This is a genomic window from Segatella copri, from assembly GCF_019249795.2.
Taxonomy (GTDB): domain Bacteria; phylum Bacteroidota; class Bacteroidia; order Bacteroidales; family Bacteroidaceae; genus Prevotella; species Prevotella copri_B.
Genome location: NZ_CP156891.1, coordinates 1,666,030 through 2,077,500, shown reverse-complemented (window position 1 = coordinate 2,077,500; position 411,471 = coordinate 1,666,030). Strand labels below are relative to the sequence as shown.

Annotated in this window: 292 protein-coding genes, 4 tRNA genes and 7 pseudogenes (2 of these 303 cut by a window edge); 164 read left to right on the top strand and 139 right to left on the bottom strand. The window is 45.9% G+C overall.

All coding sequences use genetic code 11. The features are described 5' to 3' along the window. Positions 1-518, bottom strand: the start of a protein-coding gene (gene rnr, locus KUA48_RS08800; RefSeq protein WP_118066568.1) for a ribonuclease R. Its footprint begins 1,780 nt before the window's first position; only the first 518 of its 2,298 coding nucleotides appear in the window; its start codon is at positions 516-518; the stop codon falls past the left edge of the window. Between the two features lie 332 nt (positions 519-850). On the opposite strand from rnr, the gene KUA48_RS08795 reads away from it, so the two are divergent. Next, on the top strand, positions 851-2,566 hold the full coding sequence (locus KUA48_RS08795) for a Na/Pi cotransporter family protein (RefSeq protein ID WP_040553370.1): 1,716 nt from the start codon (positions 851-853) through the stop codon (positions 2,564-2,566). A gap of 107 nt (positions 2,567-2,673) precedes the next feature. On the opposite strand, the gene KUA48_RS08790 is transcribed toward KUA48_RS08795, so the two are convergent. After that, the gene (locus KUA48_RS08790; protein ID WP_006848157.1) at positions 2,674-3,372 is read right to left on the bottom strand and encodes an NAD-dependent deacylase; all 699 of its coding nucleotides are present in this window, start codon (positions 3,370-3,372) and stop codon (positions 2,674-2,676) included. 173 nt (positions 3,373-3,545) lie between these two features. On the opposite strand from KUA48_RS08790, the gene KUA48_RS08785 reads away from it, so the two are divergent. The 7 genes from KUA48_RS08785 to KUA48_RS08755 all read left to right on the top strand — a co-directional run bounded on the left by KUA48_RS08785 (position 3,546) and on the right by KUA48_RS08755 (position 12,292). Then, positions 3,546-4,148, top strand: coding sequence for an FKBP-type peptidyl-prolyl cis-trans isomerase (locus KUA48_RS08785; protein WP_006848156.1), 603 nt, complete (start codon positions 3,546-3,548; stop codon positions 4,146-4,148). A gap of 85 nt (positions 4,149-4,233) precedes the next feature. Continuing rightward, positions 4,234-5,109 (top strand): FKBP-type peptidyl-prolyl cis-trans isomerase, encoded by an 876-nt coding sequence (locus KUA48_RS08780; protein ID WP_006848155.1) that lies wholly within the window; start codon positions 4,234-4,236, stop codon positions 5,107-5,109. Positions 5,110-5,145: 36 nt separating this feature from the next. Then, positions 5,146-6,114, top strand: a complete 969-nt coding sequence (locus tag KUA48_RS08775; RefSeq protein WP_218433004.1) for an FKBP-type peptidyl-prolyl cis-trans isomerase — start codon at positions 5,146-5,148, stop codon at positions 6,112-6,114. Positions 6,115-6,401: 287 nt separating this feature from the next. Next, positions 6,402-8,780 (top strand): glycoside hydrolase family 3 C-terminal domain-containing protein, encoded by a 2,379-nt coding sequence (locus tag KUA48_RS08770; RefSeq protein ID WP_118255057.1) that lies wholly within the window; start codon positions 6,402-6,404, stop codon positions 8,778-8,780. A gap of 190 nt (positions 8,781-8,970) precedes the next feature. Continuing rightward, positions 8,971-9,438 carry an Lrp/AsnC family transcriptional regulator gene (locus KUA48_RS08765; protein ID WP_006848151.1) on the top strand — a complete coding sequence of 156 codons (468 nt, stop codon included), beginning with the start codon at positions 8,971-8,973 and terminating at the stop codon, positions 9,436-9,438. 69 nt (positions 9,439-9,507) lie between these two features. Beyond that, a complete protein-coding gene (locus KUA48_RS08760; protein WP_153091976.1) occupies positions 9,508-11,256 on the top strand; it encodes a membrane dipeptidase in 1,749 nt (582 codons plus the stop codon). 4 nt (positions 11,257-11,260) lie between these two features. Further along, positions 11,261-12,292 carry a M28 family peptidase gene (locus KUA48_RS08755; RefSeq protein WP_022120172.1) on the top strand — a complete coding sequence of 344 codons (1,032 nt, stop codon included), beginning with the start codon at positions 11,261-11,263 and terminating at the stop codon, positions 12,290-12,292. 286 nt (positions 12,293-12,578) lie between these two features. Here KUA48_RS08755 and KUA48_RS08750 read toward each other — a convergent pair whose 3' ends face one another. Continuing rightward, positions 12,579-13,217, bottom strand: a complete 639-nt coding sequence (locus KUA48_RS08750; RefSeq protein ID WP_118066582.1) for a DUF4294 domain-containing protein — start codon at positions 13,215-13,217, stop codon at positions 12,579-12,581. A 192-nt stretch (positions 13,218-13,409) separates the two neighbouring features. Between KUA48_RS08750 and KUA48_RS08745 the strand changes: the two genes are divergently transcribed. Both KUA48_RS08745 and KUA48_RS08740 read left to right on the top strand, forming a co-directional pair. Continuing rightward, entirely contained in the window at positions 13,410-15,524 is a 2,115-nt protein-coding gene (locus KUA48_RS08745) for a helix-hairpin-helix domain-containing protein (protein WP_218433003.1), read from the top strand. Positions 15,525-15,640: 116 nt separating this feature from the next. Further along, positions 15,641-16,570: a glycosyltransferase family 2 protein gene (locus KUA48_RS08740; RefSeq protein ID WP_153080140.1), complete on the top strand. Its 930-nt coding sequence runs from the start codon at positions 15,641-15,643 to the stop codon at positions 16,568-16,570. Positions 16,571-16,684: 114 nt separating this feature from the next. Here the strand turns inward: KUA48_RS08740 and KUA48_RS08735 are convergent, their stop codons facing one another. Then, positions 16,685-18,391 (bottom strand): glycosyltransferase family 39 protein, encoded by a 1,707-nt coding sequence (locus tag KUA48_RS08735; protein WP_215652228.1) that lies wholly within the window; start codon positions 18,389-18,391, stop codon positions 16,685-16,687. A gap of 141 nt (positions 18,392-18,532) precedes the next feature. Between KUA48_RS08735 and KUA48_RS08730 the strand changes: the two are divergent. Next, a pseudogene (locus tag KUA48_RS08730) lies at positions 18,533-20,474 on the top strand (LTA synthase family protein). Between the two features lie 87 nt (positions 20,475-20,561). Here KUA48_RS08730 and KUA48_RS08725 read toward each other — a convergent pair. Then, positions 20,562-21,860 (bottom strand): hypothetical protein, encoded by a 1,299-nt coding sequence (locus tag KUA48_RS08725; RefSeq protein WP_118255913.1) that lies wholly within the window; start codon positions 21,858-21,860, stop codon positions 20,562-20,564. Between the two features lie 624 nt (positions 21,861-22,484). Here KUA48_RS08725 and KUA48_RS08720 point away from each other — a divergent pair. Then, complete coding sequence (locus KUA48_RS08720; protein WP_153073629.1) at positions 22,485-23,633, top strand: ATP-binding protein; 1,149 nt, start codon at positions 22,485-22,487, stop codon at positions 23,631-23,633. Positions 23,634-23,688: 55 nt separating this feature from the next. Beyond that, positions 23,689-24,441 carry a lipopolysaccharide kinase InaA family protein gene (locus tag KUA48_RS08715; RefSeq protein ID WP_218433002.1) on the top strand — a complete coding sequence of 251 codons (753 nt, stop codon included), beginning with the start codon at positions 23,689-23,691 and terminating at the stop codon, positions 24,439-24,441. A 126-nt stretch (positions 24,442-24,567) separates the two neighbouring features. Here KUA48_RS08715 and KUA48_RS08710 read toward each other — a convergent pair whose 3' ends face one another. Beyond that, complete coding sequence (locus KUA48_RS08710; RefSeq protein ID WP_218433001.1) at positions 24,568-26,133, bottom strand: DUF6056 family protein; 1,566 nt, start codon at positions 26,131-26,133, stop codon at positions 24,568-24,570. A gap of 204 nt (positions 26,134-26,337) precedes the next feature. Next, positions 26,338-27,529 (bottom strand): annotated as a pseudogene (locus KUA48_RS08705) (glycosyltransferase family 4 protein). Between the two features lie 158 nt (positions 27,530-27,687). Here KUA48_RS08705 and KUA48_RS08700 point away from each other — a divergent pair. Continuing rightward, positions 27,688-28,623 (top strand): annotated as a pseudogene (locus KUA48_RS08700) (glycosyltransferase family 87 protein). A gap of 147 nt (positions 28,624-28,770) precedes the next feature. Here the strand turns inward: KUA48_RS08700 and glf are convergent. The 13 genes from glf to KUA48_RS08635 all read right to left on the bottom strand — a co-directional run bounded on the left by glf (position 28,771) and on the right by KUA48_RS08635 (position 44,012). Further along, positions 28,771-29,934, bottom strand: coding sequence for a UDP-galactopyranose mutase (gene glf / locus KUA48_RS08695; protein WP_218433000.1), 1,164 nt, complete (start codon positions 29,932-29,934; stop codon positions 28,771-28,773). A 5-nt stretch (positions 29,935-29,939) separates the two neighbouring features. Next, positions 29,940-31,088 carry a glycosyltransferase family 1 protein gene (locus KUA48_RS08690; protein ID WP_218432996.1) on the bottom strand — a complete coding sequence of 383 codons (1,149 nt, stop codon included), beginning with the start codon at positions 31,086-31,088 and terminating at the stop codon, positions 29,940-29,942. A gap of 1 nt (position 31,089) precedes the next feature. Then, the gene (locus tag KUA48_RS08685; protein WP_153073633.1) at positions 31,090-31,929 is read right to left on the bottom strand and encodes a glycosyltransferase family 2 protein; all 840 of its coding nucleotides are present in this window, start codon (positions 31,927-31,929) and stop codon (positions 31,090-31,092) included. Beyond that, positions 31,929-32,927, bottom strand: coding sequence for a glycosyltransferase family 2 protein (locus tag KUA48_RS08680; protein WP_153073634.1), 999 nt, complete (start codon positions 32,925-32,927; stop codon positions 31,929-31,931). Before KUA48_RS08680 ends, KUA48_RS08685 begins: the two co-directional genes overlap by 1 nt. After that, positions 32,924-33,847, bottom strand: a complete 924-nt coding sequence (locus KUA48_RS08675; RefSeq protein WP_153073635.1) for a glycosyltransferase family 8 protein — start codon at positions 33,845-33,847, stop codon at positions 32,924-32,926. The genes KUA48_RS08680 and KUA48_RS08675 overlap by 4 nt, the downstream gene beginning before the upstream one ends. Positions 33,848-33,970: 123 nt before the next feature. Further along, the gene (locus KUA48_RS08670) at positions 33,971-34,993 is read right to left on the bottom strand and encodes a galactofuranosyltransferase (RefSeq protein ID WP_153073636.1); all 1,023 of its coding nucleotides are present in this window, start codon (positions 34,991-34,993) and stop codon (positions 33,971-33,973) included. A gap of 42 nt (positions 34,994-35,035) precedes the next feature. Next, complete coding sequence (locus KUA48_RS08665) at positions 35,036-35,791, bottom strand: lipopolysaccharide kinase InaA family protein (protein ID WP_218432995.1); 756 nt, start codon at positions 35,789-35,791, stop codon at positions 35,036-35,038. Between the two features lie 22 nt (positions 35,792-35,813). Further along, positions 35,814-37,538 (bottom strand): ATP-binding protein, encoded by a 1,725-nt coding sequence (locus tag KUA48_RS08660; protein WP_153073638.1) that lies wholly within the window; start codon positions 37,536-37,538, stop codon positions 35,814-35,816. Positions 37,539-37,589: 51 nt separating this feature from the next. After that, positions 37,590-38,513 (bottom strand): lysophospholipid acyltransferase family protein, encoded by a 924-nt coding sequence (locus tag KUA48_RS08655; protein ID WP_218432994.1) that lies wholly within the window; start codon positions 38,511-38,513, stop codon positions 37,590-37,592. Between the two features lie 41 nt (positions 38,514-38,554). Then, positions 38,555-40,408, bottom strand: coding sequence for an ABC transporter ATP-binding protein (locus tag KUA48_RS08650; RefSeq protein ID WP_153080132.1), 1,854 nt, complete (start codon positions 40,406-40,408; stop codon positions 38,555-38,557). A 124-nt stretch (positions 40,409-40,532) separates the two neighbouring features. Continuing rightward, positions 40,533-41,867: a tRNA (N6-isopentenyl adenosine(37)-C2)-methylthiotransferase MiaB gene (miaB, locus tag KUA48_RS08645; RefSeq protein WP_006848118.1), complete on the bottom strand. Its 1,335-nt coding sequence runs from the start codon at positions 41,865-41,867 to the stop codon at positions 40,533-40,535. 53 nt (positions 41,868-41,920) lie between these two features. Beyond that, positions 41,921-42,862: a phosphatase PAP2 family protein gene (locus KUA48_RS08640; protein ID WP_117586115.1), complete on the bottom strand. Its 942-nt coding sequence runs from the start codon at positions 42,860-42,862 to the stop codon at positions 41,921-41,923. Between the two features lie 154 nt (positions 42,863-43,016). After that, complete coding sequence (locus KUA48_RS08635) at positions 43,017-44,012, bottom strand: NAD(P)-dependent oxidoreductase (RefSeq protein WP_117693260.1); 996 nt, start codon at positions 44,010-44,012, stop codon at positions 43,017-43,019. A 125-nt stretch (positions 44,013-44,137) separates the two neighbouring features. Here KUA48_RS08635 and KUA48_RS08630 point away from each other — a divergent pair, with 125 nt between their 5' ends. Together KUA48_RS08630 and KUA48_RS08625 are read left to right on the top strand one after the other, a co-directional pair. Then, a complete protein-coding gene (locus tag KUA48_RS08630; protein ID WP_153101148.1) occupies positions 44,138-45,406 on the top strand; it encodes a serine/threonine-protein kinase in 1,269 nt (422 codons plus the stop codon). Between the two features lie 360 nt (positions 45,407-45,766). Further along, on the top strand, positions 45,767-46,339 hold the full coding sequence (locus KUA48_RS08625) for a hypothetical protein (RefSeq protein ID WP_118253644.1): 573 nt from the start codon (positions 45,767-45,769) through the stop codon (positions 46,337-46,339). Between the two features lie 345 nt (positions 46,340-46,684). Here the strand turns inward: KUA48_RS08625 and KUA48_RS08620 are convergent, their stop codons facing one another. After that, positions 46,685-48,394, bottom strand: coding sequence for a Na/Pi cotransporter family protein (locus KUA48_RS08620; RefSeq protein WP_153073644.1), 1,710 nt, complete (start codon positions 48,392-48,394; stop codon positions 46,685-46,687). Positions 48,395-48,565: 171 nt separating this feature from the next. Between KUA48_RS08620 and KUA48_RS08615 the strand changes: the two genes are divergently transcribed. Then, positions 48,566-50,227, top strand: coding sequence for a nucleoside kinase (locus tag KUA48_RS08615; RefSeq protein WP_118416882.1), 1,662 nt, complete (start codon positions 48,566-48,568; stop codon positions 50,225-50,227). 586 nt (positions 50,228-50,813) lie between these two features. On the opposite strand, the gene upp is transcribed toward KUA48_RS08615, so the two are convergent. Further along, positions 50,814-51,473 carry a uracil phosphoribosyltransferase gene (gene upp / locus KUA48_RS08610; RefSeq protein ID WP_022121512.1) on the bottom strand — a complete coding sequence of 220 codons (660 nt, stop codon included), beginning with the start codon at positions 51,471-51,473 and terminating at the stop codon, positions 50,814-50,816. A gap of 359 nt (positions 51,474-51,832) precedes the next feature. Here upp and pckA point away from each other — a divergent pair, with 359 nt between their 5' ends. The 11 genes from pckA (at position 51,833) to KUA48_RS08555 (ending at position 63,393) form a co-directional block, all read left to right on the top strand. After that, entirely contained in the window at positions 51,833-53,434 is a 1,602-nt protein-coding gene (gene pckA, locus KUA48_RS08605) for a phosphoenolpyruvate carboxykinase (ATP) (RefSeq protein WP_118253650.1), read from the top strand. A gap of 200 nt (positions 53,435-53,634) precedes the next feature. Next, positions 53,635-54,999 (top strand): DUF6242 domain-containing protein, encoded by a 1,365-nt coding sequence (locus KUA48_RS08600; RefSeq protein ID WP_218432993.1) that lies wholly within the window; start codon positions 53,635-53,637, stop codon positions 54,997-54,999. Beyond that, positions 54,954-55,670: a DUF6089 family protein gene (locus KUA48_RS08595; RefSeq protein ID WP_218432992.1), complete on the top strand. Its 717-nt coding sequence runs from the start codon at positions 54,954-54,956 to the stop codon at positions 55,668-55,670. Before KUA48_RS08600 ends, KUA48_RS08595 begins: the two co-directional genes overlap by 46 nt. Then, the gene (locus KUA48_RS08590) at positions 55,667-56,419 is read left to right on the top strand and encodes an isoprenyl transferase (protein WP_181975351.1); all 753 of its coding nucleotides are present in this window, start codon (positions 55,667-55,669) and stop codon (positions 56,417-56,419) included. Before KUA48_RS08595 ends, KUA48_RS08590 begins: the two co-directional genes overlap by 4 nt. Before the next feature lie 51 nt (positions 56,420-56,470). Next, entirely contained in the window at positions 56,471-59,107 is a 2,637-nt protein-coding gene (locus KUA48_RS08585; RefSeq protein WP_118253654.1) for an outer membrane protein assembly factor, read from the top strand. An 11-nt stretch (positions 59,108-59,118) separates the two neighbouring features. Next, on the top strand, positions 59,119-59,631 hold the full coding sequence (locus KUA48_RS08580) for an OmpH family outer membrane protein (protein ID WP_022121518.1): 513 nt from the start codon (positions 59,119-59,121) through the stop codon (positions 59,629-59,631). Positions 59,632-59,723: 92 nt separating this feature from the next. Next, positions 59,724-60,209: an OmpH family outer membrane protein gene (locus KUA48_RS08575; RefSeq protein ID WP_118253655.1), complete on the top strand. Its 486-nt coding sequence runs from the start codon at positions 59,724-59,726 to the stop codon at positions 60,207-60,209. Between the two features lie 114 nt (positions 60,210-60,323). Further along, positions 60,324-60,878 carry an OmpH family outer membrane protein gene (locus KUA48_RS08570; RefSeq protein ID WP_153073648.1) on the top strand — a complete coding sequence of 185 codons (555 nt, stop codon included), beginning with the start codon at positions 60,324-60,326 and terminating at the stop codon, positions 60,876-60,878. After that, positions 60,875-61,711, top strand: coding sequence for a glutamate racemase (gene murI, locus KUA48_RS08565; protein ID WP_006848098.1), 837 nt, complete (start codon positions 60,875-60,877; stop codon positions 61,709-61,711). The genes KUA48_RS08570 and murI overlap by 4 nt, the downstream gene beginning before the upstream one ends. Before the next feature lie 30 nt (positions 61,712-61,741). Beyond that, positions 61,742-62,077 carry a 30S ribosome-binding factor RbfA gene (gene rbfA, locus KUA48_RS08560; RefSeq protein WP_006848097.1) on the top strand — a complete coding sequence of 112 codons (336 nt, stop codon included), beginning with the start codon at positions 61,742-61,744 and terminating at the stop codon, positions 62,075-62,077. 86 nt (positions 62,078-62,163) lie between these two features. Next, positions 62,164-63,393, top strand: a complete 1,230-nt coding sequence (locus tag KUA48_RS08555; protein WP_006848096.1) for an FtsX-like permease family protein — start codon at positions 62,164-62,166, stop codon at positions 63,391-63,393. A 96-nt stretch (positions 63,394-63,489) separates the two neighbouring features. Here KUA48_RS08555 and KUA48_RS08550 read toward each other — a convergent pair whose 3' ends face one another. Together KUA48_RS08550 and aroQ are read right to left on the bottom strand one after the other, a co-directional pair. Continuing rightward, positions 63,490-64,128, bottom strand: a complete 639-nt coding sequence (locus KUA48_RS08550; RefSeq protein WP_118140397.1) for an O-methyltransferase — start codon at positions 64,126-64,128, stop codon at positions 63,490-63,492. Positions 64,129-64,157: 29 nt separating this feature from the next. Then, positions 64,158-64,592 (bottom strand): type II 3-dehydroquinate dehydratase, encoded by a 435-nt coding sequence (gene aroQ, locus KUA48_RS08545; protein WP_118253662.1) that lies wholly within the window; start codon positions 64,590-64,592, stop codon positions 64,158-64,160. Positions 64,593-64,716: 124 nt separating this feature from the next. Here aroQ and xerA point away from each other — a divergent pair, with 124 nt between their 5' ends. From xerA to KUA48_RS08500, 9 genes are all read left to right on the top strand, one after another. Next, positions 64,717-65,673 carry a site-specific tyrosine recombinase/integron integrase gene (xerA, locus tag KUA48_RS08540; RefSeq protein WP_118253664.1) on the top strand — a complete coding sequence of 319 codons (957 nt, stop codon included), beginning with the start codon at positions 64,717-64,719 and terminating at the stop codon, positions 65,671-65,673. Positions 65,674-65,790: 117 nt separating this feature from the next. Beyond that, the gene (gene metK, locus KUA48_RS08535) at positions 65,791-67,065 is read left to right on the top strand and encodes a methionine adenosyltransferase (RefSeq protein ID WP_153080118.1); all 1,275 of its coding nucleotides are present in this window, start codon (positions 65,791-65,793) and stop codon (positions 67,063-67,065) included. A gap of 3 nt (positions 67,066-67,068) precedes the next feature. Then, positions 67,069-68,094, top strand: a complete 1,026-nt coding sequence (locus KUA48_RS08530; RefSeq protein WP_153073651.1) for a DUF4271 domain-containing protein — start codon at positions 67,069-67,071, stop codon at positions 68,092-68,094. A 6-nt stretch (positions 68,095-68,100) separates the two neighbouring features. Further along, a complete protein-coding gene (locus KUA48_RS08525; protein ID WP_218432991.1) occupies positions 68,101-68,862 on the top strand; it encodes a uroporphyrinogen-III synthase in 762 nt (253 codons plus the stop codon). A gap of 10 nt (positions 68,863-68,872) precedes the next feature. After that, complete coding sequence (gene rnpA / locus KUA48_RS08520) at positions 68,873-69,316, top strand: ribonuclease P protein component (RefSeq protein WP_118200749.1); 444 nt, start codon at positions 68,873-68,875, stop codon at positions 69,314-69,316. Beyond that, positions 69,316-69,567, top strand: coding sequence for a membrane protein insertion efficiency factor YidD (gene yidD / locus KUA48_RS08515; RefSeq protein WP_040553354.1), 252 nt, complete (start codon positions 69,316-69,318; stop codon positions 69,565-69,567). Before rnpA ends, yidD begins: the two co-directional genes overlap by 1 nt. A 63-nt stretch (positions 69,568-69,630) precedes the next feature. Further along, positions 69,631-70,932, top strand: coding sequence for a tyrosine--tRNA ligase (tyrS, locus tag KUA48_RS08510; protein WP_006848087.1), 1,302 nt, complete (start codon positions 69,631-69,633; stop codon positions 70,930-70,932). 66 nt (positions 70,933-70,998) lie between these two features. Then, positions 70,999-71,069, top strand: a tRNA-Gln gene (locus tag KUA48_RS08505). Between the two features lie 238 nt (positions 71,070-71,307). Further along, positions 71,308-72,111: a gluconate 5-dehydrogenase gene (locus KUA48_RS08500; RefSeq protein ID WP_118253668.1), complete on the top strand. Its 804-nt coding sequence runs from the start codon at positions 71,308-71,310 to the stop codon at positions 72,109-72,111. 107 nt (positions 72,112-72,218) lie between these two features. Here the strand turns inward: KUA48_RS08500 and KUA48_RS08495 are convergent, their stop codons facing one another. Continuing rightward, positions 72,219-72,494: an HU family DNA-binding protein gene (locus tag KUA48_RS08495; RefSeq protein WP_006848085.1), complete on the bottom strand. Its 276-nt coding sequence runs from the start codon at positions 72,492-72,494 to the stop codon at positions 72,219-72,221. A 228-nt stretch (positions 72,495-72,722) separates the two neighbouring features. Here KUA48_RS08495 and KUA48_RS08490 point away from each other — a divergent pair, with 228 nt between their 5' ends. From KUA48_RS08490 to secDF, 3 genes are all read left to right on the top strand, one after another. Further along, positions 72,723-73,661: a rhomboid family intramembrane serine protease gene (locus tag KUA48_RS08490; protein WP_118064749.1), complete on the top strand. Its 939-nt coding sequence runs from the start codon at positions 72,723-72,725 to the stop codon at positions 73,659-73,661. 6 nt (positions 73,662-73,667) lie between these two features. Beyond that, the gene (locus KUA48_RS08485) at positions 73,668-74,765 is read left to right on the top strand and encodes an endonuclease/exonuclease/phosphatase family protein (protein ID WP_218432990.1); all 1,098 of its coding nucleotides are present in this window, start codon (positions 73,668-73,670) and stop codon (positions 74,763-74,765) included. Positions 74,766-74,885: 120 nt separating this feature from the next. Next, a complete protein-coding gene (secDF, locus tag KUA48_RS08480; RefSeq protein WP_218432988.1) occupies positions 74,886-77,903 on the top strand; it encodes a protein translocase subunit SecDF in 3,018 nt (1,005 codons plus the stop codon). A gap of 146 nt (positions 77,904-78,049) precedes the next feature. Here secDF and KUA48_RS08475 read toward each other — a convergent pair. Beyond that, positions 78,050-78,121: transfer RNA gene (locus KUA48_RS08475), tRNA-Arg, on the bottom strand. Between the two features lie 56 nt (positions 78,122-78,177). Here KUA48_RS08475 and KUA48_RS08470 point away from each other — a divergent pair. Beyond that, entirely contained in the window at positions 78,178-79,185 is a 1,008-nt protein-coding gene (locus KUA48_RS08470) for an endonuclease/exonuclease/phosphatase family protein (protein WP_218432984.1), read from the top strand. 73 nt (positions 79,186-79,258) lie between these two features. On the opposite strand, the gene KUA48_RS08465 is transcribed toward KUA48_RS08470, so the two are convergent. Then, positions 79,259-80,116, bottom strand: coding sequence for an enoyl-ACP reductase (locus KUA48_RS08465; protein ID WP_144155663.1), 858 nt, complete (start codon positions 80,114-80,116; stop codon positions 79,259-79,261). Positions 80,117-80,896: 780 nt separating this feature from the next. On the opposite strand from KUA48_RS08465, the gene KUA48_RS08460 reads away from it, so the two are divergent. The 5 genes from KUA48_RS08460 to KUA48_RS08440 all read left to right on the top strand — a co-directional run bounded on the left by KUA48_RS08460 (position 80,897) and on the right by KUA48_RS08440 (position 90,308). Further along, positions 80,897-83,944 carry a TonB-dependent receptor gene (locus KUA48_RS08460; RefSeq protein ID WP_218433005.1) on the top strand — a complete coding sequence of 1,016 codons (3,048 nt, stop codon included), beginning with the start codon at positions 80,897-80,899 and terminating at the stop codon, positions 83,942-83,944. 21 nt (positions 83,945-83,965) lie between these two features. Then, a complete protein-coding gene (locus tag KUA48_RS08455) occupies positions 83,966-85,489 on the top strand; it encodes a RagB/SusD family nutrient uptake outer membrane protein (protein ID WP_218432983.1) in 1,524 nt (507 codons plus the stop codon). Between the two features lie 186 nt (positions 85,490-85,675). Continuing rightward, on the top strand, positions 85,676-87,238 hold the full coding sequence (locus KUA48_RS08450) for an ATP-binding protein (protein ID WP_218432976.1): 1,563 nt from the start codon (positions 85,676-85,678) through the stop codon (positions 87,236-87,238). 577 nt (positions 87,239-87,815) lie between these two features. Next, a complete protein-coding gene (locus KUA48_RS08445; protein ID WP_369503209.1) occupies positions 87,816-89,048 on the top strand; it encodes a phage integrase SAM-like domain-containing protein in 1,233 nt (410 codons plus the stop codon). 63 nt (positions 89,049-89,111) lie between these two features. Further along, the gene (locus tag KUA48_RS08440; protein WP_218433797.1) at positions 89,112-90,308 is read left to right on the top strand and encodes a site-specific integrase; all 1,197 of its coding nucleotides are present in this window, start codon (positions 89,112-89,114) and stop codon (positions 90,306-90,308) included. 232 nt (positions 90,309-90,540) lie between these two features. Here KUA48_RS08440 and KUA48_RS08435 read toward each other — a convergent pair whose 3' ends face one another. Together KUA48_RS08435 and KUA48_RS08430 are read right to left on the bottom strand one after the other, a co-directional pair. Further along, positions 90,541-90,849, bottom strand: coding sequence for a helix-turn-helix domain-containing protein (locus tag KUA48_RS08435; RefSeq protein ID WP_008628594.1), 309 nt, complete (start codon positions 90,847-90,849; stop codon positions 90,541-90,543). A gap of 82 nt (positions 90,850-90,931) precedes the next feature. Then, positions 90,932-91,243, bottom strand: a complete 312-nt coding sequence (locus KUA48_RS08430) for a helix-turn-helix domain-containing protein (RefSeq protein ID WP_008656559.1) — start codon at positions 91,241-91,243, stop codon at positions 90,932-90,934. Positions 91,244-91,639: 396 nt separating this feature from the next. Between KUA48_RS08430 and KUA48_RS08425 the strand changes: the two genes are divergently transcribed. From KUA48_RS08425 to KUA48_RS08390, 8 genes are all read left to right on the top strand, one after another. Beyond that, entirely contained in the window at positions 91,640-92,119 is a 480-nt protein-coding gene (locus tag KUA48_RS08425) for a DUF3408 domain-containing protein (protein WP_218432609.1), read from the top strand. Positions 92,120-92,303: 184 nt separating this feature from the next. Continuing rightward, positions 92,304-92,717, top strand: a complete 414-nt coding sequence (locus KUA48_RS08420; RefSeq protein ID WP_218432610.1) for a plasmid mobilization relaxosome protein MobC — start codon at positions 92,304-92,306, stop codon at positions 92,715-92,717. Continuing rightward, positions 92,714-93,664 carry a relaxase/mobilization nuclease domain-containing protein gene (locus tag KUA48_RS08415; protein ID WP_218432611.1) on the top strand — a complete coding sequence of 317 codons (951 nt, stop codon included), beginning with the start codon at positions 92,714-92,716 and terminating at the stop codon, positions 93,662-93,664. Before KUA48_RS08420 ends, KUA48_RS08415 begins: the two co-directional genes overlap by 4 nt. A gap of 35 nt (positions 93,665-93,699) precedes the next feature. Next, the gene (locus tag KUA48_RS08410) at positions 93,700-94,452 is read left to right on the top strand and encodes a hypothetical protein (protein ID WP_218432618.1); all 753 of its coding nucleotides are present in this window, start codon (positions 93,700-93,702) and stop codon (positions 94,450-94,452) included. A gap of 206 nt (positions 94,453-94,658) precedes the next feature. Then, the gene (locus KUA48_RS08405; RefSeq protein ID WP_256624435.1) at positions 94,659-95,102 is read left to right on the top strand and encodes a copper resistance protein NlpE N-terminal domain-containing protein; all 444 of its coding nucleotides are present in this window, start codon (positions 94,659-94,661) and stop codon (positions 95,100-95,102) included. A gap of 137 nt (positions 95,103-95,239) precedes the next feature. After that, positions 95,240-96,691 (top strand): C10 family peptidase, encoded by a 1,452-nt coding sequence (locus KUA48_RS08400; RefSeq protein WP_153093592.1) that lies wholly within the window; start codon positions 95,240-95,242, stop codon positions 96,689-96,691. A gap of 64 nt (positions 96,692-96,755) precedes the next feature. Then, positions 96,756-97,481, top strand: coding sequence for a hypothetical protein (locus KUA48_RS08395; RefSeq protein ID WP_218432625.1), 726 nt, complete (start codon positions 96,756-96,758; stop codon positions 97,479-97,481). Positions 97,482-97,948: 467 nt separating this feature from the next. Continuing rightward, entirely contained in the window at positions 97,949-98,653 is a 705-nt protein-coding gene (locus KUA48_RS08390) for a porin family protein (RefSeq protein ID WP_218432626.1), read from the top strand. A gap of 92 nt (positions 98,654-98,745) precedes the next feature. Here KUA48_RS08390 and metG read toward each other — a convergent pair whose 3' ends face one another. From metG to prmC, 12 genes are all read right to left on the bottom strand, one after another. Beyond that, a complete protein-coding gene (gene metG, locus KUA48_RS08385) occupies positions 98,746-100,812 on the bottom strand; it encodes a methionine--tRNA ligase (protein WP_006848073.1) in 2,067 nt (688 codons plus the stop codon). Positions 100,813-101,419: 607 nt separating this feature from the next. After that, a complete protein-coding gene (locus KUA48_RS08380) occupies positions 101,420-102,970 on the bottom strand; it encodes a YifB family Mg chelatase-like AAA ATPase (RefSeq protein ID WP_006848071.1) in 1,551 nt (516 codons plus the stop codon). A 42-nt stretch (positions 102,971-103,012) separates the two neighbouring features. After that, complete coding sequence (locus KUA48_RS08375; protein ID WP_218432627.1) at positions 103,013-104,020, bottom strand: DUF4369 domain-containing protein; 1,008 nt, start codon at positions 104,018-104,020, stop codon at positions 103,013-103,015. Between the two features lie 17 nt (positions 104,021-104,037). Continuing rightward, positions 104,038-104,123, bottom strand: a tRNA-Leu gene (locus tag KUA48_RS08370). A gap of 20 nt (positions 104,124-104,143) precedes the next feature. After that, positions 104,144-104,216 (bottom strand) — tRNA-Gly (locus KUA48_RS08365). 104 nt (positions 104,217-104,320) lie between these two features. Further along, positions 104,321-104,947 (bottom strand): hypothetical protein, encoded by a 627-nt coding sequence (locus KUA48_RS08360; RefSeq protein WP_217755619.1) that lies wholly within the window; start codon positions 104,945-104,947, stop codon positions 104,321-104,323. 18 nt (positions 104,948-104,965) lie between these two features. Next, positions 104,966-106,303 carry an argininosuccinate lyase gene (gene argH, locus KUA48_RS08355; RefSeq protein WP_153079291.1) on the bottom strand — a complete coding sequence of 446 codons (1,338 nt, stop codon included), beginning with the start codon at positions 106,301-106,303 and terminating at the stop codon, positions 104,966-104,968. Between the two features lie 14 nt (positions 106,304-106,317). Continuing rightward, a complete protein-coding gene (locus KUA48_RS08350) occupies positions 106,318-106,779 on the bottom strand; it encodes an SRPBCC family protein (RefSeq protein ID WP_117587246.1) in 462 nt (153 codons plus the stop codon). A 19-nt stretch (positions 106,780-106,798) separates the two neighbouring features. Then, positions 106,799-107,431, bottom strand: a complete 633-nt coding sequence (gene pyrE, locus KUA48_RS08345) for an orotate phosphoribosyltransferase (RefSeq protein ID WP_006848066.1) — start codon at positions 107,429-107,431, stop codon at positions 106,799-106,801. Positions 107,432-107,542: 111 nt separating this feature from the next. After that, a complete protein-coding gene (locus KUA48_RS08340; RefSeq protein ID WP_256624436.1) occupies positions 107,543-108,184 on the bottom strand; it encodes a ComF family protein in 642 nt (213 codons plus the stop codon). 139 nt (positions 108,185-108,323) lie between these two features. Next, positions 108,324-108,851 (bottom strand): regulatory protein RecX, encoded by a 528-nt coding sequence (locus tag KUA48_RS08335; RefSeq protein WP_153087250.1) that lies wholly within the window; start codon positions 108,849-108,851, stop codon positions 108,324-108,326. A gap of 40 nt (positions 108,852-108,891) precedes the next feature. Next, entirely contained in the window at positions 108,892-109,770 is an 879-nt protein-coding gene (prmC, locus tag KUA48_RS08330; protein WP_256624437.1) for a peptide chain release factor N(5)-glutamine methyltransferase, read from the bottom strand. Positions 109,771-109,853: 83 nt separating this feature from the next. On the opposite strand from prmC, the gene ribD reads away from it, so the two are divergent. The 6 genes from ribD (at position 109,854) to KUA48_RS08300 (ending at position 117,209) form a co-directional block, all read left to right on the top strand. Beyond that, positions 109,854-110,891 (top strand): bifunctional diaminohydroxyphosphoribosylaminopyrimidine deaminase/5-amino-6-(5-phosphoribosylamino)uracil reductase RibD, encoded by a 1,038-nt coding sequence (ribD, locus tag KUA48_RS08325; protein ID WP_218432640.1) that lies wholly within the window; start codon positions 109,854-109,856, stop codon positions 110,889-110,891. Positions 110,892-111,007: 116 nt separating this feature from the next. Further along, positions 111,008-111,166 (top strand): hypothetical protein, encoded by a 159-nt coding sequence (locus KUA48_RS08320; protein WP_022121547.1) that lies wholly within the window; start codon positions 111,008-111,010, stop codon positions 111,164-111,166. A 209-nt stretch (positions 111,167-111,375) separates the two neighbouring features. Beyond that, positions 111,376-112,719 carry a TolC family protein gene (locus KUA48_RS08315; RefSeq protein ID WP_256624438.1) on the top strand — a complete coding sequence of 448 codons (1,344 nt, stop codon included), beginning with the start codon at positions 111,376-111,378 and terminating at the stop codon, positions 112,717-112,719. A gap of 3 nt (positions 112,720-112,722) precedes the next feature. Continuing rightward, a complete protein-coding gene (locus KUA48_RS08310; RefSeq protein ID WP_218432645.1) occupies positions 112,723-113,976 on the top strand; it encodes an efflux RND transporter periplasmic adaptor subunit in 1,254 nt (417 codons plus the stop codon). 78 nt (positions 113,977-114,054) lie between these two features. Next, on the top strand, positions 114,055-116,454 hold the full coding sequence (locus tag KUA48_RS08305; RefSeq protein WP_218432647.1) for an ABC transporter permease: 2,400 nt from the start codon (positions 114,055-114,057) through the stop codon (positions 116,452-116,454). A gap of 74 nt (positions 116,455-116,528) precedes the next feature. Continuing rightward, positions 116,529-117,209, top strand: a complete 681-nt coding sequence (locus KUA48_RS08300; RefSeq protein WP_119229881.1) for an ABC transporter ATP-binding protein — start codon at positions 116,529-116,531, stop codon at positions 117,207-117,209. Positions 117,210-117,245: 36 nt separating this feature from the next. On the opposite strand, the gene KUA48_RS08295 is transcribed toward KUA48_RS08300, so the two are convergent. From KUA48_RS08295 to KUA48_RS08270, 6 genes are all read right to left on the bottom strand, one after another. Beyond that, a complete protein-coding gene (locus tag KUA48_RS08295) occupies positions 117,246-118,037 on the bottom strand; it encodes a Fic family protein (protein ID WP_203052969.1) in 792 nt (263 codons plus the stop codon). Positions 118,038-118,116: 79 nt separating this feature from the next. Continuing rightward, positions 118,117-119,313, bottom strand: coding sequence for a PAS domain-containing sensor histidine kinase (locus tag KUA48_RS08290; protein WP_153087260.1), 1,197 nt, complete (start codon positions 119,311-119,313; stop codon positions 118,117-118,119). Between the two features lie 45 nt (positions 119,314-119,358). Next, positions 119,359-120,723: a sigma-54 dependent transcriptional regulator gene (locus KUA48_RS08285; protein ID WP_218432648.1), complete on the bottom strand. Its 1,365-nt coding sequence runs from the start codon at positions 120,721-120,723 to the stop codon at positions 119,359-119,361. Between the two features lie 176 nt (positions 120,724-120,899). Then, entirely contained in the window at positions 120,900-123,104 is a 2,205-nt protein-coding gene (locus KUA48_RS08280) for a TonB-dependent receptor (protein WP_218432649.1), read from the bottom strand. Positions 123,105-123,143: 39 nt separating this feature from the next. Next, a complete protein-coding gene (locus KUA48_RS08275; RefSeq protein WP_218432650.1) occupies positions 123,144-123,509 on the bottom strand; it encodes a hypothetical protein in 366 nt (121 codons plus the stop codon). Positions 123,510-124,072: 563 nt separating this feature from the next. Then, positions 124,073-124,195 carry a hypothetical protein gene (locus tag KUA48_RS08270; protein WP_254974904.1) on the bottom strand — a complete coding sequence of 41 codons (123 nt, stop codon included), beginning with the start codon at positions 124,193-124,195 and terminating at the stop codon, positions 124,073-124,075. 618 nt (positions 124,196-124,813) lie between these two features. Here KUA48_RS08270 and KUA48_RS08265 point away from each other — a divergent pair. Beyond that, a complete protein-coding gene (locus KUA48_RS08265) occupies positions 124,814-125,686 on the top strand; it encodes a lipopolysaccharide assembly protein LapB (RefSeq protein WP_218432651.1) in 873 nt (290 codons plus the stop codon). A 239-nt stretch (positions 125,687-125,925) separates the two neighbouring features. Here KUA48_RS08265 and KUA48_RS08260 read toward each other — a convergent pair whose 3' ends face one another. The 16 genes and pseudogenes from KUA48_RS08260 to KUA48_RS08185 form a co-directional block, all read right to left on the bottom strand. Beyond that, positions 125,926-127,950 carry an outer membrane beta-barrel family protein gene (locus KUA48_RS08260; protein WP_218432652.1) on the bottom strand — a complete coding sequence of 675 codons (2,025 nt, stop codon included), beginning with the start codon at positions 127,948-127,950 and terminating at the stop codon, positions 125,926-125,928. Beyond that, complete coding sequence (locus tag KUA48_RS08255; RefSeq protein ID WP_218432654.1) at positions 127,853-128,467, bottom strand: carboxypeptidase-like regulatory domain-containing protein; 615 nt, start codon at positions 128,465-128,467, stop codon at positions 127,853-127,855. Before KUA48_RS08255 ends, KUA48_RS08260 begins: the two co-directional genes overlap by 98 nt. Before the next feature lie 82 nt (positions 128,468-128,549). Then, positions 128,550-129,227: a DUF4974 domain-containing protein gene (locus KUA48_RS08250; RefSeq protein WP_153089188.1), complete on the bottom strand. Its 678-nt coding sequence runs from the start codon at positions 129,225-129,227 to the stop codon at positions 128,550-128,552. Between the two features lie 10 nt (positions 129,228-129,237). Next, entirely contained in the window at positions 129,238-129,789 is a 552-nt protein-coding gene (locus KUA48_RS08245) for an RNA polymerase sigma factor (protein ID WP_218432656.1), read from the bottom strand. Between the two features lie 102 nt (positions 129,790-129,891). After that, a pseudogene (locus KUA48_RS08240) lies at positions 129,892-130,077 on the bottom strand (MATE family efflux transporter); the annotation flags it as partial. A 78-nt stretch (positions 130,078-130,155) separates the two neighbouring features. Further along, the gene (locus KUA48_RS08235) at positions 130,156-130,557 is read right to left on the bottom strand and encodes a hypothetical protein (protein ID WP_153090577.1); all 402 of its coding nucleotides are present in this window, start codon (positions 130,555-130,557) and stop codon (positions 130,156-130,158) included. A gap of 15 nt (positions 130,558-130,572) precedes the next feature. Then, entirely contained in the window at positions 130,573-132,546 is a 1,974-nt protein-coding gene (locus KUA48_RS08230; protein ID WP_218432658.1) for an AAA domain-containing protein, read from the bottom strand. Between the two features lie 73 nt (positions 132,547-132,619). Next, positions 132,620-133,588 (bottom strand): serine/threonine-protein kinase, encoded by a 969-nt coding sequence (locus KUA48_RS08225; protein WP_153073681.1) that lies wholly within the window; start codon positions 133,586-133,588, stop codon positions 132,620-132,622. Between the two features lie 36 nt (positions 133,589-133,624). Next, positions 133,625-134,194: a hypothetical protein gene (locus KUA48_RS08220; RefSeq protein ID WP_218432660.1), complete on the bottom strand. Its 570-nt coding sequence runs from the start codon at positions 134,192-134,194 to the stop codon at positions 133,625-133,627. Between the two features lie 35 nt (positions 134,195-134,229). Next, positions 134,230-135,876 carry a leucine-rich repeat domain-containing protein gene (locus tag KUA48_RS08215; RefSeq protein WP_218432662.1) on the bottom strand — a complete coding sequence of 549 codons (1,647 nt, stop codon included), beginning with the start codon at positions 135,874-135,876 and terminating at the stop codon, positions 134,230-134,232. 3 nt (positions 135,877-135,879) lie between these two features. Then, a complete protein-coding gene (locus tag KUA48_RS08210; RefSeq protein ID WP_218432664.1) occupies positions 135,880-136,830 on the bottom strand; it encodes a hypothetical protein in 951 nt (316 codons plus the stop codon). Between the two features lies 1 nt (position 136,831). Further along, positions 136,832-137,893 (bottom strand): hypothetical protein, encoded by a 1,062-nt coding sequence (locus tag KUA48_RS08205; protein WP_218432665.1) that lies wholly within the window; start codon positions 137,891-137,893, stop codon positions 136,832-136,834. Positions 137,894-137,949: 56 nt separating this feature from the next. After that, positions 137,950-138,846: a fimbrillin family protein gene (locus KUA48_RS08200; protein WP_218432667.1), complete on the bottom strand. Its 897-nt coding sequence runs from the start codon at positions 138,844-138,846 to the stop codon at positions 137,950-137,952. A gap of 49 nt (positions 138,847-138,895) precedes the next feature. Continuing rightward, entirely contained in the window at positions 138,896-142,426 is a 3,531-nt protein-coding gene (locus KUA48_RS08195) for a fimbrillin family protein (RefSeq protein WP_218432669.1), read from the bottom strand. Between the two features lie 86 nt (positions 142,427-142,512). Beyond that, entirely contained in the window at positions 142,513-143,433 is a 921-nt protein-coding gene (locus tag KUA48_RS08190; RefSeq protein ID WP_218432671.1) for a fimbrillin family protein, read from the bottom strand. A gap of 238 nt (positions 143,434-143,671) precedes the next feature. Beyond that, positions 143,672-144,541 (bottom strand): PfkB family carbohydrate kinase, encoded by an 870-nt coding sequence (locus tag KUA48_RS08185; protein WP_218432672.1) that lies wholly within the window; start codon positions 144,539-144,541, stop codon positions 143,672-143,674. A gap of 153 nt (positions 144,542-144,694) precedes the next feature. Between KUA48_RS08185 and KUA48_RS08180 the strand changes: the two genes are divergently transcribed. After that, positions 144,695-146,353 carry a putative transporter gene (locus KUA48_RS08180; RefSeq protein WP_218432675.1) on the top strand — a complete coding sequence of 553 codons (1,659 nt, stop codon included), beginning with the start codon at positions 144,695-144,697 and terminating at the stop codon, positions 146,351-146,353. A 68-nt stretch (positions 146,354-146,421) separates the two neighbouring features. Here KUA48_RS08180 and KUA48_RS08175 read toward each other — a convergent pair whose 3' ends face one another. Then, positions 146,422-148,041, bottom strand: a complete 1,620-nt coding sequence (locus tag KUA48_RS08175) for an RluA family pseudouridine synthase (RefSeq protein ID WP_256624439.1) — start codon at positions 148,039-148,041, stop codon at positions 146,422-146,424. A 191-nt stretch (positions 148,042-148,232) separates the two neighbouring features. Between KUA48_RS08175 and KUA48_RS08170 the strand changes: the two genes are divergently transcribed. The 3 genes from KUA48_RS08170 (at position 148,233) to KUA48_RS08160 (ending at position 150,030) form a co-directional block, all read left to right on the top strand. Further along, complete coding sequence (locus KUA48_RS08170) at positions 148,233-148,586, top strand: hypothetical protein (protein ID WP_369503208.1); 354 nt, start codon at positions 148,233-148,235, stop codon at positions 148,584-148,586. Positions 148,587-148,647: 61 nt separating this feature from the next. Next, a complete protein-coding gene (locus KUA48_RS08165) occupies positions 148,648-149,157 on the top strand; it encodes an ATP-binding protein (protein WP_218432680.1) in 510 nt (169 codons plus the stop codon). A gap of 33 nt (positions 149,158-149,190) precedes the next feature. Continuing rightward, positions 149,191-150,030 carry a LytTR family DNA-binding domain-containing protein gene (locus KUA48_RS08160; protein ID WP_218432681.1) on the top strand — a complete coding sequence of 280 codons (840 nt, stop codon included), beginning with the start codon at positions 149,191-149,193 and terminating at the stop codon, positions 150,028-150,030. 68 nt (positions 150,031-150,098) lie between these two features. On the opposite strand, the gene KUA48_RS08155 is transcribed toward KUA48_RS08160, so the two are convergent. Continuing rightward, complete coding sequence (locus KUA48_RS08155) at positions 150,099-151,226, bottom strand: AAA family ATPase (RefSeq protein WP_256624440.1); 1,128 nt, start codon at positions 151,224-151,226, stop codon at positions 150,099-150,101. A gap of 248 nt (positions 151,227-151,474) precedes the next feature. On the opposite strand from KUA48_RS08155, the gene KUA48_RS08150 reads away from it, so the two are divergent. From KUA48_RS08150 to KUA48_RS08100, 11 genes are all read left to right on the top strand, one after another. Beyond that, the gene (locus KUA48_RS08150; protein ID WP_218432684.1) at positions 151,475-151,846 is read left to right on the top strand and encodes a hypothetical protein; all 372 of its coding nucleotides are present in this window, start codon (positions 151,475-151,477) and stop codon (positions 151,844-151,846) included. 365 nt (positions 151,847-152,211) lie between these two features. Continuing rightward, a complete protein-coding gene (locus KUA48_RS08145) occupies positions 152,212-153,810 on the top strand; it encodes a DUF6377 domain-containing protein (RefSeq protein WP_369503207.1) in 1,599 nt (532 codons plus the stop codon). A gap of 232 nt (positions 153,811-154,042) precedes the next feature. Then, entirely contained in the window at positions 154,043-156,391 is a 2,349-nt protein-coding gene (locus KUA48_RS08140; protein WP_256624441.1) for a TIM-barrel domain-containing protein, read from the top strand. Positions 156,392-156,449: 58 nt separating this feature from the next. Beyond that, the gene (locus KUA48_RS08135; protein WP_256624442.1) at positions 156,450-159,434 is read left to right on the top strand and encodes a TonB-dependent receptor; all 2,985 of its coding nucleotides are present in this window, start codon (positions 156,450-156,452) and stop codon (positions 159,432-159,434) included. A gap of 24 nt (positions 159,435-159,458) precedes the next feature. Further along, entirely contained in the window at positions 159,459-161,189 is a 1,731-nt protein-coding gene (locus KUA48_RS08130) for a RagB/SusD family nutrient uptake outer membrane protein (RefSeq protein WP_218432687.1), read from the top strand. Positions 161,190-161,209: 20 nt separating this feature from the next. Then, a complete protein-coding gene (locus KUA48_RS08125; protein ID WP_218432689.1) occupies positions 161,210-162,397 on the top strand; it encodes a SusF/SusE family outer membrane protein in 1,188 nt (395 codons plus the stop codon). Positions 162,398-162,418: 21 nt separating this feature from the next. After that, complete coding sequence (locus KUA48_RS08120) at positions 162,419-163,843, top strand: glucan 1,6-alpha-isomaltosidase (RefSeq protein WP_218432691.1); 1,425 nt, start codon at positions 162,419-162,421, stop codon at positions 163,841-163,843. A 104-nt stretch (positions 163,844-163,947) separates the two neighbouring features. Further along, positions 163,948-166,026 (top strand): glycoside hydrolase family 97 protein, encoded by a 2,079-nt coding sequence (locus KUA48_RS08115; RefSeq protein ID WP_218432725.1) that lies wholly within the window; start codon positions 163,948-163,950, stop codon positions 166,024-166,026. A 5-nt stretch (positions 166,027-166,031) separates the two neighbouring features. Continuing rightward, entirely contained in the window at positions 166,032-168,230 is a 2,199-nt protein-coding gene (locus KUA48_RS08110; RefSeq protein WP_218432694.1) for a glycoside hydrolase family 66 protein, read from the top strand. A gap of 473 nt (positions 168,231-168,703) precedes the next feature. Continuing rightward, on the top strand, positions 168,704-169,156 hold the full coding sequence (locus KUA48_RS08105; RefSeq protein WP_218432696.1) for a DUF6078 family protein: 453 nt from the start codon (positions 168,704-168,706) through the stop codon (positions 169,154-169,156). Between the two features lie 153 nt (positions 169,157-169,309). Then, positions 169,310-171,145 (top strand): VapE domain-containing protein, encoded by a 1,836-nt coding sequence (locus tag KUA48_RS08100; RefSeq protein WP_218432698.1) that lies wholly within the window; start codon positions 169,310-169,312, stop codon positions 171,143-171,145. A gap of 505 nt (positions 171,146-171,650) precedes the next feature. On the opposite strand, the gene KUA48_RS08095 is transcribed toward KUA48_RS08100, so the two are convergent. The 3 genes from KUA48_RS08095 to ilvA form a co-directional block, all read right to left on the bottom strand. Further along, positions 171,651-172,427, bottom strand: a complete 777-nt coding sequence (locus tag KUA48_RS08095; RefSeq protein WP_218432700.1) for an ABC transporter ATP-binding protein — start codon at positions 172,425-172,427, stop codon at positions 171,651-171,653. Between the two features lie 53 nt (positions 172,428-172,480). Next, positions 172,481-172,855: a RidA family protein gene (locus KUA48_RS08090; RefSeq protein WP_006848032.1), complete on the bottom strand. Its 375-nt coding sequence runs from the start codon at positions 172,853-172,855 to the stop codon at positions 172,481-172,483. Positions 172,856-172,948: 93 nt separating this feature from the next. Further along, a complete protein-coding gene (gene ilvA, locus KUA48_RS08085) occupies positions 172,949-174,148 on the bottom strand; it encodes a threonine ammonia-lyase (protein ID WP_218432702.1) in 1,200 nt (399 codons plus the stop codon). 156 nt (positions 174,149-174,304) lie between these two features. Here ilvA and KUA48_RS08080 point away from each other — a divergent pair, with 156 nt between their 5' ends. Next, the gene (locus KUA48_RS08080) at positions 174,305-176,266 is read left to right on the top strand and encodes a glycoside hydrolase family 97 protein (protein WP_218432704.1); all 1,962 of its coding nucleotides are present in this window, start codon (positions 174,305-174,307) and stop codon (positions 176,264-176,266) included. A 74-nt stretch (positions 176,267-176,340) separates the two neighbouring features. Here the strand turns inward: KUA48_RS08080 and KUA48_RS08075 are convergent, their stop codons facing one another. Further along, a complete protein-coding gene (locus KUA48_RS08075) occupies positions 176,341-177,165 on the bottom strand; it encodes a Cof-type HAD-IIB family hydrolase (RefSeq protein WP_118200709.1) in 825 nt (274 codons plus the stop codon). 214 nt (positions 177,166-177,379) lie between these two features. Here KUA48_RS08075 and KUA48_RS08070 point away from each other — a divergent pair, with 214 nt between their 5' ends. After that, the gene (locus KUA48_RS08070) at positions 177,380-179,455 is read left to right on the top strand and encodes a glycoside hydrolase family 127 protein (RefSeq protein ID WP_218432706.1); all 2,076 of its coding nucleotides are present in this window, start codon (positions 177,380-177,382) and stop codon (positions 179,453-179,455) included. A gap of 642 nt (positions 179,456-180,097) precedes the next feature. On the opposite strand, the gene KUA48_RS08065 is transcribed toward KUA48_RS08070, so the two are convergent. The 10 genes from KUA48_RS08065 to KUA48_RS08020 all read right to left on the bottom strand — a co-directional run bounded on the left by KUA48_RS08065 (position 180,098) and on the right by KUA48_RS08020 (position 193,085). Continuing rightward, the gene (locus KUA48_RS08065) at positions 180,098-181,438 is read right to left on the bottom strand and encodes an MFS transporter (protein ID WP_117727346.1); all 1,341 of its coding nucleotides are present in this window, start codon (positions 181,436-181,438) and stop codon (positions 180,098-180,100) included. A 159-nt stretch (positions 181,439-181,597) separates the two neighbouring features. Then, positions 181,598-182,497 (bottom strand): glycerophosphodiester phosphodiesterase family protein, encoded by a 900-nt coding sequence (locus KUA48_RS08060; RefSeq protein ID WP_153088911.1) that lies wholly within the window; start codon positions 182,495-182,497, stop codon positions 181,598-181,600. A gap of 90 nt (positions 182,498-182,587) precedes the next feature. Beyond that, on the bottom strand, positions 182,588-183,982 hold the full coding sequence (locus tag KUA48_RS08055) for a RagB/SusD family nutrient uptake outer membrane protein (RefSeq protein ID WP_256624443.1): 1,395 nt from the start codon (positions 183,980-183,982) through the stop codon (positions 182,588-182,590). A gap of 13 nt (positions 183,983-183,995) precedes the next feature. After that, on the bottom strand, positions 183,996-187,385 hold the full coding sequence (locus KUA48_RS08050; RefSeq protein WP_371833692.1) for a TonB-dependent receptor: 3,390 nt from the start codon (positions 187,383-187,385) through the stop codon (positions 183,996-183,998). Positions 187,386-187,664: 279 nt separating this feature from the next. Further along, positions 187,665-188,276 (bottom strand): HAD family phosphatase, encoded by a 612-nt coding sequence (locus KUA48_RS08045; RefSeq protein WP_118253749.1) that lies wholly within the window; start codon positions 188,274-188,276, stop codon positions 187,665-187,667. 120 nt (positions 188,277-188,396) lie between these two features. Further along, complete coding sequence (locus KUA48_RS08040) at positions 188,397-189,407, bottom strand: FecR family protein (protein WP_118081394.1); 1,011 nt, start codon at positions 189,405-189,407, stop codon at positions 188,397-188,399. Positions 189,408-189,448: 41 nt separating this feature from the next. Then, positions 189,449-190,006 (bottom strand): RNA polymerase sigma-70 factor, encoded by a 558-nt coding sequence (locus KUA48_RS08035; protein ID WP_118151426.1) that lies wholly within the window; start codon positions 190,004-190,006, stop codon positions 189,449-189,451. A gap of 112 nt (positions 190,007-190,118) precedes the next feature. Then, positions 190,119-190,592 carry an RNase H family protein gene (locus KUA48_RS08030; RefSeq protein WP_218434849.1) on the bottom strand — a complete coding sequence of 158 codons (474 nt, stop codon included), beginning with the start codon at positions 190,590-190,592 and terminating at the stop codon, positions 190,119-190,121. 155 nt (positions 190,593-190,747) lie between these two features. Further along, positions 190,748-192,568 carry an arginine--tRNA ligase gene (argS, locus tag KUA48_RS08025; RefSeq protein ID WP_006848023.1) on the bottom strand — a complete coding sequence of 607 codons (1,821 nt, stop codon included), beginning with the start codon at positions 192,566-192,568 and terminating at the stop codon, positions 190,748-190,750. A gap of 325 nt (positions 192,569-192,893) precedes the next feature. Then, positions 192,894-193,085, bottom strand: coding sequence for a hypothetical protein (locus KUA48_RS08020; RefSeq protein ID WP_118081417.1), 192 nt, complete (start codon positions 193,083-193,085; stop codon positions 192,894-192,896). A 490-nt stretch (positions 193,086-193,575) separates the two neighbouring features. On the opposite strand from KUA48_RS08020, the gene KUA48_RS08015 reads away from it, so the two are divergent. From KUA48_RS08015 to ispF, 11 genes are all read left to right on the top strand, one after another. Next, positions 193,576-196,845, top strand: coding sequence for a glycoside hydrolase family 2 TIM barrel-domain containing protein (locus KUA48_RS08015; protein WP_218432708.1), 3,270 nt, complete (start codon positions 193,576-193,578; stop codon positions 196,843-196,845). A 220-nt stretch (positions 196,846-197,065) separates the two neighbouring features. Then, positions 197,066-199,006: an alpha-L-arabinofuranosidase C-terminal domain-containing protein gene (locus KUA48_RS08010; protein WP_218432710.1), complete on the top strand. Its 1,941-nt coding sequence runs from the start codon at positions 197,066-197,068 to the stop codon at positions 199,004-199,006. Positions 199,007-199,310: 304 nt separating this feature from the next. Continuing rightward, positions 199,311-201,500, top strand: coding sequence for a glutamine synthetase III (locus tag KUA48_RS08005; RefSeq protein WP_218432712.1), 2,190 nt, complete (start codon positions 199,311-199,313; stop codon positions 201,498-201,500). 325 nt (positions 201,501-201,825) lie between these two features. Beyond that, a complete protein-coding gene (rplM, locus tag KUA48_RS08000; protein ID WP_006848007.1) occupies positions 201,826-202,287 on the top strand; it encodes a 50S ribosomal protein L13 in 462 nt (153 codons plus the stop codon). A 10-nt stretch (positions 202,288-202,297) separates the two neighbouring features. Further along, entirely contained in the window at positions 202,298-202,684 is a 387-nt protein-coding gene (gene rpsI / locus KUA48_RS07995) for a 30S ribosomal protein S9 (RefSeq protein WP_006848006.1), read from the top strand. Positions 202,685-202,839: 155 nt separating this feature from the next. Continuing rightward, positions 202,840-203,610, top strand: coding sequence for a 30S ribosomal protein S2 (rpsB, locus tag KUA48_RS07990; RefSeq protein WP_022120437.1), 771 nt, complete (start codon positions 202,840-202,842; stop codon positions 203,608-203,610). A gap of 108 nt (positions 203,611-203,718) precedes the next feature. Then, entirely contained in the window at positions 203,719-204,714 is a 996-nt protein-coding gene (gene tsf, locus KUA48_RS07985; protein ID WP_006848004.1) for a translation elongation factor Ts, read from the top strand. Positions 204,715-204,834: 120 nt separating this feature from the next. Next, the gene (locus KUA48_RS07980; RefSeq protein WP_218432714.1) at positions 204,835-205,452 is read left to right on the top strand and encodes a fumarylacetoacetate hydrolase family protein; all 618 of its coding nucleotides are present in this window, start codon (positions 204,835-204,837) and stop codon (positions 205,450-205,452) included. A 25-nt stretch (positions 205,453-205,477) separates the two neighbouring features. Beyond that, positions 205,478-209,116: a type IX secretion system sortase PorU gene (porU, locus tag KUA48_RS07975; RefSeq protein ID WP_218432716.1), complete on the top strand. Its 3,639-nt coding sequence runs from the start codon at positions 205,478-205,480 to the stop codon at positions 209,114-209,116. A 20-nt stretch (positions 209,117-209,136) separates the two neighbouring features. Next, positions 209,137-210,315: a type IX secretion system outer membrane channel protein PorV gene (porV, locus tag KUA48_RS07970; protein ID WP_218432728.1), complete on the top strand. Its 1,179-nt coding sequence runs from the start codon at positions 209,137-209,139 to the stop codon at positions 210,313-210,315. A gap of 169 nt (positions 210,316-210,484) precedes the next feature. Beyond that, the gene (gene ispF, locus KUA48_RS07965; RefSeq protein ID WP_218432720.1) at positions 210,485-210,964 is read left to right on the top strand and encodes a 2-C-methyl-D-erythritol 2,4-cyclodiphosphate synthase; all 480 of its coding nucleotides are present in this window, start codon (positions 210,485-210,487) and stop codon (positions 210,962-210,964) included. 353 nt (positions 210,965-211,317) lie between these two features. On the opposite strand, the gene KUA48_RS07960 is transcribed toward ispF, so the two are convergent. Then, positions 211,318-212,343 carry an IS110 family transposase gene (locus tag KUA48_RS07960; protein WP_181993552.1) on the bottom strand — a complete coding sequence of 342 codons (1,026 nt, stop codon included), beginning with the start codon at positions 212,341-212,343 and terminating at the stop codon, positions 211,318-211,320. 287 nt (positions 212,344-212,630) lie between these two features. Further along, positions 212,631-213,656 (bottom strand): IS110 family transposase, encoded by a 1,026-nt coding sequence (locus tag KUA48_RS07955; protein WP_218433791.1) that lies wholly within the window; start codon positions 213,654-213,656, stop codon positions 212,631-212,633. A gap of 567 nt (positions 213,657-214,223) precedes the next feature. Here KUA48_RS07955 and KUA48_RS07950 point away from each other — a divergent pair. Together KUA48_RS07950 and KUA48_RS07945 are read left to right on the top strand one after the other, a co-directional pair. Then, positions 214,224-215,492 (top strand): glycosyltransferase family 4 protein, encoded by a 1,269-nt coding sequence (locus tag KUA48_RS07950; protein WP_218433680.1) that lies wholly within the window; start codon positions 214,224-214,226, stop codon positions 215,490-215,492. Further along, positions 215,489-216,265, top strand: a complete 777-nt coding sequence (locus KUA48_RS07945; protein ID WP_153073716.1) for a glycosyltransferase family 2 protein — start codon at positions 215,489-215,491, stop codon at positions 216,263-216,265. Before KUA48_RS07950 ends, KUA48_RS07945 begins: the two co-directional genes overlap by 4 nt. 209 nt (positions 216,266-216,474) lie before the next feature. On the opposite strand, the gene KUA48_RS07940 is transcribed toward KUA48_RS07945, so the two are convergent. Beyond that, positions 216,475-216,573 (bottom strand): smalltalk protein, encoded by a 99-nt coding sequence (locus KUA48_RS07940; protein ID WP_228112321.1) that lies wholly within the window; start codon positions 216,571-216,573, stop codon positions 216,475-216,477. Positions 216,574-216,657: 84 nt separating this feature from the next. Beyond that, a complete protein-coding gene (locus KUA48_RS07935; protein ID WP_153089268.1) occupies positions 216,658-217,209 on the bottom strand; it encodes an HU family DNA-binding protein in 552 nt (183 codons plus the stop codon). 539 nt (positions 217,210-217,748) lie between these two features. Here KUA48_RS07935 and KUA48_RS07930 point away from each other — a divergent pair. Then, positions 217,749-218,639 (top strand): Abi family protein, encoded by an 891-nt coding sequence (locus KUA48_RS07930; RefSeq protein ID WP_153095195.1) that lies wholly within the window; start codon positions 217,749-217,751, stop codon positions 218,637-218,639. 21 nt (positions 218,640-218,660) lie between these two features. Here the strand turns inward: KUA48_RS07930 and KUA48_RS07925 are convergent, their stop codons facing one another. From KUA48_RS07925 to KUA48_RS07885, 9 genes and pseudogenes are all read right to left on the bottom strand, one after another. Continuing rightward, a complete protein-coding gene (locus KUA48_RS07925; RefSeq protein ID WP_228112375.1) occupies positions 218,661-219,137 on the bottom strand; it encodes a hypothetical protein in 477 nt (158 codons plus the stop codon). Positions 219,138-219,149: 12 nt separating this feature from the next. Continuing rightward, positions 219,150-221,351 (bottom strand): peptidase domain-containing ABC transporter, encoded by a 2,202-nt coding sequence (locus tag KUA48_RS07920; RefSeq protein ID WP_218433679.1) that lies wholly within the window; start codon positions 221,349-221,351, stop codon positions 219,150-219,152. 19 nt (positions 221,352-221,370) lie between these two features. Continuing rightward, positions 221,371-223,695: a TonB-dependent receptor domain-containing protein gene (locus KUA48_RS07915; RefSeq protein ID WP_218433678.1), complete on the bottom strand. Its 2,325-nt coding sequence runs from the start codon at positions 223,693-223,695 to the stop codon at positions 221,371-221,373. 54 nt (positions 223,696-223,749) lie between these two features. Continuing rightward, positions 223,750-225,120 carry a radical SAM/SPASM domain-containing protein gene (locus KUA48_RS07910; protein ID WP_218433677.1) on the bottom strand — a complete coding sequence of 457 codons (1,371 nt, stop codon included), beginning with the start codon at positions 225,118-225,120 and terminating at the stop codon, positions 223,750-223,752. 83 nt (positions 225,121-225,203) lie between these two features. Beyond that, positions 225,204-225,386 (bottom strand): hypothetical protein, encoded by a 183-nt coding sequence (locus tag KUA48_RS07905; RefSeq protein ID WP_217755662.1) that lies wholly within the window; start codon positions 225,384-225,386, stop codon positions 225,204-225,206. A gap of 296 nt (positions 225,387-225,682) precedes the next feature. Next, positions 225,683-226,434: pseudogene (locus KUA48_RS07900) on the bottom strand (hypothetical protein). Continuing rightward, a complete protein-coding gene (locus KUA48_RS07895; protein ID WP_256624513.1) occupies positions 226,394-226,732 on the bottom strand; it encodes a hypothetical protein in 339 nt (112 codons plus the stop codon). Before KUA48_RS07895 ends, KUA48_RS07900 begins: the two are co-directional and overlap by 41 nt. Positions 226,733-226,773: 41 nt before the next feature. Continuing rightward, positions 226,774-226,875: pseudogene (locus KUA48_RS07890) on the bottom strand (integrase); the annotation flags it as partial. Positions 226,876-227,647: 772 nt separating this feature from the next. Further along, a complete protein-coding gene (locus KUA48_RS07885; RefSeq protein WP_153073370.1) occupies positions 227,648-227,797 on the bottom strand; it encodes a hypothetical protein in 150 nt (49 codons plus the stop codon). A gap of 69 nt (positions 227,798-227,866) precedes the next feature. Between KUA48_RS07885 and KUA48_RS07880 the strand changes: the two genes are divergently transcribed. After that, a complete protein-coding gene (locus KUA48_RS07880; RefSeq protein ID WP_228112519.1) occupies positions 227,867-228,052 on the top strand; it encodes a hypothetical protein in 186 nt (61 codons plus the stop codon). On the opposite strand, the gene KUA48_RS07875 is transcribed toward KUA48_RS07880, so the two are convergent. After that, positions 228,030-228,185 (bottom strand): hypothetical protein, encoded by a 156-nt coding sequence (locus KUA48_RS07875; RefSeq protein ID WP_228112311.1) that lies wholly within the window; start codon positions 228,183-228,185, stop codon positions 228,030-228,032. The two genes, KUA48_RS07880 and KUA48_RS07875, sit on opposite strands and share 23 nt — an antisense overlap. Before the next feature lie 707 nt (positions 228,186-228,892). On the opposite strand from KUA48_RS07875, the gene KUA48_RS07870 reads away from it, so the two are divergent. The 5 genes from KUA48_RS07870 (at position 228,893) to KUA48_RS07850 (ending at position 234,143) form a co-directional block, all read left to right on the top strand. Continuing rightward, positions 228,893-229,294, top strand: a complete 402-nt coding sequence (locus KUA48_RS07870; protein ID WP_218433676.1) for a hypothetical protein — start codon at positions 228,893-228,895, stop codon at positions 229,292-229,294. 207 nt (positions 229,295-229,501) lie between these two features. Further along, positions 229,502-230,014 carry a spore coat protein gene (locus tag KUA48_RS07865; RefSeq protein WP_153076008.1) on the top strand — a complete coding sequence of 171 codons (513 nt, stop codon included), beginning with the start codon at positions 229,502-229,504 and terminating at the stop codon, positions 230,012-230,014. Positions 230,015-230,032: 18 nt separating this feature from the next. Beyond that, on the top strand, positions 230,033-232,507 hold the full coding sequence (locus tag KUA48_RS07860; RefSeq protein WP_369503206.1) for a hypothetical protein: 2,475 nt from the start codon (positions 230,033-230,035) through the stop codon (positions 232,505-232,507). 3 nt (positions 232,508-232,510) lie between these two features. Then, complete coding sequence (locus KUA48_RS07855) at positions 232,511-233,071, top strand: DUF5675 family protein (protein WP_215652731.1); 561 nt, start codon at positions 232,511-232,513, stop codon at positions 233,069-233,071. A 73-nt stretch (positions 233,072-233,144) separates the two neighbouring features. After that, positions 233,145-234,143 (top strand): phage antirepressor, encoded by a 999-nt coding sequence (locus KUA48_RS07850; protein ID WP_218433135.1) that lies wholly within the window; start codon positions 233,145-233,147, stop codon positions 234,141-234,143. Between the two features lie 174 nt (positions 234,144-234,317). Here the strand turns inward: KUA48_RS07850 and KUA48_RS07845 are convergent, their stop codons facing one another. The 3 genes from KUA48_RS07845 to KUA48_RS07835 all read right to left on the bottom strand — a co-directional run bounded on the left by KUA48_RS07845 (position 234,318) and on the right by KUA48_RS07835 (position 238,623). Continuing rightward, complete coding sequence (locus KUA48_RS07845) at positions 234,318-236,654, bottom strand: ATP-binding protein (protein WP_218433133.1); 2,337 nt, start codon at positions 236,652-236,654, stop codon at positions 234,318-234,320. A gap of 162 nt (positions 236,655-236,816) precedes the next feature. Then, on the bottom strand, positions 236,817-237,002 hold the full coding sequence (locus KUA48_RS07840; protein WP_118080249.1) for a hypothetical protein: 186 nt from the start codon (positions 237,000-237,002) through the stop codon (positions 236,817-236,819). Positions 237,003-237,249: 247 nt separating this feature from the next. After that, positions 237,250-238,623 (bottom strand): sigma-54 dependent transcriptional regulator, encoded by a 1,374-nt coding sequence (locus tag KUA48_RS07835; RefSeq protein WP_218433131.1) that lies wholly within the window; start codon positions 238,621-238,623, stop codon positions 237,250-237,252. A gap of 239 nt (positions 238,624-238,862) precedes the next feature. On the opposite strand from KUA48_RS07835, the gene KUA48_RS07830 reads away from it, so the two are divergent. The 3 genes from KUA48_RS07830 to KUA48_RS07820 are packed head-to-tail and all read left to right on the top strand — an operon-like array spanning position 238,863 to position 241,232. Further along, positions 238,863-239,411, top strand: coding sequence for a serine O-acetyltransferase (locus tag KUA48_RS07830; protein WP_194251955.1), 549 nt, complete (start codon positions 238,863-238,865; stop codon positions 239,409-239,411). Positions 239,412-239,431: 20 nt separating this feature from the next. Continuing rightward, positions 239,432-240,148, top strand: coding sequence for a 2-C-methyl-D-erythritol 4-phosphate cytidylyltransferase (locus tag KUA48_RS07825; RefSeq protein WP_218433129.1), 717 nt, complete (start codon positions 239,432-239,434; stop codon positions 240,146-240,148). A 7-nt stretch (positions 240,149-240,155) separates the two neighbouring features. Beyond that, positions 240,156-241,232 (top strand): NAD(P)-dependent oxidoreductase, encoded by a 1,077-nt coding sequence (locus KUA48_RS07820; protein ID WP_218433127.1) that lies wholly within the window; start codon positions 240,156-240,158, stop codon positions 241,230-241,232. On the opposite strand, the gene KUA48_RS07815 is transcribed toward KUA48_RS07820, so the two are convergent. Beyond that, entirely contained in the window at positions 241,229-242,098 is an 870-nt protein-coding gene (locus KUA48_RS07815; RefSeq protein WP_118192090.1) for a phosphorylcholine transferase LicD, read from the bottom strand. The two genes, KUA48_RS07820 and KUA48_RS07815, sit on opposite strands and share 4 nt — an antisense overlap. 122 nt (positions 242,099-242,220) lie before the next feature. Here KUA48_RS07815 and KUA48_RS07810 point away from each other — a divergent pair, with 122 nt between their 5' ends. Next, the gene (locus tag KUA48_RS07810) at positions 242,221-243,657 is read left to right on the top strand and encodes a lipopolysaccharide biosynthesis protein (RefSeq protein WP_218433126.1); all 1,437 of its coding nucleotides are present in this window, start codon (positions 242,221-242,223) and stop codon (positions 243,655-243,657) included. On the opposite strand, the gene KUA48_RS07805 is transcribed toward KUA48_RS07810, so the two are convergent. Continuing rightward, a complete protein-coding gene (locus KUA48_RS07805) occupies positions 243,593-244,567 on the bottom strand; it encodes a glycosyltransferase (RefSeq protein ID WP_153139439.1) in 975 nt (324 codons plus the stop codon). The two genes, KUA48_RS07810 and KUA48_RS07805, sit on opposite strands and share 65 nt — an antisense overlap. Before the next feature lie 47 nt (positions 244,568-244,614). Then, positions 244,615-245,952, bottom strand: coding sequence for a DUF6080 domain-containing protein (locus KUA48_RS07800; protein WP_118080261.1), 1,338 nt, complete (start codon positions 245,950-245,952; stop codon positions 244,615-244,617). 227 nt (positions 245,953-246,179) lie between these two features. Here KUA48_RS07800 and KUA48_RS07795 point away from each other — a divergent pair, with 227 nt between their 5' ends. Next, positions 246,180-247,061 carry a beta-1,6-N-acetylglucosaminyltransferase gene (locus KUA48_RS07795; RefSeq protein WP_215651620.1) on the top strand — a complete coding sequence of 294 codons (882 nt, stop codon included), beginning with the start codon at positions 246,180-246,182 and terminating at the stop codon, positions 247,059-247,061. Here KUA48_RS07795 and KUA48_RS07790 read toward each other — a convergent pair. The 11 genes from KUA48_RS07790 to KUA48_RS07740 form a co-directional block, all read right to left on the bottom strand. Then, positions 247,053-248,492 carry a DUF6080 domain-containing protein gene (locus tag KUA48_RS07790; protein ID WP_218433125.1) on the bottom strand — a complete coding sequence of 480 codons (1,440 nt, stop codon included), beginning with the start codon at positions 248,490-248,492 and terminating at the stop codon, positions 247,053-247,055. The two genes, KUA48_RS07795 and KUA48_RS07790, sit on opposite strands and share 9 nt — an antisense overlap. A gap of 38 nt (positions 248,493-248,530) precedes the next feature. After that, positions 248,531-248,968, bottom strand: coding sequence for a GtrA family protein (locus tag KUA48_RS07785; protein WP_153080216.1), 438 nt, complete (start codon positions 248,966-248,968; stop codon positions 248,531-248,533). 52 nt (positions 248,969-249,020) lie between these two features. Beyond that, positions 249,021-250,001, bottom strand: a complete 981-nt coding sequence (locus tag KUA48_RS07780; protein ID WP_218433124.1) for an acyltransferase — start codon at positions 249,999-250,001, stop codon at positions 249,021-249,023. A gap of 122 nt (positions 250,002-250,123) precedes the next feature. Then, positions 250,124-250,765: a haloacid dehalogenase-like hydrolase gene (locus KUA48_RS07775; RefSeq protein ID WP_117586422.1), complete on the bottom strand. Its 642-nt coding sequence runs from the start codon at positions 250,763-250,765 to the stop codon at positions 250,124-250,126. Positions 250,766-250,769: 4 nt separating this feature from the next. Continuing rightward, positions 250,770-251,675 carry a decaprenyl-phosphate phosphoribosyltransferase gene (locus tag KUA48_RS07770; protein WP_117691883.1) on the bottom strand — a complete coding sequence of 302 codons (906 nt, stop codon included), beginning with the start codon at positions 251,673-251,675 and terminating at the stop codon, positions 250,770-250,772. A gap of 35 nt (positions 251,676-251,710) precedes the next feature. Further along, the gene (locus KUA48_RS07765) at positions 251,711-252,715 is read right to left on the bottom strand and encodes an acyltransferase (protein WP_218433123.1); all 1,005 of its coding nucleotides are present in this window, start codon (positions 252,713-252,715) and stop codon (positions 251,711-251,713) included. 9 nt (positions 252,716-252,724) lie between these two features. After that, positions 252,725-253,870, bottom strand: a complete 1,146-nt coding sequence (locus KUA48_RS07760) for an acyltransferase (RefSeq protein ID WP_218433122.1) — start codon at positions 253,868-253,870, stop codon at positions 252,725-252,727. Between the two features lie 2 nt (positions 253,871-253,872). Further along, positions 253,873-255,780, bottom strand: coding sequence for a phosphoethanolamine transferase (locus KUA48_RS07755; RefSeq protein WP_218433120.1), 1,908 nt, complete (start codon positions 255,778-255,780; stop codon positions 253,873-253,875). Positions 255,781-255,835: 55 nt separating this feature from the next. Beyond that, complete coding sequence (gene nadD, locus KUA48_RS07750) at positions 255,836-256,408, bottom strand: nicotinate (nicotinamide) nucleotide adenylyltransferase (RefSeq protein ID WP_218433118.1); 573 nt, start codon at positions 256,406-256,408, stop codon at positions 255,836-255,838. A 3-nt stretch (positions 256,409-256,411) separates the two neighbouring features. Beyond that, positions 256,412-256,987, bottom strand: a complete 576-nt coding sequence (gene gmk, locus KUA48_RS07745) for a guanylate kinase (RefSeq protein WP_022120348.1) — start codon at positions 256,985-256,987, stop codon at positions 256,412-256,414. A 152-nt stretch (positions 256,988-257,139) separates the two neighbouring features. Continuing rightward, entirely contained in the window at positions 257,140-258,018 is an 879-nt protein-coding gene (locus tag KUA48_RS07740) for a YicC/YloC family endoribonuclease (RefSeq protein WP_218433117.1), read from the bottom strand. Between the two features lie 91 nt (positions 258,019-258,109). Between KUA48_RS07740 and tsaB the strand changes: the two genes are divergently transcribed. The 6 genes from tsaB (at position 258,110) to rseP (ending at position 264,054) form a co-directional block, all read left to right on the top strand. Further along, on the top strand, positions 258,110-258,802 hold the full coding sequence (tsaB, locus tag KUA48_RS07735) for a tRNA (adenosine(37)-N6)-threonylcarbamoyltransferase complex dimerization subunit type 1 TsaB (protein WP_040553267.1): 693 nt from the start codon (positions 258,110-258,112) through the stop codon (positions 258,800-258,802). A 28-nt stretch (positions 258,803-258,830) separates the two neighbouring features. Continuing rightward, positions 258,831-259,427: a DUF4290 domain-containing protein gene (locus tag KUA48_RS07730; protein WP_118080279.1), complete on the top strand. Its 597-nt coding sequence runs from the start codon at positions 258,831-258,833 to the stop codon at positions 259,425-259,427. A 30-nt stretch (positions 259,428-259,457) separates the two neighbouring features. Further along, positions 259,458-260,768 (top strand): UDP-N-acetylglucosamine 1-carboxyvinyltransferase, encoded by a 1,311-nt coding sequence (murA, locus tag KUA48_RS07725; protein ID WP_022121310.1) that lies wholly within the window; start codon positions 259,458-259,460, stop codon positions 260,766-260,768. 38 nt (positions 260,769-260,806) lie between these two features. Then, positions 260,807-261,328, top strand: a complete 522-nt coding sequence (rimM, locus tag KUA48_RS07720; RefSeq protein ID WP_117728768.1) for a ribosome maturation factor RimM — start codon at positions 260,807-260,809, stop codon at positions 261,326-261,328. A gap of 87 nt (positions 261,329-261,415) precedes the next feature. Next, positions 261,416-262,576, top strand: a complete 1,161-nt coding sequence (locus KUA48_RS07715; protein WP_153087395.1) for a 1-deoxy-D-xylulose-5-phosphate reductoisomerase — start codon at positions 261,416-261,418, stop codon at positions 262,574-262,576. A gap of 95 nt (positions 262,577-262,671) precedes the next feature. After that, positions 262,672-264,054 (top strand): RIP metalloprotease RseP, encoded by a 1,383-nt coding sequence (gene rseP / locus KUA48_RS07710; RefSeq protein WP_153087393.1) that lies wholly within the window; start codon positions 262,672-262,674, stop codon positions 264,052-264,054. A gap of 94 nt (positions 264,055-264,148) precedes the next feature. On the opposite strand, the gene KUA48_RS07705 is transcribed toward rseP, so the two are convergent. From KUA48_RS07705 to recG, 3 genes are all read right to left on the bottom strand, one after another. Continuing rightward, the gene (locus tag KUA48_RS07705; RefSeq protein ID WP_022121306.1) at positions 264,149-265,099 is read right to left on the bottom strand and encodes a M23 family metallopeptidase; all 951 of its coding nucleotides are present in this window, start codon (positions 265,097-265,099) and stop codon (positions 264,149-264,151) included. Between the two features lie 235 nt (positions 265,100-265,334). Beyond that, entirely contained in the window at positions 265,335-265,655 is a 321-nt protein-coding gene (locus tag KUA48_RS07700) for a hypothetical protein (RefSeq protein WP_118080288.1), read from the bottom strand. Positions 265,656-265,809: 154 nt separating this feature from the next. Further along, the gene (recG, locus tag KUA48_RS07695) at positions 265,810-267,906 is read right to left on the bottom strand and encodes an ATP-dependent DNA helicase RecG (protein ID WP_218433116.1); all 2,097 of its coding nucleotides are present in this window, start codon (positions 267,904-267,906) and stop codon (positions 265,810-265,812) included. A 128-nt stretch (positions 267,907-268,034) separates the two neighbouring features. Between recG and KUA48_RS15715 the strand changes: the two are divergent. The 11 genes and pseudogenes from KUA48_RS15715 to KUA48_RS07645 all read left to right on the top strand — a co-directional run. Next, positions 268,035-268,976 (top strand): annotated as a pseudogene (locus KUA48_RS15715) (glycoside hydrolase family 43 protein); the annotation flags it as partial. Beyond that, complete coding sequence (locus tag KUA48_RS07690) at positions 268,959-272,363, top strand: glycosyl hydrolase family 65 protein (RefSeq protein WP_218433136.1); 3,405 nt, start codon at positions 268,959-268,961, stop codon at positions 272,361-272,363. The pseudogene KUA48_RS15715 and the gene KUA48_RS07690, both read left to right, overlap by 18 nt. A gap of 18 nt (positions 272,364-272,381) precedes the next feature. Then, positions 272,382-274,895, top strand: coding sequence for a family 78 glycoside hydrolase catalytic domain (locus tag KUA48_RS07685; RefSeq protein ID WP_228112279.1), 2,514 nt, complete (start codon positions 272,382-272,384; stop codon positions 274,893-274,895). Next, positions 274,828-276,162 (top strand): acetylxylan esterase, encoded by a 1,335-nt coding sequence (locus KUA48_RS07680; protein ID WP_153080225.1) that lies wholly within the window; start codon positions 274,828-274,830, stop codon positions 276,160-276,162. Before KUA48_RS07685 ends, KUA48_RS07680 begins: the two co-directional genes overlap by 68 nt. A gap of 136 nt (positions 276,163-276,298) precedes the next feature. Next, entirely contained in the window at positions 276,299-278,779 is a 2,481-nt protein-coding gene (locus tag KUA48_RS07675) for a glycoside hydrolase N-terminal domain-containing protein (protein WP_118255042.1), read from the top strand. Between the two features lie 43 nt (positions 278,780-278,822). Beyond that, on the top strand, positions 278,823-280,295 hold the full coding sequence (locus tag KUA48_RS07670; RefSeq protein WP_118255043.1) for a glycoside hydrolase family 140 protein: 1,473 nt from the start codon (positions 278,823-278,825) through the stop codon (positions 280,293-280,295). 39 nt (positions 280,296-280,334) lie between these two features. Further along, positions 280,335-284,321, top strand: a complete 3,987-nt coding sequence (locus KUA48_RS07665) for a family 78 glycoside hydrolase catalytic domain (RefSeq protein ID WP_218433115.1) — start codon at positions 280,335-280,337, stop codon at positions 284,319-284,321. Positions 284,322-284,481: 160 nt separating this feature from the next. Then, positions 284,482-287,169: a glycoside hydrolase family 20 zincin-like fold domain-containing protein gene (locus KUA48_RS07660; protein WP_256624462.1), complete on the top strand. Its 2,688-nt coding sequence runs from the start codon at positions 284,482-284,484 to the stop codon at positions 287,167-287,169. Between the two features lie 507 nt (positions 287,170-287,676). Continuing rightward, on the top strand, positions 287,677-290,697 hold the full coding sequence (locus KUA48_RS07655) for a TonB-dependent receptor (RefSeq protein ID WP_334649318.1): 3,021 nt from the start codon (positions 287,677-287,679) through the stop codon (positions 290,695-290,697). A gap of 13 nt (positions 290,698-290,710) precedes the next feature. Further along, positions 290,711-292,516: a RagB/SusD family nutrient uptake outer membrane protein gene (locus tag KUA48_RS07650; RefSeq protein WP_218433113.1), complete on the top strand. Its 1,806-nt coding sequence runs from the start codon at positions 290,711-290,713 to the stop codon at positions 292,514-292,516. 185 nt (positions 292,517-292,701) lie between these two features. Further along, entirely contained in the window at positions 292,702-296,691 is a 3,990-nt protein-coding gene (locus tag KUA48_RS07645; RefSeq protein ID WP_218433112.1) for a malectin domain-containing carbohydrate-binding protein, read from the top strand. Positions 296,692-296,976: 285 nt separating this feature from the next. Here the strand turns inward: KUA48_RS07645 and KUA48_RS07640 are convergent, their stop codons facing one another. The 3 genes from KUA48_RS07640 to KUA48_RS07630 all read right to left on the bottom strand — a co-directional run bounded on the left by KUA48_RS07640 (position 296,977) and on the right by KUA48_RS07630 (position 299,412). Then, entirely contained in the window at positions 296,977-298,566 is a 1,590-nt protein-coding gene (locus KUA48_RS07640; protein ID WP_218433111.1) for an IS66 family transposase, read from the bottom strand. Positions 298,567-298,666: 100 nt separating this feature from the next. Next, a complete protein-coding gene (gene tnpB / locus KUA48_RS07635) occupies positions 298,667-299,014 on the bottom strand; it encodes an IS66 family insertion sequence element accessory protein TnpB (protein WP_117588063.1) in 348 nt (115 codons plus the stop codon). Next, entirely contained in the window at positions 299,002-299,412 is a 411-nt protein-coding gene (locus KUA48_RS07630) for a hypothetical protein (protein WP_144021577.1), read from the bottom strand. Before KUA48_RS07630 ends, tnpB begins: the two co-directional genes overlap by 13 nt. A gap of 366 nt (positions 299,413-299,778) precedes the next feature. Here KUA48_RS07630 and KUA48_RS07625 point away from each other — a divergent pair, with 366 nt between their 5' ends. From KUA48_RS07625 to mobV, 5 genes are all read left to right on the top strand, one after another. Further along, positions 299,779-301,002, top strand: a complete 1,224-nt coding sequence (locus KUA48_RS07625; protein WP_117727908.1) for a site-specific integrase — start codon at positions 299,779-299,781, stop codon at positions 301,000-301,002. Continuing rightward, entirely contained in the window at positions 300,999-301,370 is a 372-nt protein-coding gene (locus KUA48_RS07620) for a hypothetical protein (protein WP_068856624.1), read from the top strand. Before KUA48_RS07625 ends, KUA48_RS07620 begins: the two co-directional genes overlap by 4 nt. A gap of 379 nt (positions 301,371-301,749) precedes the next feature. Beyond that, positions 301,750-303,009, top strand: a complete 1,260-nt coding sequence (locus KUA48_RS07615) for a primase-helicase family protein (protein WP_371833706.1) — start codon at positions 301,750-301,752, stop codon at positions 303,007-303,009. 276 nt (positions 303,010-303,285) lie between these two features. After that, the gene (locus KUA48_RS07610; protein WP_218432246.1) at positions 303,286-304,236 is read left to right on the top strand and encodes a toprim domain-containing protein; all 951 of its coding nucleotides are present in this window, start codon (positions 303,286-303,288) and stop codon (positions 304,234-304,236) included. A gap of 190 nt (positions 304,237-304,426) precedes the next feature. Continuing rightward, positions 304,427-305,773: a MobV family relaxase gene (gene mobV, locus KUA48_RS07605; RefSeq protein ID WP_218432245.1), complete on the top strand. Its 1,347-nt coding sequence runs from the start codon at positions 304,427-304,429 to the stop codon at positions 305,771-305,773. A gap of 68 nt (positions 305,774-305,841) precedes the next feature. Here the strand turns inward: mobV and KUA48_RS07600 are convergent, their stop codons facing one another. From KUA48_RS07600 to KUA48_RS07590, 3 genes are all read right to left on the bottom strand, one after another. Then, positions 305,842-308,454: a hypothetical protein gene (locus tag KUA48_RS07600; RefSeq protein ID WP_369503205.1), complete on the bottom strand. Its 2,613-nt coding sequence runs from the start codon at positions 308,452-308,454 to the stop codon at positions 305,842-305,844. Positions 308,455-308,472: 18 nt separating this feature from the next. Next, entirely contained in the window at positions 308,473-309,168 is a 696-nt protein-coding gene (locus KUA48_RS07595) for a GLPGLI family protein (protein WP_153096977.1), read from the bottom strand. A gap of 106 nt (positions 309,169-309,274) precedes the next feature. Continuing rightward, positions 309,275-309,463: a hypothetical protein gene (locus tag KUA48_RS07590; protein WP_005645304.1), complete on the bottom strand. Its 189-nt coding sequence runs from the start codon at positions 309,461-309,463 to the stop codon at positions 309,275-309,277. 569 nt (positions 309,464-310,032) lie between these two features. On the opposite strand from KUA48_RS07590, the gene KUA48_RS07585 reads away from it, so the two are divergent. From KUA48_RS07585 to KUA48_RS07530, 12 genes are all read left to right on the top strand, one after another. Further along, positions 310,033-313,278 carry a glycoside hydrolase family 2 TIM barrel-domain containing protein gene (locus KUA48_RS07585; protein WP_256624422.1) on the top strand — a complete coding sequence of 1,082 codons (3,246 nt, stop codon included), beginning with the start codon at positions 310,033-310,035 and terminating at the stop codon, positions 313,276-313,278. A gap of 245 nt (positions 313,279-313,523) precedes the next feature. After that, entirely contained in the window at positions 313,524-314,639 is a 1,116-nt protein-coding gene (locus tag KUA48_RS07580) for an ATP-binding protein (protein WP_153087853.1), read from the top strand. 149 nt (positions 314,640-314,788) lie between these two features. After that, entirely contained in the window at positions 314,789-317,623 is a 2,835-nt protein-coding gene (locus KUA48_RS07575) for a glycoside hydrolase family 2 TIM barrel-domain containing protein (RefSeq protein WP_153087851.1), read from the top strand. Between the two features lie 40 nt (positions 317,624-317,663). After that, the gene (locus KUA48_RS07570; RefSeq protein WP_256624417.1) at positions 317,664-320,894 is read left to right on the top strand and encodes a glycosyl hydrolase; all 3,231 of its coding nucleotides are present in this window, start codon (positions 317,664-317,666) and stop codon (positions 320,892-320,894) included. An 84-nt stretch (positions 320,895-320,978) separates the two neighbouring features. Further along, on the top strand, positions 320,979-322,406 hold the full coding sequence (locus tag KUA48_RS07565; RefSeq protein ID WP_153087849.1) for a sialate O-acetylesterase: 1,428 nt from the start codon (positions 320,979-320,981) through the stop codon (positions 322,404-322,406). A gap of 50 nt (positions 322,407-322,456) precedes the next feature. Next, positions 322,457-325,024, top strand: coding sequence for a glycoside hydrolase family 2 TIM barrel-domain containing protein (locus KUA48_RS07560; RefSeq protein WP_371833705.1), 2,568 nt, complete (start codon positions 322,457-322,459; stop codon positions 325,022-325,024). Between the two features lie 172 nt (positions 325,025-325,196). Then, on the top strand, positions 325,197-328,061 hold the full coding sequence (locus KUA48_RS07555) for an AraC family transcriptional regulator (protein WP_256624416.1): 2,865 nt from the start codon (positions 325,197-325,199) through the stop codon (positions 328,059-328,061). A 115-nt stretch (positions 328,062-328,176) separates the two neighbouring features. Then, complete coding sequence (locus KUA48_RS07550; RefSeq protein ID WP_118254556.1) at positions 328,177-329,070, top strand: sugar phosphate isomerase/epimerase family protein; 894 nt, start codon at positions 328,177-328,179, stop codon at positions 329,068-329,070. A gap of 106 nt (positions 329,071-329,176) precedes the next feature. Next, on the top strand, positions 329,177-330,688 hold the full coding sequence (locus KUA48_RS07545) for a DUF4992 family lipoprotein (protein ID WP_118254557.1): 1,512 nt from the start codon (positions 329,177-329,179) through the stop codon (positions 330,686-330,688). 26 nt (positions 330,689-330,714) lie between these two features. Then, positions 330,715-334,026, top strand: a complete 3,312-nt coding sequence (locus KUA48_RS07540) for a TonB-dependent receptor (RefSeq protein WP_118254559.1) — start codon at positions 330,715-330,717, stop codon at positions 334,024-334,026. 35 nt (positions 334,027-334,061) lie between these two features. Then, the gene (locus tag KUA48_RS07535; RefSeq protein ID WP_218432241.1) at positions 334,062-336,251 is read left to right on the top strand and encodes a RagB/SusD family nutrient uptake outer membrane protein; all 2,190 of its coding nucleotides are present in this window, start codon (positions 334,062-334,064) and stop codon (positions 336,249-336,251) included. A 489-nt stretch (positions 336,252-336,740) separates the two neighbouring features. Next, positions 336,741-336,893, top strand: a complete 153-nt coding sequence (locus tag KUA48_RS07530) for a hypothetical protein (RefSeq protein ID WP_200756283.1) — start codon at positions 336,741-336,743, stop codon at positions 336,891-336,893. 141 nt (positions 336,894-337,034) lie between these two features. Here KUA48_RS07530 and KUA48_RS07525 read toward each other — a convergent pair whose 3' ends face one another. Next, positions 337,035-337,490, bottom strand: coding sequence for a T9SS type A sorting domain-containing protein (locus KUA48_RS07525; RefSeq protein ID WP_118254562.1), 456 nt, complete (start codon positions 337,488-337,490; stop codon positions 337,035-337,037). After that, positions 337,466-340,093, bottom strand: a complete 2,628-nt coding sequence (locus KUA48_RS07520) for a hypothetical protein (RefSeq protein WP_256624415.1) — start codon at positions 340,091-340,093, stop codon at positions 337,466-337,468. The genes KUA48_RS07525 and KUA48_RS07520 overlap by 25 nt, the downstream gene beginning before the upstream one ends. Before the next feature lie 195 nt (positions 340,094-340,288). Here KUA48_RS07520 and KUA48_RS07515 point away from each other — a divergent pair, with 195 nt between their 5' ends. The 5 genes from KUA48_RS07515 (at position 340,289) to KUA48_RS07495 (ending at position 346,509) form a co-directional block, all read left to right on the top strand. Beyond that, positions 340,289-342,034: a polysaccharide lyase gene (locus tag KUA48_RS07515; RefSeq protein ID WP_118254563.1), complete on the top strand. Its 1,746-nt coding sequence runs from the start codon at positions 340,289-340,291 to the stop codon at positions 342,032-342,034. Positions 342,035-342,094: 60 nt separating this feature from the next. Next, positions 342,095-342,712, top strand: a complete 618-nt coding sequence (locus tag KUA48_RS07510) for a DUF3826 domain-containing protein (protein ID WP_153088643.1) — start codon at positions 342,095-342,097, stop codon at positions 342,710-342,712. Positions 342,713-342,755: 43 nt separating this feature from the next. After that, a complete protein-coding gene (locus KUA48_RS07505) occupies positions 342,756-345,524 on the top strand; it encodes a DUF6298 domain-containing protein (RefSeq protein WP_218432240.1) in 2,769 nt (922 codons plus the stop codon). Positions 345,525-345,561: 37 nt separating this feature from the next. Then, on the top strand, positions 345,562-345,819 hold the full coding sequence (locus tag KUA48_RS07500) for a hypothetical protein (RefSeq protein ID WP_153080522.1): 258 nt from the start codon (positions 345,562-345,564) through the stop codon (positions 345,817-345,819). 117 nt (positions 345,820-345,936) lie between these two features. After that, positions 345,937-346,509 carry an RNA polymerase sigma factor gene (locus KUA48_RS07495; RefSeq protein ID WP_218432239.1) on the top strand — a complete coding sequence of 191 codons (573 nt, stop codon included), beginning with the start codon at positions 345,937-345,939 and terminating at the stop codon, positions 346,507-346,509. A gap of 171 nt (positions 346,510-346,680) precedes the next feature. Here KUA48_RS07495 and KUA48_RS07490 read toward each other — a convergent pair whose 3' ends face one another. Then, a complete protein-coding gene (locus tag KUA48_RS07490) occupies positions 346,681-347,349 on the bottom strand; it encodes a 2-C-methyl-D-erythritol 4-phosphate cytidylyltransferase (protein WP_218432238.1) in 669 nt (222 codons plus the stop codon). A 42-nt stretch (positions 347,350-347,391) separates the two neighbouring features. Further along, a complete protein-coding gene (locus KUA48_RS07485; RefSeq protein WP_117586786.1) occupies positions 347,392-347,964 on the bottom strand; it encodes a DJ-1 family glyoxalase III in 573 nt (190 codons plus the stop codon). A gap of 83 nt (positions 347,965-348,047) precedes the next feature. Here KUA48_RS07485 and KUA48_RS07480 point away from each other — a divergent pair, with 83 nt between their 5' ends. Then, positions 348,048-348,938, top strand: coding sequence for an NAD kinase (locus KUA48_RS07480; protein WP_022121300.1), 891 nt, complete (start codon positions 348,048-348,050; stop codon positions 348,936-348,938). Positions 348,939-349,139: 201 nt separating this feature from the next. On the opposite strand, the gene KUA48_RS07475 is transcribed toward KUA48_RS07480, so the two are convergent. The 7 genes from KUA48_RS07475 to KUA48_RS07445 all read right to left on the bottom strand — a co-directional run bounded on the left by KUA48_RS07475 (position 349,140) and on the right by KUA48_RS07445 (position 359,925). Next, on the bottom strand, positions 349,140-351,155 hold the full coding sequence (locus tag KUA48_RS07475; protein WP_218432237.1) for an alpha-amylase family glycosyl hydrolase: 2,016 nt from the start codon (positions 351,153-351,155) through the stop codon (positions 349,140-349,142). 872 nt (positions 351,156-352,027) lie between these two features. Further along, the gene (locus KUA48_RS07470; protein WP_218432234.1) at positions 352,028-352,210 is read right to left on the bottom strand and encodes a hypothetical protein; all 183 of its coding nucleotides are present in this window, start codon (positions 352,208-352,210) and stop codon (positions 352,028-352,030) included. Then, the gene (locus KUA48_RS07465) at positions 352,191-352,385 is read right to left on the bottom strand and encodes an ORF6N domain-containing protein (RefSeq protein ID WP_217756230.1); all 195 of its coding nucleotides are present in this window, start codon (positions 352,383-352,385) and stop codon (positions 352,191-352,193) included. The genes KUA48_RS07470 and KUA48_RS07465 overlap by 20 nt, the downstream gene beginning before the upstream one ends. A 171-nt stretch (positions 352,386-352,556) precedes the next feature. Next, positions 352,557-353,987, bottom strand: a complete 1,431-nt coding sequence (locus KUA48_RS07460) for a DUF5115 domain-containing protein (RefSeq protein ID WP_218432232.1) — start codon at positions 353,985-353,987, stop codon at positions 352,557-352,559. A 23-nt stretch (positions 353,988-354,010) separates the two neighbouring features. Further along, positions 354,011-355,165: a SusF/SusE family outer membrane protein gene (locus KUA48_RS07455; protein ID WP_153072333.1), complete on the bottom strand. Its 1,155-nt coding sequence runs from the start codon at positions 355,163-355,165 to the stop codon at positions 354,011-354,013. Between the two features lie 26 nt (positions 355,166-355,191). Then, positions 355,192-356,808, bottom strand: a complete 1,617-nt coding sequence (locus tag KUA48_RS07450; RefSeq protein WP_218432230.1) for a RagB/SusD family nutrient uptake outer membrane protein — start codon at positions 356,806-356,808, stop codon at positions 355,192-355,194. An 18-nt stretch (positions 356,809-356,826) separates the two neighbouring features. Further along, positions 356,827-359,925, bottom strand: coding sequence for a TonB-dependent receptor (locus KUA48_RS07445; protein WP_217756232.1), 3,099 nt, complete (start codon positions 359,923-359,925; stop codon positions 356,827-356,829). Positions 359,926-360,268: 343 nt separating this feature from the next. Between KUA48_RS07445 and KUA48_RS07440 the strand changes: the two genes are divergently transcribed. The 13 genes from KUA48_RS07440 to KUA48_RS07380 all read left to right on the top strand — a co-directional run bounded on the left by KUA48_RS07440 (position 360,269) and on the right by KUA48_RS07380 (position 387,106). Then, complete coding sequence (locus KUA48_RS07440; RefSeq protein WP_218432227.1) at positions 360,269-361,294, top strand: LacI family DNA-binding transcriptional regulator; 1,026 nt, start codon at positions 360,269-360,271, stop codon at positions 361,292-361,294. A gap of 21 nt (positions 361,295-361,315) precedes the next feature. Further along, positions 361,316-362,656: an MFS transporter gene (locus KUA48_RS07435; RefSeq protein WP_218432226.1), complete on the top strand. Its 1,341-nt coding sequence runs from the start codon at positions 361,316-361,318 to the stop codon at positions 362,654-362,656. A 168-nt stretch (positions 362,657-362,824) separates the two neighbouring features. Then, positions 362,825-365,500 carry a 4-alpha-glucanotransferase gene (locus KUA48_RS07430; protein WP_218432225.1) on the top strand — a complete coding sequence of 892 codons (2,676 nt, stop codon included), beginning with the start codon at positions 362,825-362,827 and terminating at the stop codon, positions 365,498-365,500. Positions 365,501-365,676: 176 nt separating this feature from the next. Next, positions 365,677-367,812, top strand: coding sequence for a glycoside hydrolase family 97 protein (locus KUA48_RS07425; RefSeq protein ID WP_153087814.1), 2,136 nt, complete (start codon positions 365,677-365,679; stop codon positions 367,810-367,812). Between the two features lie 131 nt (positions 367,813-367,943). Further along, positions 367,944-369,896, top strand: coding sequence for a type I pullulanase (gene pulA, locus KUA48_RS07420; RefSeq protein WP_218432224.1), 1,953 nt, complete (start codon positions 367,944-367,946; stop codon positions 369,894-369,896). Positions 369,897-369,920: 24 nt separating this feature from the next. After that, positions 369,921-371,846, top strand: coding sequence for a glycoside hydrolase family 13 protein (locus KUA48_RS07415; RefSeq protein WP_218432223.1), 1,926 nt, complete (start codon positions 369,921-369,923; stop codon positions 371,844-371,846). A gap of 121 nt (positions 371,847-371,967) precedes the next feature. Beyond that, positions 371,968-374,958, top strand: coding sequence for a two-component regulator propeller domain-containing protein (locus tag KUA48_RS07410; protein ID WP_218432222.1), 2,991 nt, complete (start codon positions 371,968-371,970; stop codon positions 374,956-374,958). Positions 374,959-375,324: 366 nt separating this feature from the next. Continuing rightward, positions 375,325-378,531 (top strand): TonB-dependent receptor, encoded by a 3,207-nt coding sequence (locus KUA48_RS07405; RefSeq protein ID WP_153094606.1) that lies wholly within the window; start codon positions 375,325-375,327, stop codon positions 378,529-378,531. Positions 378,532-378,583: 52 nt separating this feature from the next. Further along, complete coding sequence (locus KUA48_RS07400) at positions 378,584-380,341, top strand: RagB/SusD family nutrient uptake outer membrane protein (RefSeq protein ID WP_153079998.1); 1,758 nt, start codon at positions 378,584-378,586, stop codon at positions 380,339-380,341. A gap of 85 nt (positions 380,342-380,426) precedes the next feature. Then, positions 380,427-382,238, top strand: coding sequence for a bacterial Ig-like domain-containing protein (locus KUA48_RS07395; protein ID WP_218432221.1), 1,812 nt, complete (start codon positions 380,427-380,429; stop codon positions 382,236-382,238). A 131-nt stretch (positions 382,239-382,369) separates the two neighbouring features. Beyond that, positions 382,370-384,028 (top strand): arabinan endo-1,5-alpha-L-arabinosidase, encoded by a 1,659-nt coding sequence (locus KUA48_RS07390; protein ID WP_153079996.1) that lies wholly within the window; start codon positions 382,370-382,372, stop codon positions 384,026-384,028. Between the two features lie 110 nt (positions 384,029-384,138). After that, complete coding sequence (locus KUA48_RS07385) at positions 384,139-385,164, top strand: family 43 glycosylhydrolase (protein WP_218432220.1); 1,026 nt, start codon at positions 384,139-384,141, stop codon at positions 385,162-385,164. A 637-nt stretch (positions 385,165-385,801) separates the two neighbouring features. After that, positions 385,802-387,106: an NCS2 family permease gene (locus tag KUA48_RS07380; protein ID WP_218432219.1), complete on the top strand. Its 1,305-nt coding sequence runs from the start codon at positions 385,802-385,804 to the stop codon at positions 387,104-387,106. 187 nt (positions 387,107-387,293) lie between these two features. Here KUA48_RS07380 and KUA48_RS07375 read toward each other — a convergent pair whose 3' ends face one another. From KUA48_RS07375 to purL, 8 genes are all read right to left on the bottom strand, one after another. Further along, positions 387,294-387,827, bottom strand: coding sequence for a DUF481 domain-containing protein (locus tag KUA48_RS07375; RefSeq protein WP_218432218.1), 534 nt, complete (start codon positions 387,825-387,827; stop codon positions 387,294-387,296). Positions 387,828-388,140: 313 nt separating this feature from the next. After that, the gene (locus tag KUA48_RS07370) at positions 388,141-389,067 is read right to left on the bottom strand and encodes a hypothetical protein (protein ID WP_153088669.1); all 927 of its coding nucleotides are present in this window, start codon (positions 389,065-389,067) and stop codon (positions 388,141-388,143) included. Positions 389,068-389,095: 28 nt separating this feature from the next. Then, positions 389,096-389,461, bottom strand: a complete 366-nt coding sequence (locus tag KUA48_RS07365; protein ID WP_118255893.1) for a hypothetical protein — start codon at positions 389,459-389,461, stop codon at positions 389,096-389,098. 145 nt (positions 389,462-389,606) lie between these two features. Further along, positions 389,607-391,253 (bottom strand): tetratricopeptide repeat protein, encoded by a 1,647-nt coding sequence (locus KUA48_RS07360; RefSeq protein WP_334671772.1) that lies wholly within the window; start codon positions 391,251-391,253, stop codon positions 389,607-389,609. Between the two features lie 199 nt (positions 391,254-391,452). After that, the gene (locus KUA48_RS07355) at positions 391,453-393,894 is read right to left on the bottom strand and encodes an alpha-L-arabinofuranosidase C-terminal domain-containing protein (protein ID WP_218432214.1); all 2,442 of its coding nucleotides are present in this window, start codon (positions 393,892-393,894) and stop codon (positions 391,453-391,455) included. A 202-nt stretch (positions 393,895-394,096) separates the two neighbouring features. Continuing rightward, positions 394,097-394,669, bottom strand: coding sequence for a chromate transporter (locus KUA48_RS07350; RefSeq protein WP_153080024.1), 573 nt, complete (start codon positions 394,667-394,669; stop codon positions 394,097-394,099). An 89-nt stretch (positions 394,670-394,758) separates the two neighbouring features. Then, complete coding sequence (locus KUA48_RS07345) at positions 394,759-395,298, bottom strand: chromate transporter (RefSeq protein WP_118200147.1); 540 nt, start codon at positions 395,296-395,298, stop codon at positions 394,759-394,761. 69 nt (positions 395,299-395,367) lie between these two features. Beyond that, the gene (gene purL / locus KUA48_RS07340; protein WP_217756241.1) at positions 395,368-399,096 is read right to left on the bottom strand and encodes a phosphoribosylformylglycinamidine synthase; all 3,729 of its coding nucleotides are present in this window, start codon (positions 399,094-399,096) and stop codon (positions 395,368-395,370) included. Positions 399,097-399,535: 439 nt separating this feature from the next. On the opposite strand from purL, the gene KUA48_RS07335 reads away from it, so the two are divergent. Beyond that, positions 399,536-400,390: an OmpA family protein gene (locus KUA48_RS07335; RefSeq protein ID WP_217744068.1), complete on the top strand. Its 855-nt coding sequence runs from the start codon at positions 399,536-399,538 to the stop codon at positions 400,388-400,390. Positions 400,391-400,689: 299 nt separating this feature from the next. Beyond that, positions 400,690-401,901 carry an NADP-dependent isocitrate dehydrogenase gene (locus KUA48_RS07330; protein ID WP_218432212.1) on the top strand — a complete coding sequence of 404 codons (1,212 nt, stop codon included), beginning with the start codon at positions 400,690-400,692 and terminating at the stop codon, positions 401,899-401,901. Positions 401,902-401,953: 52 nt separating this feature from the next. On the opposite strand, the gene KUA48_RS07325 is transcribed toward KUA48_RS07330, so the two are convergent. Next, a complete protein-coding gene (locus KUA48_RS07325) occupies positions 401,954-402,208 on the bottom strand; it encodes a helix-turn-helix domain-containing protein (RefSeq protein ID WP_117727489.1) in 255 nt (84 codons plus the stop codon). Positions 402,209-402,454: 246 nt separating this feature from the next. Between KUA48_RS07325 and KUA48_RS07320 the strand changes: the two genes are divergently transcribed. From KUA48_RS07320 to KUA48_RS07295, 6 genes are all read left to right on the top strand, one after another. After that, positions 402,455-403,150 (top strand): response regulator, encoded by a 696-nt coding sequence (locus KUA48_RS07320; protein WP_006848519.1) that lies wholly within the window; start codon positions 402,455-402,457, stop codon positions 403,148-403,150. Positions 403,151-403,155: 5 nt separating this feature from the next. Then, complete coding sequence (locus KUA48_RS07315) at positions 403,156-404,616, top strand: cell wall metabolism sensor histidine kinase WalK (protein WP_153080022.1); 1,461 nt, start codon at positions 403,156-403,158, stop codon at positions 404,614-404,616. 423 nt (positions 404,617-405,039) lie between these two features. Next, positions 405,040-408,360, top strand: a complete 3,321-nt coding sequence (locus KUA48_RS07310; protein ID WP_218432210.1) for a SusC/RagA family TonB-linked outer membrane protein — start codon at positions 405,040-405,042, stop codon at positions 408,358-408,360. Positions 408,361-408,376: 16 nt separating this feature from the next. Then, positions 408,377-409,966, top strand: a complete 1,590-nt coding sequence (locus KUA48_RS07305; protein ID WP_218432209.1) for a RagB/SusD family nutrient uptake outer membrane protein — start codon at positions 408,377-408,379, stop codon at positions 409,964-409,966. A gap of 14 nt (positions 409,967-409,980) precedes the next feature. Next, positions 409,981-410,964, top strand: a complete 984-nt coding sequence (locus KUA48_RS07300) for a putative zinc-binding metallopeptidase (RefSeq protein ID WP_218432208.1) — start codon at positions 409,981-409,983, stop codon at positions 410,962-410,964. Between the two features lie 7 nt (positions 410,965-410,971). After that, positions 410,972-411,471, top strand: the 5' end (the start) of a protein-coding gene (locus KUA48_RS07295; RefSeq protein WP_218432207.1) for a DUF4302 domain-containing protein. It continues 811 nt past the right edge of the window; the window shows 500 of its 1,311 coding nt (coding positions 1-500); its start codon is at positions 410,972-410,974; its stop codon lies beyond the right edge, outside the window.

Genomic DNA, 411,471 nt, shown 5'->3' with positions numbered 1-411,471 from the left:
ATGTTGTGAGCAAAGACATCGCCAGGTGTCACGAGGTAAGCCAGATCCTTATCTACTTTCAGACGTCCTACGAAGGTATCTTTAGCGCGTTCAAGGATTTTGTTGACCTGTGCCTCCTTGATGTGATTCTTACGACGAGCCAGGAAGGTGAATTCCACCCTGTCGCCATTAAGTGCTCCCATCGAATTGCGTTCAGAAACGAAAATAGGCTTCTCGCTATCATCAGGGATAACAGAGTTTTTGCCATTTGCCTTTCTGACAAATTTACCTTCCATCACCTGTATGCTTTGATTCAGGCGATAAGAATTATCACTTACCTTAGCCAGGTAGTCATCCCATGCCATTTCCTCCATAATGTCAATCGCCAGCATCTTGAGCGGATGCGTCGTAAGACGGAGGGAACGGAATATCTCTTTAAAGCTGAGCGTTTCGCCCGGTCTTTCGGCAAAGAATTCCTGCAGCATCTCAGTGAGCTGCGCTTTGTTCATTCTTTTGCCACCTTTTTTACCTTTTCCCATAAATTATGACTATTATTAGTTTTATAAGGCAAAGAAACAAAAAAAAAAGGAGAAAACAAAGTTTCTTGGCATCTTTTTTCGTTTTTTATTAAATATGAGGCAAAACTGACCATAATATTTCTTCATTTTTCGTATTTCAGAGCAGAATATAGCTTATTGATTCTTTTTGTCTATTCGTAAATGTAGTTCTTCCAAAATTGTGTTTAGGGGGTCTTGGATGTTACAATACTGTTACAACTTGAAATATCGGTAACAAATATTTCGTAATAACGGAAATTCTTATTATATTTGCAACCGAAACGTAACAAACATTTCCACAAATACAAATGAATATGGATACAAGTCAATATCTTGTGATTTTTTTTCAGATTCTCGGTTCTTTAGCTTTGCTCATCTATGGTATGAAGGTGATGAGTGAGGCCTTGCAGAAGATGGCAGGATCTCAGTTGCGCCACATTTTGGGCGCTATGACAACCAACCGATTTACGGGAATGCTTACAGGTACCTTTATTACCTGTGCCGTTCAGAGTTCCTCTGCAACTACCGTTATGACGGTTTCTTTTGTAAATGCAGGTTTGCTGACTTTAGCCCAAGCTATTTCCGTTATTATGGGTGCCAACATTGGTACCACGTTTACGGCATGGATTATGTCGCTGGGTTATAATGTAGATTTAACGATTGTCGTATTCCCTGCGTTCTTCCTCGGCATTATGCTGATTTATAGTAAGAAGCGCCGTTATTTCGGAGATTTCCTTTTTGGTATCGCCTTCCTCTTCTTCTCGCTCGTTCTGTTGAGTAGTGCGGGTAAGGCTCTTGATCTGGAACATAATCCGGCGGTTATCGATTTCTTTGGTTCTTTTGATACGAAGAGTCATTTCACGATTGTAGTCTTCCTCCTGATCGGTACGCTTATAACCTGTATCGTACAGAGTTCGGCAGCTGTGATGGCCATCACCATCTTACTCTGTTCTACGGGTGTACTTCCTATCTATCTGGGCATAGCCTTGGTAATGGGTGAGAATATCGGAACTACCGCTACAGCCAATCTTGCCGCTTTGGGTGCCAATGCCCAGGCTCGACGTGCAGCCTTGGCCCATCTGGTATTCAATGTCTTTGGTGTAATCTGGGTTCTCTGCCTGTTCTATCCATTTGTAGATTTCGTTTGCTCTATCGTGGGGTATGATCCTGATGGTGGTATGTCTGCGGCACAGAAGGCAAAGTTGTTGCCAATTGTCCTGGCGATGTTCCATACCTGTTTCAATGTTTGTAACACGGGCGTTCTGATTTGGTTTATCCCACAGTTGGAAAAAGTTGTCTGCAAACTTATCAAGCCTAAGGCAGATAAGGAGGATGAAGATTTCCGTTTGCGCTTTATCCAGGCTGGCATCATGAAGACACCAGAACTTTCAGTCTTCGAGGCACAGCAGGAAATCGGAAGTTTCGGCGAGCGTATCCACCGTATGTTTAGTATGGTGAGAGAGTTGCTGGATACTCAGGATTCCAAGACTTTCGACAAACTCTATGAGCGTATCGAGAAGTATGAAGGTATTTCTGATAATATGGAGATAGAGATTGCTAAGTATCTTGATCAGGTGAGCGATGCTCATCTGAGTGATGATACCAAGGCGAAGATCCGTGCGATGTTGCGTGAGATTTCTGAAATCGAGAGTATTGGTGACAGTTGCTTTAATCTTGCCCGTACCATTAAGCGCAAGGGTGAAAACAAGGAGGAGTTTACTGCCAAGCAGAGTGAAAACATTCATCAGATGTTTAAGTTGGTAGATGAGGCGCTGACTCAGATGAACTATATGTTTGCTCATGAACGCCATTCTATCAGTCTCAATCATACGTACAATATCGAGACTGAGATTAATAATTATCGTACTCAGTTGAGAAACCAGAACCTGGATGATGTGGATAACCATCTTTATACCTATGGTGTAGGTACATTGTACATGGATATCATTCAGGAATGCGAAAAACTGGGTGATTATGTGGTTAATGTCGCCGAGGCTCGCATGGGAGTCAGAACATCTGAGGCTGTATAATGCAGAATGTTATTGATAGAAAGAATATAAAAGTAATAAAAGCAAACGGGGAAGTATCAATGGATGCTTCCCCGTTTGCTTTTATTACTTTTATATTCTGAATGTTTTTATTTTTCCAATATTTCCTTCAGTTCCTTCATACCATCTGAAGCCCCTTTCATGATGTGCTCTATCTTGTAATATCCATTGGTGTTTACGGCACCCGGGTCTATCAGATAGATAGGAATGTGAGGCTTGGTATATGAAATCAGACCTGCAGCAGGATAAACGTTGAGTGAGGTTCCGATAATGACGAAGATATCGGCTTGCTGTACAGCTTCGGCTGCCGGCTCAATCATAGGAACGCTTTCGCCGAAGAAAACGATAAATGGGCGCAACAGGCTTCCATCTCCAGCTTCGGTTCCCGGCTTTACCTCGCAGTCATCCTCAGGTAATTCCTTGATGTAGCGATAGTCGTAAGGGTCGCGTGAAGAGCAAACCTTTGATAGTTCGCCATGCAGATGGATTACATTCTTGGAACCTGCCTTCTCATGCAGATTATCTACATTCTGGGTGATTACCGTCACATCGAAGTCTTTTTCCAGTTCCTTGATGAGTTTATGCCCCTCGTTAGGTTGCGCAGCATAGAGTTTATGGCGCAACATATTATAGAAGTTTGTTACTAGGGTAGGGTCAGCTTCCCATCCCTCATGGGTAGCTATCTGTTCTACAGGATAGTTTTCCCATAATCCATCATTGCCACGAAAAGTTTTGAAACCACTCTCCACAGACATGCCTGCACCGGTTAAAAATACGAGTTTCTTCATCTTATCACGTTTTAATTATTCATATTTTCTTAATCTTTTATTAAGAATGCACAAATTTAGCAATTTTTCTGCAAATAACATCGTTTTAAGCGAGAAAAATGTTATCTTTGCACTCGTTTTAAGGACAAAAAGTACATTTTAAGATTATTAATACATTATTATAAATAAATTTTATGGATAAAGTAAGTTATGCTTTGGGCATCGGCATCGGTCGCCAGTTGGCTTCTATGGGTGCAGAGAGTTTGAATATTGATGATTTTGCACAGGCTGTAAAGGATGCCATCGCCGGTAAACTTCAGCTCGGCGAGCAGGAGGCTCAGGAGTTGGTACAGAACTTCTTTGCAGAGCAGGAGGCTAAGGCTCAGGCTGCTGCTGCCGAGAAGGGCAAGGTTGCTAAGGAAGCTGGTGAGAAGTTCCTCGCCGAGAACGGCAAGAAGGATGGTATCATCACTACTAAGAGCGGTTTGCAGTATCAGGTTTTGCGTGAAGGTAATGGCAAGGCTCCTAAGGCTACCGATCAGGTTGAGTGCCACTATGAGGGAACGCTTATCGATGGTACTAAGTTTGATAGCTCTTACGACCGTGGTCAGACTGCTACCTTCCCATTGAACCAGGTTATCGCTGGTTGGACAGAGGGTCTTCAGCTCATGACCGAGGGTGCCAAGTTCCGTTTCTTCATCCCTTATCAGTTGGGTTATGGCGAGCGTGGTGCTGGTGCATCTATCCCTCCATTCTCAGCATTGATTTTCGATGTAGAGCTCGTTGCCGTTAAGTAATCTGTTAGTAGATATATTTAAATGAAGTAAAGGCAATCCTGGAATATAATAGATAAAAATAAAGATTTAAAATATAAATAAGGAAATGAAAAAGTTATTTTTCGGAGCCCTCGTGGCTTGTGCTGCTGCAACATTCGTAGGTTGTGGCAATTCTACTCCTAAGGCAGATCTCAAGACTGATGTAGATACTATGAGCTATGCTATGGGTATGTCTCAGACTCAGGGTCTGAAGGAGTTTATGGTAGAGCGCATGGGCGTTGATACTGCTTACATGGATGATTTCATCAAGGGTCTTAACGATGGTGCCAACGCTGGTGACGACAAGAAGAAGGCTGCTTACTACGCAGGTATTCAGATTGGTCAGCAGATCTCTAACCAGATGGTTAAGGGTATCAACCACGAGGTATTCGGTGAGGATTCTACAAAGTCTATCTCTCTGAAGAACTTCATGGCTGGTTTCATCACAGGTACTACTGGCAAGAAGGGCTTGATGACAGTTGAGCAGGCTGCTCAGATAGCTCAGGCTAAGATGATGGCTATCAAGGCTAAGAACATGGAGAAGGAATATGGTCCTAACAAGGTTGCTGGTGAGAAGTTCCTCGCTGCCAACAAGAAGAAGCCAGGAGTTGTTACTCTGCCTTCAGGTGTTCAGTACAAGGTAATCAAGGAGGGTAACGGTCCTATGCCAAAGGATACTTCTATGGTTAAGGTTAACTACGAGGGTAAGACAATCGACGGCAAGGTATTCGATTCTTCTTTCAAGCGTGGCCAGGCCGTAGATCTCCGTGCTAACCAGGTTATCAAGGGTTGGACTGAGGCTTTGGTTCACATGCCAGCAGGTTCTGTTTGGGAGGTTTACATTCCTCAGCAGTTGGCTTATGGTGAGCGCGAGCAGGGGCAGATCAAGCCATTCTCTGTATTGATCTTCAAGATTGAGTTGATTTCAGTAGGTGGCAAGTAATTTTTGTGGGAACTCATTTTTATAGAGGACTTATAAATGAAGAAAATATTAATGACAGCACTCGTCCTCGTGGCGGGTGCTTCTTTGTTTACAGCTAGTGCTGCAAGCAAAAAGAAGGTTAAGAAGGCGGCTACTCTTGTTGAGTTGAAATCATCAGCCGATTCTTTGAGTTATGTAGCTGGTATGAATGCCACTCGTGGTCTGATTCCTTATATCCAGCAGAGTTTTCAGGTAGATACTGCCTATATGGAGAATTTCCTTCGTGGTTACAAGGATGCGCTTGCCATGGGAATCAATCCTAAGACCGTAGCTTATTCTGCAGGTATGGAGGTTGCCAAACTGGTAGAGAAGCGCGTATATCCTGGCACAAAGGAAGAGTTGAAGAGTACAGACGATTCTATCAGCCATGCTATGTTCCAGAATGGTTTTATCGCAGCTTTGGCTAATGATACAACATTCTTTACCTCTAAGGCTGCTGCCGATTTCCAGAAGGAAGCTTTGGCTGGTGCCGGCGAGAAGTTCCTTGCTGCTAATGCCAAGAAACCTGGTGTAAAGGTGTTGCCTAGCGGTTTGCAGTATAAGGTGATTACCGAAGGTCATGGCGAAGTGCCTAAGGCAAGCGATGAGGTAGAGGTTATCTACGAGGGTCGTCTGATTGATGGTACCGTTTTTGATGCTACATCCAAGCATGGTGGCAGCAAGACAGATAAGTTCCGTGCCAACGGATTGATCAAGGGTTGGACCGAGGCGCTTACTCTGATGCCTGTGGGCAGTAAGTGGCAGCTTTACATTCCTTACGAGTTGGCTTACGGCGAGCGTCAGGCTGGTCAGATTCCTCCATACTCTACTTTGGTGTTCGATCTTGAGCTGGTTAGCATCGTAAAGCCAGAGGTTAAGCCAGAGCCAGCAGACAAACAGAAAGAAGATGCAGCAGTAAAGAGTGCCGACAAGAAGGTTGTTAAACCTGTAGCCAAGAAAGCTGCGCATTCAAAGAAGAGAAAGTGATTACGAAATTCATTTCAACAAGTAATTACTACTAAAATATAATAAGGTAAGAGTCAAGGATAGAGTGTTATCTTTGGCTCTTTTGTTTCTTTTACGTTTGTGTTTGTTGCTTTTGCATAAAAAACGGGAAAGCGAATCTGTTAGTTCTCTTATTTGCGTTATCTTTGCAGAAGATAAGCTGCACTCGGCAAAATATTCAAGCAAGCTTGATATTCTGCGCTCGTTTGCATTATCTTTGCACATGATAATAAACAACTTCAATAATTATATTTTTAACCTAAAAGATAATGATGAAACAAATTACAACAACCGTATGTGCAACTGTGCTGATGGCTAGTTGCTGTAACATAAACAATACGGAGCAGCAAGTGAACCAACAGGTAGATGAACTCTACAGCAGAATGTCACAGCCAGAGCGTATCGCTCAGTTGAGAAGTGGGTATATGGATGAGCTTTTTGATGCGGAAGGCAATTTGGATACCGTCAAATGCAAGCAGCTCATTCCTTATGGTATTGGACATTTTTCCCAGTACGCCAGTCAGGAATTGGTTGATGCCAATTTCTTGCGAAAGCGTGTAGCTGTTGTACAAGATTGGTTGATGCATCATACCCCTAACGGAATCCCGGCTCTTTTTCACGAGGAAGTTCTTTCGGGTATCAATACGCAAGATGCAACAGTCTATCCACAGCAGATAGGTCAGGCTTGTTCGTTCAATCCAGAGTTGGCAGAGCTCAAGACTTTGCAGACAGGTACTGCTCTTCGCAAGATGGGTGGCGTATTGTCGCTTTCCCCTATGGTAGACGTCTGCCGTACTCCAAGTTTTAATCGTCTGGAAGAATCATACGGTGAGGATGGCTATCTTTCTGCCGTTATGGGTACTGCTTTTGTCAAGGGTCTTCAGCAGGGAGACCTCAAGAAGGGAGTGGGAGCTTGCTCTAAACACTATCTGGGATATGGTGGTGGCGGTGATGCTGATGAGAAGGAGATGATGGAAGATATTCTTTTGCCTCATGAGACGATGATTCGTCTGGCAGGTTGCAAGGCTTTGATGCCGGGTTATCATGCTGTTCATGGTACCAAGTGCGTGGCAAATAGTGAGATTCTCAACGATATTTTACGAGATTATCTCGGATTCGATGGAATGGTGGTGAGCGATTATACTGCCATTGACCAGTTGCCGGGACTAGATACTCCTCTTCAGAAAGCTGTGGCTGCTATCAATGGTGGCAATGATGTTGATTTCCCTAGAGGCGAAAACTATCAGTATTTACAGGAAGCCTTGGATAAGGGACTTGTTAAGAAAGAAGTCTTTGAGCGTGCTGTAAAGGATGTTCTGCGTTATAAAATTCGTGCAGGACTGATGGATAAGAATCCATATCTGTATAGTACGGAGGATGTAAAGCTTGATACTAAGGAAGAACGGCAGACGGCTTACGATATAGCTAGCCAGTCTATTGTCTTGTTAGAGAATAAAGGTGTTTTGCCTCTTGTGAAGGAGGCTGATGTTAACAGCGCCAAGCAGGTTAAGAATATCTTGCTCACGGGTCCTAATGCCAATTCCATTTGGGCGATGTGTGGCGACTACTCTTTCCCTTCTATGTTCTATTTCTGGCAGAGTTGGAAGAAAAAGTGGGATGATAGCCACTTGCCACATATCGTTAAATTGCTAGAGGCAATGCAGGCAAGTAAACCTGAGGGTATTAATATTAAGTATTCTCGTGGTTGTGACTGGACAGAGGAGATAGAGACCAAGTTTGAAGAGTCTGGCGATAAGCGTGCTTGGGAATATCAGCTCCTGCATCGCAAGGTTGATTCTGGCGAGAAGGCAGACAAGGCAGAAGCTTTGGCGATGGCAAAGGAAAGCGATGTTATCGTTGCTGCTGTAGGGGAGAATGTGATGCTCTGTGGTGAGAATCGTGAGCGAGATGGTCTCAAGCTTCCTGGTAAGCAAGAGGAATATGTTGAGGAACTCTTAGCTACAGGCAAACCTGTAGTCCTGGTAGTCTTCGGCGGTCGTGCGCAGGTTATCTCCAAGATAGCTAAGCGCTGTGCAGCAGTCATCCAGGCCTGGTATCCAGGTGAAGAGGGTGGTACAGCTGTGGCTGACATTCTTTATGGCAAGATTTCACCATCAGCCAAGCTGAGTGTCAGTTATCCTAATACTGAGGTTTATGAGCCTATCTGCTATAATTATTCCATCCGGCAGGATGCCCGTGTAGAGTGGCCTTTCGGTTATGGATTGAGCTATACAACCTTTGCCTATAAGAACTTGCGGGCAGTTAGGGAACTCTCTACTGCTTCAGAGTCGAGCAATATCTACTTTGAGGTTACCAATACGGGTAAGGTTCGTGCCGATGAGATAGCGCAGGTATATCTGTCGCCAACTCAGAGCAATCAGCAGATTCATCCTATCCAGTTGCAGGGCTTTGCCCGCATCTCTCTCAATCCTGGCGAAACCAAGAGAGTATGCATCAGGTTCTATACTGATCAGTTTGGTTATTATTCTCATCGAGGCAATCGTCAATGGAACATAGCTCCTGGAACGTATGAACTGAAGATTGGAGCCTCTTCTCAAGACATTCGTCTTAAGCAGCAGATAGTTTTGACGGGTGATAAAGTGGTGAAACCTTTGCGTGATCATTACTTCTCCGAGGTTATCAGATAAGCGTGTGATTTTTCTACTAAAAGTAGCAAAATGCCAAGGCTTTTGGTTAAAAACAGTATAAAAAACAACAAAATGCACGGATATTGCAAAATATTCGTGCATTTTGTTTGCAGTTTCAATAGATTTTATTAATTTTGCTATCTGGTATAGAAAAGTACCTTATAAATAGAATAATATAAAACAAAACGAAATGGAGAAAATAGACAATCTAGACAGAAAGATTCTCGGCATCCTTTCTAAGAATGCCCGTATTCCTTTCAAAGACGTAGCAGCAGAATGTGGCGTGTCTCGTGCTGCCATCCATCAGCGTGTTCAGCACTTGATGGAGGATGGTTTCATCACCGGTAGCGGTTTTGATGTAAACCCTAAGAGCCTGGGTTATTCTACCTGCACTTATGTAGGTTTGAACTTGGAGCGCGGTAATATGTATAAAAAGGTGGTAGAGCGCTTGCAGAACATTCCTGAAATCGTAGAGTGCCACTTTACTACCGGTTCATACACCATGCTGATTAAGCTTTATGCACGCGATAACGAGCAGCTCATGGATTTGCTCAACAATAAGCTCCAGGCTATTCCTGGCGTGGTTTCTACCGAAACGCTCATCTCTCTTGAGCAGAGTATCAAGCGTGAGATTCCTGTACTTCTGGATGAAGATTAATAAGAGTCTCCATACCTGAGTACGATTTTTAGAAGATCTTGAATCATTATTTATTGAAAGATAAAACAAATGGAAACATTTGACTTAGAGTCGCATCTCCAGGATGCATACTCTAGATTTCCCGAAGCGAAGCATCAGCCTGTAATTGGCCTTACTGCCAATTATGAAGGTATCGATGCTACGCTTCGTGATCGTTATTATAAGCAGGTAATAGCGGCTGGCGGTACGCCGGTCATTATTCCTCCTGTTGCCGATGCTCAGGTCATCGTCAATACCCTGGAGCATCTCGACGGATTGATTCTGACGGGTGGCGGCGACCATAATCCGCTGTGGATGGGCGAAGAGCCTTCTCCCCGTCTTCACAACATCAATCAGGAACGTGATGCTGCCGAACTGATGATTACCCGATTGGCTTTCAACCGCCAGATTCCGATGCTTGGCATCTGCCGGGGCATCCAGACCCTCGCCATTGCGCTGGGTGGAAAGGTGTGCCAGGATATCAAGCAGCTGGTAAAGCACAGCCAGGATGCCGACCGTACCGAACCAACCCACATCGTAGAAATCAAGAAAGATTCCACCTTATATAATATATATAATAAGGAGAAGATCTTTGTCAACTCGTTCCACCATCAGGCGGTAAGCGAGCCAGGCAATCATCTGCGCACCATCGCCAAATCTTCCGACCATATTATTGAGGCTGTAGAGAGTAGCGAATATAAGCAGATTCTCGGTGTGCAATGGCATCCGGAATGGCTGGAAGAAGAAGGATTGAAGATTTTCCAATGGCTGGTTAATCAGGCTAACAACTTTTATGCAGCCAAGCAGTTGCATAAGCGCATCCTTACGCTCGATACCCATTGTGATACTCCGATGTTCTTCCCTCAGGGCATCAAGTTTGATCATCGCGATTCCCGCATCCTGGTTGATCTCCATAAGATGACCGATGGTCATCAGGATGCTACCACGATGGTAGCTTACCTGCCACAGCCTCAGATAGGCGAGAGCTTCAGCAGCAAGGTGGCTTTCGATGTAAAGGGACCTGCGCAGTATGCCGACCTCATCTTCGACAAGATAGAAGAGATTGTGAGCAAGAACAGGCAGTATCTCAGCATAGCCCGCACTCCTGCCGATCTTTACAGCGATAAGCGGAATGGCAGAAAGAGCATCATGCTCGGCATCGAGAACGGTCTCGCCCTGGAGCACGATATCAGTAACGTGAAGCATTTCGCCCAGCGCGGCATCGTTTATATCACGCTCTGCCATAATGGTGATAATGATATCTGCGATAGTGCCCGCGGCTGCAATACCCATAATGGTGTGAGTAGTTTTGGCGAGAAGGTGATTCATGAGATGAACCGTCTGGGCATCATGGTAGATTTGAGTCATGGTGGCGAGAAGAGTTTCTACGATGCACTTGATATCAGCCAGGCGCCTATTGTCTGCAGCCATAGCAGCAGCCGTGCGCTCTGCGATGTGCCTCGCAATCTGACCGATGACCAGATGCGTGCCCTCGCAGCAAAGGGTGGTGTGGCTCATACCACGCTCTATCATGGATTCCTGCGTAAAGAGGGTGAAGCCGACATCATGGACGCTATCGCCCATCTTGAGCATGCCATCGATGTGATGGGTATCGACCACGTAGGTCTGGGTACCGACTTTGATGGAGACGGCGGCATCCGGGGGCTCGCCGACTCTTCCGAACTCATCAATTTCACCCTCCAGCTGTTGCGCCGCAAATATAGCGAGCAGGATATTGTCAAGATTTGGGGAGGCAACTGGCTCAGAGTGATGACGCAGGTGCAGAACTTTAAACATTAATGTTATGACGAAGAAAATGAAGATAATTTTAGGCTTGGTAGTTGCTGCCGGAGTGGTAGCTGGAGCTATCAGCTATAAGAATGCGAACAGTTCGAGTTCGCCTGAGGTTCAGGAAGTAGAGGAAGCAGAGAAACTGAATCCTGTAGGTCCTGCCTTTAATGCCGATTCGGCGTTGGCTTATTGTGCCGCACAATGCGATTTCGGTCCTCGCGTCATGAACAGCGAGGCGCACGACAAGTGTGGCGAATGGATTGTGAGCAAGTTCAAGCAGTTTGGTTGCGAGGTAGAAACCCAGAAGGCTGACCTCAAGGGCTATGATGGTACCATTCTGAAGAATACCAATATCATCGCCCATTACAACCCGAAGGCTGAAACCCGCATCTTGCTCTGTGCCCATTGGGACAGCCGTCCTTGGGCTGATAACGACCCCGACAGTACCAACTGGCGCAAGCCTGTAATGGCTGCCAACGATGGCGCCAGCGGAGTAGCCGTCATGTTGGAGATTGCCCGCCAGCTGCAGGCTGACAAGAAGCTGAATCCTAACATCGGCGTAGATTTCGTATGTTTCGATACCGAAGACTGGGGAACACCTCAGTGGGCTGATGTTCAGGACGATGGCGATACTTGGGCTTTGGGTGCCCAGTACTGGAGCGAGAACAAGCCTGAGGGATATAATCCTCGTTTCGGAATCCTCCTCGATATGGTGGGCGGACAGGGAGCCAAGTTCTATCGTGAAGGCATGTCTATGCAGTATGCCGGTGGCATCGTGAAGAAGGTTTGGGCTGCAGCCCGTCAGGCTGGTTTCGGCTCTTACTTCCCTAAGAGCGATGGCGGAATGATTACTGATGATCATATTCCGGTCAACGAGAAGGCTAAGATTCCTACTGTAGATGTGATTGCTTATTATCCAGACTGTCAGCAGAGCAGTTTCGGTCCTACCTGGCACACCGTGAGCGATGATATGGCTCATCTGGATAAGAATGTGCTTAAGGCGGTTGGCCAGACTATGATTCAGGTGCTTTATACTGAGGAATAGGTCGGCATCCCATTCGAATATAAAAGGAAATGTTCCTAGGAAAAGTTGTTGCTTTTCTTAGGAACATTTCTTTTTTCAGCCTGTTTAAATCTTCGTTCATAGACGTTGAACCGCCGTTCAGTGTCTTTGAACCGACATTCAATGTCTTTGAACGGCGGTTCAATGTCTATGAACGGAGATTTCTTCTGCTTGTATCAACAAAAAAACTTAGGTATAAAAGCAATTCCTATTGACTGGAAATGCTTTTATACCTAAGTGTATGGGCTTTCTGAATAAGATGAGCTGGTTAAATCTGCCCCGATTCTACCTGTCTTACCACTCTTTCTGTTAATCTGTCAACGCCGTTCGGGTCGTACTTCTTGTTGAGGCTGGCACCGAAGAGGCTTGCAAATGCCTGATAGAATCCGGCACGGATAGGACCCAGAAAGGCTTGAATCAGGTGATAGGATGAGGAATTGCATTCGCGATACACCAGTTTGATGCAGAGTTTACCCTGTGCATAGGTGAGTTTCTTCATTCTCGGGGTATATTCCTGTTTGATACCTTTCTCCACCAGTTTCATGTGTGCGTCCTTTGCCTTCTTGTTAGGCAGCGTTTCCAGATAATCACCCGTTTCGATGATAATCCTTCTTACCTCTTTGGCTATCGGCAGCACCTTCTTGATGTTGTATACCAAACGGTTGTAAGCCATTCGTTCCTTGGCGTTCTTGAATACCGGCTGCGGATAAACGTACACGTTGTTCACCTGAACATATTGCACGCTGTCATGATCCAGGAGCACTTTTCCTACCTTCACCATCGGTTCAAAGGTAGGAGTATCCATGTCCACCTCCCTGTCTTCAGGGTTGTCGCCATCGGTCTGCGCCATGGTTTGCAGGGTGATGCAGAAGAGCATCGCCAGTAAAAAGCATATTTTCTGTTTCATGTAAATCTCCTCAAAGTTCTTTGACCAGCTCCTTTTCTTCGTGGAGCTTCTTCTATATATAAAGAGGTGTAAGCCCCTTTGTGTTACTAATTACGCCGCAAAATTACAGATTATTTCTCAAATTGAGAAAGATTCTTGGCTTTTTCTTTCTCTTTTTCATATTTTAGCAGTAACTTTGTCTTAATTTAATAAATGAAGTGCCTACTGCAGATGAAGCATGCTCATTCCATAACAGCCCTCTTGTTGAAACTGTTTCTCGTAGGCAGCTCCCAAATTTTCTGTGCCTCATGGGCTCAAGCCCAATCTTCCTCTCTTTCAGAACAGGGCGCCGCGCCTGAAGATTCTCTTTCCGCTTCGCCACCCTGGCAGCAACTGCTGTCCGACCTTTCTTCATCCGAAGATTTCGAGCATGTAGCCTGGCAGGACTATGAAGAAGATTTGGAGGAGATGGCGCAGCATCCCGTCAATCTGAATACGGCAACGAGAGAAGAACTGGAGCGCATGCCGTTTCTTACTGCATCGCAGGTAGAAGACATCCTATTCTATATCTACCGCTATGGACAGCTGAAGAGTATGAGCGAGCTTACCCTGATAAGCAGTATCGGCTGGTATCAGCGCCAGCTGATGAGTTGTTTCTTCTATGTGGCCGATGACGGGAGCAAGCCGGCTTTTCCCAGTCTTAAAACCATCGCCCAGTATGGCAAGCATGAAGTGATGGGCATGCTGAAGGTTCCTTTTTATGAGCGCAAGGGCGATGCGAGCGGAACCGACGGCTATCTGGGTTATCCTTATAAGCACGGACTGCGCTACCAGTTTCGCTACGGCAATTCCGTCAAACTGGGATTCGTAGCTTCTCAGGATGCCGGCGAACCATTCTTCGGAGGCAGGAACACGATGGGTTACGACTTCTATTCCTTCTATCTTCAGGTAAAGAATCTGGGCAGATGGAAGAATATCACCCTGGGCAGATACAGACTGAATGCAGGATTAGGACTGATACTCAATAATGATTTCGGCTTCGGCAAACTCTCAGCCTTAACCTCCTTGGGCAGATCATCTTCCTGCATCATCCGTGGTCATTCTTCCCGTTCTTCTGCCAATTATCTGCAAGGCGCCGCAGCCACCTATACCTTATTAAAAGGACTGGAACTGACCGGCTTTCTTTCTTATCGCCAGATAGATGCTACGCTTTCTGCTGGCGGCGGGGGCATCAAGACCATCCTGAAGACCGGTTTGCATCGCACGGTGAATGAGATTGCCAAACAGAAGGTAGCATCCAATACACTTGTGGGAGGCAACATCAGTTACCGGCATCAGGGCTGGCACATTGGAGGTACAGCCTTTTATACCTCTTTTTCCCTTCCGCTCACGCCCAATAAAAGCCAGCTTTACAAGCGTTTTGCTCCAGAGGGGAATGCCTTCTGGAATGCCAGCATCAGCTATGGTTATATCTCCCATCGCCTCACCCTCTCCGGCGAAACGGCTACGGGCGATTGCGGTTCCATAGCCACGCTCAATGCAGCCTCCTATCTCTGTTCCGACCATTTCACGCTCATGGCTCTTCACAGGTACTATTCTGCCCGTTACTATTCTCTCTTCAGCAACAGCTTTTCCGAGGGGAGCGATGTGCAGGATGAAAACGGCGTATATCTGGGCTTTACCTGGATTCCTGCCCATCATTGGAGCATCACAGCCTATAGCGATTTCGCCTATTTCGCCTGGCCTAAGTATCAGACCAGGGAGAGCACACAGAGTTGGGATAATCTGGTGAATATTCTCTTCCAGCCCTCCAGGGTCCTGACGGTAGGAGGAAGGTTCCGTTATAAGGATAAGGCGGGAACCACGACCGGCCGTCTGCGCCTCTATGCCACAATGGCTCAAAAACGATGGAGCGCCAAAACCAGTTTCGACTATACGATGAGCCAGACAGAAAGCTTGATGACGAATGAGGGCGATGAGCCCAGTAAAGGCTATATGGTGAGCGAGCATATAGGATGGGAATGGAAATGGAAGCAGTTGAAAGGAACGTTGAGAGGCTGCCTGGGCTATTTTCATACTTCCGATTTCGCCTCCCGTATCTACGCTTATGAGCCTGGTCTGCTCTATCAGATGAGTTTCGGCAGCTACTACGGCGAGGGCATCCGTTACGCCTTGGTGGCACGCTCAGAGATAGGTTCCCATCTGCTGCTTATCGCCAAATTGGGTACAACCGATTATTTCGACCGCTCTCATATCTCTTCTGGTTTGCAGGAAATCTCCCGCTCTTCACAATCCGATCTGGAGATACAGGTAAAGTGGAAATGGTAAGAAAGAATGGAGAAAAACGGGAAAAATATATCAAGAATAAAAAATATTAACCGTTTTTCTTGTTTAAATAGAAAAAATGAGTTACTTTTGCATCTTGAATAAATACTGGCTTATAAATGAAGATATTGATAGTTATCCCTTGTTATAACGAGGAAGAAGTGCTGCCTAAGACCTTAGATGTGCTGGGGGCATTGATCAGAAAAATTAAGAAAGAGACTGATGCCGACACAGAACTGCTGCTTGTCGACGATGGCAGTCGTGACCATACTTGGCAGATGATTTCGGATGCTGCCAAGGAGCATGGGTATGTGCATGGCATCAAACTGTCGCATAACCGGGGCCATCAGAATGCGCTTTGGGCAGGTATGGAAGCTGCGGTAGACCATTGTGATGCGATGGTAAGTATCGATGCCGACCTGCAGGACGATGAGAATGTTATCGTGGATATGGTGCGCCAGGTGCAGGAAGGCAAGGATATCATCTATGGTGTGCGCAAGGAGCGCAAGACCGATACCTTCTTCAAGCGCTTTACCGCCCAGGCTTTCTATAAACTGATGCAGAGTGTGGATAAGGAGACGGTTTACAATCATGCCGATTTCCGCATGATGACCAACCGCACCCTAAAGGCGCTGATGCAGTATCCTGAGCGCAATCTTTTCCTCAGAGCCATCGTCCGCCAGTTGGGTTTTCGAGAGGGGTTCGTCTATTACGACCGCAAGGCTCGTGAGGCGGGTGAGAGTAAGTATCCGTTTACCAAGATGCTGAGTTTCAGTATAGATGGCATCACTTCGTTCTCCGTGGCACCATTGAAGTTTATCACCTTCCTGGGTCTGGCGATGACTTTAGTAGCAATCATCATGATTATCTTTGCCTTGGTAGAATATTTCCAGGGCAAGACCATTCAGGGCTGGACCTCTATGCTTGTTTCCATGTGGTTTATCGGAGGCATCATCACCACGGGTGTAGGCATCACGGGTGTTTATATCGGCAAGATTTATACCGAGGTGAAACGTCGCCCACGATACTTCATCGAAGAAAGAGTATAATCTTATCGAAGAAAGAAAATAAGAAGAATATCAATTTGATAGATACAAAAATAGCATCGGTACTTATAATCCCGATGCTATTTTTGTATCTAATCACTAATAATTAATCACTACTCATTTGTTAAGTGCAATATTGGCACTAGTCTTCACGAATCGGTAGAAACCTACCTTGTTGTGCCATTCTACCGTCTTTCTTACTTCCCAAACCTTCTGGAAGGTATAGTCCTTGCCGAATTTCTCAAGGAAATCAGGCATGTCTTCTTCCGGAATCATCAGCACGCCATCCTGTGGCAATACCTTGTCAAACTGCTGGATCTTATCGCCCAGATAGAAGTTGAGGCTGAAGAAATGCAGCATATCTACCGACATATAAGAATAGAGTTTGCTGGTATCAAACTTCTTCTCGATAACTGGCGCCAGATGCTTATCGGTCTTCGTGTTGAGCACAGGTGGCTGCAGACTGGAGTCGAGCATCAGGAAGAGACCCACGATGGTGGCAAGGGTATATGAAACAATATTGCCTGGATTCTTCTTCTTGAGTGCCCGGAAGATGAGGTAAACTCCCCCCAAAGTGATAACCATAAAGATGCTGCATGGGATGAGCAAATCGTTGTTTTCGAGCGCATGGAGCATGGCGATATTGTCTATGGCATGCTTGCCGTGGAAGATGCTTTCTGGCACCCATCCTTTTTTTACCACCAGCAGGGCGATATTGAGAATCAGGGTTATCGAAGCAATCGCCCCGGCATAAACCTTCAAGGCTCCCATCTTCTCCTTCATCATCCAAACGATGTATTCGGCGATGAGATAGGCCATGAACGGATAGCATGGCAGCAGATAAACGCTGCGCTTGCTCTTTGGGATGCAGTAGAAGAAGAGTACCAGGAGGAAGGCGAGCCAGGTGAACACCTGCAGCGGAGTAGCCTTCTTCGCATTCTCAAGGAAACGGGTCTTCGAGAACTTCTTCCATGGCAGAATGAAGAGCGAGAACAATAATAATAAGGTGTAAGGCAACCAGCCCGTGATGAGCGTGAGAAGGTTGTACCACGCTGGGTTCTCGTGCGATTCGTATGCCATCTTGCCCATGAATCGGTCGATGTTCTCTTCCTTCACCAGGCGCAGAAACTCATCGCCGCCTTGCAGATAGGCTGCATAATACCAGCAGAAAGGAATAACGAGCGAGAGCAGGGCGGTTAGAGCCATGCGCCATACGATGCCCCAGAAGTTCTCACGTTGGGTAAGCATGAATACGCCCATCACAAAGCAAGGCAGAATGATGCCCACAGGACCTTTGGTAAGCGTAGCGCCACTCATGCAGAGGATAGCGAGCCAAGGCAACTGGTGCTTTCCTTTCTCCCACCAGCGGTAGAGCAGATACATGGCTCCCACCATAAAGGCGGTGTTCACCATATCTACACGGCAGTTCATACCCGCACGGTGCACCTCGAAGGCGGTGAGCGTGAGGATGGCTGCGATGAGACTGGTTGGGGCGTTCTTGCGCTTGGCATAGAATACGAAGCCGCCAATGGTCATCAATACCAGCGATACGGCGGATGGAAGACGTGAGGTGTACTCATTCACATGGCCGATGAAGAGGCTGAAGAAGGCGATGCACCAGTGGAAGAATGGCGGTTTGTAAGGGATATCACCTCCGTTGTTGATAGGCAGAATCCAGTTGCCATGTTCCAGCATGGTGTAGGCAACCACCGCTTCGCGCGGTTCTCCCTTGGTATTGAAATCTATGAGTCCGAGGAATGGAATCATCATCACGATAGCCAGGATGATGATGAGCCATAGGGCTTTGTTGTACTTGATGTTCATGTCTTATCGAAGTCTTGTTTTGTTATTTTGGCTGCAAAGTTACATATAATTATTTGTTTATAGACAGAATAAGGCTAGAAATTTTGCTTTTATTAGGATATAATTATTAACTTTGCACCCGATTTCTAAAGTAGAATAAAAATGAAACGATATTTTAAGGCTTTTGGGTATCTCCTTTCGGTGCATGTATTGGCATTGCTGGTGATGACTCTGTTCAGATTGGTAGAATTTATCGCTCTGCATGGCATGATTGTAGATGCAGAGGCGAGTAGGGTAATGGCGTTTGTCAAGGGTGTATGGTTTGATAATGTCATAGCTTGTTATATTTCGGTATTGCCTGTGGCTGTGCTCCTGATAGCAGCCAGCCTGGGGTGGTGTCATCGCCGTTTGCTGCGTGGCATCAACATCTGGTATGCGGCATGGTTTGCCATCGCCTTCATGCCTTCGGCAGCCAATACTCCTTATTTCCAATATTTCTTCAAGAACATCAATTCCAGCATATTCGGGTGGTTCGGCTATGTAGCCACCACATCGGGCATGCTCTTGCAGGAGTCTTCCTACTGGCTCTATATCGCCCTCTATTTCGTGTTTACGGGGTCGTTTATCTATGCGCTCGTCCGTCTGCGCCGCTACTTCGAGGGACTCTTCCTTCTGCCTAAGGACAATATGCACCTGGTGCAGGTAGTCAGCCGTTTCCTTATTTCTGCTGTGATGATAGGTGCCTGTCTCTTCGGCATCCGTGGCAGAATGGGCTATAACCCTATCAAGGTGAGCCAGGCTTACTATTGCGAGGATTCTTTTCTCAACCAGCTCGGCATCAATCCTGCCTTCAATCTCCTTACTTCTGCGCTCGACGATATGCGCAAGGAGAACAAGGAGTTGCATCTCATGCCATACGCTGAGGCCATTACGAATACCCGCCAGTGGCTGGGTATCACGGGAAAGATGGATAGCACGAATATTCTGAAGCGTGAGGTGGTGAACGATTCCCTGATGATGAAGAAGAATCATCCTAACGTAGTGGTGATATTGATGGAGTCGATGTCGGCAAACCTGCTGGGCACATTCGGCAATCAGCAGCCGCTCACTCCAACGCTCGATTCGCTCTATCAGCATTCCCTGGCGTTCACCCACTTCTATAGTTCCGGCATCCATACCAACCATGGCATGACGGCTACGCTCTACAGTTTCCCTGCCCTCATGTTCCGCAACCTGATGAAGGGAACGGTAACTCCACGCCGCAAGGGTATCGCCACGGTGTTGAAGAAGTATGGCTACGAGAACATGTTCTTCATGACTCACGAGGCACAGTATGACAACATGAAGGCTTTCTTCCAGACCAATGGCCTACGATGACATCTTCTCTCAGGAGAACTATCCTAAGAGCGAGGTGGTGAACAGTTTTGGTGTGAGCGACCATTTCGAGATGGACTATGCCCTCAACACCATCAACCAGAAGGCGAAGACGGGCAAGCCTTTCATGGCTACCATCCTCACCGTGAGCAATCATCCGCCATATATCATTCCTGATTTCTTCAAGCCGAAGACCAAGGAGAAGGAAACACAGATTGTGGAGTATGCCGACTGGGCGATAGGCGACTTTCTGAAGAAGGCAAGCCGGGAGCCTTGGTATAAGAACACGATATTCGTGATTCAGGCAGACCATGGTAAGCTGGTGGGTAAGAGCGAGGGCGAGTTGCCTCAGTCTTACAACCACATTCCGCTCATCATCTTTGGTCCTGGTGTTCCGCAGCAGCAGTATGCCGGTTTGGGTATGCAGGTAGATGTAATGCCTACGCTTTTCGGTCTGATGAATCTGAATTATGAGTACGAGGGCTTCGGCGTGGATTTGCTGAAACAGGAGCGCCCGATGGTATTCTATTCGGCAGATAACCAGATTGTGGCAAGAGACCATCAGCGTTGCTTTGTCTATAATCCGTCGATGAACCGCAGTTTCTGCTATGATGTGTTGCCGAATGGCAATCTGAAGGAAACCAAGCTGGAGTCTAAGTTCCAGGATTTGAAGAACTATGTGTTCTCGAATATCCAGGCTGCTGAATATATCGAGCGACATCAGCAATAAAAAAACGATATTATCAGAAACAGTAATCCCCCATCACGCTTTGGCTGCGTGATGGGGGATTTACTGTTTCAGGAGATTCAAGATGCTTTATGCCGAGAGGGTAAGCTTCTGCCAGATCTCGGTGTCGCCACCTTTCAGCTTCTTGCAGAGACCACGCTTGGTCCAGCGGCTTATCATCTTACGGATGGTTTCACGACTGGCTCCGTCGCCACGCTCACGGCTGGCATCGAAGAGGGTGAACTGCTCAGGGAGCTGGGCAAAGAGCAGGGTGTTTCGAGACTTATAGACTGGGATTGCCTCGTTGTCCTGCTGCTGCTTGTCGAGACGCAAGCCAAACATCTCCATCTGCATGGCGAGCACGTAGTCGGCCACAGCCTTGGCAAAACGGATGCAGGCATCTGTTTCCTCTCCGGTCTGTTCCAGGATGTGGAAGATGACGCCACAACGGAAGCCGATGACGGCGGAACGGCGACGATATACATCCATCACACGGTCGGCATTCGCCAGGGCAAGCTGTCTTTTCGCTTCGAGCCACAGGCAGAACTCCTCGCACATACGGGGCAGCTCCATTACGCCGTGACTACGTTCAAGGAGAGTTACTGCCTTGAGGATGTTTGCCTGCTCCTCCTCGGTATAGTCGTGGTGCTGGCTGAGGGGTGCGAAGGAGGTATCGGGCATCTTGGCGAGCATCATTCTTGAAGAAGATCCGTCCTCGATGTTATCATCGGTGAAGAACTTCTGGAAGATGTTCTGGGTGCAGCAGCCGGAGAAGTTGAGCTGGGCGTGGGTTACGCCGCTGGTGGCTGTGATGTAGTCCTGACCCACCTCGCTCTGGTCGAACGCCTTACGGAAGTAGTCGCCGAACACCTTCCATACGCTCTTCATCGAACCGAGCTCCTCGCTGAACATATACATGGTATGGCCATCGGCACAGAGCTGACGACGCATCAATGCCGACTTCGAGATAGTATCGCCAATGTGACGGATGCAAGGCTTTGGATCCACTACACCCTTCTTGCCCTTGTGCTGCTGGTACCAGGCTTCATCCTCACGAGGTTTCTCATCGTCCTTATCCATCTTCTTCGCCCAGATGTTCTCGATGCGGCGGCATACGCCCTTACCTGATGCCTGCTCGCCGATGATGATAGACATGAGTGCCATCGGAGTATCGCTGCCGTCGCAATACTTCGCCTTCAGACGGTCAGCATAGGTTGCGGCAATAGGGAGGGCTGAGAAGAGGGCAGGCACGCGTGCCTCTGCGGCTACGCCAGAGAGCGAGTCGCGGAGTCCGAGTGGAAGCTGGTCTACTGGGAATTCGTAAAGAGGCTGTGTACTTGCCTTAGCGGCTAAAAGGTTCTCTATGTTTCTTAAATTTTCATTCTCCATAATTATTTAATGTTTAAAAGTTAGCTTGTCGGAATATCCGGTAAACGGCGGCAAAAATACGACTATCTTCTGTAACCGCCAAATTTGAGCGTGTGATAAGACCCGAATTTCAGCAGCCATTTGGGGCAAATTGTGTTAAAAAATCTAAGTCATAGTTTTGTGGGTCGGAAAACATAGGTTCTTATGTGCTAAATCATAGTTTCTCGGGTGCCAGGTTATAGCTTCTTGGATAACAGGTTCTCGTCTCAATCCGTAACCCCCTTTTTCTTCTTCTTCCTTTCTCATAAAAAAAATAACACGGACAAATTGAATTTGTCCGGACAAATTGTCCGGAGTTTCATAACGTGTTGTTTTTCTGGTACTTATAAGCCTTTTGGACAACCATCCGGACAAATTCAATTTGTCCGTGTTTTAAAAATATTCCCGTTAAATTCTTTGGTGTCTTACCCGTAATCCATTGACTATTAGTTAATTCGTAATAAAAATGCTAGTTTTAAACAACTTTGTTTAAAACAACCTTGTTTAATTTGTTTTTTTTTGCTATCTTTGCAGAAGAAAAGCTCCTAGCCCAGGGCGTGTGGAGCTTACATACGAATTACATTAGTATATAATAAGGTAGTGATTATGAGAAAAAGTAAAGAAGCTCCGTTTGTGTTCGGTGTTCGTGTGGAGGGAGATTCCTTTACCGACCGACGAGAGGAAACAGAACGTCTGAAGGCGAACTTTACGTATGGAGTGAATACGATATTGATTTCACCTCGTCGTATGGGTAAGACTTCATTGGTGGATAAGGTGTGTTCGCTTGTAGAGAGCGAGGACATCAGGATAGCTCGTATAGATGCCTTTGGCTGTCGTTCGGAGAATGATTTTATCAATGCTTTTGCTACGGCTGTAGTTCGGGCTACTTCTTCAAAATGGGAAGAATGGATGGAGAATGCCAAGGTATTCTTAAGCCGTTTCGTTCCGAAAATCAGTATTGGTCAAGATCCTTTGACTGATTTTTCTTTGGCTTTGGAGTATAATGCAGGTAACAATACAACAGAAGAAGTATTGAGACTTCCGGAAATGATAGCTCGTTCTAAAGGTTGTCATATCGTAGTCTGCATCGATGAATTTCAGCAGATAGGCGATTTCCCTGATTCCTTGACCTTCCAGAAGAAGCTCCGCAGCGTATGGCAATTACAGAGCCATGTATCTTACTGTCTTTATGGAAGCAAGAAGCACATGATGGAACAGATGTTCCAGAATGCCAGTTATCCATTCTATCGCTTTGGTGATTTCTTCTATCTGAATAAGATAAGCGAGAAAGACTGGGTGGAGTATATCTGTCAGCGATTCGAATCTACCGGCAAGCATATTTCTGAAGAGTTGGCTCGTGAAATCTGTCAGGTAACAGACAGATATTCCTCTTATGTACAGCAGTTGGCATGGTTTGTATGGCTGCGAGTGCAGGATGATTCTGCAGCTACAGAAGAAGACTTGAAATATGGAATAGACCGGTTGCTGGATGCTTGCGAGCCTTTGTTTATCCAGCAGACCGAAGACCTTTCTGCCTATCAGATGAATTTCCTGCATGCCATCATCAATGGAGTACATACAGGCTTCACGCAGACAGCGATATTGGAAACCTATCGTCTGGGTACTGCCGCCAATGTAACCCGCCTCAAGAAATCCTTGATGGTGAAAGATCTGATTACGATTCCTGCTCCTAAGCATCTGGAAATGAGTGACCCCATCTTGGCGTTGTGGCTCAAGAGAAGAGTTTGGAAATGATGTTCCCTGGAGTTCCAAAGCATCCTAGGCAAAAATATAAAAATATAGTAAACAAATGAAGATAAAGATAAATCCAAAATACGAAGAGATGAGAAGTTTCATCGAACGCATCCCGGATGTGTTCGAGAAGGAAGGACGTGTGATTTACACGGGTCGCAATCTTATTAAGGTGATGGAAGTTCCTGATGGAGCTGTTATTAATGTGAAGCGCTATCATGCGCCAAAGGGACCCAACAGACTGATTTATTCCCTAGGCATCAGAAAGCCTAAGGGAGAGCGTGCCTTCGAATATCCGATGATATTGGAGAAGAAAGGCATCGGAACCCCTACACCTATTGCCCTTATCGAAGAGCGTAATGCCATCGGGCTTTTGGGATATACCTATCTCATCACCCTGCAGTGTGACAACCTGCATACGCTTTACGAAGTGGGCGATGCAGTCCCTGGCACCTACGAGAAACTGGCTAAGGCGCTGGCGCATTTTGCTGCTGATATGCATAATAAGAAAATCCTGCATAAGGATTTTACGCCAGGCAACGTGTTGTGGAAACAGGATGATGAAGGCTTCCATTTCATCATCGTGGATATCAACCGCATGAAGTTTGGAGAAATCAGCGTCAAGGAAGGACTCTATAATCTCCGAAAGTTCTGGGGACCTAAGGAATTCATCCGAATCCTGGTCTCTGAATATGCCAAGGTAAGAGATTACAGCGTGGATGAGGCTGTAGATTATGTGATGAAGGAACGCGCCAAGTTCTGGACCCGCTATGGCAAGAAGCATCCTATTAAGTTTAAACTGGAGTTATAGAAAACGAATTAAGTTTAAGCCATAAGCAACTTCTCAAGTTTAAGCCTGAGCTATAAGTGCTAAACTCTTGCAAGTAAATTCCACACGCCCTGAAAGGGCGTGTGGAATTTACTTGCAAGAGTTCAATTATTTTATATATACAAATTTCAAATTACCTGGTCCTATGTCTCTTTTGCAACGTGCAAGAAGCATGGTTGGAGATTCCTGCATGTTTGCGGCTGGTGAGGCAACAATCTTATCTTTACCGTAGTATCGGGCAATTCCCTGATTGATCCAATATCCTGGATAAATCATGATGTCATTGAATGCATCCGAAGGCATTTTTACCGTAAGAGGCTTCAATGTTATGGCACTTTGGGTATTCGTCTTCAATGCCAGTTCACGCTCGTTCATTTCCTTGTCAAATTTCACGGCAGTTCCTTTCAACATAAGTGAAACGGTTCTGTTGGTTGTCCTTTCCTTGAGACTTACGGATAATATCAAGATGACAATGGCACAATATGGCGCATACTGCAGCGAGTTGGCATATTTCTTCTTAGATGCCGTTACTAAATCTATAATGGCAGAGCTTAATGGCGCTTTTGCCTCAGCCTTTCTCAGAACAGCTCCAGAAAGATAATAAATATTGATGCAGATGAGCCACAGGTGTATATACGAATAGATGTTCTGTACTCTGCCCGGTCCTCTTTTTCCCATGGCATAGCTGTGGGCGAAGAAGAATGAACTGTAAAGCGTAACGGTAATCAGGATGCATAGCCAAGGGTGAGAGAACTTGAATCTCGAGCTACTTGCCGCCTTGACAAGGGTAGGGCTAAGAAGCATCAACATCAGAATTTGAGCGATATTGATGGATTCTGATAAGAACTCGAAGCTCTTTCCTATTGCCATGAAGAATGCAACGACAAAATTTGGCTTGCTTTCTATGGTAACTTGTCTGAACGCATTACCAGGAGCCAACACGCTGAAAAGGAAGGCGATGCCATAGATGGTGAGAATAGTAATATATAAACGTGGCCATTTTCTTTGTTCCATCTTCATGATGAGAATGGCTGCAAACAGAATCGCTCCCATGCCAAGTCCTGACACGAAGTTTCCGCCGGCAATGATGATGGATAGAACGATGGACGCCCCTCCGATAAGGGCTTTCTTGAACTTGGAACTACTTAATTGATATCCTATGAGCAGAGATGCTAAAAACAGAGACATGCTATAGAATAAAGTGTAGTACATCGCCCCGTTATACCAATAGAATGCATCGTAGTATGACCATGTAAACTGGATGGTCATCAGAACGAAGAGGGTAGATACGAAGAGATATTCCAATCTGGACGAATGGAGTAATTTTCGCATAACCATATATAATAAGGTGTAAGTGGAGGTCACCAAACTGAAAATCAAGATGAATGTTCCAAGCCAATATTGGCCGAATACTCCTGGTTGTAGAGCCATGAGAAAGCAGGCGGAATAGGTGCCCTGCCATGTATGATACATCGTCATAGCTACATTCCAGGCTGTCTGAACGCAAGCCGGAAATGAATGGGTCTCATTCCAAATCTTATATACTTCTGCACCGAAGACATAATCATCCGCAAATGGATGAAGATACTGGCTTATCCATAACATGGGAATGATGGATATGATTAGAACAGCAATAGCTACTCCTGTTACAATTTTCAATTGCTTCTTATTCATAACTGCTTTTATCCTTTTATATTATTTTCTTTTTACTTCTTGTTCTTTCTTTACTTCTTACTTTCTCTATATTATAACATCCTTATTGCCATAATCTTGCATGCAAGATAAACAATAAATGTTAAAGCTTATATTGTGTATAGGTGCAAAGGTACTAAACATAATTGGGATCACCTGCATCCACACGCTTTTGCAGGTGCCCCCTTATAACTTTTCGTATGTGTTCATTAAGTCGCAGGCTAGTTTCTCGTCTGTAAAGTTGAGGGCATAAGTCTTGCCGGCTTTTATCATGTCTTGGCGCAGTTGCTCATCGGTACAAGTGTGCACGATGGCTTCTGCCATACTTTGGGCATCATCGGGATTCACATAGATTCCGCCAGGTCCTCCTGCCTCTTCCAGGCAAGACCCTGTGCATCCGATGGTAGGTATGCCACTTGTGATGGCTTCGAGCAAGGGGATGCCGAAATCCCTCGATGCGAGAAGGATAGGTAAAACTGCGTGCCAGCTTATAGAAGAATGGCAGGTCTTCGTAAGGTACCTGATGATGGAAGTGGAAAAGATGCTCAATGCTTTGCTCCTTGAGGTAGGCTTGTATCTCGTCTACATAAGGGGTTCTTCTGCCTACAGCCACCACATGGATTTTGGCTATATTGCACTTTTCCTCATTGGCTTTTGCCATTTGGTTGATTTCTGCCATAGCCTTTGCCACCAGCATCAGGTTCTTGCGCTCCTCGATGCTTCCTACGTAGAGCACATATTGGTCGGGCAGTTGGTATTTTTGCTTTACCTCTTCCTGTTTGCTGGACTCAATGTCTTGGGCAAAGACAGGGTCGCAGCCTTGGTACACCACGTCTATCTTTTCCTCTGGGGTGTGATAGTAGTGCATGATTTCCTGCTTGGTATATTCGCTTACGGCTATCACGCGGTCGGCGCACTGGCAGGCACGTCGAAACTTATAGTTGTATATCTTTCGGTCTATCCAGTGATAATACTGTGGGGTGTGGATAAAGATGAGGTCGTGGATAGTAACTAGGTATTTGCATCTGTCTTCTCCCAGCTTTGTCTCACGTTGTTGGGGTGTGCCGATGTTGAGCGGCAGTTCGTTGCTGAGGCCATGGAAGATGTTGATGCCATCCTGCTGGATGTCGTGGGTCATTCCCCATACACGCCAGATGGACCGTATCTTGCTCCAGATGCCTTTGGGTGGAAAATGCAGGGAGAGCTTCTTCTGCGTGGGTATCTCTCCGAGATAGGGCATGCGATGAGGCTTAGGGGTATACAGATGGTAAGAATTGCTGGCGAATTGCTCCGACAGTATTCTAATCACGAATCGGCTGTAGTTGCCCAGTCCTGTGCGGTTTTGCGCCGCTCTCTTTGCATAGAATCCTATGTTCATCATTTTGTTTTTTCTTTAATTATTGGGACAAAGGTATATTAAAAAACTGATTTCTCAAAATAAATATGGATTTATTTGCTAATTACGTGGAATTTGCGTAATTTTGCCCTCTAAATAAAGTAATTCATAACAAGACAGATAGAATGGATAGTACAAAAATGGAGAATAGCCAGTGGCTAGCAGGTATCAGGCACTTTTTCGGTCGCCCTTTCTTCAGCGACCCTCGCACCTTGCTGGGGCTCTGGTTGATTCTAGGTGTGGGTCTGCATTGATCAAGATTCACAAGTGCAATAACTTCTTGATATTCAAGTATGATTTCTGGCATGCTTGGAATCAGACTTCATTGTATGCCCAGTATCCTTTGGAGTTTTTCGATTCGAACCACTATGGTCCGTTCTTCAGCATCATCATCGCACCTTTTGCCGTGTTGCCCCATCCGCTGGGATTATTTTTCTGGCAAGTGTTGATGGCGCTGGCTCTGTTTGTTGCCATACGCAAACTACCGTTGCGTTAGGGCAAGCAGATATTCTGCTATTGGTTCTGTGCCCATGAGTTGCTCACGGCATTGTTTATGAGTCAGTTTAACATCATCATTGCCGCCATCATCATCGCATCGTTCTATTGCATAGAGAAAGATATTACGGCAGCCTGCTTTATCATGATAGGAACCTTCGTGAAGCTTTATGGTATCGTGGGTTTGGCGTTCTTCTTCTTCTCCAAGCACAAGGTTAAGTTTGTGGCAGCATTGATAGGATGGGCTGTCCTGTTCTTTGTCCTGCCTATGGCGATAACCAGTCCTGAGTATATCATCGACCAGTATAAGGAGTGGCATGTCAGCCTTGCGGGCAAGAACATGGAGAATATGTTTTCCAAAATGCAGAATCAATCGCTGCTGGGACGTTGCGCTGCTGGTGTTTGCCTTCATTCTGACGAGCATGTCGCCATCCGATCTTTTCCCTGCTTTCATCCGCAAGAACTACGTGCAGCCTTACGCCTTGAAGGCATTGCCTTGCGTGCTGATATGGTTTAAGCTCGTTTACGAGATGATGACAAAGGATTATTCAACTCCTCAAAATGTATCAGAAGAAAAATAAGAGAAAAATCTTTTCGTTCCTTTGGACGTTGTAGTCAATATGGTTTTCTCTATAATACTAAAGTAGCTCAGGAGAGGTTATCCATCTATGGGCAACCTCTCCTGAGCCAATATATTCCGAATGTAGAAGGGGCTTTACAGAATAGCTTTATTTGAACATAGCCAATGCTTTCTCTATGATAGGAGCCATGTCATAATACTTGTATTCGGCAAGGCGGCCGCCAAAAATTACATCTTCTTCCTGGTCTGCCAGGTTCTTGTATTGTGCATACAGTTCAGAATTCTCCTTGTCGTTTACCGGATAGTATGGTTCCATGCCATCTTTCCATTCGGTGGAATATTCCTTGGAGATAACCGTCTTCGGGGTCTCATAGACTTCTGCTCCGAACATTTCGAAATGCTTGTGCTCAATCACTCGGGTATATGGCACTTCGCGCTCAGTATAGTTTACCACGGCATTACCTTGATAGTTAGGGCAGTCGATGGTTTCCTGCTCAAAACGGACAGTGCGATAGTTGAGCTTACCAAACTGATAGTTGTAGAACTCATCTATCTTGCCTGTGAAAACCAGCTTAGTGGCAAGTTCTTTCCAATGATCTTTCAGCACCCCCTTGTTGCCGTTTGGGAGTTCTATCTCGTCTTTAAAGAAGTCAACTGATACCTTTGTATCTGCCCCCTCAAGTAAACCATCGATGAGTTTGTTGTATCCCCCCATAGGGATTCCCTGATATTTGTCATTGAAGTAATTGTTGTCGAAGATGAGGCGTACCGGCAGTCGCTTGATGATGAAGGCTGGCAAGTCTGTACACTTTCGTCCCCATTGCTTCTCGGTATATCCCTTGATGAGACGCTCGTAGATATCTTTACCGATGAGCACCTGAGCCTGTTCCTCCAGATTGCGAGGCTCACTTACACCATCGGCCTTCATTTTAGCCACGGCTTCTGCCTTCTGCTCATCAATTTTAGCCTGTGCTTCTGCTGGTGTGGTTACGCCCCACATCTGATAGAAGGTATTCATATTGAAAGGCAGATTATAGAGTTTGCCTTTGTAGTTTGCCACAGGCGAGTTGGTGTAGCGGTTGAACTCAACGATAGAGTTGACGAAGTTCCACACCTCTTTGTTGGAGGTATGGAAGATGTGGGCACCATACTTATGTACGTTGATGCCCTCTATGTTTTCGCAATAGATATTGCCACCGAGATGTGGTCGCTTATCTATCACCAGACAAGTTTTTCCTTGTTTATGAGCCAAATGGGCGAATGTGGCTCCGAAGAGTCCGGAGCCAACTATGAGATAATCATATTTCTTCATACTTGCTAATTGATATGTTTATAAATATTAGCCAACTCCAACGCAGATTTTTTCCATGAAAAATGTTTTAGTCTTTCATTCTGCTTTTCTATGAGTTTCTTTTTCTCTATCCCGTCTAGATAGTAGAAAGTTTCAAACTGTTCTTCGAAATCAGTTCTCTTTTCATCCATGTGGAAGTAAACTGCTGCGTCTTCTGCGATTTCCGGAAAACAACTGGCATGATTGAGTAAAACAGGGCATTCTGCTTTGTAAGCCTCAAGAATCGGGAGTCCGAACCCTTCGTATGATGATGGGTAAACGAATGCCAGGGCATAGTGGTATAAGTCTAGCATTTCTTGATCTGTTTTGATAAACTCATGTATGAATCTATCTTCCATTTCCCATGATTTAAACATACTTTTTTCAGTCTCATTGAAAGGCTTTCCTGTGCATACTACCTTCAGTTCCTTGTGTCTTTTTAAAATAGGTACACATTGCTTGGCAAAGAAATCAAAGTTTTTATAAAAGTGACGTTCGCCAACGAAAAGTATATATTCAAATGGATGTCTGTTGTTTTCGTTTGGCGTATAAGGAGTTTCGTCTGCTCCATGATAAACTACGCTCACCTGCTCTTCCTTGATATTCATGATACGGCATAAATCCCTTTTTGTCTGTTGGCTGACTGCAATGATGTGATTTGCTTTTGGTATGACAAGATGTTTTTGCAGAATCTGATAGTCATTATGGTCATAATACTGATTGTACTGTTCGGGTATCATATCATGTACCGTGACAACATAAGGCTTACTGCCTATGTACTTGAGGAAGTAAGGGTCAAAGAAAGTTGGATGAAACAAATCGAAATCTTTAGACTTGATGTCGCAGACAGACTTGTATCTATTGATTCTTGGAGTACGATCTAATCGTGAATATTCTCCGAATTTTGCATTATAATAGAACTTATATAGCATTTTCTTTATTGCAGTATCTTTCTTCCAGAGAAAGTTATGATATAATTCTCCATCTGGTTTACTTCCTAATGTTTTGAGGTAAACATTGGCAGATTCCATGACGCTGAGGCTTGCTTCAATGTCTTGAGGCAAGTGGGAATATAATTCGGCAACGCCTCCATGCGTTTGCATATCGAAGGCTTGACTGTCATATAATACTTTCATCTTACTTTGATTTAATAGACAAATCTTTCCATAAAAATTTAAAGCCTGTACGTAGGATTTTCCAGTCGCGTGATACTGGTTTCATCTTCAGAGCTTTTTTCAGTTTGAATGCAAAATCATCATTGATGCGTTCTTTCTTTTCTTCTGCAGTCTCTTTTATGTGAGGCAACTTGCTGGTGCTTCCAAATAACTCGGAGAACACCTCTTTTCTTTCCTTTTTCAACAAGTCACCATTTGTAAAAGAGATGCCATCAGTATAATATACAGCAACAATAGAGTTAATAGCTTGGTATGAACATTTTTTGAAATACCAGTTTTCCAGAAAGTGTGCCCAATCTGATACGATTTTCAGATTTTCATTGTAGGGGTGCTCCTTTAGCAACTGAGTCCTTGTAAATGTAGATTGATGCTGCAGAACTTTATCTCTGATAAATCGGAACGACATGTTCTGTGGTGGAAGGCAGAGTGAAGCCAGTTTGCAGTCTATGATAATGGTTTCTCCCACGTAGTAGTCTGAGCCATTGAGCATCTTGGCAGCATTCTCCAAAGATTGTGAAGAAAAGAAATGATCGCCCGAATTCATGAAGATACAATATTCGCCTTGTGCCATTCTTATGGCTTTATTCATGGCATTATATACCCCATGATCTTTTTCACTAACCCATTGATTGATATATTCTTGCTTAGATTCTATATATTCCTTGCTGCCATCTGATGACCCACCATCAACGATGATGTATTCAAAATCGCTGAATGATTGCAAAAGCACTGAAGAGATTGTTCTTTCCAAACCCTTCAGATTATTATAGTTGACTGTTATGACTGAGACTTTCTTTTTCATTATTCGTATAAATCTAAATTAGAATGTTTGTAGAACATCAGTTTGTCCATCATTCGTTGATACAATATGAATTTATTAGGGTGTTTTAACAAGAGATAAAGCAAAACGCGTTCCTTGAAACTCTTTTTCTCTATACCGATTAGAGAAAAGGCCTTGAGGTCCTTGGATATTCTGCTTACCATGGCCTTGATTTCTTTCTGCTTCGATAGAGAAGTTTGGTTTCTTGATACGTATTTAGCCGCTTTGATACCTCGCTTTACTACCATTCTTTTGGCAATCTTGCGGAAAGGAGAGCGCTTGTAATAATTATATCTTGATATTTCAGCCTTAAAGAATTCATAATATCTGTTGAGAGATAAATCGTGGACGATGCTGCTTTTTCGAAGCCGGTAATGATACAGCGGCTGGTAAGTATAGACCACCTGTTTGGCATTTTCGAACCAATGTGGCAGAATGCTATAGTCTTCGTAATTCTTAGAAGTTGGCATCGGCTTGTTGAGCAATTCTCGTTTGAAGAGCATTTGCCAGATATAGCTCTTGATTTTATCCTTAATGACAAACTCCTGTATTTCTTGGTTCTTTAAGATATATCTCTTGTCTGAAACATTTTTGCAAAGAGTCTTGTTCTTACTTTCGTCGTAATGATTACAGATAGCAATGTCTGAATTGGTAGTCTTTAAGTCATTCATCAAGACTTCATACATAGATTCTTCAATCCAGTCATCGCTGTCAACAAAGCCAATATAGGCTCCCTGACAGATTTCAAGAGCTTGGTTTCTGCTATCTGCCTGTCCGGAATTAACTTTGTGGATGACTTTGATTCTAGCATCCTTTTGAGCCCATTCTTCACATATTTCAGCCGAGCCGTCTGTTGAGCCGTCATCTATAAGAATTAGTTCCCAGTTCTTGAATGATTGTTTTAGAATAGACTCTATGCATTGAGGCAAATATTGTGCTGTATTATAAACGGGAACGATGATGCTTAATTCACAATTCATAATGCTTGAATATTTTTATAATCGTATTTTTGAACTTTTAAGTGCATTGCATATAATATACTATCGATAAGTGTCTTGAGCTTCCACGACCATGGCGTCTGAGGTCGGATACCCTTCCATCTTGTCATGTCCAGGTATTTGAAGAATAGCTTTTGATACGGACTTTGGCATATATGGAGCCATGGTTTTCTGTGGCCTGTGAAATGTATGATGACAGGATGTTTTAATTCCTCTATCAGTTTCGGTATGGCTTGCTGGCGAAGATGTCTTCTTTTTCTTAGAAAGCCATCTTGTATGTTCCATCTGAAGGGTATCAGGAGTTTTCTGTCATGCAGAAGTCCGTTGAGTATGTCCTGATCGTTGAAGATTAGCTTTTCTGCATATTTTTCTGCAAATTCCAAACTGGCTTTACTCAGATGGGCATTTCTCCAGTAATCCAAATTGATGATGAGTACTCCCGAGTTGAAATAGGTATCTTCCTGAGGGTATTCGAGCCGGGTGTAGTTGTTTGCTTTTCCGCTCCACATGTCTTCTACTGCAGCTACGGCGTATGATGTAACATCTGTCTCCCACAAATCTTTTATAGAATCGTTTATGATGAGATCGCAGTCCAGATATAGAATTTTATGTATCTCTACAGGTAGAATATCTGCCACGAAAAGACGCAGGTAGGCTGCAAGCGATATGTGGGCGCTTTTGAACGATGAAAGATTCATGTTTAGATTGTAAGCATAAAAGTGTATTTGCTGATTGTATTTTTCTACTTCTTCTGTAAGCATACTTTTGGCCTCATTGCTGAGAAACTCAGCAATGATATGGAATGTTATCTGTTCATTTCTGTTATTGTACATGACAGAAACTAAAGTAGTACAACATTGCATGATGTAATTATCATCTATGTTACAAGCTATATGAATCATATCTTTGTCTTTTTAGAAGAAATGTACTGAGTGTACAGAACTTGCTTGTGAAGTGTCAGTTTTATATATTTTTAAGATTGTAGCTCCTCTATCTTGCTGAAAACTAAGTTTATATCTGCAATATTATAGCGAGCGAAAAGCGTCTTGAAGGAATCTGCCTTTGTTCAGCTTCTGAGCCAAATTTACCGCTTGCTTTTTCATCTCCTTTTTCTGTTCCGGGGTAAGATTGGCAAGTTTGTCATCCAGCTCTTCCAGCGAACAGATGGTTATACCTGCTCCAGCTTCTTCGATGATAAGAGCTACGGCAGCTTCTTTCCAGATGATGAGCGGCAAACCGGCACGGAGGTAGAAGGATACCTTATGAGGAGAATTCCATTTCAGGTATTGCCCGTATTCTCCCGAGCATCCGTCAAGAGAATCGCCGTCCCATACCAGTCCGAAGTCGGCATCTATGTGCTTGATAAATTCCTCTGACGGTACAAACCCTTGGTAAGTAATCTGAGGATTGTTTTGCAAACCTTGCAGACCTTCTTTGTTTCCACAAACCAGTAATTGCCAATGGCTCAATGTCTTGGAAAGTTCTATCAGGAATGAATTCTTCTTCATGCTCAAGGCTCCGGCATAAACCACCTTTATCTGTTCTCTTTCTGTTACCTCTTCCGAGCATCTTGATGCAGAACGATAGTCGAATAAGCCCAGGGCACCAACTGGCTTCTGTAACCCATGCTCTTTGAGCCATCCTTTCATCTTATCGTTTGATGCGATGATATAGTCACTATTCGAAAGACGGTTTATCTCTTTCTGGATGGTGAGCTTCTTTCTGCGGAAAGAGCCGAGGTCGTGAATCAGAGAAACCGTTCTGGCTCCTTTCAGTTGGGCTATATGGCAGAGAAACGAAAAGTACTTTTTTACAGGATATTGCAAGAACAGCACATCGTCTTTCTGGAGTAAGATACAGGCACGGATGACGCCTATTAAGTCTAGGAAGAAAGCCAATATCTTGCTATTCCTGATTGTGCGTGGTAAGCCAAGATTGATGGCTCCCATTTCTGCAAGCGTATCCTCGTTGTCTGTTTTTGCTTTATTGCCGGCACTTGTCAGATTATAATAGTTGCGGCTAATATAACAGAGTCTTTTTTGTTCCATATTCAATAGTTTATATGTGAAATGTACAAAGATGAGTTTGAACTATAATTCTAGCTGAAATGGAATTTCGTGCTTCTTTCCATATTTGGTCCAGAACCTAGCCCGTTCTTTCATCACATAGGCTACAGCCTTGTCGGTATCTATGTTGCGCAGCAAGGCATATTCGCTTACTAAGATACGGGTGAATTCTTTGGGCCCCCAGAATCTTCTGAGATTATAAAGTCCTTTCTTCTCGCTTACTGGTCCGAAATCCATTCTGTTGATATCTACCAGCATGAAATGGAATCCTTCTTCATCTCGTTTCCAGAGAATATTGCCAGGAGTAAAGTCCTTGTGGAGGATTTCGTGCAGATGGATGTCTGCAGCGAAATGGGCTAAAGCTTTTGCCATGTATTGATATTCTTCTGGCTTAGCATCTGCCATCTCATAGAGGGTATGACCATAGTCACACTGGATGGTGATAAGATAGCTATATCCTAAGAGATTCAGAAAGTTATGCTCTTCAATGAGGGCTAAAGGTTCTGGAGTATTGATTCCTTTCCTTTTCAGAATCATAGGATATTCGAATGCTCGTTGACCTTTTGGCTTCCTGATATTCCAAGAATAGATAAATTTGTTGAGACCATGTGGTATATGAAAGCGCTTTATGTTAACCTGTGTTCCATCTGGTGCTGTTAGCACCTTGATGAGGTTGCGCTTATTATATATCTCACGACCTTCCTTCTCGAAAATATCAGGTATGCTCTCGATAAAGACTCTCAGATATTCGTATTTAGGATTTATCTTAATCTTTCTCATTCTTATAGTTAAATATGAATGTTTATACTTCTTCCATTCGTTTCATTTCCCATCCAGCAAACTGGATGATGATTTTATGCAATGTCGTGCCTTGGCGCAAGACTTCTATTCTTGGTGCTGCGGCATAACGATTGATCTGTTCTACTGCTTCCTGCCATTGTGCCTCGGCTTTTGCCTCAAAATCCTTGGCTGGCAACATCTTCAGTTCGATGATATAGCTATGCTTGGTAGGATAGTGAGTCAGGTCGGGCAAGAGGAAGAAATCACAATAGCCGTGATTTAATTCAAGCTCGGGAGCCGTAATGTAATAGCTGCTCAGGTAGAGATATGCCATAAAGAAACCTTGCAGGTTGCGCTCGGCTTCGATGCCATCTCTTACTGATGCCACTTCGGCGTAAGCCTTCGACATAAAGCCCAAGACATCTTCCCATTTTCCATAGAACGCCATGCAGGTGAGCATATAACCAAACTCATTCAGGTTGATATGGTTGATTTCCTGATATTGCTCCTGCAGATAGCCATAATATTGACGGCGGACATTGTTGTTCGGGATTCCCAAGAGCAACTGGTCGCCGAAAGTATCCTTGATGGTAAGCATGCCGTAATAGAACAGCAGGCTTGGGAAGTATTCCGGCTTCACGATTTCACTGGCAGGGAAGGTTTCGTATAGATTCGATACGATGCTGCCTTCCTCCGTAATCCTGCGGATGATGCCCTTGCGGTTGCCGTCTAGCTTGTCGAGTTGGAGCAGTCGCTTCATCTTGTTGTAGTCGGTTTTCGTGTTTGGGTCTATCATCTGCTTAGGGGCTTTACCATCGTCCATGTAATTACGGAGATAATATAACACCATATCGCAATTGAAAACCCTGACCTTACTGTTTAAGCATGCCTCTGAGAAGCAATAATTGTCATACCACGGCTTAATCTCTTCTATCATTGCCTCGATATCGCTATCTGCCGGAATCTGTCCCGCATCGCGATAACGGGTAAACATGGCTCGTACATCTTCTGTGCTGAAGCCCAGCATCTTGTCAAACTCGGGCTTGGTTGAGATATGCCAGCCGATGTTGAAGCCACTGGTAACATCGTCTAGTGTTACAGGGCTTACACCCATCATGAATATCTTGGCGAATGAACCCTTGAACTTCTTGAAGTAGTCGCGGTAGAAACCGCTGGCATGCGTCATCGCATGATACACTTTTTCACCCTGTTCATTGAGCACGGTGTTGGTGAAGTTGTCGTATTCATCGATGATGAGATAAAGCTGATAATTGTGTTCTTTTGCGTATTTTTGGATAGTAGCAAGCTTGTTGGATGCTACATCCTCTGCAAGAACGGTCTTTCTGGTTGCTTCATCATAGAATTGTGCATATCTGTTGATGAAAGCGTCAAAGCAGATATTGCAATACGAATTGAAGCGTTCCTCCAGATTGTCGATGTTTCCTCCTACTTGTGAGAAATCGAGTGTCAGTACCTGATACTTACCCTGTAGAGGGGTAGGCTGACTGCCAATCCAGAGACCTCCGAAGATTTCCTGGAACTGGTCTTTTATCTTGCAGTCATAGTAAGCTTCGAGCATACTGAGGAACAGGCTCTTGCCGAAGCGGCGAGGGCGAATGAATATCAGGTTGTCGGGTTGAGCCTCCAACAACGGAATATACATAGTCTTATCTACGTAATACTGATTTTCTCTGATAACTCTCAGGAAATCAGAGACTCCATAAGGTACTCTTTTTGCTTCTATCATCTTGTAACCCTTTCTATTATTAAGATAAACTCTATTTCTCTTGGAACAACTCTATTCTCTCGGTACAACTTTCCCCTTCACCACCTCATATCGCTTATCAAACTCCTCCCTGGTTCGCTTCCATCTGTTATGCGTCCATAAATAATAAGGTGGATTCTTGCGGATGGTTTCTTCCAGCATCTGGAAGAAGCGACGGGTAATCTCGTGCTCCGGCAGGGAGTTCGGATTGCGGGTGATGAGTTTGTAGGTTGCCGTGTAGTAGCCGCGCTTAGGGCGGGACATCTCTACATAGAACACGGCATCGTTCATCTTCCTCATGATTCTCTCACCGCCAGTAAATACTGGGGTTTCGGGATGGTTGAGGAAAGGAAGCCACAGGTGGATGTTTTCCCACTTGGGACCCTGGTCGCTGATGTAGCCGAAGATGCTGCGGATGTTCTTGCGTTTGTAGTCTACGAGATAGCGGAGGATGTCCTTCTTTGGGACAGGCACTCCGTTTTCTTCGTGAGAGCGGATGCGCTTGAAGAGTTCATCGAAGGCTTGGTTACGCAGAGGATGATAGATGAGGCCTATGATGCGGGTTTTAGGAAGTTTGATGCCTACACATGAGAGCCACTCCCAGTTGCAGTAATGACCGAGGATGGCTGCCACATCCTGACCTTCCTGGAAACATTGCTCCACTTCCTCGCTGTTGATGACCTGGAATCGCTGGCGCAACTCCTTGTCACTGATGCTGAGCAGTTTGACAGCCTCGAAGAAGTAATCGCTGAACCAGCGATAGAACTTCTTCTCAATGTCGATAATCTCTTCTTCTGATTTCTCGGGAAAAGAGCTGGTGAGATTCTTACGCGCAATACCTCTGCGGTACTTGATGACGTAATACATCATGAAGTACTCGAAGTCGGCAATGCAATAGAGCAGCCTGAAAGGCAGCAGCGATATTGCATAAAAGAATGCATAAACAATCTTAACCATCTGTAAAACTATAAATTCTTAACTATTAACTATTTACTCAATTACACCTGCTGCATATCATGCAACTTCTTGTAATATCCGTCTTTTCTAATCAGTTCATCGTGGGTACCGCGCTCCACAATCTTACCCTCGTGCAATACGCAGATTTCATCGGCATGCTTGATGGTACTCAATCGGTGAGCCACAGCCACGGTGGTACGGGTTTTCATCAGTTTCTCCAAGGCATCCTGTACCAGGCGCTCGCTCTCGGTGTCGAGGGCTGATGTCGCTTCATCGAGGATGAGGATAGGAGGATTCTTGAGGATGGCACGGGCGATGCTGACACGCTGGCGCTGGCCACCGGAAAGTCTGCCGCCTCGGTCTCCGATATTTGTATCGAAACCATGCTCCGACTTGGTAATAAACTCGTAAGCATTGGCTATCTTAGCTGCATTGGCTATTTCTTCATCCGTAGCATCGGTCTTGCCGAATCGGATGTTGTCCTTGAAGCTTGCATTGAAGAGAATAGCCTCCTGGTTTACATTACCTATCAGCTGTCGGAGATCGTGCACGCAGAGGTCCTTCACGTTGATACCGTCGATGAGCACTTCGCCCTCCTGTACATCGTAGTAGCGAGGAATCAGGTCGAGCATCGTACTCTTTCCGCTACCGCTCTGACCCACCAGTGCGATGGTCTTTCCCTTAGGAATCACCAGGTTGATATCCTTCAGCACGTAAACCAGTTCATCATTCTGATGGTCGGTATAGGCAAAGGAAACATGGCGGAACTCTATCTGATGTTCGAAGCTGCTGATATGCTCAGGGTTCTCCTTATCCTTGATTTCCACCTCAGCCTGCAGAATCTTGTCGATACGCTCCATACTTGCCAATCCCTTTGGGATATTGTAACTCGCCTTGGAGAATTCCTTCAGTGGGTTGATGATGCTGTAGAGCATCACGAGATAGAAGATGATGGTAGGACCGTCGATTCTGCCGTAATCCAGAACCAGGATACCGCCAAACCACAATACCACTACGATGAGGATGGTTCCCAGGAACTCACTCATCGGGTGTGCCATCTGCTGGCGGATATTTACGCGCATGATGTTGTCGCGGTAGCTGCTATTAACCTGATTGAAACGCTTGTTCATCTTTTCTTCTGCACAGAACGCCTTGATGATGCGCAAGCCGCCCAGGGTTTCTTCTACCATACTCATCGTGTCGCTCCAAAGTGCCTGTGCCTCGATACTGTGTGCCTTCAGTTTCTTGCCCACTACTCCCATGAACCAGCCGAAAGGTGGTACAAAGAGAATGGTGAAGAGGGTGAGCTGCCAACTGATGCAGATCAGCGTAACGAAATAGAAGAGAATCAGGATAGGGTTCTTGAAGAGCATGTCGAGCGACGACATGATGCTGTTCTCCACTTCCTGCACATCACCGCTCATGCGGGCAATGATATCTCCCTTGCGCTCCTCGCTGAAGAAACCGAGCGAGAGACTGTTTATCTTCTGGTAAATCTGGTTGCGGATGTCTCTTACGATACCTGTACGAATAGGTATGATGGTGGCTGACGAGAGGAAATAGGCTCCCGTCTTGAGGAATGTCATGAAGGCTAGGAATATGCCGATGACCAAAAGGGCTGTTGATGCACTATGGACAACAATAAACTCCTGAATATAATAATACAGGTTATTGGTTGCAACCTCCTTGATGCTACCCCAATCTCCATTCCAGTGCATATACTCGTTGACACGGATACCACCATCTACTTTGAACAGGATTTGCAGGATTGGTATCAAGGCTGCAAACGAAAAGATGTTCAATACCGCAGACAGGATATTGAACAGGATTGACAGTCCCAGATACTTTTTGTATGGAGGGACGAATCGGCGTAAAATTTGCAAGAATTCCTTCATAGGTGCAAATATAGTGCTTTTTAAGAAAACCGCCAAACTTTTGGCGGTTTTTCTTGTTTATATTCTGTTTTTTCTTTCAGAAGAGTCTTTTTATTCAGAAAAAGCTGTTCTGAAGAGTTTGGTTTTACTCCTTTACTTCTTCTCCGAAGAGAGTAGCAGAGGTAGAACCGGTGATGCGAACCTTCACGAACTCTCCGATGTGGTGGTTGCCCTTATCGATGACAACCGCCTTGTTCTGTTCTGTTCGACCCATCATCTGTTCGCGGCTACGCTTGCTGAAGTTCTCGATGAGGATGGTGAATACCTTGCCCTCATCCTTCTTGTTCTGTTCGGCGCTCACCTCGGTTTGCAACTTGATAAGTTCGTTGAGGCGGGCTATCTTGGTTTCCTCAGAAACGTTGTCTGGCAGGTGCTTGGCTGCGTAGGTGCCCGGGCGCTCTGAATACTTGAACATGAAGGCGCTGTCGAATCCTACTTCCTTCACCAGCGAGAGGGTTTCCTGATGGTCTTCCTCGGTCTCGTCGTGATAACCCACGAAGATGTCGGTGGTGATGCCGCAGCCTGGAATGATGCGCTTGATATCGGCGATGCGCTGCAGATACTCCTCACGGGTGTATTTGCGGTTCATCAGCTTCAAAATCTTGTTGCTTCCGCTCTGTGCAGGGAAGTGGATGTGCTTGCAGAGGTTTGGCTCTTCGGCAATGGCGTGGAGGATGTCCTCGGTCATATCCTCTGGGTTAGAGGTGGTGAAGCGCACTCGCATATCCGGTACAGCCTGGGCTACCATGTGGAGGAGCTCGGCAAAGGAAAGACTGCCTTCCTCGCGCTTGCCCGATGGCGAGAGACCATAACTGTTTACATTCTGTCCCAGCAGGGTAACCTCCTTGAAGCCACGCTGCTGCAAATCGCGAACCTCACGCAGGATGCTCTCAGCATCGCGGCTGCGCTCACGTCCACGGGTATAAGGCACGATGCAGTAGTGGCAGAAGTTGTTGCAACCACGCATGATGCTTACGAAACCGCTCACTCTGTTGCCACCGATGCGCTGAGGTACGATGTCACGGTAAGTCTCGGTCTTAGAGAGTTCGATGTTGATGGCGTTGGTTCCCATCTCGCACTGCGCAATCATATCCGGCAGGTTGAGATAGCTGTCTGGTCCGCAAACGAGATTGGCATAGTGGTTCTGGATGAGGTCATCCTTCACGCGCTCTGCCATACAGCCCAAAACGCCGAGAATCACCTTTCTTCCCTTTTTCTGCTCTGCATGCAGGGTGTCGAGGCGATGATAAATCTTGTTCTCTGCATTCTCGCGGATACTGCAGGTGTTCAGGAAGATGGCATCAGCCTCTTCTTCTTTCTCACAAATTTCGTAGCCAGCCATCTGCATCACAGAGGCAACTACCTCACTGTCTGCCACGTTCATCTGGCAGCCATAAGTCTCAATAAATAGTTTCTTCATTGTTCTAGATGAATTCTATTCGTTTATAATGTTATTGTAATTAAAATATGTAACTATCTGAATCTCAGTCGCGAAGAAGGAGTATGATGCTCTATCATTCCCTTCGATACTGCCATCAATGCAAAATAGATGACGACGGCAGAGATGAGGCCGGCGATGGCATCGATGAGATAATGCGCCTGAATATATACGGTAGCCAGACACAGGAAGATGTAGAATGGCAGCATCACGTATAGCATTTTTCTGTTGCCGGCATGCCAGACCAGGAGCATGCAGATGGTGCTCACGCCCACATGCGAACTTGGGAAAGCGGCTGTAGGACGCTCGCCGGCGTTCTTGGCGTCTTCTACAAGCTGGTAGAAGATTCCATCGGTGTAGCCCGGTGTCGGCAGGCAGTTGGTATGGGTATTGAAGTAATCGCCCAAAGCCGGGAAGATGCCTTTGGTTATTTCTGATATCCCTACTGCATCAAAGTAGAAGGTCGGACCCGCTACCGGTACATAGATGTAGATGAGATAGTAGATAAAGAAACTGGTGAGCATGACGAATGCAGCTCTTTCAGCCTCATAATATCTGCAGAAGAAATAATAGAATGAAACCAATGCAATCATCGGATAATACATAAAGTAGCCCATCGACATCAGTTCGCTTACTACAGCCCAAGGCAGGGCTTTGGCAAAGAGCAGGGCGGGTTGACAGCCGAAAAGATCCTGCTCCCAACCTGCAAAGATATGGTCGAGATTTGGGAACATGCGGTTGATTTCGTAGGTGTCGGGATACCACCAGGCAAGCAAAGCCATCTGGGCAATGATGCGCACCATCTTGGTGATGCGGCAAGGTATCATGCGGTATACTGCCCAAAGAGCGATGGTCATGACGAGCACTCTCAGTCGTCCCCAAAGCATAGCTTCCGGGTTTACGAGTTTGGTATAGGTAAAGAGCATGGTGATAATGGTGATTGCCATATATCCCAGCATGACCCATTCCAGTGTCATCAGTCCCTTCTTCGGGTTCTTGTCTATCTTGAAATAATCTTTTATCACGCTTCTTATTAGTTTATAATTTATAGTTTACAGTTTATAGGGCAATCTCGCTATACGGTGTAGCCGTTATCAACTATCAACTATTAACTTTTAACTATTAACTAGTTTACAGCCATCCGTTATCTTTGTACCACTTGATGGCGAGCTTCACACCTCTTTCCAGTGGATAATGAGGATGATAGCCCAGTTCATCCATGGCTGGCTCAATATCACATCGCCAGTTGCGCTGTTTCAGAATGTTGTACTTATCATTGTTCAGGGCCGACATCTTACCCGTCATCCTTCCGAGATACTCTCCGAAGAAGGTTACGATGCGCAACACCCAGACAGGTGCCTTGATGCGTAGCATCCAAGGATTGCCTAACTCCTTTTTTATCAGGTCGCTGAAGGCAGCTGACTGATATACTTCTCCATCGCTGAGGAAGTATTTCCTGCCGTTCATTCCATGATCCAGAGCCAGGAATACAGCCTGTACCACGTCCTGTACATATACAAAAGTGATGTCCTGACGCTTGAATCCTACAGCAAAGTCAACATGTTGCTTGATGCTCTGCGCCATGAGAAAATAATCTTTCTCCCTAGGACCATAAACTCCTGTAGGGCGGAGGATGATATAAGGGAAGTTATTGCCGATGCTGTCCAGATAGCGTTCTGCCTCCAGCTTACTCTTTCCGTATGCAGTATTTGGCTTAGGAGTATCATGTTCTGAGATTTCCTGATAAGGCTGCTCTTCGCGGATGGCTCCAAAGATGCTGAGCGAACTGACAAAGACAAATCGCCTGATAGGCATCTGGAGGCGCAGAAGGACGTTCACCAGATGCTTGGTTCCCTCGGTGTTTACCTTATAAAAGTCCTCTGCATGCAGGCACTTCGTTGCGCCGGCTGCATGCACTATATAGTCGAACTCGTGCGGGGCGAGTTCTTTCTCCAACTCTTCCTCTGAAGAAAGATTGAGATTGATAAAATGGATGCGCTCGTCTTGCAGATACTTTCTGGAACTGGTAGGGCGTACTGCCGCCCAGGTTTCCATGCCCTGTCTTAAGGCCTCTTCCACGATGTAGCTGCCGATAAAGCCCGACGCACCCGTTACTAGAATCTTCATTAATTATTTATAAAATTGCAATTTTGGCTGCAAAGATACTATTTTTTCATGAGTTATCCACATTGTTATGCAAAAATTATTTTAAATTCTTCTGTTTCTTCACAAAAAGTATTATCTTTGCACTTATGACGCAAGTATCAGGTTTTATATTGTCCTCAGAGTTTGAAGTCTCGGAAACATTCACAGAAATATCCGAACTTTCTTCCAGCGGTTTCAATGTCCTGCTCCAAGCCAAGCGCAACGGTCAGTGGTGGATATTGAAATCGTTGAAGCCTGATGTGTGTCATGATTCTACCTTCCTGCAGCTTCAGCAGAAGGAATATGATATTCTTGCCCGTCTTGACCATCCCGGTATTGTGAAGGTGGAGGGGTTGGAAGAAGTTGAGGGATACGGCAGGTGTATCGTGATGGAATGGATAGATGGCGTGACGCTTGATGAGTGGCTTGCCCAGAAGCATTCCGGTTTGGAGCGCCGGCAGATTGCCCGCCAGCTTTTGCTGGTGATGGAGTATGTGCACGAACAGCAGATTGTGCATCGCGACCTGAAACCTGCCAATATCATGATAGCCCGTAACGGAGGTACGCTCAAGTTGATTGATTTCGGGCTCTCTGATGCCGATAGCTATACCATTCTGAAGAGCCCTGCCGGTACCGAAGGGTATGTTTCGCCTGAGCAGCAGGAGGAGAGTGTGCCTGATGTGCGCAATGATATCTACAGCCTGGGAGTCATCTTGAAGGAGATGCGGCTGGGATGGTCTTGCCGTTGGGCTGTCAAGAGATGTTTTCTTCCTTTAGAGTATCGGTATCCTAATGTGTTAGCTTTAAGGATGCATATTCAGTCGCTTCATCGTCGCCTAATAGCTTTAAACTGTCTTCTCGCTTTTTTAGTTTTGGGCACATCAGGTATTGTTTTATATAATAAGGTGGTAAAGCCAGAGATACTATACGATGTGGTTGCTCAGTTTACTGTTGGCAACCTGGTATATAAGTCGTGGGGTGGTGGTTTGGTTACTGTAAGTGCTGCCAATGACCGGGATTCTGTCATCGAGATACCTGCTACCGTGAAATATAAGGGTATGGATTATCGTATAGATGAGTTGGAGGATAGTGCTTTTGCTGCTCACCCTTTCTTGAAGCGGGTCGTGATGCCTGATAATCCCAAGTTGCATGTGATGAAACATATCTTTGCTGGCAGTCCTAATCTGGAGGGTATATATTTCCGTAGCAAGACACCACCTATGTTGGGCAATGCAATCTGGAGGGTGACGATGGATGATATCTTTGAGACTCCTAGTTTTGGGAAGATTGTTCTCTATGTTCCTAAGGGTAGCAAAGATGCTTATTGCCGTTCACCGTGGGGGCACTTTACTTATATTGTGGAGTTTGAGAAATGACAACGATAAAATTAAAAATGGCACTCCCTGGTTTTGAGGGGATGCCATTTCTTTGTTAAAAGGATATGGTTTGAGATTTATTTGAATCTCAGACCGCAGGGATGTTATATCTGTCCTGCTCTAATATCCTGGGTTCATAGAAAATGATTCAAATGACTATAAATACGCTTTCAGATTTTATTTTATCTCCCAAATCAATCTTTACTTTCTGGCTGCAAAAATACATAAAAAGAACGAAAGTAGATTGGTTCAAAACGGTTTAATTTCAGCTTATTGCAATAAAAGGTACATTTTTTGTGGGAAAAACGGCAAATATTGCTTATCTTTGCAATCTGTAAAAAGCAAATAGATGAATATATAATGATGGAAGATTATAAAAAAGAAGATTTTGATAGACTCAAGAATGAGGTCGAAACGCTGGTGGGACGAAAGATCGTTTCACCAAGGGATTTTGATTTCCTTTCCCGACAGATAGAGGGTTATACCCAGGAAACGGTTTCGGTGAGCACGCTGAAGCGTCTGTGGGGATATGTGGCATGTTCCTGCAAGCCGAGCAGGTTCAATCTGGAATTGCTCTCCCGCATGGTGGGATATCCCAGCTGGAATGCGTTCGTAGAGAGTAAGGATGCTGTTGCTTCCAGCCGATTCTTTTTCAAGAGCAAGCTGATTGCTGATGCTCTTGTCGTAAATGATCTGGTTAGACTGACCTGGCAGCCCGGCCGTATTCTTACCATCAAGTATCTGGGAAATGACAATTTCAAGGTGATGGAATCGCTGAACAGCAAACTGGCTGCCGGGGATACGTTTACCTGCCACCAGTTTGTGGCTGATGAGCCTCTTTATCTTTCCAACCTGACCCATCCCGGCATTCCTCCCTGCAACTATGTGGCAGGACAGAATGGAGGCATCAAGTGGAATGTTCTTGAAGGATAAACTGTACGGTTCTTTCACCATATAATCAAGGGTCTATACGCCACCTGTTCATCGTGGCATATAGACCCTTGTCGTTTCTTCTGCTAACTGTCTTATACGTGAAAAAGTTGTCACCTTTAGGATGGTTAAACTAAATTTGTTACTATCTATTTTTCTTATCACTAAATGAGTTACGCATTTTTATTTTTATCACTATATGGGTTGTCAGCGAATACCCATTATACCTAACTAGGTTACTCTTTTTAAGGAGCTATCCCTAGAAAGGTTACGGTGATGATATTCTTTCAAATGCAAAGATACACATTTCAACTAATTAGAAGAATTTTACATAAAAAAATTGAGGTGTTATGCTTCATGCTGTCTTACACCCATGCGGGCCTCTACTACGTTTACCACATAGTCGCCGAGTTTCTCGCATTCCTGGATGATATCCATATACATGGTACCGATGGCGTAGGTATAGAGATGGTTGTTCACATCGTTGATGTTCTGGCTCTTCAACTGATTGCGATAGTTGTTGATTTCGTTCTCGATGTTGAAAGAGAGGTTGGCATCGTTGTCTCCCTTATGACCTACGAGTGTGATGTTCATTTGGGTAAGGGCATTGTCGGTAAGTTCCATCATCTGGTGCATGTGCTCATACTGTGAAGTGATGAAGTCTTCCTTGCCCTTGAAACGGCGGTTCAGCGTGCGTGCGATGTTGAAGCAGCTGTCACCGATACTCTCGATTTCAGAAATCTCACGGAGCATGGCACGAATCTTTGCCTTGGTCTCGTCAGAAAGATGAGAATCGCTCACCTGGTCAAGATACTTGGCAATCTCTATCTCCATGTTGTCAGAGATACCTTCGTATTTTTCGATGCGGCTATAGAGTTTTACAAACTTTTCTTCATTGGTCTCGCCAAGAAGCGTCTTCACCATGCCGAACATGCGCTGGATGCGCTCTGCAAAACAATGGATTTCCTTCTGTGCCTCCAAGACTGAGATTTCCGGTGTCTTCATGATACCGCTCTGGATAAAGCGCAGGCGGAAGTCGTCCTCATCGGTATTCTTCTTAGGACGGATAATCTTGCATACCAGCTTCTCTATCTGTGGAATGAACCATACCAGGATAAAGGTATTGGCGAGGTTGAAGGTGGTATGGAAGGCGGCAAGCACAAAGGATAGCTTGGTTGCATTGGCTACGAAATGAGGATCAGTCTTCTCCATGGCATCGTCGAAACCTACCCAGCCGCAAACCAGATGGATGAACGGGTGGAATATGCAGAGTATCCAAAGCACACCGAAGATGTTGAATACCATGTGCGCCATCGCCGCTCTCCGGGCCTGGGTATTGGCGGTGAGCGCTGCCACATTGGAGGTTACGGTTGTTCCGATATTCTCACCCATCACAAGCGCAATGCCCTGATAGATTGGCAATACGCCGGTAGAGCAGAGTATCATCGTAATCGCCATGACGGCTGCCGAACTCTGCACGCACATAGTGAGTATACTACCGATAATCAGAAAGGTGATGGTGGTCTGGAAACTGTGAGGGTCGAAACTTGCAAAGAATTCAAGAACCGGCTGATTATGAGCCAGATCCATGTCGATACCGGTTTGGCGTAAAGTTCCCAAACCGAGAAACATAAAGGATATACCGAAGATGAAGTCGCCGATAATCTTGCGCTTCTTGCTGTAAATCAGGATGATGGCGATGAAGAACGCCGGCCATACAAAATCTGTGATGTTAAACGAGAAACCGGCACTCATGATCCATGCGGTGAGCGTGGTTCCTATGTTGGCGCCCATGATAACGGAGATAGCCTGGGCTAGGGTAAGGAGACCGGCATTAACGAATGATACGGTCATCACTGTTGTGGCTGTAGAAGACTGCACCGCTGCGGTGATGAGCGTACCCGTGAGGATGCCCGTCAAACGGTTGGTGGTCATTGTTCCTAACACATGGCGGAGCTGTGGTCCTGCCATCTTCTGCAAACTGTCGCTCATGGTCTTCATACCGAACATCAGTAGGGCGAGTGCTCCAATAAGCTTAAAAAATATCCAAATCGACATATAATAACTTAATTAATGTTGTCAAATACATCTGGTTTCCGAATTTCTTCGTAACTTTACACTCTGTAGGCGTCTCTCTTCTAAAAAGAGTAAGCCGATGCTCAAAAAGCACCTTTGGGGGCTTCGAGAGCGGGTAGATTAGTTTAATTTTGTAACATAGTTTTAATACAAATGAAACAAGTAATTCAAATCCGTTGCAAAAATAATAAAAAATCTCAGAAAGTAGAAATCGGAAGCACACTTTTTGATATTTTTTCTGCATTTGACCTTAAAATGACCCACGGACCGGTGTCTGCAAGGGTAAATAACAAGGTTGAAGGCATGCATTATCGTGTTTATAATTCTAAAGATGTGGAATTCCTTGATATGACTTCTTCATCCGGTTCGCGTGCATATACCCGTACCCTCTTCTTTGTTCTCTGCAAGGCGGTACAGGACATTTATCCTGCTACAGATGTGGTGATTGATATCCCCGTATCGAATGGTTTCTACGTAGATATCCGCCTGGGCAGACCTGTTGTAGATGAAGATGTGAACATCATCCGCCGTCGCATGCAGGAGATTATCGATGCCAGGATGCCGATACGCCGCTTCACCGTGCCTACCGAAGAGGCAGTTGCGCTGTTCCAGGAGAAAGGGGATGTTGAGAAGGTGAAACTGCTCAAGACGTCGGGCTCTATCTATACTACCTATTATAAAATAGGTGATTATGTAGATTATTACTACGGCACGCTGCTCACCAATACCTCGCAGCTCTATCTCTTCGGGCTGGAGAAATATTATGATGGCATGCTCCTGCGCATTCCTTCGCTCAAGAACCCGGATGTGCTGGGCGAAATGACCCGACAGGACAAGATGTTTGAGATATTCAAGGAGCATCATCGCTGGCAGAGTATCCTGGGCATCAGGACTGTAGGCGATTTTAACCAGGCGATAGATGCCAATCATTCTACCGACATCATCAATATCAGCGAGGCGCTGCAGGAGAAGAAGATTGCCAAGATTGCTGAGGAGATTGCCAGCCGCAAGGGCGTGAAACTGGTGCTGCTGGCAGGTCCTTCTTCTTCGGGCAAGACCACTTCGTGCAAACGCCTGAGCATACAGCTTGCCGTAAACGGATTGAAACCGCTCCAGATTTCGCTCGATGATTATTTTGTAGATAGGGAGAAAACGCCGAAGGATGCTTCGGGCGAATATGATTATGAGAGCATCTATGCCCTGGATCTCGATCTGATCAACGAGCAGTTCAATGCCCTCTTCCGTGGTGAGGAGGTAGAATTGCCGAAGTATGATTTCCAGAGCGGAAAGAGTAAAAAGAGTGGCAACAAGCTGAAGATGAACGATAACAATGTGCTGGTGGTAGAGGGCATTCATGCATTGAACCCAGAGCTGACGGCCCACATCCCACAGGAGCAGATATTCAGAGTATATGCTTCGGCGCTGACCACGATTCTTCTGGATAATCACAATTATATCCCGACGACAGACAACCGTTTGCTCCGCCGCATCATCCGCGATTACAAGTATCGGGGTGTCTCTGCCCAGGAAACCATTCATCGCTGGCCTTCGGTAAGGGCGGGTGAGAACAAGTGGATATTCCCGTTCCAGGAGAATGCCGATGCGATGCTCAATACGGCGATGCTTTATGAGCTGGCTGTAATCAAGACGCAGGCAGAGCCGCTGCTGCAGCAGGTTCCGGAGAATTGCGAGGAATATGCTGAGGCTTACCGGTTGCTTAAGTTCCTGAAATACTTCAAGGGTATACCTTATAATAATCTGCCGCCTACTTCGCTTCTGCGAGAGTTCCTGGGGGGCAGCTCGTTTCATTATTAAAGGTTTTATCTTTCGGAGATAAGTTGGCTGTTTGAGTAGGACAGCCAACTGGCAGAAGCCGGACAGCCGACTAGCGCCTTATCCGCTAGTCGGCTGTTTGTCTTTAACAGTTCTCGGAACTGGGTTTATCTGATATCCTTTTAGACGTCTGATTTTCTTTTTTATGCGATAGACGAAAAACTCTTCACTCTTCACCAAATGCTCCGAACCCCCTGTGTTTATCGGCATTCCGAGGGGTGAAGAGTGTTCGGGCACTCTTCACCCACTCTTCATCACTCTTCACCTTCTGTTGCAGCGGTCTTGTACCTCTTTTTAATTGAACTTTCGTAAGTTTTGCCCCACACGCCCTGGGCTAGGAGCTTTTGGGTCTTCAGCCCGTACTTGAACCGCATGCGAAAGTTCAGTTTTTTTAATGTCTGTTGGTGAAGAGTGGTGAAGAGTAGGTGAAGAGATAAAAACAACTCTTCACCCCTCGGAATGCCGATAAACACAGGGGTTTCGGACCGAAAGGTGAAGAGTGAAGAGTATTTCAGAGTAGAGTTGCTATACTTTATTATAAAGCGTACGAATTTATAAAGCCTGCGGCTTAGAGCTTGCTGCCATAGCACAAGTCGCCGGCGTCGCCGAAGCCTGGCACGATGTACTTATGCTCGTTCAACCCCTCATCAATAGAGGCACACCAAATAGTAGTCTTGTCCTCGGGGAAGGTCTTCTTGATGTGCTCAATGCCCTCAGGTGCAGCGAGAACACAGGCAATGTGGATATGTTTAGGATTGCCCTTGGTGAGGAAAGCCTTCATACCCATCTCCATGCTGATACCTGTGGCAAGCATAGGGTCGGCAATGATGAGCACCTTATCAGTAAGATCAGGTGTGGCGAGGTATTCGATATGTACGCCCACCTCAGTATGCTCCTTGTTGGTATACTCGCGATAAGCACTCACAAAGGCATTGCCAGAGTGGTCGAAAATATTGAGAAAACCTTCGTGGAAAGGAAGTCCGGCACGGAAGATCGTACCGATGACAATCTTTTCGGTAGGAAGATTGACCTGGGCTACACCGAGTGGTGTAGTCACCTCAGTCTTTTCGTAATTAAGAGTCTTTGATATTTCAAAGGCTTCATACTCACCGATTCTCATAATGTTGTTGCGGAAGAGCAGTCGGTTCTTTTGATAATCGCAGTCACGCATCTCAGCCAGATAGCGGTTGATGATGCAATTGTGCTCGCTCAGATTATTTATCTTCATATAGCTGTAGTTTTTCTGCAAAGATATAATAAATCTCGGAAACGGCAAAATGTTTGGGCAATTATTTTCTCTCTGGGGAATGAAAGAACATGTTTCTATCTTATTTTTCCTTCAAATATTCTCTTATATATAAAAGAGGTGTAAATCTCAGCTTCAAATTCTCCAAGCAGAGATTTTTTGCAAAGTCAACGTGGCAAATATCAGATGAAATCTTCCATTTTTAACTTCTTTAACCTAAAAAGAATTTAAAATACATTTTTTATGCATGAGAATCTTTGCCATAAAACATATTTTTCGTAACTTTGCGGCGATTTAGGAAACGAACAAATATTTCACAACTTAAATACATTTAAAGTAAAATGGCAAAGTTAGATTTGACAAAGTATGGTATTACTGGTGCTACAGTAATCGCTCACAATCCTTCTTACGAGAAGTTGTTCGAGGAGGAGACAAAGGCTGGTCTCGAAGGTTATGAGAAGGGTCAGCAGACAGAATTAGGTGCAGTTAACGTTATGACTGGTATCTACACAGGTCGTTCACCTAAGGATAAGTACATCGTAATGGATGAGAACTCAAAGGACACTGTATGGTGGACTACTGATGAATATAAGAATGATAACCACCCAATGTCTGAGGAGGTTTGGGGTACAGTGAAGGACCTCGCTGTTAAGGAGCTCTGCAACAAGAACCTCTATGTTGTAGATGGTTTCTGCGGTGCTAACAAGGATACTCGTATGGCTGTTCGTTTCATCGTTGAGGTTGCTTGGCAGGCTCACTTCGTAACAAACATGTTCATCCGTCCTACAGCTGAGGAGCTCGAGGCATTCGAGCCAGACTTCGTTGTTTACAACGCTTCTAAGGCTAAGGTTGAGAACTACAAGGAGCTCGGTTTGAACTCTGAGACTTGTGTTGCTTTCAACGTAACATCTAAGGAGCAGGTTATCATCAATACATGGTATGGTGGTGAGATGAAGAAGGGTATGTTCTCTATGATGAACTACTTCTTGCCATTGAAGGGTATGGCTTCTATGCACTGCTCTGCTAACTGCGATATGAACGGTGAGAATACAGCTATCTTCTTCGGTCTTTCTGGTACAGGTAAGACTACATTGTCTACAGACCCTAAGCGTAAGTTGATCGGTGACGATGAGCACGGATGGGATGACAATGGTGTATTCAACTTCGAAGGTGGTTGCTACGCTAAGGTTATCAACCTTGACAAGGAGTCTGAGCCAGATATCTACAACGCTATCAAGCGCAACGCTCTCTTGGAGAACGTAACTGTAGCTGCTGATGGTAAGATTGACTTCGCTGATAAGAGCGTAACAGAGAACACTCGTGTTTCTTACCCAATCTTCCACATCAACAACATCCAGCCAGGTTCTTCTGCTCCAGCTGCTAAGCAGGTTATCTTCCTCTCAGCTGATGCATTCGGTGTATTGCCTCCAGTATCTATCCTGACTCCAGAGCAGACTCAGTACTATTTCCTCTCTGGCTTCACAGCTAAGTTGGCAGGTACAGAGCGCGGTATCACAGAGCCTACTCCAACATTCTCTGCTTGCTTCGGCCAGGCATTCTTGGAGTTGCACCCAACAAAGTACGCTCAGGAGTTGGTTAAGAAGATGAACAAGAACAACGCTAAGGCTTACCTCGTTAACACAGGTTGGAACGGTACTGGCAAGCGTATCTCTATCCGCGATACACGTGGTATCATTGACGCTATTCTGAACGGTGACATCGACAAGGCTCCTACAAAGCAGATTCCTATGTTCGACTTCAAGGTTCCAACAGAGTTGCCAGGTGTAGCTACTGAGATCTTGGATCCACGCGATACATACGCTGAGGCTTCTCAGTGGGAGGAGAAGGCTAAGGATTTGGCTGCTCGTTTCATCAAGAACTTCGCTAAGTATACAAACAACGAGGCTGGTAAGGCTCTCGTTGCTGCTGGTCCACAGCTCTAATTCGACACTTCGAATTTATACTAAATATGGAATCCCGTTTCTTGCAAAAGAAGCGGGATTTCTTCGTTTTTACGCCTCGAAATCACTAAAAAACTTAAAAAATGCGTCTAAAATGAATAATTTGCATAATAATAAGGAGAAAAGGTCGAGTTTTTAAAGAATTCTCAGTAAATTTGCAGCTAAAAATAAAATAGGATAGAATGAAAAGGAAGTTTTTTGCTTTCATAGCGCTGATTACAGCTACGCTCTCGCTCTCTTCTTGCTTGAGCAGCGATGAAACAACAGTAGAATATACACATGATACAGCCATCACGGCTTTCTCGTTGGGTAGTCTTGACAGATATACCAAAACGAAGGCAGGTAAAGATACCTTGCTCAAGGCTAATGTGACGGGCTCTGACTATAAATTTTACATAGATCAGGCACAACGCTTGATTTATAATGTAGATTCCTTGCCTTGTGGGGTGAGGGATACTGCCATATTGGCTACTATCAGCAGCAAGAATAGCAGCCCTATTCTCCTGATGGATATCAACAAGCCTGATTCTGTCGCAGCATACTATTCAAGCTCTGATTCCATTAACTTCTCAAAGCCTCGCTTTATTAGAGTTTACAGCAGCGACTACTCTGCCTATGCCGAGTATAAGGTTACCGTAAACGTACATAAGGAGTTGCCTTATGAGTTTAAGTGGCATGAGCTGGCTCAGAACAACAGTCAGTTGGCTGAGTTCTCTGATCTGAAGGCTGTAGCTTGTGGTGATTCCATCTATGTATTCGGCAAGACTGCCGAGGGTACTAAGGTGCTGAAGTCAGCCATCAATGATGGCAGCGCCTGGTCACCTATTATGATGAACGAAAGCTTAAGTAGTGACGCTTACCAGAGTGCAGTAGCGCTGGAAGGCAAACTCTATATCTCAGATGGCGGCAAGGTTTATGCTTCTGCCGATGCAGAAACATGGACAGAGGTTTCTGAAAACGCAGATATCAAGCAGCTCATTGGTGCAAGCAGCAAGTATCTCTATGCTTATACTGCTGCAGGTATCTCTGTTTCAAAAGACAAGGGTGTCAGCTGGGAGCAGGAGAAACTTGATACAGATGCAGACTATTTGCCAACACAGAATATCTCAATGAATGCGGCTGGCGTGCTCTCTGCAAAAAATGTGGAGAACGTGATGCTGATGGGTACTCGTGACAAGGCTTTGAATGATACGGTTGCCACCACATGGTTGCGCACGGTTGACTATGATGTAAATGCTGAAGCCGGACAGTGGAACTATCTGGAAATCGAAAACAATAAAAGTGGAAAGATGCCTTGGCTGGATCAGGTAATTACCTGTGCTGCCGATACAGGCTTCGTTGCTTTAGGCAATAACGGCAAATGGTATAAGAGCCAGAATGCCGGATTGACTTGGAAGCAGGATAAGATGGTTGTTCTGCCTGCTAAGTTTGCTACTGAAGGTCGTTTCGCTTTCTGTCGTGACAAGCAACATTACTATTGGATTATCAGAAACGGATACGTATGGAGAGGACGTTTCAATATAGATGGCTGGAGCAAGGAAGATTAATCATCCTGCTTGCCTTCTTAACTCTGGGCTGTATGGCGGTTCGTGCACAGGACGATCCGCAATATCGCATGGAGATAGGCGCCGGTGTGGGAGTAATGACCTATGAAGGCGACTTTAACGGAAATGTGCTTGGCGACATGCAACCTGCCGGTTTCCTGTTGGGAAGATACAATTTCGACCCCTACAAGGACTTGAAACTGAGCGTGGGCTTTGGAAAAATAAAAGGTTCTTCGGCAAATGTGGATACTTTCTATCCTGATTATGCGGAGAATCTCTATTCCTTCAATCATACGCTGGTGGATATGAATCTGGTGTTTGAGTACAACTTCTGGCCCTACGGAACAGGCAGAGACTATCGCGGAGCCCAGCGCCTGGTTCCTTATATACTGGGTGGCTTGGGAGCAACCTATGTAAAAGGTAACGAAAAAAATGTATTTACAGCCAACGTGCCTTTAGGCATCGGCGCAAAATATAAAGTGAACGAAAGGTTGAACTTGGGACTGGCTTGGACTTTCCATTTCTCGCTCAGCGATGAACTGGATGGTGTGAAAGACCCTTACTGGGTAAAGAGCAGTGGCATTTTCAAGAATACCGACTGCTATTCTACCATAGCCGTTTCGGTGACCTATAGTTTCAGTGCAAAATGTAAAACTTGTAATAAAGAAGAATGATGGACAACTTAGATATGAACAGGATTCCTGAGCACATCGCTATCATTATGGATGGCAATGGTCGCTGGGCAACAGAACGGGGCAAGGAGCGTAGCTACGGCCATCAGGCTGGAGTAGATACCGTGCGCCGAATTACATCGGAGTGTACCAGGTTGGGGGTAAAATATCTCACCCTCTATACTTTCTCTACAGAGAATTGGAACCGTCCGGCCGATGAGGTTGCTGCCTTGATGGGACTGGTACTGACTTCGCTCGAAGATGAAATCTTCATGAAGAATAATGTCCGCTTCCGTGTGATAGGTGATTTGAAACGCCTGCCACAACAGGTGCAGGACAAGCTTCAGGAGACCATGGACCATACTGCGAAGAACGATTCGATGACTATGGTAGTGGCATTGAGCTATTCTTCACGTTGGGAAATCCTGAATGCTACAAAGAAAATGGTAAAAGAAGCGCTCGAGTCTGGTTCAACCTATGAGCAGATAGAGGATAAACTGACAGAGGAGAACTTCGAGAAGCATCTTGAGACCAGTTTCATGCCAGATCCTGAACTTCTGATACGTACAGGAGGTGAACTCCGTATCAGCAACTATCTTCTTTGGCAGATAGCTTATTCAGAGTTGTATTTCTGTGATACCTTCTGGCCAGACTTCAATGAAGAAGATCTGCACAAGGCAATAGCAAGTTATCAGAACCGCCAACGTCGATTTGGAAAAACCGAGGCACAGGTGGAAGAGGAGGAGAAATAGGCAAACCTCATACAAGCATAGAAAAATCATATTATATATAATAAGGTATAAATGAATAGATTTAAAAAGATTTTCATCCTGCTGTTCGGCGTAATGGCATGCATGCAGATTCAGGCACAAGATAAAATCGTAAACCCTGACATCTCGTATGCTGGTACACCTCGTACCCTTAAGATTGGTGGTATCAATGTTTCGGGTGTTGAGGGCTACGAAGACTATGTTCTCACAGGTATCTCAGGCCTCAGTGTGGGCGATGAGATTACTGTGCCTGGCGACGAGATTACCAATGCCGTAAAGCGCTACTGGAAACATGGACTCTTCTCGAAGGTGGCTATCGCTGCCGACTCTATCGTAGGTGAGAAGCTTTATCTCCATATCTATCTTGCGGTTCGTCCACGTATCTCTAATATCAACTATGTTGGTTTGAAGAAGAGCGAGCGTGAAGATATGGAGCAGAAGTTGGGTATGGTAAAGGGCACTCAGGTAACTCCGAATATGCTCGACCGTGCCAAGATTCTCGCCAAGAAGTATTTCGATGATAAGGGTTTCAAGAACGCTGATATCCAGATAAACCAGCGCGATGATATTGCCAACAAGGGACAGGTAATCCTGGATGTTGTTGTTGACAAGAAAGAAAAAATCAAGGTACATCAGATAACAATCGATGGAAACGAACAGCTTTCTGACCGCAAGATTAAGGGTGGACTCTTCTCGAAGGGCGCTTTTGCCAAGACGCATGAGGCTGGTAAGTTCGCCTCTTTCTTCAAGTCGAAGAAGTTTACCCCTGAGAGATGGAAGGAAGATAAGCAGAAACTCATCGACAAATATAATGAGTATGGTTTCCGTGATGCTCAGATTCTGGAAGATAGCGTGAGCAACTTCGATGAGAAGCACGTTAATATCTACATCAAGGTAGATGAAGGTAAGAAATACTATATCCGTAACATCTCCTGGGCAGGTAATACCGTTTACTCTTCAGCTTATCTCGAAGCATTGCTCGGCATGAAGAAGGGCGATGTATATAACCAGAAGATATTGGGTAAGCGCCTGAATGAAGATGATGACGCAGTTTCTAACCTCTACTATAATAATGGTTATGTGTTCTCTCGTATCGAACCGACTGAAATCAATATTGATGGCGACTCTATCGATTTGGAGATGCGCGTAACAGAGGGACCTCAGGCTTATCTGAGCCATGTACGTATCAATGGTAATACCCGTCTTTACGAAAACGTAGTGCGTCGTGAACTTCGTACCAAGCCAGGCGACCTTTTCTCTAAGGATGCTCTGATGCGTTCGGCTCGTGAACTTGCTTCTATGGGACACTTTGATCCAGAGAAGGTTAGCCCGGATGTAAAGCCTAATCCTGAAGATGGTACGGTTGATGTAAACTGGAACCTGGAGCAGAAGAGTAACGACCAGATTGAGTTCTCGCTCGGTTGGGGTCAGACGGGTGTCATCGGACGTGTGGGCTTGAAGCTCAACAACTTCTCTATGGCAAACCTCTTCAACAAAAACAAGGAGCATCGTGGTATCATGCCTATCGGTGATGGTGAGGTGCTGAGTATAGGTGCACAGACCAATGGTACCTACTACCAGAGCTATAACGTAAGCTACTCTACCAACTGGTTTGGCGGCAAGCGCCCTATCCAGTTCAGCGTAGGTGCATACTACAGTAAGAGTACCGACGTGTCAAGCAACTATTACAATAGTGCTTACATGAACAACTATTACAGTTATATGTATGGTTATGGTTCTAGTTACTATAACAACTACGAGAATTATTACGATCCAGACAAGTATATCCAGATGGTGGGTGTAAGTCTCGGTTGGGGTAAGCGCCTCCGTTGGCCGGATGATTACTTCACCTTGTCTGTACAGTTGGCTTACCAGCGCTACATGATGAAGAACTGGAGCTATATGTTGATGACCAACGGTAATGCGAACAACTTGAACTTGACCATCGCATTGAACCGAACATCAACCGATAACCAACTCTTCCCACGTCGTGGTTCTGAGGTTGAGGCAAGTGTCAACCTTACTCCACCATGGAGTGCGTTCGACAACAAGGACTACAAGAATCTTGCCAACGATTCTAAGTCGCCAACCTATTCTGCTGAGCAGCAGGAGAAGTACAGATGGATTGAATACCATAAGTGGAAGTTCAAGGCAAAGACTTATACTGCACTCACAGAGGGTCAGAAGTGCTTCGTATTGATGACCCGTGTAGAACTCGGCTTGCTCGGTTCTTATAACAAGTATAAGAAGAGTCCGTTCGAGACCTACTATGTGGGTGGTGACGGTATGAGTGGATACTCATCATATTATGGTGAGGAAACAATCGGACTCCGCGGTTATGAGAATGGTTCTGTATCTTACAGTCCTACAACCGGTTACTATGCTTATGCATACGACCGCTTCTCATTGGAGCTTCGCTATCCATTCCTCTTAGGTAACACAACCATTTATGGTTTGACCTTCGTAGAGGCTGGTAACGCCTGGTATGAAACCAAGAAGTTCAACCCATTCAGCATGAAACGTAGTGCCGGTGTCGGTGTACGTATCTTCTTGCCTATGGTTGGTCTCATGGGTATCGACTGGGCTTACGGTTTCGACAAGGTATGGAATGGTAGTTCATATAAGAAGGGTGGAAGCCAGTTCCACTTCATCTTAGGTCAGGAATTCTAAAAATGGGTTTTATGAAGAAAATAGTATTGATGCTGATGATGGCTGTAGCAGCCATCTCAGCACATGCACAGAAATATGCATTGATAGATATGGAGTACATCTTGAAGAATGTACCCGCTTATGAGCGTGCCAACGAGCAGTTGAATCAGGTAAGCCGCAAATGGCAGGCTGAGGTAGAAGCTCTTAACACAGAGGCAAGCACCATGTATAAGAACTATCAGAACGAGGTAGTGTTCCTTTCTCAGGAGCAGAAGAAGGCTAAGCAGGATGCCATCATGCAGAAAGAGAAGGAGGCTAGCGATTTGAAGAAAAAATATTTTGGTGCAGAAGGCGACCTTTATAAGATGCGTGAGGCATTGATGGGACCTATTCAGGAAGAGATTTATACAGCCGTAAAAGAGATTTCAGACCTGCGCGGATATTCGCTTGTTCTCGATAGAGCTAGCAACAGCGGCATCATCTTTGGCTCTCCTAAGATAGATATTAGCAACGAAGTGCTCCAAAAATTAGGTTATTCCAAATAATAATTGTATATTTGCAGCCGGTAAGTACATGTGCCAATGGTTGGCAGCATGAAAACTTCATTTAGAAATTAATAATTAAAAAGAATAGAACAATGAAAAAGCTTATTTTAATGTTGATGCTCTGTGCACCAATGACTATGATGGCTCAGAAGTTTGGTAAAGTAAATACTCAGCAGATTATGCAGTCTTTGCCAGATGTAGCTAAGGCTAATGGCGAGATGGAAGCTCTCCAGAAGCAGAAGGAGAATGACTTGAAGTCTATGCAGGATGAGTTGCAGCGTAAGGCTGACGAGTATCAGAAGGGTTCCAGCACAATGAATGCTACAGCAAAGCAGCAGAAGGAAACTGAGTTGCAGACTCTCCAGCAGAAAATTCAGCAGGCTTACCAGGATGGTCAGCAGGAGTTGCAGAAGAAGAGCAGCGAACTCATGCAGCCTATCGTAGCAAAGGTACGTACAGCTATCGCGGCTGTAGGCAAGGCTGGTAACTACACCTTCATCTTCGAGGATGGTGCAGCTGTATATACAGGTACTAACGTAGTAGACGTTACTAAGGAAGTACAGGCTAAGATTAAGTAATCAAGGCAAATAAAAAGAATATAGATTGAGGGCAGGCAGAAGTGCTTGCCCTTATTTCTCATTTTTAATAACGAGGTATTTATAAGGTATTCATCATAAACGGTATCACTCATCATGAAAAAGAATCTCTTATTTCTGGCTTTTGCTCTCATCTCTTTGACTGTTTCAGCCCAGCATACAACGCCTGCAGCAAAGGTTCAGCAACAACAGATTGCTGTATCTGCTCCCTTGCATTTTGGCTACTTTAGTTTTGATAAGGTTTTTCATACTATGCCTGGTTACGCTATAGCCAAGCATAATATGGATGAACTCCGTGAGAAATACGATGCAGAAATGAAACGTGTAGAAACTGAGTTTAATGCTAAGTATGAGGAATTTCTTGATGGACAGCGCACTTATGCCAAGACAATTCTGGAGAAGCGTCAGGCTGAATTGCGTGAATTGATGGAGAAAAATATTGCCTTCAAGGCTGAGGCTACCCGCCTGTTGCAGCAAGCAGAGAATGATGCTTATGCTCCGCTCAAAGCAAAAATAAACGAGGAAGCTAAAAAGATTGGCAAGCAGAAGGGGTTTGCCTTTATCATCAATACAGACAATAATGCAGCTCCTTATCTCAACGAAGAGATGGGGGAGGATATTACAGCTTTGCTGGAGGAGACTTTGAAATGATGTTGCCTTCTAATCCCGGACCAATCGGTGTCTTTGATTCTGGTTATGGCGGACTGACCATCCTGCATGGGTTGCGCCAGACGATGCCTCAGTATGATTATATGTACTTGGGTGATAACGCTCGTGCTCCTTATGGCTCGCGTTCGTTTGAGGTGGTTTATAAGTTCACACGCCAGGCTGTGCTTAAACTTTTCTCTATGGGGTGTCATCTCGTTATCCTGGGATGTAATACTGCTTCGGCTAAGGCACTACGTTCTTTGCAGCAGCGCGATATTCCTGAGTTGGATCCCAGCAGAAGAGTTTTGGGTATTATCCGCCCTACTGCCGAAGTAATTGGTACTATTACCAAGAGTAATCACGTGGGACTTTTGGCTACAGAAGGTACTATTAAAAGCCAAAGTTATAATATGGAAATTTCGAAACTTTGGCCAGAGATTCAGGTGAGTGGCGTGGCTTGTCCGCTTTGGGCTGCCATCGTGGAAGCCAATGAAGCAGATAGTCCGGGAGCTGATTATTTCGTAAAGAAACGCATCGACCAGCTGATGCTGAAGGACGCTGATATTGATACCATTATTTTGGGTTGCACGCATTATCCGCTTCTTATGAGCAGCATTGTGAAGAATCTTCCTGATGGCGTAAGAGTGGTTCCGCAAGGACAATATGTAGCAAACAGTCTGAAAGATTATCTGAACCGCCATCCGCAGATGGAACAGATGATAACCAAAACAGGCTCTTGCCGATATCTCACAACAGAGAGTGAGGATAAATTCAAGGAATCTGCACAGATTTTCCTTCATGAACAGGTGGAGGTTACACATGTAGATCTTGAATAGTTTATAGTTAATAATTTATAGTTAATAGTTATGCAAGAAACAAGACAAAACCGTATATCAAGACTTCTCCAGAAGGAGTTGAGTCTTATCTTCCAGTCACAAACCCGCATGATGCATGGTGTGATGGTAAGTGTTACTAAGGTTAGAGTAAGTCCAGATCTCAGTATCTGTACTGCTTACTTGAGTGTGTTCCCTTCTGAAAAAGGAGAGGAGATTTTGAAGAACATCAATGCAAATGAGAAGACGATCCGTTTCGACTTGGGTAAAAAAGTGAGAAACCAGTTACGTATTATTCCAGAACTCCGTTTCTTCCTTGATGATAGTCTCGATTATTTGGAGCACATTGATGAACTCTTGAAAAAGTAAAAGAGTAAGGAAGTAAAAAGACAAGGGAGTTAAGACGGCAATTCTTGACTCCCTATACTGTTATATAAATAAGGTAAGATAGAATTATGAATTTCCCATTCTTTATAGCTCGCAGGTATCTTTTCTCAAAGAAGAGTACGCACGTCATCAACGTCATCAGTTCTATTTCTGTAATAGGTGTGGCGGTAGCTACGATGGCTCTGGTCATCGTTCTGAGTGTTTTTAACGGCTTCCATGACCTGGTAGCTTCACTCTTTACGAGTTTTGACCCACAACTCAAGGTTGTGCCTGTTGAGGGAAAGACTGCACCTGCAGATGATCCTATTCTTACTAAGATTCGTCTTTTGCCGCAGGTAGATGTTGCAACAGAAACCGTAGAAGATCAAGCTCTTGCAATCTATAATGATCATCAGGCTATGGTGAAAATCAAGGGTGTAGATGATAATTTTGCAGAACTTTCTCATATTACAGATATTTTATATGGTGATGGCTCTTTCTCCTTGCATGCTGCCAATCTGGAATATGGAACCGTAGGTATCCGTCTTGCCCAGAATTTAGGCATAGGAGCACAATGGGATGGTTTCCTGAAAATCTATGCTCCTAAAAAGGAAGGACAGCTGGATATGACTAACCCTGGTGATGGCTTTGTTGTTGACTCGCTCAACTCTCCTGGCGTACTTTTTGCCGTCAAACAGGCTAAGTATGATAAAAACTACATCATCACTTCTATTTCATTTGCCCGTAATCTCTTTGGTCAGCAAGGTATGCTCTCTGATTTGGAATTACGCTTGAAACCGGGTAGCAATCTGGATGCTGTAAAGGCAGAGATGCAGCAGATAGCTGGTAATAAATATAAAGTGCTTGACAGATTTGAACAACAGGAAGATACCTTTAAAATTATGTCGATAGAGAAGATGATTGCTTATATCTTCCTGACCTTTATCTTAGTTGTTGCATGTTTCAATATCATCGGGTCGCTTTCTATGCTTATTATTGATAAGAAAAATGATGTAGTGACTCTTCGTAATCTTGGAGCTAACGATAAGCAGATTACCAGAGTATTTCTTTTTGAAGGTAGAATGATAGCTGTGATAGGTGCTGTTATCGGTATTGGATTGGGCTTGCTCCTCTGCTTTTTGCAGCAGCAATATGGATTTGTACGTCTGGGAGATTCTGAAGGCTCCTTTATTGTTGATGCTTATCCGGTAAGTGTTCATTACTCAGATGTTGCTATTATCTTCGTTACTGTAATTGCTGTAGGTTGGCTTGCTGTATGGTATCCTGTAAGAGCGCTGAGTAAAAGGCTGTTGAGTTAAACCTACAGAATTTCTTATACTTGGGTGCATATACTAAAAGAAATGGCATGAATCTTTCATGGGGGATTCATGCCATTTCTTGTTCTAATTGATTTTTTATTTTTTCCTGATGAGTGTAAGACCATCGCGTAGTGGTAAGATTACAACCTCTACTCTAGGATCTCTTGCTATTAAATCATTGAAAGCCCGAATGCCTTGAGTCTGGTGGTCTCGGTCGTAGGCAGGATCGATGACGTGACCATCCCAAAGAGTATTGTCTGCAAGGATGTAGCCTCCAGGGTTCAGGATGCTCATAACCATTTCATACGTTTCTATATAGGTACGCTTATCGCCATCAACAAAAGCCATATCGAATTTTACGCCTAGTTGGGGCGCTTCTATGTTGGCATCACCGATGCGGAAGTCAATCTTATCGGCAACATTCGAACCTTCTATCCAGGGACGGGTAAAATCTTCCATCTCATCATTGATCTCGAAAGTGTAGAGTTTTCCACCTTCCTGCAATCCCTGGGCCAGGCAGATAGCACTATAGCCACTAAATGTACCTACTTCCAGAATGTTCTTCGGGCGAATCATCTCTACAAGCATCTTGAGAAGTCTGCCCTGAATATGGCCGCTAGCCATACGTCCATGGATAGTATGTATATTGGTGGCGCGGTAAAGACGATACAGATAATCGCCTTCAGGCTCTATATGCTGGCAGATATATTTGTCTATAAGTTCTGTCTCTGTCATAATCTGATGGATTTAGAGTAACGGAAATCTTACTCTTCTGTTTCTTTCTGTGCTAAGATTCCTGAAATGGCAAGTTCGTAAGAAGCCAGACCGAAACCGCAGATTACGCCCAGGCAAGCACAGGAAATATATGAATGATGGCGGAACTCTTCACGTTTATGCACATTAGAGATGTGTACTTCAACGCAAGGGCATTTCAAACTGCGAATACAATCCTGCAAGGCGATGCTGGTATGAGTATAGGCGCCAGCATTGAGTACTACACCATCATGGGAAAAACCAACTTCCTGCAACTTGTTGATTAACTCGCCTTCAATGTTGCTCTGAAAGTACTCTATCTCAATATCTGGGAATTTCGCTTTCAGCTTAGGCAGATAACTCTCGAAAGAATTGCTACCATAAATACCTGGTTCTCTTACACCAAGAAGGTTCAAGTTTGGACCATTAATAATTTGTATCTTCATATTTACTTGATTTTTAATCGTAATCCATATTTTTTTCGTATCTTTGCGGCAGAGATCTTTTGTACTCTCCTGTCTTATGCAAAGACGATGCAAAGATACAATAAATTAAGGAAACTGACAAAAAATGAGGAATGAAATTATAAAGAACTATATGAGATACCTCAAGTTGGGGCGTAATTTCTCCAAAAATACGTTGGATGCCTATTACCATGACTTGAATTTTCTCTTGGAGTATGCTGATAAGAATAATTTGGTGCTGACGGAAATGAAATTGGAAGACTTGGAGAATTTTTCTGCAAGTTTGCATGATCGTGGTGTTTCTGCTCGTTCACAAGCTCGGATTTTGAGCGGAATCCGTTCTTTCTACCGGTATCTGGTGCTTGATGATTATATAAAAGACGATCCGACCGAATTACTGGTTTCTCCCCAAATAGGAAAGCATTTGCCGGAGTATTTATCTGTAGAAGAGGTTGACATGCTTGAAGCGGCTATCGATTTGGAAAAATGGGAGGGACAGCGTAATAAGGCGATTATAGAAACCCTGTTCTCCTGTGGCCTTCGCGTTTCGGAACTTGTGAATCTAAAGAAAAGCGATGTGTTTGAAGAAGAAAAGTTTATTAGGGTCATAGGTAAAGGTAACAAGGAACGCATCGTTCCTATTTCTGGTAAGGCTCTGAAAGAAATCAATCTTTGGTATATAGACCGGAATCTGATGACAATCAAGCCAGGTGAGGAAGACTATGTCTTCTTGAATCGTAGAGGTGCTCATCTCACACGCAATATGATACTTATCATGATAAAAAATGCGGCTTATGATGCAGGAATCAAGAAAACCATTTCTCCTCATACTTTACGCCATAGTTTTGCTACAGCCTTGTTGAAAGGTGGAGCCGATCTGAGGGTAATTCAGGCCTTGTTGGGGCATGAAGATATTGGAACCACAGAGATTTATACTCATCTTGAAACTTCAGATTTGCGCAGAGCTATCTTGGAACATCATCCTCGAAATATCAAATATAGTGGAGAAAACCAAGTGTTTGATTCTGATAAAACAGACAAAAGATGCCCGAATAACAGATAAAGCACAAGGAATTGACGTTTTTTATATGGGAATATGACAAAATCTGAAAAAATATGAGTAACTTTGCAGCCGCAAAATAATGAATATCAATAATTAATAGAAATAAAGTAAGAAAATATGGCATATTTGTTTTCATCAGAATCAGTTTCTGAAGGACATCCAGATAAAGTGGCTGATCAGATTTCAGATGCATTGCTTGACCAGTTTTTGGCTTACGATGACCACGCTCATTGCGCCATCGAAACCTTTTGTACTACTGGTCAGGTAGTAATCATGGGTGAGGTTCGCTCTAACGTTTATGTTGATTTGCAGACCATTGCCCGCAAGACTATCAAGAAAATCGGTTATACCAAGAGCGAATATCAGTTTGACGGCGACTCTTGTGGTGTGCTTACTGCTATCCATGAACAGAGCGATGATATTAACCGCGGTGTAAGTCGTGAGGAGGATGATAATCAGGGTGCAGGCGACCAGGGTATGATGTTCGGTTATGCTACAACGGAAACCGAGAATTATATGCCGGTATCACTCGACTTGGCTCAGCTCATCATGCGTGTCCTTGCAGATATCCGCAAGGAGGGCAAGGTGATGACTTATCTCCGTCCGGACTCTAAGAGCCAGGTAACTATCGAATATTCAGACGATAATATCCCACAGCGCATCGATACCATCGTAGTTTCTACCCAGCATGATGATTTTATCAAGAAGGCAAATGGTGAGGACGATGATGATGCTATGCTGGCAAAGATTCGTGAGGATGTAATCAATATCCTGATTCCAAGAGTAAAGACTCATCTGAGTGATAAGGTGTTGGCTCTCTTCAATGATGATATCAAGTACTTCGTAAACCCTACAGGTAAGTTCGTGATTGGTGGTCCTCATGGAGATACAGGTCTTACCGGTCGTAAAATTATTGTAGATACTTATGGAGGTAAGGGTGCTCATGGTGGTGGTGCCTTCTCAGGTAAGGATAGCAGTAAGGTTGACCGTTCTGCAGCTTATGCTGCTCGTTATATTGCAAAGAATATGGTTGCTGCCGGCGTTGCAGATGAAATGTTGGTTCAGGTAAGTTATGCTATCGGTGTGGCAGAACCGGTTAGTATCTATGTAAATACTTACGGCAGAAGCCATGTGAATATTACTGACGGCGAGATTGCAAAGAAAATTGCAGAAATGTTTGATCTTCGTCCTAAAGCAATCGAGCGCCAGTTGAAGTTGCGCCAGCCAATGTTCCAGGAAACTGCGGCATATGGACACATGGGACGTAAGAATGAGATAGTAGAGAAAACCTTCACCAGCCGATATCATGAGGCTAAAACTGTGAAGGTAGAACTCTTTACATGGGAAAAATTAGATAAGGTAGACGAAATCAAGAAAGTTTTCGGACTTTAAGGAATGGTGCAACAGGCAGATTCGATACAGACAGGTGCCGCACTTGAGGCTGAATCGCAACAGCAAGTGCTCAGGCAACATAGCAGCCAGCTCACACCCAAAGAGGTGTTGAGCTGGCTGCCTAAGAATGCAACGCCAGCTCAGCAGGACTCCATGATTAGGGCACATATCAAGCCCAGTGAGATTCATTGGAGCGAGATGCCGGATACATTACACTTGCCAGGACATAAGGCAGGTAAGAGTTTTAGGGATGTAAGTTTGCCACAATATTATCGTGAGTCATTCTTTTCAAAAGATTCTCTGTTTCATCCGGAATTAAAGGGTGGACGCTTGGGGGTGGCAGGTGATCCTGTTCCCTATACGGTAGCTGGTGATAACTTTATTACTTCATTGCTGTTGGTCTGTTTTCTCTTGGCTTGTATAGCATTCTCTAAATCTAAGCATTTTGTTATACGCCAGGCAAAAACCTTCTTCCGTACTCCACGCATCGGTACAACAGAGGTGACGGAGACCAGTTCTGAAGTAAGATACCAGTTCTTCTTCGTGTTGCAGACCTGTCTTTTGCTGGCAATCGGGTATTTCATTTATTCGAAAGCATCTATCAGCGATACGTTTATCGTAGACCAATATCAGGTGATCAGTATATATGCTGGTTGTATGGGGGGCTATTTCTTGTTGAAGGCGTTCCTCTATGTGATTTCTGGTTGGGTATTTTTTGAAAAGAAAAAAAATGTACAATGGCTCAAGGCATACTTGTTCCTTATATCATGTCAAGGAGTGGCCTTGTTCCCAATGGTGATGCTTTTGTCGTATTTCGATTTTCCATTGCAAATTGCAGTGATATACACGTTGACTATCCTTGGATTAGTTAAATTGTTGGCTTTTTTGAAGGCTTACATTATCTTTTTTAGAAGAAATGGCGTGTTTCTGCAAATATTTTTGTACTTTTGTGCCCTTGAAGTGATACCCTTGTTCGCTCTTTGGGGTGGACTTGTGTTAATCAGTCATTATTTGAAAATAAACTTTTAAGACAAAATGATAAAGAAAATTTTAGTTTCTCAGCCAAAACCTGCAAGTGAGAAGTCTCCTTACTTCGATATCCAGGCTCAATATGGAGTAGAATGCGTGTTCCGTCCATTTTTTAAGGTAGAGGGGCTCTCTTCTAAAGAATTCCGTCAGCAGAAAATAAATTTGCTTGACTATACTGCTGTCGTATTTACATCTCGTCATGCAGTAGACAACTACTTTAAATTAGCTAAGGAGATGCGTATCACAATTCCTGAAGATATGAAATATTTCTGTGTGATAGAGACGATCGCTCTCTACATCCAAAAGTATGTTCAGTATCGCAAGCGTAAGGTGTTCTTTGGTGATACAGGTAAAATTGATGGGTTGATGGGACAGATGGCTCGCCATAAAACCGAGAAATATCTGGTACCATTAAGCAGTGTTCATAATGATGATATTGCCAACTTGCTTGATGAGAAAAAACTCAATCATACAGAATGTGTGATGTATCGTACTGTAAGCAATGATTTCTCAGAAGAGGAAATCAAGAACTTCGATTATGATATGATGCTTTTCTTTAGTCCAACAGGTGTAAAGGCTCTGAAGAAGAATTTCCCTAATTTTGAACAAGGGAATATCGCTGTTGGCGCTTTTGGTCCTGCTACAGCAAAAACGGTTGAAGATGAGGGCTTACGCCTTGATCTGGAGGCTCCTAATAAAGCTTTTCCATCTATGACAGGTGCCTTGGCAGATTATCTGAAACGTCATAATAAAATAAGAAATATTTAATAGAATAGATATGTCAACAGACAGAAATAAAACATTCGGAAAGAAAGAGCATCTATGTAAACTGACACTTATAGAACAGCTCTTTGGAGGTGGTGCTAAAGCAATGACGGCATGGCCTATGAGAATGGTGTTTCTTCTTGTTGACAAGAAAGATGAGCAAGCACCTTCTGTTCAAGTTCTTATCAGTGTATCAAAGCGTTATTTTAAGCACGCAGTAAAGCGCAATCGGGTAAAGCGACAGATACGTGAAGCTTTTCGTTATCAAAAACAGGAGCTGGAGACTTGTATGCAGAATTATGTTGGAAAACAATTGCTTGTGGCTTTTGTTTGGCAAACAGAACAATTGCAGCCTTCAAAGCTGGTTTCAACCAAAATGACTAAACTTTTGGATAGATTGGTTGTTAATATCAAGGAGATGCAATCTGAAACAGTCATGAAAGAGAGCAGTTTATGATGAAGATTCTCTTTATGATAGCACATGGCATGAGAAAGGTGTTGGTATGGATTCTTATACTGCCGATATTGTTTTATCAGAAGTGTATTACTCCTTATACGCCACCTTCCTGTCGCTTTCAGCCCACTTGCTCAGAGTATGCGAGACAAGCCATCCTGAAGCATGGTCCCTTTAAGGGACTGGCTTTGGCTGTTTGGCGCATCTTAAGATGCAATCCTTGGGGTGGTTCGGGTTATGATCCCGTACCGTAAGTTTCCGACTGTATTGTTGGGCCCCTTATACATATTATATAATATAATAAAAAATCATATTCTATGGCAAAAAATTTTGTTGAAGAATTGAAATGGCGTGGTATGCTGGCGCAGATAATGCCAGGTACTGAGGAATATCTCAACACCCACATGGTGTCTGCCTATCTCGGAACCGACCCTACTGCAGACTCTCTGCACATCGGTCACCTTTGTGGTATCATGATGTTGCGCCACTTGCAGCGTTGTGGCCATAAGCCTTATCTCCTCGTCGGCGGTGCCACGGGTATGATTGGCGACCCTTCTGGCAAGAGCCAGGAGCGCAATCTTCTCGATTCAGAGACTCTCTATCATAACCAGGAAGCTATCAAGAAGCAGGTATCTAAGTTCCTCGACTTCGATGGCAATGAGCCTAACAAGGCGGAGTTGGTGAACAACTACGACTGGATGAAGGACTTCACCTTCCTCGATTTCGCTCGTGTGGTTGGTAAGCATATCACTGTAAACTACATGATGGCGAAGGATAGCGTGCAGAAGCGCTTGAATGGTGAGGCTCGCGACGGCTTGTCTTTCACTGAGTTCACCTATCAGTTGCTTCAGGGCTACGACTTCCTCTATCAGTATGAGAAGTATGGTGTTCGTCTCCAGTTGGGTGGTAACGACCAGTGGGGTAACATGACTACCGGTACTGAGCTGATTCACCGTACATTGGGTAACGACGCAGAGTGCTTCTGCCTCACTTGCCCATTGATTACCAAGGCAGACGGTAAGAAGTTCGGTAAGACAGAGAGTGGTAACATCTGGTTGGACCGTAATCGCACTACTCCTTACGCTTTCTACCAGTTCTGGTTGAACGTAAGCGATGATGATGCCGAGAAGTACATCAAGATCTTCACTGACCTTGACAAGGAGACTATCGATGCTCTCGTAGAGGAGCACAAGCAGGATCCTGGTCGCCGTGTACTCCAGAAGCGTCTGGCTGAGGAGGTTACCATAATGGTTCACTCTCAGGAGGATTTGGATATGGCTATCGCAGCCAGCAACATCCTCTTCGGTAAGGCAACCAAGGAGAATCTGGCACAGCTCGATGAGGCTACTTTGAATGATGTATTTGCCAATGTACCTCACTACGACCTCGACAAGAACTTGCTCGGTGGTACAGCTGTTGACCTCTTCAACCAGGAAGGTATGCAGATCTTCCCAAGTAAGAGCGAGATGCGCAAGCTCGTTAAGGGTGGTGGCGTTTCACTCAACAAGGAGAAACTCGCTGCTTTTGACCAGGTTGTAACTGCTGATGACCTGATTGACGGTAAGTATCTTTTGGTTCAGAAAGGTAAGAAGAACTACTTCTTGATTACCGTTAAGTAATCGTTAAAAGTATTGAAAATATTTGGTAGTGGAGAAAAAATCCACTACCTTTGTAGCCGATTTGCTTGTCCTATGGTGTAATGGTAGCACTACAGTTTTTGGTTCTGTCAGTGGTGGTTCGAATCCGCCTGGGACAACAGGTCATAAATAACCCTTCAAGTCTTTGCGGATTTGGAGGGTTATTTTGTTTATAATAAAGTTCGGATACAACAAGCTCTTTGCATCTATTATAGGTCAATTTTGATGAAAAGTAGGCAATAAAATGAGAAAATAAGTAAAAAGGGTGCATCTTTCGTATTGATTTAGGGTGATATTCAAAATTATTTTGTATCTTTGCCCTCGTAACAAATCAAACAATTTATAAAAAATAAAATTATGGACTTTAACAAACTATTCTCATTGGAGGGTAAGGTTGCCCTCGTAACAGGTGCCGCATACGGTATCGGTTTCGCTATTGCTGAGGCTTATGCCAAGGCTGGTGCTAAGATTGCTTTCAATTGCCGCAGCCAGCACCACATGGATCAGGCTCTTGCAGATTACAAAGCAAAGGGTATTGAGGCAAAGGGTTATATCTGTGATGTAACAGATGAGGAACAGGTGAAAAACATGGTAGCTGACATCGAGAAGGAACTTGGTGTTATTGATATTTTGGTAAACAACGCAGGTATTATCAAGCGTATTCCTATGACAGAGATGTCTGTAGATGACTTTAAGCAGGTTATTGACATTGACCTCACTGCACCTTTCATCGTATCTAAGGCAGTTATCCCTGGTATGATTAAGAAGGGGCATGGTAAGATTATCAACATCTGTTCTATGATGAGCGAGCTGGGCCGTGAGACTGTTTCTGCATACGCAGCTGCCAAGGGTGGCTTGAAGATGTTGACACGTAACATCTGCTCAGAGTATGGTGAGTACAACATCCAGTGCAATGGCTTGGGCCCTGGTTACATCGCAACTCCTCAGACAGCACCTCTCCGTGAGTGTCAGGCAGATGGTAGCCGTCATCCATTCGATAGCTTTATCTGTGCAAAGACTCCTGCTGGTCGCTGGTTGGAACCAGAAGAGTTGGCAGGTCCTGCAGTTTTCTTGGCTTCAGATGCTTCTAATGCAGTGAATGGTCACATTCTCTATGTAGATGGTGGTATCTTGGCATATATCGGAAAGCAGCCAAAATAAAGGATCAAACATGAAGATTTAAATTTGAATAAACTTGAATAGAATAAAAAAATATAGGGCAGCCATAAAGGACTGCCCTATATTTGTAATTAAAATAATCTTTACAATTATTTGTTGATTGCATCTGCAAGCTCAGCACCAGCCTTGAACTTAGCAACCTTTTTAGCTGCAATCTGGATCTTCTCCTTAGTAGCTGGATTGATACCCTCACGAGCAGGACGCTCGTTAATGCTGAATGTACCGAAACCTACCAACTGGATCTTGTCACCTGCAATGAGGGCTTCCTTCAATGCGTTTGTTGTAGCTTCAAGAGCGGCCTTAGCCTGTGCCTTTGTAATCTCAGCACCTGCTGCAATCTTGTCAATCAATTCTGTCTTGTTCATAATTTTTCTTTATTAAATGAATAATATTGTTGTTTCTTAGTTGAATTCGTTTACAAATATAGCTTTTTCTTGTGAAAGTTCAAATAAAAAAAGCAGAAAAGTAATGAAATTATTGAAATTTAAGTGTAATAAGTCTATTTTTTGGTGTTTTCACGGATATTTTTCGTAATTTTGTCGCCAAAATACAAATATTAATCAGATTATTAAACTGTTTATAGAAATAAAGTTATGCGCAATATTCCAATTGTAACAAAGAATTTGCTGATAGTGAATGTAGTAGCATTCCTGGCATGCATGCTGATGGACAAGAGTATGGGTGGCGGTTCTGGCCTGACAGATATGTTTGGGCTTCATTTCTTCCTGGCATCCGATTTCCATATTTATCAGTTAGTTACCTACATGTTTATGCATGGTGGTTTCCAGCATATTCTCTTTAATATGTTTGCCTTATGGATGTTTGGCTGTGTGGTTGAAAGAGTTTGGGGACCAAAGAAATTCCTTTTTTATTACATAGCGTGTGGAGTGGGAGCAGGTTTGTTCCAGGAAGCTGCACAGTATATTACCTATGTGGCAAAGGATATGGCAGCTTATGATTATGTTAGTGTTAATGGAGCCAGAATAACAATGGAGCAATATCTGAACCTATGGACTACCGTGGGTGCTTCAGGAGCTATTTATGCCATATTGCTTGCCTTTGGTATGATTTATCCAAACGAGCGTCTCTTCATTTTCCCGTTGCCAGTTCCTATTAAAGCTAAATTCTTCGTGATAGGTTATGCTGTCATTGAATTGGTTTCAACATTCTCTCTCTCTGATGACGGTGTGGCTCATATTGCCCATTTGGGAGGTATGGTCTTTGGATTCTTCCTGATCCGTTATTGGCGTAAGCAGATTGGTAATGGTTACTATCAGTCTAATTCTGCTGATGCATTCGATAAGTTGAAAGGTATGTTCGGCGGAAAGCGTCGGGCAGGTAGAACGCATTTTACTTATACCAAGAATGAATCTTATAATCCGACTTATGAACAGGATGCTGAATGTAAGACCAATGAAAAGGTCGTATCTCAGGAAGAGATAGATAGAATCTTGGATAAGATAAGGAAAAGCGGTTATGATAGCTTGACTCAGAGTGAAAAGCAGATGCTCTTTGATCAGAGCAATAAGTAGGAAACTATGTTTAAAGGATTTAAGGAATTTACATATAAGATGGTAGCTGGTGCTAATGTGGCAACTATCATCATCATGTTGCTGGTGGGCTTTTCTGACTTCTTTCAGCCAGAAAAGTTCGCCGCATTGGCTAATCTTGGCTTACTTTTCCCGGTTTTTCTTATAGTTAACTTAGGCTTTTTGCTTTTCTGGTTGCTCTTCCGGTCTAAGTATGCCATTATTCCATTCTTAGGCTTCTTGATCTGTTTTGTTCCTGTCCGCAAGTATATGCCAATCAACTTTTCTGGCGAAACTCCAAAAGGTTGTATCAAAGTTCTATCATATAATACCTGGAATTTTGGTGCGCAGACCGAGGATGCCGAAGGAACTAATATCTGTATTGCTTATCTACAGGAGCAGGATGCTGATATTGTTTGTCTGCAGGAAGCATGTCCTACAGCCCGGAATATTGAACAGATAGATAGTATGCTCAAGCCCATGTATGCTTTTCAGGATACAACGATGCACGTGAATGGTGGAAATTGTCTGATGTTGCTCAGTAAATACCCTATTCTTTCAAAAGAGCGAATTCCTTATGAATCGAAAGGAAATATGAGTGTAGCGTATCGTCTGAAAGTGAAAGATAGAGAGGTCCTTCTCATCAATAATCATTTGGAAACTACCGGCTTAAGTTTAGAGGACAGACGCCAGTTCAAGAATCTGGTTATCGGAAAATTGCAGGTTGATACTGCAGAAGAAACGTCCAAACTGCTCGTTGTAAAACTTGCCGAGGCTACAAAGAAACGGGCTCCGGAGGCTGAGGCTGTAGCAAAATACATTCAGCAGCATAAAGAACAGAGTATTATTTTGTGCGGTGACTTTAATGATGGTCCTATCTCTTATGCTCATCGTACGATAGCTAAAGATTTGACGGATTGCTACATTGCAAGTGGTAACGGACCGGGTATCAGCTATCATCATGGAGGCTTTTTTGTTCGCATTGACAATATCATGTGTTCAGACGATTGGGAGCCTTATGAATGCAAAGTTGATGATAAAATCGCCGTTTCAGACCACTATCCTATCATCTGTAAGCTAAAAATGCGCCCTAAAAAGCAAAAATAGAGCAAATTATTCTTATATAAGAAAAAAAATGCTTATTTTTGCACAACTTTATGAAGGTTTTCGAAAGAATCCCTAAAAGCAATTGAAAAGAAACAAATAATTAATAACAATAATATAGAAATGCAAAACAAAGGAATTGTAATTTGTGTAGCCGTCTTACTGACACTCGCAAGTATCTTCTATTTGTCATTCTCGTTTGCCACACGTTACTATGACAGCGAGGCTGCAAAGATTAAAGATCCTATTGCTCAGCAGGATTATAAGGATTCTGTTAAGTACTTAGGTGTTTATTCTTACCAGAACTGCTTGGAGACTCAGATTGGTCTTGGACTTGACCTTAAGGGCGGTATGAATGTAATTCTTGAGATTTCTGTACCTGATGTACTTGAAAACCTTGCCGATCATAAGACCGACGCTGGTTTTACCAATGCCATGAAGGAAGCTAGAGCTCAGGAAGAAGCTAACGGTGGTGACTTCGTGTCACTTTTCATTAACGCTTATCATAAGAGCGCACCAGGTCATAAACTCGCAGAAGTGTTCGCTACCCAGCAGTTGCAGGGCAAGGTTTCTCCTCAGAGCAGCGACGCAGAGGTAGAAAAGGCTATCCGCGCTTCTGTACAGGATGCTATTGACAACTCTTTCAATGTTGTCCGCACCCGTATCGATAAGTTTGGTGTTGTACAGCCTAACATCCAGAAGTTGGAAGGTCAGCAGGGCCGTATCATGGTAGAAATGCCAGGTATCAGCCAGCCAGAGCGTATGCGTAAGATGCTCCAGGGTAGTGCAAACCTTGAGTTCTGGGAGACATACAACTCAGAGGAAATCGCTCCTTATCTCCAGCAGCTTGATACCCGTATCGCAAATGGTGATAATGGTGAGGAGAAGAACGATACAGTTGCAGCAGATTCTGCAGCAGCTAAGAAGGAAGTTGCTAAGGCTGAGCCTAAGAAGGCTGAGGCTAAGTTCTCTATCAAGAAGAAGGACGATGCTGCAAGCAAGGTAGGCGAGGATGCTCAGAATGCTGCTGCTATCAAGGCTCACCCATTGTTGGCTCGTTTGCAGCTCGGTGGTGGTTTGAGCACTGTTGGTTATGCTAGTGTTCGCGATACAGCTGCTATCAACAAGATTATCTACTCTGCTGTAGCTAAGCGCGTTTTGCCATCAGACTTGCGTCTGCTTTGGAGTGCTAAGCCAGCTGATAACCTGAAGGTTAAGAATATCTTCGAGCTTCACGCCTTGAAGGTGACTACCACTACAGGTCGTGCTCCTTTGGAGGGTGATGTAATTACCGATGCTAAGGACGAGTTCGACCAGATGGGTTCACCTGTTGTTAGTATGAAGATGAATACTGAGGGCGCACGTAAGTGGGCTCAGATGACAAAGGCTAACGTAGGTAAGGCTATTGCTATCGTTCTGGATGGCGTAGTTTACTCTGCTCCTCGCGTAAACGGCGAGATTGATGGTGGTAGCTCTCTGATTTCCGGTAACTTCACTATCGAGGATACCAAGGACTTGGCTAATACATTGAAGTCTGGTCGTATGCCAGCTCCTGCACGTATCGTTCAGGAGGAGGTTGTAGGTCCTACACTCGGTGCACAGTCTATCCAGATGGGTATTGTATCATTCGTTGTAGCTTTCGTACTCCTGATGGTTTACATGGTGATGATGTACAACATCATTCCTGGTATGATGGCTAACCTGGCATTGCTCGTCAATGTATTCTTCACGCTGGGTATTCTGACGTCATTCCAGGCGGCTCTGACGTTACCTGGTCTTGCCGGTATGGTCTTGTCTCTGGGTACTGCCGTGGATGCTAACGTGCTTATCTATGAGCGTATCAAGGAGGAGCTTCGCTCCGGTAAGGGTATGAAGCAGGCTGTAGCTGCCGGTTATGGCAACGCTTTCTCTGCTATCTTCGACTCTAACTTGACATCTTTGATTACTGGTGTTATCCTGTTGACTACCGGTACAGGTCCTATCCGTGGTTTCGCTACTACATGGATCATCGGTATCGTAGTTTCATTCTTCACTGCTGTGTTCCTCACACGTCTGGTTTACGATTATAAGTTGAACCACGATAAGTGGATGCACTGCAAGTTTGATACTCCAGTTTCTCACAACCTGATGCAGGGCAAGAAGTATAAGTTCATGTCTATGTACAAGACTACCTTCACCGTTGCCATCGTAGCAGCTGTGGTATTCATCGGTAGCTTCTTTGTTCGTGGCTTGAGTAAGAGTATCGACTTTACTGGTGGTCGTAACTATGTAGTACAGTTCGAAAATCCTGTAGAGCCTGAGCAGATCCGTACCGTTCTTGGCGGTGCTTTCGTCAATGCAGATGGTACTAAGGCTACTACAAGTGCTATCGCTATCGGTACAGATGGTAAGACTATCCGTGTATCTACCAACTATATGATTGAGAGCAACAGTCCAACTGTTGACGATGAGGCTGAGACTATCCTTTACAATGCCTTGAAGAAGGCTAACCTGGTTTCTCAGAAGAGTGTTGAGGCATTCAAGAATCCAGATGTTCGTCAGGGTGGTTCTATCATCAGTAGTACTAAGGTAGGTCCTTCTGTGGCTAAGGATATCACTATGGGTGCTATCTATAGTGTGCTCTTCGCATTGATTGCTATCTTCCTCTACATCCTGATACGTTTCCGCAACGTGGCCTTCTCTGTAGGTTCTACTGTAGCTTTGGCATTTGATGCCTTGACAGTAATCGGTTTCTACTCACTCCTGTGGGGTCTCGTTCCATTCTCATTGGAGATTGACCAGACCTTCATCGGTGCTATTCTGACCGTGGTAGGTTACTCTATCAACGATAAGGTGGTTGTGTTCGACCGTATCCGTGAGAACTTGAAGTTGCATCCTAAGGGCGACCGTCAGCAGCTCTTCAATGCATCTATCAATGAGACATTGGCTCGTACCATCAATACATCTACATCAACATTGCTCGTGTTGCTCTGTATCTTCATCCTCGGTGGTGACAGCATCCGCAGCTTCTCATTCGCAATGATTCTGGGTGTTGTATTCGGTACATTGTCATCTATCTTCATTGCATCTCCAATGGCTTACATCGTTCTTGGTCGTAAGATTAAGGAAGAGCCAGCAGAGGAGGTTGCAGAAGTTAAGTAATCAGAAACTCTTCATTCTTTCTCTGTCCGATGTATGTCGGATAGAGAAAGATACTGGAAAGAATATAAAAATAATAAAGGTCGCTTCCTGATTGTTAGGAGCGACCTTTATTGTTTTATCATCTCTGGAATGATAAGGAAAGTACGTGGTCCCACCGAGAATCGAACTCGGATCAAAGGTTTAGGAAACCTCCGTTCTATCCGTTAAACTATAGGACCATTGTAAACCGACTGCAAAGATACATCAAATCGTTGACAATACAAAATAAAATGTTATGTTTTTCACTCTCATCTTATCAAGTTTCCTCACTTTTGTGGAGTTGAACTGCGAAAACCTCTTCGATACGAGGCATGATTCGCTGAAGAATGACTATGAATTCCTGCCACAGAGCAGTTACAAGTGGACGCCTTATCGCTATTGGCGCAAGCTGGCAAATCTTTCCAAGACTATAGTAGCTTTGGGTTATGAAGATTTGTCGCTTGTTGGTACCGCCTCCCCAGATAATCCTTCAAGGCCCTCGGAGAAGTCCTGGCATGTTCCCGATTTTGTGGCGCTTTGCGAGGTTGAGAACGACAGCGTGCTGTTTGATTTAACCCGGCGTTCTGCTCTTCGCGGTGTGAATTATGATTATGTGATGACCGATTCGCCTGATGAACGAGGCATAGATGTGGCTTTGCTTTATCAGCCATCTTCTTTTGCACTTATACAGTCCCGTTCCATCCGTATCAAGCCGCTGCCTGATACTCGCCCTACGAGAGATATTCTCTACGCATCGGGGCGGATTATGAATGATGATACGCTCCATGTCTTTGTATTGCATGCGCCCAGCCGGCGTGGCGGTGAACAGGTTTCGCGTCCCTACCGCCTGCAGGTAGCCAGCCAGTTGGCTTCTGCCGTAGATTCTATCTATGCGCTCAATGATAGTGCAAGGATTATCGTAGCCGGCGATTTCAACGATTATTCCGATTCTCCGGCTCTTCGTTCTCTTTATCAGCATCACCTTATTAATATATCTGTTGGCGTCAAAGGCTCTCATGGTGCCAAGGCTACTTATCGCTGGCATGGAGATTGGCGAAGTCTTGACCAGATTCTCTTCAGTCCTTCGCTTTCCCGGCTTAAGATGGGTTGTCAGATAGGAGATTTGCCATTTCTCTTAGAAGATGATGAGAAATATGGCGGAAAGAAACCTTTCCGCACCTATCTCGGTCCACGATATTTGGGTGGATACAGCGATCATCTTCCGCTTGTTGCCAAGTTTAAGATAGAGGGTGGATATGAATAAAAAAACAGGTATGCTCAGATTTTTACTGAACATACCTGTCTGTATATTAGTGAGATTTTTCTCTTCTGCCTGATTATCCGTAGATAACATTACCTTTCTCATCCTCATAAGGAGTCATATCCTTAGCATACTGGTTCATGGCACGGAGGCTCATACCCATTGATGAGAAACCACCATCGTGGAAGAGGTTCTGCATGGTTACCTTGCGGGTGAAGTCAGAGAACATCATCACGCAGTAGTTAGCGCAATCCTCTGCTACGGCATTTCCGAGTGGAGACATCTTGTCGGCGAAGTCCATCATGTTCTCGATATCCTTGATACCCTTACCTGCTGTTGTAGCTGTAGGGCTCTGAGAGATGGTGTTGATGCGCACGTGCTTCTCACGACCATAGATGTAACCGAAGCTGCGGGCGATACTTTCGAGCATGCTCTTGGCATCAGCCATATCGTTGTAACCGAAGAATGTACGCTGAGAAGCTACGTATGTGAGAGCTACTACAGAACCCCACTCGTTGATAGCATCCAACTTCTTGGCTACCTGCAACATTTTGTGGAAAGAGATAGCAGAGATGTCCAATGTCTTGTTCAGGAAGTTGTAGTCGAGGTCATCGTATGTACGATGCTTGCGAACGTTAGGGCTCATAGCTACAGAGTGGAGCACGAAGTCAATTTTGCCACCGAGTTTCTCCTGAGCCTCTGTGAATACCTTTTCCAAGTCTTCTACGCTAGTCGCATCAGCTGCGATGATAGGAGCGTTGATCTGTTCAGCGAGCTTATCCAGCGTACCCATACGCAAAGCCATAGCTGTATTACTAAGTGCGATAGTAGCACCCTCTTCAGCAGCCTTTACAGCTACTTTCCAAGCGATTGATTCCTCATTGAGTGCACCGAAGATGATGCCACGCTTGCCTTTTAACAAATTGTGAGTCATTGTTATCTTAATACTTTTGTTTATACTAACGACATCCCCTACATATATCATTCTCTATATATATAATAAGGTGTAAAACCACTTTGTTTTGTTCTAGTCGTTGAAATCGTGCGCAAAATTACGAAAAATGTGCAATATACCCAAATTTTTTAACTAAAAAGTGCCGTAAACGTTTTCTTTTTTGTGGTATGTCAAGTATTTCGCTCCCTGCAGTCAGTATGATATTCTATTTATTCTTTGCAGATAATAAGCCTGAAACAGATATATCTTATGCTTATAGATAACGTATCTGTTGGTCTGAGGAATTAGATTTGTAGGGTTCCTGACATATGCCAGCAAGGTTCCTGACATATGTCAACAAGGTTCCTGACATATGCCAACAGAGTTATTGACATATGTCAGCAACCTTGTTGGCAACTGCCGTCAACCGAACGGAACTAATTGTTGGAACCGATGAATCGTAGAACTGTGACTATTTAATCTATTTGTTCTACGTATTTAAGCAATACGTCTTACCCGGCAGATGTCTGTATAGATAACTTAAGAACCTTCTTATTTCTGTTCTTACAAATTATAGCCTTATTGCTGCAAAAATATCCTTTTTGTTGCAATATGACAAGGTAGAAGTGTTAAAAACAGACTTTTTTATGTGCGTTATTAAATTTTTCTTTCGAAATATTTGCAAATATCCGAAAAAAAATCTAATTTTGCAGCCGATTATTATATATTTATTAATTATTATCTAATAAAGAGAGAGATTATGTTTAAAAGAATCGCTTTATTTGTGGGGGGGCAATTCTCAGTTGTGGAGTAGCCTTTGCCCAATCGTCTGTTACCGGTAAGGTAGTAGCTTCAGAGGATGGTGAGCCTGTTATTGGCGCATCAATCAAAGTAGCTGGTACTAATACGGGTACTGTTACGGACGTCGATGGAAACTTCAGTTTGAATGTTCCAGCCGGCTCCAAGTTGGAGATTACCTATATAGGTATGAATCCACAAACTGTCAAAGCAAGTTCTAATATGAAGATTGTTTTGACTTCTGATAACAAATCCTTGGATGAGGTGATTGTTACAGGTTATGGTAACTTCAAGAAATCCTCATTTACAGGTGCTGCTGCTTCCATGTCAACAGCTAAGTTGAGTGATGTTCCTTCACTTTCTGTTGAAGATAAGCTTTCTGGTAATATCCCAGGAGTTTCTATTTCTTCTTTCTCTGGCCAGCCAGGTGCAATGAACTATATCCGTATTCGTGGTATGGGTTCTATCAATGCAGGTAACGATCCATTGATTGTGATTGATGGTACTCCTGTGAACTCTGGTAACTTGAGTGGTTTCAATGATGGAAGTACTGGAAGTGGTTACAATGGTTCTGGTACCAATGCACTTTCTACATTGAACAGCAACGATATCGAATCTATCACTGTTATCAAGGATGCTGCCGCAGCCTCTTTGTATGGTTCTCGTGCAGCCAATGGTGTGCTTGTCATTACAACCAAGAGTGGTAGTGCAGGTAAGACCCAGGTTGATTTCCGTAGCGACTGGGGATTCTCTAACATGGCTATCAACTATCGTCCAACGTTGGATGGTGATTCTCGTCGTGCCTTGATTTATCAAGGTTTGAAAAACTATGCTTTTGATAATGTTGATGGTACAACCGATGCTTCGGCTGCAGCATTTGCTGATGCTAATATTGATGATTATGCAGCAAAACCAGAGAATGGCTGGGCTAATTGGCGTGACGCTCTCTTCAAAAATGGTTCTAGCCAGAACTATCAGGCAAGTGTAACTGGTGGTAATGATAAGACCAAGTTCTATGCATCTTTGTCATATGCAAATCAGAATGGTATTGTTGACCGTTCAGGCTTGGAACGTATGACAGGTAATGTAAACGTTTCCCATCGTTTTGGTAAGTTCAAGTTGGATGCTAGCACAATGATTTCATCTATGCATCAGAACTCTGCCATGGATGGTGGCGCTTCTTTTGCTGGTGCCGTCTCAAGTGCAGTATGGTTCCTCGGCCCTTCTAATGCTATCTATGACAAGAATGGTAATTTGCTGACAAAGACAGATGGTGCTTATAACAATAGTTATAACCCTATTTATGAGAACCAGCACATGTCTGATAGAACCAACACGACACGTTCTTACAGCACCTTGGCTCTCGAATGGAACATTTGGGACAACTTGAAGTTGCGTGAGAAGGTAGCTTACGACTACATCAACTCTACCGAGGATGTGCTTTGGGACAAATTCTGTGGTAATGGTCCTGGCTCAAATGGTGTGATGCAGCGTACTTACAATGAGTGGACAACCATGAACACTCAGACACAGTTGACATACAATAAGTCTTTTGGTGCCCACAATGTGGATGCTTTGCTTGGTTTCGAGACAGAGGCATGGCATAACAACAACTCATACGCTTCCGGTACAGACTTCCCTGGCAACTTGTATGAGTTCGCTAACTCTGGCGATACCTCTATGCAGAGTTACAAGTATGACTCAAAGATGACTTCTTTCTTGGGTCGTGTCAACTACAACTATAACGATTTGTATTATGCTGGTGTAAGCTATCGTCGTGATGGTAGTTCTCGTATGGCACGTGAGAATCGTTGGGGTTCGTTCTGGTCTGTATCTGGTGCTTGGCGCTTTGGTGCAGAAAAGTTCATGGATTCTATCAAGGATATATTGAGCGATGGTAAGATTCGTGTATCTTATGGTGTGAACGGAACTCTTCCATCTGGCTTGTATAGTTACATGAACCTTTATAAGTATGGTGAGTACTACAATGGTAGCAATGGTATGGGTATCATTGGTGTAGCTAACAAGGACTTGAAGTGGGAGCAGAACAAGGCTTGGAACTTTGGTCTTGACTTGACATTCCTCAACCGTATTTCTGTAACATTGGATTACTACGTACGTAATACATCCAATTTGATTATGAACCGTCCTATCTCTATGATTCCAGGTTACTATGATGAATCTTCTCTGTTGGCTACCATGGCTCAGAATGTAGGTTCTATGCGTAACCAAGGTATTGAGGTGACCATTTCTTCTACCAACATTCAGAAGAAGGACTTCCTTTGGACTACTTCTCTGAACTTTGGTCATAACTCCAACAAGGTAACAGAGTTGACAGGTGATGATGACAAGATTATCAGTGGTGCCTTGATTCATCAGGTAGGCAAGCCTTACTATTCTTACTATATGTATGAGTATGCAGGTGTTGACCCTGAGACAGGTAAGGAGAGCTATTACATCAATGATGGAACTGAGAATGCTCGCAAGACCACTACTAATGTAGCTGAGGCAAACAAGACTATTGTTGGTCATCATGAGCCAACAATTGAGGGCGGTTTGTCTAACTTCATCAAGTGGAAGTTTATCGACTTCAACTTTACTTTGACCTATAAGTTGGGCGGTGACTCTTACGATTATGCTACTTGGTTGCACGATAATGGTGGTACATACGCCCTCTATGGAGCAATCCCTTCTTACTATAAGTTGGAGGATATGTGGCAGAAGCCAGGCGATAATGCTAAGTTGCCTAAGTTCCAGGCTGGTTATGGTAAGGGTGTGTTGTCTTCTCGTTGGTTGATGCCTAACGATTATCTTCGCTTGAAGAACCTTACCTTAGGTTTCTCAGCACCAAAGGAGTGGATCAGCAACCTCGGCTTGAGCAAGGCTCGTGTATATTTCTCTGCCAACAACTTGTTGACCTGGAAGTCTAAGGATCTTTATGTTGATCCAGAGACACCAGCGGATGGCTTGTGTACATTCGAAATGCCAGCTTTGAGAACTTATACATTTGGTATCGAACTTAGTTTCTAATTTATAAAAGAACGAAATACAATGAAAGTATTAAAATCAATATATAAGGTAATGGGCTGCGCTATTTTGGCAGCCAGCCTGTCATCTTGCGTCAATGATTGGTTGGACGTAGCTCCTTCTGATGGTACAGATGCAGGTGCAGCCTTGACCAGCAGTTCAGACTTGGCTGCTGCGAGAACGGGTATGTACAAGGCTTTGAAAGGAAACCGCAGCTTGGTAGATTACTATGGTCAGCAATTCTTCGTTTATGGTGATGTTCATGCAGGTGATGATTATCAGTATAATAATCTTGGTGGTTCTAACCGTGCAAGTTTCTACTATGATATGAACTATCAGACAGCATCAGAATTCAACACAAGTACTGTATCATGGCAGTCTCCATATGTTGTAATTGGACGTGCAAACAGAATCATTGCAGCTGCAGAAGGTGGAAAATTAAGTGATGCTGTTGAAGCAAAAGCAAAAATTGAACAGTACGCAGCAGAGTCTAAAGTTCTACGTGCTCTTGCCCACTTCGATCTTGTGAGAATTTACGGAAAGCCATATACAGAGGATCAGGGTGCATCTCTTGGTGTACCATTGGTAACAGGAGTGCTGGAGTCTAATGCAAAACCTGCTCGTAGCACTGTTGCTGAGGTTTACACCCAGGTAGTGAAGGATTTGACTGAGGCTATCAGCTCTAATGCTCTTGCTACAGAGACAGAACCAGGTTATGTAAGCGTTTGGGGAGCAAAGGCAATCCTTTCTCGTGTTTATTTGAATATGGGTGATTATGCTAACGCCTTGTCTGTTGCTGAGGATATTATCAAGAATTCTGGCGCAGCGTTGTGGACTCGTGACCAATACTTCAAAGCATGGGATGCTTCAACTCCTAATGAGAGTGAGTTCTTGTTCCGTCTCAATGTGGCAGGTTCTACAGACAACAATGACTTGAATGGTATCGGTAACCTTCAGCAGCGTGATGGCTACAAGGAAATGGTTGCTACTAAGAAGTTTGTTGACATGCTTACTTCAGACCCAGAAGATGTTCGTAACGATATGTTCTTGCCAGCAAAAGCAGAAAAAGAAGTTGCTGTTTATGGAACCAATAAAGTCTTCCTTAACAAACTTCGTGGTCAAGGTGGTAATCTTCGTAATGTTACTATCGTTCCAATTATCCGTCTTTCTGAGGTTTACTTGACAGCTGCAGAGTGTGCATTTAGAAATAATGACAAGACTAAGGCTGTAGAGTATCTGAATGATTTGGTAAAGAATCGTACCACAACAGTGGCTTCTTTGGCAACTGTTGATAACATCACTCTCGACCGCATCTTGATTGAGCGTCGTAAGGAGTTGATTGGCGAGGGACAGCGTTACTTTGATGCTTTGCGTAATAACGAGACTATCACCCGTTATACAAGTGAAGCTGATAAGGGTTGGCACAAGACATTGAGCAAGGAAGCTCAGTCTTTCAACCGTGATTACTTCAAGGCTATTGCTGCCATTCCGCAGGCAGAGATCAACGCCAACCCTAACATCAAGCAGAATACGGGTTACGGTGAGTAATCGCTGTGATGGAATATTTTAATAAGATAATATTTTTAATCAACGATATAGGAATGCCATGAGTGGCATTTTCTATAAATCTCTCGGGAGAGGCTGGCTGTGAAGCTCGCCTCTCTTTTTTTTGTCTTTTTATTTGCGTATCTGATATTTTATTCGTAACTTCGCACCGTCTAAAGGAATATGGCTATGGAAGAGATAAGAAAATACCCAGTAGGAATGCAAACTTTCTCTGATATACGAGAGGGTAATTATGTGTACGTAGATAAGACAAGGTATATTGTCGATTTCTTGCGTAATGGTTCTAAATATGTGTTTCTGAGTCGTCCAAGACGATTCGGTAAGTCGCTTTTTGTCTCTACGCTCCAGGCATATTATGAGGGCAGGAAGGAACTGTTTGATGGTTTGGCACTTGGCGAATATGAGAAAGAATGGGTGAAGCATCCTGTTCTTCACTTCGACATGAGTACTGCCAAAAATCAGACACCCGAAGGGTTAGAAGAGATGCTGGGCTACATGCTTTCAGAATACGAGCAGGTCTATGGACGTGACGAATTGGCGGTGCAGCCGAGCCAGCGTTTGCAGTCTTTGGTAAAGCGTGCCTATAAGAAGACGGGTCAAAAGGTGGTCGTTTTGATAGACGAATATGATGCTCCTCTCTTGGATGTCGTGCATGAGAAGGAAAGTTTGATGCCATTGCGCTTGGTTATGAGGAAGTTCTATAGCCCATTGAAATATCTCGACCCTTGGCTGGAATTTACCTTTATCACGGGTATCACCAAGTTCTCTCAGTTGAGTATCTTTAGCGAGATCAATAATTTGGATAATATCAGCATGTTCGATCAGTATTCTGCTATCTGTGGTATCAGCAAGACAGAACTACTGACGGTGATGAAGCCTGATGTTGAGTTGCTAGCCAAGTCTTTGGGAAAAACTTTTGATGAAACGGTTGCCGAGTTGGGTTCATATTATGATGGTTATCATTTCAGTAAAAAATCAGAAGATGTGTTTAATCCGTTTAGTCTGGTTAAAGCGTTGAGAAGTAAGGAAGTAGCAGCTTATTGGTTTAGTTCAGGTACTCCTGCATACATTATCAACACTTTACGCAAACATCATGTGGGGGTGATGGATATAGAACAGAAATCCGTAGGGGTGGATGATTTCGATGTCTCTCCTGAGCAGATGACTTCTGCTTTACCATTGCTTTATCAGAGTGGGTATCTCACCATCAAGAAGTATAACCCTATCTTGCAGAGCTATCAGCTGGATTATCCAAACAAGGAAGTGCGTGTAGGGATGGTTCGTTCCTTGGCTCCTAACTATCTCTCTCCAATATCGTTGAACAATAATAGTTTCATCTTCGACTTTTTGGAGCAACTATATAACAATAATATGGATGGTGCTTTGCAGAAAATGCAGGCTTATCTCGCTAGTATCTCCAATCGACTTGCCAACAAGAACGAGAAGGACTTCCAAACGGTCTTTTATCTCATTTTTAATTTGATGGGTGCTTACATCTTGGTGGAGGAGGATAGTGCAATAGGCAGAGCAGATGCCGTTCTTCATATGCCGGATACAATCTATGTGATGGAACTGAAGTTTGATAAGACGGCTGAGGAAGCTTTGCAACAGATTGATGACAAAGGCTATCTCATTCCTTATTCAGCTGACGGCAAACGAATGGTAAAAGTAGGAATCAACTACGACAGCCAGAAGCGAACCATTGGTGAATGGAAGATAGCAGAAGGATAAATCACACTTTTGACGAATACAGGGGTAAGAATGCTGACTGTAAAGCTCGCCTCTTTCCAAGAAAAAAAACACGGACAAATTGAATTTGTCCGGACAAATTTGTCCGGCATGATATAAATCGCTGACTATGAGAAAATTATAAAGATGCCGGACAAACAACCGGACAAATTCAATTTGTCCGTGTTATATTTTTAGGTCATAAATGCAGGTTTGGCATGGCGTAAACTATGACTTATGCTCCAGAAAACGGTGAGTTGGAGGGAAGAAAACTATGAGTTGTATTTGTTAACATAAAGCTCTAAAGCAGCCTAAGGAGAATAAGAGAGGTTGGAACGTAAACAGTTGGGAATGAGCAGATTTGCACAAAGTTGCCAAATCGGCATAAAGCAAGCGAGTGAGGAATATTGAAGTAGTTCAGTTACTAAATCGTGAGCCACAGTTACCTATGCAAAGCAGGTAACAATGCGGAAAGGCAACTTTGTGCATCAACGGATTTTATTGCGCTGATTCTCAATGTTTTGCGTATCAAGGAACGCTTACAAAATGATTATATTTGCACACTCAAAATGTAAGCGTTATGAAAATCGAAAAATTCAAGGTGTTGCTCTACCTAAAAAAGAGCGGAATGGACAAGAACGGAAAAGCTCCCATCATGGGACGCATCACGGTGAACAGGACTATGGCGCAGTTCTCCTGCAAGTTGTCTTGCACTCCATCGCTTTGGAATCCTCGTGCCAGCCGATTGGAGGGCAAGAGCAAGGAAGCCGTGGAGACCAACAAGGACATCGAGCAGTTGTTGCTTTCCATCCAAAAGGCATTCGATGTGCTTGTGGAAAAGAGAACGGACTTCGAGGCTAAGGATGTCAAGGAGGCCTTGCAGGGCAGCGTCAAGACACAGACCACCCTTCTCTCCTTCGTGGACGAGCATATCAGTGAACTCAGCACCCATGAGGGTATCGATATGTCGAAGAGCAGTGTCTGGACTTACAGAAAGATTCGCAAGAATCTCGCTGAGTTCATCGGGGAGAAGTATAGGTTGAATGATTTGGCTTTCGGACAGCTGACCGAGCCTTTCATCAGTGACTTTCACCATTACTTGCTTGACGAGAAAGGCTTTTCATCAGGAACCATCACCATCTATGTGTCGCTCTTCAAGAAGATGTGCCGCATTGCCTTTGAGCGAGGCTTGTGCAGGAACCTGCTGTTCGCCCATTATCGGGTTGGCACTCCAAGGGTTACGACACCCAAGGCTCTCAGCATGTCTGATTTCATAAAAATCCGTGATGTGGAACTGCCCGAAGACAAGCCGAGACTATCCGTTAGCCGTGACCTGTTTCTTTTCGCCTGCTATGCAGGAACAGCCTTCATAGACACCGTTTCCATCACGAAAGCCAATGTCAAGGTGTTGGAGGATGGTGACAAATGGCTCATCTATAACCGCAAGAAGACCGGAACACTTGCCAGGGTGAAACTCCTGCCCGAGGCGTTGGAGCTGATGGCGAAATACGAGGACGAGGCAAGAGATACCCTTTTCCCATTGCTGAGCACGAATCGTGTTCGTATCGATCTCATCACCATCTGCAAGTTGGCGGAAACGAGCAAGACCTATTCCTACCATTCGGGACGACACTCGTTCGCCAGCCTCATTACGCTGGAGGCTGGTGTGCCGATGGAGACCATCTGCAGGATGCTCGGTCACAAGGATGTGAAGATGACGCAGCGGTATGCGAGAGTAACCCAAAAGAAGCTGTTTGAGGACATGGACAAGTTCATCGCTGCAACCGAGAAGGACTTTATTCTCGCATTATGAACAAGGCTTTCAACTTTTCTTTTTACAGTTTCAACTACATTATTATATTAAAGGACAACAACTATGAGCAGAAGTACATTTTCAATTTTGCCTTACATCAACAGACAGAAGGTGAAGGCAGACGGAACTGCCAACATACTTTGCCGCATCACCGTTGACGGCAAAAGTGCAGCCATTTCCACAGGCATATCCTGTACCCCACAGGAGTGGAACGCCAAGAAGGGAGAGGTACGGAACGCAAGGGACAACGGACGATTGGCAAGTTTCCTTGCTGAGGTCAAGGATAAATACAACTCACTTCTTACCGCCAATGGCATCATCACCGTGGAAATGCTGAAGGCTGTGTTGAAGGACAAGGACACGACAGGAAGGTTCTTGCTGAACTTTGGTGATACCATCGTGGAATGGTATCGAACCTCAAAAGCCAGACAAACCTTTCTGCACAAGCGAACATGGCAGAAGAACCTGAGAGCCTTTGTCCATTCGTTGGATAAGGACGACATCGCCTTTGAGGACATAGACGAGAATTTCGGGGAGGAATACAAGCTATTCCTGAAACGAGACCAGGGACGCATCGACAGCTACGTAAACCATTGCCTTCTCTGGCTGAACATGTTGATGTACAAGGCAGTGGACAGGAGCATTATCCGCTTCAATCCCATAGCCAAGATAGGGTATGAGAAGAAGGCAGCCCCGAAGATGACCCATATCAGCAAGGCAGACTTCATCAAGATGCTCTCTACCCCGATGGCTGACGAGCGAACGGAGCTTGCACGCAGATGTTTCATTTTTGCCTCGCTCACCTCCTTATCCTATATAGATGTAAAGAAACTGTACCCTCACCATATCAGTGAGAACTCCGAGGGTAGAAAGTTCATCCGCAAGGAAAGAGAGAAGACAGGCGTGGAGTTCTTCGTGCCACTCCATCCGATAGCCGAGAAGATTCTTTCGCTCTACAATACCACGGACGACAGCAAGCCTGTTTTTCCACTGGGTGAGAAGAAAGACATCTATCTTGATGTGCATACCCTTGGAATGGTGCTTGGCATAAGTAATAAGTTGGGATTCCACGCCAGCCGCCATACATTCGGAGTCTTGATGCTCAACGAGGACATTCCCATCGGCAGCATAGCCAAGATGATGGGACACGCAGACATCACAAGCACACAGGTCTATGCGCAGGTGACGGAGCAGAAGATTTCAAATGACATGGATAAGCTTATTGCCAAGCGAGAAAGGAACAAAAATCCAATGGCATAGACCTGCCATAAAGCAACGTTCCTTGGAGGCTTTGCGCCTCCAGCCACTTGGGCGAACCACCGCAGTGTGTTTTAGCATGGTATTAGATTTATACAGGTAACACAAATGATACCCGGCAAACACGAACAACTCGGTATAGCCAATAAAACGAGGCGACAACCTATAACAACCACGCTCGGTAAGTTATACGTTGTCGCCTTGTTCATTTCACACACTCATCAAGGACATTCTCCTACACACCTTTCATTCTGTACGCCTCACGATAGTTAGCCATCAGAATCTTCTGAATATCGGACTCGCGGTAGAGTATCTTTCCGCCAAGCTGGATATACGGGATGACACCGTTGTTTCGGTAGTCCTGCAGGGTTCTTCGGCTCAGTTGCAGTCTGGCGCAAAGCTCCTTGTCCGTCATGAAGCGCTCACCGCCAAGCATGGGGCGGTAGTTCATCACGGCACGTTCAAAATTGTCAACCATTCGGTTGAGGTGGTTCACGATGTGGTTCATCCACTCGCTGTTTCTTGTCATTACTTCGTTGCTCATAGTTGTCTCGTTTTATAGTTGATACTTACGTTACTCGGTTTACTTGCTGCATTGGATAAAGTGGCTGTTGTATATTGACAGCCTAACCTGTGCGCTTGCGAAAGCGCATGTCCTTTTTCTTGTCCTCCACTACTGCTACGATAGCCATCACGTCCTCCGGCTTGTAGTAGGTCTTGTGGCTGATTTGCGTATAAGCCAAAGTTCCGTTGTCCCGAAGCGTCTGCACTGTCCGTGGGCAGATGTTGAGCGTCTGACACACGTCCTGTGTGTCGAGCCACTTGTTCATGGTCTTGTCCTCACTGCGCTCACGGATTCTGTCCATGCGCTTCACGAAGTTCTCCAACTGGGCATCAAGATAGTTGAATGCCTCTTCCTCGAATACGATGAATCCCATACTTTTCTTTTTTTAAGTTGATACTATTTTGTATGTCGCAAAGCTCCACGCATATGCAGTGCTCTACGTTTGTGAGTGCAAAGATAAGGCACGGCAATCTAAAAACAAGCGTTTTCAATTTCTGTGGCAGTATGTTGCCGGGGTTTGCCGACTTCAACGCCAAAAACAACAAGAAAAACTTGCACGACTGCAACGAATACATGAACAATGATGAGTTGAGAAATACGTTGAAGTTCTCACAACTATCTCGGTATGCAAATAAGCAAGCCACAACTAAATTGCCACGTTACACCCAATCAGTTGCATGGCTGCACTCAGTACACTTACTTTGCACCCGACAATCGGTCAATGGTGCAAACCGTGACCACTATACTAACAAATAAAACAGCATAAGCTATGGCAAGAACAAAAGAAACGAAAATGTCTCCTGAACAGCAGGAGAAAATGACACAGGAGGTGGTGGCTTCGCTTCAATCATCCACTTATGGTAAAGACTATGCCCAAGAACATAGCTCTTTCTTTGAAGAGGTGGAGAACTCCGATTTAGAAGTTGTGACAGAGAATGTGGCTGCAACAACCTCCTGTATGGAGGACGAGCTAACGAACGAAGCTCTATCGCCATCGAATCCGCAGAAGCGCATCAGCGGCAAGCAGCGCAAGGCGACACTGGAGGAGTATCAGCAGACATTCCTCCAAGTTCCAAGGATTGACGACCGCAAGCCAGTCTTTGTCAGTTCCGATGTGCGAGACCGTCTTGATCGTGTCGTCCGCATCCTCGGAGGGAGACGCATGAGCGTATCGGGCATCATCGAGAACATCTTGCGCCACCACCTAAGCCTTTATGAAGAGGACTTCGAGGCTTGGCGCAAATTGTGAGAATTAAGGTCTGCGACCTTGGACATGGATAGCTGAAAGGCTGTAGTTCCAACTAACGTGTTCTGAGAGGGAGCGAGGTTATGTTTTGGGAACCCCAAAACGCCTCGCTCCACCATGAGGGCGGAGGAATTTTGCTCCCAACGGTCGCAGAAAGAAAGTGCACCAACTGTAAACAGTATATCGAATGACAAGCATGCAGGAACAGAACAAGAAAAAGGGCGGAAGACCGCCCACAGGCAGGGTTCGCAAGTTGTCGAAGTCTGTCACGGTGAAGTTCTCGAAGCCAAGCTACGAGGCATTGAGGCTGAGGGCGAGAAAAGCCAATCGCAAGTTGGCGGAGTACATCCGTGAGTCCGCCTTGAACGGCGAGGTGGTCAGCGGACACAATGCAGAGACGGTAGCCATCGCCAAGAATCTCATTGGCATGGCGAACAATCTCAACCAACTTACCAAGCTGTCGCATCAGAGAGGTTTCCATGAAACCCATGTATATGCGGTGGACTTGTTGAGAAGATTGAAAGCAATCCTTGGCGAGTATCGCCAAGCAAGTTCAAAATCGAAGCCATGCGGAATAGGCAGAAAGGAGGATGCCACATGATAGGCAAGCTAAAGAAAGGTGCATCTTTTGGTGGTTGCGTCCGCTACGTGACAGGCAAGGACGAGGCGAAAATCCTTGCATCCGATGGAGTGTTACTCGGCACGAATGCCGAGATAGTACAAAGTTTTGAGCTGCAAAGACAGCTAAATCCAAGGATTAAGAAGCCTGTGGGACACATTGCACTCAGTTTCAAGCCCGGGGACAAGCCACGTTTGACGGATGAATTCATGGCTAAGATAGCCCTTGAATACATGCAGATGATGGGGATAAAAGATACTCAATTCATCATCGTAAGGCATCACAACACCGACAATCCACATTGTCATATCGTGTATAACCGCATCAATAACGAGGGCAAACTCATACCAGACAGGAATGATTACAGGCGTAATGAGCAAGTGACCAAGGCTCTTAAATCCAAGTATGGGCTTACTTACGGAACTGACAAGAGCAAGACTAACACTCGCAAATTACGCAATGCTGAGCGTGCCAAATATGAGATTCACAATGCAGTCAAGGATGCCTTGAAAGTCGTAGAAAATTGGCATAAGTTCAAGAATGAACTTGCAAAGCGAGGTGTTCACTTGGAGTTAGTCTATAAGGACAAGGAGAGAACCAAGGTGCAAGGTATCCGTTTCTGCAAGGATGGATATAGTTTCAAGGGGACACAGATTAGCCGAGACTATAGCTTTGGCAAACTGAATGCGAGATTTGAGGGAATGGAGAACCTTTTATCAGCAAGTGCCAACTCTGCTCAGCAATATGAGCAGGGCTGTTGCAAGAATGAGCAGGAGCCATCCATATCGGAGAGCAGCCAGGACCCTTGGGACGGTATTTCTTCCATTGGACTTTTTGCTCCAGCCAATGCTCAGACCTTTGAGTCTTTCCCAGAGGACGAATCATCCAAGAAGAAAAAGAAGAAACGCAGAAGAGGCTTTAGCCTTTGATGCAAGTTACAAACCATTCAAACAACACCAGAACTATGAAAGAAGAAATGTTGGAAGCCATCTACGGCACAGTTGAGAGATTGGAGCAAAAAGTCGATGAACTTTCTGCCTCACCAAAGAATACAGAGGCGGAAAGCACTCCGGCCTCTGTAAGTGTTGATACTAGCAAACTTGAAAAAGCTATTCTTGCTATGGCTGTAAAAGAAGGGGAAGCTATTGACAAATTGGTAAGATTAAGAGAAGCTATCTGCATTTTTACCGACCTTACCAAAAAAGAAGCAAGCAAAGATGAACAGCGAAGTAAACTCTTGTTTGATACTGTTAATCAGGTGAAACAAGAGCTGAATGCCACATCAAAAATTGTGCAGGACAAACTTCACGCAATGGATAACACACCTCTGAAGAAAGTAGTGACTCATCGCTTCGAGCCAACTTCAAAGTCTGTTCTTCTTTTCATTGGTGGCTTGGCTCTATCTCTTGTTCTCTCCATTTGGGGCAATCTCACCCAATGGCGAGAGCATCAAGATTGGGAGGAGGCAGATTTGAAGTATCGGGCTTTGAAGATGGTGCTTCCATCCGATGACCCCAATGTTCGATACATCGAAAAGAACTTTTCTGTATGCCCAAATAAAGAAGTTATTGAGAATGTGAGAAATCGTGTTGCTGCTTATGAGGATTCTGTTTACCATCACTATAAAATGGTCAAAATGGCAGCAATTAAAGATAGCATTGCTAATAGCCTATTTAAAGAGGCGAATGAAATTAAAAAGAAAATTAATAAGAAATAATAGACAACGACCATCGGCTACAAGCGCATCCTTCGTTTCGATAAAGTAAAGACGAACGGCATTCGCATCGTGTTCAATAGTGCAAGAGCTTGTCCGTGCATCAACAACATAGCAGCATACTGACTTTTCATTAACTCTCATCTGTTCATTCGCGTCCGTGATGCCACTTGCTTGACATTGCGGACACTTTTTCTTTTATGGTAGCTATGAAGAGGAAATTGATAATTATAGCAGTTTTGGTTATCTCACTTGTTGCATCTTATATCTTATGTAATACGAAACAATATGATGCCGATATTGATCCTGTTAAAGTCGAAGAATATACGGCAGTCTTAGAAAACAGTGTTGACTTGGATTCCATTGCAGGAACATATTGCGGTGTATTGCCTCCTAATGTTGAAACAATACTCACGCTAAATGCAGATGGCACCTATCGTTTGAAGCGGAAATCTGCGAACGAATCGGATGATTGCGAAGTATTGAATGTTTTTTTCAAAGTGCTTGACGGCTGCATTCTGATGCTTGAACATACGCAAAGTGGTGACAATATATTTTGTAAGGTGAAGAATGACAGCAGCATTATTTTGATAGACTCATTTGGTAATGAACCAAAAGCAAAGGATGTTAGTTCTTATATATTAATAAAGTAAAAAATGCCCAAATGCAATATATTTTAACGTCTTAACAATATAAACTGTTAATAATGCATAAATAACGCATTCGCTATTTATCGATTTAAAATAAATTTCGTAAATTTGCATCATTTAACCAATAGTACAGTATAAATATGAAAAAGTATTTAGTTTTAATATTATTGGCAGTGATTGTATCATCGTGCCAAGATGAAATTCTTAATGACAGTAATCCTGTTATTGAGAACGTGAATGTTAATTTGTCTATGGATGAGGCAATGAGTATTGCAAATGATAATCCTACAAATTTATCAGAGGATGAGATTCTGGCAATGGTAAATGATTTTTCCACTTCGTTGGGCTCAAAAACAAGAAGTGCTGCCAATCCAAGAATGTCTATTGTGGGCTCATATCGCATTGGCGGAATTATATCAAGCAAGACAACAAGAGGGACTACGACTGATAGTATTCCTGTTTATGAGGTGTGTTTACAGTCTGGAGAAAAGAGTGGGTATGCTTTAGTTTCTGCCGACTCTCGAAGTGCTGGTGTTTTGGCATATATAGAAAATGGTAATTTTGAGAAAAAAGATAGTACTGGGGCATGTTTGATGTTAAAATTGGCAGAAGCTTCAACTGTTTCAGAGATAAATAAAATAGAAAGGCTCAAAGTTGAGTTACGAGAGAAAACCTTAAAGAAAGTAGCTTCTTGTTTGGGTAAATCTACAGTAACATATGAAGAAATAAAAGATTTGATTGAGGTTAATGGTGTAAAAAGCCATGAAACAACTTCCCGTTCTACAGCTTATGACAAACCTTTGAGCCAGATTATATCGTTAATGCCTCAAAATGGTGGAGCTGTTTTAAAGACCGAGTGGCGCCAAGACAATCCTTATAACTTGTTGTTGCCTAAAACTTATAATGAATATCATACGGAAACAAATTACCCTATGGGGTGTGCTATTACAGCAGGAGTTCAAACTTTAGCAGCTATCGCTCCGAGCATGACGATTGATGGAACAGTCATAGACTGGGCATTTGTTACTAAAAAACCGAAATTGAAGTATGATTCGTATTTTGGCGGAGATTATGAGGAGGCTATGATGATTTCCAAAGTAGTTAAGCATATGTATGAAGGAACAAATACAACACCAAATATTGATGAGGATTTTAAGTATGGGCCTTATGATGATCCGAATATACCTTGTGTAAAAAGTAGTACAACTTCAGTTTCTAATTTATTGGATTATTTAAAGAAGTATGTTTCTTGTGGCACTTATTATAATAAATATGCCCCAGATCCATTGTTAAATACGATAAATGCAAACCGCCAGATGCCTTGCGTTGCAATAATGGGTGGAACACATACTGCAAATGAACAGGCAGAAAAAGGTTCTCATGCTTGGGTTATAGATGGATATGCAATTTGCACTAAGACAAGCAGAGAAATTTTACGAAATAACGATTTGTACTTTCATGCTAATATGGGATGGGGTGGACCTGACAATGGCTTTTATAAGGTAAATGCAGATGCTTCGACTGATTTTGAGACAACATTAGGCACTTATAATATAAATTTTTGGGAAATAACAGAAATTCATAAGAAATAATTAGTTTTAATTGCATTTGGTGTACAAAGTTATGTACATCAAATGCTTTATTCTATTGGCAAATATGAAAATAATTCAATACTTTTTTCTTTTTTTTGTGTTTTCTATAGTATATGGCTGTAGTAATGGTACTGATGTTTCTTCATTGTGTTTTGAAAAAGAGTATTACGAAAAGCCATTATTAGAAAACCCATCGGAAATTATGTTTAGTGGTGGAAGCAACAATCTTTCAGTCGAAGTGTCAGATGATAATGTTTTGGAAGCCACTATTGGTGCTGGAAAAATAAAAATAAAGACAAAAAAGAATGGGATTGTTTATCTTGTTGTAAAGGATAAGACGGAGAATACTAGCGTTACTATTAGGGTTAAGGTCGTGGATAGTTACTTAGGTTTGCAATTAGGCAAACCAATTCCGAACTATTCTGTTTATAACGAAGATGACAGACTTTATTTAGTAAATAATAAAAGTAAATCATTTTATTTATATGATAAATCTTTTAATTTAAAAGCTACTGGCAATTACAAACTGTTTGTGAAAAACTCAAATTATTTTCTTTCTTTAGTCTTTTCAGATAAGGTTTGTTTTTATAATATTTCAAACAGTTCACATGCTTTTTTATGGGGAGCCATTCCTACTTATTTAAAGTTTTTATGGACGAATGAAGGTCTTACAACTACTAATGCACGAGATGTATCACCTGTCGTTATGACTGCTTTTGATTTAGACACAAATAACGTTTACTATTTTAATGTTGATTCTACCGAATTTCCTTACGGGATATTAAATTAAAACACAACAGCAATTAGCAATATACAACACCTTTCTGTTGATACTATTTTGAATATGTAGTGGGAAAAGCAAAACTATTATGTATGTAGCTATCACTGAGTGATTATGTTTGGTTGCTTTTACGAAAAAATGAAGTTAAATTTCTATGTAAAAAAGTTCTAATTTCCATATTTCTCTTCTTGTAAATTATGGGATATTAAGAAAAATATCGTATCTTTGTCCCCGAATTGAGGCGTTCTTTGCATATTGCAAAATACAGAAACGAGCAGAAGTCCGCTCGTTTCCATATTGTTACCTATATAATATAGGCAAACGCACAACTTCTTGATTTTCAATCAAAGTCCAATTTAGAGCGAGTTAGGATTCTTAACACTTTACGAGAACAGGTCTTTCATGGAGAAAAATGACAGTTGGATGCAATATTATCCCTTGTTTCTTGTTATTATGATATACAAACTGTTGTGGAAATGAAAAAGAAAATAGTTATAATGATGGTGCTGCTGCTTGCTGTTGTGGGAGCAAAGGCACAAGAAGTGGAGAGTCCGGTAGGCAGATTCTCTGTAATTCCCCGTATCGGTGTAACTCTGGCTAACTGGAGCGGGTTGACTCTGGAAACTTTGGATGGAACCTCGCTAGAGTCTAAGTATCAGGCTGGATTCATGGGCGGCGCAGATGTGGAATATCGCATAAATAAGAGCCTGGGTATTACGCTGGGTGCTTATTATGCCCGACAGGGTATGCGCTTCCCTGACTGTGAGTTGACAGAGAATGCTGAAAAAGGGGAATATACAGGTATTAAGAATCATCATGTGAACCTCGATTATATCCAGGTACCGCTCATGCTGAAAGCCTATCTTGTAGAGGGCTTGTCGGTGAATGCAGGCGTTCAGGTGGGATTCCTTTGTGGCGACGGCAAGGTGAAAAGAGAGGAAACCGACCTTCAGAAGGACAAGAACGGGTCTATTACATATAAGGATATGCAGGAGACCGAAGCTCCTTGGCCTGCCAAGAAGGTGGATGTAGCCATTCCTTTGGGCTTGAGTTATGAATATATGAACGTGATTCTGGATGCCCGTTACAACGTGAGCCTGACGAAGGCTGGCAAGGGCGATTGGGATAACTGTAAGAACAAGGCTCTGACCTTTACCGTGGGTTATCGTTTTACATTATAAAAGAATATTTTGATAGAAATAAGAAAAGCCTCAAATCCGCGAAGGATTTGAGGCTTTTACCTTATCTGATAATCAGATGATTCTATGATTCTTTATCCAACCTGGCTTCCTGGCTTAACCTTGCCAAGGAGAGAAGTTACGTTCAATGAGCCGTCGAAGTTGACTGCACTCAGAATCATACCCTGACTCTCGATCCCCATCATCTTGCGAGGAGCAAAGTTGGCTACGAACAATACGTCCTTGCCGATCAGCTGCTCTGGCTCGTAGTAGGCTGCGATACCTGAGCAGATGGTGCGCTCTACGCCAGAACCATCGTCGATGGTGAACTTCAGGAGTTTCTTAGACTTCTTTACCTTCTCGCAGTTCAGAATGTGACCTACGCGGATATCGAGTTTCTCGAAATCATCGAAGCTAACCTCTGGCTTGATAGGAGCAGCCTGATAAGAAGCCTCCTCGTTAGCCTTCTTGGTGTCAGCGAGCTTCTGGAGCTGTCTTTCGATAACCTCATCCTCAATCTTCTCGAAGAGCAATTCAGGCTCACCGAGCTGGGTACCAGCCTTGAGCAAATCTGTGCTGCCGAGCTGAGTCCACTCGAAGTTAGGCATATTGATCATCTTGCGGAGTTTCTCAGAAGAGAATGGCAAGAATGGCTCGAAGGCGATAGCGAGGTTGGCAACCAGCTGGAGGGAGATGTTTAGGATGGTCTCCACACGCTTAGGATCGGTCTTCCAAACCTTCCAAGGCTCACACTCTGTGATGTATCTGTTACCGATACGAGCCAGGTTCATAGCCTCTTTCTGAGCCTCACGGAACTTGAATACGTTGAGATACTGCTCTACCTTCTCCTTCACGTCCTTGAACTCAGCGATAGCCTTCTCATCTACCTCCTGCAATTCACCACAGGCAGGAACTACGCCGCCCCAATACTTCTTGGTGAGCTGGAGGGCACGGTTTACGAAGTTACCGTAAACGGCAACCAACTCAGAGTTGTTGCGCTCCTGGAAATCCTTCCAGGTAAAGTTGTTGTCCTTGGTCTCAGGCGCATTGGCTGTCAATACATAGCGCAATACATCCTGCTTGCCTGGCAAATCTACGAGATACTCGTGCAACCATACAGCCCAGTTGCGGGATGTTGAAATCTTATCATCCTCCAGGTTCAGGAACTCGTTGGCTGGTACGTTGTCTGGCAAGATATAGTCGCCGTGAGCCTTCAGCATAGTAGGGAAGATGATGCAGTGGAACACGATATTGTCCTTACCGATGAAGTGAACAAGACGAGTTTCAGGATCCTGCCACCACTTCTGCCATGTTCCCCACTTTTCTGGATGAGCATCGCAAAGCTCCTTGGTATTTGAGATGTAACCGATAGGTGCATCGAACCAAACGTAGAGCACCTTTCCATCTGCACCCTCTACTGGAACAGGAATACCCCAATCCAAGTCGCGTGTCATCGCACGTGGCTGAAGATCCATATCCAACCAGCTCTTGCATTGGCCGTAAACATTGGTACGCCACTCCTTGTGACCTTCCAGAATCCACTTCTTCAACCAATCCTGATACTTGTTCAATGGAAGATACCAGTTCTTGGTAGGCTTCTTTACGAGACCATGACCAGGGTTGTTCTTGTTGGTAGGGTTGATGAGTTCCTCAGGAGAGAGGGTAGCACCACATTTCTCGCATTGGTCGCCATAAGCACCCTCTGCACCACAGCGAGGGCAAGTACCTACGATATTACGGTCGGTAAGGAATTCGCCTGTTACCTCGTCGCAGAACTGCTCCTCTACCTTTTCTTCCAATACGCCCTTGTCATAGAGTGTGCGGAAGAAGTCTGAAGCAAACTTATTGTGAGTAGGCGAAGTGGTACGGCTGTAAATATCAAAAGAGATACCGAAGTCCTCGAAACTCTTCTTGATGAGGTTATGATAGCGATCAACCACCTCCTGTACGGTAATTCCCTCTTTCTTGGCACGGATAGTAACAGGTACACCATGCTCATCGCTACCGCCGATGAAGACAACATCCTGCTTCTTGAGGCGGAGATAGCGAACATAGATATCGGCTGGCACGTATACACCTGCCAGGTGACCGATGTGCACACCACCGTTGGCATAAGGCAAAGCCGCAGTCACGGTAGTACGTTTAAAGTTCTTTTGTTCCATATTAGCTAATATATTTTTGTTATTTGGCTGCAAAATTACAAAAAATGTTGGAGATAAGAAAGAATTATCGTCGCTTTTTCTTACTTGTATATATAATAAGGTGTAAAAAGCTGGGTTCTTTAGTGTTTTTATAGTAAGGATAGCGTAGGGCAGGATACAAAAAAAAGGCCCTTCGCATCTCTGCAAGAGCCTCCCATCTTGTACATTGCCATCAGACTCCTCCCTGATAGGACTGTACCTAATTATTATCATTTACTTTTTCTAAGAACTTATTCGTTCTGACAACTTATGTTGTTGACCTTTTACAATCTAATTACCTTAGTATGTAGAAAACTTCCTCCTTATATATTTTTATCTATAGAGAGATTTCTTACATTACGTTCATATAGGCGATAACGGCTAACTCTGCAAGAAGAATTACGAAACCAATCTTCTTTACTGCGTCTGTAATTTAAAAAATGCAATCCATAATCTTAATGGTTTTGTTGTTAATAATTAAACTAGCGTTCTTTTTACGTTTGCAAAAGTAATGCATTTTTTATCCGATATGGGATAATTTTTATTAGAATTAGTGATTTTTATCCTTTTGCATATATCTTCTTTATGATTATAAATGTCCTCTTTCTGCCCAATCGCCTCTGTCGAGGGTTCTGTATCCCACGGCTTCTGCTATATGGTCAGGCTTAATCTGTTCACTTCCTGCCAAATCAGCAATGGTTCGTGCCACTTTCAGTATTCTGTTATAGGCTCTAGCTGACAAAGAAAGCTTCTCCATTGCCATTCGGAGCAGTTCGATACCTTGTTCGTCGGGTTCGGCAAACTGATGAATCATTCTTTCGGTCATCTGGGCGTTGCAATGGATGCCTTTATAATCTTTGAATCTTTCGGCTTGAACTTCTCTTGCCTTGATGACTCTTTCTCTGATCTTGGCACTTGGCTCACCTGGTGCTGCCTTCGATATGTCCTGGAAAGGAACGGGACTGATTTCGCATTGGATGTCGATGCGGTCGAGTAACGGACCCGAAATCTTGTTCATGTATCTTTGAATCTGGCCTGGCGTGCAGACACAGCGATGTGTCGGATCACCATAATATCCGCATGGGCAAGGGTTCATACTTGCCACAAACATGAATGAACATGGGTAATCTGTAGAATATTTCGCTCTGCTGATGTTGATATGGCGGTCTTCCAATGGCTGGCGGAGTACTTCCAGAGTGGTTTTATTGAACTCCGGAAGTTCATCGCAGAACAGAACGCCATTATGGGCGAGCGATATTTCTCCCGGTTGTGGTGAAGTTCCTCCGCCTACCAGAGCCACTTGAGAGATGGTATGGTGAGGAGACCGGAACGGGCGTTGGGAAATGAGTGATACATTCTTGCCCAGTTTGCCTGCAATGGAGTGAATCTGTGTTGTTTCCAGACTCTCAGATAGCGTGAGGGGAGGAAGAATGGACGGCAAACGTTTTGCCATCATCGACTTTCCGGAACCTGGAGGACCTACCATAATCAGGTTGTGTCCGCCAGCCGCAGCCACTTCGAGCGCTCTTTTCACGTTCTCTTGACCGCGGACGTCGGCATAATCGTATTCACAATGTGTCTGGTTTTCGTAAAATTCCTTGCGGGTGTCAACGATTGTAGGAGAAGGATTGCTTCTGTCGCTCATGAATTGTATGACTTCGAAAAGCGTTTTCATGCCGTAAACCTCAAGGTTATTTACGACAGCCGCTTCCCGAGCGTTCTGTTCCGGCACAATCAGTCCCTTAAAGTGCTCTGCTCTTGCTCTGATGGCTATCGGTAGGGCACCTTTGATAGGCTGGAGCGTACCGTCAAGGCTCAGCTCGCCTACCATCATGTACTCTTTCAGATGATCTTCGGGAATGTTGTTGTTGGCGCCTAGAAGTCCGATTGCAAGCGGCAAGTCGAAACTGCTGCCCTCTTTCCTGAGGTCAGCTGGAGCCAGATTGATAGTGATGTCGGCTATCGGAAATTTGAAGCCGCTATACTGGAGAGCTGCTGAAATTCGGTTACGGCTCTCTTTGACCGCCTCGTCGCCTAAGCCTGTGAGGTGGTACATGACGCCTCTGTTGAGGCTTACTTCTACGGTTACAGTAGTTACTTCTAGTCCGTTAACTGCTGCACAATATGTCTTTACTAACATATAGGCGTGCTTTTTATGGGTTCTTGACTAGCTCGAAAGTATTTATTTTAGCAGTTGGTCGAGCTTATTGTAAAGCTCTTGCTTTTTCATGCCTCGGGCGATGATTTTACCATTTTGAAGTATGATGTTGTCAGGAAGGTTTTCCAATCCCAACTTCTTCAAGGTCTTGTCTTCCAGCATTTCGCCGTTGCAGATGATAGGGCATGCGATAGAGTCGCGCTTGATGTTGTTCTTGCATTCGTTCTTGCTGGCATCCAGACAGAAAGCCATCAGCTTAAGCTTGCCGTTCGATTTTTTCTGCCGGCTCTTCAGTTCGCGCTGCATGTCCTGGCTGTCATAGTTATAGGTAGCCCAGGTGTAGATTACGGCAACCGGAGCGCTGCTCATTTCTGTACTAGAAACGAGTTTTCCGTTGATATCGTATGCTGTAAATGAAGGCAGGGTTGCACCGGTGCCTACATTCTTCATGGTTTCTGCCAACTGCTTCATCTTAGCCAACTGTCCGTTTTTAGGCTGTTCCTTCTCTACGATATTGATGAGTGAGAGCGCCTTGCGGTAATCAGGTTGTGTAGAAGTGATGAAGTATTTTCTGATCAGATAGATGCTGCACACAGAATTCGGATGTTCTCTGACGAAGTCTTCAGCATGCTTTTTAGCCTCAGGTGGCGTATCTTTCAGGATGTTCTGGCGGAATTTTGTCATCAGTTCGTTATCCTCGGTTCCGCTTACCTCCATTTCCTTAAGGTGCGAAGCATCTGCCTTGATCTCTACTGATTTGCCCGATTTTGCGAAGATAGGCTGCTCAGAGAAATTAGGGAAAACAAGCATAATGGTAAAATCTTCCTTACATTCGGTTTCGAAAGTGAAACGGCCGCCTTCTACCTTGATGGTGTCAACGCCTTCGAAGCCCCCGTCAGGACTGTATACATAAAACTCGCCTTGATTCATATTGAGAAATTTGCCTTCAAACTTGAAATGCCCACTGCTAACACCACATGATGTTAAGACCAGCGTAATGAATAAAATGAGGATGTAAGCAAATTTTTTCATAAGGAAAAACTTTAAGGTGCCGCGAGCGGGACTCGAACCCGCACAGCCATTACTGGCCAAGGGATTTTAAGTCCCTCGTGTCTACCAATTCCACCATTGCGGCATGGTAAACGTTAAGAGTTGAGCGGAAAACGGGACTCGGACCCGCGACCCCAACCTTGGCAAGGTTGTGCTCTACCAACTGAGCTATTTCCGCGTTATGTGGGTGCAAAGGTAATGCTATTTCTTTAAATCTCCAAACGATTTACATTTTTTAAGATAAGAAAGCGCCATTTTTTTTCGTTTGCCCTCCATTTCTGCTTAGTTTCCCACGTATATATCGGTTCCTTGGCCGCCGTAGGTTACCCGATATTGCATCAGCGGCTTGTCGCTTTTGCTCTTTCCGCCGCTTGTGATGGTTCCGTTTTCCAGGCTGTAGATGCGTTTGCATTTGTCGCAAATTACCGATTGGCGGTTGCCGGTCCATTCCAGCGGATAGTTGGTGCCGCCATATTGTTCCAGACAGTTGGGGCATTGGCGGTCCCAGGCTACAGGTCCGCTGAAGTTTGTAAGTCCCATGATGAAGCCATTCTTCCTGGCATCTTTAGGGTCGTTGCCCGCTCCCAAATAGGTATAGTTGGCATAATTCTCCTTGGCTGTAGAGAGGATGATGGTTTCCGTCTGGTTTTTCCCATCGTTTAATGTAGAATAGATATTCCAGGCTCCTTTCACCTTTTTGGCGCTAACCATCGTGTAGACGCCCGTTCCGTTGAGGGCTGTTTCCAGACTTGTGCCCGGATGGTATTGTGACTTGAAATAGAACTGGCAGGGATATTTGGTGCTGATGCTGTTTTCTGCATCGCACGAACAAAGTAAGAGCATAGCTATTCCAGCCATGCTCTTCACCTTATTATATATATATACCTTATTATATATGCTATTCTTCATGCAGAAACCTTTCTGTCTTTATTTCAGAAGATTCTTCTCGGCATTCTCCATGCGCTCGAAGTGGAACTCAGAGAGGGTCTGCTCCAACAGCGCCTGAATCTTGTCGTTGCAGAGATTGCCGATGCTGCCTTCGTGAGTATGATGAATATCCTTGTTTGGCTTGAATTCGCCAGCCTCGATTTCCAGTCCTACCTTCTTGTAAGCATCGCGGAATGGCATGCCGTTGGCTGCAAGCTGGTTCACTTCTTCTACTGAGAACATAGGGTCGTAGCGAGGATCGTCAAGAATATGCTCGTTCACCTCCATCTTGTTGATGATGTAGGCAGCCATCTGCAGACAGTCTTTCAACTCGTCGAAGGCAGGGAGGAACACTTCCTTGATAATCTGGAGATCGCGGAAATAGCCTACTGGCAGGTTGTTCATGATGAGCATTACCTGCTGTGGAAGGCTCTGGAGCTTGTTGCTCTTGGCGCGAATCAACTCGAATACGTCTGGATTCTTCTTGTGTGGCATGATGCTCGAACCGGTGGTGCACTCCTTAGGCAATTTCACGAAACCGAAGTTCTGACAGTTGAACATACAGGCGTCGAAAGCCATCTTTGCCAAAGTTCCTGCCACGGTAGCCATGGCGAAAGCCACGTTGCGCTCCATCTTTCCTCTGCCCATTTGTGCATAAACCACATTATAGTCCATGCTGTCGAAACCGAGAAGTTCGGTGGTCATGGTGCGGTTCAATGGGAATGAACTTCCATAGCCGGCAGCGCTACCCAATGGGTTGCGGTTGGTCATGCGGTAAGCAGCCTGAAGGAAGAGCATGTCATCGGCAAGTCCTTCAGCATAAGCGCCAAACCAGAGACCGAATGATGAAGGCATAGCCACCTGCAGATGGGTGTAGCCCGGCATCAGCACGTCCTTATACTGGTTGCTCTTCTGAATCAGCTCGTCGAAGAGAATCTTCACGGCGTCCACAATCTCCTTCAATTCATGACGGGTGAAGAGTTTGAGGTCTACGAGAACCTGGTCGTTGCGTGATCTACCCGAATGAATCTTTTTGCCCATGTCGCCCAGTTTCTGGGTGAGCATCAGTTCTACCTGGGAATGAACGTCTTCCACGCCGTCTTCTATTACGAATTCGCCCTTGTCGGCGATGGCGTAGATGTTTTTCAGTTCGGCAAGGAGCTGGGTGAGTTCATCTTTCTCCAGGAGTCCGATGCTTTCGAGCATGGTGATGTGTGCCATACTGCCCAGCACGTCATACTTGGCGAGATAGAGGTCGAGTTCGCGGTCTCTTCCTACGGTGAATCTTTCAATTTCCTTGTTTACTTCGAAGTTCTTTTCCCAAAGTTTATGTGCCATAATTTCTTTATTTATTAATCCTGGTAAGGAATCATCGCAAGCGCATCAGCAATTTTTTCGATGCCTTCCTGCAATGGCTTCTTCACCATACCCTTGATAAACATGTTAAGTTCTGCCTTGATGGTGAGTTTCATTTTGCATGAGAACTCGCCTGTAGGGAGCAGCTGAATCCAGAAGTTGAAAGGAACAGGGCTGTTTTCTGTTTCAAACTTGATGGTTTTAGGCTCCTCGCGGTCGATGATGCGCATCTTGATTTCACCCACCATAGGTGCTGTGATAGAGATGCTGTCGCTATCAAACTTGAGGTCCTTCAGCTTTTCCATTTCCTTTCTCTTGTCTTCCGGAATCTGGTCTTTCACCTGCTCGAATCGGTCTTTGAGCATCTGCAGGTTGTTCAGATCGCTCAATGTACGGTAAACAGATTCCTGTTTGTGAGGAATCTGTTTGATATTACTTTCGAATGTACTTGTACTCATTATTGATGGGTCAGCTTGATTACTTCTTCCAGTTAGCTGGGTCCTTGCGCCACTCGTGGAGCAGCTCTACGTCTTCCTGTTTGATATAGCCAGTCTCCAGAGCCTCTGCCACTACGTGCTCATAGTCGGTCAAAGTAACCAGCTTTACGTTAGCATCAGCAAAAGCCTTCTCGGCGATAGGGAAACCATAGGTATAGCTAGCTACCATGCCCACAATCTCGTTGCCGTTCTTGCGGAGAGCCTCTACTGCCTTGAGAGAGCTGCCGCCGGTAGAAATCAAGTCTTCTACTACCACAACCTTAGCCTTAGGGTCGAGCTGACCTTCGATGAGGTTCTGCATACCGTGATCCTTTGGTTTAGAACGAACGTATACGAAAGGCATGTTCAGTTCGTCAGCAACCAAAGCACCCTGCGCGATGGCACCAGTAGCTACTCCGGCTACAGCATCAGCCTCAGGGAACTGCTCCAGGATAGCGTGAACGAGCTCAAGCTTTACATAATTGCGGAGTTCTGGGAATGAGAGAGTCTTGCGGTTATCGCAATAGAATGGTGACTTCCAGCCAGAAGCCCATGTGAATGGATCATTAGGCTGCAACTTGATTGCCTTTACTTTCAATAACTTAGATGCGAATTCTTTCTTCAGTTTGTCCATAATCTTTAAAGGATTAAATTATTATTAATTATTTTGCAAAGGTACAATGATTTTTGCACACGGCGGCTATATTTAGGGTTAAAATGTTTTAACTCTCGGCAAAAAGGGCCTTTAGTCGTGTGCGAAACCTACAGTCAGCACGCTTATCTTCATCTTTCCGGCTGCTTTTATCAGGGTTTCCGCACAGGAGATGATGGTGGATCCGGTGGTGCATACGTCGTCGATGATGAGGATATGTTTGCCCTCAAGTTGCGTGATGGGGTGCTCGCCCTGCCCGTCATGATAGGTTGCTGCGGCTTCAAAAACCTGGCTCACGTTTTCCTGTCTTTCCTGCCGGTTCTTGTGGGTTTGGCTTTCGCTAAACTTTTTCCTTTTTACGGCATCCTTGATGATGGTCAGATGGGTGAGTTGCTGGATACCTTTGGCGATGAGAAGACTCTGGTTATAGCCGCGTTCTTTTTCTCGTTTTCGGGTGAGCGGGATGGGGATGATGGCGTCTATTCCGTCGAAGAACTGAATGCCTAACCCCTTCTTTGCCAGCATTCTGCCCAGATAGATTCCCATTTCAGGATGATGCATGTATTTCAGTTGGTAGACGGCTCTAGCCGATGTAGCATGGCTGATGTGATGGAAGAGAGCGCAGCAGCGTTCGATGGGAATCAGATGCCAGAAGAGTTTTGCCATCTCGTTGTCGTAGGGCTGTTTCCAGGTATCGGTTCTCGGCATGCGGAACAGACATTTTATGCATATCATCTCCTCCCCGCCAGCGAGCACATTTCCGCAGATGGCGCAGGTTCGGGGGAAGAATAAATCTAATATGTCTCTTAACAGGCTGGTACGCATGGCTTTACTCTTAATTTTGAGGTTTGGATATTGAACTTGATGCTTTGCTTTAGAATTCCTCTTCGAAATCGATGTCTCCCAGATCTTCTTCCTTCATCCGGTCGATGCATTTGTGGATAACCTCCATGCTGTATCCTCTTCCCAGGGCAAAGCGGATGAGTTTCATCGAGCGTTCATAGTCGTTCTTTGCCTTGATGGTTTTATATTTGTTTTTCATCAGGGGCAGGAGGGTTTCCATATACAGGTCGTCTTCAATCTCTTCGAAGATAGGGTCGGAGATGTCCTTCGGAATATGTTTCATCCACAGCGCCTGTTCCACCTTCCGGCGTCCCCACTTGTTGTATTTTATCTTGTCGTTGATAAAGAAGCGTGCGAAACGTTCATCGTCGATGAATTTCTTCTCGGTCAGGAATTCCATGTTTCTGGCGATGGCATCTTCGGACAGTTCCCACTTCTTCATCTTGTCGATCATCTCTTGCGAGCAATGTTCGGCTTGGGTGCAGAGGGTGGTGAGCTTCAGGAGCGCCTGCTGCTCGGTCATCGGCTTTTTATACTTTGAACTTTGAGATTTGAACATGATAATTTTACTTTGAACTTTGAGATTTGAACATTGAACTTTATGATTTGCCGGCTCGCATCATTCTCTGCTTTCCGAAGGCATCTTCCTTTGTATCAATAGCTTTAAAACCCAATCCTTCCAGCATTTCCCTTGTTTCTTTTTCGTAGATAGGATTGATTTCGAAGTATAATGCACCTCCGGATTTGAGGGCAGAAGAGGCATATTCGGCGATGGCCCTATAGAACTTCAGAGGCTCTTCATCGGGCACGAAGAGGGCGATTCCGGGTTCGTGTTCCAACACATTCTTCTCCATATCCGCTTTCTCCTTTTCGCAGATATACGGGGGATTGCTCACGATGATGTTCCATCTTCCGGTATCCGATGTTTCCGCCAATTTCAGGGCATCTTGATATTCTATTTTTACGTTACCGGCATCCAGAAGCGCAATATTTCCCTGTGCTATCTTCAAGGCATTTTCCGAAATATCCCAACCCGTAACCTCCGAGCCGCCGATGTCCAGTCCCAGCGTAATGGCGATGCAGCCCGAACCCGTACAGATGTCCAGGATGCGGATGGTATTTTCTTCCTTCTCTCCTTCCGTAATCCCTTTGTTTTCAGTCGCATCTTTTTTTATCCACTCGCAGAGTTCCGCCGTTTCGGGTCTCGGAATCAGCACGCCCGGCTCTACATGGAAGGTTCTTCCTGCAAAGTCAGCTTCGCCCAGAACATACTGTACAGGTTCGCTTTTTTGCAATCTTCTGATAATTTCTTCCAGTTTTCTTTCTTCATCTGCAGATAATTCATTAACTTTGCCGCAGATTATGTCGGTCAGCGTCATTCCGTACTTCACATCGAGCACGGTGCGGACGATAGCCTGTGCTTCGCCCGCCTCATATAGAGGGGTAATGGATTGCCAAAGTTGTTGATACGTTTTCATCTCTAAATCGTATATTATGATTTGAGAGCAAAGGTACGACATTTTATCGAAAAGTAAGTAAAAAACGAAGAAAAGTTTTAGATATGGAACAAAATAATGTTTCTTTTCAGAATGTGAAGACGGGCGAACCGTTGTCGCAAAAGGAAATAGACGAAATGTTTATGCGCCGCTGTCTGCAGCTGGCGAAAAACGGAAGAGAGAATGCCAAACCCAATCCGATGGTGGGAGCCGTTATCGTGAGTGGGGATGGTAGAATCATCGGCGAAGGCTATCATGTAAGATGCGGAGAAGGGCATGCTGAAGTCAACGCCTTTGCATCTGTTAAGCCCGAGGATGAGCATCTATTAAGCCAAGCTACCATCTATGTGAGTCTCGAACCCTGCTCTCATTATGGCAAGACGCCGCCTTGCGCCGATTTGATAGTAAGAAAAGGAATAAAGCGATGCGTTTGCGGCTGCGTAGATCCCTTTGCCAAGGTTCAGGGCCGCGGTATCCGAAAGATTCGCGAGGCAGGCATTGAAGTAACTGTAGGCGTTCTGGAGGCGGAATGTCTCGAACTCAACAAGCGCTTCATCACCTTTAACACCCATCAGCGTCCTTACATCATCCTGAAATGGGCGCAGACCGCGAATGGCTTTCTTGACAACGGGGGTAGGGGTATGGCTATTTCCTCGCCTTTCACCAAGATGCTCTCCCACAAGTTGCGTGCTGAGAACGATGCCATCCTCATAGGCCGCGTAACCGATGAGCGCGACCACAGTCAGCTCAACGTTAGAGATTGGAGCGGCAAGGACCCGATGCGCCTGGTCATCGACCGCCATCATCCTTGTTTCGAAGGTCTGTATTTCTCACGGGGCAAGACGGAAGTGTTGCAGCAAATCATGCAGTACTTATATAATAATAAGGTGCAGTCGCTGATAGTAGAGGGAGGCGCCATCACCCATCAGGCATTCCTCGATGCTGGACTTTGGGATGAAATCAGGGTAGAAACGTTGTTGTCCACATCTGTGGAAAACTCCGTAACTTCTGGAACGCCAGCGCCTATGCTTCCTCATAACGTCCGGTTAATCAGCCACGAGGCGTATGATGGAAATGTTATCAACACCTACGAGCGGATGTAATCTTCTCATAGATTTGCTTTTCCCTTCGGCCAGCGATTTTCAATTCACAGATGACACAGATTTAGTGGCGTATACCCAATTCAACATTTAACATTCAACACTTAACATTCAAAAAAATGAGTAACAGATTTACATCGCGTCTGAGCGATGATGACGATTTCAAGCGAGACGAACTGATACGTAAGATTGAGCATTCGGTAGAGCAGATGACGCTCTCAGAACTGGAAGCCCTGTCCTACGATATGTTTACCAAGGGTTATATGGAGGATTATTAGATTCCTGTTTTAACATAAATAGTTTCGAAGACTGATGCAAGTACTTACGAAAGCCGATAAATAATGAGGTTTCTGTCCAACAATTAGACGCCGGTGTCTAATTGTTGGACAGTTTGTTTAATGAGGCTTTTTATCTAAGGAATTGATTATCAGGAGAAATGCTGTTTTGGCACGGCTCTTGTCCTTATCATGCCAAAATGAAGAAGATTATGAAAAGAACAGGAATATTAATAGGATGGCTGGTCTGGACGGCTGGCGTCTCGGCACAGAGCTGGAGCCTTGACGACTGCATGAAATACGCCGTGGAACATGCCACGGAGGTGAAGCGGGAGGTGGTAAATGCCCGCCAGCGCAAGCAGGATTACCAGCATGCTGTGGCTGGATTTCTGCCTACCGTAACGGGAGGCGTACAGGGACAGTATGCCTGGGGACGAAACATCGACCCGGAAACCAATACTTATAATAATGTAACGACATTCAACAACTACTATCAGCTTTATGCCGAACTGAATGTCTTCGATGGTTTCGCCACCATCAACGCCTTGAAGCAGGCTAAGTTGAGTCGGGATTATTCAGCCACGGCGATGCAGAAGATTCAGGACGACCGAGCCATCGACGTGATGCAGAAATATGTGGATGCTGCCTATGCTGAGGCAAGCATTCAGATAGCAAGCGAGAAACTGAACGAAAGCAAGCGGATGCTGGCTAAGATGAAGCGCCTGTATGAACTGGGCGAGAAAGGGCGCCCGGATGTGGTGCAGATGGAATCGCAGGTGGCGGAAGATGAATACAATCTTACACATCAGGAGAATGTGGCAAAACAGAGTCTGCTCGCCTTGAAATCCGCGATGAATTTTCCGGTGGATGAAGAGCTGAAAATTCTGATTAAAGAGGAGCAGAATTTGAAGTTAACGTCTGATAATAAAGAGGTTTCTGAATCTGGAGTAAACTACGAAACCGTTTACCAGGCCTTCCAGCATATTTCTCCCGATTTGAAGTCGGCAGAATACGAAGTAGAGCGGGCACGGTATGATTACAAGATTGCAAAAGGCAGGTTGCTGCCATCACTCTCTCTCGGTGGCGGCATTTCTACTAACTATTATAAGAATCTCTCTCAGAAAGGGCAATACGATGGGTTTGCCTCGCAGTTTCACAACAACCAAGGCGAATACCTCGCGTTGACCCTTTCCATACCTATTTATAATAGCGACCGCTGGCACAGCGTGAAGAAGGCGCGTAACGACTGGCAACTGGCACAGGTGAACCTGGAGGAAACCCGTCGTAAGCTTCACGACCAGATAGCTCAGGCGGTAATGGATGCAGAGGGTTACGCCAAGGAGTTGCATCAGATGCAGAAGAAGGTGGCCTCAGATTCGCTCGCCTATCACATGTCGAGCCGGAAGTTTGAAGAAGGAATGCTTTCCACCTTCGATCTTCATACCGCAGCTCAGACGCTTCTGGAAAGCAGAATCAAGGAACTCCAGATGCAGATGCTGCTCATCATCAAACAGAGGTTAGTAGGTTATTATCAGGGAGAAAATTTAATAAGATAAATTATGGATATAAAGATAGAAAAGAAAAAATATCTCGTGCCTCGCAAGTATTGGGCATGGATTGGCGGAGGAGCGGTTTTGATCACAGTCCTCATTTGGTTGGGATTGAGCAATTTCTCTTCCACCCTGAAGGTGGATAGGAAGGGATTGAGCATCGGAACCGTGGAGAAGGCGCAGTTCAACGATTATGTTTCGGTGGATGGACAGGTGGTTCCTATCTCCGTGGTGCAGATCAGTTCAGAGGAAGGCGGTATTGTTCTGGAGAAAGTGGTGGATGAAGGTGCCCACGTAAACAAGGGCGATGTGATCGTGAAACTGAGCAATTCGAATCTCGACCTGGAGATTCTGAATGCCGAGAGCGAACTTGCCGAAAAGCAGGACATGCTTCGCAACACCCAGATTTCGATGGAGCAGGACCGCCTGAACAATAGCAACGAGGAACTGTCGCTTTCGCAGGATGTTATTACCAAGCGCCGTTCCTATCAGCATCAGGCAGCGTTGCACAAGGAAGAACTCAATTCGCGCGAGGAGTATCTCAAGGCAAAGGAAGATTACGACCTTGCCGTCAAGAAGCATGCGCTCATTAGCAAGCGATTGAAGAAGGATGCACAGCTCCGCCGTTCGCAGATGGATCAGATGGGCGATAATCTGGAAGCCATGCAGAAGAATGTGCAGCTGGTTCGCCAGCGCAAGGAGAAACTGAATATCCGCAGCACCATTTCGGGCGAAATCGGCTTGCTCGATGTGGAACTGGGACAGAGCATTTCTGCCGGACAGAAGATAGGAGTCATCAACGACCTCAGCGATTTCAAGGTGCAGGCGCAGGTGGATGAGCATTACATCGACCGGGTAAAACCGTGGCTCACAGCCACTTTCGACCAGAACGGCAAGCATTATTTCCTGCAGGTTCGCAAGGTTTATCCCGAGGTAAGAGACGGCAGGTTCCGCATCGACTTCGTCTTCAAAGGCGTTCGCCCTGGCAATATCCGAACCGGTCAGACTTATTATGTAGATTTGCAGCTCGGTCAGTCTAAGCAGGCAATAATTATCCCTAAGGGCACGTTTTATAGTGTAACGGGCGGTCAATGGATCTTTGTATTAGACAAGAGTGGCAAGAAGGCTTATCGCCGAAAGATAACCATCGGTCGCCAGAATCCTCAGTATTATGAGGTAATTGAGGGCTTGGAGCCGGGCGAGCAGGTCATCGTTAGTGGCTATGAGGCCTATAAGGATAATGATGTATTAGTTTTTAATTAGTAGTGATTAGTTAGTAATGATTAATTAGTAGTGATTAGTGATAAATTGGGCTAACGCCCTTGAAACAGGATATTTGATATGAATCATATTATTAACGCATTCAAAAATCTGCCTCGAAGAGGCCAGCACAATTTCGTGAAGATCTTGTGTCTGGCGCTCGGATTGGCAATCAGTTCGGTAATTATTGCCGAGATTTATTTCGAGCAGACTTACGATACGTATTTCCCAGGATGGGAAAGGACGTACCAGATTTCAGAAGTGGGCAGTAACCATGGCGAAACCATGGAGTTTACCAATACTTCAGGAGCCACCGCCCAAGGTGTAAAGCAATATGCGCCTATGGTGGAAGTTGCTACCAGTACTCACTATTTTTATGATGATGCCCAATGCAAGATGGAAGATCAGAACATCATTTCTGCCAATATCATGATGGCAGACAGTTGTTTCTTTGATGTCTTTCCACAGAAGATATTGATAGGCAAGGCTAAACAGATTTTATCCCAACCTTTGTCCTGTCTCATCGATTCAGAAACGGCAGCAAAGATTGGTGGTAATGTTGTAGGTAAGCATTTCACGCTTTCTAATTATCCGGGAACCACTTTTACCATCTATGGTGTTTTCGAAACGTTTCCCTGGGGTTCTTCCTTTCATGGTACGCAGATGATTCTGTCGAGGTGTAGTGTGCCATACGTATATTCCTACGATGGCAGAGGCCAATGGGTGGGAAATGATTCCTATAGGTCCTACATCCGGTTGGCAAAGGGGCATGAGGCAAAAGAACTCAAGCCTTACGTGAATAAGATGAGAGAGGATCATTTCCCTTTGAAGGAGATGAAGAATATGGGAATAGAACTGAACTATGATTTCACGGTATTGAGCGATGTTTACACCCAAAATCCTTATATCAAGAAGATGGGATGGATTATGGGAATTATCGCTTTTGTCCTCCTCTTCACTTCTGTGATGAACTATCTGCTTATCATCGTGGGAAATCTCGTGGGTCGTTCTCGCGAAATGGCTGTCCGTAAGTGCTATGGTGCCGAATCGAAGAACATTCATGCCATCATTTTCTCTGAGGCTTTGGTGCATGTGGGGCTGTCGGTTGTTCTTGCTGCAGGTCTTGTATTCCTTTGCAAGGGAACCATCGAAAACTTCCTCTCTGCTCCGGTAAGCACGTTGGTGCTTAATCGTGGCAGTTGGATATTGGTAGCTATCTGTATTCTGGTACTACTGGTTGGCGGCTTGCTGCCAGGTTGGCTTTACAACAGGATTCCTGTAGCCATCGCTTTCCGTGGTTATAATGAGAATCGCAACCAATGGAAACTTGGTTTGCTGGGCATCCAGTTCGTTATCTCTGGTTTGCTGTTCAGTTTGCTTTACATCGTGAATGGTCAATACCAGCTGATGTTGGGACTCAATCCTGGGTATGATTACGATCATGTAGCGATTGTTTCGATAGATGCCAGCAATAGAGACCAGCGCAACCAATGTCTGGCAGAAATCAGACGGATGCCGAATGTCGAGGATTGCAGTTCGACTTTTAATGTTCCGCTCGATGGGTATGATCGTAGTGGAAATATGGTTGGAGTACCTGGCGACGAGAAGAATACCTTTAATATCATGGAGATGTCGGGAGTGGATGACAATTTCTTCAAGATGATGAATATTCCTATCGTTCAGGGTTCTTTCTTTACGGAAAGAAATGACAGTTGCCGACAGGTAATTATTGATGAACGAGGTGCTGAGAAACTCATCAAAACGTGGCATTGGAAGGATGGCGTAGTTGGCAAGCAAATTACCTGTACAGGACATGATGATGGGAAAGGACATAATAGTATCTTTACCATTTGTGGCGTGTGCAGGAATATTCGCTGGGGTGCTGTGGAAACCGGGGGTGATGGAATGAATGAATTTCCTGACTTGTATTTCTATTCAGCCAAGACGGCTTACTACATGTTGGTTAAGTTTAAAGAACTAAGGGATGAATCGTTGTCAGAGTTGCAATCGAAGGTGCAGGCGATGTATCCGAACAATAAGGTCATCGTGAAGAGTTATGTTTCTGAATTGGCTAACCAGTATGCTTCCCAGCTCAATTTCCGCAACGGAATCCTGGTAGCCGGCATCGTAACGATGATTATCGCCCTCTTCGGATTGGTGGGTTATACGAGTGATGAGGTGAACCGCCGCCGCAAGGAGATTGCGATCAGAAAGGTGAACGGGGCGAAGGTGAAGGATATTCTTCGCATCTTCCTGAAGGACATTATGAAGATTGCCTTGCCTTGCATCATCGTGGGCGACTTGGGGGCTTGGCTGATAGCCAGACAATGGCTGATGTCGTTCAGCGAGAAGATTACGATGACGCCTTTGCTGTTTATCGGCGTTACCATCATCTTGCTCGTCATCATTGGGCTTTCCGTCATCATCAACTGCTACAAGGTGGCGAATAGTAATCCTGTGAAGTATCTCAAGGATGAATAAGTCTCCCACAGATTTTCACAGATGACACAGATTTAAGGGCGTATGCCCAAATTAAACATTAAACATTAGAAGAAATGATAAAAGTAGAGAATCTTTGCAAGTCTTTCCGCACAGAAGATGTGGAGACGATTGCTTTAAATAACGTATCTTTCACAGTAGAAGACGGCGAGTTTGTCGCCATTATGGGACCATCAGGTTGTGGCAAATCCACCTTGCTCAATATCCTCGGTTTGCTCGACAACCCAACTTCGGGAAAATATTTCCTGGGTAATCACGAGGTGGCAAACCTGAAGGAAAAGGAGCGCACGGATGTGAGAAAGGGAGAAATCGGTTTTGTGTTCCAGAGCTTCAACCTGATAGATGAATTGAATGTAGAGGAGAACATCGAGCTTCCTCTTACTTACCTCAACATTCCGAAGGCGGAGCGTAAGGCAAAGGTGCAGGCGATTATGAAGCGAATGGCCATCAGTCATCGTGCCAAGCATTTCCCTCACCAACTTTCTGGTGGTCAGCAGCAGCGAGTAGCCATCGCCCGTGCCGTGGTCTTTGGTCCAAAGCTCATCCTAGCCGATGAGCCTACGGGTAACCTCGATTCCAAGAATGGAGCTGAGGTGATGCATCTGCTTACCGAGCTGAACCACGAGGGCACCACCATCGTCATGGTAACGCATAATGAGCACGATGCCAAGATAGCCCATCGCACCATCCGTCTGTTTGATGGACAGATTGTGGAGGCGGAGGGCAATCAGCTTTAGTGCTTCTGTCACTTCTGAGGGGCATCCGATGCTTTGTTAGAAGAGAAAAGTCATAAATCGCTTGGTGTTAGCCTCTTTCTGCTTCAGCTCTTCTTCCATTCTCTGTATTGCCATCTTGAAGAAGAAGCGGATGAGGTGCTCGTCGGTTGCTTCCGTACGAATCATACGGAGGACAGAAATGTATTCCTGTCGGGCTTCGGATGGGATGATGAGGAGAGGATGATTCAATCTTAAGAGAATGTAGTTGCTGATGAGTCGTCCTGTTCTTCCATTCCCATCACGGAACGGATGGAGATATTCGTAGAAGCCATGGAAGCGGGCGGCAAGAATCATGGGATGAACGGCTGCTGAAACGATGGCTTTTTCGGTAGATTCCAACAGTTTGGGAATTCTGGCGATGAGTTCTTCGTGGTCGCCAAATACCGTGTCGCCTGCAGCCATGTCCGTGGTGGTGTATTCGCCCGGAATGGCTTCTGGAGAACGGTAGGAAAGCGTGTGGCTGGTAACTCGTCTGTTGATTTCTTTCAGAAGATTCTCGTCGAGTGGATGTTGCGTGTTTTGCATCATGTACTCAAAGGCTTCGAAGTGGTCAAGCATTTCGAAAGCCTCGAAAAGAGTCTTTCCGGCAGGAATCATCCCTAATCCTTTCTCCTTCAGTTCCCGGGTATCATCTACGGAGAATGAGTTGCCTTCAATGGCGCACGAATGGGTAGAGAAGAGTACTTCATTATATTTGATGTACTCTTCTCTATCCATTTTATTGATGATAAGGGTTTGATATTTGCGTCTCAAATCCTCGTATTCCTTGATTTCCTTTTCGAATGCCATAATCTTCTGTATTTGTGGGGACAAAGATACGATTTTTATGGATAAACACCAAACTTTTCTTTCAAAAAATGTGCTTATGTTATGGGATGATGATGCGGAAGGTGGTGATTCCCTGTGCCTTGTCCTGATGGAGCGAGAGGCTGCCGCCGCTTACTCGCATGATCTGGCGGGAGAGGGAAAGACCGATTCCGCTTCCTTCCGGCTTCGTGGTGAAGAACGGGATGAAAATGTGGGAGGCTACATCTTCGGGGATGAGACCGGCGTTGTTGCTCACGTCGATGATGATGGATTCCTGGACGTTGGCGTAGGCTTGGAGACGGATAAATGCCTTCTTGCTTGCCGCGGATTGCAAATCCGCGGAGCGGCATTCCTGCTTGTCTTCTCTTTCCTTTTCCCTGAAAGCTTCTACGGCATTCTTTAGAAGATTCGTTACTACGTGAGAGAGGAGGCTCTCGTCGGCGTAAACCAGCAAATCCTTGGGAGAAACTTCTATCTCTACTTCGTGGTTGCAGAGCAACGCCATTCTTTCCAGGAATGGTTCCACATAGAAGAGGGCAGGCTGAGGCTGGGGAACATGGGTAAAACGGCGATAGTTGTTGACGAAAGCCAACAGTTCGGTTCCTGTTTTGTGGATGGTTTCCAAGCCTTGCTTCAGGTCTTTATCCTCTGTAACCCGGGTAAGCAGAGTTTCGCTCAACGAAGTAACCGGCGTGATGGTATTCATGATTTCATGGGTCAGCACACGAATCAGCTTGATCCAAGAATCCACCTCCTGATTGCTCAGCTCGTGGCTCACGTCGCTCAGGGCGATGATGCGCACGTGCTTGTCTTTCAGCATGGCTTGCGTCTCATGCTTTGCCAGGTGTTCATCCTTCAGTTTCCCTTTTACCTGGTTCATGTGGGTAAGCACATCCGTATCAAGCAACCGGAGGGCTGCCTGATTATGTTGCAGGATGTTGTCGTGGCCATCCACCACCAGGATGCCCGTATCCACCGCATTCAGAATCTGCTCGTAATATTTCTCCCGATCCATCTGCTCCTCTCTCGTATGTTGCAGGAAAAGCTTGATGCGGTTGAGGGACTGGTGTAGAATTTTATCCTCCTTAAACCTCTTCTCCGTAGGAAAACTGAAGGAGAAATCCCCATTATCTATCGCATCAAAAAGGAAGGTTACCTTCTTGATGTTCCGGCGATAGTGGCGGTAGAGCCAGATGTTGACTGCTACTAAAACTACCAAAATCACCAATAAAACGATGATTGCTAACTGATTATTCATCTGATAACTAAAAATCCGTGTAATCTGTGTAATCCGTGCCTAAATTCATAACCCGTATCGCTTAATCTTATTGTAAAGCGTCTGGCGGGAAATGCCCAGTCTTGCAGCTACTACCGACAGATTTCCTTCACATTCCCTGATGGTTTTCTCTATCATTCGGCTTTCCATCTCGTCGAGCGTCTGAACCTCTTCCAGAGGCTTCTCTTTTCTCTGCTGGTTTCCGCCGTCAATATCTTCGGCAGAAATCATTCCGCCATCAGACAGAATCACGGCTTTCTCGATGGCGTGCTGGAGTTCACGGATGTTTCCGTACCATGGCAAACTGGTAAGTTTTTTCTCAGCTTCTTCCGAAAAACGGAGATTCAACTTATTATATAAATCGCCATATTGATGGAGGAATCTTTCTGCCAGCGGAACGATGTCTGATTTTCTCTGTCTCAGGGCAGGCAATTCCAGATGGATGGTATTGATGCGATAGAGCAGATCCTCTCTGAATTCGCCATCGTTTACCATCTGCTGCAGGTTGCGGTTGGTGGCGCAAACCAGTCGTACGTTGATGGAAATCTGCTTACTTCCGCCCACTCTTACGATGCTTCTGCGTTGCAGGGCGGTAAGGAGTTTTGCCTGAAGACTGTAGGATAAGTTTCCTATCTCATCCAGGAAGATGGTACTGCCGTCGGCAAGCTCAAACTTGCCCGGTTTATCCACCTTGGCATCGGTAAAGGCACCCTTTACATGACCGAAAAGTTCGCTCTCGAAAAGGGTTTCCGTAATGGCTCCCATATCCACAGGCAGCATTTTCTTTCCACATCTTGTGGATAAACGGTGTATCTCGTTGGCTAACACCTCTTTACCCGTTCCGTTTTCGCCCGTAATGAGAATGTTTGCATCGGTTGCAGCAACCTTTTCCACAATACTTCTCAAATTGTTCATAACTTCGCTATCTCCCCAATACATAGCGCTTTGCGCATCTTTTCCACCAGGTTTTCCACCATTCCTGTTAATAACGTTATCCACAGCCCTGTTCTTATCCCTAGCCTCTACCAGCGTACGGATCATCTTCTCGTTTTCAAAAGGCTTCACGATGAAGTCGGCGGCACCTTCCTTGATGCCTGTTACGGCAAGTTGGATGTCGGCGTAGGCGGTAAAGAGTACCACTTCGGTTTTCGGGCTGAGGCTCTTGATTTCCCTGAGCCAGTACAATCCCTCGTTTCCCGAATTGATTCCGCTGGAGAAGTTCATGTCGAGCAGCACCACGTCGGGATGCTCCTCTCTCAGCTTGGCTGGGATGGAGTTAGGGTTGGCGATGGTGATGATGCCATCGAATATGGGTTCCAGCAGCATCCTTACCGTAGTAAGAATGTTGCGGTTGTCATCAACAATCAATATCGTTCCTTGTTTCTTAATCATGGTGCAAAGTTACGAAATATCATAGAAAAGTAGTAATGTTTGTCTAATAATTAGACGAAAAAATGCCGATAATGACGCCAAAAGTTGCTTTTCCGGCAGCTTTTGGCATCTTTATCGGCACTTGTTTATTCAAAATTCTGATTCCTGATGAGGAATTGCTTATCCTAAAAGGGGAGTTACAGCTCTATCGGAACCACTATCTTTATGCTGAAGTTGCGCCCCATATTGTAAACGCCTCTTCTGCCTGTAACCTGGTTTACGTCAAGATACTTCAAACGGCTCAGGTGGTTCTGGTAAGCACGGTTGGTAAGGTTCTCGCCCGAAAGATAGAGCGAGAGAAGGCGCTTGCCATGGAACTTCACGTCGGTACCGGCATACATATTTAATAAGGTGTACGATGGCGTGGCGGTCTCCGTATCGTTGGCTGCGAAATAATGGTTCTGGCGGAGATTGCAATCCATCTGTAGCTTTACGAAGAGATGGTCGAAAGTCTTGCCGTCGCAGACAAACTCATACCTTACATCCGAAACCCAGCGAGGGGCTGGGGTGAATGGCAGATACTTTGATTCGGATGGCTGATGCAACTGAACCGAGTTGACATACGAGAAGGTGTTGCCGATATGCAGATGCTCCACAGGGTGGATGTCGATGCTCGCCTCACCACCCAGAATGCGGGCGTCGCCCGAAGTAAACTGATAGGCTGGCGTGTCGTCGATGAGGACTGGCTGATTGTTCTCATCTGCCAACTTCTCGCTATAGATGTAATGGTTGATGCGATTGGCAAACAGCGAGAGCTCTGCCGAAATGATAGGCGAAGAATAATCCAGACCAAGGTCGAATTGCCAGCTGTTTTCCGGCTTCAGACTGGTATTTCCCAATTCGTATCGCTGGGTTCCCTCGTGCACACCATTCGATGATAATTCGCTGATGTTTGGAGCACGGAATCCTCTTGCCAGGTTCAGCTTCAGATTGAAATCAGGCAGGATTTCATAAGCCAATCCGATGCTTCCGGTTACTCCTTCAAAGCTGCGCTTAAAGGCCTGGAAGCGGAAAGAATCATTCGATTCAGCATCATCCTCTTCTCTCAAAGCCTCGCTGTGCAGGTGGCGATGATCGTATCTGACGCCTCCGCTCAAGTTCAGTTTGTCTATCTCCTTGCTCACCGTGGCAAATACACCATAATCGAAGAGATGATAGGCTGGCACCAGAAATTCAGAACCTTTATTAACCGATTGCTGCCACATGCCGTTGATGCCCGTAGAGAACTTCCAGCCATTCATTTCCGGCGAGAGATAATGCAGGTCGTAATTCATGGTATGGAGCATGAAGTCGAGTCCGCATTCCTTCGGATTCTCTTCCTCCTCAAACTCCTGACGGCGGTTCTGCTGATAACCCAGGAGGAACTTCAGATTGCCGTCGCCCAGGAACCAGGAATTGTCGAGCACCGCCTTGTAATGGTGAATCTGCTGATAAGGCATCGGTTTGCCGTAACTCTTGGCATCGTAGCCATCCGGAATTTCCAGTTCGCCCGTTTTCTCATCTCTTTCTCCCTCTACGATGCCCGGAGTGAGATGATAATAATCGAGTGTGAGATGCGAATGTCCCTGGCGATAATTCCAGCCGAGGAGCTGTGAAAGGGCCTGCTCTTTGAGTGATGAACCGAATACATAACCATCGTATTTATTCTTGTAGGCATGCGCCATCTTTCCGCTGTAGCGGGTGTTCCAGACGAATCCGCCCTGGTTGCCGGCAAAGTTGAGCGAATAATCAAAAAGTCCGTTGTTGGTTTGATAACCCGTTGAGAAATTTGCTCTCATGTCGCCCTTGGCAAGGGTAGGAGCGGAGTGGAAGATGAGGACGCCTGCCATCGCATCCGATCCATACGTGAGACTTGCCGGACCTTTCAGAATCTCTACGGAATGAACCGAAGCGGGGTCGATTTCTATTCCGTGTTCATCGCCCCATTGCTGTCCTTCCTGTCTGATTCCGTCGTTTACCACTACCACGCGGTTATAGCCCAGGCCACGGATCACGGGCTTTGAAATTCCGCTTCCCGTGGTAATCTGCGAAACGCCTGGCTGGTGGGCGATGGCGTCGATGATGTTGGTAGAAGGTTGCATTTCGAGCTGGCGGGCAGAAACGAAGGAGATAGGTGCCGGCGATTGTTTCAACTTCTGGCTGCCCGTCAAGCCTGTTACCACCACTTCGTTCAGTTTCACGCTCGATTCCGTCAGCGGCAGGTGTCTGGTAGAATCGCTTGCTTCCTCTTCATGAATGTTTGCATCCTTCTTATCATAATTTGCTCTGTTTATAGCCATAGCAGGGGCTGTTGCCGATGAGCACAGACTCATCAGCAATATTGATTTCAATATTGTTCTCATTATGTTATTTGTTACCTTATTCTGTTAATATTCAATTATTTATAAAAATAGAGAATAAGGAGGAGCACGGGTAGATTTTACCCCCTTCGCCCTGCACAGGCAAGGAGAGCAGAAGGCACGGCGATGGGAGAGATGGAGCACGATGATGGCAACCCATACCACGAGGGATGGAGCCAGATAAGGAGTGCTTTGCAATTGGCAAAGCACACAGTCGTGCATGGTATTCTGCAGGGCTATCAGATGCCCGTCGTGATGAACATGATGGGCACAATCGGCACAATAGAAATCAGCATGAGTTCCCTGCGCTTCACCATGGTGGTGAAACGTAACGGCCAGCAGCATCGGCAAGTAAACCAATAGCATCAGCCAGGAAATTCTGATTCTCTTATGCGTTATCCTCTGCATTTATCTACAGTATTCTGTTTTTATTTGCAAAATTAATCATTTCTGTCGGGATTATTCTTAGGATTCCGATATTTTAACGAAGATTATTTGTTTTTCAGCAGAAAAGCCATGTAGAGGGGAAGAATGAGTGTTTGTGATCATCACTTTTCCATTCTTTGAGATATTTCTCGATTTTTCGTTTAAACATCTGTTTTCTAATGATTTATGATGTATTGCCCTTTATGCTGTGCACGTTTTCCAAGGGACTTTTCTTGAATTCACGCACGTTTTTCAAGGGACTTTTTGCTCTGTTCTGCCACTTTTCCAAGGGACTTTCGGTTGCAAAGATACAAAATTTCCTTTCTCTCCGATTATTACCCTGATGCAGGGCAAGCCTGCAGGAAATCATCACGGCGCTGAACGAGATGGGGGTGGCAAGAATCAAGATAGAAAAGCTCTAGTTGTCTTGCAGTAGCCATTTCCAGATAGGTACTACCTCTATCGTATAACCATCTGCCTTTATTGGGGTCTGGTAATCACGGGTGATGATGTAGCCGTGATAGCCTGGAAAGGCTTTCAGAAATTTAGATGCCTACGAGAATATAATTCGACTTGTCGCCGAAAAGGAAATCTCGGTGAACCAGTTTGTAGTTCGGGATGGCTATTTGCTTCTCGATGATGATATTTTTGATAATTTGCTTGTCCATACAGAAATATTTTAAAGTATACTTTTCAAAAATACGAAAAGATTTCTAACTATACTTTGAAATAATCCAGGAAAGCGGCTTGTTTAAGGAAAATTAATGTTTTTCCTATGATTTTCTGTTCCTAAGGTGAAAAGCAAATGGATTGGGCTTGCCTTCTAGAGAAAAGGGGATTTTCCTGGGGCTGCGTTCCAATTAGCTTGCTCCGGTTGGCTGCGTTCCAATTGTTCCAGTTGTTCCAATTAATTTAGAGTGGGTTTATATCTTTCGATTGTCCTTTCTCTTTACTTCTTTATATTATATAATATATTGATTATTAATTAATTATATATATAATATATAAATATATATATAAAAATAAGGGTAGGAGGGATATGTTGAAAAAATAATTGGAACAACTGGAACGGGAACGCTTCCTCTTTCTCTAGAAGGCTTATTATCAGATAGTTAATGCATGGAAATGGCGTTCCAGTTAGCTCGTTCCAATCTTCCAAAATCAGAAAAAAGAAAATATTTCTTCCAAAAAAGGGGCGTTTTTCGGGATTTTATTCGTATTTTTGCCCTGTCGTTTGATACGATTTCAACAACAAACAATTCAAAACCTAAAAAAATAGTTGGATTATGAACATATTTAAAAAGCTATTTGGTGGCCAAAAGACTACTGAGGAAGTGAAACAGGAGAAGGAAAAGGGCTTCGACAAGGTGAAATATGAGGGTGTTCGTGCTCTCCGCATGCATCAATTTGACCTTGCAGCCAAGTCTTTGGAACACGCTCTGCAGTTGAATGCCGAAGATTTGGAATGCCGTGACTATCTCTCGCAGGCTTACATCTCTATGGGTGATCTGCAGAAAGCCTATGAGCAGTTGCAGATTCTCTCGGAAGCCCAGACCGACAACGTGGCGGTGTTGCTGCGTATGGCGGATGTGGCGTATATGATGGAGAACTATACTGCCATGTCGGAGGTATGCGATAAGGCTCTTCACCTGGACACATCGAATCTGCAGACCTATCTCTATTATGCCAAGGCTTGCCGGGGATTGGGCGAACCCATCCGTGCCGTGTCGATGCTGACTGAGGCGATAGGCAAGCGTGAGGATTTCTATGCCGCCCGATTGCTTCGTGGTAGCATCCTGTTGGATCAGGATCTGCTTTCCGAGGCAGAACTCGATGCAACTTTCCTCTATGAGCATATTCCGGGCAACGAGGATGTGCTGTTACTGAAGGCTCGTGTAGAGAAGGCGCAGGGAAAGATGGAGGAGGCTGAACAGACCTACGGTAAGGTGATGGAGGTAAATCCTTTCTCTATTGATGCGTATCGCGAGCGCAGCGAGGTTCGCAGAAGTCTGGGTGATAGTGCCGGTGCTGCCGAGGATGAGGCTGCTGCCAAGGAAATGGGTGCCGAAATTCCGGAACCATCAGAGGGAATAGAGCAGAAAATCAAGGAAAAAATGCAGCAGATGGACCCCTATAAGGTTTTCCATAACGAATACTGAATAATAGAATTTCATCTTTCTAACTGGAAAAAAATATTTTCCCAGTTAGAAAGATTATTTTTTATAACTACAAGTCGTCGTTTTCATCGTCTATAAACGATAAAAAGTTGTTGTTTTTGTCGTCTATAAACGATAAAATGTGTATTTGGATTACTGATGACATGCAAAAAGGCTGAACTTTGGGTTAGGAAGTCCAGCCTTTTGCTTATTTGTGATTTCGGGAAAAGCGAAGACGGCTTTTACTTGAATGCGCCTGCATCTGAATCATAGTTGTTGATGTTCTTCCGGATGTTCTTCTTCTTTCCGGAGAAGAAGTTGTAGCTGACACCCAGCGTCAGCATGCGGCGATTATCCTTGATGATGTGCTGTTCCGTCTGGTTCATAATCGGATTGTCGAACGTCTGGCTCTCGTACTTGGCTGGTGCAAACATCCACAAGCCATAGAACGAGAAACGCCAGGCTCCCTTCTGGTAAAAAGCAGAGAATTCACTCTTGGACTCATCTGCCTTGCGATAGTCCAGGACTGCCATCTTCGAAGGAATATTTCCCTGGTAAGAAGCTCCCCAGTTTCCCTTCCGGAAATAGATGCCATATTTGAAAGGACTCCACCAGTAGCAATGGCGACCATAGGAATTGCTGATTACCTCCCGTTCAAAACCTCCACCCACCATCAGTTTCAAAACCTCGTTCTTGAACGGCTTGAACTGAAGATAATAGCCTGTGCCATAACGCCAATAGAAACTGCCGTTTTCATAGGTAGAAACTATGCTGCGCCTGTCGTTCACCGTGGTCCAATAATAATAAGGTGTAATTACCTTGTCATTATAGATTCCATAAAGTGCTACTTGCAGGTAGAGCATCGCATCATTATAGGTGTATCTGAATATCGGTCCCCATTCCATCGTAGCCTTTACATTCGGGTTGCCCTGCTTCATCAGTCCGGGGATGACAATCGTCATGTTCTCGCTCAATGTTGAGATGGCGGGGTAATTGGTGCCGCTGGACGATAGCAGCTGCAACGAACCGTTCTTCAGCTTATAAGATAAATACAGCAACGGAAGAATATAGTTGTTGTTATAGGTGAGATCCTGATAGCTCTGGGTTCTCCACGTGCTCTTTACGCCTATACGATAGGTAAACTTGCCGATATGGTTCTGGTATTGGGCATAAACCGTATTGATCTTGATGCATGAAGAATACTTTGAAGGCTCATAGCCGGAAAGGATATTGCGCACATTATAGTCGCTCCACTTGTTCCAGGTGTACACTCCTGCCGACAGCTCTCCCTGCTCCCATTCTTTGGTATAATCAGCTTCTCCTATCAGGGAGTAGATGTGGCTCCTGGAGTGCATGTTGTCATCGGTCAAGATGCTATCCTTGTCGGAAGTCCATTGCCGGTTGAGCATCTGCTGCCTGGTGTTGAAGTAAGAGCCGAGCAAGTCCACATCGAGTGTCTGCTTATGGGCAAACTGCTTGCTGAGATAGAGATCTACTGCTGGTTTCACGTAATCTACAATATCCTTCGTGTTTCCGAAACCATCCTTCCAAGCCTCGTTTCCTTGCGTTGCAACCTCGCTATTTCCCCGGTTGAACTTATGTGACAATTCTGGTGAAAAGGTGACCTGGAAGGTTACGTCATCTGGCTTGCTGTAAGCATACTTCAGGTTGAACTTGTTGTCGGTATAGCCAAAACGTTTGTGCAGATGGTAATCATAGACAGCCTGTTGGTCGTCAAGCGTAAAGGAATACTGGTTGTCTTCTATCCAGTCACGATAGTTTCTCACGTTGATGCTGTAATCGAAGGAAAACTGATGATTGCCCTTGTTGTACTTGAAATACACATTGTCATTGCTAAACCCTGTAGTCAAGGCACTAGACACGTCAAAACCGGTAGTATAACCCGTATCAAGCGGCTTGGTAATGATGTTCATCAAGATGCCCACATCGCCGTATCTGATAGGAGGATCTTCGTAGTATTCCACCTTCTTTATTTTGTTGGCGGCAATAGCTTTCAGGTCGTTCTCACTCGTCATCGGCACGTTGTTGATGAGAATCTTGATGGATTTGCCGGTTATACTGGATGTCTTGCCGGTCATCGGATCGGTATAGATTCCCGGGAGTGTTCCCAGAAGATCCTGTGAATGGCGTGAGTTCCTGATCTGTTCGTCAGAGAATGTATAAGAGGCATGGTCGCCGTGGTCGATACGCAGCTTGCCCTTTACTTCCACCTTGCCCAGTTGATAGGCATTCGCCTGCATCTTCACATTTCCGATGTGGGCGTACCAGCTTGCAAATCGTCTTGTAGCCCACGAAAGAAACCTTCATGAGGGCCTGCTTCTGCTGGCAGGGGATAACGAAATCGCCATTGGCGTTGCTCACGCCTCCACAGAGAAAGGAGGAATCCTTCGGGTTGAGCAGTTGAATATTGGCGAATTCTACAGGAAGATTGTGATTGTCTATCAGTCTGCCTATCAGCTTGCGCTCGCTCTTGCGTATGCATTCTACCGTGATGAGGCTGTCGCCCACGGTCATCTGCATCGGATAGAAACCGATTATCTTGCGGATAGCATCGGGAATATTGGCTGTCTTCACGTTCTGGGTAACTGTGAAATCCTCCAGTTCGTTGTAGATGAAACTGATTTTATAGCGCTTGGAAGCCTTGTCGAGGTCGATGAGGACGTCCGACATGCTGCGGTTGTGATAGTTGCGCTGGATGTGCTGTGCGCTTATCGCCAGGGCGAACGTGCATAGCAGGAATATGATGGCTGAAAATCTTCTCATAATGATACTTTTTAACTTTGAACTTTGAGCTTTATGATTACTTTGAGAGTCGATAATATTATGCTTACTTTTGATAAGCTTGTTATTTTACAATCAGCTCGTTTTGTTGCAATTCGATGTTTACATTCTCGAATTGGTTCAGTTCTTTTACGATGTTCTCGATGCTCGAATGACTGTTCCATTCGTAATAGAGGCGGAGGGTCTTGTCCTCGTTATTCTCAAACTTCACTTGTAAATCATAATAAGAAGCAATCTCTGAAATCATCTGCTCGAAAGCCACATTCTCGAAAGTCTTGTGAATGGCTGGCTTTTCTGGTTTCGGATGAGTCAGGGAATCCTTTGCTGCTACCTGCTTTGCGGAATCTGAATTTATGACTTCCGGATGAGTATCTGCGGTTACCTGGGTTGGTTCCTGGCTGCGCTTGATGTAAGTATGGATTGCGGCAAAGGCAATACCCGAAATCAAGACAAAGCCGGCGATGGATGCTGCCAGTTTGCGCCAGGAAGTAATAGGATGGGATGCTGCTTCCTGAGCAGCATTCTGGGTTGCTTCTTCCTGAAGTTGATGCTCCTGGCTGAATTTCTCCCATTCCTCATCTACATTAATAATAGGAGAGGGGTTTTCAAGTGCAGAATCCACTTCCATCATCGTCTGATAGAGTTTTCGGCATTCTTCATCCTGCAATATTTCACGAATCTCCTCATCAGAATACTTCTCCTGATGGTCGATGATATCCAGTATTTTTTCAAACTTGTCCATAATAAATCTGCTAAGGGTTAAACTTTTGCTTTAATTTTCTGATGCCTTGCGCCAGATGCTTATAAACTGCCACTTCGCTGATGCCCAATTCCGTAGCAATCTCCCGATATTTCAGTTTCTGCCGAAAACGGAGATCGAGTACCTTGCGGGTTTGTGGCGTGAGCTCAGCATTCATATAAGCCAGAATTGCTTCGTATTTGTCGGTTTCCCTGTCTATTTCGGCAATCATCGATTCCTGGGGAACTATCGAAGGCGAAGTATCGGCTTTCAGGAGATGATGAACACGGTCTTTCATCTTCTTTCGGCTCAACAGGTTGAGGCATTTATGGCGCACACACACCAGAAGATAGCTCCCGGCGTTGGCGGAAGGCAGGGGCGAATTGCTGGCTATTGTCTCGTTATCAAGACCCAGTTGGGTCTTTCCGTCGAGCACATCGGCAAAGACTTCGCTCACCACATCCTTGCTGGCTGCATCATCCTTCAGAAGTACCCTGGCCAATTGGTACATCCTCAGATAATGCTGCCGGAAGAGCTGTTCTATCGTTTCTTTGTTTATTTGCATTACTTTATTTCTTTTCTTTTGCCTATATTACAATCGAATTTTCATTTTCCTAACCCTTAGCAGAATTTTTTTAATGCAAATTTTTAAAATGTCAAAATTACCCTATCGGACTTGCTCCTTCTTCAGATGCTTGTAAAGCCAAAGGAAGGCGGGAATGAGGAAGAAATCTGCCATGACCCACGCTACAGGGTCGCCGAAGCAGACACCCGTCCACGCCAGGACTGGTACCAGCCAGAGACTCACACCGCATCTCGCAATCATTTCCATTACGCCACTCAGCATCGAAATTTGAACTTTGAGTTTTGACCATTGAACTTTATGATTAGTTTTTGTTATCCTAAAAATATAAAAAGGTGGATGCACTCTTTATTTGAGCGCATCTCCAATCTTCTGTTTGATTTGTGCCATTTTATTGCGGCGCTCAATGGAAAACGTATCTCCGTGGGCTTCCACATAATCGAAGAGCATGAACGCCTTGTTCAGGAGTTCATCTCTTGCGGGCTGTCCCACGGTATCCGCCTCGTGATAGTAGAGTTCGGCAAGCATATCCATCTTGGAGAGTCGCTTCTCCTCGTCGTCGATTCCTGCCATCGCCTTCATCACGTCCTCGATGGTGGCGATGCTGTAGAAGGCGTAAGGGCCTACGTATTGATTGTAGAGCTCCTTAATCTTCTCACGTCTCACCTCCACCTCTTTCTTTTCGAGCATTCTTTCGAGTGCCGCCATAAACTCGCGAATCAACCGCTGTATGTAGTCTCGTTGTAGCATAAAATAGTCTTTATTTTATTCGTTGTTGTTGATAGCTTCCACATACTCCCACAGTTTCTTGTAGAAAGGATGTTTCGTCATCGTGTCCTTGTTGCCCAGGATGATGAGCTTCATTCGGGCTCTCGTCATCGCCACGTTCATGCGGCGGAGGTCTTTCAGGAATCCTATCTGACCTTCATCGTTGGAACGCACCAGGGAGATGAGAATTACGTCTCTTTCCTGTCCCTGGAAACCATCTACCGTATTCACGCTTATCAGGCGGCGGTAAGGCTTGAAGAACTCATACTTCTTGATGAGCTTCTTGAGATATTGTACCTGGGCACGGTAAGGCGAAATGATGCCTACATCGATTCTTTCCTCCAAAACGCGCTGCTTGCCTATCTTGGTGAAGTATTCCGCCAGAGTGAGCAGGGTAAGTTCGGCTTCTGCCTTGTTGATGCGCCCGAAACTCTCGCCCACAAACTGCTCCTTGAAGTTCAAATCAGAATTCTGATTGGCTGCAGATACAGAAGATGCTGTGGAAGCAGAATCCTCAGGAGCATCTTCTCCTTCTATCGTTATCTGATTCTCCTCGTTCGAAGTGTCAATCCACGTTATCGGATGGTCATAATCCAATACGCTGCGGTATTTGATCTGAGGCGCACTCTCCACCTTGCCCCCGTAGAACCAGTCGCTGGAGAATCGCATGATTTCGTCGTTCATGCGGTATTGGATTTTCAGCAGGGTTACCACCTCAGGCTTGTTTTCGGCGATGCGCTCCATCAGGGTCTTGCCCAGTCCGGCTCTTAATGCCGCAATACTCTTTACGGTAGGCGGCAGCTGACAATGGTCGCCTGCCAGAATCACCCGGCTGGCTCTCTTCATCGGAATCCAGCAGGCAGCTTCCAAAGCCTGGGCAGCCTCGTCGATAAAGAGGGTACCGAACTTCATGCCTTCCAGCAGATGATGGGCTGAGCCTACGAGGGTACAGGCGATGACACGCGCCTCGCCAAAGAGTTCTGCGTTGATGCGGAGTTCTATCTCGGCAGCACGGCTCTTCAGCCTATCCATCTTCTGATGATAGTTTTCGCTACCCTTCTTTCTGTTCTTTCTTAATTCCCTGATTGCCTTGCGGATTGCCCAAAGCTGAGGGTAATCAGGATGGCTCTCAAAGCGACGCTCGTAGGTGAAGCCCAGCATCTTGTCGTTCACGCGGGTCGGGTTTCCGATACGGAGCACGTTGATGCCTCTATCCACCAGTTTTTCTGATATCCAGTCTACCGCCATGTTGCTCTGTGCACACACCAGAACCTGGCTCTCACGCATCAGGGTTTCGTTGATGGCTTCCACCAGGGTTGTAGTCTTTCCGGTTCCCGGAGGTCCGTGAACGATGGCCACATCCTTCGCCCAAAGCACCTCGTTCACAGCCCTTTCCTGGGTAGGATTGAGCCAAGGGAACTTCATCGGTTCGAAGGAGAATCTTCCTGCCTTCTGATGGGAATAGAATAAATCGCGGAGATAAGCCAGACGGTTGTTCTTCGCCTTCATCACGCGGTCCAAGGCCTCGAACATCAGTTTGTAGCTGGTTTCGTCAAAGGATAGCTGTACGCCGATAGGATCGGTTGACTGCTGAAGTTCGAGCAGAGGGGCAGAATCGGGTACGGTAACCACCATTCTGTCGCCATCTACATAACTCACGGTTCCGGTAAAGGAGAAATATTTAAGTTCTTCACTTCCTTCACTTCTAAAGAACATGACGGGGCGACCGAACTCAAAATTGTGCTCGATATCCTGGTCAGAGGTTCGGAAAACCTCTATGGCTGTCTGGTTCAGCGAATTATAAAAGCTCTTTCCCACCTGTAGCGGGAACCAGGCATCACCTCGTTTCACCTTCCGCTGCATGCCCATCTGTTCGGTAAGCTTGCGGAAGGCTTCTTTCTCGGTATAATACTCCAGCTGGAGCAGGGTGCGTTGCTGCAATAATGCCTGAATTGGTGAAATCTGTTCCATATAGGGTGCAAAAGTAGCGTATTTCTGCCGAATATGGAAAGAAAAAGAGATAAATATGTTTAAAGTTCCTGCTTTATTTATCCCAAAGCTGATAGTCGATTACCTTATTGTCGTTGGGCTGAATGCTGTCGCTTGCCGAAGATGCAGGTTCTTGGGCACTCTTCTCCAGATGATAATAGCTCCCAGCCAGGGCTGCCAGTAGGGCGATGATGAGGGCACAGAGCAGGAGCAAGGCGTGGCGGTAACGGGGCGTACAGGACAGGCGTTGGCGCAGTTGGGCGATGTTTTGCGGACGGCTTTGCGGGTCGCGGCAACTACAGATTTCTGCCATCTTGCTGAGCGCCTTATCGCCCGTAGCCTTGGCCATGTCGCCCAGAACCATGCCCAGAGAATAAATATCGGCACGCGGTTCAGCCTTGGCAGCTGGTAGCATCTGTTCGGGAGCAATATAGCCCGAAGTTCCGGCTGGCGATTTCAATACGCAGAAAGAATCGCTATCCGAGAGACCGAAATCTATGAGTTTCACGTTCTGCCCGTTATGTGTAATCATGATGTTGGAAGGCTTCAGATCGCGATGAATCATCTGTTTGTTGTGCATGTATTCCAGCGCATCCATCAGCTGTCCTGCTATCTTGCGGGCGAGTTCTGCCGAGAGGGCATTCTTCTTGATGAGCTGCTCCAGATTATCGCCGTCAATATATTCCATCACCACTACCGTGCCCAGGTTGTCAACCTTTTCCAGGTCGATGGTACGGCAGATATTGGGATGTTCCAGCTGCTGGCCTATTTCAAACTCCTTGGCGAGTGCCTGGCGGTAAATAGGGGTGTAGAGAAAATCGTTCTTGAGACATTTCAACATGAAACGCTTGCCGTATTTGGTGGCTGTAAAGATGCGTGTATGGCCCGAAATAGACACGTAGCATTGGTGGAGATTGCTGAATGCATCCTCCACAGGCAAGGGGTTTGAATTGCTCATCTCCTTGCTGATATCCTCGGTAAATCCCGATGTCGTTTTCTTCTTCTTTTCTTCAGTTTCTTCCATGCTCACGGATTCCTCTTTTTCTTGATTACTGTTATTTTATTTCTCGTTGATGCTGATGACGGTAAGTCCACCGTTTCTGCCGGCTACGAACGAGGCTGTACGCTCGCCGTCACGCTCGATGTAGGGCAGGAAGAGGGGCTGTTCCTTGATGAAACAGCCTGTTACGAAGCGGTCGCCAGGCTGCAGCTTGCTGTTCTCTGATTTCTCTATTTCATAGGTACTGTCGCCCAGATAGCGGAGCTGCAGCAGACGGTTGGGACTCCAACCGATAGAAACAAGAGAACCTTCTTGCAAATCGCTACTAACCAGCTGGTTTGCCTTGAAGAAGGAACTGTTGTACTTGGTGCTTGTCTTGAGCCAATGGGTAAATTCCATGTAGTTCCGATGACCGATATATTGGGAAAGCACATCGAGGGTTACCATGCGTGGCTTGTGATTGTCGCTCACATAACCATAGAGTCGTTTGAGGGTTGATGGCGAAATAGTTCCACTTGCTTTCTTCTCCAGATAGAGTGAAAACTCTTCGAAGTCGGTTGTCGTGGCAAGAATCTTGCCGTATTTCTGTTCTACGAGTGATTTGAGCTCTTCTATTTCGGGTGTTGTCATAATTTATCTTTTAATTATATGATTATTCAACATTTTTATTCTTCTACTATATGGGTGAATTTACCCCATATTTTATGGTTCTGATAGCTCTTTTTCATGCCTGCAGGCACGTGGAGCACGCAGGTGGCGAAGAAGTCTTCTACCTTGTTGGCGAAGGCGTTTTCTTCGCAGTAAGGAATCATGGAAGCTGAAACATAAAGGTCGGTAAGCGGACTTCCGTCGAAGGCGTAGTTGCTGATTTGTTCTGTGTTGGCTCCCAGATACACTTTCGTGAGTTTCCGGCAGCCTTGGAAAACGCCTGTAGGAATCAGCTTGATGCCTGCCCCAAGATGTATTTCCTTTATCTGACTGTCCATGAAGGCGCCTTGTCCTAATGTTTCAACGTTGTCTGACAGATAAAACGCCTCGATGCTGCATTCCTTGAAGGCGTAGGCGCCAATGGAGGTAAAGGCGGAAGGAAGGGTGTATTTGCCCTTCTTGCCCATCGGAAACCAGATGATTCTGTTGCCTTCTGCATTCAGCAAGACGCCGTCCTGACTCTTGTAGTTAGCGTTGGCAGGCGAAACCGTAAGGGCTTCGAGCGCCGTGCATCCGCTGGAAGGGAGAATGCTGCCTGCTGAGGCAGGAATTTCTATCTTGCGGAGCGAAGTACAATCGGCAAATGCATCTTTCTCTATGGTGGTTGCATCGGCTGGGAGAACTACGTGGGTGAGTTTTTCGCAACCGGCAAATGTGCCTTGCACAATCTGGTTTTCTGCAGCTTCGTGATGATAAGGACCTACCATTCCGCCTGCTGCGAGGTGAACGTCGGTAAGGTCTATATCCGATAGCTTGCCGGGGGTGACTGCGTTATCGTTGTCGCGCCCCATCATCATTCTCATACAGCTGAGGTCTTCGCCGTTCAGGGTTCCGGCTATGGTCAACTGGGTATATTCGTAAAGATGATTGCCCATCAGCTGGATCAGTTCACCTGTTTCGTTTAGCGTAATGGCGTCGCTCGTATCATATTTGATGGCGGTTCCTATGGTTTCTCCTACCCTATTCCGAGCGAAAGGCTGGAATTCATAGTGGGCATTCCGCTCCAGATTTCCGATGCGCAACTTGATTTTTCCCTTCTTTCCGTCAAAGTTTTCTACGATGCATTTCTGCTTGTTCTCCGGCTTGCCGGTCAGATAAACGTAGCATCCGGTTTCGGTCATCGGCTCGCCACCATCATCGGTTATTTCGTAGCTTACGAATGCGCTCATCGGTCCGTGACTCAAGAGCGTAGCCGACGATAGTTTCGGACTTATATTGGGCTGGGTGGTGAAACTCATCATGTTGCTGGTTGTGGTTGTTCGCCCGTTGTTGCCCTGCAGCATATAATAATAGGTAGTGCCCGCTTTGAGCCCCGTCAGAACCAGCGAGACGTCAGCTCCCTGGGCATGAACCTCGCTGGTATTGAGGTTCATGCTCTCCGAAGTGCCGTATCTGAACAGGAGTTTCGGCATTTCTGTTTCTCCCTCTATGGTGGCTGATCCGTTGAGGGTAGCCTCTGTTCGGGTGATGTGGGTCGCCTCTGTGGTTATCAGGTGCGGTTCCAGATAGGCAGGCTTATCGCTATTGCTGCAACCTGCCATCATCATGTTTCCTATCAGGAGGGCAAGAAATCTGATGCTGCGTAATATGCTTTTTATGTTCATTTCTTACTTCTTTTGTTTTCCGATTTTAATACCTATGCCGATGCTGCCCTGCCATTGTTTCCCGGCGATGGTGATGGCTGAGGCTGCGATGCTCACTCTGTTGAACGAGGCGAGCACACCTAGCTGGGCTGCGAAGCCTTTGTGGGTAAGGTCTTCGTTGAGCAGGTATCCGCCTCCGCTGCTCTCGGTCTGCTGCCAGGCTGTAGCGGCTTTGCCGTAGCCTACGCCTTCGAAGAGACAGAAGCCATGCGTGATGTGGTGGATGGCTCCAGCGGTAAAGGTGTAGTTCTGGTGGCGTGTATTGCCTGTATAATAAGGTTTGATGCTGCTGCCCGGCGTGAAACCTTCTTTGTTGCAGGTTCCCTCTGTGCTGCCTATGCTCTTGAGGTTGCTGCTGGCATGGATGAAGAAGCCGTGGCGGCGCATCAGGGCGAAGAAGAGACCATAGGACGGTCCGTCTTCATGAAGGGATAGCGTGGCGAGCGTGTAGAGGGCGAGTGGCATCTTCTTACGTACTTGTGGAATGGCAATCGTATCTATTACCGTCTTTACCTCTACGATGGTGTCGTGCTTCTCCTGGATGATAGGAGTAGGCTTGGGCAGTTTCAGTTTCAGCTCGTAGGTCATTCTGCTTTCCAGCGGTTTGCTGAACCGGTAATCGCGGAGCACGCCCCATTCCGGATGCTTGATGGTGAGCAGTTTGGAGCCTTTAGGAAGATAGAGCCAGATTTCGCCCACTTTATCTTTTCGCGATACGATTCCTAGCGGGGTGGAGAAGGCAAAGTCGGAGGGTGCTTCTACCTTCACCAGGGCGCAAGGTTCATCGTTGAGGTCGCGCACGGGGGTGATAAAGGCACTCACGTCGTTGGGCAACAGGCGAAAACCTGCTACCGAAAACTCTTGTGCCTGAACGGATGCTGACCACAGGCTTAATATGAATAAGAGTATCATCATATTATTCTAAATTAAAGTCTTGTATACTGATTACATCGTCTCTGCTATGTACGGTTCCTGCCGGTTGCCAGGTGCGCACGTGGATGAGTGGCATGGACGGGTTGCGGAAATCCCAGAGCAGAAAGAGATAGCCGTCGTCTGCGTAGCGGTCGCTCTTGTATTGCTGCCGGAGGGTGACGCCATAAATGCCGTCCATCGTAGGATGGCGCATGATGCGGAATCCCGAGAATTTCAAGTCTATCTTCTGGTTGGCTGTAAATACCTTCGCCAGTCTTGAAATATAGTCTTTCTTCGAGTGAATGGCGTAGGTTACCTTTGCTTCAGCCTGACACTTGTTGTCGTTGGCTACTGGTTTTATCACGTTTCCTACGATGATGAGTGCCTTGTCGCTAAATACCTGTTTCAGGAAATCTAGATCCTTGGTGGTATAGGCTCTGCGGAAATGTTCGCAGTAGTTGAGGATGGTATGGCGGCGTCTGGCATCGGTCTCTGTGAGTTTGCCCTGCATGATTTTCGAGGCTTCCTTGTAGAAAGGATTCGACTGTGCCATCGTCTTGAGATTTACCTGCGAAAGATGGCTGGTCTTTCCTGCTTTTGGTGCATTCGCTTGCCTGCTTGCCTGTTCTTCCGGTTGGTAATCAGCCGCACTCTTCGTGCCTTCTTCCGTCTCTCCGTTCATCAGCATCTGCGCCTGCTGCCTGTTGGCTTCCGGAACCGCATTTTTATTGTCTTCTGTGAATACTACCATACCCTGGCGGTCGATAAATCCCTCTCTCTTAGAGTTTTGCTCGCGGAACCGGAGCTGCCCGTTGCGGAAACGGGTGTCTAGCAGACAGCCACGCAAAGGGATGGTAAACAGCTCGTTTCCGTCTGCATCTTCTACCACGTATCGCTTGCCTTTCGCGCCGTTGTCCTGTTCTACAAGTTCCAGTCCTTCGTTCACTCCGTATCGGATTTCCTGACAGTCGCCTTTATAAACGGCAGAGGGCAGCAGCCACAAGGCTGCCACCCATCCTCCGAGAAGGAATGCTAGAAGGGATAATATCAATACCGTTTTCTTCATTTATAATTCTCTGTATTCTTATCATTCATAGCCCTTCGGGAGAAAGGCTTTCTTATTTATTTCCCCCAGTTCTGAATCTCACCGCCTATCTCTATCTTCACCTGGTCTGGGTTGTCAGAAATGATGAAGTTGACAAGATGTTCGGTTCCGGGTTTAAACTGGAATCTGCTCTCGTAGAGATAACTTACACCTTTCATTACCACCTCGATGAGTGGTCTTCGGTTTTCGATGCGTTGAGGCACGATGATGGCCGAGTAGATGTAGTCGCTCTCCTGATGGGCGATGATGCTCTGCTGGGTTCCTTTCACATAACGGGTTGCCACGCCTGCCTGAAGGTCGATGGTGGCTGTAGGTACCGTACTGTGGATGGTTACCTGAGCATGGGTAGGCATGTCTCCCTCAAAGTCTTCGCCCTTGATCAGGCGTATCTTGAGCTTGCTCATGATGTGCTTGAAGTTGAGGCTGATAGGGGAGTTGGATGCCTGGATGTCCTTGCTGGTGGCAAAGAGCAGGTCGCTTGCCTCGTAACCGCCGGGTGCAGTTGCCGTCTTCGGGGTACTCTGGTCGAGAGCTACGCTGAAAGGCTGGTCTGTCGTGCTGCTTATGCCCTGGATGTATGGGTAGTAAGCGTAGGCGTTGTAGGTGCCTTCGTCCCAATAGAGGGTGCGGGCGGCTTCCCATTTGCTGCCATCGTAGGTGAGCGCTTCGTTGTTCACGAGATTGCCGCCTATTTCGAGTGGAGCCTTGCTTTCTGCCACGTAGAGACCTATCTTGTCGTTTGACTCGAAACTGGTTGCCGTGGCACGGCTCTGGCCGGGATAGTTTACGGCAAAAGTCATCGGCGTAGATTGGGCATCCTTGAAGCGGGAGGTTGTTTCCACCTCCTCGCTACATGAAACCATTCCTAATATAGCCAACGCAAAACTGGTGTATCTTATTATATGTTTCTTCATTTTTTTCTTGTTTTAATGGTCCATATTCTGATTTACCTTGCCTTCGCTCTTAGCGATGCTTTCTAACCTTTGCCATTTTCAGCGGACTGCCTTTATGGAAGACTGGAGCATGCTGGTAGGTTCCGGATGTGCGTTGGTCGCCATTGCCGCCGAAAGCACGGCTCTCTACGATTCCCGCATCCCGCTTGTCGTTCTTAACGAAGTCTTCGAAACTGTAGGTTTCTCCGGCATAAGCCTTGATGCGCTTCACGATACTCTCACGGCTGATGGTGCTGTAGTAAGGAATATCGTTGTTCATGCAGGAGTTCGGCTCCGAACGGAATACGCCTCGGTTGTGCATGTAGCCTCCCTCGTAGATATCTACGATGTCGCTATATCGGTCGTCGAAAATCAGATGACTCCAGCCTACGCTATGCATCTTGCCGGTAAGTTCCAGGTTATCAAACCAACCAAGCGATTTGGCTGCGTTGAATTCAAGAACGTGTCCGCAGCAAGAACATCCACAGAAATCGATGAAGGCGTTGTGATAAATGTACTCATCGCCCAACTTTCCGAATCCGTGTCCGCCTGCCTCATGCTGGATGACGCCGCGGGTATCGAGCGGATAACCGTAGGTACTCTGCGGACAGAAAGCAATAGCCGAACCATCTTCCCACATCTGGCAGATGCCGCCGTAATCGGTAGAATTAGGAACCATGATGATCAGGGTTTGATTCAGATTGCCCTTGTTGACGGTTGGAGCGCCCAGAGCATAATCGAATACTTCATCATAATCTGCTTTCAATCCTACGCCACCGGTAAAGGTGGTACTGAATCGGTTGTAGCGGATGGTGTTCACGGTTCCTACGCCCGATTCCGTAGAAAGCGGAATGGCGGTATAAACGTTGAAGTAATCACGGTAAGTCTTGTAAGGCTCGATACCGAAGAAATACTCCACTTCCTGCTTGATATCCTTCAGATATTTGCCGCTGGCAATATCCTTTGCGTTAAAGCCGTCGCCGAGCAGAACGATGTTGATTCCACCATTATTGCCCTTGGTAGCCTTCTGCAGGGTAATCCATTCGTCCTCGCCATATTCATAACCATACTGCGAAACGCTACATTCGTGGGTGTAGTCTTTGTCCTTCAGTCGGAACACCACCTTTCCATCACGGCTAGCAGCATTCTTAGCCATTCCCTTGATGGTCAAAGTAACTTCTGTCTTCTTGTTGCCGCTGGCAGGAGAAACTTCACACCAGTCTGGCTTGCTGGCTACTTCCCATTCGCCCTCGGCGTTAATTACCAGTTTCTGCTTATGCTCCGTGCTCAAGGCGCAGGCTACAGATGGACGGCAAACGAGCTCGTGGTGAGCTGCGATTCGCTTGAAGTCGCACCAGCCTGGTGCTGCCTGATACTGGGAAATGGCAGATTCAGGAACTTCGAGAGTGAAGTTATCCTTGGCTACGCCGTTGAAAGCACCACTCAAAACACGTGCAGGAACCTCTCCCCTGCAAACGATGCTGTAAATGCCAAAATCGTTGGCAAAAGCACCACCATTCTCTCCCCATGTTGGTTCATAACCAATACTAGATAGGCTTTCTGGGAAAATGAGTTGTTCTATACTACGGCAATTAGCAAAAGCTCCAGCACCAATTGATTCTAGCCCGTCAGGAAATTCCAAAGTACCCATCAGGCGCCAGTTCCCGGCAAAAGCGTTTCTGCCGATAGATACAAGACCTTTTGGTAATTTTAATTCTCCAGAAAAATCACATCCAGCAAATGTACTCTCGCCTACAGAAGTTAAGTTTTTAGGTAGGTTCAACTCTCCTTTTAGTGGAACATTATTAAAAGCACCTTGATTGATGCTTGTTATTCCATCATGAAGTTGGAGTGTACCATTAAAACCTGTACCGCCAAATGCGTTTTGATTAATGGTTTTTACACCTTGTGGTATTTTAAGACTTCCCGTAAGATTATTGTCATTACAAAAAGCCCCATCACCTATGTATTCAAGTTTATCAGGTAAAACTAAATTGCCGTAATAACCTGGATTCGATGCAAATACATTATGTCCAATATATTTCAGATTGTTTGGCAACTTTAACTCACAATTAAAATGACAGCCGTCAAACGCACCTCCAATATCTACTGCACCTCCACCTCCAATATATTCCAAGGTTGTTGGTAGAGAGAGCGAGCCTGTTAAGGAATTACACCAAAGAAATGCACTAGGACCGATGCGAGTTACTCCATCTGGTATGATGATAGAACCAGTTAGATTTACACAATCTCTGAAGGCTCTTTCACCAATACCTGTAAGACTATCTGGAAGAACGACACGGACTAATGTGTTCTTTTCATCAAATGCACGTTGATGAATTACATATTTTCTCTCGACATCATCATGAGCTTTTTCGCCAGAAAACCATGGTTGTAGGCCAAAAGATCCGTAAACAATAGCTTCTTTCATATTCAGAGATTGAAGATTGCTCATTTCGTCACGCATAAATTCAAAGTCTGTTGGTCCTATCTCGCCGGTAATCTTAAGATTCTTGAGTTTTGTATAGTCCTTATTAGCCGCAGCAATCGCCTCTTTCAGATGCCCTTTCGTTGAGTTGATAACCACGTACTCCTTCGCTGTAGCATCATGGCTTACCAAATCATTCTCCCAAGGAGTAATGCTTTCGCTTACCAAAGTCAGCTTGTAAGCGCCGCTTCCGGTCTGCTTATCTACTTTGATACCGAAGTTCATCATCTTACCGGATACGTAGGTAAAAGCCTCGTTCTTAGTGAACTTATAAGGTACGCCGCCGATGGTGATGCTGAAGAGGGTTGTGCCGGCAGCCACGGTTTGAGGAACCACGATGGTGCGCCACTCGTCGTTAGTACGAGATGGGATGGTCATGGTGTTCTCTACAGCACTTGCAGTCTTGATATCGCCAGTAGAAAGGTTGATGCTTGCCTTGCGGGCTACGTTGGCTGTCAGAACAATCTTCTCCAGATTCGCCCATTCGCCCTCGGCAAAACCGGAACCCTGAATCAGGGTAACGCGGGCATTAGACATGCGATGCGCCATAGGCAAACGGATTACGCTGGTGGTAGGAGCCACATCCGACACCTTGCCCCAGAGAAAATCGCTCGCTTCGTAGCCACCCATTTCGCCATTCTCGGTAGCCTTGCTCTGGTCTTTCTGAACCTCAAACTGATAATCCTCTATGCTCTCAGGATTGGCAAAAGGATAGTAGCCATACACATCAATATGCGTATGCTTGTCTTTCCAGAAAAGGTCATAAGCGGAGTTCCACTTATAGTTAGGCTCATCGAAAGTGTGGCGCACATTATCGCCACGGTTGCCGTTTACCTTCAAGGTTCCCGGCTTGTTTCCCTCGTAATCTACGATATAAACGCCCATCACGTCGCCGTTGCAGAAACCGTTGTCGTTGACGCGGGTTACGGCAAGCTGGTCGATATCGCCCGAGAGTTGGATGCGGTTGCTGTCGTGCTGCTCGGTCTTGTCGCCGAAGAAGTCATCGCTACAGCCTGTCAGTAGCATGGCTCCTGCCGCAAGCAGATATAATAAGGTATGTTTTACTCTTTTCATAAATAATTCGTTTTGGGGAGATGACTTTTCTCTAGAAGAAAGATCATCTCGTATTATTTCTAGGATAGAAAATCGTCTGTACTTTTTTATTCGGCTGTACCACCATAGTCGATACCGTCGTCTTCCCACTTGCTGATGTTTACATTCACGCCGTTGCTGGTCTTGCTGAGCGTAACGGTAAACTTATGCTTCTTGCCAGCCTCGAAAGCGGAAAACTTGGATGACTTAGGAAGATTGAAATCTCTGCCGTCAACATTTACGGTAATGAGATTTCCTTCGCCTACGGCTTGCGGAATGATGAGCGCCTTGTAGCTGTTGCCTTCTTCCTTGAGCGGAATGAGGTCTGTATCATCGCCCTTGGCTGTTACGGCACCTGTAGAAAGATTGGCTGTAGCCTGTGTTTTCAGACGGTTGATTTTTACGCTAATCTTGGCTGCAGCAAGCGAAGCCTCTGTAAATCCGTTTCCTGCCACGAGTTTGATAATCATCAGGCTCAACACGTGCTTGGCTTCTATCTTCACGGCGCTTTCTGTAGGAGTTGCATTTGTAGTCTTGCCTATCAGAAGTTCGCTAGCCTTGTAGTTCTCGGTTGTACTCTGGTCTGTATTTACAGTCCAAGGCATCGCCTCTATGTTGCTGATAGAACTTGTATATGGATAATAAATGTAGAAATCGGCGGGGGTGCTGTTGTCTTTCCAGTAGGTTGGAGTTGCAGCCTTCCAGGTTCCATCATAGGTGAATTTCGTGTTGTCTATATAGTTACCTGTCGTTTGGAGTGTTGCGGCAGAGCCGTCGGCTTGATGGTTGACGACAAACAGGCCTATCTGGTCGCCCGCTTCGAAAGCCAGATCTGTAGCACGGCTTTGTATCGAAGTGCTGATGTTGATAGGTACTTTTGCTGCAGGGGTAGGCTTGGGTGTCGGGTCCAGTTCGGAACTGCCACCAGAGCATGCGGTTAACGCGAGTAGCATGCTCCCTACGATTGCTAGATGCTTCTTCTGTTTCATGATTTCTTTGTTTAATATGATTACTTTTCCTAGGTGTATCTGGAACTGTCAGTTTCATTTACTCTGCAAAGGTATGAAAAAATGTGGTGTTATACAAGTTCATAATGGTCCATATATGGAAAAAGTTGCTAAACAACATATTTTCAGAGGCTAAAAGGAGGGTGAACTCAAAGAAAAAAGGCAGTTTCCTGCATGTAGGAAACTGCCTTTCTCTTCAAAGTGGGGATTGCCCCGTCTGTTATCTGATGATTTTCATTACATCTTCGATGGTGCGGTTGAATGGTCCGTTGTGCTCCAGCTTGATGGTACACATGGCTGCCGCAAACTTGCCGGCTTTTACCGGATTGGCTCCCTGCAGGCGCTTGTAGAGATAGCCTGCCGAATAGGTATCGCCGCATCCGGTAGCATCTACTACTTCATGAGGAGGATAGGCTGGAATGTCGTAGAACGTATCATCTACATAAACCAGCGAACCCTCGCTACCCAGGGTGATGATAACCTCGGCTACGCCCCAGGCATGAATCAGCTTGGCGGCTTCCTTCGGGTCCTTCAGTCCGGTAATGGTCTCCATTTCGGTCTCATTCACCTTCAGATAATAGGTGTTCTTGAGCACATCTAGCTTGTCCTTCCAGTCGATGGCGTAAACTTTCTCGTCTCTCACCTCGCGCAGATATCCCTGCACATCGATGGAAACTTTTCCCTTCTTGGCAAGAAAGGCAACCACTTCTGGCGAGAAATCATCGCTCAGCAGACTGCCCAGGTGGAAGACCTTGGCCTCTACATGCTCCAGCTGCTGGATGGTGAAAGGATCTGCCTTGGCAAGCACACGCTGCTTACGGTCGTTAGGATTATCGCCATAAATATTCTCGAAGAAAACCGTATTGCGCGATGGGTTCAAGGTGACGTCTATTCCAGCCTTGAGCATCTTCTCAACCGGTTCCTTCTCGGTAGGATCCATCGCCGTAATGAGCGAGAAACTTACATCCTTTGGCAATTGGTTGATGGCGTAGGCAAAATAAAAAGAGGTGCCGCCAGCCATGTAAACCGTACTGCTCGGGGTCACGATTTTATCCTTTGTTACGTGCCCAATACAACAAATATCTTTCATTCTTATTACATTTTGCGGATGCAAAGGTACTGCAAATCGAGAATAATACAAAAAAAAATGGGAATTATTTTGTTTTGTTCGCATTTTAATGTACCTTTGCATCAAGAAAAAGCAATTTTAAAATATTATCTAGAATAGATATAAAGAAACATTATGTGGTTTGATAATTTAATCAACGTGCATTCGGCGGTGCAAGGCATCGTCATCCTGTCTTTGATTTGTACTTTGGGTCTTGCCCTCGGCAAGATTCATGTCAAAGGAATCTCCCTTGGCATAGCCTTCGTATTCTTCGTGGGTATTATAGCGGGTCATCTCGGTCTCTCTATTGACCAGAACATGCTGGAGTTTGCAGAAAGCTTCGGTCTTACCATGTTTGTGTATGTGCTGGGTCTTTATGTGGGTCCTAACTTCTTCGGTTCGATGCGTCACGAAGGCATTTCGCTCAATCTCTGGAGTCTGGCTGTCATCCTGGTGGGAACCTTGTTCTCGCTCGGCTTGTGCTGGATTTTGCCAATCAGTCTGCCTGATATGATGGGCATTCTGTGTGGCGCCACAACCAATACGCCTGCCCTTGGTGCTGCCCAGCAGGCGTTGCAGCAGTTGGGCTTGCCTAGCGAAGGTGCGGCTCTGGGCTGTGCCGTTACTTATCCGTTGGGTGTTGTGGGCGTTATCCTGGCGATGATGCTCTTGCGCAAACTCTTTGTGAAACCGGAAGATCTGGAGATTCGCAAAAATGATGATGACGACCATACGTCTATCGGACAATACGTAATCGTGAATCCTGCCCTGAACGGCAATACCATCGCAGAGATTACGATGATGACGCATCGCAAGTTCATCATCTCCCGTGTGTGGAGAGGCGAACAGGTGATAGTTCCTCAGGCTGATACGGTTCTTCATACGAATGATAATGTGCTCGTGGTTACCAATAAGGACGAGGTTTCGGCGATGCAGATTCTCTTCGGAAAGAAGGTGGATAAGGAGTGGAATAATGATAAGGTAGACTGGAATGCGATTGATGCGAAGGTAGAAAGCCGCATTATCGTTGTAACCCGTCCGGGACTGAACGGTAAGCGCCTGGGCAGTCTGCAGATGCGAAATTCCTATGGCGTGAATGTGAGCCGAGTGCTTCGTGGTGATATCCGTCTGCTTGCTACAGATGACCTCCGTCTGCAGTACGGCGACCGACTGACGGTAGTTGGCGACCCTACGAGTATCGACCATGTAGAGCTGTTCCTGGGTAATGCCGTAAAGACTCTGAACGAGCCAAACCTCGGCGCCATCTTCCTCGGAATCATTCTCGGTCTTGCTGTGGGAACCATTCCTCTGGATATTCCTGGAATGACGGCTCCTGTACGTCTGGGTATTGCTGGCGGTCCTATCGTGATGGGTATTCTGATTGGTGCGCTCGGTCCTCGTGTGCATTTCATCTCTTACATGACGCGAAGTGCGGGTCTGATGCTGCGAGAACTGGGTCTTGCCCTCTATCTCGGTTGCTTGGGTTTGGCAGCTGGTGGACAGTTCTTCCAGACGGTAGTCCGTCCGGAAGGTTTGATGTGGGTAGGCATCGGTTTCCTTATCACGGTTGTGCCTGTGGTTGTCGTAGGTCTTATCATCCTGAAGACCAAGAAGTATGACTTCGGCAGTATCTGCGGAATCCTCTGTGGAAGTATGGCGAATCCGATGGCGCTTACTTACGCCAACGAGACGCTGGATGGCGATACGCCAAGTATCAGTTATGCTACGGTTTATCCGCTCGGCATGTTTATCAGAGTGGTGATAGCTCAGGTTATCGTGATGTTCTTTGTCTGATGTTACGATGTTTTCATCTGTTTCTGCGGATTCTGTCATCCGCAGATATGAAGAAAGGCTGGTTTCGGTTAGAAATCAGCCTTTCTTGTTATAGTCATCTTCTTTCCCGTCATCGGGTGCTCAAATGTGATTTCCTCTGCATGAAGATGCAGTCTTGTTGCCGGCTCGTTGCCATAGAGCGGATCGCCGATGATAGGGGCATTCAGACCTTCCTGATGAGCACAATGCACTCTCAGCTGGTGCGTTCTGCCCGTTTTAGGATAGAGCGCCAGGCGAAGATGGGTATCGTCAATACGCTCTAGAACCTCGTATTCTGTAATGGCTTCCTTGCCCTGTTCGCGGTTTACCATCTGTCGTGGACGGTCTAGGAAATCTGCCATCAGGGGGAGCGAGATGTAACCTCTTCCGCTTTCTGCTTCTTTCAGAATCCGGTTGCACGATTCCTTGTCTTTTCCGCAAACGATGGCTACGTATTTCTTCTGAACCCGATGATTCAGAAACTCCTTCTGCAGGCGATGATAGGCAAATTCGGTCTTGGCAACAATCATCAGTCCGCTTGTTGCCATGTCCAGACGATGGACGATGAGCGGACCGGTAGCTTCCTGATATTTCCTGCGCATCAGAGCGTAGACGGAAGGCTGGGCTGCATCTTTCCCCGGAACCGAGAGTAAACCTTCGGGCTTATAGATGACTGCCAGTTCATGGTCTTCGTAGAGCGTTTCCACCTTATTATATATAGTAGTTTCGGTCTGTTGGGTTTCAAAGACTGTTTTAGGCAGCATCCAATGTAGTATCGGTTTGCATTTTCCGTTGCAGGCAGGATAAAACTGAAGATGATGTCTGATTTCTTCTTTCGGACTCTCTCCCCACCAGAACATCGCCATCTGCAGAGGCTTGTAGCCATGTTGGTAAGCGTATTGCAGGAGTTTCGGCTCGCAGCATTCTCCACTTCCGGCAGGTGGAATCTTAACCGCCTCGTCCTTGAAAATCTCCAGCAGATCCTTGGTTTCTCCTTCCGCATTCAGCATCTGGAATTTCGAAAACAGCCATTGCTGAAGTTCTTCAGATAACTGTTTGCGGAGCTGTTTCGCACTTTTCAAATCCTTTTCGTAGTTTTCGTATAGCGTTTCGTACGCCGTCTTTTCGTTTATCGACTTTTTCAGCCTCTTCAGCTCTGCCTTCATAAACTGGCTCTCTTTTATCATCGCTTTCTCCTCTTCCTCGCTCAGGGGCGTTCCTGCCGAAAGGGCTTCCTGGCGCCTTGCATCTCGCTTTTCCTTTGCTTCTTTTATCTTTGTCTGATAGTTTGCGATAACTTCCTGGCGCTTTTGCTGCAAATCATCAATCAGGTTTTTCGCCTTTATCAGGTTTTCGTTGGCTTCAAACTGTCTGATTTGCTGGTTCATTTCCGAAATCTCAGCCTCATGTACCTTGAAATATCCGTCGGGTTGAAGATAATCGAAAACGGCTGGCACAAAACCTTCCCAGTCGCTTCTGCCGCCAATCTGTCCGCTATAAGCTTTCAGATAGCCAATCTTACTGTTGTCGGCTTCTACGATGAGTACGCCGAACATCTTTCCACGGTCTATTTCCTCCCGCCAGTCGTTTCGCTGTGAGAGTTCATCCTGCAACTCTCTGCATGCTTCGATGCAGAGCGGATGAGGTTCGTAGCTGAATGGATTGTTCATCCTTTCAGGCATATTTTGGGGGGTGATGTTTTTAAATAATTGCATTTCCATGCTACAAAGATACACATTTAAACGCGTTTTAGTTCATATTTTATATAAAAAATGAGTTTTTCAGTTATTTTTTTGTTTATTTGGATTTTTTGTTGTACTTTCGCCAACGAGAACTTAAATTCATTTAAAAATAGTCTATCATGGCAAGTGAATATAGAAAGATAATGTTGGTGCAGATAAAGAATGGAGTGTGCCTTCTGTGCATATTCGCTCTTATGCTGTTGCTTGCCGCTTGCTTCTCCCTTCACACCACGCAGGCAGAGGTAAGATCCTTTAGCGTTATCCTGTTACTGGTCATCGGTTTGCTGCTAATGAGCGTGTTGGCTCTCATCGCTTTCATCCGTTACAAATGGATGCGCAGCAAGCATCAGCATCATGAGGAGATGAACCGGATGATGGCTCTGAAGATGGAGAATGTGCGCAATCGTTTCTCGCCTCATTTTGTATTTAATGTGCTCAATATCTTCGTATCTAATCTTCCGAAGGGGGGTTAATGTCAAACCGCTTCAGCTCCTGATACAGGTACTGCGTGCCTACTTGCTTTCTTGCGATAAGATGGCGGTAAGTTTGGAAGAGGAACTGCAGATGGTGACGAGCTATTCTACTCTTCGCCATGAAACCAATCCGTTCCTTCCGATGCCTCAGTTCCATGTTGCCAAGGATGTGGATATGAAGCTCATGCTGCCGTCTATGATTATCCAGATTCCTGTAGAGAATGCTTTGAAACATGCTTTTGTGGGAATGAAAGAGACGGGAGATAAGCCTTTGCTGGATGTAAACATCTGGGTTGAGGACGATATGCTCCGCATAGATGTTACAGACAACGGATGTGGAGTTTCGGGTACCGTTGGCAAGAAAAAGAAAAATTGTGCTGCCAGTACGGGAACCGGATTGAGAATTCTGAACAGTACCATCGAAATGCTTAATGCAAGCAACGAACGCAAGATGTTTTTCAAGATGCAGAGCAACAGAGGAGCATCAGAAGAGGAGGGTGGTACCAGGAATAGAGGAATATGTGTAAGTATCGGAGTTCCATGTAATTACGATTATAATGTCTTTAAGTAAGAAACTTTTCATAAGAATTTAAAACGAAATAACATGCAAGATAGAATTAAGGTTGTGATTGTGGACGATGAACCACAGAGCATCCACAGGTTGCAGGATGATTTGGCAACTCTGGAAGATTTTGAGGTGATTGCCACATCCTCTTCGGCGGTATCGGCAAAGAATCTGGTGATGAGCATACAGCCCGATGTGCTGTTCATCGATGTTGAAATGCCTGGACAGACGGGTTTTGAGGTGTTGCAATCTCTGAGAGATGAAATTCCGATGGACCTTATCGTAGTATTTTACAGCGCCTTCGATAAGTATATGATTGATGCGCTCAGAGCCTCTGCCTTCGATTTCCTGTTGAAACCTTATCAGCAGGATGAGTTTGAACTGGTGGTAGACCGAATCCGGCAGAAAATGAAAGATGGAGATGATGTGGATGAAGATGATTCTTCCGTTCCAGAGTCCTCTTCCTGTTCTTCTGAATCAGTCTTGGCTTCTCAGAAGACTCAGGATTTTTCGGGAATGAATGGGATGCTGGGAACAGCAGCCAAGCGTCTTGCCATTCAGACCATTTCGGGTTTATTGATGTTGAAGCCCGATGATGTGTTCAGTTGCACTTTTGATGAGGCTACTCATCTTTGGCAGTTGAAGTTGTCGAATGGGCAGGTTTATAAATTGAAGAGGCAGGCCACGGCAAAGACCATCCTTTCCATGTCGCCTTCTCTGGCTCAGGTTCGTCAGGATTGCATCATCAATCTCGATTATCTTCTCTGCATCGAGAATTATACGCTCCGCTGCATCTTTTCTCCTCCTTTCGACCATGAGGAAATCACGGTTTCCCGCCGCTGTTATAAGGCGGTAAAGGATCAGTTGGAGATATTGTAGTAATAGGGAAAAAATAGGGTGTGCAAGATATAGTCTTTGCACGCCCTCTTCTTCTATGTTTTTATTCTTCAGTAATTCCCCAATCCAATAGCCTGTTTCACTTCTTGGTTTGGGAAACCTAAGAAATAGCCAAATTCATCGCTCGACTTGATGGTAAGGTAACCCGTCTGATAGAGAAAGAGTTCGGCACCACCATTTATGACATCAGAACTCTCAAGAGTCTTGCGTAAAATCGGACAATTTTCGAAATTTCGTAAGCGCAGTTCCATGTTGTCCACAAACTTAGGTAGCATGGAGGTTGCTCCTGATGAAACCCAGAAACAGCTCAAGTCTTGTGCGTCGAGTGCATTAAGGAGACTGAAAGGATTGTAGATGTCCACCATGTTTCTGCGACTGAAATGGTATCCATCGTAGTAATCCTTCAGGTTATCATGAGTTTGCTGCAAGGTCCACTCGTTCACTTCAGCCATTCTTTCCAGTTCCGGCTTGAAGTTCTCCCCGATTTCTTCTTCTGTAATACCGCAGATAGCAGCATATTCAGGAAGGAAACTGATATTGGTCAGGTTGTTGAGAACTGAGAAAAGAGAAATCTGCGTAAACTTGGTGATACCCGTAATGAAGACGAAACGTTGGTACGCATCATCAGCTTTCAAGATGGAAAATACACTTCTATATACTTCTGTGCAACCCTCACGCTCGGGAGTTTTCCACGAGTGCTGGAGAGGAGAGTCGTACTCATCGATAAGAATGGCAACCTTGAGCCCTGTTTGTTCATAGGCGGTTTTAATGATGAGGTCGAAGCGATTTCCTAGTGAATCTGTTGGCTTAATATGGATGCCATATAATTGCTCATAAACATCAAAAGTTCGATCCAGGTATGCCTTAACTTCATTTGCAGTCGCTCCCCCTCGGCTCATGTCGAGTCGAATAACAGGGTACTGCTTCCAGTCTTTCTCCAAATCCATGATTTTCAGTCCTTCGAAGAGCTCTTTTCTTCCTTCGAAGTAAGCCTGGAGTGTATCAACAAGCACAGACTTACCGAATCGGCGAGGACGGCTCAAGTAATTATACTTTAAACCTTGGTTCGCCAATTTCCAAACCATGTCAGTTTTGTCAACATAGAGGTATCCTTCCTCTCTGATAACATTGAAAGACTGTATGCCTACCGGCAGCTTTCTGAATTTATTGTTTGCCATAATCTTTTCTCCTATTCCTATCTTTAGCCGCAAAGATACGGTTATTTTTTGAATCATGCAAGTTTTTGGCAATTAAAAAGATGTAAATAGATACCTGATAAAAGAATATATTGTACATGCTTCAGAAAAAAGCAATTTTTCTTGGTTTATTCACAGAAAAAGCTTACTTTTGCACCATAATAGAGGAGAATTATAATAAAAAGGTGGAATGATTTGCTTATCACCACAACATTTACCCCCCATTAGTTATGATAGAAGATATAAATACATTGACATTCGATAGCTTTATTCAAAAGATAAAGACTATCAAGGTGTATTGCAGTAATGCCTATAAGGAATACAAGGTGGTAAAGGTTAACAAAACCACGTTGGTACTTAGAGATCAGCGCACCAAGACTGATTTTGAAGTGCCGGCTGCCCAAATATTCTGTGCCATGCATGAACTTGGCATTGAAAACTGTACGGTTCCTAAAATGCGCCAATATGTAGGAACGCATGCAGCACCAGCCTCTGCCGCCCTCATATTCTGGGCTTTCGGACGAGGACAGGTTCAGGCAGCATTAAAAAAGTTTGCCGATTTGGCGTTCAGGATAATAAGAGAACAGCAAAAACGGAAATAGGAAATCTGGCGACCTGTATGGTTGAAAGGCTTTCAATTGATACTTGATGGTGAAAAAGAGAAAAAGGGTGCATCATGGACTTATGACACACCCTCTGCTTATAAAAAACATTAAATTATAGTGTTGCGGAAATAAGGAAATATCAAATTATGGCAAAGGAAAACTATAGTAAATATGAAATGAATGGGGTACTCAAAGTACTACCATTTAGTCATGTATCACTTCATAAAAGTAATACAAAATGTACCATGTTATTTTTTAATCATTACAAAATAATAAATAATATCGTGATAAAGCATTTATTGTTGACGGTGATAGCTCTGTGCATGGATACTTTTGCCCTTGCCACACCCCCGTATTGCAAAGTGTACACACTTGAGGAACTTGATGTGGTCATCAAGAACAGTAGCGTTTATACTCATAAGTACGAGCAGAGGATTGACGTGTTGAAGCAAAAGCTTCGTAGAGCGAATAATGATGAGGAAAGATTGGCGGTGTCTCGTGACATCTTCGCTAAATACAAGCCTTTTAAGTTGGATTCTGCATACGTGTATGCGGAACGAAAACTTAGTTGGGCAAAGAAATTGAATGTTTATGAGGACAGTGTCTATTCTGAGTTGGATATTGCGGGTATCTTTACCAAGAGTGGCAACTATTTGGAGGCGAACAGAATACTTTCGGCATTGGATGTCAGTTTGATGTCCAATGATATGCGCCAATACTATTATGGTTTGTATGGCGAACTTTACGATGCACTTCGTCAAACAGCGATAACCTCTATCCAGCGTGAATACTATGAGCGGAGGCGTTTGCTTTACCGAGATTCGCTCAAGAACTTAAATGTCTTGAACACCGATTGGGACAAGGCTGAGTTCTTGATAACGAATCAGAAATATACAGATGCGTTGCATATTCTCCTTGCTTCTTATAAAAAGTTGACGGTGGATGACCGAGAGATGGGATATGTGGCTTATTCTATCTCTGATATTTATCGCCAGATAAATGATAAGGATAAGGAAAAGCAGTATCTCATCATTTCAGCCATGTCTGATTTGAAAAATAGTATCAAGGAGTATGTGTCGCTTCGTCGTCTTGCCACCTTATTATATGAGGAGGGGGATGTAACTCGTGCTTACTTGTATATGAGAAAGTCGATGGAGGATGCTACCTTTTGTAATGCGAAACTACGTATTATTGAGGTTTCTGATGCTTTGCCTATTATAGATAATGCGTATGATGCCATGCGCAAGTCCGAGCGAGCACATATCACCTTAGGATTGATTATCGTGAGCTTCCTCTTGCTGTTGGTGGGGGCTTTGATGATTTATACTCGTAAGCAGTTGCGTCGAATCGCCCAAGCTCGCCGTGCCTTGGAAGAGTCAAACAAGAGTTTGAATGAGATGAACCAGAAGTTGAATTCTCTCAATACACAATTGACTTCTACCAATGACAAACTGAACGAAGCCAATACGGCTCTGCAAGAGACCAATAGCTCACTCTTCGAGAGTAATAAGATTAAGAATATCTATATCATGGAGTTTATGAACAAGTGTTCGGCTTATATAGATAAGTTGGATGCTTATCGACGTTCACTCAATAAGTTGGCTGCCAATGGAGGACTGCAGGAACTCTATAGACGTTTGAAGTCAAGTTCCATCGTGGAGGATGAAATCGAAGAGTTCTTTGAGGACTTCGACCGTATCTTCCTCCGAATCTTTCCAGAGTTTGTTGTGTCCTTCAATGGTTTGATGAAGGAAGACGAGAATATTCAACCCAAGAAGGTCGGCCGACTTAACACAGAGTTACGCATCTATGCCTTGTTGCGTTTGGGTATTGTGGAGAATGAGAAGATTGCTGCTTTCTTGAGATGTTCCAAGCAGACGGTATATTCTTATCGTTCTCGCATCCGTTTACGCTCTCTTTATCCTGAGGATTTTGAAGAAAGAGTAGCTAAAATAGATTAAAATCTCTTTAATATATGCGAAATACCCTTTGGATAGGGTTTGTATTTTTCTCTTGTGCTGAATATCATAAGTGTCTGATATTCAGCACAAGTGTTGTTTGTACATATTTGTATTTTTGGTGTACGGTGTTATAACCTATTTAAAAAAGCCCTATCTTTGCAATCGACAACGCCGACAAGGCTGTATTTGGAATTTAAAATAACATAACTAACAATTAATGAACAATTTGAACATGAAGAGATTATTATCTTTCGCTTTCATTGCTTGTGCTGCATTTCTTACGGTAACAGCACAAGGTGTTGTAAGCAACAATCCTGTGGCTGCAACCAATGCTATCGTGAAATGTGGCAATGCTCGTTTCACCGTGCTTACTCCTGAGATGATACGCATTGAGTATAGTGCAAAGGGTACGTTTGAGGATCAAGCAACATTTACGGTTGTCAATCGTAATTTGGATGTTCCTCAATTTACAAAAACTGAAGACGATACCTATTTATATATAAGAACATCCAACTTGAAGTTGAAGTATCGCAAGGGTACAGACCCTCGTACAATACCAGCTTCTTCCACGAACCTTACCATTGCAGTCAACGGTGATGGTGTTCAGTCCGTATGGTATCCAGGTAAGCCAGACCCATTGAACCTGAAGGGAACCTGCCGTACTTTGGATGGACTGATGGGCGATAGCAAGCGTTCAGAGATGGAAAACGGTCTTGTGTCACGTTCTGGTTGGGCAGTGATAGACGACTCTTGGAGTTCCTCTCGTGCAGATGGTGGACGTTCATACGCATTGGTGCCAAGTACGGAAGTTGGATATAGTTGGTGGGCTGACCGTGCAGACAATCATGCAATGGACACCTATTTCTTGGGTTATGGTCACAATTACAAGAAGGCAATAGCCGACTTTACAAAGATAGCAGGTGACATACCTTTGCCTCCAGACTATGTGTTTGGATATTGGTATAGCAAGTATGCCTCTTATTCGGCAGATGATTATCGCAATATCATGAAGGACTTGAAGACGAACAAGATTCCTACTGATGTGATGATTCTCGACATGGATTGGCATTGGAATGGTAATGCTTACAGTGGTTCGGAAGGTCGTGGAGGTTGGACTGGTTGGTCTTGGAATACAAACTTGATTCCAAATGCTACCCAATTACTTTCAGAGATGCACGAACAGAACTTTAAGACTGCTCTCAACTTGCATCCTGCCGATGGAATCAATGAGGTGGAGTCTCCATCTTATTTTGCGGCAATGAAGTCCGAATTGGGTGGCAAGTATCTCAATGATGATAAGAACACCATCAACTGGAGTCTTGATTATACAGATTTTACAAAGTCTTTCTTTAAGAATATCATCCGTGACCATGAAAAAGAAGGCGTAGATTTCTGGTGGATAGATTGGCAACAGCATCTTACGAGTCCATATACCAACTCTTTGAGTGAGACATTCTGGTGCAACCATGTGTTCTATAATGAGGCAGCGAAGCGTACCGACCATCGTCCTGTCATCTTCCATCGTTGGGGAGGTTTGGGTAGCCATCGTTATCAGATAGGTTTCTCGGGTGATGCCAATATCAGTTATGACGCTTTGGCATTTGAGCCATACTTCACAGCAACGGCTTCTAATGTTGGTTACGGTTATTGGGGACACGACCTGGGAGGTCACATGTATTCAAGTGAAGAACTTGTCAACAATCCTAACCTCGTGTTACGCTGGATTCAGTTTGGCGTGTTTACCCCAATCTTCCGTACTCATGCCACAAGTGATGACCGCATCGAACGTAGAATCTGGAAGTTCTCTAATTTCCCTACCATATTGGAGGCAGTGCGTTTGCGTTATACTTTGTTCCCATACATCTACACGATGGCTCGCAAGACATACGAAACAGGTATCTCTCTTTGCCGTCCACTCTATTATGAGTATCCAGAGGTAGAGGAGGCTTACACATACGATGGAGAGTATTTCTTTGGTGATGACATCTTGGTGGCTCCTATCACGGCTCAAGCAGGGAGTGACGGAAAGACCAATAAGGAAATCTGGTTCCCTGAAGGTAAATGGTGGAGTGCATCTACTCATGAGATGATAGAAGGCCCATGCAAGCGCACAATGACATTTACAGAAGAACAGATACCTTATTTCTTCCGTGAAGGTTCGGTCATTCCTTTCAATCCATCTACAGTGATGAATGTTACGGAACGTCCTGATAACTTGGTGCTCCATGTGGTGGCTGGTGCCAATGGTGAAGGTTCTCTTTATGAGGATGATGGTGACAATGCAGATTATGCTATCGCTTATGCCAAGACTTCCTTGAAGCAGGTCTGTGATGGCAACAGAGGGGAATACATCATCTCGGAACGTCAAGGCTCAGCAAGCAAAGCTCCTCAGAACCGTTCTTATGTGATGCACATCTATAATACTTCTGCTCCTATCTCAGCCCAAGTGGATGGTGTGAGTGCAACTTTCAGCTATGATGAGGCTACTCATTGCACTACGGTGGAAGTACCTTCGGGAAGTTGTTCGCTGGAACGAAAAGTCGTCGTGGAGTATAGTCCTGCGACTGCAATAGATAGATAGATAGATTAATTAAGGTTTCTAACTGAAAAGTATATACATTAACTAAAAAGTAAAGCATATGAAAACATTTCTAAAAAAGACAACCGCACTGTTATGCTTATGCATGCTGATGCCGCTTACGCTTTTGGCGCAGGAAATGCTGAAAGTGCAGGGTACTGTCACTGATGCTTCTGGTGAGCCTCTGATAGGTGTAAATGTAAGGACATCTTCTTCCAAGGCAGGTGCCGTTACAGACCTGGATGGTACCTATACCATCGAGGTTTCTCCTAAGGCTACCTTAGTATTCTCATACGTGGGTTTTGAGTCTCTTACCGAGGCGGTAAAGGGACGCAAGAAAATCAATGTTACCATGAAAGAAGATGCTGGTGTGCTCAATGAGGTCGTTGTTATCGGTTACGGTACGATGGACAAGAAAGAGCTTACCTCTGCCATCTCTCACGTAGGTGAGAAAGACTTCCTTACTATTAGTTCACTTGACCCATCCATGATGATTCAGGGCAAGGTAGCTGGTGTGAGCATCACCAATACGGGTGCTGGTGACCCTAATAACCAGGCAAGTATTCAGATTCGTGGTGTGTCATCACGTTCTGCAGGTCTTGGTCCTCTGATTGTGATAGACGGTGTTCCTGGTGGAAATCTCACCAACATCAACCCTAATGACATCGCTTCTTTCGATGTCTTGAAGGATGGTGCCGCTTCTGCCATCTATGGTACTCGTGGCTCCAATGGTGTTATTGTGGTAACAACCAAGAAAGGCAGCAAGGACGGAAGCCTCCATACTTCTTATTCTGGTATGTGTTCTTGGGATGTCATGATTAAAGATCTCAAGATGATGAGCGCACAAGATTATCGTGATGTACGCCTCGGTTGGGGTGACTCTGGCGTTGATCTTGGTGGCAATGTCGATTGGCTCGATGCTGTCAGCCGTACTGGTTTCACCCAGCAGCACACACTTACCTTGAGTGGTGGTAATGAGAAGAGTAACTATCGTGTCAGTGCCGACTATCGTGATGCCAAGGGTATCGATCTCCGCTCTCGTCGTCAGGAGTATGGTGGTCGTGCTTCCATCATGCATACTACCAAGGGTGGACTCTTCACCATCACTGCTAATATAGCTCCTCGTATAATCTATCGTGACCAAGCAGACTGGAGTGTCTTCAAGGATGCTATCGAGGCTAACCCTACAACTCCTTTGATGGATCCAGAGAATCCTACTCGTTACTACAACTTCCAAGGTCAGGCGGCAGGTTCTAACCCTGTGGAGCGTCAGCTCTTGGAGACAGACCATGGTGACACCAAGTTGCTGGATTGGGATGGTACGGTAAAGTTGAATCTTTTGCCTCTCTTGATGAAGGATGGTAAGGGCAATCACAATCTCTCTACACAGATTATGTTTGCTGACCACCAGTATGATAACAATAATTCTTGGTTCCGTCCATCTACCAGTACCATTGCCATCAACAATGGTCGCGATGGTGAGGCAAGTCGTTCCTACAGCAAGGAGCGTCAGTATGTGGCAGAGTGGTTGGCAAACTACATGGGTAGTTTCGGCAAGCACAATGTAAAGGGTATGTTGGGTTATTCTTACCAGTACTCACAGTATTCTGGATTCAATGCCGAAAATAAGGATTTCCCTAATGATGCTCTTGGTCCAGACAACCTCGGCTCTGGTGAGTATGTGAAAGATGAAGGTGAGGTCGGTATGGGTAGTTATAAGAACGATGCCAAGCTCATCGCCTTCTTCGGTCGTGTAAGCTACGACTATGATGGCAAGTATTTGTTTACTGCTTCTCTCCGTCATGAGGGCTCTTCTAAGTTTGGTGCTAACCACAAGTGGGGTAACTTCCCTGCCGTATCTGCAGGTTGGCGTATCTCTCAGGAGAAGTTTATGAAGAATCTCAAGTGGATCAGCGACTTAAAAATCCGTGGTGACTACGGTGTTACTGGTAACCAGGATTTTGGTAGCTACAAGTCTTTGAACACCATGACAGGTTTTGGATATTATATCTATAATGGTAAGTATTTCCAGGTTTGGGGACCTGCTAAGAACGTGAACCCTGACTTGAGATGGGAGAAAGCCAAGAACTGGAATATCGGTATCGACTTCTCTCTGTTTAAGAATCGCTTCTATGGTTCCTTGAACTACTTCAATCGCAAGACTGAGGACTTGTTGGGTGACTATAAGGTGTCTGTTCCTCCATACCTCTTCGACAATACTTTCGTCAACGTAGGTACGATGAAGAACTATGGTTTCGAGTTCGACCTCAACTTAAAGGCAGTCAATACCAAGGACTTCTCATACGACCTCAGTTTCGTAGGTACAACCATGCAGAATAAGTTCGTGGATTTCAGCAACTCCGAGTTCGTAGGTCAGGATTATTATGATGTAGTAGGTACATCAGATCCATATCCTTACTATAACTTGCAGCGCATAGAGAAAGGACAGTCATTGGGTAACTTCTATATGTGGAAGTATGCAGGCCATACTACAGATGGAGAATGGCTTGTTTATGACAAGGATGGCGAGATAATCCGTGCTTCGCAAGCTACGGCAGCCGACCGTGTCAAGGTAGGCAATGGTATGCCTAAGTTCACCATGTCTTCGAGCCATAACTTCCGTTACAAGAACATCGACTTGTCTTTGTTCTTCCGTGGAGCATTTGGCTATGACATCTTCAATATCCACGACTTCTACTATGGAACTCGCAACTTTACAGGTAACCGTTTGCAGAAGGCATACGGCAAGAACTTCCAAATCAGTGGCAATTCCAACCCTGTGGTTTGCGACTACTTCTTGGAGAAAGGCGACTATTTGAAACTCGATATGGTAACCTTGGGTTATACATTCGATTTGTCAAAGTGTCGTTTCCTTGACCGAGTAAGATTGTATGGAACAGTGAAGAACGTGTTTACCTTGACCAAGTTCAGCGGTGTTGACCCTTCGAACTATCAAGTAAATGGACTTACTCCAGGAGCACAAGGCTCACGTGACTATTTCCCATCAACACGTCAGTTTATCCTTGGCATGACAGTAGATTTCTGATAATCATCTTAAAATCAAGAAAAAATGAAAATTGTTAATTATATAGTATCTGCAGCTTTATGCACACTCTCGTTGTCAAGCTGTACTGACTTGAGCGAAACGCTCTATGATCAAGTGGCATCAGAGAATTATTATAATACCAAGCAGGATGTGATTAGAGCCACATTCCGTCCTTTCGAACATGCTTTCTGGAGCATTGAGAGCCGCCATGTGCTCAATGAATTGACTGCTGACCAACTGATAACTCCTACTCGTGATGGTTGGTGGGACGATGGTGGAAAATGGCGTATCATGCACTATCACGATTACAATGTGGAAGATGCAGAGATGGTACAGCAAGAATGGAACGGTTGTTTCCAAGGTATTATGCAGAGTTGTAAGGTTATCGAGGACTTGAGTAAGCTTTCTGCAGAACAGTTTGGATTCACACAATCAGAGTTCAATAACCTCAAGGCTCAGTGCCGTGTATTGCGTGCTTGGTTCTATCTTCGCTTGCTTGATGGTTTCCGCCATGTGCCATTGGTAACAACCACAACAGGAGGCTCTATGAAACAGGTAGATCCTAAGGAAACTTATAAATTCATCGAGAGTGAATTGAAAGAATGCCTGCCATTGCTCGTAGAGAAAACCGAATTAGGTACCAATTCTACCCTCCAAGGCCAGTGGACAAAGGCTGCTGCCGCATCTTTGCTCGTTCGCCTTTACCTCAATGCAGAGGTCTATATCGGTGAGGCTCACTACAGCGACTGTGCCAAGGTAGCTCAAGACATCCTTGATGGTGTATATGGCAAATATAAGATTGCAGACCGTTGGGATGCAGCCTTTGACTGGGATAATGATGCTTGTGATGAGGTTATCTTCGGTTTCCCTGCTTCTTCTGGTTATACTTATTGGAACTATTCAAGTAACACTTATAACTGGACTGTTCCTGCACGTGCCAAGTATTACTTGAACGATGCCAAGAGTAAGGCTGGTGACCATAACTGTAAGTATGCAGCCTCTCCAAGTTATGCCCCTGATGGAACGCTCTACAATTATCAGTTGGGTATGCCTATTCAGAAATTCAAGAAGTATCCAAGCGATGAGCGTTTGAAACTTTATCGTAACTTGGGTAACAGCCGCCGTGAGGGTATGTTCCTCTATGGCTACTTGGAGTACAAGGACGAGAATGGAGCAACCAAGCATGTGAAGGCTCCAGAGGTGGATTATGAACTTTATATTCGTGATGCGGTGGGTGTATTCCAAAGTACTCCTCCTACCAAGTGGCTTTCTGCTACCACAGCAACCTTGCGTGATGGCGACCACAACTCAGGTTGGCACTTCGTAAAGTATCCGCTCTATAGTGATGACGATGCTCATCAGTTGGAGAGTGACTACACTGAGATTCGCTTGCCAGAGATTATCTACTCTCTCGCTGAGTGCAAGTTGCGTGAAGGCGATAAGGAAACGGCTGGAAAGTTGCTCAACAGTGTGCGTAAGCGCAATTATCCAGAGGCAGATTATCAAGATGTACTCTATGCTCCAGAAGGGAATGTTCTTCTCGATATGAATGAAATGTTGGATGAGTGGGGACGTGAGTACTTTGCAGAGAGTCGCCGTCGTATTGACCTCATTCGCTTCGACAAGTTCTCTACCAATGGTGTATGGTGGGATAAGCAAGCTGATGCAGATCGACATACAGAGATTTGGCCTATCACACGTGAGGTATTGAACTCTAATCATGAGTTGGAGCAGAATCCTGGGTATAACAAGTAACTTTTTAACATGATACGATTATGGTACAAAATATTCAATTGAAATATAGCAGTCTTTGCCTGTTGGTTTGCATGTTGTTGATGAATTTGTTGACAAGTTGCGACGGCGAGAAAGACTTGAAGATTATTGATGGCAATCTGCCTATCAAGACTTCTGTATTATATATGGTGGGAGATGCCACTCCTAGTGGTTGGAGCATTGACGACCCTACACCTTTTACAAGAGGCGAGGAGGACAATATGGTCTTCACTTGGGAAGGTACGCTCAATGCTGGTGAGATGAAACTTTGTCTCACGACAGGTAATTGGGATGCAGGATTCATTCGCCCTGTTAATGACCAAGAGGCTATATCTAAGTCCAATATTAGCGGACAGACCTTCGCCATGTGGGCTGGTGACCCAGACAACAAGTGGCGAGTAACCGAGGCTGGTAAGTATCGCTTGTCTTTCGACTTGCGCAATTGGACGATGTCAACAGAGTATCTTGGCGAGAAAGACAAGCCTGCCGTAGAGCCTATTGCTCTCGACCATCTTTATGCCATTGGTCCTGCTACCCTTGCAGGAGAGTCTGGCTGGGAATGGGATCAAGCTCCTGAATTGGAGAAGAAGTCTGACTACATCTATGTATATGAGGGTGAGTTGAAGGCAGGTGAGTTGAAACTTGCTGGTGAGAAGGACTTCAATGCAGTATTTATTCGTCCAGCATCTGCTGATGCCAACAAGATCAACAAGAACGGTGTCGAGTCTGCAGACTTCGTCTATACTACAGGTCCTGATGATAAGTGGGTCGTAGAGGATCACGGAAATTATCGTTTGACCTTCGACCTTGAGCATTGGACCATTCAAGCAGAGTTCTTAAATGTCATCGAGGATACTCCTGAGTATTATATGATAGGTGATGCCACTCCTGGTGGGTGGTCTTGGGATGAGTGCCAAGTCTTGACACAAGATGCCAACAACAAGGACGTGTTCACTTGGGAAGGTAAGTTGAAGGAAGGCACATTCAAGATGAGTAATAAGAAGGACTTCAATGCTGCATTTGTTCGCCCATCTTCTGCTGATGTAGAGGTAAATGCCAACGGTGTGGCTGCTAACGACTTTGTTGTCTCTGCAGGTGATCCTGATAATCAGTGGAAGGTAACAGAGGCAGGTACTTATAAGATTACCCTCAACCTCAAGAACAAGACTATCGAAGTCGTAAAGAAATAATCGATTAAAATGATTAGAACAATGAAAAAGACTATATTATTTTCAATGGCAATGGCGGTAGCTTCTCTTCTCGGCTCATGTGCCGACGATGTGGAAATGAAATATCCGCCAACTCACGAACTCTCCAATCTGCCTGTGGTTGAAGGTATCCATGATGGTGTAAAGGCTCCTATGTACTGGAGTGTCTATGAATACTGCATGATGCAGAATGCCGCTGGTGTGAACAACAACGATATGGACCTCACCTCAGACCAGTGGGATGAGATTGTGGATTGGGTGGCTACCGAACTGAAACCACATGGCTACGATATGATTTGTACTGATGGTTTCATCCCAATGCTCGCAAAGGATGAGTCTGGCTATATGACTCACTATGGTTCTCAGGCACTCAAGGACATCGTAGAGAAGTGTAGGGCTAAGGGCTTGAAGTTGGGTGTATATGACAATCCGCTTTGGATTCATGGTCCTAAGGAGACTAAGATTGAGGGAACAGACTATACTTTCGCCGACCTTTTCTATAATGGCGAGAACAAGGATAAGTTGTCTCACCCTACAGCCAAGGACATGAGCTTCTCTTGGGCTGTAGCCGAGAATCCTGGTTGCCGTGAGTATATTGATGGCTTCTTCAAGCACTACAAGGAGATGGGTGTAGAGTTCATCCGTATGGACTTCCTCTCTTGGTATGAGGATGGACAGGACCGCTACATGGGTGTTACAGGTCGTGGCTATGGTCGTGAGAACTATGCGCTTGCCATGCGTTATATCGCTGAGTCGGCTAAGAAATATGGCATCTTCACTTCTCTCGTGATGCCTCACCTCTATGCTGATGCACAGGTCGAGAGCCTGTATGGCAATATGGTTCGTATCGTCGCTGATACAGGTTCTGGTGGTTGGTGGCACTGTTCTGCACAAGACAAGGGTAAGTCATACAAAACATGGCCTAACTGCATGAATATGTTTGATGGTTTCACTTATTGGTCGCACATCAGTGGACGCAATAAGGTGATTCTCGATGGTGACTTCATCCGTCTCAACACCTTTGATACCGATGCGGAGAAGCAGACGGTTGTCTCCTTGCAGTTGATGGCAGGTGGTCCTGTGGCTGCATCCGACCAGAAATCTACCATCAAGGATGACATGAGCTACTATACCAACGACGAGTTGCTCGCCTTGAATAAGGACGGCTTCGTAGGTAAGCCTCTCAGCGACCAACTCAACGACAGCAACAATGAGATTTGGTATGGTCAGATGACAAACGGTGACTATGTATTGGGTATCTTCAACCGTAATGAATCGACTAAGACGGCTACAGTCAACTTCAGTGACTTGGGCATACAGGGTGAGAAGCAGATTCGTGACCTTTGGACGCATACAGATGAAGGCAAGGCTTCTTCCATCACCGTCAACATCCCAGCGCATGGTTGCAAGATTGTAAAATTGAACTAAGTGATAATCAGATAAAAAATTTTTGAATGAATATGAATATAAAAAAATGTACCACAGCCCTCTCCAAGCGAGAGGGACTGTTGGGAAAGCTCTTCTTGGGCTGTATGTTGCTGATGCCTTCTTGGCTGGCAGCGCAGACTGTGAAATCTCCTGATGGAAACCTCAGTGTTTCGTTCTCTCTTGATGCCAAGGGAGTACCTACTTACCAAGTAGATTATAAGGGTAAGGCGGTTGTCAACCCAAGTACATTGGGTATAGAATTGAACGAGGAGAATTCCTTGATGGACAATTTCCGCATCAACAAGACTTCTACTTCAACGTTTGATGAGACTTGGCAACCAGTATGGGGAGAAGAGAAGGAGATTCGCAATCATTATAACGAACTCTTCGTGGAAATGGAGAAACCAGCCAATGGTAGATATATGAACCTTCGCTTCCGTGTATATAATGATGGAGTAGGTTTCCGCTATGAGTTCCCACAGCAGAAGTTCCTCCCTTATTTCGTAGTGAAGGCAGAGCATACGCAGTTCGCCATGACAGGCGACCATAAGGCTTGGTGGATTCCTGGCGACTATGATACGCAGGAGTATGACTACACAGAGTCAAAACTCTCAGAAATCAGAGGCTTGTTGAAAGATGCTGTTTGCGGCAATGCTTCGCAGACCATCTTCTCGCCAACAGGTGTGCAGACTTCCCTTCAGATGAAAACCAAGGACGGCATTTACCTCAATATCCATGAGGCTGCCTTGGTAGATTATTCTTGTATGCACTTGAATCTCGATGATAAGAACTTGATTTTCGAGTCACAGCTTACTCCTGATGCGCAGGGCAACATGGCGCACATGCAGACACCATGCCATACGCCTTGGCGTACCATCATGGTCGTGGATGATGCCCGCAAGGTGTTGGCTTCTCGTTTGATTCTCAACCTCAACGAACCTTGTAAATATACTGATACCTCATGGATCAAGCCTGTAAAGTACATCGGTGTTTGGTGGGAGATGATTGGTGGTGGCAAACAATGGTCATACACCAACGACCTTCCTTCTGTGAAGTTGGGAGAGACTGATTATTCTAAGGTGAAACCTCATGATCAGCATCCTGCCAATACAGAGAACGTGAAGAAGTACATCGACTTTGCTGCGAAGAATGGCTTCTCTCAGGTGCTTGTGGAAGGTTGGAACATCGGTTGGGAAGACTGGTTTGGTCATAGCAAGGACTATGTGTTCGACTTCCAGACTCCTTATCCAGACTTCGACCTCAAAGGGTTGAATGACTATGCTCACTCCAAGGGCATACGTTTGATGATGCACCACGAGACTTCGGCTTCTGTCCGCAACTATGAGCGTCATCTCGAAGCTGCTTACAGCTTGATGGATAAGTATGGCTACAATTCCGTGAAAAGTGGTTATGTAGGTAATATCATCCCACGTGGCGAGCACCACTATGGTCAGTGGCTCAACAACCACTATCTCTATTGTGTGACCGAGGCTGCTAAGCACCACATCATGGTAAATGCACACGAGGCTGTCCGTCCTACAGGTCTTTGCCGAACCTATCCTAACTTGATTGGTAATGAGTCGGCACGTGGCACGGAGTATGAATCATTCGCAGGTAACAAGGCATTCCACACCACAGTATTGCCATTTACTCGTTTGCAGGGTGGTCCAATGGATTATACTCCTGGCATCTTGGAGGGTGACATGAACAAGATAGACCCTAACAAGCATCATCACATCAACTCAACTTTGGCTCGACAGTTGGCATTGTATGTTACTATGTACAGCCCATTGCAGATGGCTGCAGACATACCTGAGAACTACGAGAAGTATGCAGATGCTTTCCAGTTTATCAAGGACGTTGCTATAGACTGGGATGAGAGCCGTTATTTGGAGGCAGAGCCTGGTCAATATGTTACGATTGCCCGTAGAGCCAAGGGTACAGGCAATTGGTTCGTAGGTTGTACGGTAGGTGAGACAGCTCATCAGTCTAACCTCAAACTCGATTTTCTAACTCCAGGCAAGAAATATGTAGCTACCATCTATGCCGATGGCAAGGATGCAAGTTATAAGGCTAACCAACAGTCATACGTCATTACGAAGCGTGTGGTTACCAATAAATCTGTACTCAAGTTGAAGGCTGGTGCAGGTGGTGGTTATGCCATCAGTATTTTTGAGAAATAATGATGATGAGAAAGTTTATTCTCTTGCGTTTGGGTTGCAAGTATGGCTTTTCTTTGGCTCTGCCATTCGTCTTTGCGATGATGAGCCATGCTGCAACCATCTCTTCACAACTGTCGGTGGAGATGACAACCGACAAGGCTTGTTATACTCCAGGACAGGTTGTGGTGTTCAGTGCAAGTGGCAGTCTGCCAAGCAATGCCTATGTGCGCTACCGCCATGGTGCTATGGTGTTGGAGTCGCATAAGTTGTCGGATGTCATGAGCAACAACCGATGGACATGGACTCCACCTACTACCGACTACCAAGGTTATCTCGTGGAATTGTTTGCCAAGTCGAATGGGACGGAGGTCGTGTTGGGAACAATAGCTGTTGATGTGTCAAGCAACTGGAAGCGTTTCCCACGTTATGGTTTTGTGGCGGATTTCAACAACTATGATGGTAGCATAGACAAGAACGCCAACATCAAGACTGAGATGGCTTATCTCAACCGTCTCCATATCAATGGTGTGCAGTTTCAGGATTGGCAGTGGATGCACCACAAGCCCGTGAAGTTGAATGCTGATGGTTCTCTCACCTCATGGTATCAAGATATCAGTAAACGTTGGGTCGGTGTGGAGTATGTCAAGAATTACATTGCCGAGCAGCATTCGTATAACATGAAGTCCATCTTCTACAACCTTTGCTTTGGTGCATGGAAGAATGCTGCCAATGATGGGGTCAAGACCGAGTGGGCTTTGCTGAAGAATAACGCAGGCAATTATGAGCAAGACTATCATGGTTTGCCAGATTCTTGGGCAAGCAACATTTACTTGCAGGTGCCAAGCAATCAAGGGTGGTTGCAGTATATGGTTGAACGTAATGAGGAGGTGTATGACAACTTTGGCTTTGATGGCTTCCAGATAGACCAGTTGGGCTACCGTGGTACCGTGTATGATGCCAATCGCCATAAGGTAGATTTGCCTTCTTCTTATGAGTCTTTCATCCAAGCCATGAAGCAGGCGCATCCCGATAAGTCTTTGGTGATGAATGCTGTCTCAGGCTATGGGGCTGAGCAAATTGTCAGGAATGATATAGACTTCTGTTATAATGAGGTTTGGGGCAATGGCAATGGATATGGTGGTGCATCGGAGGACCAGTTTGCCAATCTCTTTAGTATCATCCAAACTAATGATAAGTATAGCGACCATCAGCATCCGACTGTCTTTGCGGCTTACATCAATTATGATAAAGCAGACAATGGGGGCTCTGGAGATAGGATGGTCAATACGCCAGGAGTCTTGCTTGCCGATGCGGCGATGTTTGCCCTTGGCGGTTCTCATCTTGAGATGGGCGACCACATGTTGACTCGTGAGTATTTCCCCGCAGCACCTTTGGCGATGAGCGATGAGTTGAAGACGGCACTTGTCAGATACTACGACTTCCAGACTGCTTATCAGAACTTGTTGCGTGGTACGACCTCTAAGTCTGCTTATCTGCCTATCATCAGTTCTACTTCAGGACTGACCGTGCAAGCTTGGCCTCCTAAGGAGTACTCGCTGACAACATTCGCCAAGAAGGTAGGTAAGTGTGATGTGTTGCATTTTCTCAACTTCCTCAATACCAACGACCTCTCATGGCGTGACCTTTGGGGTACTCGTGTGAAACCTGAGAAGAAGACCAATATTCCTGTGACGGTGAAATCTATGAGGAAAGTCTCCAAGGTATGGGTGGCAACTCCTGATAGTCATGCAGGGGCGGTGCAGGAACTTCCTTTTACCCAAAACGGCTATGATGTTTCTTTCACGCTTCCTTCATTGGAATACTGGACAATGGCTGTGATGGAAGGTGAGAATGTGGAGGATGGCATCTATATCACGGGAGAGGCTGTGCAACAAGCAGGCAATGCTGCCTACGACTTGGACCATGCAATAGCGATGAACCGAGACGAGGATGGAAAGGTCTTCAGGGCAACCGTCTATCTGAAGGCAAATGAACTATTCAAGTTTGTCAATGCTCCTGATTGGAGAGTCTGCAAGAGTTACAATGCGGAGTATCAAGACTACGAGTTTAACTCTGCGGTCTCTTTGGCGCATCTTTCCACATCAATAAGAAAAGAAGAAGATTATAAGTTTAAGGTAAAAGAAGCAGGATATTATGACATCACCATAGATTTGGATCAGATGCGTATTTATGTGAAGAAAGGTAAGAAGGTTGTTTTCAAGTAACAGGATATAATTGAAGAAAGTATAAATCCTCAAATCCCACTAAACCCTATAGGTTGCGGATTTGAGGTTTTCCTCTTTTTATCCCTCACATCCCTCACGTTTTCTCTTTTTTAATCTTTAATCGTTTGATAATGAGGTGGTAGTCTCTCCTATATATCGTGATAGATATCCGAAATATTTACAAAATCCATCACGCTATCCATCACTTATTGCCTTTATCCATCACGTTTTTCAGCTTATCTTCTTGCTGAAATCGTTTTTTTATGCACGTGATTCGGGACAAGGATGAAAGTTTTCGGGACAAAGCTTGCATTTGGCTTTAAAATTTTGTATCTTTGCAGCAACCAAGTTACATGGGGCTGTTGCTTATACCACAGTTGTCCCGTGTTTCTTTGCGGAGAGTTGACAACACAGATTCCACAATGGCTTTAACCACTGCGAAACCTAATGTTTAATTTAAATTTTATTTTTTCATGGAATTAAATCTTAATGATCCTGAGTTTATCAAAAGTCTGGTAGATTATCATTGGATGTACTGCTTCAATGCCGATTGCCCTCGGGCAGCAGAATGCATCCGATTCATCTCGGCAAAGTTCAAACCCGATGATGTTACAGCTGGAAATGCGGTTTATCCCGATGCTAACCTCCATGCATCTTGTTCCCATTTCATGCGTGTGTACCAGTTCAAGGCTGCATGGGGATTTTCTCATCTCTACGACCAGGTAAAACATGCTGAAATGAAGACCGTCAAGTACCGCATCATGGATGTTCTGGGCAACCGTACTACCTATTATCGTGTACATCGGGGTGAGAAACATCTTACGCCGGAAATGCAGGAGCAGGTGAAGAAGGTCTTTGCTGAATATGGTTATGGGGAACCTGCCTATGATCATTATGCAGAAGAAATCGGATTCGTTTACGAGTAAAGCAGGATTTTCTTGCCGATGTATCGAAAGCGGGAATGCGACGTATCGATTTGGCTCACAGGACGAAACAGAGCGTTTCTCCGCTTGAAACGAACAGTTTCATGGTATGAAATAAAGTGTTTCTTCATAATATAAACTTTTAAATGACAGACAATGAAATTTACCATAACACATAGAAATAAAAAGAACCAGCTCCTGGTAAGTACCAAGAGCCTGGAACGTTTCCTTGAGCGCATCGTGAACGATGATGCCAGGAATACCGTGGAGAACTTCCGTGAATATGTACCTTATCTCACGAATGGTTATGATGGGTATAAGGATATGCCAACCTGGATGCATGTTCACCCTGCAGCAGAATTTCAGAAATCGGAGAATGGACTCCTGAAGATGAAGAAGAACAATGGCATTCTGCTGCTTACGTTTGTTGATATAAATGAGGATGGAGGCGCAGATGCCATCAAGCAGAAAGTAGCCAGTCTGCCTTCCACCCTTGCAGCCTTTGTGGGAGCCGATGGCATCAGTCTGCATGTCCTGGCGAAATATGCGCTGGCAAAGGGGGCGTTACCTGATGAGGAGGTTGCTGCCGACAGGATTTACAAACAGGCTTTTCTGACCTTTGCTCCGCTTTATCAGGCGCTTGTGAAGGCAAAGATGCAGATGCCCGAGCCTTCTATCTACTCCGATTTCCTGATGACAAGAGATTCTTTTCCTTATTATCGTGAAGATGCGTTGCCCCTGACGTTGAATGAGGTCTTTCATGGTGCCGAAAAACCTTTGGAGAGTGTTGATGAGAAGGAGGTTGACCACTCTTCCGGAGAAGTGGATAACGACAGTAAGGAGTTGAGCGACAATATCATGAGTATGATCGGATTTCTGTGTAAGAAATATGATTTCCGTTATAATTCGGTAATGAAATGCACAGAATACCGGCCGAAGGAAAAAGATTATTGGGGCTATCAGCCTGTGGATGCCCGTGTGCAGAAGCGCATGACGCTGGAGGTACAGCTCGCCAACATCCGTGTGAGTATCAAGGATGTGCGCAATTATCTGGAGTCGGATCTTCTTTCTACTTATAATCCTGTAGAAAATTTCCTGTTTAATTGTGAGGGAAAGTGGGACGGAAAAGATCATATCCGTGCCTTGGCGCGCACGGTACCTACTGATAATCCTTATTGGGAGGATTGGTTCTATACCTGGTTCCTGGCGATGGTTGACCAGTGGCGTGCTTACTGTCATCGCAAATACGGCAACTCTGTGGCGCCACTTCTCATCTCCAAGCAGGGCTACAACAAGAGTACTTTTTGCCGGTCTCTGGTTCCGCCGGAGTTGCAATGGGGGTATAATGATAATCTCGTATTGTCAGAAAAACGGCAGGTGCTTCAGGCGATGTGCCAGTCGCTGGTTATCAATTTGGATGAGTTTAACCAGATTTCTCCTCAGGTGCAGCAGGGATTCCTGAAGAACATCATCCAGTTGCCGAGTGTCAAGATAAAGCCTCCTTATGGCAGTCATGTTCAGGAATTTCCGAGAATGGCGTCTTTTATCGCTACGAGCAATATGGAGGATATTCTCTCCGATCCTTCCGGTAATCGCCGTTTTCTGGGTGTGGAGCTCACGGGACCTATCAACGTGAGTCAGCGTCCGAATTATGAACAGCTCTATGCACAGGCGCTCTCTGCATTACGGGCAGGCGAGAAGACTTATTTTGATGCGGAGCAGACCCGACAGATCATGGCGAACAACAGGAAGTTTGAGGTACTTTCTCCGGTAGACCAGTATTTCGATCTCTATTTCGACCTGACCGATGATGCCAAACAAGGCGAGTATCTTACGGCAGCCGAGATTTTCCAGGAGCTGAAGAGTCATATCGGTTCATCGTTGAAGTTGAACAGTCTCATAGCCTTCGGTCGCAAGCTTTCTCAGATGCCAACCATCCATCGCAAGCGTTTTAACGACGGAATGCGGTATCTGGTAGTGAGAAAATCGTGATGGATAACCCCAAATCGTGATGGATAGCGTGATGGATATTTCCGTTTTTGGAGTATCTGTCACGCTATTTAAGTGTTTGTATATTAACATGTTAAGATATGTGATATGTGCAAATCGTGATGGGTGATAGATAATTATCTAAAATTTATTCGTATGAAGGCTGCGTTGGGTTACGGATATGGCTGCATCAGGTTACGGATATGACTGTGCTGGGTTACGAATATGGCTGCGCTGGGTTACGAATATGACTGCGCTGGGTTACGGATATGGCTGTATCGGGTTACGGATATGACTGCGTAAGCTAACGGAGCCGTATCCGTAGGCTTATCGAGACGTCTGCATCAGCTTATCGAGACGTCTGCATCAGCTAATAGAGACGTTTGAACTCGCTAACTGAACTACTTGAGTAGCCTGACAGAGCTACTTGAGTTAGCAAACTGAGCCACTTGAAAATTCTTCTTCATGTGCTTGCGTGCAAGCATAGAATAAAATCAATTAAGAAAACTCATTTGATTTCGATGCGGAGGGAATCCTTGTTGAATCGGATGCCGTCACGATTGATGAATCTGGATAAGGAACCATCGGCAGCCAGTTCTTTAGGAGTGCCGATAGAAAAACGGCTTTCTTCCATCAGCCAGAGACGGTCGGAGAGCTGGAGCGCCAACTCTACATCATGGGTTGACAGTAATATGGATTTATGCTGTTCGTGCGCCAGACGGCGGAGCATCTGTAGGGTTTCTATCTTGCTGGGGAAATCGAGGAAGGCGGTAGGTTCGTCCAGGATGATGATGCGGGTTTGCTGCGCCAAGGCTTTGGCTATCATTACTTTCTGACGCTCACCATCGCTCAGTTCGCTGATGTTTCTCTGGGCAAGATGCTGAATGCCCGTTTCCTGAAGAGCAGAGGCTACAATCTGCTTATCGGCAGTTGATAATGTGCCCCAGAAACCGGTATAGGGAGAACGGCCTATGCCAACAATCTCTTCTGCTGAGAGTTGGGCATGGTCTGTCTTCGATGTGAGAACGATGCTGATTTCTCTGGCGAGTTCCTGGGCAGAGAAATCAGAAAGGGATTTGTCTTGAATCAGGATTTCGCCATCAAGCGCTGGCTGAAATCCGGCTAAAGTTCTGAGTAAGGTAGATTTGCCCACTCCGTTGGCTCCGATGAGACAGGTCAGTTCACCGGCTTGGAGCGAGGCATGAACAGGTGAGGCTATCGCCCGGAGCTGGTGCTTCGAATGATAGCCTATAATCAGATTCTTTAATGTAATGCTTGATACCATCTAAAGAATATTTTCACCTTGAAACTTTACTTCCTGATAGAAAAAAGGAAGAATTACTTGGCTGCCAAAACCTCAACCTCTACGAGGGCGCCCTTTGGCAACTTCTCTACAGCTACGGCAGAACGAGCTGGATATGGCTGGCTGAAGAACTCGGCATAAACCTCGTTCATGGCTGCGAAATCGTCCATGCTGTTCAGATAAACTGTAGTCTTAACCACATGAGAAAGGTCGGTACCTGCTGCCTTCAGGATGTTCTGGGCGTTGGTGAGGCTCTGGCGAGTCTGCTCCTTGATGCCGCCTTCAACGAAATTGCCTGTTGCAGGGTCGATAGGAATCTGACCAGATGCAAAAACAAAACCATTTACTTCGATAGCCTGGCTATATGGACCGATAGCTGCAGGCGCATTGTCTGTGTGAATTGCGTTCATAATCTTCAATTTATAATTTATAATTTACAATTTACAATTTATAATTTAACACTTAATACTAAACATTGAACACTAACCATTCAACATTAAATATTATACTATCCAGAGATGGAATCCCTTTGATTCCAAAGCCTCCTTGATTTCTTTTACGTGTTCCTCGTCGCGAGTCTCCATGGTGAGGCGGAGCACGCAGGCATTCACCTTGTTGCGGTTGGCAGAACGGTCGTGGTGAACACCGGTGATGTTGCCACCCAATCCGGCGATGACAGAGCAGACCTCTACCAATTCGCCCGGTTTGTCATCCAGTTCCATCTCGATGGTGCAGAGACGGCCACTCTTGGCAAGACCACGGGTGATGACGCGGTTCAGGATGGTTACGTCGATATTACCGCCGCTTACCACGCAGATGGTTTTCTTGCCCTTCACCGGAACCTTGTTGTACATTACTGCTGCCACGCTGGCCGCACCGGCACCTTCGGCTACCATCTTCTCACTCTCTATGAGTTTCAGGATGGCTGCACAGATCTCATCCTCGCTCACGGTTACGATTTCGTCAACATAGTTGGAGCAGGTTTCAAAAGTAATCTTGCCCGGTTCCTTTACGGCAATACCATCGGCTACGGTCGCTACAGAAGGCAACTTCTCCTGTTTATGATCGTGCAGACTCTGGACCATACTTGCGGCTCCTTCAGCCTGAACACCATATACCTTTACATGCGGATTCAACGATTTGATGGCGAAAGCCACACCCGAAATCAGACCGCCGCCGCCAACAGGCACTACTACAGCCTCTACATCAGGCAGCTGGTCGATAATTTCCAATCCGATGGTGCCCTGCCCGGCGATGACATTCTCATCATCGAAAGGATGAACGAAGGTGTAGCCATGCTCATCTTTCAGTTCCAGCGCCTTCTGGTAGGCATCATCGTAAACGCCAGATACCAGACAGACTTCTGCACCCAGTCGCTTGGTAGCTTCTACCTTGGAGATAGGAGCACCTTCAGGCAGACAGATGAGGCTCTTGACGCCCATGGCTGTAGCTCCCAGCGCTACACCCTGTGCATGGTTGCCCGCAGAACAGGCTATCACACCCTTCGCCTTTTCTTCATCGGTGAGTTGTGAAATCTTATAGTAAGCACCACGAATCTTGAACGAACCGGTCTTCTGCAGGCACTCTGGTTTCAAATAAACATCACTCTCTGGGTTGATTCTTGGCGTGTGAACCAACTCAGTCTTTCTTATTACCTTGCTCAGCACGAAGCGAGCCTTATAGAAATTGTCAAGTTGTAACATAACTGCTGATATGTGTATAGTTTATTTCGTGCAAAGTTACTATTATTTGAAGAAAATACAAAATAATTCGATTTAATTTTTGTTTATTCGATAACATTGCTTAACTTTGCGGCATAAAAACATAGTAACAAATAAACTAATTACTTTTATCTGGAAATGAAGAAAAATGTTTTAGCAGTAGCGCTGGCATTGATGGCGAGCATCGGTGCATACGCAGAGAAGAATACTGTCAGTTCTCCTGATGGTAAGTTGAATGTCGTGGTAGAAGACCGCGATGGCAAACTCTATTATTCCATCGACTATGCAGGCAAGCGAATGATGGAGGAATCACAGCTCGGACTCCTTGCCAATGTAGGAGATTTCAGTCAGGGCTTGACCTATCAGGGCAAGAATGAGATAAAGGTGGAGAAGAGTTATGACCTCCGCACCGCCAAGGTTTCGCATGTAGATTATCATGCCAACCAACTCTACGTGACATACATCAACGGCAAGAAACAGCCGATGACGGTTACCTTCAATGTAAGCAACAATGATGTGGCTTTCCGTTATACTTTTGATCAACTGAAGGCTCAGCATCTCATCGTAAACGAGGAGAAGACTGCCTTCAATCTTCCTAAGGTAACCACCACTTACCTCTGTCCACAGTCGGATCCGCTCATCGGTTTTGCCCGAACCAAACCAAGTTATGAAGAAGATTATAAGGTGGATCAGCCTCTTACTGCCAAGTCAGGTTATGGTCATGGCTATACCTTCCCATGCCTCTTCAAGGTAGGCGGCGATGGCTGGGTATTGGTCAGCGAGACCGGTACTCACGGCAACTATCCGGGTTGTCACATCAGCGATTACGATGCTGCTAAGGGTTATCAGATCGCCTTCCCTATGGAGAAGGAGGCAGATGGCATCGGTTCTACATCGGGCACTTTCATCCTTCCGGGTTCCACTCCTTGGCGTACCATTACTGTGGGTTCTGATTTGAAGCCTCTGGTAGAGACCACCATTCCATACGATGTAGTAGAGCCAAGATTCGAGGCTTCCCAGAAATACGGAACTGGCAAGTATGCCTGGAGCTGGCTCATCTGGCAGGATGAATCCTGCAACTATAACGACCAGAAGCAGTTCATCGACCTGGCTGCTACCATGGGATATGAATATGTGCTGGTTGATGCGCTCTGGGATACCCAGATTGGTAGAGACAAGATAGCAGAGTTGAGCAAGTATGCGCAGAGCAAGAATGTGAGTCTGATGCTCTGGTATAATTCCAATGGTGTGGCAAACGATGCACCTCAGGGTCCTCGTGGCATCATGGATAACATCGTAGCTCGCAAGAAGGAGATGGCCTGGATGAAGAGTATCGGCATCAAGGGCATCAAGGTAGATTTCTTCGGTGGCGACAAGCAGCATACCATGCAGCAGTATGAAGACATCCTGAGCGATGCCAACGATTATGGCATTCAGGTTATCTTCCATGGCTGCACCCTGCCAAGAGGTTGGGAGCGCATGTATCCTAACTATGTATCGAGCGAGGCAGTACTGGCTTCGGAGAATGTATTCTTCTCTGATTATCATGCCAAGCAGGAGGCTTTCGAACTGACCATGCATCCATTCTGCCGCAACGCCGTGGCTGCGATGGATTGGGGTGGTACCATCATGAACAAGTATCTCTCTAAAGATAACAAGAGTCGTCATCGCCGTTATACCACCGATGTTTTCGAGATGGCCTCGGCTATCATGAACCAGGCAGCTATCCAATGTATCGCCATCTATCCGAATAATCTCTCTGAGCTTCCTCAGCACGAGATTGATTTCCTGAAGAGCGTTCCTACGACCTGGGATGAGACTAAGTTCATCGCCGGTTATCCTGGAAAATATGCGGTTGTGGCACGTCGCCATGGTGATAAATGGTATGTCGCTGGTTTGAACGGCACCGACCAGGCAATGAAGCTCACCCTGAATCTGCCAATGCTTGCCGGCAAGAGCGTTACCTATTATCATGAAACAGCCAGCAAGGACAAGAAGGCTCTCTGGCCTGTTTCTCAGATGAAGACCGTAAAGGTGGATAAGAAGGGAAACCTGAAGGTGGAAATGCAGCCTAAGGGTGGACTGATTGTTGAAAAGTAAAAAGGTAAAAAAGTAAAAAGGTAAAAAAGCCTAGCGGGGTATAATCTCCCTAGTTTCTTTTTACCTTTTTACTTTTAAAAATCCTTTTTACAGAAATGTTCCAAAGCAGCAGCTATGCCATCTTCTTCATTGGAAAGCGTGATGTAGTCGGCTTCGGCCCTGACCTCTGGTGCTGCATTCTGCATGGCTACACCCATGCCTGCCAGTTTCAGCATGCTCAGGTCGTTGTAGCCATCTCCGAAAGCAATCATATCGGCTGGGGTGAGATTGATTTTCGACAGAAGGCGGAGCAGGGACTTTGCCTTGTCGATGCCTTTAGGAACCAGTTCCAGGAAGAATGGGGCTGAACGGAAGATGTCCATCCTGTCGCCCAGAATCTCTGAAAGTTCGTTTTCTGCCTTGAGCATATCTGCCGGGTCGCCTGTCATGAGGAGTTTGGTAGGGTGAGGCTCCAGGGCTTCGAACAGGTTTTCTACCTTTCGGATGTTCATCTTGTTGATACGCGATTCTTCCTTCACATACTGGTCGTCGGGCATCTCGGTGATAATCTCATTGCCGGCATATCCCAGCAGGGCATGGTTCTTCTCCTTCGCGTACCTATATAATATAGGTATCACCTCATCAGGCAGGAACTGGGCGAAGAGTTTTTCGCCAGTCTTGGCATTCACGATGTTGCCGCCATTATAAGATAGGATGTATCCGCCTCGTTTATCCAGTTCCAGACATTCTGCCACCGGTTCGATGCCGTAGGTCGGTCTGCCTGAAGCAAGGATGATAACAACACCCTCGGCTTCTGCCTGGAGCAGCGCTTCGCGGGTTTTCGGGGTAACCACCTTGTCGTGGTTGGTCAGGGTGCCATCCAGATCAAGGGCGATGGCACGGTATGGAAGATGATTCATATTTGATATATTATTGTATTTCTAATTTGACTGCAAAGGTAAGATAAAAAAATGATTGTAACAAAAAAAAGCGTTAAATATGATATAAATATAGGTGTTTGACTGATAATTACCTGCTTTTTATTGTTTATTATACACTATAGTCGGAAAGTTTTCTTATCTTTGCAACCGAAATAACAAACAATAATATAAAATTAATAAAACCTATTTGAAAATGAAGAGATTAATTTCAGCAGTATTGCTTTCGGCAGCCGTAGTTGTGCCAACCATGGCGAAGAATGCAAAGACATTGGGCAATGGTTATCCATTTACTCAAGTACCATTCACCAGTGTGAAAATTTCACAGAATACTTTCTGGGGTGCCCGACTGAAGGCTGCCCGAGAAGTAACCGTGCCATTGGCTTTCAGCAAATGTGAGAGCGAGCACCGTTACAAGAATTTCGATATGGCTGCCTATACCCTGCAGCATCCTAACCACCCTGGCTTGAACACCAAGGAGTGGGATGTAAGCAAGTTCATGGGATTCTCTTTCGATGATACCGATGTTTATAAGACCATCGAAGGTGCCAGCTACATCCTACAGACTTATCCGAACAAGAAGTTGAAGGCTTACATCGACAGCGTGCTCAATGTGGTAGCTGCGGCACAGGAGCCGGATGGCTATCTCTATACCGCCCGTACCATCAATCCAAAGCATCCACATCAGTGGTCGGGAAATAAGCGTTGGATCAAGGACGAGGAGGCGAGCCACGAGCTTTACAACCTCGGTCACATGGTAGATGCAGCCTGCGCTCACTATCAGGCTACCGGAAGCACTAAGTTCCTGAATATCGCCAAGCGTTATGCTGATTGCGTGGTAAAGGAGGTGGGACCTAAACCAGGACAGGCTACCATCGTTCCGGGACATCAGATTGCAGAGATGGCTTTGGCTCGTCTCTATACCCTGACCGGTGAGAAGAAGTATCTGGATGAGGCTAAGTATCTGCTCGACTATCGTGGCAAGACTCATATCCGCAACCCATATTCTCAGAGCCAGGCTCCTATCCTGGAGCAGAAAGAGGCGGTAGGTCATGCTGTTCGTGCCGGCTATATGTATGCTGGTATTGCCGATGTGGCTGCCCTGACCAAGGATTCTGCCTATATGAAGGTCATCGACCGTATTTTCGAAAACATCGTTGGCAAGAAGTACTATCTTACGGGTGGTGTAGGTGCCCGTCATGCAGGTGAAGCTTTCGGCGAGAACTATGAGTTGCCAAACATGACTGCCTATAATGAAACCTGTGCAGCCATCTCTATGGTTTACCTCTTCGAGCGCATGTTCCTCCTTCACGGCGAGAGTAAGTATATCGACTGCATGGAGCGTACCTTATATAATGGTGTCATCTCGGGTATGAGCATGGATGGTGGCAGATTCTTCTATCCAAACCCATTGTCTAGCGATGGCAAGTATGCCTTCAATGCCGATGGCAACACCACCCGCCAGCCTTGGTTCGGATGTGCCTGCTGCCCAAGTAACCTGAGCCGCTTCATCCCTTCTGTGCCGGGTTATCTCTATGGTGTGAAGGATAACAACATCTATGTAAACCTCTTTGCCGGTAATACATCTACCATCAAGGTGAATGGCAAGGATGTGGTTCTGGAGGAGACTACCGAGTATCCTTGGAACGGCGACATCAAGATTGCTGTGAAGAAGAGCGGTGTGAAGAATGCCAATCTCCTGGTCCGTATTCCTGGATGGGTTCGCAACCAGGTAGTACCTAGCGACCTTTACAAGTATAGCGATGCAGAGAAGCCTGCTTACACAGTAACCGTAAACGGCAAGGCTGTAGAGGCTGATCTCGATGCTAACAAGGGTTATCTCCCTGTCAAGAACATCAAGAAGGGCGATGTAATCCGCATCCATTTCGATATGCCGGTTCGTACAGTAGTTGCTAATGGCAAGGTGGCAGATGATAAGGGTAAGGTTGCCGTAGAGCGTGGACCATTGGTTTATTGCGCTGAGGCTGTGGATAATCAGAACGAGCCAGTGCTCCGTGCCGTTATGGCCAAGAAGCCTGCTTTCTCGCTGGTAGATAACTACAGCATCGAGAATATAGAGACTAAGGGCGCTCCTGCCTTCTCTGTCAAGGCTATCCAGACCTCTTCTCAGGTGCTCGACCAGGCTGCTGATGGCACCGTTTCTGTCAAGAACCAGAAGCTCACTCTGATTCCTTACTATGCCTGGAATCATCGTGGAGCCAATCAGATGAACGTCTGGTTCTATCAGAATTTAAGTGTGTTGGATAAATAAGTATCGGTTCGTAAATGCTAAGTAAATTCTGCTCGAAATGGTATTTTTACCCCATTTCGAGCAAAATAGCGTGTATTAATGCAAGTATTTACGATGATTGATGCAGGTACTTACGATGATAGATGCAAGTACTTACGATGATAGATGCAAGTACTTACGATGATAGATGCAAGTACTTACGATGATAGATGCAAGTACTTGCGATGATTGATGCAAGAACCGGAAATAGCCAACTGGCAAAATATAAACAGCCAACTGGCAAACTGCAAACAGCCGACTAGCGCATTTGTCGCTAGTCGGCTGTTTTACTGGAACAGTTATCGAAACCTCCTTTATTTTGTTTTCGTATAGGCTTCCTGCCAAATACTCTTCACTCTTCACCAAAAGCCCCGAATCCCCTGTGTTTATCGGCATTCCGAGGGGTGAAGAGTATTCGGGCACTCTTCACCACTCTTCACCCTTTAGTTCTGGCTGATTTGCAATCTATCTATCAGTCTTTCGCCTCTGTTCCCGTTTCTGAAGGTGAAGAGTGGGTGAAGAGATAAAAACAACTCTTCACCCCTCGGAATGCCGATAAACACAGGGGTTTCCGGCCGAAAGGTGAAGAGTGAAGAGTATTTTGATGATAGCTTCGTTTATTTCTTAAACAGTCTTTGGTTTCGCCTTCCAGACGATGCAAGTCATTAAGACAGACATCAGGGCTGCACCAATCCAGAAATAATTGATGTAGGTAAAGTCGTAAGTCTCTACGCCATTTACCAGATGCTTGTTGCCCTCGATGAGCAGACCGCTCATGATGTCCTGGATGCCGGCACCTACATAACTCGCTACGCCGACAACGCCAAGAGCAGCACCCGATGCATTCTTAGGCGCAATATCTACCGCCATCAAACCACCGAGGAAGCAAAGCAACACGCCGATGCTCAAACCGAACAGTACCATCGCCGTAGCATCAACCCAGAGATGATGGCCCGGAATCAGCAGGAACAGACAGAGCGCCAACGCATTCAGCAAGCCGAAGATAACGGCTGGCAAATAACGGTTGCCCTTGAAAATCTTATCCGATACCAGTCCGGATGATACGGTTCCCACAATACCCAGGATAGAGTTGATAGAGATGATGAAGCTGGCATCAATCGTAGTATATCCCTTCTCGTTCTCAAGATAGAAGATACCCCAGCTGTTAACAGCATAGCGGCTGATATACATGAAAGCACTACTCAAGGCCAGAATCCAGATGAGCGGATTCTTCAAAACCGCACTCTGTGCCTTGTTGTAAGATTCCGTATCCTGCTTCTTTTCCTCTACCTTGATACCCGGCAGGGTAACACCCTTGCTGGCAGGCGTATCGTGGAAGAAAGTAAGGAGCAGGACAACGCCCGCCAAACCTACTATCGCAGCTCCGATAAAACCATATTGCCATCCGAAGGCGCTCACGATGGATGCCACAAAGATGAAGGTCATCGCCTCACCAATATTATGGCTCGCACTCCAGAATCCGTAGAACGTTCCTCGGTTCTTATCGTTAAACCAGCGGGAGAGACCTACCACGCAGGAGGCAGCTCCCATCGACTGGAACCATCCGCTCAATCCCCACAAAACTGCGAAGAGGATGAAGGAATTGGTAAAGCCCAAAGCCAGATTCACCAAGGCTGTAACGAGCAGACCGGTAGACATCAGTCGCTTGATGTTGCTTCGGTCAGCAAGGAAACCGTTGGTAAACTTACCGATAGCGTAAGTGAAGAACAAGACAGAGCCGATGATACCGAGCTCTGTTTCTGAGAATACGCCATTATCTACAATCGGTTTTTTGATTACGTTCAGGCTGAGTCGGCACACATAATATGTACCATATCCTATGGTAGCAGAAAGGAAAGTAGCCCATTGCAGACGTTTCAGTTTTCTTTCGTTTTCCTCAGGTGTAGAGGCTTTAGCCGGAATCGGTTCCGAAACCTTATAGAAGTCTATTATTTTCTTAAACATATAATCCTTAGTTGTTATTTATGAAGTTTGTGTTCTCGTACATAATTTAAGGAGATGTTTATTGAGTGTTGTGCATGACTTACCACCGTAAGCATGCACAACGATTCTTAAAACCAACAACCTTCTTAAATATTAATATATAGCGAAACCTATTGAATTTTATTTATGAAGTTTCTTGGCTCTCAAGTAATCAAGAAGCAAAGCAGGACGGTCTGTCTGGATAATCTTGGTACCCTGACCAACAATCCATCCCCAGCTCTCTTCTGGCTGTTTGAGTTCTACGGCGCGATCATCATCATGTCCACCGCAAAGCTCAGGCCAAAGTGTATTGATGAAAACTCTTGCTCCACTATCACGTACTTTCTTAATCAGGCGGCGAGTGTTGGCATCATCAGTCTTGAATACCAATTCGTAAGCCTTTGGCTTCATGTTCTTGATGTAACCGTCGATTACCTCTTCTGCACCAGGCTTACCGAGGTTAACTACAGGCATGAAAATCATCTTGTCGAGAACATCACCATGCTCAGCCTTTACCACCTCGTAAGGAAGTTCAGCCTTGATGATGCATTGGTCAACTGTACCAGTCTCCTTCAAAACCTTCATGGCATCGTCGAAGTAGTCGTAGCCCTTGTCAACATTCACCATGATTTTGCCTTTGCAGAGTTCCATTACCTCACGGAATGTTGGAATCTGATGGCGGGTCTTGCAGCCTACACCATTCTTCAGACGGAGCATCTTCAAAGAATCAAGAGTATAATTCTCTGGGAATCCCTTACCATTCATGGTTCGGTCAATCTTCTTGTCGTGCATCAGAACCAGAACGCCATCCTTTGTCTTCTTCAAGTCCAACTCAACCATATCAACACCCATGTCGATACAGTTCTGGAATGCCTGAATAGAGTTTTCAGGAGCATTACGCCAGTCTCCACGATGAGAAACGACCATAACATTTTCTTTTGCAGGCTTGTTGAAATTCTTAAGAATCTCTTTCAGGTTGCTTTGTGCAAAGCTTATAGAAGAAAGCATGCACAATACGGAAAGGATATATATCTTTTTCATTGTTTATTTTAGTTTATAAGATGAGGAAAAATGATACCTTATTTATATATAGATTTCAAGAGGACCGGAGCCCTCTTGAAATGAAATGTTTTATTTATCGTAGCCTGGATTCTGCCACAAGATTTTAGAATCTCCAACCTTTTCGATTTCTGTTTGAGGAATAGGGAAAAGGAGTTGATAATCTTGAATGTTCAAGCCTTGTGTTGCCAATACGCTCTTAGCATATCCCATTCTAACCAAGTCGAACCAGCGATGACCCTCGTATGGGAACTCCTTCTGGCGCTCATCGAGAATAGCCTTGCGGAAGCTTTCCTGTGTAGGAACATCTGCAGCTGTCAGTTTAGTAAGACCTGCTCTTGTTCTGGTTGCATTCAATTGCTTCAATGCGATAGAACCTTCTGAAGCATCATATCCAAGTTCGTTTAATGCCTCTGCATACATCAAAAGTACGTCAGCATAACGGAGAAGGATTTGGTCATTACCTACCTGATTGAATGATACATTCTTGGTATCCAGGAACTTAGTCATCAGATAGGCTTTGTTCTCTGCCTTCACATAAGTAATCATCTCCTTACGGGTGTCACCTGGTGTAAAGCAGTTTACAAGTGCTTCTGCCTGACCGCTTTCATCGGTCAAGTTGGTAATATCGTACCAATAAGAATGACCTTCGTTTACGATCTCCTTATTAAAGTGAACTGCAAAGATAATCTCTGCGTTGTTCTTGTTGTTCACATCAAATACCTGACCGATTGATGGCAACAGAGAATACTTGCCGATGAGTTGAGAAAGAACATCCTTTGCCTCGTTCCACTTATGGAATGTAAGATAAACCTTACCCAACAGAGCCTTGGCAGCATTAGCTGTTACACGTCCTGTTTCTGATGCAGAATACTTCTCTGGAAGATAATTGTTATCTACAATCTCCTTTAAATCACCAGCAATCAGATCGAACATCTGTGCGTCAGAGTATCTTGCAATCTTCAAAGCTTCTGCAGCACTTACTACATGCTTTGTTGCAGGAACGCCACCCCATACACGATACATGTTGAAGTAGTTCAAGGCTCTGATAAACATAGCCTCACCCTTATATTGCTTTTTCAAAGTCTCATTAAACTGCGCTCCGTCAATCTGGTCGAGAATCAGGTTGCAACGGTAAATGTTGTTGTTGAAGTTTGCCCAGTAGTTAGACAGAATACCATTTGAAGGCTTATCTTCAAAATGGTTGATGTCATAACGGTCCTGAGTACCAGCTGTAGGGGCTTTCACCTCCATGTTGTCGCTACGATACTCACAGCATTCTTTGTAGAAATTTACCTGAGACTGCAACTTAGCGTAGCAGCCGACTACAGCAACATTATAATCACTTGCAGTCTTATACACCTTATCAATCGTTACTTTACTTGCTGGCTCCAAATCAAAGAAGCTGTCTCCACATGAAGTCATCAGCAAAGTTACTAAAGATGCTAAAAATAATATCTTTTTCATATTGTGTAATTCTTTATAATGTGATGTTCAAACCAAACATATAAGTTCTTGCCAAAGGATAAGTACCATAGTCCTCACCTGGAGTCAGGTTCTGAGATGGACGGGCATTTACCTCTGGGTTGTAGCCGCTGTAGTCTGTGATGGTAAAGAGGTTCTGTCCTGAAACATAAACTCTCATCTTCTCAACCTTGAACTTCTGTGTGAAGGTGCGTGGCAATGTGTAACCCAATGCTAAGTTCTGAAGACGGAGGTATGAACCGCCCTCCAGATGCCAGGTTGAAGTACGTCCGTTACTACCTGTTTGCTTACGGTTAGCACGGTTTACCCAACCGCTACCTGGATTCTCTGGACTCTTCCAACGGTCAAGAGCTACCTTAGTACCATTTACGTTACCTTCCATGTTGTCGATGTAACGGCGGTTCAAGTTCAGAATCTTGTTGCCATAAACACCCTGGAAGTTAAAGTCCATATCGAAACCACCATACCAAAGCTTGCCACCGAAACCATAAGTGAACTTAGGCATGTAGTTGCCGCATACAGTACGGTCCTTGTCCAAGTCAATATCACCACTTCCATCAACGTCAACGAAACGGAAGTCACCTACCTTTGCATTGGCAAGGTGTGGATAACTGTCAAGTTCCTGCTGGTTCTTGAACACACCATCATACTTCAAGAGATAGTAGCTACCGATTGGTTTGCCTACCTCTGTAATATAATAAGCATGACCTACGCTACCCGAAGAAATGATAGGTGCATTACCTGGACCTAACTCTTTCACCTCGTTGGTATTCTTGGCATAGTTAACATTGAATGAGTAACCTAAACCATTAGCAAATGTATGCTGTGAAGTCAAGCCGATTTCCCAACCGCGGTTGTTTACTTTACCCAGATTCTGGAGCGAGGTGCTGTAACCTGTCAACAGAGGTACTGGTACATAAAGCAACATGTTTGAGGTGTTGGTATTATAGTAGTCTACAGATAAACCGAGGTATCCGTCAAACATCTGAAGGTCGATACCGGCGTTGATCATCTGGTTCTTCTCCCAGCTCAGGTCATCGCGCTTGATGTTATCAGGCTTGTAGCCATAAGCCAGACCATTACCAAGAATATAGTTGTCAATAGACATGGTAGCCAAATGGTCGTAGTCGCCAATTTGGAAGTTACCTGTCACACCATAGCTGGCACGAATCTTCATGTCGTTGATGAAAGACAATTTCTTCACATTCTTGAAGAACTGCTCATCGCTGATACGCCAAGCTGCAGATGCTGATGGGAAGTAACCCCAACGGTTGTTCTTACCGAAACGTGAAGAACCATCGGCACGAATGGCTGCAGAAAGCATGTAGCGTCCCTCGTAGTTGTACTGAACACGAGCCAAATAAGAAGCGATAGACCATTGTGTCTTGTCTGATTTACCTTCTGTTACAGTACCACCATTAATAGTATGGATGTAATCGTTAGGATAATCCGTTGCTGTAACATTATCAGTCTTCATAGTCTCTTTCTGTGCAGACTGTACCAAGACTGCAGAAATGTTGTGCTTCTTATCAATTGTCGTAGTGTAAGTAAGCTGATTCTCTACCAACCAGTTGAAGAAGAAAGAAGAAGAACTGTAACCCTTTGGATTAGAAGGAGTATCATAGTAATTCTTTCCCTTCAAAGGCAAAGCAGACTGGCGATACTGGTCATTATGAGCGCCATAATAATCTCCACCCAAAGACAACTTATATGAAAGTCCCTTCATCAATTCCAATTCTGCAAAAGCCTTACCTGTAATAGACATACGATCAGTAACATTTGACTGCAAACGAGCCATTGCAACAGGGTTTAATACCTCATTAATCTGGTAGTCGGTACCGATACGCAAGTAACCATTACCCTGATAATTATAAGAGCCATCTGGGTTATAAACAGGGAAAATAGGAGGCATCATCAACGCAGACTGAACGATTCCGTCTGCACCAGAAGCATTTACTGAGTTAGATACAGAGTAAGAAGGAGCGAAGTTTACGCCGAACTTCAGACGCTTGTGCTGACCAGAGAGGTTCAAACGGCCACCATACTTTTCGAAGTCGGAACCGATAATGATACCTTCTTTCTTCATATAGTTACCTGATACGAAGTAATTGATGCTGTTAGACTTACCTGAAAGCGAAATGTTGTGTCCGGTAGTCATCGCGCTACGGAAGATTGCATCCTGCCAGTCTGTATCTGTAAGACCAGTCTTTCCTTCCAAATATGGAACCAACATATCAGGAATCTTCATGTAACCTTCTTTACGTGAACTGTTAGGATCGTTAGCACTTCCGTTAGGATTTTTATCCAAATATGCGTTGTCGTGTGCATCCTTTACGAATTCTGCATATTCGTAAGCGTTCATCATATCGAGTTTCTTTGATACGTTCTGTACACCTACGTAACCATCGTAAGAAACAGAGAGCTTGTCAGAGGTTCCCTTCTTGGTTGTAACGAGAACTACACCATTAGAACCACGGCTACCATAGATAGCTGCTGCAGAAGCATCCTTCAAAACTTCAACAGACTCAATATCGTTGGTGTTCAGGTTGGCAAAACCACGCTCCATAGGAACACCATCTACTACATAGAGAGGGTCGCTACCGGCGTTGACGGTACTTACACCACGAACGCGAATGCTTACGCTACCCTCTGGGTCTCCGCTAGGTACTGTTACCTGTACACCAGGCATCTTACCAGCCAAAGCCTGACGGAAGTCGGTAGAAGGATTGTTGGCAAGAGCCTCTGCCTTGACAGAAGACACAGCAGTAGATACGTCGCGCTTCTTCTGCACGCCATAACCTACAACTACAACTTCTTCCAAGACCTTATTATCATCTGCCAGGTTAACATTGATTACTTCGCGACCATTTACCTTGATGTCCTGGTCCTTGCAGCCAATGTATGATACTGCCAACATTCCGTCTGCAGGAATCTCGATGGTATAGTTGCCGTCAATATCGGTTACAACACCATTGGTGGTGGTACCCTTCTCCATGACGGTAGCGCCGATAACTGGCTCGCCAGTTTCGTCTTTTACTACACCACGTACCTTGATTTTCTTGCCATGAGCCTGAGATTTAGCTTTTTGCTGAGGCTTGATGACGATGTAGTTGCCTTCCATCTCATAGGTAAAATTGGTACCTTTGAGCAATTGGTTCAACATACCAAAGACATCATCACTTTTCTTGGTTAATGTAACCGAACGGTTAGCATCCAGCTGTGAGGAGTTGTAGGCAATCTTGTACTTAGATTCCTTTTCAATCTTCTCAAAAGCAGACTTAAGCGTTACCTTGTTTGAGCTGAAGCTGACGTTCTGAGCCGAAAGGGTCATCTGGCCTGCTAGGAGCAAACAGAAGCATGACGCAGAGATTCTTTTAAGATTCATACTTTATCTTTTTAAGTTAATAATAATTTGCTTGTTACGTCTTGAAGACAACGGGAAAGAGAGTTACACCCAATTACAAAACTGTTAAAATGAAGTTTTTCTGAAAAAAATATCTTGTGTTCGCAAACACCCTATAAAATTCTTCTTTTGGAAATTATAAATACATAATATGAAGGCTCTAAAATTAGCATTTCTTGCTGCTAATTTAGAGCCTTGATTTTTTTTAAAAAGTAATGCTTTGGGTATGGAAATAGCAGTAATGCTTTTGATAATCAGAACTTACATCGTTCTTTCCTCAGACAGAATTTTTCTCAATTCCCGCTCGTACTGCGCAGCATCCTCAAAGCAGATGGCCTGCATTCCGAAACGCTGGGCGGCTTCTACATTCTCTATTCTGTCGTCAGCAAAAAGGCATTCTTCCGGTTTCAGATTGTATTTCTGGCAGATTCTTTCATAAATAGCTCTGTCGGGTTTGATGATTTTCTCTTCTGAAGAAATCACCTGTCCTTCCAGAAGTTGGAAAATGGGATATTGTGCCATCGTTTCGTGAACCTTGGTGCACCAGTTGGAAAGTCCGTAAAGGTGGTAGCCTTCTGCCTTCAACTGGGTCAGCAAGGTGCGCATACCTTCTTTTTCGCCCCTTACAAAATCGTTAAAGCGCTGGGCTACGGTTGCTATTTCTTCCTTATATTGCGGCATGATCTGCTGCATCTTGCAGAAGGTTTCTTCGAAAGAATCTCCGCGATCCATATTCTCATTCCATTTGCCGTCTATCAGGAGATGATAGAATTCTTCAGCCTGTTCGTGGGTCTTGAATATCTGGTCAAGCGTTTCAAAGTATTCGTAATCTACGAGTACTTTTCCAAAATCAAAAATCAAATTCTTTATCATGATATTTCCAGTTTATGTTATTATTTCTGTTTTCATATCCCGTGCAGAGATACACTTTTATGAAAAAAGGCGCATCATTTTTACATAATGCGCCTTTTGTTTACCTATTATAATATATGCCTACCTGATGATTACTTCATCTTTCTTCACTTCATATTCCAGACCAGGAACCAGGTTTTTCAGGACAAACATGGCTCCCGAGAGGGTTTCGCCACGGTTGAAATGAACTGTAACCTTCGTCTTCTGGTGAATCTTTGAACGGAAGGTGAATTTCACTCCGTATGCATTACCCAGAATCTTACCAGCTTCTGCCAGCGTTACATCGTTCAGGTCAATCTCCTTGTTGCGCCAGCTTGTACCATCTTCTTCGGCCGAAACCTTGCGGAGGTTTACTGCCTTGGTCTTTACATTATATACTAACTGGTCGTTAGGCTTCATGCTGTAAACCTTGTCTTCCTGACCTATGATGCGGAGTTCTATCTTGCCGGTTTTGAGTGTGGCAGATACTTCATCTGTATTTGAATAAGATGAAACCGTAAAAGAGGTGCCCAAGTCGGTAATCTCGAAATGAGGAGTGCTGACGTGGAACGGCTGGGCATCATCATGTCTGATGTCGAAGAATGCCTCTCCCGACAGGAAAACCTTGCGTTCTTCTGCTCCTTTGAAAGAGGAAGGATAGAGGAGTACGGAACTCTGGCTGAGTCTTACTTTCGTTCCGTCTGCCAAGGCGATGACTTTGCTCTCTTCGTTGATGGTATGCTCCTGGAGCATGGTTGCCAGTTTTATATCCTTGAGTTGGTTGTTCATCTGGACGTAGAGCTTGCCGAATACAATCAGCATCAGCAGCGGTACGAAGACGGCAGCCAGTTTGGCAAAGTTGAAGATTCGAAGCGATTTTTTCTTTTCTATTTCTCTTGTTTCTTCTGTTTCGAAGAGGCGGTTGTATGCAGCAGAAATTTCTTCTTCTTCCATATAGGCAGAATCAGCCTTGTCCCATAATTCTCTAAATGCCTCGTTCGCCTCTTTATCGTCTTGTGTATTGGAAATCCTATCTAATACCCTTTCTTTTATTTCATCCGGCACATTGTGCCCGCTATAATAATCTATGATATCCCTTATCTTTGTTGCCATAATAAAAACTTCATTTATTTTTAAGACATGTTTCAATGGTGTTACACCCAATGCCAAGGTAACAAAATCATCAAATATAAGGCTTTTTTAATTTCTTTAAGAGCTAGGTTAAGATGATTTTCTACCGTTTTCTTCTGAATACCCAGGCGCTGGGCTATCTCTTCGTTCTTGAGATGCTGCTCGCGGCTCATGCGATAAATCATCTGGCGTTGTTGCGGCATGCTTTCTACCACCATGTCGATGAGCAGCTGGGTATCCTTTGCCACCACATCGTCATGTGGCGAAGATTCGTTGGCGTATCTGTCTGGCAGACTGTCAATATCTATTGGGATGATGTGCTTGGAGGAAATGTAGTTGATGACAGTATATTTTGCCAAAATAAAGAGGTAGGAATCGAAGTTCTGGATATCGGCAAACTTCTCGCGTTTGTTCCATACCTTTAAGAAGATGAGCTGGCTGACGTCATCAGCATCATCTTCGTTTTTCAAGAGCATGGCTACAAAACGGTGTACCTTAGGATAGAACCTGCGGAACATCGTTTCGTATGCTTTCTTGTCTCCTTTCGACATTAATAATATTGTTTCTTTTTCTATTTCCATTCTTACGATTATGTATGTTTAATACGGTAATAGCTGCAAAATTAAACAAAATATCTGAAATTGCAAGCTTTTGCGGGCATTATTTCGGGAAAGGCACATAAAAATATCCTTTTTATCCCTTTCTTCCGAAATCGGCTGGAATCTCGCCCCATTTCTTCGTTTCCCATTTTATAATAGGTATGTTGATGGGGTGGGTGCGGAGCCAGTTCTCGGCTCGGGCGATGACCTGGTAGAGCTGTTCGGTCTGGGGAGTGCGCTCCAGTTTGGTCTTGCATTGTTTCTTGCTTACCCAGAGCTGGGCATTCACGCTGTCGCTATAAATTATCTTGTCGGTAATGCCCTTCTGCTGCATCAGGGCGAGGGCGTGGACGATGGCGAGAAACTCGCCGATGTTGTTGGTGCCGTGGATAGGACCATAGTGGAAAACCTGGGCACCGGTCTGAAGGTCGATGCATTGGTATTCCATCGGACCGGGATTGCCGGAACAGGCGGCATCCACAGCCCAGGCGTTGGCTATAACTTCGTTGGGTAGAGGCAAAACGGTATCGTTTCTCCATGAAGGAGGATTTACGGGCATTTTATTCATCTTTTTTCTTTTTGGGGTTGGAAAAACAAAAAGGATTGGCTAAAACTGAAATGAGCATGCGCCTTGGAGTCGAGCTCCAGGGCCATGCTCATTATGTCAAATAGTCAATATTCTTTTATTTTTTAAATTGTAGGTTATTATATCTTATGTATATATTACATTCTTTCCGGAACCTCGATGCCGAGCAGAGACATACCGTTCTTCAAGATCTTAGCCACGTTGGCAGCAAGAACCAGACGGGTAATCTTCTCAGCCTCGCTCTCGGCATTCAGGATGCTGTAGTCGTGATAGAACTGGTTGAACTCCTTGGTCAACTCGTAGCAGTAGTTAGCGATACCACCAGGGTTGTAGTTGTTGCCTGCATCGGCTACAGCTGCAGCAAAGTCGTTCATCTTCTGGATGAGGTCAATCTCCTTCTCGTTGATAGGAGCGTCTGCGCCCAACTCTGCAGGAATCTCGATGCCCTCGGCTGCTGCCTTGCGCATGATGCTGCGGATACGGGCATAGGTATACTGGATGAAAGGACCTGTGTTACCGTTGAAGTCGATACTCTCTTCTGGGTTGAAGAGCATGTTCTTGCGGGCATCTACCTTGAGGATGAAGTACTTCAACGCTCCGAGACCCACGATGCGTGAAATCTCCTGGCGCTCTTCCTCGCTCATGTCCTTGAACTTGCCGAGCTCATCGCTTGTCTGGCGAGCGTCCTTAATCATTTCTGCCATCAGGTCATCAGCATCTACTACGGTTCCTTCGCGGCTCTTCATCTTTCCGTTAGGCAACTCTACCATACCGTAAGAGAAGTGAACCAAGTCCTTACCCCACTTGAAACCGAGACGGTCGAGCAGGATAGAGAGTACCTGGAAGTGGTAGTTCTGCTCGTTACCTACTACGTAGATCATCTTGTCGATAGGGAAATCCTTGAAACGGAGGTCGGCAGTACCGATGTCCTGAGTCATATAAACAGAAGTGCCGTCAGAACGGAGCAGGAGCTTCTGGTCGAGACCCTCGTTGGTGAGGTCAGCCCAAACAGAGTTATCATCCTTGCGGAAGAAGAGACCCTTCTCCAATCCTTCTTCTACCTTCTTCTTACCCTCAAGGTAAGTGTTTGACTCATAATATATCTTGTCGAAACTTACACCCATCATCTTGTAAGTCTCATCAAAGCCAGCGTAAACCCAGTTGTTCATCTTCTGCCAGAGTGCACGAACCTCAGGGTCGTTGTTCTCCCACTTTACGAGCATTTCGTGAGCCTCCTTAATCAGCGGAGCCTCTACCTTAGCTTTCTCTGTGGCAGCTTCTTCGTCCATGCCATCCTTCATGTACTGAGCCTTGAGCTCTGCGATTTCCTCACGATAGTGCTTGTCGAAGGCTACATAGTAGTCGCCGATGAGGTGGTCGCCCTTCTTGCCGGAAGTTTCAGGAGTTTCGCCATTGCCCCACTTGAGCCAGGCGAGCATAGACTTACAGATGTGGATACCACGGTCGTTAACGATGTTTGTCTTGATTACCTTGTTGCCGTTAGCCTCCATAATCTGGGCCAATGACCAGCCGAGGAGGTTGTTGCGCACGTGACCGAGGTGGAGAGGCTTGTTGGTGTTAGGAGAAGAGTACTCGATCATGACGAGCGGACTGTTCTCAGTAACTGGCTTCTCACCAAACTTAGGGTCAGCGTTGATGGTATTCAAGAGTCCTACCCAAGCGGCAGGAGCGATAGAAAGGTTGAGGAAACCCTTAACCACGTTGAAGTCTGCGATAACGTTAGCGCAGTTTTTCTTCAGGTATTCGCCGATTTCCTGTGCTGTATCCTCAGGCTTTTTCTTCGACATTTTGAGGAATGGGAATACGACGAGGGTAAGGTTACCTTCGAAATTACTCTTGGTCTTCTGCAGGGCTACCATCTTCTCAGGTACGTCCTGACCATAAAGCTCCTTCACCGCAGCGATGACCGAGCTGATGATTTCGTTTTCTATCTTCATTATTTAATATATATTTTTACCGGTAAAATTATCTTTTTAAACTGATTGAAGAGGGATTTGCAAGTTCCCTTTCCGTTTATGCGGCTGCAAATTTACAAATAATAATTGAATTGTGAAAGAAAAATTGCACATTCTTTTGTTTTTTGTCGCATTCTTTAGTTTTTTATTGCTTTTGCAACAGAAATGAAGTATTGCGGGGCTGTTGAAGACTGTCTTTAAAGGAAGAAAGAACAGGAAGTATAAATGGGAATAGGAGCAAAAACCCCGCAAAAAGGGTCTTTGCTCCTATTCTTATCTGTTGGTAGCTGAATATAACTTCCGTGATTTATCCCTCGAGGATAATTGATGCCACGTCTTCGGGCGAATTCCATAGGATTCCGTCTTGCAACTCGTCGTCGGTAAATCCGTTGAGTGCTTCCTGTGCTTCCCTTGGAGTAATGGCTGGAGTGCCGTCCTCGTTCTTAGCATCGAGTAAAGCCTGCAAGATGGCTGCTCTGTATTCTTCGATTGTCATCATAATTTTTATGTCGTTTCGTTGTTTATTTTATGATGGCAAAGGTAATGTATTTTTTCGGAAATACCAAACTTTTTTGTCATTTTCTTTTAGCGGATATTGAAAAAGTTTTATATATTTATATGCCTTTCTATGATGGTATGGGTATATATATAATAAGGTGAAAACTGCAGCACAAAAGAAGATGTTCCATGGTGCTGACTATGTGTTCATGGCAGACATGTGGAACCCCAAACACTTGAGCGACAGCAGACACTTGTGGGTACCTATTTCTTGGGGAAATGGTGCACCAGTGTTGAAAAAACAATAAAAAATACGGGCGTTCTGCTTGTTTCTAACTTAATTTTCATATATTTGCAGTTGCTTAGCTGAGGCTACCGGCAACATGGAGGTATATAAGATGCTCCAGGATATGCCTATATATAATAAGGTATAGAATAGCCTATATATAATAAGGTGTAATTTCAATCTAATGTATAAATAACTAACAAACATGAAACAGAGACTGTTCGTAACATTGAGTTTGGCAGGATTAGCAATGGCAACCTTTGGTGCAACCAAACCGAAGACTGCCATTAAGTCGTTGAATAAGACGACCATCCAACAGCCAACTTACACAGAATGGCACGACCTTCAGGTGAATGCCATCAATCGTTTTCCGTTGCACACCAATTTCTTCACCTATCCGGCAGATGACTGGGTTTCTGAGAAAGACGGTAAGATCGTGAGCAAGGATATCCTGCACATGAACAAGACGGAGAGCAAGTATTTCCTTTCGCTCGACGGAACCTGGAAGTTCAACTGGGTGGCTAATGCCGACCAGCGTCCTACCGACTTCTACAAGGAAGATCTTGATGATTCCAAATGGAAGACCATGAATCTGCCAGGTATCTGGGAGATGAACGGATTCGGTGATCCGGAATATGTGAACGTAGGCTTCGGCTGGCGTGGACATTTTGACCAGCAGCCACCAGCAGTTCCTACCAAGGACAACCATGTAGGTTCTTACCGCCGTATCATCGACATCCCTGCCAACTGGGATGGCAAGCAGGTTGTCGCTCATTTCGGTAGCGTTACTTCCAACATCTATCTCTATGTAAACGGTAAGTTTGCCGGTTATGCAGAGGATAGCAAGGTAGCTGCCGAGTTTGACATCACTCCTTATCTGAAGAAGGGCAAGAATCTGATTGCCTTCCAGACCTTCCGCTGGTGCGATGGCTCCTGGGATGAGGATCAGGACTTCTGGCGCTTGAGTGGTGTGGCTCGTGAAAGCTATCTCTTTGCCCGCGATGCCCAGTTGCATTTGGAGGATATCCGTGTTACTCCTGACCTTGTAAACAACTACAAGGATGGTGTGCTCAACATCTCTACCAAGGTAAAGGGTAATGGCAAGCTGAACTTCATCCTCTTCGACAAAGAAGGCAAGCAGGTGGCTACAGCTACAGGATTGGCAAAGAATGGAACAGCCAACATTACGATGAACGTAGAGAATCCACACAAGTGGAATGCAGAGACACCTTATTTATATACCCTTCAGGTTTCCCTCTCAAGTGCGCTGAAGAATGGCAACATGAAATCAGCAAGCATGACTCCTGTCAAGGTAGGTTTCCGCAAGGTGGAAATCAAGAACAAGCAGTTCCTTGTCAACGGTCAGCCTGTGCTCATCAAGGGTGCCAACCGTCATGAGATTGACCCTGATGGAGGTTATGTATTGAGCATGGAGCGCATGATTCAGGATATCAAGATTATGAAGCGCCTGAATATCAACGCTGTCCGTACTTGCCACTATCCTGATGATCCACGCTGGTACGAGCTCTGCGATGAGTATGGTATCTATGTGGTAGCTGAGGCTAACCAGGAAAGTCACGGTTTCCAGTATGGCGATGATGCAGCTGCCAAGAAACCGATGTTTGCCAAGCAGATTATGGAGCGCAACCAGCACAATGTTTCCATGTACTTCAATCATCCTAGTGTCGTAACCTGGAGTATGGGTAATGAGACTGTGATGGGCGATAACTTCCTGCAGGCTTACAAGTGGATTAAGAGTCAGGACCAGAGCCGTCCGGTTCAGTATGAGCAGGCTCACAGAGGCGAGGGTACCGATATCTTCTGCCCTATGTACTATCCTGTAAGTGCTTGTGAAAAGTATGCTAAGGACCCTAACAGTCCGATGCCGCTCATCCAGTGCGAGTACAACCATACCATGGGTAACTCAGGCGGTAACCTGAAGGATTACTGGGCTCTGATTCGCAAGTATCCTATCCTCCAGGGTGGTTTCGACTGGGATTTCGTTGACCAGGGCTTGCACCGCAAGGTATTGAAGCCGATGACCATCAAGAATCCTGAGAAGATGAGCAATGAAGAGCTCCGCAAAATAGAATATTGCTACGGTGGCGATTATAACAATTACGACCCTAGCGACAACAACTTCAACTGCAATGGTATCATCGGTCCTGACCGTCAGCTCAATCCTCATGCCTACGAGGTAGCCTACCAGTATCAGAACATCTGGGCTAAGATGGTGAATGCAGAGAAGGGTGAAGTAAGTGTATACAATGAGAACTTCTTCCGCAATTTGAGCAACTATGCCTTGGCATGGAGCCTCATTGAGGATGGCGTGGAGACTCAGAACGGTACTATTGCTGATATCGATGTAGCTGCCCAGCAGACCAAGAACTTCACCATCCCTTATGACCTTTCTAAGGTAACGGGCAAGGAGGTGTTCCTCAACATCGATTTCCGTCTGAAGAAGGCTGAACCTCTGATGGAGGCTGGTCAGATTGTGGCTTATGCCCAGCTGGCGGTGAAGGAGAAGAAGTGCTGCGGTCATTGTGCAGAAAACATGGCTAAGGCTCAGGATGGCAAGAAGGTGAAGGCTAAGCTCATCGACAAGAAGGGCGAGCAGGATATCACCGTTACTACTCCTGATCTGACCGTGAAGGTGAACCGTACCACCGGTCTCATCTCTGAATATACCTATCGTGGCAAGTCGCTCCTCGGCGAGGGCGGTACCCTGAAGCCAAACTTCTGGCGTGCTCCTACCGATAATGATTTCGGTGCCGGCCTGCAGAAGAAGTTCCAGGTTTGGAAGAACCCTGTCATGAACCTGAAGGGTGTAGCTGTTGAAAAGGATAAGAAGGCAAACACCATCAGCATCTGTGCAACCTATGAGATGCCAGAGGTGAAGGGCGAGCTGGAAATAGAATATCTCATCATGCCTAACACCGGTGCGATGAAGGTAAGCCAGGAGTTTGATGCTTCTGATGATGCCAAGGTCAGCGATCTGTTCCGTTTCGGTATGCTGATGCAGTTGCCATACGATATGGACAAGAGCCAGTATTACGGCCGTGGTCCTATCGAGAACTATTCTGACCGTGAGGACTGCATGCGCATCGGAATCTACAGCGATGATGCCGACAACCAGTACTTCCCATACATCCGTCCACAGGAGAGTGGAACCAAGGGGGATATGCGCTGGTGGAACCAGACCGATGCTTCCGGCTTCGGATTCAAGGTGAAGAGCTGCAAGCCGTTCTATGCTTCCGCCATCCACTTCGATACAGAAGAACTGGATGATGGTGATGACAAGGATCAGCGCCACAGTTTCAACCTGAAGAAGTCAAGATTCACCAATCTCTTCCTCGATGCAGAGCATTCTGGTGTGGCTGGTGAGAACTCTTGGGGTGCATGGCCTTTGGAGAAGTATCGCCTCCATTATGGCGATAAGAACTTCACTTTCGTGCTCATTCCATTAGATAAATAGTAGAAAAGCAGGGATTTGTACGAAAATCCAATATATTTAAACAGAAAATCCACCTCATTTGGGGTGGATTTTTTTATCTTTGCAGAAGATTTACTGCACTTGGCAATTTGAAAGCAAGCTTTCATTGCGCTCGTTTGTGTAATCTTTGCAGCAAATTACTGCACCACCTATATTTAATAAGGTGTAAGTACAGACCTAAAAAATAAAAATAACGAACAATATGAGAAAAGCAAAATTTTTCGCAGCAGCATTGCTGGCGATGTCTTCACTCGGAGCTTTCGCACAGCATCAGTTTACTGTTCAGGCTAACAAGCCTGGAGCAGAAATCCAGCCTACCATGTATGGTATCTTCTTCGAGGATATCAACTTCGGTGCCGATGGTGGACTCTATGCAGAGATGGTAGAGAACCGTTCCTTCGAATTCCCACAGCGCCTGATGGGATGGAATACATTCGGAAATGTAACCCTCAGCGACGTAAAACCTGCCTTCGACCGCAATCCTCATTATGTAACACTTGAGAGCGCAGGCGCACGTGAGAAGCAGACTGGTCTTGAGAACCGTGGCTTCTTCGGCATGGGCTTGAAGAAGGATATGAAGTACGATTTCACCGTATATGGCCGTCTTCATCTCATAGATGGCAAGCAGGGCAAGATTCGCGTAGAACTCGTCAATTCAAAGAATGATGTGATTGCCAAGCAGGTCATCAACATCACCAATAATAAATGGCAGAAGCTTACTGCTACCCTTACTTCTCCTCAGACCGATGCCAAGGGGTTGATGCGTGTTTATCTGGAGAAGGGTTCTGAAAGCGTAGACCTCGACCATATCTCTCTCTTTCCTGAGGACAACTGGAATGGTCTCCGTGCCGACCTCGTACAGGATTTGGCTGACTTGAAGCCAGGCATCTTCCGTTTCCCTGGCGGATGTATCGTAGAGGGAACCGACCTCGATACCCGTTATGAGTGGAAGAACTCTGTGGGTGCTCCTGAGAACCGTCCTCTGAACGAGAACCGCTGGAGAGATACCTTCCCTCATCGCCTTTTCCCTAACTACTATCAGTCATTGGGCTTGGGCTTCTATGAGTATTTCCTCCTTTCAGAGAAGATTGGTGCTGAGCCATTGCCTATTCTCTCTGTAGGTCTGGCTTGCCAGTATCAGAACGATGATAAGGATCCTAATGCACATGTAGCAGTCAAGGATCTCCAGAGCTATATCGACGATGCACTCGACCTCATCGAGTTTGCCAATGGTCCTGTTACCTCTAAGTGGGGTAAGCTCCGTGCCGATATGGGTCATCCAGCACCATTCAATCTGAAGCAGATTGGTATCGGTAACGAGCAGTGGGGTCCTATGTATCCTGAGCGTCTGCAGAAGTTCATGGAGCAGATTCATGCCAAGTATCCAAAGATAAAAATCTGCGGTTCATCTGGTCCATCTGCTGATGGAAAGGATTTCGACTACGGTTGGGAGCAGATGCGCAAGTTGGGCGTAGACATGGTGGATGAGCACTACTACAAGAGTCCGGAATGGTTCCGCAGCAATGCCAGCCGTTACGACAAGTACGACCGCAAGGGTCCTAAGGTCTTTGCCGGCGAGTATGCTGCTCATGCCGAGAATGATCCAAACTCTTGGGAGGCAGCCCTTTCTGAGGCTGCTTTCATGACCGGTTTGGAGCGCAATGCTGATGTGGTTTATCAGGCTACCTATGCACCTCTCTTCGCTCATGTAGAGGGATGGCAGTGGCGTCCGGACCTCATCTGGTTCGATAACCTCAGCTCTGTCCGTTCTGCCAACTACTATGTTCAGCAGCTCTACGGCGAGAACAAGGGTACCAATGTGTTGAAACTTACCGAGAACGGCAAGGCTGTAGCAGGTGAGAACGGTCTCTATGCCACCGCTTGCTTCGACAAGGCTACCAAGAGCTACATCGTAAAGATTGCCAACACCTCTAACGAGGCAAAGGAAATCAACGTCACCTTTAATGGTATCAAGAAGTTGAGCCCAGGTAAGGTAACCGTTCTCCATGCCGACGATATTCAGGCAGAAAACAAGATAGACAATAAAAATGTGGTTGTTCCTGTAGTATCAGATGCACAGGTTCAGGGCAATGTATTGAACGTGAAGATGAAGCCAAACAGCTTTGTTGTATACCGTTTCTAATTGCCGACCTCCAATCTTCAATAAATCCTTAAGGTACAAATAGATAAGTGGATAATGTGAATCCCTTGCGACTCTAGTGGTTGCAAGGGATTTTTTTTCTCTCCTAATGCCCTTGAAATTACATGGCGACGCAGGAGTTTCTGTGTCAGGACGTAGGAAAGATTACGTCGCCATGTAGGAAAAAGGCACTTTATGTATAAGAAAAGTTTGAATTTTGCATAAAAAATACGCTCAAACGCTAGCAATTTGCTCATTTTTTCGTAACTTTGCACCCGCAAACTTATAATTAATAATAAAAGAAAGAATGGCTAATTTGAGATTTGAGGTTGTAGCCGAGGCCTTTAAGAAAAGACCTGTAGAGGTAGAGGCTCCCAAGGTGCGCCCTTCGGAGTACTTCGCCAAGTATGTATTCAACCGCCAGAAGATGTACAAGTATCTGCCATCTGATGTGTATGAGAAACTCATCGATGTGATAGATAACGGTACTCGTCTGGACCGTTCCATCGCTGATGCCGTGGCTGCCGGCATGAAGCTCTGGGCTGAGGAAAACGGGGTAACACATTATACTCACTGGTTCCAGCCATTGACAGAAGGTACTGCCGAGAAGCATGATGCCTTCGTGGAGCATGACGGAAAGGGTGGTATGATTGAGGAATTCTCTGGCAAATTGCTTGTCCAGCAGGAACCTGATGCCAGCTCATTCCCTAACGGCGGTATCCGCAACACCTTCGAGGCTCGTGGCTATTCTGCATGGGATCCTACATCGCCTGTGTTCATCATCGACGATACCCTCTGTATCCCTACCATCTTTATATCTTATACCGGTGAGGCTTTGGACTACAAGGCTCCATTGCTCCGCTCGCTCCATACTCTGAGTGAGGCGGCTACCGAGGTGTGCCACTATTTTTACCCTCAGGTGAAGAAGGTGCAGACCAATCTCGGATGGGAGCAGGAGTACTTCCTGGTTGATGAGAGTCTCTATTCGGCTCGCCCTGACCTGATGCTTACGGGCCGTACCCTGATGGGACACGACTCTGCGAAGAACCAGCAGATGGACGACCACTATTTCGGAACAATCCCTGAGCGTGTGCAGGCTTTCATGAAGGATCTGGAAATTCAGGCGCTCGAACTCGGCATCCCTTGCAAGACCCGTCATAACGAGGTGGCACCAAACCAGTTTGAGCTGGCACCTATCTATGAGGAGTGCAATCTTGCCGTAGACCATAATATGCTCCTGATGAGTCTGATGAAGCGTGTGGCTCACAAGCACGGTTTCCGTGTACTCCTTCACGAGAAGCCATTCGCCGGCGTCAATGGTTCGGGCAAGCACAACAACTGGAGTCTCTGCACCGATACCGGCGTACTGCTCCATGCAGCAGGCAAGACACCGGAGGACAACCTCCGCTTCGTAGTCTTCATCGTAGAGACCCTGATGGGCGTTTACAAGCACAATGGACTGCTGAAGGCTTCTATCATGAGCGCTACCAATGCCCATCGTCTGGGAGCCAACGAGGCACCACCAGCCATCATCTCTTCATTCCTCGGAAAGCAGCTCACCGACCTGCTCGACCATATCGAGAAGGCAGACAAGGAAGAACTCTTCGCTCTGGCTGGCAAGAAGGGTATGGAGCTGGATATCCCTGAGATTCCGGAGCTGATGATCGATAACACCGACCGCAACCGTACCTCTCCATTCGCCTTCACCGGAAACCGTTTTGAGTTCCGTGCCGTAGGTTCAGAGGCCAACTGTGCGTCATCTCTCATCGTACTGAATGCTGCCGTAGCTGAGGCTCTCGAAGACTTCAAGACTCGTGTAGATGCCTTGATAGCAAAGGGTGAGGACCAGACATCGGCTATCATCGATGTGGTACGCGAGGATATCAAGACCTGCAAGCCTATCCGCTTCGATGGCAACGGCTATTCAGATGAGTGGAAGGAAGAGGCCCAGAAGCGTGGTTTGGACTGCGAGGCATCCTGCCCGGTAGTCTTCGACCGTTATCTGGACAAGGAAAGCATCGAGATGTTTGCCAAGACCAACGTGATGAGCGAGAGCGAGTTGAAGGCGCGCAACGAGGTGAAGTGGGAGACCTATACCAAGAAGATTCAGATTGAGGCTCGTGTGATGGGCGACCTGAGCATGAACCACATCATCCCTGTGGCTACCCACTATCAGAGCCGTCTGGCAAAGAACGTAGAGGGCATGATTCACATCTTCGGTGGCGAGGAAGGCAAGAAGCTGACTGCCCGCAACGTGAAGATTATCCGTGAGATAGCCGAGCGCACCGAGGCAATAGAGCGTGGTGTAGAGGCATTGGTAGATGCCCGCAAGGTAGCCAACAAGATAGAGAGCGAGCGCGAGAAGGCAGTAGCTTATCATGACACGGTAGCTCCAAAGATGGAGGAAATCCGTTATCAGATAGACAAGCTCGAACTTCTCGTAGCCGATGAGCTTTGGACTTTGCCAAAGTATCGTGAGCTGCTGTTCATCAGATAATATTTCCTGGATAAGGAATTGATATAATAAAAAAAGAGTGCATTGCCGTTAACAATGCACTCTTTTTTTGCTTATCCTGAGCAGAAAAGTGCAAACTAAGTTAAATATTCATAAAAGTTTGAGGTTAAAACTCGTAACCTACACATAATCAAATAAAAATGTGTAATTTTGCAGTCCGATTATTTCGGGGATACACTTAGAGTCCCCAAGATATGGTGTGTTAATAGCATGCCCTGTGGCCGGGGTATGTGGTTAGTGAATCACCTGTCTGAATAGTGAGTAAAAAAGATTAAAACGTTTTTTAGTAGTAAATTTAAATTTTAAAATGGACACATTAAGTTACAAGACTATTTCCGTAAACAAGGAAACAGCTAAGAAAGAGTGGGTCGTAATCGACGCTACCGACCAGGTTGTAGGTCGCCTCTGCTCTAAGGTTGCTAAATTGCTCCGCGGAAAGTACAAGCCAACTTTCACTCCACACGTAGATTGTGGTGACAACGTAATCATTATCAATGCCGCTAAGGTAGTTTTCACAGGTAAGAAGGAAACAGATAAGGTTTACACTCGTTACACTGGTTATCCAGGTGGTCAGCGCTTCAACACTCCAGCAGAGTTGCGCAAGCGTCCTGATGGAATGGACAAGATCCTCCGTCACGCTATCAAGGGTATGTTGCCAAAGGGCCCTCTCGGTCGTTCTTTGATGGACAACCTCTTCATTTACGATGGCACAGAGCACAAGCACGAGGCACAGCAGCCAAAGGCTATTGATATTAACCAGTATAAATAATTAAGGTAGAATGGAAGTAATTAATGCAATTGGTCGCCGTAAGAGCGCTGTAGCTCGTGTATACCTCACAGAGGGTACCGGTAAGATCACAATCAACAAGAAAGATATTGAGACATATTTCCCATCAGCAATCCTTCGCTATGTAGTAAAGCAGCCATTGCAGTTGCTCGAAGCTGAGGGTAAGTATGATATTAAGGCAAACCTCGACGGTGGTGGTTTCACCGGTCAGAGCCAGGCTCTCCGCCTCGCTATCGCTCGCGCACTCGTTAAGATCGACGCTAACGATAAGAAGGCTTTGAAGGATGCAGGCTTCATGACACGTGACTCACGTGCTGTAGAGCGTAAGAAGCCAGGTCAGCCAAAGGCTCGTCGTCGCTTCCAGTTCAGCAAGCGTTAATCTTATACATATTTTATATATATACAGATTATATATAGCTGAGCTAAAAAGTTTAGTATCTAAATCGGTGAGATTCCATTAATCGGGGACTACTCATCGACTGATCTAACATTAGATTCAAAAAGAAAGTAAACACAATTAAAAAAGAAAAAACAATGTCAAGAACAAATTTTGACCAGTTACTTCAGGCAGGTTGCCACTTCGGACACCTCCGTCGCAAGTGGAATCCAGCAATGGCTCCTTACATCTTCATGGAGCGTAACGGTATTCATATTATCGACCTCAACAAGACTGTCGCTAAGATCGACGAGGCTGCTGAGGCTCTCAAGACAATTGCCAAGACAGGTAGAAAGATCCTGTTTGTCGCTACTAAAAAACAAGCTAAGGACGTAGTTGCTGAGAAGGCAGCTTCTATCAATATGCCATACGTAAACGAGCGTTGGGCTGGTGGTATGCTCACCAACTTCCCTACAATCCGTAAGGCAGTTAAGAAAATGACAAACATCGATCGTCTGTTGAACGATGGTACATTCTCTAACCTCTCTAAGCGCGAGTTGCTTCAGGTAAGCCGCCAGCGTGCTAAGTTGGAGAAGAACCTCGGTTCTATCGCAGATATGGCCCGTCTCCCAGTAGCCCTCTTCGTTGTTGACGTAATGAAGGAGCACATCGCTGTTAAGGAGGCTAACCGTCTTGGTATTCCAGTGTTCGGTATCGTAGATACCAACTCTGATCCTAAGAATGTTGATTACGTTATCCCAGCTAACGACGATGCTAAGGATTCTGTAGATGCTATCCTTACTGCAGTTTGCGGTGCTATCGCTGAGGCTCTCGAGGAGCGCAAGGCTGAGAAGGCTGACGACAAGGCTGCTGCTGAGCAGAAGGACCAGCCTAAGAAGAAGGCTGCCCGCAAGGACGAGGCTGAGTAATTAGGCAAAGAAATATATACTGAAGCCATTGATTCTGTTTATGATTCGATGGCTTTAGTAGCTTTTAAGCAAAGATTATTATTAACTTTTTAATATAAAAATATTATTATGGCTGTTTCAATTGAAGATATCAAGAAACTTCGCGCTATGACTGGTGCTGGTCTTGCTGATGTTAAGAAGGCACTCACAGAGGCTGAAGGTGATTTCGATAAGGCAAAGGAGTTGCTCCGTGAGCGTGGTCTCGCTATCGCTGCTAAGCGTTCTGACCGTGAGACTTCTAACGGTTGCGTTCTCGTTAAGAAGGTTAACGATTTCGCTGCTATCATCGCTCTCAAGTGCGAGACTGACTTCGTAGCTAACGGTGCTGACTTCATCAAGTTGACATCTGACATCCTCGACGCTGCTATCGCTGCCAAGGCTCACACTCTCGACGAGGTGAAGACTTTGAAGGTTGGCGATGCTGATGCTCAGGCTGCTGTTACACAGCGCTCTGGTATCACTGGCGAGAAGATGGAGCTCGACGGCTACTGCGTTCTCGAGGGTGACAACATCGAGGTTTACGACCACATGAACAAGCACACTTTGTGTACTATGGTTCAGCTCAACGAGAACAACGAGGAGGCTGGTCACAAGGTAGCTATGCAGGTTGCTGCTATGCGCCCTGTAGCTCTCGACGAGTCTTCTGTTTCTGAGGAGACTAAGAAGACTGAGCTCGAGGTTGCTGTTGCCAAGACTAAGGAAGAACTCGTAGAGAAGGCTGTTAACGCTGCTTTGAAGAAGGCTGGCATCAACCCAGCTCACGTTGACTCTGAGGAGCACATCGAGAGCAACACCAAGAAGGGTTGGTTGACACCTGAGCAGGCTGAAGAGGCTCGCAACATCAAGAAGACTGTTGGTGAGGAGAAGGCTGCTACTTTGAACCCTACTATGATCCAGAACATTGCTAATGGTCGTCTGGCTAAGTTCTTCAAGGAGAACTGCCTCGTTGACCAGGAGTTCCAGTTCGGTGACGGTGACAAGCAGACTGTTGCTCAGTACCTCGCTTCTCAGAGCAAGGATCTCAAGATCGTTGCTTACCAGCGCTTTACTCTTGCTGCTGAGTAATCATTACTCAAAAGCAAGCGTTAATTTGACTTATAGTTAAATTAGAATACCGGGAGTTATGAAGTTAAGCCTCGCTTTGCTTCTAACTCCCATTTCTTTTTTATATAAAAATTTGATGTTATGAAGATATTTGCCATCGGTATGAACTATACCGAACACAATAAATCGCTGCATGGTACGTTATCTAAACCAGAGCGTCCTGTCATCTTTACCAAGGCTGATTCTGCTTTGCTCAATAACGGCAAGCCTTTCTTCATTCCTGATCATCTGGGAAGAATAGAGTATGAAACCGAAGTAGTGGTCAGAATATCCAAGTTGGGAAAGACCATTCCGCAGCGTTTCGCCCACCGTTATTACGATGCAGTAACCGTAGGTATCGACTTTACGGCACGCGAGATGCAGAAGAAGCTGCGCGAGGCGGGCCAGCCTTGGGAACTCGCCAAGGGATTCGACGGTTCTGCGGTTATCGGCGAATGGGTCGACATCCAGAAGTTCCGTGATATCCAGACACTGCACTTCCGCCTCGACCTCAATGACAAGACCGTACAGGAAGGCTGCACGAGCGATATGCTCTACAAGGTAGATGAAATCATCTCCTATATCAGCCAGTACTTCACGCTCAAGACGGGCGACCTGCTCTATACCGGATGTCCTACAGGCTGCGGTCCTGTCAACATCGACGACCATCTCGTAGGCTATCTCGAAGACAGGAAGGTGCTCGATTTTCACTGTAAGTAAATAATATTGCAAGTAATATATCGATATGAACACAACAAAGGTTTGGAAATACATGCTGCTGGCATGCCTGCTCATGCTGGTGGCTCCTGCTCAGGCACAGCGATTCTTCAATCTGACCTCTTCAGAAGTCAGAGTAGATTCCGTGTTGCCCCGTTTCGTGTATTCTATTCCTTTGACCGGTGCATATCGTGACTCCGTGTATACCGTCAGCCTGAAATATGGCGAGTATATCGACATGACTGCCTCCGACATCGCCAATTACAACCGCCTGTCGGGTGCAGTTCCTCCTGAGCAGGTATTTCCCCAGCAGCGGGTTACCGAATGCCGTAAGCAGGGCGTACTCCAGATAGATTTCAGTCCTGTCGTATTCCGCAATAACCGCCATCAGCTGCTGGTCAGCTTCATGCTTCAGGTAGATGCCCGTCCTCTGAAGCGCTCCGAGCGTTCCAGTCGAGGTTCTCTGTTGGCTAAGGGCAAAGTATCAGCCTTTGCTTCTTCTGATGCTTTGCGCTCAGCTACCTCCCTTTATGCCTCTCATTCCGTTCTTGCCTCAGGCAGATGGGCGAAGATTAGAGTCAGCGAAACTGGTTTCCATCAGCTTACCGAACAGGTAGTGCGCCAGGCAGGCTTCTCCGATATCAGCAAGGTGAAGATTTACGGCTATGGCGGCAATCTGCAGAACGAAGCCCTTCTGGCGGGCGAACTGCAGGCTACCGACGATTTGCAGGAAGTTCCCCAGTGCATCGTTGGCGGCAAGCATTATTTCTATGCCGAGGGACCGGTATCCTGGAAGTCAGAAACCGCCCTCCAGCGCATCCGTAATCCTTATTCCGATTACGGCTACTATTTTATTACCCAGACCGATGGAGAGCCACTGGTGCAGGATTCTGCCACCTTTGTCTCTTCCCATTATCCGCAGCCATACGATTATCATTCCCTCTACGAGTCAGATGGTTACAGCTACTATCATGGCGGCAGAAACCTCTTCGATGCAGAAGAACTGAAGGTGGGCGATGAGAAGAAAGTGGTGATCACGAATACCACCGGTTCTGCGGAAGGCAAACTCTCCGTAGCCCTGACTACCGCCACAGACAGCAAGGCTCAGATACTGAAGAATGGTAAGGTTTTGGGCGAAATCACCCTTTCTCTCAAGAATGACAATCCTACGGAGGATATAGCTTACCTCAAGGCTACAGAGAAGGTTGCCACTTATCCCATTTCCGATTTCCAGGATAAGGATACCATCTCTATCAAGGTCTTATCAGGTGCTTCCATCCGCCTCGATTATATCTCCGTAACGTGGGCAGAGCCTGGAAGCTGTGCCTTTACCGCTGCGAACCTGGCCGCCGGTGGAAAGATTCCGGCTGCCCAGTATGTCTACGGCATCACCAACCAGAATCATCATGCCGATGGAGCAGCCGATATGGTCATCATCATCCCGACCTCACAGAAACTGCTGAAACAGGCACAGCGGCTGAAAAAATTTCATGAACAGCACGACGGACTGCGCGTTACCATCGTGCCTGCCGATGAACTCTATAACGAATTTTCTAGCGGTACCCCCGATGCCAACGCCTACCGCCGCTACCTGCGCATGCTTTCTGATAAGGCGCAGAGCGAGGCAGATATGCCGAAATATCTCCTGCTCTTCGGCGACTGCGTATGGGATAACCGCATGCTTACCTCCGGTTGCAGAACCCTGAATCCAGACGATTATCTGCTGTGCTTTGAGAGTGAAAACTCCTTCAGTGCCGTTTCCTGCTTCGTCAGCGACAGCTGGTTCGGCATGCTCGGCGAGGGAGCCGGACTGTATCCTAACCGTGAGCTGCAGGATGTAGCCGTAGGCCGCTTCCCGGTAACTTATGCAGAAGAAGCCCAGGTGCTGGTAGACAAGACCATCAGTTATGCTCAGAATGCCAATGTAGGTGCCTGGCAGAACACCCTGATGTTTATGGGCGATGACGGAAACGGAAACCTCCACATGCAGGATGCCGATGATGTGGCAAATGATGTGCTCACCACCTATCCCGCCTATCTCGTCAAGAAAGTGATGTGGGATGCCTATACCCGCGAAACCTCCTCTTCGGGCAATACCTATCCCGAAGCAACGCGGATTATCAAACAGCAGCAGGCTGCGGGAGCCCTCATCATGGATTATGCCGGACATGGCGATCCTACACAGATGTCGCACGAATCAGTTCTGAAACTCACCGATTTTGCCGATTTCCGCAATACCAACCTGCCGCTCTGGGTAACCGCCTCCTGCGATATCATGCCGTTCGACGGGCTCGAAGCCAACATCGGCGAATATGCGCTGCTCAACGATAAAGGCGGCGCAGTAGCTTTCTATGGCACCACCCGTACCGTTTACGCCCAGTATAACAGACATATCAACCGTGCCTTCATCCACAGAGTGCTCAGTCTGGTAGACGGTAAGCCTATTACGATAGGCGAGGCGCACCGACTGGCGCAGAACGACCTGGTGAGTGGCAACGGACCAACTTCCGGCTCCGATGTCACGGTGAACCATCTCCATTATTCCCTTCTGGGCGACCCTGCTCTTGCACTCAATCTGCCTATGCATCAGATTGTGGTAGATTCCATCAATGGCATTCCTGTTGCCGGAGCCGCAACCCTGCCGATGCTGAAGGCAGGCTCTATCGCCCGCATGGCAGGTCATATCGAGGGAGCAGACGACTTCCGTGGCGTCATCACCGCTACCGTAAGAGATTCCAAGGAAACGGTTACCTGTCGCCTGAACGATACCGGCAAGGATGGCGCCGAGAAGGCTTTCGAATACAAAGACAGAACCAAGACCCTGTATCAGGGCACCGATAGCGTAAGAGGCGGCAAGTTTGCCTTCTCCTTTGCCGTTCCGCTGGATATCAATTATTCCAACCAGAGCGGTCTGGTCAACCTCTATGCGGTGAATACCTCCAAGACCCTCTCCGCCCACGGCTCCAGCGAGCAGTTTACGGTAGGCGAGAGCGAGGAGATGAAGAACGATTCCATCGGTCCTTCCATCTATTGCTATCTCAATTCGCCTTCCTTCGTAGATGGCGGCAAAGTCAACACCACTCCGTTCTTTGTGGCAAAGATAACCGATAAGGACGGAATCAATGCTGCCGGAAGCGGTATCGGCCACGACCTGCAGCTGGTGATAGATGGCGATATGTCGAAGACCTATGTGCTGAACAGCAATTTCACCTACGATTTCGGAACCTATACCAGCGGTTCTACCTATTACAGCATACCGCAACTGGAACCGGGCAAGCACGAACTCACCTTCCGAGCCTGGGATATCCAGAACAACAGTTCTACGGTGAAGCTCCGCTTCAATGTGGTGAAGGCACTGAGTCCGGCGCTCTTCGATGTGGGCGTAACCGCCAATCCGGCTAAGACTTCCACCACCTTCATCATCAGTCACGACCGCACAGAGAGCGATATGGACGTGGTGGTAGAAGTGTTCGATTCATCGGGCAGACAGCATTGGCGCCATTCCGAAAGCGGTGTACCTACCTCGGGCAGCTATACCGTAAGCTGGGACCTCACCTCCGATAGCGGCACCCCTCTGGGCACCGGCGTATATCTCTATCGCGTCAAGGTGGCGAGCGATGGCAGCAGCTACACCTCTAAAGTCAAGAAACTCATCATTATCAAATAAAAAATATATTTACAATGGCAATGAAAAGAATCTATAAGATATTCATCCTGGGATGTCTCGTTCTGATGGCATCAGAAGTGAAGGCGCAGGATAAGAAAGACCTCTTCAATCCTGTGAACTATGCAGTCATTTCGCAAACCATAGCTCCTGATGCCCGTGGTGGCGGTTTGGGAGATATCGGTGCGGCTACCGACCCTGATGTCAACTCCCAGTACTGGAACCCGGCAAAATATCCTTTCACCATTTCGCGTGCCGGTGTTTCGCTCAGCTTCACTCCTTGGCTGCGTTCGCTGGTCAATGATATGAATCTCGCCTATCTCTCTGGCTATTACCGCATTGGCGATTATAGCGCCGTATCTGCATCGCTCCGTTATTTCAATATGGGCGAAGTGTTTACCAGTCAGGAAGGTGCCGAGAGTGGCACGGGTATGACCATCAATCCTTACGAGATGTCGGTCGATGTGGCTTATTCTCTGATGCTCAGCGAGAAGTTCTCTCTTGCTGCTGCCATCCGCTGGATCTATTCCGATATGCGCTTCGATTATACCGAAGATAATTCGCCTGCCTCCGCTTTCGCAGCCGATATCGCCGCCTATTACCAGAACTATGTGGTCATTGGCCAGCGCGAATGCCAGTTGGGGTTGGGCTTGAATATTTCTAACATCGGTAGTAAGATTACCTTCAGCGGCAAGGAGTATGGCGAGTTCCTGCCAGCCAACATGCGTCTGGGTGCTTCGCTGATGATTCCTATCGACGAGTACAACCGCATCACCCTGGCAGCCGATGCCAGCAAGTATCTGGTGCCTACCGTTCCGAAGCAGGAAGAGGGTGAGGACAATTCAGAATATGAAGACCGTGTGCATCGTGAGTATGATGATATTTCGGGCATCAGCGGTATCTTCAAGAGTTTCAGCGATGCCCCTGGCGGTTTCAAGGAAGAGTTGGAGGAAATCAACTATGGTCTGGGTGCCGAGTATGTATATAATGATAAGTTTGCGCTCCGTGCCGGTTATCATCACGAGAGTCAGAGCAAGGGTAACCGCAAGTACTTCACCGTGGGTGCCGGTTTCAAGATGAATGTCTTCTCGCTCGATGCTGCCTATGTGGTGGCTACCGCCAAGAGCAACCCGCTCGACCAGACCCTCCGCTTCACCCTGTCGTTTGATATGGATGGACTGAAGGACCTCTTTAAAAGATAGTGTTGAATGTTGAATGAATAGTGTTGAATGTTGAATGTTGAATGTTGAGTTGCCTAGCGGGCCAAAGCCTCCGTTCCCAGCGATTCTATCGCTGGTCCACGCCAGACTCAAGGGCGCTAGCCTAATTCAACACTCAACACTCAACATTCAACATTCAATAATAGTAGTAATGAATATACGTGTAGGATTTGGATATGATGTCCACAAGCTGGTGGAGAACCGCGACTTGTGGCTGGGAGGAATCAAGATAGATTATGAACTGGGATTGCTGGGCCACAGCGATGCCGATGTGCTGATACATGCCATTTGCGATGCCCTGCTGGGTGCCGCCAATATGCGTGATATCGGATATCATTTCCCGGATACGGCAGCAGAGACACTGAATGTGGATTCTAAGATTCTGCTCTGCAAAACGATGGAACTGATAGCTACCAAGGGCTATACACTGGGCAATATCGATGCTACAGTCTGTGCCGAACGCCCTAAACTCAACCCGCATGTGCCAGCCATGAAAGCCTGTCTGGCAGAGGTGATGGGGGTAGACGAAGACCAGATATCCATCAAGGCAACAACCACCGAGAAACTCGGATTCACGGGCAGAATGGAGGGCATCTCCGCCTATGCCACCGTTCTTATCCAGAAAGGATAGAACGCAAGCAGCACGCCCTGAAAGGGCAGAAGCTTTATATTCAGCAAAATGTAGGAAAAGTGTCAGAAAGTTGTTAATTTCCGTTTCTTTTGTTCATTTTTGATTCCTAAGACATAGCCAAATTTTTGAGCAACTTTTTGTGTTAATAAATACAAAAGAGGTATTTTGGAACATACAGGCACTAAAATATCGGTAGCAGAAATGGTCAAAAATGATTTTTCTGTTACAAATCAACACGGAACTCGTTCTTTTAATAGCGTGTGGCTAGATTCCTAATTAGTTATCCGTGTTTGTGTCTTTACAAGACTCTAAATGGCAGTAGCACAGACTGCTATAGTTCACTTGTTTCGGACTTATGATATTGCAAGTTTTTCATTGCTGCTCTTTGAATCCAACGGTTCCCATTTTCTGTTCTGCTTACCTATAGCGAACATTCTGAGAACAAGTTTGAACTTAACGGCATTCAATGCCTTGCGTTTTGTGTCTGAATCTTGCTTACCTCCTAATTTACGGTTATAAAATGATTGTAACTCTGCATCATATTGTACAACAACTGTGGCCGCCATGGATAGATCTGCTTTCGCCTGACCATCACAGCGTGCTGAAGGTCGGGGACGCCATTTCACACTGGTGCCTGAAGTGCGGAAGTGCGGTGCCACGCCGACATAACTGGCATATTGCCTTGCTGTTTCAAAAGCGGTAAAGTTTCGGGTAATGACAATGACATTTATGGCATTGACGAAGCCTATTCCCGGTATTGTCAGAAGATTCTTGTAAGTAGACAAGAGGCTATCGTCTGTAGCCAGCAACTTCTGTTCTTCCAACTCGATGTTCTCAATGTCACGGCTGAATTTTTTGATGTAGCCATCATATAACTGGGCATCTTCCTTTGTGATGCATAGCTGTCTTCTGTTCATGAAGCATGTACGCTGTTCCACCAGGAACTTACGCTCATTCATCAGTGCCTTGAGTCTCTGCATGGTCTTGTCAGGCATATTATAAGGCTTGACACATTCAGTACCATTATAGCGATAGAGAAAGTCTGCAATCTTGGCAGAGTCAATCTTGTCGCTCTTGTCCTTGGGCCCCATGGGATAATGCTTTACCACATGGGTGGAGAGCATGCAGAACTGATAGTTCCTGGTATTAAGAAACTTCTCCAGCTCCATGGAATAGCTGCCGGTGAACTCCATTCCGAAGAGACTGTTCGAGAGAACCACATGATTCTTCTTGAGCCATGTGCACATTTCGCCAAATCCCTTGCGGGAATTGTTGAATACATCGTGAGAAAAGTCCTTAATTGGGGTTTCTTCACAGAAAATTGATACGTCAATGACATTTTTTGAGATGTCGATGCCGATAAATGATTTATTTTTCATACCTTTGTACCGCATTTTGTAGGAAGGAGCTCTCTATGTCAGGGTAAGCCACATCTTTTAAAAGCTTCCACGGCTAATTCCCTAAACGGCACTTGACCTGGCATTTCAGGCTGGGGAGACTAGATCAGGGAAAGGTCTTTGTCTAAGACAAAATAGTTCACTACCCCCGTCCGGAGTTCCTTCCATTTCAGATGCTCCGGCAAAGGTAGTGAAAAAAACGCAGACAAAAGACTTAGTCGGGAAATAGTTATGCTCTAAGAAGTGCGATAGTTCACTTTTGCTGCATTTTAGTTCTTATATGCATCTGTCTCCACATATGGTGTTCCACGCTTTATCACGGCAAACATACGAAGGACCAGCTTGAACTTGACGGCATTGAGCACGATGCCACCGCATTTTTCCTTTCTCTTGCGTATCCAATAGTCTCTTATTGAAGGATTGTTCCTTATGGCGGAAAGGACAGCTATGGATAAGTCTGCCTTGGCTTCAGAAAAGCCTTTCTTGGAAACCCCCGTTTTCTTTCTTACTGAGGTACCAGATTCCTTTTTAAAAGGGGCTATTCCTATGTAACAGGCATATTTGCGAGGATTGCTGATTGCAGTGAAATTTTCCGTCAATACAATGGTTTCCAACGCTATGATGCGACCAATGCCAGGAATGGAGGTCAGCAGATTGTAATTCTTTCTGATGCTTGTATCTTCATTCATGTAGCTGTCAATCTCTTTGTCTATTGCTTTCTGGTTTTCCTGCATGTTCTTCAGCAGGAGTTTCTTGCGTTCAACGGATAAGTCTGTATCGTATGCGCTGATATCATGAAGCTGCTGCTTATAGAGAGTTGACTGCTTGGTGTTCTGCTTACGCTCTGCCAGCAATCTCTTCAACTTGAAATAGACAGGTGAAGGAAGTTTGGAGGGATTGCGAAGAATCTTCTTGTGGTTCTGCTCACAATAGATTGCTATTCTGAAAGCATCCAGTTCATCAGTCTTGATACGGTCTAGAGAGCGCTGGTCATCATCCAAGTCTGGCTCGAAGCGATGCATTTTGCGAGGTTCCACCATACCATAGATATATTCTTTGGATTCCAGCCATAATCTGAAGTTTTGGTTATAGAGTCCAGTATATTCCATACAGAACAAAAAGGTATCGAAGTCTTTTCCTACCTTTGCGACCCAGGAGCCAATCTTTTTGAACCCAGCATCATCATTGCTCACCTTAATATGAGCATTCTTCCAGTCGATGGTTTCACCATCATAATAAGCAAGGTCGAGAGTCTTCTTGGAGACATCTACGCCAAAGTAAAGTTCCTTATCCATATTATTGACATTTTAGCATTAAATGGAAACAAGAAAACATTTGGCTTGGCGAAGGACTGAATCAAAAAATAGTGATATTCTAGAGTGACATACAGTTCACCTTAACACCCGTTAACCAATTCGTTTAAACTTGTTTCCAGGTGCAAAGGTAAAAGATTGATATATATCAAAAAAATGCAAAAACGTCACACTTTCTTGGCTGAATATTTGGTGAATAGCCGAAATAGTAGTAATTTTGCAGCGTCAAAAGGTTAATAGATTGTTTAGGTTAGTAGTAATAGATTTAGGTTTTTAGTTATTAGGTTTTAAGGTAGATTGTTTAACCGATAATTGAGAAAGTCGTGAGACTATTTTGATTAGATTTTTTAAGTTAAACATATTGCATGCCACAGCTCGTTGAGAGTTGTGGTATGTTTTTTTATGCTCCTTTCTCCCCCTTCCGTTTTCTCTTTTCCGATTTCCTCGAAAAAAAACATGCCTTTTTATTTTGTTTTGTCTCCGATTTGTACTATCTTTGCAGTATCAATCAATATACGCAGCTTTTTGCGGTATCAAAAATATACGCAGATGAGAGTACTCATAGTAAATACAAGTGAAAAGACAGGCGGAGCGGCAGTAGCAGCCAACCGCCTGATGGATGCCCTTAACAACAATGGCGTTAAGGCAAAGATGTTGGTACGCGACAAGGAGACAGAAGACATTACCGTGGTCAGTCTGCCCCGTTCGCTCAGGTTGCAGTGGAACTTCCTGTGGGAGCGCTGGTGCGTGTTCTGGCATCTCCATTTCTCCCGTCAGCGCCTCTGGGAGGTAGACATGGCAACATCGGGTACCGATATCACCAGGCTCCGCGAGTTTCAGGAGGCAGATGTCATCCATCTCTCCTGGATTAACCAGGGCATGCTCTCACTCAAGAACATCCGCAAGATAATCCGCAGCGGCAAACCGGTGGTATGGACCATGCACGATCTCTGGCCAGCTACCGGCATCTGCCATTATGCCCGTGGCTGCAACCGCTATGCCTCCGCCTGCGGCAACTGTCCGCTTCTCCCCAATAAAGGCAGCAAGAACGACCTCTCAGCAAAGATATTCCGCCGCAAGAAGGAACTCTACCATCGCGGCGCCATCTCCTTCGTCACCTGTAGCCGTTGGCTCGAACGGCAGGCTAAGGGCAGCGGTCTCTTCGTAGGTCAGCGCATCACCAACATCCCGAATCCGATAGATACCCACGTGTTCTGTCCGCAGAATCAGGCAGAGGCGCGTCTGCGTGCCGGTCTGCCAGCCGACAAGCATATCATCCTCTTCGTATCCCAGCGCGTAACCGACGGGCGCAAGGGCATGCGTTATTTCATCGAAGCCATCGACCGGCTGGTAGCGCGCTATCCCGAGATGAAGGAGAATACCGCCATCGCCATCCTGGGCGGCCATTCCGAGGAAGTGAACCTCACCCTGCCGTCCTATTCGCTCGGCTATGTCAGCGATGAGAAGCAGATTGTGGCAATCTACAATTCTGCCGATGCCTTTGTGCTGCCATCGCTCGAAGATAACCTCCCTAACACCATCATGGAGTCGATGGCGTGCGGCGTGCCGAGCATCGGTTTCAGGGTAGGAGGTATACCGGAGATGATAGACCATCAGCAGAACGGCTACGTAGCTAACTATCGCGATACCGAAGACCTGGCGAGTGGCATCCACTGGGTACTCGAAGAGGCCGACAGGGCGGCTCTGAAGCAGGCATGTCTGCAGAAGGTAGCACAGAACTATTCGCAGCATGCCGTAGCATTGAAATATATTGAAGTTTATAACGAGGCGATGGCCTACAAAAACTATAAGTTATGATTAAGTTCACCGTCGTAACCTGTACATATAATGCCGAGAAGGAGTTGCAGCGTACCCTCGACAGCGTGCAGCGCCAGACCTACTGCAACATCGAGCACATCATCATGGATGGCGGTTCCCGCGACCGTACCCTCCAGCTGGTGAAGGCATATCAGCATCGCAATGCAGTAGGCGAGAGCTCGCACGAAATCGTGGTGATATCAGAACCCGACAAGGGACTTTATGATGCCATGAACAAGAGCATCGACCGTGCTACGGGCGATTACCTGGTGTTCATGAATGCCGGTGACACCTTTCCTACAGCCGATACGCTGGAATATGTAGAAGGCTGTGTAGGCGAAGGAGAATTACTGCCTGGCGTACTTTACGGCGATACCGATATCGTGGACGAGATGGGCCATTTCCTGCGTCATCGCCGCCTGGCCCCACCCAAGAAGCTCACGTGGCGTTCGTTCATCTGGGGCATGCTGGTATGCCACCAGTCATTCTATGCCCGTACAGACATAGCCCGTGAGATTCATTACGATCTGCACTACCGTTATTCGGCAGATGTAGACTGGTGCATCCGCATCATGCGGGAGTCATCTCGCCGCAAGTTGCCGTTGCGCAACGTCCATGCCGTCCTCACCCATTTTCTGGATGGTGGCATGACCACGCAGAACCACAAAGCCTCCCTGAAGGAGCGTTTTCAGGTGATGCGCACCCATTACGGCCTTCTTCCCACCCTTGCAGTTCATGCCTGGTTCGTGATAAGAGGGGCTGTAAAGAGATAGAATTTTTAAAAATTGTTTAATAATATTTGTTTGCAAAGTGTTGACTATTAACTAGTTAGTGTACCATGTACGGCGAAATACCGTATATGGGTAGCCGACTGCTTAAAGGGTTTTAAAAAAGCCCCCGATGCGTGATGCACCGGGGGCTTTGCTATGTCGAATCAAAATTTAAAAAACATCTTTTTTTTTACCTTTTTACTTTTTTACCTTTAAAGAGTACAGCTGGTAACTCCGAGCGTAGTAGCGATGGCTGTGAGGAAGGAGATTGCAATCTGCAAAATCGTTTTCCAGGTATTTGCTTTCATCATCTTTATTTTTATTTTTAATGTTAAGTATTAATGTTAACTTGGGGGATACGTAAGCTTTCTACTTGCCGCCCTCAGGCGAGGGCTTTATTCAAGCCCATCGCCGCCCTGCTCAGTACCGCCGCCGGTAGTACCTGAGCCGCCCTGGCTGGTGTCAGAGCCGCCGCCCTGTTCAGTGCCGCCACCGGTAGTACCACCGCCTGTGGTGCCCTCTCCGTCGGTGCCGATATAGCCGCCGTACTCCTGAATCTTGCACTTCTTGCGCAGCTCAGTATTGCTCCAGCTCTTCGTGTTTCTCACAATCAGGTGCACGCCTTCCACGCTGGCAGCCGTCACCTTCTCCTTGGTATCCTCCGCCTTGGAGCTCATACCGATGGAGAACAATCCGAGGTCAGAGAGACGCACGCTCTTGCCGTCGAGAATCAGCTCCTGCAGATGGTCGAGTGCATCCATCAGCACACCGTGGATGGTACCACGAGAGTAAGGCGAGCCGTGGTCGGAGATATGCGATACGAATCCCTCGAAGTCCACTTCGCGGTCGGTTACCGAAGTAGCATACCACTTCTTCTTACCTGCGTTTTCACCAGTCTGAGGTGTGCGCTGTACTTTACGATATTTCAATGTTCCTTTTACTTCCATGATCTTAAATTTTTAAAGGGTTAATAAAATATTGATTGTTAACTTTTGGGGGTGCGCTTTGTCAAGTGCAACCTTTCTTCGAACGACAGTGCAAAGATACTGCAATTTCCCGATACCACCAAATTTCAGCGTGTGATAAGGCGCGATTTTCAGCACGCTTTTAATCCGAAACCTGTTAAATGTTATAACTCACACTAAATTGGACTTTGGTTGAATATCAAGAAGTTAGGCGTTTGCCTTTATAATATAGGTAACAATATGGAAACGAGCGGACTTCTGCTCGTTTCTGTATTTTGCAATATGCAAAGAACGCCTTAATTCGGGGATAAAGATACGATATTTTTCTAAATCTCGCATAGCTTACAAGGAGAAAACCTTGGAAATTAGAACTTTTTACGTTAAAATCCATATTTGACAAGCAGATTTTGAAGAAAATATTTGGAGTTTCCAATAAAAAAGAGTATTTTTGCAGCAACAAATCCCACCACGCCTCTCAACGATGCGTACCACGGTGGGACTTCGCTTTTTATAAAGGTTATATGGATTACGACAAACAACCGATAAACGTAGATGAACAGGTTGCCTTGCTCCAGAACAGAGGGCTGGTGATAGAAGATATTGCAACTGCCAAATTGCAGCTTCGCAATATCAGTTATTTTCGTATTGCCAGTTACCTACGATATATGGAGGAAGACAGACAGTTTCATCATTATAAACTGGGTAGTACATTTGAACAAGCCATCGACCTTTATCTCTTTGACAAAGAACTTCGTCAACTTATATTCAAGGCAATTCAAGATATAGAGATTTCTCTTCGGACCAAAATGATTCAGATATTTTCCATGGAGCATGGCGCATTTTGGTTTATGGATGCATCATTGTTCAAGAATGCAGACTTTTATGAAGGCTGCCTTGACAATATCAAGAAAGAGGTATCTCGTTCAAATGAAGATTTCATCAAGGAGCATTCCGAGAAATATACTTTCCCTTCTCTCCCTCCTGTGTGGAAAACATTAGAGGTCGTTTCGTTTGGTACGCTTTCCAAATTATTTTGTCTGTTCAAGGACAATCGTCTCAAAAAGCAAGTGGCAAGAGAGTTTGGACTACCTCAATACACTTACTTGGAAAGTTGGATAAGGTGTATAACCGTGCTTCGCAATTGTTGTGCTCACCATGCCCGTATATGGAATAGGCGTTTTGCCTTGAAGCCACAATTGCCAAATCGGCTTCCACTTTTTTGGATTACTCCAACCCAAAAGCCTATCAAACTTTACCATCAGTTATGCACCTTATTATATATGGAGCAAACTATAACTCCTTGTATGGATTTAAAAAGTTCTCTTCTCAGATTGTTCGCAGATTATCCCAATATTGATTTACATGCCATGGGCTTTCCACAAGGATGGGAAAACGAACCTTTATGGAGATAGCAACAAGTGTTCGGACATAGACTATCCAAATACCTGCTGCCACAACGTTTTATTGCTGACAATGATTCTGACATCAGCTTTCATATACTTTTGCAGTATAGGAGTATTTTGTCCCTGTGTGCTCACTGTGGCTATAGCCATAAAATAGTTACCATCTTCCCTATGTATGAGCTTGGCATTATGGCTTATAATGTTGCAGTTATAAGATACATTGTCGTTGCCCTCAAAAGAAACGTGAGCAGTTCTTGGCTCATCAAAAAGATACAAATACTTGTATGGCACAAACACCTGTATTGTTCTTTGATTGAGAACCTCACCATTAGCCTCTATAGATATAGGATAAGGTGTCTTGTAGAAAGCAACTGCGAGGGCGAGGACTATTATCGTAATGACAACCGTTCCCAAGCTGACGAGGCGAGGAGGAACCTTGCCTATCACGTTCCTCACCTTCTCGCTTCTCAACTCGATATTATCTGTTTCTTTTTCTTTCTGTTCCATGTCAAAAGCATTTTAGTTTCCCAATTCCAACTGATTCTTCACAAGATTATAGTATGCTCCTCGCTTGGCTGTCAGCGATTCATGATTGCCAACTTCAACCACATTTCCATGGTCGATGACCACAATTTGGTCGGCATTCTTCACCGTGCTTAGGCGATGAGCCACAATCACAACAGTCTTGCCCTTATAGAACTTATCCAAGTTCTCCACGATGCTTCTCTCATTGTTGGCATCGAGCGAGTTGGTCGCCTCGTCAAGGAAGATGTAGTCGGGATTCTTATACACCGCCCTTGCTATCAAGATACGCTGTTTCTGTCCTTGGCTCAGTCCCACGCCATCACGTCCAATCTTGGTGTTGAACTTCAGAGGCAAAGCCATCACATAATCCTTGATACAAGCTATCTCGGCTGCTTTTAGCAACCGTTCCTTGTCTATGTCACCATCATCAACAGCAATGTTACGTGCGATACTCTCCGAGAAGATGACACCTTCCTGCATCACAACGCCACATTGTCTGCGCCACCACTTTTTGTTGAGTTTGTTGATGTCAGTATTTCCTATGTTGATTTTTCCCTCCAAGACAGGATAATAACCAAGCATCAAACGAATGAGGGTGGTCTTTCCACTGCCAGATGCACCAACGATGGCTGTTACCTTACCTTGCGGAACGTGAATGCTCACATCGTCTATGGTTTTGCGCAAAGCATGTGGGTCATACTTGAACATGATTTTCTTGATGTCGATGCCCTCTTTCTTATCTTCAATGGAAGTTCGAAAGCCTTCCTTTCCGTATTCATCATCCATCTGGTGAATCTCGTTGATTCGCTCCAAGCTAATCTTCACATCTTGCAGAGAATAGAAGAAGTTCATCAGTTGCTCCACAGGCGAGTTGAGCTGTCCGATGATGTATTGCACGGCAAGCATCATACCAAGTGTCATTTGCCCATGTATCACGGCTGTTGCAGCAACTACCGTGATGATGATGTTCTTCACCTCATTGATGAAGATACTTCCAGCCTCCTGTGTTTGTTGGAGTTTGAGTGATTTCATCTGCACCCCGAACAAGTCTGCTTGCGTGTCTTCCCATTCCCATCTTCTGCGCTGCTCACAATCCTGCAACTTGATTTCCTGCATGGAGGTGATAAATTCGTAGGTCTTGTTGTTGTTGATGGCTTGTTGCTCGAACAGTTCATAGTCGAGCACCTTTCTCCGCTTCAAGAACAATGTCATCCAGCCTCCATAGAGGATGCTTCCCAACAGAAAGATGGCAAACACCAACTTGTTGTAGAAGAACAGCACTACGGAGAACACCACGAAGGTGAGCATGGCAAAGGTGATGTTGAGCGTCTGCTGCGTGAGGAAGTTGTTCACACGGCTATGGTCGTTCATTCTCTGCATCAAGTCGCCCATGAGTTTCGTATCAAAGAAAGACATAGGCAATTTCAAGAGCTTGATGAAGAAATCGCTCACCAATGAAATGTTGATACGTAGGGAAATGTGAAGCAACAACCATCTGCGGATAAAGTCTATTGCCGTTCGGCTGACTGTAAGCATCAACTGCCCCAACAGGATAAGCCAAACAAAGCCAATGTCTTGGTTCTTGATACCGACATCCACAATGGACTGGGTTAGGAATGGCAGGACAAGCTGCAAGAGGCTTCCAACTATCAAGCCCAAGATAATTTGTCCGAAATACTTACGATATTTCCTCACATATCCAAGGAGAAAGCGGAAAGACCTCTTCTCTTTGATGTGTTCTTCGTCCTCCATCTTATAGGTAAAGAAAGCAGGAGTGGTTTCCAAGAACATGGCAATGCCCTTGTCCTCGCCATTAGATTTCGTGCTTATCCAATGTTGCTTGAACTCCTCTAACGTATAAACAACCAATCCCTTCCCTGGATCTGCTACATAGAAGTTCTTTCCTTTCTTGACTTTATACAAGACAACAAAGTGATTTTGGTTCCAATGAAGGATACAAGGCAAAGGGACTTCACCTAGCACCATAGTTGTAGCTCTAGCGCATGTAGTATGCAAGCCAAGTGTGTTTGCTGCCTCATTGATACCTAACAGAGAGACTCCTTCCGCAGTAGCAAAACAAAGTTTCGACAGAGAATCCAAAGTGTATTCTCTGCCGAAATATTTACATACCATTTGCAAGCAGGCTATTCCGCATTGCATGGAGTCATGTTGATGTATAATTGTTATTTTTCTCATTTTAAAGAACATCGTAGAATTACATTCTATCCTTCTGGCTTTGACCTGCTCCTGTACCCTTATACTTGCTTCGAGTAACATTGAACTTATAGCGGACTGTCAATGAGATTTTACTTGTTGAGAACTCATCGAAGATGGTTTCCTTCAGTTTGCCGTATTTACCTATGATGTGACTGTCGTTCGTACCAAACACGTCGTTGACATAAAGCTGGAAAGTCAGGCAGTCCTTCAGAAAGCCCTTGTATATAGACAGGTCGGTGTTGAACATCGGCTTGTAGATGTAATGGTTTTCCTCGTATCCCTTTGTGATGTAAGTCATCATAACGGAGAACATCGCCCATTTCGTATCGAAAGTGTTGTTGAATTTGAACTCCGCAACAGGCTTGTTAAGATAATGTCCGTCCCTTGTCTCCAACTTGAACCATTGCTTCTCAACCATAGCTGACAGCACAGGATGCCAAATGCCAAAGGTAGGCTGCAAGGTGAGCATAGAAGACACATTGTTGTAAGATTTGCCATTTATCATCCTCATCAATCCAATGGTGGCATTGTCCTTATACATCTCTACTGTCTGATATATCGGATCGGATACATGTTCATAAGTCAGGTTGAAAGTCAGCCATTTGTAGGCGAGGTCGTAACTGATATCTCTTGAAATCTCTGAGACAAGAAACGGATTACCGGTTTCGTATGTATAATGATTGCTATATTGCACACCGCTTCTTAATACCCAGTAGTTAGGACGATCGATGTCGGCTGCATAGCTCAGCTGCATCTGTACATTGCCAAACGGCATCGAAAGGCTGAGAGACGGAAACCAATTGCCGTAATTCTTGCTTTGCTCCGCCATATACTTACCATCGTCATAATACTTGAAGTCTACATTCTCGTATCGCAATCCAGCTTCCATGTTCAGCTTGCCAAAGTCACGACTATAGATAACGAACGTAGAAGACATGCCTTCCTTTATGCGGTCTCTTACATTGTCGGAAAGAGTGTTTGGTATGATGGCGTAGTTGGTGTTACGATTGGTGAACGAATACTCGCCTCCTACCGACAAGTCACCACCCAAAAGCGGATAAGTGAGCACCATTTTGGAAGCTATCAGGCGGTTGTACTTTGAAGTGGTACTGTTTACAAGTTGGTTTTGTATTTCAGAGTTTACCTCCTGATAATGCTCATCTATATTGTTTTTATTGTTTCCTTTAGACCAAAACCAGTCGGTATTGAAGTCAATACCCAATTTCCCTACCTTGCCTACATAATATATATTGCTTGACAAGTTGCTATTCTGTCCAAACTCCGATCTTATAGAAGTGTTAGTCTCCGTCAATACTTCATCTCTCAGTACAGAGCCTTCCGTCTTTCCGTCTGTTATCAGCTTTGGATTGCGTAAGAAACTAAAGTTTGCTCCCAACGAATTGTTGTCGTCAAACTGATAACTGACATTCAAGCGAGAACTAAAAGTCTCGGTTTTGTTCTTCCAACGTGTTTTATCCTGCTGATTCCATATCTTGTCGAGATATGTCATTTGCTGCAAGTCTTTCTCGTCTGGCGATGATTGTTTTGCGCCATAGGCGTAAGCGTCAAGCTCCAATCCGTTCTTACGGTAATACATATTCAGCCTGCCATATCCTCCAATGTTCTTTTTCTCGTCGTACGATCCTTCTGTTGTAGCGTCAAATCCGAATCCATCGCCTTGTATCTTCTTTGTAGTGATACGTATAACAGCCTTAGTGCTTGTAGCATAACGAGCACCTGGGTTGGATATTACTTCAACCGACTTGATGTTGTCCGAACTCAAACGGTCGAGTTCGCTTCTGTCTCTCATCTGTCGTCCATTGATATATATTATAGGCTCGCCACGTCCAAACACCTTGATATTTCCATTTTGTGCAGATACGTTAGGTATGCGGTCGAGCAGATGCTCCATTGTTCCAGCCTTTTCAAGGACAGAACCAACAACTATTGTTGTCATTCCCCCATTCTTCAAAATGGTCTTTGGCAAAGATGATTTTATCACTACTTCACCGAGCATCTTACTATCTTCTTCCATCTTAATAACTCCCACATTCTCACCTTTGCAGTCCTTGAATATTGTCTTATATCCTACGGAAGTTACCTTGATGATTCCGCCATTGCAAGGAGAGTCGATGGTAAAACGCCCATCTTCTCCACTCACAGTCCCCTTGACGAATGCTGAATCTTGACGGTATAGGAGCACTACATTTGCAAATGCTAAAGGCTCGCCCTTGGCATCTACAATCTTTCCCGAAATGTTCTGTGCCATCATCTGGGACATTGCCCAGAAACACACGGCTGTTGTCATGATAAACTTTCTCATAATACAACTTTTTAATCAAACATACTTTTTCATAGATGTGGGCAATCATTTATACTAACAAATCTTTTCTTTGCACATCTCGTTTATACCTTGTACATAATCGTGCCATTTGTTTTTATCCTGTCTTAAATGTGATATGCTTAAAAGAATCTTTTCTATATGTTCTCTTTGTGATTTACATTTATCCTCATTAGGAGTTGTCTGATAGCATTTGTTCTTTTCATCATAAAAAAAATCTCTAGGACAACCATCACATAAATTGCGAGCCCAACAATTTGGACACAATCCTCTTTTGTTGGCTAACAAATCGAACAAAGGAAATGATTTTTGGATAGTACAAGAATTAAATATGTTCTTTCCTCCGATATTACCTAAATTTAAGCATTCTTTTCCTACATCCATATGGCATGGAAAAATCTCCCCCAATGTTGATACAGCAAATTGCTTGCTAGACATTTGGCAAGATACAAGCGGCTTTTTGAACGATATTGCCCATAGAATACTTGTAAAACTTTCTGGAAGATTTTCTAAATTATTTATAGAATAGGCATCTTTATGCTCTTTTACGTTCATTTCGTCAACGACAAAGCCTCTGATTCCAAATCGTTTTGACATATATGAAGCTATTTCATCTCTAGAAATTCCTTTTCTTATGTGATATTTCGTAAAAGTGGACTCATATTGAATTGTAACGTTATCAATTTGTTTAACGGTGTCTATAAACTTTGCTATTCTGTCAAACGAACCATTACCTGCTTTATCCAAGCGATTATAATCATTAAATTCCTTATTACCATCAACGCTAACGGTAATATAAGATATATATGTTCCAATAATTTTCAACAGTCGCTCATTTAGTATGGTACCATTGGTTATGATGGCAAACTTAGGCATATCCTTTAGTTTGTCATCAAACTTGTAGCTATTAAAAAGAGAGCAAACGTATTCCATCACATTTAAATTTAAGCATGGTTCGCCACCAAAAAAGACAATTTTTTCAATATGAGAGAAATGATGTATGCAAAAATCATAAAATTGCTTTGCGGTATCCGTAGTCATTAATGAGCGTTTCATCTTGTAGTTGCCTCCACTTGCATAGCAATATTTGCATCTGAGATTACAATCATTTGAAATATGTAATGTAATTCTATCTGCGACATCCGTTGTTGGATTAGGTGTCAAAGGAGGCAAATTCTTTTTAAACATATCCTCTAATTTCAGTAAACAGTTCTTTATTTCATCGAGAGAAATAGAGCTGTTTTGGGCAACATCGCTTATTGAAGCACCGTCTTTCAACGACTTAAGTATATTTGCTGTATCGCTACTTAAACTAACAAGTGTAAACGAGGGAACATGCAACAGCAAGGAGACATCCCCATTCTCTATAAAGTGTATATCGTCAAAATTAATCATATTATTTCCCATTTTCTTGATTACAGAATATGTTCTAATATAAAGAGTGGATTGTTGATAACAGCAATCCACTCTCCACCGTCAAAAAAGACTACTTATAGTTTCTTCACAGATGTAGAATCGGTGGTTTGGGTTGTTTGAGTTGTGTTTCCACAGCTACAGTGATTACCGTTGGTACCAACTATTTTGATGGCATTACCACCAACAATAGCATCCAATTCAACAGGAGCAAGTTCCTCCATAGGAAGAACCTCATTAAAACTAAGTTTCTTTTCCATAGTCTGTTTCCTTTCTTTAAAAAATCTACTAATGTTTTAAATCCTGGAATCTAACGTTTCTTGGAAAGTATACGCCTTTTTACCCAGACGGGGCTGTATCAACCTTGCGTAAAGGTTATAGGAACAATTGCACCAAAACGAAAGCAAACTGCAATTATTTGCTTCATTTTGTATTCCGAGTGCAAAGGTATGAAGATTTTTTGAAACAAAGTAATTTTCAGAGAATATTTAAACTACATTAAACTATGTTGTACGTGATTATACTTTGCATAATAACGCTAAAACAATATTTTCACTTACTTTTTTTTACGGTTTACCTGCATCTTTATTCTATTTGATTCATTAATAAGTTGTCTTGCTACACTATCTTTATAGAATGCAATCTCAATCATTTTGTGGTATTGATAGAGGGAATCTTCATACACATCAACTTGGGTTCTTAATTTATCAATTATGTCTTCGTCTCGTTGGACATTGAAATGTTTTTCGATGTAACGAATATTCGGGTCGTCAGATGGAAGAACCATTTTCAATGCCCTATACTTCAAATCTGCCTCCTCCCAATCTTGATACTCTCGCCATTGGGTGAGATTGCCCAAATGGAGAGGACAAGGGATAGAGCCAAGCCTCCAATGAAAAGAAGAACTTTCTTTGAGGTTGGCTCGAAGCGATGGGTTACAACCTTCTTTTGAGGTGATTTGTTCATTATTTCAAGTTTTTCCTGCAATACCTTCGAGGTGACAGTATGCTCTTGTTTCATCTGCTTGACAGCATCTACCAAGAACTTGCTTCGCTGCTCATTTTTGCCAAGTTCAACCTTAATAAGGTCAGCAAAAACAACAATGGCATCTCTTAATTTGGATATTTTACCTCTGACTTCCTCTTCCTTGCCAAACATAGCAATGATTAATTTCTCCAACTTGGTTGTGTCATTACTTGCAGGAACGTTTTCCGTTCCTGCGTTTTTTGTGGAGTCAGAAAGTTCATCGACTTTCTGCTCCAATCTCTCAACTGTGCCATAGATGGCTTTCAATAGTTCTTCTTTCATGTTCGATTCTAATTTTAAGTTTGTAACCAAGCCGATGGAAGAAATACCACTCCAAGGGTCTTGGGTATGTTCTGCCGTTGGTTGAGTCTGTTCTACTTGGTGACAACTTGGTTGTCCTCCCTGCATAGATTCGGCTCTTGGCGATGGCTACCGTCTCTGCATTGTGTCCGCTGACCACCTCGCCGTTCAAGGCGGACTCACGGATGTACTCCGCCAACTTGCGGTTGGCTTTTCTCGCCCTCAGTCTCAAAGCCTCGTAGCTTGGCTTTGAGAACTTCACCGTGGCAGACTTCGACAGCTTGCGAACTCTGCCTGTGGGCGGTCTTCCGCCCTTTTTCTTGTCCTGTTCACCGTGATGCGCCCCATGATGGGAGCTTTTCCATTCTTGTCCATTCCGCTCTTTTTCAGGTAGAGCAACACCTTGAATTTTTCGATTTTCATAACGCTTACATTTTGAGTGTGCAAATATAATCATTTTGTAAGCGTTCCTTGATACGCAAAACATTGAGAATCAGCGCAATAAAATCCGTTGATGCACAAAGTTGCCTTTCCGCATTGTTACCTGCTTTGCATAGGTAACTGTGGCTCACGATTTAGTAACTGAACTACTTCAATATTCCTCACTCGCTTGCTTTATGCCGATTTGGCAACTTTGTGCAAATCTACTCATTCCCAACTGTTTACGTTTCAACCTCTCTTATTCTCCTTTGGCTGCTTTAGAGCTTTATGTTAAAAATACTAACTCGCCGTTTTGCGCCCCGCAACTCATACTTTTTCAGAAGAGAAAACATAGAGTTGAGCGCTTAAATACTATATCTACAACAAATAACAAGATACAAAATGGCATAAGAAATCTTCCTCAGTTCCTCAGTTCCTCAGTTCCTCAGTTCCTCAGTTTTTCTCTGACCCTTCACTTTTATCTTTATTTAGAAGTTTATTATATATATAATATATATTATATATATAATAAAATATAATTACTTGCAATTTGTAAGTATCAAGTATACCCCCTAGAACAAAACTGAGGAACTGAGGAACTGAGGAACTGAGGAACTGAGGGACTGAGCTGATTTACTGATGATGATTTTATCATGCTGGTTGTTGGGGGAGGGTGATAGCGACTTGTATCGTTTGAATCTATGTCGTTAATCCTACCCATGCCCCTAAAACAGGGGGCATGGGTAGTTTTTTGTCAGTGATTGTTAATAAGTTATTACAATGGCTTGTACTCCACGAAAGCCTCCATGGCCTCATAGCATGCCAGACCCAACTGGTCGTAGAGCGATGCTGTAGCACGGTTACGGTCCTCGGCTCTCTGCCAGAACAGGCGCTCATCATTACCCAAGAAAGGACCATTCTGCACCCGCTTTCTTCTCTTCGTCGATAGCTGCCAGTATCCACCAATTATCCCAAGCAGGTCTAACCATCGGAAATGAAAGGAAATAAAATGGGACGAAAGAAGAAAGAAATCCGTTTGAAGGAGCCTGTGCGCATCCGAGAGAAGAAGATAGCAGGTGGCAACATCAGCCTCTATCTTGACATCCAGAGAGAGGGTCTTGTGGATTGGGACAAGGTGAAGAAGTCACGCATGACACTTACCAAGTGGATGACTTTGTGAAGTACACAACATTTTCGAGGAAGTGGACATGGTCAAGCGGAATTTCATTATAGGTACAAGCGGTACGAGCCTTACCACGGCGGATGGTTCCTCCCATAGAGATAACATCATCGTCTGGGTGTGGAGAGAACACGATAACCTTCTTAGCAATCCTACGCCGTGGTTATACAGCCGGTGGTGGTCCTGGTCTTCATGTCAGTGGTATGGATATCAAATAGAATTTCTTCATACATTTTGTTAGGTATAATTATCAGGCATAACAGCCTATAGGATTCGTAAGTGTTTTGGGACATGGAGTTTATCTCCGTGCCCTTTTTATTTATGGGCTTCTGATGATGATTTTGTGTATAACTTATACTATACTTGTGCTTAAACTTATTTTCTATTACTAATTGTGTTAAAATCGTGTTAATATCAAGTTTAATTTGTGAGCATATTAATATTTTTTATATATTTGCATCTCGAAAAATAGGAGGAAGATAGTATTAACCGGCCTTAGATACTGAAAACGCATCTTTTGGTCATATTATTAACTTAAATTTTCAACAAAAGGAAAAAGATGTAGAATCGGTCCCACGTCTCACGATAAGAGACGATCACCAGCACTCCAGCTGCTTACGCCCTCATAAATTGTTAGCGCAAACAATCATACTCTGCTATAATGAGGCAAGAAAATTTAAACAACTACAATAAGAATACAATATGAAGAAAAACTTAAGTATGCGAATCAAGCGCAATCTGTCGAGGATAAAGTCTCTGTGTATTTTCATAACAGATGTCTATTTAAGTCTGGACAGTGAGTTTATTGTAAATTATATAGAATCTAAAAACATAGTAATTATGAGTGATAATAGAACAATTGAATTGCACGATAATGCAACGTATATTGAAAATTATGGTGATGGATCTAAGAAGAAGGAAGAAAAGGCAAAGGCAGAAGAGAAATTCCGACCGCTGCCAGAATCTCTTGCTAATCCTCAGGGGTTAATGGTGCTCTCCAGTTTGGCGATACATGGCTTTCTTGATGAGCATTTCCAGCCTAAGGGACTCTCTGTAGCTAAAACTGCAGTTCTTGCATTCCAGATTTCTACCAAACTCGGCATACAGAATGTATGGGTGGTGTTTGGCACCTTTTGGAATATTGACAAGGAGAATCTTCGCTCTGCCTTTAATAAAGGGATGGAGCAGCAACAGATGTCTGGATTTATCGGAGAAACTGCAAAATCGATAAATATCTGTTAGTTAGTCTGTTATATAACGTGAATGACGTTTCATAAATTAATTCGTACCTGGTACGCGTACCAGGTACGTACCAGGTAGGTTTCAGCATCTTGTTGTAATTTTGCCCCCGGAATTCAGAACCGATATGGTCTGGGTTTCGGGGGCTTTTGTGTATAGGCACATCAACCGTTGTGGGAGCGCCCAACTTTAAAAAAAGGAATATTGAAAATGAAAGCAATGAAACCTTTTTATTTTGTTCATCCGCAGTACGGAAAACTGAGGGTGGTGGTGATTGGAGGCAAAATCTATTACTGCCTGATGGACGTGAAGAACATCTTCAAGAAGTCGGTACAGAAACTCTATGAGACGATTGCTGACTCGGAGGGGGAACTGAAAAATCTGAACATCATGATGATGAAGGATATGAAAATCAAGTATAACCTCTTCTTCGAGAACCAGGAAATGGGAAAGGAGGAAGCGGAGGCTGAGAACGTGAATGCGGATATCAACTTCTGCGATGAACAGCTGGTGAAGGACCTTGTAGACAGGCGTGTTGCTGCCGAGAAGATTGCGGCAAAATGGGTGCTAGGGTTCGTCAAGAGCAGACTGAATGATGCTGAGAATGCTTCGCTCTTCGAGGCGAACGGGGTCGACGAGATTTCGGATAACTCGCTAATTCTGCCTATCAATGTAAGCTATGGCTCAGGGTATATCATGATTAACAGCGAAGTGTTCGATTAATAAAAATATGGAGGTAAAATGGAGACAGTACATGTAGTGGCAATTAATCCTTATCGTAAGGGAAATAAAGGGAAAGTTTTTTCTTACAATATCGATACTTATGATAAGGTCATCGGGTCGAAGGAAATCAAGAAGATGATTCAGCAGATTCGGGGTGAATTGCCGATTGACGGAGTGGATTTGAACGATGCGCAGGCGGTGAAGAAGGCGCAGGAGAGGCTCAAGAGCGAGCTGCCTTTCTTCTGTCCGCACTACGGCATGTTCAAGAATAATGTGCGCAGACAGGAGGCTGCCTTGCCGGAAAGCTTTCTCTTCCAGACGATTATCGATGTGGATGATAAGGAGTATGTGGAGAAGGCGATTGAGAAGGCGCGCAAGCTGAACTGCTCTTCGGGTATCTGGAATGGGAGTTTGCTGCATCTCTGTTATAGCGCTCGCAAGAAGCTGCATATCGGGATTAGAATGCCGGTTGGGATGACCATCGAGGAGACGCAGAAGGCGTATTGTGAGGCGCTGGGTGTGCCTTATGATGAGAGCTGCATCACACCTGAAAGGATGATTTTCCTGACGGATAAGGACTCGGAAATCTACCGGTCTAAAATGTGGTGCGCGGTGCTGCCGGAGAGCGAAATACAGGCTCGCAGAAAGGCTTTTCTGGACCGTGGGTTGACCGTAGACGGAAGAGGGGATGCAAAAGTTAATAGTTTACAGTTTACTGTTAATAGCAATAGTAATGACAAAGTTCAAAACAATAGACTTTCGGGCAATCGTGGCTCTGGTGAACTGGGAGAGGCTAGCGAGAAGAATCTGATAGCCTTTGATCTGTTCGTGCAGTCGGCTGGGCTTGAAGGAATGGCGATTGATACCGTTGGGTCTCGGCACTCTTCGCTCCTCGCTATCATGAGCGCAGGCGCTTCGAGGGTGATGAGCGAGGAGGAACTGATGAAGGTGGTGAGGACGAAAATGCCGAGCTACTATCAGGAGGATGACTGCCATCAGCTGATACATGATTTCTATGCGAAATATGCTGACAGCTCCAAGCCGATGTCGAGGGATGTGATAAGGGTGAATGCGCTGGCGGAGCAGAAGGCGAATGAAGTGAAGAGTGAAGAACGAAGAGTGAAAAATTCAAATGCAGATGGTAATTATACAGTTCAAAGTTCAAATCTCCAAGTTCAAAGTAGCGACGAGGATTATCCGGAACCGCCAGCGATGCCGGAGAAACTGCCGAAACTGGTGGAACTGCTGATATCTCGGACACCGGAGGTTTATAAGCCGGCAGTGGCGCACGCTATCTTTCCACCGTTGGCTACTCACCTCTGGCAGACGAGCTTCCGGTATATTGATAATGTAGTGCATGAAGCTACGCTTTCTACGTGTTTGCTTGCCGGTACGGGCGCAGGTAAATCGTCTGTGGATAAGCCGATTAGGTATATTATGGAGGATATCAGAAAGCGGGATGCGGAGAATCTGAAACGTGAGAAGGAATGGAAGGAGGAAGTGACGCGCAAGGGTGCCAACAAGGATAAGCGCAAACGACCGGATAATCTCGTTATACAGGAGATTGATGCTGATATGACCAGTCCGGCATTCGTGATGCGAACCGCAGAGGCGCAGGGGCGTTTCCTCTATACTTCGCTTAACGAGCTGGACCAGTTTGATGCACTCCGGGGTAGCGGTAACCAGCAGTTCCGCATCATGTGCCTCGCCTTCGACCCCTTCAACCTCTTTGGCCAACAGCGCGTGGGCGTTCAAAGTGTGACAGAAAGGGTAACGATCAGGTTCAACTGGAATGCATCTACCACCATTCAGAAAGGGCAACGCTACTTCTCAAAAGTTTTGACAGACGGTCCGATAAGCCGTATCAATTTCTGTACCATTCCGGAGCGTGAAATCGGTGACGAAATGCCTGTTTACGGCGATTACGATGATGCTTACCGTGAGGCGCTGAAGCCTTATATTGAGAATCTGAACAACGCCAGGGGACTGATTGACTGCCCTGAGGCATTCCAGCTTGCCCTTAAACTGAAGGATGAGAATGCTGAGTTCTCGCGCCTGTCGCAGGATAGGGTTTACGAGAACCTTTCCTTCCGTGCCAACGTCATCGCCTACCTGAAGGCGTGTGTGCTGTATGTGGCGAACGGTTGTAAATGGGAGCCGGAGATAGATGAGTTCATCCGCTGGAGCGAGCGTTACGACCTCTACTGTAAGATGCGTTTCTTCGGTGATGCCATCAAGAGGGCTAATGATACAGGCGAGAAGTCGAGCAAACGAGGACCTTCCAACATGCTGATGCAGTTGCCGGATGAGTTTACTTACCAGCAGGTGATAGACTTGCGTGTAGCAAACGGGATGAGTCAGAAAGGTACTTCCAAGATGTTGGGAAACTGGAAGGATCGCCATTACATCAGGGCTAAGGAGAACGACTCAGTTCCTCAATTCCTCAGTTCCTCAGTTTTTATTAAACTTAAATTCCGAAAGGAGAATTCATAGCGTATGGAAATAGTAGTAAAAAGAATAGCAAAGAAGAAGACTTATACGATAGGTCATCTTTATATCCTGAGCGATAAGGATGTGAAACGTACTTGGCGTTCGGGGGTAAAAATAGGCGACAAGCGTGTCTTTGAACATAGCTTCGATAAGGCGAAGTTGGACAAGGAGCATTACTTCTGTGATACCCTGGAGCCTACGTGGAGAAACCTCCTGGGTATCGAACTGAAACCGGAAGAGGAGGATGGACGGTACAGTAGGGTGTCGGGCAAGAAAGCCCGCAAGATACCGGGGCATACGGCGATACCGGAAGGCTCGTATCCTGTTGTTATCTCGAAATCGCCAAGGTTTAAGAAGTGGCTTCCGCTGGTGCAGGGTGTTCCTGATTTTGAGGGCATCCGCATTCATGCCGGTAATTATCCTGATGATACGCAGGGCTGCATTCTGGTAGGTGAAAATAAATTACAGGGTGCCGTCTTTAATTCCCGCATCTGGCTGTACAGGCTTATCAATGCCATTACCGCAGCGAGGGAACGGGAGGAGAGCGTTTGGATTACCGTTTTGTAATGTTGAGTGTTGAATGTTGATTTTTGAATGTTGAGTGTTGAATTGTTAGTGATTATTTTAAAAACAAATTATTATGGTAAAGTCAGTTAATACAAATAAAGTAGAAATGGATAAGAAGGCTGCATTTGCTGTCGTGTTTGAAAACTCTGAATTCGGTAAGGTTCGTACCTTGACCGATGAAAATGGGGAGCCATTGTTCTGTGCAAAGGATCTCTGTAATGTACTGGGATATAAGAGAGCGAATGATGCTGTAGATCAGTTAGTTAAACCACTTGATACGGCGAAACGCCGTACATGGGTAGCAACCGGTCTGAAGAAAGATGGAACCTCGGCGATGCGTCGTACTCTGATGCTCTATGTCAACGAGAGCGGTTTCTATGCTTTAGTTCTCGGCTCTAAGCTTCCTACTGCCGTGAAATTCAAGAACTGGGTTACTTCAGATGTGCTGCCGCAGATTCGCAAGACGGGCGGTTATATTCCGGTGCAGCAGGGAGAGAGCGATGAGGAGACAATCCGACATGCTGAAGAAATTCTCCGTGCTACGCTCAAGGAGAAGGAGAATCTGCTGAAGAAACAGCGCCTGCAGATTGAACAGCAGAAGAAGCTCATCGGCGAACAGGATACGGAAATACGCCGCTTGAATGATGTTGTAGATGAACAGGTGGTTCACATCGCTAAGAGTGGTGATAACATCATCCAGTTGGAGAATCAGGTGGGTAATCTTCTGCCGAAAGCGCTCTATAGCGATAACGTGCTCGATTCCGTTTCCTGCTTCACTACTACGCAGATTGCGAAGGAACTCGGTATCACTGCGCAGGAGTTGAACCGCTCGCTCTGTGCTCTGCATATCCAGTACTACCAGAGCGGTCAGTATCTCCTCTATGCTGATTATGCTCACATGGGTTTAGCCAAGAGCCGTACCCGCTACAGCGCCTTCCTAGACCCGAAGAGTGATGGCAGACAGGAGAAGATGGGCAGAGCTTACACCCATACCTATCTCGTATGGACCGAGCGAGGACGAAAGTTCATCCATGACCTTGCTCAGCGATACTGGGAACTGTGTGAAAAGTAAAAAGGTAAAAAAGTAAAAAGGTAAAAAGAGCCTTAACTCCCGTTCGTCCCCGTCCCCTCAAGTCTTGAAAAATAGCCCCTGGTGTTTTTGCATCAGGGGCTTTTTGCCTTCGGGGGACCAGCGATGGAATCGCTGGGGACGGGGACGAACGGGGGGTAGGCCCTTTTTACCTTTTTACTTTTTTACCTTTAAAAGCCCCTTCAGGTCGGCGATGATGGCCTGGGTGTAGGCTCTTATCTGAGATTCTGACAGATCGCTGATATGCTCGGGAGCGAGGGCGGCGATGTGCTGGCGGGTCTCCATCTCTATCATCGTGGCGATAGGGAGGAGCTTGTGGGCTGTCTTGCCGATGGCTTCTATTGATAACTCGCCTTCTGTTGCCTGCTGGAGGTTCTGGAGATGGGATGACAACTCCTGCTTGACGGTGCTGAGTATCTCGGCTTCTGCCTCCGGATCGCCTTCTGCAAAGGTCAGGAGGGCTGCAAAGCGGGATTTCTTATTGGTTTTCTCTGTAATATCCTCTGCTGATGCAGTATCCCTTGTTTCCTCTGCTATTTCCTCTGTTTCTGATGCTGCATCCTCTAATCCGAGGATTTCTTTCAGCTTCTCTGTGCTGAACGGCTTGAAGAGGCAATCGTCGAAACCGGCTTCTTTCAACTCTCTGATGATGCTGGCATCGTGGGCGGTCATCGCTACTACCTTCATGTGGCTGTGGTTGATGTGCTGAATCATCTTGATGCCGTTCATCTCGGGCATTTCTATATCCATCATCATCAGCGCAGGATGCTCGTTGTGGAGCATGGTGAGCGCCTCGGCTACATGCAGACAGGCAAAGACTTGCCAACTGTCGCCTATCAGCTTCTTCAGCATCTCCTGAAGCAGACGGAGCTGCAACGGGTCGTCATCGAGCAGCAGTATCTTGTGGTTTTCGAAATGGGGCTTGGTTGGGGCGAGGGGCTTCTGCTCTTCTGCCTCTTCTGCTGCAGGAGCGGTACCTAAGGCAAGCGGAATGGTGACGGTGAAGGTGCTGCCCTTGTCCTTGACGGATTCCAGACGCAGGGTGCCCTGAAGCAGATTAACCAGTTCCTGGGTGATGTTCAGCCCGAGACCGGTGCCCTCGATGCCCTGGGCACTCTTCAGACGGGTGAACGCCTGGAATACCTTCTGGCGCTCTTCGGTGGTCATGCCCTTGCCGGTATCCCTTACCGAGAAGGTGAGGAGGTGCTGGGGACTGATGGCTGCCTGGATGGTGACGCTGCCCTTATCGGTATACTTGATGGCATTGCTAACCAGGTTGTTGAGTATCTGACGGATACGGAAGGCATCGGCACGGTAGTAGGTCTGCGGATTGCTGATGCCATCGAGCTCCAGATGCAGTTCCAATCCCTTCTCCTGGCTCAGGATCTGCATCTCTCCGGCACACTGGCGGAACATGTCGGCAGGCGAGAAATCTACAGGGTTCAGCTTCATCAGTCCGTTTTCCAACTGGTGATAATCGAGCAGGGCGGCAACGAGCCGGGAGAGATGGGTGGCAGAACCCTTGATGCTGTTGAGACAGGAGATGCCTTGCGGGGTGTCGACATAATCCTTCATCAGGTCGATGAAGCCCGAGATGCTGGCAGCCGGAGCCTTGATGTCGTGGGTGATGGTGAGGAGCAGGCGTTCGCGCTGGTTCATGATGCGCCTGATTTCCTCGTTAGCCTCTTCGAGATTCTCGCGGTAGATGCGTTCCTTCTGCGTATCGCGGTAGATGTAATAGACGAGGATGACGGCGGCTGTGATGGCTACGATGGCAAGCAGACCTATCTGCCAGAGCAGATTCTGGCGCGCCTGCATCGCCTGGTTGATAGCCTGCTGCATCGCCTGACGTTCGCGCTGGTGGATATCGTTGAGCTGCTGGGAGGAGCGCAGGGCGAGGCGGGCATTGGTTATCTGCAGGTCTCTCACCTCGCGGTTGATGGCATCGTGGTTATCGCGCGTAGACTGCTTCTCCTTGCGGTCAATCTGTTCCAGGATATCGGCTACGTTTCCGGCTAAGTTGACCGGGGTAGAGAGGGTATCGGTGACAGCCTGGTTGCTGTCGCGTCTGATGCTGAGCGTTTCGGCATGTTCCTTCTTGAAGGCATCGGCAAGGCGGCGAAAGAAGCCCTTGCGGGTTTTCATCACCTCTACGGTGGTGTTCTTTGCCACATGAGTCTTGGGTGCCTTGGAATGCACGACAACGGAATCTTCGCCACTGTTGAGGCTGTTCATCTTCTCATGCAGATAGTTGTGGGATGACTTGCCCTGCATGGCGCGGGTAAGCTGCTGCAGATTGGTCTGTTCCTCCTTGAGCAGGTTGGACATGGTGCTGTCGGCTGCCTGTCGCTTTTCGATATAGTCGCGGGTTGCCTGGTTGATAGCGAGCACGGTTGTGGTGTTGCGATATACCAACCCTATCGCCAGAATCAGTACGATGGCGACGATGATGTAACCCAGGGCTACCTTGAAAGGAACGTTTGTTTGCTGCATCTTTTTATCTTTTAATGTTTTGAGTCTTTTTGCTATTTGCGTGCAAAGTTAATCAAAAATGCGATATAAACCAACGAAAACAGGAGATAAATGCCAAAATCTGGTCATCTATCTCCTGTTTCATTGAAAGCGACGCGTAATTACTATTTTCTGAAGGTGGATTTACTTTGCTACGGTTGAATCCACTGTTGCTGCTGGAGTCTCAACAGGTGTTGCTGTTGTGTCGGCTGGAGCTACTGTGTCTACTGGTTCTGAACCTGCAACGCTTACCATTCTGTTACCTGCAAATACATTGCTAACTGATACCATTGCTACTGCTGCGATAACTGCAAATACTAACTTTTTCATAATTCTTTTGTTTTTTAATTGTGAATATTATTTTGTTTATTAATTCTCTTGCTGAAACTCATTTGCGAGTTCGCTAAATAATATCACAATAGGCGTGCCAAAAATCGATGGATTTGGTTAAGTATCTGATAATCAGGGTTGATGGTGTTTTGTGCCAGAAACGGGATGTGGGGAAAGTGGGGAAAAGGTGTAGAAAAATTCCCCAATATAGTGTGGAATATATTGGGGAATCGGGGTGTGGCATGTTTTACTCCATGCCGTATTTCTTCATTTTGTTGTAGAGTGTCTTGCGGTCGATGGCAAGCAGTTGGGCTGCCTTGCTCTTGTTGCCGTGGGTGGCTCTCAGGGCAGCGGCGATGCTTTCCTGTTCCGACTGTTCGCTGTGCAGCTGCATATTGAGCGGTCGGGCGGTGGAGGTCTGTGCCATCGTCTTCTCCAGTTCCTGGGCACCGATATACTTGCCACGGGCGAGCAGGGTGGCGCGCTTCATCACATTGTTCAGTTCGCGCAGGTTGCCCGGCCAGTCGTATGAGGCAATGATTTCGGAGGCTTTGACATCCATTCCGAGCACATTCTTGCCCAGTTCCTGGTTGGCGTGCTTGATAAAGAGGTTGGCAAAGAGGAAGATATCGGCACCTCTGTCCTTGAGGGCAGGCATGTAGATGGTAAACTCGTTGATGCGGTGATAGAGGTCCTCTCTGAACTTGCCTTCGGCTACCGCCTGCGCCAGATTCTCGTTGGTGGCACAGATGAGTCGGATATCCACATCAATCTCCTGCGTGCTGCCCAGCGGACGGATTTTCCTCTCCTGCAAGGCTCTGAGGAGCTGCACCTGTACTTCGTAGTTGAGGTTTCCCATCTCATCGAGGAAAACCGTTCCGCCGTTAGCTATCTCGAAGGCACCCTTCTTATCCTGTTCGGCTCCGGTAAAGGCACCCTTCTTATATCCGAAGAATTCAGATGCTGCCACCTCCTTAGGAATGGCGCCGCAGTCGATGGCATAGAAAGGTTTGTCCTTGCGCAGACTCTGTTCGTGGATGCTGCGCGCCACATATTCCTTTCCGGTGCCGCTGGCTCCGAGAATGAGCACTGACATCGGGGTTGGGGCAACGAGCGAAACGAACTCGTAGAGCTGTTTGGAAGCCTCGCTTTCACCTTTTATATATCTAGGAACCTCCGTAGCGCCCTGCTGCTCTTCTTGGGGCGCATCCTGCATGGCGGCAGATTCCGCACGCTGAGGGGTTGAAACCGCAGAAGCAGCCGACTGGATAGCCTCACGGATTTTCTCTAAGAGGATTTCGGGATGGAAGGGTTTAGCCACGTAATCGGTAGCACCCGATTTCATGGCACATACAGCATTCTGAACCTCTGCATAGCTAGTCATTACGATAAAAGGCAGGTGGGCATCGGACTTTCTGATATGCTGGAGCAATACCAGTCCGTCATGGTCGGGCAGGCGCAGGTCGGAAAGAACCAAATGGAATGCATCGCCGGCTCCCATCGCTTTGATGGCAGCGCCTACGGATGTTACCCTTTCTACATCGAATCCTTTCTTTTTGAGCCAAGTCTGTATCATTGTTCCGAATGCCAAATCGTCTTCTACAATCAATATCCTCTTCATAATGTTCTGTTTTATCCTCTTCTATAATATCGTTATATATAACTTTGTGCAAAGGTACGGAAAAGTTGTATGGAAAGCTATTTAATTCACATTATTTAGCAATAAAACCGACTAAAAATCTACAAACCCTGTTCTATTATCTTATTTTTAGTGAAAAGAGCAATTGTTTTCGGATAAAAGCATGCTAGTTGCTTTATTTTTTGTATCTTTGCAACCATGTTAAAACAAGATTTAGAGTCATGAATCCGATTGTACAAACCATCATATTGTCAGCTTCGGCGGTGCGCATGTTGCCGCATATCGCTTTGTATCTGCTCCATAAGAAGGAGATAGATGCCGACCTGCTGAAGGTGCAGGAGAGGAAGCCTACGGTGCTCAACCTGATTAAGGCATGCACCCGCGAAAGGAGTTTCCGCAATCTGTTTTATTACCGCATGGGCGAATACCGTTCGGTTTTCATCAGCTGGCTGTTGCCTCCTGAGCGTACGATGACCATCTGGTGTCCGCATATCGGGAAGGGTGCGCATCTGGAGCACAGCTATGCCACCTATCTCAACGCAGAAAGCATAGGTGATGACTTCTACTGTCTGCAGATGGTGACGCTGGGCAACGGCAAGGGCGGCAGACCTACCATCGGAAATGACGTGAAGATTTATACCGGCGCCACGGTATTCGGCGGCATCCATATCGGCAACCACGTGACGATAGGCGCCGGTGCTGTGGTATTCCAGGATATTCCCGACGGGGCTACCGTGGTAGGGAATCCGGGGAGAATCATTCAGAAATAATCAATTTAAAGATAGAGAATATGAACTATGCATTGATCATAGCCGGAGGTTCTGGCAATAGAATGGGACAGGACATCCCAAAGCAGTTTATGCATGTAGACAACTGTCCTATCATCATCCATACGATGATGGCTTTTCAGAAGCATCCTGATATTCAGGGTATTGCTGTGGTATGTCTGGCAGGTTGGGAAACGGTACTGCAGTCGTATGCCAACCAGTTCTGCATTACCAAGCTGAAATGGATATTCCCTGGCGGAAGCAATGGTCAGGAGTCAATCCACAATGGTATCTATGGCTTGAAAGAGGTGGGATGCGGTGATGACGACCTGGTGCTGGTGCATGATGCCGTGCGCCCACTCTTGTCGCAAGACATCATCTCATCCAATATCGCCATCTGCCAGAAGTATGGCTATGCCATTACGGGTATCAAATGTAGAGAGGCTATCCTGGAGAGCGAAGATGGTTTTACGACCAACACCAGTATTCCGCGCGACAAACTGATCCGTACCCAGACACCCCAGACCTTCCGTTTGGGCAATCTGATAGCAGCCCACGAAGAGGCTAAGGAGAAGGGCATCACCAATTCGGTGGCATCCTGTACCCTGATGGCAGAACTGGGAGGCATACAGATGCATATCGTGCCTGGTTCAGAGAAGAACATCAAGATAACCACCGTTGAGGATCTGGAGATACTGAAGGCACTGATGAAGGTTCAGCCTGAGGCTTGGTTAAAATAAACATGTTATGATAGGAAATTCACCATATAAGGAAGATATTGCGCGCCTTTTCCGGGAAGGTTTGGAATTGGAGCGTCTGCATGGCAAGACCATTCTTGTGGCTGGTGCTACAGGATTGGTAGGAGGCTGTGTGGTTGATGTGCTGATGCAGAATCCTGCCCGGTGCTACAAGGTGATAGCAGCCGGAAGAAACAAGGAACGTGCCCGACAGAAGTTTGCTGCCTATTGGGAGGATGAATCTTTCTTCTTTGCAGAGATAGACGTTACCCAGCCTGTCATCAAGAGCATGGACAGGATGATAGGGGAACCAGTCTATAATGAGTTGGCTGAGGACGCTGATTACATCATCGATGCAGCCAGCAATGCGAGTCCTAACTTCTTTAAGCAGAACCCTGTAGAGGTGATGAAGGCAAACATCAACGGCGTATCCAACCTGCTGGAATATGGATTGAGTCACCGCATGCAGCGCATGGTTTATATCTCTTCGGGTGAAATCTATGGCGAGGGCGATGGCTCTGAATTTACCGAGAAGAGCAGCGGCTATGTGGATTGTGCATCGGTGCGTGCCTGCTATCCATCTTCCAAACGTGCTGCCGAAACGCTCTGCATGGCATACGGAGCAGAGTATGATGCCGATGTGGTGATAGCCAGACTGAGTCATACCTACGGTCCGGGCTTTACGGAGAGTGACAATAGGGTGTATGCCCAGTTTATCCGCAATGTTCTGAAGGGTGAGGATATCGTCCTGAAGAGTAAGGGTGAGGCTTTCCGCTCCTGGCTTTATGTGGTAGATGCCGCCCATGCCATCTTGCGCCTCCTGCTGGATGGCGAGAGGGCAAATGCCTATAATGTGGCTCATTCAGAATCGAATATCTCCATCCGCCAACTGGCAGAGCTGATAGCCCGGAAAGCGGATAGAAAGGTGGTGTTTGATATTCCTGAGGCGGATGCGCAGCAGGGCAATACCACGCCTATCACCAAGGCAACCTTCAGTACGGATAAACTCAAGGCTTTAGGCTGGAAACCGCTCTTTGATGTAGAAGAAGGTTTCGGACATACCTTGCAGGAAGTGAGGGAAGGCTAAAGCTTTCTTTTAATCTCATCCCATGTTTCCCGCTTTTCCATGTTCAGATAGTAGCGAAGGTGTTTCTCTACTCTCTGTTCTACGGGTGGAAACTTCATATAGTCGCCAAAGAAGTGGCGCAGATAGGTATCAGCCTGCTCCGGCAGCAAGACGGTGGTATCCTCGAACGGGAATTCCTTGCCCTTGCCGAGCCATTCCTTCGGGAAAATCTCCTTATAGTGGTAGGAACCTGTATTCACCAGTACGTTCTTCGCCTTATCGAAGTCATACCGGTGACTCATCTCGTCCATCTGCTGGATGAGGCGGTGGCGCATCTTGCTGCGGCAGAAGAAGGCGATCGTCTTGATGGCAAAGCGGCCCCAGGTTTCCTTGTGCAGGAGCAGGGAGATGTACTCAAAGAAAGTATTGTGGGTGGTTACGGCATTCAGACGGTTGATGGTCTTAGAGTATTTGCGATACAGCGCCTTTGCCGTTTCCAGGTCATCGTCGGTGGCATCAAGAGGGAAGATATCTACGTAAAGACCGATGATGCAGGGACGCTCCTTCTCCTCGATAAGGGTGGTTTCGCGATTCACGAGTTTAGAGAAATACAGAGGATACGATTCGTTGTTGTAGGGAGTCACTACCTCGTATTTGCCAAAGTCTTCGTGTTTGGCGATTTCGAGCAGACGGTCGTAGTCGGGGCGTGGCATCAGCACGTCGATGTCATCGTCCCAGGGAATCATTCCGTGGTGACGGGCGGCTCCGATGGCGGTGCCGGCACAACAGTAATATCTGAGGTGATACTTGTTGCAGATTTCGATGAATGCCTTCAATATATCGAGTATTGTGGCATTCCATTCCTTCTTGATGTTCTTAATATCCATACTTTTTTCTGTTTTACGGCTGCAAAAGTAAGCAAAAAGTTTTGAACTTCAAACTATTTATGCTACTTTTGCATTCTAAAAAGTAAAAACAAGTAATATTCCATATTTATCAGATAGAAACGATGGCAGAATCATTAAAGGAAAAAACCGCCAAGGGATTGTTCTGGGGAGCGATGAACAGTGGCTCTACCCAGGTACTCAATATCCTCTTTGGCATCTTCTTGGCGCGTTTGTTGTCGCCAGCCGATTATGGTATCATCGGCATCCTCACCATATTCACCCTGATAGCGGGCAATCTGCAGAGTAGCGGGTTTACCCAGGCACTGGTGAATATCAGAAAACCCACCGATAACGATTATAACTCGGTGTTCTGGTTTAATGTCCTGGTGAGTCTTACCATGTATGTGGTGCTCTTTTTCTGTGCGCCGCTGATAGCAGATTTCTTCCATCAGCCTTGTCTCACCTCCCTGTCGCGCTTCGTGTTCCTGAGTTTCTTTATCTCTTCGTTTGGCATCGCCCAGAACGGATATATGATGAAGAACATGATGAACAAGGAGATTACCATCGTTAATTTCATGGCCCTGATCAGTTCGAATGTCGTGGGACTGGTACTGGCATTCAACGGCATGGCTTACTGGAGTCTTGCCTGGCAGCAGGTTATCTTTATCCTCGTGCTGAATATAGGAAGATATTATTATACGGGATGGCGCCCGAACTTTCATATCGATTTCGGACCGGTGAGGAAGATGTTTGGATTCAGCGTGAAACTCCTGGTTACCAACATCATTAATACGGTGAGCAATAATGTATTGACCTTTGTCTTCGGCAGGTTCTATCCGATTAATGATGTGGGTAACTATAGTCAGGCATACAACTGGGACACCAAGGCTAATTCGTTTGTTGCCAATACGGTGGGACAGATAGCTCAGCCTGTCTTGGCTTCTATCCAGAACGATAAGAACCGCGAGTTGCTGGTGTTTAGAAAAATGCTCCGTTTCACGGCATTCCTTTCTTTTCCATTGATGTTTGGTTTGACCCTGGTATCACGCGAATTCATTCTGATTACGATTCATGAGAAATGGATAGCCAGTGTGCCGCTGTTGCAGATTCTCTGTGTGAGCGGTGCCTTTATGCCGATTTATACGCTCTATCAGAATCTTGCCATCAGCAAGGGGCGTTCTGATGTGTATATGTGGTGCAACATCGGTCAGGTAGTGGGGTTGCTCGCCTTGGTGTTGTTCTGTCATCAATATGGCATCCAGACCATGGTGATAGCCTATACCGTGTTTATCATCGCCTGGCTTTTGGTCTGGCAGTGGATGATGAAGCGTGTTGCCGGATTGCGGTTCCTGGATGTGGCAAAGGATATACTGCCATTCATGCTCTGTGCGGCAGCCACGATGGTAGTTACCTATTTCATGACTCGCAGCCTGCAGAACATCTATCTCCTGCTGCTGGTTCGTCTGCTGGTTTCAGCCACCATCTACTTCTGTATCATGAAGCTGCTGAAGGTGCAGATATTAGAAGAGTGTATAGCTTTCTGTAAGCGAGGTAGATAAGATTCACCCTCTTGACAGGTACCCCCTTTTTGATGAGCTTGATGATGAGTCGGATGAGGCAGCTCTTAGGCTTGTAGCCGAGTGCCTGATCCACCTTTTCGAAGGCTACCTGTGCGTTTGCTGCCCAGCGGTAGGCATTGACGATGCCTATCTCTGTGGCTCTGAGATACTGATGCTTCTTATCGTTCTGCTCGAAAAAATCGATGAGTCGGCGGGTTGACTTGAAGTATGACAGGAGATTCTTTTCAGAGATGTTGTGATTGTAGGAATTCTCATTGTCGGTACGATAATAATATACCGCATCATCGATGTTCACCTTTTTGCCGTAGAACATGAACTGGGCATTCCAGAAAAGATCTTCCGCATAGTTGATGCCCTCTTCAAAGAATATCCTGTGCTCCATGATGAGCGAACGCTTATAGATTCTGCCCCACAGCCGGTTGGTGATGATGTTCTGACAAACAAGCAGTTTGAGCAGTTTCTTGTCAGAAACATCAAAAGGTTTCTGGAGTATTCCAGCTTTACCATCGCACCATTCCCGGTAGCCGCCATCAATCAGGTCGGCATGAGTGCTTTCGGCTTTTGTGGTCAGCTTCTCAACTGCATCTTCCGGCAGCATGTCATCGCTATCGGCAAATAAAAGATAGTCGCCTGTAGCTGCCATCAATGCCGTCTGTCTTGCGGCACCCACGCCCCGGTTTCTGTCGTGGTGGATGATGCGTACCTGTTGTGCTCTTTCAGGATATTCTTTCAGGAGCGATTGTAGGATACCGATGCTATTATCGGGGGTACAGTCATCTACAAAGATGTATTCGATAGACGCATACGACTGCTCGAACAGTGACCGGGCGCACTGTTCGATATATTTTTCTACTCCATAGATAGGGGTTAAGATACTTATTTTCAGCATGATGGTTTTAATCTAAGATACTTTTTTATCTTGTCGAGTTCTCTTTTTTATCTTGTGAGATACTCGAATATCAGCGTGCTATTATAGAAGAACAGGAAGATGGTGATAACTGCGAGTGTGCCACGAAGATAAGGCAGATATTTCTCCTTACAGTTTCTGATGATATATCCGATACAAACCGGAATGATGAACGCCCAATGGGCAGCCATGATATAAACCTCGTTCAGTCCGAATCCCATGACCAGATGAATGAAGGCATCGCATGCCACCCATGAGGCAGTGAGCCAGAGAAAGGCCGATCTTCTTCCCATCCAAAAGCCCATACACAGCAGAATCACGATGATGCCCTCTATGATATAAGGAACGGGTGTCTGGTATTTCACGAATATCGGGCGGTGGCTGTGGATATCTTCCAGCAGATGCTCCCTGTGCAGGATAAGCGATTCGCCAAAAACGTTTTCTACCAGTGATTCTGAACGGGAGATAGACATATCTGCCCATGAGAGCATGCCTCGTTTCTGGATATTTTTGCCAGCGATGGCCTTATCGTGTTTTTGCTTCTGTTCCATCTTAGCCCTAAAAGTACTGTCTTTCGCAGCTTTCTGAGCCACGAGCCGTTCTCCTTCCAGACGGTTCGGAATGATGAAAGCCTTGTTCTGATAAATGCCTGCAGCACCTATCAGGAGGGTAGGCAAGATGATGCCCAATGCCAGATATTTCGGGCGGAAGAGTTTTTTGCCATTGGTAAAGAGGGCGGCAAGGAAGGTCTTGGCGCCATTGCTCAGCGTGATGCCTGCCGTGAAGAAAAAGAGCAGGGCGGTTTGCCACCAAGGCATACCCTGGTGTTCCTTCTGCTGTTTGCCGGCTATATAAAGTGTCATCGACAGGAAGAAAAGCGACATGCCGAAATGGTCATCCACAAAGGTGACGAGCAGCACGTAGGCAAAGGAAAAAAGCATCGCTGTGAGCACATTGCTGTCTATAGCCTTCAGCTGCATCACCTCTCTGAAGATTCTTCTGAAGAAGAGGGTGGAGTAGGTGGAGAAGAATGTCATCATCACCGCCACGATGGTAGTTGCCCAGTTGCGGGAGGTGAGTTCTATCAGCCAGCCGTTCAGTAGCGAGAAAGGATAGAGGAAGAAAGGGAGCATGGGATGGCGATACTCCGTGTAATACACCTTCCACTTCGAGAGGGTAAGGTAGGTGTAGGGGTCGAAACCTGAAATCTGAAAGTTCTTGGTGAAGAGCGTCCAGAATCCTGCTTTCGGTTTGCCGAAATCATCAAAATGATAGGTTATCATCAGCACATTGAAGGCGATGATAACGATGAGTGTAATCAAGGCAAAGAGCCTTTCTTCTTTTTTAATTCTAAATATATTGTTCATTCTCTGATTATTTTTTGCTGGGCTGATGCATGCCGCATCTCCTTCTTAGCGCTGCAAAAGTAATTGTTTTTTCTGAATATTCAAAAAGAAAGGCTCTATTTTGTGTCTTTTTTCTGATAAAAACGGAGTTTTATTTTGTATTCTCTTTTATTTGGTGTATCTTTGTCGCAATGATGATGAAAAAGTCATCAGGACGGACAGTTGGATAATAAAGATAAATAATGACAATGAAACATGCTTTTTTGATAATGGCTCATGGCAGTTTACCGCTTCTGAGGGTATTGCTGTCGATGCTCGATGATGAGCGCAATGATATATTTCTGCATATCGACCGGAAATCGGATATGCTGGATGGTGCTGAACCGCTGGTTCTTTCCAAGGCACGCCTCTTTGTGTTGGAACAGAGGGTGGATGTGCGTTGGGGAAATCTGAGCCAGATTAAGGCGGAGTATGTGCTTTTCGAGGAGGCTTTGAAGCATGGACCTTATGCCTACTACCATCTGCTGAGTGGTCAGGATTTACCTATCAAATCGCAGGATTACATCCATCAGTTCTTTGAGGAGCATCAGGGTAAGGAGTTTGTGGGCATCAATCATGGCGAGGAATTTGAATGGGATTGCCGCCGGAAGATGATGCGTTATTGGCTATTTACCAGTCTTACCCGCTCGAAGTATGGGGCTTTGAATGCCATTACCAGGCGACTGAATAAATATCTTTCGATGCTGCTCATGCCGTTCCTGCATCGCCAGAAGATGGATTTTGCCAAGGGTGCCAACTGGGTGAGCATCACGCAGGCATGCGTGGAATATGTGGTGAGCAAGAAACCGTTTGTGCTGAAGAGATTCAATTATACCTTCTGCCCTGATGAGTTCTTCCTGCAGACCCTGGTATGGAATCATCCCGACTTCCGGGCTGCCCTGTATTCTGAAAAGGATGAATACGAAGGATGTATGCGACTTATCGACTGGAAACGCGGTAATCCATACGTCTGGACTATAGCAGACAAAGAGGAGCTGGAACAAAGCAACCGCCTCTTTGCCCGTAAGTTTGATATGGAGCATGAGGATATCATCCGCTGGATAAAGGCTTCTTATGGGGCTTTATCCTAACATATAGCCTACCAGCAGGTATCCGTTGCTGATCCACAGATAGAGGGTGATGGCGAGCATCAATCCTCTGAAAGCCCATTTCCGGCTCTTTCCTTTAGCCTTGAGCGCCAGGAAGGCGATGGCGACAGGAAGGGCATACATATAGTGGGCGGTCATGATATATACCTCGTTGATGCCGAAGCCCAAACCGATATGGAGGGCAGCATCCATCAGGAAGAATGTCAGGGTGAGCCATAGGAACTTTGATTTTCTTCCGGCGAGGATGCCAAGTAAGAAAAGCACAACGATGCATGCCTCTACCACATAATTGACTGCAGACTGGTATTTCACGATAACCGGACGGTTGCGCAATACATCGCCCAGAAGGTTCTGCTGGTGCAGCATGATGCTTTCACCGAAGAAATTCTCGACCAGAGTTTGTGAGCGGGAGGTCGTCTTGTCGGTCCAGTTCATGAATTCGCCCTTGGCGATAGGTTTGCCCGTGTTCTTGTTCCATATCTGTTTATGGTCACGAACATATTTGGCATGCGCTTTATCCTTGATGATTTTCCTGACGGCAGCTTCTACCTTTGCCGAGTCTTTCACGCCAGTGCTGTCGCGGTATTGCTGGTAAATCTTGGCTGTGGCTTCCTTGTTTTTCTTCATCTTAGCCTCGTGTCTTGCCATCTCCTTAGGCCATACGAAGGTGCGGTATTCCCATCTGGCGAAAGCCCACATGAGTGCGGCAGGAAGGATGACTCCTATCAGGAAGTATTTGATACTGAAGAACTTTCTGCCATTGGTAAAAAGGGCGGCAAGATAGGTCTTCAGACCATTGTTGAGCGATACGCCCGCTGTAAATACAAAGAGCAGGATAGTCTGCCAGATGGTAAGTTGTCTGCCTTTCTTCATGCATACGCCTGTGATATACAGGGTACAGAGGAGTATGATCATCGACATGATGAAATGGTCGGGTACCATCGCTGAAACCATCACATAGGCAAAAGAGAAATAGAAGGCAGAGAGCAGATTGGCATCAAAGCGCTCTGTACCAATCACTTCTCTGAATATACGATAAAGGAAAATGAAAGAATAGAAGGCGCAGAACACCAGGATAGCTCCCACGACAAACTGAACGCAGTTGATGCCGGTAAGCATTAGCAATCCTTGATTTATCTGATTCGGGATATACATGAAGAACGCCAGTAGCGGGTGGCGGTATACGTTATATTCTGTGTCCCAGTGAGATACGATGCTATAGGTAAGCGGGTCGAAACCTGCCACATGGAAGGTCTTGACAAAGAGTTTGTGATAATTATCTGTAATCTGCGAGAACTGGCTGTGGTATTTGATGACAGTCAGGGCATTGAGAGCACATGCTATGATGAGTGCGACGAGTGCTGAAACTCTTTCTTCTTCCTTGATTTTAAAAATATCGAATATCTTTTTCATATCTTTCTTTTATCGTGTTTTGGGAATCCCCTTATTTCTTATTTCTTCAGGAAGAACCTTACCAGGAGGAAGTTTACCGGGATGCAGATGCAGAGGGTGGGTATCATAGCCAGCTGTTTGGCTAGACCCAAGCCTACGAAGAGGTTGAGGCAGAGGGTCTGCATCGAGTAGTTGACGATGTGGGAGAGGGTGAATCCTGCTCCGCGCTTGGCATTCGCCTTTACCTTAAATGTATAGCGGGTACTGGCGATGAAATTGAAGATGAAACTCACGATGTAGGCGATGGTGTTGGCGGTGGTAGCCAGGCTGTGGTCGCCCATGTTGGGGATGAAATGGGTCAGCGCCGGCATCATAGCCAGGTAGATGACATATTGCAGTACCGTAGCCAGTCCGCCTACGATTCCGAATCTGATGACTTCGCCCAGCTTCTCTCGCTTGGCATCATCCATATTATTTATCTTGTTCTTGATATTCATGTTGCAAAAGTACTTCAAAATCTCCAAATTACCAAATATATCCTGGTATTATTTATCTCAGCATCTTTCCTTTTCCGAAGAGATAAGCCAGTCGGGTCTTCTCCATCATCTTGGCGATGCCGATGCTTCCGGCTATGGCGATGAAGATGGTAACGAGGGCAAAACAGATTTCGCTCCTGTCCCAGCTAAAGAGGGGATGATAGAACTTGGCTGCCATCGTAAAGATGGGGTGGAAGAGGTAGATGGGCAGCGTGTTGCGACCCATATATAATAAGGTGTCTTCTGTCTTTCGGACGCTGACATTATCCTGTAGGCGTTTGATGAGGCTGTGTATCCACATCAGGGATGAAATGCAGCACCAGCAGGAGAAGACGATGGCGAGAGTGCCCCAGTCATACCATTCTTCCAAGCCCAGCAAGTTGATCCAGAGCAGCAGGGCAACCGGTGAAGGACGGAAAATTCTGTCAAAGCCGATATGGCATTGTCTGAGTACCGCTCCGATGAAATAATAGGTGGCGGCACTGGGCGAAAGAGCGGGTGTCTTGGACAGGAGCAGGAGTAGGGTGGCGAAGATAAAGAGGCTTGTGGTGGTGCTCATCGTCGTTTTTCCCTGTCTGAGGGTTCCCCAGGTTGCTCCCTTGAAACTGACGTAATAGAGAATGCCGCAGATAATCATGGTCTGGATGAACCAATAGGGACCGATGGAAGTAACGAATATCTTCTCACAAATCTGAGAGAGTGACAGTTCCGTGATGCCATCTCTCACCGGCATGAAATAGGAGAGTACAGAGAAACCGGTTACCATGATGACGTAAGGCAAAGCGAGACACATCAGGTATCTTCCCATCTCCTTTGGGCTTTTCTCGATATTCACGAGATAGCCCGTGATGATGAGGAAGGTAGGCATCATGAATGAGAGAATGCCTGCCTTGAGCTGGGGGTATGCGTTGCCGAAGCTCACGATATGAATCAATATCATGAGAATAATGAGTATGGCTCTTATCCAGTCGATGTCTGTATTCCTTTGTTTCATAACAAGTTAATGTATTGTAAGTCAGTAAGTTGGTATACTTGATACGGCGTTTCGCCGTACATGGGTACTTGGCAAGATGGTTTGCGACTCCGTTAGGCTTTCCTGTCTTCCGTTATGCGTTTCTAAATTCTGAAGGGCTTGTAATGTCCTTTGTTGGCGAAGGCGAGCATCTCCTTATCGCCTCGGCTGTCGCCAAATGCTTCTATTTCGTATTGCGCGCGGTCGAAAGATAATGAGAGGGTACCGTAGGCATTGGCGGAGGTGGTCAGTGCCTCGCAGATGCGGTGCACCTTTTCCTCGCCATAGCAGTTGTTGCTCTTGAACTTGCCGGTAAGTCTGCCGTCAATCACTTCTATCTGGGTACCTAAAACCCTGACTCCATCTAGGCCGCGAACTTTAAAGAACGGGCGGACCCAATTGTCGATGCTGGCACTCACGATGAAAACCTGAGCACCTGCAACCAGGGCTTCGTGTACCAGCGTGACACCTTTGGGGCGCAACAGATGCTGGTATTCTTCGGCAAAATCGCGGCAGAGCGCATCAAACTTCTCGATACGCATGCCGGCAAAGAGATGGGCAAAGATGAGTTGCTTCGCCTTCCAGTTGGGAAAGAGATGCAGCTTCATCAGTACCAGGAGCGGACTGTACATCAGGAAAACCATCAGAAACCGACCGGTACCCTTGGCATATCTGATGAATTCCAGCAGGGTATCGCTTGTTGTCAGCGTTCCGTCGAAATCGAAACAATATATTTTCTTCTTCATTTTCTTATACGATATAAATAAGGATCAGGAAGGAGAGCAACCAGGCGAGCACGATAAACTGTGTAATGCGGTCGCGTAGAATAATCTTCGTAGGGTCACCACTCTTCTGGTCTACCACGGCTATCTGGATGTATCTCAGCAAACCGACCAGCACAAAGACACTCGTAAGATAGAGATAATCAGTATGGAAATTATCAATCACCTCCGGACTCACCGTATACATGATGTAACATACCAGGGTTACGGAAGCCGTAATCGTGATAGCCTGGTTAATGAAGGTGAGGTTGTAGCGGATGGTATTCTTGCGGGGAGCCTCGCCCGTCTTCTCCATGCGCAGCACATCATCGCGGCGCTTGGCAAAACTCATGAAGAGGGTGATGAGGAAGGTCATCAGCACAATCCACTTACTGAGTACGATGCCCGTTGCTACACCACCTGCCAGCAGACGGAGTACGAAACCGAAAGCCACGATACACACATCGATGATGGCATATTGCTTGAATTTGGCGCAGTAGCCGAGATTCAGAAGCCAATAGAAGATGATGATTCCCATCGTCTCCCATGAGCCGAGCAGGCTGCATACACCCATAGAAAGGGCAAACATCAGGAACATCAGTCCGTATGCCTGCTTGATGCTGACCGCCCCCGATGCTATCGGACGATGGCACTTGACCGGGTGGCGGCGGTCGGCCTCCACATCAAAGATGTCGTTGAAACAATAGATGCTCGATGCGGCAAAACTGTAGGCGAAGAAAGTAATCAGACCCGCCAGCAGAGCATCTGTATGCAACAGGGCGCCGCCAAAGAACAGCGGTAAGAAGATAAAGCCATTCTTGATCCATTGCTTCGGGCGAACCAGTCGCAGCAGCGCAGCAAAACCTTTACTGTCTTCCAATTTATTCTCGTTCATAAAACTCCAATTTTCTTAATAAATAAACTCCTTTTTTACTTGATAAACTTAGATAACTCTTTAGAAATCCATCCGGCTATCTTGCTCAGAATCCATGCTGCAGGCAGGGTGATGCCTATGCAGATGAAGAAAGTAGGCCAATAGCCCAAGTGATGCGGTTCTATGTATTTCAGCACGAAGTGGATATGGAGCAGATAACACTCCAAGCTCAGCGCTCCCACAAACATGAACCCCTTGTTAAACCAGCTCGGGGTGCGGCGGAAGATGCGGTTCAGCAGCAGGATGCTGGTGATGGTGAGCGGGATATAGAGCATGCGTTCCAGGAAGAGCGGAAACATGCCATGCTTCTCCTGTTCCAGGAAGATGCTCGCCAGCAGCGTCATCAGGAACATGAGCCATATCATCCATATCGAAGTGCCGTCGAGCGTCTGTTTCTGTCTGACCATCTCACCCATGTTGATGCCGATGAAGAAGATAGGCACGCGGCTCCAAAAAATCTCCAGATGTCCTACAGCCTGATGTATCGGGGTGACATATTGTACCAGAATGCACCACATGATCATCACCACCGGCAGCCAGCGGTAGATAGGATGGCGCTTGATGAGTTCCATGTAGGCAGGGGCAAAGAGATAGAGCATCATCGTAGCCGGGATGTACCAGAAGTTGAGCTCATCATGCAGCCAGAACCCCCAGTTGATGGTTATTTCGCCAAAGAGATAGATCCAGTTCCAGGTGCTTCCGCCCTGGAAAGAAGGGATATAGAAGAGGCAGGCTATGATGAGCCAGGTAGGGTAGATGCGCAGATAACGGCGGATGAAGAAATGCTTGGCAGAAGGATTCTTCATCCACGAGAACCAGAGACCTATTCCGCTGAGAAAGAGGAACATGTCTACACCGACATTGCCCATTCTGCGAAGCCCGAAAAAGGCATCTTCTCTAGGCAATGCCACATGAAAGAGGATGATGAACAGCATGGCTGCTCCCATCAACTCGCCGCGAAACCGGCTGATATTCGCCAGTTCTATATCTTTTATCTTCATGATTTTCTTTTAATATTTCGGGTTTGGAATCTTCTTCATCAGTTGGGTGAAGAGCCAAGCCAGGCAGATGCTCGATATGATGTAGAGGAGCAGACCAGCATAGATGTCGCCCTGACGGCTGATAGGGATGAATATCTTGCGGGTGATAGGGTGGCATACGAAGAGGGCGGCGGAGATGCAGCCCATCCACTCTAATACCTTGTAAATACCTGATAACCAGCTGATGTTCTGGAGTAGGTCGGCTACCAATACGCTCAGCAGACAGAAGAAGAAAGGCACGAAGGTCCAGCCAACCATGCTGCCGCTCAGACTGTAAATCAGCGAGATGCAGAAGATGCAGCCAAAGAAGTTGGTGATAGGCGAATGGAACGTCATCAGAATCTTCTCGCCATATCTGGCATAGAGGATGCCCAAACCGAATGGCAGCATGCCGCCCATAAAGTTGTAGCGGTAGCGGTTCATCACTTCACTCTCCGGATTGTCAAAGCCCAGGAGGAGCTGGATGACGATGCAGATGGCCATCAATCCTACGGTCCATCCCCAATGGCGGCGATAGAGCAGCAGTCGATAGACGATGTAAAGTTGCAGCATCAGACCAAAGAACCAGTACGGACCCGGCCAGATGATGTTATCCGGATTTGGCAATACATTATTGAACATGCCCAGCATCGCAACGATGTCGAGCGCTGCATAGTGGTGAGAGCCAGGCGTGATAAGGTCGAGCATCGTGAATGCCACGAAACCTACTATCATCATCTTGAAGAGTTTCAGATAGTGATAGCGGATAAAGTGGAGCGGTTCGCGCCAGTTGATGCTTCCTGTAAGTTTCTTGCCCGAGATGCTGTACATTCTGGTCTGCTGTTCGGTAGAGAGATGAGGTTTAGCCTCGTATTTCATCACCAGTCCGTAAGCACTCAGAAAGAGGAATACGGGCACACCGTAATGGCCGAAGAACGAGAGCAGGTGTACAGGCAGGTTGAGGTCCATGCTGACCATTACCTGGTTCAGCCAGTCAACATTGTGCTGGAAGTATTGATACTCGTTCTCCTTGACAATAGGTCCCAGCCAATGGCAGTAGTTATGCAAGAAGATGCCGATGATGGCGAGTCCTCTCAGGGCATTGCATGCCGGGCGTGATAGAATAGCACTATTCATAATCAGTTTCTCCTTTCTTTCTTTTTTACCTTTTTACTTTCTTCCTTTTTTATCTTTTCCAGATGCGCATCACGAAGTTTGTCGTAATCGGCAGAGTTTTTGAGGATACGTGGTCGCATCTCGTCATATTTCGGACTCAGGATGTTATATTCCTCCTTATAGGTAGGTGTCTCAATGCCAGCCAGATACAATAGAAGATGAGGCAGGGCATCGGTCATGAAACGCTTGTCCTTAGCTTTGCGTATCTGACGGTAAATGTCGCGGTGATTCCTGATATATTTTGGCGAACAGTATATCCAGAACGGAATTTCAAACTCATAGTGAGCCAGCGGCCAGTCGATTTCTGCAGAATGGTTACGGCAGATGAAGCCTCGGTTCTCTTCGTAGCATTCTTCGCCATGGTCGGGCACGTAGATGACGATTGCATCCTGCTTTTGGAAACGCTTTACAATCTGGGCTACGATAGAGTCGTTGTAGAGGGTGGCGTTATCGTAATGACTCAGCATCTTGCGCTGGGCATTGGTCAGTTCAGGGCGCTTGTCTTCATAACTGCTTGCCCAGAACCGGGCTTGCTTTGTGCGGTAGCGCTGCTTATAGTTTACATGCTGGCCCATCAGGTGGAAGATGGTGAGGTTATGCTCCTTCTGGAAGTTCTTCAGACTGTCATCATAATCCTTCAGCAATCCGTCGTCCAGGTCGTGGAGCTGGGTGTTGCGATGGTCGAACTGGAGTTTGCTCAGTTCCGGGTTGTTCAGGAAGAAACCGCCGCTGAAGTCGTAAACCGCCTCCTTTGCCTGTGGCAGGAATTCGTTGGTGATGAAGGTTACGTTGTAGCCTGCCTTTCGGAACACTTCAGGGAAGAGCGGATAGTCGCACCATTCGCCTTTCTCGCCTACCACATGGGTAGAGAGCATGTTCTTGAAAACGAAACTGGTCAGGTTCCAGCAGGTTACCACATCGGTAAACTTGGTGAGTTTGCGCGATTTCTCCAAGGCTACCTGCTGTGGAGTGGTATCCATAAAATAGCCGTACTGCTGGGAATGATGGCGGCCGAAGCTTTCGCCGATAATCAGCACGATGTTTGGCGAGCGGTAGCTGCAACTGTCAACCTTTACCTCGTGGGCAGCATGAATGAGTTGGGTAATCTGATGCGCAGCCAGCTGGTTGGCATAGATACTGAATTGGAGTCGGTAGACAGGCAGATAGAGAACAGCATGATCCTTTTCTGTCAGGATATGCTCTACTTCGCCTATTGTTCTACCGTTCATGAGTTTATGGTAAGCCATCTTGTTGTGCCAGGAGGTGCAGCATCCTATGATGAAGATGATGAGGCATAGGATTCCGAAGCTGGCAGGCATGGCTGCAGTCATGCGGGGGATAGCCATCAGCCGTTTCTTGACAGAAGCCAACTCCAGAACGGTAATGATGAAAACGTATAGCTTGATGAGTTGCTTGCGGAAGATGGCGATGAGAATCTGGATGAGAGCGAGAAGCAGGATCCAGCCCACACTACTGAAGAGAACCTCGGCAGAGATGAGGGCTGAGAGGAAACTGCTAGCCTCCGAACTGTTGGTCTCGCCCACCAGCATCAGCATAGAAGGGTTGAGCGTAGAGCCGAAATTCACGTAGCAATAGGTGTCGGCGGCAGCTGTACTATATAATATAAGGTATAGTACGGCACGCAGCCCCCAACGCACCTTCTTGGGGAAGATGGCGACAATGGCACACACAACATAGAGGTCGACAAAGAGTTCTAGGAACAGGTTGTCGTATAGAGTCCCCTTGGCTGGTGTAGTCACGATAGAACTGATCATGCCCAGCAGGTACATGAACACAAAGAAGTTGGCATTTCTGCGAATCGGCGCAGAAGCCACGTTCAGACACTTCTTAATGATTTCTTTCCAACTCATTTTTTGCTGTTTGTTGTTTAAATATGATTTTAAGCGTTTTCGGAGAGAGGGATGCCTAGAACTGCCTGTAGTTTCTGACAGCCAGTTGCTCGATGCATTCCGGCACCATTCCCCTGATGCTTTCCTCCTCTTTGATACGCTTTCTGATTTCCGTGCTGCTGATGTTGAGCAGTGGAGTTTCTACGATGGTAACGCCTTCTGGTACATTGCCTATGCAGGCTCCCTGGCGCGGATAAACCACGATGGGATAGTGGGCTAGGATGTCGTCGTGGTGGTACCACTTGTCGAAAGCTGCCCAGTTGTCGCCACCAATCAGCAGGGTGAACTCGTTTTCCGGGTAATCCTTGCTGATGGCTTGCAGCGTATGCCAGGTATAAGATGGCTTAGGCAGGCGGAACTCATAGTCGCATGCCTTCAGTTGTGGCTCGTGCTCCAGCGCTTTTTCTACCATTTCCAGGCGCAGCTGGTCGTCGAGCAAGTCGGTAGCGGTCTTCTTGAATGGGTTCATGGGCGAAACCATGAACCACACCTCGTCCAGGCAGGCCTTCTCGCAAAGGCTTTTCGCCAATGCGATATGGCCCGTATGGATGGGGTTGAAGCTACCGCCAAAGATTCCTACCTTCTTCATTTCTTACTCTGCGTCTAGGAAGGCCTTGACGAGCTGATAAACCTCCTGCTGAGCCTTCTCCAAGTCATCGTTTACGACCACGTGGTCAAACTGAGGGGCGAAGGTCAACTCATAGCTTGCCTTGGCAAGGCGCTGCTCAATCACCTCAGGCGCATCAGTATTGCGACCCACCAGACGGCGGCGCAATTCCTCTACCGAAGGTGGCTGGACAAAGATGCTCAAGGCACGCTCGCCATAAAACTTCTTGATGTTTACACCACCCTTCACGTCAACATCGAAAATCACCGACTCGCCCTTGGCAAGCTGGTTTTCTACCTGTGACTTCAGGGTGCCGTAGAATCTGTCCTGGTAAACCTCCTCATACTCCAGGAACTCGTCAGCCTCAATCTTAGCCTTGAATTCCTCTGGAGAGAGGAAGAAATACTCTACACCATTCTGTTCTGTACCGCGCGGAGCACGAGAGGTACAGCTGATAGAGAAAGCCAGCTTCAATTCCGGGTGCTCTTTCATCAGCCAGTTTACTATTGTGCTCTTACCGCTGCCCGATGGGGCGCTGAAAATTAACAATCCGTTCTTCATTTTTTATTCTTCTTTTCTTTATTTGCTGTTTGATAGGGGGCTTTTTGGACAGGCGATGAAATCGCCTGGAACGGGGGCGAGGCTTTCAAAAACGCCACTTGAGGGGGCTTTTGAGGGGGCTTTTGGGGAGAGAGAAGGTGCCTGTCTCTTGTTTAGAGGGCATTCAGCACCTGCTCCTTGATCTGCTCCAGTTCGTCCTTCATCTTCACCACGATATTCTGCATCTCAGCCTGGTTGCTCTTAGAGCCGGTGGTGTTGATTTCGCGTCCCATTTCCTGTGCGATGAAACCGAGTTTCTTTCCTACACCATGACCTTCCTCATTCATGGTCTCGCGGAAATACTTCAGGTGGTTGGCAAGGCGCTGCTTCTCCTCGCTGATGTCGAGCTTCTCGATGTAGTAGATGAGTTCCTGCTCCAGGCGGTTCTTGTCGTAATCCACATTCGGAATCTGCTGCAGTCCGTTAACGATGTTCTGTCTGATCTTCTCCACGCGAGCCTTCTCGTATGGTTCGATGCTAGCCAGGAGCGCCTGGATGTTATCCACTTTCTCAGTAAATTTCTTCTGAAGAGCGGCTCCTTCCTGCTTGCGGAAGGCTATGAGATGGTTCACAGCCTCGCAAATTGCATTTTTTGCCACTTCCCACTCCTCATCGCTCAATTCTTCCACATCCGTCTTCGTTGTTACATCAGGAAGACGCAACAGAGTGCTGTACCAGTCGGTTGGCTCAGGAATGCCTGTTTCAGCCGAAATCTTCTTGATTTGCTGGTAATAATTCTGTACAAGCGCCGCGTTGATAGGAGTGGCATCTGTAGTAGCATCCTTATCAATCCAGATGGCGAAGTCAACCTTGCCTCTTTCTAGATTTTTAGAGATATACTGACGGATTTCCATCTCCTTCTCTCTATAGAGCGGAGCAATACGAGTAGAGAGGTCAAGCGTCTTGCTATTTAATGACTTTATCTCTACATTAATCTTCTTTGTTTTAAAGGCCGCGGTAGCTTTTCCGAAGCCTGTCATTGACTGTATCATATAATCTTTCGCGTTAAATTTCTGCAAAAGTACAAAAAAAAGCGAGAAAATGAGTATATTTGCACCTTATTTAAGAATATATTTTTTAATTATGTCGTGTATTTTGAATATTGAGACGAGTACGGACGTGTGCTCAGTGGCAATTAGTGATAGTGGACAGGTGATTTTCAACCAGGAAGATCACACAGGTCCGAACCATGCTGTTAAGTTGGGTGTGTTTGTGGATGAGGCTCTTGATTTCCTCGATTCTCATGGTCTTCCGCTGGAGGCTGTGGCGGTAAGTTGTGGTCCGGGTTCCTATACCGGATTGCGTATCGGTGTGAGTATGGCGAAGGGCATCTGTTATGGTCGCGGTGTGAAACTCATCGCTGTTCCAACACTCGAACTGATGGCAGTGCCTGTATTGCTTGGCGAACATCCTGAGGAGGAAGACGCTCTCATAGTACCTATGCTCGACGCCCGCCGCATGGAGGTATATGCCGAAGTGCTCGACCGCGCCCTGAAGGTGGTTCGCCCTATTCAGGCTGATATTGTGGATGCTGATACCTACAAGGAATATCTGGACCAGCACCATGTGTACTTCTTCGGAAATGGCGCTGCCAAGTGTATGGAGACCATCAACCATCCGAATGCTCACCTCGTAGAGGGCATTGAGCCTTTGGCTAAGAATATGGCTCCGCTGGCAGAGAAGCGTTTTGTAGAGGGCAAGTTCGAAGATGTGGCATATTTCGTGCCTTTCTATCTCAAGGATTTCGTGGCTAAGATGCCAAAGAAACTGCTCTAGAATTATTTATTATATAAAATATGTAAGAATGAATATAGAAGGATTAGACTATAATACCCAGAGAGCTAAGCTCATTCTGCCTGAGTATGGCCGTGAGATTCAGCAGATGGTAGACCATTGTCTGACGCTTACCGATCGTGAAGAGCGCCAGCGCTGTGCAGAGACCATTATTGCAGTCATGGACCGTATGTTCCCTGAGAACAGAGGGGTAGAGGATCATGAGCAGAAACTCTGGGACCAGCTTGCCATCATGAGCAATTTCCAGCTCGACATCGATTTCCCTTATGATGTATCGGATGCTGTGAAGATAGCAACCAAGCCGGAGCCTTTGCCATATCCTATGCAGCACATCCCGGTGCGCCATTATGGAGCTATGCTCTTCGAGATTTTCGAAAAGCTGAAGACGATGGAACCAAGTGAGGAGCGCGATAAACTCGTGGAGCTTACTGCCAACCAGATGCATCGCGACCTGGTAACCTGGAGTCATGGCTCCAGCGATGTAGCCAAGGTAGCTTCCGATCTGGCACGTTTTACCGATGGCAACATCCAACTCGATCTCGATACCTTCGTTTTCGAGAAGATTGAGGCGCAGCCTAAGAATGTAAATAATAAGAAGAAAAAGTAATCCACATTATTATATATAGTAGACAAGCTTATGGAGTCTTTCATCATAGAGGGCGGTCATCCGCTCAAAGGTACTATCACACCTCAGGGCGCCAAGAACGAGGCCCTGCAGGTTATCTGTACCACAATCCTTACCGACGAGCCTGTGCGCATCACCAACGTGCCGGACATCCTGGATGTGAACAACCTGATTAAGTTGCTCCAGGAGATAGGTGTCAAGGTAACCAAGCACAGTCGTCACGACTATACATTCCAAAGTGATGAGTTGAAACTCGATTATCTCGACAGTCTGGAGTTTGTGAAGAAATGTTCTTCTCTTCGTGGTAGTGTGCTCATGATAGGTCCGCTGCTCGGTAGATGTGGCAAGGCTACCATAGCTCAGCCGGGTGGCGATAAGATAGGTCGTCGCCGTCTGGATACCCACTTCCTGGGCTTCAAGTATCTGGGCGCCAACTTCGTTCACGATGATGAGCGTAATGTTTATCAGATACAGGCAAAGAAACTGAAGGGCTGCTATATGTTGCTCGATGAGGCTTCGGTTACCGGTACCGCCAATATCATCATGGCATCTGTATTGGCAAAGGGCACTACCACCATTTATAATGCAGCTTGCGAACCATATATCCAGCAGCTTTGCCATCTGCTCAATGCGATGGGCGCTCAGATCAGCGGCATCGCCAGCAACCTGCTCACCATCGTGGGTGTTGATAAACTGCATGGTGCCGAGCATCGCATCTTGCCTGATATGATTGAGGTAGGTTCGTTCATCGGCATGGCGGCAATGTGTGGCGAAGGTGTGCGCATCAAGAATGTGTCTGTCAAGGATTTGGGTATTATTCCTGATGCATTCCGCCGCCTCGGTGTGAAGATAAAGATAGAGGACGATGACCTTGTGATTCCAGAACAGAAACATTATGTCATCGATTCATTTATTGACGGCACCATCATGACGCTTGCCGATGCCCCTTGGCCAGGACTCACTCCTGACCTTCTTTCCGTGCTCCTCGTAGTGGCTACCCAGGCTCGTGGCAGCGTTCTCTTCCATCAGAAGATGTTCGAGAGTCGCCTCTTCTTCGTGGATAAACTGATTGATATGGGTGCGCAGATTATTCTCTGTGATCCTCACCGTGCTGTGGTGGTTGGTCATGACCATAAGATCAAACTGCGTGCTGGCAGAATGACCAGTCCTGATATCCGTGCCGGTATTGCCCTGCTGATTGCTGCCATGAGTGCCAATGGTACCAGCCGCATTGCCAATATCGCCCAGATAGACCGTGGTTATGAGGATATCGAGCATCGCCTTAATGCGCTGGGTGCCAAGATAACCCGTGTCAGTGATTAATCAATGTTAAATGTTAAATGTTAAATGTTGAATGTTGAATGATTAGACGCGATGAAGTATATAAGATAGGCAAGTTGGGAAAACCTCATGGTGTGAAGGGCGAGATTACTTTCGCCATTACAGATGATGTTTTCGACCGTGTAGATGCCGAGTACCTGGTACTCGACATCGATGGCATCCTCGTGCCTTTCTATTTAGAGGAATATCGGTTTAAGAACGATGAGAATGTGCTCGTGAAGTTTGAGGATATCGATACCCAAGAGCAGGCACGCAACTATACCGGTTGCGAGGTTTTCTTCCCACGTCATCTCTCTGACAGTGATGAAGAGAACATGAGCTGGGCAGAAATCATCGGTTTCCATCTGGTAGATGCCGTAAGCGGCAAGGTGGTAGGTACCATAGAACATGTAGACGATTCCACCCTCAACCTTCTTTTCGAGGTAACAACCGATGCAGGTGATGAAATCCTCATCCCTGCCAGTAACGACCTCATCGAAGAGGTGAGCGCTGAAAAGAAAGAAATCAGAATGGCGATTCCGGAAGGATTGCTCGACTTATAAAGTGAAGAGTGAAGAACGAAGAGTGAAGAATTCATTTGCTTTACTAATCATAAAGTTCTAAGTTCAAAGTTAATAATTTCAAAGTAAATGAAGAAACAACAGATATGTATTCTCGGTTCTACGGGAAGTATCGGTACACAGGCGCTTGATGTCATCGAGCAGCACAGTGACCTTTACGAGGTATATTGCCTCACCGCCAACAACCGAGTGCAGGAACTTGCCGAGCAGGCTCGCAAGTTCCATCCGGCTGCTGTGGTCATAGCCAATGAGGCTCGCTACGAGGAACTGAAAGATATGCTCAGTGATGAGCCTGATATCAAGGTTTATGCCGGTGCTCAGGCGCTTTGCGATATCGTACAGGCTGAGCCTATCGATATGGTGCTGGCTTCCATGGTAGGCTTCTCGGGCCTGGAACCAACCATCCATGCCATCAAGGCGCGCAAGAAGATATGTCTTGCCAACAAGGAAACGCTGGTGGTAGCGGGTGAGCTGATCTGCAATCTTGCACAGGAATATCATGTGCCTATCCTCCCTGTTGACAGCGAGCATAGTGCCATCTTCCAGAGTCTGGTGGGTGAGGGCGACAACGAGGTGGAGAAGATTCTTCTGACTTGTTCGGGCGGTCCTTTCCGCAATTATACCCACGAGCAGTTGGAGAAGGTGACTGCTGCCGATGCCCTCAAGCATCCTACCTGGGATATGGGCGCCAAGATAACCATCGATTCGGCTTCGCTCATGAACAAGGGCTTCGAGGTGACAGAAGCTAAATGGCTCTTCGGGGTTCCGGCTGACAAGATAGAGGTGCTTATCCATCCGCAGAGCGTTGTGCATAGTGCCGTTCAGTTTGTTGATGGTGCTGTCAAGGCTCAGTTGGGTGTGCCAGATATGCGTCTGCCTATCCAGTATGCCTTCTCTTTCCCTCAGCGTCTGCATCTGAATGGCGATCGTCTCGACCTCTTCAAAACGCAGGATTTGCAGTTCTTCAAGCCTGACTATCAGAAGTTCAAGTGTCTGCAACTGGCTTTCGATGCCATCAGAAAGGGTGGTAATATGTCATGTATCGTGAATGCAGCCAACGAGATAGTGAATGCCGGCTTCCGCAAAGGTGAATGTGGCTTCCTTCAGATGGCTGATATCATCGAAGAGACGATGGCGAAGGCTACTTTCGACAGTAATCCCGACCTCGATGTCTATCTGCAGACCGATGCTGAGGCTCGCCGCATAGCTACAGAGCTGATGTTCAAGTAATAGTTAATAGTTTATAGTTAATAGTTAAAATGAACGTAGGATATAGGACTCATCATAAAGTTCAAAGTTCCAAGTTCAAAGTTCAAAGTAAATAAATGGAAGTATTTTTGATCAAAGCGTTGCAGCTGATGCTGTCGCTTTCCATCTTAGTGTTGCTCCATGAGGGCGGACACTTCTTCTTCTCCAAACTCTTTGGTGTAAGAGTGGAGAAGTTCTATCTGTTCTTCGACCCTTGGTTCCATCTCTTCGAGTTCAAGCCAAAGAATTCGGATACTACCTATGGTTTGGGATGGTTGCCGCTCGGAGGATATTGTAAGATTTCGGGTATGATAGATGAAAGTTTCGATACCGAACAGATGAAACAGCCGGAACAGCCATACGAGTTTCGCAGCAAACCGGCATGGCAGCGCCTGCTCATCATGATAGGTGGCGTGCTGGTTAACTTCGTGCTGGCTCTCTTCATCTATTCCATGATTCTGTTCCATTGGGGCGACAATTATGTGGCTACCCGCGATATGAGTTATGGTATGAAGTTCAATACCGAGGCAAAGGCATTGGGCTTCCAGGATAAGGATATTCTGGTAAGCACCGATCTGGGTGAGTTCAAGACCTTTGATGGCGATCTGTATCGTAATCTCTCTGAGGCTAAGCAGGTCAATATCATCCGTCAGGGCAAACCGATGACGCTTAATCTGCCTGGTGATCTCAACATGCTCGATATGATTAAGAGCAGTCCTCGCTTCGTAGATTTGTATGTGCCTCTGCAGATTGATAGTGTGATGAAGGATTCGCCTGCCAGCAAACTCGGTTTGGCAAAGGGTGATAAGATTCTTGCTATTAATAATAAAAAGGTAGTCTCTTTCAACGAATTTCAGATTGAATTGGGCAGAGTAGAGGATGTGCTTGCTTCGGCTGAAACGCCGCAGGATAGTGCCAGAGCACTTACAGCTCAGGTTACTTATCTCAAGGCTTCTGGCGATACCGTCAAGTCGAGTGTTCTCCTGAAATCTACCGAAGAGGGTGTGAAGTTTGGTTTCTACAATCATCCTGTCTTGCTCGATTATAAGATTACTCATGTCAACTATGGCTTCTTCGAGAGTTTCCCTGCCGGCATCAAATACGGCTGGAATGTCTTGGCCGGTTATGTGGGCGATATGAAGTATGTCTTCTCTAAGGAAGGCGCCAAGAGTCTGGGTGGTTTCGGTGCGCTGGGCAGTCTCTTCCCATCTGTATGGGATTGGCATGCATTCTGGCTTATGACAGCGTTCCTGAGCATTATTCTTGCCTTCATGAACATTCTTCCTATCCCTGCTCTTGATGGTGGACATGTGTTCTTCCTTCTCTATGAGATTATCACAGGTCGCAAACCGGGCGATAAGTTCATGGAGCGTGCTGAGTATATTGGTTTCGGCATTTTGATTCTTCTGCTTGTCGTTGCCAACCTGAACGATGTATTGCGACTCTTCGGCATCTTGTAATGCCGGGGAATCGCGAAAATAAAGGTCAAAAAAAGAGGGTGGTCATTAATTTATGACACACCCTCTTTTTTTTGAGTTTATTCTTTTATACGTATTATACGTATCTGATAATCTGTCCTACACTAACCTTCTTGTCTTTGCGGTAGCCGTTGAGTCTGCAGATCTGCTCTACAGATACGCCACGCTTTTCAGCGATAGAACTAAGCGTTTCGCCTGGCTTCACCTTGTGGTAGAGCTTCTCGTGGCCAGCAGGCAGTTCGTAGTATCTTCCCACTTCGCCGCCGTTAACCTGCTCTCTGGTGTAACCACCGTTGCCAACCTTGCCGCGGGCAGCATTGGCATCAGCTGATTCGCTTTCGTAGGTATTACGGTTAAAGCTGTAGAAGTCACCTGTAACGTCCTGGTTGCGGAAGTCGAAGAAGAGTGCCGGGTTCAGAGCCACACCACAGAGACGGGTCTCAAAGTGGAGATGCGAACCGGTACTTCTACCCGTATTACCACCCAAGCCAATCACATCGCCGGCTCTTACCTCTTCGCCCTCAGTAACGAGCTGCTTAGAGAGGTGACCATAGATGGTCTCCAAACCATTGTTGTGACGAATCACGATGTACTTACCGTAACCACCACCTTCATATCTTACGATGCGAACTCTGCCTGAAAAGGCTGAGCGGATTGAGTCGCCAATATAAACCTTGATGTCCATACCTTTATGTTGGCGGCCAAAGCTAGCACGGTAACCGAAGTTACTTGTGACAACGCGACTAGGAGTTGGCATGCAGAAATGACGGAGATCGATACGGAAGTGCTCAGGCAAGGTTGTAGCCCTGTGAGCGTACTTGTTAGAGAAATCCTCATACAGCTCGGCTGCAGGGTTCTCTCTGTCTTCAATCATTCGATAATGCGACACAGCGAGTGTGTCGAGCGATTTCATTCTGTGGTCTACAGGTGCCTGTCTTGCCAACAGGTCTTGTCCGCAAACGGGAGAAGCTGTTAGCGCCAACAATGCAACGACCGAAATTTTCTTTATACTCTTTTTAAAACTCATACTACTTTTTCTATTTTCTTCTTTAGGTTCGTGTCAACAGCGCAGAATCATACAAGAAATTCTGTAAAAACCACTAAGGCAAATGCCTTCATGTAGCGGTTTTGTTATATAGACGTTGCAAATATAACAAAAAAACTTCAAAAAACCAAAGTTGTTAAAGCCAAAAGGGCGATATTTAACGCCCTAGCCTTTTTTTTAACTTACATTAGGAAAATGAGATGCAAGGAGTTGACTTTTAGTACGTTTCATGCTTTTGTAGCATTCTCAACAGAGCCACGGCAGGAGAATGCCCCATGAAAATATACTTTTTTACCTCCGGACTGGTGAATCGGAGGCATTCCTGATAAGCGCGGTAGAGGTCGTTGAGATTGATGGTAAATTCCTTACCCGATGACTCTCTGATACCGATAATCATCTTTGCTGTGACATGCAGTTTGACATATCTGATGCCTGTTGCACTTTCTATTTCCGTAATGTTTTCGAGAATGGCTCTCATTTCTTCCAGGGTTATTTCTGGTCGCGGCTCCCTGATAGCCGGCTTTCTTCTTTTATCCATAATTATACTTTTTACTTTTGGGACAGGCGATGGAATCGCCTGGAACGGGGATGAGGCTGCTTGATAGCTGAAGCCACCTTTTAGCCTTGCTTTCTGATAACAGGAACTGCTTTTGCTTGCTTTCTGATAGCAGGAACTGCTCTTGCTTGCTGCTTTAGCTGATGGCTGCCCAGTTGATATGGGTTTTCTTCAATTCCCTGAGGCGGTTCCAGAGCAGGGCGTTGTGAGGAGCATTGCATTCGGGATCGTTGTCGATGATTTCCTGTGCTTCTGTGCGTGCCAGTTGTACCAGCTGACCATCTCTGGCAATATTCGCTATCTTCAGGTCGAAAGCCATGCCGCTCTGCTGCGTTCCCTCCAGGTCGCCGGGACCACGGAGTTTCAAGTCGGCCTCGGCGATACGGAAACCGTCGTTCGTATCGCACATGATATCAATACGTTTGCGGGTTTCTTCTGAAAGTTTATAGTTGGTTACCAGAATGCAGTAGCTCTGGTCGCAGCCTCTTCCTACACGGCCTCGCAGCTGGTGCAACTGGGAGAGACCGAAGCGCTGTGCATCCAGGATAACCATGACCGAAGCATTGGGCACATTTACACCAACTTCTATCACGGTGGTGGCAACGAGAATCTGTGTTTCGCCCTTTACAAACTGCTCCATCTCTACTTCCTTCTCGGCAGATTTCATCTTTCCGTGTATCTTACTCAATTTGAATTCCGGGAATGCCTGTTTCAGCGTTTCGTAACCTTCTTCCAGGTTCTTCAGGTCGCTCTTCTCGCTTTCCTTGATCAGCGGAAAGACGATATATACCTGTCTGCCGAGATTAATCTGGCGGCGGATGCTCTGATAGAGACTGGTGAGTTGGGTATCAAACTTATGTAGCGTCTGTATCGGTTTTCTGCCCGGTGGCAGTTCATCAATCACGCTCACGTCCAGGTCACCATAAATGGTCATGGCGAGGGTGCGGGGGATAGGAGTGGCGGTCATCACGAGGATATGAGGCGGATTCTCGCTCTTGTTCCACAGCTTGGCTCTCTGTGCTACACCGAAGCGATGCTGCTCATCGATAACGGCTACGCCTAATCTTCTGAAAACTACCGGGTCTTCGAGGATGGCATGGGTGCCTACCAGAATCTGAATGTCGCCCGTAGCCAGGTCGGCAAGAATCTTTTCTCTCTTCTTTCCCTTTACGATGCCTGTGAGCAGTTCCACCCGGATGTCCATTCCCTGCAGAAAGTCGCAGATAGTTTGCAGATGCTGCTCGGCAAGAATTTCGGTAGGTGCCATCATACATGCCTGATAACCGTTATCCAGCGCAATGAGCATGGTCATGAGGGCCACGAGCGTCTTGCCCGAACCTACATCACCCTGCAGAAGACGGTTCATCTGTCTGCCGCTGCACATATCGGCTCTGATTTCATGCATCACCCGTTTCTGTGCTCCTGTCAGTTCAAAAGGCAGATGATGGGCATAGAACCCGTTGAAGATATCAGCGATGCGGTTGAAGACATAGCCCCTGAACTTGCGACGCTGGTCGGTGGCATACCTTATTATATTAAGCTGCACATAGAAGAGTTCCTCAAATTTAAGGCGTACCTGTGCTTTCTGCATCTCCTGATGGGAATGCGGATAATGAATCATGCGGATGGCTGCATCGCGCGAAACCAGATGCAGACGGTCTACGATATGGCCTGGCAGCGTTTCGGGAAGAGGAGGAAGGATGGTGACCAACTGCTTGGTTATCTTCTCTATGGAACGTGAGGTGTAGCCGCGTTTTCTCAGGTTCTCGGTAAGCGAGTAGTAGGGCTGCATGCCCATCTCTGAAATCTGGAGATTGGTGGCATCGTCCATATCGGGATGGGTAAACTGGAATCTGCCGTTGAAGACGGTTGGCTTTCCGAAAACGAGATATTCGGTTCCCACCTTATAGGTCTTCATGATGTATTGGGCACCGCGATACCAGATGAGGTCAGCCACACCGTAGCCGTCTGAGAAATGGGCTACCAGCAGCTTGTTGCGCTTGCCGGTATCAATCTCATCGTAGCTGAGTATCTTGCCTTTGAGTTGTACAAAGGGCATGTCGGCATTGAGTTCGCTGATGTGGAAAACCTTGGAGCGGTCTACATATTTATATGGATAGTATTCCAGCAGGTCACTATAAGAGTTGATGCCGAGCTCCTTGCTCAGTATCTCTTTCTTCTTGGGTCCTACCCCCGGCAGGAACATGATGTCTTGGTCTAGAATACTATTCATATTATGCAAAAGTACAACATTCAGACAAAACAGCCAAAATGTTTAACTTATTTTTAAATAGTGACGTTACAAAACGGAGCGTCTTGCGTCTTTATTCTATATAATCATTAGAAACAAACTCTAGAACAATGATAAAGATAAAGAATAAACTGTTCATCATCTTATGGTTGCTGTCCTTGGGCTTTGCAGTCCAGGCACAGGATTTTTATGTATCAACCTCTTTCCACGAGCCTGCAACCGACGGCTTGCGGTTCATCTATAGTAGGGATGCCGTCCATTGGGACAGTATTCCGGGCACCTTCCTGGCTCCTAAGGTAGGCAAGCAGAAAGTAATGCGCGACCCTTCCATCATCCGTACCCCTGACGGTGTGTTCCATCTGGTATGGACCAGCAGCTGGCGGGGCGACCGTGGCTTCGGTTATGCAGAAAGTCGCGACCTGATGCATTGGAGCGAACCGAAATTCATCGAGGTGATGGACGATCCTACTACCGTGAATGTATGGGCACCGGAGTTCTTCTGGGATGAAGACCGCCAGCAGGCAATGGTGGTATGGGCATCGTGTGTGCCTAGCCAGCACTTCGCCCTGGGCATCGAAGACGAGAAGAACAATCACCGTCTCTACTATTCCGTAACCAAGGATTTCAAGACATGGACCAAGGGTAAGCTCCTGATAGATCCGGGATTCAGTTGCATAGATGCCACTCTGCTGAAGCGTGGTAAGAACGATTATGTGATGGTATTGAAGGATAATACCCGCAATGCCCGCAATATCAAGGTGGCTTTTGCCAAGAACCCGATGGGACCGTGGAGCAAGGCTTCAGAACCATTCACCGGCAATTTCATGGAAGGACCAACCACCGTCAAACTGCCTAAGAACAGTCCGCTGGGCAATGGTTATCTCATTTATTACGACCGTTACCGCCTCTTCGATTTCGGCGCTCATTTTACCAAGGATTTCGTTCATTTCACCGATGTGAGCCAGCAGGTGAGTGTGCCGAAGAACCACAAGCACGGCACCATCTTCCGTGCTCCGGAACGCATCGTGAAGGCCATGCTGGAACAGGACCGCATCCACTATACCGGAACCACGATGGCAGATCCGTCGCGTCATGATGGAGCTTTGTCGCCAGTGGTAGGAGTTCACAATATCCAGACGCTCCGTGCCAACCGCGAGCATCCTTCCCAGGCAAATGGTGGAGGCTGGACCTATAACCATCAGCCGATGATGGCGTATTGGAACGGCAAGTTCTACATGCATTTCCTGAGCGATCCTGCCGAGGAGCATGTACCCCCATCGAGAACCCTGATGCAGGTTTCTGAGGACGGATACAATTGGAGCCAGCCACAGATTCTCTTCCCTGAATATGATGTGCCAGCCGGTTTCAAGAAGGCGAAATACCAGCCGAAACCGGAACTGCAATATCCTGATGTCTACAAGCAGAAACCATTGAAGGCTATCATGCACCAGCGTGTGGGCTGGTATGTATCTAAGGGTGGCATCCTCCTGGCTACCGGAAACTATGGTGTGGCTTTGGACAGAAAGGACGACCCGAACGATGGCAACGGCATCGGCCGTGTGGTGAGAGAGGTGAAGAAAGACGGTTCGCTCGGACCTATCTATTTCATCTATTACAATCATGGATTCAATGAGAAGAATACTGCTTATCCTAATTATAAGAAAGCATCCAAGGCGGTAAGAGCGGCTTGCGAGGAAATCCTTGCCAACCCACGTTACCGCATGCAATGGGTGGAAGAGGCTGATAGGGGCGACAAACTGATACCGCTCAACAACGGCTATAAGGCTTATTGCGACTATACCCTGCCGGATGGCAGAATAGTCAGTCTGTGGAAGCACGCCCTCACCTCATTGAGTCTGGATGGTGGTAATACCTATACCACGACCAACCGTGCCCTGGGATTCGTCAACAGCAATGCCAAGATTTGGGGACAGCGGTTGACCGACGGCAGCTATGCCACCGTCTACAACCCTTCAGAATACCGCTGGCCGCTGGGCATCTCGCTGAGTGGTGACGGTCTGGAATACAAGACACTGAATCTGATTTGTGGCGAAGTACCACCGATGAGATACGGTGGCAACTATAAGAGTCGCGGTCCGCAGTATGTCCGTGGCATTCAGGAAGGCAATGGCATTCCTAAGGATTCCGATATGTGGGTGAGCTATTCCATGAACAAGGAAGATATCTGGGTGGCGCATGTACCCGTTCCGGTCAAGACCGTGGCTACTGCCCATGCCGATGATGATTTCGCCCAATATCAGAAACTCGGCGATCTCAAGACTTGGAATATCTATTCTCCGCTGATGGCACCGGTTTCGCTCCGTCAGGAGTGGCTCGAACTGAAAGATGAAGATCCGTTTGACTATGCCTGTGTAGAGCGCAAGATTCCTTCTTCTTCCTATCTGAAGGCATCCTTCGATGTGCAGGCAGCTCAGACCCGTAACGGTTCCCTGCAGATTGAATTCCTCGATGAGAAGGGCATCGCTTGCACCCGCATCGAACTGAACAAAGAAGGAATGATCCGTGTGAAGAACGGAGCGAGATATGGCAATGTGATGCCTTATCAGGCAGACCAGACCTATCGTTTTGAGGCAACATTGGATACCCAGCACCGCCAGCTCAACCTCACCGTGAGTATCCTCGATGCAGAGGGCAAGACTTTGCAGAGCAAGAGCACCAGGCGCATCTTCTTTGCACCGGTGCATCAGATAGAGCGCATCCGTTTCCGTACCGGCGACCTCCGTACCTTCCCGACCATCGACACTCCTGCCGACTGGTTTGGAACCTTGGAACATGCCGGTGACACCGATACCACCACCCTCTACCGCATCGCCCATGTCAAGACCGAGAGTCTGGGTGCTGATGCCGGTTCTGCAGTACTTAAGACCGCAGATTACAAGCATTATGTAGACGATTTCAATGCGATGGAGCCGGAGGTTCTCCATACTTCAGCCATTCCGAATGCGCAGGCATGGGACTGGATGAAGCAGAATGTGCCCCTCTTCGACTGTTCGCAGCGTAACTTCGAGGAGATGTATTATTTCCGCTGGTGGACGCTCCGCAAGCATATCGAAAATACACCTGTAGGCTATGCGATGACCGAGTTTCTCGTGCCTCGCAGCTATGCCGACAAGTACAATCTCATCGCCTCTGGAGTGGGTCATCATATCCACGAGAGTCGTTGGATCCGCGATGGCAAGTATCTCGACGGCATCCTGAATACCTGGTATCATGGCAATGGTGGCAAGCCGATGGCTAAGATTAATTTCTATAGCAGTTGGATGCCTGCTTCAATCTGGGAGCGCTATCTCGTAGACGGCAACCAGAAGGAGTTTAAGTCGTTGGTGAACGATCTGGACAAGGAGTATCAGCTGTGGGATAATCACCGCTGGGGTAACGGACTCTACTGGCAGTATGATGTGCGTGATGCGATGGAAGAGACCATCAGTGGCGGCAGAAGAGAAAAGAATGCCCGTCCTAGCATTAACAGTTATATGTATGGAAATGCGATGGGCATCGCGCAGATGGCAAAAATCATCGGCTATCAGGATCTGGCAAGGAAGTATGAGGCTAAGGCTGATACCCTGAAGCATCTGGTAGAAACCCAGCTCTGGGATGCCGACCAGCAGTTCTTCGAGGTGTATAAGCCGAATGCCGGTGAGGCAAAGGAGGTAGCCAAGAAGAGAAGTTACCAGCCTAGTGGCGATGCTGCGGTATCGGCAAAGGTGCGTGAGGCAATCGGTTTCCTGCCTTGGTATTTCAATCTTCCTGCCGATGAAGCTAAGTTTGCTGAGGCATGGAAGCAGGCTGCCGACAGCAAGGGCTTTTCTGCTCCTTACGGACAGACCACCGCAGAGCGCCGCCATCCTCAGTTCCGCTCTCATGGCGTAGGAAAGTGTGAGTGGGATGGTGCCATCTGGCCTTTCGCTACCGCCCAGACCCTGACAGCGATGGCGAATTTCATCAACAATTATCAGGTGAAGCCGTCTGCCCTCGCAGCTTCTGCTAAGGGTAGTCTCGATATGGACAGCCTTTATTTCAATGAGATGGAGAAGTATGTACAGAGTCAGAGCATGCGTGGCAAACCTTACATCGGTGAGTATCTTGATGAAACCACTGGTTACTGGTTGAAGGGCGATCAGGAGCGCAGCAGATATTACAATCATTCTACCTTCTGCGATCTCATCATCACCGGCATCGTGGGTCTTCGTCCTCGTGCCGATCAGACCATCGAGGTGCGTCCTATCATCCCAGCCGGCAAATGGCAGTACTTCTGTCTTGACAAGGTGCGTTATCATGGTCACGACCTCACCATCCTCTACGACCAGGATGGCTCCCGCTATCATGTGGGCAAGGGTCTGCAGGTATGGGTAGATGGCAAGTTGGCGGGGCAGCGTGATACGCTCGGCAAACTCGTAGTGAAGGATGCATTCAAATAATGTAGAATAAAATACGATATGAAACAGAGAAAATATTTATTGATATTGATAGGACTTTTGGGCATGATACAGATTCATGCTCAAAAGTCTGTTGCTTTTAAGACGGACGATGAATCGCCTCTGCCACAATGGATTGGTGCGATAACCGATGAGGATGCGCACATTCCGAGTAACCGCGATTATGTAGGAACAGGAACGGTGAATGCCAAGGGAAAACCAGACTGGAAGGCTACGGCTCCATTGTCAAGACAAAGCATCTGGCTGAAGAAAGAAATGAAACTTCCGGCTGATGTCCGCAAGGCAACGATGAAGATTGTGGGACTGGGTTTCTATGAACTCAGCATCAACCGGCAGAAGGTGACGGATGCCGTTTTCGCCCCTCTGTGGAGCGATTACGACAAGACCGTCTTTTACAATACTTACGATGTGACTGCGTTGTTGAAGAAAGGCAAGAACCAACTTTCGGTATTGCTGGGGAACGGATTCTATAATGAGCAGGGTGGAAGATACACCAAGATGAAGGTTTCCTATGGTCCTCCTACGCTCTACTGTTCGCTCGAAATCGAACTGAAGAATGGCAGAACCGTCTGCATCGTCAGCGATAACTCGTGGAAATATTCGCCTAGCAGCATCACCTTCAACAGTATCTATGGTGGCGAAGACGAGGATGCCCGCATCACGTCTTCCTGGAAACCGGTAGTGATACAGAAAGGACCTCGTGGCGTTCTGCGCCAGCAGATAGCCCAGCCCGTGAAGATGATGGAATACTTCGGTGTGAAGAGCCGTCATCAGCTCACTCCTCAGCAAATTGCCAAGGCTTCCAATGCCAAACATCCTATTCCGGCAGGAACCTTTGTGCTGGATATGGGACAGAATCTTGCCGGTTTCCCACAAATCAAGGTTAGTGGAAAGGCAGGACAGCAGGTGCGACTCTATCTCTCTGAAACCCTGACCGCACAGGGAACCTGCAACCAGAAACAGTCGGGCAGTCCTTATTATCTTAATTATACGCTCAGCGGAAAGGGCGAGAAGGCTTCTGACGGCAAGCGCATCGAGACCTGGCATCCGCATTTCACTTATTATGGTTATCGCTATATCCAGGTAGAAGGTGCCGTGATGAAGGGCGATGAGAATCCTGATGGCAAGCCGGTGATAGAGGATATCCAGTCGTGCTTCGTTTATAATTCTGCAGCGAAGATTGGTAGTTTCGAGTGCTCCAATCCGATGTTCAACCGGGCTTATCAGATTATCGACCGTGCCATCCGAAGCAATTGGCAGGCAGTATGGACTGACTGTCCGCATCGTGAAAAACTCGGTTGGCTGGAGCAGGATTGGCTCAATGGCGAGGGATTGGTATACAACTACGACTGTCGTTCGATGATAGAGCAGACGTTGCAGAATATCGCTGATGCCCAGCATGCCAACGGAGCCGTTCCTACCACTGCCCCAGAGTATATCTATTTCAAGGGCAAGTGGCTTGATCCGTTTGCCGAATCACCTGAATGGGGTGGAGCCTTGGTAGCGCTTCCGTTCCTCTATCTGCAGCATTACGGTGACGACCGGATGGTGAAAAAATATGCACCGCAGATGTTCCGCTATGTGGATTATCTCCAGAGCAAGGACAGTTGCCGGATACTGAAACAAGGCTTGGGTGACTGGTATGATTACGGAAAAGGCCGTTCGGGCTTCTCTCAGAATACCCCGATGCCGCTGGTAGCTACAGCCCATTATTATCAGTGGGTGAAACTGACACAGAAGGCTGCAGCAATGAGTGGAAAGACAGCCGAAGCCAACCGCTATGCCATCCTGGCTTCTGAAATCCTGCAGGCTTTCCAAAAGGAATTCCTGCATGTTGAGAAGGCTGCATCTTCTGAGAAATCTTCTTCGGATGCTGTCGTAAAGGATGCAGTAGAAAAGATATATTACGATTCGGGAAGTCAGGCATCCAATGCCATTCCGTTGGTGCTGGGCATGGTTCCGTCCCAGTATCGCAAGCAGGTCCTCCAGCATCTGATAGATGATATTCATGCGCATCACGACCGCCTGACAACCGGTGATGTGGGCAATCGCTACCTTTTTCAGGCATTGCTGGAAAACGGATATGCCGATCTCTGGTACAAGATGCTGGCGCATGATGATGTGCCGGGCTACGGATTCCAGATCAAGAAGGGAATGACCACGCTTACCGAACAGTGGAATCCGGAGATGGGTGCTTCGATGAACCATTTCATGATGGCGCAAATCAACAACCATTTCCTGCCGGATATTGTAGGCATCCGGATAGAGCAGGGCAGAGTCATCATCGCTCCTCATCCGATGGGCGACCTGACCTGGGCTAAGGGAAGTACCCAACTCAGCAATGGCAAGCAGGTTGCCGTGGCTTGGAAGAAATTGGCTGATGATAAAATAGAGGTAACGGTAGATACCGATAAGGATGTAGAATATGAAATCAAGATAGATTATGATGAAACAGAACATGATGATGGCACTTATCGCGGCAAGCATGTCTTTGTCGGCAAGTGCGCAAAATAGCGGTAACCAGCCAAAGGCTGATGCTCAGAACTGTTATCAGGGCCATTTTACCCGTAGTCTTCACGATGTGATGCAGGACGTATCGCAGCGTTGGGGTGTCCGCTTTAAATATAATGTGGATACCGTTGGTAGGCAGTTGCCTTATGCCGACTTCCGCATCAAACCCTATTCGTTGGAGGAAACCCTGACGAATATCTGCAAGTATTTCGACTTCAACTGGTGGAAGCAGAATGGTAATGTCTATAAGATCAAACCTTATGAATATCCCCGACGCCATACCGAAGAGGGTGAGCAGATGCTTGCTTATCTCAAGACGCTTTACCAGAACCGGGAACAGTTTGAAGCACGCAAGGACTCGGTACGAAAGGAGGTGCGCCGCATCCTGGGCATCGACCGCTATATGGATTCGCTGGTTCATAAGAAGCCGATTTTGGGAAAGGTGCGCCGGTATGACGGTTATACGGTTCAGAATATCTGCATCGAAACCCTGCCAGGTGAGCATGTCTTCGGTTCCATCTATACGCCAATCAAGAAGGGCAAGCATCCGTTGATTATCTGTCCTGATGGTCATTTCGGAGGTGGCAGATACCGTGCCGATGAGCAGCAGCGCCTCGGAACCTTGGCAAGGATGGGTGCTATCTGTGTAGATTTCGACCTGTATGGTTGGGGACAGAGTAAAACGGAATATGGCAAGAATTCGCATCAGACCGACCGTGCCCATGTGATTCAGGCTCTGAATGCAGAGGTATTGCTCGATTATATGTGGAACCATCGCAAGGATGTGGATAAGACGCGCATCGGAGCGAATGGTGGCAGCGGTGGCGGTACGCATACTGTCCTGCTGACGGTACTCGACGACCGTATCACGGCAGCAGCGCCAACGGTGAATCTTGCTTCTCATTTTGATGGCGGTTGTCCTTGCGAGAGTGGCAAACCTATTCAGTTGGCGGGACATGGTACGTGTAATGCCGAGTTGATGGCTTTCTTTGCACCTAAGCCATTGTTGGTAGTGAGCGATGGTGGCGATTGGACATTCTCTGTTCCAACCCTCGAATATCCGTATCTGCAGTATATATATATAATGTATGGTGCCAAGGAACAGGTAACCAATGTGCATCTGCCTCAGGAGCGTCACGATTATGGTGTCAACAAGCGCCAGGCAAACTACGATTTCTTCATCCGTGTCTTCGGTTTGGATCGCAGCAAGTTGGATGAAAGTAAAGTGAAGGTTGAAAAACCGGAAGTTTTGCAATCAGTCATCAGATAATCAGACAGAAGATAATAAATCAAACCTCACGCCGTTTTTATAAATGATGTGAGGTCTTTTTCGTCTTTTCTGACGACAAAGGCGGCTCATTTGCGTCTATAAATAAATAGTACTTTAATCGATTAAACAAAAACAAATGAAAATCTTAAGAACCATCACAATATGCTGTCTGGCTTGCCTCTCTTTGCAGGCTACAGCACAAGCGTATAAGCTCTGGTACGACAAGCCAGCATTGGTCTGGACCGATGCCTTGCCTCTGGGCAATGGACGGTTGGGCGCCATGGTATATGGTATCCCAGCCACCGAACGCCTGCAGTTGAACGAGGAAACCATCTGGGCAGGACAGCCTAACAAGAATGCGAACCCTCATGCCAAGGCAGCTCTTCCTGTCGTACAGAACCTCATTTGGCAGGGTGAATACCGCAAGGCACAGGATATGTGTACCGAGAAGATCATGTCGAATACCAACTTTGGAATGCCTTACGAACCTTTCGGTGATGTCTATATTTCGGCTCCCGGGATGGATGACTATTCCCGGTATTATCGCGAACTGAGTCTGGATTCAGCCCGTTGTCTTACCCGTTGGACAGCCCACGGTGTCACCTATCAGCGCGAGGTCATCACCTCTTTTGCCGATAACGTGGTGATGGTAAGATTTACCGCCAATAAGCCTCATAGCATCACCTTCAATGCCAACTTCACTTCCCCTCACGATGATGTCATCATCCGTACCGATGGCGAGGAAGCTACACTCGAAGGAGTGGCTGCCAAGCACGAAGGTCTGAAGGGAAAGGTGAGATTCATGGGCAGAATGGCGGCTCAGGTCAAGGGCGGCGAGGCTGCGAAGACCTGCCGCGACGGCGTGGTCAGCGTGAAGAATGCCGATGAAGCCGTACTCTATATCTCCATCGCCACCAACTTCGTGAACTACAAGGATATCACCGGCAATGAGGTGGAGCGCAGCAAGCAGGCTCTCCATACAGCCATGGCAAAGGATGCCAGGGAACAGATGGCGCAGCATGTGGCTAAATTCCAGAGCATGATGCATCGTAACTCGCTCTGGTTGGGCGCTGATAAGTATCAGAATCTGCCTACCGACGAACGCCTTATCCGTTTTGCCCAGCAGGACGACAACTATCTCGTAGCCACCTATTATGCTTTCGGCAGATACCTTCTGATATGCAGTTCGCAGCCAGGCACACAGCCAGCCAACCTGCAGGGCATCTGGAACGATAAGATGTTCCCGTCATGGGACAGCAAGTATACCACCAACATCAACATGGAGATGAACTACTGGCCATCAGAGATGACCAATCTCTCCGATCTCAACGAACCGCTCTTCCGGTTGATTCGTGAAGTGAGCGAAACCGGAAAGGAATCGGCTCAGACCATGTATGGCAAGAACGGATGGATCTTGCATCACAATACCGATATTTGGCGAGTAACCGGTGGTATTGACAAGGCAGCATCAGGCATGTGGATGACCGGTGGTGCCTGGGTTTCCTCCCATCTCTGGCAACATTATCTCTATAGTGGCGACAAGGAATTTCTGCGCAAGGCTTATCCGATTATGAAAGGTGCAGCCACTTTCCTCGATGAGATGCTGATACCGGAGCCAGAGCATGGCTGGCTCGTGATTTCGCCAGCTGTGAGTCCAGAGAATGTGCATCCTTCGAAGGATGGAAAGATAGCCATGAGCTATGGCACCACGATGGATAATGAATTGCTCCACGAACTCTTCTCTTCTGTCATCAGAGCGAGCGAGATTCTGGGAGAAGATGCCGGATATGCAGCTCATCTGAAGGAAGTGTTAGGAAAAATGGCTCCGATGCAGATTGGCAAGTGGGGACAGCTGCAGGAATGGATCAAGGACTGGGATGATCCTCAGGATAATCATCGCCATGTGAGTCATCTCTACGCCCTCTATCCAGGTAATCAGATTACACCGGAGAAGACACCGGAACTCTTCGATGCTGCCCGTACTTCGCTGATACATCGTGGCGACCCGAGTACAGGTTGGTCGATGGGATGGAAGGTTTGTCTCTGGGCTCGCCTTCTGGATGGTAATCATGCCTACAAGCTGATTCACAACCAGTTGACCCTGACGGATGACCACTTCCTCGCCTACGGATTGAACAAGAAGAAAGGTGGAACCTATCGCAATCTCTTCGATGCGCATCCACCGTTCCAGATAGATGGCAACTTCGGCTGTACAGCCGGTATCGCAGAAATGCTGATGCAGAGTCATGACGGATGTGTCAATATTCTGCCGGCTCTTCCTGATGTCTGGAAGGCTGAAGGAAAGGTACAGGGGCTCCGCACCAGAGGTGGTTTCCTCATCGAGGAACTGGCATGGAAGAATGGCAGAATTACCTCGCTCAAGATCCGTTCTACTCTCGGTGGCAATCTCCGTCTCCGTCTGCCGGCAGGCAACCGGTTAAAGGGCATTAAGGGTATGAAATCTGCCAAGGGCAAGAATCCGAATCCGCTCTTCTCTGCCTTCGAACAGCCACAGATGCAGAATCATTCAGAAGTGAAACTCAACAAGGTGGTGTTGCCAAAGGCAAATACCTATGACATCACAACACGAAAGGGAGAGACCATCCGATTGTTTTAAAAACATGGATCTTCACTCCTTAACATCTAAACTCCTTTAGAAAATGAAAAAAATAATGATAACATTGGCGCTGGCTTGCGGAATCTTTACCGCTGCCTCTGCCGCTAAAAACGAAAAGCCTTGGGCTAATGGTAAATTACAGGTTTCTGCCAACCAGCGATTCCTGCAGTTTGAAAACGGACAGCCGTTCTTCATGTTGGGTGATACCGGCTGGCTTCTGCCGGAACGTCTGGATAGAGCCGAGGCACAGTATTATCTTCAGAAATGCCGTGTAGCGGGATTCAATACCGTTCTCATCCAGGTGATGGACGGCACACCTTCCTTTAATATCTACGGTCAGCAGTCGCTCCCTGCCGGATGGGATTTGTCAAAGGCAGACCCTGCAGGTGTCTACAGCTATTGGGATCATCTCGACTACATCATCAAACTTGCCGAGATGAACGGCATCTACATCGGCATGGTAACCATCTGGGGTTCTCAGGTAAAGGCAGAGAATATCAATGCACAGCAGGCTAAGGCATACGGAAAGTTCCTTGCCAACCGCTATAAGAATTCGCCTAATATCATCTGGGTGATGGGTGGCGATATCCAGGGTGATATCCACCCAGAGGTGTGGGAGTCGCTCGCTACCAGCATCAAGAGCATCGATCACAATCATCTCATGACCTATCATCCTCGTGGCAGATATACTTCTGCCAAATGGTGGAGCAAGGCGAAATGGCTCGATTTCCATACCTTCCAGAGTGGTCATCGCAAGTATGGTCAGCGTATGGGTAATAAGGATTATCCTATCCCTGACAATACCGAGGAGGACAACTGGATGTATGTGGATTCTACCTGGGCATACAAGCCTATCAAACCTGTGCTCGATGCCGAACCGAGCTACGAGGATATTCCGAAGGGCTTGCACGATCCTAACGAGGAGCGCTGGCAGGATTATGACGTTCGCCGCTATGCCTACTGGAGTGTCTTTGCCGGTTCCTGCGGCCATACCTATGGTCATAATGCCATCATGCAGATGTTGAAGCCGGGCTATCCTACCAGTTATGGAAGTGATGGAGCCGAGAAGCCTTGGTATGTGGCGCTCAACGATCCTGGATTCAACCAGATGAAGCATCTCAAGAATCTGATGCTCTCTCTGCCATACTTTGAGCGTGTGCCTGACCAGAGCATTATTGCCGGTGAGAATGGCGAAAGATATAACCGTCTGCTGGCTACCCGAGGCAACGATTATCTGCTGGTTTACAATTACAACTGTGTTCCGATGAAACTCGACCTCCGCAAGGTTTCGGGCAGCAGAAAGAACGTATGGTGGATGGATGCTGCCAACGGACAGCTGGAATACATCGGAGAGTTTGACAACAAGATCATCACCTTCGCTCCTCAGAAGGCTACCCGCGGCATCAGCGATGGTGTTTTCATCGCCATTGATGCCAGCAAGGACTATCTGAAGAAAGACCAGAAGATGATAGAAGACCAGAGTCTGGCTGGTAAGAAAAGAGATTTGAATGAGTAAATAAAGTGAAGAGTGAAGAACGAAGAGTGAAGAATTCAAATGAAGAATAATATATTGATGAGTGTGTTGCTGACGGCATCGCTGTCGGCAGCACTTCCGCTTTCCGCTGCCAGTCATGTTGACGTGGTGAAGATGCGGACGGAGAACCGGGTGAATCCTTTGGGAATCGGAACTTCAACCCCTCGCTTCTCCTGGCAGATTACTTCTGACAGGAAGGGTGTGGTGCAGACGAGTTATCAGATTCTTGTAGCTTCTTCCAGAGAAAAACTGGATAGAAACGAGGCGGATTTATGGGATAGCGGTGAACGCAACAGCGATGAACAGCTGTGGATTCCTTATCAGGGCAAGGCGCTGCTGAGTGGCGCTCAAGCTTACTGGAAGGTGCGTATCACTACCAATAAAGGAAAATCGGAATGGACCGAACCGCAGCTCTTCACCATCGGACTGCTCGGTGAAACCAAATGGAGCGGTACCTGGATTGGCTTGGAAGACCTGCAGCCTGGAGAACAGAAAGGCATGCATACCCGACTAGCAGCACGCTATATCCGCAAGGACTTTGCGGCAAAAGGTAAGGTGAAGCGGGCGCTGGCTTATGTTGCCGGACTCGGTGTCTATGAGTTCTACGTCAACGGACAGCGTATGGGCGGCAGCCAGGCATTGCAGCCTGCACCAACCGATTACCGCAAGACTATTTACTACAATACGTTCGATGTCACTTCGCTCCTGACTGAGAAGAATGCCATCGCCATCAAACTGGGCAACGGAAGAATGTTTCCGATGCGACAGGAGAAGGCATACAAGACGCCTTTTTTCGGTTATCCGAAATGCCGCATCAACGTGAAGGTGGAGTATGAGAACGGAAAGACTGAAACCTGGGCTACCAACAATACATGGAAGTTGAGCTTCGATGGTCCTATCCGCAGCAACAACGAGTATGATGGCGAGGAGTATGATGCCCGCAGGGAACAGGCGCTGAAAGGCTGGACCCAGGCTGGTTTCGACGATAGCCAGTGGCAGAAAGCCGAGCGCTGTGCCATTCCTGACGGTACGCTGATGGCGCAGCCGATGACGGGAATGGTTGAGAAGGAATTCGGTCATCCGGTAAGTCTGAAGCATCGCCACGATACACTCATCGTAGATTTCGGACAGAACATGGCGGGCTGGATCGGTTTCCAGGTCCGTGGCAGGCAGGGTGATACCATCCGTGTGAAATATGCCGAGAAACTGCAGGCTGACGGCAGTCTGTATCTCGACAACTTCCGCAATGCCCTCTCTGAGGATATCTATGTCTGCAATGGTAAGGAGAACGGCAAGCCTTGGCGCCCGGTCTTCTCCTATCATGGTTTCCGCTATGCTGCCATCACCGGTATGAAGAATGCCCGCAAGGAGGATTTCACCGCTTATACCGTGAGCGATGAGATGGCTACCATCGGACATATCGAGACTTCTGATACGATATTAAATAAGGTGTTGAAGAATGCATGGTGGGGCATCTACGGCAATTACAAGGGTATGCCGGTAGACTGTCCGCAGCGCAACGAGCGCCAGCCTTGGTTGGGCGACCGCACGGTGGGTTCGCTGGGAGAGAGTTTCGTTTTTTACAACGAGCGACTCTACAGCAAGTGGATGCACGATATCTGTGATGCCCAGCGTTCGGATGGCAACATCCCGGATGTGGCTCCTGCTTTCTGGAATTATTATACCGATGATGTCACCTGGCCGGCAGCTCTGCCTTTCACCTGTGATATGCTCTACCATCAGTTTGGCAACAGGCAGCCTATCATCGATTCTTATCCATCCATCAGAAAATGGATCAACCATATCCTGGCTGAATATACGGATGAGAACGGCATCATCACCAAGGATAAATACGGCGACTGGTGCGTGCCACCGGAGAAACTGGAACTGATTCACAGTCAGGATCCGAAGCGAAAGACCGATGGCAAGCTGATAGCCACCGCCTATACAATCCGCTGTTTGCAGCTGGCAGAGCAGTTTGCAAACCTGCAGGGCTTGAAGGAAGAAGCTAAGGTTTGGGCTGACCGCAGAAGCGGGATGATAGAAGCCTTCAACAGGCAGTTCCTCACCAACAAGGCAGGAACTTCCCGACGTCCGGGTCATGTGCTTTATCCAGACAGCATCTATTATGGCAACAATACCTCTACCGCCAATCTCCTGGCGCTCTCCTTCGGCATCGCTCCTCTGGAGTTGCGCAGCGAACTCATCAAGCAGGTAGTGAAGGGCATCTGCATCGATGCCAAGGAACATGTCAACTGCGGTGTCATCGGCATCTCCTGGCTCCTTCGCGGTTTGAGCGACAACGGTTTCCCTGATGTGGCTTATCTCCTGGCTACCCAGCGCACCTATCCGTCTTGGGGTTATATGGCTGAGAACGGAGCTACTACCATCTGGGAACTCTGGAATGGCGACAAGGCTGATCCGAAGATGAATTCGGGCAATCATGTGATGCTTCTGGGTGACTTGCTTACCTGGTGCTATCAGTATCTGGGAGGTATCCAGCAGAAGGGTGTCAACGTGCAGCAGGTGGCTGAGGCTGATGCCAGCGTGGCTTACAAGCACATCGTGTTGAAGCCAGCCTTCAGTATTCAGAACTGCGAATCGGTAAAAGCAGATTACGAGACTCCATACGGAGTAGTGAAGAGCCAGTGGAAGAAGACTTTGCAGCATGTGGATTGGGATATCACCGTGCCTTGCAACACCACAGCCGATGTCTATCTGCCTGATGGCAAGGTTGAAACGGTGGGTAGTGGCGATTATCATTATTCGGTAGAAATCCCTACCCGCGATGCTGCCATCCTGAAGGATGAATTCCTCTATGATTACAGCGGATTCCCATCGGCTCATGCCTCTACCATCATCCAGTTGAAGAATGGTGACCTGGTGGCTGCTTACTTCGGCGGTACCTTCGAGCGCAATCCGGATGTCTGCATCTGGGTAAGTCGGAAACCGAAGGGTGCCAAGGCTTGGGAGAAGCCTATCCTGGCTGCCGATGGTGTTTATCGCCTGGGTACTCCTGAGGCTAAGAAGGCGGGTCTTTCGGGCATCGATGAGAAGACGACTCCGGCTGATAAGGGACCTATCAAGGACAGATTGCGCCGTTTCGGTGTGCCTGCTGGCTACAAATATGATTTCCGCTCTAAGTCAGCCAATATCAAGTTGCCTGCCAATCTGAAGCGCAAGTCTTGCTGGAACCCTGTGCTCTATACCATGCCGGATGGCGAAATATGGCTGTTCTATAAGGTGGGATCTACCGTTGGCGACTGGACGGGCTGTCTTGTGAAGTCGAAGGATGGCGGTAAGACTTGGAGTGATCCGGAGGCATTGCCAGACGGTTTCCTCGGTCCTATCAAGAACAAGCCGGAAATGGTGAACGGCAGACTCATCTGCGGTTCCAGTACCGAGAAGAATGGTTGGCGATTCCATGTGGAGATCCTCGATTTGAAGACCAATAAGTGGAAGTATGTGGGTCCGGTAGATGCCGAACTGAAGCCTCGTACCGATGATGTAGATTCGGCTACGGTAGATATGGAGCATCCTATCTACAAGGAGGGAGAAAAGGCGAGATTAATCTACAGCATCCAGCCATCTATCCTGAAGTTGAAGGATGGCAGATTGCAGGTTCTGATGCGTACTCATAATGCCAAACTTGCCACCAGTTTTAGTAGCGACGGTGGTGATACCTGGACTCCGGTTACCCTGCTCGATATCGAGAACAACCAGAGCGGTACGGATGCTGTTACCCTGAAGGATGGCAGACACGTGCTCATCTACAACAATTTCGAGACGTTGCCGGGAACCAAGAAGGGATCTCGCACGCCATTGAGTCTTGCCATCAGCGATGACGGCACCCATTGGCGCCATCTCCTCACCCTGGAGGACAGTCCTATCAACCAGTATTCCTATCCAGGCATCATCGAGGGAAAGGATGGCAAGTTGCATTGCATCTACACCTGGCGTCGCCAGAGAGTGGCGTATAAGGAAGTGGATTTGAAAAAGATAAAATAAGAAAATAGTAAATAAAAAGGATAGATATCATACTCTATCCTTTTATTGTTTTAAATTCCCCAAGCGAAAGTTCCTTCATTGATTACAAAAAGAAGGAAACTGCGTCTTTATCTATAAAACAAAGACTAAGACAATGATAAAAGTACAAAATATTTTTGTGATGGCAGCCCTCGTGCTGATTCCATCTGTATCCTTTGCCCAGAAAGTGAATATCCTGACCGAAAAGACGGCTTCTAATCGGGAACAGTATGCTGCTGAATACTTGCAGAAGAAGCTCAACCGTTTGGGCTTCCCTACTGTGGTGAACGGCAAGAAGGGCGAATATCGCATTTCGCTCTCGCAAGCCAAGGATACTGCCGGACTGAAGAAGGAAGGTTTCTCATGGACCCGCAAGGGAAAGAAAATCCAGTTGCAGGGAAATGATGGCTCGGGTGTCATCTACGGCTGTAACGAAATTGCTGAATACGTGGCTCAGCATGGTTCTCTCAATGTGCCGCTGATGCAGGAGGATGCGCCTGAAATGGTGCTCCGTGGTGCTTGTGTAGGTTTGCAGAAAACCGTTTATCTACCGGGCCATCAGGTTTACGAATACCCTTATACCCCTGAGAATTTCCCTTGGTTTTATGACAAGGAACAGTGGATTCAGTATCTCGATATGCTCGTAGACAACAAGATGAATTCGCTCTATCTCTGGAATGGTCACCCTTTTGCTTCGCTCGTCAAACTGAAGGATTATCCTTTCGCCCTTGAGGTGGATGAGGCTACCTTCAAGAAGAACGAAGAGATGTTCTCGTTCCTGACCAGGGAGGCTGACCGCCGTGGCATCTTCGTCATTCAGATGTTCTACAACATCATCCTCTCCAAGCCTTTTGCTGATCATTATGGTTTGAAGACACAGGACCGTCACCGTCCTATCACTCCGCTCATCAGCGATTATACCCGCAAGTCGGTAGCTGCCTTCATCGAGAAATATCCCAATGTAGGCTTGCTCGTCTGTCTCGGTGAGGCGATGAATACCTACGAGGATGATGTGGAATGGATGACCAAGACCATCATCCCGGGTGTCAAGGACGGACTGAAGGCTTTGGGAAGAACCGACGAACCGCCAGTCCTGCTCCGTGCCCACGATACCGACTGCAAGATGGTGATGGAGGCAGCGCTGCCGCTCTACAAGAACCTCTATACGATGCATAAGTATAATGGAGAGTCGCTTACCACCTATCAGCCTCGTGGTCCTTGGACCAAGATTCATACTGATTTGGCAGCCCTGGGTTCTACCCATATAAGCAACGTGCATATCCTTGCCAATCTCGAACCATTCCGCTGGTCATCTCCTTCGTTCGTTCAGAAGGCGGTAACGGCGATGCACGATGTTCATCATGCCAATGCCCTGCATCTCTATCCGCAGGCCAGTTACTGGGATTGGCCTTATACGGCAGATAAATTGCCTGGCGGAAAGCGCGAGAAGCAGTTAGACCGCGACTGGATGTGGTACAAGACATGGGGAAGATATGCCTGGAACTGCCGTCGCGATGTAGCTGCCGAGGGTAATTACTGGGATAAGGTGCTTGCCGATTACTATGCTACTGATGCCGCTGTTGCCGACAGCATTCGCAAGGCATACGATGAGAGCGGTGAGATTGCGCCTAAGCTCCTCCGCCGTTTCGGTATTACCGAGGGCAACCGCCAGACGCTGCTCCTGGGTATGTTCATGAGTCAGCTAGTGAATCCATATAAGTACACCATCTATCCTGGTTTCTATGAGAGTTGCGGTCCTGAGGGCGAGAAACTCATCGAATATGTAGAGAAGGAGTGGAAGCATCAGCCTCATGTGGGTGAGTTGCCACTCGATATCGTAGCTCAGACCGAGGCTCACGGCGACAAGGCTGTGGCTGCCATCGATGCCGTAGCGAGTCGTGTAACCGGCAATCAGGATGAGTTCCGCCGTCTTCAGAACGATATGTATTGCTACCGTGCTTTTGCCTACGCTTTCGGCTGGAAGGTGAAGGCAGCTCAGCACGTGCTCAACTATAAGTGGAGTAAGGATATCAAGGAATTGGATGCTGCCGTTCCGCTACTCGAAAAGAGTCTGGAATATTACCGTCAGCTGGTGGATCTCACCAAGGATACCTATCTCTATGCCAATTCGATGCAGACCGCCCAGCGCCGCATCCCTATCGGAGGTGATGGCGGCAACATGAAGCATTGGAGCGAACTCTTACCAAAATATGAGCAGGAGTTGGCGAATCTGAAGAAGAATATCGCCATGCTCAAGGCTCAGGCTGCGGGTACCTACAAGATGAAGGCAGAGGATATCAAGCCTTTGAAGGATGCAACCCAACAGACGGGTGCTTTCCAGATGGAGAATATCAATGGCGAGGCTAATTTCAAGACTGTGAAAATAGCCAAGGGTGCCAAGCTCTTCAACGATTTGGATAGTGTAGTAACCGATTTTGCTCCTGAGTTGGCAGGTATGAATGCTTACGTGATGAACAGCAGCAAGCAGCGTGGCGCATCTACCTCGCTCATCTTTACCACCAAGAAGCCTGTGCAGCTCTTGATAGGTTATTTCCGTGATGACCAGATGAAATATGCCAAGGCTCCGAAGTTGGAGACCGATGCCACAGCCAACGATTACGGTCAGGCAGAGCCACAGCTCACCAGCGCCATCCGCATCGACGGCATGCCACAGGTGAACATCCACAAGTACGAGTTTGCTGCCGGCAAGCACACCCTGCTCCTGCCAAAAGGCTTCCTGCTAGTGCTCGGTGCTACGGGCGATAAGATTACCGCTCGCGATGCCGGCCTCTCAGGTGCCGATAAGGCGATTGATTGGCTGTTCTACTAAATAGAATGATATAATTGGAAGGATAGAGTATAGCACAAATCATGTGTTATGCTCTATCCTTTTTTTTATTAGGTGAGTCCACTCGAAAAAGTGGGTTCTATTTAAATCAAACGATAACCTTGGGCAGTTATATTCTGCCCTTGGCGTTAATTAACTCTGGCGAATAGTTAGTGTTCATTAGTTGATCAAACAACTTTAGCACGCTATGCGATCATCTTGAAACACTGGGCAATAGAGCAAGAAACATGTGTATATAACGTATAGAAATCTCAATGAAGGTGATTACAATATTTGGATTCTTTTCGTCTTTATGATAATCTTATTTGTTTGTAGTATACTAACATCACGGCACAGATGATTGGGAACAGACTATTTATGAAGTTAGATTAAAATATAAAAACAAACCTAAAAGACTCAATTATGAAGAAATTGAAAAATCCTGACGCTATCTCAGGAATTACCTCTAAGGTAATGTTGGTTTCGACTATCCTGTTGACTCCAACAACTATGATGGCAAGTAAAATTCAAGGAGGAATTCAAACACCTCTTTCTGTAGTGCAGCAGTCAAACTCCATCAATGGTACTATTGTTGATGAGCTTGGCGAGCCGATGATTGGTGTAACCATCAAAAAGAAAGGTAGTGGTGTCGGTGCCATTACTGACCTGGATGGCAAGTTTTCTGTAAATGTACCTGTTGGTACAGTCTTGGAAATCAGTTACACAGGTTATAAAACTTTTACTATTTCTGCCAAGCAAAATATGGGAATCAAGATGGAGCCTGATGCTATAGGTCTTGAGGAGTTGGTTGTTGTAGGTTACGGTACACAGAAAAAACGTGACTTGACAGGTTCTGTAGTATCCGTAAAGAATGAAGATGTTGTAGCGGCTCCTACTTCCAACGTAATGGAGGCTTTGCAAGGTAAAATCGCAGGTCTTGATATTACAAAATCCAGTGGTCAGGTTGGTGGCGGAGTAAATATTTTGCTTCGCGGTTCTCGTTCTATCTATGGCGATAACAGTCCTTTGTTTATTATCGACGGACTGCCTGGAAGCTATGATGACATAAGCCCTAACGATATAGAGAGCATCGATGTATTGAAGGATGCTTCATCTACCGCTATCTATGGTTCAGCAGGTGCCAATGGTGTCATCATTATAACAACCAAGCGTGGAGCGAAGAGTTCTAAGACAAGGGTTAATTTTGACGCTTACTATGGTTGGAGTGGTTCTCCTGAGTACAAGAGTGGCATGACTGGTGATGAATGGGTTAATTATTATACAGAGGCGTATAAATATAAAAATGGCGTAGCTCCAGCGAGCGTTTCAGACCTCTTCGGTGGTAACCAGGATTATGTAGATGCTTATAATGCAGGAAAATGGATAGACTGGGTAGATCAGGCTATGGATAATAAAGCTACTACTCAAAAATATTCACTTTCCATCCAGGGTGGAACTGACAAGACAAATGTTTACGCTTCATTGGTGTATAACCGTGACCAGGGATTACTGTCTAATGAGAAGCTCAACAAATATTCTGTACGTTTGAACATCGATCAAAAGGTATTTGACTGGTTTAAGGCTGGTGTGTCGACCAATCTCAACTATAGCATCCGTAACCGCGGCGACAACAAGACATTCACAGGAGCATTGAGGGCTTTTCCTCTTGGTGATGTCTTTGATGAATTTGGTGAGTATAACTCTGAGTATATCAATAACCAATACTCTCCTATGGGCGATTATATCAAGAATCAGTATGACAATAATAACCGTTATACTTATATCAATGCAATTGGTTATGCAGAGATTACTCCTTTCAAGGGTTTGTCTTACCGTACTCAACTTAACGGTTCGTTAGGTCATGGCCGCCAAGGTACTTATTGGGGCAATTTGTGTCATGCCAACAGACCTACATATGCAGGTTCGCCACACGCACAGATACAGAACTCAGACAGTTATAGTTATACATGGGAGAATATTCTTTCATACAACTTCAGCATTGCTAATGACCATAACATTGGTGTTACAGGCGTTACTTCTTGGCAGAAGAATTCTAATGAATATACCAATGCAGATGGTAGTGGCCAGGATTTGGACATATGGAAGTATTGGCGTTTGTTGGCAGCTAATAGCCAACGTGTAGAGTCAGGACTGACAACCACCCAAAAAATGTCATACGCCTTGCGATTTAATTATTCCTATAAAGGTAAGTACCTCTTCACTTTCTCAAATCGCTGGGACGGTGTGTCATTCTTCTCTCCAGGCAAGAAATGGGATTCATTCCCTGCAGGAGCATTAGCTTGGCGCGTGTCAGATGAAAGTTTCATGAAAAGCTCAGAAAAGTGGCTTGACAACTTGAAACTCAGAGTGGGTGCAGGTATTACAGGTAATTCAGGTGGCGTAGGTGCTTATTCAACACAAACAAATGCCTATAAATACACTTCTGCCGGCATCACTATAAATGGCAACATAGTGCCGTTCACTCAATATACCGGTACCTATGGTAGTCCTTCTTTGGGATGGGAAAAATCTTATAATTGGAACTTCGGTATAGATATGGCTGTACTCAAAGGACGTCTTGATGGCAGTTTGGATTTCTTCACCACTAAAACACGTGGTTTGCTCTTCAAGCGTACTATGCCTATAACAAGTGGCAGCACAGGTTGGGGCTCTCCTTTGGCTAGCTGGGAAAATATTGCCAAGACTAGCAACAAGGGTGTGGAGTTCACCATCAACAGCCGTAATATCGTTACCAAGGACTTTAAATGGAATACCACATTGACAGGAACTTGGAGCAAGGAAAAGATCGAGAGCTTACCTAATGGTGACTTGATTTCAGAGAATCTTTTCGTGGGTAAACCTATTCATGCTATATACGATTACAAGTATGCTGGTATCTGGGGTACTGATGCTTCACAGGAAGAACTTGATAAGTATGGCGTGAAACCTGGATGGGTAAAGGTTGAGACGATTGAGAAATTTGACGAAAATGGCAATGGTGACGGAGGTGTGCATAAGTACAGCCAGGATGACCGTCAGGTATTGGGACATGAGAATCCTAACTGGATTATTGGTCTTAACAATACTTTCGTCTATAAGGACTTCGACTTGACTATCTATGCAATGGGACGCTTCGGTCAGACTATCTATAGCAAAATGCTCGGTTCATATACAGCAAAGTCTGGAATTGATACAAATCAAATTTCAGGTATAGACTATTGGACAGAAGAAAACCAAGGTGCTTATTATCCACGCCCTGGTAGTGGTGATGACCAAACGATTGGCAATACAGCCATCAATGTATATGATGGTTCTTTCATCAAGATAAAGAACATCACATTGGGTTATACACTTCCAAAGAGCATCTCTAAGCATGCACTTATGGAGAAGTGCCGTTTCTATTTTACTGCCTATAATCCTTGGATTTTTGCTATGGACAGTAAGTTGAAAGGTACAGATCCTGAAATGGGTGGCTCGGATACTTTCCCAACTTACAAGCAGTTTGTTTTTGGTATAAATATCACATTCTAAACAATTAAGAAAAATGAAAAAGATGAATTTTAAGAATATATTGTTCTCTGCAGCCCTCGCTGCTGGTGCGATGTCTTTAGCTTCGTGCTCTTTGGAAGAAGAAAACCCTGGTGGTTTTACCATGGAGAACATGGCAGCGAACTCGGTTGAGTCATACCAGACTTTGCTTAATCAGTGCTATTTTGGTATGGAACGTTTCTTGTATGGTACGGATGGTTTCATGGAATTGACAGAAGGTGATACAGACCTCTGGACTTACCAAGGAAATCAGAATACTTCCTATACTCAGTATTTTTGGTTCTTCGCAGGTGCAGCACCTAACACCACCTATACAAATGGTATCTGGAACTCTCTCTATGATGGTATTGGCAGTTGCAATATGGCTATCAGTTTGGCAAATAAAGCCCCTTTTAAAACTGAGGCTGAAAGAAATGTCAAAGTTGCAGAAGCTAGATTCTTGCGTGCTATCTATTATTTCAATGCTGTAGAGCAGTTTGGTGGGGTTACCATGATTACAGAACCGGCTAGCTCTATGAATTTTGCTCCTACCCGTACAGAACCTCTAACGATTTATAAGGAAATTATCATTCCTGACTTGGAGTTTGCTGTGGAATGGCTGGATAAAGGCAATGACGCAACTACTACACAGCCTACCAAAAAAGCTGCACTTGGAATGTTGGCAAAAGTTTGTCTGCAGACCAAAGAGTATGCTACGGATGAGTATATACCTGAGGCGCTTGATGCAGCTAAAAAGCTGATAACTGACTGTGAGTCGGGTGGCTCTACATATGGTGCTTACATGTATCCTACGTATGAGGAGGTTTTTGCTGAGAAAAATAATAAAGAAAACAAGGAGGCTCTATGGAAGCATCGCTGGTATGCTGGCAGCGATGGACATGGTTCTAGTAATGGTAACTTCAAATTGAATCGTAACGATGAGAAGTTCCTCTGTAATATCAATAAGTTTGGTGCTCGTGAAGACAATCAGACTAGCCGTCTAACATGGGAAGGCAGTCAGGCAGGTATCTTCATGCCAACTCAGTATTTGCTCAATCTATATGTACAGCAGGATGGAACACTAGACCCACGTTTCCACAAGTCTTTCACTACTCAGTGGAACGCAAATAGGAATTATGAGTGGGACGAAAGTTCAAAGAACAACTTTGGTAAGGAAGATGCCATTGTTGGCAAGAAGCTCAATACAGGCGACTTGGCCATCAAAATCGTGATGCCTCAGGATGCAGATTATGCAACGGAAGTAAGTAAGAAAGTTACAGCCAACTACTTAATAGTAGATTATAAGGATGTATATGATGATGCAAATAAGAATGTGATAACCGAGCGTGGCGCAGGTGAAAACATGTTCCGCTACTTCTATCCATCTCTTAACAAGCATAATAGCAGCAACTATTATGTTGCTAATGCCAGCAAAAAACGTAATGGAAATTTGAATGCTACATTCATTATACGCATGGCTGAGATTTACCTCATTGCAGCAGAGGCTGATATCTATCTAAATGGCGGGGCTAACGCTATGGGCTATATTAATAAGGTTCGCCAACGTGCAGGGGCTACCCTTCTCACTGGTTCTGCTTCTGTTCGTACAGTATTGGATGAACGTGGTCGTGAGTTATGTGGTGAATACTGCCGCTTCTATGATTTGAAGCGCACAGGAATGTTCAAGGACAATTCATATCTACAGGCTACACATCCAGACTTGGCTAGGTATTTCAAACCAGAGTATGCTCTTCGTCCAATTTCAACAACCTTTACAAATGGTATTAATAATGGCGCTGAATACCAGAATCCTGGTTATTAATTTTTTTTAGATTTAACTAATATATACTCGAGTAGGAGGTGAATGCTAATAATAGGTGTTTATCTCCTACTTTTTATGGTTAATAATTCTAAATAGCATAAACTTTATGTAATTAGTTACAAAAACTATCTCCAAACGTCTTTGTATTTGTAAGATTTAAAATTAATATGTACTAAAATAAAAATATGAAGATCGAAAGAAAAAGACTGGTACTCTTATCTCTTCTTGTCTTTGGCAGCATCACCGCTTTTGCACAGAAAATCAGCCAGAACGTGATGCAGAAGATATACGACGAGGTAAAGACACCTTATAAATATGGTATGGTGGTTGCACCTGAGGACAACTACCACAAGATAGACTGTCCGATGGTGTATCGCGAAGGAAACAGGTGGTTTATGACCTATGTGGTATACAACGGCAAGGACGGAACGGATGGAAGAGGGTATGAAACATGGCTCGCTACCAGCGATGACCTGCTGCAATGGAAAACCCTGGGCCGCCTGCTCTGCTATGCCGACAAGGGATGGGATATGAACCAGCGTGCAGGATATCCGGCGCTGATAGACTGGACCTGGAACGGATCCTATGAGATGGCAAAATACAAAGGTCGCCACTGGATGAGCTATTTCGGTGGAGAAGGTACGGGCTATGAGTCCGTCCGCAAGCCTCTCAATATGGGTATGGCTTCTACCAAAGGCGATATCACCCAGGCTCATCCTTGGGAAACATCCCCTGCGCCTGTTCTCTCTATCAACGACAAGAGTGCACAGTGGTGGGAGAAACTCACCCATTATAAAAGTACCGTCTACTGGGATAGGAACAAGACGCTGGGCAAACCTTTCGTCATGTTCTATAATGCCGCTGGCATCAACCCTGCCAACCAGTTGAAGGCAGAACGCATCGGTATCGCCCTCTCCAGCAACATGACTTCCTGGCGCCGTCTGCCTCTCCGCACAGCCAAGCGGAAGACAGGCAATCCGGTCTTCTTTCATGAGGCTCCGGGCATCATTACGGGAGATGCACAGATCGTGAAGTTCCCGCATTATTATGTCATGTTCTATTTCTCTGCCTTTAATCCGAAGAGAAAATACAATGCCTACAATACCTTTGCCGTGAGCCGGGACCTGGTGAACTGGCAGGACTGGGAGGGAGCCGACCTGATTTATCCTTCCAAACCTTATGATGATATGTTCGCCCATAAGAGTTATGTGCTGAAGCATCAGGGTGTGGTTTACCATTTCTATTGTGCCGTGAACCATGCCGGACAGCGAGGCATTGCCGTGGCTACCAGCGTGCCGATGGGGCGTTCGCAGGTTTCTTTCCCGACACTAGAAAAGAAGGGAAAGCGACAGATTATGAGTCTGAATCAGGACTGGCAGGTAAGCTTCGGCAAGACTTCGGAAGATAGTATCACGAAGAAGATGGGAACCTTCCGGGTGAATGTGCCCAACAATCTGGACGATTATTACGGTTACCGCCAGCTGAAGCACGGCAACCTGCATGGTACCGCCACCTACGAGAAGCATTTCTCCGTTCATAAACAGACCGGAAAACGCTATTTCCTGCAGTTGGAAGGTGTGGGAACCTTTGCTACGGTCAAGGTGAACCGCAAGAGTTATCCGAAGGAATTGGTAGGCAGAACCAGCTTTATGCTCGATATCTCGGATGCGCTCCGTGAGGGCGATAATACATTGAATATCAAGGTAGAACATCCTGCCATGCAGACCAATAATCCTTGGCCTTGTGGTGGCTGTTCGTCAGAGTGGGGCTTCTCGGAGGGCAGTCAGCCTTTCGGTATCTTCCGTCCGGTATCGCTCATCGAAACCGATGAGGTGAGGGTAGAGCCTTTTGGAGTACACGTCTGGAACAACGAAGCATGCGACAGCGTCTTCGTAGATACTGAGGTGAAGAACTATTCCGACCATGAGCAGACCATCGAGGTAATCAGTAAACTGGCGCTGAGCAGCGGCAAGACCGCTTTCCGCCAGGCCGGAAAGATTACCCTGAAGGCAGGCGAGACCCAGGTGGTCCGTCATCAGGCAAAGGTCAGCGATGCCCATCTGTGGGGCATCACGGATCCTTATCTCTATACCCTTTCCAGCATCATCAAACGAGAGGGCAAGACCATCGATGATGTGGCTACCCCTTTCGGCATCCGCTCCATCTCCTGGCCGGTACTCCGACAGAAACAGGCTGCGCTCCGTGGCGATTCAGCCCAGATGGATAAGAAAGACGGCAGATTCTATCTCAACGGCAGTCCGGTTTTCATCAACGGAACCTGCGATTACGAGCATCTCTTCGGTCAGAGTCATGCCTTCTCTCACGAGCAGATAGCTTCCCGTGTCAAGATGATGCGCCAGGCAGGTTTCAATGCCTTCCGTGAGGCTCATCAGCCACATAATCTCTATTACCAGCAGTTGCTGGATGAGCAGGGCATGCTGTTCTGGAGTCAGTTCTCGGCACATGTCTGGTATGATACATCCGCCTTCCGCAAGAACTTCAAGCGTCTGCTGCGCCGCTGGATTAAGGAGCGCCGCAATTCGCCTAGCGTCATTCTCTGGGGCATTCAGAACGAGAGTGTGATGCCGAAGGATTTCACCGAGGAGTGTGCTGCCATTATCCGGGAGATGGACCCTACCGCCCAGACCATGCGCGCCATCACCACCTGTAATGGAGGAGAGGGAAGCGACTGGAATGTGATTCAGAACTGGAGCGGAACCTACGGCGGAACAGCCGATAAATATGATCAGGAATTGAAACAGCCTAACCAGTTGCTGAATGGTGAATATGGTGCCTGGCGCACGCTCGGTTTCCGCAGTTCCGATGCAGAGAAACTGCATGCCGGTGATGCGAAGGCCCTGTCAAAAGCCTATACCGAAGATGCCTTTGTATCTCTTCTCAGCAAGAAGGCGATGCTGGCAGAAAGCGCCAAGGACAGCGTCTGCGGCCATTTCCAGTGGCTCTTCGTATCGCATGAGAACCCAGGCAGAGTGCAGCCAGATGAGGCTTACCGACGCATCGACAAGGTGGGACCGTTCAATTACAAGGGACTTCTCACGCCTTGGGAACAGCCTACCGAAGGCTTCTACTGGTATCGCAATCATTATACGAAGGTGCAGCCTGATACGCTTACGCCTACAGCTGCCGACCGCAACAGAGATCTTCTGAAACCAGCCGAGGGTTATACCTATCTGTATAGAGTGAACTGCGGCGGTGATGCCGTTACAGACAGTTATGGCAGCGAGTGGGAGCAGGACGACAGCGTCTATTCTCATTCCTGGGCAGAGCGTTTCGGCATGAATCCGTTTACGGCGAGTCAGGGACATATCACTTCCCGCATTCATGGTTTGAAATCATCGTCTGCAGCCTCTCAGCATGCTACGGCTCCTGATGCAAAGCTCTTCCAGTATTTCCGTTGGGGCCGTCATGCGCTGAATTATCAGTTTGCTGTTCCGGATGGAGAATATCGCGTAGAACTCTATTTTGCCGAGCCTTGGCTGGGCAAGCATGAGGGCACCGGTATCGATTGTGAAGGCGAGCGCATCTTTGATGTAGCTATCAACGATTCCGTGGTAGTAGATGACCTCGACCTTTGGGCTGAGGCTGGCTTTGCGGGAGCTTGCAAGAAGATGGTAGATGTCAAGGTAAAGGGCGGTCTGCTGACCATTTCTTTCCCGGAAGTTAAGGTGGGAGAGGCTATCATCTCTGCCATCGCCATTGCTGCCAAGGGAGAGATAGGAGATGCTGAGAAGTGGAATACCGCCTTCAAGGGCAGCAAGCCTGCGAGCGGAATGAGCAAGACTTACTGGGCTGACCTGGATAAGGATGTGGTAGAGAAATATCCGAAGGAACTGTTGCCTCAGGACAACGAAGTGTTCCCGGCTGTGCGCTATAAGAGCAAGACCTCAACCTGGACCATCAATCCCGGTGTGGCCCGCGAATACATGTTGCGTTTCCGCTATAAGAACACCACCGGTGAGCAGCAGGTAGGCAGGTTGAAGATAGTGGACAGCAAGGGCATCGTCCTGCTGGATAGAGACATGACCTTCCCTAAAACGCCGAACAAGTTCAAGACCATCGGTACCACTACCGATTCTCAGATCAATGCCGGTACCTATCAGATAATCCTCTCCGGTCTTCCGAACGTTTCGTTTGATTATCTGGAAGTGCAATAAAAGGAAATCTGCGCCATTTGCGAAATCTGCGTGACTTAAGAATCTCACGCAGATGACGCAGATGGCGCAGATTTTTTTCTTGCGCAATAAGTTTTTTGAGAAAAAAGTCTCAAAGTCTCATTATTTGGTGGAAATATCTTTGTAAGACGTTGGTATATAACGATATGCGAAAATGAGACTTCCTGATATCTTTACAAAAAAGTATCATAGAAGTATCATAAAATAGTAAGCGGCTCCGCGTTTATACCTTGCATAATTCAAAAAAAGCAGTAACAGCTGATTAAATTAATGCTGTTGCTGCTTTTTCCATCGGTCAGGAAGTAAGTCTCTATATTTTTCCCATGGAGTATTTGGTTGCCATTCTGCAGTCTTTTCTATTACGTCGCATATGTATTCAAACAGATTAATGCCATTCGGTCTGCATGAGATGGCGATGGAATATAGGATAGCCGCACGTCCTGCTCCTTCGTGCGAGCCAAAGAACATTGAGTTTCTTCTTGATAGTGATATGTACCTCTGGATTCTCTCAATATAGTTGTTATCGAGAGCCGTATCACCTCTTTTGAAGATGTCACAAATGGCATTATATTCATTAAGGGCATAACCGACCGCCTGCGCCAAGGTAGACTTGGGCAGCAAATCCTTCCTGGAAGATATTTCCTCCAGTTTCTCCAATAAATCCTGTAAAATGTCCGGTGCATATGACTGCCGATAGGCTAGATGGTCTTCAACGGTCCATCCATTTACCCCAACCTTATGTTTTTTGTCTTCTCGATAAAATCTGTTGAGGATATCTACGACTTCCTGAGCATCCTTGTCTTCCTTGCCGCAGTCGATGAAATCTCTCTTGACATGCTGTAGGCAGGCGATTCTCATAATGTCAGGATAAGCATCCGACTCCAGTTTCCGGTAAGGAGCATATGCATCACTCTGTATTGTACCTTTATAATCAGAGAATACGTTAAGTATAACCTGCTCTGAACGTGATCCATCCTCATATACAAAGAAGACAAGTCCCAGTTTAGGCGCACTTACAGCCCAGAGGTAGCCTTTCTTCGAACCCTTGTCCGTAGGCTTTATCTTGGCTAACAGTACTTTATGATAAGTCTCGTCTGCCGTAACATAATCCTGCTGCAGCACTATTTGACAGATAGCCTTGTAAAAGTTTCCCAGAACATCGACACTTCTGGCAATCAGCTTGTTTGCCGTGGCCTTCCTTAACGTAAACCCACTGACGGCAAAGTATTTGATGATTCGCTCCACCGGCATGGAATAGATGTATCGCATCTGCAGGAGACCTGCAGCAAAGGAAGGTGAATAGGAAGAATTCAACAACAGAGCCGGCGGAGTTTTTCCCGGATACAGGATACTCCCATCAGTATAAGTGTTGATGTGATACACGGTCTTGATGAATTTGATGGGTTCCATGCTGTAACGCACACAGGTACGAGTTCCGAAGAGACGCAACGTCTTCAAAAACTCTGCATCCATGACTGGATCTATCGTAACATGCACCTCTTCCATCTCGCAATGTATGTCACGCTTGGCACCATTGTTTTTGCGTTCCTTTCTCTTTTCGGCCTGCTCTGTTTTCTTCTTGTCAAATTCCTCCTGGGTCATCGAGGCTTGTGGATTCTTTTCCTGACGTTCGGACTTCTTGCCTGAAACGAGCTTGCCGAGTGCCTTGTTCTGACGATTCACTTTGTCAATGGCGATTCCTTTCTGGACGAGTAGTTCTTCTAATGACTTTATACGTTCAATGAGTTCGCTGACCTGTGCAGTCAGCGAACTCACCGTAGCATTAGCTTGCTGAAGCTGTTCGTTTGCAAGCTGAAGCTGTTTCTTTAAAAGTACTATAATTTCGTCCTTTTTCATAGTGCAAAGGTACGAAAAAATATCGAGATATGCAAGGATTTTTAGATATTTATTTTTCTATCTTGTTGATACACAGTTCATTAAATATAATCTTATGCGCCTATAGATTAAGCCGTTTCCTATATCTCATACTTTTCAGGCAAATTCCGCTCATGATGGCAGATAGCGTCTTGTACGGCATTTTGCATTGTTTGCTTTGGGGATCAAAGAATGGTAATTCAAAGGTTCCTCGCTCCAGTCGCTTCTGATACAGCAAGAAACCGTCGCCATCCCATTTTAGCATTTTTACCTGCTGGCGATTCTTTGAGAAGAAGATGAAGACGGCACCACCGAGTGGCGGCAGCTCCATCTCCGTCCTCACAATCTGGTACAGGCCATTTATGCCCATGTTCATTCGGACATATCGCTGGCAGACGTAATACTGGGTGTTTTCGTTTAATCCAAACATAGCAAGTCCTCCTTCTCGTAAAGTTTCATCAGATGCATGACTGATTTGGCACTACCTTTCTTGATGGTGACTATCGTTCCATTGGGAAAGGTTAAGGTTATGCCGAAAAGATAATTTTCCGGGCAGACGGAATCGGATGGCATTTCCATGGGAAGGAACATCATCCCAGTGTCCTTGGCTGTTGCTTCGGAACATTCCTTACGGGCTTCGGCCTGAAGCAGACGAATCTGTTGTTTGGCTAACCTAACAGAATAACCTTTCTCTGACATCCATCTATGCATCGAGCGATGGTTTACATGCCGTTCCTTTAAAAAAGGAATCAAACTGGCTTTTGGATTATGATTCAAATGAATCTGGAAGGCATTCCATGCCCTCTCATAACGTTCTGTTGCTCTCATAATTGCGTTGCTTTTAAAATTATGGTGCAAAGGTAAGAACTTTTACGATAAAGGGCAAGGTATAAACGCAGAGCCGCTTACTTTTTATCTGAAAAGAACGCCTAAAAAGGCAAAAAATAGCAAAATAGAGCATTTGTTTTGAGTTTCAAGTGGTTGTGGCAGTCTTTGGCTTTAGTTGTCAGTGACAAGGAAATGAGGAAAAAGCAGATTAGAGAAGTAGAAACGCTTTCAAATCATTACCCAATGGAAACGCCCTAATAAGCATTTTTAACGGTAGCGGTTCATATTTCCCCATTCTGCGTAGGTTTTGGCTTTGCCATGCAACTCTCATAGTTTAATTTTGCACCGAACAAAAAAGTAAGAATTATGAGATGCACTTTCAAGACAGTCTTCTATGTAAATGGAAGCAAGGAGAGAAACGGAATTGTCCCTATCATGGGACGAGTGACAATCAACGGAACTATCGCACAGTTCAGTTGCAAGCAGAGCGTTACCAAGGCTATTTGGGATGCCAAGGGCAACAGAGCCACAGGCAAGAGTAAGGAAGCCAAGGAGGTGAACTTTGCGCTTGACAACATCAAGGCTCAAATCACCAAGCATTACCAACGACTTTCCGACCGTGAGGCGTTCGTTACCGCTGAAATGGTGAGAAACGCCTACCAAGGCATAGGCACGGAATACGAGACATTGCTCAGAGCCTTTGACAAGGAGAACGCAGCTTTTGCCAAGCGTGTGGGCAAGGATAGAGCCAAGAACACCTACCGCAAGTATCTGACGGTAAGAAAGTATGTTGCCGATTTCATCAAGTATCAGTACAAGCGCAGCGATATGTCCATGAACGAGCTTACTGAGGAATTCATCCGTGACTATTGCCTGTATCTGAAGAATGTCGTCGGACTTGCGCAGTCCTCCATTTGGATTTACTCCATACCACTGAAGCATATTGTAACGGCAGCTCACTACAACGGCAAGATACCGAGAAATCCATTTGCCATGTACCACGTTGACCCAGACCACAAGGAACGTGAGTTCTTGACATTGGACGAGCTTACCGCCATGACAGAGATAAAGTTGGAAGACCCGAACATGGCATTTGCGAGAGACCTTTTTATCTTTGGCTGTTGGACAGGTATATCTTTCATCGACATCAAAAACTTGACGGAAGATAACATCAGCATGATAAACGGTGCTCCTTGGATTGTTTCCAAGCGTCAGAAGACAGGTGTTCCGTTCCAAATCAAGTTGATGGACATTCCCATGCAGATTATTGGGAGATACAAGGCTTTCAGAAAAGGAAGTCACTTGTTCAATATCGGCAACCTTGACAGCATCAACAAGCGCATAAAGAAAGTTGCTGCAATGTGTGGCATCAAGAAGCGTGTCTCGTTTCATGTCTCACGTCATAGTTGGGCTGTTTTAGCCTTGGAGTACGGAATGCCGATAGAGAGCGTGAGCAAGATTCTTGGTCACACGAATATCACCACGACACAGATATATGCCAAGGTGACAAGCACCAAGCTTGACCATGACATATCTGTCTTTGAAAGTCGAATCAAGGGGCATTTGCCTGCAATGGGAGGGATGGCATGAAAAGGACTGTAATCACCGTGGACGGAAATGGAAGGCTTTCCATTCCGTCCAACCTAGAGGACTTGTGGATGAGTGAAAATGAGTTGGTAGATATGCTTTATGTCACAACCCCGAAGCTCAAAGCCGTGATAAGAGCCATATATAAAGAAGGTATGTTGTTGATGTCGGAAGTCCAAAAGAGGCAAAAACTTTCCAAAGATGTTTGGCAAACGCTGTATGGATTCCCTATGGTTGTTGCCATTTGCTTCCGTCTAACCTCCAATGGTGCAGCGCAACTTCGTGATGCTATCTTCAAGAGGTTGTACGGAGCAAAAGAGAAAACAGCCATTGTCCTGCAAATCTACGGAGGGACAAATGTCTTCAGCTAAGAATGGTCGCATTTTTGACGCTTCGATTATTCACTGTCGTATTGACTTGTTGGCTTACTGATTCACTGTCGTATCAAGCATTTCTGTGAAGAATGCAGAGCTGCCGATGTCAAACGTTTTACATGCTTATCGTATGACATATAAAACGTATGACATGCAGGAATACATTTTTGTTCATCCCGAGGAAAGGTTCGCAAGGAAACCTCTCTTCGGGATTTTTTGTTTCATCTTATCCCGATTGGCAACATCAAGCACCTTGATTTCCAATCTTTTAACATTGTCGGTGCAAACTTCTCCATTCTGCGCAAGTTTGTGTTTTGCATTTTGATTTTCCGCCCTTACCTTTGCAACTTTAATTTTATCAACTCACAAAGGTTAGATTATGAGCAAGACAAACGACAACAATCAGCCTGTGGTTGTGGAAAGAAAACAACCACAGGCAGCATCTCCGACAAACGAGGTGTTCATCCGTGTTGGCACTACCTTGTACAAGGTGGTTGACCAACCTACCATCACAGGAGGAAAGGTAAGAAAGCGCATCCCTTGGAACATGGAGACCTTGCGTCAGGACTACGGCAAGGAGTTCATCAAGTACGTTCACAAGTATGACGGCTTCTGTACTGTTCCCGAACATGTGAACCACCGCACGGTGATAGACGGTTTCCTCAACCTATACGAGCCGATAGGACATAAGCCGATGCAAGGGGACTTCCCTAATATCAAGAAGTTGGTTAGTCACATCTTCGGTGAGCAATATGACCTTGGCATGGACTACCTGCAACTGCTCTATCTCAGACCTGTGCAGAAGTTGCCCATTCTGCTGCTCGTATCAGAGGAGAGGAACACAGGCAAGACCACGTTCTTGAACTTTCTGAAAGCGTTGTTCCAAGACAACGTGACATTCAACACCAACGAGGACTTCCGCAGTCAGTTCAATTCCGATTGGGCTGGCAAGCTGCTGATTGTCGTGGACGAGGTGTTGCTCAGTCGTAGGGAGGATTCCGAGCGGTTGAAGAACCTCAGCACCACCCTCTCGTACAAGGTGGAAGCCAAGGGCAAGGACAGGAACGAGATTTCCTTCTTTGCCAAGTTCGTGCTGTGCTCCAACAACGAATCACTCCCTGTCATCATTGACGAGGGCGAGACCCGATATTGGGTGAGGAAGATTTCATCGTTGCAATCTGACGATACCGGCTTCTTGGAGAAACTGAAGGCGGAGATACCCGCTTTTCTGTTCCATCTGCAAGGCAGAACGCTATCCACAGAGCACAAGAGCCGAATGTGGTTCGCCCCCGAACAGATAGCGACCGATGCTCTGAGGAGAATCATACGCTGCAACCGTAACAGACTTGAGGTGGAAATGTCGGAGCTGTTCCTTGAGGTCATGGAGAACACCCAAACCGACAGTTTGCAATTCTGCCTCAATGACGCAATCGCCTTGTTGCAATGCAACCACGTGAAAGCGGAGAAGTACCTTGTGCGAAAGATAGTGCAGGACTGTTGGAAGCTGCAACCTTCAGAGAACGCCCTCACCTACACCTCATACGAGTACAACTACAATAGCAGCGGTCACTACTCGCCAACAAAACGTGTGGGCAGGTTCTACACTGTAACGAGGGACAAGCTAAATAGCATATAATTTTGTTGAATTGTTGAATATGATGAAAGAAGTATTGAATATCAAGTATTTAAGGCTCAACATTTTCTCAACAAATCTCTCAACAAAAGAAAGGGACTGTTGAAAAGAGAAAACATGACGGCTCATGCCTTTCTTTCTCTTTTGCCCAGTGATTTTGTTGAAAAGAACCATTTGTTGAGAGTTTGTTGAGAAGATAAGTATTTGACTATCATACCAATACATAGGATTCTCAACAATTCATCAGAAATACATACACCACTTAATCCCCAGTAAGACATGAACATTCAAGAAGCAAAGCAAATCAAGATTGCAGACTATCTGCAAAGTTTGGGACACCGCCCTGTCAAGCAGCAGGGCGCAAACCTTTGGTACAAGTCACCGCTGAGAAACGAGAGCGAGGCATCTTTCAAGGTGAACACCACGATGAACAGTTGGTTCGATTTCGGCATGGGCAAGGGCGGCAACATCATCACCCTTGTGTCCTATCTTTACGCATCCGACAACCTGCCTTATCTTTTGGACAAGATGGAGAAGCAAACTCCCCATGTTCGTCCGACCGACTTTTCTTTTACTCAGCAAGCTACCGAGCCGAGTTTTGAGCGATTGGAAGTGAGGGAACTTAACCATCCTGCACTCCTGCGCTATCTGAGCGAGCGAAAGATTAATCTGCACATTGCCCAAAAGGAATGTGCGGAACTCCACTTCTCGCATAACTATAAAAACTACTTTGCCATCGGCTTCAAGAACAAGTCGGGTGGCTATGAGGTGCGTAACCGATTCTTCAAGGGGTGCATGTCACCCAAGGATATCACCCATATCCGACATCAAGGCGAGCCAAGATACGCTTGCTATGTTTTCGAGGGCATGATGGATTATCTTTCTTTTCTCTCGTTACGCTTGGAGAAGTTTCCTGCTTGTCCGTCATTGGACGCACAGGACTATGTGATACTCAACTCCACAAGCAACGTGGACAAGGCTATTGATGCACTCCATGGCTACGAGCGCATCAGTTGTCTGCTCGACAACGATGACGCAGGGCGTAAGGCTACACTTGCCATCAAGACTGCTCTCGGCTACCGTGTGAGGGACGCATCCCACTTGTACAGTGAATACAACGACTTGAACGACTATCTGTGCGGAGTGAAATCCAAACAGTCAGTACACCAAGTACAGCCTGTTAAGCAGACTGTTCCACCTCGCAGGAAAGGCGCAGCCTTGGGCATGTAGGCGGTTCCTGCTCCAATGGCTATTCTGAACGGAAAAGCCATAGCTCAATAGGGCGTTTTCTTGACGCAGTGGCACGCCACCGCTAAAAACACCCATTTGAGCAAAGGGGCATCCCCTTTTGAAACCCCGTGAGCCATGCGCTGGGCGCAATGCGGCAAGCGGATTTGTACAACTCAAAAACAAGTTTATTATGGGACATTTCAGTTTGGATTTCAAGAAGGCAAAGGGCTGCTCTGACGCAAGGGAGTCAGACCACATAGAGCGCAAGGTGATACCCGACAACGCTGACCCTACGAGAACTCACCTCAACCGTGAGCTTGTCAAGATGCCGAGCGGTGTGTATGGTCGTGACGAAGCCATCGCCCACCGCATCAAGACGGCAGGCATCAAGCGCAAGATAACCAATGACCAGGTGAGGGTGATTAGAACCGTGCTGTCTGGAACGCACGAGGACATGATGAACATCGCAGCCAATGGTCAGCTTGACGATTGGTGCAACGACAGCTTGAAGTGGTTGCAGGACACATTCGGCAAGGAGAATGTCGTGTCGGTGGTTCTCCACATGGATGAGCACACGCCGCACCTCCACGCCTCCATCGTTCCGATAGTAACAGGCGAGCGGAGAAAGGCGAAGAACAAGACAGCGGAAGAAGGCAAGCGGACATACCGCAAGAAAGCCAATGCCGTGAGACTGTGTGCCGATGATGTGCTCAACCGAGACAAAATGATTGGCTATCACGACAGCTATGCTGAAGCTATGAGCAAGTATGGCTTGAAGAGAGGTGTCCGTGGATCAGATGCGAGGCATACCACCACGGCACAGTATTATCGCAACATCAAGCGAGAGACCGAGAGACTTCAAAACTGTATGAAGCTGCTGCAATCTGATATTGAGGAAGCACAGCGACTTCTACAACAAACCAAGAGTGAAATCAGCACGGAGAAACTACAGGCTGCTAAGATGGAAGCCAAGACAGCCTTTGTGTCGAAGATTGGTTCTCTTTTAGGTAGTGGAAAATTGAAGGAGGTGGAGCAACACAACCGAAAGTTGTGCGAGCTTGTGACAAACCGAGAGCAATACATTGACGAACTCCATGAGAAGGTGCAACGTATGGAGGACAGCCACAGCAAACAGCTTGACGAGATACAGCGTAAGCACCAATCGGAGGTCGCGAATTTGGAGAGCAAGCACACCACGGAGGTAACGATGCTCAACAACATTATCCGCAAAGCCAAGCGTTGGTTCCCGATGTTGGAGGCACGCTTGCAAATGGAAGACCTGTGCAGGAGGGTTGGCTTTACCGTTGAACAAATTGAGGTGCTTCTTACAGGAAAGGCACTCAACTTTAGCGGTTCACTCTATTCCGAGGAGCACAGAAGAAAGTTCAATGTAGTGAATGCAGAAATTAAGGTATTCTCTGATTCTACCAAGCCGAACCAACTATTTTTGTATATAAATAGACAAACTATGGTTGAATGGTTTAAGGAACAGTGGAATAATATAAGGTTAAAAACACAGCGTCGTTTCAAACTTTAATATACTTTTTGCAAGAACAAAGAAGGCAGCTTACTTTTTTTGGGTAAACCGCCTCTTTGTTGTTGCTTTTACAATTGACATGTTAGAGATAGCATAACATTTCCAGAATGTTGTTTGTATCTAACATAGGATGTGTAAGTTGGTGTAACATTTTGTTTTAACCAATTGATTCCGTTAAGGTGAAAGATATTCGTGCCAGAAAGTTTGCATGTGAATTTCTTGATTTTATAGGAAATGGAAAAATCAATATCTCGCAATATCTTACTTCCGCTTGTATTCTCTATCTTGTTCCACTTGCCGGTAACAAAACTGGCGAACTTGTTCTTCGCAAATATGAGCTTTGCAGTTCCACCAAATTCCTTGTCACTAGAATCAATGTTTAAGTCGGTGACTTTGTTTGTCAACTTGTTGTACAAGCCATCAACCTCAACATTGAAAGGAATCTTAAAGCGTGAGACGAAACCTAAGTCTGTCTTTAAGTTCCCTATCAACATTTTACACGGAATGGAATTGTATGCAATTTCGTTTCGATTCCATAAAAATGTTGTGGTCAGTTTGGCATCAATAGGCAAGTTGCCCAATCCTTTGTTGGCATATAAAGTTGCATTTACGGTTTCCTTTTTTCCTCCATCCATATAATTTTGGCTGTGTAATAAACCGTCATTCTGATAGTTCAGCATTTCGGTGTTATCAGCCTTCTCATAAGTCAAATACATAAATATAATTGTTCTGCTATACAAACTATACAACTTATAAGCAATATTCATGTTCAGGGCGTTGTTGCCCAACCTTGAATATGAGGAAGCATCTGTGACCTCATCGTAGCTATTGATGACAGACAGTCTCGATAGTGCTTCAATATCGGTTGGAACATATTTGTAACTCAGTCCAAATGCAACAGAGTGTTGCTGACTGAAACGTAATTCTGTTGCAAAGGATGGCTCCCACTTGATTACAGACTTTGTCACTAGTCCATTGATGTTTGTGCTATTCCCATAATCAGAAAATCTAACACCAGCATCAAACCTAAAGAGACCTTTGTTCTTCATAAGTCCTCCATAAATCCCGAAATTGTGACTGTTCAAGTGTTCGCTATCTACATTTTGGTCTATCCATGAATCGGAGTTCTGACCAGACAATTCCCATTTCAAGTTGATTTTATGGAAAATAGGAAATACATAGCCTACAGCACCTGCCACATTTAGCTTCTTCAAATCTTTATCTATATAGTAAGAATCATCTGCCTGTTTGTATTCGTTAGGCAGTTCATAAGAGGAAAGAACATCCAAGTTTCTTTCTGATTTAGAAAAAGCGAAATCTACACTTCCATAAAGCAGGCCTTTGCCTATCAATGAATTTAAGTTTACCTGTTGTAATACATTAAATCCTTTGTTCTTGTCATTGTCTGCATTTCTATCGGAATTATTGTTATAATAATCCATGATAGACATATTGTTTCTCATGTCGCTATATGCCAACTTCGTTTGGAAACGCAAACTTGCATATGGATTGACATCCCATTTTTGACTGAGGTTAAATGAACTAAAGTTACCTCTTTTCTTGCCATTCTCTTCTGTTGACTTACGTATAACTTCCTGCGCCACCTTTACATGTTGTTCCGTTGACAATGCAGACTTTGCATCCATTTCATTGTGGATGACACCTATCGTGACATTGTAGTGCGAAGTCGGTTTCAATGTTAAGTTGACATTACCGATACCAGAAGTCCTTTTGTATTCGTCATTGCTTGGCATCAAGACATTTCTTTCTGCACTTGAAAGGCTCAGTTGCGCAAATCCATTGGTTGTTTTTACTCCTGTAAGACCGCCATTGGCATTGAGATAGTCCATTATAGAGAAAACTGTCTCATTGGTGTTGTTAGCATTTGCAATGATGGATGCAGACACTTTTTTGTCCATCTTCAAAGCTGAGTTCTTGCTGTCAAACTTGTTCTTAACACCACCCCCTTCTGTAAAGTTTCCTGCCCATTTGTTGTGTAAGTCTTTATTAATAAGGTTCAGTGCAGTTGTCTCTTTTGAATTGAAAGAGTTTCCTACATTTCCGTCATTGTAATTGTTCAGTAGCTCCACACCAGAAGCAAAGTCTGCAGACAAAGTTTTTAGTGCATGTCCTCCTGTAGAAAGCACATCTTCGCCATTGACCAAGAACTTATCTATTTTTTTCCCTTGGTAGGAAACATTTCCCGACTCATCAACAGTCATTCCTGGCAACTTTTTAATGACATCGCTCATGTTCTGTTCACTTCCGTTTTTAAACACATCTGGACTAAATTCAATTGTGTCATTCTTGATTTTCGCCCCTAAGTTTCTACCTTTTATTGTTACCTCAGACAATGTGTAGCTGTCGTCTTTCATCATTAAGTGTAATGGGGTTGCCGGCACTTCTTTATAATGTACTCTCAGTGTAGTATATCCGACACATCTTGCTGTCAACCAAAATGAGGACAAAGCCTTGTTGGATTGGATAGTGAACGAACCATCGTCTTTTGATATTGCATACGAAACGATGGAATGTGCCGCACTATCTTGTGAACATGTAACAGTACAAAAGGGTATGGCTGTATTTTGTGCATCAACAACCATACCCGATATATTCTGTGCTATAGAAAATCTACATATGCAGATTAGCATACATAACAGTAAACTTCTTAAACGTCCCATACATCCTTATGTTTTATCCTATAAAACTATGACATTGTCATTGCCGCTTTCCTTCAACTCTTCAATCTTTTTCTTCTGTAACTTTTCAAAAGCAGGTTTTTGCATTATTTTTCCTCTTGGTAACTCTATCTTGACTTGCCCTTTTATAGGCAAAATACTTTCTGCCTCATAAATTTCGCTTGATGTCGTCAAGCGGAGTATTGCCCCTGGCAGCCCTATATATCCACAAGGTCCTACGGGGGATGGTATTTCTTGACAGAACCATGCTACTACAGAACGATTTTTCTTATATACGGCCTTTGTACATTTCTTTCCTAAAACTTCTATAGTCTCATCAAAATACAAATCCCATTCATTTTTTAATGAATCAGAAAAAACGACAAACGTCTTATCTACAATGCTTTTTATACTTATTTCCTTATTATCTGTTGTATTTGTATAGTATGAGCCACTTCCTTCAAGTTTGATAACATTGTTATCTATGCCTGTGGTTGAAAATGCACATTCGTTGCCATTAGTAAATAAAGTATAAGTTTTATGCTGATTGGACAATTGATTTATAATCATTTGTCTTTTACTTAAATCACTCATACTATAGACCTCCTTCGGAATTTGCATCACCATATTATAATGTATGGATAATCCTATCTTTTGTGCGGAGACTAATAGACAAGAGACTAAGCACGAAAGCGTGAATAATATAACCCTTTTCATATTTGTACAGAATAGAAAGAAAATATTAAAGAGTAGGCACTCCAATTAAAAAGAGTGCCTACTCATGTAATATGCAGTCGTTGTTGATTAGCAATAGACTACGACATTAGAGAACAATAATGACTGTTCCATCTTTGGTAATAATAACGACAGGACCATTTGATGGAGTTGCTTGGAACGTTGTTGTTGCCTTAATGTTGTTTACTACTGGTGAAGATACTTCAGCCGCACTTGCTTGACTTGGCATGCATATAGCACCTAATGCCAAAGCCATAGAAAACAAAAACTTTTTCATGTTTTCTCCTTTTTAAATGTTATACATGTTGCGGAGGTATAAACCTCTTTGTTTTCGATTGCAAAAGTACAAAAAAAAATGATTGATAGAACTTTTTGATGGTTATTTTAAACTGAATTAAACTTATTGACGGCAAAATTAAATCTGATTAAACATTATGCTGCTATTTTGTAAGGAAACTGGTGCCTTTTGTAACATGTATTTCGGTTTGATGTTTTTTTGGAATTAAAAATCTTAGATTCATTATTTTTTTGTATTTTTGCAGCCGAAAAGAGTTGTTAGGCAGCAAACGTATGCAGATAGCAGAATTTAGGACTGTTGCCAAATCATTACCTCTATTGAGGTGAAAGACTCATAAATAGCTCATTTTAAGCTATTCGGCAGTTTTTAGCGTAATTTTTCGTGAAAAAACATTGTTACGTGTGCGCGTGACGGTAAATCTAAAAAGTACTCTTTTTCAGTTACAAAAAATGGGGTGGGGCGTCTTTATTGTATGGACAAAAACGATAAACTGGTAAACTGTTTAAAAAATAAATAATATGATGAACAAACGGAAAATCATGATCGTGATGGCTGGGATGGTTTTGCCAATCCTTGCACCTCAGGCTTCAGCTGCTGCAGAGCACCATGACTGGGAAGACCAGCATGTGCTTTCCATCAACCGGGAACCGGCACGGGCTGCATTCATGCCTTATCAGGCAAAGAAGGGAGATAGCCAGATGTCGCTCAACGGTGAATGGAAGTTCAGATGGACGAAGACGCCGGAGGAACGAATCGTGGATTTCTATCGTACTGACTATAGCTGCAAGGGCTGGAAATCGCTCGCGGTACCAGCCAACTGGGAGGTGAATGGATATGGTACACCTATCTATATATCAGCAGGTTATCCCTTTAAAATCAATCCTCCTTATGTGATGACTACACCCAAGAAGGACTGGACCACCTACGAGGAACGCAATCCTACCGGACAATATAAACGTACCTTCCAGCTGAAGGCAAACTCGCTGCTGTTCCGCCAGGACCGTCAAACCTTCCTGCGTTTCGAGGGCGTGATGAGCGCATTCTATGTATGGGTGAACGGCGAGAAGGTGGGTTATTCGCAGGGTTCGATGGAGCCGAGCGAATTTAATGTGACTCCTTATCTGAAGGCTGGCAAGAACGAGATAGCCGTGGAGGTTTACAAGTATAGCGACGGCAGTTATCTGGAAGATCAGGACTTCTGGCGCTTCGGTGGCATCCACCGTGATGTGTGGCTCTATTCCACACCGAATGTCCGCATCCGTGATTTCGCCGTTCGCACCCTGCCGCAGCTCTCTTCCGCTACATCCTCTCCTTGTGATTTCACTCTGCAGATCAATCCGCAACTGGCGGTGGCAGCAGGCGAGAAGGGAGAAGGTTACCGGCTGATGGCGTGGCTGGAGGATGCTGAAGATAAAGGCGTGATGCTGAAACTGCCGGGAACTGACAGACTGGAGGCTTCTCTGCAGGCTTCTGCCGACGAGATTCTCGACCTGAATCATAAGGCAGCCCTGATGAACGAATGGTATCCGCAGCGAGGTGGAAGAAAATTCGAACGTATGGAGGGAGTAGTGGAAAAACCGCATGCCTGGACTGCTGAGACACCTTATTTATATACCCTGAAACTGGCACTTCTCGACAAGCAGGGAAGTGTGGTGGAACAGGTGCAGCAGCGCATCGGATTCAGATGGGTTTCGGTAGAAAACGGACAGTTGATGGTGAACGGAAAACCTATCAAACTGCGTGGCGTGAACCGGCATGAGCATGATCCGAAGTTGGCACGAGTGATGACCGAGGAGATGATGCAGCGCGATATCCTACTGATGAAGCAGGCGAACGTGAATGCCGTCAGAACCAGTCATTATCCGAATGTTTCACGCTGGTATGAGCTGTGCGACAGCGCCGGCATCTATGTGATGGACGAGGCAGATTGCGAGACCCACGGACTCCGTGGTACGCTCACCTCTACTCCCGACTGGAATGCCGCCTTTCTGGACAGAGCCGTGAGAATGGCAGAGAGAGACAAGAACCACCCGAGCATCATCTTCTGGAGCCTGGGCAACGAGAGCGGTTTCGGTGCCAATCATGCAGCCATGGCAGGCTGGCTTCATACCTTCGACCCAACGAGACTGGTACATTATGAAGGTGCTCAGACGCCTTATCAGCCAGCGAAGGGCTTGAACGAGCAGGACTTTGATGAGACTGACCCGGACTGTGTGGATGTCTTGAGCCGTTTCTATCCCCGTGTAAAGGCTGAGTATCTGAATCCGGGCGTTCCCGAAGGTTCTGACAAGGAGAGAGCGGAGAATGCCCGATGGGAACATCTGCTGGATATTGCGATGAGAAAGAACGATAATCGTCCTGTGCTTACCAGTGAATATGCCCATTGTATGGGTAATGCGCTGGGTAATTTCAAGGAATATTGGGAGGAGATATACAGTCATCCCCGCATGGCTGGCGGCTTTATCTGGGACTGGGTTGACCAGGGTATCTATGCTCCGGGAACCAACCACGTGCTCTATGGCGGTGATTTCGGTGATAAGCCTAATCTTAAAGCCTTCTGTCTGAACGGCGTGGTCTTCTCCGACCGCTCGGTATCGGCTAAGTATCAGGAGGTAAAGCATGTTTATGCACCGGTGTGGATAACTCAGAAAGGGGATGAGGTCTGGGTGAAGAATCATCATTCTCATCTCTCGCTGGAGGGCTTCAGTTGCCAGTATCAGGTGACGAAAAATGGGGTTGTCGGTCAGGAGAGTGTGCTGAAAATGCCTTCAGTACAGCCGGGTGATAGTGCAAAGTTATGCAGCTTGCATGATTTCAAAGCGTATAAAAATACGGATTCCCGATTGAATATCTCAGTTATTTCCCAGCAGGGAGTAGAGGTAGGAAGGGAACAGATAGCCCTCAGCGATAACTTGTATGAAGCTGGCTGGAAACTGGCTGCGGATGCCATGAAGCGATACAAGTCTTCCCGCCGTTTGGCAACTCTGTCAACTGCCGAGTTGCTGGCACGCAATATTTCCGTGATTCCTCAGTTCTTCCGTGCGCCAACCGACAACGACAAGAGTTTCGGCAACTGGATAGCGAAGGATTGGAAGAAGACTCATCTCGACAGCACGCTCTCTGCTATCCCGCTGAAGGATGGGGAGTATGTATATCATTATGGTGAGGATGGGGCATCAGATAAGGCTGGTTCTTCGGCATCGGCTAAGTCTGGCGGTAATATCCGTCTCCGTTTAGAGGTAGCTCCTCAGCAGGACGGCTTCGTCGATGTGAAGGCTACCTATAGTTTTGAGGGCAATCTGCCTGAACTTCCTCGACTGGGCCTGATGATGAAGCTGCCAAGAGTGGCTTACGATCAGGTGAAATGGTATGGCAGGGGACCTTGGGAGAATTATCCTGACCGCAAGCAGTCTTGTCCGATAGGATGGTACGAGAGTAGCGTGGAGGATCAGTTTACCCACTATCCCCGTCCGCAGGACAACGGCAACCATGAGGACTGTTCATACATCGAACTGACCAACAAGAATGGTAAGAATGCCCTGCAGGTTATCGCAGTCGGCGATACGCCTTTGAGTTTCTCAGCCTTGCCATACAGCGTGGCAGACCTCTATGCCGCCCGGCACGATTTCGAACTGAAGCAGTCTGGTAATCCTAACCTGCGCTACACCTATCTCAGTCTCGATTGTGCCGTTCTGGGCTTGGGTAACAGCAGTTGCGGACCTGGTGTATTGAAGAAATATGCCATCGACAAAACTCGCAGTTATACCCTGCATTTCAAGATGAGAATACTATGAGGCATCAGGTATTTGGGGATGCCGTTTTGAGGTAAATTAATAACTTGTCGGAAAAGGTGCGTAAAAGTTCTTTTCCGACAAGTTTAGTTTTATCATCTGCGAAAGTTGATGTTTTTTGATATATTTTCGCAGCTTATCTCGAATTATTTGTTTTGCATTATGCAATTTGCATAATTTAATTTGCATAATTCGAGAAATCTTATTATCTTTGCCGCCATAACCAATGATTTAGTTAGGTAAAGAGTATGGAGAATCCTTTTATTATCACAGGCAAGATTAAGCCAGAGTACTTCTGCGACAGAGACGTAGAGGCAGAGAAAATCATCCGAAAGGTAACTTCGGGTGAAAATATTGTGTTGATGGCTGCACGGCGTGTGGGCAAAAGTAAGCTTATCGACTTTTGTCTCGACTCGCCGATGGTCAAGAATGATTTTATCGCCATTTCCATCGACATACTCCGTACTTCGAGCATCCAGGAGTTTGCCTTCGAACTAGGTAAGGCTGTTTTCGAACAGGCGGCTCATCGCAGTCAGAAGATGCTTAAGATGGTGGTCAGCACATTGAAATCTATCAATGGGTGTTTCGGCTATGACCCCATCTCGAACACGCCGACCTTTAACCTTTCGCTAGGTGATATCTCCAATCCGCTCTATACCCTGGATGAGATATTTGCCTGTTTGGAGCATGCCGACAAGAAATGTATCGTGGCGATAGACGAGTTCCAGCAGATTGGCTATTATCCAGAGAAGAACATGGAAGCAATCTTACGCACTTATGTGCAGAAGTGCAGCAATGCCAACTTCATATTCTCTGGTAGCGAGCGCCATCTCATTACGAAGATGTTCTCCGAAAAGGCGCATCCATTCTACAATAGTGCCGACATGATGAACTTGGAGGTGATACCATACGATAAGTATTTGGAATTTGCGAAAAGTTTGTTTGCCAGGTTTGGGAAGGACGTGGAGGAAGAGGCTGTGCGTGATGTCTATGATACGTTCGGAGGAAATACGTATTATATGCAGAAGGTGTTTCATGAAGCTTTCAACCAGACGGATGTAAAGGGCAAGGCTGACAAGGCGATGGCGGAAGCCATCATCCACATGATGATATTGGACAACGACCGTAAGTTTAGTGAAATCTTGTCGCGTCTCACGCTCCCTCAGAAGGAATTGCTCTATGCGATAGCCAAGGATGGCATTGCCAAGCAGATTACTTCCACTGTTTTTGTAAAACGGCATAATCTACGCTCTGCCAGCAGCGTTCAGTCTGCCATCAAGAAATTGCTGGAGTATCATCTGGTATCTACTTCGTTGGGTACGTACTATATTGATGACCAACTGATGAAGCTGTGGCTGAATTAGCTCTATAATCTGCGAAAGTTGATGATTTTTGATATATTTTCGCAGCTTATAGGCGTATTTCCGATTTGCTAAATAGTTACAAAATCTGTGTTTATGAGTCTTTATTGATGAATAACAAAATGAATATAAACAAATACGGAATAAACAATATGTATCTAAAACAAACGTTTTTAATAATAGCTTTGGGGGCGATGGCGATGACTGCTGCCGCACAGGCTAGTATTGATACACAGCGCCAGTACCTCTCGGGACATGGATGTGATGATATGGTGAACTGGGACTTCTACTGCACAGGTGGTAGAAATGCCGGCAAGTGGACCAAGATTGGTGTGCCTTCCTGCTGGGAACTGCAGGGATTCGGTACCTATCAGTATGGCATGCGATTCTACGGAAAGGCTACTCCGGAAGGTATTGCTGACGAAAAAGGAAAATATAAATATGAGTTTACGCTGCCACAGGAGTGGGAGGGCAAACAGATAGAACTCGTCTTCGAAGCCGTGATGACTGATGCCAAGGTGACCATCAACGGCAGAAAGGCGGGAAACGGCTTGCATCAGGGCGGTTTCTATCGCTTTACTTATGATGTGAGCGACCGCATCTTCTTCGGAAAACATAAGAACAGACTCGAAGTGGAGGTGAGCAAGGAAAGCAGCAACAGTCAGGTGAACATGGCGGAGCGCCGTGCTGACTACTGGAACTTCGGTGGCATCTTCCGTCCTGTATTTATCGTGGCAAAACCTGCTCAGAACATCAACCGTGTGGCGATTGATGCCAAGGGTGATGGTCATTTTATGGCAGATTGCTACCTGAACCGTGCTATCAAGGGTGCGAAGGTGAAGACTGAGATTCTGGATGAGAAAGGAAAGGTGGTGGCATCGAACGTGGCTGATGCCAGAAACAGCGATGAGGCGCATGTCGACTTCCAGGCAAAAGCACCTAAGCAGTGGACTGCCGAGACTCCGCATCTCTATACTGCCGTCTTCACACTCCAGGATGCAGCAGGCAAGACGCTCCACAGAGAACGTCAGAAGTTCGGCTTCCGCACCATCGAATACCGTGCCAGCGATGGCGTTTATATCAATGGTCAGAAAGTTATCTTCAAAGGCGTGAACCGTCACAGCTTCCGTCCGGAGACCGGTAGAACGCTGAGCAAGGCGAAGAATATAGAGGATGTGAAACTCATCAAGAGCATGAACATGAATGCCGTGAGATTGAGTCATTATCCTGCCGATCCGGAGTTCTTGGAGGCTTGCGATTCGCTCGGTCTCTATGTCGAATGTGAGTTGAGCGGATGGCACTGGGCACATCCTACCATCGTGGGCAAGCAGCTGGTGAAGGAGATGATTACCCGTGATGAGAATCATCCTAGCATCATCTTTTGGAGCAACGGTAACGAGGGTGGTTTCAACTACGGACTTGAGCCAGACTTCGCTTTCTGGGATAAGCAGAAACGCGTGGTACTCTATCCTTGGGCTAACCGCAACGGCTTTGAAACCAAGCATTACCGCTCTTATGGCGAGACCCAGGAGTATATGCGACAGAAGGAAATCTTCATGCCTACCGAGTTCCTGCATGGTCTGTATGACGGCGGACATGGAGCAGGACTGAAGGATTACTGGGACATGATGATGGCGAATCCTCGCTGTGCCGGCGGATTCCTCTGGGATCTGATGGACCAGGGTGTGGTGCGTACCGACAAGAATAATTATGTAGACTGTATGGGTAACTTTGGAGCCGATGGTATCGTGGGTCCTCATGCCGAGAAGGAAGGCTCTTACTATACGATTAAAGAGGTATGGTGCCCGGTACAGTTGACTTGGAATGATGTGGAGAAAGGTGAACTCACCTTATCTAATCAGTATAACTTCGTGAATCTGAAGGATTGCCGCTTCTCTTATCGTCTGTTGCAGATGCCAGCGATGGGCAGCACTCAGGTCAAGGTATTGAAGCAGGGCAATCTCTCTTCTCCGGATGTAGCTCCGGGCAAGGAAGCCCAGGTGAAGATACCGATGATGGCGAATGCTGATGCGGTAGAAATCAAGGCTGTGAACCATGAAGGTGAGGAAATCATGACATGGAGCAGGGGAGTGAAGAGTGAAGAACGAAGAGTGAAAAATTCAAGTGCTCCAAGTACTTCATCTGCTGCTTATGCTGACCAGGCTGATGCTGTTGAAGTGAAGGCGGGTGGAAGAACTTATCGCTTTGCCAAGAAAGATGGCAGACTGATGGGTGTTGAGGTTGGCAGCAAGGCAATCTCGCTGAGCAACGGACCTCGATTCATGGCTGCCAGAAGAAGCGACCGCAGTCTGGACCAGTTCTATAATCACGATGACAAAGAGGCTGAGAAGAAAAAGACACTCTATACCGAGTTTGTTGACCAGGGTGCTTTTGCCGGTTTCGAATGGAAGGAAGCGGAGGCAAAGCTGGTGGCTACATATCAGCATGGCTCACTCGATGAGGTAGACTGGCAGTTCCTTTCTGACGGTTCGGTGGCTGTAACCTGTCATTATAATTTCGGTGGCGTAGTAGATATGATGGGCATGGCTTTCGACTATCCGGAAAGCAAGGTTCGCAGCAAGGCTTGGGTGGGCAATGGTCCTTACCGGGTTTGGCAGAACCGCGAACAGGGTCCGCAATACGGCTATTGGCAGAACGACTATAATGACCCGATTCCAGCCGAAAGCTGGGATTATCCAGAGTTTAAAGGCTACTTTGCCAACGTGAAGTGGATGCAGTTCAAGACTGATGAAGGAAAGATCGGCTTCTCTGGTCTGACTGCCGATGAGCACATGGGCGTTTATACCCCTCGTGATGGTAGAGATGGTCTGCTCTATACCTTGCCACAAACCGGTCTGGCAGTCTTCAAGGTGATACCTTCAGTAAGAAACAAGGTAAATACCACCGACCTCAACGGACCTTCAGCCCAGCCAAAATGGCTGAACGGTAAGGGTAAGACTGTGTTTACTTTGAACTTTGAGCTTTGAACTGTTAACTTTAAACTGTTATGAACTGTTATGAACTGTTATGAATAAGAAAAAACGATATACGGTGATGGCATTGTCGGCGCTTCTGGTAGCGTCGACAATGGCTCATAATGACGAGGCTAAGCCCTGGACCTTCTGGTACTGGATGTATGGCGCCGTTTCCAAGGCTGGTATTCATGCCGATCTGGTCGGTATGAAGAATGTTGGTTTGGGCGGTACCTATCTGATGCCAATCCGTGGTGTCAGCGAACGTCCGGAGTATCAGGGCGAGGCGGCACAGTTGTCACCTAAGTTCTGGGAGATGGTGGATTACTCTTTCCAGCAAGCCGACTCCCTGGGCCTTGACATGGGCATTCATATCTGCGACGGTTTCGCCCTGGCAGGCAATCCGTCTATCCTTCCTGCCGAATCGATGCAGAAGGTGGTATGGACCGATACCATTGTGGGTGGCGGTAAGAAGATAGAAGGCATGCAGATGTGGCAACCCGAAAGTTATAAGGACGGGAAGTTGCAGCCTGCTGGAAGCGAGGGTGGATATTATCAGGACATCGCGGCTTTTGCCATCCGATGCAAGGAGAAACCCCAACTCTTCAAACCGGAGAAGATAGAATATACCGAGGCTGTTTCTACCGCCAAGGGCTATTATCTGGCAGCGAAACCTGCCTCTATCATCTATTCGTTTCATAAACCCGTCACGGTGCGCAGCATGCGTGTGGTGCCTAACGGCAACAACATCCAGTCGCAGCGCCTCCTGGTACAGGCTTCTGATGACGGCATCAACTTCATAGATATCAAGCAGTTGGTGCCTCCCCGTCAGGGTTGGCAGAACACGATGTGTGATTATACCTTTAGTTTGCCGACTACCACCGCCCGCTATTTCCGATTCTCATGGACGCCGGAAGGTACAGAGCCGGGAGCAGAAGACCTGGATGCAGCTAAATGGAAACCGCTGCTGAAACTGGAGAATATCATCTTGAGCAATCAGCCGATGATTAACCAGTATGAGGGAAAAACGGGTGCCGTATGGCGTATCGAAACCGATGCGGCAGCTAAGAGCGAGACCGTGGCGATGGCAGATGTACTGCCTTTGAAACTGGAAAATGGAATGGTGATGGGTGTCATGGTGAACGGCAACCTGATGAATAAGTTGCCTAAGGGCACCTGGCGCCTGTTGCGAATGGGACATACCTCAACAGGACAGACCAATGCAACAGCCGGAACCGGTAAGGGACTCGAAGTGGATAAGTTCTCACCGGCAGCCGTCAGGAAACTTTTCAATTCCTGGTATGCATTGTTCCTGAACCGTCCGCACAGCGATGTGGTGAAGTATCTGCACATCGACTCCTGGGAGTGTGGCAGTCAGAACTGGGGCTATCAGTTTGCCGAGGAGTTCAAGGCACGCCGCGGTTACGACCTCATCCCATACCTCCCGATTATGGCAGGTGTTCCGATGGAGTCGGCTTCCAGATACGAACAGGTACTGAAGGATATCCGTCTCACCATCAATGACCTGGTAAACGAGAAGTTCTTCAAGACCTTTACCGATCTGGCTCATGAACAGGATATAGAAGTATCTCACGAGAGTATTGCACCAACCTTCCCTGCCGATGGTCTGCAGCATTATCAGTATGCCGACAATCCAATGGGAGAATACTGGCTCAATTCGCCTACTCACGATAAACCCAACGACATGCTCGATGCCGTGAGCGGTGCACATATTTATAATAAGAACATCGTTCAGGCAGAGGGATTCACCGAGGTTCGTGGTGTATGGAATGAGACACCAGCCATGCTCAAGCCGATGCTTGACCGCAATCTGGCGCTTGGCATGAACAAACTCTTCTTCCATGTAACTGCCCATAATCCTTGGATGGACCGCAAGCCTGGTATGACGCTTGATGGCATCGGTCTCTTCTTCCAGCGCGACAATACCTGGTATCCTGAGGCACGCGGTTTTGTGGATTACATCACCCTGTGTCAGAATTATCTGCAGCAGGGCAGACCGGTGGTAGACATCGCCGTGTTTACAGGCGAAGAGATTCCGAGCCGTTCGCTTACTCCGGATAAACTCGTTCCGATGCTTCCGGGTGTGTTTGGCGCAGAACGGGTGGCTAGTGAACAGAAACGTATGGCTAATGTGGGCATTCCGATGGAAGAATCGCCTGTGGGAGTAACTCATTCGGCGAATATTCTCGATCTGAAAGACTGGTGCAATGCCCTGCATGGCTACAAATATGATTCGATGAATAAGGATGCCTTGCTGAAATGGAATTTCGAATACAGTCCGAAGGGCAAGTTGCCAGGAAACCAGGACTACCGCATCCTGGTGGTTCCGCAGCCGGCAAATACCCTGTCTGCCGAGGTAAAGGCGAAGATAGAGGAGTTGCGCGAGGAAGGCATCATTATCATCGACAAGCCTTATCAGGCAAAGGACTTCTCTCAGTATGGCATCGAACCGGATGTCGTTCTGCCCGAGAATATGGATTATGCTCACCGCTGTGTGTTGGAGGCAACAGGCAGAAAGGACATCTATTTCCTGACTAACCAGGAGGATAAGGAACGCCAGATTACGGCAACCTTCCGTACCAGAACTTCCAAAATCCGCCAGATTGTGAAATTGAGTCTGCCTGCTTATGGTTCCGCTTTCGTTATCCTCTCGAACAAGGAAGACATGCAGGTTATCAGTCAGACAGGTCATAAACTGGTTGAAGAAGAAGGTGCAGGTTTTACAGAAAACTATCCTTCTGTGCTGGCTGTAGCCGATAAGTGGAAGGTTCATTTCGATGATATCCGCAAAGATACCACCGTTACGCTTCCTTTCGACTGGTCGAAGTCGGCAGATGAGAAGATGAAGTACTACAGCGGTCACGTAACCTTTACCTCTTCTTTTGAATGGGGCGATTCTGTTCCGGTTTCAGCAGAAGAGAAAATGGAAGTTCCAGCCGAGAAAACGAAGACGGCTCCTTCTAATGACGGATTCATCAAAATCCAGTTGGGCAAGATTGGTGATGTGGCACGTGTGCTGGTCAACGGCAAGCAATATGGTTATGCCTGGACAGCTCCTTACGAGGTGTATGTTCCGAAGCGCGACCTGAAGAATGGCAGCAACGAAATACAGATTGTTGTAGCCAATACCTGGCACAATGCGCTGCAGGGTGCTGGCGAGGGAAAGGCTCCGTTTAAGGGAATCTGGACCAATGCCAAATATCGCACCAAGAGCAAGGCGCTTCTGCCTGCCGGATTACTCTCCACGATTAACATCGTGTATTAGTTTATAGTTAATAGTTGATAGTTAATAGTTCATAGCAAGACTGCTCATTTAACATTTAACACTTAACATTTAACATTGAATAAAATGAAGAAACTGTTATGTTCAGCTCTGCTGCTTGCCATGACTCTGGCAGCGCAGGCAGAAGTGAAACTGCCAAAGATCTTTGGCGACAATATGGTATTACAACAGCAGACGGAATGCAACCTCTGGGGTACTGCTGATGCCAACAAGGTGGTAAAAGTGCGTGCTTCCTGGAACGGCAAGACCTATAAGACTCAAGCCGATGCCCAGGGAAAATGGGCGATGAAGATAGAAACGCCTCAGGCTGGCGGCCCTTATGAACTGAGTCTGAGCGATGGAAAGGAACTGAAACTTCACAATATCCTGATTGGTGAGGTCTGGATCTGTTCGGGTCAGAGTAACATGGAGATGCCGATGAAGGGATTCAAGGCACAGCCTGTTGCGGGCACTCCTGAAGAACTGATGCTGTGTAAAGACCAGCAGTTGCGCCTTTTTACGGTTCAGCGCAATGCCCAGTTGCATCCTGTTGATACGGTGGCTGGCGACTGGAAGGAAGCTGATGCTGCAAGCGTTCGTGAGTTTAGTGCTGCTGCTTATTATTATGGTAAGACGTTGCGCCAATCGCTGGGTGTACCAGTAGGTCTGATTGTTACTTCCTGGGGCGGTAGTGCCTGTGAGGCATGGATCAACGGCAATCTCATCAAGAGCGATTGGCTCAAGGCATTCCCTAAACTTCATACACCTTGGAATGAGGCTGATGTGAAGAAATATCAGCAGCGCTGTCCTTCGGCTCTCTATAATGGTATGCTCCATCCGCTCATCGGTTACACCATGAAGGGTGTTATCTGGTATCAGGGTGAGGATAACTGCAATCGCTATGCTACTTATGCCGACCAGATGCAGACCCTGGTAAACAGTTGGCGCAAGGAATGGAAGCAGGGGATTTTTCCGTTCTATTATTGTCAGATTGCACCCTACGATTATAGTCTGATAAAATGGAAAAACAACAGTGCCCTGCTTCGTGAAAAGCAGATGGAGGCAGAGAAGCGCATCAGCAACTGCCGTATGGCTGTATTGCTTGATGCCGGTCTGGAGTATGGCATCCATCCACGTAAGAAGAAGGAGGTGGGCGAGCGTCTGGCTCTGCTTTCTCTTGCCAATACTTATGGTCAGAAGGGATTGCCTGATTTCGCTGTCTACAAGAGTGTTGAGTTCAAGGGCGATACCGCTGTAGTCAGCTTCGACCGCAGCAAGGAGTGGGTTTACTTCAACAATGGTCCTAAGAGCGACAACTTCGAGATTGCCGGCGAAGATCAGGTATTCCACAAGGCACAGGCTTGGATTTCACGCAACAAGGTTTATGTAAAGAGTGAGGACGTGAAGAAACCTGTGGCTGTGCGCTATGCGTTCAAAAACTGGGTTGTGGGCGACCTTTTCCACGATGGTCTGCCTGTCAGCTCTTTCCGTACCGACGATTGGGAAGTGAAGTAATAGTTTATAGTTAATAGTTTATAGTTAATAGTTTATAGATGAGATATTACATATTGATGGCTATGATGCTTTTGCTGGGCGCAGGCTCGGCAAAGGCATCGGCTTACGATGATACATCGGTGGCGGGTTTGTTTCCTGTCAACAACCAGGGACGCGAGGTGTGGAATTTCAATCCCAACTGGCGGTTCCATCTGGGTGATGTGCTGGGCGCAGAACGTGCCGACTATGATGATACAAGCTGGGGGGTAGTTTCTACCCCTCATAGTGTGAAACTGGAACCTGCTGAGGCTTCGGGTTGCCGCAACTATCAGGGTATAGCCTGGTATCGCAAAACCTTTATCGTGCCGGGCAATCGCTCTGAAATCTATTTCGAGGCAATAATGGGCAAGCAGAAGATTTATGTGAACGGCAAACTGGCTAAGGAGCACTTCGGCGGTTACCTGCCTGTTATCGTCAACCTGAAAGAGCAGGGACTGAAGAAGGGCGATAAGTGTGTGGTGGCTGTGATGGCTGACAACTCTAATGACAAGAGTTATCCTCCTGGCAAACCGCAGTATACACTCGACTTTGCTTATCATGGTGGTATCTATCGCGATGTATGGCTTATCAATAAGAAGGAGATTTCTATCACCAACGTGATTGAAGCCGACCGCCGTGATGCCGGCATCTTCGTTCATTTCTCGAATATTTCAGAGAAGCAGGCGAAGGTGTTTGTTGATGTCGACTTGCAGAATGTGGGCGGAAAGGCACGCAAGGTGAAGGTGGAGCAGAGTCTGCTGGATGCTTCGGGCAAGGTGCTCAAGACCATTTCGCAGAATGTGCTCCTGGCAGCTGGCGATGCACATCAGACCGTCAGACAGATGTTCTCTGTCAGGAATCCGCATCTCTGGTCGCCGGAGACACCTTATTTATATAGTGTGGTTACCCGCATCAAGGATGGTAAGCAGGTATTGGACGGCGGAAAGACCAAGTTAGGTATCCGCAGCTTCGAGTTCCGTGGCAAGGAAGGTTTCTGGCTCAATGGCAAGAAATACCGTCAGTTTATCGGTGCCAACCGTCATCAGGATTTTGCTTATGTGGGCAATGCACTTCCCAACAGTCAGCAATGGAGAGATGTGCTCCGTCTGAAGAATGCCGGTTTCAACATCATCCGTACTGCCCACTATCCTCAGGACCCGTCGTTCATGGATGCCTGCGATGAACTCGGAATCTTCATCATCGTGGCTACACCGGGCTGGCAGTATTGGAACAAGGACCCTCAATTTGCCGAGCGTGTGTTCCAGAATACCCGTGAAATCATCCGTCGTGACCGCAACCATCCTTCGGTTCTGATGTGGGAGCCTATCCTGAATGAGACCCGCTATCCTAAGGATTTCGCCCTGAAGTCGCTGCAGTTGACCAAGGATGAGTATCCTTATCCATACCGTCCTGTGGCTGTTGCCGACTGGAATTCGGCAGGTGTCAAGGAAAATTATGATGTGGTTTACGGATGGCCGGATATGGATATGAGCGGCATCAGCCAGTGTGTCTTTACCCGAGAGTTTGGTGAGTATGTGGATGACTGGTATGCGCATAACAACCTGAACCGTGCCAGCCGCAGCTGGGGTGAGAAACCGATGCTGACCCAGGCTTATTCTCTGGCGAAGACAACAGAGGAGATGCACACACCGGGACAGTTTATCGGTGGTTGCCAATGGCATCCTTTCGATCATCAGCGCGGCTATCATCCAGATCCTTACTGGGGCGGTATCTATGATGCATTCCGACAGAAGAAGACTGCTTATTATATGTTTGAGTCACAGCGCAGCGACCAGCCATTTGTGCATATCGCTCACGAGATGACCCAGTTCAGCGATGCCGATGTGACGGTATTCTCTAATTGTGACAGCGTTCGTCTTACCACCTATCAAGGTGCTCATACCTATACTTTGCCAGTTCTTCATCCTACGGCAGCCGCCTTTAATGCCCCTGTGGTATTCAAGAATGCCTGGGATTTTTGGGAGGCTCGCGAATACAGTTATAAGAAGAAATCTCCTCAGATGGTAGTGATGGTAGCAGAGGGATACAAGGATGGCAAGGTGGTTTGTACCGACCAGCGCATGCCTTCCCGCCGCAGCACCAAACTCCGTCTTTATGTTGATGAGATGGGCAAACCGCTGGTGGCTGATGGCAGCGACTTTGTGGTTGTGGTAGCCGAAGTGACCGATGATAACGGTCATGTTCGCCGTCTGACTAAAGAGAATATCCGCTTTACCCTGGAGGGTGAGGGCGAAATCATTGGTGATGCCAGCATCAATGCCAATCCGAGAGCTGTAGAATGGGGTAGTGCTCCTATCCTGGTGCGCAGCACGATGAAGCCGGGCAAGATTAAGATTCATGCCGAGGTTCAGTTCCCGGGTACTCATGCTCCTACTCCTGCCGACCTGGAGATAGAGAGCGTAGCTTATCAGGGAACCATGATGATGGGTACAAAGACTGCCAAGTCTGCCACTTCATCATCTGTTCAGAATGCTTCTTCTGCCACTTCTTCTTCTTCTCATGAGTTTACACCCGAGCAGAAGGCAAAGATGCTGAAAGAGGTAGAAGACCAGCAGGCTGATTTCGGTATTAATAATTAATAATGCGTAACCGGAGAGTTCTTTGCAGAAGATTCCGTTTACGTAATCGTTATCGTCTTGAAATCTTCAAAAAACAGAAAGTTTATTGGAGATTTCAAGACTTTTTTGTACTTTTGCATACGTGAAACGATATTTTACCATACTTTTCTGTTCGCTTTATGCCTTGTTGGGTATGGCACAGAACAATATGCAGGTAGCTCATTATTCTACGAAGGAAGGGTTACCTCACGACATCGTATACTGTTCTCTGAAGTCGGAAGACAGTTTCCTGTGGTTTGGAACCTGGTTCGGCTTATCCCGTTTCGACGGTTCCCGTTTTGCCAATTATTCTGATGCTTACAACTCTTCTTCCGACCAGCCACCCCGTAAGGTAGAATGGTTGGCAGAAGATGCTCTGGGCAATCTCTGGATCAAGACGCTCGACTGGAAACTCAGCGTCTTCTTCAAGCAGACCGAACGTTTCGAAGATGTCTATGAAGAACTGAAACCTTATGCCCGTAATCTGCAGGTCATCAAGATTCAGGCAGATGGTACCGGCAAGATTCTCCTGCTCACCAAAGATAAGAACCTGCTTCTTGCAGAAACATTAAAGGATGGAAACATCCGTATCCAGACGCTGGTAGATGCCCGAAAGTATATCAATACGTTCAATTATCAGTTGCGCCAGGATGTGGTACAGCTGAAGGCTTCGCGTGCCAACTATGTAGGAAAGGATTATCAGATTTATTCCGTTCCTGTTACTGCGAAAAACAGGAAGTGGACGCTCGGCATGTGGCAGCAGTATTTCGCCCGTAAATCGAAGGAACATTTTGTTTATCATACCCCGAACGGATGTGTGTGGCAGTTGGATGAGTCGCATACCGCCCTGGTGTGCCGTAATCCGAAGACCGGATGGGAACGCCGTTATCCGGTTTCGGGCGTAGGTAAGGTGGTGGAACCTAAGTTCATCGCCACCTCTCATCATGGTTACTTCTATCTTTCCGGTGCTGGCGAAATTATCTATATTGATCCGCAGACGATGAAAGGCGTTAACCTGGCTTTCCTTCCTAAGTTCCAAGACCATAAGCCAGATAGCCACTTCTTGAACATGAACCTGGACAAGGACGGACTGTTGTGGCTCACTTCTGCTGATAATGGCATTTACCGTGTCAGTTTCACCCCCAACCAGTTCCGTGTCATCCCTTTGCCGGATGGTGATAAGAGTGGAGTGAAAGCCATCTGCCAGTTGAAGAATGGTGATGTGCTGGTGGGTGCCCGCAGCAAGAATGTTTATCTGTTGGATATGCAGGGCAGGGTGAAGCAGGTGTTCGATTATGCCCATCATCAAATCGGCAGCATTTATCATGCCATGTGTGATGACAGGCAGAATCTCTGGCTCTCTACCAAGGGAGACGGATTGGTAAAACTGACTCCCGATGCCTCCAGACCAATAGGGTATCGCATCGATCATTACCGTCATGATGCCCGGGATCCTTATTCCATCAGCGGCAACAATGTCTATATGACCTGTCAGGATTCCTACCATCGCATCTGGGTGGCTACGCTGGATGGAGGTCTCAATCTGCTGCAGGAACAGGGCGGAAAGATGCGCTTCTATAATAAATATCATGGTATGAAAAACTATCCCGGTTACGGACTCTACATGGATGCCCGCAACCTGGTAGAGGACAGTCATCAGAGAATGTGGGTAGGAACGATGGACGGACTGATGTCTTTCAAGACAGATTTCAAATCGGTAGGCGACTTGCGCTTCGAGACTTATCGCAATACCGATATCAATACCCGTGCCAATAGTGACATCTACGGACTTTACAAAGATAACAACAGGCAGGTTTGGATGTGTACCTTTGGTGGAGGTCTGAGTCGTCTGGATGGTTTTGATGAAGTGACGCATCTGCCTATCCTTACTTCTTTGGGAGCAAAGGAAGGTTTGCATAATGATGTCATCATTTCGATTTTAGAGGATAAGATGGGACGCCTTTGGCTGGTAAATGCCGATGGCTTGTCGTGCTATGATTATCAATCAGACCGCATCCAGCATTTCGACAATTCCGACGGTTTCCCTGATGTCCAGCTTGAGGAATCTTCTGCGGCTTTGATCCAGAATGGGGAGATATGGCTGGGGTGCAAGGAAGGAATCCTTGCTTATCAGCCGGAACGTATCCATACCACCCGTCTGCAATATCCTATATATATAATAGGTGGAGAGGTGAACAACCGCGATATCCGCAGTTACAATCAGCCAGCCATCTTGGAGAAATCGATGGTTTATACCGATCGTCTCACCCTGCGTCATTCCCAGTCGATGTTCACTCTGGAGTTTGCTGCCCTGAATTTCTGCAATCCGGAGCGCATCAGCTACCGTTACCAGCTGAAGGGTTACGACCATGACTGGCATTATGCCGGCAAGAACCGTCTGGCTTCCTATACCAATGTGCCGTCGGGAACCTATCAGTTTATCGTAGAGGTAATGGATGCCACCAATCCTGATTCTCACAGCACGAGAGAGTTGACCATCACCATTCTTCCACCCTGGTGGGCTACGTGGTGGGCTTATCTCATCTACATCATTCTGATATCCGTAGCCAGCTACTATGCTTTCCGCTATGCGAAGTATCAGATTCGGCTGAAGAACAATATCTACATCCAGAACCAGCTGGCAGAGTATAAGCGCAAGTTTAATGCCGAACAGCAGGATAAGCAGTTTGCTGACAAGGTGCGCCGGTTTATGGAAGCCAACCTGACCAATGCCGATTTCGAGATAGATATGCTGGCACAGGAATTGGGCATGAGCCGTTCAGCCTTCTTCAAGAAGACGAAGGCTGTGATGGGCTGTTCGCCAAGCGATATGGTGAAGGATTTCAGACTGAGTCATGCCGTAGAATTGCTGAAGCATTCCGGTCAGAGTATCACAGATGTAGCCTACTGTTGCGGCTTCACCGATGTAGGCTATTTCGGCAAGTGCTTCCGTAAGAAATATGGCATGTCGCCAAGAGAGTATGTAGCGCAGCAGCAGGAGAGTGAAATAAAAAAATAAAGTTTTTTATAAAAAATCTCAAAAAAGGTGATTACAGCGTGAACCAATGTGCGTCTTTTAGGCAATTGAAACAAACAAATTAAATGTTGACTAATCATTTTTACCTAAAAGGCTAATGAAACAACTGTCTTATCATAGTAGGTTTATATTGGTTCTGTTATTTACGTTGTTGAACACTTTACCAATATGCTCACAGGCGGCAACTCCTAGGTACAGGATAGCTGCTTGCGACTGGATGATGCTGAAACGTCAGAAGCTGGGCGAGTTTAAACTGGCTCATGAATTAGGAGCAGATGGCGTTGAGGTTGACATGGGCGGATTGGGTAAACGCGTGTTATTTGATAATCAGCTTAGAGAACCACAACAGGCAGAAAAGTTTCAGGCTGCAGCCCGTCAGTATGGCGTAGCTGTTCCTTCTATGGCGATGAGTGGCTTCTTCGCTCAGAGTTTCCTGACTCGTGATAATTATCAAGACCTTTTGAAAGATTGTTTCCAGACGATGAAACTCTTTGGCAGCAAGGTGGCTTTCCTTCCACTCGGAGGTAGCGGAAAAGACTGGCAGCAGGAAGGCTGTGCAGCATACCAGCAGATGGTTTCTCGCCTTCGCACAGCCGGTGAGATGGCAAAGCAGGAGGGTATCACCATCGGTATCAGAACCGGAATGGGAGCTAAGTTTGATAAGAAACTGCTGAAGAAAGTAGGCAGCAGTCAGATTAAGGTCTACTACAATTTCCAGGATGCAGCCGATCATCATCGTGATATCTGCAAGGAACTCCGGAAGTTGGGCGCCCAGCGTATCGTCCAGATACATGTTTCCAATACAGATAGCGTAAATCTTCAGGAAGACCCGGAGATTAATCTTCCGAAAATCAGGAAGACGCTTGACAAGATGAAATGGAGCGGCTGGCTGGTGGTAGAGCGGAGCCGTGATGTAAAGAGGGTAAGAGACGTGAAATATAATTTCGGTAGAAACATCGCTTACTTAAAACAGGTATTTCAAGAGCGGTAACAGTTTCGGGGAATAACTGGCAAACTACTTTTTTATAATTAGGAAAGTGTAAATCGTGTTAGAAAAGAAATAAATAAAAATATAGTTAAACCTAAAAAAGACAATTATGAAGAAAAATCATTTCATTGCGCGGAAAGGACTCTTCTCTCTGGCACTTGCTGCCGTAGGAGCGATGTTCTTGGGTTCGTGTGCCGTTGATGGTTTTGATGACAAAGAGAAGTTTGACGACGGCGTGTCTGGAGTGAAACTTGAGTCACCTGAACTCTCGACAAAGACAGTTGCTGCTTCTGATGGTTCAGATAAGTTGCAAGTATCATGGAAGGTAGTCTATGGCGCTGGCGGTTACGAGTGTAAGGCTTATAATGTGGATGATCCAGACAATCCTGAGGAGGTGGCGAGTGATACCATTGATGGTACTTCTTTCCAATTCAAGATAGCTGAAGATACCAATTATAAGATTGAGGTACGTACCTTGGGAAACAAGGCAAAGAACAATACTGAGGCTGATAAGCCAACAGTTAAGTCTTACAGTACTTTGGTTCCAGCGACGACCATTCCTACAGGTTCTGACATCTCTGATTTTATTGCTGCCAACTTGCAGGAATCAGATAAGGAGCAGGCTTTCGAGTTGGAAGCAGGTGGTACTTATACCTGCAATAACTCAATTGATTTCAAGGGCAACAAGATGACCCTTCGTGGTAACAAACTGAGCCATGCTTTGGTTACTATGGGTGAAGGTGCTGCCATCTATACTTCAGCTCAGCTGAAGGTGAAGTTCATCAATTTCGACTGCTCTGCCACAACTCATAAGGGTGGTATCATCGAGATGTCTCCAGAGCCACCTGCATCTTGCTCTGCAGAGTCTCAGGGCGTTGGTGCTGGCAAGAATGGTGGTAAGCCTGCCGATGTATATATCCTGCAAGACCCAATTATCATTCAGGATTGTGCCTTCAAGAATGTCATCGACGGACTCTTCTCTGTAGGCCAGTGCTCTTGGGGTATTGCTGATGTACGTGTGATGAACAGCGTGGTTCAGATGCGTAATGACGGAAAGAAGAACTCTAATGGTGCTATCATCTGCGGCTTTTCTAATGGCTTCAAGGCTCCTAGTGGCGGTCAGTTCTGGTATGGTGGTATCAAGAGCATTACCATCAAGAACTCTACTATCTACAATATTGAAAGCAATAGTAAGAATCGTATGTTCCGTTTCAACAACAAGGATTTGGACCATGCCTTCCCTACAGCAGGTGGTTCTTGTACCATGATGGATAATACCTTTATCCGTGTATATGACAAGAAGGAGTTCGGTAACAATACTCCTAATCGTAAGGAATATGTGATTACTTATGATAACAATATCTTCTACGACTGCTTCCGTTTGCAGAAGTTCATTCAGGGCAACTGTAAATTGGAATATCACCAGAATCTGAATACTGTCTGGGGTGTCGGCAGTTCAGTAGATGGAACCGATAAGGGTAAGCTGGCTACTGAAGAGGATGCTGGATTTGCTGAGGCAGAGACCAAGAAGGAACTCGATTTCACCCAGCCTAACTTCGGGCTTAATTTCAAGGCTACCGGTGCGATTTCAAGTACAATCGGTGATCCACGTTGGAAATAATTTAAACTATCTAATCTCGAAACAAGATGAAACGTAAATATATAAAGACATTGGCCTTTGGTATGGCACTTACCTGTGCTGTGCCTGCAATGGCTCAAAATAAAGTAGTGCAGGGTACTGTACTCGATGACCTCGGTGAACCTGTTATCGGTGCTACCGTAAAGGTTGCCGGTACCAAGACTGCTGTGATTACCGATATGGATGGTAACTATAAGTTGTCTGTTCCTAAGGGTGGCAAGGTTACCGTTTCTTATATCGGTTTTAGGGATGCTACTACCAATGGTGGTACTATCAAGCTGGTTGCTGACGACAAGACTCTTCAGGAGGTGGTAGTCGTAGGTTACGGTACCCAGAAGAAGGCTCACCTGACCGGTTCTGTAGCTAACATCCCAACAGATGAAATCCAGGACCTTGCTAATGGTGGCTTGGCTTCTTCTTTGGGCGGTCTGGTTAACGGTTTGAGCGTAAGTGGTGGTGAGAGCCGTCCTGGTGAGAATGCCCGTATCATGATCCGTGATACCAACTCATTGGGCGAAGTTGGTTCTACAGCCCAGCAGCCTCTCTTCGTTATCGATGGTTATATCTATCCTAACGATGTAAAGGTTGGTAACAGTTACCAGAACCTCGGTGCTGAGGCTTTCAATAACCTGGATGCCTCTGAGGTAGAGAGTATCTCTGTATTGAAGGATGCTTCTGCTGCCGTTTATGGTGCCCGTGCTGCCAATGGTGTTATCCTCGTAACTACCAAGAAGGGTAAGATGGGTGCACCTCGCATTTCTTATAGCGGTTCTTTCGGTTTCACCGATGAGGTTTCTCGCCCAAAGATGCTGAATGCTTACCAGTATGGTCGTTTGTACAATGCTGTAACAGCAGCTGACCCAACCAATACTTCCCTCAATAAGACTACTGCCCTTTTTCAGGCTGATGAGTTGGAGGCTATGAAGGGACTGAATTACGACTTGCTCGATAAGTATTGGGAAACTGGTATGACCCAGAAGCACAGCGTAAACGTAAGTGGTGCTACCGATAAGGTGAACTATTTTGCAGGTATATCTTACTTCGATCAGGATGGTAACCTCGGTAAACTCAACTATAACCGTTGGAACTATCGTGCCGGTGTGGATGTAAAAGTAAGCAAGTGGTTGGGCGCTAATCTGACTGTTAGCGGTGACTATGCTACAAAGGAAAAGCCATTGGTAAAGGTGGGTGGATCTGGCGATGAGAAGGACTACAACCTCCTTCTGACCCGTCCTACTTACATGCCTGAATCAGTAAATGGTTATGATCTCCTGGCTTATGGTCCTAGCAATACACAGAAGAACCAGAACCAGCAGTATAACTTTGCTACTTTGCAGAACAATGGCGACTACCGCAAGAACATGAATTCTAACCTGAATATCAGCGGAAGCCTTGATTATGATTTCGGTTGGAGCAAGATTCTGAAGGGATTGAAGTTGCGCTTCTCTTATTCCAAGAGTATCAATACCGATAAGGGTAATGAGTATGGTTCAAACTTCACCCTCTATCAGATGTTGACTCGTTATGGTAGCGGTAACCACCTTTATACTCCTACCAGCGGCGATAATGCAGATTTCGATTACCTGGCAGCGTCTAACTTCAATGGTGTGACAACCGCCAATGGTGACTATCTGGCTCGTACCATGGTTCGTACTGATAACTATCAGATGAACTTCACAGCCCAGTATCAGCGCGATTTCGGTCAGCATCATCTGGGTGGTCTGTTCTCTATAGAGAAGTCTGAGGCAGAGAGTGAGTACTTGCAGGGACAGCGTTTGACCCCGTATCCTTTCACTACCGGTCAGTATAACTCTGCAACAGGTGAGATGACTACTATGTTTACCCGTAGTGAGAGCGGTACCCTTTCATATATCGGCCGTATCAACTATGCCTATGCCAACAAGTATCTCTTCGAGGCTCTGGTTCGTTCTGATGCATCAACCAAGTTTGCTCCAAAGAACTACTGGGGAACTTTCCCTGCTTTCTCTGCAGGTTGGGTAATCTCAGAGGAGAGCTGGTTCCGTAACAAGGTGAAGGGAGTTGACTTCCTGAAGCTCCGTGCTTCCTGGGGTATGACCGGTCGAGACAATACAGCGGCATGGCAGTGGATGCAGGTTTATGCACAGGATGCCAACCGTGGTACAGTATTCGAGACTGGTAAGGATTCTGGCAACCGTATCACCATCAACAAGAACAATTCTGCTGTAAATTCAGACGTTCATTGGGATAAAGACTACAAGACCAACGTGGGTATTGATGCACAGTTCCTCAACAACCGTCTGGCTGTAACCTTCGATTACTATTATGAGAAGAACCGCGAGATGCTGATGAATATCAAGCAGACTGTTCCTTCTACCGTAGGTACACAGAGTGCTGCATCCAACATCGGTGAGATGGATTCATGGGGTGGTGAGTTTTCTGTTACATGGAAGGATAAGATTGGTAAGGACTTCAAGTATCGTATTGGTATCAACACAGGTTGGTCTGACAACAAGGTACTGAATATGGACTGGGTTACAGACTATCTCTACCGTCAGATTACTCCTGGTCACCGTACAGACGTAGGTCTCTGGGGTATGCAATGCATCGGTATGTTCCGTAGCTTCCAGGATATTGAGGAATACTTCACGAAGTACAACATCTCTACTTATATGGGTCTGACCAAAGACCAGGTTCGCCCTGGTATGTTGATGTATAAGGATGTTCGTGGTGCTTACGATCCTGAGACAGGTACTTATGCCGGACCTGATGGTGTCGTAGATGTAGACAACGACCAGGTAGAGTTAGGTCACCGCAGCAGCAACCTCTATGGTTTGACCATGAATTTGGGTGCAGACTGGAAGGGACTTTCTCTGACAGCTCAGATTGGTGCAAGCTGGGGCGGTTATGCCACACTTCCTGGTGCAGCATTGAAGCCAACTGGTAATCTGGAGTATTGCAACATGCCTTCATTCTGGAATCCAGACAATATGTATGTTTATCAGGATGTATATGATGGCTCAGGTAATCTCGTTGTAAAGGAGAATCGTGAGGCTTACTATCCTAACTTGAAGTATACAGATGTGAATGCTGTAGCATCCAGCTTCTGGAGAGTGAGTACAGCACGTGTGGCTCTGAACCGCTTGACCTTGGCTTATACTTTGCCAAAGAGCTGGTTGGGTAGCATCGGCATCAACAGCTGCCGTATCAATATTACCGGTCAGAACCTCATCAACTTCTACAATCCATATCCAGACAACTTCATGAATCCTATGTCGGGATCATACGGAAGCTATCCTAACCTCCGTAAGTGGACTGTGGGTGTGAATCTCTCATTCTAATGAGATACTTATATAATTTTAAAAAGAAAAGAACAATGAAAACGACAATAAAATTATTCAGTCTTGGTCTGGTTTCAGCCTTGGCTTTCAGCTCTTGTAGTGACAGCTTCCTGGAGGAAAAGAAGAACTATGACAATGTAAATAAAGACATCTACAACTATTATGAAGGATGTAATGGTCGTCTAAACGATATCTACAGTTGGTGTTTGCCAACAACCAACGATTTGACCTGGAAGTATCCTTCTATGGGTAATGCGGATGAGGCTGGTAAGTCTACTGAGGAATACAGTGGTCTCAGCTCTTTTGTAGACCCACAGGTTGAGCTGAGCTCTACCAGTTCCACAAATTCGGTTCCTGATTTCTTCATGGGCGACCAGTCTAATATCCAGGCATCTGTATATGGTAGAATCCGTAATGTCAATGATGTAATCCAGGGTATCAGCGGCAGCACTCTTTCTGAGGAACAGAAGAATGAATTGCTCGGTCAGGTATATTTCTTCCGTGCATGGTGCTATTACAACTTGTTCAAGTGGTATGGCGGTGTGCCTCTGGTTAAGGAAACACAAGATCCTTTAGAAAGTTCTGTTACTCCTCGTGCTACATCTAAGGAGACTTACGAGTTTATTCTTGATGATTTGAATAAGGCTGCTGATATGTTGGCTGCCAAGACAGAGAATGGCTCGGGATGGTCGGAGAAAGGCCGTGTAACTACTGGTACAGCCTTGGCTTTGAAGGGTCGTTTGATGCTTTTGTGGTGTAGCCCTCTCTTCAATCGTACTAACGATGAAAACCGTTGGAAGACTGCTTATGAAACCATGAAGGCTGATTTGGAGCGTATCAACAAGTGTGGTTATCACTTGTATACAGACAATGACAATAAGAATGGTTCTACCTTTGCCAAGATGTTTACCGATGGCGGTAATAATCCAGAGGCTGTGTTCGTTACCTTATACAATAATGTAACAGGTGATGGTCTCGATAATCAGAAGAACAACAACTGGGAGCGTCAGATTCGTCCAGCTAATACAGGTGGTAGCGGTAAGAATGCTTCTCAGATGCTGATTAATATGTTCCCAATGTCAGATGGTAAACTTCCTGAGAGTTGCGATACTTATACTAAGTTGGCTCGTTCTGAGAAGACTTTGGATAGCGAGACTCCATTCCTGAATCGTGACAAGCGCTTCTATCGTACATTCGCTTTTCCTGGCTTCCGTTGGGCTTACAGTGGTAATGCGTCAGAGCGCGATGCGAACAACCCTTCTGATGGTGCCAACTATGTACTTTGGAACTATGTATGGTATACCAGCATGAATGATGCCGGCAACCCTGAGAGTGGTGATTCTTATGGTGCAGACAACCTGTTGAAGAGCCGTCAGGGTGTATATGTACGCAAGAAGAGTGATGATTTGGATGTCAATTCTTCTCCTCTTTATAAGTACGTAGCTCAAGATACCAAGGGTGCAGCTCCATTCTATTCTGCTGCTCCGTTGATTGAACTCCGTTATGCTGAGGTTCTCCTGAACCTTGCTGAGGTTGCAGCAGGTGCTGGTCATCTGGATGAGGCTGTAAAATATGTTAAGCAGATTCGTGAGCGTGCTGGTTATTCAGCTGCAAATTCTGAGGATGATGGTATCACACCTGCAGCTTACAATGATCAGGCTACCTGTATCTCTCAGATTCTCTATGAGCGTCAGATTGAGTTTGCTTACGAGGGTAAGCGTTTCGATGACCTCCGCCGTTGGATGCTCTTCGATGGTGGTACTGGCAAGGTAGAGGGTGCTCCTTCTACATGGACTTTGACTGGTTGGGGTGGCAATACCTGTACATGGCTTGGCTTCAAGGCTTTGAACGGTCAGCGTCGTGAAAATATCCAGTATCGTGTTGCTGATAAGTATGGCGTAGGTGGTACAACTTTCAATTCTGACCCATTGTTGAAAGCTGGTACTGAGCGTCCTAAGGGTGTTGATCTCCGTGAGGATGATTTGAATACTCAGCTCGAGAACTTGTCTACATGGTATAAGAACAACTTGAAGATGAAGGTACAGAAGGGTGACGGTTACGATTCTAACAAGAATTACCTCTACATGAACTTCCGTCCTAAGTATTACTTCTTAGGCTTCACTTCCGGTGCATCTATCGCCAACAAGGCTTTGCCTCAGACCATCGGTTGGGGTGATTACAACAATGGTGGTGCCAATGGTACCTTCGACCCATTGGCTGAGTAATGTCAAGAGAGGAATGACGATATAGTCATAACATAATATATTAAGGTTGCGGGGTGTGTTCTCTTTTTAGAGAATGCACCCCGTTTTCTGTCTCTGATATTTTCTGTAGGAGAGTGTGTCTAAGTCTGGATAATAGTTGGCGCACAACAGTTGACCACCGCATGCACATCACCTGTTGTGCATGCGCATATCAGCTGTTATGCAAGCGCACAACAGCTGTTGTGCGACCGGAGATACTAACTATCTCGCCAACATATCCTATCTTTTCCAGCAACATATCCTATGTTTTCCAGCAACAAGAAGAGAGGGTGTGCCGTAAGTCCATAATACAGGCTCGCAAGTCCGTTAGGCGTAATAAGTAACGCGAGTCCGCTAGGCGTTCCTGCGGATTTGCAATCCGCAGACAAAAAAGGCTCGACCTCTTTATTGGGGATTTGTAATCCCCAGCCGTAGGCTTTTCATATCTCCAAACTATATTTGCATTTTCGCTTGAGGCGGATTGCAAATCCGCCGGAACGCCTAGCGGGCTTGTCCTCAACTTCTGCCAAGAAGTCTGTTCGCTATAATATGGCTGGCCAGCAGGTGAATGCTTCTTATAAGGGTCTCGTTATCGAGAATGGCAAGAAGTTCGTTCAGAAATAATCTGACGTTATTCGGTTAGAATTTTAAGATAAAAGAAACAATCATAAAAGGGAGCGCATCACTAATGGTTGCGCTCCCTTTTTTGCATCTCTCAGGATGCTGAGTTATATGAAAAATGCACTTTCTAAGGTGCAGATTGCCTTATTGTATGCAAGTTTTCTTCGAACTGATTACCTTGCCATCCTTCAATGCCTTGATGATATAAACACCTGATGGGAGAGAATCGAGATTCTTGCCTTTTCTCACCTTGATACCTGCAGCATTGTATACCTCGTAGCTATCGGCTGCGGTTGAGGTCTGAATGTTTTGAATGCCTGTTGCAGAACCGTCTGTCAGATAGAAATGGAAGGTGCGGGTATAGGTGCTGATGTTGTCATCATCGCTTACCTTGACAGTATAATCTACGAGCGCCTTGCCACAATCTTCGTTGGCGGTGAAGATATATTCACCCTCGTTGGCACCCGTATCATGACTCATCTTGCTCATCGCATCACCCTTAGCCTCGCATTCAAACTGAGGATTGTTGGTGTAGCCATCTGCGTTTTCATCGGCATTTCCATCACTTACGCCTTTTACTTCCTCCCACCAGTCTGGCATTCCGTCCTGGTCGGTATCCGGGTAATAGCGATGTGGAAAGTACGTTGCAGGGAAGCTACCTGGTCTTTGTCGGTTGCCTTCACCTTGATGTCGATGAGGCAGTCGGCAGCCTTTTTGTTGAGGCTGATGGTGAGGATTCCCTTCTTATTGAGTTTCATCTTGCCTTCCTGTGGCTGGATGCTGTTCTCCAGGGTGAAGACTGGCTGCTGGTTGTAACCGGCGAAATACTGCTTCAGGTCGATAGTCAGCTTATTGCCTGCTGAGGTGATGAAATGTGGTTCTGCAAGCCAGTTGAGATAACGTTCCAGCTGCGTATATTCGCCATCGGTCAGCTCGTTGTTGTCGGCAGCTGACGGGTTGGTACCAGCCAGCTTCTCCCACCAGTCTGGCATTCCATCCTGGTCGGTATCCCAGTTGGCAGGGCGACGGTCGGTGAGTGCTTCAAACTCCTTCCAGGCATCGTTGCCGGCATCCAGGTTGTCATCTATCAGTCCTTTCTTGCCGGTCTTGGAACCAACATATTTATAGGTTCCGTTCAAGGTTTCTTCTACCATGCGCTGGTCGTGCTGGTCGATGCAAGGCTGGTTGGCTCCCACATCGCTCAATACGTTCTTGAAGGCAGCGCGGGCACTTTCTACCTTGGCATAGGATGGGAAGAATGGTTTGTCGGTAAATACCTTCCAGTTGACTACCTGTCCGTGAGAAGTGGTATATTTGTAGGTTTCGCCTTCCTTGTCGCTGACCAGTTCTCCATGCTTTCCTACCACAGCTCCTGCATTCTGTTTCATATCGCCCACATAGTTCTGGCGGATATTATCGTGCATGTAGTAAGCCTGACTTCCCTGGCCGGTACCTTCCAACTGGGCATTGAGGATATATTTCATGCTGGTGGCTGGTCCCATCTTGTAATAGTTGCCAACAAAGTTTACTTCGTGGGCTCCTCCGTCGCAGGCACGGTTGCCCCAGTTGTATACTACATTATTAAAGAGATCGAGCTTTCCGGCATAATATCCGGCTCCGTCCAGTCCGCCACCCATACTCCAGTTTCTTCCTTCGTTGTTGGCAAGCAGGTTGTGGTGGAACGAGCCTACATTACCACCGATGGTTGCAGCATAACCATGCTTGGCGTTGACATAATTCTGATGACCAGCCTGGTTGAGTGCTTCGGAGATGAGGTTGTGCTGGAAAGAGATGTTCTTGCCGTTGCGGCTGGAGAAAGCCTCGTCGATGGTCCAGCCTACCGAACAGTGGTCGATGATGGTATTGTCGCAGCCTGCAGCACCCAGTCCGTCGAGGGTAATGGTCTTGCCGTTTTTATCGAGATATTTTCCCAGTCGGAGACGGATGAAGCGGAAGATGCCTTCTGAGCCGAAACCGAAAGGATGCTCACGGAGAAGGATTCCCTTGCCGGGTGCAGTCTGTCCGGCTACCGTGATGAATGGATCGGAACAAACCAGACGGTCTTTCAGGTCGATGATGCCGGCAACATCGAAGACGATGGTACGAGGTCCATTAACCTTTGTGATTCCGTATCGGAGAGAGCCTGGCTGCGGATTCTCAGGGTTATCTTCTAAAGAGGTAACATGATAAACCGAACCGCCACGACCGCCGATAGCAAATCTTCCATATCCCTCGGCACCTGGGAAGGCGAGACGGCGTGGACGGAAGTTCCATACTTCGCCCTCTGAAACCTTGCCGTTGGCATCTACCTCGTCTACACGCCAGTAATAATCGTTGGCGCTGCTGAGACCGGTGACTTCGAAAGCGGCTTCTTCTGTGGTGGCAACCTTCTTCAACTGGTCGGCGCGCTGTCCTATATAAATAAGGTGTTGCTTGGCACCTTCGCCGGCTTGCCAGCGAAGAACAACCTTGCCTCCTTCTGCATTGACGTGAAGATCATCATCGGTAGGATAAGGGTTGAGAGCGGTGGCTTTCGGGTTGGCTTTGTCGAATACCAAACCATTGATGGTGAGCGTGTTGTTTGCGTTATCCACACCTTGTAACTGATAGTGGATAACTACAGGCTGGTCGTCGGTTACATCAAATTCAATGTACGACTGGCCGCTCTGCGATGCCTTCATCTCCCTTACGGTCTGCTTAATATCCTGTGCAAGAATCTCCTGCATCATGCTCTTCTGCTGGATACGTTTCTTGCCCTTCTTCACGGTGATTATCTGTTCCTTCTCTCTGGAAACCTGGATAGAAGGAATATTGCCGGTAAGTCCGTCTACGATGTTGTGATAGGCAAGGAGAGAGTGATGCCCCGGTTTCAGACCTCGGATGGTGATGCGGAGCTGGGCATTATCGCCTTTTGACGGATATACTACGATACCATCGCTGGTGAGTCGGTCGCCCAACTGTATGCCCTGCTTAAACCAGTTGGATTTGATAATCTGGTCTTTTACGGGTGCGTCGAGCGTAATCTCCAGTTCGCTCAGAGCAAACTGGTATGTATTGCCCTGCTTCACACCAACAGGAGTGAAATTGAGGGCAGTAACTTCAGCAGCCTTTCTGCTGGCTATGTTGAAGTCAACCTGCTGCGCCTGGCTTGAAAGTGCCATCAGCGAAGCGGCAACTAAAGGAAAACATCTTCTGTTCATCATTTTTCAATTTTATGTTTTTTGTTTTATGTTTCAATAAAATAATAGATAAGTAACTTTCGTTTATATATTATAGGTGTAAGACGTTCCTGCGGATGAAATGTCCCCACCTGTTCCCGAAAAAATGCGCATGTTCATTGAGGACAAAAGAAAGGGAAAGGCGTCTTTAAGATATAACGAACAAACAATATTAAAACAATGCAAAGAAGTAAGAAGATTTTCGCTGCGATGGCATTGACTATCTTGCCAGCAGCAACTTTCGCTCAGTATCCTACTATTACAAAGGAGGCTCAGGCGAAGATTGATTCTATGCAAGCTGCATGGACTGCCCATTCTGATTCTGCTTGGGCTGTGGCTTTCCCTATTGTAAAACAAGAGGCAATGGCAGGACGTCCTTATGTGCCATGGGCTTCCCGTCCATACGATTTGCGCCAGGCTAAGATTCCTGCATTCCCAGGTGCTGAGGGTGGCGGTATGTTTACCTTCGGTGGCCGTGGCGGCAAGGTGCTGACTGTGACCAATCTCAATGATGCTGGTCCTGGTTCTTTCCGTTGGGCTTGCGAACAGGGTGGTGCCCGCATCATTGTCTTCAATGTATCGGGAAATATTGTATTGAAGACTCCAATCATTGTCCGTGCTCCTTATATCACCATCGCCGGACAGACAGCTCCTGGTGAGGGCGTGATGATTTCGGGTGAATCTTTCCAGGTTGATACCCATGATGTCATCGTTCGCCACATGCGTTTCCGCCGTGGTAATACCCATGTATGGTATCGTGAGGATTCTTTCGGTGGTAATCCGGTAGGTAACATCATGATTGACCACTGCTCTTGCGAGTTTGGTCTGGATGAGAATATCTCTTTCTACCGCCATATGTTCGATTTGCACGACGGTAAGCCAAAACGCAAGGTGCCAACGGTGAATGTAACCATCCAGAATACCATCTCTGCCAAGGCACTCGATACTTGGAACCATGCCTTTGGCAGTACAATCGGTGGAGAGAATTCTACCTTCATGCGTAACCTCTGGGCGGATAATACAGGCCGTAACCCTTCTATCGGATGGGGTGGTGTGTTCAACTTCGTGAACAACATCGTTTACAACTGGGTACATCGTACAGCAGATGGTGGTGAGTTCTCAACCATGAGCAACTTCATCAACAACTATTATAAGCCAGGACCTCTTACTCCGAAGGGTGCCATCAGCTACCGTATCGTGAAGAGCGAAAGCCGAAGCAACAAACTCTTCCCTTGGGCTCAGTATGGTCGTATTTATGCTGAAGGAAATATCGTAGAAGGCAACGAGGCTGTAACCAAGGATAACTGGAACGGCGGTATTCAGATTGCTGATAAGGATCTTCCAAATGGAATACCTGCAGATGTAAAGGCTCTGATGCGTTCTAACGAACCATTCGCCATGCCACACATGACCATTATTCCTAAGGACCAGACTTTTGATAAGGTACTTGAGAATGTGGGTGCAACCATTCCTTCCCGCGATATCGTGGACCAGCGCATCGTAGAAGAGGTTCGTACCGGTCAGGCTTACTATGTAAAGAAACTGCCTAAGAAGAATCCATATGGCGACTTCTGGGGATTGGCTGACAAGTCGAAGGCTGAAGATGGCAGTTTTAAGTACCGCCGTCTGGACAAGGAATCCTATAAGTTGGGTATCATCACAGACATCTGCCAGGTTGGTGGATTCCCTAAATATAAGAAGGTGAAGCCTTATGTAGATACAGATGGCGACGGTATGCCTGATGAGTGGGAGATTGCCAACGGCCTGAATCCTAACGACCCTAGCGATGCCAACAAGGATTGCACAGGTGACGGATATACCAATATCGAGAAGTATATCAATGGTATCAGCACCAAGGAAAAGGTGGATTGGACTGACATGAAGAACAACCACGATACTTTGGCTGAGAAGGGAAAACTCCTGTAAATCAGAAATGAATGCCCGGAGTTGTTTCTCCGGACTCATTTCTTAATGCATGACAAGAATATGGAAAAACTTTTGAGAAATAAGTTGTTAGGCGCAGCCTGTCTGCTCTTGCTTCCTTTGGGAGCAGGAGCACAGGTACAGCTCGACAGCGTGGGGCGTGATGCCAAGTATGTGAACAACATCATCGCCCGTTCGCAGAAAATCGTGGATGCGCTGCAACTGACTGATAAAAGCAGCAAGCAGAATGTGCTCCACATCATCTGTAACCGTTATTTCCTGCTGAACGATATCTATGAGAAGTTCGGCAAGAATAAGGCTGAGCGTGATGCGGAACTCTATAAGCACCACTTTGAATTTGCTGCCAATCTGGAAAACTATCTCTCAGAGAAGCAGGTAGAGCAGGTGAAGGATGGTATGACCTTCGGTGTCGTTCCGAAAACCTATCAGGCTCATCTGGAGATGATTCCTTCTCTGAAAGAAAACGAGAAACTCCAAATTCTCAATTGGTTGAAAGAAGCTCGCGAGTTTGCCATTGATGCCGAAAATTCCAAGGCTAAACATGGCTGGTTCGGAAAATACAAAGGACGCATCAATAACTGGCTCACCAAACGGGGCTACGACCTGAAGGCGGAGCGCGAGGGGTGGTATAAGCGTATTGAAGCGGCAAAGAAAAAATAAACAGTTTCCGTAAGGTTATAAAAACTCTGATGAAACAAGAGGTATGAAAAGATTATTTTCTATATGGATATTTACGTTAGTAGGGGTTGTGCAAATCTTTGCGCAACCCTTCGCGTTTGATTTTAGCTACGTGGGCTACCAGCAGAGCGAAAAGGAGATTCCGGATGCGGACGTTGTGGTCTTCGTAAAATGGAAAGAAGGCGACCAGAGCGCTCGCATACAGAAAGCCATCGACTTTGTTTCTGCCCGCAAAATGGATAAGAAGACGGGACTACGAGGGGCTGTCTTGCTCGGTAAGGGTGTATTCGAACTCTCACAGCCGCTTCGCATCCAGACTTCGGGCGTGGTGCTGAGAGGTACTGACCGCAATCAGACGGTGCTATATAAAAAAGGTGTAGACCGTGGGGCGGTGGTGTATCTGGAAAGCGAAAAGCAGATGCAGATGCTGGGCGAACCAATGAAACTGTCTGCTCCCTGGAAGTTGGGAGAGCGGAAGGTGACACTGCCTGCCGGCTGCAAGATGGGCGATGAGATCCTGATTGTCCGACCTTCTACCAAGGAATGGATTCAGAAGATGGGCTGTGCTGACTTTGGTGCAGGCAAGGATCTGGGCTATTGGGGCTGGCATCCGGGAGAAATCGATGTGCGCTGGACCCGTAGTGTGGTTTCTGATGGAAAGGGAGGATTGCAGTTGGATGCTCCTTTATCCATGTCGCTCGGTCAGGATGATGCGGAATGCTTCGTTCAGCGCATCGCCGGTAATGACTGGCGCTTGAAGAATGTGGGTGTAGAAAATCTCACGATAGATTCTGAATATGATGCTACCAATCCGAAGGATGAAAACCATGCCTGGGAGGGTGTATATATTAATAAGGTGAAAGATGGTTGGGTGAGAATGGTGAATTTCCGCCATCTGGCTGGTTCGGCTGTAGTAACCCAGCGTGATGCTTCCCGTATCACGGTAGAGGATTGCATTTCTCAGGCTCCTGTCTCTGAAATCGGTGGCTATCGTCGTCGCACCTTTCTCTGTATGGGCGAACAATGTCTGTTCCAGCGTTGCTATTCTGAACAGGGCATGCACGATTTTGTGGCTGGTCTCTGTGCAGCGGGTCCTAATGCCTTCGTACAATGTGATGGTTATGAATCGCTGGGTTATAGTGGTGCAGTGGGACCTTGGTGTACAGGATTGCTCTTCGATAATGTGAATATCGATGGCAATGACATCAAGTTCTGCAATCTCGGTCTCGAAGGTTACGGCATCGGATGGAATACAGCCAACAGCCTCGCTTACCAATGTACGGCTGCCGGAATCTTTGCCGACAGCATTCCTGATGGCAGCAACAACCATGTGTTTGCCTGTTGGGCGCAGTTTAACGGTTCTGGCGATTTCCAGCAATGTAACAATCATGCCAAACCATGGAGCCACTTTGCATCTCTTCTGGAGAAACGCCTGGGTAGGGATGTCTCTGCTCAATGTCGTGTGCTGGAGAGAGAACGCAACAATGTGAGCAATAATCCTACCTATGATGTGGCACAGAAGATGGTGGAAGAGGCGCGCAAACCTCGCATCACCATGCAGATGTGGATAGCAGACAGCGCCCGGTTCATGGCTTCTGTTTCTCCTGTTAGGGCTATGGATGTGGATAAAATCAAGGAACGTTCTAAGAAAAAGGCGGATCTTGCCCATGCCGGGAAGCCTGTCTTCGCGATAAAGGAGGGTAAAATCATGGTGGCTGATACGCTGTTGAAGGGTGCAAGAATGAATACCCCTTGGTGGAACGGACGTGTTCGTTACTCGGCTTTCCCTAAGATTGCCGATGCCGTGACCCGTTTTGTGCCGGGAATGGAGGGACAGGGCACTACCACCCGTGTGGATAGTGTGGTGGTTCATCTTCGTAATAAGCATGTGGTGCTCTTTAATCAGAACTACGGCTTGTGGTATGACCGCCGTCGTGACGACCACGAACGTGTGCGCCGCCGTGATGGAGATGTCTGGGCTCCGTTCTATGAACAGCCTTTTGCCAGAAGCGGACAGGGCACGGCTTGGGACGGACTGAGTAAGTATGACCTTACAAAGTTGAACCCGTGGTACATCAGCCGCATTAAGGAATTGGCAGAAAAGGGAGCCAAAAATGGTTTGCTGGTTATCAACCAGCAGTATTTCCAGCATAATATCCTGGAGGCAGGTGCCCATTGGGTAGATTGTCCATGGCGCCCAGTCAACAATATCAATGGTACGGTGTTCCCTGAACCTGTTCCTTTTGCTGGTGATAAGCGTGTATGGATGGCTGAATACTTCTATAATATAGATAATCCGGTGATGCGCCAGCTGCATAAGCAGTATATCATGAAGATGCTGGATGCCTTTGCTGATGAGCCGAACGTGATTCAGTCGATTGGCGAGGAATATACGGGACCTTATCATTTTACGAAGTTCTGGTTGCAGACCGTTGCCGAATGGGAGGCTAAGACGGGCAAGCATGTCTGGGTGGCTTTGTCGTGCAACAAGGATGTGCAAGATGCCATCCTCCAGGATCCGGAGTTGAGAAAGGTGGTTGACATCATTCATATTGAACAGTGGTATTATACCCAGAAGGGACTTTATGCTCCTGAAGGAGGCAAGAATCTGGCACCTCGCCAGTATCAGCGTCGCCTTCGTCCGGGCAAGGTTACCTATGATGATGTCTTCAAGAGTGTGAGCGAGTATCGTCAGGCTTATCCTGAGAAGGCTGTCATTTACAGTGGGGCTTCGGCACCCGAGAATGGCAAGGCAGTGATGGATGCCGGCGGCTCCTGTCCGAATGTGAAGTAATATGTAAGATGTAATAAAAATAGAGAAGATGAAAAGAATGATGATAACAGAATCTGTAAGAAATCTTTTATTGGATTCCGACTTTCTGGAGTCGGTACTCGGTTCTCCTATCGTAGAACCGGATGCCAACTCTGGGAGGCCGGCATCTTCTCGAAAGTTTGAGAAAATGTATCTTCCTGCCGAAATAGAGCAGGCAAAATATGTTCTTCTTCATCTTGACGAGATTTCTGACTTGTTGTCTGAAACAGATATAGAAGAACTGAAAAATCGCATAAAAAGCCACTTGTACCCTTAAAATGGGAGGAAAAATACACTGAATACCAATTTTTCCCATTCATTTACCTGATTTTTCCTTAGAGTTTGCTGCATTTAGGCTACTTTTGCACCATCAACAAACAAAAGTATACCTAAGATGAAAACAAACTACAATAACATCAGAGAAAGAGAGAAAGCAGCACAGACGTTGCTCGCTGCCTATCGCCAAGGCGACCAGAACGCTTTCATGTCTTTATATGATATGTACGCGGAAATGTTGCTCAATTATGGTCTGTGTATTACATCAGACAAAGAACTTGTAAAAGATTGTGTACAAGATGTGTTTATCAAACTCATCTCTAAAAGCCAGGATTTACAAGTTACAAAGGTAACCTCTTACCTGCTCATTTCTCTCCGCAACAGATTGCTGGATGAGTTTCGCCGCAAGAACTATATGACGGAGACTGCGGTGGAGGATATCCGTATCTCTACAACTGTAGAAGATGTGGAAAACTCTTATATCCTTGATGAAAGTTCGCTCAATAATGTTCGTAAGGTACAGATCCTGATGGATGAGCTGACACCACGCCAGCGCCAGGTGTTCACCTTATATTATATAGAGCAGCGCAAATATGAGGACATCTGCGACATCATGCAGATGAACTATCATAGTGTACGCAACCTGGTACATCGTGGCATGTTGAAGTTACGTGCAGCCGTAGCAGTATAAACTCTTCTGAAGGAGAAAGGTGTTTGACTGATGTTATTGGTAGACCCGAAATAGAGATTTGCACTTTTAGGTTAGTGATTATCAAAAATAGGTTTATTATAGTTATAAAAAATAGGCAGGGGACTCCGTGAGGAATCTCCTGCTTTTTGTTTTATGTCTTGTTGTTTCGCTTTACCCCAGCAACGCTTCAGCTATCTTGATGTCGAATGGGGTAGTAATCTTGATGTTCTCACGGTTACCCTCTACCATTGCAACCTGACAGCCAAGACTTTCTACCACCGAAGCATCATCGGTAAACTGTTCCTTGTATTCCTGGTTGAAAGCCTGCTTTGCCAGACCGATGTCGAAGGTCTGGGGAGTCTGCACCACGCGGTAATCGCTGCGCAGCACATTCTTTCCGCCTCCGTGCTGGTCGATATAGCGCAGGGTGTCGGTTACGGCATATACAGGGATGGCTGCATATTCTTCGCGAGCCGTCTCGAAACATTCTTCAATCACTTCCTTAGATACGAATGGGCGCACGCCGTCGTGAATACCCACTACGCCATCTTCATCATCAGAAATGAGTGCCAGTCCGTTTTTGGATGACTGGAAACGGGTGTCGCCACCATTGGCTATCTGGTGTTTGATATCAAAATGTTGCTCCTCGCAGAGCTGGTGCCAGTATTCCTGTTGACTCTCCGGCAGAACCAGGATGATGTTCAATGCAGGGTCGTATTCATGAAAACGCTCTATGGTGCGCATCAGGATAGGCTTGCCCGCTACCGGCAAGAACTGTTTGGGAATCTCACTTCCCATGCGGAGGCCCTTGCCTCCGGCTACTATGATTACGTAATCCACTTTGTTACTAATTAATAGTTTATAATTTATAGTTTATAGGGCTTACTTGCTTTTCATGAGATGATCATACATCATGCCATCCTGCAGGGCAGCTACGGTTTCCTTGCTTACGAAATAGCTCAATATCTTATAGGCGTATGGGAGGGTTGCTGCAGGACCTTCGCCTGTAATCACGTTGCCGTCTTCCTGGAAGAGGGTGGCGGTATATTCGGTGTTCTCGCCGAAATACTGCTCAAAGCCAGGATAACAGGTAGCCTTCTTTCCTTCGAGGATGCCTGTGCTTGCCAGAACCATTGGGGCTGCGCAGATGGCACCGATTCGCTTACCAGCCTTGTGCTGGGCGATGAGCGCCTGGCGTACACCTTCGTGCTCGTTCAGGTTTGTACTGCCTGGCATTCCGCCCGGAATCATCAGCATGTCAGCATCTTCAAAGCTGGCAATATCCTCAAACTTCAGGTCAGCCTTGATGGTAACACCATGCGATGTTTCTACCCATTCAGTACCCGTTACACTTACAGTCTTGATGTCTACACCACCTCTACGGAGGATGTCAACCGGAGCCAATCCTTCGATTTCCTCGAAGCCATTGGCAAGAAATTCATATACCTTAGCCATAATTTATTTGTTTTTTGTCTTGTTATTCAAATAATATGATTACCTTTGCAAAAGTAAGAATAATTATTGAAATAACAAAATAAATGGCACAGCAACATTTAAAATTCGCAATATTTGGTAATGAATACCAGGCTAAGAAGTCGGCTTCGATAGAGAAAATCCTTCTTTATCTCGAAAAGAAGGAGGCTGAAGTTTATGTGGAGAATGCTTATTACGAGTTTCTTACCCGCGACCAGCATCTCGATGTGAAGGCGGCTGGGGTGTTCGAGGATTACAACTTCGATGTGGATTACGTCATCTCTATGGGTGGTGATGGTACCTTCCTGAAGGCAGCGAGCCGTGTGGGAGCCAAGGGTACGCCTATTATCGGTGTGAATATGGGCCGGTTGGGCTTCCTTGCCGATGTGCTGCCAAGCGAGATAGAGTCGGCGCTGGACAGTCTTTATGCCGGTGAATGTCTGATAGAGGAGCATGCGGTGATTCAGGTGGAGGCAGAAGGTGGCATACTTGCCGGCAATCCGTTCGCCCTCAACGATATCGCCGTGCTGAAGCGTGATGATGCTTCGATGATTTCCATCCGTACGCAGGTTGATGGCGAATTTCTCGTTACTTATCAGGCGGATGGTCTGATTGTTACCACGCCAACAGGTTCTACGGCATACAATCTATCTAATGGCGGTCCTATCATCATTCCGCAGAGTGGCAGCATCTGTCTTACTCCGGTGGCTCCTCACAGTCTGAACATCCGGCCTATCGTAATCAACGATACGGCAGTCATCACGCTCGATATCGAGAGTCGCAGCCACAACTATCTGGTAGCCATCGATGGACGTAGTGAGCGTATGACGGAGGAAACCCGCCTCATTATCCGCAAGGCTCCTCATAGCATCAAGATTGTGAAGCAGCGCAACCAGCGTTACTTCTCTACCTTGAGAGAAAAACTGATGTGGGGTGCTGACCAGCGCGAAAGATAATTAGAATAAGAAAGATAATTAAAATAAGAAAAGAGGTATATCCCGAAGATGAATCTTGGATATACCTCTTTTTCCTAACCTAAAACAACTAACTAATAATTTTGTTCACACAAAACTAAACCTAAAAACATAAACCTTAATAAACCTAAAAGCCTAAAACTGAAAAACTTAAACTATTCTTTGAACTTATTTGTTATATTCTTATCTGATAATCACTTTCTTTCCCTGGTGGATGTAAACACCATTCTTTGCAGGCTTCTTACCCAATTTCATACCGCTAAGTGTATACCATGCATTGTCTGTTGTGGTATTGCTTATGGTTGGAGTTCCTGTGATGCCTGTTGGTGGTGCCCAGGTGGCGGTAACATCCTTGCAGGTGTATTTGCCATTACTCTGTGCAGTGGTAATCTCGTAGAACTTGGTGCTGTTGCCAGCGTTCATGTCTACGGACTGCTTCTTGTCTTTTCCCTGATTGAAGATGATGTTTACGATAGCATCCTTGCTCTTGATCTTGAAGTCCATATAGTACCACTTCTTACCGTTCAGCGTCTTGGTTGCTGTGACAGCAGTACCTGGCCATTTTTCTGTGAGCTCTCCGCTTGTATTCCATGCGTAGAAATACATGGTTGAACCCCAGTTTGTTACCTGGTCAGCATTGGCATATACGGTGATGGTATATGGCTCGAATGCCTTGACGGTATAATTGTAGGTACGGATACCTGTTACGGTTCCGTTGCTGAGCAAGCCAACCTTCAAGGTGCAGGTCTCATCTATGTTGATGTTGCTACCTGTAGCCACCTGCTTGCTCTTGGCTGTAGGGGCTGTGCCGTCAGTAGTGTATACCAGTTTGGCATTGCTGTTCTGGCTGACAGCCGTAAGCTTAGCCTTGAAACCTGCCTCGTATTCGCCTGATGGTATATTGCACCATGCGGTTTCTGCTGATTTAGAAAGATAATAACGGTAGTGGTATCCTTCGAGAATCTGTGCATAATCAGTGCCTGGAGTATATGCCTTGGTGTTGTTTCCTACAACCACGATGAGTTTCGCCTTGTTGCCAGTAGTCTCATTGGCAAAGCATGCGGTCTGTGCCATCTTGTTGGTATAATTGCTCATGTTGGTGATGCCTGCAAGTTTGCGGGCTTCAATCATGCTCTTGATTTCCTGTTTGTAGGCTCTCCAGTGTGGCTGGAACACGCAAGGAGTTCCCGGCATGGCGAGCATATAGGCATTTGCAGCAAGCGTATCTCGCATAAGCGGATCCTGCTGCTCATCTTTAGAACGGAATTGCATGTCGTGATTCTCTACGAATGTGATGGCATACTGACGATAAGTTGGGTCATGCATCAGATTGATATCGCTCTTCAACTTCGACCAGTTTGGTGATGAAACAATCTTATTGTCTTTTACGCCTACTGCATCACGTACATTATAACGGAACTGGAAGTCGAAGGCTGCACTCTTCTTGTTAGTCTTGTTTATCCAGTTGATGATAGATTGGTTTCCATCCCAATATTCACCTACCGAGAATTCTACACCGGTAGCATCATTGTAGTCAGCCACGTGGGTACCGCTGAAACCCTTTACCATGTCGTAGCGGAAACCGGTATATCCTATATCCTCCTTCAGAAATTTCAGATATGCCTTGATAATCTTCTGTACGTTCTCGCTCTTATGGTCAATATCACGGCATCCTCCAAAGTCGGTTCCCTCATCATAGTTATTGCTGAGGCTAACCCCGTCTTTTTTTGCCTGTGTTGCCGTACTTCCACTATCATCATTCTTGCAGATATCGGTAGACAACATCTGGTAAGTCACTCCATTGTATGTCTCTGCAGGGAAGGTGAACCAGCCGTCTGTATTGCGGTGGTTGACCACAACATCTGCTATTGCGCCTATGCCGTTGGCTTTGAATTTGGCAATCAGACTTCTGAGTTCAGCCTCAGTTCCGAATGAGGAATTCTGGTTGAAATAATAATATGGCTTATAGCCCATCACCTTTGTGGTTTCGATGCATTTACCGCTTTGTGGGAGCCATACTAGGTCGATGAAACCTTTCATGTCATCGGCTTGCTTCTCTAAAACAGTCCATTGGGAGTAGTCGTAAGAATCCCATGAGAATCCTTGCAGCATGACGCCACTATAGTTAGCAGGCCAACCTTGTGCAAACATATTGATGCTTGCCAGTAAAGCGATAAGTGTAAAGTATATCTTCTTCATAATTATCATTGTATTTTGTGATTATTATTTTATGTTTAATTGCAAGTTGTATTGTTATACGTTGGCAAAGTTACGATTTATTTCATTAGCTTGTTCAAAAATTGATGCAAATCAAGCGAATAAATTGTGCAAACGTTTGCATTCCGGTGCGCTTTTCTTCTATATATAATTTAAGGTATATGTAGCTTTAGGAGATAATTATGATTAAAAAACTAGAAAACATTTGACGGTCTCGTTTTTTATTGCGTAATTTGCGTTGCGTAAAAAGCGCAATGAACGTTTGTATAATGAATGATAACAAGATATGGCAAGATTGAACAATCCTTTTGTGGTATATGGCTATAAGGGCGCAGAGTATTTCTGCGACCGCTTCTTTGCAAAATGGCTGGTGAGAGGAGGAATCATAGCCAACTGAGGAAATGAAAATTACGTCCTGATGCAGCATTTGCTACGTCCCGACGCAGTAAAAGATGCGTCCCGACGCAGTAACAGATACGTCGGGACGTAGTTTCAGAAGCATCCTGGTAATCATCAAGTGAGCCTCTTTCGCTTCATGTACGTCATTGCGCAAGTTCATACGTTTCATTGAATTGAAGGATACGACTGCGCTGGGTTAAGGATACGACTGCGCTGGGTTAAAGATACGAATTCGTTGGGTGATGGATTCGACTTCGCTGGGTGGAAGAGGCAATTTCGTTGGCTGAATAAAGCACTTGATGTTGCAGAATGAAGTGGTTGATGTTGCAGAATGAAGTACTTGAATGAGGCGGTTGATGTTGCTGAATTTTCAACTATAAGTTGACTGAACTTTAGCATGCGGTTCAAGAACGCCCTGAAGGGGCAAAACTTGCGAAAGTCCAGCTAGCCTCTACTTATTCCTTCAATTTCTGGATTTCCTCCAGTGGAAGTTCGGTGGCTGTTGCCATTGGTGATTTTAATATTGTGGCAAGCATATAAAGTCCTTGCTCTGTAAATCCCTTTACAGTTGCATGAGAAAACTTCAATGTTTCGAGGTGGTCAAAATTTTTAATCAGTTCATTTTTTCTCGCTGTCATTCAACTCAATAACATAACCTGGAGGAAACTTTTTAGGGTTGTTCCTTAGTGCTTGGTTGATTTCTCTGGTTTCTACTCCATATAATTCAGCAACATCTCTGTCAAGGATAACTTGCGTATCCCTGATGATAATGATTTTTCTTTCTGTTTTTACAATATCTTCTTGATGTCCCATAATTTCTTTTTTATAGCTTTTCTTCTGCAAAGATATGACTTTTCCTCATAACTTCCAAGGTTTTAGGGAAAAAATACTTGAAAAGGGGGAGGAGAACGAAAAAAATAGGCGACTCCCGGAATTGAGAGCCGCCTATTGGTTATACTATTTTTATTATGATGAAACAGATGCTTATTCTACTGTGCAGTAGATATTGTCATTTGTCTTTCTTGTTGGATACAACTTGACTGTGTTGCCTGCTACTGTAATGTTGTCGCCACCAGCAGTAAGGTTATTGAGACTTCCACCGAGGTTGATGTCCCAACCACCATTTACGCGGAACTTCCAACCATCGGCAGTAACACCTACATTTGTTGCCTCGAAGCAATACTCTTCAGCATTCCAAGTCATGACTGCGTCGCCATCCCAATTGTTGAAACCACCAATCATACCCATGGTCTCAACCTTAGTGGCTGTGATAGTGCCTTCTGAAAGATTAACATCGAAGTAGTAGACACCCTCTCCAGCGTTCACGCCGATGTTTCCATTTTCGTTGGTAGCAGCTCCACCAAAGCTTACAAATGCACCAGCATTGATTTCGTTGTCCCAGCTTCCAGCTACACGCTGGAACTTGAACTGGAGACCAGCTCCGTTCGGATCGGCTACATATACATAACCAGTGTATACGCCCTTTGCCTCGTCCACGAGAGCGAGCTTCTGGTCAGAGTTCTTCCAACCGTCAGTTGCGCCAATGAAGTAGATGAATGGATCGTATTTAACCTCCTCGAAGGTATAAGTGTAGTCCATCATGTTGAGGGTGAGCTTATACTTACCAGCCTTAGCTATCTTACCAGCCTTAGCGTCACCATTTGTCAAAGAACCAGTCATGCTGTCTTCGCCGTCAACCTTAGGACCTACTACACCAGCAGCAGATGAATCGGTATTACCTGCATCAACGTTCGCCTTAGGAATAATCTTCCAATACTGGTCCGCCTTGGTTGTTTCGAAAGTGATAGTGAAAATAGGATCTTCATATACATCCTTATCGCTGTGTTTGAATGTCTGCTTGTCACTTATAGTATTCCAACCATTTACGTCATCTGTAGTAAACATGTCACCTACGAGGTAGTAAGCTGCATCGATGAATGGAGCCTTTGGAGTCATTACGAGGTTAATCTTGCCTGCATCAATGAGAACAGCCTGACCCTCTTTTATAGCATTTACATAAACCTGGGCATCAAAAGTGCGGGCTGTAGGACGCTTGCCATAAGCTGATTCTACAACAGATGCGAGGTCAGCTACTGCACCCTTACCATCAAGACTTGTATTAACTGTAGTCTTGGTTGCATTCTCTACACCCTGAGGAGTAAGCTCAATGCGAGCATTTCCCAAGGTAAAACCTTCAGGAAGAGCAGCGCTGCTTAAAGAGAAGGTGTTGACACTATCTGTAGTCACACTGGCAAAGTCGATGGCCTGAGCTGCTGTTGCAGTAAAGCCAGGAATTGTGATGGCATCTTCCTGTGGGTTAGTCTGAGGATCTGCCCAGTCTTTGAAATCTTCGCTGCAGGACCCCATGAAGAGGCCTGCAAGTGCGATAGAGATATATAATGATAACTTTTTCATTTTACTTCGATTTTAAATCGTTATTACTTGATTTCACCAGTTCCCTTAGAGAAGTTGAGGTGAACCTGCTGACCTACTTCACCTGTAACTCTATCCTGGTCGCCGCCTGTTGCACGGTACTTGATCTTACCGTCTAATACAACGAACTCAGAATGCCACCAGTCGTGTCCTGGAATCTTAACGTACATACGTACACCCTTATCAGTACCAGCAGGAACTGAACCTACGAATGCAGGAGATACGAATTCTCCGTCCATGGTTGTAGGTACAGTGAATGACCAGCCTTCTGCTTCTTCTGCGAAATCGTCGCTGCCAGCTGCAGGGCCAATCAGCCAGATTGTTGGCTTGTTGAACTGAACGTCATAGTGGATTTCACGGTTTACAACAGATGTTGTTACGATTACGAGATACCAGCCTGGTTTGCTAGAAGCGATATTGCCATCCTTGTCGATGATATCGTCCTTGCAGTCGCCGGAAACTGTAATGCCAGCATAACCAACTTCGCTCTTATTGCTTTCAGCTACAGTATTGAGCTTGATACCGCTATCGTCGATATAGACAAGACGCCAGAAGGTATTATCTGTACCATAAACCTGAACCATGTCGAAGCTCTTTGCCCAATCCCAGTCACAGAAGTTACCTACTATATGTACATGGCTAGGTAAGTTGACAGGTGGCAATGAGAACAAGAGGTGAATCTTGTTGAGTGAAACCACATTAGAAAGAATCTCTGTTCCTTCTACAACATTACCATTACTGGTCACAATATTTGCCTTCAAACGGAAGTAAGCTTTTACGTCCATAGGGAAATCAGCCTCTGTCTTGCCTTTCTCCACAAAGATGTTGGTCAAAGCACTTGCCAATGAAGATGCATTGATTGCAACCTTGGCACTTGTGCTGGTTTCTGAAAGCTCAACAGCATCAGTCATATTTTCATCTGTAGCGACCTGTACTGTATATTGAACGCTAGCTGTATAGCTATAGTTAGGCTGTGAGCAGGTCAACATAATCTTAGACGAATTCGCCAGGTCGATTGGGGTATTCTGCAATGCAGGAGTATTCAACTTGAACTCTGTTGGTGACTGAATAGTCGGATTAGAGTCATTGTCGTCGCTACAAGCTGTCATGAGAAATAAACTCATGACAACGAGTAGAGCTGATTTAATTATATTTTTCATAATGAATTCCTTTTTATGTTTGCAAATTAATATCCAGGATTCTGAATCAGATTCTTGTTAGATGTCAACTCATTGGTTGGGATAGCAAAGATGTTCAAATGTTCAGAGAAGTTGCGACCTTCCTTGGTGCCGCCCTTCCACTGCCAGTTGTAGTTGACATTGCCACCATAACGGTTGAAACGGATCAGATCCATACGACGGCGACCCTCGAAGTAGAACTCACGGCTCCATTCATCGCAGATATCGTTCAGAGAATAGCCTCTGTCTTCACGAGTAGAGGCATTTGCACGTTTGCGGATAGCATTGATAGCTGCGGTACCTTCCTCTGTAGTCTGACCACCATTGATGCGGGCATCAGCCTCTGCAAAGTTCAGGTATGCCTCTGCTACACGCATCAGGAAGAAGTCTGCATCAGGGAATGTAGCATCTTTACCTGCGCTTCCATCTGTCTTGAAGTTGGTGAACTTAGCAACACCGAAACCGCTCTTGAAAGTAGCAACGTCATCATTATCCAATGAACGGTTTACACCGTTGAAGAGAGCACGGTCATCACCGGCAGCTTTTGCTGTAGCGTAGCTTTCAAGATTTGGAACGTTACCATTAGGGAAGAACTTCTTCACCAAGTCAGGACGAGCGCGGTTACCACCCCAAGCCTGGTCAGTACCATTGGTAGCTGAAGGGTTGTTTGGATTTGCGTGCATATCTTGATCGTAGGTAGAAGCCAACAGGAAGAGTGTAGTACCCCAGCTTGTGGTCTTCAAACCATCCTGCAAGAGAGGGAAGATACCCTCGTAAGCTGCATCTGTCTCACCGTTATCGCCCATGAAGAGCATCTGGTAAGCACTCCAGCCGTTTACGCTTTTGGTGTTCAGCTTATAAGAAGAATCCATCACCTTCTTGGCGTATGACTTAGCCTTCTCCCACTGAGGTGTGCCTGTATAAACCTCTGCATTGAGGTAGAGGCGGGAGAGAAGCAACCAGCATGCAGCCTTATCTACACGACCGTAACCGGCATCTGTTGACTTCTTAGCCTTTGCATCAGAAAGGCTTGGCTCTATTTCAAGAAGCTCCTTCTCAAGCCATTCGTAAACCTGTGCTCTGGTATATCTTTCAGGCTTGGTCAATGGCTGAAGTGTAAATGGGATGTTGCCCCATCCGTCCATCAAGCTAAAATATTCGTATACTCTCAGGAAGCGAATCTCTGCAAGCTTGGTTGCATCCTGATCTCCTGCTTCTGCAAGATACTGGTTGCAATAAGCAATACCTGTTGTGATACGGGCATACAAACCAATCAACATTGGGTTTGAGGCATTGTAGCTATTATAGCAGAAGCCGGCTATACCATCATCACCCCAACCGCAGATAGCCTCATCGGTTGGTAATTCGTTTGCATTGAATGTCTGGCGTATAAAACCAGATGTTCCACCGTCAATACCATCAATGTCGCAGTCACCATTAGCACCACCATTACCAGCCAGGGCAAAGTTAGCATAGCACTTGTTGAAAAGACCATCGATGTTAAGGCCTGTCTGGATGTTTGGGTTAATCGGAGTAACGTCCAAATCACCGACACATGATGTTGCTGTTCCCATTGTGAGCAGAAGTGCTGCTACTGGAACAATATTTTTAATATATTTTTTCATAATTGATATCCTTTCTTATTAGAAATTCAAGCTAAGACCAACTACTACAGAGAATGGACGTGGGTAGAGGTTGTTGTCGTTACCATCGCCTACTTCTGGATCCAAACCGTCATAATTGGTTATTGTGAATACATTTGATGCAGTAGCGTATGCACGACCTGAAAGTCCATGCCAGCCGCTTGACTTAAACAGGTTGTTGAAGCTATAACCCAATGTGATGTTGTCGCACTTCAGGAATGAAGCGTTCTTCACATAGTAGTCAGACAACTTAGAAGTGATCTCGTAGGTCTGCCAGTTTCTCTCAACAGTACTCTTCATACGGTTAGAGAAGTACTTCAAAGAGTTAGAGAACCACTCACCTGTATTCATGTTACTCATGCTCTGCTCAACATTGTTATATACATAGTTGCCGATGCTTGCACGCAAAGAGAAACCGAAGTCCCAGTTCTTGTATTCCAAGCGAGAAGAGAAGCCCATGGTTACAGGAGCTGCTGGGCTCTTGTAGAGATACTTATCGCTTTCATTGATCTTACCGTCACCGTTACGGTCAACTACGCAGTTCTCAATTGGCTTGCCGTTCTTGTCGTAAACCTGCTGGTAAACATAGTATGAGTTCATAGCATAACCCACCTGGTTAGCCTGCAGATAAGCACCAGAACCATCACCTACCTTGATGTTTGTATTAACAACAGGAGCACCATTCTCAGATACACCATTCAAGTCGGTAATCTCGTTCTTGTTGTAAGTGAAGTTGTATGTCATGGTCCAGAACCAGTCCTTGGTCTGGATAGCACGCCAGGTAATAGCTGCTTCAACACCGGTATTCTTCAAGGAACCGATGTTCTGCCATGCCTGGTTCTTGTAACCTGCCATAGAAGAAAGTGGAGCATAGTTCAACAGATCGGTAGTCTTTCTGTAGTACCAATCTACGCTACCAGACAATCTCTGATCCATGATGCCCCAATCCAAACCTACGTTGTAGGTAGAGGTTGTTTCCCACTTCAAGTCAGGACGGTAGTTGTTTGGTCTATAAAGTTCACCTGTGCCAGTAACAGGATAGAAACCATTTGTACCTGTGCTGATAGAATAAGATGGAATCCACTCATAATCGCCGATAGAACCAGCCTGCTGACCAGTCTTACCATAACCCAGACGGAGCTTCAAGTCAGACAACCAGTTAGCGTTCTTCAGGAATGCTTCTTCGTTAGCCTTCCATGCAAAAGCGAATGATGGGAACCATGCCCAGTGCTCCTTGAAACGTGAAGAACCATCATCACGGACGGTTGCTGTCAGGAAGTAACGGTCGAGCAATGTGTAGTTGGCACGTCCGAAGAAAGATACCAGGTAGCTTTCGCTCTTCTCGCTATATGGAGTATGAGGACGCTCTGTGCCAGCAAGACTTGCATCGTTATTTGTTTCAGGATAATAACCTACATAGTCATTGTTCTTGCTGCGCCAGAAGTGCTGCCACTCATAACCAGCCATGATGTCGAAGTGATGAATCTTGTTGAAATCCTTGTAGTACTGAGCGTAAGCACTCAAAGAGAGGTTGCGCTTCAGAATTTCCTCACCACCGTAGCTGCCATAGTACAATGCGTTTGTGCAAGATGTAGCAAATGACTGGCTCTGGCGACCCTTTGAGATATCTGCACCCAAGGTAGCATGCAATCTCAAGTCCTCGAAACCGTGTACCTTATAGTCGATGTCTGCACTACCGATGAATGAACGGCTGTGAGCAATCTGACTGCCCTGATCCAGCAAAGACAGAGGGTTAGGCATCTGTGTGGTGCTGTCATAAGTGAAAGGCCATGTATTGTCACCATACTCTGCTTTCTTTGACCACTGGAAATAGCCACCATAGTTCTTGAGAGTCTGGTCCAGGAGACTGTTGCCATCTTTGTCTCTAAGCTGATTCTTGTGATATTCAGATGTAAAGTTGTATGGATCCTGAGTTGGATCCATTCTTACAGCTGCTGATACAACAGAACCATCTGTATATAAGGTTCTAGCATACATACCCTTGGCATTCAGGTTCAATGTCAAGTGATCCTGGAAGAATGATGGGTTCAAGTTCAAAGATGCTGTTGCACGCTTGAAGTCAGATGTCTTCACGATACCCTGCTGGTCTGTATAACCTACAGAAACACGGTATGGGAGTGACTTTGCTGCACCAGAAACTGTAATGTTGTGGTCGTGGCTGATAGCTGTACGGTAAATCAAGTCCTGCCAGTTGGTGTTGGCTGTACCCAGTGCGCTGTAAGCTTCACTGTCTTTTCCATACAGTTTTTCAACTGTTGCACGGAACTCGTCAGCGTTAAGAACATCAATTGTGTTCTTCTTCTCGCTGATGGTTATGCTACCAGAGTAAGAAACGGTAGGTTTCTGACCCTTGCGACCCTTCTTGGTTGTAATGATGATGACACCATTAGAACCGCGGGAACCATAAATAGCAGTTGCAGAAGCATCCTTCAAGACACTGAAAGACTCAATATCCTGTGGGTTAACTACAGAAAGGAGATTAGAAAGACCCTTAACACCATCGTTGTCCATTGCCAGACCATCGATAACGATCAATGGGTCGTTAGATGCGTTCAAAGAAGAACCGCCACGAACACGAATCTTGGCACCACCACCAGGAGTACCGTCGTTGCTGGTAATGTTTACACCGGCAACCTTACCTGTAAGCATATCCTGTGCATTAACAACCACACCCTTATTCTTAGAATCAGGTTTGATAGCTGTTACAGAACCGGTCAGGTCTGACTTCTTAGCCACACCATAACCGATGACAACGACTTCATTCAAAGCCTTTGAGTCATCTTCCAAGGTAATGTTCATGTTACTAGATGCCTTCACTGTCTGCGGTGTCATACCCAGATAGGTGAATGTAATCTTGGCACCTGGCGCTGCATCAACTGAGAAGTTACCATCCATGTCGGTAATACCTACTGCCTTACCGTTAACTGTAATGGTAGCACCCATGATAGGCTCACCAGAAGCATCCTTCACATGTCCCTTAACTGCATTTGTCTGCGCAAAGGAACTCACCGTCAGAAGCAGACCGCTTGCTAGGGTCAACGCTCTGAGAGGCAATTTAATTTTTACCTGCTTCATCATTTGCTTGATTTTTAAGTTAATGTATAATATTAAATTATTTACTTTTTCTTCTTTTCTTCTTGGCTTAAGTTGTTGTCGTTCCTACTCAAAATGCCGTTCTGGCTCTTGTTTAGTCTTTCTGGCATCTTACTTATATTATATAAGGTAGGAATGGGGGCGCTTGCCCATAAACTTGTCGTTTCTGTGTGCAAAATTAAGTTCTTTTCTCTAATGTTGTACTATTTTTGTGTTAATTCCGTTATTTATTTTGTGCAAACGTTTGCACAGAAATTACTTGATTTAAGTCAAGAACTTTGAACTGATATTGAGGATATTTCGTAATTTTGCAGCACAACTAATAGCAATGGGCGATAAAGAAACAATAACAATGAAAGATATTGCTCGCGATCTGGGCGTAAGTGTTGCCACAGTGAGCCGGGCATTGAAGGACAGTTCTCGTATCAGTACTGCCCAAAAGGAGCGTATTCAGAAATACGCGCGTGAACATAACTTCTTTCCTAATTTCCTGGGTGAAGCTTTAAGACATAGTAAGGTGAAGCCGATGAAGGTGATTGGAGTTATTGTGCCTCAGGTGGTACACTATTACTTCATGTCGGTGCTTTCGGGTATAGAGGAAGAGGCTAGAGCCAGAGGTTACCGTGTGATGGTGGCGCAGAGTAACGAGCGTTACGATAAGGAGGTGGCCATCTGTGAAGACTTCTATCAGAACAAGGTTTGTGGCATCATCGTTTCACAGGCGAAGGATACCAAGCAGTATGACCATTTCGAAAAACTGCTGCAGAATGGGGTGCCGCTCATCTTCTATGATAGAATATGTACGGGCGTGAACTGCTCGCGAGTGGTGGTAGATGACTATATGGGTGCCTTTACTGCCGTTACCCACATGATTGATACGGGCTGTAAGAAGATTGCCTTCTACGGCTCGCCGATGAATCTGGAAATCTCAAAGAACCGATATAACGGTTATCATGATGCGCTGGTAAAGCATGGCTTGACGGAGAACCCTGACTGGGTGAAGATCTGCGATGACCGTGCCAATGCCGAAGCAATAACGCCGGATATTCTGATAGAGGAAGATCGTCCGGATGCTTTCTTTGCCATCAATGATGATACGGCAATCGGTATCCTCTATACCGCCAAGCGCATGGGATTCAAGGTGCCTGAAGAAATCAGCATCTGCGGATTCACCAATGGTGACCGTGCCAAGGCGTGCGACCCGATGCTTACTACGGTTGAGCAGCGAGGTGTAGCCGTAGGCGAGGAAGCTGCCAATATCCTGATTGGTCAGGTGGAAGGCTCCATCCCTAGAGATGAGGTGGAGAAGCGAGTGGTGAGAACACGACTTGTGGTGAGAGGAACAACAAGATAAAAATATAAAAACAATATAACGATGAAACAAAAACCTGATTTAAGTTTCTGGAAGCTCTGGAACTTGAGCTTCGGATTTTTCGGAGTACAGATTGCCTACGCCCTACAGAGCGCCAACATCTCCCGAATCTTTGCAACGTTGGGTGCTGACCCACACAACTTGAGTTATTTCTGGATTCTCCCTCCTCTGATGGGAATCCTGGTTCAGCCTATCGTGGGCACGTTGAGTGATAAGACGTGGTGCCACTTCGGTCGCCGCATCCCTTATCTCTTTGTGGGTGCTACGATTGCCGTCCTGGTAATGTGCCTGCTCCCGAATGCCGGTTCGCTCGGACTGACCGTGAGCGGTGCGATGCTCTTCGGACTGATAGCGCTGATGTTCCTCGATACGAGCATCAACATGGCGATGCAGCCGTTCAAGATGTTGGTAGGCGATATGGTAAATGAAAAACAGAAGGCAAAGGCTTACTCTATCCAGAGTTTCCTCTGCAATGCCGGTTCTGTAGCCGGATATATCTTCCCATTTCTCTTTACCTTCCTCGGTATCAAGAATTATGCTGAGAAGGGTGTGGTTCCTGATTCTGTCATCTGGTCGTTTTATATCGGTGCGGTTATCCTGATTCTCTGTGTTATCTACACCACGATGAAGGTGAAGGAGTGGAATCCACAGCAGTATGCGGAGTATAATGAAGCGAAGAGGGAAGAGGGAAGAGTGAAGAATTCTAATGCTGAGGCTTCTGAAGACAAGGCCGGTTGGATTACTTTGCTCCGCAAGGCGCCATCTACCTTCTGGAAGGTGGGACTGGTTCAGTTCTTCTGCTGGGCTGGTTTCCTTTATCTCTGGAATTATTCTACGGGAGCCATCGCTGAAACCGTATGGAATACGACCGATCCTGCTTCTGAAGCATTCCAGGAGGCAGGCAACTGGGTGGGCATTCTCTTTGCCGTACAGGCTGTAGGTAGTGTAGTCTGGGCAGTGATTCTCCCTCAGTTTAAGAATACGAAGGTGGCATACGCTGTCAGTCTGGTTATCGGTGGTGTGGGTTTTGCCCTGATACCTTTCCTGCATGACCAGTATCTGCAGTTTGTTCCGTTCCTGATGATTGGTGCCGGTTGGGCAGCCATGCTGGCGATGCCTTTCACCTTTGTTACCAATGCTTTGCAGGGATATGGTCACATGGGTGCTTATCTCGGTCTGTTTAACGGAACCATCTGTATCCCTCAGATTGTGGCTGCTATCTGCGGTGGAATTGTCTTGAGTCTGGTGGGTTCTCATCAGAGCGATATGATGATTGTGGCAGGTATCCTGCTGATTGCGGGTGCACTGTCTGTGAGTATCATCAAGGATAAGAAATCAGAATAAAATGTGATGAACGATTAATTATTGTTTCTACAGAGTAGGGGTAGTGCAAACGTTTGCACGATTTGTGAGAAAAAATATGCAAATTTCAGATACGTTTTTCGCTCGTTTTTCTTACCTTTGTAGCATCAAACATAAATTATAACATTTTCAAGAGCCTTTAAGAGTCTTATGACAGTACAGTTTAATATTGAATATAAAGCAATGTTCGGCGAACAGATCGTCGTAAACATTCAGACGGAGGAAGGTGAACTGAAACTTCCTCTCGAGACGACAGATGGTCAAAGATGGGCATGCGACTGGTGTGTTGAATCACCAGAAAAATCGTATACCTATTATTATAGTGTAGAACGTGAAGGAAGAGCAGTCAAGACCGAATGGCTTATAATCAAGCATCAGCTCGATGTAAATGCCAGAAAGGCAGAGGTTTATACCCTTTACGATCATTGGAAGGCTATGCCGGAGGATGCTTACCTCTACAGCAGTGCCTTTACCGATTGCATCAATCATCAGGCTCCACAGGAGATGAAGCCGGAAACGGACAGCAAGATTGTGCGTCTGATAGTCCGTGCTCCTCAGCTTCGCGATGGTGAGCGTCTGGGGGTATTGGGTGCAGATAAAGCTTTGGGTGTCTGGGATGTGCAGAAGATTCTTCCGATGACTCAGCATACCTATAATGAATGGGTGGCTGATATTGATGCGACTCATCTTGAGGGCAGCCATCTGGAGTTTAAGTTCGTTGCTTTCCGTAATGCGAAGAGCGAGCTTCTCTGGGAAACCAGCATGAACAGAACCGTGGATTTGCCGGAGATGAAGGCAGGTGAGTTGGTATCTTATGAACTCGACCAGGCTTTCTTCGCTCTGTATAACCGCAAACTTGCCGGAACGCAGGTGCCTGTATTCTCATTGCGTACCCGTAAGAGTGCCGGTATTGGTGACTTCGGTGACCTGAAGACCATGATTGATTTTGTGGCTTCTACCGGTCAGAAGGTGCTCCAGCTCCTTCCTATCAATGATACCACCATCACCCATACATGGACCGACAGTTATCCATACAGCTGCATCAGCGTCTTCGCTATTCATCCGCAGTATGCCGACCTCCATGCTCTCCCTGAGCTGAAGGACGCCAAGGCTCGTGCTGAGGCTGAGAAGACACGTGCTGAGTTGAACGCACTGGATAAGATAGATTACGAGAAAGTAAATGATTTCAAGATAAATTACTTGCGCCAAATCTTCAATCAGGAAGGTGAAAAGATGATGAAGACAGCCGAATACAAGGCTTTCTTCCAGGCTTCTGAACTGTGGCTGGTTCCTTACGCACAGTATTCATACCTGCGTGATAAGAATGGTACGGCTGATTTCAACCAGTGGCCAGATCATCAGGTATGGGATGAGGCTGAGCGCAAGGTGCTTGCCGACCCTAAGACTGCTGCTTACAAGAACGTGGCGTTCTTCTATTTCGTACAGTTCGTACTGGACCGCCAGATGCAGGAGGCTCACGAGCATGCCAAGGCTAAGGGCGTTATTTTGAAGGGTGATATTCCAATCGGCGTAAACCGCAATGGTTGCGATGTATGGACGGAACCTAAATACTTCAACCTCAATGGTCAGGCGGGTGCTCCACCAGATGACTTCTCTGCCAATGGTCAGAACTGGGGATTCCCTACCTATAACTGGTTTGAGATGCTGAAGGATGGCTGCCAGTGGTGGAACCGCCGTTTCAAGAACATGGCAAGATATTTTGATGCTTACCGCATCGACCACGTATTGGGCTTCTTCCGTATCTGGGAGATTCCGGTACATAGCGTACATGGATTGCTCGGACAGTTTGCACCGGCGCTTGCCATGAGCCGTGAAGAGATTGAAAGCTATGGTTTGCACTTCCAGGAAGACCGTTTTACCCGTCCGTTCATTACCGATTGGGTATTGGATCGTGTGTTCCATGAGCGTGCCGGCGAGGTAAAGGAGAAGTATCTCGACCGTCTGGATGACGAGCGTTATCAGATGAAGCCTGAGGTAGATACCCAGCGCAAGGTAGAGGCTCTCTTTGCTGACGTAACAGATGAGAAGGAACTCTGGCTGCGTGATGGCTTGTATGCCCTGATCAGCGATGTACTCTTCGTACGCAATCATACCAACCCTGGCGTCTTCCATCCACGTATCTCAGCCCAGCTCGACTTTATCTACGAGTCGCTCTATGATAATGACAAGGCTGCGTTTAACCGCCTTTACAACGACTATTTCTATCGCCGCAACAACCAGTTCTGGTATCAGGAGGCGATGAAAAAGTTGCCTAAGCTGGTTCAGGCTACCCGCATGCTAGTTTGTGCCGAAGACCTCGGTATGGTTCCAGACTGTGTGCCTTGGGTAATGGACGAGTTGAAGATATTGAGTCTGGAACTCCAGAGCATGCCAAAGGATCCATCGGTTAAGTTCGGACATCTGAGCCGTAACCCATACCGCTCGGTATGTACCATTTCGAGCCACGATATGCCTACTCTGCGCATGTGGTGGGATGAGAATATCCAGCGTACCCAGGAGTATTACAATACGATGCTCTACCGTCAGGGATCAGCACCTCATCCACTCCCAGGCTGGTTGGCTAGCGACATCATCAGCCGCCATCTTACCTCTCCATCCATGCTCTGCATATTGAGCATCCAGGACTGGTTGGCTACCGATGAGGCTCTTCGTCTGCCTGATGCCGATGCTGAGCGTATCAATATCCCGGCTAACCCTAAGCATTACTGGCGTTACCGCATGCACCTCAACATAGAGGATCTGGCTGCAGATAAGCGTTTCGTGCAGAATATCACAGAAATGATTTCGCAGTCTGGAAGATGCTAACTAACATGATTATATATAGTGCAAACGTTTGCACACTCATTTGCAGAAAAATACCCTCCCAAAACGTGGAGGGTATTTTTGTTTTTTGTATCTTTGCACTATCTTAAGAATAAACAGATAATGATTGAGATAAACTAACGAAGATTCAAAAAAAGAATAAACAACAACTGAACAGTATGAAAAAACTGAATGTATTAGTGATGGGTCTCTTGCTTCCTATGTTGGCAGCAGCCCAGACCGTAAAGTCGCCTAACGGCAACGTCTCGGTAACATTCTCTTTGACCGAAAAGGGACAGCCTACCTATGAGATGAGCTATAAGGGAAAGACTGTATGCAAGCCATCCCACTTAGGATTGGAACTGGCTAAGGATAAACATGCCTCTAAGGGCATGGAGGAAACCAGCCTGATGGATGGTTTTACTGAAACCGGCAGCAAGACATCGACTTTCGATGAAACCTGGAAGCCGGTATGGGGCGAGACCGCTACCATCCGCAACCATTACAACGAGATGGAGGTAAACCTGAACCAGGCTGCTTCTAAGCGTAACATCACCATCCGTTTCCGTGTATATGATTATGGTATGGGCTTGCGCTATGAGTTCCCACAACAGGAAAGTCTGAATTATTTCGTCATCCAGGAGGAGCATACCCAGTTTGCCATGGCAGGCGATCATACCGCTTACTGGATTCCTGGTGATTATGATACACAGGAGTATGATTACAACATTACTCCATTGACAGGCATTCGCCCAATTATTGCGAAAAACCGTGAAGCTTACAAGAGCAATTCATCTACCACCGTCTTCTCTGATACCGGTGTTCAGACCTCTCTCCAGATGAAGACCAAGGACGGACTCTACATCAACATCCATGAGGCTGCCTGCCTGGATTATCCTACCATGCACCTCAATCTGGATGAGAAAACATTGACCTTCGAGTCTTGGCTCACTCCTGATGCCGTGGGCAGAAAGGGATTTATCCAGACTCCATTCAATACACCTTGGCGTACCGTGATGGTAAGTGATGATGCCCGTGATATGCTTTCATGCAAGTTGACATTGAACCTTAACGAGCCTTGCAAGATTAAGGATACATCCTGGATTCATCCTACCAAGTACTGCGGTGTATGGTGGAACATGATTGTGGGTACCAAGACCTGGAGCTATACCAACGATCTGCCATCTGTGCGTCTCGGTGTAACCGATTACAGCAAGTGCAAGCCTAACGGTACTCATGGTGCAACCAACGAGGAAGTGAAGCGCTACATCGACTTTGCAGCCAAGAACGGTTTGCAGGAAGTATTGGTAGAAGGCTGGAACGAAGGTTGGGAAGACTGGTTCGGTCACCAGAAGCTCGATGTCTTCGACTTCGTGACTCCATATCCAGACTTCGATATCAAGATGCTCAACGACTATGCTCACTCTAAGGGCGTGAAGCTGATGATGCACCACGAGACATCTTCTGCAGCTCTCAACTACGAGCGCCACATGGAAGATGCCTTCAACCTGATGAACAAATATGGTTATGATGCCGTGAAGACCGGTTATGTGGGAGATATCATCCCAAGAGGTGAGTATCACTACAGCCAGTTGATGAACAATCACTACCAGCGTGTCATCGAGACCGCTGCCAAGCATCATATCATGGTAAATGCACACGAGGCAACCCGTCCTACAGGTATCTGCCGCACCTGGCCTAACCTGGTTGGCAACGAGAGTGCACGTGGTACAGAGTATGAGGCATTTGGCGGTAACAAGTCTTATCATACCGTAATGTTGCCATTCACCCGTCTGCAGGGTGGTCCGATGGATTATACTCCTGGTATCTTTGAGACCAAGCTTTCTGAGTGGAGCAACAATAAGAGTTATGTTCATACCACTCTCTGTGGTCAGCTTTCGCTCTATCTCGTAATGTACAGTCCGCTGCAGATGGCTGCCGATCTTCCAGAGCATTATGAGAAGTATGATGATGCCTTCCAGTTTATCCGCGACGTAGCTTGCGACTGGGATGACTCCAAGTATCTGGAGGCAGAGCCAGCCAAGTATATCACCGTAGCCCGCAAGGCAAAGGGAACCGATAACTGGTTTGTAGGCGGTAAGACTGATGCAGCCCGCACAGCCGTAGTAAAGCTCGACTTCCTGGATAAGGGCAAGAAGTATGCTTGCGCTATTTATCAGGACGGCAAGACTGCTGACTACGAGAAGAACCCTAAATCTTATCAGATCATCCACAAGACTGTGAAGAAGGGGGATGTTTTGAAGATTAACGAAGCACGTGGTGGTGGTTTCGCCATCTCTTTGCTCGCTAAATAAGCTTATAATTTCCGTATTTCCGTCCAACTGTCCGGTTGGTCGGAAATACGCTAAAAATGAGCGTAGATAATCTGTCACAGTTTTCTTCGCTCAGTTCGCTTTAATATCCTGTATACCAATAACTTAACAATATGAATATCCAAAAACTAATAATTGCAGCATTGACAGCAACCGTTTTACCAACTTCATTGAATGCCCAGCAGACATTCAATGAGATGATGTATTCCAAGGAGAAAACCATGTTTATCCTGAATGCTCCAACAGCCCAAAAGTCTTCTGTAACCCTCCGTCTTTATAAGCAAGGTCAGGGAGGAAAGGCTTATAAAACGCTGAAAATGAAGAGGTTGGGTGATGAACGCTGGGAGGCTACAGTAAAGGGCGACCTCAAGGGGAAGTTCTATACCTTTGATATTGGCAAGGGTGAAACACCAGGTACATTTGCCAAAGCAGTAGGTGTGAACGGAAACCGTGGCGCCATCGTAGATTTGTATGATACCGATCCATCTGGATGGGATCAGGACGTGCGTCCTGCCCTGAAATCGCCAGCCGATCTCGTTGTCTACGAGCTTCACGTGCGTGATTTCTCCATTTCTCCTACATCCGGCTTGAAATATAAGGGCAAATATCTCGCTCTCACCGAGCCAAAGGCCATCGAATATCTCAAGAATCTGGGCATCAACGCCATCCACTTCCAGCCTGTATTCGATTTCGCTTCTATAGATGAGACCCGACTCGACAAACCGCAGTTCAACTGGGGTTATGATCCGAAAAACTATAATGTGCCGGAAGGCAGTTACGCTACCGACCCTTATTCTCCAGCAACCCGCATCAAGGAGTTCAAGGAGATGGTGATGGCGCTGCATAAGGCAGGCATCCGAGTGATTTTCGATGCCGTATATAACCATACTTTCGATATCAATGGCAGCAATTTCCAGCGTACCTATCCTGATTATTATTATCGCAAAACCAAGGATGGTAAGTATTCTGATGGTTCAGGCTGTGGCAACGAGACTGCTTCAGAGAAGCCTCTCATGCGCCAGTTTATGCTGGAGAGCGTGAAATACTGGATAGACGAATATCATATCGATGGTTTCCGTTTCGATCTGATGGGTGTTCATGACATCGAAACCATGCAGGCTATCCGTGAGATGGTAAACCGCATCGATCCCAGCATCTATATTTATGGTGAGGGATGGAGTGCAGGCAGCTGTGCTTATCCTACCGAGAAACTGGCGGTGAAGGCGAATACCCAGCAGCTCAAGGGCATCGGTGCTTTCAGCGATGATATGCGCGATGCGCTCCGTGGTCCTTTCTCTGATGACCATCAGGGAGCGCTCCTGGCTGGTCTTACAGGTCAGGAGGAGAGTCTGAAGTTCGGTATTGTGGGTGGCATCGCCCATCCGCAGGTGGATATGACAAAGGTGAACTATGACAAGAAGCCTTGGACCAACAATCCTACCGAGCAGATCAGTTATGTAAGCTGCCATGACGATATGTGTCTGGTAGACCGTCTGAAGGCAAGCATCGCATCTCTTACCGACAAGAATATCCCTGAAGCAATGCGTACTGCCGAGTTGCTCCGCATCGACCAGCTTGCGCAGACCTGCGTCTTCACTTCACAGGGTGTTCCTTTCATCCTTGCCGGCGAAGAGATGCTCCGCGACAAGAAGGGAGTACACAATAGCTATAATTCTCCTGACAGCATCAACCAGTTTACCTGGACCAATCTGCAGAAGTATCCGCAGGCGTTTGCTTATTACAAGAGTCTGATCCAGCTCCGCAAGAATCATCCGGCATTCCGTCTTTCAACAGGCGATAAGGTACGTCAGCATCTGGAGTTCCTGCCTGCTCAGGAAACTTGTCTCGTAGGTTTCCAGCTCAAGAATCTGGAGGGCATTGATGCGTGGAAGAACATCATCGTGATCTATAACTTCAATAAGGAGGCAAAGAAGATGCAGATTCCTGAGGGTAATTATACCGTGGCTTGCTGCAACGGTGTGATTAACGAGGAAGGCTTAGGCTTTGTTTCGGGAAAGGATGTTGAGGTTGCCCCTCAGTCAGCCCTGATACTTTATCAGAAATAGTTTATATATATAATAAGGTGTAATATGAAAAAGATAATAGCTTCTTTATTGCTTATGAGTAGTGCAATAAGTATGAATGCAGCGGTTAACGTGAACCGCATTGAACCTACCGACTGGTATGTGGGCATGAAAGATGCTTCGCTCCAGCTGATGGTGTATGGCAAGGATATCAAGAATGCCGATGTAACGGTAGACTATCCGGGTGTGAAGGTAGACAGCATCGCCCGCCTTGATTCTCCTAACTATCTCCTGGTTTATCTTAATCTCAATGGGGCAAAGGCTGGTGAGATGACCCTCAACTTCAAGCAGGGCAAACAGTCGAAGAAGGTAAAGTATGTGTTGAAGAACCGTGAGATGGCGGGCGACAAGCGCATCGGTTTCTCAAATGAGGACGTGCTCTATATGCTGATGCCAGACCGTTTCGCCAACGGCAATCTGAAGAATGATGCCTTTAAGACGATGCGTGATAAGACCTGCAACCGTGCAGAGCCTAGTCTGCGACATGGTGGCGACCTGGAGGGAATCCGCCAGCACTTGGATTATTTCAACCAGTTGGGTGTAACCGCTCTGTGGTTTACCCCGGTTTTGGAGAACGACAGTCCAAGTAACGGCAAGAACAGCAGCTATCATGGCTATGCTACCACCAATTATTATCGTGTAGACCCACGTTTCGGAACCAATGCCGATTATAAGCAGCTGATAGATGAGGCTCACAAGAAAGGTTTGAAGATTGTGATGGATATGATTTTCAACCATTGCGGCTTCGAACATCCTTGGGTTGCCGATATGCCTTCAAAGGACTGGTTCAATAAACCTGAATGGCTGGCTCCTGAAAATCAGACTGCCGAGCATCAGAAGAACATCGGTACGGTGGATGGCGCTGCTAAGGTGAACGATAAGTATCTGCAGACCAGTTATAAGCTGACTCCGGTACTTGATCCATACGCCAGCAAGGTAGATCTTACAGAAACCGTAGACGGCTGGTTTGTTCCAACTATGCCTGACCTTAACCAGCGCAACCCACACGTTATCAAGTATCTGATTCAGAACAGCGAGTGGTGGATAGAGAGTGCAGGTATCGACGGCATCCGTATGGATACCTATCCTTATGCCGACCGCGATGCGATGGCACACTGGATGAAGGTGCTGGGCGAGGAGTATCCTCACTTCAATACCGTAGGCGAGACTTGGGTAACCGAACCAGCCTATACTGCAGCCTGGCAGAAGGACAGCAAACTTTCAGAGAAGAACAGCTATCTGCCAACCGTTATGGATTTCGCCTTCTTCGACCGCATCAATAGTGCAAAGAAAGAAGAGACCGATGACTGGTGGAACGGCATGAACCGTCTCTACAACGTGTTCTGCTACGACTATCTCTATCCTAATCCAAAGAGCGTAATGGCATTCATCGAGAATCATGATACCGACCGCTTCCTGGGTGAAGGCAAGGATACCCTGGCTTTGAAGCAGGCGCTGTCATTGCTTCTTACCATCAACCGCACTCCTCAGCTCTATTATGGTACAGAGGTGCTGATGAATGGTACCAAGAGTGTAACCGATGGCAATGTACGCAAGGACTTCCCTGGCGGTTGGGCTGGTGACAAGCACAATGCCTTTACGGCAGAGGGCAGAACACAGGCAGAAAACCAGATGTTCAACTGGCTCAGCAACCTGTTGCACTGGCGTCAGGGCAATGAAGTGATTACCAAGGGCAAGCAGACCCAGTTCTGTCCTCAGAAGGGTGTTTACGTAATTGCCCGCCAGTATAAGGGTAAGAATGTGATGACGGTTATCAACGGCAAGAACGAGGCAAACGAACTGAATGTTTCCCGTTATGCAGAGATTATCGGTTCTCATGACAAGGCTACGGATGTTACAAACGGTCGCACCGTTCTTATCAACAAGAACGTGAAGCTCCGTCCTCGCCAGAGCATGATTCTTGAATTCTAGAAAAAAACTCAAGAAAGTGCCTAACGGTGTTATTTTACACTGATAGGCACTTTTTTTCTTGTATTTATTCTTTTGTTTCGATTATTCTTCGTACTTTTGCAAGCATAACCTATATAGATAAATGATTAGATACATTTTTTCCATCATAGCAGCATTCTTCATAACCTTGAGCAGTTGGGCGCAAGGTGGACTGCCTAGTCGCTATAATGTAAGCTATCTCAATATGGCTGCAGGTATGCCGAATAATTTTGCTGATGATATCTTTCAGGACTCTTACGGCTTCGTATGGATCAGTACGCATGGTGGTGGACTGGTACGCTACGATGGTTTCAATTTCATGAACTTCGGTTTGGGGTCTGTAGGAATCAGTCTGCGAAGCAACAGTTGCCGTAATGTCTGCGAAGATCCGTTCAAGCGTCTTTGGATAGCTTTTGAGGAAGGTCCGCAGGTGCTCGACCTCAATACCATGCAGCCTGTTGTTCCACCTTGTGTGAACAGCCAGGTAGAGGCACAACTCAACAAAGTATTCAAGAACCTTTGCACCCGAATATATTGTGATGCAAAGGGCAATATATGGATGCTGTCTTTCAACCAGCTTACCCGTTTCGACTTTAACGAAAAGGGCGAGGTGAGCAGCGTCTTGTCCACATCCTATCCTTATAATGCTCCCGACCTCGGAATCTGTGATGTCTATCGCAGAGGAACGGTTGTATTATGCAACAATGGAGTGGTGAGCGAGTTTTCTGTGAAAAACAATCAGCTCGTAGCAAAGAATATCTCATCCCTGTTTCCTCCGCTCGAAGGCTGGTATGCCGGTGCCATCATCTCATACCATGGCAAGATATGGATGGGTACGAATCGCGGATTGTTTAATAGTGCAAAGCAGGAATTCCATTGCTCTGCTACCGACCATTCGCTCCAGCACGAAGTAGTGACGAGCCTTGCTGTTTCTCCAGATAACAAACTTCTGGTAGGAACGCTCTGTGGCGTAGATATCTTCAATGATAAGACCGGAGAGATAGAACATTGGAACACTGCTACGGCTGTGAATCCGCTGAGCAGCAACTTTATCAATAGTCTTTTCTCTAAGAACGGACAGATATGGGTAGGTTCCGAGACAGGTGGTGTTATCAAGCTGGCTCCACGTCAGCTGATTTTGGAATTCTACCGTCACGACCCCGCCAACCCAGGCAGCATCTCTCCCAACGCAGTCAATGCCATGTATGCGGCAGCTGACGGAACCCTGTGGGTAGGAATTGTAGAGGGAGGTCTCAATGCCTTGACTCCAGGCAGCATGAACTTTGTTCATTATACGGTGGCAAATTCCGGTTTGCCGCATAATACCGTCTCGGTACTTGCAGCCGATAACCGCAATCAGCTCTGGATTGGTACCTGGGGTAGGGGCTTTGCTGTGATGAATCTCAGTCAGCCGGGCAAGATTATTCCTCTGGTGATAGATGCTAAGCATCAGCATTTACTTAACTTTGCCGGTGCTTTGGCTTACGATCCTATCAATGATGGTATGTGGCTCGGAACCAATGATGGTCTCTTCTTCTATGATATGAAGCGCCGCCAACTCATCGAACCTTTCAAGGGATGCCAGAATGTGCGCGGCTGCATTGGTTCTCTGATAACCCGAAAGGGCAAACTCCTGATGGGTTGTGTGCAGGGAATGGTAGAGGTCGACCTCAAGTCGCGTGCTCATGGTAAGGGCGATTTCGCTGTAACGTATCATCAGTATAAACTCGACAATCCGAAGAGTGGAGTCTTCGATAAGATATTGTCTTTCTGCCAGGCTAAGGATGGAAAGATATGGATGGGCAGTAACGGCTACGGTCTGTATTGCTATACCAGCGATAAAAACGGAAAGACTCAAGTGAAGTCGTATACCACGAATAATGGATTAGCCAACAATACCGTGAAGGGTATTGTAGAGGACAACCAGGGTATGTTGTGGATAGCTACCGATAACGGACTCTCTATCTTCAATCCGAAGACCGAGGCATTCTGCAGTTTCTCCCGTGAAGACGGTCTGATCAGTTCGCAGTTCTATTTCAATGGTGCCATCCGCAATGCCAAGGGCGAGATATTCCTGGGCACCGATGCGGGTATGATGGCTGTAAAGGGCATAAACCGTTCTGTGCATCAGACGGGTAAGTTGTGCTTTACCGAACTTCTGGTAGATAACCAGCCTGTCTTTGCCGGCAGCGATTATCTGGAAGAAGACATTTCTATTGCCAGAAAGTTGCGTATCCATGAGAGTGATAAGTCGTTCACCCTCTTTTTCTCAGCGCTCAATTATGGATGCGAGACACAGGGCGTGTACCTTTATCGCATGAAGGGATACGAGAATGAATGGGTTCAGCTCAAGGCTGGTCAGCATAGTGTGCGTTATTCCACTCTGCCAGCTGGAGACTATAAGTTTGAGGTGAAATATATCCCATCTATCAATTCCGACAAGGAGCAGGTGATCTCTGTAGAAGTTCAGATTACTCCTTATTTCTGGAAGAGCTGGTGGTTTGTTGCTCTTATTATAATAGGTATCATTGCCTTGCTCCAATATGCTTATGTGCGCCGTCTCAACAAGATGCGCGAAGAGGAAGTTGAGGCTCTGTACCGTCCTATCGAGGCAGCGATGAAGGAAAGTGATGAACCAGAAAAGCTGCAGAGTCGCATCCAGATGATTCTGCAGAACCAGAAGCGTTATCAGGACAGTCAGAAAAAGAGCATTGAGGCTGACAGGAAGATGGTAGAGGAGACTATGCGTCCATTCATGGAAGAAGTGATGGATGTGATGGAGAAGAATTACGATAATTCGGAGTTTGGTGTACAGGAACTGGCAGATGCCTTGGGTGTATCCCGCAGTGTACTGAGCAAGAATCTCTCCAAGGAGACAGGTTTACCAACAGCCCAGTTTATCCGCAACTACCGTCTCGACATCTCGCGCAAGATGATGGCTGATAAAACTTCCAACCGAAATATTACGGAGATAGCCTACCGTGTAGGCTTCAACGATCCGAAGTATTTCACCCGTTGCTTCACCAAGCAGTTTGGTATCTCGCCGACTGCATATAAGGATCAGTTGGATTCTCAGGGTTCAGATATGGCATAGTTCTCCTTGGATTCTTCGGAGAAATAATGTTCCTGGATGTGATAATTTGTTAAGTAAACAAAATAAAACCGTGGGGTTGCTTGATATAAGTCAAGTAACCCCTTGTTTTGTATGTGTGGGTACACAACTGGTGGATAAGCACGTAATATCCTTAAAAATCCACTGTTTATGCGGTTTGTCCACCTATAAAACCCAATTGTCCACCCAATATAATCCGGTTAATTGTACTTTTGCCACTGAAATTTGATGGTTGATGTCTAGTTTAGCTGACATTTATCATTTCATCCGCAACCTAAAAAAAAAACGGACGAAGCAAAAATATTAAAAATAGAATAAACAAAGTATAAACTTAAAAATTGATAAGCAATGAGGAAACAATTATTCTCTATGATGCTATGCCTAGGTGCTGTTGGTGGTGCTTCTTTTGTTACCCCAATGCCTGCAATGGCTGCAGTTGCACAAGATCAGGTGATCACGGTCAAGGGACATGTTGTAGATGATCAGGGTGAACCTCTGATTGGTGCAACAGTTAAGACTAAAGATGCCAAGACTGGTGCAGTTACCGACTTAGATGGTAATTTCGAAATTCGAGTAAAGGCTAATGCGACTCTTTTCGTGAGCTATCTTGGCTACAAGGAGCGTGAGATTGCAGTGCGCGGTCGTGCCATTATCGAATCTATCCAACTCTCTGCCGACAATCAGGTGCTCGACCAGGTTGTAGTAGTGGGTTATGGTACACAGAAAAAGGCAGACCTTACCGGTTCTGTATCTATCGTAAATGCTGAGGAGATGAAGAAGGTGTCAAACTCTAACATCTCTACTATGCTTGAAGGTAAGGTTGCCGGTGTGCAGATTACATCAGACGGTCAGCCTGGTGCAGATCCTAGTGTGAGAATTCGTGGTATCGGTTCTTTCGGTAGCACAGCTCCTCTTTATGTCATCGATGGTGTGCCAATGGGTACCACTATCCGTGACTTCTCTCCAAATGATATCGAGACCATTCAGATTCTGAAGGATGCTTCTGCGGGTGCCATCTATGGTTCTCGTGCTGCGAATGGTGTCGTTATTATCACTACCAAGAATGGTAAGAAAGACCAGCCTCTGAAGGTGAACTACTCCGGTTACTTTGGTGTTGACCAGATTCCTGGCGATGTATATGATGTAATGAACGCCGACCAGTATAGCAACTATCTGGGTCAGGCTTGCAAGAATTCCAACACTCCTCTGCCTGGCGGTTACAAGATGGGCGAGGATGGAATGTATCATTTCCAGGACGAAACCAACACAGATTGGTTTGACGAGGTATTCAAGACCGGTATCCGACAGAACCACAACGTAGCCCTCAGCGGTGGTAGCTCTCACAGTACTTATAATGTATCTCTCGACTACTATAACCAGAAGGGTACCTTGGAAGGTGCAGGTCCTAACTACGAGCGTTACACAGCCCGTGTGAACAATACCATGGACACCAAGTTCGTGAAGTTTCGTACCAGCATGGTTTACTCTCACTCTAACCAGGACAACATGGGTCTTTCCAATGCCTCAGAGTATGTCCAGGGTCTGTATGGTGATGTAACCAACGTGCTCCGTGGTACACTTCTGATGCAGCCAACCATCAAGGCTTACGATAAGTCAACATGGGTTCTCGATGACAAGGTAGGTGCTGCAAACGGTTATCGCTACGATGCTTACGGTTATGGTGTTTACTATGATGGCGTACATGGTGATATTTCAGCTTCTAACCCATTGCTGGTTAATAACCTCCTGCAGCGCAACACCTTGGTTGACCGCTTCGTAGGTACCGCTTCTGCCGACGTAGATTTGTTGGGCATGGTAGGTATCAAGAGCAAGAACCATGGTCTTCACTATAATGTAAACCTCTCTTACAGCAAGACAGAGGCAAAGGATAAGACCTGGATTCCTTCCTGGATTCAGAGCAACCGTGTATATCTTGCCAAGGAGAATGAGCGCCTTACCAAGGGCTCACGCAACTACAGCGACGCCTTGGTTGAGAATACCATCACATACGATGGCAAGATTGGCAAGCACAACATCAACCTGCTCGCCGGTATGACATACGAGGAGGAAAATACCAACCTCCTGACTGGTTGGGGTATCAACTTCACTGAGCCATACTTCCTCCAGCTTCAGAATGCCAAGAATACTTACTCTGAGTCATACGAGTATAAGCATAGTCTGGCATCGTACGTAGGTCGTTTGAACTACAACTATGATGAGAAGTATCTGCTTTCTGCAGTAGTACGTCGTGACGGTAGCTCCCGTTTGAGCAAGAACATCCGTTGGGCAACCTTCCCATCTGTATCTTTAGGTTGGCGCTTCGATAAGGAGAAGTTCTTCCCTATCAGCCGCGACATCGTTAACATGTTCAAGATTCGTGCCAGCTATGGTGAGCTCGGTAACGAGAACATTGGTGAGTACCAGTATATGGCTAGCATGAACCGTAACAACATGACTTACAGCTTCGGCAACAGTCTTGTAACCGGTTCTGCCGTTTCTACCTTCGTGAACAACGATATCGCCTGGGAGAAGAAGAAGACCACCAACGTGGGTATCGACCTGGCAATGTTCAACAACCGTTTGGAGTTCACTGCCGAGTGGTATAAGAACAAGTCAGAAGACCTGCTTTACTCAGTTCCTGTGCCAGCACAGACCGGTGTATCCAACACCTTTGTAACCATGAACGCTGCCTCTATGGAGAACAGTGGCTTCGAGTTCAGCGCTACCTACCGCAACCGCGATCATGCCCTCAAGTATGATATCAGCGCCAACGTAAGTACCTTGAAGAATAAAGTAACTTCTCTGGGTATCGGTAAGAATTCATACATTACGGGTGCATACGCTACTTACGTAGGTCAGGAGATTGGTAAGTTCTATGGTTGGGTTTACGAGGGAATCGCCCGTACACAGGATGAACTTGATGGACATGCAACCCAGCAGGGAGCCAATGTTGGTGATTGTCTCTACAAGGATATCTCAGGTCCTAACGGAGAACCAGATGGCGTAATCGATGCTTACGACCAGACCGTATTGGGCAGTGGTCTTCCAAAGGTGAACTTCGGTTTGAGCACTCACATGGAGTATAAGGGTTTCGACCTCAACATCTCAACCTACGGAGTTTTGAATTATCATGTATCAGATGATATCTATAACAGTTTGAACTCTTGCTACGGCTATGGCAACAAGGAAGTAGGAATGCTGGATGCCAACCGCTGGTCAGAGGATGGTTCTACCTACCTCTCTAGTGTTCCACGCACCTATGCAGCCAACAATGCAACATTAGGCTGGAACGACCTCTTCAGCTCTCGCAAGATTCAGAATGCTGCTTACTGGAAGATAGCCAACGTAGAGTTGGGCTACAACTTCCCAGACAAGTGGTTTGGTGGATATGTAAGTGGTGTACGTCTCTATGTATCAGCACAGAACCTCTACACCTTCACAGGCTATCATGGATATAATGTAGACTACGCTGGCGGTACCTTTACCCCAGGTTATAACTTCTGCTCTTTCCCAAGTGCCAGAACGTTTATGTGCGGTCTCCATTTCACATTCTAATAATGAGAATAGACAAGAATAAGATTCATTATTATTTAAAAGAACATTTGATATGAAACTATATAAATTATCATTAGCTCTCTTCCTTGGCCTCGGTGCTATGGCTACCACATCTTGCGAGGACAAGTTGGATGTTACCAATCCTAACCAGCAGACCACCGGTACCTTCGGTTTCAATGCTGATGATCTGGAGGAGTGCGTTATTGCAGCATACAACCATATTCGTATGGAAGGTTCTTCGGCACGTGTGGGTTATACCCTCGATGTGACACGTGGCGATGAGGTATGGAACTCATCACAGGTATGGTACATGCCATTCGATGACATGAACGACCCTGTGACGGATGAAATCTCCATGTGGCCTTGGCGTGAGGCTTACTATACTATTAATGTATGTAACTTCATTCTTTCACGTACCACAGGCGATGATGCTTCGCTCAGCGAAAGCATGAAGCGAATCAAGGGACAGGCTCTCTTCCTCCGCGGTTATTCATACTATACATTGGCAGGATATTACCAGAATCCTGCGCTGATAACTGATTATGCCAACTATTCTTCTCTGGATGGTCTCTATGGCAAGAACAGTACCTACGACGATGTGCTCGATCAGGTAGAGAAGGACTTCTCAGAGGCAATGACTCTCCTCCCATCACGTGATGAGGGTGGCGAGTGGGCAAAGGGTCGTGCTACCTGCGGTGCTGCTGCCGGCTACTATGCCCGCACTCTGATGCAGCGCCATAAGTATAGCGATGCACTCGTTGTACTCAAGGACATCATGAACAAGAAGTATGGCTCTTACAAGCTGATGGCCAACTATGGCGACAACTTCCGTGAGGGTTCTGCTTATGAGAACAATGCCGAGAGCCTCTTCGAAATCCAGTATCTCGACTACGGTTCACAGGGTGTAGATGATGAGTGGACTCCTGGTAATACCAGTCCTAATGCTACACAGGGTCATGCCGTAGAGTCTAACTTCGCTCCAGGTAGATTCGGTGGATGGGCAGACCTCTCAGCTTCTCCATGGTTGTACAACCTCTTCAAGCAGGAGCGTACCACAGCTGGTAAGTTGGATCCACGTCTCTACTGGACCATCGGTACATACGAGACAGACTGGGTTGGTTTTGAGAATGGTAACGTAGCTTACAAGAGCGAGATGACAGCTTCTGATACCATCATAACCAACAACAACTATGGTGGTCTTCCTATCGCTAAGTGGACCAATTTCCGTACCAACCTTTATGATAAGGTGACAACCGGTCTTCATTGCGGTATCAACCTCCGTATGATGCGTTACTCTGACGTTTTGCTTCGTGCTGCAGAGTGCGAGAACGAGGTGAACGGTCCTACACAGCAGGCTATCGACTGGATTAACCAGGTTCGTGAGCGTGCCAACCTGAAGGATTTGAGTCTCTCAGACTTCGATACCAAGGATAAGCTCTTCGAGCAGATTGCCAATGTAGAGCGTCCAAAGGAGTTCGGTTGCGAGTATGGTCGTGGTTTCGATTTGATTCGTTGGGGATTCTTCTATGATCAGGGTCGTTTGGCTCAGTTGAAGGAGCACGGAACCTTCCGTCGTTCTCCATACAAGGCAAAGGAGTCGGTAAGCTACTCTTTGGTAGGTGTTGATTCAGAGGTGAAGAGCTCTTACGATACATACGTACCAGGTCATGAGTTCCTGCCTATCTATCAGGGCTTGTTGAATGATAACCCTAACTTGACAGGTAACTCAGCTAATACGAATACGGATAACTCATCTGATTTCTTCGGAAGAGGTTGGACTGTTCATCCTGTAGTTAACTTGGGCAACTAATAATATCTATTCCTATGGGGGGTCTTAAGGATAGCCCCATAGGAAAACCAAAATAACAATTTATATATTTATAATAGGATATAATATGAAACGTCTAAATAAATTAGCAGCCGTCTTCTGCGTGGCAGCCATGGCATTGACAGCGATTACAGGATGTGAGGGAAGTGACATGTTTAGCGTCAACTCTCCTGATTGGCTCTCTGAAAAGATTGATTCAATCGAAAAAGCTAACCAATCTACAGAGGAAGTGCTCGTAGGTATGAATGAGGATGTCTATACTGTAGGTAATACTGATTTCTCTTCAGGCTTTTGGACTTCATTCTCAAAGTATTATTTGGTTCAAGACAACCAGAAGTGGAATGCCGTGTTCAATCTGAACATCAATCCTTCTGCGACTAACACCTATAAGAACTTTGCCCTCGTCATCACCAATGATGTGGATCGTGGCGGAACAGGTTATACCGAGTATGGTGCTATCCGTTTTGATAACCAGCCAAGCGGTAACTCTGAGTGGGGTGACCATATCGACAGAAGCTGCGTGCAGAGTAATCTCACCTTTGAAACTGATACAGACAAGGGTGTAGATAAGTTGGGTGGTAAGGTAACATTGACGGTTGACCGTTCCCGTGTAGATACTTTCATGGTGAAGATTACCAATGGTACTGTTACCAAGACCTACATTCAGCCATCTAAGATTGCTAATCTGAATGCAGACGAGAGCAATACCAACATCCGTTGCTTCCTGGTACCTGAGGGCTCTTACATCGATTTCATGCAGAGCAACGTAGAACCTATCGGCGGTTATACATCTGCCCAGGATAAGGCTCCGGTTTCTATGGTGTTGAACAATGTTCCTGCCGAAGTAGACGAGAATACACCCCTAGAGAAGGCAATGGAGAATGTATCTGCTACCGTAACCTTCGAGGAAGGTATAACCAAGGTAATTCCTGCCAAGGAACTTTATTTCTCTCCCATCAACGATATGGATGTTTCTGGCACCAAGAACCTCATCGTCATCTATAACAAGACATTCAAGGGCGAGAATGCTTCTACTCCTATCGTTGCACAGAAGACATTCGAAGTTGTGCCAGCTATCACAGCTCTCCATATAGTAAGTGCGCCTAAACGTCTTGACTATACATATTATGAAGCTTCTGGTATAACATTGCCAGAAAATGCAACTTTGGCTTTAGATGTAAAAGGCTTGGCAGTACAAGCTACATATTTGGATGGCAAGACTCGTGACATTGCTCTTGATAAGTTAACTTTCTCTAGTGTACCTATGAAGGTTGGTAAGCGTGCTATTACGGTAACAGCAAAAAATGGTGTTAAGACAACTTTCGATGTTAATGTAACGAAGAGTGCTGCTACATTCGTAACCCCTAGCCCTGCAGTCTTGGGTGCAGAGGATTGCACTAGTCCATGGTGGAGTGCTCACCTTGATGCAGATGTTCATGTCCCTTCTGGTGAAGTTCGTGCATTCTCTCTGACTAATTATGGCGCAGCTGCTAATTTTAACAATTATGTAATAGTCCTCCGCAAGGCTGATTTGAGTGAGTATGGTGTGTTCCGTTCTGACAACTGGGGATGGGGCGCCGCTGTAGGTGGTGATGGTGCTCCTAGTATCTCTCATGCAGGAACTCAGGGTGAATGGGCAACTTGGCTTGCTGGTATGAATGGTGCCAAAGTACAAGTTTATGTAGCCAATCAAAATGGTAAGGTTAATATTTTGGCAGTGATGGTTGGTACTACAGGACAGGTTTCTACACAGTATTATTTGGATATTCCTGTAGAGGCTGATGATGTCAATGTTGACTTTACTGTAGATAGCAGCTGCTTGAAGTTCGATTCTACATCTTCTGCTCGCAAGCACTATACTCGTGCTCACCGCAGATAATCCTCGAAGAGAAATCTTTGGCAAAACTATAATAATAAAGGTAGGTCTTGATGCTAACAGGCTTCCATAGACCTGCCTTTATTAGAAAGAAAATATAAAGGATATAAAAACTAACTAAACGTAAGGAAACAATGAAGAAACTTCATACTTTAGTACTATTGCTCGCTTGTACTTTGGCGGTAGGCTGTAGCAGTGGAGGCGATGACCCAATTGACGATCCAAAGCCTACACCAACTCCTACGCCTACTCCAACACCTAGTGATCCAACGGATGCCGACTTAGCAAACTACAAGTGCCCAACCTATGTTGATAACTATGTATCCATAGCCGACTGGAGTAAGCGTAGCCAGTGGAATCTTGCCAATGTGCACGACCCATCGGTGATGAAGGCAGCCGACGGCTATTATTATATGTATCAGACTGATGCCAGCTATGGCAATGCCCACGATGGTCATGGACACTTCCATGCTCGTCGAAGCAAAGACCTCGTAAACTGGGAATATCTCGGTGGTACGATGAAGGTGGCTCCTGCTTGGGTGAAGGCTAAGTTGAACGAGATTCGTGCTGAGCAAGGTTTGGCTCCTATCGCCAACCCAAAATATGGCTATTGGGCTCCTTGCGTAAGAAAAGTGAAGGATAATCTTTATCGTATGTACTATGCCATCGTGGTGGACAACTACATCAAGACAGGTGGCATTACCTATGATGGCTCTTGGACGGAGCGTGCCTTCATCGGTATGGCAGAGACTACGGACCCAGCCAGCAACAAGTGGACAGACAAGGGTTTCGTGATTTGCTCTTCTTCTGATAAGGGTAAGAACTGGACTCGCAAATCGAACAGCGACTGGGACGGCTACTTCAAGTTCAATGCCATCGACCCTTCGTTCATCATCACACCTAATGGCGAGCACTGGCTTATCTATGGCTCTTGGCACAGCGGTATCGCTGCCGTGCAGTTGAACCCAGAGACAGGCAAGACCTTGAAAGAACTTCCTAAGTCATACGGTACAGCAGATGAGATTGCTCCTTACGGAAAGCTTATCTTCACTCGTACCAACGGTAGTCGTTGGCAGGGAGCTGAGGCTCCTGAGGTTGTATACCATGATGGATATTATTATCTCTTCTTGGCTTACGATGGCTTGGATGTTCCTTACAACACCCGTGTGCTTCGTTCCAAGAATGTGGACGGTCCTTACGAGACGATGAACAACAGAGTGACTAATGCAGCCAATGGCGCAGGTGACAATCCTACCGTCTTGACTCATCCTTATAAGTTCAGCCAGGGATATGGTTGGGTAGGCATCAGCCACTGTGCCGTCTTCGACGATGGCGCGGGCAACTGGTATTATGTATCCCAGCAGCGTTTCCCACAGAATGTAGGTGGAAATGCTTATAGCAACGCCCTGATGATGGGTGGCGTGCGCAGTATCAAGTGGAATGAGAACGGATGGCCTGTTGTCATGCCTGAGCGTTATGGCGCTGTGCCACAAGTGGCTATCAAGGCTAGCGAACTGGCTGGCACTTGGGAAGGTATCGACCTCGCTTATGAGTATGGCAAACAGCGCGTCAGCACCGAATTTACACTCAATGCCGACGGCTCAATGACGGGTGGTACGGCTTGGCCTAATGTGAAGGTATGGAACTTTGATACTTCTTCTAATACACTCACCATCGGTACTACCAAGCTCAAGGTACAGCGTGAGGTTGACTGGGAGGCTAGTCCTCGCAAGTTGACTATCGTATACTCTGGCGTCAGTGGTAGCAAGAGCTTCTGGGGCAAGAAAAAATAAATGTTAGTTAGTTTTTAAGGTATAAAAGAATCTAAGTAGAATCTTTGGGGGAGTTAAGCAGTGAAGCTATGACTCCCCTTTTTTGTTAAAAAAATAGAGAAGATATACAGATGAAACAAACTGCAATGAAATATTTTGGCATTGTGGCGATAGCCATGATGCTAGCGCCAGCTGAGTCTCGTGCACAACAGCCTTTGGTTGTAGATACTCCTTTTGTCCACGACCCCGTGATGGCGTATGAGAATGGCAAGTACTATCTCTACTGCACAGGTCATGGCATCACGCAGATGACTTCCACCGACCGCAAGCATTGGACCATCGTTCCTCAGGGCGTGCTCAAGAACAGCGAGATTCCGGCATGGGCGCATGATAGTGTGCCAGGTTTTACCACGCATATCTGGGCTCCGGATGTTATCCGCTTCAAGAACAAGTGGTATCTGGCTTATTCCTGTTCCACCTTTGGCAAGAATACTTCTGCCATCGGCTTGCTGAGCAATACTTCCTTATCTGATAAGGATGGATGGAAGGATGAGGGCTGCCTCGTCGCCTCTAAGGGCGATAGAGACAACTGGAATGCCATCGATCCGAATTTCATTGTTGATGAGAAGGGAAACCCTTGGCTTACCTGGGGCTCTTTCTGGGATGGCATCCAGATGATCAAGTTGGATAAGAAGTCGATGCATGTCAAGAAGGGCGCCAAGCCTCAGACCATCGCCCGCCGTCATGCCGTAGGCGATGCATCAGCAGAACCGAATCCTACTTCTAAGTTTGCCGGTACCAATGCCATCGAGGCTCCTTTCATCATGAAACATGGTGGTTATTACTATCTCTTCGTGAGCTGGGATTACTGCTGCCGTGGCATCAAGAGCAACTATCGTGTTGCCGTGGGCAGAAGCAAGAAGGTTGCCGGTCCTTATCTGGATAAGGCAGGCAGAGACATGCGCAATGGCGGTGGTACGCTGATTCTGGAAGGCGATAAGAAAGAATATGAGGCGATGGGTCATTGCTCTGCCTACTCTTTCCCTGATGGCGATTTCTTCTTCTGTCATGGTTACAGCATGCCAAAGAATGGCGCCAGCATCCTGGTTCAGAAGAAAGTCAACTGGACGGAAGATGGGTGGCTGACGCTGGAATAGCCTCGATTTTTAAAACACGGACAAATTGAATTTGTCCGGCTCTTTGTCCGGTGGCTTGTAAGTTCTTGAAAATAAGAATCTTGTGAGGATGCGGGCAATTTGTCCGGACAAATTCAATTTGTCCGTTTGTTTTTTTAGTCCTTTTGGGCTTGAAAACCTTGGGATATGATGCCGAAACCTATGAGATGCTGGGAAGAAACCTATGAGTTATGATGAAAGAAACTATGAGTTGTGGGGGAGAAAACTATGACTTATTTTTTTAAAACAATTCAAGATGAGAAAACGAAAATGCGGAAAAAGTCCCGATAGTGGTGCCAAAAGTTGCTTTTTTAGGCACTTTTTGCACCACTATCGGGCTTTTGGCAAATGAAACTTACTATCATGCGTTATCCTGCCTTCGATACACTCTATGCCATAGTATTTTAGCGTAGAAGAGACTGAAAGATACTGAAACTTGTAAAATAAGCTGTTCTGAATACCCCGAAACATGTAAAATAAGCTGTTCTGATGAGTTAAAAACATGTAAAATAAGGCTTTCCTCATTATTTTTTCTTACCTTTGTTCGCCCCGAAAAAACAACGGGATTGGGTTGTGGAAAGGGGGAAAGAGAAAATAGAGATAAATATAAATATAAGAAATGAACAAATTAAAAGCTTTATTGGGTTTCGACTCAAAGACTACTACGGTCAAGACTGAGTTGGTTGCTGGTATGACTACCTTCCTGACCATGTGTTACATCCTGGCAGTAAACCCTACCATCCTTGCTACCACAGGTATGGACAAGGGAGCTCTCTTTACTGCCACAGCCATCGCTTCAGCCATCGCCACCTTCCTGCTGGCTTTCATGGCAAAGTTGCCTTTCGCCCAGGCTCCTAGTATGGGACTGAATGCCTTCTTCGCCTTCACCCTTTGTCAGGCTATGGGCTTGACCTGGCAGCAAGCTTTGGCGGTGTTGCTCGTAGAGGGTATCATCTTCCTTGCCATCACCTTTCTCAATATCCGCGATAAGATATTGGAGTGTATTCCGAAGAATCTCCGATTCGCCATTTCGGCTGGTATCGGTATGTTTATCGCTTTTATCGGTTTGAAGAATGCGGGCATCATTACTGCCAATGCGGATACTTTCGTGCAGCTCGGCAAGTTTACACCAGTCAGCATCCTGGGTCTCATCAGCATCCTGCTCTGCGGCTGTCTGATGGCGAGAAGAGTGAAGGGCTCTTTGTTTATCGCCATCATCATCTCTACATTGATAGGTATTCCGATGGGCGTAACCCAGTTCTCTGACAACTGGATGCCGGTATCTACCCCTCACAGCATCGCTCCTATCTTCTGCCAGTTCGATTTCACCGGCTTCTTTACTCCTAAGATGTTCATGGTGGTATTCTCCCTGTTGCTTGTCAATATCTTCGATACCATCGGAACGGTTCTGGGATTGGTTTCCAAACTCGGTGTCAAGGAAAATGAGAAGGGCGAGATTCCGGGTGTGAAGGAGGCGATGATGAGTGATGCCATCGGTACTACAGCCGGTGCATTGCTGGGTAGCTCTACCATCACCACTTATGTGGAGAGTGCTTCGGGCGTTGCCGAGGGTGGTAAGTCGGGTCTGACATCTTTCTTTGTTGGCTTGATGTTTATCCTGAGTATCTTCCTGGCTCCAATCTTCCTGCTGATTCCGAGCGCAGCCACCAGTGGTGCCCTGGTAATGGTGGGTGTATTGATGATCGATTCGTTCAAGAAAATTGAGTTGGAGGATATCTCCGAGTCATTCCCTGCCTTTATCACGATGATTACGATGGTACTCTGCTACAGTATTGCCGATGGCATCTGCCTTGGTATTCTGAGCTATGTATTGATCAAGATGATGGTGGGCAAGTTCAAGGATCTGAATCCTACGCTGTATATCCTGAGCATCTTCCTGCTCTTCAATTATGTTTTCGGTTAATTAAACGACAGATAAAAAACGAGGCGGCAATCTGCATCACGCAGGTTATCGCCTTTATATTGGTTTATTTTGTTAACCACTTCCAGATAGAAATGATTTATTTGTATCAATTTTCTTGGCATATTGATAAATATCTTGCATTATATTGTTGGCTCTTATCATCATATTGAAGATGTAATCTCTAGAATCAGAAACCGATGGTTCCAGTGATGCCATTCCAATTGGATAATCCTGAGGTGTGAGAATTAATGTGTCTGAAACCTAGTCCGATATAGGGAACACTTCTACTCTTCTTGCAGTTCGGATAGAGGATGAGATCAGCATTATAGGAGGTGTATTTCCAGTCGGCATTTCCGATAGTATTGGTTATGGAGAGACGAAGATCTACCCCTTGTGCGGTAGTCTTAGGGTTGAAGAGTTTGAAGCCCAGTCCACCACCTAAAGCTTGGCTCTTGAAATAAGTCTTCACATCATCTTTCTTGTAGAGGTTGATGCTACCTTCAGTTTTGGCGAAGGCGTAGAAGCGTGGAGTAAGTTGGTAGCCAAGGGCGAAGTTCAAAGTAGTAGGTGTCATACCTTTGTTCTCCATTCCCACGCTAGCATCGAGATCAAATGTCAGATGGTCTAAGATGGAGTAATGTGAGGCATTACTTTCCTCTTGGGCGTGCATAGGCATCGCCAAAGTTGCGGCACCCATGATTAGAATTAAACTTTTCTTCATAATGATCTATCTTGTAATGTTAATATATGGTCCGATAGCCCATTTGTTGTAATGGTCTAAAGAACGAAAACGTAAGCAAAAGTACGAAAATGGCTACGGGTGTAGCCATTCTCCGTATCTTTTATGATATTTTGCACGTTCTTATTTCCTTTGAAACACTTTTTCAAAGTATTTGAGGATATAAATAATACATACAGCTATAATAGCTTTGAATAGCGATGTCTTCCATTCAATACTATCATTGAATATGGCATCGATCATCAAGTTTCCAATAAAAAATGCTATGGTCAAGCCAAGAATGACCATTAAACATTTACTCAAATTCTTGTAGTTTTGCATTGTCCCAATATAATTTACTATTAACTGTTACATTTGTAATCGTTTTGAAATCTTGTTTTTGTTGAGGCTCAATATTTGCTTCATCATAGAGTTGGAATACTTGATCTGCGTATTTTTTTATATCCTCTTTTTTGTCTAGAGTTGATAATTTTGTAACTATCTTCTTTTGGATTATTTCAGCATCTTTTATTCTGTTGTTATTTTCGAATCGTTTTATGTATGATTTGTTAACCTCATCATAGGCACTTTCTATATCGTTCTTCTCTTGTACACATTTTGAAAATGCATTAATTATGTCTTTTGATAGAGCTAAATATTTTGCATAATTTTGTGTTGCTTCAGAAGTGTTTATGCCATAATTCTTAGCATAATTGATACAGTCCTTGAATAAATTATCATAATCAATTTCATTATCTTCCCTTATATATTTGGAGCTTGACATGCTGATTTTATCTAAAATCTTGTTGTGATAATATCCGATGGAATCTGTTTTAAGTGTAGTATTATTTGCATTTACATATGTAGGTGATTCTGTTGTAAGAAGTAGCGAATCTTTTAAGGGTATCTTCATGCTACTTCTTGTTGCCATAGCTTTTGAACAGCTTTCCCAATGGGCATCAAAGGCCCATGAGCATAAAGTGCCTACAATAGGACCAGCAGGTCCGGTAATATATCCTGTTATGCCATCAACTACAGCTGAGAATACTTTACCACCCCATTTATTGAGACTTCTAGTTTGAGGTCCTACATTGTAGGTGTTGTTTAAACTGTCAATAGAAGTACAAAGCTGTGTAAAAGAATTGTTAGCTGTTGTAGAGGTTGCAACACTAGTCATGTCATTAGAGCATGAACTGAACACGAAAGGCACAAAGGCTACTAAAATGCATAAAATCTTTCTCATAATTGTTATTTTATTATTAATAATATTATTAAATCTCTCCAAAATACTCTTTTCCATCTATGTTTATTGTGATGATGTGAGCTTTATTTAGTATATCTTGTGATATCCAAATAGACAAATTGTCATTTGTGGTAGTACATACATTATATATGTTATTTCCGTCAATATCTTCTAAGGCAATAGTTAAGTCTACACCCGTTTGTCGAGAACGAATGTAAATAACGTTCTCGACAATCTCTACAATAGGTGTGCTAACTCTAGGTGGAGCATGACGAATTTGACCATAACTATCAGTCGGGTCTGACGAGTGTACTTGTAAAGGAATAAACTCCCTTTCTGCATAAGCTTTTGTTGTTGCAACAATTAGCAATGCGGTAAATAATAAATGTTTCATAATCTAATAAATTTTTTATTCGGTTGCAAAGATATAGAAAAACAGATGAAGTGCAAAAAAAAAGAGTGTACAGAGAGTGTACAATAGCATATCCATTGATGTACACAAACGTGTATATTAATGGATATGCTTGATTTACAGGTGACTATAAGGAGAGGATTACTTTATCCCAATCTGAAGGTGTTCCTTTTTTCTTAAAAACCTTTATATACATTCTTCTTCTAGATGCTGTTATTGCTTCTTTTGTTACATTAACAAATTTTGCAATATTTGAAGGGGTAACACCTAATTTTATCATTAAACAGATTTTGTATTCTACAGGATTTGTACAGAGGAATGCCTCTAGATTTTTATCAAATTCCGGATACGTAGAGTTTATTAATATTTTGAGATTCCTCCAACCTTCCTCTGATAGTTTATAAGTACCTTCCTTTATTTCTTTGTTAATTGTATTTTGTATTTTGGAAGTGCCTATAGAGTTTTGCTCTGAGTTGAGTTTAGCTTGTGTTTTTAATTCTGCAAGTTTTTCTAATTGTTTCAATTTATCAATTTTAAGTTTAAGCAATTCTTGCTCTTGCTTCATATTCTTAATTTTCATTTGAAAGCTAAAGAATATGATAATCAAGAAAAAAAATGCTATTATAATTGAAATATTTTTGAAATGATTCTTTGCTTTGAGTTTCGTATTTTCTCTTTCTTTTAGATTGTATTGGTACAATTGCTCTGCTTTTTTAGTAGCTTCGCAGTTTTTGAGTTTTTGAACAGAGTCATTGTAGAGTGTAAATTTCTTGAAGTACTTATTGGTAATAGCATCTTTGGATGTTATTTCTTTTAGTAAATTCTCTAAAGCGTAGCGTTTGGATGTGATATTACCGAAATCTAAAATAGCGTTTCGATATATATTTGCAAGTTTCTTGTTGTTATTTTTTGTATATATGTCAAGAGCAGTAACATAAACTCCGTTTTTGTCATTAAGTATATTAATATTGTTGATGCAATAGTTTATGTGAGACAATGCTTTAGTTGTCTCATCTTTTCTATTGTAAGCCACTGCAAGACCATGATGGAAAAGTAGAAGAAGTAAGGTGTCTTTATTTTTTTTTGCCTTTTCTACTCCTAATGAGAAATTTTTCTGTGCTTTTAAAATATTATTTTGTCCTAAATATACTTCTCCCATATCTCTTATGTCATAAAGCATATTTCTGATATTTCCGCTGAGCGAGTCTGCCTGATAGGCAAGGCGCAGTGCCGCTAATGCTTCTTTATTTAAGTCTGTATAGCGATACACGTTTGCCATTTGGCAATAGATGTCTCCTTGCAGGGCATAGTTGTCCTTGGCAACCTTCTCGTTCGCTTTCTGATAAAACTTGAGTGCTTCGGGTTTGTCGCCAATTTCGTAGTATACTCTTCCTGCATAGAAGTATGCTTCGGCAAGCAGGTTGTCTTCACCTGCATGCTCAAAATATGAAACTAATGAGTCGATGACAAGTTTCTGATTCGTAATGGGACGATATGCCTTGTCGCTTGCCTTTAATTTCAAAAGCTGGCAATACCTTTGATTGGCAGTGGACATGTTCGGCTCTGCCTGGCAGATACTGTCAAGCATTTTGCTTCCTTTCTCTGTATCTGCTGAAAGCACTTGGTCTGCTTTCTTGAGTGCAGGAGAAAAACTCTGTTTACATCCAGCAAAAAGAGCAAGAAGTAATATGATAATTGTTGATATGACGAATTGCTTTCTTTTCATCTGTTGTTTTTGTTTAATATCGTGCAAAAATACAACTTTTATTTTCAATTACCAAATTTTTGTGCGCAAAACTTATAAGTTGATAGTAAAATAAGTTTTAAGGTGATAGACAATCATAAAAAACGAGGCGGCAAACTGCATCACGCAGGTTGCCGCCTTCTCTTTTCTAACTAACTTTCTTATCAACTATTCAAAATGTTATTACCTATATATGGATTCCAGGGCATTCTGCCCTGGATGTAGTCTGTTATTTCAATCTGATGATATTCAGCGAGCTGGCTGGAATCTCTACCGTAGCACCGTTCTTCTCTGTAGTTACGTAGTTTTCTACAGGATAGATATTGGTAGGATTGTCGATGGTGTTCTCCTCCAGACCATTCTTGGCAGAAAGGCGGATGAGCTTGCCATTCTTGATTTCCTTGCCTTGAAGATTAATCTTCGCTGTGGTGTGCTCGGTGCTGGTGTTGGCAATCTTCAGGATTACCTCGCCCGTCTGTTCATCAAGTGTGGCTGTAGAGAAGATGCCAGGAAGGGTGTTTGCCTTCAACTTGGTAGAGAATATTTCCTTGCCATCCAACTTGGCGAAGATGCTGTCGCCTACTACTTTCAGCTCGATGCCATACCACTTGCCGGTTTCGATGCTGCCTGGGGTAGTAGCTATCTGACTCTTGGCACCATTCACGATAGACTCCACACCGTGCTGGGTATTGTTCCAGCCACCGAGGTTCAACCAGCAGTAGTTGTTCTTATCCACGTAGTTAAAGATGATGAGGAAACCTTCGTTTCCGGCATCCTTCTTCGCGCGTACCTTATATATATAGCCGTTGCTGGTAATCTCGCCTGGGTTCAGACGGATGCAGCTCTCTTCGTTGCTGGTCTGCTTGATGAGGCTACCCTCAGTCTTCCACTGTCCACGGATATCGGTAGGCAACTCCTGCAAGGTCATCGGCAGCGCCTTTCCGTTCTCATCGCTGTAGCCCTTGTCCTCGAAAGAAACCTGAGTGCCCCATGTTCCCATACCTACACGGCAGATAGCTGGCTTCACCTGAGTCTGCTCATATTTGTATGGATTCTCCTGGTTCACCTTCAGTACACGGGTACCGATGTTGTTTGCCATCACGTTCTGAACGTAGTAAGATGGAGTTCCGAATACCTTGTCTGATGTATACTGAATCATATCCGGTGCCCACATACGGTTGTTGAGGTTGGCGAAGATAGGAGCGTAGGATGCCATGGTCACGATGTCAGAGTTGTTCTCGATGCCCATCATATAGACAGCCTCACCGAGTGCAGCATCGAGCGAACCCATATTGCCGAAGCCCTGGGTTACGGCATATTCACCTACATAAATCTCGCTGCCCTTACGGTCGTAGTTATCATACTTGTTGAAGTTCTCGGCAAACCAGGCAGGATTTCTGTAGTAGTGCTCGTCGAGGAGTTCTACGCTCTCGTTGCTTTCCCACTTAGGATTGTCATCGCCCCAAGCCACCACGTTACCGATGAGGTGCATCTTAGGATATTTTGCCAGAACCGCATCCTTGAACTTCTTGAAGCGCTCGTAGTAATGGTCGCTCTGAGCCGCAGGATCCGGCTGGTTGTTCTCATTACCAATCTCCAGATACTCGATATTGTATGGTTCCGGATGACCGTTCTTAGCACGGAGCGCACCATATTTAGAGGTAACAGGACCGTTGGCATACTCCAGGGCATTCATGCACTCATCAATCCAAGGCTGGATGCTGTCTACAGGAGTCATACCGCCGTGCCACAAACCTACGTTTACAACATAGAGAGGTTTGGCGTTCAGATCCTCGGCAAGCTGCAGATACTCATCGAATCCCATACCGTCGCTGGTACGGTAGCGCCAGTTTACGTTCTTATGGCCCGGACGTTCCTCGATAGGACCGATAGTCTTCTCCCAATGGAAAGCATTCTCAGGAGATTCCTGTCCCTCTACGTAGCAACCGCCAGGGAAGCGGACGAACTTAGGATGGATGTTATAGAGAAGCTGAGCCAGGTCAGGGCGCAAGCCATTCTCGCGATTCTTGAAAGTAGGAGGGAAGAGGCTTACCACATCGAGAACGATGGTACCCTTTCCGTCGGCTACGAGTTCAAACTGAGCCTTGGCATCGTTTCCGTTGGCAGTCAACTCAGCCGTATATTTGGTCCACTTCTTGCCAACCTTGGCATTGAGGGTGGTTTCTGCGTAAACCTTATCGCCCTTGGCGTTGGTGAGGCGAGCCTTCAATCCGCCCTTGTAGCTACCCTTAGCCCAGAAAGAGAGTTTATAGGTTCTGCCCTGCACGGCGTTGATTCCCCAGAAACCCTCATTGATGAGAGAGGCTGTAGCTGCAGGCTTGGCAGCGATGGTAAGCTGGAGTGCCTTGCCCTGTGCATTGTTGAGCAAACCCTTATTGATGAGTTGTGCATTGATTTTTGCACCTTCTTGAGCGGCAGTTTTCCAGGTAGGAATATTCTTGTCATCGTCTTCGAAAGAACGGTTGCTGATGAGTTCGGCATAGAGACCGCCATCTGCAGCATGGTTGATATCCTCGAAGAAGATACCATAGAGGTTAGGAGATACCTTGATACCTGGGTTAGAGGCATCTACATTGATGGAAACCTGTGCGTTGGATGCCAAAGCAGAGGCCAATACTGCTGAAAGTAAAATCTGTCTTTTCTTATTCATTTCTTATTCTTAGGTTTGTTTGTTTACTTGTTGGTTGGCATGAAACCAAGCTAAGCCTAAATTCATGCCGCTATTAATACACAGTTGCAAAAGTACACAAAAAACACAAAGAAGAGGTGGACAAAAAGCGAATTATAGTGTAAAAGGTGGATTTTCTGATGAAAATCCACCTTTTGTTTATTGTTGGTAAATAAAATCGGTTTTAATATAGTAATACCAGTCCGGCAAAAGCCGAGTAGAGTATCATGCGGATAGGATTGATCTTCATCACCTTCACGCCGATAAAGGTGGCAAAGAAGAGGGCGATGGAGATGTAGAAATGCCAGGGATTGGCTGGCGTAGAGAAGTTCTCGCCATTCATCAGGAGCAGGGCTGCGGCTCCTACCAGACCGACAATGGCTGGGCGAAGACCGATGAAGATGCTCTGGACGGCTGAGGTGTTCATATACTTGTACAGTATCTTGCTGATAAGAATCATCAAAACCAAGGATGGGAGTACCAGCGCAAAGGTTGCCATGGCACTTCCGAGTACAGCCATCATGCCACTCATGCCGGCATTATGGACAGCTGTATAGCCACAGTAGGTGGCGGTGTTGATACCGATAGGTCCCGGTGTCATCTGAGAGATGGCAACCACATCGGTAAACTCTTGCATCGTCATCCAATGATACTGCGTAACAACCTGTCCCTGAATCAGGGATATCATGGAATAGCCTCCTCCGAATCCGAAGATGCCTATCTGAATGAATACGATGAAAAGCTGAAGAAATATCATATATATATAATAATGTGTAAAGTTAATAGGGCATTCCTACAATAAGGCGTAGCCCCTATAAACTATTAACTATAAACTTTTAACTAATCTTATTCCGTTGGCTGGATAAACTGTCCATAGATGTAGCCACCTACGGCAGCTGCGATAATCACCCAGATTGGGTTGACGCCCAAAAGCCAGATCAGAAGGGCGGATAGAATAGGAATCCAGCAGTTGACAAGCGAAATACCGGCACTCTTGGCAAGCGAGAATGTAGGTACGGCTATCAATGCTACGACGGCAGGACGGATGCCTGCAAACATGGCAGCAACAACCTTGTTGTCTTCAAACTGATGGAAAAACATGGCTATCGCTAAGATAATAAGGAACGATGGCAACGAAGCGCCGAGGGTGCAGACGATGGCTCCCGGTGTCTTTGCCAACTTATATCCGAGCAGGGAACTCATGTTGATGGCCAAGGCGCCCGGACAAACCTGGGTAGTAGCAATGGCATCCAAGAATTCCTCCTTCGTCATCCAATGATGCTTGTCGACGACTTCGGATTCTATAATAGGAATCATGGCATAGCCACCACCAAAGGTGACTATGCCAATCTTCATAAATGTCTTAAATAATGAAATATACTTCATTATAGTTTATAATTTATAGTTTATAGTTTACGGCAATCTTGCTTTCAACTATAAACTATTAACTTTTAACTATGATTTTACTCTTTCTTCAATCCACTGACGTGCATTGACAAATGCCTCAATCCAAGGAGTAACCTCGTCGTTGCGGCGATCAGCTGGATACCAGGCGTTCTGCCATGGGAAGATGGCACGTTCCAAGTGTGGCATCATAGCCAAGTGGCGGCCATCTGCAGAGCAGATACCTGCTACATTGTAGTCACTGCCGTTAGGATTACCTGGATACTCAGCGTAGTTGTACTTCGCAATGATGTTGTAGTGATCCTCTGGCTCAGGCAAGTAGAAACGGCCCTCGCCGTGAGCTACCCAGATACCGAGCTTATCACCGCTCAGGCTACCGAACATCACACTGTCGTTCTGAGGAATGGTCAAACCGAGGAATGTGCTCTCGAACTTCTTGGATGTGTTGTGGCAGAGGTGTGAACGATGCTTGTGCTCAGGATTGATGAGGTTCAACTCAACCATCAGCTGGCAACCGTTGCAGATACCGAGTGAAAGGGTATCCTCACGGGCATAGAACTTATCGAGTGCCTCTTTAGCCTTAGGATTGTAGAGGAATGCACCAGCCCAACCCTTGGCAGAACCGAGAACATCGGAGTTAGAGAAACCACCGCAGAATACGATGAAGTTCACATCCTCCAGAGTCTCACGACCAGAAATCAAGTCGGTCATCATCACATCCTTTACATCGAAGCCAGCGAGATACATAGAGTATGCCATCTCACGCTCACCATTGGTACCCTTCTCACGGATGATAGCTGCCTTGATGCCAGATGGCTTGCGACGGTTAGCGTCGAGGCTGTAGCTAGCGAGGGTTCCCTTGAAGCCATAACCGAAGTTCATCTCGATAGGCTGCTTCTTATAGTTGGTGTAACGCTTCTTAGCCATACCGTTCATGCTCTGCTTGCGGTCGAGGAGGTAAGATGTCTTATACCAGTCGTCGCGCAAAGCATCGATATCGAACTCGTGCTCGAAGCCTTCCTTCTTGATGATAATCTTGCGGAGCTCAGGAGCTGGATAACCAATCTTGGCATAACCGATACCGTTCTCATCGAAGAATGCTTTCAACTCGTCCTTGTGAGCATCGCTTACCTGGATGACAACACCTGGGTTCTCTGCGAAGAGAGTCTTGATGATGTCGGCATCTGCGATGTCGTGGAGGTTGATCTTCATACCGCCCTCTACGTTGGCGAATGTCATTTCGAGGAGAGTTGTAATCAAACCACCGGCGCTGATATCGTGACCAGCCATTACCCAACCACGGTTGATGAGTTCCTGTACGGCGTTGAAGCAGTCAACGAAGTACTCTGGGTTCTTGACGGTAGGAACATCGCTGCCCACCTTGCCCAGGCTCTGAGCGAAAGCAGAACCACCGAGACGCTGCTCGTCGAAACTGAAGTCGATATGGTAGAGGCTAGAGTTCTTGTCGTTAACGAGAACTGGGCTAACCACCTTCTTGACATCTGAAACCTCACCACCAGCACTTACGATAACGGTACCCGGAGCGATGATCTTCTCGCCGTTAGGATACTGCTGGGTCAAAGAGAGAGAGTCCTTACCTGTTGGTACGTTTACGTGGATGGCGCAGCAGAAGTCTGACAATGCCTTCACACCCTCGTACAGACGGGCATCCTCACCCTTCTGACTGCGGCAAGGCCACATCCAGTTGGCTGAGAGGCTGATGCTGTCCATGCCATCTGCCAATGGAGCCCATACGATATTGGTCAATGACTCAGCTACAGAGAGTACTGAACCTGCCTTAGGATCGGCAAGACCAGCCTGAGGTGCATGACCCATTGCTGTTACGATACCCTTCTCGCCACGGTAGTCGAGTGCTACGACACCACAGTCTGAGAGTGGCAACTGAATCTGACCCTGACCCTGCTGACGGGCAATCTTACCTGTTACGGAACGGTCTACCTTGTTGGTCAACCAGTCCTTACAAGCCACAGCCTCCATCTGGAGAACACGCTGCAAGTACTCGTCGAGGTTATCTGCAGAATAAGTTACATCTTCATATTTACGCTCTACGGTCTCATCTACCATCACAGTCTTAGGAGTATGACCGAACATCTGAGCTACATCGAGGTCGAATGGCTTTACGCCGTCAGCCTGCTTGAAGCTGAAGTGAGCATCGCCTGTAGTCTCACCAACCACGTACATTGGAGCACGCTCACGGTCGGCAATCTTCTGAACCTCGCTGATATACTTCTCGTCGATGAGCAAGCCCATGCGCTCCTGGCTCTCGTTGGCGATGATTTCCTTGGCGCTCAAAGTCTTGTCGCCGATAGGCAACTTAGACATGTCGATTTCGCCACCGCACTCTTCTACCAACTCAGAGAGACAGTTCAAGTGACCGGCTGAACCGTGGTCGTGGATGCTGACTACTGGGTTCTCATCGTTCTCAACGAGTGCACGAACCAGGTTGTAGGCACGCTTCTGCATCTCAGGGTTGGCACGCTGAACAGCGTTCAACTCGATACCATTGCTGTAACGGCCTGTATCTACAGAAGAAACAGAACCACCACCGAGACCGATGCGATAGTTATCACCACCTACTACGACCACCTTGTTGCCCTTCTGTGGCTCGCCCTTCTTATAGTCACGCTTCTTGCCGTAGCCTACACCACCAGCAAGCATGATTACCTTATCGTATGCATACTTCTCACCATTCTCCTCGTGCTCGAATGTAAGCACAGAACCGGTGATGAGAGGCTGACCGAACTTGTTACCGAAGTCTGATGCACCGTTGGAAGCCTTGATCAGAATCTGCTCTGGAGTCTGATAGAGCCACTTACGCACTGGCATGATGTCTTCCCAGTCGCGCTCAACATCGCTCTTGCCGTTGTCATCCTTCAAGCGAGGATAAGCAGTCATGTAGCAGGCGGTACCTGCGATAGGCCATGAACCTACACCACCACCCATACGGTCGCGGATTTCACCACCCGTACCGGTAGCAGCACCATTGAAAGGCTCTACGGTAGTAGGGAAGTTGTGGGTCTCAGCCTTCAGAGAGATAACACTCTCGATATCCTTCACCTGGAAGAAATCGCTGGTAGTCTGATCGGCTGGAGCAAACTGCTCGATAACAGGACCCTGAGAGAAAGCCACGTTGTCCTTGTAAGCAGAGAGAATCTTGTTAGGATTCTCGTTGGTGGTCTTCTTGATCATGTTGAAGAGAGAAGACTCCATCTCCTTACCGTCGATGATAAACTGGCCGCCGAAGATCTTGTGGCGGCAGTGCTCTGAGTTGATTTGTGCGAAACCGAAGATTTCGCTGTCGGTGAGAGGGCGTCCGTTCTCTTTCTCCAGCTTGTGGAGATAAGCTATTTCGTCCTCGCTGAGGGCAAGACCCTCTTCCTCGTTATACTTCTCGAGGTCATCGACGTACTTGATAGGTTCTGGCTGGTGGTTCACGGTGAACACATCCTGTCCGATACCGTTGTACATACGCTGGAGCATAGGGTCGTGCTCAGCGTTTTCGCTATCTACAGGGAAGTACTCCTCGATACGCGAAATGCCGTTAAGACTCATGTTCTGAGTAATCTCAACGGCATTCGTACTCCAAGGAGTAATCATTTCACGGCGTGGGCCGACATAGAAGCCCTGCAACTGCTGGGCGTCCTCTAAAGTCGCGTCACCATAAAGCCAACAAAGTTCATTGATTTCGTCCTGAGATGGTTTGTGGTCAATCTCGGTCGCAATCACACTCTTAGATGGAGTTCTAAAAAAAAGAATCATACTTGCTTTCTTTTATATTATTAATGTATTTATTTCTTTTCGAGTGCAAAGATAGTGCAATTTCAAGACACTACAAAATAAAACACTGTTTTTTATGTTTTTTTTGTTGAGATTTGGGCTATTCTTACCTTTAGAGGCTACATTTGACAGCTTTGCCGTAAGAAAAGTGCTTTCAGTTGCCTTTTTTGGTTAAAAAGGTGATAAATAAAGATTTAGAGGTTAAAAATGTCTAAATGCAATTGACAAATGGTGTTTATTCGAGTCTTATCTGTAACTTTGCAGCAGAAAGAAGTGAATCAGCTTCTGAATGCCCTAAGATGTAGAAGCTTCCGGATAACGGATAAAAGCCGGGAGAACTCTAATATAAAAAAGGTAGTAAACGACGCAGAATATACTATAATCAATTAATAATAACAAGAAAATTTAAATTAGAAAGAATATGAAACAGACAAAGTTAATGGTAATGGCAATGATGGCTGTAGCTCTGATGGCTACAAGCTGTGCAAGTAAGAAAGATCTTCAGAATTGCCAGAATGAGAATAAGGAATTGTCAAGTAACTATCAGGCTACCAAGGAGAAATTGGCAGCTACAGAGGCTAGTCTGGCAGCAGCCCAGGAGCAGCTCGCTACTGCAAAGAGCGATTACGCTAAGTTGCAAGGCTCACTTGACAAGAGTTTGAACAATGCAAGCCAGAACAATGTGAGCATTGAGAAACTCGTTGACCAGATTAACGAGAGCAACCAGTATATCCGCCACCTGGTTGAGGTAAAGAGCAAGAGCGATTCGCTCAACATGGTTCTTACCAACAACCTGACCCGCTCTTTGAGCAAGGAAGAGATGAAGGAGGTTGATGTTCAGGTTCTGAAGGGTGTAGTTTACATCTCTCTGGCTGACAATATGCTCTATCAGAGTGGTAGCTATGAGGTGAACAGCCGTGCTCAGGAAACATTGAGCAAGATTGCTAAGATCATCACAGACTACAAGGATTACGACGTGCTCGTAGAGGGTAATACCGATAACGTACCAGTAAGCACTACAAGTGCCAAGATGAAGAATATCCGCAACAACTGGGACCTCTCTGCTCTCCGTGCAGCTTCTGTTGTTCAGTACTTGCAGGATCACTTCGGTGTAAATCCTAAGCGTCTTACTGCTGGTGGCCGCGGTGAGTACAACCCTGTAACAACTAACGATACAGAGGTAGGCAAGCAGCGCAACCGCCGCACTCAGATTATCATCACTCCTAAGCTCGACCAGTTCATGGACTTGATCGACAAGGCTCCAGAGGAGAAGTAAAAAGACTATTTAAAGGTAAAAAGGTAAAAAGGTAAAAAGGTAAAAGGGTAAAAAAGTAAATAAGTAGAGGCATCAGTGAGTTTTCGGGCTCATTGATGCCTTTTTAGGTATAAATATACAGGTTTTATGTTTTAAGTACGTAAAAAAGTGCTTTTTGTTATCATTTTGCTAGAATTATTCTTAATTTCCTTTCTTTTCTTGATTATTTTTATTAATTTTGCAGGCAAAATATCAAGGGTACACTTGGCTGCCCTGATCATTGTACATTGTAAATTATTAATTATACATTATATTGTGTTATGGAAAAGATTAAGATGACAACTCCATTGGTAGAGATGGACGGTGATGAGATGACAAGAATTCTCTGGAAGATGATTAAGGACGAACTGATTCTTCCTTTCGTTGATTTGAAGTCTGAGTATTATGATCTCGGTCTGCCTTGTCGCGACCAGACCAATGACCAGGTAACCATCGACTCTGCTGAGGCGGCTAAGAAATATGGCGTGGCTGTGAAGTGTGCTACTATCACTCCTAATGCACAGCGTATGGACGAGTATAAACTCCACAAAATGTGGAAGAGCCCTAATGGAACTATCCGTAGCATCATGGACGGTACCGTATTCCGTGCTCCTATCACCATCCCAAGCATCCACCCTTGTGTAAAGAACTGGGAGAAGCCTATTACCATCGCCCGTCATGCTTACGGCGATGTATACAAGAGCGTGGAACTTCGTGCTGATGAGCCAGGTACAGCCAAACTCGTGTTCGAGGGTAAGAGCGGCAAGAAGCAGGAGATAGAGATTCATTCTTTCGATGGTGCTGGCGTTATCCAGGGCATGCACAATACTGATAAGAGTATCCGCAGCTTTGCTCACAGCTGCTTCAAGTTTGCCATTGATACCAAGCAGGATCTCTGGTTTGCTACCAAGGATACCATCTCTAAGACTTATGATGCCCAGTTCCGTAAAATCTTTGAGGAAGTATATGAGAGCGACTATAAAGAGAAGTTTGCAGAACTCGGTATCGAGTATTTCTATACATTGATTGATGATGCAGTGGCTCGTGTTATCCGCAGCAAGGGCGGCTTTATATGGGCTTGCAAGAACTATGACGGTGATGTGATGAGCGATATGCTCAGTACAGCCTTCGGTTCTCTGGCGATGATGACTTCTGTATTGGTTTCTCCTGACGGCAAGTATGAGTATGAGGCAGCACACGGTACCGTGACCCGTCACTACTATCGCTACCTGAAGGGTGAAGATACATCTACCAACCCGATGGCTACAATCTTTGCATGGAGCGGTGCGTTGAGAAAGCGTGGCGAACTGGATGGCATCAAGGAACTTCAGAACTTTGGCGACCAGTTGGAGGCTGCATGTTTCGATACTTTGAATGATGGTATCGCTACCAAGGATCTCGTAAACCTGATGGAAGGTGTTGAGGCTAAGGCTGTAAACTCTGCCGGCTTTATCGCTGCCATCCGCGAGCGTCTGGAAAAGCGATTGGCATAAAAACAATAAGACCTGGGGTGATTAACCTCAGGTCTTATTGTTTTAGTTATTTTTAGTTTAAATCTTGATTCTTTTTCTTGCGTTTACGCAAAGCGTCTGAATAAACCTTAAACAAATCAATGTTCAGCAACTGACAGATATGGTAAAGCATACCCGTATCTATAGTGGCTCTGCCGTATACCTTATATATATTAGTACGATGGCAGCCTAATTGCTCAGCAAGCCATACTGTGGTCTTGCCTTGCTTGTTTAATTCCTCTTTGATGATTTCACCGATTAAGGGAATTGCATTTACTTTATCTTTCATACTCTTTCAGTTGTGTTATATGCTCACTTATAGTTATATCGGGTGCAAAAGTAGTATTTCTGTTTCTAACTAGCAAAGAAACATGTAGCGAATTTGGAACACTAAGTTAAAATGTGTAACAAAATACTCGTTTTTTTATATTTTTTTTCTCTAAAGAACTAAATGTCACGAAATTGTAACTGAATGTAACGCTTATTACGAAAGAAAAGTCGTAATTTTGCAGCGGTATTTTAAATAACATGAAATATGGAAGAGAATATGAAAAGAATACTTGTTGTTGATGATGAGCAAGACTTGTGTGAGATTCTGAAATTCAATCTCGAAACAGAAGGATATGAAGTAGAAACAGCCAATTCGGCAGAAGAGGCTTTGGAGATGGACATCGCTTCGTTCGATCTGCTGCTACTGGACGTCATGATGGGAGGAATGAGCGGTTTCCAGCTGGCTAAGCAGTTGAAGGGCAATCCGATGACAGCCAATGTTCCGATTATCTTCCTTACAGCCCGAGATACGGAAAACGATACGGTGACAGGATTCAATATCGGTGCCGATGATTATATCTCGAAACCTTTCTCTATCCGAGAGGTGATGGTCAGAGTGCGTGCCGTCTTGCGCCGTACGGCTGAACAGGCTGGTGATGCTGATGAATCGAAGATCATCAACTATCAGGGACTGCAGTTGAATCTGGACAAGAAGACGGTGAGCATCGATGGTGAGGCAATCCCTTTCACCAAGACCGAGTTCGAACTCCTGCGTCTTTTCCTCGAAGAGCGCGGCAAGGTCTTCTCACGTCAGGAACTTATCGACCGGGTATGGCCTAAGGATGTGATGGTACTCGACCGCACGGTGGATGTCAACATCACCCGTATGAGAAAGAAGATTGGTAAATTTGCCAAGTGCATCGTTACCCGTCTGGGGTTTGGTTATTATTTTGATGCGTAATTAAAATGTTTAAGTTAAATAGTGTAGGTAGGAAGTTGTACTTCAGTGTACTGGCGGTGTTCCTTGTGTTCGCCGTCAGTTTTATCGTGTTCCAGCAGGCACGAGAGAAGCAGTATAAAATAGGTACGCTTACTATCAAGCTGGAAAATTATAATGAACTGTTGGCAGAAGATCTGGCGCTCTCTCCTGGTGAAGGAATTATTCTGCAGGATAGCATTCACAATAGGGATGTGATTGTGGCTCATGAGAAGTTGAAGGCTTTTGTACGCGAACATGAAAGCAAGGACCTTCGTGTTACGCTGGTGCGCCCGAACGGTAAGGTGATTTATGACAACATGAGTTCCGACTATGATCAGTTTGCCAACCATGCTAAACGTGAGGAAATAGCAGAGGCCTTGAAAAACAGGGTAGGCTCAAGCGTGGAGCGACAGTCTAAAACCCTGAAGCATGATTATTTCTATGTGGCTTCTTATTTTCCGGAAAGCAAGCTCATCATCCGTACGGCACTACCTTACAATAATGATTTGGCAAAATCGCTGCAGGCTGACCAGCATTTCATCTGGTTTGCCATCGTAGCCGTCATTCTGCTTACCATCGTGCTCTACCGTTTTACGGACCGTCTGGGTAAGAATGTCTCCAAACTGAGCATCTTTGCTTATAAGGCAGATCACAACGAGAGTCTTGAGGTGGAAGATCTCGCCAAGTTCCCTAACGATGAGTTGGGCGAGATAGCCGAGCGTATCATCAAGATGTATAAGCGCATACAGACCACCCGATGTGAACAGGATGTACTGAAGCGGCAGCTTACCCAGAATATAGCTCACGAGCTGAAGACTCCTGTGGCAAGTATCCAGGGTTATCTGGAAACGATACTCGACAATCCGCATATCAACGAAGAGATGAAGTCGCAGTTTCTGCAGCGCTGTTATGCCCAGAGCGAGCGTCTCACCTCTCTGCTCCGCGACATCTCTACCCTGAACCGGTTGGATGACGGTTCGGATATGCTAGATTTCGAGGCGGTAGACATTACGCAGATGGTGAGTGAAATAGCCCGTGAGACGGCGCTGGAAAGAGAGTCACACAAGATGACTTTCGAGAATCTTCTTCCCGACCAGCATATTATCGTGAAGGGTAACCGCAGTCTGCTCTATAGTGTGTTCCGCAATCTTACCGACAATGCCATAGCCTATGCCGGTGAAGGGCGTAAGATAACGTTGAGTGCCAAGGAGCAGGGCAATAAGTGGCATTTCATCTTCAGTGATAACGGTCAGGGTGTTCCTGCCGAGCATCTCTCCCGTCTATTTGAGCGTTTCTATCGGGTAGATAAGGGACGCAGCCGCAAGATGGGTGGCACCGGTTTGGGTCTTGCTATCGTCAAGAATGCCGTTCTCCTGCATGGCGGAACCATCCGTGTGAGCAATCAGCAGGAAGGCGGCTTGAAGTTTGAATTTACGCTTAAGAAATAAAAATGTTTTTTGAATAAAATATCTAAGCGGCAAATATAAATAATCAAGTGGCTGATAAAGGTACTTAAGTAGTAAATATAGGTAAAGAAAGGCAAGACTTCTGAGAAACTTCTGAATGAGGTTTTACAGAAACCTTGCCTTTTTTGTATTTTAAAACATTTTTGTTTTCTTTTGTAAACTTTGCTTAAATTTATTATTTCTGACTTTTTTCTGTTAAAAGTATAGACGATATTTCTAAATATTGACGAAAATCAAGAAAAACTAACTTTTTTCTATAAAAATATCGATAAAGTTTGCATTAATTCAATACTTTTTCTTATCTTTGCACCCGTAAAGTAATGAGAGAGATTTAAAAAAGTGTAAGAAGAGAAAAAATAATTATATAAAGTTATAAGAGTTGTTTAATTTTTAAGAGAGGATTTTATGGAAAAAAGATTGCTTTTCTTGTTAGTCAATCTCTTCCTTTTATGTGGGGGGGCATTGGCTCAAACGAAAGTAACAGGTACCGTAGTTTCTCAGGAAGATGGTGAACCTGTCATCGGTGCATCTGTCGTAGTCGTCGGAGCGGCACGTACAGGTACCGTCACCGATATTGACGGTCACTTCTCTTTGGAGGTACCTGCTGGTAAGAAACTTGTAGTTAGCTACATCGGTATGCAGAGTCAGACCTTGACTCCAGCCGCCAAGATGACTATCCGCCTGAAGGCAGATAACAAGAGTTTGGGCGAGGTGGTTGTAACGGGTATGCAGAAGATGGATAAGCGTTTGTTTACTGGTGCTACTACAAAAATTTCTGGCGACAAGACAAAGTTGGATGGTGTCGCAGACATCAGTCGTGCCTTGGAAGGTAAAGCGGCCGGTGTGTCTGTGCAGAACGTCTCAGGTACTTTCGGTACAGCTCCAAAGATTCGTGTGCGTGGCGCTACTTCTATTTATGGTAGCTCAAAACCTCTTTGGGTGGTAGATGGTGTTATCATGGAGGACGTAACTGAGGTTGATGCTGATGATTTGTCTTCTGGTAACGCTGAGACCCTTATATCTTCAGCCATAGCAGGTCTGAATGCTGATGATATTGAAAGTTTCCAGATTCTGAAGGATGGTTCTGCTACCTCTATTTATGGTGCACGTGCCATGGCTGGTGTCATCGTTGTTACAACCAAGAAAGGTAAAGCTGGTACAAACCGTATCAACTATACTGGTGAATTCACCATGCGTTTGAAGCCAAGCTACCGCAATTTCAATATCATGAATTCTCAGGATCAGATGGGTGTATATCGTGAGATGTACAACGATGGTTATTTCTCTTTTGAAAAGAGTTTTCGTGCTTCTAACAGTGGTGTCTTTGGCAAGATGTATCACCTGATGAATACATATGATTCGAAGACGGGAACTTTTGGATTGCCTAATACTGAGGAGGCGATGAATAGCTATCTCCAGAAGGCTGAATACCAAAATACCGACTGGTTTGACTTACTCTTCAGTAATAGTATCTCCCAGAATCATTCCGTCAGCATGTCTACTGGTACCGATAAGGCTCAGTATTATACATCTTTCAGTGTGATGAACGATCCAGGATGGTCTAAGCAGAGCAAGGTACAGCGTTATACAGCCAATGTAAATGCTCTTTACAATATTTCGACGAAATTGTCTTTCAATGCCATAGCTAATGCTTCCTATCGTAAGCAGCGCGCTCCTGGTACTACTTCACAGTCTGTAAATAATGTGACAGGTGAGGTGTCTCGTGATTTTGATATCAACCCATATTCTTATGCGTTGAACACTTCTCGTACCATGGATCCTAATGAACTCTATGTGCGTAACTATGCTCCGTTCAATATTTTCCGTGAATTGGAAAACAACTATTTGAGTTTGGATGTGGTTGACATGAAATTCCAGGGCGAATTGAAATATAAGCCAATCTCTAAAGTAGAACTCGCAGTATTGGGCGCTTACAAGTATTCTACAACGACCAATGCCGCTACCATTACTGACCAGAGTAATCAGGCTTGGGCCTATCGTGCGATGGATGATGCTACGATGCGTGATGCAAACCCATGGCTGTATACCGATCCAGACAAGGCAAACTCTTTGCCATTCTCTGTATTGGAAAAGGGTGGTTTTTATCGTGAGACCAAATATAAGATGAATAGCTGGGACTTCCGTGCGACAGCTAGCTATAATGATGTATACAACAAAGACCATATCGTGAACTTATTCGGTGGTTTGGAAATCAATTCACTCGACCGTAGCCGTTCTTATTTTAATGGCGTTGGCATGCAGTATGATATGGGGTATCTCCCTGCTTTCAACTATAACTTCTTCAAGCAGTTGGAGGAGGAGAATGGTCAATATTATAGTTTGGATAATTCATATCAGCGTGAGGCTTCTTTCTTTGGTACTGCCACCTATTCTTATAAGGGTCGCTACACAATTAATGGTACCATTCGTTATGAGGGTTCCAATAAGTTGGGTAAGAGTCGTTCAGCTCGTTGGTTGCCTACTTGGAACGTGTCTGGAGCATGGAATGCTCATGAGGAGAGTTGGTTTACTAAGTTAAATCCAGTTCTTTCTCATCTTACATTAAAAGCATCATATTCATTGACAGCTGATCGAGGTCCTGCTTCCGTTTCTAACTCGTTGGTAGTGATACAGAGTTACAACCCTTGGCGTCCATTTGCCGGTGACAAGGAGACTGGACTTGAGATTTATCGCTTGGGTAATGATGATTTGACCTATGAAAAGAAGCATGAGTTGAACCTCGGTTTGGATATGGGCTTTTTGAATAACCGCATTAATGTGACTTTCGATTGGTATCGCCGCAACAATTATGATTTGATTGGTCCTAAGCGTACCATGGGTATTGGTGGTGAGATCTATAAATATGCCAATGTGGCAAGTATGCGTTCACATGGTGAGGAGTTGACTATTTCCACTCGCAACATTGAGACCAAGGATTTTAAATGGAGTACCGACTTCATTTTCTCTCACTCAAAGAATACTGTAACCGACTTGGATTCACGTGCTAACATCATGCAGATGATTACAGGTACCGGTTTCACAATGAATGGCTATCCTGTTCGCTCTTTGTTCTCTATTGATTTCAAGGGATTGAACAATAAGGGTCTGCCTATCGTTGTGAATCAGGATGGCGAGGAGACAAGCTATGGTGGCGATCTCTACTTCCAGTCAACTACAACAGATTACTTGAAGTATGAAGGTCCAACAGACCCAACCATTAACGGAAGTTTCGGAAATACCTTCTCTTATAAGGGTTTAAAACTGAATGTGTTCATTACATACGCTGCAGGAAATAAAGTACGTCTTGATCCAGCTTTCAGTTCTTCATACTCAGACATGACTGCCATGCCAAAGGAATTTATAAATCGTTGGACTCAAGCCGGTGATGAAGCTTATACGGATGTGCCAGTCATAGCAGACCAGCGCATGAAGCAGAATGACAATTATATTGGTTATCTTTATAATGCATATAACTATTCTACGGCTCGCGTAGCTAAGGGTGATTTCATTCGCATGAAGGAGATTTCTTTGGCTTATGATTTCCCAGGCAAGTGGATTCAGGCCCTTCGCTTGAACAGCGTAAATTTGAAACTTCAGGCTACTAACTTGTTCTTGATTTATTCAGACAAGAAGTTGCACGGACAGGATCCTGAGTTTTTCAACACTGGTGGTGTGGCAACCCCAATGCCACGTCAGTTTACATTGACATTAAGAGTAGGACTTTAAAGAAAGAGAGATAATTATGAAAAAGAATAAATTATATATAGCATCGGTGGCTTTTGCGGCATTGTCATTGGTCACATCATGCGACAGCTTCCTGGACAAGTTGCCAGATGATCGTGCCGAGGTAAATACCGAGGAAAAGGTGACCTCTCTGCTTGTGTCTGCTTATCCAACAGCAAGCAGCAATCTGATATTGGAATGGAGCTCAGATAATTATGCAGACAATGGAAAGCAGTATAGTACCAATCAGGATATAGAGCAGGTTTATCGTTTTCAGCCACTTACAGCTCAAACAAATGATAGCCCAAAGAGTTTGTGGAATGGTTATTATTCTGCAATTGCAGCAGCCAACCAGGCTTTGGCTTCCATCGATGAGATGGGTAATCCGGCATCGCTAAAGGCGCAGAGAGCTGAGGCTTTGCTCTGTCGTGCCTATAGCATGTATCGTCTTGCTACAACTTTCTGTATGACTTATAATCCAGATAATGCAGAGAAGTGCATGGGACTCCCTTATCCAACAAAGCCTGAGACAACTGTAAGCCCTGATTATAAGCGTGGTACACTGAAGCAACTTTATGAGCAGATTGATGCAGATATTGAGGCTGCCTTGCCTGATGTGAGCGATGATATCTATACCCAGCCTAAGTATCATTTCAATCAGAAGGCTGCGTATGCTTTTGCTGCTCGTTTCAACCTGTACTATATGAACTATGACAAAGTGATAACATATGCTAGCAAGGTGCTTGGAGCAAATCCAGCCTCTTTGTTGCGCAACTATGTGCCTTTTATGTCTTTGTCTAATTCAGAGGATATAGAGAATCGGTATATTTCTTCATCAGAGAACGCCAATCTCTTGTTGATGACGGCATTTAGTCAAATTGGTAGAAATATCAGTGGTAATGAAGCGCGTTTTTGTCACAATCAAAATGTAGGTCAGTATGAAACGATTTGGGCTAAGATGCCATGGGGAAGTGGATCCAGAGACAATACTCTCTACCAGTCAAACTTGTTGTTTGGCAATGCCCGTATTCTTATCTTCCCAAAGATGTTTGAACATTTTGAGTTTATCGACAAGATAAACCAAACTGGATATCTTCATGTTGTAGATGCTGTGTTCACTACTGATGAAACCCTTCTTTGTCGTGCTGAGGCTTATGCCATGAAGAAGGATTATGATAATGCGGTGAAAGATATCAATACTTGGATTGTGTCGCATACTATGACTGCGAATGGTACGGCAAAACGCCCAACAATGACAGTTGAAAGTATCAAGACTTTTATCGAAAGCTTGCCGTATGCACCTGTTACACCAAAATCCAATTTGGAGCATAGCATTCGTAAGACATTCCATCCACAGGGATTCACGGTTGAGGCTGGTACCCAAGAGGATATTTTGCAATTCATCTTACAGATGCGTCGACTGGAGACCCTGTATCAAGGTCTTCGTTTCCTTGATATCAAGCGCTATGGCATTGAGTTCAGCCATGATGTTGACGAAGAGTCTCCTATTGTATTCAAGGCTGGTGACTTGCGAGGTGCGATTCAATTGCCAGATGATGTAATTGAGGCAGGATTACCTGCAAATCCAAGAGAAGAGTCTAACAAATAAAAAATGAGTAAACTATGAAATATATAAAATTATTCATACTGATAGCGTCAGTCTCTCTGTTTGCTGCCTGCTCAGACGATAGTCTTGATTCTAAGAGTATTTTCGATACGCAGAATAAGGAAGAGCAGAATGACTTTGACAAGTGGCTCAAGACCAACTATGTGGATACCTATAATATCCGCTTTAACTATCGATATAGTGACAAGGAGACGGACAACAAGTATAATCTTGCACCTGCCGATTTTAATAAGTCTAAGGCATTGGCTATTATGGTCAAGCATATTTGGCTGGATGCTTATAAGGAAGTGATGGGCGATCAGTTTATGAAGACCTATTCTCCTCGTGTGATGCAGTTGGTTGGTTCAGCAGCTTATGATTCTCAGTCTTCTATTGTGATGGGTACTGCTGAGGGTGGCTTGAAAGTAACTTTGTATAATGTAAATATTATCGATGTTGATAATCCAATCATAGATTCAGAAAATCCTTTCGTTGACAAGGAAAAAGGTACATACGATCTGAATTACTGGTTCTTCCATACAATGAATCATGAGTTCTGTCATATTCTGACTCAGAAAAAGAATTATTCTACTGAGTTCCAGACTGTTTCTGCCGGCAAGTATCAGACTTCAGGTTGGGTGAATGTAGAGGATGAAGAAGCTCCATCCATGGGATTTGTATCCGGTTATGCCAGCGGTGAGTATAATGAGGACTTTGCTGAGATCTTTGCCCAATATGTAACCCATTCTGAAGCAGCATGGCAAAAAATACTGCGTGCAGGTATTGTATACGAAACAGATGAAAATGGCGATTATGTGCTTGATGCAGACGGCAATCCTATAGTGAAGGATGCAAGTGGCTATAAAGCTATTATTCAGAAATTTAACATTCTCAAGGAATATTTTGCCAACACTTGGGGCATGGATATTACCAAGCTTCGTGAAGTTATCTTGCGTCGTACGGCAGAAGTAAAGGCAATGGATTTAGAAACATTAAAGTAAGACGGATATGAAAAAAATATATAACATATTATTTACGCTGATTGCGGTCTTGTCTTTCACATCTTGTTCCAACGACATAGATGAAGTGTTCGACAAACCTTCTGCAGAGCGAGTGAATGATGCAATAGCAGAGTATAAGACGGTTCTTACTTCTGCAGAGAATGGATGGCTGATGAAATATTATCCTAAGGCTAATACCAAGTATGGTGGATATAATCTGTTGTTGAAATTTGGAACAGATGGAAATGTTACTGCCATGAGCGATGCTTTGGGTGCAGACACGAAAGCCACATCACATTATAAATTGGAGCAGAGTGCTAGTATCGTTCTGTCTTTTGATGAGTACAATAAGGTGATTCATTTCTTCTCCGATCCAGCTAACCCTGATGGTATTGGTGATAATGGTAAGGGTATGGAAGGTGACTTGGAGTTCCGGGTGCTTACCGCCACTGCTGATTCTGTAGTCATGCTTGGCAAGAAGCGTGGTACAAAAATAGTGATGACTCC

Excerpts from the sequence above, each read along its gene's own strand:
- KUA48_RS08795 (WP_040553370.1), top strand. The coding sequence starts at position 851 with ATGGATACAAGTCAATATCTTGTGATTTTTTTTCAGATTCTCGGTTCT.
- KUA48_RS08790 (WP_006848157.1), bottom strand. The coding sequence starts at position 3,372 with ATGAAGAAACTCGTATTTTTAACCGGTGCAGGCATGTCTGTGGAGAGT.
- KUA48_RS08785 (WP_006848156.1), top strand. The coding sequence starts at position 3,546 with ATGGATAAAGTAAGTTATGCTTTGGGCATCGGCATCGGTCGCCAGTTG.
- KUA48_RS08780 (WP_006848155.1), top strand. The coding sequence starts at position 4,234 with ATGAAAAAGTTATTTTTCGGAGCCCTCGTGGCTTGTGCTGCTGCAACA.
- KUA48_RS08775 (WP_218433004.1), top strand. The coding sequence starts at position 5,146 with ATGAAGAAAATATTAATGACAGCACTCGTCCTCGTGGCGGGTGCTTCT.
- KUA48_RS08770 (WP_118255057.1), top strand. The coding sequence starts at position 6,402 with ATGATGAAACAAATTACAACAACCGTATGTGCAACTGTGCTGATGGCT.
- KUA48_RS08765 (WP_006848151.1), top strand. The coding sequence starts at position 8,971 with ATGGAGAAAATAGACAATCTAGACAGAAAGATTCTCGGCATCCTTTCT.
- KUA48_RS08760 (WP_153091976.1), top strand. The coding sequence starts at position 9,508 with ATGGAAACATTTGACTTAGAGTCGCATCTCCAGGATGCATACTCTAGA.
- KUA48_RS08755 (WP_022120172.1), top strand. The coding sequence starts at position 11,261 with ATGACGAAGAAAATGAAGATAATTTTAGGCTTGGTAGTTGCTGCCGGA.
- KUA48_RS08750 (WP_118066582.1), bottom strand. The coding sequence starts at position 13,217 with ATGAAACAGAAAATATGCTTTTTACTGGCGATGCTCTTCTGCATCACC.
- KUA48_RS08745 (WP_218433003.1), top strand. The coding sequence starts at position 13,410 with ATGAAGTGCCTACTGCAGATGAAGCATGCTCATTCCATAACAGCCCTC.
- KUA48_RS08740 (WP_153080140.1), top strand. The coding sequence starts at position 15,641 with ATGAAGATATTGATAGTTATCCCTTGTTATAACGAGGAAGAAGTGCTG.
- KUA48_RS08735 (WP_215652228.1), bottom strand. The coding sequence starts at position 18,391 with ATGAACATCAAGTACAACAAAGCCCTATGGCTCATCATCATCCTGGCT.
- KUA48_RS08725 (WP_118255913.1), bottom strand. The coding sequence starts at position 21,860 with ATGGAGAATGAAAATTTAAGAAACATAGAGAACCTTTTAGCCGCTAAG.
- KUA48_RS08720 (WP_153073629.1), top strand. The coding sequence starts at position 22,485 with ATGAGAAAAAGTAAAGAAGCTCCGTTTGTGTTCGGTGTTCGTGTGGAG.
- KUA48_RS08715 (WP_218433002.1), top strand. The coding sequence starts at position 23,689 with ATGAAGATAAAGATAAATCCAAAATACGAAGAGATGAGAAGTTTCATC.
- KUA48_RS08710 (WP_218433001.1), bottom strand. The coding sequence starts at position 26,133 with ATGAATAAGAAGCAATTGAAAATTGTAACAGGAGTAGCTATTGCTGTT.
- glf (WP_218433000.1), bottom strand. The coding sequence starts at position 29,934 with ATGAAGAAATATGATTATCTCATAGTTGGCTCCGGACTCTTCGGAGCC.
- KUA48_RS08690 (WP_218432996.1), bottom strand. The coding sequence starts at position 31,088 with ATGAAAGTATTATATGACAGTCAAGCCTTCGATATGCAAACGCATGGA.
- KUA48_RS08685 (WP_153073633.1), bottom strand. The coding sequence starts at position 31,929 with ATGAAAAAGAAAGTCTCAGTCATAACAGTCAACTATAATAATCTGAAG.
- KUA48_RS08680 (WP_153073634.1), bottom strand. The coding sequence starts at position 32,927 with ATGAATTGTGAATTAAGCATCATCGTTCCCGTTTATAATACAGCACAA.
- KUA48_RS08675 (WP_153073635.1), bottom strand. The coding sequence starts at position 33,847 with ATGATTCATATAGCTTGTAACATAGATGATAATTACATCATGCAATGT.
- KUA48_RS08670 (WP_153073636.1), bottom strand. The coding sequence starts at position 34,993 with ATGGAACAAAAAAGACTCTGTTATATTAGCCGCAACTATTATAATCTG.
- KUA48_RS08665 (WP_218432995.1), bottom strand. The coding sequence starts at position 35,791 with ATGAGAAAGATTAAGATAAATCCTAAATACGAATATCTGAGAGTCTTT.
- KUA48_RS08660 (WP_153073638.1), bottom strand. The coding sequence starts at position 37,538 with ATGATAGAAGCAAAAAGAGTACCTTATGGAGTCTCTGATTTCCTGAGA.
- KUA48_RS08655 (WP_218432994.1), bottom strand. The coding sequence starts at position 38,513 with ATGGTTAAGATTGTTTATGCATTCTTTTATGCAATATCGCTGCTGCCT.
- KUA48_RS08650 (WP_153080132.1), bottom strand. The coding sequence starts at position 40,408 with ATGAAGGAATTCTTGCAAATTTTACGCCGATTCGTCCCTCCATACAAA.
- miaB (WP_006848118.1), bottom strand. The coding sequence starts at position 41,867 with ATGAAGAAACTATTTATTGAGACTTATGGCTGCCAGATGAACGTGGCA.
- KUA48_RS08640 (WP_117586115.1), bottom strand. The coding sequence starts at position 42,862 with ATGACACTGGAATGGGTCATGCTGGGATATATGGCAATCACCATTATC.
- KUA48_RS08635 (WP_117693260.1), bottom strand. The coding sequence starts at position 44,012 with ATGAAGATTCTAGTAACGGGTGCGTCGGGCTTTATCGGCAGCTACATC.
- KUA48_RS08630 (WP_153101148.1), top strand. The coding sequence starts at position 44,138 with ATGACGCAAGTATCAGGTTTTATATTGTCCTCAGAGTTTGAAGTCTCG.
- KUA48_RS08625 (WP_118253644.1), top strand. The coding sequence starts at position 45,767 with ATGATGGAAGATTATAAAAAAGAAGATTTTGATAGACTCAAGAATGAG.
- KUA48_RS08620 (WP_153073644.1), bottom strand. The coding sequence starts at position 48,394 with ATGTCGATTTGGATATTTTTTAAGCTTATTGGAGCACTCGCCCTACTG.
- KUA48_RS08615 (WP_118416882.1), top strand. The coding sequence starts at position 48,566 with ATGAAACAAGTAATTCAAATCCGTTGCAAAAATAATAAAAAATCTCAG.
- upp (WP_022121512.1), bottom strand. The coding sequence starts at position 51,473 with ATGAAGATAAATAATCTGAGCGAGCACAATTGCATCATCAACCGCTAT.
- pckA (WP_118253650.1), top strand. The coding sequence starts at position 51,833 with ATGGCAAAGTTAGATTTGACAAAGTATGGTATTACTGGTGCTACAGTA.
- KUA48_RS08600 (WP_218432993.1), top strand. The coding sequence starts at position 53,635 with ATGAAAAGGAAGTTTTTTGCTTTCATAGCGCTGATTACAGCTACGCTC.
- KUA48_RS08595 (WP_218432992.1), top strand. The coding sequence starts at position 54,954 with ATGGAGAGGACGTTTCAATATAGATGGCTGGAGCAAGGAAGATTAATC.
- KUA48_RS08590 (WP_181975351.1), top strand. The coding sequence starts at position 55,667 with ATGATGGACAACTTAGATATGAACAGGATTCCTGAGCACATCGCTATC.
- KUA48_RS08585 (WP_118253654.1), top strand. The coding sequence starts at position 56,471 with ATGAATAGATTTAAAAAGATTTTCATCCTGCTGTTCGGCGTAATGGCA.
- KUA48_RS08580 (WP_022121518.1), top strand. The coding sequence starts at position 59,119 with ATGAAGAAAATAGTATTGATGCTGATGATGGCTGTAGCAGCCATCTCA.
- KUA48_RS08575 (WP_118253655.1), top strand. The coding sequence starts at position 59,724 with ATGAAAAAGCTTATTTTAATGTTGATGCTCTGTGCACCAATGACTATG.
- KUA48_RS08570 (WP_153073648.1), top strand. The coding sequence starts at position 60,324 with ATGAAAAAGAATCTCTTATTTCTGGCTTTTGCTCTCATCTCTTTGACT.
- murI (WP_006848098.1), top strand. The coding sequence starts at position 60,875 with ATGATGTTGCCTTCTAATCCCGGACCAATCGGTGTCTTTGATTCTGGT.
- rbfA (WP_006848097.1), top strand. The coding sequence starts at position 61,742 with ATGCAAGAAACAAGACAAAACCGTATATCAAGACTTCTCCAGAAGGAG.
- KUA48_RS08555 (WP_006848096.1), top strand. The coding sequence starts at position 62,164 with ATGAATTTCCCATTCTTTATAGCTCGCAGGTATCTTTTCTCAAAGAAG.
- KUA48_RS08550 (WP_118140397.1), bottom strand. The coding sequence starts at position 64,128 with ATGACAGAGACAGAACTTATAGACAAATATATCTGCCAGCATATAGAG.
- aroQ (WP_118253662.1), bottom strand. The coding sequence starts at position 64,592 with ATGAAGATACAAATTATTAATGGTCCAAACTTGAACCTTCTTGGTGTA.
- xerA (WP_118253664.1), top strand. The coding sequence starts at position 64,717 with ATGAGGAATGAAATTATAAAGAACTATATGAGATACCTCAAGTTGGGG.
- metK (WP_153080118.1), top strand. The coding sequence starts at position 65,791 with ATGGCATATTTGTTTTCATCAGAATCAGTTTCTGAAGGACATCCAGAT.
- KUA48_RS08530 (WP_153073651.1), top strand. The coding sequence starts at position 67,069 with ATGGTGCAACAGGCAGATTCGATACAGACAGGTGCCGCACTTGAGGCT.
- KUA48_RS08525 (WP_218432991.1), top strand. The coding sequence starts at position 68,101 with ATGATAAAGAAAATTTTAGTTTCTCAGCCAAAACCTGCAAGTGAGAAG.
- rnpA (WP_118200749.1), top strand. The coding sequence starts at position 68,873 with ATGTCAACAGACAGAAATAAAACATTCGGAAAGAAAGAGCATCTATGT.
- yidD (WP_040553354.1), top strand. The coding sequence starts at position 69,316 with ATGAAGATTCTCTTTATGATAGCACATGGCATGAGAAAGGTGTTGGTA.
- tyrS (WP_006848087.1), top strand. The coding sequence starts at position 69,631 with ATGGCAAAAAATTTTGTTGAAGAATTGAAATGGCGTGGTATGCTGGCG.
- KUA48_RS08500 (WP_118253668.1), top strand. The coding sequence starts at position 71,308 with ATGGACTTTAACAAACTATTCTCATTGGAGGGTAAGGTTGCCCTCGTA.
- KUA48_RS08495 (WP_006848085.1), bottom strand. The coding sequence starts at position 72,494 with ATGAACAAGACAGAATTGATTGACAAGATTGCAGCAGGTGCTGAGATT.
- KUA48_RS08490 (WP_118064749.1), top strand. The coding sequence starts at position 72,723 with ATGCGCAATATTCCAATTGTAACAAAGAATTTGCTGATAGTGAATGTA.
- KUA48_RS08485 (WP_218432990.1), top strand. The coding sequence starts at position 73,668 with ATGTTTAAAGGATTTAAGGAATTTACATATAAGATGGTAGCTGGTGCT.
- secDF (WP_218432988.1), top strand. The coding sequence starts at position 74,886 with ATGCAAAACAAAGGAATTGTAATTTGTGTAGCCGTCTTACTGACACTC.
- KUA48_RS08470 (WP_218432984.1), top strand. The coding sequence starts at position 78,178 with ATGTTTTTCACTCTCATCTTATCAAGTTTCCTCACTTTTGTGGAGTTG.
- KUA48_RS08465 (WP_144155663.1), bottom strand. The coding sequence starts at position 80,116 with ATGACTCACAATTTGTTAAAAGGCAAGCGTGGCATCATCTTCGGTGCA.
- KUA48_RS08455 (WP_218432983.1), top strand. The coding sequence starts at position 83,966 with ATGAAAGTATTAAAATCAATATATAAGGTAATGGGCTGCGCTATTTTG.
- KUA48_RS08450 (WP_218432976.1), top strand. The coding sequence starts at position 85,676 with ATGGAAGAGATAAGAAAATACCCAGTAGGAATGCAAACTTTCTCTGAT.
- KUA48_RS08445 (WP_369503209.1), top strand. The coding sequence starts at position 87,816 with ATGAAAATCGAAAAATTCAAGGTGTTGCTCTACCTAAAAAAGAGCGGA.
- KUA48_RS08440 (WP_218433797.1), top strand. The coding sequence starts at position 89,112 with ATGAGCAGAAGTACATTTTCAATTTTGCCTTACATCAACAGACAGAAG.
- KUA48_RS08435 (WP_008628594.1), bottom strand. The coding sequence starts at position 90,849 with ATGAGCAACGAAGTAATGACAAGAAACAGCGAGTGGATGAACCACATC.
- KUA48_RS08430 (WP_008656559.1), bottom strand. The coding sequence starts at position 91,243 with ATGGGATTCATCGTATTCGAGGAAGAGGCATTCAACTATCTTGATGCC.
- KUA48_RS08425 (WP_218432609.1), top strand. The coding sequence starts at position 91,640 with ATGGCAAGAACAAAAGAAACGAAAATGTCTCCTGAACAGCAGGAGAAA.
- KUA48_RS08420 (WP_218432610.1), top strand. The coding sequence starts at position 92,304 with ATGACAAGCATGCAGGAACAGAACAAGAAAAAGGGCGGAAGACCGCCC.
- KUA48_RS08415 (WP_218432611.1), top strand. The coding sequence starts at position 92,714 with ATGATAGGCAAGCTAAAGAAAGGTGCATCTTTTGGTGGTTGCGTCCGC.
- KUA48_RS08410 (WP_218432618.1), top strand. The coding sequence starts at position 93,700 with ATGAAAGAAGAAATGTTGGAAGCCATCTACGGCACAGTTGAGAGATTG.
- KUA48_RS08405 (WP_256624435.1), top strand. The coding sequence starts at position 94,659 with ATGAAGAGGAAATTGATAATTATAGCAGTTTTGGTTATCTCACTTGTT.
- KUA48_RS08400 (WP_153093592.1), top strand. The coding sequence starts at position 95,240 with ATGAAAAAGTATTTAGTTTTAATATTATTGGCAGTGATTGTATCATCG.
- KUA48_RS08395 (WP_218432625.1), top strand. The coding sequence starts at position 96,756 with ATGAAAATAATTCAATACTTTTTTCTTTTTTTTGTGTTTTCTATAGTA.
- KUA48_RS08390 (WP_218432626.1), top strand. The coding sequence starts at position 97,949 with ATGAAAAAGAAAATAGTTATAATGATGGTGCTGCTGCTTGCTGTTGTG.
- metG (WP_006848073.1), bottom strand. The coding sequence starts at position 100,812 with ATGGAACAAAAGAACTTTAAACGTACTACCGTGACTGCGGCTTTGCCT.
- KUA48_RS08380 (WP_006848071.1), bottom strand. The coding sequence starts at position 102,970 with ATGTTAGTAAAGACATATTGTGCAGCAGTTAACGGACTAGAAGTAACT.
- KUA48_RS08375 (WP_218432627.1), bottom strand. The coding sequence starts at position 104,020 with ATGAAAAAATTTGCTTACATCCTCATTTTATTCATTACGCTGGTCTTA.
- KUA48_RS08360 (WP_217755619.1), bottom strand. The coding sequence starts at position 104,947 with ATGAAGAATAGCATATATAATAAGGTATATATATATAATAAGGTGAAG.
- argH (WP_153079291.1), bottom strand. The coding sequence starts at position 106,303 with ATGGCACATAAACTTTGGGAAAAGAACTTCGAAGTAAACAAGGAAATT.
- KUA48_RS08350 (WP_117587246.1), bottom strand. The coding sequence starts at position 106,779 with ATGAGTACAAGTACATTCGAAAGTAATATCAAACAGATTCCTCACAAA.
- pyrE (WP_006848066.1), bottom strand. The coding sequence starts at position 107,431 with ATGGACAAACTGAAGAAAGAATTCGCATCTAAGTTATTGAAAGTAAAG.
- KUA48_RS08340 (WP_256624436.1), bottom strand. The coding sequence starts at position 108,184 with ATGATATGCATAAAATGTCTGTTCCGCATGCCGAGAACCGATACCTGG.
- KUA48_RS08335 (WP_153087250.1), bottom strand. The coding sequence starts at position 108,851 with ATGTTCAAATCTCAAAGTTCAAAGTATAAAAAGCCGATGACCGAGCAG.
- prmC (WP_256624437.1), bottom strand. The coding sequence starts at position 109,770 with ATGAAAACGTATCAACAACTTTGGCAATCCATTACCCCTCTATATGAG.
- ribD (WP_218432640.1), top strand. The coding sequence starts at position 109,854 with ATGGAACAAAATAATGTTTCTTTTCAGAATGTGAAGACGGGCGAACCG.
- KUA48_RS08320 (WP_022121547.1), top strand. The coding sequence starts at position 111,008 with ATGAGTAACAGATTTACATCGCGTCTGAGCGATGATGACGATTTCAAG.
- KUA48_RS08315 (WP_256624438.1), top strand. The coding sequence starts at position 111,376 with ATGAAAAGAACAGGAATATTAATAGGATGGCTGGTCTGGACGGCTGGC.
- KUA48_RS08310 (WP_218432645.1), top strand. The coding sequence starts at position 112,723 with ATGGATATAAAGATAGAAAAGAAAAAATATCTCGTGCCTCGCAAGTAT.
- KUA48_RS08305 (WP_218432647.1), top strand. The coding sequence starts at position 114,055 with ATGAATCATATTATTAACGCATTCAAAAATCTGCCTCGAAGAGGCCAG.
- KUA48_RS08300 (WP_119229881.1), top strand. The coding sequence starts at position 116,529 with ATGATAAAAGTAGAGAATCTTTGCAAGTCTTTCCGCACAGAAGATGTG.
- KUA48_RS08295 (WP_203052969.1), bottom strand. The coding sequence starts at position 118,037 with ATGGCATTCGAAAAGGAAATCAAGGAATACGAGGATTTGAGACGCAAA.
- KUA48_RS08290 (WP_153087260.1), bottom strand. The coding sequence starts at position 119,313 with ATGAATAATCAGTTAGCAATCATCGTTTTATTGGTGATTTTGGTAGTT.
- KUA48_RS08285 (WP_218432648.1), bottom strand. The coding sequence starts at position 120,723 with ATGATTAAGAAACAAGGAACGATATTGATTGTTGATGACAACCGCAAC.
- KUA48_RS08280 (WP_218432649.1), bottom strand. The coding sequence starts at position 123,104 with ATGAGAACAATATTGAAATCAATATTGCTGATGAGTCTGTGCTCATCG.
- KUA48_RS08275 (WP_218432650.1), bottom strand. The coding sequence starts at position 123,509 with ATGCAGAGGATAACGCATAAGAGAATCAGAATTTCCTGGCTGATGCTA.
- KUA48_RS08270 (WP_254974904.1), bottom strand. The coding sequence starts at position 124,195 with ATGGACAAGCAAATTATCAAAAATATCATCATCGAGAAGCAAATAGCC.
- KUA48_RS08265 (WP_218432651.1), top strand. The coding sequence starts at position 124,814 with ATGAACATATTTAAAAAGCTATTTGGTGGCCAAAAGACTACTGAGGAA.
- KUA48_RS08255 (WP_218432654.1), bottom strand. The coding sequence starts at position 128,467 with ATGAGAAGATTTTCAGCCATCATATTCCTGCTATGCACGTTCGCCCTG.
- KUA48_RS08250 (WP_153089188.1), bottom strand. The coding sequence starts at position 129,227 with ATGGACAAGTTTGAAAAAATACTGGATATCATCGACCATCAGGAGAAG.
- KUA48_RS08245 (WP_218432656.1), bottom strand. The coding sequence starts at position 129,789 with ATGCAAATAAACAAAGAAACGATAGAACAGCTCTTCCGGCAGCATTAT.
- KUA48_RS08235 (WP_153090577.1), bottom strand. The coding sequence starts at position 130,557 with ATGCTACAACGAGACTACATACAGCGGTTGATTCGCGAGTTTATGGCG.
- KUA48_RS08230 (WP_218432658.1), bottom strand. The coding sequence starts at position 132,546 with ATGGAACAGATTTCACCAATTCAGGCATTATTGCAGCAACGCACCCTG.
- KUA48_RS08225 (WP_153073681.1), bottom strand. The coding sequence starts at position 133,588 with ATGGAAGAAACTGAAGAAAAGAAGAAGAAAACGACATCGGGATTTACC.
- KUA48_RS08220 (WP_218432660.1), bottom strand. The coding sequence starts at position 134,194 with ATGACAACACCCGAAATAGAAGAGCTCAAATCACTCGTAGAACAGAAA.
- KUA48_RS08215 (WP_218432662.1), bottom strand. The coding sequence starts at position 135,876 with ATGAACATAAAAAGCATATTACGCAGCATCAGATTTCTTGCCCTCCTG.
- KUA48_RS08210 (WP_218432664.1), bottom strand. The coding sequence starts at position 136,830 with ATGATGATACTCTTATTCATATTAAGCCTGTGGTCAGCATCCGTTCAG.
- KUA48_RS08205 (WP_218432665.1), bottom strand. The coding sequence starts at position 137,893 with ATGAAGAAAACGGTATTGATATTATCCCTTCTAGCATTCCTTCTCGGA.
- KUA48_RS08200 (WP_218432667.1), bottom strand. The coding sequence starts at position 138,846 with ATGAAGAAACATATAATAAGATACACCAGTTTTGCGTTGGCTATATTA.
- KUA48_RS08195 (WP_218432669.1), bottom strand. The coding sequence starts at position 142,426 with ATGAAAAGAGTAAAACATACCTTATTATATCTGCTTGCGGCAGGAGCC.
- KUA48_RS08190 (WP_218432671.1), bottom strand. The coding sequence starts at position 143,433 with ATGAAACAGAAGAAGCATCTAGCAATCGTAGGGAGCATGCTACTCGCG.
- KUA48_RS08185 (WP_218432672.1), bottom strand. The coding sequence starts at position 144,541 with ATGAAAGATATTTGTTGTATTGGGCACGTAACAAAGGATAAAATCGTG.
- KUA48_RS08180 (WP_218432675.1), top strand. The coding sequence starts at position 144,695 with ATGTGGTTTGATAATTTAATCAACGTGCATTCGGCGGTGCAAGGCATC.
- KUA48_RS08175 (WP_256624439.1), bottom strand. The coding sequence starts at position 148,041 with ATGAACAATCCATTCAGCTACGAACCTCATCCGCTCTGCATCGAAGCA.
- KUA48_RS08170 (WP_369503208.1), top strand. The coding sequence starts at position 148,233 with ATGGCAAGTGAATATAGAAAGATAATGTTGGTGCAGATAAAGAATGGA.
- KUA48_RS08165 (WP_218432680.1), top strand. The coding sequence starts at position 148,648 with ATGGCGGTAAGTTTGGAAGAGGAACTGCAGATGGTGACGAGCTATTCT.
- KUA48_RS08160 (WP_218432681.1), top strand. The coding sequence starts at position 149,191 with ATGCAAGATAGAATTAAGGTTGTGATTGTGGACGATGAACCACAGAGC.
- KUA48_RS08155 (WP_256624440.1), bottom strand. The coding sequence starts at position 151,226 with ATGGCAAACAATAAATTCAGAAAGCTGCCGGTAGGCATACAGTCTTTC.
- KUA48_RS08150 (WP_218432684.1), top strand. The coding sequence starts at position 151,475 with ATGATAGAAGATATAAATACATTGACATTCGATAGCTTTATTCAAAAG.
- KUA48_RS08140 (WP_256624441.1), top strand. The coding sequence starts at position 154,043 with ATGAAGAGATTATTATCTTTCGCTTTCATTGCTTGTGCTGCATTTCTT.
- KUA48_RS08135 (WP_256624442.1), top strand. The coding sequence starts at position 156,450 with ATGAAAACATTTCTAAAAAAGACAACCGCACTGTTATGCTTATGCATG.
- KUA48_RS08130 (WP_218432687.1), top strand. The coding sequence starts at position 159,459 with ATGAAAATTGTTAATTATATAGTATCTGCAGCTTTATGCACACTCTCG.
- KUA48_RS08125 (WP_218432689.1), top strand. The coding sequence starts at position 161,210 with ATGGTACAAAATATTCAATTGAAATATAGCAGTCTTTGCCTGTTGGTT.
- KUA48_RS08120 (WP_218432691.1), top strand. The coding sequence starts at position 162,419 with ATGAAAAAGACTATATTATTTTCAATGGCAATGGCGGTAGCTTCTCTT.
- KUA48_RS08115 (WP_218432725.1), top strand. The coding sequence starts at position 163,948 with ATGTTGCTGATGCCTTCTTGGCTGGCAGCGCAGACTGTGAAATCTCCT.
- KUA48_RS08110 (WP_218432694.1), top strand. The coding sequence starts at position 166,032 with ATGAGAAAGTTTATTCTCTTGCGTTTGGGTTGCAAGTATGGCTTTTCT.
- KUA48_RS08105 (WP_218432696.1), top strand. The coding sequence starts at position 168,704 with ATGGAATTAAATCTTAATGATCCTGAGTTTATCAAAAGTCTGGTAGAT.
- KUA48_RS08100 (WP_218432698.1), top strand. The coding sequence starts at position 169,310 with ATGAAATTTACCATAACACATAGAAATAAAAAGAACCAGCTCCTGGTA.
- KUA48_RS08095 (WP_218432700.1), bottom strand. The coding sequence starts at position 172,427 with ATGGTATCAAGCATTACATTAAAGAATCTGATTATAGGCTATCATTCG.
- KUA48_RS08090 (WP_006848032.1), bottom strand. The coding sequence starts at position 172,855 with ATGAACGCAATTCACACAGACAATGCGCCTGCAGCTATCGGTCCATAT.
- ilvA (WP_218432702.1), bottom strand. The coding sequence starts at position 174,148 with ATGTTACAACTTGACAATTTCTATAAGGCTCGCTTCGTGCTGAGCAAG.
- KUA48_RS08080 (WP_218432704.1), top strand. The coding sequence starts at position 174,305 with ATGAAGAAAAATGTTTTAGCAGTAGCGCTGGCATTGATGGCGAGCATC.
- KUA48_RS08075 (WP_118200709.1), bottom strand. The coding sequence starts at position 177,165 with ATGAATCATCTTCCATACCGTGCCATCGCCCTTGATCTGGATGGCACC.
- KUA48_RS08070 (WP_218432706.1), top strand. The coding sequence starts at position 177,380 with ATGAAGAGATTAATTTCAGCAGTATTGCTTTCGGCAGCCGTAGTTGTG.
- KUA48_RS08065 (WP_117727346.1), bottom strand. The coding sequence starts at position 181,438 with ATGTTTAAGAAAATAATAGACTTCTATAAGGTTTCGGAACCGATTCCG.
- KUA48_RS08060 (WP_153088911.1), bottom strand. The coding sequence starts at position 182,497 with ATGAAAAAGATATATATCCTTTCCGTATTGTGCATGCTTTCTTCTATA.
- KUA48_RS08055 (WP_256624443.1), bottom strand. The coding sequence starts at position 183,982 with ATGAAAAAGATATTATTTTTAGCATCTTTAGTAACTTTGCTGATGACT.
- KUA48_RS08050 (WP_371833692.1), bottom strand. The coding sequence starts at position 187,385 with ATGAATCTTAAAAGAATCTCTGCGTCATGCTTCTGTTTGCTCCTAGCA.
- KUA48_RS08045 (WP_118253749.1), bottom strand. The coding sequence starts at position 188,276 with ATGATAAAGAATTTGATTTTTGATTTTGGAAAAGTACTCGTAGATTAC.
- KUA48_RS08040 (WP_118081394.1), bottom strand. The coding sequence starts at position 189,407 with ATGGCAACAAAGATAAGGGATATCATAGATTATTATAGCGGGCACAAT.
- KUA48_RS08035 (WP_118151426.1), bottom strand. The coding sequence starts at position 190,006 with ATGGAAATAGAAAAAGAAACAATATTATTAATGTCGAAAGGAGACAAG.
- KUA48_RS08030 (WP_218434849.1), bottom strand. The coding sequence starts at position 190,592 with ATGAATAAAATGCCCGTAAATCCTCCTTCATGGAGAAACGATACCGTT.
- argS (WP_006848023.1), bottom strand. The coding sequence starts at position 192,568 with ATGAAGATAGAAAACGAAATCATCAGCTCGGTCATCGCTGCGGTGAAG.
- KUA48_RS08020 (WP_118081417.1), bottom strand. The coding sequence starts at position 193,085 with ATGATGACAATCGAAGAATACAGAGCAGCCATCTTGCAGGCTTTACTC.
- KUA48_RS08015 (WP_218432708.1), top strand. The coding sequence starts at position 193,576 with ATGAAACAGAGACTGTTCGTAACATTGAGTTTGGCAGGATTAGCAATG.
- KUA48_RS08010 (WP_218432710.1), top strand. The coding sequence starts at position 197,066 with ATGAGAAAAGCAAAATTTTTCGCAGCAGCATTGCTGGCGATGTCTTCA.
- KUA48_RS08005 (WP_218432712.1), top strand. The coding sequence starts at position 199,311 with ATGGCTAATTTGAGATTTGAGGTTGTAGCCGAGGCCTTTAAGAAAAGA.
- rplM (WP_006848007.1), top strand. The coding sequence starts at position 201,826 with ATGGACACATTAAGTTACAAGACTATTTCCGTAAACAAGGAAACAGCT.
- rpsI (WP_006848006.1), top strand. The coding sequence starts at position 202,298 with ATGGAAGTAATTAATGCAATTGGTCGCCGTAAGAGCGCTGTAGCTCGT.
- rpsB (WP_022120437.1), top strand. The coding sequence starts at position 202,840 with ATGTCAAGAACAAATTTTGACCAGTTACTTCAGGCAGGTTGCCACTTC.
- tsf (WP_006848004.1), top strand. The coding sequence starts at position 203,719 with ATGGCTGTTTCAATTGAAGATATCAAGAAACTTCGCGCTATGACTGGT.
- KUA48_RS07980 (WP_218432714.1), top strand. The coding sequence starts at position 204,835 with ATGAAGATATTTGCCATCGGTATGAACTATACCGAACACAATAAATCG.
- porU (WP_218432716.1), top strand. The coding sequence starts at position 205,478 with ATGAACACAACAAAGGTTTGGAAATACATGCTGCTGGCATGCCTGCTC.
- porV (WP_218432728.1), top strand. The coding sequence starts at position 209,137 with ATGAAAAGAATCTATAAGATATTCATCCTGGGATGTCTCGTTCTGATG.
- ispF (WP_218432720.1), top strand. The coding sequence starts at position 210,485 with ATGAATATACGTGTAGGATTTGGATATGATGTCCACAAGCTGGTGGAG.
- KUA48_RS07960 (WP_181993552.1), bottom strand. The coding sequence starts at position 212,343 with ATGAAAAATAAATCATTTATCGGCATCGACATCTCAAAAAATGTCATT.
- KUA48_RS07955 (WP_218433791.1), bottom strand. The coding sequence starts at position 213,656 with ATGGATAAGGAACTTTACTTTGGCGTAGATGTCTCCAAGAAGACTCTC.
- KUA48_RS07950 (WP_218433680.1), top strand. The coding sequence starts at position 214,224 with ATGAGAGTACTCATAGTAAATACAAGTGAAAAGACAGGCGGAGCGGCA.
- KUA48_RS07945 (WP_153073716.1), top strand. The coding sequence starts at position 215,489 with ATGATTAAGTTCACCGTCGTAACCTGTACATATAATGCCGAGAAGGAG.
- KUA48_RS07940 (WP_228112321.1), bottom strand. The coding sequence starts at position 216,573 with ATGATGAAAGCAAATACCTGGAAAACGATTTTGCAGATTGCAATCTCC.
- KUA48_RS07935 (WP_153089268.1), bottom strand. The coding sequence starts at position 217,209 with ATGGAAGTAAAAGGAACATTGAAATATCGTAAAGTACAGCGCACACCT.
- KUA48_RS07930 (WP_153095195.1), top strand. The coding sequence starts at position 217,749 with ATGGATTACGACAAACAACCGATAAACGTAGATGAACAGGTTGCCTTG.
- KUA48_RS07925 (WP_228112375.1), bottom strand. The coding sequence starts at position 219,137 with ATGGAACAGAAAGAAAAAGAAACAGATAATATCGAGTTGAGAAGCGAG.
- KUA48_RS07920 (WP_218433679.1), bottom strand. The coding sequence starts at position 221,351 with ATGAGAAAAATAACAATTATACATCAACATGACTCCATGCAATGCGGA.
- KUA48_RS07915 (WP_218433678.1), bottom strand. The coding sequence starts at position 223,695 with ATGAGAAAGTTTATCATGACAACAGCCGTGTGTTTCTGGGCAATGTCC.
- KUA48_RS07910 (WP_218433677.1), bottom strand. The coding sequence starts at position 225,120 with ATGGGAAATAATATGATTAATTTTGACGATATACACTTTATAGAGAAT.
- KUA48_RS07905 (WP_217755662.1), bottom strand. The coding sequence starts at position 225,386 with ATGGAAAAGAAACTTAGTTTTAATGAGGTTCTTCCTATGGAGGAACTT.
- KUA48_RS07880 (WP_228112519.1), top strand. The coding sequence starts at position 227,867 with ATGAAAGGAAATAAAATGGGACGAAAGAAGAAAGAAATCCGTTTGAAG.
- KUA48_RS07870 (WP_218433676.1), top strand. The coding sequence starts at position 228,893 with ATGAGTGATAATAGAACAATTGAATTGCACGATAATGCAACGTATATT.
- KUA48_RS07865 (WP_153076008.1), top strand. The coding sequence starts at position 229,502 with ATGAAAGCAATGAAACCTTTTTATTTTGTTCATCCGCAGTACGGAAAA.
- KUA48_RS07860 (WP_369503206.1), top strand. The coding sequence starts at position 230,033 with ATGGAGACAGTACATGTAGTGGCAATTAATCCTTATCGTAAGGGAAAT.
- KUA48_RS07855 (WP_215652731.1), top strand. The coding sequence starts at position 232,511 with ATGGAAATAGTAGTAAAAAGAATAGCAAAGAAGAAGACTTATACGATA.
- KUA48_RS07850 (WP_218433135.1), top strand. The coding sequence starts at position 233,145 with ATGGTAAAGTCAGTTAATACAAATAAAGTAGAAATGGATAAGAAGGCT.
- KUA48_RS07845 (WP_218433133.1), bottom strand. The coding sequence starts at position 236,654 with ATGCAGCAAACAAACGTTCCTTTCAAGGTAGCCCTGGGTTACATCATC.
- KUA48_RS07840 (WP_118080249.1), bottom strand. The coding sequence starts at position 237,002 with ATGAAAAAGTTAGTATTTGCAGTTATCGCAGCAGTAGCAATGGTATCA.
- KUA48_RS07835 (WP_218433131.1), bottom strand. The coding sequence starts at position 238,623 with ATGAAGAGGATATTGATTGTAGAAGACGATTTGGCATTCGGAACAATG.
- KUA48_RS07830 (WP_194251955.1), top strand. The coding sequence starts at position 238,863 with ATGAATCCGATTGTACAAACCATCATATTGTCAGCTTCGGCGGTGCGC.
- KUA48_RS07825 (WP_218433129.1), top strand. The coding sequence starts at position 239,432 with ATGAACTATGCATTGATCATAGCCGGAGGTTCTGGCAATAGAATGGGA.
- KUA48_RS07820 (WP_218433127.1), top strand. The coding sequence starts at position 240,156 with ATGATAGGAAATTCACCATATAAGGAAGATATTGCGCGCCTTTTCCGG.
- KUA48_RS07815 (WP_118192090.1), bottom strand. The coding sequence starts at position 242,098 with ATGGATATTAAGAACATCAAGAAGGAATGGAATGCCACAATACTCGAT.
- KUA48_RS07810 (WP_218433126.1), top strand. The coding sequence starts at position 242,221 with ATGGCAGAATCATTAAAGGAAAAAACCGCCAAGGGATTGTTCTGGGGA.
- KUA48_RS07805 (WP_153139439.1), bottom strand. The coding sequence starts at position 244,567 with ATGCTGAAAATAAGTATCTTAACCCCTATCTATGGAGTAGAAAAATAT.
- KUA48_RS07800 (WP_118080261.1), bottom strand. The coding sequence starts at position 245,952 with ATGAACAATATATTTAGAATTAAAAAAGAAGAAAGGCTCTTTGCCTTG.
- KUA48_RS07795 (WP_215651620.1), top strand. The coding sequence starts at position 246,180 with ATGAAACATGCTTTTTTGATAATGGCTCATGGCAGTTTACCGCTTCTG.
- KUA48_RS07790 (WP_218433125.1), bottom strand. The coding sequence starts at position 248,492 with ATGAAAAAGATATTCGATATTTTTAAAATCAAGGAAGAAGAAAGAGTT.
- KUA48_RS07785 (WP_153080216.1), bottom strand. The coding sequence starts at position 248,968 with ATGAATATCAAGAACAAGATAAATAATATGGATGATGCCAAGCGAGAG.
- KUA48_RS07780 (WP_218433124.1), bottom strand. The coding sequence starts at position 250,001 with ATGAAACAAAGGAATACAGACATCGACTGGATAAGAGCCATACTCATT.
- KUA48_RS07775 (WP_117586422.1), bottom strand. The coding sequence starts at position 250,765 with ATGAAGAAGAAAATATATTGTTTCGATTTCGACGGAACGCTGACAACA.
- KUA48_RS07770 (WP_117691883.1), bottom strand. The coding sequence starts at position 251,675 with ATGAACGAGAATAAATTGGAAGACAGTAAAGGTTTTGCTGCGCTGCTG.
- KUA48_RS07765 (WP_218433123.1), bottom strand. The coding sequence starts at position 252,715 with ATGAAGATAAAAGATATAGAACTGGCGAATATCAGCCGGTTTCGCGGC.
- KUA48_RS07760 (WP_218433122.1), bottom strand. The coding sequence starts at position 253,870 with ATGAATAGTGCTATTCTATCACGCCCGGCATGCAATGCCCTGAGAGGA.
- KUA48_RS07755 (WP_218433120.1), bottom strand. The coding sequence starts at position 255,780 with ATGAGTTGGAAAGAAATCATTAAGAAGTGTCTGAACGTGGCTTCTGCG.
- nadD (WP_218433118.1), bottom strand. The coding sequence starts at position 256,408 with ATGAAGAAGGTAGGAATCTTTGGCGGTAGCTTCAACCCCATCCATACG.
- gmk (WP_022120348.1), bottom strand. The coding sequence starts at position 256,987 with ATGAAGAACGGATTGTTAATTTTCAGCGCCCCATCGGGCAGCGGTAAG.
- KUA48_RS07740 (WP_218433117.1), bottom strand. The coding sequence starts at position 258,018 with ATGATACAGTCAATGACAGGCTTCGGAAAAGCTACCGCGGCCTTTAAA.
- tsaB (WP_040553267.1), top strand. The coding sequence starts at position 258,110 with ATGTCGTGTATTTTGAATATTGAGACGAGTACGGACGTGTGCTCAGTG.
- KUA48_RS07730 (WP_118080279.1), top strand. The coding sequence starts at position 258,831 with ATGAATATAGAAGGATTAGACTATAATACCCAGAGAGCTAAGCTCATT.
- murA (WP_022121310.1), top strand. The coding sequence starts at position 259,458 with ATGGAGTCTTTCATCATAGAGGGCGGTCATCCGCTCAAAGGTACTATC.
- rimM (WP_117728768.1), top strand. The coding sequence starts at position 260,807 with ATGATTAGACGCGATGAAGTATATAAGATAGGCAAGTTGGGAAAACCT.
- KUA48_RS07715 (WP_153087395.1), top strand. The coding sequence starts at position 261,416 with ATGAAGAAACAACAGATATGTATTCTCGGTTCTACGGGAAGTATCGGT.
- rseP (WP_153087393.1), top strand. The coding sequence starts at position 262,672 with ATGGAAGTATTTTTGATCAAAGCGTTGCAGCTGATGCTGTCGCTTTCC.
- KUA48_RS07705 (WP_022121306.1), bottom strand. The coding sequence starts at position 265,099 with ATGAGTTTTAAAAAGAGTATAAAGAAAATTTCGGTCGTTGCATTGTTG.
- KUA48_RS07700 (WP_118080288.1), bottom strand. The coding sequence starts at position 265,655 with ATGGATAAAAGAAGAAAGCCGGCTATCAGGGAGCCGCGACCAGAAATA.
- recG (WP_218433116.1), bottom strand. The coding sequence starts at position 267,906 with ATGAATAGTATTCTAGACCAAGACATCATGTTCCTGCCGGGGGTAGGA.
- KUA48_RS07690 (WP_218433136.1), top strand. The coding sequence starts at position 268,959 with ATGCTGGAACAGGACCGCATCCACTATACCGGAACCACGATGGCAGAT.
- KUA48_RS07685 (WP_228112279.1), top strand. The coding sequence starts at position 272,382 with ATGAAACAGAGAAAATATTTATTGATATTGATAGGACTTTTGGGCATG.
- KUA48_RS07680 (WP_153080225.1), top strand. The coding sequence starts at position 274,828 with ATGAAACAGAACATGATGATGGCACTTATCGCGGCAAGCATGTCTTTG.
- KUA48_RS07675 (WP_118255042.1), top strand. The coding sequence starts at position 276,299 with ATGAAAATCTTAAGAACCATCACAATATGCTGTCTGGCTTGCCTCTCT.
- KUA48_RS07670 (WP_118255043.1), top strand. The coding sequence starts at position 278,823 with ATGAAAAAAATAATGATAACATTGGCGCTGGCTTGCGGAATCTTTACC.
- KUA48_RS07665 (WP_218433115.1), top strand. The coding sequence starts at position 280,335 with ATGAAGAATAATATATTGATGAGTGTGTTGCTGACGGCATCGCTGTCG.
- KUA48_RS07660 (WP_256624462.1), top strand. The coding sequence starts at position 284,482 with ATGGCAGCCCTCGTGCTGATTCCATCTGTATCCTTTGCCCAGAAAGTG.
- KUA48_RS07655 (WP_334649318.1), top strand. The coding sequence starts at position 287,677 with ATGATGGCAAGTAAAATTCAAGGAGGAATTCAAACACCTCTTTCTGTA.
- KUA48_RS07650 (WP_218433113.1), top strand. The coding sequence starts at position 290,711 with ATGAAAAAGATGAATTTTAAGAATATATTGTTCTCTGCAGCCCTCGCT.
- KUA48_RS07645 (WP_218433112.1), top strand. The coding sequence starts at position 292,702 with ATGAAGATCGAAAGAAAAAGACTGGTACTCTTATCTCTTCTTGTCTTT.
- KUA48_RS07640 (WP_218433111.1), bottom strand. The coding sequence starts at position 298,566 with ATGAAAAAGGACGAAATTATAGTACTTTTAAAGAAACAGCTTCAGCTT.
- tnpB (WP_117588063.1), bottom strand. The coding sequence starts at position 299,014 with ATGTTTGGATTAAACGAAAACACCCAGTATTACGTCTGCCAGCGATAT.
- KUA48_RS07630 (WP_144021577.1), bottom strand. The coding sequence starts at position 299,412 with ATGAGAGCAACAGAACGTTATGAGAGGGCATGGAATGCCTTCCAGATT.
- KUA48_RS07625 (WP_117727908.1), top strand. The coding sequence starts at position 299,779 with ATGAGATGCACTTTCAAGACAGTCTTCTATGTAAATGGAAGCAAGGAG.
- KUA48_RS07620 (WP_068856624.1), top strand. The coding sequence starts at position 300,999 with ATGAAAAGGACTGTAATCACCGTGGACGGAAATGGAAGGCTTTCCATT.
- KUA48_RS07610 (WP_218432246.1), top strand. The coding sequence starts at position 303,286 with ATGAACATTCAAGAAGCAAAGCAAATCAAGATTGCAGACTATCTGCAA.
- mobV (WP_218432245.1), top strand. The coding sequence starts at position 304,427 with ATGGGACATTTCAGTTTGGATTTCAAGAAGGCAAAGGGCTGCTCTGAC.
- KUA48_RS07600 (WP_369503205.1), bottom strand. The coding sequence starts at position 308,454 with ATGGGACGTTTAAGAAGTTTACTGTTATGTATGCTAATCTGCATATGT.
- KUA48_RS07595 (WP_153096977.1), bottom strand. The coding sequence starts at position 309,168 with ATGAAAAGGGTTATATTATTCACGCTTTCGTGCTTAGTCTCTTGTCTA.
- KUA48_RS07590 (WP_005645304.1), bottom strand. The coding sequence starts at position 309,463 with ATGAAAAAGTTTTTGTTTTCTATGGCTTTGGCATTAGGTGCTATATGC.
- KUA48_RS07585 (WP_256624422.1), top strand. The coding sequence starts at position 310,033 with ATGGCTGGGATGGTTTTGCCAATCCTTGCACCTCAGGCTTCAGCTGCT.
- KUA48_RS07580 (WP_153087853.1), top strand. The coding sequence starts at position 313,524 with ATGGAGAATCCTTTTATTATCACAGGCAAGATTAAGCCAGAGTACTTC.
- KUA48_RS07575 (WP_153087851.1), top strand. The coding sequence starts at position 314,789 with ATGTATCTAAAACAAACGTTTTTAATAATAGCTTTGGGGGCGATGGCG.
- KUA48_RS07570 (WP_256624417.1), top strand. The coding sequence starts at position 317,664 with ATGAATAAGAAAAAACGATATACGGTGATGGCATTGTCGGCGCTTCTG.
- KUA48_RS07565 (WP_153087849.1), top strand. The coding sequence starts at position 320,979 with ATGAAGAAACTGTTATGTTCAGCTCTGCTGCTTGCCATGACTCTGGCA.
- KUA48_RS07555 (WP_256624416.1), top strand. The coding sequence starts at position 325,197 with ATGGCACAGAACAATATGCAGGTAGCTCATTATTCTACGAAGGAAGGG.
- KUA48_RS07550 (WP_118254556.1), top strand. The coding sequence starts at position 328,177 with ATGAAACAACTGTCTTATCATAGTAGGTTTATATTGGTTCTGTTATTT.
- KUA48_RS07545 (WP_118254557.1), top strand. The coding sequence starts at position 329,177 with ATGAAGAAAAATCATTTCATTGCGCGGAAAGGACTCTTCTCTCTGGCA.
- KUA48_RS07540 (WP_118254559.1), top strand. The coding sequence starts at position 330,715 with ATGAAACGTAAATATATAAAGACATTGGCCTTTGGTATGGCACTTACC.
- KUA48_RS07535 (WP_218432241.1), top strand. The coding sequence starts at position 334,062 with ATGAAAACGACAATAAAATTATTCAGTCTTGGTCTGGTTTCAGCCTTG.
- KUA48_RS07525 (WP_118254562.1), bottom strand. The coding sequence starts at position 337,490 with ATGCCAGACTGGTGGGAGGAAGTAAAAGGCGTAAGTGATGGAAATGCC.
- KUA48_RS07520 (WP_256624415.1), bottom strand. The coding sequence starts at position 340,093 with ATGATGAACAGAAGATGTTTTCCTTTAGTTGCCGCTTCGCTGATGGCA.
- KUA48_RS07515 (WP_118254563.1), top strand. The coding sequence starts at position 340,289 with ATGCAAAGAAGTAAGAAGATTTTCGCTGCGATGGCATTGACTATCTTG.
- KUA48_RS07510 (WP_153088643.1), top strand. The coding sequence starts at position 342,095 with ATGGAAAAACTTTTGAGAAATAAGTTGTTAGGCGCAGCCTGTCTGCTC.
- KUA48_RS07505 (WP_218432240.1), top strand. The coding sequence starts at position 342,756 with ATGAAAAGATTATTTTCTATATGGATATTTACGTTAGTAGGGGTTGTG.
- KUA48_RS07500 (WP_153080522.1), top strand. The coding sequence starts at position 345,562 with ATGATGATAACAGAATCTGTAAGAAATCTTTTATTGGATTCCGACTTT.
- KUA48_RS07495 (WP_218432239.1), top strand. The coding sequence starts at position 345,937 with ATGAAAACAAACTACAATAACATCAGAGAAAGAGAGAAAGCAGCACAG.
- KUA48_RS07485 (WP_117586786.1), bottom strand. The coding sequence starts at position 347,964 with ATGGCTAAGGTATATGAATTTCTTGCCAATGGCTTCGAGGAAATCGAA.
- KUA48_RS07480 (WP_022121300.1), top strand. The coding sequence starts at position 348,048 with ATGGCACAGCAACATTTAAAATTCGCAATATTTGGTAATGAATACCAG.
- KUA48_RS07475 (WP_218432237.1), bottom strand. The coding sequence starts at position 351,155 with ATGAAGAAGATATACTTTACACTTATCGCTTTACTGGCAAGCATCAAT.
- KUA48_RS07470 (WP_218432234.1), bottom strand. The coding sequence starts at position 352,210 with ATGACAGCGAGAAAAAATGAACTGATTAAAAATTTTGACCACCTCGAA.
- KUA48_RS07465 (WP_217756230.1), bottom strand. The coding sequence starts at position 352,385 with ATGGGACATCAAGAAGATATTGTAAAAACAGAAAGAAAAATCATTATC.
- KUA48_RS07460 (WP_218432232.1), bottom strand. The coding sequence starts at position 353,987 with ATGAAAAAGTTATCATTATATATCTCTATCGCACTTGCAGGCCTCTTC.
- KUA48_RS07455 (WP_153072333.1), bottom strand. The coding sequence starts at position 355,165 with ATGAAAAATATAATTAAATCAGCTCTACTCGTTGTCATGAGTTTATTT.
- KUA48_RS07450 (WP_218432230.1), bottom strand. The coding sequence starts at position 356,808 with ATGAAAAAATATATTAAAAATATTGTTCCAGTAGCAGCACTTCTGCTC.
- KUA48_RS07445 (WP_217756232.1), bottom strand. The coding sequence starts at position 359,925 with ATGATGAAGCAGGTAAAAATTAAATTGCCTCTCAGAGCGTTGACCCTA.
- KUA48_RS07440 (WP_218432227.1), top strand. The coding sequence starts at position 360,269 with ATGGGCGATAAAGAAACAATAACAATGAAAGATATTGCTCGCGATCTG.
- KUA48_RS07435 (WP_218432226.1), top strand. The coding sequence starts at position 361,316 with ATGAAACAAAAACCTGATTTAAGTTTCTGGAAGCTCTGGAACTTGAGC.
- KUA48_RS07430 (WP_218432225.1), top strand. The coding sequence starts at position 362,825 with ATGACAGTACAGTTTAATATTGAATATAAAGCAATGTTCGGCGAACAG.
- KUA48_RS07425 (WP_153087814.1), top strand. The coding sequence starts at position 365,677 with ATGAAAAAACTGAATGTATTAGTGATGGGTCTCTTGCTTCCTATGTTG.
- pulA (WP_218432224.1), top strand. The coding sequence starts at position 367,944 with ATGAATATCCAAAAACTAATAATTGCAGCATTGACAGCAACCGTTTTA.
- KUA48_RS07415 (WP_218432223.1), top strand. The coding sequence starts at position 369,921 with ATGAAAAAGATAATAGCTTCTTTATTGCTTATGAGTAGTGCAATAAGT.
- KUA48_RS07410 (WP_218432222.1), top strand. The coding sequence starts at position 371,968 with ATGATTAGATACATTTTTTCCATCATAGCAGCATTCTTCATAACCTTG.
- KUA48_RS07405 (WP_153094606.1), top strand. The coding sequence starts at position 375,325 with ATGAGGAAACAATTATTCTCTATGATGCTATGCCTAGGTGCTGTTGGT.
- KUA48_RS07400 (WP_153079998.1), top strand. The coding sequence starts at position 378,584 with ATGAAACTATATAAATTATCATTAGCTCTCTTCCTTGGCCTCGGTGCT.
- KUA48_RS07395 (WP_218432221.1), top strand. The coding sequence starts at position 380,427 with ATGAAACGTCTAAATAAATTAGCAGCCGTCTTCTGCGTGGCAGCCATG.
- KUA48_RS07390 (WP_153079996.1), top strand. The coding sequence starts at position 382,370 with ATGAAGAAACTTCATACTTTAGTACTATTGCTCGCTTGTACTTTGGCG.
- KUA48_RS07385 (WP_218432220.1), top strand. The coding sequence starts at position 384,139 with ATGAAACAAACTGCAATGAAATATTTTGGCATTGTGGCGATAGCCATG.
- KUA48_RS07380 (WP_218432219.1), top strand. The coding sequence starts at position 385,802 with ATGAACAAATTAAAAGCTTTATTGGGTTTCGACTCAAAGACTACTACG.
- KUA48_RS07375 (WP_218432218.1), bottom strand. The coding sequence starts at position 387,827 with ATGAAGAAAAGTTTAATTCTAATCATGGGTGCCGCAACTTTGGCGATG.
- KUA48_RS07370 (WP_153088669.1), bottom strand. The coding sequence starts at position 389,067 with ATGAGAAAGATTTTATGCATTTTAGTAGCCTTTGTGCCTTTCGTGTTC.
- KUA48_RS07365 (WP_118255893.1), bottom strand. The coding sequence starts at position 389,461 with ATGAAACATTTATTATTTACCGCATTGCTAATTGTTGCAACAACAAAA.
- KUA48_RS07355 (WP_218432214.1), bottom strand. The coding sequence starts at position 393,894 with ATGAATAAGAAAAGACAGATTTTACTTTCAGCAGTATTGGCCTCTGCT.
- KUA48_RS07350 (WP_153080024.1), bottom strand. The coding sequence starts at position 394,669 with ATGATATTTCTTCAGCTTTTCATCGTATTCATTCAGATAGGCATCTTC.
- KUA48_RS07345 (WP_118200147.1), bottom strand. The coding sequence starts at position 395,298 with ATGAAGTATATTTCATTATTTAAGACATTTATGAAGATTGGCATAGTC.
- purL (WP_217756241.1), bottom strand. The coding sequence starts at position 399,096 with ATGATTCTTTTTTTTAGAACTCCATCTAAGAGTGTGATTGCGACCGAG.
- KUA48_RS07335 (WP_217744068.1), top strand. The coding sequence starts at position 399,536 with ATGAAACAGACAAAGTTAATGGTAATGGCAATGATGGCTGTAGCTCTG.
- KUA48_RS07330 (WP_218432212.1), top strand. The coding sequence starts at position 400,690 with ATGGAAAAGATTAAGATGACAACTCCATTGGTAGAGATGGACGGTGAT.
- KUA48_RS07325 (WP_117727489.1), bottom strand. The coding sequence starts at position 402,208 with ATGAAAGATAAAGTAAATGCAATTCCCTTAATCGGTGAAATCATCAAA.
- KUA48_RS07320 (WP_006848519.1), top strand. The coding sequence starts at position 402,455 with ATGGAAGAGAATATGAAAAGAATACTTGTTGTTGATGATGAGCAAGAC.
- KUA48_RS07315 (WP_153080022.1), top strand. The coding sequence starts at position 403,156 with ATGTTTAAGTTAAATAGTGTAGGTAGGAAGTTGTACTTCAGTGTACTG.
- KUA48_RS07310 (WP_218432210.1), top strand. The coding sequence starts at position 405,040 with ATGGAAAAAAGATTGCTTTTCTTGTTAGTCAATCTCTTCCTTTTATGT.
- KUA48_RS07305 (WP_218432209.1), top strand. The coding sequence starts at position 408,377 with ATGAAAAAGAATAAATTATATATAGCATCGGTGGCTTTTGCGGCATTG.
- KUA48_RS07300 (WP_218432208.1), top strand. The coding sequence starts at position 409,981 with ATGAAATATATAAAATTATTCATACTGATAGCGTCAGTCTCTCTGTTT.